This is a genomic window from Xanthomonas sacchari, assembly GCF_040529065.1.
In the GTDB taxonomy this organism is placed as follows: domain Bacteria; phylum Pseudomonadota; class Gammaproteobacteria; order Xanthomonadales; family Xanthomonadaceae; genus Xanthomonas_A; species Xanthomonas_A sacchari.
The window spans coordinates 57,672-512,102 of sequence record NZ_CP132343.1 but is presented as its reverse complement, the minus strand read 5'-3'; the positions used below and the strand labels follow the sequence as shown (position 1 = coordinate 512,102).

Below are 454,431 nucleotides of genomic sequence, written 5' to 3'. Positions count from 1 at the left end.
GTTCACCCGCGCGATGATCGCGCTGTCGATCGCCGCCCTGCTGGCGGTGGTGGCGCACCGGCTGCTGATCGGCCGGGTGCTGACCCGACGCCGCATCGCCGCCGCCTGAGGCCCGCGCTCGCGCGGACAGCGCTCAGTGCCCGACCAGTTTCAGGCCGATCACCCCGACCACGATCAGGCCGATGCAGGCCAGCCGCGCCGGCGAGGCGCTGTCGCCGAACAGGACCACGCCGAGCACGGCCGTGCCTAGCGCCCCGATGCCGGTCCAGATCGCATAGGCGGTGCCCAGCGGGATGTGCTTGAGCGCCTGGGTCAGCAGCCACAGGCTGAGGCCGGCACCGGCCATGGTCCCCAGGGACGGCCACAGCCGGGTGAAGCCTTCGCTGTACTTGAGGCCGAGGGCGAAGCCGATCTCGAACAGGCCGGCCAGCAACAGGTAGATCCAGGGCATTGTCTTTCTCCGTAGACAAATGAAAACGAAAACGGCCCGATGTCTGCACATCGGGCCGCCGTCGGCAGAGGTCGCAGCGCAGGCTGCGGGCGGGTCGTCCCGCCGGTGTGGAGGCTGCTTACTCGGACAGGTTGCGCCCGTGGAACAGCTCCTCGATCTCGCGCTTGAGCAGCGCCTCGATGCGCATGCGCTCCTTGAACGAGAGGTTCTTGGCCTTCTCCTCGAACAGGTACTGGTCCAGGTCGAAGTCCTTCAGGTGCATCTTGGTGTGGAAGATGTTCTCCTGATAGACGTTGACGTCGAACATCTCGTAGCGCGACTTGACGTTCTTGGCCAGGAAGTTCTGGATCGAGTTGATCTTGTGGTCGATGTAGTGCTTCTTGCCCTTCACGTCGCGGGTGAAGCCGCGCACGCGGTAATCCATGATCACGATGTCCGATTCCAGGCTCTCGATCAGGTAATTGAGAGCCTTCAGCGGCGAAATGACGCCGCAGGTGGCGACATCGATGTCGGCGCGGAACGTGGCGATACCGTGCTGCGGGTGGGTTTCCGGGTAGGTATGGACGGTGATGTGGCTCTTGTCCATGTGCGCGACCACGGCATCGGAAATGATCTCCTTGCCGGCGGCCTTCTTGTCGATGACCGGCTCTTCGGAGATCAGGATCGTCACCGAGGCGCCCTGCGGATCGTAGTCCTGGCGCGCGATGTTGAGGATGTTGGCGCCGATGATCTCGGCCACATCGGTGAGGATCTGGGTCAGGCGGTCGGCGTCGTACTGCTCGTCGATGTACTCGATGTAGCGCTGGCGCTCCTCTTCGGAGATCGCGTAGCAGACGTCGTAGATGTTGAAGCTCAACGCCTTGGTGAGGTTGTTGAAACCTTGCAGCCTCAGGCGAGGCAACGGCTTGACCACGGCGTGGATCCTCTGGAAGTGGGTGGGGAAAGACACTCAATTATGAGCCAAATGGCTCCGCTGCGAAACGTGGCGCCCGTCTCTTGTTTGCCGCCGCGAACGCGTCCCGTTAAGCTTCGGGAATTACGCCGTAGCGAAGCCGCCATGAGCCCCGGAAACACATCCACTGCAGCACCTGTGCGCATCGCTCCAAGTCCTCTGACGTTGGACACCGCCACCATCGACCGCTTCCTGGCCCACAGCCACCGTCGCCGCTATCCGGCGCGGACGGATGTGTTCAGGCCTGGCGACCCGGCCGGCACCCTGTACTACGTCGTCAGCGGCTCGGTCAGCATCATCGCCGAGGAAGATGACGACCGCGAGTTGGTGCTGGGCTATTTCGGCAGCGGCGAGTTCGTCGGCGAGATGGGCCTGTTCATCGAGTCCGACCAGCGCGAGGTGATCCTGCGCACCCGCACGCCCTGCGAACTGGCAGAGATCAGCTACGAGCGCCTGCACCAGCTGTTCCTGGGCTCGCTGTCGTCCGATGCGCCGCGGGTGCTGTACGCGATCGGCGTGCAGCTGTCCAAGCGCCTGCTGGACACCTCGCGCAAGGCCAGCCGCCTGGCGTTCCTGGACGTCACCGACCGCATCGTGCGCACCCTGCACGACCTGGCCCAGGAGCCGGAGGCGATGAGCCATCCGCAGGGCATGCAGTTGCGCGTGTCGCGGCAGGAACTGGCGCGGCTGGTCGGCTGCTCGCGCGAGATGGCCGGCCGGGTGCTGAAGAAGCTGCAGGTCGACGGCATCCTGCATGCCCGCGGCAAGACCGTGGTGCTGTACGGCGCGCGCTGACCGCCATGGGGCGATAGACCCGGCGCGATGCTGCTGAGCGAGACGTTCTATTGGTTCGTGCTGGTCGGCCTGGCCGCGCAACTGGTGGACGGCGCGCTGGGCATGGCCTTCGGCCTGGTCTCCTCGTCGGTCCTGCTGAGCCTGGGCCTGCCGCCGGCCGTGGTCAGCGCCAGCGTGCACAGCGCCGAAGTCTTCACCACCGGCGCCTCCGGCCTGTCGCACCTGGCCCTGGGCAACGTCGACAAGCGGCTGTTCCTGCGCCTGGCGCTGCCGGGCATGGTCGGCGGCATCGCCGGCGCCTACGTGCTGACGCAACTGCCGGGCGAACTGATCCGCCCCTTCGTCTATCTGTACCTGCTCGCCCTGGCGGTGCTGATCCTGCTGCGCGCGGCTGGCCGTGCGCTGCCGCGCCGCGAGGTGCGGCGGGTGCCGCTACTAGGTTTCGTCGCCGGCCTGCTGGACGCCAGCGGCGGTGGCGGCTGGGGCCCGGTGGCGACCTCGACCCTGCTCGCCCACGGCGGCCAGGCACGCACCACCATCGGCACGGTCAACGCCGCCGAGTTCCTGGTGACGCTGTCGATCTCGCTGACCTTCCTGCTGACCATGGGCGTGCAGCACCTGGACATCGTGCTCGGCCTGCTGGTCGGCGGCATGCTCGCCGCGCCGCTGGCGGCGTTGCTGGTCAAGCGGGTGCGCGAGCGCTGGGTGCTGGTGGCGGTGGGCCTGCTGGTGCTGGGCATCAGCCTGTATCAGGTGGGTGGGGCGCTGTATCGCTGGGTGGGCTGAAGGTGGGGAGTCGGGATTGGGGATTGGGGATTCGTAACGGCGGCGTTCGTGGCGTCTGAGGCACCTTCTCTGTTGAGCTGATCTGCGGTCAGGCCGCGTTCGCTTTTTCATGGGTGGACCGCGCGATGATCGCGGCCGGGACGCCGCCGCCGATGGCCGCGCGTCTCGCCACTCCCCTGCCCCGCGAGACCGCCATGCGTGCCATCCCATTGCTCCTGGCCTTGTTGTGTCTGGCGCTGCCTGCGCCGCGCGCACGGGCCGACGACGCCTTCGCCCGGCTCGGGCGCGGGGTCAACATCCTCGGCTACGACCCGCTGTGGAACGACCCGGCGAAGGCACGTTTCCGCCCGCCGCTGTACCGCACGATCCGCGACGGCGGCTTCCGCACGGTGCGGGTCAACCTGCAGGCGTTCGCGCACATGGACGCGGACAACCGGCTCGACCCGACCTGGCTGAAGACGCTGGACACGGTGGTCGACCAGGCCACCGCCGCGGGCCTGAACGTGATCCTGGACGAACACGACTTCCACCCCTGCGCGGCCGACGCGGCGATGTGCCGGACCAAGTTGCTGGCGTTCTGGAGCCAGATCGCCCCGCGCTACCGCCACGCGCCGCCGTCGGTGCTGTTCGAGATCCTCAACGAGCCCAACGGCCAGATGACCAGCGCGGTGTGGAACGATCTGCTGCGCGATGCGTTGCAGATCATCCGCCGCGACAATCCGACCCGCACGGTGGTGGTGGGCCCGGCCAGCAGCAATTCCTTCACCGCGCTCGACAGCCTGCGCCTGCCCGATGACGATGCGCACCTGCTGGTCACCGTGCACTACTACAACCCGTTCCGCTTCACCCACCAGGGCGCGCCGTGGGCCCCGGCGGACATCCGCGACCACACCGGCGTGACCTGGGGCAGTGCGGCCGACCGGACCAAGCTGTACGGCGAATTCGACCGCATCGCGGCCTGGGCCAAGGCGCACCATCGGCAGGTACTGCTGGGCGAGTTCGGTGCCTACGAGCAGGCGCCGCCGGCCGATCGCCTGGCCTGGACGGTGGCGGTGGTCAACGCCGCCGAGAAACGCCATTTCGCCTGGGCGTATTGGGAATTCGAGGGCAGCTTCGGCGCCTACGACATCGATCGCGGCCAGTGGGTCGCGCCGCTGCACCATGCGCTGGTGGGCAGCGACAGCGCCTACCGCGGGGCCGGCGGCTGACGCCGGCCTTCCCCGCCGCGGCGCGCCCTAACGGGAACCGACGGCGTCGCCGGCGCGGTCGCGGCAGCCCCAGTTGAGGATCGGCGTGCCGGACGGCAGCAGCCGGCGGAACACCGCCACCGCGCCGTGCTTGGGATTGACCACCACCGGCGCGGCCGCGGCCTGCAGCAGCGGCAGATCGGCGGTACTGTCGGAATAGGCCATGGCGATCTCGCCGTAACCCAGTTCGCGCAGCATGCGCATCTTTTCCTCGTTGTGGCAGTGGCGGGTGGCGGTGACCGCACCCAGGCGCGGGCCGATCAGGCTGCCGACCACCGGCACGTCCTGGTGCGCGACGAAGCCGAGGATGGCGCGCGCCAGTTCCGGCGGCGCGCCGGTGGCGACCACCACGCGATCGCCGGCGGCGCGGTGCCGGGCGAACACCTCCAGCGCCTGCGGCAGCAGCCGCTCGCGGATCTGCGCCTGATGCTGCAGCACGTACTGGTCGATGATGCGGTTGAACTCGCGGGCGCGGCGCAGGCCGAAGCTGGCGATCCAGACGTAGCCCGAGATGCCGGTGCGGCGGGTCGGCAGCATCGCCACCAGCGGCCCCAGCAACGGCGTGGCCAGCACCGCGGCGGCCAGGCGCAGCGGATTGCGCTTGATCAGCCAGGCGAACAGATGGCTGCCGGAGTCGCCGTCGTACAGGGTGTGGTCGAAATCGAACACCACCAGCGGCGCGTCGGCGCGCGGCAGCGGGTACGGGCTCGGCGCCTGCCCGCTCATGCCGCGAAGAACAGCTGGCGCAGCGCCTCGCCCGGCTCCTCGGCGCGCATGAACGCCTCGCCGACCAGGAACGCGTGCACGCCGGCGCCGCGCATGAGCGCCACGTCGTCCGGGCCGAGGATGCCGCTTTCGGTGACCAGCAGGCGGTCGCGCGGCACCGCGTTCTGCATCGACAGGGTGGTCTGCAGCGACACCTCGAAGGTGCGCAGGTTGCGGTTGTTGATGCCGATCAGCGGCGCCGGCACCTGCAGCGCGCGTTCCAGCTCGTCGATGTCGTGCACTTCCACCAGCACGTCCATGCCCAGCTGCAGCGCCAGCGACGACAGCTCGGCCAGTTGCAGGTCGTCCAGCGCGGCCACGATCAGCAGGATGCAGTCGGCGCCGAGCGTGCGCGCCTCGTACACCTGGTACGGATCGATGGTGAAATCCTTGCGCAGCACCGGCAGGGTGCAGGCGTCGCGCGCCTGCTGCAGATAGCGGTCGTGGCCCTGGAAGAAATCCTCGTCGGTCAGCACCGACAGGCAGGCGGCGCCGCCGAACTCGTAGCTGACCGCGATGTCGGCCGGGTGGAAGTCAGGGCGGATCACGCCCTTGGACGGGCTGGCCTTCTTGACCTCGGCGATCACCGCCGGGTCGCCGTTGGCGATGGCCGCCTGCAGCGCGCGGGCGAAGCCGCGGGTCGGCGGCATGGCCTCGGCGCGGGCGACCAGCTCGGCCAGCGGCACGCGCGCGCTGCGCTCGGCGATCTCGTCGGCCTTGCGCGCGAGGATGGTGCGGAGAATGTCGCTGCTCATGCGGTGGGAATCCTGGGGGATGGCCGGATTATCGGCGATGCAGGGTGTCGGGGGTGAGAACCGGGATCGGGCGCTGGCGAAGGCGGTTCAGTCCAGCCCGACCAGGCCGCGGGTGCAGGCCACGTAGGCCTCCAGCTTGGCCCGCGCGCGGCCGTCGGCGATGGCCGCGCGCGCCAGGGCGATGCCGGCACCGATGTCGGCAGCCAGGCCGGCCACGTACAGCGCGGCGCCGGCGTTGAAGGCGACGATGTCCAGCGCCGGGCCGGGCACGTTGTCGAGCACGGCGCGCAGCATCGCCATCGATTCGGCGGCGTCGGCGACCTTGAGGTTGCGGCTGGCCGACATGGCGATGCCGAAGTCCTCCGGGTGCACTTCGTACTCGCGGACCTGGCCGTCGCGCAGTTCGCCGACCAGGGTGCCGGCGCCGAGCGAGAGCTCGTCCATGTCGTCGCGACCCCACACCACCAGCGCGCGCTCGGCGCCCAGTTCCTGCAGCACGCGTGCCTGGATGCCGACCAGGTCGGGGTGGAACACGCCCATCAGGATGTTCGGCGCACCGGCCGGATTGGTCAGCGGACCGAGGATGTTGAAGATGGTGCGCACGCCCATCTCGCGCCGCACCGGCGCCACCACCTTCATCGCCGGATGGTGCACCGGCGCGAACATGAAGCCGATGCCAGTGGCCGCCAGCGCCTGCGCCACCTGCTCGGGCTGCAACTCGATCGCCGCGCCCAGCGCCTCCAGCGCGTCGGCGCTGCCGGACTTGGAGGAGACGCTGCGGTTGCCGTGCTTGGCGACCTTGGCACCGGCCGCCGCGGCGACGAACATCGCGCAGGTGGAGATATTGAAGGTGTGCGAGCCGTCGCCGCCGGTGCCGACGATGTCGACCATGTGGGTGCGGTCGGCAACCGGCACGGTGCGCGAGAACTCGCGCATCACCAGCGCCGCGCCGGCGATCTCGCCGACCGTTTCCTTCTTGACCCGCAAGCCGGTGAGGATGGCCGCGGTCATCATCGGCGAGACCTCGCCGCGCATGATCTGCCGCATCAGCCCGACCATCTCGTCGTGGAAGATCTCGCGGTGCTCGATGGTGCGTTGCAGGGCTTGCTGGGGGGTGATGGTCATGGCGAAGACGGTCTGCGGTTAGGCGAATGAGGAAAAGGCGGCGCGAGTCAGCGCGGAGGCGTCGGCCGCGGCATGCGCAGGCGCCCTTGCGCCAGCACCTCGAAGTAGTCGGCCGGGCCGCCGGCGCGCAGCAGGGTGGCGACCGCAGCCGGGTCGTAGATGCCGTCCTGCAGGGCATGCTCGGCGATGTGCACGCCGACCACCTCGCCCAGCACCAGCCATGTCTGGATCGGCTCGCCGCGTGCGCTCTGCAGCGGCAGTAACTGGCTGAGCCGGCATTCGAAGCTGACCGGGCTGGCGGCCACCCGCGGCGCCGCGATCAGGCGCGACGGCGCAGCAGTCAGGCCGGCCAGCGCGAACTCGTCCACCTCCGGCGCCACCGCGGCGGAACTGGCGTTCATCGCCTCGGCCAGCGGCCGCGTGGCCAGGTTCCAGGTGAACTCGCCCGTGGCCTCGATGTTACGCACGCTGTCCTTCCAGCCGATGCTGGCAAAGCCGACGATCGGCGGGACGTAGTTGAAGGCGTTGAAGAAACTGTAGGGCGCCAGGTTGGCGACGCCGTCGGCGCCGCGCGAACCGATCCAGCCGATCGGCCGCGGCCCGACGATGGCGTTGAACGGGTCGTGCGGCAAGCCGTGGCCATTGGCCGGTTCGTAGAAATGGAAGGCGTCGGTGCGCTCGTGCATCGGCAGGATCCGGCAGTGACGGGAAGTGGGCGACGCCGGCGCGGCGCGCTCAGCGCTCCAGGAAGTTCTTCAGCAGGGCGTGACCATGCTCGGTAAGGATGGACTCGGGATGGAACTGCACGCCCTCGACCGGGAACTGGCGATGGCGCAGACCCATGATCTCCTCCACCGTGCCGTCGTCGTGTTCGGTCCAGGCCGTCACTTCCAGGCAGTCGGGCAGCGTGGTCTTCTCCACCACCAGCGAGTGGTAGCGGGTGGCCTCGTAGCGGTCCGGCAGGCCGGCGAACACGCCGCGGCCTTCGTGGCGGATGCGCGAGGTCTTGCCGTGCATGATGGTGCCGGCACGCACCACCTGCCCGCCGTAGACCTGGCCGATGCTCTGGTGGCCCAGGCACACGCCCAGGATCGGCGTGCGCTCGCCCAGCCGCTCGATCAGTTGCAGCGACACCCCCGCCTCGTTCGGCGTGCACGGCCCCGGCGAGATGACGATGCGCTCGGGCGCCAGGCGCTCGATCTCGTCCACGCTGAGCGCATCGTTGCGCACCACCTTGACCTCGGCGCCGAGCGCCTGCAGGTACTGCACGAGGTTGTAGGTAAAGCTGTCGTAGTTATCCAGCATCAAGACGGTCATCGACTTAACTCATTGATTTTCATTGCATGTCTTGGAGAGAGAAAGCCGATCCGCGTGCAGCACTGACGCGCGATGGCTGGGTGCGGCGCAACCGCAGCATCGTTCGCGCCCGCCATCGTTGCCGCGCAGCACCCGCAACGACAGCACCAGGAGCGGTTCGGTCCTCACGCATGGATGCCACCGATCCGTGGCGGGAGGCGCCGGCTCCGCAGACGCGGGAAACCGGGCAGGCGCCGTGACGCGCGGCAGGCATGGGAGGCGTGGATCTGGTGGGGGACAAGACAACTCTCCTTCGTTGGGAGCCGCCATGCCGGGAGCCGAGGGAAGCCGCCACCGGTCAGGGCGGCGATCGTGCAGTCATGGACCGCAGGGGTGCGCCGCTTCTAGGAGAAGCGCCACCAATGCACCACGTTGAACGGGATGTTGCGGGTCATGCACTCGGCCACTTGATCGATGGAGGGTCCGGCCACCGCTGCAGGCAGCGGCGACAGGCCGATCCCGAGTGTAATGCCCATGTTCGACAGTGTCGATTGCGCGCCACGCCGGTCGTGTCGCCGCGGGCAGCGGACCACGCGAGCACCGCGGCGACGGCGAGCACGCCGCGCCTGCGGCCCGTTACCGCACTCCTCGACAGCAAGGCAGACCGGTCGATCTTCCGATCCGCCGGACGCCGCAGGCACGGCGCTCAAACGTCCAGCGCGTGCCCGGCAAAGGTGGCGACCGCCTCGCGGAAGGTGGCGACGATCGGACGCGCATCGTCGCTGCGCCAGACCAGATACAGCTTCACCCGCAGTCTCAGCCAAGGCAGATCGCGGAACACGATGCCGGCCGGCGCGCGCTCCTTCAACGCGGACTGGACCAGCGCCACACCGAGGCCGGCACTCACCAGATACAGCGAGGCCAGTGGATCGGAGGTCTCGTAGGCGATGTCCGGCGTGAAACCGGCATCCTGGCAGGCGGCGAGCAATGCTGGGCGAATCGTATCCACCGGCTGGCGCGTCACCGCGATCCAGGTCTGCCCGTCGAGCTGCGCCGGGGTGATGCTGCGCGAACGACACAACGGATGCCCCTTCGGGATCGCCAGCGTCAACGGCTCGTCCAGCACCAGTGCGCTGCTCAGGCCGGTATCGCGTTCCGGCATCCGGTAGGCGAGCCCCACGTCGAGCATGTGCCGGCGCAGGTAATCGAACTGCACCGCGGTCCCCAATCCCTGCAGCGACAGCAGCACCGACGGGCTGGCGATCCGGAACGCGCGTACGCTCGGGCTGACCACGTTCGCATACATCGCGCCCTCCACGTAGCCGATCGCCAGGCGCCCGGCACTGCCTGCACCGAGGCGCCGTGCGAAGGTCTCGACCCGATTGGCATTGGCGATCAGCGTCCGCACCTCGCCGAGCAGATCGCGCCCCTCCTGAGTGAGCCGAATGCGCTGCTTGCTGCGCTCGAACAACAGCACGCCCAACTGCTCCTCCAGTTGCTTGATCTGCCGGCTCAGCGGCGACTGCGAGATGTACAACTGCTCGGCCGCACGACCGACGTTCTCGGTTTCGGCCACCGCAACGAAATACCGAAGCTGGCGCAGGTCGAGCATTGGGGTGTGTCCTTTTGGGTCTCAACTTTCCCATATTCCGTCTTGGACGCCCAGCGACCGGGCGGCCATCCTCCGCATCGCCGAGCCGGCGCCCACGCGCAGCTTCACTCACCCAACAGCGGACAGAGCACCATGCACATCCTCCACCTCGATTCGAGCATCCTCGGCGATGCGTCGGCGTCCCGAGCGCTGACGGCATTGGTTGTCGCAGAGCTGCTGGCGCACGTACCAGCGGCACAGATCCGCTACCGCGACCTCGTCGCCGAAGCGATTCCGCATCTCGATGGCCCCGTCGCGGCCGGATTTCGCCCCTTGACCGCACCGGCGGACACGGCAAGCGTAGCCGCCGAGCACGCGCGATCCGAAGCGCTGGTCACCGAATTCCTGGCCAGCGACGTCGTGGTTGTCGGCGCACCGATGTACAACTTCTCGGTCGCCACGCAGTTGAAGGCGTGGATCGACCGGATCGTGCAGCCCGGCCGGACCTTCCGCTACACGCCCGACGGTCCGATAGGACTGGCCACTGGCAAGCGCGTGGTGATCGTGACCACGCGCGGCGGCGTCTACACGAGCGGCCCCCTCGCGCCACTGGACTTCCAGGAGCCGTATCTCAAGGCCACGCTGGGCTTCCTGGGCATCACCGATGTGCATGTCGTTCGCGCCGAACCCCTTTCGAAGGGCGATGTACTGGCCACGCAGGCCATGTCCGCCGCCCGCAGTGCCGCGGCCGACGTTGCGCGCCAGATCGCCCTGCACTGATCACCCGCACTTTCTCGAGGAATCCAGATGATCTACATCGTCGCGTTGTCCTACCTCCGCCCGCCCGAGTACATCCAGGCGCATCTCGATGCTCACCGCCGATGGCTGGCGAACCATATCCAGGCAGGCCGCATCCTGGCGGCGGGACCAAATTCGGACAAATCCGGCGGGATCGTGCTGGCGTCATGCACGAGCCGCGTCGAACTCGACGCCATGATGGCGGAGGATCCGTTCGTGACCCATGGGCTGGTCGCGGTGTCGGTACAAGGTTTCGAGCCGTCGATCCGCGCCGACGCACTGGCGGCACGCTGGGCAAGCGCCGCCGCCGTGGTCAGCGCCCAGCCCGCCTGAGCAAACGGCAAAGGAATTCTCATGGCGTTCCCCACCAAGCTTCTTGCGGGCCTTGCGGTCGCCGGCGTGCTCGCTGCCAGTGTGTTTCCGCGATCAAGCCGGGCCGAGACGCTCCGCGGTGCCGTGCCGAACATCGTGCTGGTGCACGGCGCATTCGTCGACGGATCGAGCTGGGCGGAGGTCGTACGGCGACTACAGCGCAAGGGCTACCACGTGACGGCCGTGCAGAACCCGCTGACCTCGCTGGCCGACGACGTCGCCGCAACCCGCCGCGTGCTGGCGCGGCAGCGCGGACCTGTTCTGCTCGTCGGGCACTCCTGGGCAGGCGCGGTCATCACCGAAGCCGGCAATGCCGACAACGTCCGCGGCCTGGTCTATCTGTCCGCCCTCGTGCCCGACAGCAACGAATCGGTCGCCGACCTGCTGACCCGGCTGCACGCACCCATGGACGGCCTGACGCCCGATGCGGACGGATGGCTGTGGCTCGACGCGCCGACCGCCTTTCGAACCGTCATGGCGGGCGATGTGCCGATGGACAAGGTGCGTGTGCTCGCCGCCACGCAGCAGCCCATCGCCGCGCGCGCCTTCGCCGACAGGGTGTCGCATGCGGCATGGCGCAGCAAGCCCAGTTGGTATCTGGTCACCGACAAGGATCACGCCCTGCCGCCGACGGTGCAGCGGCAACTGGCGCACGACATCGGTGCCCAGGTCCAGCATCTGGCGTCGAGCCACCTGTCGCTGGTGTCGCACCCGCAGGTGGTCGCCGATTTCATCGACCGCGCGGCACGCGACGTGGCGCGGTGAGCGACGGGCTCATGCCTGGGTGCCATCGCGCGCGCCGGGCGGATCAGCCGGCGAACTGCGTCGGTGTCCGCCGCGCACCGCATGGCGAAGGACTCATTGCGCGATCAGGAAGACCGCATAGACGTTTTCGGAGAGGGTGAGGCTGCCGGCTTCGAGGGATTCGGCGGCGGGCGATGCGGCATACCCAAATGCAGAAGGCGGGGCTGGCGCACTCACCAATTGCATCGAGACCGACTCGGACGGCCAGCGTCCGGCTTGGATGCCATACGCGAAGTTCGGTGCCACCTCGGAGATGGTGTACAGGCCGCCCAGACGCACGCCATAGGCCTTGGCCAGGGATTGCGCGGAGCTGCGGGTCTGCTCGGCCGCCTGGCGCTTGAGCTCGGCACGCAGCGCGGCTTCGCCGCTGTAACGCGGCGCGATCCCCGACACCTGCACTTCCTCGCTTGTGGCCAATGTGCCCAGCAAAGCGCGTACATCGCCCAATGCGGCGAAGTCGGCGGAGAGCGTGCGCTGCACGCGCGTGCCTTCGAACAGCTGCTTGCCTTCTTGGTAGCGACGCTCGGGTGCGATCGACAGCGTCGTGGCCTGCACGCTGCCTGCCAGCGCGTGGCGCTGTGCGAACGCGGCCAGCACCTTTTCGGCATTGGACTGCACACGCTTACGCGCCGCACCCGGGTCGGCATCCACGGCGCTTAGGGTGATTGTCAGACCGAAGCGATCCGGCACCACCTCGCGCTCAGCCTCCCCCTTCACCAACAGATGCGGCTGCGACGGCAGGCTGTTGACCTGCGCACCGGCGACGGCCGGCAAGGCCAGCGCTGCGGCAACGGCCCAGGCAACAAGCGTACGGATTTTCATCTTCCTCTCCTTGGGGGTATGTCAGCCGGCCGCACGCTGCGTGCCGGAGTGGAGCAGCGTGGCGAAATCCGCGATCAGTGCATCGACCGCCGCGTCCTGCGTCGCCCACGAAGTGACGAAGCGGATCACCCAGCGGCCGTCGCCCAGCAGTTGCCAGCGCTCGAAGTCGTAGCGCTGCGCCAGCGTCTCGACCGCGGCGGCAGGCAGGATCACGAACAGCTGGTTGGTCGGCGAATCCGAGGCGAACTGCGCACCGGCGGCGGCCAACCCGTCGCGCAACCGCGTGGCCATGCGGTTGGCGTGCGCGGCCAGTTCGTAGAACAGGCCGTCCTCGAACAGCGCGGCGAACTGCGTGCCCAGCACCATGCCCTTGGCCAGCAGTGCGCCGCGTTGCTTGAGCAGATAGCGGAAATCCGCCTTTAAGGCCGGATGGAGGATCACCAACGCCTCGCCGAGCAGCGCACCATTCTTCGTGCCGCCGATATAGAACGCATCGGTGAGCGCGGCGATGTCGGCCATGCGCAGGTCGTTGCCGTCGGCGGTGAGCGCGCTGCCGATGCGCGCGCCGTCCAGGAACAGCATCAGGCCGTGCGCGTCGCAGAACACGCGCAAGGCCTGCAGTTCGTGCTTGCGGTAAATCGTGCCGACCTCGGTGGTGTTGGACACGTAGACCAGCCGCGGCTGCACCAGGTGCTCGTTGCCGTGCTCGGCCAGCAACGGCGCGATCCGCTCCGGCGTGAGCCGGCCGTCGGCCGCGTCCACGGTGAGCACCTTGTGCCCTGTGGCCTCGATCGCGCCGGTCTCGTGGGTGGCGATGTGGCCGCAGACCGCAGCGATCACCGCCTGGTGCGGACGCAGGAACGCGGCGATGGCGGTGAGGTTGGTCTGGGTGCCGCCAACCAGCAGGTGCACATCGGCGTCGGCGCAGCCGATCTCGGCACGGATCAGTTCGGCGGCGCGCGCGCTGTGCCGGTCCAGGCCGTAGCCGGCATTCTGCTCGGCGCTGGCGGTGGCCAGGGCGGCGAGCAGGCGCGGATGCGCGCCTTCGCTGTAGTCGTTGCGGAAGCCGATCCGCGGCGCGGCGGCGCTCACAGCCCCTTCGCCGCTTCGGCGACCGCGCGAAACAGCGCGCGGCCCTTGTTCATGGTCTCGTCCCATTCGGTCTGCGGGTCGGAGTCGTAGACGATGCCGGCGCCGGCCTGCACGTGCAGGCGGCCGTGCTTGATCACGGCGGTGCGGATGGCGATGGCGGTATCGGCGTCGCCGTGCCAGCCGATGTAGCCGATGCTGCCGGCGTAGACGTTGCGCTTGATCGGCTCCAGCTCGCGAATGACTTCCAGCGCGCGGATCTTCGGCGCGCCGCTGACGGTGCCGGCGGGGAAAGTGGCGCGCAGCACGTCGGCGTAGCTGAGGCCGGGCAGCAGGGTGCCGGTGACTTCGCTGACGATGTGCATGACATGGCTGTAGCGTTCGATCACGAAGCGCTCGCCGACGGCGACGCTGCCGGCCTGCGAGACCCGGCCGGCATCGTTGCGACCCAGGTCGATCAGCATCAGGTGCTCGGCGCGCTCCTTCGGATCGGCGAGCAGTTCCGCCTCCAGCGCCTGATCCTCTTCCGGGGTCTTGCCGCGCGGCCGGGTGCCGGCGATCGGGCGCACGGTGACCTGGCCGTTCTCCAGCCGCACCAGGATCTCCGGCGAGGAGCCGACCACCTGGGTGTCGCCGACGTCGAGGAAATACATGTACGGCGACGGGTTCAATGCGCGCAGCGCGCGGTACACGTCCACCGGGCGCGCGGCGAACGGCACGCTCAGGCGCTGGCTCAGCACCACCTGGAAGATGTCGCCGGCACGGATGTAGTCCTTGGATTTCTCCACTGCGGCGATGAAGCCCTCGCGGGTGAAGCCGGAGACGAAGTCGCTCTCGTCCAGCACATCGCGCGCCAGCGGCGCGGGGTAGCCGGCGCCGGGCTGGCGCAGCGTGGTGGTGAGCGCATCCAGGCGCGCCTGCGCGCGTTCCCAGGCGTCGGCCTCGGCTGGGTCGGCATGCACGATCAGGTACAGGCGGCCCTTGAGGTTGTCGAAGACCGCCACTTCCTCGGACAGCATCAGCAGGATGTCCGGGGTGTCCAGCTCGTCGCGGGCGACGGCGCCGGCCAGGCGCGGCTCGATGTAGCCGATGCATTCGAAGCCGAACCAGCCGACCAGGCCACCGGTGAAGCCGGGCACGCCCGCCAGCTTGGGCACCACATGCTGGGCACGCAGCGCCTCGACCTCGGCGAAGGGATCGGCGACCTCGCGGCGCTCGATCAGCTCGCCATGGTCGCGCACGTCCAGGGTGTGCCCACGGAAGGTGTACACGCGGCGCACCGGCAGGCCGATGATCGAGTAGCGCCCGAAACGTTCGCCGCCTTCGACCGATTCGAACAGATAGGTGTGCGGGGCGTCGGCGAGCTTGAGATAGACCGACAGCGGCGTGTCCAGGTCGGACAGCACTTCGCGGACGACGGGGATGCGGGTGTGACCTTCAGCGGCGTAGCGCTGGAACTGCTCGCGGGTAATCAAGACGGCTTTCCTTCCGGGACTCGGTGACAGGGCGGACGACGGCTGCAGGCCACCATCGCCACGCACGGCGAGCGGAAGTGAAGGAACGCGGGGTCGTCAGACTGGACACGGCGGCTACTTTACCGCAACTGCGGCGACTGGCAACGGTTGCAGGCGCGACCGTTCGAGTGCGGTGCGGAGGTGGTCGGTGAGGGCGTCGCGTCTGGACTGAAGCCCCTCCCACAGGGGCGCACTCGCCTTGGTGCGCCGTGCGGAGTCTGAGGTACGCGATCTGGTCATCGCGTGCGCGTCCACGATCGAACCGATCCTCGCCACGCCGCCTGTCGTAAGAACGGCTTCAGCCGCGACGGGCATTACCGGGAATGCCTGTCGCGGCTGATCCCACAACAGGGGACAAGAGCCGCTCCTACAAGAGCAGCACGCGAGCAGCACGAAAGGAGATGGATGGCAGGCGCTGCGACCTGCTGGCGTCAGCGCGCCTGCAGCAGCGGCGAGTCCGGCGGCAGGTGCATGCGCAGGCGCCCGGGCACGCAGTCGATGCGGAAGTGGCGCGAGGTTTCCGGCTCGCCGTCCAGGTTCAGGGTCAGCGGCTGCGCCGCCTCGATCCGCAGCCATGGCAGGCGCGCACGCACCGCCACCCGCTCCAGTGCGGCCTGCTTGCCGGACGTGACCAGGGTGCCCAGGGTCGCGGCGACCTCGCCGGTCAGCTCGGGCACCAGGGTCAGGTCGAGCAGGCCGTCGTCGAGCAGCGCCTCCGGGCACAGCACCTGGCCACCGCCGGCCTGGCGGCCGTTACCCAGGCAGAGCGCGATGAAATCGCCTTCCCAGGCAAAGTCCGGCCCTTCGAAGCGCGCCCGGATCGGATCGATCCGGCCCAGCCGGCTCATGCCGGTGACCAGGTAGGCCAGCCCGCCCAGCACCTTCTTCAAGCCTTCGTCGGTCTCCACCGTGACCTGGGTGCCGAAGCCGCCGCTGGCGACATTGGCGCACCAGTGCGGGCCGTGCTCGGCCTCGATGCGCAGCAGGTCGATCGGCAGCGCCGTGGTGCGGGCAATCAGCTCCAGCGCCTCCAGCGGCGGCAGCGGAATGCCGGTGGCCGTGGCGAAATCGTTGGCCGTGCCCAGCGCCACCAGGCCCAGGGCCGGCAATGCCGCGGCCGGCTCCTGGCGATGCGCCAGCGCGCTGGCGACCTCGCTGAGGGTGCCGTCGCCACCGGCGGCGACGATGCAGGCGGCGCCATCGGCCACCGCCTCGGCCACGTAGCGCTCGGCATCGCCCTGCTCCCAGGTGACCCGCACCTGCAGCGCCACGCCGCGCGCACGCATGGCCATGACCGCCTCGCGCAATGCCTCGTCGCCGGCCGACTTGCCGTTGAGGATCAGACGCCAATGCGCTGCAGCCATGCGAACCATCCCGGGGTGAGGCGCCCAGGCTAACCGGCGCGGCATGCGCGATGCGTGAACCCCAGCGCAGCGATTGTCATACGCACGTCACCGAGCGTCCGGAACATGGGAGGCCATAGCAAGGAAGACGGATGGAGGCAGGATCAGCCTCCGATTTATCTCCCAGGGGCCGCACCGGCGACGGTGCGGTTCTTTTCTTTTGGCCGCCCTGTGCCGCTCAGCCGGCGGCGAACCGGGCCAGCGCCTCGCCCTGCAGCCGGTACACGGTCCACTCGTCCTGCGCGCGGGCGCCGACCGCTTCGTAGAAGTCGATCGCCGGCTGGTTCCAGTCCAGCACCGACCATTCGAAGCGGCCGCAGCCCTCGGCCACCGCCTGCCGCGCCAGATGCTGCAGCAGTGCCTTGCCGGCGCCGACGCCGCGGTGCGCCGGATCCACGTACAGGTCTTCCAGGTACAGTCCGTTGCGGCCGAGCCAGGTGGAGTAGTTGTAGAAGTACACCGCGTAGCCGATCGGCTGGCCGTCGGCCTCGCAGATCAGCGCCTGCGCGCGGGCATCGGCGCCGAACAGGGTCGCGCGTAGGCCGGCCTCGTCGGTCTGCACCGCGTCCTCGGCGCGCTCGTAGCGCGCCAGGTCGCGGATCAGGCGCAGGATCAGCGCCGCATCGTCGGCCACCGCCGGGCGGATGTGCAGCACCGCCATCTCAGCGCCCCGCCACCGCGGCGCGCATCTGCTTGATCACCTCGGCGTAGTCCGGCGCATTGAAGATGGCCGAACCTGCAACGAAGGTGTCGGCGCCGGCGGCGGCGATCGCGGCGATGTTGTCCGGCTTGACCCCGCCGTCGATCTCCAGCCGGATCGGCTTGCCGCTGGCATCGATGCGGGCGCGGATCGCGCGCAGCTTGTCCAGTGCCGAGGGAATGAAGGCCTGGCCGCCGAAACCCGGGTTGACCGACATCACCAGCACCAGGTCCAGGTCGTCCAGCACCCAGTCGAGGATGTCCACCGGCGTGGCCGGGTTGAGTACCAGGCCGGCCTTGCAGCCGTGCGACTTGATCAGCTGGATGCTGCGGTGCACGTGGCGGCTGGCTTCGGGATGGAAGCTGATGATGCTGGCGCCGGCCTCGGCGAAATCCGGGATCAGCCGGTCCACCGGCTCCACCATCAGGTGCACGTCGATCGGCGCGGTGACGCCGTGCTTGCGCAGCGCCTGGCAGACCATCGGGCCGATGGTCAGGTTCGGCACGTAATGGTTGTCCATCACGTCGAAATGGATCCAGTCGGCGCCGGCGCGCAGCACGGCATCCACTTCCTCGCCGAGGCGGGCGAAATCGGCGGACAGGATGGACGGGGAGATGATGCAGTCGGACATGGCGGGATCTCAGCGCTTGCGCAGGGTGCGGATACGGTCGTAGGCGGTGTTGAGCTGGCTGGCCTTCTTCTCGGCGCGGGCGCGCAACTCGGGACTGGCGCTGGCGACCTTGTCGGGGTGGTACTGGGACATCAGCCGGCGATAGGCCAGTTCGATCTCGGCGTCGGTGGCGTCGCGGGTCAGGCCCAGCTCGCGGTAGGGATCCTCGCGCTGGGACAGCTTGAACCAGTCGGCGTCGAAGGCATGCCCGATCAGCAGCCCGATCAGGGCGCCCAGCACCGGCGTGGGCCGCAGCAGCAGGGCCCCGGCGATGGCGCCGAGCAGTTTTCCGTACCAGGGCATGGGGCGAGGGCGGGCGCGGCGTCAGGGCCGGCCATTTTACGGCACAGCGGGGCATTCCGGCCGTACACTACGCGGCCCGCCGTCCGCCGCGGGCCCGCCGGGTCCCGGGACGGTCGCCATTGCGAAGTCCGTAGGAGTGCCTGTGTCCACCACGCTGTTGCAATCCGATCTGCCTGGCCTGCCCTTGCGCCACCGCGGCAAAGTCCGCGACGTGTTCGACATCCCCCGCGAGCGCCTGCCGGCCGACGCGCCGCCCGGCGACTACCTGCTGATGGTCGCCACCGACCGCCTGTCCGCCTTCGACGTGGTGCTGCCGGACCCGATTCCCGGCAAGGGCGAGATGCTGTGCCAGGTCTCCAACTTCTGGTTCAAGAAGACCGAGCACCTGATGCCCAACCACCTCACCGGCATCGACGTGGCCGCGGTGCTGCCCGAGGGCGTGGACACCGCGCTGTACGCCAGGCGCGCCGTGGTGACCCGCAAACTGAAGCCGGTGCCGGTGGAAGCCATCGCCCGCGGCTACCTGATCGGCAGCGGCTGGAAGGACTACCAGCGCACCGGCAAGGTCAGCGGCATCGAACTGCCCGACGGCCTGCGCCAGGCCGAGAAGCTGGCCGAACCGATCTTCACCCCGTCGACCAAGGCCGCCGTCGGCGACCACGACGAGAACATCGACTTCGACGCCATGGTCAAGACCGTGGGCGCCGAACTGGCCGAGCGCGTGCGCGACGCCACCCTGCGCATCTACCGCTTCGCCGCCGACTTCGCCGCCGAACGCGGCATCCTGCTGGCCGACACCAAGTTCGAGTTCGGCACCGACGCCGACGGCCGCCTGTACATCATGGACGAGATGCTGACCCCGGACTCCTCGCGCTACTGGCCGGCCGACCAGTACGAGGTCGGGACCAGCCCGCCGAGCTACGACAAGCAGTTCGTGCGCGATTACCTGGAGACGCTGGACTGGGGCAAGACCGCGCCCGGCCCGCGCTTGCCGCAGGACGTGATCGACCGCACCCGCGCCAAGTACGCCGAGGCACTGCAGCGGTTGGCGGGGATTTCGGTCGACTGAGTGAGGTCGTGCGCCGGGATGCGCCGGCGCGTGAGGGTGGTCGCGGAAGGCGGCCGCCTTGCGGTCATCGGACGCCGCCCGGCCGCTCCTGACAAGATGCTCCTGCCCGACTGGACGCGGGCACCCGCGCAAGTGATTGCCCGACCCGATCAGGAGGAGACGTTGGCCAGTTCGCCCCGCTGTTTTGCCGCACTCGCACTTTCCGTGGCGCTGGCTGCCTGCAGCCCTCGGCAGGCCGACGCCTCGCCCACCGCAAGCGCCGTCGCTGACGCATCCGCCAGGGTGGTATCTTCGGACAGAGCCACATCTTTTGGCGCACCCACTCCGTCGTCCCCTGCCCGCCAGGACAATGGCGTTGCAGCATTGGCCAAGTCCTTGCACCTTCGCTGCGAAAATGCGGCCAAGGGAAGCGGCTGCGTGGCGGGCAACGTGGACACTGGCGACTTCTACGACGTCGAGATGTCCCCACGCTGTGACGCAGACGGAAACTTCGCAGGCGTTGCCGAACGCGATGCCGCACTTCTGGATGCCTTGCCCGTCACCGGCAGCACCGCACAGGTCGCCGCCAAGCTGTCCGAAGGGCAATTCGTCTGCATCCTGGCGACCGCGCGCGCGGGCCAACACGCGGCCTACCATTACGTCGTCGCCATCCCACCGGCGAGCGTCAGCGCATGCCAGGGCAAGGCGATCTGCAAGCAGTATGGCCAGCGTCGCGTCGACTTCGTGACGCAGCGCAAGCAGGGCCGACAATGCAGCATCGCAGGCAATGCGCGCCCTGAGGGCGACTGCGCGCAGGGATGGATCCAATCGCAGAAACTGGATGTGTTCGCGAACGGACTGTGATCCGTGGCGAAGCAGGAGGTGCGTGATAGCGAGCCGAGCGAGCGGCGTGCAGGCCTTGGTATTGGGCGCTGTCGATGCCAAGGCAATACCCTGCGCCGGCTTCACGACATGATGATCGTGGTGAACTAAACTCACCCGCCCGAAGGGCGATTGCCCGCCCGACCCGATCAGGAGGATCCGTTGGCTATCGCACGTCCAATTCTGATGTCCCTGGCATTGGCCGCGGCCCTGGTCGCATGCAAGGCGCAACCGGCTGGCTCCACGGTCGCCGCGGCGACCGCCGCCCCGGCACAGGCCGCGCCCGCCGCAGCCGCCCCGCGTTGCCAGGACGCCGATTTCCATGCCTTCCTCAAGCGCTTCAGCGCCGACATCGCGGTCCAGGAAAAAGCCACCGCGAATCCGTTGACGATGATCCACATCGACCCGGACGCGCAGCCGGAACCGGCGCCGGTGACCCGCAACGTGCCGCTGGCCGAGGTCGAATGGCCGGTGATCCCGAACCTGGAGGCGGCCCGCAAGGGAGGGCGGGAGGTCGTGGTGACGCAGAACGCCGAGGGCCGGCAGGTCCTGGTGCGCACTCCCGATACCGGCGACCAGCAGGTCTACCAGTTCGCGGAGAAGCCGTGCTGGACGCTGGTGAAGGTCGACGATCAGGCGTTGTAGGCGCACCCACAAATTACGCATGGACGCTTTTTCGTCAGCGCGGCCGTGTTACTCGCGTCACGCAAGCAGCACCCGGCATCTGTCCAATTTATCCAGCAATCGCTGGAACGGGCATCCATCCCCTGCGTCTCTGAGTACGCATTGACTTACCAGAGGAAATTCACGTGCATTTCCTGAAATTCTCTCCCTCGCTTCTCGCCCTGACATTGGCCGCATGCGGAGGTGCAACGGCAGATGGAAGCGCCGCCGACGCGCGACAACAACAACAGCAGCCACCCACCCCCAGTCAGCAACACCAGGGGCAAAATGCCCCCGCCACGCCCAACCAGCAAGGGAGTGCAACCGTGCAAAATGTCGCCGCCTTCGTTCCCACCGGTATGGAAGCTGTGGATACGGTCCGCGGCGACCTGACCGGTGCTGGCCATTCAGATGCACTGCTGGTTGTATCCCCCCCATCGCCTGCGAACGAGAAGCTGGGCCAGGGTGCGCCAAGAACAGTGATCCTGCTGACCCAGGATGAACGTGGAGAACTGCACAAGGCTGCGGAGAATACGCATATCGTCCCATGCGCGAACTGCGGCGGCATGGCCGGCGATCCTTATGCGTTTTCGCGGATCGAAAAGGGACAGTTCACCCTCTCCATCTCGGGCGGTTCGCGCGAGCGTTGGGCTGACGACTTCACTTTCCACTACGCACCTGACAGCAAAACCTGGCTGCTGGACAAGGTGGTACGCGAACTCACCGATACGCAATCCGAACAACACAAACAGTTGGAACTGACGGCCAAGGATTTCGGGCAGGTGGCGTTCGCGGATTTCGATCCTGCAAAGCTGCCCAAGGTCGCCCCGCTGGAAGAGGGCGAGTCAAACAAGAATTAAAGGGAGGTAATGGTTTCAACGGACATGGATGGTCCGTCCATCACGTTGCTGAGAAATGAGGAGCTACACCATGGCAACAGACAGAGAGAACCAGATGCTCCGCGCCGCCTACGCGGCCGGCATCACACAGCCCAGGGAACTGGCGAATTTCATGGCGCAGGTGGGCCATGAGTCCGGCGGACTTTCCAGGCTCGAGGAAAGCTTCAATTACACCAAGGGAATCGGACAGATCACGGCCAATGTGCGTTCTGCGTTGCGCGAAGGGCCGGAGGCGCTTGAAAGCGCGCGCGTCGAGGCGCTCAGGGGACGACCCGAACGGCTCGGCGAACTCATGTACGGCAATCGCCGGGATCTCGGCAACGATCAGCCGGGGGACGGCTATCTCTATCACGGCCGTGGCTACATGCAATTGACCGGCAAGGCACAGTACCGCGCGGCTGGCGAGGCATTAGGCCTGGACCTGGTCAATAGACCAGAATTGGCATCTCAGCCTGAGAATGCCTCGCGCATCGCCACTTGGTATTGGCAGCAGAAGGTGCCCGAGGAGCAGCGTAACAGTGCCCGAGAGGCGGGTGCCGCCATCAACGGAGCCAACCCGCCGAACGGCTTGGCGGAACGCGAGCGGCTCTTTGAGAAGTGGCAGCGCACGCTGACACCCGAGTTGATGCAGAACCTGGCGGCAGGGCGCCTTGGCGAACCCGTCGCTGCACCGACGCAAGGCCATCAGCCCGCCACGGCAAACGTTGCTGCGTCTCACAGCAACTTCCAGCACACGATGGAGCGCATGCTGCCGAGCCAGGGCAAGGTCGATCCGCACATCACCGGGCACTACGGCGAACAGCGCGCCCGCGGCCCGCACGGCGGCACCGACTTCAACTACGAAGGCGGCCAGACCGGCATCAACCGGCAGCACCCGACGGTGCACGCGCCGATCTCGGGCACCGTGACCTTCTCCGGCGGCCAGTACGGCACGGTGAAGATCCGTGACGCGCAGGGCAACTCGCACGAAATCCTGCACCTGGATTCGCGCTCGGTGAAGGAAGGCGATACCGTGCGCGCCGGCGATCCGATCGGCACCATGGGCGGACGCGGCCCGAACGGGGCGAGCCAGTATGCCCAGCACGTGCATTACCAGATGCACGATGCGAACGGGAAGGCCGTCAGCCCGGAGACGTGGTGGAACCGCGGCCAGCAGGTCGACGCGCAGGCGCGCGATCAGGCCCAGCACGGCAACGGCACGCTGCGTCAGGGCGACCACGGCCCGGAAGTGCGCGAGTTGCAGCAGCACCTCAACCGCCTCGGCATCCGCGACGCGCAGGGTCGTCCGCTGGCCGAGGACGGGCGCTTCGGCGACAACACCCATGAGGCGGTCACTGCCCTGCAGAAACAACGCGGCCTCACCCAGGACGGCATCGTCGGCCGCGACACCCGTGCCGGGCTGGCGGCTGCCGAGCAGGCGCAGGCCAAGCCGGCGAAAGGTCCGCAGCTGGGCGAGCCAGGGCATCCGGATACGCCGCTGTACGACAAGATGCGCACGGAGGCCGATCGCGGTGCCGAGAAGGCCAACCCGCCGCACGCCAAGCTGTCGAACGAGGCAGTGGCCAACTTGACCCTGCAGGCCAAGCAGGCAGGGATCGACAGTCCCGACAAGCTGAAGGAGGTCAATGTGACCAACGACAAGGCCTTCGTCGCCGGGACCACGCCGGGCTTCCGTGCGGTGGTGGACCTGCAGCAGCCGGCACCGCCGCTGGAGCAGACCAGCGCACAGCTGGCGCGCCAGTCCGCGCAGCAGCAGGAAACGGTGCAGCGCGAGCAGCAGCAGGAGACGAACAGGAGCATGGCGCGCGCCTGAGCCGCCAAGCCGTGGCGGGGCGATCGTGCCGACAGCGCGATCGCCCCTGGTCGGCGACGCTGCCGCTTGCGTGCGGCGATTGGTCATGTGGTGTCCGACGCATTCAAGACGCCTGTCGTCGAAACGCAAAAAGCGTCTCTCATGCCTTGCATCCGGCTCGATCGAGCCGGCTGCAAGTTGCACCTGTAGGAGCGGCTTCAGCCACGATGGGGCGTCCCCGGTGAGGCCTGTCGCGGCTGAAGCCGCTCCTACGGAATGCTTACCGAAGGTTTACGCCGCGTGGTGTCTCCGCATCGCGCCAACGATGGCGCTATGCTGGACCGGTTCCTGGGAGGGAAGATGGATACCACCGCCTACGCGCGTCCGATCGACCGCTATTTCGCCAGCTATTCCGACGATCACCGCAATGCCGCCAATCAGCGCATCCACGTGGTCGCGGTGCCGGCGATCCTGTGGTCGGTGGTGGCCCTGCTGTGGTGCATCCCGGTCGGCGGCACTTTGTTCCAGAGCGGGCTGTGGGCGGCGTTGGGCATGTTCGCGGCGTGGATGTACTACAACCGCCTGTCGCGCCCGCTGGGCTACGGCATGCTGGCGGCGTTCTTCTTCTGCGGCTGCCTGTGCCGGCTGCTGGAGGCGCACCTGGGCCTGCAGGGGCTGCTGTGGCTGGCGATCGGCGTGTTCGTGGTGGCCTGGATCGCGCAGTTCATCGGCCACGCGCTGGAAGGGCACCGGCCGAGTTTCCTCACCGACCTGACCTATCTGCTGATCGGCCCGGCCTGGGTGCTGGCCAAGCTGTACCGGCGCATGCACTGGCGCTACTGAGCGCGGCTGAGACTCCTACCGCGCCTTTTTCCCGCACCCAACGCGGTCGCTGCGCGCCGCCCGCAGCAGGCTTGATCGTGCGCGCAACACGACATCAGCTCTGCTTCGCGGTCTCCGCGGTCTCCGCGGTCTCTGCGGTCTCTGCGGTCTCTGCGGTCTCCGCCGTCTCCGCGGTCTCCAGGCCCAACATCGCTGCATCCGGGGCGAAGGCGCGCGGCGCGTAGCCGAAATCCTGCCGCGCCGGTTGCAGGTCGAACGCCAGGTCCTCGCGCATGCGCTGCAGCGCGGCGCGGTTCATGCCCTGCAGGCGGCCGCAGGCATGGGCCAGCGCCAGCGCCGACGCAAACAGTGCGTGCGGCAGGGTCAGCAGCCGCGCCGGCGGCCGCAACGCGATCAGGACCCGCCGCACCATTTCGCGATAGCTGAGCGTCTCGCCACCCCCGAGGGCGTAGCTGCGTCCGTGCGTGGCCGGATGCGCCAGCACCGCCAGCGCCGCGTCGGCCAGGTCCTGCACGTGCACCGGCTGGCGCAGGCCACTGGCGCTGCGCGGCAGCACGAACCAGCCGGTGCGTCGCGCCAGCGCCGCGATCGCGCTGAGGGTGCGGTCGCGGCCGGCGCCGTAGACCAGGGTGGGCCGCAACAGCGTCGCTGCCGCGCCGCGCTCGGCAGCGACTGAGAACACGATGGCCTCGGCCTCGCGCAGGCGCCGGGCGACGTCGCGTTCGGCGGCATCCAGCGAGTCCCGCTTGACCTCCAAACTGGTGGAGCCGAAGGCGACCACGCGCGCGGCGGCGACCGGCGCGCGTCGGTACCAGTCGGCGAAGGCGTCCAATGGCCCGCAACTGAACACCACCTCCGCCGCCACCGGCGGCGCCTGCAACGCGCTCAGTTCGCCGGCATGCCAGTGCAGGCCGGGTTGCGCCGCGCGCGTCTGCCGTGAGTAGGCATGCACGTCCCAGCCGTCGGCCAGCAAGCGGTGCAGCAGGCGCTCGCCGATCTGGCCGCTGCCGCCGAACACCAGCGCGATGCGCGGCGACGCCACGGACGGAGGGGAAACGGATGCAGCAGCGAGCGAATCTGTCATCGGCACAGGATAGTGCGTGCGCCGACGTTTGCGGCCGGAGCCGCGTGCGATCGTTGCACCCCACGGCGTGCCAACGGCTGGTGGCGCTTGGCAGGCGATGGACGGCACAGGCCTGCACAGCGCCGGCGATCGCCACGCTCACAGGCGAACTCGCCCGCGCCTCTCGCACCCTCATCCGTATCAAGGTCGCACGCGCCGCTGCTGCCGAACGCGCCCACACGAGGCGCCGCCCGCAGCGCACGCCAGGCCGATAACGCGCAGCGCCGATGTTCGGCATCGTCCAGTCCACGCATGCTCGCAAGCGCCTCACCCGCCCGGGGCTACGCTGTCGGCATGACCGTGCACGCCTTCCGTTCCCGCGCCGGCCGCCGCCGTGATGCGCCTGTTACACTCGGGCTCCTGCTCGCGAATCTCGTATTCCCTGCATGATCCCCGCCCTCGACATCCTGCTGGCCCTGCCGTTTCTGATGGCGGCGGCCGTGGTGGCCCTGCGCCACCGCTCGCGCGCCACCCTGGCTTGGGCCGCGGCACTGGCGCCGTTGGCGGGCCTGGCGGTGCTCGGCGTGCTGACACCCACCGTGCTCGAGGGCGGCATCGTCCGCGCCGACCACGCCTGGCTGCCGCAGATCGGCCTGCAGTTCTCGCTGCGCCTGGACGGGCTGGCGTGGATGTTCGCCGGCCTGGTGCTGGCGATCGGTGCGCTGGTGGTGATGTACGCGCACTACTACCTCAGTGCGCGCGAGAACGCCGCGCGCTTCTACGCCTGTCTGCTGCTGTTCATGGGCGCGATGCTGGGCATGGTGATCGCCGGCAACCTGTTGCTGCTGATGGTGTTCTGGGAACTGACCAGCATCAGCTCGTTCCTGCTGATCGGCTTCTGGTCGCACCGGCAGGATGCGCGCGACGGCGCGCGCATGGCGCTGGTGATCACCGGCGGCGGCGGCCTGGCGTTGCTCGGCGGCGTGCTGCTGCTGGGACGCATCGTCGGCAGCTACCAGCTCGACGCGGTGCTCGCCGCGGGCGATGTCATCCGCGCCAGCCCACTGTATCCATGGGCGCTGGGGCTGATCCTGCTCGGCATCTTCACCAAGAGCGCGCAGTTCCCGTTCCACTTCTGGCTGCCGCACGCGATGGCCGCGCCCACCCCGGTGTCGGCCTATCTGCATTCGGCAACGATGGTGAAGGCCGGCGTGTTCCTGCTGGCGCGGCTGCATCCGGCATTGGCCGGCAGCGACCTGTTCTTCTACACGGTCAGCGGCATCGGCGCGGTCACCCTGCTCACCGGCGCCTGGTTCGCGATTTTCCAGCACGACCTCAAGGGCCTGCTGGCGTATTCGACGATCTCGCACCTGGGCCTGATCACCATGCTGTTCGGGCTGTCCACGCCGATGGCGGTGGTGGCCGGCGTGTTCCACATCCTCAACCATGCGGTGTTCAAGGCCTCGCTGTTCATGGCCGCCGGCATCATCGACCACGAGACCCACACCCGCGACATGCGCCGGCTCGGCAGCCTGCGCCGCTGGATGCCGATCACCAGCGCGCTGGCGATCACCGCCTCGCTGTCGATGGCCGGCATCCCGCTGCTCAACGGTTTCCTGTCCAAGGAAATGTTCTTTGCCGAAGCGCTGGGCGCCGACGGCCCGGCGGCGATGCGCATCTTCACTGCCACCTCGGCGCTGCTGGCCGGCGTGTTCGGCGTGGCCTACAGCCTGCGCTTCGTCTATGAGACCTTCTTCGGCCGCGGCCCGCGCGACCTGGACACGATGCCGCACGAGCCGCCGCGCTGGATGAAGATTCCGGTGGAGATCCTGGTGCTGGTGTGCGTGGCGGTCGGCATCGTGCCGGCGCTGACCGTGGCGCCGGTGCTGCGCGCCGCCGCCGGCGCGATCCTCGGCGACACCCTGCCCGACTACAGCCTGGCGGTGTGGCATGGCTGGAACGCGCCACTGGCGATGAGCATCGCCGGCGTGGTCGGCGGCGTGGCGCTGTATTTCGGCCTGCGCCGGCTGACCGCGCTGTACACCGAGGTGCGCCGTTCGCTGGGCAAGCGCGTGTTCCACTGGCACGTGCAGACCCTGTTCGGCGTGGCCGCGCGCTTCACCCGCCTGCTCGCCAACGGCCGCCTGCAGCGCAGCCTGCGCTGGCTGGTGCTGGCCGCGGTGGTGGTGGTGGCCGCGCCGCTGCTGCGGGCGCCGCCGCTGTGGCAGCAGTGGCCGGCGCCGCAGGGCATGCCGTTGCTGGGCTGGGGGCTGTGGCTGCTGATCCTCAGTTGCGCGCTGTCCACGCTGTTCCTGTACCGGCAGCGGCTGCTGGCGGTGCTGGTGCTGGGCGGCAGCGGCCTGGGCGTGAGCCTGGTGTTCGTGTTCCTGTCGGCGCCGGACCTGGCGCTGACCCAGTTGCTGGTGGAGATGGTGACCCTGGTGCTGATGCTGCTGGGCATGAACTACCTGCCCAAGGCCTCGCCGCCAGAGCCGCGGCGCTGGCGCCGCTGGCGCGATGCGGCCCTGGCGATCGTCGCCGGTGGCGGCATGGCGCTGCTGGCGTATTCGGTGATGATCCGACCGGCGACGACCATGGCCGGCGAGCTGCTGCAGCGCGCGCTGCCCGAAGCCTACGGCCGCAACGTGGTCAACGTGATCCTGGTGGACTTCCGCGGCTTCGATACCTTCGGCGAGATCACCGTGTTCGGCATCGCCGCGCTGGTAGTGCATGCGCTGCTGCGGCGCGCGCGGATGGCGCCGGAGAAGGTGATGCCGGGGCCGCCGATCAAGCTGCCGGTGCCGGCCGATCTGGCGCAGCTGATGTTCCCGCTGACCCTGACCGTGTCGATCTTCCTGTTCCTGCGCGGTCACAACGCGCCCGGCGGCGGCTTCATCGCTGGGCTGGTGCTGGCGGTGCCGCTGCTGATGCAATACGTGATCCAGGGTGCGGCCTCGGTGGAGTCGCGCTTCGGCTTCGACTACATCCGCTGCATCGGCCTGGGCCTGCTGCTGGCCACGCTCGGCGGCATGGCCTCGATGCTGTTCGGCGTGCCGTTCCTCACCAGCGGCCATCTGGACCTGGAGGTGCCGCTGATCGGCAGCGTGCCGCTGGCCAGCGCGCTGGTCTTCGATACCGGCGTGTACCTGGTGGTGTTCGGCGGCACCATGCTGACCTTGTCGATGATGGGCACGATCAAGCCTTCGCGCACCCGCGACTCGCAGCGCGGGCAGATCGACCCGACGCGGCGGTCGGCCATCACCGGGGAGATGCCCTAATGGAACTGGCACTGGCGAGCGCGATCGGGGTGCTGACCGCGGTGGGCGTGTACCTGCTGCTGCGCGCGCGCAGCTTCGACGTGATCCTGGGCATGACCGTGCTGTCCTACGCCACCAACCTGCTGATCTTCGCCGGCGGCCGGCTGGTGCAGGGCAAGGCGCCGGTGCTGCGCGACGGCATCGCCCCGACCCTGGCCGAGCACGCCGATCCGCTGCCGCAGGCGCTGGTGCTGACCGCGATCGTGATCGCCTTCGCGATGACCGCGGTGAGCATCGTGCTGGCGATGCGCAGCCGCGGCGACAACCACAGCGACCACGTCGATGCGCGCCCGGACCCGGGCGACGGCGAAGGCGAGGCGCCATGACCCATCTGCTGATCCTGCCGATCCTGATCCCCTTGCTCGGCGCGGCGCTGTCGCTGTTCGCCGAGCACCGCCGCTACGGCCGCAAGATCCGCCGTGCGGTGTCGTGGACCGCGATGGCGGCGCTGGCCGCGGCGGTGCTGGCGTTGTGCGTGAAGGTGAGCGATGGCCAGGTCCACGCCTACCTGCTCGGCGACTGGCCCTCGCGGCTGGGCATCGTGCTGATGGCCGACCGCCTGTCGGCATGGATGCTGGCGACCACCACCCTGCTCGCCGGCGCCTGCCTGCTGCACGCCTGCGCCGGCTGGGACCGGCGCGCGCCGCACTTCCATGCGCTGTTCCAGTTCCAGCTGGTCGGGCTCAACGGCGCGTTCCTGACCGGCGACGTGTTCAACCTGTTCGTGTTCTTCGAGGTGATGCTGATCGCCTCCTACGGCCTGCTGCTCAGCGGCGGGCGCGGCCTGCGCCTGCGCGTGGGTTTCCACTACGTGGTGTTCAACGTCACTTCCTCCACCGTGTTCCTGATCGCGCTGGGCCTGCTGTACGCGCTGCTCGGCTCGCTGAACATGGCCGAGCTGTCGCAGCGCGTGGCGCAGGCGCCGCCGCAGAACGTGGCGCTGATCAAGGCCGCGTTCGGCCTGTTGCTGCTGGTGTTCTGCGCCAAGGCCGCGCTGCTGCCGCTGTACCTGTGGCTGCCGGAAACCTATGCGCGCGCGCCGGCGGCGGTGGCGGCGCTGTTCGTGATCATGACCAAGGTCGGCCTGTACGCGGTGCTGCGGGTGAGCACGCTGATCCTCGGCAGCCAGGCGCAGGCGCTGGACGGCTACGGCCGCGACTGGCTGCTGTGGCTGGGCCTGGCGACGCTGCTGCTGGCCGCGCTGGGGGTGCTGGCGGCGGTGCGCCTGCGGGTGCTGATCGGCTACCTGGTGATCGTGTCGGCGGCAACGCTGTTCGTGGCCTTCGCGCTCGACGCACCGGGCACGCTCGGCGCCGGGCTGTATTACCTGGCGCACAGCAGCTTCGTCGCCGCGGCGCTGTTCATGATCGCCGACCTGATCCGGCGTCGTCGCGGCGGCGCCAGCGACCGCAAGGAGATCATCGCGCCGCTGCCGGGCAAGACCGTGCCCGGCGTGCTGTTCCTGATCGCGGCGATCTCGGTGGCCGGGCTGCCGCCGCTGTCCGGCTTCCTGGCCAAGGTGGCGATCCTCAGCGCGACGCCGGCCGGGCTGACCGCACCGGTGTGGGCCGCGGTGCTGCTCAGCAGCCTGATGGTGATCATGGGCCTGACCCGCGGTGGCGTGCGCCTGTTCTGGCGCGTGCCCGGCGATCAGGACACGGCCGAGCACGGCACCGTGGAGCTGCCGCGCCCGGCGCCGCGCAAGGCGCCGGCGCGGCCGCTGGAAACCGCCGCCACCGTGCTGCTGCTCGGCTACGGCGTGGCGATGACCGTGGCCGCCGGGCCGCTGCTGCGCTACAGCGAGGCCGCCGCCGCGCAACTGCTGCGCCCGGCCGACTACACCACCCAGTTGCGCGGCACCGCGCCGGTCCTGCGGGAGCCCTGACATGTCCGCCCGTCCCTGGTCGCGCCGCCTGTTCCCGTCCTGGCCGCTGAGCCTGACCGTCACCGCGTTCTGGCTGCTGATGAGCGACAGCTTCAGTCTCGGCCAGGTGCTGCTGGGCGCGGTGCTGGGCGTGGCGGTGCCGCTGTTCGCCGCGCGCCTGGACCGTGAGTTCGCGCGCATCGGCTCGCTGCGCCCGGTGCCCAAGATGCTGTGCGTGGCGGCGTGGGACATCGTGCGCTCCAACGTGGTGGTGGCGCTGCAGGTGCTGGGCCCGGAGAAGCGCATCCACCCCGGCTTCATCTGGGTGCCGCTGGACATCGCCAACATCCACGGCATCGCCGCGCTGACCAGCATGATCACCCTGACCCCGGGCACGGTGTCGGCGGCGCTGTCGGACGACCGCAAGTACCTGCTGGTGCACGTGCTGCACCTGGACGATGCCGAGACCGTGATCCGGCAGATCAAGACGCGCTACGAGGCGCCGTTGATGGAGATCTTCCCATGACCAGCCACATGTTCATCGAGACCACGATCGTCGTGTGCATGCACGTGGTGGCGCTCGCGATGCTGCTGGCGCTGTGGCGGCTGCTGCGCGGGCCGACCGTGCCCGACCGCATCCTGGCGCTGGACACGCTGTCGGTGACCGCGATCGCCGAGCTGATGCTGTTCGGCATGTACCTGGATTCGCCGGTGTACTTCGAGGCGGCGCTGATCATCGCCATGCTCGGCTTCGGCAGCACCGTGGTGCTGAGCAAGTACGTGCTGCGCCGGGACATCGTCGAATGATCGGCGTGCTGCAGGTGGGGCTGTCGCTGCTGCTGATCGTCGGCTGCTTCTTCATCCTGGTCGGCGCGCTGGGCCTGGTGAAGCTGTCGGACTTCTTCAAGCGCCTGCACGCGCCGACCAAGGCCAGCACGCTGGGCGTGGGCTGCGTGCTGCTGGCCTCGGTCGGCTACCACCTGTTCCTTGGCCAGGACCCGCAGCCGCGCGAACTGCTGATCACCGCGTTCCTGTTCATCACCGCGCCGATCAGCGCGCACATGATGGCCAAGGCAGCCCTGTCGCTGATGCTGGAACAGCGCCCGCAGGTGCCGGGCAGCGACCACGCCGAGCAGGAAGGGCTGCCACCGCCGGAGCAGCCGGAGGAGCCGTAACACACGGCCTATTTCTTAGAAGCCAGCCGCTTTTTCGAATCCCCAATCCCCAATCCCGGCACTCAAACCACCAACGCTAGCTCCAGCCCCACCCACGCCAGGAACGCCACCAGCAGCACCGCCCCCTCGCCGCGGCTCAGGCGCATGTCGCCGCGCAGCATCGGGTACAGCACCACAGCCAGCGCGATCGCCGCCGGCAGTTCCAGGCGCACGAACGAGGCCGGCAACGGCAGCGGCCGCAGCGCCGCCATGCCGCCGATCACCACCAGCAGGTTGAACAGGCTCGAGCCCAGCACGTGGCCGACCACCATGTCGCCCTGGCCACGTCGCGCGGCGGCCACCGCGGCGGCCGCTTCCGGCAGCGCGGTGCCGATCGCCACCGGCAGCAGGCCGACCAGCAACGGCGACAGGCCCCAGGCCGCACCCAGCCGCGGCGCGTGCTCCACCACCAGGTTGGCGCCGGCGTTCAACAGCACCAGGGCGATCAGCAGGCGCAGCAGGTTCAGCACCAGCCCGGTGCGGGTCACCGCGTAGCCGGACACGCCGAGCTGGCGTGCGGCCGGCTCGTGGCGCGCGCGCAGCAGCAGGAAGGCGACCACGCCGACGAAGGCCAGCAACAGCGCCACGCCCTCGGCACGCGAGATCGCACCATCCAGGCCGAAGCCGATCAGCGCCAGCGTTGCCAGGGTCAGCAGGATCAACAACGGCGGCAGCAGGCGGGTGCGCAGCAGCAACGGCGCCGCCAGCGCGGCCAGGCCGAGGGTCAGGCCGAGATTGGCCAGGTTGCTGCCGACCGCATTGCCCAGCGCCAGGTCCTGCGCGCCGGCGGCGTAGGCGCGCGCGTTGACCGCCAGTTCCGGCAGCGAGGTACCGAAGGCCACCAGCAGCAAGCCGGCCACGAACGGCGAAGCACCAAAGCGCTGTGCCAGGCCGGAGGCCGCCTTCACGATCGAGTCCCCGCCCAGCGCCAGGAACGCCAGCCCCAACAGCACCCACCCGAACGCACCGGCCATCGCCGACTCCCCGCCCTCAAGAAGCGGCGATTCTATGCGCAGCGCCGATGACGCCGCCGTGGTCGTGCCTTGCCCCTGGCACGCGGCCGCGGCCGGCAGCGCGCGCAGGCCGCCATCACTGCACCGCGTTCATGCCCGAGCGTGTCTGCTAGCGCCTGCACCGCGCCCGACCGCGTTCCTCCCCTCGCCGCCGCCACAGGAGCCGCCCCATGTCCCGTCCCGATCCCACGCCGCCGCGCCGGCGGCCCTGGCTGGCGCTGGCCGGCATCGCCGCGATCGCCGCCGTGCTCGCCGCCGCCTTCGCCTGGAGCGCGGGCTGGCTGGGCGGCACGCAACGGCTGACCGCGCAGCGCATGACCGACGCCATCGAAGCCGGCGGCCCGCCGCATCCGGGCTTCCGCCGTGCGCACAGCAAGGGCGTGTGCGTCAGCGGGCATTTCGAAGGCAACGGCCAGGGCAGCGCGCTGTCCTCGGCGCGCGTCTTCGCGCAGGCCTCGGTGCCGGTGCTCGGTCGCCTGTCGATCGGCGGCGGCGACCCGCATGGCGCCGACGGGGCCGCCCGCGTGCGCAGCATGGCGCTGCAGTTGCGCAGCGACGACGGCCAGGAATGGCGCACGGCGATGAACAGCTTCCCGTTCTTCGTGGTCGCCAGCCCCGAGGGCTTCATGGCGCAGACCCTGGCCGCGCGCCCGGACCCGGCCACCGGCAAGCCGGACCCGGCGAAGATGGCGGCGTTCCTGCAGCGCTACCCGGAGGCGAAGAAGTTCCAGGAGTGGGCCAAGACCGCGCCGTGGTCGGACAGCTGGGCCAACACCCAGTACAACGGCGTCAACGCGTTCCGCTTCACCGCCGCCGACGGCAGCACGCACGCGGTGCGCTGGTCGATGCGCCCGCAGACCCCGTTCGCGCCGCTGTCGGCCGAGCAACGCGCCAAGGCCGATGCCGACTTCCTGAGCGAAGACCTGCAGGCGCGGCTGGCGCGCGGCCCGCTGCGTTGGGACCTGGTGCTGACCGTGGCCGCGCCCGGCGACCCGGTCGACGACCCGTCGCAGCCGTGGCCGCAGGATCGCCAGCAGGTGGTCGCCGGCACCCTGGTGCTGGACCATGCCGAGCCGCAGGCCACCGGGCCGTGCCGCGACCTCAACTACGATCCGCTGATCCTGCCGCACGGCATCGCCGGCTCCGACGATCCGATCCTGGCCGCGCGCTCGGCGGTGTATTCGCAGTCCTTCAACCGCCGCGAGCGCGAGATCGCCAACGGCCAGGCACCGGACGCCACCGGCCGCCCGCACGGAGGTACGCAATGAACCGCGACGATCGCTCCGCGCACTTCAACCTGCTCGCGCGCGTATTGCACTGGCTGATGGCGGCGATGATCCTGACCATGCTGTTCGTCGGCGTGGGCATGGTCGCCTCGGTGTCGCAGCGGCCCTGGCTGCTGAACCTGCACCGCCCGCTCGGCATCGCCATCTTGCTGCTGGTGCTGGTGCGCCTGGGCAACCGCCTGCTGCACCGGCCGCCGCCGCTGCCGGCCGACCTGCCGCGCTGGCAAAAGGCCGCCGCGCATGCCTCGCACTGGCTGCTGTACGCGCTGATGCTGGCGATGCCGCTGCTGGGCTGGTCGATGCTCTCGGCCGGCGGCTACCCGATCGTGCTGTGGCCGGGCGTGCAGTTGCCGCCGATCGCCCCGCACAGCCCGGCGCTGTACGCCTGGCTGCGCAGCGCGCACGGTTGGCTGGCCTACCTGCTGTTCGCCACGGTGCTGATGCATCTGTGCGCGGCGCTGTTCCATGCCTGGGTGCGCCGCGATGGCGTGTTCTCGAGCATGGCGCGCGGCGCGGCGGCGCCTGCAGCGCCGCGCGACCAGGCGTAGTCCACCCACGACACGACACGCGAGGCGCAGCGCGTGCGTCCCGCGCGGCGCACGCTAGTGCCCTCACGCGCACGTCGATCGGCCCGTGCGGTGCGGCATGACCCCCGGGCGACGCGACGCGTTTGTGTCAACCGCGACATGGCCCCAGCCGCGGGCCGCCGTTACACTTGTCGGCGGACGGGCGCGCTCGTCCGCCCCTGTTCTTCCCGCGCACCGGTCGTTCCCCTGGGAATCCGGCGCCGCGGCCGCGCCAGCCAGTGCCGTTGTTCCGCAGCCCGCCACGCCGGCCTGCGAGTCCGCGCGCCAAGCCAGCTCACCCTCGATCGTCGTCCGGCGCTACATCCGCGCCGACGATGGCCATGCCTGCTGCCTTGGAGTCCGCGATGTCCCGTGTTGCCCCCACCCGCCGTTTTCCGCGCCGTTCGGCGCTGACCGTGGCCTGCCTGCTGGCCGCCGCGCCGGCGTTCGCCGCGACACCGGCCGCGTCCGCCGCCGACGGCGCGGACGATGCCGAGCGCGATGTCACCACCCTCGACAAGATCAGCGTCAAGGGCGAGCGCGCCGAGGGCTACAGCGTGCGCAAGACCAGCGCCGGCACCCGCTTCGAGCTGGCGCCGCGGGAGATCCCGCAGTCGGTGAGCATCATCAGCCACCAGCGCATCGAGGATCAGGGCCTGGACGACATCATCGACGTGCTGGAGAACACCACCGGCGTGTCCAGCACGCGCTCGGACAGCGAGCGCTTCGAGTTCTACGCGCGCGGCTTCTACATCGACAACTACCAGTTCGACGGCATCCCCACCACGATGGTGCAGAACTGGAGCTACGGCGATTCGGCGCTGGATCTGGCCCTGTACGACCGCGTGGAAGTGGTGCGCGGCGCCACCGGCCTGCTCACCGGCGCCGGCAATCCTTCGGCCTCGGTCAACCTGATCCGCAAGCACGCCGACAGCGCCGAACTGACCGGCAGCGTCACGGTCAGCGCCGGCAGCTGGGGCCGCACCCGTTCCACGGTCGACGTCACCACCCCGCTCAATGCCAGCGGCACGGTGCGCGCCCGGGTGATCGGCAGCTACCTGGACACCGATTCGTACGTGCAGCGCTACAGCCAGCGCAAGTCGCTGGGCTATGCGGTGATCGATGCCGACCTGACGCCTGACACGCAACTGAGCGTGGGCTACGACTACCAGAACAAGCAATCCGACGGCGTCACCTGGGGCGGTTTCCCGCTGTGGTACGCCGACGGCAGCCGTACCGACTATCCGCGCTGGTTCAACCCGGCCGCGGACTGGACGTTCTGGGACACCACCAGCAAGCGCGCCTTCGCCACCCTGCAGCATGCCTTCGGCAACGGTTGGCAGCTCAGGCTCAACGCCACCCACGACCAGACCGACGTCACCGACAAGCTGTTCTACCCGTACTACACGATCTATGGCTTCGACCGGCAGACCGGCGCCGGCGTGGTGCCGTACTCGGGTTACTACATCACCGGGCGCAAGGTCGACGGCCTGGACGCCTACGCCGAAGGCCCCTTCCAACTCGGCGGGCGCGAACACGAACTGATGGCCGGCGTCAGCTACAACCGCCGCCGCTACGTGAACACCGGTGCCTTCGACTTCCCCGGGCCGCTGCCCAGCTATCTCGGCTGGACCGGCGCCTATCCGGAGCCGGCGTGGTCGCCGATCAGCGAGTTCAGCCGCGGCACCGTCACCCAGAAGGCCGGCTATGCGGCGGCACGGCTGTCGCTGGCCGATCCGCTGAAGCTGATCGTGGGCGCGCGCTACACCGACTGGAAGGTGGACGGCAGCGAGAGCGGGGTGGGCTACGTGCTGCACCAGGAGAAGACCACGCCCTATGCCGGCCTGGTGTACACGCTCGGCGACGTCTGGTCGGTCTACGCCAGCTACACCGACATCTTCCAGCCGCAGACCGCGCGCACCGCCAGCGGTGCCTACCTGGACCCGGTGATCGGCAAGAGCTACGAGGCCGGCATCAAGGGCGCCTGGTTCGACGACCGCCTCAACGCCGCGCTGTCGGTGTTCCGCATCGACCAGGACAACGTCGCCCAGGCCACCACCGGATTCGTGCAGGGCACCACCGAGACCGCCTACGTCGCCGCGCAGGGCACGGTCAGCCGCGGTTTCGAACTCGAACTCAACGGCGAGCTGGCGCCGGGCTGGAACGCCACCTTCGGCGCCTCGCGCTACGTCGCCAAGGACGTCGCCGGCGCCGACATCAACAGCCAGCTGCCGCAGACCACGCTCAAGCTCTACAGCAGCTACACGCCACGCAGCCTGAGCGAACTGACCTTCGGCGGCGGCGTCAATTGGCAGAACCGCATCTACTACGTCGATGCCACCTACGGCCGCTTCGCGCAGAGCGGCTACGCGCTGGTCAGCGCCTTCGCGCGCTACCGCCTGTCGCCGGCATTCTCGGTGCAGCTCAATCTCAACAACCTGCTGGACAAGCGCTACTACGCGCAGATCTACGGTTACGGCGCCTGGGGCGAACCGCGCAACGGCACGCTGAGCTTCAGTTGGTCGTTCTGAACCGGCAGTCCACACCGCGCGCATGCCGCGATGCGGCATGCCTGGGAGGGAGACAGGCGCCTCAGGCCTCGACGATGCGCAGCGGCACGTCGTCAGCGGCGGCGACGCGGTTACGGCCGCCGCGCTTGCCGCGGTACAGCGCCGCATCGGCGCAGCGCAGCAGTTCTTCGGTGCTGCGGCCGTGGTCCGGATAGGCGGCCACGCCGATCGACACGGTCACCGGCGGCAGCGCCTGGCCCTGGTGCTGCACCTGCAGCGCCGCCACCGCGGCGCGGATCTGCTCGGCGCGGCGCTGCGCCACGTCGGCGGCGGCGCCGGGCAGGATCACCGTGAACTCCTCGCCGCCGTAGCGGCAGGCGATGTCCTCCGGCCGCACCAGCCCGGCCAGCAACTGGCCGAACGCCGCCAGCAAGGCATCGCCGCCGGCGTGGCCGAGGCGGTCGTTGAGCGCCTTGAAGTGGTCCAGGTCCAGCATCATCAGCGCCAGCGGCTGCTCGCGCCGCTCGCAGCGCGCCAGTTCGCGCACCAGCGATTCTTCCAGGTAGCGGCGGTTGTATAGCCCAGTCAACGGATCGCGGATCGACTGCGTGCGCAGGCGCTGGCGCAACTGCAGGTTGTGCAGCGCCATCGCCAGCTGTTCGGCCACCACCTCGACCAGCGGCAGGCGCTCGAGCAGGGTCGGATCGCGGCTGGACAGATGGATCAGCCCCAGCGGCTCGCCCTGCACCACCATCGGCACGCAGGTGCCATGCCGCGCCGCGCCGGCGGCGTGGACGCAGGCCGGCGCCGCGCCAGGCCGCTGGATCTGGGTGGCGCGGCTGCGCAGGCCTTCGCAGCCGCTCAGCGACAGCGCCGGCATGCACAGCGCCTCTTCGCCCCAATGCGCCACGCAGACGGCCTGCTCGCCTGCCGCATCGGTGCAGTACACGCTGCAGCCGGCGTCGCCGAGCAGGCGTTCCAGCGCCTGCCGCGCGACCTCCACCGCCTCGTCCTGCTGCACGCAACTCTGCAGCCCGCGGCTGCAGCGGTTGAGCGTGCGCAGATCCTGTTCGGTGCGCTGCATCTGCTGCACGGTGCCCACCAGCAGCGCATTGGCATGGTGGCCACGCAACTCGGCCTGGCTGCGCCGGCCGATCTCGCGGCGCAGCAGCAGGTACAGGCACAGCGTCATCGCACAGACGGCGGGAATGCCGACCACCGCCAGCCGGCGCAGCAGGTCGGCGTTGGCGGCGGTGGAGCGGGCGCTGCTCGCCAGCGCCGCGCGCTCGCTGCGCACCATGCTGTCGGTGTTGCGCCGGATCGCCTGCGACAGCACGCGGCCCTGGCGCGCGCGTTCCGGGTCCGGCCTGAGCATGCCCGGGCCGCCGCCGCGCTCGAAACGGGCCACGGCCCGCGCGCTGTCGCGCATGCGCGTCTGCACCTGCGCCTGCACCAGGCGCAGGCGCTGCTGCTGGGCGGGGTCGTGCCGTACCAGTGCGGCCAGCTGCTCCAGCCGCGCCGGCAGCGTCTGCTGGCAGCCGCGGAAGTCGGCCAGATGCTCGCGGCTGCCCAGCAGCAGGAAGCCGCGCAGGGATGCATCGCAGTCGGCAAGGTTGAGCTGCAGGCCGTTGATGCCGGCAATCACCTGGTGGCTGCGTTGCACCTCGGCAGCATCGTCGAGGAAGCGCTCGCTGCCCACCAGCACGCCGCCGCTGATGCCCAACAGCAGCAGCAGGGCCAGCGGCACGCCATAGCGGTTGATCGTGGTGGAGGGCATGGCGTCGACGAGGGGAAGGGAGGAAGGCCGCGCGCGCCACCAACTGCGCTGCGCAGTCAAGCGCAGGGAGCCATGCAAATTTCAGGCCACCTGGCGCGGCGCGTCACAGCCAGCCCTTCTGCCGGGCCAACCGCGCCGCCTCGATGCGGTTGCCGACCCCGAGCTTGCCGATCGCCTCGGACAGATAGTTGCGCACCGTGCCCGACGACAGCCCCAACTGCGTGGCGATGTCGCCGGCCGAGGCGCCCTCGCCGGCCAGGCGCAGCACCTGGCGCTCGCGGTCGTTGAGCGGGTCGGCTTCGGACCACGCTTCCAGTGCCAGTTCCGGATCGATCGCGCGGCCGCCGCGGTGCACCTGGCGGATCGCGTCGATCAGCCGCTGTGGCGGTGCGTCCTTGAGCAGGTAGCCGCCGACCCCGGCATCCAGCGCGCGCCGCAGGAAGCCGGGACGGGCGAAGGTGGTGACGATGATGACGCGCACCGGCAGTTGCTGCCGCTGGATGCGCTGGGCCAGTTCCAGCCCGCTGAGGCCGGGCATCTCGATATCGGTGACCAGCAGGTCGGGGGAATGCGCCTGCAGCGCGCGCCACGCGGCCTCGCCGTCGGCCGCGCTGGCGACCACGTCCAGATCCGCTTCCAGGCCCAGCAGTGCGCCCAGCGCACCGCGCACCATCGCCTGGTCCTCCGCCAGCACTAAACGAATCACGGCACCCCCCGGTCCTTGTCGGCCCATTGTAGTGCCCGGGCCGGGCCGGCGCTCAGCCCAGCGCGGCGTCCTGGTCCGCCGGCGCGGGCACCCGCGGTGCCGCTGCGGGTTCCGGCACCACGGTCGCCTCGATCCGGGGCAACGGCGCGGCGGCGACCAGGCAGGTGCCCAGGCCGCGCTCGGAGGCGATGCGCAGGCTGCCGCCTACCGCCTCCAGCCGCTCGCGCATGCTGCTCAGCCCGGTGCCAGGCTGCAGCGCGCCGCCGCGGCCGTCGTCGCGCAGTTCCAGCAGGGCCTGGCCGCGCTCGCACCACAGCCGCAACTGCGCGTGGCTGGCACGGGCATGGCGCTGGATATTGGTAGCGGCCTCGCGCAGTACCAGCGCGAACACCGTCTCCAGCTGCGGGCATGGCGGCAAGGCCTCGACCTGATAGCGGAAGCTCACCCCCGACGATTCCAGCAGCAGCTTGGCGGCGGCGATCTCCGCGGCCAGCTGCGCGGCGCGGATACCGCTGACCGCGCGCCGCACCTGGCCCAGCGCCTCGCGCGCGACCTGGCCCACTTCCTCCATCTCGCGCTGCGCCGCGGCGGCGTCGTGGGCGAGCAGGCGCGTGGCCAGGTCCGACTTCAGCGCCACCAGCGACAGGGTATGGCCGAGCAGGTCGTGCAGGTCGCGGCCGATGCGCTCGCGCTCGGCCACCGCCGCCAGGCGCCGCACTTCCTCGTGGCTCAGGCGCAGTTGCGCCTCGCCGCGCGCACGGCGCTCGAAGCTGATGTTCATCAGCCCTACCGACAGGCCGACCACCACTGCGCTGACCATGTACAGCGGCGACCAGCCGCGCAGCGTCCAGGCCAGCGCGAACAGGGCCAGCACCAGCAGCATCGCCGCCACCGCCCGCACCGGCGACAGGCAGAACGCCAGGAAGGCGCAGGCATAGATGATGTAGCACTGCGCGCCGGGGTTGTACGGCAACAGCACGAACGCCAGCGCCGCCATGCCCGCCACGCACCAGGGCAGGTAGCGCCGGTGGAGGTAATAGGCCACGTAGTACAGGGCCAGAAACACCAGGTAGCTGGCCAGCGTCGGCGGGAACCAGTTGCGGAAGTAGTACGGCTCGTACAGCGGAGTGACGAACAGCCAGATCGACCACACCAGCGACAGCCACACGAACCAGTGGGTGCTGGACTTGGCCGAGCTCCAGCCGATGCGGCGGGCGATCAGCGAGTCGGGCGAGGCGTGCAGCAAGGCGATCACGTCGGGCTCCCAGGGCGGCACGGCCGCCGCGGCGCATAGCTTAGCGAAGGCGCCGGCACGCGGAACCGCGCGACGGCGCCGGGATCGGGATGGCGCGCCATCAGCCGCGACGCAGGCGCCGCTGCGCCAGTGCGTAGAACACCACCGTCACCGCCAGCAGCGCGGCGACATGGCCGACACTGCTGCGGCCATCGGCCTGGCCGACCACGCGCAGCGCCAACTGGCCCAGGTGATAGGACGGCCACAGCGGCGCCAGCGTGATCAGCCACGCCGGCAGCAGCTGCAGCGGGATCCACAGCCCGGACAGGAACGCCATCGGCAGGTAGATCAGGTTGACCAGCGCCGGCGCACCGCTGCCGCCGGCATAGGCGCCCAGCGCCAGCCCGATCGCGCAGAACGGCAGCGTGCCGAGCACGTCGACCAGCAGCAACCCGATCCGCTGCATCGGCGTCAACATCACCCCGCCGAGCACGGCGGCCAGCGCCTGCAGCAGTACCCCGATCGCCAGCGCGAACGCCATCGCCAGCACTGTGCGCGCCAGCAGCAGCGCCATCGGCGGCACCGGCATCGCCCGCTTCAGCGCCAGCAGGCCGCGCTCGCGGTCCTGGGCCAGGCCGACGCCGAACCCGAACAGCGCCGGCGCCATCACCCCGAACACGCTGTAGCTGGCCATCAGGTACACCGCCGCGTCGTGGCGCCCGTGATTGAGCAGCACGCCGAACAGCAGGTAGAACAGCGGCGGGAACAGCAGCGTCGGCAAGGCGAACGACGGCGTGCGCAGCCAGCGCAGCACCTCGTAGCGGATCTCGCGCAACAACAGCGCGCCCTGGTCGCGCAACGACCAGGCGGCCGCCGGCGGGACAACGGAAAGATCGATCGGGTTCATGCGGCCTCCGCACGGGTGATGGCGAGAAAGGCGTCGGCCAGGCCGGCGCGGCGTACTTCCAGCGCCGTCAGCGCCGGATCGCTGGCGAGCAGCCGCGCCACCACCGGCTCGGCCGGCTCGGCGACCACCTCCAGCACACCGTCGCGGCTCTCGGCGTGGCGCACCTGCGGCCACAGCGCGACCTGCGCCGCCGGCAGCGCGCTGCGGCAGCGGACGGTGCATTGTTCGAAGCGCGCACGCAGTTCGGCGACGCTGCCCTCGGCGATCAGCGTGCCGCGCTGCAGCACCGCCACCCGGTCGGCCAGCGCCTCGGCCTCTTCCAGATAGTGCGTGGTCAGCAGCACCGCGCAGCCGTCGGCGACCAGCTGGCGGATCGCCCGCCACAGGCCCTGCCGCGCCTCGATGTCCAGGCCGGTGCTGGGCTCGTCCAGGAACAGCACCCGCGGCCGCCCGCAGATCGCCATCGCGAATTGCACGCGGCGCTGCTGGCCGCCGGACAGTTGGCCGTAGCGGCGTGCCATCAACCCGTCCAACCCGGCCAGCGCCACGCAGTCGGCGACGCTGCGCGGCTGCGGGTAGTAGCCACGCGCCTGCAGCAGCAGTTCGCCCACACGCAGCGTCTCCGGCAGCCCGGCGGTCTGCAGCATCGCACCGGCCTGGCGGCGTGCGGCCAGCGCCCGCGGATCCTGCCCGCACAGGCGCACGCTGCCGGCGTCGGGCGTCTGCAGCCCGAGCAGCAGGCCCACCGCGGTGCTCTTGCCGGCACCGTTGGCGCCCAGCAACGCCAGCAACTGGCCACGGTGCAACTGCAGGTCGACGCCGTCGAGCGCGACCAGCGCCCCATAGCGCTTCTGGACACCGCTGAGCTGCGCCAGCGGCAACGCATCATGGTCAGGCATGGACAACTCCAGTGGTGGCAGGGAGTGCCTAGGCTGCGCCGTGGCGGGGATGCCGCCCAGTGCGGCGCGTCAACTGCATCGAATGACATCTGTCACTGGCAGCCCCGGCACGATTGCCGCATGCTGCGATCCACGCCGAGGGGCGGCGTTTCTTCCCGTTGCAGCGCACCGCAGAAAGTGACTTCCGGCCATGCCCACGGCGGCCGGTGGCTCGCACACTGCAGCGCGCCGACCGTTTCGTTCAAGGACACGATGAGTACTTCCTCCGACCTGCTCAAGGAACTCCGTATCGACCGCAAGGCGCCGCCGAGCGAGCCGCCGTCGCGACGCGGGCTGTGGATCGCGTTGGTGCTGCTGCTGGTGCTGCTCGCCCTGGGCGCCGGCGGCTGGTGGCTGTTCGGCCGCAGCAAGCCGCTGGAGGTGCGTACCGCGGCGGTGGTGGCGATCGCGCCCGGCAGCAGCAGCGCCTCGGTGCTGGACGCCAGTGGCTACGTGGTGGCGCGGCGCATGGCCACGGTGTCGGCCAAGATCACCGGCAAGGTCCGCGAGGTGCGCATCGAGGAAGGCATGCGCGTGGAGGCAGGCCAGGTGATGGCGACGCTGGATCCGATCGACGCCAATGCGCAGCGGGTGCTGTCGGCCTCGCAACTGGACGCGGCACGCAGCCTGGTCGCCAACATGCAGGCGCAGGTGCGCCAGGCCGATGCCGACGCGCAGCGGCTGCAGACCCTGGCCGGCCAGCAACTGGTCTCGCGGTCGCAGTACGAGCAGGCGGTGGCGCAACGCGACGCCCTGCGCGCGCAGTTGCAGAACGCGCAGCGCAACGTGGCGGTGGCCGGCAACCAGCTGTCGATCTCCGATCTCAACGTCGACAACACCATCGTGCGTGCGCCGTTCTCCGGCGTGGTCACCGCCAAGGCGGCGCAGCCGGGCGAGATCGTCTCGCCGCTGTCGGCCGGCGGCGGCTTCACCCGCACCGGCATCGGCACCATCGTCGACATGGATTCGCTGGAGATCGAGGTCGAGGTGGGCGAGTCCTACATCGGCCGGGTCAAGCCGGGCATGCCGGTGGAGGCCACGCTCAACGCGTATCCGGACTGGAAGATCCCGGCCGAGGTGATCGCGATCATTCCCTCCGCCGACCGCGGCAAGGCGACGGTGAAGGTGCGCGTGGCACTGAAGCAGAAGGACGCGCGGATCGTGCCGGAGATGGGCGTGCGGGTCAGCTTCCTGGAGGCACCGCAGCCGCAGGCGCAGCACACGCCGCAGGGCGTGCGGGTGCCGGGCGCGGCGATCGTCAAGCGCGCCGGCCAGGACGTGGCGTTCGCGGTCAAGGACGACAACACGGTCGAGCAGCGCGCGCTGAAGACCGGCATCGCCCTGGGCGACGACCGCCAGGTGCTGTCCGGCCTGGCCGCGGGCGACACGGTGGTGCTGGATCCGCCGGAGGCCTTGCATGCGGGTATGCAGGTGAAGACGGCGGAGGCCGCTGCGCAGTAGCGCAACGCACCAGCGCGCACTGCGCACTGCACCAGCGCCTCGACGTCGAAGCTGTCCGATGTAGTCAGTTTCAGCGGCGCTTGCCGCAGCCGAATCGATCAAGCTCCAGTTGTTGCAGTTGCTGTTGCTTCTGCTGTTGCTTTACCGCTGTTGCGGTTGCTTTTGCTCTACAGGGTTCCCTTCCGCAGCGGCGGATGGACCGGGGAAACACCCGAAGGGCGGCGCACATGGATGTGCGCCGTTCGCGGCAGGGGCAGGATGCCCCTTCCGCGAATCCCCGGTGCATCCGCGGACCCGGAGCGCGTAGCGCGGAGGGCGCAAGGCAGGGCGCGCTTTCTTTTGGTTACCTTTTCTTTGCGCGAGCAAAGAAAAGTAACTCGCCCGCAAGGGCGAAAGCCTTTGCTGTTGCTTCAAGCTTTCGTGTCGGACAAGAAGAACCGTAGGAGCGGCTTCAGCCGCGACCAGCGTAATCGGTCATGCATGTCGCGGCGTAAGCCGCTCCTACAATCCAGCGGCCGCCGCAGTAGCAGCAAATGCAAGAGCAAAAGCTTTCGCCTTGCGGCGAGTTACTTTTCTTTGCTTGTGCAAAGAAAAGTAACCAAAAGAAAGCACACCCTGCCTACGCGCCCTCCGCGCTAACGCGCTCCGGGTCCGCGTCCAGCCCGGGGATCCGCGGAAGGGGCATCCTGCCCCTGCCGCGGACGGCGTACATCCATGTACGCCGCCCCTTCGGGGTTTTTCCCCGCGCTGGCCGCCGCTTCGGAAGGGAACCCGGCAAGTCAAAAGCAAGAACAACGGCAACGGCAACGGCAGAAGCAACAGCAAAAGCAACAACCACTGCAACTGCACTTGCAACAGCAACAGCAACAGCAACAGCAACAGAAAAATCAAAAGCAAAAGCAACGGTAATTACATCGCCGCCATTGGCGACCGCATCGCCTCCATCTCGTCCACCGCCAGGAACACCACCATGTCCACCCTCGTCACCCTGCGCAACGTCACCAAGACCTACCAGCGCGGCCCCGAGAAAGTCCAGGTCCTGCACGGCATCGACCTGGATATCGCCCGCGGCGACTTCGTCGCCCTGATGGGCCCGTCCGGCTCCGGCAAGACCACCCTGCTCAACCTGATCGGCGGGCTGGATTCGCCCAGCGGCGGCGAGATCGAGATCGAAGGCCAGCGCATCGACCGCATGAGCGGCGGCCAACTCGCCACCTGGCGCAGCCACCACGTCGGCTTCGTGTTCCAGTTCTACAACCTGATGCCGATGCTCACCGCGCAGAAGAACGTCGAACTGCCGCTGCTGCTGACCTCGCTCGGCGCCGCCCAGCGCAAGCGCAATGCCGAGATCGCGCTGACCCTGGTCGGCCTGGCCGAGCGACGCAACCACAAGCCCAGCGAACTGTCCGGCGGCCAGCAGCAGCGCGTGGCCATCGCCCGCGCCATCGTCTCCGACCCCACCTTCCTGATCTGCGACGAACCCACCGGCGACCTCGACCGGCGCTCGGCCGAGGACGTGCTGGGCCTGTTGCAGGAACTCAATCGCAGCCACGGCAAGACCATCGTCATGGTCACCCACGATCCCAAGGCCGCCGAGTACGCCACCCACACCGTGCACCTGGACAAGGGCGAGCTGGCCGACGCGCCGGCCGCGCACTGAGCGAGGCGATGCCATGAAGTATTTCTCGTTGATCTGGGCGCAACTGTTTCGCAGCAAGACGCGGACGCTGCTGACCCTGTTCTCGGTGATCGTCGCCTTCCTGCTGTTCGGCCTGCTCGACTCGGTGCGTGTGGCGTTCACCGCCGGCGGCTCGGTGGAAGGGGTCAACCGCCTGGTGGTGGCCTCGCGGCTGTCGATCACCCAGTCGCTGCCGGTGCGCCTGGAGTCGCAGATCCGCAGCGTGCCGGGCGTGCGCGACGTGACCTATGCGATGTGGTTCGGCGGCATCTACAAGGATCCCAAGGACTTCTTCCCCAACTTCTCGGTCGCGCCGAACTTCTTCGACGTGTACAGCGAGTACGTGGTGCCGCCGGAGCAGCTCAAGGCCTTCCGCGACACCCGTACCGGTGCGGCGGTGGGCGAAGCGCTGGCGAAGAAGAACGGCTGGAAGGTCGGCGACGTGATCCCGCTGCAGGCCACCATCTTCCCGCGCGGCGGCAGCAACGACTGGCCGCTGGAGCTGAAGGCGATCTTCAAGGCCAAGGACCGCGCCAACGTGCAGGCCGAGAACCAGTTGATGATGAACTGGAAGTACTTCGACGAGAGCAACGACTACATCAAGGGCAAGGTCAGCTGGTACACGGTGCGGCTGGACAACCCCGAACACGCCTCGCGCGTGGCGCAGGCGATCGATGCGCTGTCGGCCAACTCCGACCACGAGACCAAGTCGCAGACCGAGTCGGCGTTCCAGCAGGCCTTCGTCAAGCAGTTCGCCGACATCGGCCTGATCGTCACCTCGATCATGGGCGCGGTGTTCTTCACCCTGGTGCTGCTGACCGGCAACACCATGGCGCAGGCGGTGCGCGAACGCATCCCGGAGCTGGCCACGCTCAAGACCCTGGGCTTCCAGGACCGCACGGTGCTGACCCTGGTGATCGTGGAGTCGGTATTGCTGATCGTGCTCGGCGGCCTGCTCGGCATGGCGCTGGCGGCGGCGGCGATCCCGGTGCTGGCCAGCGCCAGCCGCGGCGCCCTGCCGGTGCACGCGGTGCCGGCGCAGACCTGGCTGATCGGCGCGGCGCTGATGCTGGTCATCGGCGTGGTGGTCGGCCTGCTGCCGGCGCTGCGTGCGCAGCGGCTGAAGATCGTCGAAGCCCTGGCCGGGCGCTGAGCCCGCCCCCTCTCTCCAGCACAGCGATGCCACGGACGGCGACGCAGACCCGAGGAACAACGCAATGAAGATGCAATGGTTATGGAATGTCCTGGCGATCGCGGCGCTGGCGCTCGGCCTGGGAATCTGGATCGCCCTGCCCTGGTTCCTGGTGCTGGCGCTGGTGGCGGTGCTCGCCGTGCTGCTGCTGGTCACCCGCAGTGGCCGGCTGTCGCTCGCCGCCGCGCGCATCGGCATCGCCAGCCTGCCGCAGCGCTGGGGCGCCAGTTCGGTGATCGTGGTCGGCATCGCCGGTGTGGTCGGCGTGCTGGTGGCGATGCTGGCGATGGGCCAGGGCTTCCAGGCGACCCTGGACAGCACCGGCGACGACACCACCGCCATCGTCCTGCGCGGCGGCTCGCAGGCCGAGACCAACTCGGTCATCACCCGCGACCAGGTGCCGCTGATCGCCAGCCTGGCCGGCGTGGCGCGCGGCGCCGACAACCGCCCGCTGGTCTCGCCGGAACTGTCGCAGGTGGTGAACCTGCAGTCCAAGTCCGACGGCAGCGACGTCAACGCGCAGTTCCGCGGCGTCGGCGAGCAGGGCTGGGCGGTGCACGACAAGGTCAAGCTCCTGCAGGGCCGTCGCTTCAAGCCGGGCCTGCGCGAGATCGTGGTCGGCAAGGGCGCGCAGTCGCAGTTCCGCGGCCTGCAGCTCGGTCAGACCCTGACCCTGGGCAACCAGGCCTGGACCGTGGTCGGTGTGTTCGCCAGCGGCGATGCGCACGATTCGGAGCTGTGGACCGACACCCAGACCCTGGCCACCACCTACAACCGCAGCGCCTACCAGTCGATCAGCGTGCGCACCCAGGGCCAGGACGGCTTCCGCCAGTTCAAGGCGGCGATGGACGCCGACCCGCGGCTGAAGCTGGACGTGTTCACCACCCGCGAGTACTACCGCAAGCAGGGCGGCAACCTCAGCAAGGTGCTGGAGGTGCTGGGCACCTTCATCGGCACCATCATGGCGATCGGCGCGGTGTTCGGCGCGCTCAACACCATGTACGCCGCGGTCGCCACCCGCGCCCGCGAGATCGCCACCATGCGTGCGCTGGGCTTCCGCGGGCTGCCGGTGGTGGTGGCGGTGATGCTGGAGACCATGCTGCTGGCGCTGCTCGGCGGGGTGCTGGGCGGGCTGATCGCCTGGGCGATCTTCAACGGCTACAGCGTCTCCACCCTGGGCAGCAACTTCAGCCAGGTGGTGTTCCAGTTCAAGGTCTCGCCGCCGCTGCTGTGGACCGGGCTGAAGTGGGCGCTGGGCATCGGCCTGGTCGGCGGCCTGTTCCCGGCGCTGCGCGCCGCACGCCTGCCGATCACCACCGCCCTGCGCGCACTGTAGCGCCAGGGCTGAACGCGCCGGGCCGGGCCCCCTGTCCCGGCCCGGCCCAATGGCCGCTGACGCGTCATCGTTTCGTCATCGAAACGCGGTAGAACGGCGGCCGCCGAGGCGCTAGCCTGCGCGGCCATTTGGTTCCACGCCGCCACGTCCATGTCCTCGCGCCTGCGCCTGCTGCTCGTCCTCTGCGCCAGCCTGTGGCTGAGCGCCTGCTCCTCCACCTCGCTGAGCGACCGCCTGGTCGCGCCGGGCGGCGTGTCGCCGCTGATGGACGAGGAGCGCATCCAGAGCCTGCTGGCGACCCTGCCCAACCGCAGCGGCCACGTGGTGGTGCCCGGCGGCATCCCGATCTTCTGGCGTGCCATCGACCCGGGCGACTACCACATGCGCTACCGCTACGAGCACGCCGGCCGCGACGCCAGCGGCCACGAGCATGCCGACTTCGCCATGGACGTGGGCACCCCGGCGCCGGCCACGCACATGGCCCCGCGCGGCACCGTGGTGCTGCTGCACGGCTGGATGATGGACGGCGATTCACTGTTGCCGTGGTCGCTGGACCTGGCCCAGGCCGGCTACCGCAGCATCAGCATCGACCTGCGCAACCACGGCCGCTCCGGCGGCGGCCCGGCCGGCTACGGCACCCGCGAGTCCGACGACGTGGTCGCGGTGATCCGCGCCCTGCGCGCCAGCGGCGAGGTGCAGGGCCCGGTGTACCTGTTCGGCGTGTCCTACGGCGCGGCCACCGCCCTGTTCGCCGCGCAGAAGCTCGGCGACCAGGTCGACGGCGTGGTCGCGATGGAATCTTTCGCCAACGCCGGCCGCGGCATCCGCGACATGATCCCGCACATGCTCGCCAGCCGCCCGCGCGGCTGGATGGCCAGCGCGGCGATGGACCTGGCGCGCTGGCGCTACGGCGGGCAGAACCTGGACGCGGTCATCGCCAACGCCAACCAGCGCCTGGCGCTGAACCTGGACCAGGTCGACGTCACCGCCGCCGCGCGCGCCGCACCGGCCTGCGTGCTGCTGCTGCACGGCAGCGCCGACCAGCACATCCCGGTGGCGCACGGCCGCCTGCTGGCGCTGGACGCCCCGCGCGCGCACTACCTGGAGATGCCCGGCGAGAACCACCTGAGCCTGCCGATGCGGCTGGACCTGCTGGCGCCGACCGTGGAGGACTGGTTCGCCGACCTGCAGTCGCCGAGCCACGGCGGCCGCTGCCCGCAGCCGCTGCCGCCACGCGCGGATCCCGAGCTGCAGCTGACGGGTGAGCCGGCGGCAAGCGGTAGCCGCGGCTGAGCCCGGGGATTCGGGATTCGGGATTGGGGATTCGTAACAGCGGGCTGCGCTGCTTCTGCTCTTACGAATCCCTAATCCCTAATCCCTAATCCCCGCTCTCCGCCACAGACTCTCACCGGCGAACAGCAACAACCCGATCCAAATGGCGGCAAAGCCGATCGCCTTGCCCGCGTCGAACGGCTCGCGGAAGAACCACACGCCCAGCAGCAGCTGCAGGCTTGGCGCGATGTATTGCAGCAACCCCACCAGCGACAGCGGGATGCGCCGCACGCCGTAGGCGAAGCCGATCAGCGGCACCGCGGTCACCACGCCGCCGAACGCCAGCAGCAGGTCGTTGCGCCAGCCCCAGCCGCCGACGAAGCCGCCACCGTGGCCGGCCTCGCCCCACAGCACGAACCCCAGCGCCGGCAGGAACAGGTACAGGCTTTCCACGCCCAGCCCGGCCACCGCATCCACCTGCACCAGCTTGCGCAACAGGCCGTACAGCCCGAACGAGCCGGCCAGGCCCAGCGCGATCCACGGCAGCGTGCCGGCGTCGACGGTCAGCCAGGCCACGCCGAGCGCGGCGCAGGCCACCGCCAGCCATTGCAGCGGACGCAGCCGCTCGCGCAGCACCAGCACGCCGAGCAGCACGTTGACCAGCGGATTGATGAAGTAGCCGAGGCTGGTCTCGATCACGTGGCCGGCATTGACCGCCCAGATGTACAGGCCCCAGTTGAAGGCGATCGCCACGCTGCTCAGCGCCAGCGTGGCCAGCGCGCGCGGCTGCGCGGCGATGCGCCGCCACCACTGCAGGCGCGCGCTGTACACCAGCCAGGCCACCACCAGCAGCGTGCTCCAGACGATGCGGTGGGCGATGATGTGCGGCGACGGCACCGCCTGCAGCAGGTGCCAGTACACCGGCACCACGCCCCACAGCGCGAAGGTCGCCGCGGTGATCCACAGGCCGCGCCGGGCCTCCTGCTCGGCGGCCGCGGTCATCGCCGGGTCCTCGCCACGGTGATCACCACCACGCCGGCCAGGATCACCGCCATCGCACCAAAGTCGCTGGCGCTGAAGCGTTCGCTGCCGAGCCAACTGCCCAGCGCCACCGCGATCACCGGATTGACGTAGGCATAGCTGCCGGCCAGCGCCGGACGCACGTTCTGCAGCAGCCATACGTAGGCGGTGAAGGCGACGATCGAGCCAAACACGCACAGGTAGGCCACCGCCAGCATGCCCTGCGCGCTCGGCAGGGTGTGCAGGCGCTCGCCGCTGAGCAGGCCGATCGCCACCAGCATCCCCCCGCCGCACAGCATCTGCCCGGCGGCGGCCATGAACGGCATCGGCAGGTCGCGCCCGCGCGACCACACCGAGCCGAACGCCCAGCCGACCGGCGCGATCAACAGCAGCACCAGGCCCAACGGGCTGGCATTGAGGCTGCTGCCGGCGTTGAGCCACACCACGCCGGCGAAGCCGACCACGATCCCCAGCCATTCGCCGCGGCTGGCGTGATGGCCGCGCAGCGTGCCGAACAGCGCCATCCACAGCGGCACCGAGGCCACCGCCACCGCCGCCAGCCCCGAGGACACCTGACGCTCGGCCAGCACCACCAAGCCATTGCCGCAGACCAGCATCAGCGCACCCAGCATGGCCAGCGGCCGCCACTGCGCGCGCGTGGGCGCGGCCACGCCGCGCCAGCGCAGCACCGCGTACAGCACGCTGCCGGCGATCACGAAGCGGGTGCCGGAGACCACGCTCAGCGGCGGCGCGCCGCCTTCCAGGGCGAAGCGGATCGCCAGATAGGTCGAGCCCCAGACGACGTAGACCAGGAACAGGGCGAGAACGACGAAGCCGCCGCGCGCAGGCGCGGCAGCGACAGGAGCGGACGGCATCGGACGGCGCCAGAGACAGCGGGGGCGCTATTCTAGAGCACCTGCTCCGCGCGCAAGCCGCTTCACCCGCGCATGTCGCGCCGCCGCGGCATGCGGACCACTCGTCGAGAAAGGAGTCGTGGATGACATCACACCGCACCTGGCTCGCGCTGCCCTTGCTGGCCGCGCTCAGCAGCAACAGCGCGGCACGCCCGCCTGCCGGACCCTGGGACTTGAACGGGCATCAGTTGCTGGAAGCCCCGCTGGACGGCTCACTGGCCGCCGACCTGGGTCCGCAGCAACCGCAGGAACTGCGGGTCATGGTGTCCTCGCGCACGGCGGCCGCGTACATGCTCGGCATCGCGGCCGGCAGCGAGGGCGCGCGATGGTGCCGACCGGCCGGCCAGTCCGGCCCACCGAATGTCCAGGCACTCGTCGCCGATCTCGTCGCGCTGCCCGACGCCCGCCTGGACGAACGCGCCAGCGACCTGGTCGTGCAGGCCCTGGCAAAACGGTACCCCTGCAAATCCGCGCCGCGCCGCGCCTCGCGCTGAGAGCGCCCGGCTACTGCAGGTCGCGTCGGCGCGACGAGGTCGCGATTCACCGCGGCTGGCGCGGTGTCCGCGCCGGGTGCCGAACGCGCATCCACTGTGGCATCGGCGCGACCAGGAGCGGCGCTTGCGCTCCACCAGCACTACCAAGCCGGTGTTGCAGGCCAGCATGGGCATGCCGAGTCGCTTCGGGGGCCGCTCCTGTGCGCAGCCGTGCCGCGCCGCGCTGCAGCCGGGGAAACGGGATCGGCCTCGCGTAGCGAATGTGCTGCGCAAAGCAGTTCTGGTCCTGATGTCGTCACCGATGAAAGGACGTCCATGACAGCGCAGTCCGCGCCTGCTGCCGCGCTCCACCGCGCCGCGAAATACCTAAGAGACGGTTCAGCCGCACGGGCGTATCTATACGCGTACACACCCGCTCGCCGAGCACCGCCATGGCCATCGCTACTGCACTGTCGCCGCTCGGCACCGTCAATCCGTATGGCACCTCGCCCTATGGCTTCTCTGCAACGGGCACCTCGGGCGATTCGGCCCAGGCCGGCAACCCCATCGTGTCCAGCAACGATCCGGCGGCGGTGCAACAGGCCGTGGAGTTGTCCGGCGACGCCTCAGTGATCCTCAGCCTCGGCGGACTTGCCGCGAGCACCGCGGCGGACACGGGCCTGACCTACAACGCCGCCGGGCTGTTCAACAGCATCGTCAGCGCCGGCCCCACCGATGCGGCCTCGACCAGCGGCACCTCCGGTTCCAGCACCGATCCTTCGACGTCGACGACCGGCACCGGCACGTCGACCTCGACGGCCACCTCGCCGTATCCCACGCTCGACCAGGCCACGCAGACCTACGACCAGGGCCTGCTCGGCACCATCACCGCGCCGCCGTCGACCCCCGGCCTGTACAACGCCTCTGGCGTCTTCAGCAGCCAGGGCCTGACGCCGCAGCTGTCGTCGCTGCTGCAGTCCAACCCCGACCTCAGCAGCACGGTGACCGGCGATCTGCTCAACCAGGGCATCGTCGGCGGGCTGATCGATACCACTGCCTGAGCAGTGGCCGCCCTGCAGTAACTACCTAAGTCTGGCCGGTCAGCGGCACTTCTCGTCACGACTCGCGCGACACCGGTCGTCCCCCGTAGGAGCGGCTTCAGCCGCGACAGGCCTTACCGGCAATGCCCGTCGCGGCTGAAGCCGCTCCTTGTATCTGGACATGTCGCCCCTAAACAGGCGTCATGTCTTCCGACTGATCATCGGAGGAGGTGTGGGAGGCCCAGTCGCTCCTAAAGCTTCGAGCTTGCATCGTAGATCGGCTCCGCCCTCCACATGCTGGCCCTTGTGTGTCCGAACGGTATCCAGAGTCCGCTCCCGGGCGTGAACTCGCATCGACAAGGCAGGACCGGGCCCAGCGCCGATCATGACCCTGACACGATGGAGGAATCGCGTATGTCTCCCGTCATCGGCATCGACGTCGCCAAACGCAGTTTCGATGCGGCCATCGATCTGACCAATGGCAAGCACCGTACCAAGGCCAAGTTGTCCAACGATGCCAAGGGCTTCCAGGCCCTGCAGGCATGGCTGCAGACGCATGCGCAGCCCGATAGCTGGATCGCCATGGAGGCCACCGGCACCTATCACCAGGCGCTGGCCGAGTTCCTCCACGCACGAGGCTATCAGGTGTGCGTGCTCAACCCTGCGCAGACGGCCGCGTACGCACGCAGCCAGCTCAGCCGGGTCAAGACCGATCGCAGCGATGCCAAGCTGATCGCCAGTTATGCCCTGCGTCACCGCGAGCAGTTACGCCGTTGGCACCCTGATCCGCCGGCGCTCAAGCAGCTCAAAGCGCTGGTGCGCCGGCGCCAGGATCTGCAACAGATGCTGCAGATGGAGCGCAACCGGCTGGACGTCGCTCCGGCCCAGGTGAAGGACTCGATCCAGGTCCATTTGGCCGATCTGCAACACCACATCGCCCAGATCGAGCAGGCCATCGATGACCACATCGACCAGGATCCGACCTTGCGTGGGCAGCGCGAGCTGCTGGTGAGCATCCAGGGGATTGCCGACACCAGCGCGGCCTTGATGCTGGCCGAGCTTGGCGATGTGAGGCGCTTCGCCGATGCCGCGGCGGTGACCGCCTTCGCGGGCCTGAATCCGTGCCTGCAGCAGTCGGGCGACCGCAAAGGCCACGTCTGCATCTCGCGCACCGGCTCGCCCCGCCTGCGTGCGGGCCTGTTCATGCCGGCCCTGGTGGCCATGACCCACAACCCGATCATCCGGACGCTGAAACAGCGGCTGAGCGAACGCGGCAAAGCCGGCAAGCAGATCGTGTGCGCCGCCATGCGCAAGCTCCTGCACCTGGCCTACGGGGTTCTCAAATCGGGTACGGCGTTCGATCCGAAAAGGGGACTTGCCTGCTAGGGGGTAAGACGGTATCTACGGGTAATGACCTTTCAGCGCGCTCGGCAATGCCTTTGTGCCGCGACACCATCGCAACCGTGCGTACCGGTCATCGCCAACAGGCGCCAATCCTTGCGCAACCGACTTGGGGTGGCGGCACGTCGTGCCGCAGATCCGGCATGGTCTTCCTGCCGATTGCTCAGCCCGGCAGCGCCGGACCGCAGCCCTCCGAAGAATCGCAGGCCGCCGGCAACGCATGCCGCTCCAGCGCATCGGCATCGCTTGCGGCATCGCCGGCCAGCGCATCGTTGGCCGCCTGTGCCGCACCTCCCATGAACAGGGAAGCGGACAGCAGCAACATGCGCATCGGGTTCACGGTCACGACCTGGCAACAAGCGGGCCGCACAGTGTAGAGAATGGCGTCGCGCCGAGACAGCGCTGCGAGGCGTTCGCGTGAGCGACGCGAGGCGTCGTTCAGCGCGCGGGACGCTCCAGCCAGCAGGCCAGCCCCTGCGCATTGAGCTCGATGTCCATGTGCAGCACGCGCTCCACGCCGGCATCGTCCAACGGGCAGCCATGCAGTCGCGCCCGCTCCAGATACAGCGCGGTCAGTGCGGCGACCAGGCAACGATGCCGGTCGGAACGGCCGTCGCAGCCACGCGCGATCGCCACCATCGCCTCCAACTGTTCCAGCAGTTCCGCCGCCAGCGCCTCGGCCCCCTCCACCGGACCGTAATGGGTGAGATACAGCGTCTGCGGCGCGTAGCCGAGCATGCGCTGGATCGAGGCCTGCATGGCCTCCGGCTCGAACTGCACCGGCGACGAGGTGGGGATCGCGAATGCGCCACGCGCGCTGTCCAGTTCGCGGTAGGACAGCCCGAAGGTGTCGCCACTGAACCAGCTGCGGCTGCGCGCGTCCCACACGCACAGGTGATGGCGCGCGTGCCCAGGGGTGTCGATGCACAGCAGCTCGCGCCCGGCCAGCGACAGGCGATGGCCGTCCTCGGCCACGACCACGCGTTCTGCCGGCACCGGCACGATGCTGCCGTAGCTGCGCGCCATCTCCGCCTCGCCATACACCGCGGTGGCGCCAGCAATCAGCCGCGCCGGATCGATCATGTGCGGCGCGCCGCGCGGATGCACCAGCAGGCGCGCGTTCGGCAGGTGCTGCAGCAGCGCACCGGCGCCACCGGCATGATCCAGATGCACGTGGGTGAGGATCAACCAGTCCACCTCGCCCGGCGCCAGACCCGCGTGCGCCAGCGCCTCCAGCAGCACCGGCACGGCATGGCTGGTGCCGCAGTCGACGAAGGCGCCGCGCCCGTTCTCCACGATCAGGTAGGCGGCATCGAACTGCGCGCGCTGGAAGCCGGTATCGACGAGATGGATGCTGGGATCGCGTGGCATGGCGCAAAGGCGTGGCGGGCGAGGCTCCATTCTAGGCGGTATGGAGGACGCTGCCAGTGCTGCCGGCAAGGGCCGGACGGAGAATGGACGACAGAACCGCCCTGACGACCGCCGGCGCCCAGTGTGGGAGGGACTTCAGTCCCGACTGCATGCGGCCGGCAAACACACGCGCTGCGGATGTCGCGATGGAACGCGTCGTTTGTCTGTAGGAGACGACTGTCATGCAGCCACGACAAGCGAAGCCGAACACCGCCCGACACCCTCCGTCGTCGGGACTGAAGTCCCTCCCACAGTGCAGTCCTTCGACAAGGCTAGTGCCGCTTCTAAGACGGACCGCCGTGCGAGCGCTCAGCCCGCCTCGCGCAACCGCGCCAGCGCCGCCAGCACCGTCTCGGCCGGCGCCTCCAGCGTCACCGGCGCGGCCTGCAGCGTATCCGCCTGCGCGGCCTGCTTGAGCGCGGCGATGGTCTGCCCGGCATCGCGCGGCGAGGCGAAACCGCCGCTCTGCAACAGCAGCACGCCCTCGCCATCGAGCAGCTTGAAGTAGAACTGGCCATCGGCCTCGCGGTACTGCTTGAAGCTCGGCAGCGCCTGCTTGGCCGTCGCCGTTGCGGCGCCATTGCCGGCCTGCGCCGACAGGTCGCGCAGGCCCACCGCGTGCCGCAGCTCGGCCAGGAACGGGATCGCATAGCGCTCGCGCAGGCGCTGCGCGTTGTCGCGCAGGATCGCCTCGATATCCTGCGGGCGCGCCATCAGCGCCTCGTAGCGCACGCGCATCGGTGCGATCTCGGCATCGATGCGCTCGAACAGCTGCTGCTTGGCCTCGCCCCAGCCGATGCCGGCGGCGAACGCCTGCGCGAACGCGGCGGTCTCCTCGGCGCTGGCGAAGGCCTGGTACAACTGGAACAGCGCCGAGCCCTCGGTGTCCTTCGGCTCGCCGGGTGCGCGCGAATCGGTGACGATGGCGAACACCCGCTTCTTCAGCTCCTCGCGCGGGGCGAACAGCGGAATGGTGTTGTCGTAGCTCTTGCTCATCTTGCGCCCGTCCAGCCCGGGCAGCGTCGCCACCTGCTCGTCGATCAGCGCGTCGGGCAGCACGAAGTGCTCGCGGCCGTAGACGTGGTTGAAGCGCTGCGCGAAATCGCGCGCCATCTCGATGTGCTGGATCTGATCGCGGCCCACAGGCACCTGTTGCGCCTTGAACAGCAGGATATCGGCGGCCATCAGCACCGGATACATGAACAATCCTGCGGTGACGCCGGCATCGTCGTCCTCGCCGTCGGCGCGGTTCTTGTCCACCGCCGCCTTGTAGGCGTGCGCGCGGTTGAGGATGCCCTTGCCGGCGACGCAGGTCAGGAACCAGGTCAGCTCGTTGGTCTCCGGCACGTCCGACTGGCGGTAGAACCACACCTGCGCCGGATCCAGTCCCGCGGCCAGCCAGGTCGCCGCGATCTCCAGGGTCGAGCGCTGGGTCCGCGCCGGGTCCTGCGCCTTGATCAGGCTGTGCAGGTCGGCCAGGAAGAAGAAACTCTCGATGCCGGGACGCCGGCTGGCCTGCAGCGCGGGACGGATGGCGCCGACGTAGTTGCCCAGGTGCGGCGTGCCGGAGGTGGTGATGCCGGTGAGAACGCGGGTGGTCATGCGAAATGGACGGTCAGGGGGAAACCCGGCGAGTTTACCCGCTGCGCGCCAACCCCGTTCCGGCGCATGGGGCGTTCAATCCGGCGTCCCCGTCCTGGAGTCGCCGCGATGCATGCTCTTGCTCCGTCCCTGCCCCGCCGTTCCCTCGCCGTCCTAACCTTCGCCGTGGTGTGCATCGGCGGGCTGTGCGGCTTCCGTCCATGGCCGTCGCCACCGGCCTCGGCGCCGGCGGTGCAGTTGCAGGTGATCGATCGCGATGCCGGCGACGATCCGCTGCCCGCGCATGCCTGGCGCGGCGAGCGCTGGATCGCCGCCACGCCCGGCCACCGCTACGCGCTACGCCTGACCAACCTGACCGGCGCGCGGGTGCTGGTGGTGCTGTCGGTGGACGGGGTCAATGCGGTGAGTGGCCAGACCGCGGCCAGCGACCAGCGCGGCTATGTGCTGGCGCCGTGGCAACAAACCGAGATCGCCGGTTGGCGCAAATCGTCCGAGGACGTGGCGCAGTTCGTGTTCACCGACCTGGAGGACAGCTATGCGGCACGCACCGGACGCCCGCGCAACGTCGGCGTGATCGGCATGGCGGTGTTCGACGAAGCGCGCGCATGGCCCGATGGTGTCGTGCGCGACGCGGACAGCGACGCAGAGCGTGCAGCCGAGACGCCAGCGCGCGCAAGCGCAACGCCTGCGCCGGCAGCGGCTGCGGACATCCCGCAACGCAGTGCCGCCGCACCGCTCGCGGCGGCGCCGTCGGCCGATGCACGGGCATATGCACACGAGGGCGACGCCGCCGAACGCGTGCAACAACGCCTGGGCACCGGCCACGGCGCTCGCGAATGGTCGCCCTCGCGCGTCACCGACTTCCAGCGCGCTAGCGACGTGCCGATGCAACGGACCGCGTTGCGCTACGACAGCCGTGCGCGGCTAATCGCACGCGGCGTGCTGCCGCGCACCCTGCCACCGCCGCGCGTGGCGATCGCGCCGGATGCGTTTCCCGGCGACTACGTGCCGGATCCGCCGACGCGCTGATCGGCAGGGACACAAAAGACACGGGCCGCGATGCGGCCCGTGTCGACGACGCTGGGGCGGCGCACGCCTCAGTCGTGGTATTCCTTGCCCAGGCTGTCGCGGAAGGCATGCACTTCCTTTTCGGCGCGATCGCGCGCCCAGCCGTAGCGCTCCTGCAGCTTGCCGGCCAGGTACTGGGTATTGCCTTCGGCGACGTCGAAATCGTCGTCGGTCAAGTCGCCCCACTGCGCCTTGATCTTGCCCTTGAGCTGGGTCCACTTGCCGGCAATGATGTCTTTGTTCATGGCATCTCTCGTGATGTGTAGGCGGCACTGCATGCCGCCGGCACAGCATCGCGCCGCCTGCGTCGCGGACCGATCAATGCAGCGTCAGCGCGGCATGAGCATCGTGAACCGTTACGCATGGCCGGCAGCCGCGCAAAAAAAACGGGCCGGCAAGCCGACCCGTTTTTCGCAGCTGAGACGAGGCTCAGTTCTTGGCGGCGTCTTCGACCTTCTCGCCCGCCTTCTGCACGTCCTTGCCGGCACCGGCAACGGTGTTGCAGCCGGACAGCAGGCCCACCGAGAACATCGCCAGCAGCATCCACGCAAACGTACGCTTCATAGGTTTCACTCCTTTACTTGGTCATGGGACGCGGCACGCAGGCCGCGCGAAACTCAGCACTTGCCAGCGCTGCAATCCTGCGCCTTGTCTTCCACCTTCTCGCCCGCCTTCTGCATGTCCTTGCCGGCGCCGGCGACGGTGTTGCAGCCGGTCAGCACGCCAGCGCAGAACAGGGTCAGCATCAACAGGGTGGTCAGTCGCTTCATCGTGTCGTCCTCGGCAATCGCAGGTGGTCGGGGTGGGCGGCGATAGGCGTCGCCGCACTACCGTCTGGCGGTGAATCTGCCGTCACGACTGTGGATTTCACGTGAATGAACCGGCGACCCATTCAGGCTGAGCCCGCACCGATCAGTCGCGCATCAGCGTCGATTTGCCGAACAGGCTCTCCACCAGGTCCACCGCCAGTTCCGCGGTCAGGTTGCGGTGGTCCAGCACCGGATTGAGCTCCACGATGTCCAGCGAGGCCATGCGCCCGCTGTCGGCGATCATCTCCATCACCAGCTGCGCCTCGCGATAGTTGGGGCCGCCCGGCACCGTGGTGCCGACGCCCGGGGCGATGCTGGGGTCGAGGAAATCCACGTCGAAACTGACGTGCAGGTGGGTGTCGGCGTCGAGCCCGTCCAGCGCCGCCTCCATGGTCCGTTTCATGCCCATCTCGTCGATGTAGCGCATGTCGTACACGTCGACGCGGTGCTGCTTGATCAACCGCTTCTCCTCGGGATCGACCGAGCGGATGCCGATCTGCCGCACCTGCTCCGGGCGCAGCGCCGGCGCACTGCCGCCGAGTTCGGTCAGCGCCTGCGGGCCAAGCCCGCACAGGCAGGCCACCGGCATGCCGTGCACATTGCCCGACGGCGTGACCTCGCTGGTGTTGAAGTCCGAGTGCGCGTCCAGCCACAGCACGCGCAGCTTGCGGCCCTGCTCGCGGCAATGCCGCGCCACCGCGGTGATCGAGCCGATGCCCAGGCAATGGTCGCCGCCAAGCACGATCGGCATGCGGCCATCGCGCAATTCCGCATAGCTGGCCTCCATGAGCGCGCGGTTCCAGGCCACCACCTCATCCAGATGGCGGTAACCGCCGACCGGCGCCTGCCAGGGATTGCGCGGGCCGTCGATGTTGCCGACGTCGCGCACCTCCACGCCGCGATTGGCCAACGCCTCGTGCAGGCCGGCGATGCGCAGCGCCTCCGGCCCCATCCGCGCACCGCGATGGCCGGCCCCGATGTCGGTGGGAACGCCGATCAGGGACACCGGCAGAAAAGACGACTTCATGCGCATACGCTCCAGCCAAAAAAGTGGCCCAGTCTAGCGGGACCGGCATGGCACGACCCGCCGCGGCGCAGCAGGCGGAGGCGTGCGGTTGGACGTCGATCGCAGTGCCTGACTAAGCTGCTCCGCCGTTTCTGGAGATCGCCTTGGAAAAGCCCTTGATCGTGACCCTGGAAGCCGCATTCGCCGGGTTGACGTTCCTTCCCTGGTTCGCGTGGGCGCACAGCAGCCTCAACCCCAAGCTGATCCTGCATGCGGACCGCGTGGAATATCGGGTGCTGCGCACGCGCACCTGCCCGTACCGCGGGATCGCCAACGTGGACTATCGAACAGCGTGGGGAACCGAGAACATCGTGCTGGAATTCCACGGCGCGAAGACGACCTTCATCGCCAATACCGGCCTGCTGCGGCGGACAAGGGAGGCCATCGCGATGTTGAAGCAACAGGGTTGTCCGCTTTCCATGCGCGCGCAGACCATGCTGATGTCACAAAGCGCAGCGGTGCGGCAGTAGCACGCACCGCGACTGCGCAGCGCTGCAGACGAGATTTGGTGGCAGGCTGTTGCGTCGTGCTCGCACCCCGCGTCCGTGCCATCCACCACAGCGTCCACGCAGCGCGGGGTCGCGCGCTGCTTGGAGGAATGTTCTGGAGGACACGCGACGGAGAGCAAAAAGCTGCCGTTCCAGCGGATCGACGATGCGCCGCGGATCTGCGCGATGCAGAAGAGAGGAGGGATGGTGCCGCTTATCCGAATCGAACGGATGACCTACTGTTTACAAGACAGTTGCTCTACCGACTGAGCTAAAGCGGCAAGACGAAAGACGCCCATGAGCGGGGCCGGGGCAGTCTACCTGCTGGCGCGGGCCGCGGCACGCTCGACGGCGCGGCGCCGAACACCGGCAGGCGCGGCATTCTAGCGCAGCGTGGCGCAGTCCACGCTGCGCTGGCGCGCGGCGCCGAGCTGGCGGCGCAGGGTCGCCGCCTGCGCCGCGGAGTCGGCGCGCAGGTCCAGCCACCAGCGCGACTGGCCGCTGCCGCCGCTGGGGATCAGGTCGGCGTTGAAGCCGGCACGGGCCAGTTCCGCGCGGCGGCGCTCGGCGCCTTCGCGGCTGCGGTACTGGCCCAGGGCGATGGCATTGCCGGTCTCGCCCTGGCGCAAGGGGTAATAGTCGCGGATGCCGGCAGCGACGATGCGCTCGGTGGCCTGCCTGAGGCCATCCTCGCCCCCGATGGTCGGCAGGATCACGCGGAAGCTGGTGGCATCGCTGTCGGCCGCCTCGCGCAGGCGCGGACGCGGCGCGCCCGGGGCCAGCGCGGCGACGGCCGCCTGGGCGGCATCGCGATCCGGGTACGGCCCCACGCTCAGGCACACCGCCGCGTCGGCGGCGGGCTTCGCCGCAGGCTCGACCAGGCTCTGGGTCGGAGCGGGCGCAGGGGCGGCAGCGGGTGGCGCGGGCGCGGTGTCCTGTGCCGCGGTCGTGGGAGCCGCCGGTGCGTCAGCCTGTGCCGGAACCGATCCAATCGCATCGGCGGCGACGGCGGTGTCGGCCGGCGCGGCGACAGGCGCGACGGCCGGCGGAGTGGGCGCAGCGGCCGGTGCCGGCGCCTCGTTGACCAGTTGCAGCGTCGCCACCCCGGCCGGCACGGCCGGCATCGGCACCGACGGCGGGGTCGGCGGCTGCATCGCCCACCACACTGCGACGCCGAGGTTGAGGATGGTCAGGACGACGAGCAGGGCGCGAACGAGCATGGCCGGATTCTAGAGCGTGCGATGCAGCTTGGGAGAGACAGTGAGGTCTGGGTGGGAGATGGCTGCCTCGGCGCAACCTCCGCCTCCGCCACGCCGCACCGCAGTGCGGCGGTCGCCAGCGCCGGCCTGCTCAGGCGGCACCGGCCGCTGCATGCGCCTGCGCCCACAGCGCCAGCCCATCCAGGACCAGCGCCGGGCGCTGCTCGGCTGGCGGCAACGCATGCAACAGCGGTGGCACGCCGCCGCCATGCAACAACAGCCGCGGCCGTCGCCCCAGCAAGGCCTCGCCCTGCTGCAGGCTACGTTCGATCAGCGCCACCGCGGCGCCGTCGCAGCCGGAGGCCAGGGCGTCGGCGGTGTCGGCGGCGAACTCGTGGTAATCGCCGCCCTCGGCCGGCAGCTGCGCCGCCTTCTGCTGCAGGGCCTGGCGCATCACTGTGGGCGACGGCGCGATGCGGCCGCCGTGATGCAGGCCGTCGCGATCGAGCAGGTCCACGGTCAGCGCCGTTCCCACCCCCACCACCAGCACGTCGCCGCCGCCATGCGCGGCGATCAGGGCCAGGAACCGGTCCACGCCGAACGCCTGCGGCCGCGCATAGGCGATGCGGACCCCGGCGCAGACGGCCTCGGTCCGCGCTACCTGCACCTGCGCGAAGCGACTGCGCAGCGTCTCCAGCACGGTCGCGGTCAGGGTCGGCGCGGCGACGCTGGCGACATAGGCGATGTCGCCCTGCGGCAGGGCCGCCACCGCCGCCGCGTCCATGGCTTCGGCCCCATGCGGCCAGGCCTGCACCGTGCCCGCCTGGCCGTTCTGCAGCGCGGCGAACTTGAAGCGCGAGTTGCCCAGGTCGAACAGCCAGTCGCTCATGCCGCCCTCACGCTGACATCGCCCGCATGCACCGGCTGCTCGCCGTCGGCGAAGGCCACGCGCAGCGCGCCATCCTCGGCCAGCCCCAGCGCCAGGCCTTCGCGCACCTGGCCGCCATCGTCGATGCGCACGGCGCGTCCGGCCAGCAGATCCAGCGCGGCGTAGCGCGGCAGGAACGGCGCCAGGCCTTCGGCGTCGAACAGCGCCAGCGCCGGCAGCAACTGCGACAGCACCGTCGCGGCGATCGCGTTGCGCGACACGGCGCCATCGGCGAGCCGGGTCAGGTCGGTCCACGGCTGGTCGATGTCCGCGGCAGTGGCCGCCGGCATCGCCACGTTCAAGCCCAGGCCGATCACCGCCCGCGCCGGCCCGGCGAACTCGCCGCCGCCTTCCACCAGCAGGCCGCCCAGCTTGCGCCCGTCGGCCAGCAGGTCGTTCGGCCACTTCAACCCGACCGTGGCGAAGCCGGCCGAACGCAGGGCTTCGGCCACGGCCACGCCGGCCGCCAGGCTCAGGCCGCCCAGCCGGCCCAGCCCGCCCTGGAAGCTGCGCGCCACCGACAGGTACAGATGCGCGGCCAGCGGCGAGGCCCAGACCCGGCCACGGCGGCCGCGCCCGCCGGTCTGGCGCTCGGCCAGCAGCACCTCGCTGCCCTGCGCCGGCGCCGGCCGCTGCAGCAATGAGGTATTGCTGGAGACCAGGCTCCAGGCGATCTCCAGGCCGGCCAGTTCGGTGCGCGCCGGCGCAGTCAGCCCAGCCCGGATCGCTGCGGCGTCGAGCAGTTCCAGCGGCCGCGCCAGCCCATAGCCCTCGCCGGCCCGGCCCTCGATCTCCACCCCGGCCGCGCGCAGCGCCTGAATGCGCTTCCACACCGCCGCCCGGGTCAGCCCACAGGCGCGCGCCAGGGCATCGCCGGACAGGGGGCCCTTGCTGAGCCTGGCCAACAGTTCGCGCTCGTCCAACGCCGGTTCCATCGCCTCGTTTCGCCCCCGGGCGCGCCGTTGCGCGACCTCGTAAACCGAAAAGTATGCGGCAACGTCCCCCGGGCGCCCAGGGCCGGGGCCCTGCAGCGGGTGAAAACCGCGTTAGAATCGGGATTCACCGCCGCTCGCCCTGGATGCCGACGATGCGCCGTTCCCTGCCCTGCCTGCTCCTGTTGCTGCTGCCCCTCGCTGCCGCCCACGCGTCGAATGTGCTGGCGGAGAAGCCGCACACCGACTGCACCTACGGCGACGCGGCCGATGCCGACAACACCCCGACGCGTCCGCCGGCAACGCTGCATGCGCCCTCCTCCACCAAGCCGGCCTCGACCACCACGGGCGGCGGCAGCGACAGCGACCTGGTGCCGCGCATGCGCATGCCCAAGTGGCACAGCTTCCTGCCGGGGATGTTCCGCTGATCCCAAGCTGGCTGCGCGGGCTGTGGTCCAAGCCTGCTGCCATCGATGACGCCACCTGGCAGGCCGTGCGCCGCGACTGCGCCTGGGTTGCCGCCCTGGATGCGCCGCGCGAACAGCGCCTGCGGGCGCTGGCCAGCGAATTCCTGCACCGCAAGACCATCTCGCCGCTGGGCGGTCTGCAGCTGGACGCCCGCCAGTGCGGCCTGCTTGCCGCATTGTGCTGCCTGCCGCTGCTGGAGTACGGCGTCGACGGCATGCGCGGCTGGTCGCAGCTGCTGGTCTACCCGGACGCATTCCGCGTGCAGCGCAGCCATGTCGACGCGGCAGGCGTGCTGCACGAGTGGGAAGACGAACTGATCGGCGAGTCCTGGGACAGCGGCCCGTTGATCCTGTCCTGGGCCGACGTGCAGGCCGACCTGGACGACCCGCGTGCCGGCTATTGCGTGGCGGTGCACGAGATGGCGCACAAGCTCGACGTGCTCGACGGCGTTCTGGACGGCACGCCGCTGCTGCCGCGCACGTGGCAGCGGCAATGGGCCGACGATTTCCAGCGCAGCTACGACGCCTTCTGCGCGCGCGTGGACCGCGGCCGCGCCAGCGAGATCGACGCCTACGCCGCCGAAGCGCCGGAAGAATTCTTCGCGGTCGTCAGCGAATATCACTTTTCCGCGCCAGAGCGGCTGCAACGCGAAATGCCGGAAGTGGCGGCGCATCTGGCGCGGTTCTACGGGCCGTCGCCGTTCGCTGTGGACTGAGCGGCCATCGCGTCTTGAGGCATCGCTTCAAGACGTCGCCGCGATGAACGCGACAAAGCATGCGTTACGGGGAGTCGAGCGCGTCACGCGTCGGGACTGAAGTCCCTCCCACAGTGCACCCGTCGCGGCTGAAGCCGCTCCTACAGGACGTTTCCCGAATCCCTCCATCGCGGGAAACGCATCACACCAACTTCAAATCCCTCGCATGCGCCTGTGGGAACACTTTCTGCAGTTGTGTCGGCGACAGGCCCCACATGCGACCGAGCAGGCCGGCGAACATGTCGCGGTAGTTGGTCAGCACCGGGTAGTCGCGGTCCTGGAACAGCTTGTCCTTGCTCACCGCCACCTGCTCGCCGGCGATGCGGCCGCCATTGACGCCGCCGCCCAGCACCCAGTACGTGGTGCCGTGGCCGTGGTCGGTGCCCTTGTCGCCGTTCTCGCGGAAGGTGCGGCCGAACTCGGACAGCACCACCACTACCGTATTGCGCCACTCCGGCCCCAGCGTCTCGGCATAGGCCGACAGCCCCTCGGACAGGTTGGCCAGGTTATTGGCCAGCGCGCCGTCGGTGCTGCCCTGGTTGACGTGCGTGTCCCAGCCGCCGACATCGACGAAGCCGAGCCGGTAGCGCTCGCGCATCAGCGTGGCGATGCGGCGGGTTTCGTCGGCGAAGGTCCGCGCGCTGGCGGCGCCGCGGTTGGCCTGCTGCATTTCGTCGCGCAAGGCCTGCGAGACCTGCTGGCGCAGCGCCAGGCCGTCGTGCGCGGCGCTGGCCAACTGCGTGCCGTGGTACATGCCGGCGAGGATGTCGGCCTGGCGCTGGTCGAAGGCCGGGGTCGGATTGCGCTTGAGCGAGAGATTGGGGATGTCGCCGCCGCCCTGGAAGCTCAGCGGCAGCGAATCGGTGAAGGCGATCGACGGCGTGCCGGTGGCCACCTGCGACAGCCGCGCCAGGAAGCCGGTGCGGTAGTCGCTGCGCTGACCGGCCGGCTGCCCGGCCTCGATGCTGTCCTGGGTCTCGAAGTGGCTGCGCGACAGGTCGTCGGTGCCGGCAAAGGGCACGAACGCCAACTGCTTGTCGGTCCACAGCGGCATCAGGGTGTCGCGCAGCCGCGGGTTCAGGCCCCACTGGCTGTCCAGCGCAATGGCGCTGTTGGGATTGGCCGGATCCGGCCTGGCGATCGCCAGGCTCGGCCGCGAGGCGTAGTAGAAGTCGCTGGCGTACGGCACCAGCAGGTTGTTGCTGTCGTAGCCGCCGCGCAGGAACACCACCAACAGGCGCGGCGACGGCGCCGGTGCGGCGAACAGGCGCCCGGCGAACGGCAGGCTGGCCGCAGCGGCGGCGGACGCGAGCAGGAAGCGGCGACGGTGCATGACGGAACTCCGGGCGGCGAAGGCCGCAGTCAGCGGTAATTGAAGTCGGGGGACGCCAGCAGGTAGCCGTTCCACTCCTGCTGCGAGCGCGCCTGCGCCAACGCCTGGCGCGTAGCATCGCTCAGTTGCGGCTCGATCGCGTGGTAGTACAGCGGCGTGCTCAGTTGCGGGAAGCCGCCGCGCTGCTGTCCGTCGACGGTGAACAGCTGGGTGTTGCCGTTGCCGATCGCCCGCGCGATCTCGAAGCGCTGCGCCATCTGTCCGGAGCTGTTCCAGGCACTGGACTGCAGCGACCAGCCATCGGGCGTGATGCGTCCGAAACTCGGCTCGCCCATCTGGTTCAACCAGCCCAGCAGCGGCTGCGGATTGACGATGGTCTGCCCGTCGTAGGCCAGGCGCAGCGCCGAGACCAGGAACCGGTACGGATCCTTGAACTTGTGTGGCGCGCCGGCGGCCATCTCCGGCGCGGTGAACATCACCTGCAGCACCGCGGCGATGTCGCCATCGCTGCGCTGGAAGGTGCGCGCCATCTTCTCCACCAGCGCCGGCGGCGGATCGTCGGCGACGAAGTACTCGGCCAACTGCCGCGAGATGAAGTGCGCGCATGCCGGCTGGCGCACGATCAGTTGCACCGCGCGCTCGACCTCGTCGAAGCCGCCGCCGGCGATGCGCTGGCCGAGCAAGGTCTTGTCGCCGGGTTCGTGCCGCGCCGGATTGAATTCGAACGCGCCGCGGCGCACATACTGCGCCTGCAGCGCCGGCGGCAGCTTCGGCGGACCGTCGCGGTCGACCGGGGCGATGCCGACGCCGGTCAGGATCAGCGCCAGTTGCTGCACGTCCTTCTGCGTGTAGCCGGCATCCACGCCGAGGGTATGCAACTCCATCAACTCGCGCGCGTAGTTCTCGTTGACCTTGCCCTTGGCGTTCTGCGCGTTGTCCAGGTACTCCAGCATCGCCGGACTCTCCAGCGTCGCCATCACCAGGTCGGAGAACTTGCCCAGCGCATGCGGACGGATCGCGTTGTCGGCGTAGTCGGCCACGGTCCAGTGCAGGCGGCCCTTGTCGGCGAACACGCTGAAATGGTTGAGCCAGAACCACACCATCTGCTCGCGCAACTGGTCGGGCGCATAGATCGCGCGCAGCAATTGCGCCTGGCGTGCCTGGTTCAACAGCAGATCGCCGCGCTGCTGCGCGGCCTTCTTCGCCGCGACCTTGGCATCCCCGTCGGGCATCGCCTTGATCGCCTGCTGCGCGGCGGCCTGCTGCTTGAGCAGTTCCTGCACCGGCGTGTGCAATGCCGCGTAGCCGTCCAGTTGCGCGCGCACCGGCGCCGGCAGCGCGGCATCGCCGGCGTCGGCCTGCAGTTGCTCGCGCAGGAAGCGCTTGCGGCCATCGCGCTCGAACTGGGCCACGCTGGCGCTGTCCAGACCGATGGTCATCGACTGCAGCCAGCGCGCGTCGTCGCGCTTGATCACCTTGTCGGTGGCGGCGATGGCGGCCACGGTGAACAGCACCAGCAGCGCGGACAACAGCAGGCGCTGGGTGTGGCGCAACACACGCCGGCCGCGCACGCGCAGACGCGTTGCTGCAGGACGATGCCGGGGTTCGGACATGCGGGGCTCCTGGACGAAAAGCGGCGTGAAGACCGGCGCAGTATCGCCAGCTGGGCGTCGGTCGCGTTAAGCCACTGTCGGAAACCTCCCGGTCATTTGCACGGGATTCACCTGCTGCTGCGGTGCAGCGCTGCCGCCTGCGTCGACCGCTGTGTCGGCCCTGTCGAACCGTGGGATACCGGTCTCAACCGGCCGGACCTGTTCCTGCGCCTACAGCCCCGGCGGCAGGGTGACGAGGAAGCGCGCCCCGCCCAGTTCCTCGGAGCGGCTGACCTGCAGTTCGCCGCGGTAGCCCTTGACCAAGTCCTGCACGATCGCCAGGCCGATGCCGTGGCCGTGCACGCGCTCGTCGCCGCGCACGCCGCGCTGCAGGATGTGCGCCACTTCCTCTGGGGCGATGCCGGGGCCGTCGTCCTCCACGGCGATGATCAGGCCGGCGCGGCGGCTGCCGGCGGCCGGCTCCGGACGCACACTCAGCAGCACCCGCCGGCGCGCCCACTTGAACGCATTCTCCAGCAGGTTGCCGAGCAGTTCCTGCAGGTCGCCTGGCTCGCCGTGGAAGCGCGCGCTCGGCTCGATGTCGAACTCGCACAGCACGCCCTTGGCCGCGTACACCTTCTCCAGGCCGCGCACGATCTCCTCGGCGTTGGGCTCGATCGGCAACGGTGCGGCGAACAGCTTGTGGCCGCTGGAGGCGGCGCGCGCGAGTTGGTAGGACACCAGGTTGTTCATGCGCCGCAGTTGCACGTCCAGCTCTTCGCGCAGCTCCGGCCCCTGCGCGCCGCTGTCGAGCTGGGTGCGCAGCACCGCCAGCGGGGTCTTCAGGCTGTGCGCCAGGTCGGCCAGGGTGTTGCGCTGGCGGTCCAGGTTCTCGCGCTCGCTCTCGATGAAGGCGTTGATACTGTCGGTCAGCGGCTCCAGTTCGCGCGGGTGGCGATCGCCCATGCGCATCGCTTCGCCGCGCTGCACCTTGGTCAGTTCGTTGATCACCCGGCGCAGCGGGCGCAGGCTCCATTGCAGGATGAAGGCCTGCAACACCAGCAGGATCAGACCGGCGCCGCCGAGGTTGAACCACACCCGGCCGCGGAACACGCGCAGTTGCGCACCCAGCGCGCGGGTGTCCTCCATGATGTAGATGGTGACCGGGGTTTCCTTGTCACGGCGCACGTAGGCCAGGCCGATGCCGTAGCGGTAGACCTCGCCCTGGCTGCCGTCGATCTGGGTGATCGGCCACGGGCCGTCGAAGGTCTCCTGACGCGGTTCGAGCATGCCGCCCGTGGGCGGCAGCGGACCCTCGCTGGACATCGAGACCCAGCGCTCGTTGGGCAGCACGATCTGTGCGTATAGGCCGCTGCCCGGCCGGTCGAAGTGCGGGTCCGGCGGCGGCTTGTCGTAGTTGATGTACAGCGAGCCGTCGCGGGCCACGTCGACGTTGTTGGCGTAGGCGGTGGCGTAGCTCTTCAGGCGCTCGCGCAGGTTGCTCAGCGCAGTGTCGGCGAACGCCTGGTCCAGCGCGTAACCGGCCGCGGCCAGGAATGCCACCAGGCTGAGGCTGGCGGCGAGCAGTTGCCGCGCCTGCAGCGAACGCGGGCGCCAGCGCTTGTACCACCTGGGTCGTGCCGCCACGCGGTCGCTTCCTCGGTGTGCTCGCCGGCGCCTGCAATCAGCCTTCGGTGCGCGGAATCGCGAACCGGTAGCCGCGGCCGCGCACGGTCTCGATCGGCTTCAACTCGCCGTCCGGGTCCAGCTTCTTGCGCAGGCGGCCGATGAAGACTTCCAGCACGTTGGAGTCGCGGTCGAAATCCTGCTGGTAGATGTGCTCGGTCAGGTCGGCCTTGGAGACCAGCTCGCCGGCATGCATCATCAGGTACTCGAGCACCTTGTACTCGTAGCTGGTCAGGTCGACGTTACTGCCGCTGACGCTGACGGTCTGCGCCGCCAGGTCCAGCGCGACCGGACCGCATTCCAGCGTGGGCTTGCTCCAGCCGGCGGCGCGGCGCAGCAGCGCATTGACGCGCGCCAACAGCTCTTCGACGTGGAACGGCTTGACCAGGTAGTCGTCGGCGCCCTGCTTGAGGCCTTCGACTTTGTCCTGCCAGCTGGAACGCGCCGTGAGGATCAGCACCGGGAATTTCTTGCCTTCGTCGCGCAGCGCCTTGATCAGCTCCATGCCCGACATCTTCGGCAGGCCGAGATCGATGATGCCCACGTCGAAGGGCACTTCGCGGCCCATGTACAGGCCTTCCTCGCCGTCCTGCGCCGCATCCACCGCAAAGCCTTCGCGCTTCAGGCGAGCGGCCAGGGTCTCTCGCAGCGGAGCTTCGTCTTCGACCAGAAGGATACGCATAACTCTCCCTAGTAACTTACAGGTGGCCGGTGGCCGGGGCGGTGTGTGGAACCTGAACCGAACTATCCGGACTCACGGGTGATCGTCGCGTGGTGGCTCAGGAGGCTCGCCCGACCGCGGCGCCCGCGGCGGTGCCGCACGGCCAGGCTGCGGATCGTCCATGTAGCGTACCCGCCCACGGCCATCCATGTACTTGACGCGGTTGATGTCGCGGCCATCGAACGGCACGCGCTCGGCGCCGAGGATCTGCCCGCCGGTGGAACGCTGCACCCGGCGCACCGCGTCGGACAGCGAACTGCCGCCGTAATCCCGGTTGCGCCCCGCATCGCGCTCCGGCGGCGCCATCACCCCCGGCATGGGCGGCTGCTGCGCACGGCCGTGGCCAGCCGCGACCGACGCCAGCGCGAGCGCGAACACAGCGGCGAAGCGGTAGTGGCGGGAAGCGGAAGAAGTCACGACGGGCATCCTAACGGACTGATCGGAAACGTTCAAAACTTGTGAAGCGCGACACCTCGCGGGAACGGCGGCGACCTCGAGAAATCGAGGCAAATTCTTGATTTTTCGGGGTGAATCCGGTCTGAACTTTTCCGGGCGCCACCGGCGACATTCAGTCAAATGAACCTGCCGAAGACCGATGCAAGGGCCGCGCCAGCGGTCCGGAGAGCCCCTCGGCAGGTGCTTCAGGGCGTCTCCCGGCAGGCAGAGACTAGTCGCCAGACCCTGAACAGACTCCCTGAACGAGCAGAGGAAAAGTGGGATCCGGGTCCGTCACCGAGCAGGCCACCATGCCGTCGGACGCCCCTGCACGGAGGCGATGACGGCCCGTCACCACGCAGAGTTGCGGTCCGAATACGATCCCTGAGATCGGATCAGGCCGCGGCGCGCGCCGCCCCGTCGGTGACCGCCAGCGCCTGCTCCAGCAGCGCCCAATCGGCCCCGGGGCGGTGCGCCCCTTCGCTGAGCACCTGGCGGAAGGCACGGCCGCCGGGCTGGCCGTGGAACAGCCCGAGCAAGTGCCGGGTGATGTGCTTGAGCGCCAGGCCTTCCGCCAGGCGTGCCTCGACATAGGGGCGCAGCGCGCGCAGCAACTCGGCGCGCGGGCGCAGTGCGGCGCCGGTCAGGGCCGCGTCCAGCCGGTGCAGGACGTAGGGATCGTGGTAGGCGGCGCGGCCCAGCATCACCCCGTCCACCGCCTGCAACTGCGCCTGCGCCGTCTCCACCGCAGCCAGGCCGCCGTTGAGCACCACCTGCAGCTGCGGCCGCTCGCGCTTGAGCCGGTGCGCCCAGTCGTAGCGCAGCGGCGGCACTTCGCGGTTCTCCTTCGGCGACAGGCCCTGCAGCCAGGCGTTGCGCGCATGCACCACGAACAGTTCGCAGCCGGCCGCGGCGACCTGGTCGACGAAGGCCAGGAACACCGCGTAGTCGTCGTCCTGGTCCACGCCCAGCCGGCATTTCACCGTCACCGGGATGTCGACGGCCTCGACCATGGCGGCCACGCATTCGGCGACCAGCGCCGGCTCGCGCATCAGGCAGGCACCGAAGCGCCCGGCCTGGACCCGGTCGGACGGACAGCCGCAATTGAGGTTGATCTCGTCGTAGCCCCAGTCCTGGCCGATCCGCGCCGCCTGCGCCAGCAGTGCCGGCTCGCTGCCGCCGAGCTGTAAAGCAAGCGGATGCTCGGCCGCATCGAAATCCAGCAGCCGTGCGCGATCGCCCAGCACCACCGCATTGGCGTGCACCATCTCGGTGTACAGCCGCGCCGACGGCGCCAGCAGCCGGTGGAAGACCCGGCAATGGCGGTCGGTCCAGTCCATCATCGGGGCCACGGACAGCCGCAGCGAAGCGGCGTAGCGCGCGGGGAGATCGGCGGAGGGGAGCGGAAGCATCATCGGCACGGCGGACGGGCGCCGCCGGCCGTCGGCCGCAGCGCCAGGTCATTGGCTTAGGGATCAATAGCTTACACGTTCGCGACAAACGCTGCCGGGCCGAGCCCGCAAAACATCACCTGGCCCTTGACCGCCCGCCGCATCCGGCCTATCGTGCGCTCGCCGAAGGTATTCATCGCTTCATTCGGATGAAGGGATGAATTTAAACGGGAATCCGGTGACGGCCGGCGCCGCAAGCGCCTGCCCATTCCGGAGCTGCCCCGCAGCGGTGAATGGAAACGACCTCCGTCAATGGCACTGGGTCGGCGCATGCCGGCCTGGGAAGCGACGGACAGTAGGTGCGCAGCCAACGTGGTGCGCGTGTCCATCAGCCCGAATACCGGCCCCGGCCGGAGGACCGTGCGTCCTCCGATTCGACCTGGCGCCTCCGCGGGGAGGCGGCCGGACCGCGACCCGGCCTTGCGCCGCGCCGCGCCGTCCGCCTGCCCGCGCGGTACCGGTTCGCCCGCGGGGGCGAAGGTCGCTGGCGTGGCGGGCGGTCCGTGCGAACGGGGCGCGCGGCGCGCGGTTCCTTCGTTCCTCAATGCCCTTGAACGCAATGAGGAAACGCAACATGACGATCGTGACCAACCTGGGCTTCCCGCGCATCGGTGCGCGGCGCGAGCTCAAGCAGGCGCTGGAACGCTACTGGCGCCGCGACATCGACGGCGCGCAACTGCAGGACACCGCACGCGAGCTGCGCCTGCGCCACTGGCAACTGCAACGCGAGGCCGGGGTGGACGTGCCGCCCAGCAACGACTTCAGCCTGTACGACGCGATGCTCGACACCGCGTTCCTGTTCGATGCGATCCCGCAACGCTACCGCGCGCTGGCCGATGCCGATCCGCTGGCCGGCTACTTCGCGATGGCGCGCGGCACGCAGGAGCACGACCTGGACCTGCATGCGCTGGAAATGACCAAGTGGTTCGACACCAACTACCACTACCTGGTGCCGGAGCTGGCGCGGCGCCAGCACTTCCGCCTGCGCGGCGACAAGCCGGTGGTGGAGTTCCTGGAAGCCAAGGCGCAGGGCATCCAGACCCGGCCGGTGCTGATCGGGCCGGTGACCTTCCTGGCGCTGTCCAAGACCGTGGACGACAGCGATCGCTGGGCGCTGCTGGACAGCCTGCTGCCGGTGTACGCCGAACTGCTGCAGCGCCTGCATGCAGCCGGTGCCGGCTGGGTGCAACTCGACGAACCGGCGCTGGTACTGGACCTGGACGAGGCCGCACGCGCCGCCTATCGCCGCGCCTATGATGTCCTTTCGCAGGCGCCGCGGCCGAAGCTGCTGCTGACCAGCTACTTCGGCGAACTGGGCGACAACCTGGAACTGGCGATGGCGTTGCCGGTGGACGGCATCCACGTGGACCTGGTGCGTGGCGTGGCGCAACTGGACGCGGTGCTGCAGGCGCTGCCGGCCGGGCGCGTGCTCTCCGCTGGCCTGGTCAACGGCCGCAACGTGTGGCGTACGCCGCTGGACAACGCGCTGACCCTGGCCCGCTACGCCGCCGGCCATGTCGGCCGCGAGCGGCTGTGGCTGGCGCCCTCGTGCTCGCTGCTGCACGTGCCGGTGGATCTGCAGCAGGAGACCAGGCTGGACCGCGAACTGGTCGGCTGGCTGGCCTTCGCCAGGCAGAAGCTGCAGGAACTGCGCACCCTCGCCGATGCGCTGGACGACCAGCCGCAGGCGCAGGCCGCGCTGGATGCGGCGCGCGATGCGCTGGCCAGCCGTCGCGCGTCCACCCGCGTGCACCGCGCCGAGGTGGCGCGGCGGGTGGACGCGCTGACCGACGACGCCGGCCGCCGGCAGTCGCCGTACGCGCAGCGCCAGCAGGCGCAGCAGGCGGCGTTGCGGCTGCCGCTGTATCCGACCACCACCATCGGCTCGTTCCCGCAGACCGAGCAGGTGCGGCAGGCGCGTGCGCAGCACAAGGCCGGCAAGCTCGACGATGCCGCGTACGACGCGTTCCTGGCCGCCGAGACCGAACGCTGCGTGCGTGCGCAGGAGCAACTGGGCCTGGACGTGCTGGTGCACGGCGAGTTCGAGCGCAACGACATGGTCGAATACTTCGGCGAGCAACTGGACGGCTTCGCCTTCACCCGCCACGGCTGGGTGCAGAGCTACGGCTCGCGCTGCGTGAAGCCGCCGATCATCTACGGCGACGTGCAGCGCCCGGCGCCGATGACGCTGCGCTGGACCACCTACGCGCAGTCGCTGACCGAGCGGCCGATGAAGGGCATGCTGACCGGGCCGGTGACGGTGCTGCAGTGGTCGTTCGTGCGCGACGACCAGGAGCGCGCGCAGACCTGCCGGCAGATCGCGCTGGCGCTGCGTGACGAGGTGCGCGACCTGGAGGCGGCCGGCATCGGCGTGATCCAGATCGACGAGCCGGCGATCCGCGAAGGCCTGCCACTGCGTCGCGCCGACTGGCAGGCGTACCTGGACTGGGCGGTGCAGTGCTTCCGCATCGCCGCGGCCGGCGTGCGCGATGCCACGCAGATCCACACCCACATGTGCTACTCGGAGTTCAACGACATCATCGAGGCGGTGGCGGCGATGGACGCGGACGTGATCTCGATCGAGACCTCGCGTTCGCGTATGGAACTGCTCGATGCCTTCGTGCGCTTTCGCTACCCGAACGCGATCGGGCCGGGCGTGTACGACATCCACTCGCCGCGCGTGCCGAGCACGCAGGAGATGGTGGAGCTGCTGGAGAAGGCGCGCGCGGTGCTGGATCCGCAGCAACTGTGGGTCAATCCGGATTGCGGGCTGAAGACCCGCGGCTGGGCGGAAACCCGCAACGCGCTGCAGGCGATGGTGGCGGCGGCGCAGCAGTTGCGCAGCCAGCACGCGCAGGCGGCGTGACCTGGCGATGCCCGGCGCCACGTGCGCCGGGCATCGCGATGGTTGCAGCATGTCCGGCATCCCAGTTCGGCGTGCATTGCTGCATTGCGTCTTTGTCCGGCAATGTGCGCTGGCTATAACCACAGGCGAACGCGTGGCGAGGGGGCGCTGCGTCCTCGCCGACGTGCTGCCGGCGGCGCACTGCGCCGCGGCTCCGGCATGTGCGTCTGCTTCTCAGCACCGCCAGGGAGAGCGCGTCATGCCGAAGCTGTCGAACCTGTCCGCCGTCTGCGTCCTGTGTCTCGTCGTCCCCACCGCCGCACTGCACGCGGCCGAACTGATTCCCAAACAATTGGCCGGACCGCCCGAGGAGTTCGCGCAGATGCGCGCACCCGCCCCGGCGGAAGCGGCGATCCTGTCCAAGAGCGCGTTGCTGCCGGTGGAATTCTCCGCCGCGCGCAGCGGCGGCCCGGCGCAATGGCAGACCACCCTTCCGGTGGAGAACGGCAAGCTGCGCTTCGTGGTGTTGTCTGGCGAGCAAGACTGGCAACCGCGCCTGAGCGCACCGGCTACGGCCAGCGCACGCATGGGCACCGCCGCCGCCACGCCGATGCTCGCGCCCAGCGCCAAGGCCACCCAACTGGGCGCCGGCGGCGCCGCGCTGCCGGCTCGCGAGTACCACGTGGACAGCGCCGCCAACGGCGACTGGACCCTGACCCTGCAGGCCGATGGCAGCAACACGGCGCAGCGCGGCTATGTGCTGATGGAAGGCGACCCGCGCACGCAACTGGCGTCCTATCCCAGCGACCGCGCGCAACTGCAGCGTGGCCAGCGTATCGGCCTGACCGCCCTGCTCGGCGGCATCGATGCGCAGGGCAGCGTGTCGCTGGCGCGCAGCGACGGCAGCGGCCGCATCGACACCGCGCAGCTGCGCGTGATCGCGCCGGACGGCTCCGTCAGCCAGTGGCCGATGGCCGACGACGGCCGCCACGGCGACGGCGCCGCGGACGATGGCGTGTATGCCGGCGACTTCCCGGCGACGGCCACCGGCACCTACATCGCGCAGGTGGTGGTGCACGGCCACGACGCCGGCGGCCAGGCCTTCGTGCGCACCAGCGAGCACGTGCTGCCGGTGCTGGACACCACCTTGCGCATCACCGCCGATGCCGTCGGCGCCAGCGCACAGCCCGGCACCCGGCTGACCCTGCCGATCCCGGTGCGCATCGGCGGCGGCCAGGCGCCGGCGCACTACCGCGTGCTCGGCGAACTGTGGGGCACCGGCCGCGACGGCAGCCCGGTGCCGGTGGCCTGGCTCGGCGGCATGCTGGCGCCGCATGACGGACGCCTGCCGCTGAGCGTGGACGAACGCTGGATCGTCCGCGCCGGCGCGCGCGCGCCGTTCACCCTGCGCAACCTGCGCGTGGAGGATCCGGACAACTTCGTGCCGCTGGCCACGCGCACGACGTTGCCGCTGACCCTGCCGGCACTGCGTCGCAGCAGCGTGGCGCGCAGCACCGTCGCGATCGACGAGAGCATGCGCATGGGCGAGCGCCCGGCGCAGCTGAGCACCGCCGCCACCGACATGCAGGCGCAGGCCACCGGCAAGCGCCTGGTGCTGGTGCACGGCTACTGCTCGGGCGGGGTGTGGCCGGTGGCGCAGTTCACCAATGCCTCCGCGTTCCTGGACGTCAACCAGAACCGCAGCAACGACCAGTTCGCGCAGCGCCTGGCGCAGTTCGGCAGCCAGTGGAACTCGTTCGGCACGGTGGCGCACAGCCAGGGCGGCATGGCGGCGCTGCACCTGTACGTCTACTACTGGAGCGGCCTGGACAACGCCAGCGGCGGGCGGGTGATGCAGTCGGTGGGCACGCCCTACCAGGGCACCAACCTTGCCGGCATCCTGGCCGCGGTGGGTTCGTGGTTCGGCGTGGGCTGCGGTACCAACAACGACCTGACCTACGACGGCGCCAAAGCCTGGCTGGCCGGCATCCCCAACTCGGCGCGGGCGCTGGTGAACTACTACACCACCTCCTTCGCCAAGACCAACTGGTACACCAACGACTATTGCAATGCGGCCTCGGACCTGGTGCTGAGCGACCCGGAGGACGGCACCGTGGAGCAGGTCAACGGCCAGCTGCCCGGCGGCGTCAATCGCGGCCACACCACCGGCGAATGCCACACCACCGGCATGCGCGACCCGGCGCAGTACCTGGACGCCAGCCGCAACGCGACGATGAACGCCAACGCGGCGCGTTGAGGGGCTGAGATCAGGGAGTCGGGATTGGGGATTGGTGAAGCGCTGCCCGGGCATGTCAGCCTGTGCAGCGCCGATCTCTCCCCAGTGCCGAAGCCGCGGCTGGTGCAATTCGCTCGGCATGCGGTTGTTGTAGGAGCGGCTTCAGCCGCGACAGGCATTGCCGACAATGTCTGTCGCGGCCGAGCCGGTCCGACGACCGTGCGGGGAATACGCTAACGCGCCGCATCCGCCACAGACTCGCCGCTCTGCGCATCGGCGCCGCCGCCAAGCACCTTGTATAGGGTCACGCGGTTGCTCGCCTCGGTCAGGCGCAACGTGATCAGGTCCTGCTGCGCGGCGTAGAGCGAGCGCTGCGAATCCAGTGCGTCCAGATAGCTGTCCACGCCATTGCGATAGCGGGCCTCGGCCAGGTCATCGCTGCGCTGGGTGGCCGCGACCAAGGCGCGTTGTGCGTCCATGCGTTCATCCAGTTGCGCGCGCGTGGCCAGTGCGTCGACCACTTCGCTGAAGGCGCTCTGGATCGCCTTCTCGTAGGTGGCGACGTTGGCGTCGCGGGTGATGCGGGCCACGTCCAGTTCGGCCTTGAGCGCGCCGGCACGGAAGATCGGCACGCTGATGCTGGGCACGAACGACCAGGTGCGGCTGCCGGCGTCGAACAGACTCGACAACGCGCTGCTGCTGCGCCCGCTCGAGGCAGTCAGCGAGATGGTCGGGAAGAACGCCGCGCGTGCCGCGCCGATGTCGGCGTTGGCCGACTTCAGCGCGTGCTCGGCGTACAGCACGTCCGGCCGCTGCAGCAGCACGCGCGACTCCAGCGGCGCCGGCAGCGGCGCCAGCGCCACGCCGTCCTCCAGCGCGCCGGCCTGCGGCAGGGCATCGGCCGCCACCGACGCGCCGACCACCAGGTCCAGGGCGTTGCGCGCGGTGGCCAGTTGCGTGGTGTAGCTGGCCACGTCGGCACGTGCGCTCTCCACGCTGGTCTGAACTTGTGCCAGGTCCAGCCCGGAGGCGATGCCTTCGCGATGCCGCGCCTCGGTCAGCGTCAGGGTCTGCCGCTGGCTGTCCAGCGTCTGCTGCGCCAGCGCCAGGCGCTGCTGGTCGGCGGCCACGGCCAGCCAATCCGCGGCGACCTCGGCGACCAGGCTCAGGCGGGTACTGCGCTGGGTCTGCGCGGTGGCCAGGTAGGTTTCCAGGGCCTCGTCCTTGAGGCTGCGGATGCGTCCGAACAGGTCCAGCTCCCAACTGCTGACGGCGACGTCGGCCGTGTAGGTCCTCGCCACCTCGGCGCGTCCACTGGCGCTGGTGGAAGCGCTGCTGCGCGCAGCGCTCTGGCTACCGCTCACACTTGCCGACGGGAACAGGTCGGCGCCCTGGATGCGGTATTGCGCGCGCGCCTTGTCGATGTTGAGCACGGCCACGCGCAGGTCGCGGTTGTTGTCCAGCGCCTGCGCGATCACCTGCTGCAGGCGCGGATCGAGGAACACCTGGCGCCAGTCCAGGGTCGCCACGTTGGCGCCGTCGCCAGCGGCGCCGCTGCCGCTGTGGGCGAAGGTGGCCGGCACCGGTGCGTCGGGACGGGCATAGCTCGGCGCCAGGCTCGCGCAGCCGGCGAGGACACCGGCGCAGGCCACAACCAGCGCGCCACGGCGCAGGAACGAACGGATCACGGCGTTGTCTCCTCGGTGCGCAGCGGTTCCGATTCGGCGCGCTTGCCGGGGAACACGCTGCGCACGATCACGTAGAACAGCGGCACGAAGAAGATGCCGAGCGCGGTCGACATCAGCGTTCCGCCGAGCACGCCCGTACCCAGCGCGTGGCGGCCGCCGGAGCCGGCACCGCTGCTGACCACCATCGGCAGCACGCCGAGCAGGAACGCCAGCGAGGTCATCAGGATCGGGCGCAGGCGCAGGCGCGCGGCGTGCAGGGTGGCGTCGATCAGCGGCTGACCCTTCTCTTCCAGTTCCTTGGCGAACTCCACGATCAGGATGCCGTTCTTGGCGGCCAGGCCCATCGTCGCCAGCAGGCCGACCTGGAAGTAGATGTCGTTGGACAGCCCGCGCAGCCATGTGGCCAGCAGCGCGCCGACGATGCCCACCGGCACCGCCAGCATCACCGAGATCGGGATCGACCAACTCTCGTACAGCGCGGCCAGGCACAGGAACACGAACACCAGCGAGACCGCGTAGAGCATCCAGGTCTGCGCACCGGCCGCCTGCTCCTGATAGGACATGCCCGACCAGGCATAGCCCACGTCCTTGCCGATCTTGCCGATCAGTGCCGCGACGCCGCTCATCGCCTCGCCGGAACTGATACCGCTGGCGGCGCTGCCGGTGATCTCCATCGACTCGACGCCGTTGAAGCGGCTCAGCACCTGCGGCGCATACGCCCACTGGCTGCTGGAGAAGGCCGAGAACGGCACCATCTCCGCGCTGCTGTTGCGCACGTACCAGCGGCCGATGTCGGCGGGCAGCATGCGGGCGGCCGGCTCGCCCTGCACGTAGACGCGCTTGACCCGGTTGTTGTTGAGGAAATCGTTGACGTAGCTGCCGCCCATCACCGTGGCCAGAGTGGCGTTGATGTCCGCAGCGCTCAGACCCAGCGCGCCGGCCTTGGCGTCGTCGATCTGCACGCGGTAGGTGGGCGCGTCGTCCAGACCGTTGAAGCGCACCGCGCTCAGCTTCTTGTCGGCGTTGGCCAGTTGCAGGAGTTGCTGGCGCGCGGTGACCAGTGCGTCGTGGCCCTTGCCGGCCACGTCCTGCAGTTCCAGGGTGAAACCGGAGGTGGTACCCAGGCCGTTGATCGCCGGCGGCGACAGCGCGAACACCTGCGCATCCGGCAGCGTGCCCATCATCGCGCCGGTGATGCGGTTGGCGATCTCCTGTGCCGAGGCATCGCGCTCGGCCCAATCCTTGAGCTTGATGAAGCCCATGCCCGAATTCTGGCTGCTGCCGGCGAAGCTGAAACCGGTGATGGTCATCATCCCGGCCACCTCCGGCTGCTTGAGGATGAAGTCCGATGCCTGGTCGATGGACTGTTGAGTACGTTGCTGGGTGGCGCCGGCCGGCGTGGTGAACATCACCATCAACATGCCCTGGTCCTCGTCGGGCAGGAACGAACTGGGCAGGCGCCAGAACAGCAGCGCCATCGCCCCCAGCAGCACCAGATAGGCCAAACCGCCGAGCTTGCGGTGGCCGATCAGCTTGCCCACGCCGCGGCCGTAGCCATCGGCGCCGCGGTCGAAGCGGGCGTTGAACCAGCCGAAGAAGCGCCCCAGCACGCCCTTGCGCGACACATGCGCGCCGCGCTCGATCGGCTTGAGCAGGCTGGCGCACAGCGCCGGACTCAGGGTCAGCGCCACCAACAGCGACAGCAGCATCGCCGCGGCGATGGTCACCGAGAACTGGCGGTAGATCTCGCCGGTGGCGCCGCCGAAGAACGCCATCGGCAGGAACACCGCGGTCAGCACCAGGGCGATGCCGACCAGCGCGCCGGAGATCTGCCCCATCGAGGTGTAGGTCGCCTGCCGCGGCGACATGCCGTCCTCGCTCATCAGGCGCTCGACGTTCTCCACCACCACGATGGCGTCGTCGACCAGCAGGCCGATCGCTAGCACCATCGCGAACATGGTCAGCGTGTTGATCGAATAGCCGAGCAAGGCCAGCACGCCGAAAGTTCCCAGCAGCACCACTGGCACCGCGATCACCGGCACCAGCGTGGCGCGCCAGTTCTGCAGGAACAGGTACATCACCAGCACCACCAGCACGATCGCCTCGAGCAGGGTCTTGACCACCTCTTCGATGGAGATGCGCACGAACGGCGTGGTGTCGTAGGCGATCTCGTACTTCAGTCCGGCGGGGAAGTACGGCTTGAGCTGTTCGAGCTTGGCTTGCACCGCCTTGGCCGCATCCAGCGCATTGGCCCCGGTCGCCAGTTCCAGGCCCATGCCGGAGGCGGCCTTGCCGTTGTACTTGGAACTGGACGCGTAGGACTTGGATCCCAACTCGACCCGCGCCACGTCGCGCAGGTACACAGTGGCGCCGCCGGTCTGCGACTTCAGCACGATCGCCTCGAACTGCGCCGGGGTCTTGAGCTTGCTGCGCGAGGTGACCGTGGCGTTGAGCTGCTGGCCCTGCACCGCCGGCAATGCGCCCAGCGCGCCGGAGGAGACGTCGGCGTTCTGCGCCGAGATCGCGCTGCTCACGTCCGAGGGCATCAGCGCATAGGTGCGCAGCTTTTCCGGATCCAGCCAGATCCGCATCGAATACTCGGAGCCGAACACGTTGACCCCGCCGACGCCATCGAGCCGGCTGATCGGATCCTGCAGCGTGGACACCATGTAGTCGCCGATATCGGTGCTGTCCATGCTGCCGTCTTCGGAGGTGAAGGCCAGCACCATGAACATGCTGCTGCCCATGGACTTGGTGACGGTCACGCCATTGCTCTGCACCGCCTCCGGCAGCATCGCCTCGCCTTGCGAGACCTTGTTCTGCACCTGCACCTGGGCGGTGTCCGGGTCGGTGCCGGACTCGAAGGTCAGGGTGATCGAGGCGCTGCCGGCGGAGCTGCTGCTGGAGGTCATGTACAGCAGGTGGTCCAGCCCGGTCATCTGCTGCTCGAGGATCTGCGTCACCGAGTTCTGCACGGTTTCCGCCGACGCGCCGGTGTAGGTGGCACTGACATTGATCGACGGTGGCGCGATGTTCGGATACTGCTCCAGCGGCAGCGACAGGATCGAGAGCGCGCCGGCCAGGGTGATCACGATCGCGATGACCCAGGCGAAGATGGGACGGTCGATGAAGAAGCGGGCCATGGCGGTTCCTCAGTCGGCCTTCGGTGCCGCGGCAGTGGCACCCTGCGTAGCCGTTGCGGCGGGGCCGGCCATCGCGGCCGCACTCACCTCCACCGCCTTGACCTCGGCGCCGACCGACACCTTCTGCAGGCCCTGCACGATGACCTTGTCACCGGCCTTCAGGCCGTCGCGTACCACCCACGTGTCGCCGATCGCATCGCCGGTGCGCAGCACGCGCTGGGCGACCTTGTGGTCGCTGCCGACCACCATCGCCACCGCCTCGCCCTTGCTGTTGCGGCTGACCGCCTGCTGCGGCACCAGGATGGCCTGCTCGTCCACCGCCATCGGCAACACCGCCTTGACGTACATGCCGGGCAGCAGCAGATGGTCGGGATTGGGCACCACCGCGCGCAGCTTGACCGTGCCGGTGGCGGTATCGACTGCGGCATCCACCACCTCCAGCGTGCCGCTGTGCGCATAGGTGCTGCCGTCCTCCAGTTGCAGCGTCACCTCGGCCTTCCCGTCCACCGCCTTGAGCTGGCCGGCGTCGAGTTGGCGGCGCAACTGCAGCAGCTGCGCGCTGGACTGGGTCACGTCCACATACATCGGGTCGAGCTGGTTGATGGTGGCCAGCACCTCGCTCTGGCCGGCGCTGACCAGCGCGCCCGGCGTGTAGCTGGAGGTGCCGATGCGTCCGGAGATCGGCGCGGTGATGCGGGTGTAGTCGAGATTGATGCGCGCGGTCTGCAGTGCGGCCTTGGCCGCGACCACCGCCGCCTCGTTCGAGCGCAACGTGGCCAGCGCATCGTCGCCGTCCTGCTTGCTGACCGCATCCAACCCGACCAGGGTCTGGTAGCGCTGCGCCTTGGGCCTGGCCGACAGGACCGCCGCCTCGGCCTGTGCCAGGTCGCCCTTGGCGGTGTCGTACGCAGCCTGGTAGCTGGCCGGATCGATCTCGTACAGCACCTGCCCCGCGTGCACGTCCTGGCCTTCGGCGAACAGCCGCTTGCGCAGGATGCCGCCGACCTGCGGGCGCACGTCCGAGGCCATGTAGGCCACGGTGCGGCCGGACAGGGTCTGATCCACAGCGAGGCGTTGCACCGTGACTGTCTGCACGCCGACCTGCGTCTGCGGCATCTGCGGCGGCAGCTTGGACGAACACGCGGCCATGACCGTGGCGATGGCGACGGGCAACAGCCAGCGCGAGGACGCGATGGGAAGACGACAGGCGACGGACGGCATGCGGCGAACTCACGGGATTTCCGAAGCTGGCCACGCTAGTGCGCAAATGTGCAGCAAATTTGGAGATTGCCGGCGATGGCGCGGATTCGCTTGATTTCCACTGCCATGGCGCGGCTAATACGCAGCAATTGTCGTTTCCGCGCCGCGCGTCGCCCCTCCGATGAAACTGGGCCTCACCGCCAAGCTGTTCCTCGCCATCCTCGCCGCCTGCGTGACGGTGCTGTTGATCAACGGCCTGGCCGTGCAGGCCTTCGTCAAGCGCCAGTTCCTGGATTACCTCAACGAACAGGGCGTGGAGCGCATGCAGGAGGCCTTGCCGCGGGTCAGGGCCGAATACGCGCGCCACGGCAGCTGGGATTTCGTGCGCGACAATCCCGAAGTCTGGTTCGTGCTGATGCGCCCGGAGCGTGGCCCCGGCCCGCCGCGCAGGGCGCCGCCGATTTCCGACCAGACCGGCGCGGTGTTTCGCTTCGCGCTGCTCGACCAGGACTTCAAGTCGCTGATCGGCAATCCGGATGTCGGGCGCGACGATATCCTGCGCCCGGTGGTGGTCGACGGCCGAACCGTCGGCTGGATGGCGATGCTGCCGTTCCAGAAAGCGCTGGCAGCGGCAGACGCGCGGTTCTACGCGGCGCAGCAGCGCGCATGGTGGACGATCGGCAGCGCCTCGCTGGTGGTCGCCGCGCTGCTCGGTTGGCTGCTGTCGCGCGCCCTGTTGCGGCGCATGCGCGGCCTCACCGGCGCCACCCACCGTCTGGCCGCCGGCGACTACGCCACCCGCATCGACGCCGACGCGCGCGACGAACTCGGCCAGTTGGCGCGCGACTTCAATCTGCTGGCGCAGGCGCTGGAGCACAACGAGCGCGCGCGTCGCGACTTCATGGCCGATATCTCGCACGAGCTACGCACGCCGCTGGCGGTACTGCGTGCGGAACTGGAAGCGCTGCAGGACGGCATCCGGCCGATGACGCAGCACTCGCTGGGCTCGCTGCACCAGCAGGTCGGCCAGCTCGGCAAGCTGATCGAAGACCTGTACGACGTGTCGCTGACCGACGTCGGCGCGCTCGCCTACCGACGCGCGCCGGTCGACCTGGCGGTGATCCTGGCCACCGTGCTTGACGGCATGCGCGCGCGCTTCGCCGCCGCGCAGCTCCACGTGCAGGAGCAGATCCAGGCCGGCCCGCTGCCGGTGGACGGCGACGAACGCCGCCTGCAGCAACTGCTCGGCAACCTGCTGGAGAACGCCCTGCGCTACACCGATGCCGGCGGCACGGTGCAGGTGCGCTGCACGCTCCGCGACGCGATGCTGGAGCTGGTAGTGGAGGACAGCGCACCAGGCGTGGAAGCGGACAAGCGAGCGCGCCTGTTCGAACGCTTCTATCGCGCCGAGGCCTCGCGCAACCGCGCCAGCGGCGGCAGCGGCCTGGGCCTGGCGATCTGCCGCAACATCGCCGAGGCCCATGGTGGTGCGATCGACGCCGAGCCTTCTACACTCGGCGGATTGCGCGTGGTGGTACGTCTACCGGCGCTCGCGGCATGAGCAGCCTGGATCCGATCGGGCACGTGCTGATCGTCGAGGACGAACCGCGTCTGGCCGCAGTGCTGCGCGAATATCTGCACGCGGCCGGCTATTCGCACGACTGGATCGCCGATGGCGCGCAGGTACTGGGCGCCTTCCGCGCGCAGCAGCCGGACCTGGTGCTGCTGGACCTGATGCTGCCCAACCGCGATGGGCTGGAGATCTGCCGCGACCTGCGCAGGGAAAGCGCGGTGCCGGTGATCATGGTCACCGCGCGGGTGGAGGAGATCGACCGCCTGCTGGGGCTGGAGATCGGCGCCGACGACTACATCTGCAAGCCGTTCAGCCCGCGTGAGGTGGTGGCGCGGGTGCAGGCGGTGCTGCGCCGCCATCGCCACGATCCCAACGGCGCGCCGGCGCCGGGCCTGCGGATCGACGAGGACGCGTGCCGCGCCAGCGTGCACGGCCGCGACCTGGACCTGACCCAGGTCGAGTTCCGCCTGCTGCGCACCCTCGCCGCCGCGCCGGGACGCGTGTACTCGCGCGAGCAACTGATGGACCGGCTCTACCTCGACCACCGCATCGTCACCGACCGCACCGTCGACAGCCACGTCAAGAACCTGCGCCGCAAACTCGCCGACGCCGGCGTCGAGGACTGGGTGCGCTCGGTGTATGGGGCTGGTTATCGGTTTGAGCCGTGATTGGGGATTCGGGATTGGGGATTCGCAAAAGCGGCCTGGCTGATCACCGTCGTGGTGTGACGCGGGCCGCTTTGACGAATCCCCAATCCCGAATCCCCACTCCCCGCCTTACCGAAACACGACCGTCCGATGCCCGTTGAGCAGGATGCGATGTTCGACGTGGCGGCGCACGGCGCGGGCCAGCACTTGCGACTCGGTGTCGCTGCCCAGGCGCACCAGTTCGCGCGGGGTCATGGCGTGGTCCACGCGGGCCACGTCCTGCTCGATGATCGGGCCTTCGTCCAGGTCGCCGGTGACGTAGTGCGCGGTGGCGCCGATGATCTTGACCCCGCGCGCGTGCGCCTGGTGGTACGGCTGCGCGCCCTTGAAGCTGGGCAGGAAGCTGTGGTGGATGTTGATCGCGCGCCCAGCCAGCGCCGCGCACAGGGTCGGCGACAGGATCTGCATGTAGCGGGCCAGCACCACCAGGTCGATGCGTTCGCGTTCGACCAGCGCCAGCAACTGCGCCTCCTGTTCGTCGCGATTGGCGGCGCTCACCGGCAAGTGATGGAACGGCACGCCGTAGGAGCCGGCGAGCGCGGCGAAATCGGGGTGGTTGGAGGCCACCGCGGCGATATCCACCCGCAACTGCCGGCTGTGCGCGCGGAACAGCAGGTCGTTGAGGCAGTGGCCCTGTTTGCTGACCAGCACCAGCAGGCGCGCACGGCGGCGCGCGTCGTGCAGTTGCCAGTCCATCGCGTAGTCGGTGGCCAGCGGCTCCAATTGCAGCTTCACCGCGGCGACGACGCCGTCGGCCGGCACGTCGAAGTGCACGCGCAGGAAGAAGCGGCCGCTTTCCTCGTCGCCGAACTGCTGCGCGTCGAGGATGTTGCAGCCGTGCTCGAACAGCAGGCCGCTGACGCGGTAGACGATGCCGGTGCGGTCCGGGCAGGACAGGGTCAGGATGTAGTCGTGGCGCATTTGCGGATGATAGGGGACCCGTACCCTCACCCCAACCCCTCTCCCGGAGGGAGAGGGGCTTATTGCTCCCTTCTCCCTTCGGGAGAAGATGCCCCGAAGGGGCGGATGAGGGAACGGGCGGAGCATCGTGCAGTCGAAACATCGCATGCGCAGCGCGCCCGTACCCTCACCCCAACCCCTCTCCCGGGGGGAGAGGGGCTTATTGCTCCCTTCTCCCTTCGGGAGAAGGTGCCCCGAAGGGGCGGATGAGGGTTCGGGCGAAGCCTCGTGCAGTCGAAACACACCGCATGCGCTGCGCGCCCGGCCCCTCACCCCAACCCCTCTCCCGGGGGGAGAGGGGCTCGGCCGTGCTCGCACTAACATCAGGTCGCGGCTGACGTCACACTTGGGACATTGCTCACTCGCCTGCACTCACTCCGGACGCAAGCGCAGCGCCAGACGGCGGTTGACCTTCTCCAGGCGCGCCAGCGAATCCTCCACCGACATGCCGACCGCTTCGTGGGTGGTGATGTGCGCGCGCAGGTGCGCCGGATCGTCCAGGTCGCCGCGCACCAGGAACACGTTCTCGCCATCCTCCACCTCGCCGATCTCGCGGCTGAGCACCACGTGGTCGACCTGGTCGAAGCCGTATTCCTTGGCCAGGGGCAGCAGCCGCGCCACCATGCGCTCGCTGATCGCATCCGGCGCGCGGCCGCAGGCCGCGTCCAGCGCGTGCACGCCCTCGCGGATCTGCGCGTACAACAGGTGATCCGGGTGGTCCGGATGATCGGGCCCCGGCACGGCCTCGCGCACGACCGCGCGCGGCGGCTGGATCGGCGCTCTGTCGCCGGGATCGGATGAATTCGGGCTCATGGCATCCTCCTGTGATGCGCCAGCAAATCGCCGCACCTTAGCGGCAAGCGCGCGCCAGGCTCAAGCGGGCACGCAGTGTGCCGCATGCGCCGCCAAGGTCCGCTGAAGACGTGCCGCGTCGCTCAGGCCTGGCCGGCGCGGCGCGCGGCGACCTTGGCCAGCGCCGCCCAGTCCAGTTCGCCGTCGCCGTGCGCGATGGCCTCGATGAAGGCATCGCGCAGTACCGCCGCCAGCGGCATCGGCACATGCCGGGTCTCGCCGGCGTTCAGCGCCAGGCGCACATCCTTCAGGCCCAGCGTGGCCTTGAAGCCGGCCGGGCTGTAGCGCTGCTCGGCGATCATGCCGCCGTAGGTCTGGTAGGCCGGTGCGGCGAACACGGTGCTGGTGAGCATGTCGAGGAAATCGGCCGCTTCCACGCCGTGCCCGCGCACCAGCGCCGATGCTTCGGCCATGGTGCCGATGGCGCTGGCCAGGCACAGGTTGGCGGCGAGCTTGACCGCGTTGGCCTGTTCCGGCGCGGCGCCGAAATACCAGGTCTTGCGTCCGATGACATCGAGCAACGGCTGCACCCGCGCCAGCGCCGCGGCATCGCCGGCGGCCAGCAGGTTGAGCTGGCCGGCCGCGGCCACCTCCACCCGCCCCAGCACCGGCATCGCCAGGTAGGCGACGCCGCGCTCGGCATGCAGCGCGTGCAGTTCGCGCGCCAATGCCACCGAGATGGTGGCCATGTTGACGTGCACGCTGCCCGCAGTGAGCGCGTCCAGCGCGCCGCGATCGAGCAGGGTCTCGCGCACCGCGGTGTCGTCGGCCAGCATCGAGAACAACACCGGCCCGCGCACCGCGTCGGCCGGTTGCGCGGCCAGCTGCGCGCCGGCCTCGAGCAGGGGCTGCGCCGCCGCGGGGCTGCGGTTCCAGACCGTCAACGCATGGCCGGCACGCAGCAGGTTGAGCGCGATCGGCTGGCCCATCGTGCCCAGGCCGAGGAATCCAATCGTCGTCATTGCATGCTCCCTGAAGAAATCGAAGTGGAGGCCGCCAACCGTGCGGCGCGTCGGTCAGGCGTCGAACACGCCGCGCGCCGCGTGCGGCTCGCAGCGCAGGTATTGCGGCGACGGCCGCAACCGCGCGCCCAGTGCGGCGGCCGCGTGCCAGGGCCAGCGCGGATCGTAGAGGATGCCGCGGGCCAGCGCGATGGCGTCGGCGCGGTCCTCGGCGAGGATGGCTTCGGCCTGCTGCGGCTCGGTGATCAGGCCCACCGCGATCACCGGCATGCGCAGCGCGCGGTGCAGGGCCTCGGCCAGCGGCACCTGGTAGCCGGGCGCCACCGGAATACGCTGGCGCCGGTCCAGCCCACCGCTGGACACGTGCAGGTAATCGCAGCCCTGCGCCTGCAGCGCCTGCGCCAGCGCCTCGCTCTGCGCCAGGTCCCAGCCGCCGTCGACCCAGTCGGTGGCGGAGATGCGCACGCCCACTGCGATGCTCGGCGCCACCGCGGCGCGCACCGCCGCATGCACGCGCAGCAGCAGGCGCATGCGGTTCTCCAGGCTGCCGCCATAGGCATCGGCACGCTGATTGCTCAGCGGCGACAGGAACTGGTGCAGCAGGTAGCCGTGAGCGGCATGCAGTTCGATCAGCTCGACGCCGAGGCGCTCGGCACGCCGTGCCGAGGCCACGAACGCCTCGACGATGGCGTCGATGCCGGCCAGGTCCAGCGCCTGCGGCGGCACGCCATCCTGGTCGAACGCCTGCGCCGACGGCGCCACGGTCTGCCAGCCATTCGGCTGGTCGGGCGCGATCGCGCCGCCGCCGTCCCAGGGCTTGCGCGTGGACGCCTTGCGCCCGGCGTGCGCGAGCTGGATGCCCAACGGCATCGGCGACCAGCGGCGCACCGCGCGCAACACCGTGTCCAGCGCCGCCTCAGTGGCATCGTCCCACAGGCCCAGGTCGGCGTAGCTGATGCGCCCGCGCGGTTCGACCGCCGTCGCTTCCAGGATCAGCAGGCCGGCGCCGGACTGCGCCAGTTGGCCCAGATGCTGCACATGCCAGTCGCTGGCACGGCCGTCCTCGGCCGAGTACTGGCACATCGGCGCGATCACGATGCGGTTGGACAACGACAGCGGCCCCAGTGCCAGGGGCGAGAACAACTGGCTCACGATGCGGATCCATGGAAACGCCGCGCGCGGCGCGGGAGGCGGCCATTGCACTCCTGCCGCACAGCGCGATCAACCACTGCCGGTGGATCAGTTCGTGCCGGGATTCGGAACGCGCGCCGCTGCCGGCAGCAGGAAGGCCAGCGCCTGCGCGCACGATTGCTCCACTTTCAGGCTCAGCAGATCGTCGCCGCGGGTGCGGCCCAGGTTCACTGCGGCGATGGGCAGGCCAGCCTTGGCCGCGGCCTGCACGAAGCGGAAGCCGGAATAGACCATCAGCGACGAGCCCACCACCAGTACCGCGTCGGCGCGCTGCAGATGCGCGAAGGCACTGGCCACGCGCTCGCGCGGCACGTTCTCGCCGAAGAACACCACATCCGGCTTCAGCACGCCGCCGCAGTGCGCGCAGGGCGGCACCACGAAGCTGGCGAAATCCTCGCCGTCCAGGTCGGCATCGCCGTCGGGCGCTGGCGCGGCCTGCAGCGTTGCCCACTGCGGGTTGTGCTGCAGCAGGTGCTGCTGGAACGCCTCGCGCGGCATGCGCCGCTCGCAACCCATGCAGCGCACCACGTCCAGGCGCCCGTGCAGGTCGATGGTGGCGCGGCTGCCGGCGGCCTGGTGCAGGCCGTCCACGTTCTGGGTCAGCAGCAGTTCGACCTGGCCGCGCGCTTCCAGCTGCGCCAGCGCGGCGTGGGTGGCATTGGGCCGCGCATGACCGAAGCGCGGCCAGCCGAGCAGGCTGCGCGCCCAGTAGCGCTGCCGCGTCGCCAGCTCGCCCATGAAGGCCTGGTAGGTCACCGGCTGCGCACGCTTCCAGTCGCCGGCGGCGTCGCGGTAGTCGGGAATGCCCGAGTCGGTGCTGCAACCGGCGCCGGTCAGCACGAACAGGCGCCGGTGGCGGTCGACGAACGCTTCCAGCGCGGACGCCGCCGGCTGTGCGGACGCGGGGTGATCCTGCAGCAACTGCGACATCGTGAAGGTCCCGGACGTGATGGAGGCGCACGCGACGGCCGCGTGTCGGCTCCCTATCTAGGGGGTGGGCGGCGGCAACGCAAGCCTTGGCCGGAGCGGCCGCTGAAGCGTTGCCGCGCGCATTGAAAGCCCGCGGGAAACTGGCTACTGTCCAGGACGCGGCAGGATGCTGAGCGTTCACGGCATGCGTCACGCCGCACGCTGCCTCCGTGAGGAATGCCGTCCCTTCGCCGATTCCGCCTCGTGAGCCGCGTTTCCGATCCCACCCCGCCCCCGTTCGCCGCTGCCGCCAACGCCCCGCTGCGGGTGGCGTTGCTGGAGGACGACGATGTGCTGCGCGACCGCGTGCTGCTGCCGGGCTTGCTGCGGCACGGATTCGAGGCGATACCGCTGCGCACCGCGCAGGCGCTGTGGACGGCGCTGGAGGCGCAACGTGTCGACCTGATCGTGCTCGACATCGGCCTGCCCGACAGCGACGGCTTCACCCTGACCCAGCAACTGCAGGAACGCCGTCCCGGCATGGGCATCGTCATCCTCAGCGGCCGCGGCGAGCAGCCGGATCTGGTGCGCGGGCTGGTGCAGGGCGCCGATGCGTACCTGATCAAGCCGGTGCAGATCGAGATCCTCGCCGCCACCCTGTTCAGCGTGGCCCGGCGCATGCTGCGACCGGCGGCGCCGGCCAGCGAGGAATGGCAATTGCAGGACGACGGCTGGTGCCTGTTCGCACCGGATGGGCAGGCGGTGCCGTTGACCGCCTCCGAACGCAAGGTGCTGCAGAGCCTGTGGCAGGCACGCGGACGACTGGTCAGCCGCGATGCGCTGATCGGCATGCTCGGCGGCAACGCCGGGCTGGAGATCGATCCGCACCGGCTGGATGCGTTGCTGCATCGGCTGCGGCAGAAGGTGCACGAGCGCACCGGCAGCGCGCTGCCATTGCGCGCGGTGCGCGGCGAAGGCTATCTGCTCATGCCGCAGGAGCGCTGAGCCCGGCCAGCGGCAGGCGCAGCACGAAACAGGTGCCGGCGCCGGGTGCGCTGCGCACCTGCAGGCTGCCGTGCGCCTGTTGCGCCATTTCGAACGCCACCGCCAGACCCAGCCCGGTGCCCTGCCCGGCCGGCTTGGTGGTGAAGAACGGCTCGAAGATCTGCCGTTGCACGGCCTCGCTCATGCCCATGCCGGTATCGGCGATGGCGATGACGACGGCCTCGCCGTCGCGGCGCAGCTGCAGCGAAAAACCGCCGCCGCCGGGCATCGCATCGCGCGCGTTGGCGGCGAAGTTGAGCAGCGCCAGGTCGAAGCGGCTGCGGTCCAGCAACACCGGCGCCGGGTCGGTGGTGAGGTCCAGCCGCACCTGCACGGTGGCGCCCAACAGTTGTCGCAGCATCGGCTGCAGGCTGCGCAGCGCTTCGCCGGCATCGAAGCGCTCGGGTACGCTGGCCTCGCGGCGGCTGAAGCTGAGCAGCTTGCGGCTGACCGCCACGCCGCGCTGCGCGGCCAGCGCCACGCCCTCCAGCGCATCGGCCAGCACCAGCGCATCGCGGGGCGGGTGATAGTCCAGTTCGTGCACGCAGTGGCGTTGCTCGGCGTAGCCCAGGATCGCGCTGAGGATGTTGTTGAAGTCGTGCGATACGCCACTGGCCAACTGTTCCACCAGCTCGATCTTCTGCAGGTGCAGCAGGCGTTGCTGCGCCAGCGTGCGTTCGCGCATCTCCACGCGCAAACGCGCGGCGCTGCGCCGCGCGCGCCACAGGCTCTCGCGCAGCGCGGCGACGGTGCGGTCCAGCACCAGGGTAATCATCAGGTAGCTCAACGCCAGCGACGGCAGGTTCTGGAACGGGCTGCGATTGCCGTGCGGATCCTGGCCCCACGGACTTTCCATGCCCAGCCAGAAGATCAGCGGGATGCACAGGTACACCAGCCACAGCGCACGACGTCCGATCACCAGCGCGGCCAGGGTCAGCATCATCATCGGGTAGGGATCGAAGGCCTGCAGCTGGTAGCCGAACGCCAGGTTGGCGGCGACTGCCGAGCACAGCACCACCGCGATGAACATGGCGGTGGCCTGTTTCAGCAGGCCACGGCGGATCATCCAGACCGCGGCCCAGGCCGCCGCGGCGATCGCCGCATCGGTGCCGACGTCCACCGCCAACTGCACCGTGCCCATCTCGATGCGCGGCGCGGTCAGCAGGTGATAGAGCTTGTTGAGCGGAATCTCGCTGCCCAGGAACACGAACAGCACCTGCAGCGCCGGCGCGTTGCGTCGGTCCAGCGGGTCGGCGATCGGTACCCGGCGCAGCCACAGCCAGAGGCGCCGCCACAGCCGCGCGGCAAGCGCGACCGGCGCAGAGTGCGCACCCCATCTCACCCGGACTCCCATGGCGGTGAGTCTACCGTGAGGAAGCGGTGAATCTGCGTGCATTGAAGGGCCGCAGGGCTTGCGGCCTTAATCGGGCCTGACTCGATGTCGGGACGACGCTCCCGGCCCCAGCCCGGAACCCACGATGCCTCTTCTGCCCAACGCCCTGCGCACCCGTGCGCGCCCGCTGCCGTCCTCGTCCATCCTGCCGCAGGCGTCTGACGGGTTGTTGACCGCCGCGTTGCTGCTGGCGCTGAGCCTGCCCGCGAGCGCCTTCGCAGCGCCGGCACCGACCACGGCCACCCCGACGTCGCAACGCGATACCGCCGCCGCAACCTCCGGCGCCGAGACCGACAGCGCCGACGCCGCCGACACCACGCCGCAGGACGCCACCGCCCAGGACGTGCAGCCGGGCACCCAGAACACCACCCGCTACTTCCTGGCCGAAGGCCTGAACGACGGCAGCGACTACGCCAGCGCCGCCGGCCTGCGCGCGGTGGCGATGGGCGCGCGCGCCGATGCCTCCGGCGCCTTCGCCATCGCCATCGGCCACCACACCGTTGCCTCCGACAGCGCCGCCATCGCCATGGGCGATGGCGCGGTGGCCAGCGGCACCTCGGCGATCGCGATCGGCGGCAGCTTCTTCGGCAGCGCCGCGGGCGATGCCGCCGGCGCGCAGAGCACCGGCTTCGGCGCGCTGGCGATCGGCACGGCCGCCGCCGCCACCGCCGGCAACGCCAGCGCGCTGGGCTGGAACGCCAGCGCCGATGGCGACAGCGCCACCGCGGTCGGCTCCACCTCCGCGGCCAGCGGGATCTATGCGACCGCCGTCGGCGGTTCGTCGCGTGCCGAGAGCGAACAGGCCAGCGCCTTCGGCTACGCCGCCCTGGCGTCCAACGTCGGTGCCACCGCGGCCGGCGGCTACAGCACCGCCTCCGGCTATTTCGGCACCGCGATGGGCTACACCGCCACCGCCAGCGGCGACGGTAGTGTGGCGATCGGCGAAGGCGCCGCAGCTTCCGGCCAGCAGAGCGTGAGCATCGGCGCCAGCAACAGCGGCGTTCCCGCCCAGGCCAACGGCCTGGGCGCGGTGAACGTGGGCGCCGGCAGTTGGGCGCTGTCGGATTACGGCGTAGCGCTGGGCTTCGACAGCCATGCCGATGCGACCCACAGCGTGGCGCTGGGCGCGCAGGCGCTGGCGACCAGCGAGAACGCCATGGCCGTGGGCGGTCAGGCCTACGCCGATGGCGTCGATGCCAGCGCGTTCGGCAGCATCGCCAGCGCCAACGGCGAAGGCGCCACCGCACTGGGCAGCGGCGCCACCGCGATGGGCGCGAGCACCGTCGCACTGGGCTACAACAGCGCCGCCACCGGCGCCAACAGCGTGGCGATCGGTGCCGGTTCGATGGCCGACCGCGACAACGCGGTCGCCTTCGGCAGCGACGGCGCGCTGCGCCAGCTCACCTACGTCGCCGCCGGCACTGCCGACACCGATGCGGTGAACGTGCTGCAGCTGCGCAGCATCGCCAGCGCGCTCGGCGCCGGCAGCGCGGTCGGCGGCGATGGCAGCTTCACCGGTGGCAGCTACCTGATCCAGGGCCGCAGCTACGGCACGGTCGGCTCGGCGCTGTCGGCGCTGGATGGCGCGTTTTCGGCACTGGATGCCCGGGTCGGCAACCTGGTGCAGAGCGGTGGCGGCGGCGTGGCGGTGGGCAGCGGCGCCACCGGCGGTCCCACTGTCGGTGCCGGCACCAATGCGGTGGCGGTCGGCGCCCAGGCCACCGCCAACGGGCAGAACGGCACGGCGATCGGTTCCAATGCGCTAGCCTACGGTCCCAACGACACCGCACTGGGCGGCAACGCGCAGGTCAACGCCGACGGCAGCACCGCGGTCGGCGCGAACGCCAGCATCAGCGCCAGCGCGACGAATGCGGTGGCGGTAGGCGAAAGCGCCACGGTCGCCGCCGCCTCCGGCACCGCCGTCGGCCAGGGCGCCTCGGTCTCGGCGAACAACGCCGTGGCCCTCGGCCGCGGTTCGTCCGCCACCCGCGCCAACACCGTCTCGGTCGGCAGCGCCGGCAACGAACGCCAGATCAGCAACGTCGCCGCCGGCAGCGCGCCCACCGACGCGGTCAACGTGGCGCAGATGCAGGCCGGCGACAGCGCCACGCTGAGCAGCGCCAAGGCCTATACCGACAACCGCATGGCCGGCTGGGACGACAACCTGACCCGCCTGCGCACCGATACCGATCAACGCTTCCAGCACCTGGACCGGCGCATCGACCGCATGGGCGCGGTCAGCGCTGCTTACGCCGGCATGGCGACCAACACTTCCGGCCTGGCCGGAGCCAACCGGGTCGGCGTCGGCGTCGGCTCGCAGGGCGGCGAAAGCGCGCTGGCGATCGGCTACCAGCGTGCCATCGGCAACCGCGCCAGCGTCTCGCTCGGCGGCGCCTTCTCCGGCAGCGAGAAGAGCGTGTCCGCCGGTGCCGGCTTCAGTTGGTGACACGCGCCCGGTGGCGCCCCTTTCGTGATGTCCACGCCTTCGTCGATCTTCCCAGAGACACTGCCATGACCCATGCCATCCCGCTGTCCCGCAACCTGCTCGCCCTGTCGCTGGGCCTGGCCCTCGCCGGTACCGCACAGGCGCAGAGCGCCCCGCGCTTCTCGGTGCTGGCCCAGGCCACGCCTGGGCAATCCACCGTCTACGACGGCCTGATCGTGACCTACCGCGATGGCAGCAGCGCCGTCCGCGACGCGCGCGCGGCCAGCGCCACGTTGAACCAGATCATGGCCGCGCGCAGCACCGCCAGCACCTGGACCAGCACCTACCGACAGGCCGCCCCGGCCTTGAACCGGGTGCGCCGGCTCGCCATCGGCGCCGACCTGGTGCGGCCCAGCCGTGCGCTGACGCCGTCGCAACTGCAGACGCTGATCGCCAGCCTGAAAGCCGACCCCGCGATCGCGCACGTGGAGCCCAACCTGCTGCTCAAGCCGGTGCGCAGCACCGCGCAGGCCACGGCGGCCGCAGCGACCGCACCCAACGATCCCGGCTACGCCGTGCAGTGGCATCTGCGCACGCCCGACGGCCACCTGGAAACGCTGGCACCGGAGACCACCGGCTATCCGAACCGCGGCGGCATTGACCTGGTGCCCGCCTGGCAATACGGCACCGGCCAGGGCGTGGTGGTGGCGGTGATCGACACCGGCATCACCGCCCACCCGGACCTGGACACCTCGCTGGCCAGCGCCGGCTACGACTTCATCAGCGATGCGCTGCTCTCCGGCCGTGCCAGCAACGGGCGCGTGGCCGGCGGCTGGGACACCGGCGACTGGACCACCGACGACAAGTACCTGGTCGCCAACGGCGGCTGCGTGCAGCCGGAGGAACAGAAAACCAGTTCCTGGCACGGCACCCACGTCGCCGGCACCATCGCCGCGCGCACCAACAACGGCATCGGCATGGCCGGCGTGGCCCCGGATGCGAAGATCCTGCCGATCCGCGCGCTCGGCCACTGCGGCGGCACCACCGCCGACATCGCCGATGCCATCGTCTGGGCGTCCGGCGGCCACGTCGACGGCGTGCCGGACAATCCGAACCCGGCCGAGGTGATCAACATGAGCCTGGGTGGCGGTGGTTCCTGCGCGCAGGATTCGGTGACCTCCAGCGCCATCTCCAGCGCGATCGCGCGCGGCAGCGTGGTGGTGGTGGCGGCCGGCAACGATAACGCCGATGCCGCGGGCTATTCGCCGGCCAGTTGCCCGGGCGTGATCAACGTGGCGGCCAACGGCATCACCGGCGGCCGCGCCTACTACTCCAACTACGGCAACACCATCACTCTGTCGGCCCCTGGCGGCGGCGTCTATGCCAACGACGCCGCCAGCGGATCGGGCTCGGTGCGCACCGGCCTGATCTGGTCCACGCTCAACACCGGCGAAAAGGGTCCGGACCAGCCGGCCTATGCCGGCTACGCGGGCACCTCGATGGCCTCGCCGCACGTGGCCGGCGTGGTCGCGCTGGCGATCAGCGCCGCGCTCAACGCCAACCGCCCGGTGCCCTCGCAGGCGCAGTTGCGCGACATCCTGACCCAGACCTCCCTCCCCTTCCCGAGCAAGCAGACGCCGTACATCGGCGCCGGCATCCTCAATGCCGCCAAGGCCGTCGCCCGTGCCGCCGGCGCCAGCGGCGGCGGCGACGAGGCCACGGCGATCAGCGTGGGCCGCGGCACCGTCGCCAAGCTGTCGGCCGCGGGCGGCCAGGGGCCGCTGTACCGCCTGGACGTGCCGGTGAATGCCCGCAACCTGCAGCTGCGCACGCTCGGCGGCAGCGGCCAGCTCAAGCTGTACGTGCGCGCGGTGCGTGCGCCCGGCACCGACGGCAGCAATGCCGACTACAGTTCGCTGCGCAACGGCACCACGCAGAACGTGCAGATGGCGCTGCCGGCCACCGGCAGCTACTTCTTCCGCCTGGTCGGCGGCAGCGGCGGCTATGCCAATGTGACCCTGTCGGTCAGCTACTCGGAATGACCGCGCGGCGCAGGCGCTGCGGCGCCTGCGCTCACAAGGGGTTGGCGATCTCGATCAGGTTGCCGTCGGGATCGCGGATGTACACCGACAGGATCGGCCCGCGGGCACCGGTGCGTTGCACCGGGCCCTGCTCGATCGGCACGGCGGCAGCACGCAGCTCCTCGACCACCTGCGCCAGCGGCGTGGCAGTGAGCAAGCACAGGTCGGCCGAGCCAGGCGTGGGCGCCCGCGCCTTCGGGTCGAACTCGTGGCCATGCCGGTGCAGGTTGATCTTCTGCTGGCCGAACGCCAGCGCCTTGCGACCTTCGCCGAAGGTGACCACGCGCATGCCCAGCACCTGCGCATAGAACGCGCAGGTGGCGTCGATGTCGGCGACGGTGAGGACCAGATGGTCGAGATGGTCGATCTGCATCGCGGAATCCTCGCTGGATGACGGCGGCGCGGCTCACTCGCCGCGCGGCGGATGCGGCCCGAAGCGGCCATAGGGGCGGCTGTCGTCGGCACCGCGGCGCAGCACCTGCGCGGCGACCAGGCCGATGCCCAGCAACACCAGGCAGCAGGCGACCAGCGCGTTCCAGCCACCGTGCTGCCAGGCCGCGCCGCTGAGCGAGCCGATCACGCTGGCGCCGGCGTAATAGGCCAGCAGGTACAGCGAGGCGGCATGGCTCTTGTGCTGGCCGCCCAGGCGCCCGACCCAGGCGCTGGCCGCCGAGTGCGCGACGAAGAAACCGATAGTCAGCAGCACGATGCCGGCGATGACCGGCACCAGCGCATGCGCCAGGGTCAGCGCCACGCCCAGCGCCGCGGTGGCGATGCCGGCCAGCACCACCGGGCCGCGGCCGAACCGGTCGGAGGCGGCGCCGGCGACCGAGGACGACACGATGCCGAACACGTAGGCGCTGAAGATCATGCCGAGCTGGCTCTGGCTCAGGCCGAACTCCGGTCCGCCCAGGCGGAAGCCAGCGTAGTTGTAGACGCTGACGAACACGCCCATCGCCAGGAACGGGATCGCGAACAGCCACGGCAGATGGCGATCGCGCAGATGCCCGCCCCAGGCGCGCAGGTGGAAGCGCAGGTTCACGCCCTGGCGGCGCACGAAATGCCGCGATGGCGGCAGCAGCCACACGAAGCCGATCGCGGCCAGCAAATCGACCGTACTCAGCGTAGCCAGCGCGGTGCGCCAGTCGAAGTGATCGGTGAGCACGCTCATGCCGATGCGGCCGACCATGCCGCCGAAGGCATTGCCGGCCACGTACAGTCCGGTGGCCGCGCCAAGCCGGCTCGCCGGCAGTTCCTCGGCCAGGTACACCATCGCCACCGCCGGGACGCCGCCCAGGGCGATGCCGGACAGCGCGCGCACCGCCACCAGCGCGCCCCAGTGCGGCAGGTAGGCCGCGAGCAGGTTGAGCAGCGCCGCCAACGCGATCGACACGAACATCAGCCCGCGCCGGCCCAGCGTCTCCGACACCGCGCCGGCGCAGAAGATCGCGATCGCCAGGCCGCCGGTGGCCAGCGACAGCGGCAATGAGCTGGCCGCCGCGGTGAGCCCGAACTCGCGGGCGAATTCGGGCAGCAGCGGCTGCACGCTGTACAGCAGCGAGAAGGTGGCGAAGCCGGCCAGGAACAGCGCCAGGCGGATGCGCAGCAGCGGCGCATCGTCCACGGCGTGCGCCGGCGTGCATTGGCTGGAGGCGTTCACGGGATAGGTCGCGGCGGGAAACGGAGGGCCAGTATTCGCCTGACCGACCCCGGCGTCCAATATATGATCGTCCCGTTCTCCATATGTGTTGGATATGACATGGAACTGCGGCACCTGCGCTATTTCCTGGCCGTGGCCGAGGCCGGGCACTTCACCCGCGCCGCGGCGCAACTGGGCATCCAGCAACCGCCGCTGAGCCAGCAGATCCGCGCACTGGAGGAGGAACTGGGTACGCCGCTGTTCGTGCGCACACCGCGCGGCGCCGAGCTCACCGATGCCGGCCGCGCCTTCCGCACCGAAGCCCGGCGCGTCCTCGCCGACCTGGAACGCGCCGGCGATGCCGCACGCCGCGCCGCACGCGGCGAAAGCGGCGTACTGCGGCTCGGCTTCACCGCCTCGGCCGCGTTCAACCCGATCGTGCCGACCCTGGTGCGCGGCTTCCGCCGCGGCTGGCCGGCGGTGACGCTGGCGCTGGAAGAGACCAACACCGCCGGCCTGCTCGCTGCGCTGCTACAGGGACGGCTGGATGCGGCCTTCATCCGCTACAGCGTGGCCACGCCCTCGGAACTGCAGTTGCTCAAGCTGCCCGATGAACCGATGAAGATCGCGGTACCGGCCGCGCATCGCCTGGCCAAGCGCAAGCGCGCGCCGCTCTCGGCGCTGGCCGGTGAACCGTTCATCCTGTTCCCGCGCAGCTTCGGCACCAGCCTCTACGACGAGATCCTCGACGCCTGCCGCCAGGCCGGCTTCGAGCTGAAGATCGAACAGGAGGCGCCGCAGATGTCCTCCATCGTCAACCTGGTGGCCGCCGAACTGGGTGTGTCGGTGGTCCCCGCCTCCACCGCGCAGGTGCAGTTGCCCGGCGTGCGCTACCTGGACATCGATGGCCGCGTGCCGATGGCGCGGCTGGCCCTGGCCGCGCTGCCGGCCACCGCGCAAGCGATGCCGATCGTGCGCCATCTGTGGCAGTTGGCGCAGGGACATGCGGCGGGCAGGCGTGGGTAGGGGTGGCGGTGCATGGCTTTGCTCTGTATGCATGAACGAATCAACTGCCGTGCAGCCGCGACGAACAACGCTGCCAGGTACCCAACCTCAACGCGTCGGGACTGAAGTCCCTCCCACAGTGCACCCATCCGACTTATCGCAAGCCCCGGCGAGAGGCGTTGGGCATGCCTCGTACCATCAGGCGAGAGAGGTTTCCACGGTAAAACCTGTCGCGGCTGAAGCCGCTCCTACGCTGGGTTCACCAGGTTACGAGGAACACAGCCCGCGTCACGCAACCTCTTTACGCTCGCCGACCACGACTATCTGTACGCCACGCGCAGCGCATTCGCTGGCGGGCGCTGCAATGACGCGGACATGCGCTGCAGCGGCAGTTGCTTCGGTCTTTGCTGTTGCTGTTGCTGTTGCTTTGGCTTTTGACTTACCGGGTTCCCTTCCGTAGCAGCGGCCAGCGCGGGGAAACACCCGAAGGGCGGCGTACATGGATGTACGCCGTCCGCGGCAGGGGCAGGATGCCCCTTCCGCGGATCCCCGTGATGGACGCGGACCCGGAGCGCGCAGCGCGGAGGGCGCGTAGGCAGGGTGTGCTTGACCAGCCTTCGGCTGTGGTGAAGCGCTTCTTTTGGTTACTTTTCTTTGCACAAGCAAAGAAAAGTGACTCGCCCGCAAGGGCGAAAGCCTTTGCTGTTGCTTCCAAGCTTTCGTGTCGGACAAGAAGAACCGTAGGAGCGGCTTCAGCCGCGACAGACGCTATGGGAAAGCCCGTCGCGGCTGAAGCCGCTCCTACGAGATACGAGTACGAGGTGCGAGGAACCCGCGCGCTCAGCCCAGGTGCGTGCGCACCGCTTCGTCGATCTTGGCCGGCGGCACGAAGCCGGGCACACGCGCCACTTCCTCACCCTGGCGGAACAGCATCAGCGTCGGCGTCTGCCGCAGGCCCTGCGCGCGGAAGAACTCCTCACCCACGTCTTCCATCTTCACCTTGAGCAGGGTCACGCCCTGCGCCGTGTCGCTCTCGGCGAAACGCTCCAGCGACTTGTCGAGCATGCGGCAGCCCGGGCAGTTCTCCTTGTTGAAATCGGCCAGCACGCGCGGGTGCGCGGCGAGGGCATCGGCGAACTGTTCGGCGCTGGAAACGGTGATGGTGGTGAGCATGGAACGGACCTCGTCTGGAACGTGACGCCCGGCGCGGCGATGGTCGGCGCCCGGGGCGGAAAAAGGAAAAGGATCAGCCGCTGCCGGCAGGCAACGGCACTGCGGTCTGCACGGCATCGGTTCCAGCCGTGCCGACCACGTCCTGCGACACCGCCGCTACATCCGGCTGCAGGACCCGCGTCGCGCGCAACGCCAGCACCTGCGCGCACCAGGCGTCGATGGCCGCGTTGTCGCGGTCGCCGTGCGGCATCTGCTCGATCTCCAGCCGCGGATAGGCGCTGTCGAAGAACCGCGCGATGCGTTTGACCGCACCGCAGTAGTACTCCAGCCCCCACTGCGTCTCGCCGGTGCCGAACGCCGCCACCTCGATCGTCTTGCCTGTCGCCTCGACCAACTCGGCGATATAGCGCTTCATCTCCGCCGGCGTGCGCCCGGCGTTGTCGCTCCAACTGCCGAGCAGATGCAGATCGAAGTCCGCCGCGCGCGCGGCATCGCCGAGCGCGCCCTGCAACGTCTGCAGATCGGTATGGATCCAGGTCACCGCATGCCCCGCCGCCTCGCACTGCGCATGCACGCGGCGGGCGACGTCGCGGGTGTTGCCGCTGAGCGAAGCGTAGGCGAGCAGGATACGCATGGGGCGGGGATTCGGGATTCGGGATTGGGGATTCGCAAAGCGGGGTTCGACGTTGCCGTTACGAATCCCGAATGCCGAATCCCGAATCCCGGCCCTTCACAGATCGTCGAAGCCGTTGTCCGAGTTGGTCTTCTTGTAGCTGGCGTTGCGCATCTCGAAGAAGTCGGTCTTGGTCTCGGTGAAGTTGTCGGCGTAGGCCTTGATCCAAGGCATCACGTTGTCGCTGGCGCCGCTGTACAGCTTCTCGATGCCGAGCATGCCGGACATCTTGTTGGCGCGGTACTTCACGTACTGGATCATCTCGTCCACGTCGATGCCCTCGATGCCGTCGAGCACTTCCGAGGACCACTCGGTCTCCAGGCGGATCGCGTGTTCGAAGGCCTGGTGCACGTAGTCGGTCAGCTCGTTGGTCTGCAGCTCGGCGTTCTCGCCGATGATGGCGCGGATCAGCTCGCTGATGAACTTGGTGTGGGCCAGCTCGTCGCGGTTGATGAAGCTGATGATCTTGCCGGTACCGGTCATGCGGTTCTGCCGGACCAGGTTGTAGAAATACGCGAAGCCGGAATAGAAGTTGATGCCTTCCAGGATCGAGGACTGGATCAGCGAGCGCAGCAGGGTCTCTGCGGTCTTCTCGCGCATGAAGTCGTCGTAGGCCTGCATGATCGGCTGGTTGCGCGCGATGATGGTCGGATGCGTGCGCGCGATCTCGAACACGCGGTTCTGGTCGGCCAGGCCGGCGATCGAGGCCAGCACGTACGAGTAGCTCTCGTTGTGGATCACTTCCTGCTGGCCGATGATCGCGGCGTTGGCGTGCGCGGCCGGGTCGGTGATGTATTCGGCGACGTTGTAGATGAAGCGCGTCTGCGGCGAATCCAGCGTGGCCAGCAGGCCGATGATCGAGTCGTAGGCGTTCTTCTCGCGCGCCGACAGCTCCCCGTACTGCTTGGCATCGCCCTTCATGTCCACTTCGTCGGGGATCCAGAAGTTGGTCGACAGCTCCTTGTACGCCCGGTAGAAGGACGGGTACGGGATGTCGTTCCAGTTGAGGATGCCGCTGGTGGTGCCGTTGATGATGCCGGTGGAACGGTTGGGGTGCAGCGGTTCGAGGATCTTGATGCGATCGAGCGCGATGGCCATGGATGTGCTTCGGTAGTCGGGTGAACGGCGCCGGCGGGCGGCGCGGGAATACGGGACGCGCGCGGCAGGACAGGCCTGCCGCGCGGCGCGGGCGTCAGACGCCGGCGATCAGCTCGAGCACCACTCGCACTCGCTGATGTCGATGTCGTTGGAACGCACGTAGTACGTGGTCTTCAGGCCTTCCTTCCACGCGGTCATGTGCAGGTCCAGCAGGGTGCTGGCGCGGATGCCGCTGGGCACGTAGAAGTTGAAGCTGATCGACTGGTCGACGTGGCGCTGGCGGCGGGCGTTCTGGCGCACGCTGGCGAACTGGTCGACCTTGTAGGCGCCCTTCTCGTAGTACGGATAGGTGTCCACGGTCAGCCCCGGCGCCACCACCGGACGGCGGAAGTCCTTCTTCTCTTCGTAGTAGAACGCGCTGTAGATCGGGTCGATCGACGCGGTGGAGCCGGCGATCTGCGCGGTGCTCATGTTCGGTGCCACCGCCACCATCCAGGCGTTGCGCACGCCGTGCACGCTCACCTGCGCGGCCAGTTCCTGCCACTGCGCGCTGTCGTAGCCGCGCTTGGTGAAGTACTCGCCGTTCTGCCAGTCGCTGCCCTTGAACACCTTGTACGCGCCCTTCTCCTTGGCCAGCGCCAGGCTCGCCTGGATGGTCAGGTAGTTGATGCGCTCGTACAGCGAATCGCTGTACGCCTCGGCGTCCGGCGAATTCCAGTCGATGCCCTTCTGCGCCAGCAGGTGGTGCCAGCCGAAGGTGCCCAGGCCGATCGCGCGGTACTTCTGGTTGGTGATGGTGGCCTGCGGCACCGGCAGCTCGTTGAGGTCGATGACGTTGTCGAGCATGCGCACCTGGACGCGGATCAGCCGCTCCAGGATGTCCGGCGACAGCAGGTCCGGCTGCGCGGTGACCGCGCGGCCCAGGTTCACCGAGGACAGGTTGCACACGACGAAGTCGCCGGCCTGCTTGGTGGTGACGATCTGGTCGCCGCTGATCATCTCCTGGATGACCCGCGTCGGGCTCATGTTCTGCAGGATCTCGGTGCAAAGGTTGCTGGAATACACCATGCCCTGGTGCTTGTTCGGGTTCATGCGATTGACTTCGTCGCGATAGAACATGAACGGGTTGCCGGTCTCCAGCTGGCTGACCATGATCCGCTTGAACATGTCGATGGCCTTGACCACCTTGCGGCCGATGCGCTCGTCGGCCACCACTTCCTCGTAGCGGGCGCGGAAGCTGCCTTCGCCGCGCTTCTCGTCGAAGAAGTCCTGCAGGTACCAGCCCTTGACCTCCTTCACCTCGTGCGGGTCGAACAGGTACCACTCGCCGCGGCGCTCCACCGCTTCCATGAAGATGTCCGGCACGCACACCGCGGTGAACACGTCGTGCGCGCGCAGGCGCTGGTCGCCGTTGTTCAGGCGCAGGTCCAGGAACGCCTCGATGTCGCGGTGCCAGATGTCCAGGTACACGGCGATGGCGCCCTTGCGCTGGCCGAGCTGGTCCACCGACACGGCGGTGTTGTTGAGCTGCTTGATCCACGGCACCACGCCGCCGCTGGAGTTCTTCACCCCGCGGATCGCCGAGCCGGACGAACGCACGTAGCCCAGGTAGGCGCCGACGCCGCCGCCGTGCTTGGACACGCGCGCCACGTCGGTGTTGGAGTCGTAGATGCCCTGCAGGCTGTCGTCGACGGTGTCGATGAAGCAGCTCGACAGCTGCCCGCCGATCTTGCCGGCGTTGGCCAGGGTCGGCGTGGCCACGGTCATGTACAGGTTGGACAGCGCCCAGTAGGCCTCGCCGACCAGCTGCATGCGGCGCTCGCGCGGCTTCTCGTCCTGCATCAGGTACAGGGCGATGGTCAGCCAGCGCTCCTGCGGCAATTCATAGACCTTGCGCGAGTTGTCGGTGGCCAGGTAGCGCGTGGCCAGCAGGTACAGGCCGTTGTAGGCGAACAGCTTGTCGCGCTCCGGATCGATCATGCGGCCGGCTTCGGCCAGTTCGTCCTTGGAGTAGTTCTTGAGGATGTCGATCGAGTACACGCCGCGGTCGGCCAGGCTTTCCTGCAGGCCGACGTAGGAGCCGTACTTCTCGCCGGCATCGTAGAAACGGTTCTTGCTGGCGCGCTTGTACAGGCGGTCCAGGTACAGGCGAGCGGCGAAGTACTCCCACTCCGGCGTGGCGATGTCCACGCGCGACTCGGCCTCGCGGATCAGGTAGTCGACCATGTCGTCGGCCGACAGGCTTTCCTTCTTCTCGATGAAGGCGAAGGCCTTGCGCTCGTAGTCGCTCACGTCCAGCTGCGGGAATTCGGCGTGGATCCGGTCCAGGGTGCGCTGCAGGCGCGAGCGGTCGAAGGCCATGCGGCGGTTGCCGCCGTCCTTGACGATCCAGGTCACGGCGCGCTGGTCGTTGCTCGGCTCGCTGCTGGCCGTCGGCTCCGGCTGGGCAGTGGCGGCAGCGGTCGTGGGGTCGACGGCGGCGTCGACGGACGCGGTGGCCGGCAGGCTGTGGGTCTGGCTCATGAAGGTCTCCAAGCGTGGTGCACGCGGCCGCCCGACCCTCGCAGGCAGCGGTCCGACCGGGTTCGCAGGTGGGCGGGCGGTGTCGCGAAGACTGCAAACGGCGCAGGCACCGGGCCTGCGGGCGGTCATCGCTGCACCGACCCTCTCCCCCCGGAGAGCGCGCGGTCGGCGCCGCGCGGTGTGCTTCGCGCGGCTGTCGGCAGGTCTTCGGGCTGATGGGCAACGGCCGTGGCCGGTTCCTAGCCCGTCGCTTCCCAAGGCGGGCGCCTCAGTGCGGATGACGGGTTCGTTCCCAATTACCGCTGCGGGGCAGCGCCGGAGTTGGCGATGGCACGCCGCACCGGCTTCCCTTTTGATCCCGCGGCTTGTGGCCGCCGGAACCGACCACCCCAAGATAGTGGGGTCGGTCGGCGACGTCAACGCTAAATATGGGTGGAATTACGAAAACCTAAGCCTGGCAACGGTTTGCCGCCGACGGCCGATTCCGGTCCCGCCGCGGCGGCCGTTCGCGGCCGTGACGGGGCCGTGAAGCCGGCCGCGGCCAGGAGAGCTGGCGCCCCCGGACGGCCCCCGACACCGCGGCCTCGCCTATGGCCGGCACGGCACCAGCGCACCGCTGGCGTCGGTGCAGGTGCCGGTGTGGACGACGCTGCCGTCCTGCACGCTGGTGCTGCCCTGGTAGCTGCCCTGCGTGCCCGCGACGCTGCTCTGGCGGCTGCCGCTGAGCGTGCCGTCGGCGGCGCGGGCCAGGCTGCCGCTGCTGCTGGCAGTGGCGCCGTCGGCGCCCTGCACGCTGGCGCTGCCCTGGCGGCTGGCGCTGCCGTCGGCGTTGCGCTCGGCACTGCCCTGGCGCGTGGCGCTGCCGCCGGCGGCCGTCATGCGGGTGGCGGCGCTGCTGGCGCTGGCGTTGCCCTGGCCGTCGGCCTGCCATTGGCGGGCGCGCTGCACGCTGCCGTGGGCGCCGCTGGCGCTGGCCTGCACGGCCGCGTGGCGGGCGCCATCGGCGCCGCCGGCGCTGCGCGTGCGGGTGTGCTCGCGTGCCTGGGCGCTGGGCACGACCAGGACGCCGGCGGCCAGCGCCAGCAGCAAGGAGGTGGTGCGAGGGGACAGCGACATGGCGTTCTCCGGTGACGGCAGCGGCGTGCTGCCAGGCATCACCGTAGTCACGGCGCCGGCGCGCGGGGCGCCGGATCGGCCAGCGGATGTTGCCGCAGGCCACGGCGGAAACATCCGCTTACAGATGCGCCGCCATCGCCGTTGCCGCCAGGCCGCGGCGCAGCCGATAGTGGCGTCCATGCACGATGCCGCGCCCGCTCCCCGCCTGCTGCTGGTCGACGACGACGACCGCCTGCGCGCCCTGCTGTGCCGCTACCTGGAAAGCCAGGGCTTCGCGGTCAAGGCGGTGGCCGACGGCGTGCAACTGCAGCAGGCGCTGGCGCGCGGCCACTACGATCTGGTGGTACTGGACCTGATGCTGCCCGGCGAGAACGGCCTGGAGATCTGCCGACGCCTGCGCGGCCAGGGCGACCACACCCCGATCGTGATGCTGACCGCCAAGGGCGACGAGATCGACCGCATCGTCGGCCTGGAGATCGGCGCCGACGACTACCTGCCCAAGCCGGTCAACCCGCGCGAGCTGCTGGCGCGGATCCGCGCGGTGCTGCGCCGTACCCGCCCGGGCGGCGCCGGCGCGCCGCAGCCGGACGGCGGCGAGATCGGCTTCGGCCGCTTCCGCCTGCACCTGGGACGGCGCGAGCTGCGCCGCGACGGCGAACCGCTGAAGCTCACCACCGCCGAGTTCGCGGTGCTGTCGGTGCTGCTGCGGCACCCGCAGCAGCCGCTGAGCCGCGACCGCCTGTCCAGCCTGGCGCACGGCCGCGAACACGAGCCGCTGGGCCGCAGCATCGACGTGATCGTGGCGCGGCTGCGCAAGCTGCTGGAAGACGACGTGCGCACGCCGCGGCTGATCCAGACGGTGTGGGGCGTGGGCTATGTGTACGTGCCGCCGGAGCCGCAGGCGTGAGCGCGCCTGCCTTCCGCGCCAACGGCTGGCCGCGCAGCCTGTTCGGGCAACTGGCGCTGGTGATCGCGCTGGTGCTGGCCGGCGCCGGCCTGCTGGCGCTGCTGCTCGGCCGCGAACTGGCATTGCGGCCGGCAGCGCAGCAGCAACTGCGCGTGCTGCACGGCTTGGCCAATGTCGCCGAGGCGCTGCAGCGCTCGCCGGCCGCCGCGGCGCTGGCACCGGCGTTGCGCGAGGCCGGGCTGCAACTGCGCAGCGCGCCGCCCACGGCCAATGCCGCCGGCCCGCTGGTCGACGCCGTGCAGCGCCGCGCGGCCGACCAGCTCGGCCCCGGGCGCGCGTTGCGGCGCGACGCCGACGGCACCCTGTGGCTGCAGTTGGCCACGCCCACGCCGCTGTGGATCGCGTTCTCCAGCCAGCCGCGCGGGCACGGCCTGCGGCGATTTTCGGTGGCGATGCTGGCCGGCTGCACGCTGTTGGTCTGGCTCGCCGCTGCGCTGGTCGCGCGGCGCCTGGTGCGGCCGCTGCGGCAACTGGCGCAGGCCGCTCCGCACCTGGTGCGCGGCGAACAGGCCGGACCGATCGCCACCGGCGGCCCGCGCGAAGTCGCCGCGCTGGCGCAGGCGCTCACCGCGGCCAGCGCCGACGTGCGCCAGGCCGCAGCCGAGCGCGCGCTGCTGCTGGCCGGCATCTCCCACGACCTGCGCACCCCGCTGACGCGGCTGCAGTACGCGCTGGCGCTGCTGCCGCAGGTGGAGCCGGAACTGCGCGAGGGCATGGAGCGCGACATCGGCGAGATCGACGCGATCCTGGCGCAGTTCATCGCCTACGCCCGCGACGGCCGCGACGAACCCGCCGTGGCCCTGGACCTGGCCGACCTCTGCCGGCAGGCGCTGGGCGCGGCGCAACCCGGCTGGGAGGCCGTCCTGCCCGCGCAGGCGCCGCTGCACGGGCGGCCGCTGGCGCTGCAGCGCGCGCTCGGCAACCTCGTCGGCAATGCCGAGCGGCACGGCGCCGCGCCGTTCCAACTGCGCCTGCACAGCGACGGCGGCGATGGCTGGCGCATCGAGGTGCGCGACCACGGCCCCGGCCTGGATCCGGCGCTGGCGGCACGCGCGCTGCAGCCGTTCGTGCACGGCGGCCATGGCGGCAGCGGACTGGGCCTGGCGATCGTCGAGCGCGTCGCCCGCCAGCATCGCGGCGCGTTGCTTCTGCAGCCCATCGCCCCACACGGCCTGTGCGCCACCCTGCACCTGCGCCCGGCCTGAACCGGCGCGCGCCGGCGCCTGCAGCGGCCGGCCGTGCCACGACCTCCCTCGCCGTTCTTCAAGGAGTGATCCGCCCATGCGCCTGTCCCGCCCGTCGCCCGCCCATTGCCTGCTCGCCCTGGCGCTGCTGCTGCCGGGGCTGACCGCCACGCCTGCCCACGCCCAGGACGGGCGCCTGCGCGCACGCCTGCTGCAGCGTCTGCAGGGTGATCGCGCCGACACCGCGCGTGCGCCGCTTCCAGCCGGCGCGCAGGTGCTGCGCGACGTCGCCTACGGCCCGGACCCGGCGCAGCGCATGGACGTGTACCTGCCGGCAGGCGTGCGCCAGGCGCCTCTGCTGGTGATGGTGCACGGCGGCGGCTGGGCCGACGGCGACAAGGACAACCCCGGCGTGGCCGCCAACAAGGTCGCGCACTGGTTGCCGCAAGGCCATGTGCTGGTGTCGCTGAACTACCGCCTGCTGCCGCAGGCGACGCCGCTGCAGCAGGCGCAGGACGTGGCGCGCGCGGTCGCGCGGATCCAGCAACTGGCGCCGCAGTGGGGCGCCGATCCGGCGCGGCTGGTGCTGATGGGCCACTCGGCCGGCGCGCACCTGGTGAGCCTGCTGGACCTGTCGCCGGACCTGCTGGCGCAGGCCGGGGCGCGCCGACCGCTGGGCACGGTGGCGCTGGACAGTGCGGCGATGGACGTGGAGCAGGTGATGCAGCAACGGCATCTGCCGCTGTACGACCGCGCGTTCGGCAGCGTGCGCAGCGACTGGATCGCCGGCTCGCCATACCACGTCATGGGCGCCAGCGCGCCGCCGCTGCTGGCGGTGTGCTCCAGCCGCCGTGCCGATGCCTGCGCGCAGGCGCGCCACCTGGCCGCCAAGGCCAACGGCCGCGGCATCCGCGTCGAGGTGCTGCCGCAGGACGCCAGCCATGCCGAGATCAACCGCGACCTGGGCCTGCCCTCGGCCTACACCGCGGCGGTGGACGCGTTCCTGCACACGCTGCGCTGAGCGCCGCGCGCGGCTCCCGCGGCCGGCAACGCGCTCAGGCCACCATGCACTGCTGCAGCAGCAACGGCAGCGCCACCGCGGCGCTGTCGCGCCAGTGCAGATCCGCACGGGCCGACAGTGCGCTGGGTTCGGGATTGATCTCGACCACGCAGGCGCCGCGCTCCTTGGCCTGCAGCGGCAGGCTGGCGGCCGGATAGACCAGGCCGGAACTGCCGATCACCAGCACCAGGTCGGCGTTGTCGGCCGCGGTCTGCGCGCGCGCCCACTCCGCCGCCGGCAACGCTTCGCCGAACCACACCACGCCCGGGCGCACCGTGCCGCCGCAGGCCGCACACACCGGCGGCGCCAAGCGCTGGCTGGGGGTGTGCACGTCGATCGGCGGCAGCAGGCCGCGCCAGGGCTGGCCGCAGTCGCTGCAGCGCAGCGCCGACAGGCGGCCGTGCACGTGCGCGGCGACCTCGCTGCCGGCGCGCTGGTGCAGGTCGTCCACGTTCTGGGTCACCAGGGTGGTGTGGCGGACCTCGGCCAGGCGCGCCAGCGCCAGGTGCCCGGCGTGCGGCTGCGCCTGCGCCACGATCGCCATGCGCCAGCGGTACCAGCCCCAGACCAGGGCCGGGTCGGCACGCCAGGCGTCCTCGGTGGCCAGTTGCTCGGGATCGAAGCGCGACCACAGGCTGTCGTCCTGGCCACGGAAGGTCGGCACCCCGCTCTCGGCGGACATGCCGGCACCGGTCAGCACCAGCAGACGGCGCGCGCCCTGGATGAAGGCGGCGACGGTCTCGGCGTTGTAGGCGGAACTGAGCATGGCGCGCTCGATTTGACGAAGCGCACACTATTGCATCGCCACAGGGCGGCCTCAATGTGCACGGCAGCACGCGCAGGCGCCCGCAACGCGAACGGGCGGCCAGTGGCCGCCCGTTCGCGTGTCGTCATGGACCGGCGCAGGTGCCGGCCCGGACCTCCGGCTGGCTCAGTCGAGCACGACCAGCTTGACGTCGATGTTGCCGCGGGTGGCATTGGAATACGGGCACACCTGGTGGGCCTTCTCCACCAGCGATTCCAGCGTCGCACGCTCCAGGCCCGGCACGGCGATGCGCAGCTCCACGGCGATGCCGAAGCCGCCCGGGATCTGGCCGATGCCGACATGGCCTTCGATGCTCGGCTCGGCCGGCAGCTTCACCTTCTCCTGGCCGGCGACGAACTTCAGCGCGCCGATGAAGCAGGCCGAGTAGCCGGCCGCGAACAGCTGCTCGGGGTTGGTGCCGTCACCGCCGGCGCCGCCCAGTTCGCGCGGGGTCGACAGCTTGACGTCCAGCGCCTTGTCCGGGGTGGCGGCGCGGCCGTCGCGGCCCCCGGTGGCAGTAGCGGTGGCGGTGTAGGCGATGGTGGTCGGTGAAGCCATGGTGGTTCTCCTTGGAGGGCGGCGCCGCGGCGCCATGGGGTAGAGGGTCGAACTGGAGGGATGGTCTAAAGAGGACTGCGATCGGGTCGGGAACCTCTCAGGCGGCGGCCTGCAACTTGCCGCGGACCTCTTCCAGGTCGTGCTTGAGCCGGGTCAGTTGCTGCAGATCGCAGGCGACCGCGCACAGCACGCCTTCCGGCACCGCCTGTGCGCGTGTGCGCAGCGCCTGGCCGTCGGCGGTCAACGCGATCAGCACGCGGCGCTCGTCATCGGCGGCGCGGCGGCGGGTCAGCAGGCCGATCGCCTCCAGGCGCTTGAGCAACGGGGTCAGGGTGGCCGAATCCAGGAACAGCTTCTCGCCGATCTCAGACACGCTGCGCTGGTCCTGCTCCCACAGCACCAGCATCACCAGGTACTGCGGATAGGTCAGGCCGAGGTCGCGCAGCAGCCCGCGGTAGAGCTTGTGCATCGCTAGGTTGGCCGAATACAGCGCGAAGCACAGCTGGGTATCCAGCTTCAGCAGGGCGGTGGCGTCGGGGGCAGAGGTACGGTCCATGGGCACTACATTACATAGCACGCTATTTAATAGCAAGCGATATTTATGCTCCGCCGACTCCTTGCTGAAGCCGGCGCCGCCCTCCCCCTCGTGCTGCGAGCGACGCAGGACTACGCTGCGCGCAACTCGAGGAGCTTCCGCATGCGCGCATCGTTGCTGCTGCTGGCCGCGCTCGGCGCTGCCCCCACCGCCGTGGTGCCCAAGACCGTGCCCAACACCCTGCCCGACGGCCCGGTGCTGGTCGGTGCCGGCGCCGACGCGCTGGCCCGCGAAACCCGTCGTCAGTGCCCCGGCGTGCCGACCGACCGGCTCACCCCGGCCGATCTGCTCGATGCCGAGGAGACCTTTCGCGATGGATTGCCGGCGGCGCAGCGCCAGGCCATGGATCGGCAATTGCCGCAGGACGGCGCGTCTGGGCCGTTGCGCTGCGCACGCAGCGAAGGCGGCGCCAGTTGCCCGGCGGCCGCCTATCTGGAAGAGATCGCCGGCGCGGGCCTGATGCCGCGCTTCGTCGCCGGGCTGTGTGCGCCTGGCGCGGTGCGCTGAACCCGCACCGCGGACATCGGTCTGCGCTCAGACCCGGTGCGCCGCCGCCAGGTACTCGGCGCTCTGCATTTCGATCAGGCGCGAGGCGGTGCGCTCGAACGCACCGGCCAGGCGCTCGCCGGTGTACAGCAGCGGCGGCGGATCCTGCGCGGTGCAGACCAGGTTGACGTGGCGGTCGTACAGCTCGTCGATCAGGTTGACGAAGCGCCGCGCCGCGTCCTCGTTCATGCGGTCGAAATGCGGGATGCCGCCGAGCAGCACGGTGGTGAATTCGTGCGCGATCTCGATGTAGTCGCTGGGACCGCGCGGGCCTTCGCACAAGGCGACGAAATCGAACCAGACGATGCTCTTGCCGCGCGCGCGCACCGGGATCTTGCGCCCTTCCAGTTCGATGTTGCCGCGGCGCGCCTCGGCATTGCCGGTCAGCGCGCCCCAACGCTCGCCCAGCCAGGCATCGCTGTCCTCGGCCAGCGGCGCACGGTACACCGGCGAGCGGGTCAGCGCGCGCATGCGGTAGTCCTCGGTGCCCTCGGCGTACAGCTCCACGCAATAGGTCTGCAGCAGGCCGATCGCCGGCAGGAAGCTCTCGCGCTGCAGACCGTTGAGATACAGGTTCTGCGGCGCGGTGTTGGAGGTGGTGACCAGGGTCACGCCCTCGGCGAACAGGCGCTCGAGCAGGCGCGACAGCAACATCGCATCGCCGATGTCGGTGACGAAGAACTCGTCCAGCACCAGCACGCGCAACCGGCTGCGCCACTCCTGCGCGATCTTCGCCAGCGGATCGCTCTGCCCGGCGTGTTCGCGCAGGCGCTCGTGCACGCCGCGCATGAAGCGATGGAAATGCGTACGGTACTTCCGCGCGATCGGCAGGCCGTCGTAGAACAGATCGACCAGGAAGGTCTTGCCGCGGCCGACCCCACCCCAGAAGTACAGGCCGCGCACCGGCTCGGGCTTCTTCCAGAACGCCGACAGCCGGTCCAGCCAGCCCTCCTGGTCGCCATCGACGATCGCGACGTGGATGCGGTCCAGTTCGGCCAGCGCCGCATGCTGGGCCGGATCGTCGCGCCAGTCGCCGCGCGCCACGCCCTCGGCGTAGCGCTGCGACGGCAATGCCGCCGCGCTCACGCCTGCGCCGCCGGCAGCCAGGCCTTGACCGCGTGCTGCAGGGCGCCGCGCAGGTCGATCAGCTTGCGATGGAAGAAGTGGCTGGTGTCGGGCATGCGCACCAGTTGCGGTTGCGCCTGCAGCGTGTCCAGCCAGTCGTACACGGCCTGCGGGTCGACGATCTCGTCGGCCTCGCCCTGGATCACCAGCCACTGCGGCGGCGGCGCCATGTCGGAAAAATCCCAGCGCCCGGCCGGCGGCGCGATCGAGATCAGCACCTGCGGCTGCAGCGCGGCGCTGGCGCGCAGCGAGACGTAGGCGCCGAAGCTGAAACCGGCTAGCCACAGCGCATCGTGCGGACGCTGATCGCGCACCCAGGCGGCCACCGCGGCCAGGTCCTGCTGCTCGCCTTCGCCATGGTCGAAGCTGCCGGCGGAGGCGCCGACGCTGCGGAAGTTGAAGCGCACCACGCGCACGCCCAGTTCGCGCAGCGCGCGCGCGACCATGGTCACCACCTTGTTGTGCATGCTGCCGCCCTCGGTGGACAGCGGATGGCAGACGATGGCGGTGACCGGCAGCGCGGGGACGTCGGCATCGGGCAGATCGACCGCGGCCTCGATCGGGCCGGCGGGGCCTTGCAGGGTCAGCGCGCCGGAAGCGGTGGGGAAAGCAGGAGAAGTCATGCGGTCATAATACCGGGGCTGGGTCGCGGCCACATGCCGAAGCGGTGCACGCAGCGTTCTTTTTCCTCCCGATCCGGATCCTGCGTGTGGTCTTCGTCTTGTTGAGTGTGGTGTGCAGCGTGCTGGTCTCGGCGCTGCTGAAGCTGGCGCCGCAACGGCGCATCGACCTGGCCCAGGCGGTGACCTGGAACTACCTGGCGGCGCTGCTGCTGTGCGCCGCGCTGCTGCACCCGCCGCTGGCCGCGCTGGGCGACGCGCAGACGCCGTGGGTGGCGCTGCTTGGCCTGGGCGTGCTGCTGCCGGGCATCTTCCTGGTGCTGGGCCATGCGGTGGCCAGTGCCGGCATCGTGCGCACCGACGCGGCGCAACGGCTGTCGCTGCTGCTGTCGCTGGCGGCGGCCTTCCTGTGGTTCGGCGAACAGGCCAACGCCGCCAAGCTGGCCGGCTTGGCGCTGGGCCTGCTGGCGATCGCCGGCGTCGTGCAGCGGCCGGACGCGACGCCGCACCGCGCCGCAGGCACCGCGCCGTGGCTGCTGCTGGTGTGGGTCGGCTTCGCCGCGATCGACGTGCTGCTCAAGCGCATCGCCCAGGCCGGCACCCCGTTCGCCGCTTCGCTGCTGGTGGCCTTCGCGCTGGCCTTCGTGCTGCTGCTGGGCGTGCAGCTGTGGCGCCACCTGCGCGGTACCGCCCCGCTGGCCTGGCGCAACCTCGGCGCCGGCCTGCTGCTCGGCGCGCTGAACTTCGGCAACATCCTGTTCTACGTGCGCGCGCACCAGACCGTGCCGGACAGCCCGGCCAGCGTGTTCGCGGCGATGAACCTGGGCGTGATCGGCCTGGGCACCCTGCTCGGCATCGCCGTGTTCGGCGAACGCACCACCCGCTGGAACCGCCTCGGCCTGCTGCTGGCGGTACCGGCGATCATCCTGATCGCGATGGGTGCAGGCAGCTAACCATCAGCACCCGCACCCCGCTCTTACGATTCCCCAATCCCGATTCCCCACTCCCGGCCTCTCAACGCCTCCACACCGGGAAGGGATCCTCCAGTCCCTGCCACGCCACCGGCCCTTGCCGCAGTTCGATGTCGTCGAGCAGACAGGCATCGAGTTCGGCGCGCACCCGCGCCGTGTCGAGGCCGACGCCGATCACCGCCAGTTCCTGGCGGCGGTCGCCCCACAGCGGATGCCACATCGCGCGCAGCGCCGCGTACTCGCGCGCATCGCCGACCTCCTCGGCCTGCGGCGGAGGCGCGTTCCAGCACGCGGTCTGCTGCCGCTGCCAGCCTAGCTCGGTGTACGCCAGCGGCGACGGCGGCAGCGCCAGCGGCGTGTCCAGCAGGCCGCGGTCCACGCGCTCGCGCGCCGCATACCAGAAGCCGGCGGCCTGGGTCTGGGTGGCCGCACCGACGATGGACAGCTCGCCGACCCAGTCCATGCGGCTGGCCAGCCAGAAGAAGCCCTTACTGCGGATCACATCGCGCAGCCCGCGCTGCGCCAGCCGCGCGAAGCGCAGCGGGTGGAACGGCCGGCGCGCGCGATAGACGAAGCTTTCGATGCCGAACTGCTCGGTCTCCGGCGCGTGCTCGCCGCGCAGCGCCTGCATCCAGCCCGGCGCCAGCTGCGCGCGCACGAAATCGAAGCGGCCGGTGTCCAGCACCAGCTCCAGCGGCACGTCGCCGCGGCTGGCCTCGACGATGCGCGCATCGCGGTTGAGCGCACGCAGTACCGCGCGGGTGCGGTCGAGGGTGGCCGTATCGGCCAGGTCGGCCTTGCTGATGACGATCACGTCGGCGAACTCGATCTGCTCCACCAGCAGGTTGACCAGCCCGCGGTCGTCGTCGTCCCCGGCCTGCAGGCCACGGTCGGCCAGACGCTCGGCCGAGCCGAAGTCACGCAAGAAGCTCACCCCGTCGACCACGGTGAGCATGGTGTCCAGGCGCGCGACGTCGGCCAGGCCGCGACCGTCGGCATCGCGCACAGCGAAGGTCGCGGCCACCGGCATCGGCTCGGAGATGCCGGTGGATTCGATCAACAGGTAGTCGTAGCGCCCGCTCTCGGCCAGGCGTTGCACTTCCTGGCGCAGGTCGTCGCGCAGGGTGCAGCAGATGCAGCCGTTGCTGAACTCGACCAGCGTCTCTTCGGTGCGGCTGAGCGCGGCGCCGCCGTCGCGGATCAGCGCCTCGTCGATGTTGACCTCGCTCATGTCGTTGACGATCACCGCCACGCGGCGGCCATCGCGGTTGTGCAGCACGCGATTGAGCAGGGTGGTCTTGCCGGCGCCCAGGAAGCCGGACAGGACGGTGACGGGAAGGCGGGAATCGGAAACGGCGGACGTGGACATGGCGGGCATCGGCGCGGAAGCGTGGCGGGCCAGAAATGTTATTATATAACACTTGATGCATTGGAGTGATCGTCCATGAAATCCCTGCCGCAATCCTTCTTCGATGCCTCGGCGATGCTGTTGTCCGGGCTGTGCCTGCTGCACTGCCTGGCCTTGCCGTTGCTGGCCGCGGCGCTGCCGCTGTTCGGCGTGTGGGCCGAGGCCGAGTGGGTGCACGTGGTGTTCGTGGCGATCGCCGCGCCGTTGGCGGGGTTGGCGCTGTGGCGCGGGCACCAGCGCGATGCGCTGCCCTGGCCGCTGTGGACGCTGGCGGCGCTGGGCCTGCTCGGGCTGCTGGCCGGCGCTTTCGGCATTCCCGACGAGGCCAGCGAGACCGCGATGACGGTCAGCGGCAGCCTGGCCCTGGCCAGTGCGCACCTGTGGAACTGGCGCAGGCATCGGCGGCGGTGCGGGCATTGAGTGGGACGTGTTGCATGGCGTGCTTTCGCTGAAGGCGATCAGGGGCACGATGCAGTTTGGTTTTGGCTTTCGCTGTTGCTGTTGCTGTTGCTGTTGCCGTTGCTCTGGCTTTTGACTTACCGGGTTCCCTTCCGAAGCGGCGGCCAGCGCGGGGAAAAACCCCGAAGGGGCGGCGTACATGGATGTACGCCGTCCGCGGCAGGGGCAGGATGCCCCTTCCGCGGATCCCCGGGATGGACGCGGACCCGGAGCGCGCTAGCGCGGAGGGCGCGAGGCAGGGTGTGCTTTCTTTTGGTTACTTTTCTTTGCACAAGCAAAGAAAAGTAACTCGCCGCAAGGCGAAAGCTTTGCTCTTGCACTTGCTGCTACGGTGACGACCGCTGGATCGTAGGAGCGGCTTCAGCCGCGACAGCCATGACCAATTACGTTTGTCGCGGCTAACGCCGCTCCTACAGATCTTCTCGTTTGACACTCAAGATTGAAGCAACAGCAAAGGCTTTCGCCCTTTCGGGCGAGTTACTTTTCTTTGCTCGCGCAAAGAAAAGGTAACCAAAAGAAAGCGCGCCCTGCCTTGCGCCCTCCGCGCTGCGCGCTCCGGGTCCGCGGATGTACCGGGGATTCGCGGAAGGGGCATCCTGCCCCTGCCGCGAACGGCGCACATCCATGTGCGCCGCCCTTCGGGTGTTTCCCCGGTCCATCCGCCGCTGCGGAAGGGAACCCGGTAAGTCAAAAGCCAGAGCAACGGCAACAGCAGAAACAACAGCAACAGCAACTGCAACTGCAACTGCAACTGCAACTGCAACAGTCGATGCTGTCGTTCTATCGGGCAAAAGCACGGCATCTACCGACTTCGGGCGGCACGATGGCAACGCGCGCGGCAAACGCCACAAGAGACAAGAGCAATCCTCAAGAGCCGCTGGTGACACGCAAGGCGAGACGCGCAGCACGCGCCGCCTGAAACACAGCGCTATTCCGCATGATGGCAGTCGTGCGCTTCGCGCATGACATCAGCTCCGGCGGTACTTCCCGTACATCGAGGCTGGGAAAAGAAAGCGACAACCGGCTTTTCCCGATTCCCCATTCCCATTTCCCCATTCCCAGCCTACAAATCAAACCCCAGCAACAACGGATCGTGATCGGAACTGCGCCACGGGCCCGGCAGATCGCGCTCGCGGTAGCCGTCGCTGTCGGGCAGATCGGCGTTGACGTGCCATTCGGCGGCACCGCGCAACCGCGCCGCCAGCGCCGGACTCAGCAAGGCGTGGTCCAGCCGGCCACTAAGGCCGCGATAGACGAAGCTGTAGGGCTGCGCGACATGCGCCTCCTGCAACGCATCGCGCCAGCCGGCGTCGCGCAGCAGGCGCAACGGATCTTCCATCGCATAGGCGTTGAAATCGCCGAGCAGCACGTTGGCCGTGCTGCCGGTGCCGGTGGGGTCGCTGCGCAGCCACGCATCGACGCGGCGCGCCGACTCGGTGCGGGTCGCGTTCCAGCAGCCCTGGCCATCGCCGCGGTCGGCGTCGGCGCCGCTGGCCTCGCTGCAGCCGCCCTTGGACTTGAAGTGGTTGGCCACCACCACGAACGGCGCACCACTGCCGCGGCGGAACGCCTGCGCCAGCGGCACGCGGCTGTGCTCGGCGAACGGGCCGCCTTCCAGCATCGCCGGCTTGCCCACCGGGCTGACGCGCGAGGCGCGGTAGATCAGCCCGACCCGGATCGGGTTGTCGCCGGGGCCGCGCCCGGCGTCGACGAAGCGCCAGTCGCCGCCGCCGGCATTAAGCGCGTCGACCAGGCTGGCGATCGCTGAGGTCGGGCCGTAGCCGTCGTTCTCCAGTTCCATCAACGCGGCGACGTCGGCCTGCAGCGGGCGGATCGTGGCCACCAGCTTGCGCAGCTGCGCCTGGAATTCGGCCGGCGTGCGTGCGCCGCGCAAGGTCGGGAACCCGCCGCCGCGGCCGTCGCCGTTGAAGAAGTTCTCCAGGTTGAACGCGGCGATGCGCAGGCTGCCGGCGACCTGCGGCGGCGCCGGTTCCGGCGGCGGCGTCAGTTGCAGCGCGGCGGTCGGATACAGCCGCGCGGCACCCTCGATCATCCCGCCGACGATGCCCTCCACATCCTGGAGCGTGCTGCCCGCACGCGGCGGTGCAGTGGCGCTGCCCAGATAGTCCGGAAGTTTTGCCGTTGCCGTTGCCGTTGCCGTTGCCGTTGCCGGCGGCGGCGGCGGCGCGGCAAGCGAGCCCAGGCGCAGCCCGCGCCGCGCGTTGTCGGCCACCACCGCCGCCTGCTCGGCGCTGCCGGGTGCCGCCACCTCGCTGGGCTGCCACAGGCGCCCGCCGAAGGCCACGCCGAGTTCGCCGGTCTTGCCCAGCATGTCGTTGTCGACCACGGTCAGCGGCGCGGCGATGCGCACGCGCATGCCGGCCAGCGCCGACCAGTTGGCCGGCGCCGCGTCGAGCACCTGCAGCGGCAACGGTTGCGCCCGCGCCAGCACGGTGTGCCCCTGCTCCAGCACGCTGCGCCCGACGAAGGCCGTGCCGGCCTTGGCCGACGCGGCGGCCTGCGGGGCCAGTTCGCCCCACACCCGCACGCGGTCGCCCGGGGCCAGGCTGCGCTCGGCATCGCCGCGCACCAGCAGGGCGTCGGCGGTCAACGGATCGTCGTCGCCTGCGTCCTGCACCAGGTAGCCGCTGCCGCCGGCCTCCACCCGAGCGGTGACCACGCCCTCGAACACCACACCCTGCGCCTGCGGGCCCGGGCGTAACTGCCCGATCGGCAACAACGTCGGCGGCGTCAGCGCCTGCGCGGCGGGGGCTGCGACCAGCAGCAGCAACGACAACAACGATGGCGGCGGCATGCGCATGCGATCACTCTCCTTGTTTGCGCCGGCACGCGACGGGCGCGGAAACGAATGCGCCGCCCGGAGGCGGCGCAGGGGCGTGCGGGAGGCGCAAGGTTACTTCAGGTTGGCCAGCATCCAGTCCACGGTGGCGTGGATCTGCTCCTCGGTCAGCCCGGGATTGCCGCCCTTGGGCGGCATGATGCCGCCGTCGGGGCCGGTGTAGCCCTCGATGGCGTGCCTGTAGAGCGTGTCCTTGCCCTGCGCGATGCGCTTGTCCCAGTGCGCGTGGTCCAGCGTCGGCGCCTTGCCCACGCCGGTGGTGTGGCAGGCGGTGCACAGGTTGTTGAAGATGGTCTTGCCGTCGGTGGTGCCGCCGTAGGCCGCCTGCGCCGAGGCCTTGGCCAGCGCCGCCGCCTGCGCAGCGGCCTGCGCCGCGGCGCCGGTGCTGCCGGCGTAGACCGCGCCCACGGGCGCAATGCGCTCGTCGGTGCGCTTTTGCGCGGTCGGCGACACCTCCGGCGGGATGGCCCGCTGCAGGTGATGCGCGAACACGATCAGGCCGAGGGTGATCAGCACCAGCAGGCCGATCACCATCGAGAAGCGCTTGAGAAATTCGAGGTCGTAATTCCGCACATCACACCCCTTTGGCACGTGGTAATCCGGACCACCGCTACGCGACCGAGTATAGCCAGCGTTTGCGCCGCGCTGCACGCCAGGATGGCCCGGAATCGCAGGCGATGCGTGCTGCATCGCAGCAGTTCGGCGCAGGCGGCGCGGCCGTTGCGCTCAGGCGCTGCCCACCGCGCGCAGGCAGAACCCGCACACCGCCTCGACCAGGCGCTCGCTGTCGCGCGGGCCGTCGCGGCTGGGCGCGGTCGGGCCGACCAGGGCCTCGGTGTAGGCGCCGACCAGACATGCCGCGGCCGCGTCCAGGTCCTGCGCGGGGAACTCGCCCGCGGCCACGCCGTCGGCCAGGATGCCCTTGAACACGTCGCCGAGCAGGCGCCGGCAGCGGATGCGCTCGGCGTCCACCTCCGGCTCCACCGGCTCGGCGATGAAGGCGTAGGCCAGGCCGGGGCCGGCCAGGGCGCGGCGCACGAACGAGGCGATGGCATCGCGCAGGCGCTGCGCGGCCGGCGCCGGCGCGGCGGCGATGTCACGCAGGATGGTCAGCTCGTGCTCCACCGCCGCGGTCAGCACCTCCACGAACAGTTCGGCCTTGGACGGGAAATGCCGGTAGATCAGCCCGGTGGAGACCCCGGCCTCGGCCGCCACCGCGGTCACCGGGGCGCCACGGAAGCCGTCGGCGGCGATCAGCCGGCGCGCCGCCAGCAGGATGCGCTGGCGGTTGCCGGCGAGGCGTTCTTCCATCAGGGCGGAGCGTTTGTAGGCCATGGCGTGATTCTAAGTTCAATTAATGAATTTCTGTTCACTTCTTTGCCGTTCCCGGCTACGCTGGGCGCTCTTGCCCGGCGCGGGTCCGATTCTAGGCGCCGCCGGCCACCCGCCATTCCCGGAGTTGCCGCCATGCTGATGCCGTCGTTGAATTTCGAGTTGGGCGAGGAGGTCGACCTGCTGCGCGACAGCGTCGCCGCCTTTGCCGCGCGCGAGATCGCGCCGCTGGCCGAGCAGGCCGACCGCGACAACGCCTTCCCCGCACCGCTGTGGCGCAAGCTCGGCGAACAGGGCCTGCTCGGCCTCACCGTGGAGGAGGAGTACGGCGGCAGCGCGATGGGCTATCTGGCGCACGTGGTGGCGATGGAGGAGATCTCCCGCGCCTGCGGCGCGATCGGCCTGTCCTACGGCGCGCATTCGAACCTGTGCGTGAACCAGTTGCGCAAGAACGCCAGCCCGGCGCAGAAGGCGCGCTACCTGCCGAAGCTGTGCAGCGGCGAGCACGTCGGCGCGCTGGCGATGAGCGAGCCCGGCGCCGGCTCGGACGTGGTGTCGATGAAGCTGCGCGCCGAGGCGCGCGGCGACCGCTACGTGCTCAACGGCAACAAGATGTGGATCACCAACGGCCCCGACGCCGACGTGCTGGTGGTCTACGCCAAGACCGACCCCAGCGGCGGCGCGCGCGGCATCACCGCGTTCGTGGTCGAGAAGGGCATGCCTGGCTTCAGCACCGCGCAGAAGCTGGACAAGCTCGGCATGCGCGGCTCCAACACCTGCGAACTGGTGTTCCAGGACTGCGAAGTGCCGGCGGAGAACGTGCTGGGCGAGGTCGGCGGCGGCGTGCGCGTGCTGATGTCCGGCCTGGATTACGAGCGCGTGGTGCTGTCCGGCGGTCCGCTGGGGCTGATGGCCGCGGCGCTGGACGTGGTGCTGCCCTACGTGCACGAGCGCCGCCAGTTCGGCGAACCGATCGGCAGCTTCCAGCTGATGCAGGGCAAGCTGGCCGACATGTACGTGGGCCTCAACGCCTGCCGCGCCTACGTGTACGCGGTGGCGCGCGCCTGCGACGCCGGCCGCACCACCCGCCAGGACGCCGCCGGCGCGATCCTCTACGCCGCCGAGAAGGCGACCTGGCTGACCGGCCAGGCGATCCAGGTGCTGGGCGGCAACGGCTACATCAACGACTATCCGACCGGGCGCCTGTGGCGCGACGCCAAGCTCTACGAGATCGGCGCGGGCACCTCGGAGATCCGCCGCATGCTGATCGGCCGCGAATTGTTCGAGCGGACCAAGTGATGCTGAGCGGGTGGCGGGCCTTCCCATGAACGCCCATCGCGGCTGAAGCCGCTCCTACACCGCACCACGCCTCTTCTCCTTTCCAACGGTTCTGCCATGAGCGCGATCCAGACCCAGTTGCAACCCGGCAGCGACGCCTTCGCCGCCAATGCCGCCGCGCTGCGCGCGGTGGTCGACGACCTGCACGCCACCCAGGCGCGCATCGCCCTGGGCGGCAGCGAAGCCGCCCGCGCCAAGCACCAGGCGCGCGGCAAGCTGCTGGTGCGCGAGCGCATCGACGCCCTGCTCGACCCGGGCAGCGCGTTCCTGGAGATCGCGCCGCTGGCGGCGCTGGGCCTGTACGACGACGAGGTGCCGTGCGCCGGCGTGGTCGCCGGCATCGGCCGCGTCTCCGGTGTGGAATGCGTGATCGTGGCCAACGACGCCACGGTCAAGGGCGGCACCTACTACCCGATGACGGTGAAGAAACACCTGCGCGCGCAGGAGATCGCCCTGCAGAACCGGCTGCCGTGCATCTACCTGGTCGATTCCGGCGGCGCGTTTTTGCCGCTGCAGGACGAGGTGTTTCCCGACCGCGACCACTTCGGCCGGATCTTCTACAACCAGGCCAACCTCTCGGCGCAGGGCATCGCCCAGATCGCCTGCGTGATGGGCTCGTGCACCGCCGGCGGCGCCTACGTGCCGGCGATGAGCGACGAGACGGTGATCGTGCGTGAGCAGGGCACGATCTTCCTCGGCGGCCCGCCGCTGGTGAAGGCCGCCACCGGCGAGGACGTCAGCGCCGAGGACCTCGGCGGCGCCGATGTGCACACGCGCATCTCCGGCGTGGCCGACCACTTCGCCGACAACGACCTGCAGGCGCTGGCGCGGGTGCGCGCGATCGTCTCCCAGCTCAACTGGCGCAAGCCGGCCCCCGCTCTGGCGCTGCGCACGCCGGAGCCGCCGCTGTATCCGGCCGAGGAACTGTACGGGGTGATCCCGGCCGACCCGCGCAAGCCGTTCGACGTGCGCGAGGTGATCGCGCGGGTGGTGGACGGCTCGCGCCTGGACGAATTCAAGGCGCGCTACGGCACCACGCTGGTCACCGGCTTTGCGCACATCCACGGCTATCCGGTGGGCATCGTTGCCAACAACGGCATCCTGTTCTCCGAGTCGGCGCTGAAGGGCGCGCACTTCATCGAGCTGTGCGCGCAGCGCGGCATTCCGCTGGTATTCCTGCAGAACATCACCGGCTTCATGGTCGGCCGCAAGTACGAGCACGGCGGCATCGCCAAGGACGGCGCCAAGCTGGTGATGGCGGTGGCCTGCGCCAAGGTACCCAAGTTCACGGTGGTGATCGGCGGTTCGTTCGGCGCCGGCAACTACGGCATGTGCGGCCGCGCGTATTCACCGAATTTCCTGTGGATGTGGCCGAACGCACGCATCGGGGTGATGGGCGGCGAGCAGGCGGCCAGCGTGCTGGCGACGGTGCGCCGCGACGGCATCGCGGCCAAGGGCGGGCAGTGGTCGGACGCGGAGGAGGCGGCGTTCAAGGCGCCGATCCGCGAGCAGTTCGAGCGGCAGGGCCATCCTTACTACGCCAGTGCGCGGTTGTGGGACGACGGGGTGATCGATCCGGCGCAGACGCGGCGGGTGCTGGGGTTGGGCTTATCCGCGGCGTTGAATGCGCCGGCGGAGCCGAGCCGGTTCGGGGTGTTCCGGATGTGAGGGCGCGCATGCGCTCGGGGTGGAAAGCGCGTTCGCGCGGGGATCGGCGGTGGTCACGCAGGTGGTCGCTGGCGATGCCGGCGCTAGTGTGCCCGGCGGTGGGCTCCACGACCGACTCTGCGGACGCGCTCGCTGCGACGGCCTCCGCTTTTGCTGCTGCTTTTGCTTTCGCCCCTGCATTTGCTCTTGCTCTGCCTTTGACTTACCGGGCCCCCTCGGCGCGGCAGCCGCGGCGGGCGAATACCCGAAGGGCGGCGCGCAGGATGCGCGTCGTTTTTCGCCGGCACATGGATGTGCCGTCGAAAAATGCCCGTCGTGGCTGCGGACCCGGAGCGCGTAGCGCGGAGGGCGCGCTGCGGGGTGTGCTTTCTTTTGGTTACTTTTCTTTGCACAAGCAAAGAAAAGTGACTCGCCGCCAGGCGAAAGCTTTGCTCTTGCACTTGCTGCCAGGGTGGCGGCCGCTGAATCGTAGGAGCGGCTTTAGCCGCGACAGACAGAACGGACTCTCGCTGTCGCGGCTGAAGCCGCTCCTACAGATCTTCTCGTCCGATAGACAAGCTTCAATCAACAGCAGTAGCGACAGCAAAAGCTTTAAAGGCTTTCGCCCTTGCGGGCGAGTTACTTTTCTTTGCTCGCGCAAAGAAAAGGTAACCAAAAGAAAGCGCGCCCTGCCTCGCGCCCTCCGCGCTGCGCGCTCCGGGTCCGCGTCCAGCCCGGGGATCCGCGGAAGGGGCATCCTGCCCCTGCCGCGGACGGCGCACGTCCATGTGCGCCGCCCCTTCGGGGTTTTTCCCCGTGCTGGCCGCCGCTTCGGAAGGGAACCCGGTAAATCAAAAGCCGGAGCAACAGCCAAAGCCAAAGCCAAAGCATGGCAACCGCAACTGCAACCGCTGAAGCTGCTCCGGCAGAACAACTACGACGCAACTCTTGCGCACGTCTGCGCACCGCAAGCGCAACACCTCTAACCTTCTCCAGGCACCCGATCATGGCCACCCCCGACCTGCCGACCTTCGACAAGATCCTCATCGCCAATCGCGGCGAGATCGCCTGCCGGGTGATCGCCACCTGCCGCAAGCTCGGCATCGCCACCGTGGCCGTGTACTCCGATGCCGATCGCGACGCGCGCCACGTGCGTCTGGCCGACGAGGCCGTGCACATCGGCGCCGCGCCGGCGCGCGAGAGCTACCTGCGCGGCGAGCGCATCCTCGAGGCCGCGCAACGCAGCGGCGCGCAGGCCATCCATCCCGGGTATGGCTTCCTGTCCGAGAACGCGGAGTTCGCCGAGGCCTGCGCCGCGCGCGGGCTGGTGTTCATCGGGCCGCCGCCGGCGGCGATCCGCGCCATGGGCGACAAGAGCGCGGCCAAGGCCCTGATGCAGGCGGCCGGGGTGCCGCTGACGCCGGGCTATCACGGCGAGCAGCAAGACCCGGACTTCCTGCGCGCGCAGGCCGCGGCCATCGGCTACCCGGTGCTGATCAAGGCCAGCGCCGGTGGCGGCGGCAAGGGCATGCGCCGGGTCGATGACGATGCCGACTTCGACGCCGCGCTCGCCGCCTGCCAGCGCGAGGCGCAGGCCGCGTTCGGCAATGCGCACGTGCTGGTGGAGAAGTACGTGCTGCGGCCGCGGCACATCGAGATCCAGGTGTTCGGCGACAGCCACGGCGAGTTGGTCTACCTGTTTGAACGCGACTGCTCGGTGCAGCGCCGCCACCAGAAGGTGCTGGAGGAAGCGCCCGCACCGGGCATGGACGCGGAACGGCGTGCGGCGATGGGCCAGGCCGCGGTGGAGGCCGCGCGCGCGGTGGGCTATGTCGGCGCCGGCACCGTGGAGTTCATCGTCGCGCCCGATGGCGCGTTCTACTTCATGGAAATGAATACCCGCCTGCAGGTGGAACACCCGGTCACCGAGTGCATCACCGGCACCGACCTGGTGGAGTGGCAACTGCGCGTGGCCGCCGGCCAGCCGCTGCCGCAGCGCCAGCACGAACTGGCGATCCACGGCCATGCGCTGGAAGCGCGGCTGTACGCCGAAGACCCGGCGCGCGGCTTCCTGCCGTCGATCGGCACGCTGCAGCATCTGCGCCTGCCCGCCGCCGACGCGCATACGCGCGTCGATGCCGGCGTCGAACAGGGCGATGTGATCGGCCCACACTACGATCCGATGATCGCCAAGCTGATCGTCTGGGATACGACCCGCGAGCGCGCGCTGCGGCGCATGCAGACGGCGCTGGCCGCGTGCCAGGTGGTCGGCGTGTCGACCAATGCCGCGTTCCTGCAGCGCCTGGTCGGCACCAGCGCGTTCGCGCAGGCGGACCTGGACACCGCACTGATCGAGCGCGAACACACGGCGCTGTTCGACACCCCAGCCCCGACCAGCGATGCGCTGTGGAGCCTGGCCGCACTGGCCTGGCAACTGCACGCGTCGGCGCCCACCGCGCACGCGGCCGATCCGCACTCGCCCTGGGATTTGCGCGACGGCTGGCGGCTGGGTGCGCCAGCCCCGCATGCGCTGACGCTGCAGCATGGCGACACCCAGCGCACGTTGCACCTGACCGCGCATGCCGGCGGCTGGCAGATCCACGCCGCGCAGACGAAGGAGACGCTCGAGGCGAGCGGCCAGTTGCACGACGGGCGTCTGTCCGCCTTCCTCGGCACGCAGCGGGTGCAGGCCGATGCGGTGTTCGCGGGTGCGCAGCTGCACCTGTTCGTCGACGGCCATGGCTATCTGTTCGAACGCCACGACCCGGTCGCCGAGGCCGACCAGCCGGCGGTGGAAAGCGGCGGGCTGACCGCGCCGATGCCGGGACGCATCGTCGCCCTGCTGGTCGCGCCCGGCACCCAGGTGACCCGCGGCACGCCGCTGCTGGTGCTGGAGGCGATGAAGATGGAGCACACCCTGCAGGCACCGGCCGACGGCACCGTGCAGGGCTTTCGCGTGCGCGAGGGCGAGCTGGTCGGCGACGGCGTGGCGCTGCTGGATTTCGAAGCGGCGTGAGCGGCGCGCCTCGCGCGGTCGCCAAGACCGCAGCGAGGCGTCACACTCGGGGCTGGTCCATCCTCCTGCCCGCACCATGAAACTCACCGCCCACGTTCTCGACGGCCACACCCTGGACGTGCGTCCGGCGCCGCGCGAGCGGCCGTGGATGGACCGCACCTCCGAGCGTTACGCGTACCGCTGCCTGCCGCTGGACATCGCCAACGCGCACGGCTGGGAGTTGCTGTGTCAGACCGCGTTCGAGGCCGAGTGGAACGGCGGCAATGCGCTCGACGACCTGCGCGTGCAGCCGGCGCCGGGCACGCACGCGCCGGCGGTCAGCCACTTCGGCTACGGCGTGCTCACCTTCCACGTGCCGTGCCTGTTCCGCACCGAGGCCGGCGTGGACCTGTACGTCACCGCGCCGGTGAACCGGCCCAAGGACGGCATCGCCGGGCTCACCGGGCTGATCGAGACCGACTGGAGCCCCTACACCTTCACCATGAACTGGCAGTTCACCCGGCCCGGCCGCGTGCGCTTCGAGGCGGGCGAGCCGTTCTGCCACTTCTTCCCGGTGCAGCGGCGGGTGCTGGCCGAGACCGAGCCGCGCTGGCAGCCACTGTCGCAGACGCCGGAACTGGAACGCGAACACCAGGCATGGATGCGCAGCCGCGGGCAGTTCCTGCACGATCTGGAACAGCCCGGTTCCGATGCCAGCCGCGAAGGCTGGCAGCGCAGCTACTTCCGCGGGCCGGCGCCGGGGCAGTGCCCGGCCGGCGTGGAGCACCGGGTGAAACTGCGGCTGGCGCCGTTCACCCGCAGCGACGACGCGGAATGACGCCGGCTCAGCGCGCGTGGCGCTGGCGCACGCGCGTGGACAGGCGAAACACGCCGTAGGCCAGCAGCATGCCCAGGATCCCGGCGACGGCATGCGCCCAGTCGAACACGCGCGGACCGATCCCACCGACCTGGTCGCCCCACAGGTTGAACAGCACCAGGACGATGACCGTCAGGCCCAGGCCGGCGAGGAACGCGGCGCGGTTGGCGCCCAGCGCGTAGAACAGGAACGGCAGGCCGAGCCCGACCAGGAAATGCACCGGGAAGAAGTACACCGAGCCGTACGGCCGCAACAGCGACCAGACGATGGCGGCGAACACCGCGACGAAGACGAACAGGCCCAGCGACAACGCGCGGGTCTTGGTGGGAGAGAGGCGTGGCTCGGTCATGCGTCACCTGCAGGCAATGCGCGACCGTAGCCGAGTCCCGATCACGGTCGGGTCAAGACCCTGCGCCGCGCACGCGCCGACCGCGGCTCAGCGCGTGCGCCGGCACCACTGCCGTTCGCACGGCACGCCATCGTGGTTGCCATCCATCTCCACGCCCGGGCAGTGCTGCAGGAAGTACACCGCTTCGTCGCACGAGGTCATCTGCGCGCAATGCGTGCGGCCGTCGCACTGGAAGGCCGGCGCCGGCGATGCGGGCGCCGTGGCCACCGGCGCGACCGGCGCCGCAGGAGCTACCGGCGGCGGCGCCACCAAGCGCAGCACGGCATAGCCGGCGACCGCGAGCACCACCAGCAACGCCAGCACGCCGAGCCAGCGGCCGCGACGCCCGCGCGGTGCGGTCGCCGCCTGCGCGGCCGGTACCGGTGCACGCCCGGGCCGCATCACCCGCATCGCGTGCGGCCGTCCCTGCGCATCGTGCTCCAGGTCGAATGAGATCAGTTCGCCCACTCGTGGCGGTACGCCGTCGGCGGGAAATGCCGCGCGTTGCACCTCGGCTTCGGTCTCGCGATGCGCCAGGCGCACTCGGCCGCAGCCGCGCTCCTCGTCCCACTGAATCAAGGTCCCGTGCGTGCGCATGGCGTCACCGCAAGAAAGTGCATCGCCGCAGTGGACGCCGCCGTGCCCGGTGCGTCCACCGTCCCCACCGCGCCTGCCCGTTCCCGCCAGGCGCGACCCCGCACGCAGCATGCCACGACGGCGGCCAGCGTGCCGGCGGGCCACCCGCTGCGCGCGCGATCGACGTGAAGGCCCACCGCCGTCTGCCATCGCGACGCCGGCGCGCGCAACTGTCTACCACCGGCCGCGCGGCGCTCGCTAGAGTCCGAAGCGTCGAGCAACGCCGAAGTCCGCCACCACGCGGGACTGGCGATCGACGCGCAACCCGGCATCGCGGCCGCCGCACGGCGCCGCCTCCGCAGCATTCGTCCCCCGATGCTGCCCTGCCGGGCCCGCGCGTTTCCCCCACGCTCGACGCATCGGGGTCGTTCAACGCAGTTGCCTTCCACACGGGGTCAGGAGAGCGACATGGACAGGTCTTCGGTCCGCTAGGCCGTTTCAGCAGGACTGCCGCTTCCACAGCAGCGTCGCCGCACCCGCGCGGTGGCGATGGGCGGTGCATTTCCAAAAGCGTCTCTCGCTTCGTCTGCGCGCGCAGGCGGAAGTGTCCGCGCATGCCTGCGGCGTGGCCCTGGCACGGCGATGTTCTTTCATCGCGGCCGCGCAGCAGCACGGGCGTGCGGCCGGTCCGGGGCCAGGGGATGTCCGGACACAGGACGCGGCATCGCCCGCACGCACCGACGCACTCGACCGGAGGTCCACCATGCACCCGTCCCACCCGCGCACACTCGCCATCGCCGTCGCGCTGACCCTCGCCAGCGGCGCCGCTTCCGCCGGCCGGTTTCCGGATTTCGGCTACGCGCCGCCGGCCACCTACAAAGGGCCGCTGTTCCAGCTCAGCCAGGACTATCCGCAGCAGCCACCCAGCGGCCCGTTGCCGGCGTTCTTCCAGAAACTGCCCAAGCCGCTGACCAACGACTTCGAAGCCTGGCGCGGCTACGCCGATGCGGTGAAGACCTACTGCCTGGAAGGCAACGTCGAAAGCGACTGGTACGTGCAGAACAACAAGGTGCGGCGCTGGTACCACGCGCCCTGGCAGCATTACGGCCCGCTCGGGCGCGAAGGCGTGCACGGGCTGACCAAGGAGGCGCAGATCCAGGTCAAGCAACTGGCGCCGACCCAGCTCACCTCCGGCCAGACCTTCGCGGTCGGCATCTACAACGATGTGGGCGCCTACACCTTCGGCCAGGTGTGGAAGGATCCGCAGAACCCGGATCCAAGCTTCACCACCAAGCCCAACACCTTCCGCGACGGCACCGTGGTCTGCAAGGCGCTGTTCGCCGACGTGGACCTGAGCCAGGTTCCGTTCCTGCAGAACCCGGTGCTGTGGAACGCCTGGGTCACCAACAGCTTCAAGTCCGCCGACCGCGCGTTCAAGCAGGTGGCGCTGATCCAGATGGATTTCGCCGTGCGCGACAGCCGCGTGCCCGGCACCGGCTGGATCTTCGGCACCTTCCAGTACAACGGTGCGGTCAGCGGCAAGCCCGGCTGGCAGAACCTGGTGCCGGTGGGCGTGATGTTCGGCAACGATCCGCAGAACACCGGCGACGACTACACCAACAAGCAGCCGACCCAGACCCGGATCAATCCGCGCATCCTGCAGTCGGCGATCAACACCAAGCCGGAACTGCCGCCGACCCACCTGGGCTGGAACGGCCGCCTCAACGGCCCGGTGGACAATCCGATCAGCTCCTGCATGAGCTGCCACATGACCGCCGAATCGCCGCAACTCTCGCCGATGAACCCGACCTTCCAGGCGCCGGACAAGGTGCCACCGGTCGGTTCCAAGGAATGGATGCGCTGGTTCCAGAACGTCCCCGCCGGGCAACCGTTCGACGCGGCGGCCAAGAGCACCGACTACAGCCTGCAGCTGGCCGGCGGCATCGCCAACTTCTACGACTGGAAGTGCACCCAGGACGGCGTGTTCGTCAGCGGCGGCAACCTGTGCGAGCAGCGCAAGACCTCGCTGAAACTGATGCGCTCCACCACGCCGCCGCCGACCGTGTACCCGGTCGAGCGTGGGGTGAGCAACCAGGAACTGGAGTAGCCGTCACCGCGCCTTGCCTGTCGCGCGCCGCTCGACGGCGCCGGCGGGCACGGCCTGGGCAGAGCGCGACGACGACGCAGCGATGCGTGGCGTCAGGCGTGCTGGTGCCTGCGCTCGCTCAACCGACCTGCTGCCCGACCCACCAGGTCGTGCCGCCTGGGTCGCGGAAGCCGCCACGCCGGTCCGGATCGTCCTTCTGCATCGGCGCCTGCACCGCCGTGGCGCCGGCGGCCAACGCACGCTGGTAGGTCGCATCCACGTCGCGCACGTAGACGTGCACATGCGCCGGCAGCGCCGGCCAGCCATCGACCGCATCGCAGAACATCACCACGGTGTCGTCGATGCGTACCTCGCCATGGGCGAGCAGGCCGCCCTCGCCGGGAATCTGCCGCAAGGGCTCGGCATCGAACACCGCGACCAGGAACTCGAGGGTGCGCTGCGCGCCGTCGACGATGAGATACGGGGAGACCGAGGTGTAGCGCTCTGGTTTGAACGACATGAGAATCTCCTCTGGGCAGGTGTCGGATGCGGATCAGCGTTTGCGGCGATGGAGTCCATGATGCGATGGATGTCCATGGCGGCATGCCGTTGTGCGAAGTCGCGCAGTCCCGCTCACAGCGCGCACGTGCTCAACCGCATCGCCAGGGTGAAGGGCACCTTGCCCAGGCCATCGAGGCCTTCGACATCGAACGCATAGACGCCCTTGGCCACGAGCGTCAGTTGCCCGTCGCGCGAAAGATGGAAGGTCAGCGTGTCGACGTCGACCGGATGGTGCACGCCGGCCAGGTAAAGCGAGCCGTCGATGTAGCCGTCCTGCGGATTGCGCGGAAAGTCGAAGCGCTGGCCGGCCAGCGCGCCGAGCCTGAGCGACGGCAGCGCGATGCCGTCCAGGCAGATCGCGGTGTCCACGATCTCGCCATCATGCAGGAAAGGACGCAGCAGGATTTCCAGCGAGGCGTCCTCCGGCTGACCGGAGAGGATCGCGTGACGCGGTTGCAACAGGCTCGGCGAGAACGTCGACATCGCGGCGCCGTCCTCAGTGCTGCGCCACCGGCAACACCACGTCCATAAGCGTGGCGTCGTCCGGATCCGGCGTGGCTTTGAAGCCGAGTTGCTGGCACATCGCCAGCATGGTGCGGTTCTCGCGCAGCACCTGGCCTTCGACCACCTTGAGGCCGAGCCAGCCGGCGTACTCGATCATGATCCGCATCAGTTGCCAGCCGATGCCGTGGCCCTTGAGGTCGGAGCGGATCAGGATGCCGTATTCGCCGCGGTCGTAGTCGGCGTCGGCGTGCAGGCGCACCGCGCCGAGCATGTCGCCGCTGCGCGGTTCGATCGCCACCAGCGCGATCGAGCGCGCGTAGTCGAGCTGGGTCAGGCGCGCGATGAACTCGTGGCTGAAATGCTTGACCGCCTGGAAGAAGCGCAGCCGCAGGTCTTCGTCAGTGACACGGGCGAAGAAGCTGCGGAACAGCGCGTCGTCCTCCGGCCGCACCGGACGCACCAGCGCGGCGCTGCCGTCGTTGAGCACGATGCGCCGTTCCCACTCCTTGGGATACGGAAAGATCGCAAAGCGCGGATGGCCGCGGCCCTTGTGCAGGCGCCGCGACGGCGCCACCGCCACCCGCGCGTCGACCGCGATCACCCCGTCGCGGTCGGCCAGCAGCGGGTTGATGTCCAGCTCGCGGATCTCCGGCAGGTCGGCGGCCAGTTGCGCCAGCTTGACCAGCACCATCGCCACCGCGCGCTCGTCGGCGGCCGGCACGTCGCGGTAGGCCTTGAGGATGCGGCTGACGCGGGTGCGGCCGATCAGTTCGTGGGCCAGGCGCAGGTCCAGCGGCGGCAGCGCCAGCGCCTTGTCGTCGATCACCTCCACCGCGGTGCCGCCGCGGCCGAACACGATCACCGGGCCGAAGGTCGGATCGTCGGCGATGCCGGCGATCAACTCGCGTGCCTTCGGCCGCAGCAGCGAGGGCTGCACCAGCACGCCGTCGATGCGCGCATCCGGACGCGCGGCGCGCGCGCGGGCGAGGATGCCCTCGGCCGCATCGCGCACCGCCTCCACGCTGACCAGGTTGAGGCGTACGCCGTCCACGTCGGACTTGTGCGGAATGTCGGCCGAATGAATCTTCACCGCCACCGCCGAGCCTTGCGCGAGCATCGGCGCGGCCACCTGCGCCGCGGCCTCGGCATCGGCGGCGTGTTCCACCGGCGCGGTGGGGATGCCGTAGGCGGCAAGCAGCCGCGTGGTCGCCAGCGGGTCCAGCCAGGTCTGCCCGGCGGCCAGCGCGGCGTCGACGATGCCACGCGCGGCGGCGGCGTCGAAGGCAAAATCGTCGGGCAGGCTCGGCGGCGTTTCCATCAGCGCCGCCTGCGCCTCGCGGTAGCGCACCAGGTGCATGAAGCCGCGCACCGCGTCGGCCTCGGTGGCGTAAGTGGGAATGCGCGCGGCGTTGAGCGTGGCGGTGGCGCTCTCGTCGTTGCCCAGCCACACCGCGAACACCGGCTTGTTGCGGTGGTGGCGCGGGCGCTGGCCGAGGATGCGGGTCAGCGCCTGCGCCGCCTCGGCGGAAGAGGTGAACGCGGTGGGCACGTTGACCACCAGCACCGCATCGTTCTCCGGATCCTCCAGCAGCGCGCCGGCGGCGGCGGCATAGCGCTCGCCGTCGGCGTCCACCACGATGTCCACCGGATTGCGGTGCGACCATTCCTGCGGCAATGCCTGTTCCAGGCGCTGCTGGGTGGGCGCCGACAGCGTGGCCAGGGTGCCGCCGAGATCGGCCAGCGTATCCACCGCCAGGTGGCCGACGCCGCCGCCGTTGCTGAGGATGGCCAGGCGCCGGCCGGGGAAGGTGCTGAGCCGGCCCAGCGTCTCCGCGGCGGCGAACAGCTCGTCCAGCGCGCGCACCCGCAGCAGGCCGGCGCGGGCGAACGCGGCGCCGTACACCGCATCGGAACTGGCCAGCGCCTGCACGTGGGTGTCGGCGTTGGGGTCGATGCGCAGTTGCCGGCCCGACTTCACCACCACCACCGGCTTGGCGCGCGCGGCGGCGCGGGCGGCGGACATGAACTTGCGCGCGTCGCGGATGTGCTCGACATAGAGCAGGATCGCGCGGGTGCGGTAGTCGGTGGCGAAATAGTCGAGCAGGTCGGCGAAGTCCACGTCCAGCGCGTCGCCCAGCGAGACCACCGCCGAGAAGCCGACCGCACGCGCCACGCCCCATTCCACCAGCGCCGCGGCAATGGCGCTGGATTCGGAGATCAGCGCCAGGTCGCCCGGCTGCGGACAATGCGCGGCGATGCTGGCGTTGAGCCGCGCATGCGGGGCGATCACGCCCAGGCAGTGCGGGCCGAGAATGCGCAGGCCCTTGGCGCGTGCGGCGCTCTCCACCCGCGCCGCGGCCGAGCCCGGCCCGCTGCCGAGCCCGGCGGTGAGGATGATCGCCGCAGCCACGCCGCGCCGCGCGGCGATCGACACGATGCGCGGCACCATCCGCGCCGGCGCGGTGATCACCACCAGGTCCGGCACCCACGGCAGATCGGTGAGCCGGCGCACCGTGGGCACGCCGTCGATCTCGCGGTAGCGCGGGCTGACCCAGCCGATCTGCCCCGGGAACCCGGCCGCGCGCAGGCTGCGCACCACCGCCCGCCCGGCCGAACGCTCGCGCGGGCTGCCGCCGACGATGGCGACCGAGGCGGGGCGGAACACGGACTGCAGGTGATAGGTGCTCATGGCGGCGGCAGAGGCGAGCGAATGCGCTAACGGTACACGGCTGGCCGCGGCGCGGGGATGATCCGGGTCTTGCGGCCGACCGTGCCGCGCGTTCGGCGACAGGGCGCACTGTCGCGATTTCGGCCTCCGTGCGTCGGGGCTGAAGCCCCTCCCACAGGGGCTTCGGTCGGCTGTCCGGTGTTCACGGCTCGCGTGTGTTGCTGGATTCAAAACGACCCCAATGGCCGCACGCGCTCTACTCGGGGCATCTCGAACCACCTGTTTTTTGCCGCGCATCCCACCGTCTCGTAGGAGCGGCTTCAGCCGCGACGAGACGTTGCCGGTAAGGCACGGTCGCGGCTGAAGCCGCTCCTACGCGTGTGCGCTTGCGCTTGCTCGATGCCCCCTTCAGGCGCAACGCGACCACGCCACAGGCCACAAGCACAGCGCTCTGACCAGGCGGCGATCCCTCCTCCATAGCAAGGCCAGCAGCACCGCCCATCCGTTCCCACCTCTCGGGTTCGCAGAGCCCAACGAACACCCGCCCCCACAGCCCGGGTCAGCAGACGGTCGCATTGGCGGCCGCATAATGCGGCGATGGAGACGACTCATGCATAGCGGCGGCCTGGAACTGGCGATGGTGCTGCTGCTGGCCGCGGTGATCGCGGTGCCGGTGTTCAAGCGGCTGGGCCTGGGCGCGGTGCTGGCCTACCTGGCCGCGGGCGTGGTGCTGGGGCCGGACGGGCTGGGCTTCGTGCAAGACACCGAGCGCATCCTCAACGCCGCCGAGATCGGCGTGGTGATGCTGCTGTTCCTGATCGGCCTGGAGCTGTCGCCGGCGCGATTGAAGGTGATGCGGCATGCGGTGTTCGGCGCCGGGTCGGCCCAGGTCGCGCTGACCGCGTTGCCGCTGGGCGCGCTGGCGCTGTGCATGGGCATGAACTGGAAGAGCGCGCTGGTGATCGGCCTGGCGCTGGCGCTGTCCTCCACCGCGGTAGGCCTGCAACTGCTGGCCGAGCGCAAGGCGCTCAACAGCGACTACGGCCGGCTCGGCTTCGCCATTCTGCTGTTCCAGGACCTGATCGCGATCCCACTGCTGGCCGCAGTGCCGCTGCTCGGCGGGGCCAAGAACGACACCCTGACCTGGACGGAAGTGGGCCAGGCGCTGGGCGCGCTGGCCCTGGTAGTGCTGTGCGGGCGCTTCGTGCTGCGCCACCTGTTCCGCACCGTGGCGCGCACGCGCATGCCCGAGGTGTTCACCGCCAGTGCGCTGCTGGTGGTGCTGGGCAACGCCTGGTTCCTGCAGAAGGCCGGGCTCAGCCCCAGCCTGGGCGCGTTCCTGGCGGGCGTGCTGCTGGCCGATTCGGAATTCCGCCACGAGCTGGAGGCGCAGATCGAGCCGTTCCAGGGCCTGCTGCTGGGCGTGTTCTTCATCGCCGTGGGCATGGGCATCGACCTGGACCGCATCGTCGCCGAGCCGTGGCTGATCGCCGGTGCGGTGGCCACGCTGCTGCTGGTCAAGTTCGCGCTGCTGGCCGGCATCGGCCGCGTGCTGCGCCTGCCCTGGCGCAGCGCGCTGCTACTGGGCAGCCTGCTGTGGCTGGGCGGCGAGTTCGCCTTCGTCGTGTTCACCGAGGCGCAACGCGTGCGCCTGCTAGACGACGCCACCCACGACCGCCTGGTCGCAGTGGTCGGCGTGTCGATGGCGCTGACCCCGCTGCTGCTGATCGGCATGCAGCGCCTGCTCGGCGGCAGCGAGGCCGGCAAGGGCAAACAGCCACCACCGCCAGCCGCGCAGTACGACACCGTGGATGCGCAGCGCGCGCAGGTGCTGATCGCCGGCATGGGTCGCTTCGGCCAGATCGTGGCGCGTCTGCTGACCGCGCAGCGCATCCCGTTCGTGGCGCTGGAACACAATCCGGACACGGTGGAGGACCTACGCCGCTTCGGCAACCAGCTCTACTACGGCGACCCCAGCCGCCCGGACCTGCTGCGCGCGGCCGGCAGCGACGGCATCCGCATCTTCGTGGTGGCGATGGACGACCCGGAAACCAACATCAAGACCACGCGGCTGATCCGCCGGCTCTACCCCACCGCCAAGGTGCTGGCGCGCGCGCGCAACCGCCAGCACGCCTGGCGACTCATGGACCTGGGCGCCGAACCGTTCCGCGAGGTGTTCGCTTCCAGCCTGGAACTGAGCGAGCAGGTGCTGCTCGGCCTGGGCCTGGACGCGGCCACCGCGCGCGACCGTATCGCCCGCTTCCGCGAACACGACTCGCAACTGCTGCGCGCCCAGCACCTGGTCTACGACGACGAGGCCGCGGTGGTGCAGACCGCGCGCGCGGCGCGCGCGGACCTGACCAAGCTGTTCGAGGCCGACGTCAACGATCCGACGGCGGGGCCGGCGGATGCGACGGGCGCAACAAGCGCGGGACAGCAGCGCAGTTGATGCGTGGCTAGGCCGCACGGCCAGCGGTGTCACAGGCGTGCACTGCGTGATGTGCGCTCGTCGCTGCCGATAACCGCGGTTACGGTGGGTACGCCGTTGCCACGCGCGACGGATCGCGATGGGAGTGCCGACGAGTGGCCGAGGCACGCGCCCACTGCAGCGTGGTGCGCGCGCAGTCGGGCGTGGTCGCGTCGGGGCTGAAGCCCCTCCCACAACTGCGGTCGAGAGCTTCAGGCGCGATGACGCTTGCTGGCTTCGACAACAGGGGACGATGGAACTCCCATGACATGCCGGTTAGCCAAAGCCAATGCTCGGCAAGCGCGCTGTGTCCGCGCGCCGCCAATCCTTCCATTGTGGGAGGGGCTTCAGCCCCGACTGCAGGATCCAGCCGCCGCGGCTGTGCCGCTCCTCCCTGACATGGCGGCATCTCCCCGGACACTGGCGCTCATGCCAGTGCCCAGAGCACCGCTTCAGCGCTTGCGCGGGGGACGCTTCGCGGTGCTGTTGGCCGCGCGCTTGACGGCTTTCTTCGCGGCGCTCTTGGCGACCTGCTTCGGCGCCGGCGTCTTCGCTGGCGCAGAGGCTGTCTTTCGCTTGGTCGACTTGCGCGACGCGGCGGACGTAGCGCCATTGTCCGCCTTGGCGGCGACGCGCTTCGGCGCCGGCGTCACCGGCCGGGTCTCGGTCGTGGCGGTGGCTTCGGGCGGGCGCCGCGGCGGCGGGCGGCGCCCCGCGGTCAGGGTGCGCCAGGTATGGCCGCCGTTGAGCGCCAGCAGCGCATCGGCCGCCGCCGGGCCGGCACTGCCGGCCGGGTACTGCGGGGTTTCGTCGGCCGAGGTCTGCCAGGCGTCGAGGATCGGCTGCACGATGGTCCAGGCCGCCTCGACCATGGTCGCGTCCTGGAACAGGCCGGCCTCGCCGTGCATGCAGTCCTGCAGCAGGCGCTCGTAGCCCACCGTGTATTCCTTGGGGAACCAGTCGCGGTAGCGGAAATCCATGCGCACCGGCGCCAGGCTGACCCGCGCGCCCGGACGCTTGACGTCGAACTGCAGCGAGATGCCCTCGTCAGGCTGGATGTGCAGCACCAGCCAGTCAGGACCGTAGCCGCCGATCTCGGCACTGCGCAGCGGCGCCAGCGGCGCCGGCTTGAAGCGGATTGCGATCTCGGTGGTGCGCTCGCGCAGGCGCTTGCCGGTGCGCAGGTAGAACGGCACGCCGGCCCAGCGCCAGGTGTCCACCTGCAGCTTCATCGCCACGTAGGTCTCGGTATTGGAATCCGGCGGCACCGTGTCTTCCTCGCGGTAGCCGGGCACGGCATTGCGGCCGATCGCGCCGGCCGCGTACTGGCCACGCACCACGTCGGCCGGACTCAGCGGCCGCACCGCCTCGATCACCTCGGCGCGCCGGCGCAGCATCGCCGCCGGGGTGAAGGCCGCCGGCGGTTCCATCGCGATCATCGCCAGCAGCTGGAACAGGTGGTTGGGCACCATGTCGCGCAGGCAGCCGGTGGGATCGTAGAAACCGCCGCGGCCTTCCACGCCGATGGTCTCGGCCGCGGTGATCTGCACGTGGTCGATGCGGTCGCGATTCCACACCGGCTCGAACAGGCCGTTGGCGAAGCGGAAGGCGAGGATGTTCTGCACCGTTTCCTTTCCCAGGAAATGGTCGATGCGGAACACCTGATCCTCGTCGAGCACGCGGCCGACGATGGCGTTGAGTTCGCGCGCGCTCTGCAGGTCATGGCCGAACGGCTTCTCCACGATCACCCGGCGCCAGCCGCCGTTGGCGCTCTGCTTGACCAGGCCGGCCGCCCCCAGCTGCTCGATCACCGGGGCGAAGAAACGCGCCGCGGTGGCCAGGTAGAACAGCACGTTGCCACCGGTGCGGTACTGTGCGCCGATCTTCTCCAGCAGCGCGCCCAGGCTGCGATAGGTGCCGGCGTCGTTGAAGTCGCCGCGCAAGTAGTGCAGGCGCGACCGCAGCCAGCCCCACACCTCCTCGTCCAGGCCGTCGGCCTTGAACTCGGCGTCGCGGTCGGCCATCAGCCCGCGCATCGCATCGCCGAGCATGCGCCGCCAGGCCACTTCGCTGACCGCGCCGTGGTCCACGCCGATCACCGCGAACTCCTCGGGCAGCGCGCCGCTGTGGCGCAGGTTGTACAACGCCGGCAGCACCAGGCGGCGGGTCAGGTCGCCGCGGGCGCCGAACACCACGATCAGGCAGGGAGGAGTGGTCTGGGAGGCATCGCTCATGGATGGGTGTCCTGTTCGCCGATCAAGCCATGCAGGCGCAGCGCCGCGTGGACCAGCGCCACGTGCGAATAGCCCTGCGGGAAATTGCCGAGCATGCGGCCGCTGCGCGGGTCGTACTCCTCGGCCAGCAGGCCGACGTCGTTGCACAGCGTGAGCAGGCGCTCGAACAGCGCGCGCGCCTGCTCGCGGCGGCCGAGCAGCGCGTAGTTCTCCACCAGCCAGAAGCTGCAGGCGATGAAGGTGCCCTCGCCGGCCGGCAGGCCGTCGCCGCTGGCGTCGTCGGCGCGGTAGCGCTCGACCAGGCCGTCGATGCTCAGGCGTGCGGCGATGGCGTCGGCGGTCGCGGCCACGCGCGGATCGTCCGGCGGCAGAAAGCCGACCAGCGGGATCAGCAACGTCGCCGCGTCCAGCCGCTCGCTGCCGTAGCTCTGCACGAAATAGCCGTCGCGGTGCACGCCCTGCGCCAGCACCTGCGCATGGATCTCGTCGGCCAGCGCGCGCCAGTGCGCGCGTTGCGCGGCATCGGCATCGGTGACGCCGTCGCGCGCGCCGCAGTCGAACGCCAGCCACGCCATCACCTTGGAATGCACGAAGTGCTGGCGCTTGTCGCGGATTTCCCAGATGCCCTCGTCCGGCTCGCGCCAGCGCTGCTCCAGCACTTCCAGCAGCTGCCGCGCCAGCGAGCGGCCATGCACCGCCGTGGCCATGCCCTCGTGGTGGCCGCGGTGGAACGCGGCGATCACCTCGCCATAGACGTCGAGCTGGAACTGGCCGACCGCGGCATTGCCCACTCGCACCGGCAAGGCGCCTTCGTAGCCGGGCAGCCAGTCCACCGTCCATTCGGACATGCGCCGCTCGCCACCGATGCCGTACAGCGCCTGCAACTGGTCCGGCGAGCCGGCCACGGTGCGCTGCAGCCAGCCGTGGAAGGCGGCAGCCTCGTCGAAGTAGCCGGCCGCGCGCAACGCGGTCAGGGTGAACACCGCATCGCGCAGCCAGCAGAAGCGGTAGTCCCAGTTGCGCTCGCCGCCCAGGCGTTCGGGCAGCGAGGTGGTCGGCGCGGCGACGATGGCGCCGGTGGGCAGGTAGCTCAGGCCTTTCAACACCACCAGCGAGCGCCGCACCGCCTCGGTCCACGGGCCGGCATGCAGGCAACGGTGCGACCAGCCATGCCAGAACGCCTCGGTCTGCGCCAGCGCCTGCTCCGGCTCCAGCAGCGGCGGCAGCTCCAGGTGCGAGGCGCCGTGGCTGAGCACGAACCAGGTGCTCTCGCCGGCCTCCAGCACGAACTCGGCCTCGGTGGCGAAGCCGTGGCCGTGCATGGCCTGCGGGCTGCGCACGGCGATCTGGTCCGGCCCGGCCACCGCCTGCAGGCCGCCGACGATCTGCGAGACCCAGGGAATGGTGCGGCCGTAGTTGAAGCGCAACTGCAGCTGCATGCGCAGCGGCACTTTGCCGTGCAGGCCGCGCACGATCCGCACCACGTGGTTGTGCATCACCTCGTCGTGGCTGGCGACCATGAAGTCGAGCAGCGCCACTGCGCCGGTGTCGGTCTCGAACCGCGTCTCCAGCACCAGGCTGCCATCGCGGTAGGCGCGGGTGCTGGTGAAGGCGCCCTGCGGCGCGATCGCCCAGCGGCCGTGGTCGGGCTCGCCGAGCAGGGCGGCGAACAGGGCATCGGAATCGAAGCGCGGCAGACACAGCCAATCGATCGAGCCGCAACGGTCCACCAGGGCCGCGCTGCGGCAGTTGCCGAGCATGGCGTAGTCTTCGATTCGCGAGGCCATCGTCGGCGCCGGGACGGAGGAGCGGCGAGTCTGCCAGCGCCGGTGTTTGCATCGCGTAATCGCCGCGGCACGCCGTTCAGGCGCGCGCAAGCGCGCGGCTGCGGCTACACTGCGGCTGCGCATGACTTCCGATCCCGCTGCCGCCGCCCTGCGCACTCTGGTCCTGGAGGACGATCCGATACTGCGCGATCGCATCCTGGTCCCGGGCCTGCGCCGCTTCGGTTTCGCCGCCGACGGCTGCGGCACCGGCGCCGAATTGCAGCAGCGGGTGCAGCGCGAGGGCGCCGAGATCGTGGTGCTGGATGTCGGGCTGCCCGATACCGACGGCTTCACCCTGGCCGGCGCGCTGCGGCAGCAGTATCCGGACCTCGGCATCGTCATGCTGACCAGCCTGGGCCAGACCGAGGACCGCATCCGCGGGCTGACCGGCGGCGCCGACGCCTACCTGTCCAAGCCGGTGGAAATCGACCTGCTGGCCGCGACCCTGCACAGCCTGGCGCGACGCGTGAGCGGGCGCCCGCCAGCGGCGCCGGCGCGCGGGCGCTGGCAGATGAGCGAAGACGGCTGGTGCCTGCTGTCGCCATCCGGCGCCGCCGCCGCGCTGACCGGCAGCGAACGCCGCCTGTGCCTGCGCCTGCTCGAGCAACCGGGCCTGCTGGTGGCGCGCGAGGCGTTGATCGCTGCCCTCACCGACCGCGTCTACGACTTCGACGCGCACCGCCTGGATTCGATGGTGCACCGCCTGCGCAGCAAGGTGCAGCGGCGCTGCGGCGAACCGCTGCCGCTGGCCGCGGTGCACGGCAAGGGCTACATCCTCGATCCTGCGGGCTGACCCGCCCCGCGCCATCGCGTGCCGCGTTGCGCGTGCCGTCGCGCCAGGCCAGGCCTATGCCGGCACCGAGGCCGGCACCGCATCGGCATGCGGCAACACGATGCGGAAGCGCGTGCCCGCGCCCACCGTGCTGTGCACCTGGATGCGGCCACCGGCGCGCACCACCAGATCGCGCACCACCGCCAGGCCCAGGCCGGTGCCGCTGTCGGCAGGCTTGGTGCTGTAGAACGGCTCGAACACCTGCGCGGCCACCTCGGCCGGCATGCCGTGGCCATCGTCGGCGACCTCGATGACGGTGCCCTCGTCCTCACTGGAGACGGCGATGTCGAAATGGCCACGGTCGGCGATCGCGTCGCGACTGTTGGAGGCCAGGTTCAGCAGCATCAGGTCGAACTGACTGCGCTCGAAGCGGATCGGCGCCGGCGCCGCCGGGAGCGCGCAGCGCAGCACGATGCGCGCCTCCAGCAACTGCCGCAGCATCGGCTGCAGTGCGTCCACCGCCGCCGCAGCGTCGAAGCGCTCGACATGTTCGGCGTCGCGGCGGCTGAAGCGCAGCAGCCGGCGCACGATGGTCATGCCGCGCTCGGCCGATTCCTCCACCGCCGCCAGGCTGTCCTCCAGGTGCGCGATGCGTTGCGCGTCGCCGTCCAGATCGTCGTCGTGGCGCGCAGCAGCGAAGCCGGACATCACCGCCAGGATGTTGTTGAAATCGTGGGCCAGGCCGCTGGCCATGCGCTCGGTGATCTCGCGCTTCTGCGCATGGATCAGTTGGGTCTGCGCGCGCTCGCGCTCGTGCATCTCCTGTTGCAGGCGCTGGCCTCGCGCGTTGGACTCGCGCAGGCTTTCGCGCAGCGCCTCGGTGGTGCGGTCCAGCAGCAGCGCCACCAGCAGGTAGCTGAAGAGCACCGGCAGCACGTTGAACAGCGCCTGCGCCGGCGCGCCGGCCAGTTCGGCCAGCGCGTCGCGGCCCACGCCAACGCCGAGCATCAGCAGCAAGGCGACGAAGGTGACCCACAGCGCGCGGCGCCCCAGCACCAGCCCGGCCAGGATCAGCACCAGCATCTGCGCCAACTGGTCCGGCAACTGCCGCTGGAAGCCGTGGATGGCGGCGTTGACCAGCAGCGAGCCGAGCATCGCTCCCAGCAGCAGCCGCACGCCGCCGCGCAAGGCGCCATGGCGTACGCGCACGAAACCGATCGCCGCGCACACCCCGATCAGCAGGCTCATGGTCAACGAGATCACCAGCCCGGGCTGCACCGGCTGCCCGCGCAGCTGCGGCCACGCCAGCACCAGCGCGATCACCAGCGTGGCGGGAATGGTCACCGCCAGGAACAGCAGCAGCAACTGGATCACCCGCGCGTTGCGCCGATCCACTTCGTCCAGCAGCGGCGCGCGGCCCAGCCAGTTCCAGAACGCCTTCGCCATGCCGCCGTGCTCCATTCCCGTTCAGTGAGAATCCGATGATGATCATGCGAGAACTTGCAGGTGACAAGCCGGTGACGGCGGGCCTAAGTTCGCATGACGGAACACGCCCGGGGACGACGGCGCTGCTCCCAGACCACTCCTGACCGATGCGGAGGCGCACGCGCGCCGCCGACGTCATCTTCTGCCCTGTCGTTTTCCAGCCCGAGATCGCCATGAACGCACGCTCTTCCCTGCGCGGCACCGCCGCCCGTCATCCGATGCCCCGCGCCTACAGCACCCTGGCCCTGGCCTGTGCGCTGTGCCTGTCGTCGACGGCCCTGGCGCAGACGCCCACCACCACGACAACCGGCACGGCCCAGTCCACCGGCACCGACGCCACCACCAGCGACGCCAGCACCACGCCAGCCGCGACCACCTACGACCCCAGCGTCTACTTCAAGGCCACCGGCAGCGCCGACAGCAACGCCGGTGCCGAAGCCGACGGCGACGAAGCGCTGGCCGCAGGTGAGGCCGCCTCGGCGGTGGGAACCGGCGCCATGGCGATCGGCGGCGGTGCGGTGGGCTACGCCGACCATGCACTGGCGGTCGGCCACAACAGCCTGGCCACCGAGATCTCCACCACCGCCATCGGCGGCATGCTCGACGTGGATTACTCGTCGCTGCCCAACGGCGTGACCATCCTGCAGCAGACCTCGGCCACCGGCATGGCCGCGACCGCGCTGGGCGCCGGCGCCCAGGCCAGCGGCAAGTTCAACGTGGCTGCGGGCGCCGGCGCGATCGCCAGCGACCGCTCCAGCGTCGCGGTCGGCGGCATCGTCGACGTGGGCGAGGAGATGAATCCAGGCTTCGGCGCCGAAGGCACCCAGTTGCAGGCCACCCAGGCCACCGGCCCGCTGTCCACCGCGCTGGGCGGCGGCGCGCTGGCCACCGCCTACAGTTCCACCGCGGTCGGCGCTCTGGCCGAAGCCAGCGCCAACCGCACCGTCGCCGTGGGCACCACCGCGGTGGCCAACCAGTACGCCGCCGTCGCGGTGGGCGCGCAGAGCCAGGCCACCGCCGAGTGGGCCACCGCCTTCGGCAACGGCGCACGCGCCCTGGGCACCCACAGCGTGGCCATGGGTCCCAGCGCGTACGCACAGAGCGACGACGCCACCGCGGTCGGCCCGGCCGCGCTCGCCCTCGGCGTCGGCTCCAGCGCGCTCGGCAACGGCTCCTGGGCCGGCGGCACCCGCAGCCTGGCCCTGGGCGGGGGCATGGTGTGGAACGGCGAATTCTTCCGCGAGACCCCGGTGCTGTTCTACGACAGCATCGCCGTCGGCACCGGCGCGGACGTGTTCGGCGACCGGTCGATCGCGATCGGCCCCGGCGCCCGCGTCGGCAACTCGCAGTTCGTCAACGACCAGACGACCATCACCAACAACAGCGTGGCGCTGGGCGCCGGCTCGGTCACCGAACGCGACAACACCGTATCCATCGGCGCGGCGGGCGCCGAGCGTCAGCTCACCAACCTGGCCGCCGGCACCATGGACACCGACGCGGTCAACCTGGCGCAGTTGCGCAACGTCGCCGCCGCCTTCGGCGCCGGCAGCGTGGTCGACGCCAACGGCAACCTGATCGGCGGCAACTACCTGGTGCAGGGCAGCCACTACACCGACCTGGGCTCGGCGATGGGCGCGCTGGATACCGCGCTGACCGGCTTCGGCAACCGCCTCGACGCGATCGGCGGCTCCGGCGGGGTCAGCATCGGCGGCGGCGGCGGCGCGGCCACGGCGCCCAGCACCGGCGCCGGCACCAATGCCGTGGCCGTCGGCTCCGGGGCAACCGCCAACGGCAACAACGGCCTGGCGATGGGCGCGCAGGCGCTGGCCTACGGCCCCAACGACACCGCCATCGGCGGCAACGCCACGGTCAATGCCGACGGCAGCACCGCGGTCGGCGCCAACGCCCGCGTCGCCGCGGTGGCGACCAATGCGGTGGCGCTCGGCGAGAGCGCCAGTGCCTCGGCCGCCTCGGCCACCGCGCTCGGCCAGGGCGCCTCGGCCACTGCCGCCAACGCGGTGGCGCTGGGCCAGGGCTCGGTCGCCGACCGCACCAACACGGTCTCGGTGGGCAGCGCCGGCAACGAGCGGCAGATCGCCAACGTTGCCGCCGGCAGCGCCGGCACCGATGCGGCCAACGTCGCGCAGATGCGCGCCGGCGACAGCGCCACCCTGAGCAGCGCCAACGCCTACACCAACACCCGCATCACCGCACTGGACGACAGCTTCAACCAGTTGCGCACCGACACCGAACACCGCCTCGACGGCATGGACCGGCGCATGGACAAGCTCGGCGCGATGAGCGCGGCGATGCTCAACATGGCGGTCAACGCCGCCGGCACGCAGAGCCCGCGCGGGCGCGTGTCGGTCGGCGCCGGCTTCCAGGGCGGGCAGCAGGCGCTGTCGATCGGCTACGCCCGCAAGCTCGGCGCGCGTGCCTCGTTCAGCCTGGGCGGTGCCTTCAGCAACGGCGAGTCCTCGGCCGGCATCGGCGTGGGCGTGGACCTGTGATGTCGCGCGGCGCCACGCGCGCCGCGGTGTTTATTCCTCTTCCTCTTTTTTTCCAGGATCTGCAGATGATGTCTTCCAACACGCTCGCCGCTGCCCTCGCCGCCGTCCTGTTCGCCGCTGGCGCGCAGGCGGCCACTCCCACCATCGGCCTGGGCCGCGTGCAGGGCCCGGTGCCGCAATCGGCCAACCCCAACGACCTGGGCCAGCGCTTCATCGTCAAGACCCGCGACGGCGGCACCCAGGCGCGCAGCCTGCTCGCCACCACCCTCAGCAGCGCGGTGGCACGCAGCGGCATGCAGCGCGCGCAGATCGCCAGCGACGGCCTGACCGTACGCAGCGCCGTCAGCGCCAAGGTGCTGCGCGACATGGCGGTGCCGGGCTGGCACGTGGTGCAGACCTCGCGCCACCTCAGCGACAGCGAGCGCACCGCCTTCATCAACGAACTGAAGGCCGACCCGTCGGTGGTGTCGGTGCAGGTCGACCGCCTGTACCGGCGCCTGGACGAGGCCAGCGTGCGCCTGCCGGCTGCCGTCGCGGCCGCTGCCTCCACCACCCCCAACGATCCGGCCTACGCCCAGTTGCAGTGGAATTTCCACGACCCGGTCGGCGGGGTGAATGCCGAGCAGGGCTGGACCCGCTCCACCGGCAAGGGCGTGGTGGTGGCGGTGGTCGACACCGGCGTGGTGCAGAACAATCCGGACCTGGCCGCCAACGTGCTGCCCGGCTACGACATGATCACCGACCACCGCGTCTCGCGCCGCGACACCGACGGCCGCGTGGCCGGCGGCTACGACCTGGGCGACTGGGTCGAGGCCGACTACTGCAACGCGCTCGGCGGCTCCGGCAACGCCCCGGAGCCGAGCTCGTGGCACGGCAGCCACGTCTCCGGCACCATCGCCCAGGTCACCAACAACAACCTGGCCACCGCCGGCCTGGCCTACGACGCCAAGATCCTGCCGGTGCGCGTGCTCGGCTCCTGCGGCGGCTTCGGCAGCGACATCACCGACGGCATGCTGTGGGCCGCGGGCCTGCCGGTCGCCGGCCTGCCGACCAACCCGAACCCGGCCGAGGTGATCAACATGAGCCTGGGCAGCAGCTCCCCGGACACCTGCCCGCAGATCTACCAGGACGCGATCGACCAGATCAACGCCAAGGGCACGATCATCGTGGTCGCCGCCGGCAACTCCAACGCCAACGCCGCCACGTACACCATGTCCTCCTGCAACGGCGTGATCAGCGTCGGCGCCTCGCGCATCAACGGCGGCCGCGCCAGCTATTCCAACTACGGCACCCGCGTGGACATCGCCGCGCCGGGCGGCGGCGGCGACATCGACGGCAACCCGGGCGGCTACATCTTCCAGGTGATCAACGGCGGCTCGCAGAGCCCGACCAGCGACTGGCAGATCGGCGGCATGGCCGGCACCTCGATGGCCTCCCCGCACGTGGCCGCGGCGGTGGCGCTGGTGCAGAGCGTGGCCACCACCCCGTTCAGCTGGACCGGCATGCGCGACCTGCTGCGCGCCAGCGCACGGCCGTTCCCGGTGACGATCCCCACCAGCACGCCGATCGGCGCCGGCATCCTGGACGTGGACATGCTGCTGCAGATGGCCACCACCCCGCCGTGCAATCCGTCGGACAGCACCTGCGTGCCGCCGACCAAGACCCTGGTCAACAAGGTGGAGATGCGCGGCCTCGGCAGCCAGGGCGGCGACGCGCTGTACAGCTTCCAGGCCGCCGCCGGCACCGTGGTCAGCTTCATGACCTTCGGCGGCAACGGCAACGTGGCGATGTACGTGTCGGCGGGCAAGGTGCCGACCAGCAGCAGCTACGACGCGCGCTCCACCCGTGCCGGCACCACCACCCAGACGGTGCGCCTCACCCCGTCCAGCGCCACGACCTACTACGTGCGCCTGAGCGGCAGCTACAGCGGCCTGACCGTGGTCGCACGGCAGTAACGCGACCGCGCGGCGGCGCCGTTCGCCGCCGCGCCACGTGCGCGGGAGGAGCCCCTGCCGCCGCGGCTCCGAAAGCAGCGATGTGCCTACCATGACGCAGTTCGCCCGCCTTCCGGCGGGCATTTTTTTGGGCGCTGCGGTGCGCCGCGATGCGGCAAGCCCCTCTCCCACCGGGAGAGGGGTCTGAGTGAGGGGACGGCACGAGGCACGAGGCGCGGGGCGATGGGCGATGGGCGGCGCGAGGCGGCGCCCTGCCCTCATCCGGCCCTCCGGGCCACCTTCTCCCGATGGGAGAAGGAAAAGCGCTAGCGGCTTTCGCGCAGGAAACGCGCCATCGAGGACACGCCCGGCAGCGCCGGCTGGAACTGCCCGGCGACGTCGACGAAGCCGCGCATCACCGCGATCTCGCGCGGGGTGCGGTTCAAGGTATCGCGCAGTTCCGGATCGGCGCCGGCGCGCAGCAGGCGCTGCACCAGCAGCGGCAGGCCGTGCAACGCGGCCAGGTGCAGCGGGCCGAAGCCGCGCGGATCCTGCACTTCCAGGCTGACGTCCTCGTCCAGCAGGCGCTCGACGCCGGCCAGCACCACCGGCTCCTCGCAGGCCGTGCCCGGTTCGGCGCGCGCGCCCAGCAGCAGCAGCAGCGGCGTGACGCCACCGGCGGAACCGCGGTCGGCCTCGGCGCCGGCCAGCAGCAAGGTGTCCAGCAACGCCAGCAAGCGGGTCTTGTCGCGCGCGGTGAAGCCGTACAGCGCGGCGCAGTGCAGCGGCGCCAGTTGCTGCGCGTCGCCGGCGTGCACGTCGGCACCGGCGGCCAGCAGCCGCGCGGCGATGTCCGGCAGGCCCAGCGCGCAGGCCAGCATCAGCACGGTCACCCCGCCGGGCAGGCGGTGTTCGATCTGCGCACCGGCCTGCAGCAACGCCGCGACGATCTCGGTCTGGCGCATGCTCACCGCTGCCGACAGCGGCGTGGCGCCGCTGGCCGCGGCGTGCTGCAGATCGGCGCCGCGCGCCAGCAGCAGCTTCACCGCCGCGGCATGGCCGCCACCGGCGGCGCGCAACAGCGCGGTGCAGCCCTGCGCGTCCACCGCATCCACCGGCAGGCCCAGGTCGATCAGGCGGCGGATCGCCTCGGCATCGCCGACCATCGCCGCAGCCGGCACGTCGGCCTCGCGCAGCGGACGCCGCGGCAGCGGCCAGGTGCGCCAGTCCAGCCAGTCGGCCAGGTCGCGGCGGCCGCTGGCCAGGGCCACGCCGAGCGGAGTCTGGCCGTCGGCGGCGCGTGCGTCCGGCGAGGCACCCTGCAGGATCAGCAGTTTCAGCGAGGCCTCGCGGCCCAGCGCGGCAGCCAGGTGCAGCGCGGTCATGCCGTGGCTGTCGCGCGCCTCGCGGTCGGCGCCGCGCTCGAGCAACTGCAGTTGCAGGCGCAGCCAGCCCAGCCGCACCGCCAGCGACAGCGGCGGATCGCCGGCCGGCGACGGCGCGAACGGATCGGCGCCGCGCTCGAGCAGTTCCAGCGCGAACTGTTCCAGCGCGCGCGAGGCGTGATCGTGCTGGGCGCAGGCGGCCAGCAGCCGGGTCAGGCCGCCGCGGCCGGCCGGCGACACGCCGTGTCGCAGCATCGCCTGCAGGCTGGGCACCGCCTCCACGCCGCGCGAGAGCAGCGCGAACATCGGGGTATCGCCGCAGGCATCGAGCACTTCCGGCGCGGCGCCGTGCGCCAGCAGCCAGTCCACCGCCTGCGCGTTCAGCGCCAGCGGCGCATCGTGCAGCAGCGCGCCCAGTTCCTCGGGCGCACACAGCCGCGCCAGCGCGGCCAGGCCCTCGCGCGGCTGGCCCAGTTGCAGGCCCTCGCGCAGCAGTTCCAGCGGCGGCCGGTCGGGCAGGCCGGCCGGGCCGCTCTCGCCCTGGCCGTCGCTGACCGCGGCCGGCAGCGGATAGTCCGGGTCCAGCGCGGACACGATCGCCCAGCGCCCGGCCTCGGCGGCCAGGTCGACGGCGCGGCGGCCGCTCTGGTCCGGCTGCGCCGACGCCACGCCCAGTTCCAGCAGACGCCGGATCAGGCCGGGGGCGACGTGGTCGGCGGTGCAGGCCAGCAGGATCGCGTTGCGACCGTCGCCGTCGACCGCGGTCAGGTCCGGCTTGTGCGGCAGCAGCCGTTCCAGCACCGCCACGCGGCCGTGGCGGGCGGCTTCCAGCCACGGCGTGCGGCCCAGCGCGTCGCGCGCTTCCAGGTTGGCGCCGGCGCCGAGCAGAGCCTGCACGATCTCCACGTGGCCGGCCTGCGCCGCCTCGTGCAGCGCGCTGCGGCGCTGGCGATCGCGCGCGTCGACCCGCGCCTTGTGCTTGAGCAGCAACTGCACGCCGGCCGGATCGTCTTCCTCGGTGCCGGCGGCGGCCAGCAGCACCGGGCTGGCCTCGGCCGGCTCCGGCTTGGCGCCGCGCTCGAGCAGGAACTTGGCCATGCGCCAGTTGCCGACCTGGCAGGCCACCGCCAGCGGGGTCAGGCCGTCGCGATTGGCCGCGTCCAGTTCGGCGGCGGCGTCGCGCAGCAGCGCGGCCACGCCCGGGTCGGAACTGCGGGCGGCGTGATGCAGCGGGGTGTTGCCATCGCCGTCGCTGGCGCGCGGGTCGGCGCCGTTGGCGAGCAGGGTCATCACCGCCTCCGGGCGGCCATGCCAGCTGTCGCGGGTGGCGGCCAGCAGCGGGGTCATGCCCAGGTGCGGGCGATTGACGTCGACCCCGCGCACGATCAGTTCGCGCAGCAGGCGCAGGTCCGGCAGTACCGCGGCCAGCACCGGCAGGCTGCGCTGGTCGCGCCACTCGGCGGCGGGCAGCGCGTGCGGATCGGCGCCGGCCTGCAGCAACTGCAGCGCGCGATCGACGCGGCCGCCGCGGGCGGCGTCGTACAGCGCCGCATGCAGTTCGTCCTGCGCCGGCGGCGGCTCGTCGGCGCGCGGCGCGGTGTTGGCGCTCAGTTCGGCGAACAGGTCGGCCGAGGATACCGGTGGGGTCAGCGCCTGCGGCGGGGCCACCCGTTGCAGGCCGGCGTGCAGCAGCGGCGACAGCAGGGCGTAGGCCAGCGCCAGCGGCCAGCGCGCGGCGTCGGCGAGCAGCCCCGGCCAGGCCAGCACCACGCCGAGCCCGGCCAGCACCAGCACCAGTGCGGCTACCGCCAGCCCACGCCAGGCCTGCACGTCCTGCTGCGCCAGCGCGTGCCAGCGTGCGCCCAGCGGGCCGCCCTCGGCATCGCTGCCGTGCCACAGCGGCCAGGTCCGCCACAGCCCGAGCAGGGCCGCGCTGGCGGCCACGCTCAGCGCCAGCGCCGCGGCCAGGCTGCCGCTGTCGTGCAGGGCCGCCAGCGGCCAGGCCACCAGCACCGCGACCAGCGCCATGCCGCCGGCCCACAGCACCAGCAGCGGCGCCGCGGCGCCGACCAGCTCGCGCGCCGCGCGCGGACGCGGCCGGCTGCCGCGCTGCCAGGACAGCGCCAGGGCGAACGCCGGCTGCGCCAGCCAGGCGCCCAGCGCGGCGGCCAGCGGGCCGAATCCGGCGGCCAGCGCCAGCACCGCGCCGAGCGCGGCGGCGAGCATCGGCGCACGCGCACGGAGAAAGGAGTCAGTCATCGTGTCGATCGGTGGTGCCGGGCAGGGACGGCGGCAATTGCAGATGGAAGCCGCAGCCGGCGAGGTTGGCGCGCACCGCGGCCGGATCGGCACGGGCCAGTTTGCGTTCGGCGGTCAGCGCCACTTCGAGCACGAACGCCAGCGGCTGCAGCGACGCCAGCAGCGCCGGCGGCAGACGGCCGAAGTCGTCGCGGGCGGCGAGATACAGATAGGTGTCCGGCTTGCGTTGGCTTTTGTAGACGTAGGCTTGCATGCCCGTGGCGTGCGCCTGGCGTGGAAAGGCAAGCGATTGTGGAGGAAATGCGCCAGCGGCGAAAGCGCACGCCGGCCCTGCGCTGAACGGATCCAGGGCAGGCGCGCCATTCACGTTCGCCCCGTTGGCGATTCACGGCATCACCGAATGCGTCGATATACTGCGGTGATTGTCCTTGTATGGAAGACCGCGTGACCGAAGCGTCCTCGTCGCCCCGGATGGCCCCGGTGGCCATCCGCGCCTACACCGCGACCAACGCGCTCGGCAGCGGGCTGCAGGCCCAGGCCGCGGCGCTGCGCGAGGGCCGCAGCGGCCTGCGTCGCAACGATTTCGGCCCGCAACCGCTGGAATGCTGGATCGGCCGGGTGGACGCGCTGGAGACCGCGGCGCTGCCGGACGCCCTGGCCGCCTGGGAATGCCGCAACAACCGCCTGGCCTGGCTGGCGCTGCAGCAGGACGGCATGGCCGCCGCCGTGGCCGCCGCGGCGCAGCGGCATGGCGCCGAGCGGGTGGCGGTGGTGATGGGCACCTCCACCTCCAGCATCGGCGCCAGCGAGGAGGCCTACACCCGGCTCGAGCACGACGCGGACGGCCCGCGCCTGCCCGCCGACCTGGACCGGCCGATCGTGCACACCCCGCATTCGCTCGGCGATTTCGTGCGCGCCGCCACCGGCCTGCGCGGCCCGTGCATCACTGTCGCCACCGCCTGCTCGTCCAGCGCCAAGGTGTTCGCCCAGGCGGCGCGGCTGATCGCCGCCGGCGTGGTCGATGCGGCGCTGGTCGGCGGCGTGGACACGCTGTGCGGCAGCGTGCTGTTCGGCTTCAACTCGCTGCAGGTGGTGTCGCCGGAGCCGTGCCGGCCGTTCGACGTGCGCCGGGTCGGGCTGTCGCTGGGCGAGGCCGGCGGCTACGCGCTGCTGGAACGCGCCGATGCCGCCGACGCACCGCCGGCGCAGGCGCTGCTGTGCGGCTACGGCGAATCCAGCGACGCCCACCACATGTCCGCGCCGCATCCGCAGGGCCTGGGCGCCGGCCTGGCGATGCGCGGTGCGCTGCAGCGCGCCGGCGTGGACGCGGCCGAAGTCGGGTACCTGAACCTGCACGGCACCGCGACCCCGGCCAACGACAGCGTCGAGGCCGCCGCGGTGGCGGCGCTGTTCCCGCCCACCCTGCACGCCAGTTCGACCAAGGCCTGGACTGGGCACACGCTCGGTGCCGCCGGCATCGTCGAGTCGGTGTTCGCCCTGCTGGCGCTGCGCGACGGCCTGCTGCCCGGCACCCTCAACAGCGAACTGCCCGACCCCGCCTGCGGCCCGCAGATCCGCTTCGCCACCGCCCATGCACAGGTCCGCTACGCGATGAACAACTCCTTCGGCTTCGGCGGCAACAACTGCTCGCTGCTGTTCGGTCGCGCATGAGCACGCCGATGCTGCACGCGACGATCGAAGGCATCGGTTTCTGGGCGCCCGGCCTGCCCGGGTGGGCACTGGCGCAGGCGTTCGCGCGCGGCGACGGCGCGCTGCAAGAGACGCCGGCACGGCCGTCGCCGCAACTGCTGGCGCCCAACGAGCGTCGGCGCGCGCCGGACACGGTGGCGGTGTCGCTGGACGCGGCGCTGGCCGCCTGCCAGGACGCCGGCCGCGACCCGGCGACGCTGCCGTCGGTGTTCACCTCCACCCACGGCGACCTGGCGATCACCGACTACATGTGCACCACCCTCGCCAGCGAGCCGCTGTCGGTCTCGCCGACCAAGTTCCACAACTCGGTGCACAACGCCGCCGCCGGCTACTGGACCATCGGCGCCGGCGCCACCGCCGCGGCGACCGCGATCAGCGCGCACTCGGGCAGCTTCGCGCAGGGACTGCTGGAAGCGCTGTCGCAACTGGCCGCGGGCGAAGACGCGGTGCTGCTGGTCGGCTACGACAGCCGCTCGGTGGGCGCGCTGGGCCGCATCGCGCGCAGCGAAGGCCTGCTCGGCGGTGCGCTGGTGCTGAGCGCCGGCGCACGCGACGGCAAGCCGCAGTTGCAGGTGCAGTTGCGCGACGGCACCGCCGCGGCCGGCGACGGCCCGCTGGCGCGGCATGCCGCGGGCAACGCGATGGCGCCGATGCTGCCGCTGTTCGACGCGCTGGCGCTGGGCGGAAGCGGCTGCGTGCTCGACGCCGGCGGCGGCCGCTGCCTGCAGGTGGAGTTGCGCGTATGAGCCGCACGCCGCTGACCGCCGCCGACGCCGCGATCCTGATTCCGGCCCTCAACGAACGGCTGCGCATCCGCGAGGTGGTCGGCGACGCGCTGGCGCACTGCCCGCGGGTGATCGTGGTCGACGACGGCTCCGACGACGGCACCAGCGACTGCATCGCCGACCTGCCGGTGACCCTGCTACGCCACCCACAGCGCCGCGGCAAGGGCGCGGCGCTGCGCAGCGGCTTCGCCGAGGCGCAGCGCCAGGGCGCGCGCGCGGTGATGACCATGGACGGCGACGGCCAGCACAGCGCCGCCGACTTCCCGCGGCTGCTGGCCGCGGCCAACCGCCACCCCGGCTGCGTGATCGTCGGCGCGCGCCTGCGCAAGCGCGCCAGCCAGCCGCCGATCCGCCGCATCGGCAACGATTTCGGCGACTGGGGCATCGCCTGGGGCTGCGGCTTCCGCCTGGTCGACAGCCAGAGCGGGCAGCGCCTGTATCCGCAGTCGGTCTACACCCTGCCCGACGTGCCCGGCGAAGGCTTCGTGTTCGAGGCGCAGTTGCTGATCTCGGCCGCGCGCCAGGCCGGCGCGCGGGTGGTGGCGGTGCCGATCGAGACCCGCTATGCCAGCCAGACCCCGGGCACGTTCCGCAAGAGCCACTTCCGGCTGGTGCGCGATCTGTGGAAGATCACCTCGCACGTGATCGTGCAGGTGTGGACCTACGGACACGTGGTACGCGAGTACCGACGCACCCGCGCCAATCCGGTGCTGATCGACGACGCCGACGGCACCCTCGACCCGGCCCCCCTGGCCGTCGCCAAGGAAAAGACGACATGAATGCAGCGCAGGCGGATGTGGCGATTCTGGGCGGCGGGCTGGCCGGGCTGACCCTGGCGCTGCAGTTGCGCCAGCGCGACCCGCAGCTGCGCATCCGCGTGCTGGAACGGCGCGCGCACCCGGTGCGCGAGGCCGCGTTCAAGGTCGGCGAGTCCTCGGTGGAGATCGGCGCGCACTATTTCGCCGAGGTGCTGGGCCTGCGCGAGCACCTGGATGCCGAACAGATCCGCAAGTTCGGCTTCCGCTTCTTCTTCTCCGACCGGCGCGCCGACATCGACCAGTGCACCGAACTGGGGGTGAGCCAGTTGCTGCCCACCCCGTCGTGGCAGATCGACCGCGGCCGCTTCGAGAACTTCCTCGGGCAGCGCGCGCGCGCGATGGGCGTGGAGTTCCTCGACGGCAGCACGGTGCGCGGCGTCGACCTGGCCGAGGACGACGGCGACCACTGCGTGCGCTACAGCCGCGACGGCGCCGACGCCCACCTGCAGGCACGCTGGGTGATCGACGCCAGCGGCCGCGCCGGCCTGCTCAAGCGCAAGCTCGGCCTGGCCCAGGACAACGCGCACCAGGCCAACGCGGTGTGGTGGCGGGTGGACGGGCTGGTCGATCCCAACGGCTGGTCGCAGGACAGCGCCTGGCTGCAGCGCTGCACGCCGCCGGACCGCTGGCGCTCGACCAACCACATGTGCGGCCCCGGCTACTGGTTCTGGCTGATCCCGCTGTCCTCCGGCGCGCATTCGCTGGGCATCGTCTGCGATGCCGCGATGCATCCGCTGGAGACCATGAACACCCACGCCAAGGCGATGGACTGGCTGCGCACGCACCAGCCGCAGGTGGCCAGCACGCTGGAGCGCAACGAGCACACGGTGCAGGACTTCCTGTTCCTGCGCGACTTCTCCTACGGCTGCAAGCAGGTGTTCTCGGCACAGCGCTGGGCGCTGACCGGCGAGGCCGGCGTGTTCCTGGACCCGTTCTATTCGCCGGGCAGCGACTTCATCGCCATCAGCAACACCTACATCTGCGAACTGATCGGACGCGAGCGCGCCGGGCGCGACATCGCGCCGTATGCCGAGCTGTACCAGCAACTGTACTTCTCGTTCTACGAGAACACCCTGACCCTCTACCAGGACCAGTACCCGCTGTTCGGCGACGCCCAGGTGATGCCGGTCAAGGTGATCTGGGACTACACCTACTACTGGTCGCTGCTGGCGCCGCTGTACTGCACCGACCGCATCGCCGACCTGGCGGTGCTGGGCCGGCTGCGCCCGGCGCTGCAGCAGGCCAGCGCGCTCAACCTGGGCATGCAGGCGCTGCTGCGCGACTGGGGCGCGGCCAACCGCGCGCAGGCCGCGGCGGTGGCCGACGGGCGGCTGCTGGACCAGTACCTGATCGGCTGGTTCCACGAACTCAACCGCGCGCTGAGCGACCGGCTGGACGACGCCGCCTTCGTCGCCCGCCTGCACGGCAATGTCGCGCGCATGGCGGAACTGGCCGGGGAGATCCTGGCGCGCGCCCACCAGCAGCATCCGACGCTGGCCGACCACGGCCTGCTGGACGCCTGCCGCGATGCGCAGACGCCACTGCCGGTGCTGTCGCCGGCCTGGTACGCGGACGCGGCCTGATCCACGCGCAGGGCCATGCCGCCCTGCAACAACGCGCGCTCCGCTCGCCGCCGCGGCACGCCCAGCGGGCGCCTCCATTGCGCGGCACGCGTCACATCGGGCGAATATCGCCCACGCATTCGCGTTTTCGCACGCGCGACGGTTGACGCCCCGGCGCCACCGGCGCGACACAGGCCCACCGCGCCCGGCGCCCCTCAGGAGAACTCCATGCGCTCCACGCTGCTCGCCTTGGCCCTGCCCTTCGCCGCCCTGGCCGCCCCGACCACCGCCCATGCGCAGAAGGCTCCGCGCGCACCGGCCACCCCGGCACCGCTGCAACAGTCGTGCGACGCGCTGGCGAGCCGGCTCGCCTACCCCGGCACCCGCTTCACCGCGGTGCACAGCGTGGCCGCCGGCACCCTGCAGGTGGCCGGCCAGCCGATCGGCGCGCACTGCCAGATCACCGGCCTGATGCACGAACGCGTCGGCACCGACGGCCAGTCCTATGCGATCGGCTTCGAGATGCGCCTGCCGGCCGCATGGAACGGGCGCTTCTTCTACCAGGCCAACGGCGGCCTGGACGGCAACGTGGTCCCCGCGCTTGGGGACATCGGTGGCGGCGGCCAGCGCGACAATCCGCTGCGCATGGGCTTTGCGGTCATCAGTTCCGATGCCGGGCACAGCAACGCGCAGAACCCGCTGTTCGGCCGCGATCCGCAGGCGCGGCTGGACTACGGCTACCAGGCGGTACAGGCGCTGACCCCGATGGCCAAGCGCGTGGTGCAGATCGCCTACGGCAAGGCGCCGGACTACAGCTATTTCGGCGGCTGCTCCAACGGCGGCCGCCACGGCATGGTCGCCGCCGCACGCGACGCACAGGACTACGACGGCATCCTCGTCGGCGACCCCGGGTTCCATCTGCCCAAGGCGGCGATCGCCGACCTGGCCGCGGCCCAGCAACTGGCGGCGCTGGCCGGCGGCAGCGACACGCGCAGCGGCCTGAGCGCCGCCGAGCGCAGCCTGGTGGCCGAGCGCATCGTCGCCACCTGCGATGCGCTGGACGGGGTGCGCGACGGCATGGTGCAGGACGTGGTCGCCTGCCAGCGCCGCTTCGACCTGAATCGCGACGTCGCCACCTGCGGCAGCGCCGGGCGCACCGGCCAATGCCTGACCCCGGCGCAGAAGCGCGCGCTCGGCGCCATCCACGCCGGCGTGCACAACAGCGCCGGCACGCCGCTGTACGCGCCCTTCCCCTACGACCCGGGCATCGCCAGCGGCGACTGGGCCGGCTGGCGGCAGGACGCCTCGCTGACCCTGGTGCCCGGATCGGTGGCCTTCGGCTTCGTCACCCCGCCGGAGGATCCGGCGGTGCTGCAGGATCTGAAGAAGTATGCGCTGCAGTTCGACATGGACCGCGACGCGCCGAAGATCTTCGCCACGGCCGGCGCCTTCCGCGAATCGGCCTGGTCGTACATGACCCCGCCCAACGAGACCCGGCTGACCACGCTGAAGAAGCGCGGCGGCAAGCTGCTGATCTACCACGGCACCGGCGACGGCATCTTCTCCTTCGCCGACACCGCGGCCTGGTACGACCGCCTGCGCACGGCCGATGCCGATGCCGCCAGCTATGCGCGCCTGTTCGCGGTGCCGGCGATGGCGCATTGCGCCGGCGGGCCGGCCACCGACCAGTTCGATGCGCTGACCCCGCTGGTGGCCTGGGTCGAGCAGGGCCAGGCGCCGGACGCGATCGTCGCCAGCGCGCGCGGCAGCGGCAGCGCCGCGCCCAACAATGAAGTGCCGGCCAGTTGGAGCAGCCAGCGCAGCCGCCCGCTGTGCCCGTATCCGCAGGTGGCGCGCTACGTCGGCGGCGACGTGGAGGCGGCGTCCAGCTTCGTCTGCCGCTGAGCGCCGGCCACCGTTGCGCCGCCGGCATCGCGGCGCAACGGCGGCGCGGTCGTCAGCCCATGCCGCCGTTGATGCCGATGACCTGGCCGTTGATGTAGGCGGCCGCGTCCGAACACAGGAACGCGACCAGCGCGGCCACTTCCTCCGGCTTGCCGGGGCGCCCGGCCGGGACCATCTGCTTGATCGCCTCCGGCGGGAAAGAACTGTCCGCCATCGCGCCCTGGATCACGCCTGGCGCGACCACGTTGACGCTGATGCCGCGGCTGGCCATTTCCCGCGCCAGCGACATGCTGGCACCGTGCAGCGCGGCCTTGGCCGCGGCGTAGTTGGTCTGCCCACGGTTGCCCAGCACGGCCGCCACCGAGGACACGCTGACGATGCGGCCCCAGCGCGTCCGCGCCATCGGCAGCAGCAGCGGCTGGGTGACGTGGAAGAAGCCGTGCAGCGAGACGTCGATGACCTTATGCCACTGCGCCGCGCTCATGCCCGCCATCGGCGCGTCGTCGTGGATGCCGGCGTTGTTGACTAGCACCTGGATCGGGCCGGCCTCCAGCAACGCCGCCAACGCCTGCGCGCTGGCCTCGGCATCGGCCACGTCGAACGCCACCGCCTCGGCGCTGCCGCCGGCGGCGACGATCGCCTCCACCACTGCCGCGGCCCGCGCGACGTTGGCGTTGGCGTGCACGATCACGTGCAGGCCCTGCGCGGCCAGGGCGCGGCAGATCGCGCCACCGAGATCGCCGCTGCCGCCGGTGACCAGGGCGCGGCGTGGTGCGAGGGAAGCAGACATCGGGAATCCTCGATCGCAATGAAGATGGGCCGTCATCCTAACGGTTCATCCGCGCGCTCGTAGGCGCGGTCTCAGCAGAGACGACTTGCAGGGAATACGCGGCGCGGCTCAAACGCACCGCTGATCACCACGGGACGTCTTTTTGTAGGAGCGGCTTCAGCCGCGATGGGCATGACCGGGGCGCCTCGTCGCGGCTGAAGCCGCTCCTACAGGACGACCTGGATCCGGCTCGAGTGGGGCGAACGCAACGACCAACGCTGCCCTGAAGCCGCTCCTGCACTGGCCGGTCGAGCCTCTATGCCGCGCCCAGCACCACCGTCGCACGGCCCTCGGCCAACAACTGCCCGGCATGGGTGAGGCGGAAAGCGTATTGCTGGCTGTCGTCGGCCTGCAGCAGCACCTCGGCCTCGCCTTCGATCGGCCCGGCCAGGTCCTGCAACTCGCTGACGTGCAACTGCACCCCGCGCAGCGCCACCAGCATGCCCGGCCGCACCGGCGTGCCGGCGGCACGGCCGAGCAGGCCGCCGTGCACCGCCATCGCCTGCGCGCCGTATTCGCACAGGTGCAGCGCGTGCAGCCGATCGCCGCTGCGCAGCGGATGCGCGGCCTGGCGATGCGCGACGCTGCGCAACAGGACGCGCTGCGCGTCCCAGGCCACCACCTCTTCCCACAGGCACATCAGGCCCTGGTGCGGCACCAGCGCGGCGATGGCGTCGCGTCCGTGCAGTGGCTCAGTGTGCATGGCGGCTCTCCTGGGCGTCGCTGGCGGTCTCGCGCGAAATCAGCAGCGCCAGCACGAAATTGAACAACACGCCCAGTGCCACCGTGCTGCCGATCGCGCGCAGCACCGGGATGCTGGAGGCGGCCAGCAGCGCGAAGACCAGCAGAGTCATCAGGCTGCACACGATCAGCGCATGCAGGGTGCGCAACTGGTCGGCGCGGTCGTCGCCGGCGTGGTCGAAGAACAGCGCGTAGTCCAGGCCCAGGCCGGCGGCCAGGATCAGCGCGATCAGGTGGAACAGGTTCAGTTCGACCCCGCAGCCGCGCAGGATCGCCAGGATCAGCAGCGTGGTAAGCGCCATCGGCAGCAGCACGCGCACGATGCGCCGTGGCGTGCGCAAGGCGATCGCCACGGTCAGCGCCAGCAGCACCGCGGCCACGCCCAGCGCGGCGAGCACGCGGCCGCGGTAGGCGGCGACCAGCGATTCGGAGGCGTCCTTCAGGTCCAGCAGTTGCGCGCCGCTGCCCTGCACCGCGCGCGCCAGTTGCGCCGGATCGCGCAAGCCGGTCAGCGACACCAGCGCGGTGGTGCGGTCCGGACGCTCCAGCAGCAGGCCGCCGACGGGCGTCGCCAGCGGCGTGCCGTGCAGGTCGCGCGCAGTCAGCAGCGGCGCACTGCGTGCGGCCTGCAGGTCGGCCAGAAACGGCGCGAACGCGTCAGCGCGGAACGGTGTGGCGGCGACCGCGGCGGCGGTGATCGCCTGCGCCTGTGCCGGATCGGGCAAGGCGGCCTGGCGCCGGCGCTGGGTGGCGGCGCTGGGCAGGTAGCGCGCGGCCATGTCGTAGCCGGCCAGTTCGCCCTGCGCCACCAGCGCGTCCAGGCGCGGGCGCAGGCGTTCGGACGCGGCCAGCGCGGCCTCGGCCGAGGCCGCCGGCAGCGCCAGCACGTAGCGCACGTCGGGCGCGCCCAGTTCCTGGCGCAGGTGCGCGTCGCGGGCCAGGCCGTCGGCCGGCACCGGGGTCAGCTTGGACAGGTCGTTCTGCCAGAACGGCCCCGGCGCGAACACGATCACCGCGGCCGCCAGCAGGGCGAGCGGCAGCAGCGACCAGCGCGGCCGCGGCAGCCGCGCGATGCCGCGCCACAGCCGCTCCAGCGTCGGCGAATCGGCATGGTCGCGCGGCGAGGGATCGATCAGCGCCGGCAGCAGCAGCCGCGTGGTCAGCGCCGCCACCAGCAGGCCGGCGATGGTGAACACCGCCAACTGGCGCAGGCCGTCCACGCCGGAGAACAGGAAGGTGACGTAGGCGATGCAGGTGGAGACCACGCCGGTGGCCAGGGTCGGCCACAGATGGCGGGCATTCTCGCGCGGGTCCAGGCCCGGGCGCTGATGGCTGAACAGGTGGATCGGGTAGTCCTGGACCACGCCGATCAGGGTGAAGCCGAACGCCACGGTGATGCCGTGCACGCCGTCGAACAGCAAGGCCACCGCGCCCAGCCCGGCCAGGCCGGCGCTGGCCAGCGGCAGCACGCCCAGCACCGGGATCTTCCAGCTGCGGTAGGCCACCAGCAGCAGCACGATCAGCCCCACCGTATCCAGGGTGCCGATCCACTGCGCCTCGTTCTGGGTACGCCCGCCGATCTCCACCGAGAACGCGCCGGGACCGGTCAACGTCAGCTTGCTGCCGGTGCCGGTGCTGACCTTGGCGAAGGCGGCGTGGATCGCATCCACCGCGCGCTGCTGGCCGGTGGGGTCGAAGCCGGCCGCGCGGGTCTGCGCCACCAGCAGCGCGTCCTTGCCGGCGCGGTCGAACCACACCCCGTCGCGCTGCTGCGGGCCGCCGGCCGGCTGCAGGCTCTCGGCCAGGTGCAGCACTTCCAGGGTGGGATCGCGCGGCAGCAACGGCTCCACCATCGTCGCCGCCGGCGAGCCCAGGTCCTGCAACCGTGCCTGCAGCGCATCGCGCAGGGTCGGCGCATCCAGCGGCTTTGCGTCGAAGCTGTCGCTGAGCAGGTAGCGGTACGGCAGCAGGCGCGGCGGGATCGCGTCCAGGCCGGCGTCGGCGCCGTTGGCGACCAGTTCGAACACATCGCGCTGCGCGGCCAGTTCGGCATGCAGCGCCTGCGATTGCCGCGCCAGCGTGGCCGCGTCGGCCCCGGACAGCGACATCAGCAGCAGCCGCGAGCCGGGGCCTTCGCCGAGTTCGTCGAGCAGGAGTTTCTGCGCGGGGGTGCGGGCTTCCGGCATGAATTTACGAAGATCACCCGACACCTGCAGCGCATTGCCCAGCCAGATGCCGGCCACGGTGAGCAGGGCCAGCCACAGCAGCGCCAGCGAGATCCGCATCTTCGAACTCAGGGCTCGCGTCATCGCCGCATCCCCACGCCGCCCTGCGCCGTGCGATCAGCCACCGCACGCGCAGCCGTCAGGCCGACAGCACGCTGCCGGCGGGCGCCTCCGCGTGCGGGGATCACGCCGCGTCGCCGTGGCACAGCGCGGTCAGCGCAGCGCTGTCGGCAACGGCGCCGGCGGCCTGCGCGGCACCGGCCAGCAGGGTGCGCTGGACGTCGCCCTTGGCCGGGGTGGTCTCGATGCAGCGCAGTTCGGCGCCACGGCCGTACAGGTGCAGGCTGCGCACGTGCGCGGCCATGGCCGGATCCTTCGGCTGCAACTGCAGCTGCCAACGCTCGCGGGTGCCGCTGCTGCTGATGTTGAACTGCTGCTGCAGCAGCGCGCGGTCGCCGGACAGCAACGCGCCGAAACCGCTCTGCAGGCCGGCCAGTTCCGGCACGCGCGCCAGCGAGAAGCGCCGCGGCGGCTTGCCGTCGCGCTCCAGCGTGGCCTCGCCGCCACGCAGGGTGGTGGTCTCGTGGTACGGCGCGGTGACCTCGCGCACCAGGGTCTGCGCGTCCGGGCGGCGGTACTCGCCCTGCACCCGCAGCGGCGTCTTCAGCAGCGCCGAACCGCGCAGTTCGACGAAGGCGGTGCTGACCGGCGCCGGCCGCGCCAGCTTCTGCAGGATCCAGTCGGCGTCCGGCGCCTCAGGCGATGCGGCGCTCAGCGGTGCGGCGCTGCACAGCAGTATCAGCATCCACGGCAAGGTGCGGCGCATCGGCATGGCGGTTGTTCCAGAAGTCGTAGAAGTTGAACCAGTTGTAGGGCGCGGAGCGGGTGTAATGCTCCAGCCTGGCGGCGTAATCGCGGATGAGCGCGGCCAGCACCGGCGCGCGCTGCCGGCGCGGCAGGTCCAGGCCTTCGCTGAAGGTCTCGAACACCAGTTCGTAGCGGTTGCCGCCGCGGTACAGGCCGAACGCCAGCACCACCGGCACCTTGAGCGCGGCGGCGATCAGCCACGGCGAGGTCGGGAACAGCGCGCCCTGGCCGATGAACGCGGCCGGCAGCGCCGGATCCTCCGGGCGCGGCCGGTCCACCAGCAGCGCGACCAGCGCGCCCTCGTCGGTGGCCTGCTTGATCGCCATGACGATCGAGGTGCTGTCCATGCCGGCGTCGATGATGTTGGCGGCCAGCTGCGGGTTCAGCGCGCCCAGCAGCTCGGTCATCGCCGGGTTGTGGGCCTTGTCCAGCACCACCTTGACCTGCACGTCCGGACGCTCGGTGGCCAGCACCCGCAGCGCGTCGAAGCTGCCCAGGTGCGAGCCGAAGATCAGCACGCCGCGGCCGCGATCCATCTGCGCGTGCAACTGGTCCAGGCCGCGGATCTGCACCCGGAAGCGGTGCATCTGCCCGCACAGCATGAACACCCGGTCGAGGATGGTCGAGGCGAAGGTGTGGATGTGCCGGGCCACCTCCAGCAACGTGGCCGGGCGGTCGAACACACGGCTCAGGTAGTGCCGCGAATCGCGCCGCTCCGGACCGCGCACCAGCAGGAAGTACAGGGTGATCGGGTACAGCAGCAGGCGGCCGACGGCGCGGCCGCCGTAACGGGCGATGCTGCGGATCAGCCACAGGGCGAAACGGCCGCCGCCTTCCGGGCGGTGCTTCCAGCCGGCGCTCACGGCGCCGCCTCGGCGTTGAGTTCGCCGCTGACCAGCAGGTACTCGCCACGCAGCACGCGGAAGCGCCAGCGCGGTGCGGCGCCGTCCAGTTCCACCCGCGCCGGCTGGCCGGGAAACAGCGGTTGCACGAACTTCACCTGCGGCAGGCGCAGCGGCGCGCGCGCGCCGTGCGCCGCCTCCACGGCCTGCAGCACGTGGTCCAGCACCACGACGCCGGGCACCACCGGGCGGCCCGGGAAGTGGCCGGGCAGGCTGGGATGATCATGCGGTACGACAAATTGCATACGGGCGACTCATATCCTGGGTTCGAGCATCGCACGGACGGCCTGGTGCGCGCGCTGGGTCAATTCCTGGCGAGTCAGCGGACCGTCCTCGCCGTTCACCTGGATCGGCGTGCCGATCCGCACCCGGATGAGGCCGGGCCGGACCCGGAACAGGCTGGTCGGCGGCAGCACCTTGCCCGCCCCGTCCAGCGCCACCGGCACCACGTCCACTCCGGCATCGATCGCGGCCTGCAGCAGCCCGGCCTTGAACTCGGCCAGCGCGCCGCTGCGGCTGCGGGTACCTTCCGGGAACAGGCACAGGTCCTGGCCACGGCGCAGCAGCGCCGCCGCCTCGCGCCGCATCATCGCCCCGGCGCGGCGGCTGTCGCGGTCCAGGAACAGCATGCCGGTGTCGCGCGCATACCAGTTCACGAACGGCACCTTCAGCATCTCGTCCTTGAGCAGGAAGCGCAGCGGCACCGGCAGCGCCATGAACAGCGCGCAGATGTCGATGATCGACTGGTGGTTGCTGACGAACAGATGGTTGCGCGACCAGTCCACCCGCTCGCGGCCCTCCACCTGCAGCCGCGCCCCGGCGCCGAACAGCAGCACCGGCGCCCAGAACCGCGCCGCCATGCGCAGCGGCAGGCGCGGCCCGCTCAGCCGCAGCAGCACCAGCGCAACGACGATGCCCAGCGCGGTGTGCGCCAGGGTGAATGCCAGCTGCAGGGCGTTCCACACCGCCCAGGCCATGCGCGACGGCATCCCAGCCTGCGGCAACTTGCTGTTTTCCTTGATGATCTGCACGACCCTTGCGTCCCCTGCACTCCCGCACGTCAGCGCAATAGATCGCGCCAGAAAACCGGCCCCAGCCGCGCCAACCGGTGCAGGAAATCGGGCAGATTACGGTAGGGACGCTGCGGAAACCAGCGCCCGCGCAGCAGATACTCGCCGACGAAGAAGCCGCCGATGACCCCGTAACCCAGCAGATTGGCGAACAGCGAGGCACGCGCGTCGCTGATCGGCAGCGGCGCGGCGAGGCCCAGTTGCGCCAGCACCCCGCTGGGCTGGGCGCACAGCGCCAGCACCAGGTTGAGCAGGGTCAGCGCCACCAGCAGCAGGGTCCAGGCCAGGGTCAGGCGGCGGGTGTAGCGCAGCTGCTCCGCGGTGATCGGCATGCCGGCCTGGCGGTACAGGGCCTCGACGATGCGGGTGATCAGCGGCGTGCGCCCGCGCTGCAGGCTGCGCCCGAAGAACCAGGCCACCCACGCGGTGAACAGCACCGGCGGCGCGGCCAGCAGCAGCAGCGCGTGCGGCGAGCGCCACAGCGGCACCAGCGCCGCGGTCGCGGCGATGGCCAGCACCCAGGCCCAGGGCCGCCAGCGCGCCATCGGCTCCACCAGCACCATCAGCACCAGCGCCGCCCCGGCCAGCACCGCCAGGTCCGGGCGGTGCGCGGCGTTGGCCCAGTGCGCCAGCGGCGAGTAGGCCAGCGCCAGCAGCACGCCCAGGGCCAACGCCCAGGGCGCGGCGTCGGCCGGCTCAGCTGGTCTTGTTGGCTTCGACATGCGCCGACAGCGCGCGCAGCGAGGCGAAGATGCGGCGGTTCTCGTCGTTGTCCGAACGCAGCTGGAAGCCGTAGCGCTTGCTGATCGCCAGCGCCAGCTCCAGGGCGTCGATCGAGTCCAGACCCAGGCCGGTATTGAACAGCGGCGCCTCCGGATCGATGTCGCCGGGCTGGACGTCTTCAAGGTTCAGGCTCTCGACCAGCAGCTCGGCCAGTTCACGTTCGGCGGCGGTTTGCGAAGACATCCAGGGGCTTCCAGGCGTAAGGACGGGTGCGACAAGATGGTGCATCGGGCGCTGCGGCGCAACCATCGGCCCGCGAACGGCACGCTATCATGCCGTTTCGCCCCGCCGTTGCGCCCGCAGGTTCCCTCAGGATGACGTCCCCCGCTGTTGCTTCCCCTCCTCCCACCGCAAGCGCCATCGAGGCGGAAACGCCCGACGTGCTGGTGATCGGCGGGGGGCCGGCCGGCTGCGCGGCGGCGATCGCCCTGGCGCAACGCGGCTGGCGGGTGACGGTGCTGGAAAAGGATCACCACCCACGCTTCCACATCGGCGAATCGCTGCTGCCGATGAACATGCCGATCCTGCAGCGGCTGGGCGTGCTCGACCAGGTGCGGGCGATCGGCGTGCTCAAGCTCGGCGCCGATTTTCCCAACGATGCCGGCGGCTACAACACCTTCCGTTTCGCGCACGCGCTGGGCGCGCAGTCCGACTTCGCGCTGCAGGTGCCGCGCGCCGACTTCGACCGGGTGCTGTTCGCCCACGCGCGTGCGGTCGGCGCCGACGTGCACGAGGGCGTGCGTGTCGAGGCGGTGCAGCTGGACGGCGAGACGCCGGCAGTGCAGGCGCGCAGCGCCGACGGCCTGCGCCACTACCGGCCGCGCTACCTGATCGACGCCAGCGGCCGCGACACCTTCCTCGGCAACAAGCTCAAGCTCAAGCGCGCCAACCCGCGGCACCAGTCGGCGGCGCTGTTCAGCCATTTCCGCGGCGTGGCGCGACGCCCGGGCGAGGACGCCGGCAACATCAGCATCTACCGTCACGCGCACGGCTGGATGTGGCTGATCCCGCTGCCCGACGACGTGATGAGCGTGGGCGCGGTGTGCGACCCGGAATACATGAAGACCCGCCAGGGCTGCGACAGCGAGACGTTCCTGCTGCGTACGCTGGCGCTGAATCCGGACGTGGTGGCGCGCATGGCCGACGCGCAGCGCGTGGCGCCGGTGCATGCCACCGGCAACTACGCCTACGAATGCACGCGCATGAGCGGCCCGCGCTGGCTCATGCTCGGCGACGCCTACGCCTTCGTCGACCCGATGTTCTCCTCCGGCGTGTACCTGGCCATGCACAGCGCCGAGCGCGGCGCGGCCATGGTCGACGCGGCGCTGCGCGACCCGGCCCGCGAGGCGCGGCTGCAGCGACGCCTGGAGCGACACCTGCGCGGCGGCCTGGACGAGTTCAAGTGGTTCATCTACCGCTTCACCTCGCCGACCATGCGCGAGCTGTTCGCGCAGCCGCGCAACGTGCTGCAGGTGGAGCAGGCCGTGGTGGCGATGCTCGCCGGCGACGTCTTCGACAACCGTGCGGTGCTGCGCCGCCTGCGGGTGTTCCGCGCCATCTATGCGCTGTCCGCGGTGGCGATGCTGCCGCGGGCATGGCGCGCCTGGCGCCACCGCCGCCGCCAGGCCCGCGAATCGTTCCACGGCGACACTTTGCACGGAGACACCCCATGAGCCGCCCGCACCTGCAGTTTCCGCATCACACGCAGGGCCATCCGCAGTTGCAGGTGGACTACGTCGCCGAGACCGACCCCAGCCAGTGGCTGGCCGAGGACCGCGTGCTGGCGGTGTTCGGCTTCGGCGAGACCGCGCCCTACCACGACGACCCGCGCTACCTGCGCGTGCCGCTGCAGCCGCACGGCCCGCGCATGCTCGAGGTGTGGCGTACCGACGCGCCGGTGCACAGCGGCCGCGACGGCGCCATCGCCTGGGCCAGCGACGGCCGCCTGCAGTTCGGCGTGATCGAGATCGACGAGCGCCAGGTCGACCTGGACATCGAGGAAGCCGCCGCGCTCGCCTACGCGCAGCTCAGCGCCTTCGTCGCCGGCAGCGCCACCCCGCGCCTGCTGCGGATCTGGAACTATCTGGACGCGATCACCCTGGGCAGCGGCGACCGCGAGCGCTACCGGCGCTTCTGCGTCGGCCGCGCGCGCGGGCTGGGCGATTTCGACGCCACCCAGCTGCCGGCGGCGACCGCGGTCGGCCGCTGCGACGACGCGCGGGTGATGCAGATCTACTGGCTGGCCGCCGCGCAGGCCGGCACCCCGCTGGAGAACCCGCGCCAGGTCAGCGCCTACCGCTACCCGCGCCAGTACGGCCCGCAGCCGCCCAGCTTCGCCCGCGCCATGCTGCCGCCGGCCGGTAGCGACATGCCGCTGCTGCTGTCCGGCACCGCCAGCGTGGTCGGCCACGCCTCGATGCACCAGGGCCAGTTGCTGGCGCAGTTGGAGGAAACCTTCGCCAACTTCGACGCCCTGCTGGCGGCCGCGCGCGAACACGCCCCGGACCTGCCGCCGCAGTTCGGCGACGGCACCCGCCTGAAGGTCTACGTGCGCGAGCCCGGCGACCTGCCGCTGGTCGCCGATGCCCTCGATGCCCGCTTCGGCGAGCGCGTGCCACGCCTGCTGCTGCACGCAGTGATCTGCCGCGACGAACTGGCGGTGGAGATCGACGGCGTGCATGGTTGAGCGGCAACGCAAGATCGTCCTGGTGTCCGGCGCCCCAGGCGCCGGCAAGACCACGCTGGCGGCGCACCTGGGCTTTCCGCTGTTCTGCAAGGATTTCATCAAGGAGACGCTGACCGACGCACTCGGCGATGGCGGCGGCGATCTCGCCGCGTCGCGCCGTCTCGGCGGTGCCGCGATGGAGATGCTCTGGTCGCTGGCGCAGCGCAGTCCGCACGCGGTGCTGGAAGCCAACTTCCGACCCCGCAGCGACTACGAGCGCGGCAGGATCGCCGCACTGCAGGCGAGGCTGGTGGAAGTCCATTGCCACTGCGGCCATGACGAGACCCTGCGCCGCTTCCGCGCGCGCGCCGCGACAGGCACGCAGCATGCGGCGCACCCCCTGCGGGAACTGCCGCCCGACCTGCTTGCCGACTACCCCGGCCCGATCGGCCTGGGGACGGTGATCGACGTGGACACCCGCATGCCGGTGGATCTGCCGCACCTGTGCGCGCAGGTCGCGGCCGCGCTTTCCTGAGCGGGTACCGGCAGGATCGCGGAAGAACCGGTGATGCCGCAGCGATGGGCATGCCTGCGCTTGCGACGCGACCTACCGCGAGACAGGCTCGGCGTATCGCAGACGTCGGGGTCGCTTGGCCGCTTGCCAAGCCGGCTTGATCCCGGCGCGGTTCGACCGCCCGGTCAGTCCTCGCGCGCCGCCAGCAACGCCAGCATGCGATCGCGCGGCAACTTGCCGGTTTCGTTGCGTGGCAAGGCGTCGAGCAGGCGCAGCCGGCGTGGCAGGAACACCGGGTCGAGTTCGCGGCGCAGCGCCGCGAGGATCGCGGCCTCGTCGAGGGTCGGCGCCACCACCACCGCGGCGATGCGGCCCACCGCCTGGCCCGGCTCCGGGTCCAGTTGCAGCATCGCGCCGTCGACCACGCCGGGCAGGGCCAGCAGGCGCCGGGTGAGATCCGCCAGCGAGGCGCGCTTGCCGGCGATCTCCAGCAGGTCGGCCTGGCGCCCGCGCACCTGGAAACGGCCGTCGGCGTCCACTTCCATCAGGTCGGCCAGCAGCACGGGCTGCGGCAGGTGCGGCGCGTGCACCAGGGTGCCGTCTGGCTGCGGCGCCACGCGCACGCCGGGCAGCGGCGTCCACGGCACTTCGCAGGCGGTACGGCGGCTGGCGAACACGCAGGTCTCGGTGGAGCCGAACATCTCGCGCACCTCGCCGCCGAAGCGCGCCTCGGCGGCGGCGGCCAGTTCCTGCGCCAGCGGCGCGGTGGCCGAGACGATGCCGGCCAGCGGCGGCAGGGCGACGCCGGATTCGACCAGCGCGCGCAGATGCACCGGCGTGGTCACCAGCAGGCGCGGCGCCGGCAGCTGCGCCAGCGCGCGGGCCACGTCCTCGGGAAAGAACGGGCGTCCGGCGTGCACCGCCAGCGGCGTCACCAGCGGCAGCAGGATCGACAGCTCCATCCCGTACATGTGCTGCGGCGGCACCGTGGCCACCACCTGCGGCACCGCCGTGTCCGGCCACAGCCCGACCAGCGCCAGCAGGTCCTGGCGGGTGCTGGTGAGGAAGCTGCCCCAGGTCTTGGGATTGGGCTTGGGCGCGCCGGTGCTGCCGGAGGTGAAGCCGATCGCCACCAGGGCGTCGTCGGCCAGCTGCGGCATCGGCCCGTCCAGCGACGGCAGCGCGTCCGGCAACTGCCAGTAGCGCGGCGGCGGCTCGGCCAGCGCCAGATCGCCCAGGCAGTAGCAGTCGGCATGGGTGCGCTGCACCTCGGCCACCACCGCCGGCGCGCGCGAGGACGGCAGCAGCGAGGTCTGCCCGCACAGCGCCACCGCGCAGAACGCGACCATGAAGCGGTAGCGGTCCTCGCACAGGTTCAGCGCATGCCTGCCAGCCGGCAGCACCGCGGCCAGGCCGCGCACGTGGCCGAGGAAGGTCGCCAGGTCGATGTGTTCGCAGTTGGCGAAGGCCAGCGGGCGTTGTGCGTCGCCGACGGCCAGCGGGTGCAACAGGGGCGAAGCGGGAATCTCGGAGGAAACGGCGGACATGCAGGACGCGACTCGGGCAGGCGGTGACCCGCACGGCGCGGGGAGCCGGTAGCTTGGCCGCCACCGCCGCCGCTGGCAAGCCGCCCGCCCGCCGCGGCGGCCGCCGTCAGTGGTGGTAGCCGGTGTCGGCGGTGATCTTGCCGCGGAACACCCGGTACGACCACGCCGTGTAGCCCAGGATCACCGGCAGCAGCACCGCCAGCCCGACCAGCACGAAGCCCTGCGAGGACGGCGGCGAGGCCGCTTCCCAGATGGTCAGCCCGGGCGGCACGATGTTCGGCCAGATGCCCAGCACCAGGCCGAAGAAGCCGAGCACGAAGAAACACAGGGTCAGCACGAACGGGCGCGCATCGCGGCCCTGCGCCATCGCTGCCCGCCACAGCGCCAGCGCGTTGACCAGCACCAGCAGCGGCACCGGCGACAGCCACCAGAAATTCCCGTCGTGGAACCAGCGCGCCATGATCCGCGAGTCCAGGAACGGCAGCCAGGCGCTGACCAGGCCCATGAACACCACCACCACCAGCACCAGCGGCCGGGTCAGGGTGCGGGCGATGCGCTGCATCGCGCCCTCGGTCTTGAGGATCAACCAGCTGCCGCCCAGCAGCGCGTAACCGAACACCACCGCCGCACCGGTGAGCATCGAGAACGGGCTGAACCAGCCCAGCACGCCGCCCAGATACTTGCCGTCCTGCAGCGGCATGCCTTCCACCAGCGCGCCCAGGATCACCCCTTGCCAGAACGCCGCGCACAGCGATCCCAGTGCGAATGCCCAGCCCCACAGGTACTTGGATGTGCGCGCCTTGAAGCGGAACTCGAAGGCCACGCCGCGGAACACCAACGCGATCAGCATCAGCAGCACCGGCAGGTATAGCGCCGACAGCACGATCGCGTAGGCCTTGGGGAACGCCGCCAGCAGGCCGGCGCCGCCGAGCACCAGCCAGGTCTCGTTGCCGTCCCAGATCGGCGCGGCGGTATTCATCATCAGGTCGAGCTGCTCCTCGTCCTCGGCGAACGGCGCCAGGATGCCCAGACCGAGCACGAAGCCGTCCAGCAGCACGTACATCAGCACGCCGAAGCCGATCACGCCGAACCAGATCACCGGCAATACGGTCGCCATGTCCATCAGCGGGTCTCCTCGATGTCGTCGTCGGCCGCCGACAGCGGCCGCGCCGGGGTCTTGTCGCCCTCCTGCATGCGCGGCGCCGGCTCGTGCGGCAGCGGCCCGTGACGCAGCATGCGCAGGATGTACCAACTGCCGAAGCCGAACACCAGCGCGTAGGCGAGCACGTACACGCTCAGCGAGATCCACACCATCGCCGGGCTGACCGGGCTGACCGCATCGCGGGTATGCAGCAGGCCATAGATCACGTACGGCTGGCGCCCGATCTCGGTGACGAACCAGCCGGCGACCAGGGCCACAAACCCGGCCGGCAGCATCGCGTTCCATGCCAGGTGCAGCGCACGCCGGCGCAGCAACGTGCCGCGCCACCAGAAGAACAGCGACACCAGCGCCAGCAGCAGCATCGCCATGCCCAGCCCGACCATCACCCGGAACGCGTAGAACACCGGCTTCACCGGCGGCCGCTCGTCCCGCGGCACCGCGGTCAGCGGGGTGATCTCGCCATCCAAGGTGTGGGTGAGGATCACGCTGCCCAGGCGCGGGATGGTCACCTCGTAGTCGTTGCGCTCGGCGGCCTCGTTGGGCACCGCGAACACCACCAGCGGCACGCCCTGCCCCGGCGCCTCGCCGTGCCAGTGCCCCTCCATCGCCGCCACCTTGATCGGCTGATGCTCAAGCGTATTCAGTCCGTGCGCGTCGCCGGCGGCGATCTGCAACGGCAGCGCGATCGCGGCGAACGCCACCGCCAGCTTGAGCATGCGCCCGGCCGCGTCCAAATGTTCGCCGCGGCGCAGATACCAGCCACTGACCCCGCCAATCACGAAGCACGTCGTGATGAAGGCGGCCAGCACCATGTGCGTGAGCCGGTACGGGAACGAGGGATTGAAGATCACCTCGCGCCAGTTGGCCGGGTGGAACACGCCCTCGACCACGGCATAGCCGGCCGGCGTCTGCAGCCAACTGTTGGCCGACAGGATCCAGAACGTGGAGATCAGCGTGCCGATCGCGACCAGGCAGGTGGCCAGGAAGTGCAGCTTTTCGGGCACCTTGTGCCAGCCGAACAGCATCACCCCGAGGAACGAGGCTTCCAGGAAGAACGCAGTCAGCACCTCGTAGCTGAGCAGCGGGCCGAGGATGTTGCCGGCGCGTTCGCTGAGCACCGCCCAGTTAGTGCCGAACTGGAAGCTCATCACGATGCCGCTGACCACGCCCATGCCGAAGGACACGGCGAAGATCTTCAGCCAGAAGAAATACAGATCGCGCCACACCGTGTCGCGGGTACGCAGCCAGCGCCACTCCAGGAACGCCAGCCAGCTCGACAGACCGATAGTGAAGGCCGGGAACAGCACGTGGAAACTGATGACGAATCCGAACTGGATGCGCGACAGCAGCAGGGCGTCCATGAGTAGCGCCTGAGGCAGCGGAAACGATGCCTATTGTTGGTGCAGCGCGGCGAAATGGGATGTGACGGTTTGTCGCAGCGCCTATATCACCCCAGGGTTGGCGCAACCGCGAGAGCGGAAAGAAGGCTCTGTTCGAGGCTCGGTTCATCGGGCCACGTCTCAAGCCCGGCGCCTCCCTCAATCAGACAACGCCAGCTCCACCTGGACTTCCTTTTTGCATCGCATGCCCACCTCGGGAAACGTCCACTGTCCGACAGCGTCAAGCACGGCTTCAGCGTAGCCTGAGTCCGAGAATTTCCTTCTCTCCAACTGTTTGACATCGACCCTCGATATTTCGGCAAACGATACGTCGCCATTCCTTTCGATCACGATCGCGACGTCGATCGAGCCGATGAACAGGCTTCCCGTACGCCTTGGCAGCACTGGCCGAATGGTTTCGAGCGGGCGCAAGCTGGACGCGCAGTCGTTCTTTGGCAGGTCGTGCGTTTGCTGTCCGCCACCTGTTGCGAGCGCCGCCAACACAAGCACACTTTTCATGGTTCCCTCGCGTTTGCATGCTTGCTTGCCCGGTGGCGTGTCGACCTTGGCCTGCGTCATGCCAGGCAGTCGTGACCTGAAGCGACGCGCGGTGTGACGAGCGATCATGGCGCAGCCACCGCGTGCGCCGATCTACCCGGCGCGCGTTCGCCAGCGCCGGCGCCAAGATTACAAGGCCTCCGCTCCCGGTGGCGCCCATGACCAACGGCGCAATCGCACCACCCCGGCGGCTGCTACGCTTGCGGTTTGCCGTTCGCCCGGAATTCCAGATGCGTCGTCTCGCCCTGAGCGCTGTTGTGTTGCTGTCCCTGTCCTGCCTGCCGCCGCTGGCCGCGGCCCAGGAGGCCGCCGCCCCGCTGACCATCGAGCAGGCCATGGCCGATCCGGACTGGATCGGGCCGCCGGTCGAGGATGCCTGGTGGGCCTGGGACGGGCGCCAGGTGCAGTACCAGCTCAAGCGCACCGGCAGCCCGGTGCGCGACACCTACCGCCAGGGCGTCGACGGCGGCGCCGCGCAGCGGGTCGAGGACGCCCAGCGCAGCACCCTGGACGCGGCCAACCCGGTCTACGACGCGCGCCGCCAGCGCATGCTATTCGTGCGCAACGGCGACGTGTTCCTGCGCGACCTGCGCAGCGGCGCGCTGACCCAGCTGACCCGCAGCAACCAGGCCGCCGCGCGCCCGCAGTTCACCACCGATGGCGGCGCGCTGTGGCGGGTCGGCAACGACTGGTACCGCTGGAGCCCGGGCGGCGGCGTGCAGCAGGCCGCGGTGCTCAAGGCCGAGCGCGATCCCGATGCCGCGCCCAAGCCCGACGTGCTGCGCGAGCAGCAGCTGCGTACCCTGGAAACCCTGGCCCGCGACCGCGCGCAGCGCGAGCTGCTGCGCCAGCAGGAGCAGGCCTGGCGCCGCGCCGACAGCAGCCGCGCGCCGGCACCGGTGTACCTGGGCGACGACGTGTTGGTCGACGACAGCGCGCTGTCGCCGGACGGCCGCCACCTGCTGGTGGTCACCCACGCCAAGGGCGCCGAGGAAGGCCGCGACAGCAAGATGCCCAAGTACGTGACCGAGTCCGGCTACGCCGAGTTCCAGGAAGCACGCACCCTGGTCGGCCGCAATTCGCCGGTGGCGCAGACCCTGTGGCTGGTCGATGCGGTGGCCGGAAGCGCGCGAAAGCTCGACCTGTCGGTGCTGCCCGGCATCGGCACCGATCCGCTGGCGGCGCTGCGCAAGGCGGCCAAGCAGGAGCCGCTGCAGGGCCCGCGCGCGGTGCGCGTGGAGACCGACGGCGACGGCAGCGGCGCCTCGATGCACTGGAGCGAGGACGGCCGCAACGTCGCCGTGCTGCTGCGTGCGGTGGACAACAAGGACCGCTGGATCGCCAGCGTCGACCTGGACAAGGCCGTGCTGCAGCCGCGCCACCGCCTGACCGACCCGGCCTGGATCAACTGGAGCTTCAACGATTTCGGCTGGATGCCGGACAACCAGACCCTGTGGCTGCTGTCCGAGCAGTCCGGCTATTCGCACCTGTACACCCAGCGCGGCAACGAGAAGCCGCGCCAGCGCACTTCCGGCAAGTGGGAAGTGTCGGCGCCGATGGTCAGCGCCGACGGCCAGGGCTTCCTGTTCCTGTGCAACCGCAAGTGGCCGGGCGACTACGAGGTGTGCAAGCTCGACCTGCGTAACGACAGCGTCGCCGAGCTGACCGCGCTGGACGGCGTGGAGGACTTCGCGCTGTCGCCGGACGGCCAGCAGTTGCTGGTGCACTACTCCGGCCCCTACCTGCCGCCGCAACTGGCGGTGCTGCCGGCCGCCGGCGGCAACGCGCGCGTGCTCACCGACACCCGCAGCGCCGCGTTCAAGGCGCGCCCGTGGGTGCAGCCGCAGTTCGTGCAGGTGCCGTCCAGGCACGGCGCCGGCACCGTCTGGGGCAAGTACTACGGTCCGGCGCAGCCCGAGCCCGGCAAGCGCTACCCGGTGGTGATGTTCGTGCATGGCGCCGGCTACCTGCAGAACGTGTCGGCGCGCTACACGCCTTACTTCCGCGAGCAGATGTTCCACAACCTGCTGGTGCAGAAGGGCTACATCGTGCTGGACCTGGACTACCGCGCCAGCGCCGGCTACGGCCGCGACTGGCGCACCGCGATCTATCGCGACATGGGCCATCCGGAGCTGGAGGACTATCTGGACGGCCTGGACTGGCTGGTCGACAGCAAGCAGGGCGACCGCAGCCGCGCCGGCATCTACGGCGGCTCCTACGGCGGCTTCATGACCTACATGGCGCTGTTCCGCAGCCCCGGCACGTTCAAGGCCGGCGCCGCACTGCGCCCGGTGGCCGACTGGAGCCAGTACAACCACGAGTACACCTCCAACATCCTCAACACACCAGACCTGGACCCGGAGGCCTACCGCACCTCCTCGCCGATCGAATACGCCGGCGGGCTGCGCGACCACCTGCTGATCGCCCACGGCATGGTCGACGACAACGTGTTCTTCAAGGACTCGGTCGACATGACCCAGAAGCTGATCGAGCTGCACAAGGACAACTGGGAGATCGCGCCGTACCCGCTGGAGAAGCACGGCTTCACCCGCGCCGATTCCTGGCTGGACGAGTACAAGCGCATCCTCAAGCTGTTCGAGCGCGAGCTGCGCTGAGCCGGTCGCATACCGAGGCGCCTGCCGTCGACGTGCGGCAGGCGCCGGGGAACCCCCAGCGCGGTGCCCGCAGGACACCGCCAACCGCCTGCACCGGCCACGCATCACGCCATCGCGTAGGAGCGGCTTCAGCCGCGACGGGGGGCGTTACCGGCAACGCCCCGTCGCGGCTGAAGCCGCTCCTACGCAAGCGCCCACAGCCGCCGGACCCGGCACGCCCTGCGCCCCGGCGCTTTTTGGCAGCCCCGGCTGACGGCAACGGGACGACCTTGCCGTCGGCCAAGCGCCCGGCACATGCGCAGGGGACACCATCGCGCGCCCAACCGGCTTGCGCCCGGGTCCGCCATCCCTATCCTTGCCGGACTGCCGCCAGCGCCGCCCCGCCCCGAAGGACCGCCGATGTTGCCCCCGCCCCTGCCCGCCGCCCGCAACCAGACCATCGACGCGATGGCCAAGCTCACGCTGCTGCTGGGGGTGCTGTCGCTGCTGTACGGGATTGGCCAGGCGCTACTGCTGCTGGCATTGCCGGACGGGGCGATCGAGGGCGCGCTGCGCGAGGCCGGCCTGCCATTGCCGCCGCTGCTGCAGTGGTGCGTGACCCATGCGCTGGCGCTGTCCTGGCTGACCGCGCTGCTGTCCGCGGCGCTGTGCGCGGCGGCGTGGGCGCTGCTGCAGCGGCGCGACTGGGCGCGGCGGGCGTTCATCGTGTTCCTGGTGATCACCGCCGCGGCCAACTTCGCGGCGCTGCCGCTGCTGTGGCAACTGTTCGACCTGCTGCATGCGTGGACCCTGCTGCAGGGCGTCGACCCGCAACAGCTCCAGCACGACCTGGCGCTGGGCCGGATCACGCTCATGGTCAGCGGCGCGCTGACCGCCCTGGTCTTCGCCGGCCTGCACGGCTGGCTGGTCTACCAGCTGTGCCGCCCCGCGATCCGCGCCGAGTTCCGCCGCTGACCGCCTCGTCCGTGCGGTTCGCCGCAGACGGCTGACACAGCGAGCTTCTAGAATGGCGGCATGCATACCTTCGACCGTGTCCGCGACTATCTCACCGGCCTGCAGGACCGCATCTGCGCGGCGATCGAGGCCACCGACGGCCAGGCCCGTTTCGCCGAAGACCTGTGGCAGCGCGCGGAGGGCGGCGGCGGCCGCACCCGCATCCTGCGCGACGGCGCGGTGTTCGAGCAGGCCGGCATCGGCTTCTCCGACGTCGCCGGCACCCGCCTGCCGCCCTCGGCCAGCGCCAACCGCCCGGAACTGGCCGGCGCCTCCTGGCGCGCGGTCGGGGTGTCGCTCGTGTTCCACCCCCTCAGCCCCTACATCCCCACCACCCATGCCAACGTGCGCTACTTCGAGGCACAGCGCGATGGCGCCACCGTGGCCTGGTGGTTCGGCGGCGGCTTCGACCTGACCCCGTACTACCCGTTCGACGAGGACGCCCGCCACTGGCACCAGACCGCGCACGACCTGTGCGCGCCGTTCGGCGAGGACCGCTATCCGGCGCACAAGCGCTGGTGCGACGAGTACTTCTTCCTCAAGCACCGCAACGAGACCCGCGGCGTCGGCGGCCTGTTCTTCGACGACCTGCATGCCGATTTCGAGCGCGACTTCGCCTACCAGCGCGCGATCGGCGACGGCTTCCTCGACGCCTACCTGCCGATCGTGGAACGCCGCCGCAGCCAGCCCTGGGGCGAGCGCGAGCGCGAGTTCCAGCTGTACCGGCGCGGCCGCTACGTCGAGTTCAACCTGGTCTACGACCGCGGCACCCTGTTCGGCCTGCAGAGCGGCGGGCGCAGCGAGAGCATCCTGATGAGCCTGCCGCCGCGGGTGCGCTGGGAATACGGCTTCCAGCCTGAACCGGGCAGCCCAGAGGCGCGCCTGGCCGAATACCTGGTGCCGCGCGAGTGGCTGGCGTGAGCGCGCCGGCGCGCACCGCGGTGCTGGGCCGTGAGGACAAGCGCGCCATCGCCGAACAGTTGCAGGCCTACCTGCGCACCGAGCTGCAGCAGCAGGTCGGCGCGTTCGAGGCCGAATTCCTGCTCGACTTCGTCGCCGAGCGCATCGGCCCGCACTATTACAACCGCGGCCTGCACGATGCCCGCGCCACGCTGACCGCGCAGATGGACACCCTGGACGACGCGCTCTATCAATTGCAGCAGCCGACCGACGCACGCCGCTGAACGCGGCAGCAGACGCCGGGGAATGCGGCGCCGTAAATCCTTCGGGCATAAAAAAGCCCCGCGGACCAGGGGGAGGTCGGCGGGGCCAGGGAACGGAGACTTGGGGAGGAGTCGCCGTTCCTGGATCTGCTCCAGGGGATGGGAGGAGATCCGCGACAGGTATTGCGCCTGTCGAGGGATATAAGAACATTTCCCACCTTGCTCGTTCGTGAAGATTTAAGTTAAAAATTTGTCAGATTAAGGACGGATTCATTCGCAAAATCCGTCCGAAATAAACAGCGTCAAAATTCCGTTCAACCGCTGCAGCGCCGCGCGCCGCAAGGTGTGACGCCAGTTGGAATTCCAGGCGCTTCAGCGCGCCTCGGGTCAAAAAAGCAGCGCGAATGGGAAAGCGAAAATCACTGGCGGGATAATCCGTCCGAAAACCCGATTCGATTTTCCGCGAGCCGGCACGCGCGCTGTCTACGCAAGGCACCGCAACGTCATGCCGGGTCCTGGATCCATGTCCAGGACCGAGGCGCTCAATGCGCCTCGTCCCAGTTGTCGCCCACGCCGCTGTCCACCACCAGCGGCACCTTCAGCTCCGCCGCGGCGGACATCCGCCCGGTCACTTCCGGCAGCAAGGTATCGACGAAGTCGGCATCGGCCTCGAACACCAGTTCGTCATGCACCTGCAGGATCATCAACGCGCGGTCGCGGTGGTCCTGCAGCCAGGCGTCCACGCCGACCATGGCGCGCTTGATGATGTCGGCGGCGGTGCCCTGCATCGGCGCGTTGATCGCGGCACGCTCGGCGCCGGCACGCAGGCCCTGCTGGCGGGCGTTGATGTCGTTCAGGTACAGGCGGCGGCCGAACAGGGTCTCCACGTAGCCCTGGGTGCGCGCCTGCTCGCGCATGCGCTCCATGAAGTCGCGCACGCCCGGGTAGCGGCTGAAATACAGCGCCACGTAGTCCTGCGCCTCGCCGCGGCCGATGCCCAGGTTGCGGGCCAGGCCGAACGCGCTCATGCCGTACATCAGGCCGAAGTTGATCGCCTTGGCGGCGCGACGCTCGTTGCCGGTGACCTCTTCCAACTTGCGCCCGAACACCTCGGCGGCGGTGGCGCGGTGCACGTCCACACCACTGCCGAAGGCGCGCAGCAGGCCGGGGTCCTCGGACAGGTGGGCCATGATCCGCAGCTCGATCTGCGAATAGTCGCAGGCGATCAGCTTGCGCCCCGGCGGGGCGACGAAGGCGCGGCGGATGCGGCGGCCGTCGTCGGTGCGGATCGGGATGTTCTGCAGGTTGGGATCGGAGGAGGACAGCCGCCCGGTGGCGGCGCCGGCCTGGTGGTAGCTGGTGTGCACGCGGCCGGTGGCGGGGTTGACCATCTCCGGCAGCTTGTCGGTGTAGGTGCTGCGCAGCTTGGCCAGGCCACGGTATTCCAGGATCACCCGCGGCAGCTCGTGCTGGTCGGCGATCGCCTCCAGCGCCTCCTCGTTGGTGCTGGGCTGGCCCTTGGGGGTCTTCAGCACCGCAGGCAGCTTGAGTTCGTCGAACAGCACCGCCTGCAACTGCTTGGGCGAGTCCATGTTGAAGCTGCGCCCGGCCAGCTCGGTGGCCTTCTGCTGCGCGGCCAGCATGCGCTGGCTCAGCACCTGGCTCTGCTTGCGCAGCTCGGCGATGTCCACGCACACGCCATTGGCCTCGATGCGCGCCAGCACCGGCACCAGCGGCATCTCGATCTCGCGGTAGACGCGCGCCAGCGCCGGCTCGGCCTCCAACTGCGCCGACAGGGTGCGGTGCAGGCGCAGGGTGATGTCGGCATCCTCGGCGGCGTAGCGGGTGGCGTCGTCGATGGCCACCTGCGAGAAGGCGATCTGCTTGGCGCCCTTGCCCGCCACGTCCTCGTACTTGACCGTGTCGTAGCCCAGGTAGCGCCGGGCCAGCGAGTCCATGTCGTGGCGGCTGGCGGTGGAATTGAGCACGAAGCTCTCCAGCATGGTGTCGTCGGCATAGCCCTGCACGTCCACGCCGTGGCGGCGCAGCACGTGCAGGTCGTACTTGCCGTGCTGGCCGACCTTGGCCTTGGCCGGGTCCTCCAGCAGTGGCTTGAGCATCTCCAGCGCCAGCGCGCGGTCCAGTTGCACCGGCGCGCCAGGATAGTCGTGACCCAGCGGCAGGTAGTCGGCGCGGCCCGGCTCGGTAGCGAAGCTGAGCCCGACCAGGTTGGCGCGCATGGCGTCCAACGCATCGGTTTCGGTGTCGAAGGCGAAGCCGTCGGCGGCGCGCAGGCGCACGAGCAGTTCCTCGAACTGTTCGGGTGTGCTCACTGCGGTGTAGTCGCCCTTGGCGGCCAGCGCCGGATCCAGCGCAGCGGCATCGGCCGGCGCGGCGCCGCGTGCATAGCCGGCAGCGGTGCCGCGCAGGCTCGGCGTGGCCTCGCTGGCGGCCTCCGGCGCGGCCACACCGCCGTCCAGGTCGCGCAGCGCCTGGGTGAAGCCGTAGCGCTGGTACAGGCCGCGCAACTGCTCCGGCTCCTGTTCGCGCAGGCCCAGGGTGCGCGGGCCGCCGGGCAGCGCCACGTCGGTCTTGATGGTGACCAGTTCACGGTTCAGCGGCAGCCGCTCCAGCGCGGCGCGCAGGTTGTCGCCGATCTTGCCCTTGATGGAGTCGGCATGCGCGATCACCCCGTCCAGCGAGCCGTACTCGGCCAGCCACTTGGCCGCGGTCTTGGGCCCGCACTTCTCCACCCCGGGCACGTTGTCGATGGCGTCGCCCATCAGCGCCAGCAGGTCGACGATCTGGTGCGGCCAGACCCCGAACTTCTCCATCACCGCCGCATCCGAGTCCATGCGGCTGCCGCTCATGGTGTTGACCAGCTGCACGCCGGGGCGCACCAGCTGGGCGAAATCCTTGTCGCCGGTGGAGATGGTGACGTCCAGGCCGTCGCCGGCGCCCTGCAAGGCCAGGGTACCGATCACATCGTCCGCCTCGACCCCGTCCTCGCGCAGGATGGTGATGCCCAGCGCATGCACGATCTGGCACATCGGCTCGACCTGCGCGCGCAGCTCGTCGGGCATCGGCGGACGGTTGGCCTTGTACTGCGGGTACAGGTCGTCGCGGAAGGTCTTGCCCGGCGCGTCGACCACGAAGGCGACGTACTCGGGGCGCTCCTTCAGGGTGGCGCGCAACATGTTGACCACGCCGAACAGCGCGCCGGTGGGCTCGCCGGCGGCATTGGTCAGCGGCGGAAGCGCGTGAAACGCGCGATACAGGTAACTGGACCCGTCGATCAGGACTAATCGGCTCATCGGCCAATTCTACGCTGCTGCGTGTAGCCCCTCTCCCGTCGGGAGAGGGGGTTGGGGTGAGGGTGCGACGCGAAGCGTCTCGCTGATTTGATCCACGAGGCTGCGCCCGTACCCTCATCCGCCCCTGCGGGGCACCTTCTCCCAATGGGAGAAGGGAAACGCCAAAGCCCCTCTCCCCCCGGGAGAGGGGTTGGGGTGAGGGTCCGGCGCGAAGCGACGCGCTGACTTGGTCCACGAGGCTGCGCCCGTACCCTCATCCGCCCCTGCGGGGCACCTTCCCCCCAAAAGGGGGCCGTGGTCCCGACGGGAGAAGGAAACGCCAAAGCCCCTCTCCCACCGGGAGAGGGGTTGGGGTGAGGGTACGGTCACCATTCGCACACCGCACGCAGACACTCGGCGCATACTCTGCGCATGTCCTGCCTGTGGAGTACACCGCAATGAAAGCCCTGATCCTCGTTCCGCTGTTGCTGCTGGCGGGCTGCGCCTCGACCGGCCTGGGCTCGGACGGCGCGCCGATGGACGTGCGCGGCGCGGAAACGACCCAGCGCAAGATGGACAACGGGGACACCGTCGACGAATACCGCGTGGGCGGGCAACTGCGCATGGTCAAGGTGACCCCGGCGCGCGGCCCGGCCTACTACCTGTACGACCGCAACGGCGACGGCCACATGGAAGTGGACGGCAGCAAGGACAATGTGTCGCCTGTGTACTGGAAGCTGTACAGCTGGTGATGTCGCGCCCGGCGCGCGCCAAACGGCGGCGCGCGTGAGGGTGAGCGCATCTTCCCGATCTGCCAGACGGACGGATGCACGTGCGTATCGGGCGCCAGCCCCGTGTCGCGGCGTCGCCTCTCGGCGCAGGCGCGTGACAGGCCGAAACGTATCGGCAAAGCCATAAGTCGCTGCCGCCAGCGGCCGGATGCCAAATGCCGGCCTCAAGCGGTTTCGGCACCGCGCCGACTTCGGCACCGCGCCGACATCGACGCGGCGCGCCCGCACCTCAACGGATCACCAGCACCGGCACCTGGCTGTTGGCGAGCACTTCCGCGGTCTGGCTGCCGAGCAGCACCCGGCTCATGCCGCGGCGGCCGTGCGAGGTCATCACGATCAGCTCGCTGTTGCAGGCCACGGCCATGTCGATGATGCCCTCGGCGGCATAGCGGTCGAGCACGTGACGGGCGTGCGCGGTCACCCCGGTCGCTTCGGCGGCGGCCAGCGCCGGCGCCAGGATCTTCTGCGCGCCGGCTTCGCGGTCCTGGCGGTATTCGGGGCTGGCCTCGTAGCCCACGCTCCAGCCCATCGCGTCGTACATGCCCATCGCCCACGGCTCGGACACGGTGACGATATCCACCTCCGCGCCGAGCGCGGCGGCCAGCGCCAGGCCCTGTTGCAGGCCCTTGGCGGACAACTCGGAACCATCGATGGCGATCAGGATGCGCTGGTACATGGCGGTGCTCCGGTAACGCCGCGCGTGGCGGCCAGGAAAGCATTGCACACCCGCTGCGCAGCGCCCGCCTTGACCCGGATCAAATTCAGTCGCTGTGCGGCTTCAGCGGGCGTGCCGGATTGCCGGCCACGCGCGCGCCGGCCGGCACGTCGCGGGTGACCACGCTGCCGGCGCCGATCACCGCGTCGTCGCCGATGGTCACGCCCGGCAGCACGATCGCGCCACCGCCGATCCAGACATTGCGCCCGATCATGACCGGCCGCCCCAGCTCCAGCCCCTCGGCGCGCTGCGCGGCCTCGCGCGGATGATCGGCGGCGTATAGCTGCACCGCCGGCCCGATCTGGGTGCCGGCGCCGATATGCACCGGCGCCACGTCGAGGATCACGCAGTTGAAGTTGAGGAACACGTCCTCGCCGAGGTGGATGTTGTAGCCGTAGTCGCAATGGAACGGCGGCCGCACCACCGCGCCGCGTCCCACCGAACCCAGTCCTTCGACCAGCAATGCGTGCCGCCGTGCCGGCGGTTCGGCCAGCGCCGCGTTGTAGCGCCGCATCCAGGCGCTGGCCGCGTCCTGCTCGGCCTGCAGTTGCGCGTCGTTGGGGCGATACGCCTCGCCGGCCAGCATCTTCTCTTTTTCGCTTCGCATCCTTGCCCTCCCAGGCAGTGGTCGAACGGGAATGATCGCATCGCGCTGCGTCACAGCGCGTGTCCCTGGCGGCAACGCGCAGGCCGCAGCCACGGCCACGTCGTGACCCACAGACCACGCCGCATTCACCCTCCAGCAACGCCTACGCGTCCGATCATCGAACGCCCGTGCCGGCGCATTCCAGCCCGCGTGGACTCTCTCCCAGACAAAGGCGGTGCGCGATGTCCGAACGTGTGGAAGCAGGTCAGATGGTGTTCGTCGCCGATGGCGAGGTCGGTGTGGGTGCGGTACGCGAGGTGCGCGACGGCGGCGCCACGTTCGTCGTCAATATCGAGAACGGCGGCGACTTCGTGGTGCCGGCGAGCGCGGTGCGCGACGTGCACTTCGGCAAGGTGATCCTGGCGGTCGAGCACCTGCCGGCGCCGCTGCGGGAGGCGTTGCGGCATCCGCATGATGCGGAGTTGCCGACCTCGACCTATGCCGCCAGCGATCCGAGCGACGGGGCGCTGAAGGACTGAGGCGGCACGCTCTCCGGCTGCAATACCGAAGCTGCGATGCAACCGGAGTCCAGGGGTTGCGCACTTGGTGGCCGTCCACAGTGGGACAGAGCCGGACGACCAACGCTGTCGCCAGGCGCTCGAGGGATACCGCTGTCGCGCGGTCTTCCCGGGATCACAGCCCGGGAGCCGTGGCACCGGGATGAACGGCATTGCCTGGCACCTGCGTGACCGGGCCGGGCAAGTGCGCCGGCGACGGCGGCAGGTGCTAACGTTCCGCGCTTCGCATCCCATCCCGCTCCCGGAGCCGCGCATGTCCGCCACCGCTTTTCCCGTCTCCCGTCGCGCCCGCCGGGCGCTGGTCCTCGGCATCGGTCTTGCGCTCGCCGGCGCTGCGCAGGCGCAGGTGGTGCGCACGCCCGACGTGCCGGCACCGCAGGACACGCCCTATCCCGGCACGCTGACCCTGCAGGTGGACGCCGGCGACGTGCGCCAAGGCATCTACCGCGTGCACGAGACCATCCCGGTCAGCGCCGGGCGGCTGACCCTGCAGTACCCGCAGTGGATCCCCGGCGACCATTCGCCGAGCGGGCCGGTGGCGATGCTGGCCGGCCTCACCCTCACCGCCAACGGCAAGCCGCTGCCGTGGCGCCGCGACACCTTCGACGTGTACAGCTTCCACGTCGACGTGCCGCAGGGCGTGAGCGCGATCGACGCCAGCTTCCAGTACCTGTCGCCGCGCGACGACGGTTTCGAGATGACCGACAGGATGCTGCAGCTGGAGTGGAACAAGGTGGCGCTGTACCCGGCCGGCCACGACACCCGCGGCATCACCGTGGCGCCGAGCGTGACCCTGCCGGCCGGCTGGGAATTCGGCACCGCGCTGGAGACCGCCAGCCGCAACGGCGCCACCACCACCTTCAAGCCGGTGGACTTCACCACCCTGGTCGACTCGCCGATCTACGCCGGGCGCTACTTCAAGCGCGTGGACCTGACCCCGGCCGGCGGCGCGCCGGTGCATCTGGACGTGGTCGCCGACGCGCCGCGGTTCCTGGACATCAGCGCCGAGCAGCTGCAGGCGCACCGCAACCTGCCGGTGCAGGCGATCAAGCTGTTCGGCTCGCACCACTACGCGCATTACGACTTCCTGTTCTCGCTGTCGGACGTGCTGGGCGGCAACGGCCTGGAGCACCACCAGTCCAGCGAGAACGGACTGGCTGCCGACTACTTCAGCGCCTGGGACGAGAACGCGCCGGACCGCGACCTGCTGGCGCACGAGTACACGCACTCGTGGAACGGCAAGTTCCGGCGCCCGGCCGACCTGTGGACGCCGACCTTCAACGTGCCGATGGGCGACTCGCTGCTATGGGTCTACGAAGGCCAGACCCAGTACTGGGGTTATGTGCTGACCGCGCGCGCCGGGATGTGGACGCCGCAACAGTTCCGCGATGCGTTGGCGATGACCGCGGCCAACTACGACCGCAACCGCGCCGGCTTCCGCTGGCGCTCGCTGGAGGACACCACCAACGACCCCACCGCCGCGCACCGGTCCCCGCTGCCCTACCGCAGCTGGCAGATGAGCGAGGACTACTACAGCGGCGGACAGATGGTGTGGCTGGCGGTGGACGCCAAGCTGCGCGCGATGAGCGGCGGGCGCAAGTCGCTGGACGACGTGGCCAAGGCGTTCTTCGGCATCGACGACGGCAGTTTCGCGGTCAAGACCTACACCTTCGACGACGTCGTCGCCGCGCTCGACGGCGTGGTCCACTACGACTGGGCCGATTACATCAACCGCCGCGTCTACCAGGTGGATCCGCCGCTGCTGGAAGGCCTGCAGGCCAGCGGCTGGAAGCTGGTGTACACCGACCAGCCCAGCGCATTCGAGAAGCAGTACGACGGCCGCCACCAGTCGGCGCGGCACCGCTACAACTTCGCCTGGTCGATCGGCCTGGTGATGAACGACGACGCCAGCATCAACGACGTGCTGTGGGACGGCCCGGCGTTCAAGGCCGGGGTCAGCAGCGGCGCCACGGTGCTGGCGGTCAACGGCCAGGACTACTCGCGCGACACGCTCAAGCAGGCCATCGCCGACGCCAAGGGCGGCAGCGCGCCGATCGTGCTGACGCTCAAGTACCAGGGCGGCGTGCGCGACGTGCCGGTGAACTACCACGACGGCCTGCAGTATCCGCATCTGGTGCGGGTCGAGGGCACGCCGGACTACCTGAGCAAGATCATCGCCGCACGGCGCTGAGCCGACACCGCCGCCGCTGCCGGCAATGCAGCGGCGGCAAATGCGCGACGCGACACCGTCACGCGCCGCACGCGGACGCTGACGACAATGGCAGGCGTAACGTCCGTCCTGCCCCGGCATGCCTGCGATCGAGTTGCTGACCATCAATGCGCACATGGGCTTCAGCGTGCTGAAGCGGCGCTTCATGCTGCCGGAACTGCGCGCGGCGATCCGCGCCCTGCCCGCGGACCTGGTGTTCCTGCAGGAAGTGCTGGGCGAACACCAGCTGCATGCCGGCCGCCACGCCGACTGGCCGGCGCAGAGCCAGTACGAATTCCTTGCCGATACGCTGTGGCCCCAGTTCGCCTACGGCCGCAATGCGGTGTATCCGCATGGGCACCACGGCAACGCGCTGCTGTCGCGCTTCCCGATCGCCTCCTTCGTCAACCGCGACGTCTCCATCGCCGGCCACGAACACCGCGGGCTGCTGCATGCGGTACTGGAGGTTCCCGGGCACGCCGAGACGGTGCACGCGATCTGCGTGCACCTGGGCCTGCGCGAGGCGCACCGGCGCCGGCAGATCGGCCTGCTCGGCGCATTGATCGCCGAACTGCCGGCGCAGGCGCCGCTGATCGTCGCCGGCGACTTCAACGACTGGCGCCAGCGCGGGCATCCGCTGCTGCAGCGGCACGGCCTGACCGAAGCCTTCGCGCAGCTGCACGGGCGCGTGGCGCGCAGCTTCCCGGCGCGCTGGCCGCTGTTGCCGCTGGACCGCATCTATGTGCGCAACGTGCGCATCGAGGCCGCACGGGTGTTGACCGGCCGGCCGTGGTCGCACTTGTCCGACCACGCCCCGCTGTATGCCAGGATCGTGCTGTGAAGCGAGCAGCGGACCGCGACACGCGCTGGCGCCAGGGCCACCGCCTGCAGTTGCTGGAGAACGGCGATGCGTACTTCCCGCGCGCCTTCGCCGCGATCGACGCGGCCCGGCACGAGGTGCTGCTGGAGACCTTCATCTGGTTCGAGGACAAGGTCGGCCTGGCGTTGAAGGACCACCTGGTCGCGGCCGCGAGCCGCGGCGTGCGCGTGCACCTGCTGGTGGATGCGTTCGGCTCGCCGGATCTCTCGCCCGGTTTCGTGCGCGAACTGACCGAGGCCGGCGCCGAACTGCGCCTGTTCGACCAGCAGCCGAGCCTGCTCGGCGTGCGCCTGAACGTGTTCCGACGCATGCACCGCAAGCTGCTGGTGGTGGACGGGCGGATCGGCATGATCGGCGGCATCAACTGGTCGGCCGATCACCTGGCCGATTTCGGCCCGGAGGCGAAACAGGACTACGCAGTGGAGGTACAAGGCCCGGTAGTGGCGGACATGGTCGCGTTCGTGCGCCGGACCCTGGCCACCCACGGCACCGGTGCGGGGTGGGTGCCGCAGGAGCAGGTCGATGTGCCGCCCGCCGGCGCGGCCGAGGTGTGCTTCCTGCCGCGCGACAATGCCGGCCGCTCGCGCAGCATCGAGCGCGCCTACCGGCAGGCATTCCGCAACGCGCGGCACGAGATCGTGATCGCCAACGCCTACTTCTTCCCCGGCTACGGCTTCCTGCGCGACCTGTGCGCCGCTGCGCGCCGCGGGGTGGCGGTGAGGCTGATCTTCCAGGGCCAGCCGGACACGCCGCTGGCGCTGTTCGCCGCACGCGCGCTGTACCGGCATCTGGTCGATGCCGGCGTGCAGATCTTCGAATACTGCGAGCGCCCGTTCCACGGCAAGGTCGCGGTGATCGACGGCCACTGGAGCACGGTGGGATCGAGCAACCTGGATCCGCTGAGCCTGGCGCTGAACCTGGAAGCCAACCTGGTGATCCGCGATGCCGCCTTTGCGCGCGACCTGCACGGGCGCCTGCAACGGCTGATGCAACGGCACTGCCGCGAAGTCGTGCCGGCGCAGGTGCCGCGCGGGCGCTTCTGGCAACCGCTGCTGCGGCCGCTGCTGTTCCACCTGCTGCGCAACGTGCCGCAGTGGGCCAGCCGACTGCCCAAGCGCACGCCGCGCACCGCGGTGCTGCGGCGCCGCCGGCACGCGCCATGAGCCGCACGCACTGGCGCCTGCTGCGTCGCATCGCCTACCTGGCCTTCCTGGTCCTGGTGGCGATCCTGCTGGTACGTTCGGCGCGCACGGTGGACTGGGCGCAAGTCGGCACCACCCTCGCCGGTTACGGTGCCGGCACCCTGGCCGCCGCGACCGGGGTGACCCTGGCCAGTTATCTGTTGTATGCCGGCTACGATCTGGCCGCGCGACGCTACGCCGCGCATGCGCTGCCGACGCCACGGGTCATGGCGATCGCGGACATCGCCTACGCGTTCAGCCTGAATGTCGGCGCGCTGATCGGCGGCACCGCGATCCGCTACCGTCTGTACGGACGCGCAGGGCTGGGCCTGGCGACGATCAGCCGCGTGGTCGGCTTCGCCATCGCCACCAACTGGGCAGGCTATCTGCTGCTGACCGGCGTGCTGCTGGTCAGCGGGCGCCTGCGCATGCCGGCACAGTGGCCGCTGAGCGGCGCGGCACTGCCCTGGATCGGCGCCGCGATGCTGGCCGCAGTGCTGGCGTATCTGATCGCCTGCCAGCGCGCGCATGGCCGCACGCTGCAGGTGCGCGGCCACGTGCTGCACCTGCCGCCGTTGCCGCTGGCGCTGCTGCAACTCGGCCTGGGCACCGGCAACTGGGCGCTGATGGGCGCCTTGCTGTACGTGCTGATGCCGGCCGGCGTGGCCTACCTCTCGGTGCTCGGCGCACTGCTGGCGGCGGCCGTAGCCACCGCCATCGCCCACGTGCCGGCCGGCATCGGCGTGCTGGAAGCGGTGGTGCTGCCGCTGCTCGGGACGCAGGCGCCGCAAGCGAAACTGTTGGCGGCATTGCTGGCCTATCGCGCCTTCTACTACCTCGGCCCGCTGCTGCTGGCCTGTGCCGGCTATGCGCTGCTGGAGGCGCGGCGACGGCGCGGCGCGGGCTGAACGAGGCCGTGTGCGCGGTGGATCCAGACCCGTGACCACCGTACTTGTTGCGCTGCGCCTGCGGTGCTAGCGTCGCAGCGCACGCGTCCTGGAGCAGGACGGTCATGCCGCCGCACGGATGCGCTCTTCGGCACCCCGGCACGGTCGACCGAGCGAACGCGCGCAGCGCACACCATTGGCTGTCCTCATCGCCGCACACCATTCCCGGGAGGTCGCATGAAACCGCTGTTCGCCGTCGCGCTCGCGACGCTGCTGTCGCCGTGTCTGTCAGCATCCGCCGCACCCGTTGCGCCCTCGCCCCTGCTCGGCAACTGGGCCGTTGACGTGGCGCGCCTGGATCGGGCGCCCCAGGATCGGCCCAAGGCCGTCACCCTACGCTTCAGCGAGGCGGGCAAGGGCAAGTGGGCGGTCAAGGTCGACATTGCCGAACAGGGCGGCGGCACCATGCATGCCGAAGGCGTCGCCGCGCTCGATGGCCGCGCCACGCCGGTGAAGAACAACTTCGAGGCCGATGTCTTCGCCCTGCAGATGCCCGCGCCCAACGTACTGGTGATGATGCTGGCCAAGGACAGGAGCGTGGCCTCGACCCGCATCTACACCGTCGCCGCCGACGGCCGCTCGATGACCGAGACCGTGTCCGCATTCGCACCGGACGGCACGCCGACGATGCGCACCAACTACTTCACCCGCATCGCAGCGTCGCAGCGCTGACGCATGCGCAGGGTGACGCGTCGCCTGCGCACATCAGAACGCGGGCTACCAAGGATGGCAGCCGTGGCCGTCTGGACGAGCCTGCTCGGCGGCTGCGGTGCAGCGGGATCACCATCGCATCCCCCACGCAGCGAACCGCCGCGGGTCTGGATCGGCATGCCGTGTTCGGCAACGACACGGCAGCAGGATCGGCATCTGCTCGCATCGCCTGCCGACAATTCAAAGATCTGCGTGGATCGCGGTGCGGCGCGCCTGGACTACCGCCCGGATGCGCTGCGCATCATCGTTTACCGCAATGAGGTCGCCGCAGTGCTGTTGCAGTGCGCATCGGCGCAGCAGGCGGCGACGTTCTTTCGCGAAAACCAGGGGGAGCGCGCAATCCTGATCGTGGGTGACACTGCCATCAGTGAGCCTCACGTGGCATTGCCCACGATGGAGTGCGGGTGGCTATCCGCCAGCGACCTGCAGGACGCCATCACCCAATGCGAGCGGATCGCCAGCGCCTGGTCACGGCCGACGCAGCGCTGCTGGAACTTGTGCAATCAGGCCGAAAACGCAGGCAGCGACGGCATCTGCATCGCGCACAAGCGCACGCCCTGATCGCGAGGCGGCACGAGGTCCGCCCGCTGCCGCCACTTACAACACCGTCAGATTGGCGTACGCCATCACCAGCCACTTGGCGCCGGCCTCGTCGAACTGCACCTGCACGCGGGCGTGGGCGCCGCTGCCTTCGTAGTCGATGACCACGCCGCCGCCGAACTTGGGGTGCTGCACGTTGGCACCGAGCTTGATCGCCGGGGCCTCGATCACGCTGTGCCCGAGGCTGCGCGGCGCACCCAGCGAGGCGCTGCGCGAGACCTGCACCTTCGGCCGCACTTCGTGCAGCAGTTCGCGCGGGATCTCGCGCAGGAAGCGCGAGGGCACGTTGTAGTTGTCCTGGCCGTGGATGCGCCGCGACTCGGCATAGCTCAGCACCAGCTTGTGGCGGGCGCGGGTGATGCCGACGTAGGCCAAGCGCCGCTCTTCCTCCAGGCGCCCGCTCTCTTCCAGCGAACGCGCACTGGGGAACAGGCCGTCTTCCATGCCGGCCAGGAACACGATCGGGAATTCCAGGCCCTTGGCCGAGTGCAGGGTCATCAGCTGCACGCCTTCTTCGCCGGCCTGGGCCTGGCCTTCGCCGGCCTCCAGCGAGGCGTAGGCCAGGAACGCGACCAGCTCGGTCATCGCCTGGCGGCCTTCGTCGGCGTCCTCGTCGCCGTCGGCGCGCACGAAGCGCGAGGCCACCGAGACCAGTTCGTCGAGGTTGTCGGTGCGCGATTCCGAGTCCAGCCCGCCGCGGCTCTCCTTGCCCCAGTGCTCGCGCAGGGTGGAGCGCGCCAGCACCTGATCGATCTGTTCGGGCAGCGGCAGCCCGGCCACGTCCAGGGCCAGTTGCTCGATCAGGCCGAGGAACTGGCCCAGCGCGTTGCGCGCACGCGCGGCCAGGTCGCCGCCCTGCTGCGCGGCCTGTCGCGCCGCCGCCCACAGCGACAGCGACTGTGCGCGCGCCAAACGCCGCACTTCGTCCAGGGTGCGGTCGCCGATGCCGCGCGGCGGCGTGTTGACCGCACGCTCGAACGCCGCATCGTCGGCGCGGTTGGCGACCAGGCGCAGATAGGCCAGGGTGTCCTTGATTTCGGCACGCTCGAAGAAGCGCATGCCGCCATAGACCCGGTACGGCACCTGTTCGGCGATCAGCGCCTCTTCGAACGCGCGCGACTGCGCGTTGCTGCGGTAGAGCACCGCCGCCTCGCTGTAGCTGCCGCCGTCGCGCACCCATTGGCGCACGCGCTCGACCACGTAGCGCGCCTCGTCCACCTCGTTGTAGGCGGCGTACAGGTCGATCGGCTCGCCATCGCCCGAATCGGTCCACAGCTGCTTGCCGATGCGGTCGGGGTTGTGCGCGATCACCGCGTTGGCGGCGTTGAGGATGTTGGCGCTGGAACGGTAGTTCTGCTCCAGGCGGATGGTCTGCGCGCTGGGGAAATCGGTGAGGAAGCGCTGCACGTTCTCGACCTTGGCGCCGCGCCAGCCGTAGATCGCCTGGTCGTCGTCGCCGACCACGAACACGTGGCCGCTGTCGCCGGCCAGCACGCGCACGAAGGCGTACTGGATGGCGTTGGTGTCCTGGAATTCGTCGACCAGGATCTCGCCGAAGCGGGCGCGGTAGTGCGCCAGCAACGCCGGGGTGTCGCGCAACAATTCGTGCGCGCGCAGCAGCAGTTCAGCGAAGTCGACCAGGCCGGCGCGGTCGCAGCGCTCCTGGTACAGCGCGTAGGCGTTGCGCAGGGTGGTGACCCACTCGTCGCGCGGTTCCGGCTGGATGTGCTGGGCGCGGCGGCCTTCGTCCTTCTGCTGGTTGATCCACCACACGATCTGCTTGGGCGGGTACTTGCCCTCGTCCAGCTCCAGTTGCTGCACCACGCGCTTGACCAGCCGCAGCTGGTCGTCGGCGTCGAGCACCTGGAAGCTCTCCGGCAGCTTCGCGTCCTGCCAGTGCAGGCGCAGCAGGCGGTGCGCCAGGCCGTGGAAGGTGCCGATCCACATGCCGCGGCTGCCGTTGCGCAGCTGCAGGTCGGCGCGGTGGCGCATCTCGCCCGCGGCCTTGTTGGTGAAGGTGACCGCCAGGATCCCGTGCACCGGCACGCCATGCACCTGGTGCAACCAAGCGATGCGATGGGTGAGCACGCGCGTCTTGCCGGAGCCGGCGCCGGCCAGGACCAGGTAGTGGCCGGGCGCTGCGGAAACGGCCTCGCGCTGGGCGGGGTTCAGATCGTCGAGCAAATGAGAGACATCCACCCGCGCATTTTAGCCGGTGCGGCGGCGCAGCGGCTGCGACAGCGCGCGCCGCCCGGCACACGGCGTGGCGTCAATCGGTGCGGAACAGCCGTTCGGCCAGGAAATCCACGAACACGCGCAGCTTCGGCGACAGTTGCCGGCGCGACGGCCACACCACGAAGAACGCGCCGCCGTCGGCCATGTGCGCGTCCAGCACCGGCTGCAGGCGGCCGTCGGCCAACGCGTCCTGCGCCAGGAACGCCGGCATGCAGGCGATGCCCAGGCCGGCGATCGCCGCGGCGCGTACCGCTTCCATGTTGTTGCAGGTGAGCACCGCCGGCGGCAGCGGCGCCGGTTCGGCCAGTGGCCAATCCTGCGGCTTGCCGGTGTCGGGAACGCGGAACAGCACGCCATCGTGCGCGGCCAGCTCCGCCGGGGTCTGCGGCACGCCGCGGCGGCGCAGGTAGTCCGGCGCCGCGCACAGGCAGAAGCGAAACGGCCCCAGCCGCCGCGCCAGCAGCCGCGAGTCGGCCTGCACGCCGCTGCGGATCACCGCGTCCAGGCCGTGTTCGAGCAGGTCGACCACGCGGTCGTCGAACTCCAGGTCCAGCGCCACGTCCGGATAGCGCTGGCGGAATTCGGGCAACAGCGGCACCAGGAAGCGATAGCCGATGGTCGGCAGGCCGACCCGCAGCCGCCCGCGCGGTGCCTGCCGGGTCTGCGCCAGCGCCTCCTCGGCCTCGCGCAGGTCGGCCAGCACGCGCTGGCAATGCTCCAGGAACAGCGCGCCCTCGGCGGTCAACGCGATGCGCCGGGTGGTCCGCTGCAGCAGGCGCACGCCGAGCGCGCGCTCCAGCGCGGCCACGCTCTTGCCCACCGCCGAGGCCGAGATGCCGAGCACGCGGCCGGCGCCGACGAAACTGCGCTGTTCGGCGGCACGGACGAAGGCGACGATGCCGGTGAGGCGATCCATCTGGCGATATTAGAGCGTTTCATTCCGCAAAGCCCGGAGGATCACGGCCTTTTTCGTGAATTGCCGCCCCGTTATCTCTAGTGGCCTTCCGACATCCGCCGCAAGAGCCGCTCCGATGACCGCCGCTTCATCTCCTGATCCCACTTCCCTGCCGCGCCGCGGCGCCGCCCTGGCCGCGGTGTGCCTGGCCGCCCTGGCGCTGCCGCTGAACTTCTCCGGCGGTGCCGTCGCCACCCCGGCGATCGGCGCGGCCCTGGGCGGCAGCGCACTGGCCCTGGCCTGGATCACCAACGCCTTCATGCTCAGCTTCGGCAGCCTGCTGCTGGCCGCCGGTGCGCTGGCCGACCGGCATGGGCGGCGCCGGGTGTTCCTCGTCGGCCTGGCGCTGTTCGCCAGCGCCAGCCTGGGCGTGGCCGTGGCCGGCTCGGTCGCGGCGATCGACCTGTGGCGGGCGTTGCAGGGTGTCGGTGCCGCCGCCGCGCTCGCCGCCGGCACCGCGGCGCTGGCGCAGATGTACACCGGCGCGGCGCGCACGCGCGCGTTCAGCCTGCTCGGCACCACCTTCGGCACCGGCCTGGCGTTCGGCCCGCTGGCCGCCGGCGCGCTGAGCGAACGGCTGGGCTGGCGCGCGATCTTCTTCGGCGTGGCCGCGGTCGCCGCGCTGGCGTGGGCCCTGGCCGCGCGCTGGCTGCCGGCCTCGCGCGACTCTGCCGCCGGTCCGCCCGACCGTACCGGCGCGCTGTGTTTCAGCGCGGCGCTGGCGCTGTTCACCGCCGGCCTGATCCAGGGGCCGCACAGCGGCTGGGGCAGCGCCGCGCCGCTGGCCCTGCTCGGCGCCGCCGCGCTGTTGCTGCTCGGCTTCGTGCGGATCGAACGGCGCCGCCGGCATCCACTGCTGGACCTGAGCCTGTTCCGTTACCGGCGCTTCGTCGGCGTGCAGTTGCTGCCGGTCGCCACCTGCTACAGCTACGTGGTGCTGCTGGTGCTGCTGCCGCTGCGCATGATCGGCGTGGATGGTGCGCCCGCCGCCAGCGCCGGCCTGACGCTGCTGGCACTGTCGGCGCCGATGCTGCTGGTGCCGAGCCTGGCCGCGGTACTGGCGCAGCGCATCGCCCCGGCCTGGCTGTCCGCGGCCGGCTTGGCGGTGGCCGCGGTCGGCCTGTGCTGGCTGGGCGCGCGGCCACCGGCGCAGGCGCTGCCGGCGCTGCTGCTGATCGGCGCCGGCACCGCTGTGCCCTGGGGCCTGATGGATGCGCTGTCGGTCAGCGTGGTGCCGACCGAACGCGCCGGCATGGCCGCCGGCCTGTTCGGCACGCTGCGCGTGGCCGGCGAAGGCATCGCCCTGGCCAGCGTGGCGGCTTTGCTCGCGACCTTGGTGCAGGCGCAACTGGCCGCAGTCGCGCCGCTGCTGCCGCACGCCGCCCTGGCAGACACCGCACAGCGGCTGGTCGCCGGCGATCTGTCCGCCATGGCCGAGGGCGCGCTGTCCGCGACGCAATTGCGCCTGGCCTACGCCGCGGCCTTCGGCACGCTCACCCGGGTGCTGGCGGCGATCACCGCGCTGGCGGCGATCGCGATTTGCCTGTTGCTCGGGCGCACGCCGCAAAACGCGATGGATGGGAACCGCTGATCGCGACGGGCGACCCACCTGTAGGAGCGGCAATGCTCGTGACGGCTAGAACCGATGCAAACGTCTTGTCGCCGTAGGAGCGGCTTCAGCCGCGACGGGCGTTACCGAAATCCCGGTCGCGGCTGAAGCCGCTCCTACAAAGGAGGTCACGGCTGCGCCGCGCGCAATTGCGGCCGGCATGCACGGCGGTGCTCAGTGCGCAGCGGCAGGCGCCGGCGACGCCAGCGCCAGCAGCGCCTGCGCGGTCTGCTGCGCCTGCACCCGCAACTCGGGGATCGCCAGGCTTTCCCACAGGCTGCCGATGCGCAGGCTACCGAGCACGCGGATGCGCGGCGTGGCGTGGCCGTCGGCGTCGAGCAACGCACCATCGGCGGCGCTGCCTACGCCGATGCCGTGCGGCCCCGGCTGCGCATGGCCACAGCCCAGCAACTGGTGCAGCAGCGGATTGCGCATGGTCTGCGCGCGCAGTTCGACGCCGGTGGCGTTGATCACGCAGTGGGCGTCGAGCTGCAGCGGCACGCCGTCGGCGCCCATGCCGTTGACCTGCACACAGGCGCCGACCGGGAACACCGTGTCCAGCCGCGCGCGGTGCAGGCGCAACTGGCCGACCCGGCGCATCGCCTGCAGCTGCGCGAACACCGGCGCGGCGATGCGATGCCGGTGCACGTCCCAGTAGCGCACCACGTGGCGCAGGAAGCGGCGCTGCTCGGTGATCGACAGCGATTGCCACAGCGCCTGGCTCAGCGGGCGTATCCGGTCCATCACGCTCTGCCAGGGCCGGCCCTGCGCCTGTGCCGCGGCCGCGTGGCGACGCAGCGCGCGCACCCGCTGGCGCAACGGCATCGCCAGCAATGCCTGCGCATCGAAGTCGGCCGGCGCGCCATGCGCGGCGTGCGGCAACGGCAGCAAGGCGTGCCGCGAGACCACGTGCACCGGGCCGCGGTGCGCATTGGCCAGCAGCGTCAGCACGCTGTCGGCCATGCTCAGCCCGGAGCCGACGATGCACACCGTGGCCTCGCGCGGAATCGCCTGCAACTGCGCGTAGTCCCAGGCCTCGATCCGCGACGGCGCGTCGAGACTGGGGGCGCCGCGCGCCGGCAGCGGACGCAGGCTGTTGCCCAGCGCCAGCATGGTGGCGCCGGCGTGCAGCTGTCCACCGTCGTGCAATTGCAGAATCTGACCGCCGGTCGGCTGCGGATGCAGCGCCAGCACCCGCGCCTGCCGCCATTGCAGGCGCGCAGGTCCCGCGGCCTGCGCCTGCAGCAGGCGTGCGCGCAGGTAGGCGGCGTAATGCCGGCGCTGCACGTAGGCCTCGGCCAGCGCCGCGCGCGCCAGCTGCGGATACAGCGCCTGTTGCTGCAGCCAGTCGAGGAAGTCGTCGGGCGCGTCGGCGAAGGCGCTCATGCGTCCGGCCGTCACGTTCAACAGGTGCTCGGCGCAGGGCGTCGCATAGGCCACGCCCTGCGCCAGCGCCGGCTGCGATTCGATCAGTTGCACGCGCAGCGCGGTGCTGGCCTGGCGCAGCACGTGCAAGGCGACCAGCACGCCGGCCGCGCCGCCACCGACGATGGCGATGTCGCAGTCGTCGTCGACCGGGTCGCTGGGCACACACTCATTCATGCGGCGATTGTAAGGGAAGCCCCCACCGGGCCGGCCCATGGCTGAGAACCGTCGCGCATGTGCCGGCACCGATCGCGCATGAGCGCGTCATGCGCCTGTCATCGGCGTGCGTCACATCAGTGCATCGGCCAGGCGCGCGATGCCTTCGCGGCTGCGCCGCCACGCCGGCCGCTTGCGCCAGTCCTGCAACGTCAGCACCCGCGCGTCGGCCAGGTAGTCGGCCTCCACCGCGCGCAGCCGCTGCACCACCGCGGCGCTGTAGCACAGCATGCCGACCTCGGCGTTCAACGCGAACGAGCGGATGTCCAGGTTGATCGAGCCGACCAGGGCGATGCCTTCGTCCACGCTCAGGTGCTTGGCGTGCAGGAAGCACGGCCGGTACAGCGCGATCTTGACCCCGCTGCGCAGCAACTCGTCGTAATAGGCCTCCTGCGCCCAGGCGGTGAGCCGCTGGTTGTTGCTCTCGGACAGGATCAACTGCACGTCCACCCCGGACAGCGCGGCAATGCGCAGCGCGCTGAGCGTGGCCTCGTCCGGCACGAAATACGGGGTGACCATGACGATGCGCCGCCGCGCCAGATGGATCAACGCGTTGACCGTGTCGCGCGCGTTCTCGAACGGGTACGCCGGCCCGCTGGGCAGCAGCTGCGCGGCGACGCCGCCGCCGTGGATGGAGGCGGGCGCGACCACGCTCAGGCGCTGCCCGGTCTCGATGAACCAGTCGCTGGCGAATACCGCTTCCAGGTGCGCCACCACCGGCCCCTGCACCCGCGCCACCAGTTCGCGGTTGGGATGGCCGGGCACGAACTGCGGCTCGGCCAGGTTCTGCGAACCGATGTAGCCGACGCGGTTGTCGATCACCGCGATCTTGCGGTGGTTGCGCAGGTCCATGCGGCCGCTGCGGCGCCAGCGCAGCCCGCCCGGCAGCAGCGCCTGCACCTCGACCCCGGCCGCATGCAGGCGCTTGCGGTAGCGGCGCAGGCCGCGGCGGCCGCCGCGCGCATCCAGCAACAGCCGGCACTGCACGCCGCGCGCGGCGGCGCGCAGCAGCGCCGCGCTCACCGCATCGCCGACCGCGTCGTCGAACATCAGGTAGTACAGCAGGTGCACGCGCTCGACCGCCGCGTCGATGTCGTCGATCAGCGCCTGCAGCGAGGGCGCGTAGCGGTCGAGCAGTTCGACGCTGTTGCCGTGGGTCGGCATGAAGTCGCCCTGGCGCTCGACCAGCGGCACCACTTCGGCGACCACGGTATCGGCCGGCGGCGCCCAGCGCAGCGCGGTCAGCGGCACCTGCTGCTCGCGGATCACCTGCGAGGCCAGCGCCTGGCGGCGGATGCGCTCGCGCGAGAGCCAGGGGTGGCCGAGCAACAGGTACAGCGGCAGCCCCAGCAACGGCACGAAGCCCACCAGCAGCAGCCAGCTGCGCGCGGCGCCCGGCGTGGTGCGGGTGGGGATCCACAACAGCGCCACCAGCCGGATCAACCAGTCCAGCGCCAGCAGCCACGTGCCTTCCAACCAGACCGGCAGCATCGCGATCCTCGCAACCCAGGTTGCCCGATTCTGCGGACTGCGCCAGCAAACGCAACCATGGCCGCAGCGGCGGCGTGTTTTCCATCCCCCAAGACGCACGAAACCCGCCTTGCGGCGGGTTCGGTGTCCAGCGTGAGCAGCGATCCGAGGATCAGCCGATCACTTGATCTTGCCTTCCTTGTACAGGACGTGCTTGCGCACGACCGGATCGTACTTGAGGAATTCCATCTTCCCCGGGGTGTTCTTCTTGTTCTTGTCCGTGGTGTAGAAGTGGCCGGTACCGGCCGAGGAAATCATACGGACCTTATCGCGCTTGCCTGCCATGATGCTCTACTCCTCAGACCTTTTCGCCGCGCGCACGCAGCTCAGCCAGAACGGTGTCGATGCCGTTCTTGTCGATGGTGCGCAGCGCGTGCGCGGAAACCTTCAGCTTGACCCAGCGGTTCTCGCTGGCGACCCAGAAACGGCGCTCGTGCAGGTTGGGCAGGAAACGACGGCGGGTCTTGTTGTTGGCGTGGGAGACGTTGTTACCCGTCTGCACACGCTTGCCGGACACTTGGCATACGCGGGACATTGCGCACCTCGATAGTAGTTTGGTCGCCCATAGCCTGGGAGACGGCGGCCCCGGCAGCCCTGCGGCCACCACGCGACGTGGGAAATCAAACGGTTACGCTGGGAGAGGCCGGCCGGAGATCGCGCATCCGGCCGCCGGCCCCGACCTCGTCGGGCACAGCGAGCCGCGCATTATGCAGGCGATCAAGGGCTTGTGCAAGTTGTCCACAGGGCCAGGCGCCGCGCGCAGGTCCGGGCCGATGGACCAGGCGGGCGTTGCTATTGTATCCGGCGCAAGCCGCTTGCTAGCCTCGTCCAGACCATGCGCCGCCTGTTCCGTCCACTGCGTACCTCCTTGCTGATGCTGCTGCTGGCGGCGTTCGTGGTCGTGCCGGTGGCCGATGCGCTGGCCTGCGCGCTGGAGCCGGAATCGGCCGACGCGGTGCACGCGCCCGCCGCGGCGCATGCCGATGGCGAGGACAGTGACGGCAAGCATGCCGGCGCCTGCAGCCACAACCATTGCCACCACTCGAATCTGAGCCTGCCGGCGAGCGCCCTCGCCGTGTTCGGCGCGCCGCGACCGGCGCGCTGGATGCAGGCCGTCGACGCCTCCCCTGCAGGCATCGTCCAGGACGGATTGAAGCGTCCGCCCAGAGCGTGAGTTGAGCGTGTCCCGCGATCGCGGGGTTCCGTTTCCCTCACCTCTGGAATTTGCTCATGTCGACTCCGACACGTCGGCCGCCGCGCGCGGCCGGGCGGGTCGTCGCCGTGCTGCTGGGCCTGGCCCCGGCCGCGCTGGCGATGGCGCAGACCGCCCCTTCATACGACACCTTGCTGCAACGCCTCGACCAGCTGCCCGGCAGCCGCGTCGGCGCGGCGCTGACCGAGGCCGCCGATGCGCGCGCCGAACAGGCCCGCGCGCTGCCCAACCCGTCGCTGTCCTGGTCCACCGAAAACGCCTGGGGCAGCGGCACCTATGCGGGCACCGCCCGCGCCGAAACCTCGCTGACCCTGTCGCAACCGCTGGAACTGTGGGGCCAACGCGGCGCACGCATCCGCGCGGCCCGCGCCGACGCCGACGCGGCCGCCATGCGCGGCACGCAGCATCGCAGCGAGGCCGCAGGGGAATTGGCCTCGGCCTACGCGCTGGCCGAAAGCGCGCTGCGCCGTCATGCACTTGCCGAGGAAGCGCTGGGCCTGATCGGCGACGATGCGGCCGCCGTCGAGGCGATGGTCGCGCAGGGCCGCGAGCCGCAATTGCGCGCAGTGCAGGCGCGCAGCGAAGTGGCCGAGGCCACCGCGGCACTGGACGAGGCGCAGGCGTTCCGCGACGCGGCGTTGGCGCGCCTGGCCGCGATCGCCCTGCTGGACACACCGGTGCAGTCCCTCGACGGTGGCCTGCTCGACCGCGCGCCGCCGTCGCCGCGCGCGACCGACGAGGCAGCGCTGCCGGTGCGCATCGCCGCCGCGGAGGCCGAGGCCGCCGACCGCCAGGTCGCGGTGGAGCGCAAGCGTGCCCTGCCCGAGCTGAGCCTGACCGCCGCACAGACGCGTTTGCGCGAAGACCGCGCCCACGCCTACACGCTCGGCCTCAGCCTCAGCGTGCCGCTGTTCGATCGCAACCGCGGCGGCATCCGTGCCGCCAGCGCCGAACGGCGCGCAGCCGAGGCGCGGCTGGAGCAGCAACGCCGCGCCAGCGCCGCCGACCGCTTGGCCGCACTCGCCACGCTGAAGGCCGCCGACAGCCGCACGCGCGCGGCCGACACGAGCGTGGCCGCCGCGCAGGAGGCCTACCGCCTGGCCCGCATCGGCTTCGATGCCGGACGCATCGCACAACTGGAGCTGCGCAGCACCCGCGCGGCGCTCATCGCCGCGCGCGGCACCACGGTGGACGCGCGCCTGGCGCGGGTCGCGGCGGAAATCGCATTGGCCCGCCTGGAAGGGCGCGCGCCGTTCATGGAGGCACAATGAACCTGTCCCGTTCGATCTCCCTTGCCGGCAGCGTGCTGCTGGCGCTGCTGCTGGCCGCCTGCGCCGGCGACAAGCAGGCCGCTCCGGTGGCCGACGACGCGCACGACCATGGCGCCGAAGGCAAGGACGCAGCCCACGCACCGGTGGCCAAGACCGATGCCACTGCCCACGCGGATGCCGAAACCGGCGACGTGGTGCGGCTGACGCCGCAACAGATTGCCGCCTCCGGCCTGGACGTGGTCGCGGTCGGCCGCGGCGGCGGTGCCTCGGTGCGCCTGGCCGGCCGAGTCGAACCGGCAGTGGGCGCGCGCGCCTCGGTGGCTTCCACCGTGACCGGGCGGGTCGAGCGCGTGCTGGTCGCACCGGGTGCCGCGGTGCAGGCGCAGCAGCCGCTGGCCATCGTGGTCAGCGGCGAGGCCGCGGTGTTCCGCGCCAATGCCCTGGCGGCCGCGGCCGAGGCCAAGGCGGCCGGGCTGGCGCATGCCCGCGACCGCGCCCTGGTCGAACAGGGCGTGGTCGCCCGCCAGGAACTGGAAACCTCGCATGCGCGTGCGCTGGCGGCGCAGGCCCAGGCTGCTGCCGCGCAGGCCCAGGCCGCGGCCAGCGGCGCCCCCGATGCCAGCGGCCGCGTGCGCATCGTCAGCCCGGTGGCCGGCATCGTCGGCAACGTGCAGGTCACGCCCGGCAGCGTGGTCGCGGCCGGCAGCGTGGTGGCCGAGGTAGCCGATCCGACGATGAACGAGCTGGTGTTCAGCGCGCCGCCGGCGCTGGCGGCGCAGGTCGCGCCCGGCATGGCGCTGGAGGTGCGCGGAACGGGTGGCAGCTTCGCCGCCCGGGTCACGGCGGCGGCGGCCGACCTGCGCCAGCCGGGCGGTGCCGCGGTGATCCGCGCGATGCCGGTCGATGCGTCCCTGCCGCCGGCCGGCTCGCCGGTCTCGGCGGTGCTGGTCACCGACGGCCAGGACGGCGCGCTCAGCGTCCCCACCGATGCGGTGCAGACCGTCGAGGGCCGCAACGCGGTGTTCGTGGCGGTCGCTGGCGGCTTCAAGGTGCAGCCGGTGCTGGTCGGGCGGCGCGCCGGCGACCGCATCGAGATCCTCGGCGGCCTGCGCGGCGACGAACGCATCGTCGGCGCCAACGCCTTCCTGCTCAAGGCCGAACTGGCCAAGGGCGACGCCGAACACGGCCACTGAGGAGGCGACCATGTTCAACCTCATGATCGACACCGCCGTGCGCTACCGCTGGCTGGTGGTGGCCCTGGCCGCGCTGCTCGCCGCCGTGGGCCTGTTCCAGTTGGGCAGGCTGCCGATCGACGCGGTGCCGGACATCACCAACCGCCAGGTACAGCTCAACACGGTGGCACCGGCCCTGACCCCGGAGCAGATCGAACGGCAGGTGACCTACCCCCTGGAAACCGCGCTGGCCGGCATCCCCGGCCTGACCGCCACCCGCTCGCTGTCGCGCAACGGCTTTTCGCAGGTCACCGCGATCTTCACCGATGCGACCGACCTCTACTTCGCGCGCCAGCAGGTGGCCGAACGCATGCGCGAGGCGGCCGAGGAATTGCCCGACGGCGTGACGCCGCGGCTGTCGCCGGTGACCACCGGCCTGGGCGAGGTGCTGATGTGGACGGTGGACTTCACCGCGTTCGACCCGGCGCGGGTGGCGCGACCGGGCGCGGCGGGCTGGCAGGCCGGGGAGGTCTACCGCACGCCGGACGGCGAGCTGCTGCGCACGCCGCAGGAGCGCGCCACCTATCTGCGCACCGTGCAGGACTGGATCATCGCGCCGCAGATGCGCTCCAGCCCGGGCCTGGCCGGCGTCGACACGGTCGGCGGCTACGTCAAGGAGTACGGGGTGCATCCGGACACCGCCAGACTGGCCGCGCACGGCCTGGGCCTGGCCGACCTGGTCACCGCCCTGCAGCGCGCCAACGTGCAGGCCGGCGCCGGCTTCGTGCAGCGTGCCGGCGAAGGCCTGGTGGTGCGGGCCGATGGGCTGGCGCTGAGCGCCGACGATCTCGCGCAGGCGCCGGTGGCGATCCGCAACGGCATCGTGGTGCGCGTGGTCGACGTGGCCGAGGTCGCCTCTGGTCGCGCCCCGCGCCTGGGCGCGGCCAGCCGCAACGGCCACGAGGCGGTGCTGGGGACCGCGCTGATGATCGCCGGCGGCAACAGCCGCACCGTCGCGCAGGCCGCGGCCGCACGGCTGGCGCAGGTGAACACGTCGCTGCCGCCGGACATCGTCGCGGCACCGGTGCTGGACCGCAGCGTGCTGGTCAACGCGACCATCAAGACGGTGGCCAGGAACCTCACCGAAGGCGCGCTGCTGGTGGTGGTGATCCTGTTCCTGCTGCTGGGCAACCTGCGCGCGGCCGCGATCACCGCGCTGGTGATTCCGCTGTCGTTCCTGTTCGCGGTGATCGGCATGCACCGCTTCGGCATCAGCGGCAACCTGATGAGCCTGGGCGCGCTGGACTTCGGCATCCTGGTGGACGGGGCGGTGATCGTGGTCGAATCGACCCTGCTCATGCTCGGCCAGCGCCGCGCCGCGCTGGGCCGCGGGTTGAGCGCCGCCGAGCGCCTGGGCGTGGCCACCGAGGCCGCGCGCAAGATGGCGCGGCCGGCCGCCTTCGGCCAGTTGATCATCCTGCTGGTGTTCGCGCCGATCCTCACCCTGGAAGGCGTGGAGGGCAAGACGTTCCAGCCGATGGCGGCCACTTTCATGCTGGCCCTGGTCGGCGCGTTCCTGTTTTCCTTCACCTTCGTGCCGGCGATGACGGCGCTGCTGGTGCGCGAGCCGACGCTGCCGGACGACGTGGCGCATGCGGCCGGCGGCGCGCACGAAACGCGGCTGCTCCGCGCGCTGCGCACGCGCATCGCCCCGGTGATCCGCACCGCCGTCACCCATCCGCGCACGGTGGCCGGCGGTGCGGTGGCGATGCTGCTGGCGGGCGTCGGCGCGTCCGCGCTGCTGGGCCGCGAGTTCATGCCGACGCTGGACGAAGGCAATGTGGCGATGCAGGCGCTGCGCGTGCCGTCCACCTCGCTGGAACAGTCGCTGGCGATGCAGTTGGCGCTGGAACAGGCCATCGCCACGCAGCCGGAAGTGGCAACGGTGTTCTCGCGGACCGGCACCGCCGAGGCGGCGATCGACCCGATGCCGACCAACATCTCCGACAGCGTCATCGTGCTCAAGCCGCGCAAGGACTGGCCCGATCCGGCGCTGGACAAGGAGCGGCTGGTGGCCCGCCTGGAGGCGCTGGTGGGGCAGCAGCTCGGCAACAGCTTCGAGTTCAGCCAGCCGATCGAATTGCGCTTCAACGAGCTGATCTCCGGCGTGCGTACCGACCTGGCGGTGATGATCTTCGGCGACGACTTCGGCCAGTTGCAGACGGTGGCCGAGCAGATCGCGGCGACGCTGCGCGCGGTGGAGGGTGCGGCCGACGTGCGGGTGGAGCAGATCTCCGGGCTGCCCACGCTGGACGTGACCATCGACCACACGGCGGCGGCGCAGGTCGGGCTGAGCGCGGCGGATGTGAGCGACGCGCTGGCCACCGGCATCGGCGGCCGCGCGGCCGGCAAGATCTTCGAGGGCGACCGCCGCTTCGACGTGGTGGTGCGGATGGACGATGCTGCGCGCAACGATCCGGATCAGTTGGCCGCGCTGCCGATCGCCACGCCGACCGGGCAGGTGATTGCGCTGTCGTCGGTGGCGCGCATCGCCGTCAGCGAAGGACCGAACCAGATCAGCCGCGACAACGGCAGCCGCCGCGTGGTGGTGCAGGCCAACGTGCGCGGCCGGGACCTGGGCGGTTTCGTCGGCGCGGCGCAGGCCGCGGTGGCCGACGTGGCGTTGCCGCCGGGCGCCTACCTGAGTTGGGGCGGCCAGTTCGAGAACCTGCAGCGTGCCGAGCGGCGGCTGGCGACCGTGGTGCCGGTGGTGTTCCTGCTGATCGGCGGCCTGCTGTTCATGGCCCTGCGCAGCGTCAAGGAAGCGGTGCTGGTGTTCAGTTGCGTGCCGCTGGCGCTGGTCGGCGGCCTGCTCGCCCTGCTGCTGCGCGGCATGCCGTTCTCGGTGTCGGCCGCGGTGGGCTTCATCGCCGTCTCCGGCGTGGCCACCTTAAACGGCCTGGTGCTGATGCAGGCGATGCGCGAGCGCCTGGAGGCCGGCGACCTGCCGCTGCAGGCGGCGATCGACGGCGCGGGCAGCCGCCTGCGCGCGGTGCTGACCACCGCGCTGGTGGCGATCGTCGGCTTCATTCCGATGGCCATCGCCAGCGGCTCCGGTGCGGAGGTGCAGAAACCGCTGGCGACGGTGGTGATCGGCGGGCTGATCACCGCCACCGCGCTGACCCTGCTGGTGCTGCCGACCTTCGCCGCACGCGTGGCCGGGCCACGCCGCGCCGACTGATCCGCCGCTAGCCGGCGCCCTTCCCGCAGGAGGTGGCGCCGGCCTGGGCGGCGGCGGTCAGGCCTTTTTCTTGCGCGCGGCGATGTAGGCGCGGATCTGCTGCTGCAGCACCGGCAGCGGCACCGAGCCCTGCTGCAGCACCGCGTCGTGGAAGGACTTGATGTCGAAATCCGCGCCGAGCTCGCGTTCGGCTTCGGCGCGCAGGTCGAGGATGGTCAGCTCGCCGAGCTTGTAGCTCAGCGCCTGGCCCGGCCAGGAGATGTAGCGGTCGACCTCGGTGGTGACCTCGTGCTCGCTGAGCGCGGTGCGCTCGCGCAGGTAGGCCTGCGCCTGCGCGCGGGTCCAGCCCTTGTGGTGCACACCGGTGTCGATCACCAGGCGGCAGGCGCGCCACATCTCGTAGCTGAGCCGGCCGAAGTCCTCGTAGGGCGTGGCGTAGATGCCCATCTCCTTGCCCAGCTTCTCGGTGTACAGCGCCCAGCCCTCGCCGTAGGCGGAGATGTAGTTCTCGCGGCGGAACGCCGGCTGTGCGCCCTGCTCCTCGGCCAGCGCACCTTGCAGCGAATGGCCCGGCGAGGATTCGTGCAGGGTCAGCGCCGGCAGGTTGTACAGCGGCCGCGACGGCAGGTCGTAGGTGTTGAGCCAGTAGGTGCCGACGCCGCCGCGGCCGGCGGTCCAGAACGGGGCGATGTCCGCCGGCACCGGCACGATGGTGAAGCGCCCGCGCGGCAGCGTGCCGATGAACTTGCCGACCTCCCCGTCCACACGCTTGGCGATCCACGCGGCGCGATCGAGCAGTTCCTGCGGGGTCTTCACGTAGAACTGCGGATCGGTGCGCAGGAACTGCAGGAACGCCGGGAAGGTCTTCTGCCCGGCCGGCGCGTGGAAGCCGACCTGCTGGATGATCGCGTCCATTTCCTTCTGGATCCGCGCCACCTCGCGCAGGCCGAGCTGGTGGATCTGCTCGGGGTCCATGTCCAGCGTGGTGTACTCGCGGATCTGCTGCCGGTAGTAGGCCTTGCCGTCGGGCAGGGCTTCGGCCGCCAGCGTGGTGCGCGCCTGCGGCATGTACTCCTGGCGATAGAAGCTCAGCAGCTGCGCGTAGGCCGGGATCACCTTGTCGCGCAGCGCCGCCTGCGCCTGCGCGCGCAGTTGCGCTTGCTCGGCGGCGGGAATCTGCGCCGGCATCTGCTTGAACGGCGTGTACAGCACCGCGGTGGTCGGATCCTTCAGTTCGGCCACATTGGCGATGGCGCCGTCGCGGCCGTCGAGCACTGCGCGCGGCACGCTGAAGCCGCGTTTGAGCCCGGCGCGCATGTTGTCGGTCTGCTGCGCGAAGTAGCGCGGCACGTCCTCCAGCCGCGCGATGTAGGCGCGGTACTCGTCGGGCGTGCGCAGCGTGCGCCGGGCCATGAACGCCAGGTCCGACCAGAACGCGCTGTCGGAGTTGAACGGCATTTCGTAGGCGCGCAGGCGCACCGACGCGGCCAGGTTCTCCACCTGCGGCCGGTAGATCGCCAGGTTGACCTGGTTCTCCGGCGAGAGCTGGGCGGCATCGAGCGTGTCCAGTTGCCGCAGCACGTCGTCCCACACCTTCAGGCGCGCGGCCTGCGCGGCCGCGCCGACATCGGGCAGATGGGTGTTGTCGCCGCTGCTGTCGCTGTCCTCGTCGGCCTGGCCCAGCTGCGCCTGGCGCCAGGCCCATTCCTTCTCGTAGATGGCCTGGAACCGCGCATCGGCGGCGCTGGCATTGGCCGTGGCCGGTGTCGCACTGGACGCTGCCGACGCCGGCGGTGCGGCCAGTGCGGGCGTGGCCGCGGCGAACGCGATCAGCAGGGAAATGGCCAGCGGGGTCTTGGCGAGCATCGGCATGGGCGGCACACGGCGGGAACGGATCGTCGATGATCGCATCCCGGCCCGGCTCCGCGGGTGGGCCGGAAGTCCTGTGTGTGGCGATGGCATGCGATGACGGTATTAGGGCATCTGCTAACGCGCTTTGCCGGAACCAGCGGGCATGCCGTCATTTCGTAGGAGCGGCTTCAGCCGCGACGGGCGTTACCGGGAATGCCCGTCGCGGCTGAAGCCGCTCCTACAGCGGGCCTTCCATCGAATATCCCCCCGCTCACGACTGCCACTTCACGGTGGAGAAGTCAGCCACACCGCATCCCAATACGGATAGTCGCCCAGGCGCGGCACCAAGCCGGCACGCAGTGGGTTGGCCACGATGTAACGGGCGACATGCAAGACGTCGTCGTCGCGCCGCAGCGCATGATCGTGAAAGCCGCGCGACCAGACGCAGCCTCCACGCCCTCGCGCACGATTCACAGCGCGGGCGCATCGCCCCTTCGCCCGCTGCATGGCATCGGCCAATGTGATGGTGGCCTGCAGTTCGATCAGGCCGTGCCAGTGATCGGGCATCAGCACCCAGCACAGCAGGCGAGCATCCGGCCAGGTGCTTCGTTCTGCCAGACACGCGGCGGCCGCACGGGCGCATCGCCAATCTGCGAACAACGGCGCCCGCTCGAACGTCACCGCGGTCAGCAGGTAGAGCCGGCCCATATCGCTGTGGCGTCCGGCGCGCAACGCGCGATGGCCTCTGGCTGGTTGGATGTGCATGGCACCAGCATCCACCTCGCCCTCGCGCGGCAACAGCGGCGCCTGGCGATGGCGCCTGTCGGAATAGTGCTCGAATCCCTGTCGGAACGGTCCTGGCAGAGGCTGTGCGCGTGCTTGCCGACGTGTCCGCAGGCGCGACAGGATTCCGGTCGCGGCTGAAGCCGCTCCTACCACGGGGCCAGCTGCGATCGGAGGGTATTACGCGCCGCCTGCAATCGCGCGCAGCGGCAGCGCGCTCAATGCGTCGCGCGGTCGCGGTGCCAGCCGCGGTGCTTGATGTCCAGGTACAGGCTGTAGAAGGCGGTAAAGGCGGGGAACAGGTTCTGCAGCACGCCCACCGAGTCCTGCTTGGCCGAGAACATGAAGTAACTCAGCGTCATCAGGCTGCCGACCACGCTCATGTACCAGAACAGGCGCGGGATCACCGGCTTGCCGGCGCGCTTGGAGGCGACGAACTGCACCAGCCAGCGGCCGCCGAACATCAGCGCGCCGACGTAGCCGATCAGCTTCCAGCCGGTGACGTGCAGCCCGGTCCAGTACAGCGCCTGGATCGGTTCGTTGAGGAAGTTCGCCTCCATCTCAGCGCTCCTGCACCGCGGTGCGGCGGCTGCGCGCGATCAGCCAGGCCACGCCGCGCAGATCGCGGATGCCGACCAGAGCACGGTTGAGGTTGTTGTACTTGGAGACGCCCGAGGTGCGGTGGCGGTGGTTCACCGGCACGCTCAGGGTCTGCCAGCCGGCGCGCTGCATCAGCGCCGGCAGGTAGCGGTGCATGTGGTCGAAGTACGGCAGGTCCAGGAACGCCTCGCGCTCGAACAGCTTGATGCCGCAACCGGTGTCCGGGGTATCGTCGCGCAGCATGCGCGCGCGGATCGCATTGGCCCACTTCGAGGCCCAGCGCTTGCTGCCCGAGTCCTGCCGCGACACCCGCCAGCCGGCGAACAGCTTGACCAGCGGCTCGGCTGCCTGGCGCGCGGCCAGCAGCTTGGGGATGTCGGCCGGATCGTTCTGGCCGTCGCCGTCCAGGGTGGCGATCCACAGCCCGCGCGCGGCCTTGACGCCGTTGCGCACCGCGGTGCTCTGCCCGCTCTGGCTGACATGGTGCAGCACGCGCAGCTCCGGCGTGGACGCCTTCAGCCCTTCGAGCACCGCCAGGGTGTCGTCGCGCGAATGGTCGTCGACGTAGACGATCTCGAAATCGATCGTGCCGCGCAGCGCGGCGACGATCTCGGCGACCAGCGGCGGCACGTTGTCGCGCTCGTTGAACACCGGAACGACGACGGAAAGGGAAAGCTGGCTCATGGATTCGGCAGGGCTGGGCGCGGGGGCGCGTGGGGAAAAAAGCGGGGCATTGTGCCGCGAACCGATGGATCCGCGCATGAAGCGTCAGGCGGCGGCGCCGAAATACTCCCGGCACCAGGCCACCACCTGCGGCAGGCCGACCTCGATCGGGGTGCTCGGATCGAAGCCGAACGCAGCGTGGGCCCGCGCAGTATCGGCCATCGTCTCGATCATGTCGCCCGGCTGCATCGGCCGGTACAGCTTTTCGGCGCTGCGGCCGGCGGCGGCCTCGATCACCGCGATGAAACGCTCCAGTTCCACCGGGGTGTGATTGCCGAGGTTGAACACGCGGTGCGGCACCGGCTCGCTGGAGGGGTGATCGAGCGCGCCGAGCACGCCGGCGACGATGTCGGCGACGAAGGTGAAGTCGCGGCGCATGCGGCCGTGGTTGAACACCTCGATCGGGCGCCCGGCCAGCACCGCGCGGCTGAACAGCAGCGGCGCCATGTCCGGGCGGCCCCAGGGGCCGTACACGGTGAAGAAACGCAGCCCGGTGGCGCGCAGGCCGTACAGCTGCGCGTAGGTATGGGCCATCAGCTCGTTGGCGGCCTTGGTCGCCGCGTACAGCGAGCGCGGCTGGTCGATGCGCTGGTCCTCGGAGAACGGCGGCGTCGCCGAATCGCCGTACACCGAGCTGCTGGAGGCATAGACCAGGTGCTCGACGCCGCGGTGCCGGCACAGCTCCAGCATGTTGACGAAGCCGACCAGGTTGCTGTCGACGTAAGCGTAGGGATTCTGCAGCGAATAGCGCACCCCGGCCTGCGCGGCCAGGTGCACCACGCGGGTCGGCTGCACCTCGTCGAACAGCGCGGCCAGGCCGTCGCGGTCGGTCAGGTCGAGCGTGCGGATGTCCGCGCCCGCGCACAGCGCGGCGACGCGGTCGCGCTTGAGCTGCGGGTCGTAGTAGTCGTTGTAGTTGTCCAGGCCGACCACCAACTGCCCGGCGGCGCGCAGCGCACGGACGGTGTGGGCACCGATGAAGCCGGCGGCGCCGGTGACGAGGATGGGCATGGCGGAATCCTGGAAAACGAAAGACGAAGAAATGGCGGGCGTCGCGACCGGGCAACGCTCAGGGCAGCCCGGCGTTGACGCCGCCCGGATCGATGGCGCTCGCCCGGCGGTGCTGCATGCCGCTCGAGCTGATCTGCGTGTCCTGGTGGCTCATGCAATGCTCCGGTTGCTGCCTCGCGCCGCGGCGCGGGGCCTCAGCGCAGGGTCAGCGGCGCGTCCTTGGCCAGCGCCGCCTTGCGCTCCTTGCTGAATTCCCACCATGGACGCGGCATCTCGCCCTGCATGAAGCGCACGATCGACAGGAACACGTCGATCACGCAGTGGTCGTGCACCACGCCCGTGCGCAAGCACAGCTGCGCGTACATGTCGTACGGATCGCGGCCCTGCAGATGCGCCGGCACGCGGATGCCGATCAGGCGCAGGTCCTTCTCGCAGGCCGGCCCGACGTTGGGCAGGTCGGTCAGGCGCAGCAGGTGGTGGCGGTCGACCTTGCTGGGATGCATGGCGGTGGCGGTCCTGGCGGACGCGGGCGGCGGCGCTCAGGCCTGCCGCGGACGCAGTTTCTCGAGCACGCCGTCCAGCGTGTCCAAATCGGTGTAGTGGATCACCAGCTTGCCCTTGCCGCCGCGGCCGTGGGCGATGGACACCTTGGTGCCCAGTGACTCGGACAGCTCGGTCTCCAGCGAGGCGATGTCGGCCTGCGGCGCGGTGCGCGCCGGCTTGGCCTTGCGGTTGCTCGGCACCTTGCCGGCGGCGAACTGCTGGGCACGGTGCTCGACCTCGCGCACCGACCAGCCCTGGTCGGCGGCGTCGGAGGCCAGGCGGCTGGCCAGTTCCGGCGACAGCGTCAGCAGCGCGCGCGCATGGCCCATCTCCAGGCGCCGCGCCTCCAGCAGTGCGCGGATCGCCGGCGGCAGTTCCAGCAGGCGCAGCAGGTTGGACACCGACGCGCGCGAGCGGCCCACCGCCTCGGCGGCCTCGGCGTGGGTCAGCGAGAACTCGTCGATCAGCCGCTGCAGCGCCTGCGCCTCTTCCAGCGGATTGAGGTCTTCGCGCTGGATGTTCTCGATCAGCGCCATGGCGATGACGGTGCGGTCGTCCAGCTCGCGCACCACCACCGGCACTTCGCTCAGCCCAGCCAACTGCGAGGCGCGCCAGCGGCGTTCGCCGGCGACGATCTCGAAACTGCCCGGCGCCAGTTCGCGGGCGACGATCGGCTGGATCACGCCCTGCGCCTTGATCGACTCGGCCAGCTCCTGCAGCTTGGCCTCGTCCATCTCCTGCCGCGGCTGGTACTTGCCCGGCTGCAGCTGCCCCACCGGCAGGCGGCGCAGGCTCTCGCCCGGCTGCACTTCGGCGGTGGGCACCGGCGCGGCCGCGCCCTTCGGCCCCAGCAGCGCTTCCAGGCCACGGCCGAGGCCGCGCTTCTTCGCTCCGAGGGCGGGGGGCTTGGCACTCATCAGACGGTCTCCATGGCCGGCATCGGCCGATTGCGTTCGTTGCGGCGGCGCACGATCTCGCCGGCCAGTCCCAGGTAGGCGACGCCGCCGCGCGAGGTGCGGTCGTAGCCGACGATGCTCTGGCCATGGCTGGGCGCCTCGGCCAGACGCACGTTGCGCGGCACGATGGTGCGGAACACCTTGTCGCCGAAGTGGTTGGTCAGCTCCGCCGACACCGCGTTGGCCAGGTTGTTGCGCACGTCGAACATGGTGCGCAGCACGCCTTCGATCTCCAGCGCCGGGTTCAGCTCGGCGCGCAGCGCCTCGATGGTCTCCAGCAGCGCGGTCAGCCCTTCCAGCGCGTAGTACTCGCACTGCATCGGCACGATCACCGAGTCGGCGGCGGTCAGCGCGTTCAGGGTCAGCAGCGACAGCGCCGGCGGGCAGTCGATCAGGATGAAGTCGTAGGCCTCGCGCAGCGGCGCCAGCGCGGTCTTCAGCCGCTGCTCGCGCGCCGGCTGGTCCATCAGCTGGATCTCGGCGGCGGTGAGATCGATGTTGCCCGGCAGCAGGTCGAAGCCTTCCGGTGCGGTCACCCGGATCTGTTCGGCGCTGCTCTCGCCGAGCAGCACGTCGCAGGTGGAGGCGGCCAGTTCGCGCTTGTCGATGCCGCTGCCCATCGTCGCATTGCCCTGCGAGTCCAGGTCCACCAGCAGCACGCGCTGCGACTGGCGGGCCAGCGCCGCGGCCAGGTTGACCGCGGTGGTGGTCTTGCCGACGCCGCCCTTCTGGTTGGCGATGGCGATGATGCGGGCCATGCGGGAGCCTCGTCGGCGATGGGGGTGGGACCGGGCATTATGCGGTCACAGCCCCCCGTGGCGGAAATCGGGGCCGGCCGCGGCCGCCGCTCAACCGCGCTCGACCACCACCAGGTGGCGGTCGGCGCCCAGGCCGGGGACCTGCAGCGGGTGCACCGTCGGCGCCACCCAGCCCGGCGGCAGCGCGGCGATCTCCTCGTCCGGACGCACGCCCTTCATCGCCAGCAGGCGCCCGCCCGGGCGCAGCAGGTGGCCGCCGACCGCGACGATGCCGGCCAGCGTGTCCAGCGCGCGCGCGGTCAGCAGGTCGTAGGCGCCGGCCTCGTCCAGCGCCTCGGCGCGCGACTCGGCCACCCGCGCGTTGTCCAGGCGCAGCTGGCGCACCGCCTCGCGCAGGAACCGCGCCTTCTTGCCGTTGCTTTCGACCAGGGTCACCCGCAGTTGCGGCCGCGCGATCGCCAGCGGGATGCCGGGCAGCCCCGGCCCGGTGCCCAGGTCGGCCAGCGCGCCCTCGCTGGCGAACGGCTGCATCGCCAGCGAATCCAGCAGGTGGCGGGTCACCATCTCGTGCGGGTCGCGGATCGCGGTCAGGTTGTAGGTGCGGTTCCAGCGCGTCAGCAGCGCCAGGTAGGCCAGCAGCGGCGGCGCCAGCGCGGCGGCGTCCAGGCCTTGCGCGTGCAGGCCCTGTTCGAGCGCGACGCGGACGGAATCGGGAAGGGAAGCATCGGTCATCGGTGGATTATCGCAGGTGGCGCCGCGCGTGCTGCCATGTTGCGGACATGGGCGCGCGCGAGCATTGTCGGTCGTCTTCAAGCACGCTTCTGCCCATGTCCGACCTTGCAGACACCCCGAACGCGCCCGCCGACGCCCCGCACGATCCGGGCCGCCGCCGGGTGCTGGCCGGGCTGGGCCTGCTGGCGGCGACGCCGCTGCTGAGCCCGTTCGCCCGTGCCAGCGGCAGCGCCGATCCGTTCACCCTGGGCGTGGCGGCGGGCGACCCGCTGCACGACGGGCTGGTGCTGTGGACCCGGCTGGCGCCCCAGCCGCTGGCGCCGGATGGAAGCGGCGGCCTGCGTGCGCCGGTGCCGGTGCGCTGGCGCGTGGCCACCGACGCGGCCATGACCCAGGTGGTCCAGCGCGGTGTGGCGATGGCGCATCCGCGCTGGGGCCATGCCGTGCACGTGGAGGTCAGCGGCCTGCAACCGGGACGGCCGTACTGGTACCGCTTCGAGGCGCTGGGCGCGCAGAGTCCGCTCGGCTGCGCGCGCACCGCGCCGGCGCCTGGCGCCCTGGACAGCGCGCGCTTCGGCTTCGTCTCCTGCGCGCACTGGGAAGAAGGCTATTTCAGCGCCTACCGGCATTTGGCCGCGGAGCGCCCGGACCTGGTGTTCTTCCTCGGCGACTACATCTACGAGTACAGCCACCGCGGCGAGGAAGCCGCCGGCCTGGTGCGCACCCACGGCAGCGGCGACTGCGTCGATCTGGCCGGCTACCGCAACCGCTATGCGCTGTACCGCACCGATCCCGACCTGCAGGCGCTGCATGCGGGCTCCGCCTGCGTGGCGACCTGGGACGACCACGAAGTGCAGAACGACTACGCCAACCGCTGGTCGCAGGACCCGGCCGTGCCCACCGCCGCCTTCCTGCGCCGCCGTGCCGCTGCCTATCAGGCGATGTACGAGCACTTTCCGCTGCGCGCCCGGCATCGTCCGCACGGCCCCGACATGCGTCTCTACCGGGCCCTGGACTACGGCGCGCTGGCGCGCTTCTTCGTCCTCGACGGGCGCCAGTACCGCAGCGAGCAGCCCTGTCCCCTGCCGAACGGCTGGCGCGGCGGGCACGTCGCGCCGCTCGACTGCAAGGACCTGAACGACCCGGCGCGCAGCATGCTCGGCGCGGCGCAGGAGCGCTGGCTGTACCGCGGCTTCGGCCGCTCGCAGGCGCGCTGGAACATCATCGCGCAGGACCTGCTGGTCGCGCCGATCGTGCAGCACGACCGCAACGACGGCCATGTCGGCGCCTGGACCGACGGCTGGGACGGCTACCCGGCCACGCGCACGCGCATGCTCGACGCCATCGTCCGCAGCGGCCTGCGCAATCCGGTGTTCTGGGGCGGCGACATCCATTCCTACTGGGTCACCGATCTCAAGGCCGAGACGACCGACCCGCACGCGCCCACCGTGGCCACGGAGTTCGTCGGCACCTCGATCACCTCCGACGGCCCGCCTTACGAGGAAATCTTGCGACGGCTGCCGGACAATCCGCACGTGCGCTACGCCGAGAGCCGCCAGCGCGGCTACGTGTCGGTGTCGCTGAGCCCGGCGCGGATGGAGACCCGGCTGCAGGCGATCTCCGAACGCCGCGATCCGCACGCCACGGTGTCCACGCTCAAGCGCTTCGTGGTGGAGGATGGCCGCGCCGGTGCGCTCGACGCCTGAGGCACGGCACCCGCGGCGCCTGGCGCGGGTCGGCCGCCGGCTGCGCACCGGTGCGCACGGCGATCGCTACGGCAGCGCCGCAGGGATCCAGGCCAGCGCCGCGCGGTAGCCCGCGACCGGCGCCCATTCGTGCAGATGCCAGGCCTCGGCCTCACCCAGGCCCGGGTCGCACCAGACCAGGCGCAGCGCGCCGCTGGCGCCCTCGGCGAAGCGCAGCCGGTGCAGGCCGAAGGCGATGCCGTGGCCATGCGCCTTGAGCAGCGCTTCCTTGGCGCACCACAGGCGGAAGAACAGCGCCTCGCGCGCCGGCATCGCCAGCGCCGCCAGCAGCGCGACCTCGTCCGGGTGGAAGAAGCGCTGCGCCAGTTCCAGCAGGCGCGGCCGCGGCCGCTGCCGCTCGATGTCCACGCCCAGCCGGGCGTGCGCGGCCACCGCCACCAGCAGGTAGTCGCCGCTGTGGCTCCAGCCGGTGTCCAGGTGCGCCAGCGGCGCATGCAGCCCCGGCCGGCCGCGCGCATCGCGACGCAGCGGCAACTGCGCCGCCGGCAGCGCCAGTTCGCCGGCCAGCAGGTGCCGCGCCTGCGCTTCACCAGAAGTACGCGGCGGATGCGGGCGCAGCCACAGCGCCACCGGGCCAAGGCGCCAGTCCGGCGCCTCGGCGCCGTCGGCGGCGGCCGGGGGCAGCGGCGCGCTCACGCCGCACCCACAAAGCGCAATGGCCGCTGCGCCACGGTGCCGCCGCTATACGACCGCTTCACGGCGGCGCTTCTTAAATGGCGCGCACCCCACCGCTCCTGGTGCGGGCCGAACCGAGGAGTCTGACGCATGGGCATCATCATCTGGTTGATCGTCGGCGGCATCGTGGGCTGGCTGGCCAGCATCATCATGCGCCGTGACGCACAGCAGGGCATCATCCTGAACATCGTGGTTGGCATCGTCGGTGCGCTGATCGCCGGCTGGCTGTTCGGCGGCGGCATCAACCAGGCGATCACCCTGTGGACGTTCCTGTACTCGCTGATCGGCGCGATCATCCTGCTGGCGATCGTCAACCTGGTCACCCGCGGCCGCGCGCGCTGACGCGTCGCCTTTACCGCTTGCGCAAACGCCCGGTTCGCCGGGCGTTTTGCGTTTGCGGCCGCGCTCACGGCGCGGCGCGGTCGGCCGGATGGCGCACGCCGTCCTCGACCGGCACCGCGATGGCCAGCGCATACGGGTCCACGCCCTCCAGGCAACCGACGTTGTAGCCGTACAGGCTGGGATCGGAGCGGCGCCGATGATGGGTGTAGATCCCGCAGGTGCCACAGAAATAGTGCTGCGCGGTGTGGGTGTGGAACTGGTACAGGCGCAGCGCCTGCTCGCCTTCGCGGACATGCAGGGCGGCCAGCGGGACCGACGCCACAATGGCGCCGCGGCGCCGGCACAGCGAGCAGTTGCAGCGGCGCGGGTCGACGATGCCGTGCGGCAGCTCCAGATCGATCTGCACCGCACCGCAGTGGCAACTGAGCCGGTGCAGCGGCGCGATCGCGGTATCTCCGACCTTGTCGATGCAGCGCCGCACGTGGCGCTCGCTCATGCGCCCGTCTCCAGTTCGATCCAGGCCGGCGCGTGGTCGCTGGGACGCTCCCACGTGCGCGGTTCGCGGTCAATGCCGGCGGCACGGGTGCGCGCCTTCAGCGCCTCGGACACCAGGGTCAGATCGATGCGCAGGCCCAGATCGCGGCGGAAGCCGGCCTGGCGGTAGTCCCACCAGCTGAACAGGCCGCCATCGGCATGGTGCAGGCGGAAACCGTCGTGCAGGCCGAGGGCGAGCAGCTTGTGCAGGGCGCCGCGCTCGGCGGTGGAGGTGAGGATGTGGTTGTCGCTCCACACCAGCGGATCGTGCACGTCGCGCGCATCCGGGGCGATGTTGAAGTCGCCCAGCACCACCAGCCGCGGATGCCGCTGCAGCTCGTCGGCCAGCCAGGCGTGCACCGCCTCCAGCCAGCGCAGCTTGTAGGCGTACTTGTCGGTGCCCACGTCCTGGCCGTTGACCACGTACAGATTGACGATGCGCAGGTCGCCGATGGTGGCGGCGATGGCGCGCTTCTGCTCGTCCTCCAGGCCCGGCACGCCGATCTGCACGTCGCCGATCGGCAGGCGCGAGAGGATCGCCACGCCGTTGTAGGTCTTCTGCCCGGCGAACACGCTGCGGTAGCCGGCCTCGGCCAGCGCCGTGTCGGGAAACTTGTGGTCCTCCAGCTTGGTCTCCTGGATCCCGACCACGTCCGGCGCGAACGCGGCCAGCCACTGTTGCAGGTGCGGCAGGCGCACGTTGAGCGAGTTGACGTTCCAGCTGGCGATCTTCAAGGGAAATCCGGGACGGGGAAGCCGGCCGCTATTCTGACCGCAGCCGCGGCAGCGGCCAAACCCGCCGGCCGCGGCCCATTCAGTGCCGCGCGCAGCACTGCGCGAACAGCGCCGGCGCCAGACCCAGCGCCTGCTGCCGCTGCGCCTCGTTCAGGCCATCGAGCAGTTCGTCGGCACCGACCACCTGCTCGGGCGGCGGGAATGGCCGCTCCGGCGCCTGCCGCGCGGCCAGCTGCCAGGCCGCGGCATACGGCGGATCGGCCACCGCGCGCAGCAGTTGCGCCAACGCGTCGATCGATCCGCGGTCGCCGTGCAGGGCGCGGTCTTCCAGTTGCGTCACCACGTCCTCGGCGTCGCGCTCGTCGGCGGCCGACAGTGGCACGGGTTGCCCGTCCGCACCGACGCTGCCGGCGCGCGCAAGCAGTTGCGTCACGCGTTGCGCCAGCAGTTGGCGCTGCGCGTCGGCATCGCCGCCAGCGGCCGCGCTGCGCAGCATCGCCTCGACCTGAGCGGCATCAAGCCGGGCGACGCCGCGACACGCCGCGAGACGGCGCTGTTCGGCCAAACGACGGGCCGTCGCCTCCTTCCTGCTGTCCTCGTCCACGCCCGGCGGCAGCACCGCGCTGGGCGCTGGCGCCTGCGCGCGCTGCCGGCAGTCCAGCGCCAGCAACGCGGTAGCGGACAGCCGTTGCGCCTCGTTGGCGCCTGCCGGCACCGTGGCGAGGGAATCCGCGGCGACAGCGACGACAGGCGCAGCCGTCGCATCCGGTAGCGACCGTGCTGGCGAGAACCGTGTTGCCTGCGCGAGCGCGGTCGTCGGCGCTGCAGCCGGCCAGCACAGGAACGCCAGCGCTGCCGCCACCGCGGCAGCGCCCCCCAACCACACCGTCAGCGCAGCACGCCGCCGCACCGCCCGCCTCAGCGCGCGGCGGCGGCGTAGGCGGCGCGGTCGAACGCCATCGGTTGCGCCTGGCGCAGCCGCTGCATGGCGTCGGCCGCGGCCTGCTCGCGCAGTTGCAGGTCGATCTGCCCGCGCACCGCGTCGAAGCGCGCGTCGGTCTTCGTATCGAGACGGATCAGGTGGTAGCCGTCGGGGCCGCGCACCGGCGCGGACACGTGGTCCACCGCGAGCTGGCGGATCGGCGCGACGAAGGCATCGGCCAGGTAGCGGCCGAAGGTTGGCGACAACTGCCCGCCCTCGCCGGCGGTAGCGGTGTCGTCGGATTCGCGCATGGCCAGGGTGGCGAAATCGGCGCCGCCGTCGAGCTGGCGCTTGAGCGCTTCGGCACGCTGCAGGGCCTGTGCCTCGGTCAAGCGATGCCCGGCGCGCGGTCCGCCCTGCGGATTCAGGGCCACGAACAGATGGCGCAGGTGGTATTCGGTGTAGTCGTCCGGATGCGCGGCGAACTGCTGGCGCAGCATGCGCTCGTCGATCTGCGCGCCGCTCAGCAGGCGCGCCTGCGCGGCGTCGGCCAGGATCGCGTCGGCGGCACGGCGCAGGCGGGCGGCCACCACCGGATCGTCCTGCAGATGCTGTTGCCGTGCCTGGTCGAGCAGGATGGCGCGGTCGGCGAAGCGGCGCACCACGGAGTCGTCGTCGATGCCGGCATCGCCACGCGTGCCGTCGCTGGCCAGCGCGCGGTACTCGCTGGCGGTGAACTGCTGCGCGCCGACCCGCAACACCACCGGATCGGCGGCGGCGGACTCGGCGGTCGGCGCGGCGGACGCGACGACGGCGCCCAGCGTGCAGGCGGCCAGCGCGATGGACAGGGCGACGGTGGACTTGGCAAGGGAAAGGGACATGCGCTTCTCCAGGAGAGGGCGGCGCGCGGCGCCGGAGCGCCGCGGCCGCGACACGGCGGCCGACCGCGGGGTCGGCCGCCAGGACGTGCAAGGACTCAGTCGTGCTTGCTGCGCGCCTTCAGGTACGCGATCGCCGCCTTCGGGTCGTCAGTGGTGATCAGGCTGAACGCCTCCTGGTTGACGATGAAGTTGAGATCGCCACGGTTGTCGGCGGTGTCGCGGCCGCCGGAGTAGGAGAAGTACAGGTCCGACAGCTGATAGCAGCAGGCGCCGCTGTTCTGGTAGAACTTCCCGGCCAGCGGGCTGTCCGGAATCGCCTGGAACACGCCCACGCGCACGCCGCGCTCGCGCACGCGGTCGGCCTGGCCCTGCAGCAGGCCACCGAGCTGCTTGACGTTGATCTCCATCGCCTCCTTGGTATCGCTCCAGGCCGATATGGCGTTGTCGACATTGATCTTGGTCAGCATGTTGGTGGTGAACACCGGAATGCCGACCATGCTGGTGGTGTCGGCGCGGAACGCCGAACGGCTCGGATACAGGGTGGCATTGACCTTGGCGGCGACGAAGTTGGACGCACCTACCGAGAACGCATCATCGGCAGCGCGCGACACGGCACGCACCGAGGCCGCGTCCTTGATGTCGAACACGATTGGCGTCTTCAGGGCATGCGCCTTGAAGTAGGAGAACAGCTCATCCACGCGCGGCACATGGTAGCCGGTGGTGGTGCGGCGGTCGGGGGTCAGCAGGAACAGGCCGCTGACCACCGACCACGGGGTCACGGTGATCGACGGGTTGTAGCCCTGGTTGCTCATCGGGTCGTACTTGGTTTCGCCGGCACGGCTGGTCCACACGTTGGTGGTGCGGCCGAGGTTCCAGTCGTGCAGCACCACCGGCACGCCGTCGCTGGTCATCTTGATGTCCAGTTCCACGCCGTCCATGCACTGGTCGTTGGCGAGCTGCAGCGAACCGCGTGAGTTTTCCGGCATGTCGGGGAAATTGCCGTACTTGCCCCACAGGCCGCGGTGGGCCAGCACGACGGTGTCGCCGCTGCTGTCGCCGAACAGGATGTTGCTCATCTTGGTGCCGACGGTGTCGTTGCAGTTGGCCATGGCCAGCTGCGGCACGACGGCCAGCACCGTCAGGGCGGCGAGCACGCGGCAGGCGCGCGCCAGGGGCGAGGGAACGAATGCGATCTTCATTGGGCTGCGTCCGGTTCTGAAGGAAAGGGGGGAGACACGGGGGACGAGCGCCGGTCAGGTCGACGCATGGCGGCATCTCGTTTGCTGCGCTCCACGCGGACGTCTCGCGCAGGAGCCTGAGCCGCCGTGATCGGCGGCGGCATCGGGGCGAGAAGCTAATAACTTACTGTGAATTATTTATTTCCGGGGTGCGACCCAGGAAAGGACTGTGGACTGCGCCACGATTTGGGGCCGTGCCGGCCTGGTCGTACCCAGGGACCGGCGCTTCGAACCAGCCGGTGCGCGCCGCTGGCGCTGCATCTGGGGACTTGTCTCATCGCGGCGGAGGATCGCCTCCAGTGATCGCTTCCTTGGCGAGACACGCTGTCCCTTGTAGGAGCGGCTTCAGCCGCGACGCTTTACCGGTCATGCCCCGTCGCGGCTGAAGCCGCTCCTACACGCAAGCCCTATCGCCACGCCATGCACCCGTACCTGGACGTCGGCTGCCACCGCTCAGCGCAACAGGAACGAAAGCATGCGCGCGATCCGCGCGTACGGCGGCTTGAGCAGATCGCTGCCGGCGCGGCGCGCCTGCCACAGGATCGGCAGCGCCTTGCTGAAGGCATCGAAGCCGGCGCGGCCGTGGTAGGCGCCCATGCCGCTGGGGCCGATGCCGCCGAACGGCAGTGCGTTGGCGGCGAAATGCAGCAGGCTGTCGTTGACGGTGACGCCGCCGGCGATGGTGGCGTGCAGGATCGCCTCGATCCGGGCGCGGTCGTGGCTGAAGGGATACAGCGCCAGCGGCCGGTCGCGGCCGTTGATCTCGGCGATGGCCGCATCCAGCGAGCGGTAGCTGCGCAGCGGCAGGATCGGGCCGAAGATCTCCTCCTGCATGAGCAGCGCGTCGTCGCCCGGCTGCAGCACCACGGTCGGCACGATCAGCCGCTCGCGCTCGGCGCGTTCGCGCTCCACCGTGGCCAGCTCGATCACTTCCAGGCCGCGCGCACGCGCATCGTCCAGGTAGCCGCGCAGGCGCCGGTACTGGCCGGCGTTGACGATGCGGGTGTAGTCCTCGGCGCTGGCGAAATCGCCATAGCGCGCCAGCACCTGCGCGCGCAGCGCCTGCACCAGCGCCGCCTCGCGGCCGGCGTCGATCAGTACGTAGTCCGGGGCGATGCAGGTCTGCCCGGCGTTGAACCACTTGCCGGTGGCCAGGCGCGCGGCGGCCTGCTCCAGCGGGTAGTCGGCGCAGACGATGGCCGGCGACTTGCCGCCCAGCTCCAGGGTCAGTGGGGTCAGGTTGGGCGCGGCGGCCGCCATCACCTTGCGCCCGACCGCGGTGGAGCCGGTGAACACCAGGTGGTCCAGCGGCAACGCGGCGAACGCCGACGCCACCTCGGCCCCACCCAGCGCCACCGCCACCCGCTGCGGCGGGAACACCTCGGCCAGCAGCGACTGCAGGAACTGCGCGCTGCGCGGGGTGTGCTCGGAGGGTTTCAGGTAGACATGGTTGCCAGCGGCGATGGCGGTGGCCAGCGGGATCAGCGCCAGATTGACCGGGTAGTTCCAGGGTGCGATCACCCCGACCACGCCGACCGGCACCGGCCGCACTTCCGCGCGCGCCGGCCACAGCCGCCAGCCGGCGCCGACCCGCTGCGGGCGCATCCAGCGTTTCAGATGACGCAGCAGGTGATCGATCTCGCCGAGCACGGTCATGCCGTCGGCGATCAGCGATTCGTGGCGCGAGCGGTGGCCGAAATCGGCGGCGATGGCATCGGCCATCTCCGGCAGCCGCCGCTTCAGCGCCGCGCGCAAGCGCAACAGGTCCTCGCGGCGCTGCGCCCGCTCCGGCTTGGCCGCCTGCCAGGCCGCGCGCAGGCGCTGCAGGGTGACGGGCAGGGCGGCCAGCGGCGTGTCGGCGGGAGCGGCGTCGGCGGCGGAGGTCGGCATGGACGCACTATACGATGGCGGTCGCGGCTGCCGTGCGCGCAGGCCGCGAGTCGGCAGCGCGCGGCCATGCCCCCTCGGTCTCACAGTGGGTCGCGTCGGGACTGAAGTCGCTCCCACAAGGGGCACCCCAACATTGGCCGCGAACTGGACTTTCCCCCCTGTGGGAGGGACTTCAGTCCCGACCCGATGGCGCCAGGCACGCGAGCAGATGTGCTACAGCGCCGCCGGCTCCTCCAGCAACCACGCCTGCAACTGCGCCAGCGAGGCGACCTCGTGGTGCGGCACGATGCCCTCCGGCGCGGCGGCGCCGTGCGCATTGAACCAGCAGGTGTGCAGCCCGGCGGCCAGGCCGCCGGCGATGTCGGCCTGCGGGTTGTCGCCGACCATCAGCACCTGCGCCGGCGGCGGATCGCCCAGTTGCGCCAGCGCGTGCGCGAAGATCCCCGTGTGCGGCTTGGCCACGCCCACGACCTCGGAAATGGCGATGACCTCGAAGCGGTCGTGCAGGCCGGTGCGTTGCAGGCGCGCGGTCTGCAGCGCACCGAAGCCGTTGGTGACCAGGCCCAGGCGCGCGCGCCCACGCAGCGCGTCGAGCAGGTCCACTGCTCCGTCCAGCGGCGCACACAGCTCCGCCATCGCCGCCAGGAACGCCGTGTTCAAGGTCTCCGGCGCGGTCTGCAGGCGCTGCGCCCAGTCGGCGAAGCGGCGCTGCTGCAATTGCAAGGCGGTGATCGCGCCGTTCTGGTACTGCACCCACAGCGGCCGGTTGCACGCGGTGTAATCGGCGTACTCCGCTTCGCCGAACTGCACGCCGTAGCCGGCGAACATGCGCTGCAGGCCGGCGAAGGCGTCGAAATGGAACAAGGTGTCGTCGGCGTCGAACAGGATCCAGCGATAGCGCATGCGGGCGACCGGGGCGGCAAGGGCCCGCCATGGTAGCCGCTGCCCGCAGACACGACGACGCCGGCACAAGGGCCGGCGTCGCGTGCGGCGATGGCCGCGTCCTGCCTAGGCGAGCGTGCTCAGTGACCCGAGCCGCGCGAGGCGCCCAGCCCGGTCTCGGCGCGGATCTGCTGCGCCTTGAACGCGGCGCGTTCCTTGCCGGCCTGCGCGCTGCGGTCCAGCACCGAGAACAGCCAGATGCCGACGAAGCCGATGGTCACCGAGAACAGCGCCGGCGAGGTGTACGGGAACGGCGCCGAGCCGGTCGGGTTGCCCAGCGTGTCCACCCACACCGACGGCGACAGCACGGTCAGCACCAGCGAGGAGATCAGGCCCAGGAAGCCGCCGATCACCGCGCCGCGGGTGGTGCAGTCCTTCCACAGCAACGACAGGATCAACACCGGGAAGTTGGCCGAGGCGGCGATGGCGAAGGCCAGCGACACCATGAAGGCCACGTTCTGCTTCTCGAACACGATGCCCAGCAGCACCGCGATCACGCCCAGCGCGATGGTGGTGACGCGCGACACCTTCAGTTCCGAGCCCGGGGCCGGATTGCCCTTCTTGATCACCGTGGCATACAGGTCGTGGGACACCGCCGAGGCGCCGGACAGGGTCAGGCCGGCGACCACCGCCAGGATGGTGGCGAAGGCCACCGCGGAGATGAAGCCCATGAACACGTTGCCGCCCACCGCATTGCCGACCAGCACCGCCGCCATGTTGGCCGCGCCCTTGCCGCCGTGGATGGTGCCGGTGGCGACGTCGGCGAACTGCGGGTTGGTCAGCACCAGGGCGATGGCGCCGAAGCCGATGATGAAGATCAGGATGTAGAAGTAGCCGATCCAGGTGGTGGCCCACAGCACCGACTTGCGCGCCTGCTTGGCGTCGGGAACGGTGAAGAAGCGCATCAGGATGTGCGGCAGACCGGCGGTGCCGAACATCAGCGCCATGCCGAAGGAGATCGCCGAGATCGGATCCTTGACGAAGCCGCCCGGGCCCATGATCGACAGGCCGGCAGTGGCCGCCTCTTCCGGTGAGGCGCCGCCGTTGGCCGCCACCGCGGTCTTCACCCGCACGCCCTCGGCGAACAGCGCCTCGAAGCTGAAGTTGAAGTGCCACATGATCGCCACGGCCATGAAGGTCACGCCGGTCAGCAGCAGCACCGCCTTGATGATCTGCACCCAGGTGGTGGCGGTCATGCCGCCGAACAGCACGTAGACCATCATCAGCACGCCGACCAGGCTCACCGCCACCCAGTAGTCCAGGCCGAACAGCAGCTTGATCAGCGCACCGGCGCCGACCATCTGCGCGATCAGGTAGAACAGCACCACCACCAGCGTGCCGGAGGCGGCGAAGGTGCGGATCGCGGTCGGCGCGAAGCGGTAGCCGGCCACGTCGGCGAAGGTGTACTTGCCGAGGTTGCGCAGGCGCTCGGCCATCAGGAAGGTCAGGATCGGCCAGCCGACCAGGAAGCCGATCGCGTAGATCAGGCCGTCGTAGCCATTGGTCATCACCGCCGCGGTGATGCCCAGGAACGAGGCCGCCGACATGTAGTCACCGGCGATCGCCAGGCCGTTCTGGAAGCCGGTGATGCCGCCACCGGCGGTGTAGAAATCCGACGCCGAGCGGGTCTTCTTCGCCGCCCACTTGGTGATCCACAAGGTGCCGGCGACGAAGAAGGCGAACATGGAGATCGCCACCCAGTTGGTCGGCTGCTTGTCGGTCTGGCCGACGTCGCCGCCGGCGGCCAGGGCCGCGCCGGCCGGCAGCAACGCGGCCAGCAGCAGCAGCAGAAGGAAGCGCAGGTGCTTGCTCATTGGCGGGCGTCCTCGAGGATGGCGGCGGTCAGCTGGTCGTACACGGTGTTGGCGCGGCGCACGTAGATCGCGGTGATGGCGATGGTGAAGACCATCACCCCGATCGCGATCGGGATGCCAATGGTGGTGACGCCGCTGCCCATCGGCTGGGCCAGGAAGGCCTTGTCGAAGGCGATCAGACCGATGAAGCCGAAGTAGGCCAGCAACATCAGGACGGTCAGCGTCCAGCCCAGCGCGTTGCGCTGGCGCTTGAGCGCGTGGTACTTCGGATTGGCGTCGATCTTGGCGATCAGCGCGTCGTTGGAGAGGCTCATGAGATGGCTCCGGTAAGTGGCCGCGGCGCGGATCAGAAGCTGTACTTGGTGGTGAACTGCAGGCGGGTGATGTCGCCCGTGGCGCCGCTTTCGATCTCGCGCTTGCCGTACATCAGCTCGGCGCCGATATCGACCTTGGGCAGCGGCGAGTAGAAGACGTTGCCGCGGATGCTCTGCACGCTCTTGGTCACGGCCAGGCCGGTGAGCGCGGTGTCGTTGTCGTAGTCGCTGCGCGCGTAGATCAGGTTGGTGCGCAGCTTGGGCGAGAACGCGTGGCGCCAGCCGACGTAGCCGGCAACCACCCCGACCGTGTCGAGGTCGCGGTCGGCCGCGTCGTACACCGCGTTCTGGGTGATGCCCAGGCCGATGTAGCGGCCGATGCCCTCGCCGCCGGTGAGCTGGTAGAACAGGCTGTCGCTGTCGCTGGCCACCCACTTGCCGCCCAGGGTCAGACCGCCGGACGCCTTGCTGGCGTCGGCGCCGGTGGCGCGGTTGTCGACCTTCTGCTGGCCGACCACGCCGGCCACGCCGAAGCTGCCCCAGTCGCCCTTCCAGCCGTAGCGCACGGTCAGGTCCGGCAGCGCGCCGCGGTCGGAACTGGCGGTGCTGACCACGCCGGCCACGCTGCGCGTGTACAGGGTGGTTTCGGGGTTCTCCAGGGCGATGCTGAAGCCGCCGTTGGTGTAGCGCAGCTGCGCCTGGCGCACGAACACCACACCGTCGGTGGGGCCGATGAAGTCGGCCGCTTCCGGCAGCGCCGCCGGATCCATGAAGTTGGACCAGGTCTGGCCGGCCAGCCAGTGGTTCCAGTACATGTAGGCGTGGCGCAGGGTCGCGCCGTAGGTGTTGGTGGCGGTCTGGGTGCCCAGTGAATTGCCGAAGAAATCCAGTTCCACCAGCGCACCGGCCTTGTTGCCGCCTTCGGTGACGCTGTCCACGCCGAAGTTGATCCGCGAGAACTTGGCATGCGCGTTGTAGTCGGTGCCGGACTTGGCCCCGCCCACCGGGGTCTGCCCGGGCAGGTACAGCGCGCGGCCGGTGGCATCGTCGGCGAGCTGGCCGTCGCCGGTGCGGGTGGCCAGGAAGTCGGCCTTGATGAACCCGCCGACCTTGAAGGTGGTGCCGGGTGTCGCCCCCGGGGTGATGGTGGTCACCTGGATCGGCGCCTTGCCGGCCGGCGGTGCCGGGGGTGGCGGCGGCAACGCGGCCTGTGTCGAGCGGACCGCGGCGACCTCGGTCTGGGTCTGCGCGATCTGCCCCTGCTGCTGTTGCTGCGCGGACAGCAGTTGCTGCACCTGCCGCTCCAACTCGGCCACGCGGGTCTCCAGCGCCTGTTCGCGCGCCGACGGTTTGCCTTGGGCGAAGGCCGCGCCGGGCGCGACCAGGGCCACCAACAGCGCCGCCGCCAACGGGCGACGCGCCAAGGATGCGATGCGGTTGCTCATTACTCCCTCCCGAATAATGGATGGCCGCACGCATGCGCACGGCCGTAGCCCAGCGTGCGCGAGCGCAGCGGGCGCGCCTATTGGCCATTAGTCGAACGTCCGCTGAGTTACGACCATCGTCTAAGGCCGGGCGCGTGTGCGCTTAACGCCGGATGCGGCACACTGCGCGTTGACGCGCCGCCGCATGCGGCGCCCCGTTCAATGCAGAGGGAACCATGGCCGATCTCTACCCCGTCGATCCGCAGTTCGCCGCCCGTGCGCGGGTCGACAAGACCCAGTACCAGACCCAGTACAAGGCATCGGTGGAACAGCCGGAAGCGTTCTGGGGCAAGGTGGCCGAGCGCCTGGAGTGGTTCAGGAAGCCGACCCGGATCAAGGACGTCAGCTTCGCCCTGGACGACTTCCGCATCCGCTGGTTCGACGACGGCGAACTCAACGCCAGCGTCAACTGCCTGGACCGGCAACTGGCCACCCGCGGCGACAAGACCGCGCTGCTGTTCGAGCCGGACAGCCCGGACGCGCCGTCCTACCGCGTCACCTATCGCGAACTGTACGAGCGCGTGTGCCGGCTCGGCAACGCGCTGCGCGCGCTGGGCGTGCGCAAGGGCGACCGTGTCACCATCTACCTGCCGATGATCCCCGATGCCGCGGTGGCGATGCTGGCCTGCGCGCGCATCGGCGCGATCCACTCGGTGGTGTTCGGCGGCTTTGCGCCCAACTCGATCGCCGACCGGGTGATCGACTGCGGCAGCAAGCTGATCATCACCGCCGACGAAGGCCTGCGTGGCGGCAAGAAGATCCCGCTCAAGGCCAACGTTGACGCGGCGCTGAAGCTGCCCGGCACCACCAGCGTGGAGACCGTGCTGGTGGTGCGCCACACCGGCGGCGCGGTGGACATGCAGGCCCCGCGCGACCGCTGGTTCCACGATGTGGTCGACAGCCAGCCGGCCGAATGCGAACCCGAGCGCATGAACGCCGAGGATCCGCTGTTCATCCTCTACACCTCCGGTTCCACCGGCAAGCCCAAGGGCGTGCTGCACACCACCGCCGGCTACCTGCTGTACGCCGCCTACACCCACGAGACCGTGTTCGACCTGCGCGAGGACGACATCTACTGGTGCACCGCCGACGTCGGCTGGGTCACCGGCCACAGCTACATCGTCTACGGGCCGCTGGCCAACGGCGCCACCGCGCTGATGTTCGAGGGCGTACCGAACTACCCGAGCGTGTCGCGCTTCTGGGAGGTCATCGACAAGCACCAGGTGACGATCTTCTACACCGCCCCGACCGCAATCCGCGCGTTGATGCGCGAGGGCGAGGCACCGGTGAAGAAGACCTCGCGCAAGAGCCTGCGCCTGCTCGGCAGCGTCGGCGAGCCGATCAATCCCGAAGCCTGGCGCTGGTACTACGACGTGGTCGGCGACGGCCGCTGCCCGATCGTGGACACCTGGTGGCAGACCGAGACCGGCGGCATCCTGATCACCCCGCTGGCCGGCGCCATCGACCTCAAGCCCGGCTCGGCGACGCTGCCGTTCTTCGGCGTGCAGCCGGCGCTGGTCAGCGCCGACGGCGAGATCCTGGAAGGCGCCACCGAGGGCAACCTGGTGCTGCGCGATTCCTGGCCGGGACAGATGCGCACCGTGTACGGCGACCACCAGCGCTTCATCGACACCTATTTCCGCACCTACCCGGGCAGCTACTTCACCGGCGACGGCTGCCGCCGCGATGCCGACGGCTACTACTGGATCACCGGCCGCGTCGACGACGTCATCAACGTCTCCGGCCACCGCATCGGCACCGCCGAGGTGGAGAGCGCGCTGGTCGCCCACCCCAAGGTGGCCGAGGCCGCGGTGGTCGGCTTCCCGCACGATATCAAGGGCCAGGGCATCTACGCCTACGTGACCCTGATCGCCGAGGAACAGCCCAGCGAGGCCCTGCACAAGGAACTGGTGGCCTGGGTGCGCAAGGAGATCGGCCCGATCGCCGCCCCCGACCACCTGCAGTGGGCGCCGGGCCTGCCCAAGACCCGCTCGGGCAAGATCATGCGCCGCATCCTGCGCAAGATCGCCGAGAACGCCCCCGACCAGCTCGGCGACACCTCGACCCTGGCCGATCCATCGGTGGTGGATTCGTTGGTGAACGAACGGTTGGCGCGCTGACGCGCTACGCGCTACGCGCGTCGGGAATGGGGAATCGAGAATGGGGAATGGGAAGAGCCATTCCCCGGTCGCTTCGAGATCTTAGGCACCCGACACTCCGCTTTTGCCGTTCCCATTCCCTATTCCCGTTTCCCCACTCCCGGCCTCACCCATGCCCACCCTGCTGATCGCCGACGACCATCCCCTGTTCCGCGAGGCGCTGCGTGGGGCGGTGCAGCGGGTGATGCCGGGGGTGCAGTTGTACGAGGCCGACAGCGTCGAGGCGCTGTATGCGCTGGCCGATCGCCACGCCGATGCCGATCTGCTGCTGATGGATCTCAACATGCCCGGTGCGCAGGGCTTCAGTGCGCTGGTGCACATGCGTGCGCTGCATCCGCAGTTGCCGGTGGTGGTGGTGTCCGCGCGCGAGGAGCCGACGGTGATGCGGCGCGCGCTGGACCACGGCGCGTTCGGCTTCATTCCCAAGTCGGCCGACTCGGACACCATCGGCCTGGCCCTGGGCACGGTGCTGGACGGCGAGCACTGGGCGCCGCCGGAAGCGCACAACGTGCCGCCCACCGACCGCGCCGAGCGCGAGGTCGGGCAGCGCCTGCGCGAACTGACCCCGCAGCAGTTCCGGGTGCTGCAGATGCTCGGCGCCGGCAGCCTCAACAAGCAGATCGCCTACGACCTGGGCGTGTCCGAGGCCACCATCAAGGCGCACGTCACCGCGATCCTGCGCAAGCTCGGCGTCACCAACCGCACCCAGGCGGTGCTGCTGGCCGGCAAGCTGGCCATCGACAGCGACGCCATCGTGCTGCCGCCGGAAGAGGACTGACCCGCAGCGACGCCTGGCGAAGGCGCGAGCGAGGCGTGAGCGTCCTGCATCAGCAGGGCTGTCATCGCGATGCCGCTGGGCCGTTGTCCGTGCGTAGACGGCGCGCTGGCTGCCTCCTTGTGGGAGGGACTTCAGTCCCGACGCGCTGAACGCTGAGCGCCATTCGCTCGCTTTGGCGCGGCGGAAGCCACCCCATGCAGCGACGACGCATCGGCAGCTGCATGCGGGAATAGCGGACAGGGTCCGTGGCGCTGTCATGAAGTGGCGCACACATTCGCCCACTCGCGCACTACGGCTGAGTGCACCACCCAAGCCACATAAGCGCAGAGGTGAGCCTCCTCGACGTATCCCGTGCACACCTGCCGTACCGCCGCAGAGTCATCGTCGATATAGCAGCAGCTATCAAGATAAGCTGCAGGTTCGCGTGCGTTCCAGGGATGTTCGCCGCAGTTGGCCGCTGTTAGACTGCGCGTCCCCTTGGGGAGTAGCCTGCTGTCCGACCTGCGCGGACAGCGCCCGTATCAACAGACTCGGCCGATGCGCCGTGGTACGGGCAGCCAGTTCGGTTGGCGAGACCAGCGGCGAGTGCGCAAGGCGAAGGCCGGGCGCGCGCGCTCGTCGTTGTCGCCTGTCCCGGTACGGTCCCCCATGTCGTTTCTTTCGATCCTCCTGCTCGGCATCGCCATGTCGACCGACGCCTTCGCCGCCGCGGTCGGCAAGGGCGCGGCGATGCAACGCCCGCGCTGGGCCGACGCGCTGCGCGCCGGCCTGATCTTCGGCTGCATCGAGGCACTGACCCCGGCGCTGGGCTGGGTGCTCGGCCAGGCCGCCTCCAAGTACGTGGTCGCCTTCGATCACTGGATCGCCTTCGGCCTGCTCGGCGCGCTGGGCGTGCACATGATCGTCGCCGGCCTCAAGCCGGAGTCCGACACGCCCGAGGAGGCCGCGCCCAAGCGCCACGGCTTCTGGAATCTGGCCGCCACCGGCTTGGCCACCAGCATCGACGCGATGGCGGTGGGCGTCGGCCTGGCCTTCCTCGACGTGAACATCGTCGAGGTCGCGGCGATCATCGGCCTGTGCACGCTGACCATGGTCACCCTGGGCATCATGCTCGGCCGCGCGCTCGGTGCGCTGGCCGGCAAGCGCGCGGAGATCGTCGGCGGCGCGCTGCTGATCGCGATCGGCTGCACCATCCTGTTCGAGCATCTGCATGGTGCAGGTTGAGCGACGGGTGCTGGTGCGCCCGGGATTGGGGATTGGGGATGTGCGGCGATGATGCGCGCCCATCCCACCAGCGCGGCGCCCTGGGTCAGGCCGGCTTGGCGGTGAATTCGAGATAGGTGGACAGGATGTACTTGTCGCCGCTGCGTGGCGGCAGGCCCGCGTGCAGGAACATCCAGTACGGCGGGAACACCAGCAGGCGGCCGGCGCGCGGCGCGACCTCCAGGTCCAGGTCGAGGAAGCGGGTGTGCCCGCCCTCGGCCACGTCGTTGAGATACCACAGGAACACCAGGTAACGGCCGGTCTCCGCGTCGCAGGCGTCGAAGTGCGGCTGGAAGCGTTCGCCGGCATCGGCGCGGTAGCGCTTGATCCGCAGGTCGGCCAGGCGTGGGCGCCACGGCACCTCGGCAGTCAGACCGAGATCGGCGTTGTAGCGGGCCAGCGCCGCACGCACCTGTTCGATGAAAAAACCCTGGAACGCCGGATCGGCGAGCCGGGTGACGTTGAGTTCGGTCCAGGCGCTGTCGTCCAGCCCTGCGCGCTCGCCAGCGCCGTTGCGGCGGTGCTGGGCGGCGGTCTGCTCGAACTGCGCGATGAGCTGTGCGCAGAAGCCAGGATCCAGTGCCGCGTCGTAGACGCGGACGTAGTGGCGCAGGTCGGTCTGGTTCATGCGCATCGGCATGCTGCTCCCTCAAGCAGAACGGCGCGCCCCACAGGGACGCGCCGTATCGTACGCTCCGGCGCCGCCCACGCAGGCGGCGGCGCCGGCTCCACTCAGAAGCGGTAGGTAGCCCGCATCCAGTAGTAGCGGCCGAGCGTGTCGTAGGTGCTCACGTCGGTGTTCGCGTTCAATACGTTGTTCTGGTACATGACCGGCGGCTGCTTGTTGGTCAGGTTGTCCACGCCCAGGTCCAGGCGCAGGTTGGCCCCGGCCATGTCGTAGCCCACCTGCAGGTTGTGGTACATGTAGCTGCCGTAGTCCAGCACCACGCCCTTGATCGCCGCATCGGCGGACATGTTCTGGGTCAGGTCGCCACTGCCGACCTGCACCTTGCCGATCCAGCGCGTGGTCCAGCTCGCATCCCAGTTGCCCAGCTTCCAGCCGACCTGGGCGTGCGCGCGCCAGTGCGTGTAGTTGCCGTAGGACGAGTTGTAGCGGCCGGCCATGTGCACCACCGTGTCCCCGGTGTCGATGTCGTAGCGGTGCAGGTAGGTGCTGTCCACGGCCACGGTGAACTTGCCGAACGCGGTCTCCGGCAGCACGTAGTTGGCGCCGAGGTCGATGCCCTGGGTGTTGAGCTTGCCGATGTTCACCACCGGCGTCTGGATGTAGTTGATGTTGCCGGCGCTGACGGTGCCCGCGGCATAGCGGTGGATGTAGCTGCAGTAAGGGCTGTTGTCGTCGTTGTAGCAGAGGTCTGCCACGGTCTGCGCGGAGATCGACTGGATCAGGTCGTTGAGCTTGACCTTCCACCAGTCGAGATTGACCGACAGGCCCGGCACGTACTCGGGGCTGTAGACCAGGCCGTAGTCGAAGGAGGTGCCCTTCTCCGGCTTGAGCTGATAACCGACGTAGCTGGACCCGGACACGATGCCGTTGGTCTGCGACAAGCCCGAGCCGTTCCAGCCGGCCGGCACGCCGGCGCAGGCATTGGCGTGGCCGCTGCCGCTGTAGCCGATGCACGGGTCGACGAAGTTCGGCGAGTCGGCGGTCGGGCCCTGGTAGATGTCGCTGATCGTCGGCGCACGGAACACCTGCGCCGCGGTGCCGCGCACCATCAGGTCGTGGATCGGACGCCACTCCACCTGGAACGAGGCGCTGTTGTTGCCCGAGCGCACGCTGCTGTAGTCGGAGTAGCGGTCGCTCAGGGTCAGGTTGAGCGCGCCGACCGGCGAGGACTGCTCCAGCACCGGCACGAACAGCTGGGCGTATGCCTCCTTGACGTTGAAGCTGCCGCTCAGCGGCGAGGAGCATGCTTCGGAGGAGACCGCGCAGGTGTTGTCGCTGTTGATCAGTGCATTGGCCGACACCGTGGAGTTCAGGGTCTCCTTGCGGTACAGCGCGCCCACCGCCAGCTGCGCGGCGCCGGCCGGCATTTCCCACAGGCTGCCGTTGGCGCTGGCTTCCCACTGGCGCATGATCGTGGTGGTTTCCTGGCGCGGAATCGATTCGTTGCTCTTCAGCCAGGCGATGGTGTTGGCGTTGTTCTGGTCGAAGATGTTGACCTGCCCGCTGTCGATCGCGGTCTGCAGCGCGGCGTAGTCGACGTAGCCGTGGCTCCAGTTGCGCTGGCGGTAGTGACCGTAGTTGAAGTTGGTGTCCCACACCCAGCTGCTGTCGCCGATGCCGCCCTTCAGGCCGATCACGTCCTGGTCGGTGGCGGTGTCGTAGAAGCCTTCGCGCTGGCCCAGGGTGGTGAAGCGCGAACGGAACTCGTAGCCGTTGGGGCCGAACTCCACGCCGAACGGGTTGTACGGGTTGTTGGCGGCGATGGTGATGCCGTCGTTCTGCGCGTCGAACGGCAGCGGCGCGATCGCGAAGTTCGACATGGTGTGGTTGTGGTAGGCGTTGACGTACGCCTGCATCGAGTCGGTGATGTTGAAGCTGCCGAGCACGAAGCCGCCGACGCGCTGCTGCGGGGTCAGCAGCAGGTTCTGCGCCTGGTAGTTGTAGGCGTCGGCCGAGGAGCTGTAGCACTTGTAGCCGCCGCTGCCGTTGCTGGTCAGCGCGCCGTTGGCGCTGCAGCCGTTGGCCGCCAGGGTCGCCGCCGGCAGCTTGTAGTAGCCGCTGGGCGTGCGGCTGGAACCGCCCTTGTAGACGCTGCCGCTGGACAGGTACATCGCGTATTTGGAGAACGCGCGGTTGGCGCTGGAGACGTCCTTCTGCTTGTTGTAGTCCAGGCCGACTACGACGTTGCCGCGGTCCCAGGTCTTGCCGAAGGTGAAGCTGCCGCCCTGGCGCGCGCCGTCGCCGCGGCTGGTCTGACCGTAGTTGGCCGAGACTTCGCCGCCTTCGAAATTCTTGCGCAGGATGAAGTTGACCACGCCGCCGATCGCGTCGGAGCCGTACATCGCCGAGGCGCCGACCTTCAGCACTTCGACGTGGTCGATCATGTTGGCCGGGATCGAGTTGACGTCGTTGTTCTGGATGCGGTGGCCGTCGATCAGGATCAGCGTGCGCTGGTCGCCGAGGCCGCGCAGGGAGATGGTCGAGGCGCCGTCGCCGCCGCCGTTGTTGACCTGCGGGTTGGTCGCGGCGCCGGCGATGCCGGGCAGCGCCTGCAGCAGGTCGCCCAGGGTCTGCTTGCCGCTCTGCTGGATCTGCTGGCGATCGACCACGGCGACCGGGCTGGCGGTCTCCACATCCACACGGCGCACCAGCGAACCGGTGACGGTGAGCTTGTCCAGCGTCACCGGCGCGTCGCCGGACGCGGACGCCGCCGGCGTGGCGCTCTGCGCATAGAGCGTGGCGGGAAGCGTCGCCATGGCCAGGCAAACGGCGTGAGCGAGTCTGTTCTTTGCTACGGACATCGGGAAGACCTCATGTGATGTGCGACAAGCGCCGGCTGCACGCAGGCGCGAACCATCCCGGGCGCCTCGACGGCGCGGCGGGTGAAATGGATGCCTCGGGCCTGCGGTTCATTAGAGGACCGTCAGGCACTTGTTAGTTTTTTATAAGAAGGGTGTTGTTTCGGTGTGCCAGCGTGCGCCAGCGCCTGACAAAAACACCGCTTCAACCGCGGTACAGCGCGCGCGGCGTTTTGCCGTTCAACCCGCAGACGGGAACGGTTCAGACAAGCGGCACCCTCAGGTAGCGCGATAGTCCCAGCGTTGCAGAAACGGTTGCAGCACCGGCAGCACCGGCGCGAACGCGTCGCGATAAGCGTGCCAGCGGTCCAGGGCCTTGCGGTTGATGCCTTCCACCACCTGCGCGTAGCTTGGCGTGCTGATGAAGCCCTTGCCCTGCGCGTGCCGCTGGAACTCCAGCAGCCGCTCCGGCTGCTGCAGCTGCAGGAACTGCCCCAGCCGCGCCACCTGCGCCTGCGGGTCGGCCACCAGATCCTCGTAGCGCAACTCCAGCACGCGCGGCTGCAGCAAGGCGGCGTGGTAGAGCCAGAAGTCCATCGCGTCGGCATAGCCGCGCGCCAGCCGCGGCAGGCTGGCACACAGCAGGGCGAAGGCCGGCGAGCGGAACGCCTGCATGTAGCAGCTCAACAGCACGTCGCAGGGGTGGCGCAGCGCCAGGATCACCGGCGCCTCCGGGAACAGACGCCGGATCAGCGGCAGGCGCAGCAGGTTCAACGGGTTCTTGTCGACCAGGCGCTGGCCCGGCTGCAGCTGCACCACCCCGCGCACCGCCTGCCAGTACTCGGCGCGCAGCGCGTCACAGGCGGCATCGTCGAGCTCGCCCAGGCCATCTGGCCAGGCCACGCCGCGCGCCTCCAGGCGGTCGGCCAGCCCCTGCAGGAACGGCCGCTCGTCCATCGCCACCAGCTGCGGGTGGGCGTCGAGCATCTGTTCCAGCAAGGTGGTGCCCGAGCGCGGGAAGCCGACCACGAAGATCGGCGAGTCCGCCATGGCCGGCGCGGTTACCGGCCGCGCCGCGGCATGGCGCACCGGATCCCAGCGGGACTGCGCGACCGGCAGCGGCGGTGCGTCCGCCGCCGCCAGTTCCGGCACCAGCGCGGCCAGGCCCTCGACCTGACCGGCATGGCCCTGCACGCACGCATCCAGCGCCTCGTCGTAACGGCCCAGGCGGTCGCAGACCCGCGCCAGGGCGAAGAACAGGTTGCTCTGCTTGCGCCGGTCGACGGCGCTGCCGTCGGCCAGCAGCCCGCGCAGCAGCGCGTGCGCCTGCTCCCAGTGACCCTCGCGCATGGCCAGCACCGCCAGCGCATTGGCGGCGTCCTGGCGCACGTCGGGGTCGTCGATCCGTTCCGGCGGCGGCAGTTGCGCGGCCGCCTCGCGCGCCTGCGGCAGGCGGTTGGCGCGTTCGAGCACCAGCACCAGTCGCGACCAGGCCCGCGTCGGCTGCGCCATTGGCTCCTCGGCGCAGGCGCGCAGCAGAGCGCAGGCCGTGTCGGTCTCGCCGCCCTGCGACAGCAGCCAGGCCAGTTCCACGGTGGTGTCCGGATCCAGCGGCGGCCACTGCCGCCAGTCGGCGATCAGCGCCTGCACGCGCTGGAAGTCGCCGCATTCGTGGCAGGCCATCGCCGCGTGCACGCACAGCGGCGGGGCCTGCGGCGCCAGCGCATGCGCGTCGAGCAGGTGTTCACGGGCCGCGGCGTAGTCGCCGGCGTCCATCGCCAGCAGGCCGAGGTTGTGGTGCGGCAGCGGATCGTCCGGCGCCAGCGCGCGGGCGCGCAGATAGGCCTCGCCTGCCGGGCCGGGGTCACCGGCCTCGCGCAGCGCCGTGCCGAGGTTGTTCCAGTGCGCCACCTCATGCGGCTCGCGCTCGGCGAGCCTGCGGTACACGGCGGCGGCCGGCGCCGGCTGGCCCTGCATCTGCAGGCTCATCGCCAGCAGGCTGCTGGCCAGGACATCGTCGGGGTGCTGCCGCAGGTAGGCGCGGGCACCGTGTTCGAGCGTCTGCGCCTGCCCGGCCTCCAGCGCCGCCAGCAGGTCCGGGAGCGAGGGCATCGCGGGGGTGTCCAGGGAGGTCATGCGCAGGCGGATCGTGGGTGGTCCATCACCTTAGCTGCCTGCCCGCGCCGTGCGCCACACCGGCCGCGCCGCCGAGTGCCACACGGCACATACATTCCCGTTACAACGACGGGCGACGCCGCTAGATCGGATCGTGGTACGCGGTGAGGAAGGCGCGCAGCGAGGCCGGCTTGACCGGCTTGGTCAGCAGCCGGTAGCCGCGCTCGCGCGCCTGCAGCTTCAGTTCGTCGCGACCGTCGGCGGTGAGCAACGCGCCGGCCACCGGCCCGGGCATCGCCGCACGCAGCGCATCCAGGGTCTCCAGGCCGTCGAGCCGGTCGTGCAGGTGGTAGTCGACCAGCATCACGTGCGGTGCGCACGCGGCCTGCGCCAGCGCCGCATCGACGGTGCTGGCGCAGATCACCTCCACCTGCCAGCGGCCGAGCAGCGCGCGCATGCCGTCGAGGATTTCCTGGTCGTTGTCCACGCACAGCACGCGCAGCCCGGCCAGCGAGTCGGCCGCCGCCGCCGCGCGCGGCGCGCGTTGCTGCGCCTGTGCCGGCGGCGCCGCCCGCGGCAGGGTGATGGAGAACATGCTGCCGTGGCCGACGCGGCTGCGCGCATCCAGGTCGTGGCCGAGCAGGCGCGAGATGCGCTGGCAGATCGACAAGCCCAGGCCCAGCCCCTGCTCGCCCCAGTCGAACGGCTGCTGGTAGCGCTGGAACTCGTCGAAGATCTGCTGCATGTGATGCGGCGGGATGCCGGGGCCGGTGTCCCAGACCTGCAGTTCCAGCGCCGCACCGCGGCGGCGCATGCCGAGCACGATGCGGCCCTGGCGGGTATAGCGCAGCGCGTTGGCGAGGAAGTTCTGCAGAACGCGGCGCAGCAGCCGGCGATCGCTGCGCACCCACAGCGGCCGCGCGTGCACGTGCAGGCGCAGGCCACGGCCGGCGGCGATCGGACTGTACTGCGCGGCCAGTTCGCGCAGCAGCAGGCCGGCGTCGATGTCCTCGATGGTCGGGCGCAGGCCGCCGGCGTCCAGCCGCGACACATCGAGCAGGCCGTCGAGCAGCTCCTCGGCGGCGCGCAGCGAGGCGTCCACGCGCTCGGCCAGATGCCGCTGCTCCTCGTTCTGGTGCGCATCGCGCAAGGCCGAGGCGAACAGCCGCGCGGCGTTGAGCGGCTGCAGCACGTCGTGGCTGATCGCGGCCAGGAAGCGGGTCTTGGACTGCTGCGCCAGCTCGGCCTCGCGCGAGCGCTCGGCCACGCGCTGTTCCAGGGTCTCGTTGGCCTCGAGCAGGGCCTGCTCGGCGCGCTTGTAGTCGGTGATGTCGTTGTAGCTGGTGACGTAGCCGCCGCCGGGCAGCGGCTGGCCGCGCATCTCGATCACCTTGCCGTCGCTGCGGGTGCGCTCGAAAACGTGCGGGGTGCCGGCACGCATGTGCGCGATGCGGCGGGCGATCTGATCTTCCACCTGGCCACCGCCGAGTTCGCCGCGCTCGGCGTTGTAGCGGATCAGGTCGGCGACCGGGCGGCCGACGTAGAGCATGCCGTCGGGATAGCCGAACATCTGCTGGTAGCGGCGGTTCCACGCGGTCAGGCGCATCGCCGGATCGACCACGCTGACCCCGGCACTGATGTTCTCCAGCGTGGTGGACAGGATCTCGCGGTTGAAGCGCAGCTCCTGCCCGGCCTCGTCGAGCACTGCCACCACCTCGCCCAAGTCCATGCCCGAGCCGCGCAGCAGGCTGGTCAGCACCAGGCGCGCAGAGGCCGCGCCGATCGAGGCGGCGAGCAGGCGTTCGGTGAACTGCACCCAGACCCGGTCGGCCACCGCGGTGGGCTGCGGCTCGCGGCCAAGCAATTGCGCCTGTTCGGCGAAGGCACGGCGGGCATGACGCTCGCCGACCATGCGCTCGGCCAGCGCCTGCAGATCCACCACGCGCACCTGCCCGAGCCAGTCGCCGGCCACCGCCGGGCGCTGCGAGTACGGCTCCAGGAACGGCGCCGCGCGCAGGCGCTCGTCCAGGCCCGGTCGCCAGCGCGCCGACACAAACATCATCGTGCCGACGTTGACCAGCAGCGACCAGAACGTGCCGTGCGCCAGCGGGTCCCAGCCGCTCATGCCGAACAACTGCTGCGGGCGCAGCCAGGAGATGCCGAACGGCCCATCCAGCAGCCACGCCGGCGCCAGCCAGCCGGCCTGGGTCAGTGCCGGCAGCAGCAGCGTGTAGATCCAGGTGGCGAAGCCCAGCACCATGCCGGTCTCCACACCCTTGCGGCTGGCGCCGCGCCAGTACAGCCCGCCGATCACGCCCGGCGCGAACTGCGCCACCGCGGCGAAGGCCATCAGGCCGTACGACGCCAGCGTGGTGTCGTTGCTGCTGCTGCGGTAATAGCCGTAGGCGATCAGCGCCAGCAGCAGGATCGCCAGGCGGCGGATCCACAGCACCTTCGAGGCCACGTCGGCGCCGGCGGCCTGGTGCCCGCGGCGGCGCAGCAGCACCGGCATCACCAGGTCGTTGCTGATCATCGTCGCCAGCGCGATGCTGGAGACGATGACCATGCCGGTGGCGGCGGAGAACCCGCCCACATAGGCGACCAGCGCCAGTGCGGTGCGGCTTTCGGCCAGCGGCAATGCCAGCACGATGCTGTCGTCGGCCACGTCGCCGCCGCCGAACAGCGCGATGCCGGCGGCGGCGATCGGCACCACCATCGCCGAGATCAGCACCAGGTACAGGCCGAACAGCCAACGCGCCTTGCGGATGTCGCCGACGTCGCTGCACTCCACCACCGCCACGTGGAACTGCCGCGGCAGGCACACCAGCGCCAGGAAGCTGAGCAGGGTCTGCGAGATGAAGCCCACCGGCGGGGTGTTCTGGAACAGCGTGCGCGTCGACGCCAGCACCTGGCCGCCGTCGCGCGCGGACAGCCACACGTAGGCGAACACGCCCACCGCCACCATCGCCAGCAGCTTGACTACCGACTCCAGCGCGATCGCCAGCATCATGCCGTGGTGGTGCTCGGTGGCATCGACCTGGCGGGTGCCGAACAAGGTGGCGAACAGCGCCATCCCCAGGGCCACGTACAGCGCCGGATCGGCATAGAACGGCGCACCGGTGCTGGACTGGCCGCTGAGCACCTGCAGGCTCATCGCCACCGCCTTGTACTGCAGCGCCAGGTACGGCACCACGCCGACCAGGGCGATCACCGCCACCAGCGCGGCCAGGCGCCGCGAGCGGCCGTAGCGCGAGGAAATGAAGTCGGCGATGGACACGGTGTTCTCGCTGCGCGCGATCAACGCCAGGCGCTCGACGATGCGCCAGCCGAACAGCAGCATCAGCAGCGGGCCCAGGTAGATCGGCAGGTAGCCGGCGCCGTTGCGCACTGCGCTGCCGACCGCGCCATAGAACGTCCACGACGAGCAGTACACGGCCAGCGCCAGGCTGTACACCGCCGGCCGCAGCCACGGCCGCTCCGGGTACAGCGGACGGCGGTCGCCCCACCACGCCACCGCGAACAGCAGCGCCGCATAGCCGACCGATACCAGCAGCAGGATCCAACTGGAAACCAAAGGTGAGTCCCCATGACGATGCGTGCAGTCTAGAGGGTGCGCGGCGTTTCGGCGTGGTCGGGAGTTCGGGGCTCGCTGCGTCTCGCTTGGGCTGCGCGTGCACCAGGCTGGGCGCCGCGAGGCAGGTGAGGCGGCTGCGCCTACACCCCCCAACGGCGAGCACGGCGCTTCTCGCCTCTTTTCCTGCGCCCCCTTTGCACGCAGCCCAGTTAAGCAGAATCACCGCTCGGTTGCGGTGCGGCATCCAATGTCCGCGGCAGACGCAGGCATGCCGCAGGCTCTGCTTCTGCTTCTGCTTTTGCTGTTGATTTGTAGGACCCTTTTGGCGCTGCAGCCACGACAAGGCAAAGCTTTCGCCTTGCGGCGAGTTACTTTTCTTTGCTTGTGCAAAGAAAAGTAACCAAAAGAAAGCACACCCTGCCTCGCGCCCTCCGCGCTGCGCGCTCCGGGTCCGCGTCCATCACGGGGATCCGCGGAAGGGGCATCCTGCCCCTGCCGCGGACGGCGTACATCCATGTACGCCGCCCTTCGGGTTTTTCCCCGCGCTGGCCGCCACTTCGGAAGGGAACCCGATAAGGCAAAGGCAACAACCAAAGCAACTGCAACAGCCATCATGGGCTGCCATCATGGAGCTGCAATCCATGCGTAGGAGCGGCTTCAGCCGCGACGAACGAAGCCGCGATGGTCTAAAGACCCGCCCTGCGCCTCGCGCCCTAGCTTTCTCCAAGATGCCTCCTCCCACGGCAGCAACCGCTTCACGCGCCTGCCTGCCGTGTCCAACGCGGGCAATATCCATCAGCAGACAGCAACCGCAGCCCCACCGGCGCTCAGGCTAAGATGCGCGCGGTGACCACCTGCGCCCGCTCCCGCTGATGTCCGGCATCCCGGCCGCCGTGCCGACGCCCCCGCCGTCGCTGCAACAGCAGACGCAGCGCCTGCTCGCGCAGGTGCAGCAGGCGCAGTCGCGCCAGGCGCAGGCCGATGCGGATATCGAGCGGCATCTGCCTGCCGTGGAGCAGGCGGCGGCCGCAATCCGGCACCGCTTCGCTGCGCACGCCAAGAGTGCGGCGCGGGCGGCGGTACGGCGCGAGCGCCGCCGCGCCTGGGGATCGGCGTTGCTGCTGCGGCCGCTGCTGCCGGATTGGCGCTGGCGCGCGGCCTTGATCGGCATGCTGGTGCTGGTCCTGCCGTGGACCAGCGCACACTGGCTGGGCGAGACGCGCAGCTTCCTCGTCTGGTGGCGCCAGGTCGGCCTGCACGGCGATGGCGGCCTGCTGCTGCAAAGCCTGCTGCCCTCGCTGCTGGCGTACGGCCTGCTGGTCGTCGCCGGTGCGCAGTTGCTGGCGTGGCACCACAGCCATGCCGAACGGCGCGCACTGCAGGCGTTCGCACGCCTGCCGCTGGCGCTGGTGCAGGTGGCCGATGCCGCGCAGCATGATCCAGGGTCGACCTATCCGGTGACCCGCGCGCCCTGGCCGCAGCGCGCCCTGCACGGGCGCTGGTCCATTCCCGCCACGCATGGCGATCTGTCCGGTGCGCGGCTGCTGGCCTTGCACGACGGCAGCGAGGACCCGCGGCTGCAGGCGCTGGTCGTGCTGCCCGATGCCACCCACGCAGCGGCCCTGATCCTCCTCGACGCCGACCTGGCCGCCGACGCTACGCCGTCGCTGCAATCGCTGGCACTGGCACTGGCCGAAGACGCCGCCGTCGATGGCGCGCCGATCGCCGCGCTGCACGACCACGTGCAGGCCTGGGAGGTCGCGCGCGGCCAGCAACGCGCGCTGCAGCAGCGGCTGCAGAGCCTGGATGCGGTGCAACGGCACTGGGCCGACGTCGCGCTGCTCGACAGCACGCTCGACCAGATCCTGAAACTGGTGGACCTGTTCGTGTCCGGGCGCCAGCCGGCGCCGAAAGGCATGCTCCTGCACGGGCCGCCGGGTACCGGCAAAACCCTGATCGCGCGCAAGCTTGCGCGTCATGCCGGCTGCCATTTCGAGGCGCTGGGCGTGGCCGACCTGAAGGCCGCGCACGTCGGCCACACCGGCCCCAAGGTGCAGGCGATCTGGCAGCGCTGCCGCGCGCACGCACCGGCGATCCTGTTCATCGACGAATGCGAAAGCGTGTTCGCGCGCCGTGGCGGCGCCGACAGCGACAGCTTCGGCGCCGAACTGGTGCAGACGTTCCTGGCCGAATGGGACGGCTTCCATGCGGCAAATGGCCAGGTGCTGGTGATCGGCGCGACCAACCGCCCGGCGCTGCTGGACGACGCGATCCTGTCGCGCTTCACCGCCAGCATCGCCATCGGCCTGCCCGACGCCGCGGCGCGCGCCCGCATCCTCGGCGCCGAGCTGCAGCGGGCCGGTTTCACCCTGGCGCCGGACGCGCAGGTGATCGCCGACAGCACCGGCCTCTCCGGTCGCGACCTGCACACGCTGGTCGCGCGCGTTGCAGCCGAGTGCGTGGACGGCACGCTGGACAACGCCACCCTGCTCGCGCACCTGCGCGCGCTGCGTGGCAAAGGTTCCACTGCCGTCGCCACGCTGGGCTGGGACGACATCGTGCTGCCGGCCGCCACGGTCGAGGAATTCGTCGGCCTGGGCAAGGAACTGCGCAACGCCGAGACCCTGGCCACGCTCGGCGTGCCGGTGCCGCGCGGGATCCTGATGGTCGGCCCGCCGGGCACCGGCAAGACCCAGGTCGCGCGCATCCTCGCCAGCCAGTCGGGCCTGGCCTTCATCGCCCTGAGCAGCGCCGACCTCAAGGCCGGCTACCTCGGCCAGTCCGGCCAGCGCGTGCAGGCGGCGTTCGAGCGCGCGCGGGCGCAGGCGCCGTGCATCGTGTTTGTCGACGAACTGGACATCGTCGCCCCGGCGCGCGGTGCCGACGGCGACGGCGACGACGCGTATACCCGCGAGATCGTCGGCCAACTGCTGCAGGAGCTGGACGGCGTCTCCAGCCATGCGGGCCAGGTGTTCCTGCTGGCCGCCAGCAACCACGCCACTGCGATCGACCCGGCGCTGCTGTCGCGGCTGGACCGGCAGATCGTCATCGCCCTGCCCGACCACGCGGCGCGGGCCGCCATCGTCGCGCGCCTGCTGCGCGGCAAACCGCTGGATCTCGACGCCGCCGCCGCCGCGTCCTGGATTGCCGATCGCAGCGACGGCCAGTCCGGCCGCGACCTGCACAACTGGATCAGCCGTGCGATGCGTCGCGCCGTTCGCCGCACCTTGCAGCACAGCGACGATGCCTCCGGCACGCGACTGCAGTGGGACGATCTGGTCGAGACGGCGAACGCGACGATGTAGACGCCTCGCGGGAACCTGCAAGCGCGGGGTGCTGAACCAGGAGTGCCGGCTGGAGTCCCTGTGGGAGGGGCTTCAGCCCCGACGCCATCGTCCACACAGAACCCAGTTGCCACGGCGCACATCTCAACAGCAGCGCAAGACCCAGTTACAGAATCACTGACGTCCACACAACGCCCACACTGGCATCATCTGGGCGACCCCACGGGACCGCAGCACGTGACCCACATCCCCTCATCCCCGCCGCCACGCGCCGAAGCCATCGTCGTGATGGGCGTGTCCGGCAGCGGCAAGACCAGCGTCGCCCAGGCACTGGCGGCATACTACGGACTCACCTTCCTGGACGCCGACGACTTCCACAGCGCCGCCGCCAAGGCGCAGATGGCGCATGGCATCCCGCTCAGCGACGCGCAGCGCGCGCCCTGGGTCGCGACGCTGGCGCAACGCCTGCGCGCGTCCGTCGATGCAGGGCATAGCGTCGTGCTGGCCTTCTCCGGGCTGCGCAAGGCGCATCGGCAACAATTGCGCGACACCGGCGTGCCGATGCGTTTCGTGTTCCTGCACGCGGCCGCGCACGTGATCGCCGAACGCCTGGCCGCGCGCCATGGCCATTTCATGCCGCCGGCGTTGCTGCAAAGCCAGCTCGATACACTCGAACTGCCGCTGGACGAGGCCGACGTGATCTCGGTGGACGTGGACGCACCGTTCGCCACGGTTGTGGCCGATTCCATCGCGCAACTGGATGCAAGCGCCGCAATCGCCTAGGGTGTGCCTTGTCGGCATATCCTCAGCCATGCGCCCGTTTGTGGCGGTGGTGACGCAGCTTGCCCGTCGTAGGAGCGGCTTCGGCCGCGACGAACGAAGCGAAGGAACCTGAGCAAATGCGTTCGTCTCCGAGCCAAAGCGCCTTCCGTCACCAGCGCATTGCGGCCTTTCACTCGTAACGGCTGGCAAGGCACTGACCCTCTTGCAGCGTGTAGTGCGACGATGCCTACGAGCGCCACGCTACCCGCGGCGCTTCACCCGACCCACCACAAAGCGCGACACGTTTGGCTCGTCGGGCACATGCCAGCGCCACGGCGCCTCCATTGCCTTGCTGATACCGATCCGCGTGGTGACGACCGGCGCAGGAGGCGGCGGCGTCCCGTCCTGCCCTAGCCACAGGCGCGACTGCAGCGTGGTCAGGTCCAGCCCGTTGTCCGCGCCCGTAACACCCAGCGCCTTGGCCAGGCGCCCCGGCCCACGGGTGAGATCGGCGGCGCGCACCGCGCCGCGTGCCGACTGCATCGCCTCGATCCCGGCCACAGGCGATAAGGCGCGGATCAGCACCGCATGCCCCGGCGCGCCACCGCATACTGCATTGAGGGCCCAATGCATGCCGTAGATGAAGTACACGTACAGATGCCCAGGCGGGCCGAACATTACGCGTGTGCGCGGCGTCATGCCGCGGAACGAGTGCGCCGCCGGATCCTCCGCACCGCAGTAGGCCTCCACCTCGACGATGCGCCCGCAACGACCATCGGCACTGACAAGCAGCTTGTTCAACAGCTCCGGCGCCACCACGCGCGCATCGCGCGCGTAGAACGCGCGTGGCAGTGGCGTAGCGGCTAGTGGTTCCATCGGATCAGTCTAAGCGCTGTATCGCAGTGGCGGAGTGAGCCGCGGCCGGCGCGGCCCACACCCATGACGTCGGTCTCCCGACCGCAGCGCATGATGCTCATTGTGGGAGGGACTTCAGTCCCGACGCATGACGGTGTCCTGTATCGGGATCGTCTTTCTGATCTCCGACGGCACACTGCATCGAGGTGAGCGCTGAGGGCTCACGCTTCCGAAGCCATGGCGGACGATGCCGCCGCCACATGAGCGCACAGGGCACAGTGCATGCCTATTCCACTAGAGGCAACGCCAAGCGACACACGCATCCCAAACCGCCCAATCACTCCTGCGGAACGTTCAACTCCTTCAGCAATTGCGGCGCCGGATACACCTTGGCCATCAACCAGCGCAGATAGCGCATGTCCACATGGATGGCGCGTTTGTAGCGCGGGTCGTACCACCAACTGGCGCTGACCGCCTCCCAGTTGCTGTCGAAGTTCAGCCCAATCAACTCGCCGCGTGCATTGAGCACCGGCGAGCCGGAGTTGCCGCCGGTGGTGTCCAGGTTGGTCAGGAAGTTTACCGGCTGCGTCTTCGACTGCGGATCGACCGTGCTGCCGAAATCGCCCTTGGCGATCGCCGCCAGCAGCGGCTTGGGCGCATCGAACGGCTCCTTGCCGGTGTTCTTTTCGACGATGCCGGCCACCGTGGTCAGCGGCGCGAAGCTGACCGCGTCGCGCGGCGCCAGCGGCTCGACGCGGCCATAGCTGATCCGCAGCGTGCTGTTGGCATCCGGATACACCGCACGACCCTGCTGCTTGCGCCAGGCGAACAGCGCACGCATGTAGGCCGGGCGCAGCCGCAACTGCTCGCCCTCGCGCGCCTTGCGCTCGTCGTCCAGCCGCAGCTGCGCCGGCACCAGCGTGGCGGCCAGCGCCAGCAATGGATCGGCCGCAAGCGCCTTGCCCTCGCGCGCGTCGACGAAGCGCGACAGCCGCTCGGCCTCGGTGCCCAGCGCTGTGCCGGCATAGGCCTTGTCCAGCACCGCCTGCAATTGCGCCGGGGTCCGCCCGAACGCCGCATCGAACTCCGGTACCCGCTGGGCATCCGGCAATTGCTGGTAGCGGGTCAACAACGTCGTCAGCAGCGCCTTCTCCACGGTCGGCGAATAGCGGCGCTGCACCTGCTTGAGCATGCCCTCGATCAGCGTTAGGTCGCGCTGCTGGTAGCCGCTCTCGCGCCGGTCGTCCGGCTTACCCGCCTCCAGTCGCAGCCGCTCCAGCGTCAGTGCCGAGCGCAGCGCCTGGGTCTGCGTGGCGATCAAGCCCAACAGCAGATCGCGCTCGCGCAACGCCGACGCCTGGCCGAGCAGCTTCTGCAACGCCGCGATATCGCGCGCATCGCTGCCGTGGGTCGCCGCGAGCATGCCTCGCTCGTCCTCCGCGCGCAGCCGCACCGCATCGCTACGCTGCAGCCCTTCCAATTCGCCGGCGGCGCGCTTGCGGTTGTTCTTCAGCGACTGCAGCTGCGACGCGTAGCGCGTGCGCGCCTCTGCATCGGCCTTGCCCGCCGCCTCGATCACCCCGATCAACTGGTCCAGCACCGCCACCCGCTGCGGCAGCGTCGCCTCCACCTGCTCGGCGAACTCGGCCGCCGTGCGATGCCGGTAGGTGATGCCGGGGTAGCCAGCCAGCATCGCGAAGTCGCCGGCCTTCGGCCCATCGGTGGCGATCTGCAGATGCGCCGGTGGCTGGTAGGGCACGTTGTCGGCACTGTAGTCCGCCGGCTTGCCGTCCTTGCGCACATAGGCGCGCAGCAAGGTGAAATCGCCGCTGTGCCGCGGCCACATGAAATTGTCGATCTCGTCGCCGTAGTTGCCGATCGCCCGTGGCGGCGCATACACCAAACGCACGTCGCGCAGCTCCAACTGGCGGATCCGGTAGAAATCGGTGCCGTAATACATGTTGGCCACGCTGCAGCGCACTCCAGCCTCGCGCTCGCAGTCGGCGACGATGCGCTTGCTCGCCGCATCCACCGCATCGTAATAGGCCCGCCCGGTCTTGCCCTTGGCCGGCCCCAGCACCCGATCGGTGACCTTGTCGAAGCCCACCGTCACCAGCACCCGGAAATCCGGATTGGCCGTGCGCTCGTCGGCGCGATCCCGCGCGATGAACCCGTTCTCGATCAGGTTCTCCTTGGCCGAGGTGTTGTACTGGATTACCCCGTAGGCGACGTGGTGATTGGTCAGCAGCAATCCCTCCCCGGACACGAACGCCCCGGTCCCGCCCCCGACCTTGACCACCGCACTCAACGGCGGCTGCGTCACCTCGGCCAGCGTTTGTAGATCGCCCTGAAATCCTGCCTCGCGCAGGGGCTTGGCCAACTCCGGCATCTGTGACGGTATCCACATGCCTTCGTCGGCGTGGGCGGTGGTGGAGAGGGCTAGGCTTAGGGTGAGAAAGGCGGCAAGGGAGTTTGAAAAGGGCATGTGGAAATCGAGGCAAAGAACGTAGCCGCGACCTTAGCTGGCCGATGCGGTGGCAGCAACCAAGGCGCCGATCCATTCATCGATGGATTTGATCTTTACTAGGAAAGATCCAGAATGCTCCTGAAAAAAACGAGCCAAGGGTCAGCTCGCTTCCTACGACCCTATACACAGATGCCTGCTATTGAATAACCTGCCCCTGTTACCGAAGCAGGGCTAACCTTACTTTCCATCCAATGCGATGAGAGCGCTAGCTGCAGGCAGAAAATCCCCGCTCCGAGAGTACCCGGATAGCCAAACGACAGGGGCGACCGCGTGCAAAAATCGTGGAACGTTAGCTGCTGATACTTGATATTTGAAAATAACTCCTTTACCCCCTTGCTTAGTAACAAGACAACCCTCGCCCATTGCCAAACTGGAGGTTGAAATTTTTACTTTAATAAAGCTATCTGCACAATTTCTGGAAGACCCATCTTGAATCAGAACATTAATTTGTGCGCCACTTTGATAGCGTACCACCAAATTCTTTATCGCTTGCGATTGAACATAGACGTAGTAGTCCTTCAAATGCTCAGAACGATGTTTGGTCACTGACCAACAAAAATCTCCTTCACATGATCTATCTGCTTCAACAGACGCTAACGCAACCCCTGGGAGCAGTCCGACCACCAAGACAGAAAGATACTTTCTACGATTGGGAGTAATGTTCATTTAGATAGCTCCTTCTCGAGACGCTTAGAGTCATTGAGTCCCTCGACTCGAAAAACACCCTTAAACCCACTAAGATTCATCTTGAAGGTGGATTCATTAGCCGAAATACCGTCAACATCTCTTGCGGTTAACGTATCACCTCGCCGATCGGCCATGATATTGCTTTGGTTATAGCCTTTTAGATATTCATACTTTCGATCATCAAAATTTCCTCCCACATCACGATATCCCTCGGGAGCGCCCGCGAAATGATAAATGTCATGCACCGCGGCATTATGCCAGTCAGGCGATGAAGAATTAATATGCCCAAAGTTGCCGCCAATACCGCCGTAGATCCCCTCGCCTGCGCTAGGAAACAGGGCCTTATTATAGCCAGGCGATAGATCCATCGTGTTAGTTCCCGCTCCGTTTGGCCGACTTAGAACCTGAAGGACTGGGCGCATGTTTCCAAAACTTGATTTGACTGAATCAAATTTATTCTTGATAGCAGCAATATTTTCTGGCGTGGCAGCTGATCCAGTGAAGTATACAGGTACAACAAGTATATTTTTGTCAGTGAAAAGAAAAGCATCCCTACCATCCGGATCAGTAAATTTATACGGATTGTTATTGGCGTACCAGTACCGGTTAAAAGCACCAACTGGGTTACTGTAAGGTGTCGCTGGATCTCCCGACAGAAATCTTCCTATCTGCGTGTCGTAGTAACGCTGCTGCATGTAAGTTAACCCGGTCGCAGCGTCAGTAACGTGCCCTGTATATCCCGGCCCATCGGTAGTGCGCCGATTCAGCAGGCCACCGTAGGGCTCATACTCGCTACGCTCGAAAATGTTACGATCTCTATCAGTTATCAGTGAAACAGAACCTAGCGCATCCGTGTGGACGTAATGGACCGTTTGCGCCGATGCGCCAAACGTAACGAGCAATATAACGGCGGCGACCACAATCAGACGCATTGTCGCATGACTCCAATGAAAATTTGACATCACTCGCACTTGCGGCTAGCCAATAAAACAGCCAAATGCTTGATCTACTGCTGCTTTTATTCTTTCTGAACAAGCAAATCGCACCTGGTGACACACTAACCTGATCTGCAATAGTAAGGATGCGCTTCAATTATTAGGGTTCGCATGGGTTCTGCCGCAATATCCACTATATTGCCGAAAGCGGAATAAGGTAAAGCTCCCAATAGCGTCTTGCCTGAGTTCACACGAATTTCGCCGCACCCACCCGGGCAATAAGCACTACCAGTCGGCAACAGGTTCTTTTTGCCTCCTGGAGTCACAAGAATGGCTCCGTCAAACCCAGCCGGGACCGCCTCCGCCGTAGGCCATGCCTCACGCGGCATACAAAGAGGGTGACTCGCAGACGAGGTCAACGCAAGGTCAAAACGCTTCTGAGCAATATTGTCGACTATGGTGAGCGAGAACTCATCTCTAGGTGCCCATCGAATTGGAGCAGTTGCGGCGCAAGCGGTAGCTGTAAGGGCAACTACAAAAGATAAAGCAATGAGACGCCTCATTGAGCTTCATCCATGAGATGATCGGGATTTATCAGTCGCTGAGCACCAGGTAAAGAATCGAACACCTGCCGTTGTTCAGGCGAGCCAAACTTGTAAGCGGAGATCCCATTTATCTTCTGGTCTTCGTACCCGAGAACAGCATGTGCCGTTTCGTGGCCTGCGGCCCACGACAATATAAAATTATTCCCAAAACTTGCATGACTAATATTCACAAGGACTTGCTTCGAGCCAGACTTTGGTACACCTGCAAGCGTGTCTGCTCCGACGCTCGGATATGCAGCAGCCAGCGCCGTGCCTGTCATGGCATTCGCCGGAATGGCCCCCTCGCCAGTATTGCTTAGCGCGTCGGCCATAGCTCCCATATCTGAAGCCACCTTTGTCATGTTCTCAAGTGTACCCGTGCCTGCACCGAAGTTCTTCTCAAAGGCGCCCTCAGCTTTCTGAAGCGATTTTCCGCCGGCTGCAATGGCCTTTGTTAGCTTACTAGCCGCCTTAGTCAGGTTGCCAGCAGCGCGCTTCTGCGCGCGATCAAAGGCTTTCCATTGTCTATCAGTCCAACCACTACCCCGAGAAAGTCGCCCGTCCGGATCAGTAAACCTGTATGGATTACTGTTGGCATACCAGTATCGATTAAAGTTACTACCGCTCACGCTACTAGCGGTGACTGGATCAATACTCAGAAATCGTCCAATAGAAGGATCGTAGTAACGCTGTTGCATATAGTCTAAACCGGTAGCAGCGTCCGCAACATGCCCAACATATCCAGGCCCATCCGTTATAGGACGATTCAATAGGTTCCCATAAGGCTCATACTCGCTACGCTCGACAGCATTTCGATCGCTGTTGGTCACTAAAACAACAGACCCCAGGCCATCCGTGTGGATATAGCGAACCGTCTGCGCAGACGCAACGAATGCGGCGGGCAATGACAGGGCGATTGCGGCCATCAGGTACATTGCCCAATGGACTCCCCGGAAATTTGACATCACTCGTCCTTACGAGTTGGAACCATAGATGCGCGATGTAGAGTCGAATTTCCTCTCGGAAGTCGGATCGACAACGCTTCCCCTAGCAACATTAATGTGCAACGTACCCGGCGAAATCTGCGATGCAGACTTCGCCAGAGCAGGCTTACTTTAAGTAGACCTCGACGATGGCGCAGTCCTTGGTCTGCACATCGATCTTTCGTTTGTTGATCAACGCTGTCATGAATGTCGCAAGTAATGCCTTCCCACCTGGCTGATCCTCCTGAAATTGTAGAACAGGATTTCCTGGTTCAGCAGCTTTGCACTCCGCAGGTATCGAGGATAGCCAGATGAAGTGGCTCGCATTGGCTTGATAGTTGCCCAGTTGCACGACCTCGACGTTCTGCATCCATTCGTTTGCCGATGCTTGCCAGCTCAAAAGAGCAAGAATTGTCAGCACGCTCCATGTAGCTCTCATAATTCGACTTCTCTCCTTTGTACTGGATGACGCTTTCCGAGTATTGGGCTTACGTGCGTACAAACTCACTCAACCATGTAGATGAACTTTCCGGTACAGGTCGTATCGTTGTCGTCCATGATTAAGGTCACACGCTTCCCACTGACGAATGCCGACATCAACATCGCATAGATCGCCTTGTTGTTCTCCTGATCCTTTGCCCAATAAACAGGCTTTCCGGCGGGGCAAGTGGCGTTTCCCTCGCTCAAGAGGAAGGGGATCTGGGTAGGCATGTAGGTCGCCTCGATCTGCGTCACCTTGCCCGTGATCATCTGCAAGGCACTAGCCGAATCGCTATAAGCGATCGAAAAGAGCGCACATCCCAACATCAAGATCCAACGCATAAAATTTCCGCCTCTAAGAAATTAAGGATTGAGTTGCAGATGCCGTTCCTGCGACACCGGAACCTTCAACCGTTCAAAAGCAGCTGATACAGCAACGGCACGATATCCACCGCAGGCCGCTGGTCATGCGTCACGTTCGAAACAGCGGTGCAGTTGCCGTCCGCCGTGCACGCGGTCACGCGATACGAATAGGTCCCTGCCGGCCTGGCCAACGAGGTCCAGTTGCCCTGGCTGCCGTCGTACACAGAGGTCCAGGTCACGCCATCCACGCTCTCTTCCACCACGTAGCGGGTCGCGCCGGAGACCGGGTTCCAGTTGACGTAGTCCTTGACCGAAGCGAGTTGGCCCAGCGGCCAGTCGGCTTCGGCAACGAGGCTGCCGCTCAACAGGATGTAGTCGGTGGACTTGGACTGGCGCTGGTTCTTCTGGAAACGCAGTGCCCCTGACTGATCGTACAGCGAGCCGATATTGCCGGCGCTCTGCAGCGCCAGCGTGCGGCGGCCGTTGCCGTCGTAGCGATAGGTCTCCTTGCCGGTGGCCTGGCGCAGGCGGTTGCCGTAATCGAACACGAAGGCCTGACCGTTCTTATTGCTGAGGTTGCCCTGCGGGTCGTAGCTCATGCCGATCACCGTGCTGCCGCCGCAACTGCCGGTCTTGACGTTGGTGAGCTGCCAATTGGCGTCGTAGCAGTAATAGTGATCGCGGCCCGGCGCGACGACGTGGGTCAGGTTATCGAGTACGTCGTAGCTATAGGTCGCGACGCTGAACATTGGCGACTCGGCCCTGATCAAGCGGTCCAGGCCGTCATAGGTCATGGTCCGGTCGCCACGACCACCGCGCCCGGTGGCGCCGTCGCTGATGGCCGCTACGTTGCCATTGGCATCGTAGTCATACCCATCGCTGAGGAACGCCGTGCCGCCGTAGGCATCCTGGCTGGTGTCCGGCAACTGGCGCTTGTTTTGCGTCAGCGTGTGGACGATGCCGTTGCCGTAGGTGAACTGCTTGATCGCGCCATTCGGGTAGTAGCTTACGCCGGTGGCATAGCTGCCCGCCTGGGTCGGTTGGCCCAGTGCATTGGGCGCGTAGTCCACCGTCTGCCCCGACGGATAGCGGTGCGCGGCCAGATTGCCATTGGCATCGTAGGCGTAGCCCAGCGCCCAGGTCTCGCCATCGGCCTGGCCCTGGCTCTCCGCGATCAACAGGCGACGCTTGTTGTAGGCGTAGCTGTTGTAGGTGGCGACACCGTTGTTGGTGGTGGTGATCTGCTTGACCGCCCCATCCGGCCAATAGCTCCAGGCCTGGTTGCCGTTGCCGTCCGGGAAGCTCAGCGCCTTGATCCGGTTGCGCACGTCGTAGCTGCGATCGACCCGGCGGCCGGAGGCGAAGGCGGAATCCGCATCGCACGATGTAGTGCTGGGCAGCGACAGGCCCGCCGCACTCCACACCAGATTGCCGGCAGCGTCGTAGCCGTTGGCGGTGGCACCGGTTTCCGGTTCCACCGTCTTGCACAGCTGCTGGTAGGTGTCGTAGACGTAGCTGCGGGTGACCGACACAGTGCCGTTGGCGTCGTGGCGGCGGATGGACAGCGGCTTGCCGAAGATGTCGCGGTTGATCTCGGTGGTGGCGCCTTCCGGATGCTGGAACCAGACCGGCGCGTCGTAGCCCGGGCGGTCGAAGACCTGGTAACCCGACAGGGTCTGGTTGCCCCGCGGGTTGGTCACACGCATCTGGCTCGCCGACAGGTACTCGGTCTTCGTCGTCAACACCCCCAGCTCGGAGTCCTGGGAGACCGCCGTGGCCCGGCCGAGCGCGTCGTACTGCGTCCAGGTACCGGTCGTCAGTTGATCGGACGTGCCGGGATACGAGGCGAACAAGGTGTGACCCTGATGGTCATAGGTGAACCGGCTGAACCGCTGGGTGGCGCCCACGTTCGCGGCGTCGTACTCCTGGGTCAACACCGGCCGCCACAAGCCATCGAGGTAGGTGACCTTCCTGGCGTTGCCAGTGGATACGGTGTGCCGCCAGTGCCCGGCAGGGAGACCGAATTCGGTTGCGTTCACCTGTTCGAAGGCCAGCCCCGTCGATGCCCAGGCGACGGTGTCGCCGCTGGGATAGGCGATGCTGGTCAATCGCCCCATGGCATCGTAGCCGTAGCTGGTGGCATAGCCGTTTTCATCGGTCGCCGAGCTGATCAGGCCGCGGTCGTCGATGACGGCCGTGTCGCTGGTGCCGTCCGCATAGGTGATGCCCTGCGGCATGCCGCGCTTCCAGCCGCTGAGGCTGGTGGCATTGCCATTGCCGTCGGTGACCTTGGACACTGTTCCATCGGCGTTGTAGGCGACCGTTTGAATGGTCTTGCCGAATCGCGAGAAACGCGTCGGCAGCGCAGTGGCAGCGTCGTAGGCGTTGGCGGACATCTCCTGGCTGCTGCCCGGCGCCGTCTTGGTGACGGACGCGACTTGACCGATCACCCATCGGGTGTAGTCGTCGTAATACGCTGTGGCCTCGGTGCGGGTATTGAACGCGCTGGAGCGGGTCACGCTGGTCGGGCGCGCGAACACATCGAAGCTATTCACTGCCATCTGGAAGGTATCGCCATCCTGGCTGATGGTGGTGCGCTTCAGCGGCCTGAGCCCTGCGATGGACACGTCATCCTCGTTCGATCCATGGCCAGAACCGACGAAGTTCGGAAACGGCTGATTGGCGACCTCATCGCTGGTGATGTAGTCGTTCACGCTGGTGCTGAGGATGTTCACGGTATCCCCGGACGAACTGCTGGTGTAAGAGCCGGTCTCAACCCCCAGGTCCAGTCCTTCGTTCAAGTTGTACCAGGCGCCGAACGTATACCGTTTGAAGTCGTTTTCGGGACCGCGCACCTCGGTTTGCACCGACTTTCTGCACGCGGTCGACGGCAGGTTGGACCGCTGGCACGTTTCCGCAAAGGCGAGTGCCCCCTCGCCAATGCCGTAGGTGTACGACCACTGCATCGACGGCAGGCCAGGGCCGCTGATCGACTTGCTGACCAGGGTGAAGTTGTCCGAGAAGTTGGGGATGGTCAGATACTGATAGCTGGTACTCGGACCGGCCGCATCCATGAAGCTGTTGCACTGCTTGGGGATGTTGTGGCGGAAATGCCGCTGCACCGAGAACGCATAGGTTGCCGTGGCATTGCTCGGCAACGTGACGGCGTAGGTAAAGTTGCCGGTCGACATCTCCGGCGCCGGGCAGCGTGGAGGATTTTCATAGAGCGGCAAGGCGGGCGTCGGCGTAATGATCATGTCGCCGCTCTGCACGTAGCGCGACTGGGCATTATCCGGTTGCGTCACCGTCAACGACTTGTCGCCGTACGAATAGGTCCAGTTGCCGATGCTGGATTCGACCGCAGTGATGTTGGCACCAGAAGTTCCGGTCACCCGAATGTAGCGGCCATCGCTGGCGTCGATACGCGACAACTGATCGCCGTTGTAGGTGTAGGTGACCCAATTGCCGAAGCGATCCTCGACCCGTGTGGCCAGGAAAAACACCGCCAGACGCGACATCGACGCGCTTGCGGAGTAGTTACCCATCCGCTTGGAGATGGATGGGTGCGTCTTGCTGACCACCCAGTCGAAGTAATACTTGTCGCCTTCCGGCGACAGCGCCACGAATCCTTCGCCCGGATAGCCGTTCTTGGTACTCGCCAGGCAGGAGAAGCGCCAGAAATCCTTGGTGATCCAGGGATAGCTTGCGCCGTTGTTCGGTGCCGGCAACTGCGTCGAAGGATCCCGGAGCATCTGGCGATCGCCCGCACCCGGGATGTGCAGATTGTTGCCCGACCAATAGTCCCGCGCGGGGATGGTGTAGCTCGGTGGTTCTGCGGGCTGACTGCAGCGGCTATTCGGGCTATTGCCGGACACCTGCCAACCGTTCGCGCCGAACACACCCATCAGGTACGGCACATCGAACGAACCGCCGACGCCGAAACCGTCGAGCTTTCCGCCGCGTCCCGCACCGTCGTCTTCGACGACATGCGTACGCTGCAGACGAACCGGCAGCTTGCTGTTGCCGGGGATGTCGATGTCCGTCCAGTTGAACACCACACTGCCGTTCTTCAGGCTGACCTGCTCGCCGAAGGAATCGACGCTCAAGCGTCCGATTTCCTGCGATTGCTTGATGCGCTCGACGTACTTCTGGTCGTACCGCAATTCGTCCGCACCGGCGGTCGCCGCATATCCGAGGGCCAACAGCGCCAGGCCTGCACGCAAGCGGAAGAACGTCTGGAACCTATCCATAGAGAAGTCTCAAGAAAGCAGTCGGCAACCGGTGCGAAGGCTGCAGCGCATCTGGCATGCGCGACAGGGACACGGTCGGAATCTGGATGTGGCGCGGAACGCAGGCGCCCGGAAACGGGGCGCCAGCATGGGACGAGACCGCTAGGGCGGCAATCGCGACGGATTGCGCAGCTGTGTGACAGGCAAGCCGGTGCCGACGCGACAATCCATGTTTCCCCCTGGTTTCAGTATCGTGCCCTGGGGATCACGGCGCGCAGGCATGTCGGCGCGTAGCGCTGCCGAAATGCTGCACCTCTACCGCAGTCTGAATCCCCGGCGGAACTGTGATAGAACGCACCGGAGCCTGTCAAGGAGATTTTGCGGTTGCAGCATGCGTCGTGCTCAAACGGCGCACTACTTCTCCTTCCGCCAATTCACCGACCCCCGGTTCTCCACCGTGCTCGATTCCACTTCGGCGTCGAAGCCGCGGCCCAGCAGATATTTCAGCGTCAGGACCGAGCCGCTGCCGATCAGCGACACGCCGTAGCTGACGTAAAGTTTCGGCGAGAGATACTTGCCGAAGCCCACCACCGAGCCGCCGAGGGTGCGCGACTGGCTGACGCCGGCGTCGTCGAAGCCGAGCCTGGCGCCGAGTTGCGAGGCGAGCAGGCCGCTGCCGGCCGACAGCGCGCTGGCCGCGGCAGTGACCTGGTCGGCCTCGGCGCTGCTGGTGTTGCTGAGGCTGCGGCCCAGCACCAGGTAGGACATCGCCTCGGATTGCGACATCGACGGGTCCGACCACACGTCCGCGTGCGGGGCGGTGGCACGGCCGGTGACGTCGATGCCGGCGGTGACGTCGCCGACCTGGCGCTGCGCGCGAATGTTGATGCGCGGGTCGGAGACGATGTTGTTGCTCCAGGTGAGCTGGCCGCGGGTGATGGTCAGGTCCTGCCCGTACGCCTTGTACTTGCCACTGACGTCCAGCCCGCCGGTGGCGGTGGTTTCGCGGCCCGGCCGCGAGCGCACCTGCATGGCGCCGGTCAGCGCGCCCTTGAGGCCGAAGCCGGCCATCTTGACCTGGTCGCCCAACGTCACCCGCAGGTCCATCTCCAGCGGCGAGGTCGGCGTGGCCTCGGGGTCGGCCGGGTCCAGCACCACCACGTCCTCGGACAGCGAGGTGCCGCGGTCCAGCCGTTCCAGGTCGATGTCGGCCGACGGCACGGTGACTTGGCCGCTCAGCATCATGGTCTTGTTGGCGATGCCGAACTGCAGGTCGGGGTTGGCCACCGCGCGCAGTTCGGCGGTGTTGGACACCAGCACATTGGTGCCGCGGATGTTCAACTGCAGCGGCGTGCGGTCGCCGTACCAGGACAGCCCGCCATCGACGTTGAGCGTGCCTTCGCCGGACTTCACCGAGGCGACGATGCGCGCCGAGCCGTCCGGCTGCGCGTCGAAGCGGCCCTTGCCCTCGCTCAGGGTCAGGCCCAGGGCCGGCAGTTCGCCGGTGAAGTTGCTCAGCGTGGCGTCGCCGCCCATCGCCGGCTGCGAGCGGGTGCCGCGCAGGCTGACGTGGCCTTCGACCAGGCCCTTGGGCCGCACCAGATCGGGCGAGAACAGCTCCAGCCAGTACAGCCGCGCCATGTTCATGTAGATCTCGCCATTCAACGGTGCATACGCATCCCAGCCGGTATCGACGGTGGCGTCGACGAAGCCGTCGCCCTGGAAGCCGATGCCGAGCTTGGAATGGATGTGCTGGGCGCTGAAATCGGTGACGAAACTGAACTGGTCGTAGCGCAAAAGTTCGCCGCGAGCGTTATCGCCCAGGCGCAGGCCGCCTTCGCGCGAGGCCAGGCGCAGCGAACCCTGCCAGGCGTTGCCGGCCGGCTTGAAGCTGCCGTCGATGGACAGGTCGCCGCGCAGGTACATCTTTCGGCCGTTGCTGGGCGGCAGCCATGGCTGCACCAGCGCGAGCGGCAGGGCGTCGCCGCGCAGGGTCAGGCCCTGCTTCGGCCAGTCGGCGGACACGCACAAGGCGCCGCCGCTGCCCGGCGCCAGGCAGCTCTCGGACAGGCTGAAGGCGCTGCCGGCCACACTGAAATTGGCCGCCTTCCGCAGCTGCCACGGCTCGCCCTTGGCCGGGGCGATGCGCAGCGTGTTCAAGGCGCCCTGCCAGCGCGCGCCATCGCGGCGCACCTGCCCGGCCAAGGCCAGCGCGCCCATGTCGTTCTCGGTATTGGCGTCGAGTTGCAAGTTCTCGACCGCGCCACGCGCGTCCACGCTCAGTGTCTGCAGCAGCACGCCGGCATTGATCGCGCTGCCGCGCAGGGCGAGTTCACCGCCGTTGCCGCGCCACGGCAGGCGTCCGCGCAGGCTGAGGCTGTCGGCGCTGTAGCTGTCCCACTTCAGGCCGCTGCCGGTGAGATCGGCGGTGAGATCGGGCGCGTCGCGGCGACCCTTGACCTGCACGCTGCCGCGCAGGCTGCCGGCGCCGCCAGGCAGCAGGTCGGCCAGTTGCAGCGGCTGCAGTTGCGCGTCCACGTCGAGCTGGTCGCCGACCTTGCCCTGCGCCTGCAGGCGGCTGTCGCCCAGGCTCAGTTGCAGCTTGCCTTCGCCCTGGCTGCCCTGCAGGGCGAGCTTGGCGTTGGCGTCGAGCGCGCGGCTGCGCAGGTTTCCGTTCAAGCGCGGAATGTCGAGCGTGACCTGGTAGCCGGCGGCACTGCCGTCCGGCCGCGCCGGCAACTGCTTGCCCTGCGAGGCGAAGGTGCCGGACAGCTTGCCGTCCCAGCCCGGTGCGAAGTAGCCGGGGTCGAAGCCGGCCAGCGTGCCTTGCACGTCCCAGTTCAACTCCGGCACCCAGGCCACATTGCCGCCCAGGTCGAGCGTGCCGCTGGGCATGGTCGCGCGCACCTGCTTCAGCTGCGCCTGGCGATCGTCGCCGCGCACGTCCAGCAGCAGGTTGGCACTGTCCTTGCCGCGAGCGACGGTGGCCTCGCCGTAGGTGGCCCATTGCTTCAAGGTGCCGGCCACGCCCAGGTTGGCCTCGACCAGCTTGATCGGCACCGCCGGCGCGTCCGGGGTGGACGGATCCGGCGCGGTGGCGAAGCTCATGCCGCTGGCGTTGACCGCAAAGCGCAGCTGCGCGTTGTCCGGATCGCGCAGATCGGCGGTGCCGCGCAGGCGCAGTTGCCCGTCGAAGGCGCGCAGCTGCAGCGGCGCGACGGTGAGCACCTGGTTGTCCAGGCTCAGGTGCGAGGGATCGAGTACCAGCTTCTGTCCGTCGCGCGACAGTTCGCCCTGCAAGTCGGCGTTGCCGCCCTTGCCATTGGCGCGCAGGTCGAAGGCCAGCGGCACGGACGCCGGCGCATCGTCGGCCGGCGGCACCAGCAGCGACGGATCCAGCGCCTTGCTGCTGGCGGCGAACTCCCACACCGGATCGGTGCGGCCGGTGAACACCAGCGTGGCGCGCAGCGGCGCCGGCGCGTTGCCGGCGATGGCCACTTCCATCTTGTCCAGGTCGCCGCGCGCGACCAGACCCAGGCGCGCCGGGGTGCGCCCGCGTGCGGCCGGCAGCACGGCGCTGGCGGTGAGGTCGGCCTTGTAGTCCTGGCCCGGCAGGTAATCGCCATTGATACGGAAATCGCCGCGGTCGCTGTTCACCACCACCTGGGTGGCGCGGAACTCGCCATTGGCCACTTCCACGCCGCCGCGCAGCGTGCGGATGTCGATCATCGGCTGCTGCGCCTGGGTGATGCGCAGGCCGTCGATGGCGATGCGGTCGGCCTGCAGCGCCAGCGGCACTTCGATCTGCGGCAGCGACTGCGGCCAGCGCGGCAGTTCGAACGGTTCGTCGCTCTTGGCCAGGTTAAGCGTGGCGTTGGTCAGCTCCAGCGCGTCCAGTTGCAGCTTGCGCCCGAGCAGCGGGCGGATGTCCGGATCCAGGTAGGCGCGCTCGGCGGTGAAGTGGATCTCGTTGTAGCGGAAGTCCAGGTTGTGCAGGATCAACGGACCGGCCAGCGGCCCTTCGGCGCGCTCCCAGGTGAGCGTAGAGCCGGCCGGCAGCCGTGCCACCACCTGCGCCAGCAGTACGTCGCGCCCGGCCACGGTCTGCAGCAGCCAGTACAGCGCGATCGCCGCCAGCAGCACCAGGCCGGCAACGGTCAGCGCCGAGCCCCACCAGAAGCGCTTGCGCCGATAGAAACGCGGGCGCCGCGGCGGCGGCGGCGCGCCGGGCGACGTCGGCTCCAGCGGCGCGCTCACAGATTGGCTCCGATGTTGAGATAGAGCTGGAACTGCGAGTCTGGATCGTTCAAGCCATGGGCGATGTCCACCCGCACCGGGCCGACCGGCGAGCGCCAGCGCAGGCCGAAGCCGACGCCGGTATGCCAGTCCGGCGTGTCGTCGAAGGCGCTGCCGCTATCGACGAACACCGCGCCGCCCCACGGACCGCCCTTGAAGTAGTGCTCGTACTCGGCGCTGCCGGTGAGCACGTGCTTGGCGCCGAGCGCGAAGCGGTCCGGCCGCGCCGTGCGCGGGCCGACCTCGCGGAAGGCATAGCCGCGGATGCTGTTGTCGCCGCCGGCGAAGAAACGCAGGCTCGGCGGCATCGCCACCAGCGCGTCGGTCCAGGTGCTGCCGGCTTCGCCGCGCAGGATCAGGCGGTCGTTGTCGCCGATGCCGTGGAACCAGTTCACCCGCATGTGCGCCTGCACGAAGCTGGCGTCCGAGCCCACACCCTCGGCACCGCCGCGCAGGCTGATGTTGCCGCTGAAGCCCTTGCGCGGGAACACCTTGTCGTCGACGCCGACGTAGTCGGCTTCGATCTGCGGATAGAACAGCGTCGAGGTCTGGTACAACGCGCCGTCGAAGACCTCGTCGGTGGCGTAGCGCCAGCGTTCGCGCAGCGCGTTGATCGAGGCGATGGCGGTCCAGTGCTCGTTGATCTGGCCGCTGCGACTGCCGGTGAGCTTGACGTTGCGTAGGTCGATGTAGTCGGTCTGCTCGTCGTAGACGCGCAGCGAGGTGGTGTACCAGCCGTCGAGCCAGCGGAACGCCGGGATCCGATAGCTGGTGATGAAACTCTTGCGCTTCTGCGCATAGTCCAGCTGCGTGCTGAGCTTGTGCCCGCGCGCGTTGACGTAGCGGCGGTCCACGCCCAGGCGCACACCGGCGCCGCTCTCGCTGCCGTAGCTGAGGCCGGCGGTGTAGATGCTGCGCTTGGCGCGGGTGAGGTTGACGTCCACCGGCACGTCGCCGTTGGCGTCGGCTTCTTCCGGCTTGGGCTGGATGTCGATCACGCTGAAGTAGTCGAGCTTGACCAGCGACTCGCGCAGGCGGTCGAGCTTGCCCTCGTGGTAGTAGCTGCCTTCCTTCCAGTACACCAGCGGATCGAACAGCTTCTGGTTGAAGTAGTCCTGGTGGAAGCGGATGGGGCCCATGTTGTAGCGGCGGCCGCTGTCCCAGCTCAGGTCGATGTCGGCGACGTGGTCGGCGCGGGTCACCTCGACTTTGCGCTGGGTGAAGTCGGCATCGAAGTAGCCGCGCTCGGCCAAGCGCCGGGTGATGGTGACCTTGCTGGTCTCGTAGACGCTGCTGACGAAGACGTCGCCCTGGCGCGGCCGGAAGTTCTCCAGGTCCTCGCCCAGGTAGCGGTCGTCCTCGGCCGGGCCGGTGATGCCCACATGAAAGTTGCGCACCCGCACCGGCTCGCCCTTGTCCACGTGCACCACCACGGTCAGCTTGTCGTTCTGGCGTGGCGCTTCGACGGTGATCTTGGGAGTGAAGTAGCCGAATGGCTCCAGCGCCTGCCGGGTCTGGCTTTCGGCCTGGCTCAGCAGATACTCCAGGCGCGACTCGCCCTGGTCCTTGCCGATGGCGTCGTACAGCGACAGCGAGACCTGGATGTTCTCGATCATCGCCGCGTCCTCGTCCTTGTTCAGGCCCTGGATCTGCACCTTTTCGATGACGCCGCGGGCCTCGGCGAGGCCGGCCAGGGAGAGCAGGGACAGGAAGGTGGCGAAACGGGGGATGGGTCGCATGGGCGTCAGAATACCGGCACCCCATGTGAAGCTGTTAACTAGACGTTTGTTACATGTGACCGGGATGTCGGGTGCGGTGGCCTCTGCGCGGGACTGTTTCGCGGTTCCAGACCCGCGGCACCGGTGCGTCTGCGTTGCGAGTCGCCTGGCGAAGGCACCGCTTGCCAAGCCGCTGCCGCGGCGCCACGCTGGCTGCCCCACCCACAGGAGCGCTGCATGTCCACCGTGATCGAGACCGCGCGCCTGCTGCTGCGCCGGCTGGACCCCGAGCGCGACGCCGCGCCGATGCTGGCCCTGCTCAACGACCCCGGCTTCCTGGCGCACATCGGCGACCGCGGCGTGCGCGACGAAGCGCAGGCTAGCCGCTATCTCGCCGATGGCTCGGTGCGCAGCTACGCCGAGCACGGCTTCGGCCTGTATGCGGTGGAGCGTCGCGACGACGGCGCCTGGCTTGGCGTGGCCGGGCTGGTGTTGCGGCCGACCCTGCCCGCGCCCGACCTGGGCTATGCCTTGCTGCAACCCTACGCGGGCCACGGCTACGCCAGCGAGGCGGCGCGCGCGGTGCTGGAGTACGCGCGCAGCGTATTAGCGATGCCGCGCGTCTACGCGATCGTATCCCCGGGCAACGCGCGCTCGCTGCGGCTGCTCGCCGCGCTGGGCTTTGTCGCCCAGGGACGCGTGCGCCTGAGCCCGGAAGCGGCCGAGGTCGAACTCTATTTGTGCGAACTGTACGCACCCCAGGAGCACGCCTGAGTATGGACACCTTGCACACACTGCGGCTGTTCGCCGACTACAGCCAGTGGATGAACCAGCGTCTCTATGCCGCGGCCGCGACCCTACCGGACACCGCCATCGCCGAGCCACGCGGCGCCTTCTTCGGATCGCTGCTGGGCACGCTCAACCACCTGGTGGTGGCCGACACGATCTGGCTGCAGCGCTTCGCCCAACATCCGGCACGCCACCCGGCCCTGCGGGCCATCGCCGCCAAACCAGTCCCGGCCACCCTGGATACGTCGCAGGCCGACTGCCTGGCGGACCTGCGGACGCAACGCGAGGCCCTGGATGCGACGATCGCCGCGTGGATGACGGAACTGCAGCCAGACGACCTCGATGTGACGCTGTGCTATCGCAACACCCGTGGCGAGTCGCACTGCCGGCGCTTCGGCGACCTGCTGCTGCACTTCTTCAATCACCAGACCCACCATCGCGGCCAGGCCACCACCTTGCTCAGCCAGGCGGGTGCGGATGTCGGCGTGACCGATATGCTGGCGGTGATTCCGCAGGTGGCGGTGGGATGATCTTGCGATCGCGGGCTATGCGCTCGATGAGCGACTTGGGGTATTCCAAGTGCTTTAGCAATGCGCCTTTGTCGTGACGTAGCGAGATCTGTCGTCGCGATTGTAGGAGCGGCTTCAGCCGCGACGGGCATCCCCTGTAGAGCGCATCGCGGCTGAAGCCGCTCCTACGCGTGAGCCTCCGTATCTACGGGAGGCTCTCTTTTGAGGACACCCGCACCGCATCACGCGGATCCGCGCTGCGCCTGCAACTGCGCCACGATCTCGCGCAACTCCGCCACCTCGGCCTCCAGCGCCTGCACCCGGCCTTCCAGTTCGTCGTTCCCCGACGCCGCCGGCCGCGCCTTGAACGTCGCCGCCAACGCCTCTGCATCCACCGGACCGGTGAGCAGATGCATGTAGCGGTCCTCGCGCTGCCCGCTGGCGCGCGGCAACTGCACCGCCAATTGGCGCTGCGCCAGCCGTTCCAACTGATGGCGGACGTCGTCCGCATCGGCGAAGCGCGCCATGCGCTCGGCACGCGTCAGCAACTCATTGACGGTCTGCGGGCCGCGCAACAACAGCAGGCCGAGCAAGGCCACCTGCTGCTGGGTCAGATCCAGCGCCGACGCCAACCGATGCTCGTAGCGCTCGGCGCGCGAAGAGAACTGCTGCCGTACCAACCCGCGCCCCTCCAGTTGCCGCAGCGCATGCTGCACATCGCCCGGACTCAAGGTCATCACCGGCTCGCGCGAGGTCTTCTGATTGGCCGCCACCACCGTCGCATTGACCGTGAGCGGATACGCATCCGGGGTGGTCGCCTCTTTCTCGATCAGGCAGCCGAGGGCGCGGGCTTCGATGGTGGAGAGAACGGGAACGGCGGCGGTGTCGGTCATGGTATTGGCTTCTTGCTGGTCAGGGGCGAAGCATACTGCTTGAGAGTTTCGGCTCTGCGGGCTGCTGCCGCACCGATCTCGGTGCCATGTCCTTGCGCTTGCGCGTCTCCAGGGTGGTGCTGCTGTCGACCGTGGTCAGCGTGGTGCTGTTGAGGTCGTTGCCGGCGACCACGGCCAGGCCATTACCGGCGTCGAGTTTAACGGCGGTCAGGTTGACGTCGTGGCCGGCGCTGAGCACCAGGTTGCCGCCGGCGTTGAGCGCCTGCTGGTCGATGTCCTGGGTGGTCGTGGTGGTGACGACCCTGGTCTTGCCCTGGCGGGTCTCGTCGGTGACGGTGCGGCTGTCGCCCAGCACCGAGGTCACGTTGAGATCGTGCCCGGCCGCGGCGATCAGGTTGCCATCGGCCTTCACTTGGGCCTGGCGGATGGTGAGGTCGTTGCCGGCGGCCAATTGCAGGCTGCCGCCGGTGGCGATGCTGGTGCGCACCGTGGCCTTGCCGTTGGCGTCGGTGACCGGGGTCAGCGACAGGTCGTGGCCGGCCTGCAGGGCGGCGTCGCCGCCGGCGGCGATCGCCACGCCATGCAGTTGCAAGTCGTTGCCGGCCTGCAGGGACAGGTTGTTGCCGACGGTCAGGCTGGTGCCGGCACCATCGTGCAATTCCCCCTTCTCATGCGTGCTGGCAGTGGGTTGCAGGATCAGGTCGCGCCCTGCCTGAAGCGCGGCGCTGTTGCCCGCCTGCACGGTGGTTCCGGTCAAGCTGATGTCGCGGCCGGCCTGCAGCAGCAGGTTGCCCTGCGCCAGGATGCTGGAGCGCCCATTCATGGCATCGCCGCTGGTGCTGCTGGTCAGGTCACGGCCAGCGCTGAGCCACACGTCGCGGCCAGCGATCTGGGCGCCGAGGTTGAGCAGGTCCTGATTGGCCTGCAGCGCCACGGTGCCGCTGGACACGATGCGGCCCTGGTTGAGCAGATTGCCGGCGGTGGCACTGACATTGGCGCCGCTGATGGTGCCGGTGTTGCTCAGGCCGGCCGTGGCGTTGAGCGAGACGTCGCCGTTGTCGCTGGCCAGCAATGCGCCGTCGCTGCGCAGGGTCAGCGCGGTCTTCGACGACAGGATACCACCGGCACCAGCACCTTCTGGCCCTGGACCTCTTCCACCATCCACACGATGTCGTGGGTCAGTGCGGCGACTTGGTCGGCGGTCAGCGCCACGCCCACGCTCAGGTGCAGCGTGCCGGCCTCGGCGACGCCGCCGTCGAGCAACGCGCGGTACTGGGCAACGCCGTCGGCGTAGTTGCTCAGGTAGCGGCGGCCGGTGAGCTGGGTGATCTGGTCCAGCATCAGGCGCTGTTCGTAGAAACCGTCGCTCAGACGGGTCTGGGTCCACTGCGGATCCACGCCGAGCTTCAACAGCCCAGCTGCAGGCGACTCTCGCTAGGTTCTCATCCAGTTGTCATTCTGCATCAGGGCATCATAAACATAGATTTTATAAAAAATAAAATTGCAAATAAAATAATTGCAATTCCTAAAACTTCACAAGATGAGCGCTTCCATCCCTCAATAAAGAAATTTCTTTTACCTCATAGATGGATGCAAAATTTGAACGAACCGTAGATTTAAAGAGCTTCCCAACGACTATAGCTTCATCGCAGTACGATGCTCCTCCTATCCATCCACCAACCAAGGAATCTAATTTTTCCTCTAAACCCGGACAAAAAACTTCAATTTTAGGATTGTTTTGATAATTTTCGGTCGTTGTCGTTAAGTAGCAGCGTCCTCCTTCAATCACTAAAACAGAGTTGATAGATATTTCTTCGCCAAATATCTTAACAACTTCGTCAAATTTCATATCGAAAATTTCTTTTGAAAATTTATTCATTTTATTTTTTGTAAAAATAGCTTCGCCGGAGAATTTCTTCATAAACTCGTCCACCGGAGTGAAGTATTGCCTACCAAGTGCAGGATCGCGTATAGCAACCATTTTTTGACCATTCCGAACTGTAACACCATCAACTACTACCGCGTGCCCGCCTCTATCAAGGCTCATTCGCACGATCGCAGGGTCGCCATTCATAGTAGCATTTGCGAGGTCATCTATCGTTACATTAAGAACTCTTCGTGATTCAAGTCCGTTTGCATTCAAAGCTTCCGCAAGCTTAGGCATTGTCGTTCCGTTGGCACGAACATCTGCCTGCACTATTAATTGCTTGAGATTCACTGGTCTGCCAGCAGTATCAAGCACCATAGCACACGAAGTCGGTCCGCAAGTCGGCGTACTCCCCTGATCTATTGTTAGACGATCTCCATTTCTTTTGAGGCTTATGCTATTTGGATTACTCGGTTCCAATGTGCTAACGCGGCCATCTATCGCATCGGTAGCAACATTCGACGAAGTGAAATCATCAACCGAACGAAGAGCCGATCTCTCCCCAGCGCTACCTGCTGCTTCACCATCTTCTTTGAGCGCCGTTCGTGCAGCAGTGCTTCCACCCCATGTCAATGCTATCTCTGTAAGCGTGACTGCCGACATGAAACGCGCTTCGAAAGCAACCGTGCCCGATACTGACTCGCCAGTGAAATAGTTGGTGGCGAGTCCGCTATTAAAGACGTCCTGCCACCCGGCTACGGTATCACCGGCCCCTTTTAGGACACCTGGCAAGAGCGCTGCCCCAGGGACAAGGGCATACATGCCACCTGGCATATTGTCCAGCGCGCTATAGAGTTTCTGCCCATTATTCGGGAATGTGCGGGACACCGTGCTATCAGGGATGGCGTCCTCTGAACCGCCCACGCCGTTGGCAGCCTAGTAGCTCGCCATTAGTTGGTCGAATCGCTCCTGCGAGTGCTGACCTCCTTCCGCGTCCATCTGGGCGTTCACCAGCGCGACCTGAGCGGCATAGCCTTCGTCTCGGGTCTTATCCAACTTGACAATTTCTTCAAGCAGTTGGCAGGCAAGTGGATTCTGGGGACCACATTCGGCCTGAACTTCTTTTTTAAGCTTATTTTCGTCTGCTTTTAGCCAGTTGTTCTCCACAGAATTACGCGCGATCGCGCTGCCGGCCGCTACGTCGTTCAAACTCCCGCCCGTCATTCCGCCGACCAGCGCACCGACCGCTTGCGACAACGCCAGGATCGTCTGCTTGTCCTGCTCGGACAGATCGCTTGGCTTGACGTCAGCGCCATAGAGCGTCTTGGTTAGGTATTGCGCTGCAGCTTCGCCGTCCGCTCCAGCCAGCGCACCTCCTGCGCCTGAACTGCCGTTGGCTTCGGCTAGTACAGCACCCAGCAATGCATGCGACAGCAGTTGCGCAGCCTCATTCGGATCGCTGCCATGGTTGGCGTCGAATGTCTGCCCGATCAGCTGTGCCGCATATGGCGCCAGCGCGTTGCTCGCCACCTGCGTGCCGCTCTGGCCCGACACCCCGCCCACCAGGGCGGTGGTCACTGCCTGCAACGCACGGCTGTACTCGCCGCCGGTGCCCCATTGCGTTTGGCTGGTATAGGCATCTCGGTAGGCTGCGCTCTGGCTCAGCAACAGATCCTGTTGCTGAGTTGGATCCAGTTTCGCGAACGCCGCTTGCTGATCCCCGTTCAGGCCTTTCAGGTAGGCATCGCGCGCCTCGGCGGTCTTCTGTGCCGCACTGGCCGCGATGTCACCTGCCACCTGCCGACTGGCCTCCAGCACCGTCCCGGCCGCCGCGCCCATGGCCTGCTGTTCGGCCAACACCTTGCGCACGTCCGGCAGCGTCGCCAGCGCCTCGTTCGCCTTGCTGGCATCGGTGTTGATGCCCGTCTCAGCCGCCGTGGTGCGCTTGCCGCCGATCGTGATGTTGCCTTCGGTCAGCGTGGCGCGCGTGGTCGTGCTGTCGTTGCCGCTCTGGGACATCGGCAGTCCGCCGCCCAGCCCGCCGCTGTTGACTGAGCCGTAGTTGCCGTTGGCAATCGTGTTGCCGATGTCTCGTGCCTGCCCGCCCACCGTGCTGCCATCGGCCCCGGTAGACGATTGACCAGTACCGCTACTACCAAACCCGCCAGCGAGGCTGCCGGAGCTGGCCGAGTAGCCCATTCGGTTCTGCAGGTCGCTGAAGGTCAGCGAGGTGGCGGTCAGTTCGCTGTTGTCCGCATTGGTGCTGGCGATGGCGCCGCCGATCAGGTTCACGTTGCCTGCGTCGACGTGGTAGCCGCCCTTGCCGGCGAACAGGCCCGACTGTTCGGTCACGCCGGTGGAGTTGCCGATGGCCTTGGCCGTGCTGGCGTAGCCGCTGGCGTCCCAGGCGGTGCCGAAGGACACCTGGATGCGGCCGCCATAGCCGCTCTCCTTGGATTGGATGTTCGAGGTGTCCTGCAACGACTCGATGGTCAGGTCGCCGCCGGTCTGCACGTCGATGCGGTCGGCCTTGGCCACCGCGCCACGCAACGTGGTATCGCCCTTCGAGGTGAGGGCGATGTTCTGCGCGGCCAGCTCCGTGTTCTTCCATGTCGCGCTGTCGGCGTTGGAGGAGTGACTGCCGACGCTGGCCTGCACATAGGCATAGACGCCGGTCTGCGCGCCGACCGAGGCGCCCACGCCCACTTCCAATCCGGCGTTGCTGCCCTTGCTCTGTTCCGAGCCCGAGGACTTGCCTGCCTCCAGTACCAGGTCGCGCGCTGCGTCCAGACTCAGGGTGTGGAATGTGCCGATCTAGGCTTCTTAATAGCCAGCTTAATATGCCATCACTCCACCTTAGGTTTTATTCATTCTCCCTGATGTATGACCAATACTCCGAATCCTCTGGTTTCCTTATCCATATTCGACCACATGCGGGGCAAGCTATAGCATCGAGGCCAGCCAAATCTATCCGACTAAAAAAGCCATCAAAAGAAATCTCACTCTTTTCGGCCGCTTCCGCCAACTCATATAAAATCGCGTTTGGAACTATAGTTAATTGTTCCGGAACCGGGGAGTTGGTAAGGCTAATGACATAAGAACATTTGCACGAGAATTTAGCCACCCTTACCTCCAAGCAAACTGTTAATAGCACGCCTATCTAGTTGAATAGTCTTCCCTCCTTGTGAAAAGATCACCTGATTCAAAGGAATCGATTTTCCACCTCTGCTTTTTCCAAAGGCAGCAGCAGCTGCCTTATACATATCCACATTGCTAAAACCCTCAGGAACTACAACTATAACCGAGTTAGCTTGCCCCTGAAATACCTTTTTCTCGATTTCTCGAGCAATAGTTACTGGACTCAAATTGGTTGGCGAATAAACATCCACCATGCCAAGCCCCTGAACATTGAATTCAGCTGTTGGCACGCCGGATACACCTTTCTTGCTTGCCTCCAAAGGCACGTAGACATCGTAACCAAGATTTTGGATAGCTTTCAAACCTTCCTGCTCCGAAGCGCTGAGACTCTCAAATGTTTTACCACTCTCAAAGGAAACACTTCCCTGACGAGGCACCAATGAACTACCAGGGCCTTTTGATTCCAAAGGAGCCGAACTTCTTGCAGTTTTAAGGGCTTCCTCGGATGCATAGATTTCACCACCTGGCCCTTGGATAACCAGATCACCTTCAGAATCATATACCCGCCTAAATCCCTTCGGGAGCCCGCCAGTCTCATTAGCTGCTGCCCCCGCCGAGTTCATGTTGCGATAGCCCGGAGGAAGCTCCGGAAAACCGCTCAAGGCAGAGGTGTCGATCGCATTACCTCTCGGTACATCAGCCGTGATATTCGACGACGAAACGTCGTCACCCCAGCGCAGAACCGTTCTTCCTGTCGTGCCACCCGCCGCTTCAGCAACCTCACCCACCGGCTTCAAGGCATTTACCGGCTCAAGAGTAGTTATAGGCAAAGTGGTGGCTGACCTTCCCAGACCGGGAACCACACCGGACGGAACAAATCCAACCAGGGAATAGAGCGCTTCTGCATAAGGCGTTGGCAACCCTGTTTTGCTCAGCAGCATCCCGCCTAACGTTGACGTTGTCTCACCGGTCGCTACGGTTCTAGCGCCGGCAACAGCCTGATCGGCCCCCCAAGGTATGAGCAAACATGAAATGCCCGTCTCTGCACATCCTGCTGCACCTGTCGAAATGGCCGCAGAGCCCGCCGCTGTTTGCAGCACACCGCCCAAGCGAGCCAAGGGATGCCCATTACTGTTATCCCATTTGATTACACCATCTTTTGCGGCATCCCCTAAGTCGTAATCAAAAAGTTGTTTTTCAGAGGGGATCCCTGTTTTCGCGGCAGTATAGGAACTGTAGTCCTGGTAAATTTGCTCCGCGAGCAAGTCGCCTAGCTGCTTGTACTCATCGCCCGCTCCCTTCGCTTCGAGTGCACCCCAGAACGCTTTTTCTGGAGTTCCATCTGCAAATTGTGCTGAGCATTTCACTCGTGCGCACGCAGCAGCAGTGAGGTCCGCCTGCAGCTGGACATCGCCCTTGCTTAGTTCCTTGATCCGGTTGATTTCTGTATCCGTCAGCATGCGGTTGTTTTCGACCGCATTGCGCGCGATCGCACTGCCGACCGCGACGTCGCTCAGACGGCCGCCTGTCATCCCGCCCACCAGCGCGCCAACCGCCTGCGACAGCGCAAGGATCGTCTGCTTGTCTTGCTCGGATAGATCGCTGGGCTTGGCATCGGCGCCGTAGAGCGTCTTTGTCAGGTACTGGGCCGCCAGCTCACCACCAGCGCCGACCAGTGCACCGCCTGTCGCGTGCTGCGTCCAGGCTCAGGGTGTCGCCGGCCTTGAGGTTGCCCTGCACCACGTGCAGGTCGCCGCTGGTGCTGGTCAGGCTGATGTTGCCGCCGCCGCTGATGGTCGAACCTTGCGCGGTCTGGCTGCCGGCCTTGTACTTCTCCGTGCTGGTGGCGTAGCCCACGCCTGCTTCCACGCTGACCAGCGCGCCGCTGCCACCGTTTTGCGCGATGCTGCTGATCGCACTGGCGGTCTGATAGCCGTTGGCCACTGCCGCCATGCCCTGCATCGCCGACAGCCTGCCGTCGGAGTTGCGTGCCGCATCGACGTTGTTGATCAGGTCGATCAGTGGCGATTTCACCCGCGCGAACGCACCGATCTTGAGCGTGTCGTCCTGGGAGGACGCGGCGTGGCTGTCGTTGGCCGTGAGCAACTGGATCGACGCGGCAGTCACGTCCACGTCCTTGGCCGCGACCACGTTGCTGGCGCTCTGCGTGTAGGTGCCGCCCGCGCTCAGGTTGACGTTGCCGCCCAGGCTGCCGACGCTGCTGGCCACCTGCGTCACCGTGGCGTTGTCGTCGCGGTGTTTCTCGGTGTGATAGCCGGAGAAGCGCTCGGTGTCGGAGATGACCACCGTGCCGATCGCCTTGTTGTCGGAGACATTGGCGTTGCCAGCGGTGTCCTGCCCGCTCTGGATGGTCAGGTCGCCGGCGGCGTGCATGGTCACATCGCCCTGTGCCGCGATATTGCTGGCGGTCAGGGTGATGTCACCCTGGGTCGTGCTCAGGTTGGCGTTGCCGCCCACAGACAGTTGCGTGCCGGTGATGGTGTCGGTCTGGCCGTTGCCGTTGCCCTTCTGGTTGTAGTTGCCGAACGGTAGGCCCGCCGCGTTGTTGAAGCTCCAGCCCTTGCCGCGGCTGTCGTTGCCGCTGGACTCGGTGGTATGCGCCACGCCCAGGTCGATGTTCTGGCTCGCCAGCAACAGCGCGTTGCCCTCGGCCGACAGTTGCGTGCCCTGGCTGGTGATCGAGCCGTCGCTGGCGAGCAGGGCCAGGTTGCCGCCGGCGCTGACCTGGCTCACCCGCGCAGTGCTGGTGCTGTCGTTCTGACCGGCAGTGGAACTGTGCGATCCGGCCTGGATCACCACCGGCGTGAGCGCGGCCGCTGTGCCGGCCGTATCGCCCTCGGCGCGCCGGCTGGGCTTGCCCATGGTCGAGCCGCTGTCGGGCATGTTGCTGGTCGCCGAATCGCGTGCGCTGCGATACGCCGCGGCCGGGTCGTAGGTCACGCCGATGGAGAAGCCGCTGGACTTGCTCGACTGATTGGACTGGTTGTCCACCGTGTCCTGTGCCGCGAGCAGCGCGATGTCCTTGGCCGCCAGGGTCAGGTCCTTGCCCGCTGCAACATCGGAGGCACCGATGGTCAGTTGATCGCCGGCACTGATCAGCAGATTGCCGTTCTTGGCACCGACCGCGGAGGCTACCTGGGTGGTGCTCTCGGTGCTGCTGTCGCTGCTGCTGCGCGACTTGCCGTAGCCGAGGCTGGCCACGCCGCCGGAGAAGCTGGCACTGAAGCCGGATTTCTTCTGGGCGCTGCTGTGCGCCTCGCTGCTCTGGTCCTGCGCCGAGACGATGGCCACATCGTTGCCGGCCACCAAGCCCGCGTCCTGCTGGGCCAGCACGGTCGAGCTGTCGAAAATTTACCTAAACAATAGATATTTACCAATGTTAATTTCTAAATCTACCATCAATTTTTCAAAATTTATGGCTGCTTTTTTTTAATAACCTCAAAGCGACGTGCCCGTTATGCTGATTGAACCACCCATGATCCAGCTTCTCTTTCAATGCAGATCTAATATCTTCATCCAATGCCACACTTTTATTTTCCAGCCATCGCAATGCCAACTCATCCCAGTATGCCGAATCATACTTAAAGGCGCTTAATATAATATTTTTGTAATTAAAATCAGGCCCCAATACGGCGTTAACTTTAGAAAATTCTAATTCGAGTAATTTTACAATCGATTTGTAATCATAAACTTTCTCCAATTTAAATTTTTTCCCCGACACTATAGCAAACCAAAATTCATCTTTGAAAAAAAAATCAATGCCTTTAAGATTCATTTTTCATAACCCTCACTGTGATTTACTTCAACTCCATGATTATTCATGTCCTTAATAAATGTCTTGCGCACCTCATTATTCCAATTCTGATGGAAATGACCGCTGCTCTCATTTGTTAGTATTTCCCCAGTGACCGCGTCTCGCCTAAATATTCCGCCCACCACATCATCGGGGGAAGCGCCAATAGTTTTTGCGAGCTGCTCATGGGGAGATCCTTGAAGATCGACGTTTGGTTTCCCTACAGCAAACATCGAGGTCGTTGGGTCATACACAAATTCGATGCTTTTCGTGGGTGTCGATGGAAAATAGTTATTAATTGCTTTTGAAGAAATGGATCCAGGTTCCAAACCTAGAACACCCGACGTGGGTCCAGAACCGTACCATCCAGGCTGATTATCATTCTTTAGAGAGGGGATCCCATAACCATCCGGGCCTCGGAAAGAGGCAGAGTAATTAAATGTCTCCGTCACATCAACTGAATTGGACCTCGGCCTGTCAGCTACCACGTTAATCGCACCTAAGGTCGGAATCTCAGCCCTATTAAAGCCAACTTCCAACACATTTTCTTTTTTTACCAAAAGCTCAAATGCGGGCGGGCCATCGCCGGACCGTGTACTGCGCGGAGCCAAGACCTCAACTGCGCCCATTACATCGTAAATGCTGGCGCCAAAATTGTTCGCCGCAGCGACTTGCTCTGGACTACCGCCAAAAAGGGCTGTCAATCTCGCTGGAGACCCAAAGATACCCAAGACTGCTGTATCTAGACGATTCCTGTCTTCAAGCGAGCTCCCACCGATCAGCGCTTTAACTTGCGGCCCATTCCAATCCCTCTCTGTCAGCAGCTGATAGTCGAGGCTGTAAGACGATACAGCGCCGATCGTACTTTTTGAGGCAGCTTGCGCTACGCCTGCCGCAAGTATCGCGTCATATTCTTGAGTGCCTGGCTTAAGACTCAGCAGGGCTGCTTGCTGCTCCGGAGTCAGGTAGTCGAAGTACCGATCCTTCATCTCACGGCTTTGCGCAAGACTGACGTCATCCCACTTCCGCTCTACATTCTCTCGGCATTCTTCGGTCGTGCACTTGCTGAGCTCACGCGCCTTTTCATCGCGTTGCGGATGACTGAGATAGTTGTTCACCACCTCATTGCTGGCCGTCGCAGCACCCGCAGTGCCGCCCGCCATCGCGCCCGCCGCTGTCGATGCCAAGGCGGTCAACGTGTCCGCCAACGGTCCGGTAACGCCTGCCTCCCTCAGCGCGGTTGCCACGGCGGGGGCGGCGAGCGTTCCTGCAGCGGCGCCGGTCGCGCCCTCTAGCCCGCCCGTGAGTCCCCCGACCACGGTATGCGCCAGCACGCGCAAGCTGCCGTTATCGCCCCACTGGCTTTCCAGTTGGTCGGCCAGTGCGGTCAGTTGCGCCTTCTGGTCAGGATCGGTCGTGTCATTGGCCTGCCGACGTAGGTCTGCCGCCTCCGTCATCTTCTTCTCAGCGTAGTCGCCAATCACATGCGTGGCCTGCTGCCCGAATGTCGCCGTGATCTGCGCCTGCGCCGCCACCTGTTCCTGCAGCTTCTGCCCATCCCATTGCTTGGTCAGGCCGTTGGCGTCATCGCCCGTAACGACATCCCGCTTCAGGCCCGCCAGCGCGTCCGCCACGCTCTTGCCGGTCTTGGTTTGCTGCCCCGCTTCGTCGGTGATGACCAGCGCCCCGCCACTGATGCCGCTGTGCGTGGTGGATTGCGCATCACCGCTCTCATGGCCATAACCGGCCGCGCTGCCGTTGGCACCGGTGTTGTAGTTCTGCCAGGACCAATTGCTGCCATTGTTGGTGGTGGAAGGTGTCTGGCCCTCACTGCCCTTGGACTTTTCGTCGCCGGTGCCGACGCTATATCCGCCCGACAGGCTGATGCCCTTGGCGTCGTAGCTGCTGGTGTTGGCGATGTCGCTATAGGTCAGCGTGCCGGTGCTCAGGCGATTCTTACCTTGGTCGATCGCGTCCTGGCTGCTGGCGATCACTGCACCCTTCAGATCGGTGTTGCCATCCACTGTGATGTCGAAGCCGCCTTTGCCTGCCTGGATACCGCTCTGCTCGGTGACGCTGGCGTAATCGCCATTGACCTTGTTGCTGCTGTAGCTGGCGCTAGCACTGAACCCCATGCCGAACGTGACGCTGCCACCAATCGACTTGTCCTTGCTGGCGTAGGTGCTGGTGTCCTGCAGGCTCTCGATGTTGAGGTTGCCGCCGACATCGGCGATCACCTTGTCCGCGGAGACCTGTGCGCCCTTGAGCGTGGTGTCGTTGCCGCTGATGATCGTGGCGTTGTTGCCAGCAGCCACATGGCTGTTGGTATAGCTGACATCCTCGCCATTGGCCTTGCCACGCGCCCCACTGGCGCTCAACGTCACGCCTGCCGCGAACCCATCAGCGCCATAGGTGATCGCAACGCCGACCGCAGCGCTGCTACTCTTGCTGGTGCTGTGCTGTTCGGCCGTGTTCTTCGCCGCCTCGATGGTGACATCGTGATCGGCGGCCAGCAGCAGGTCGTGGCCAGCGGTAACGTCGCTGCCGCGTACCAGCAGGTTGCTCGCATCGCCGCCGCCAGTAGCGATCAGATTGACGTCGCCGCCGGCCTGTAGCTTGGAGCCCTTGGCCTGGTCCGCCGACTGGGTGCTCTTGCTCTCGCTCTTGCTGCCACCCACCGTCACGGCAATGCTGATGTTTGCCCCTTGCGCAGCGCTTGCGGCACTGCCGCTGGCCAGTGCGCTTCCGGTCTGACTCAGCGAGCTGGCGGCGCCATAGGCGCTGTAGGCCGCGGACCCCGCCGCCAGCGCCTGCATGCGCGCATCGCCACTGACTTTGGAGCCAGCCTTGGCCGTGTCGTAAGCGGACTGGGCCAGGCTCAGCGCCGCAGAGCTAAGCGTGATCGACAGGCCGCCTTGGCTGAACTTGCTGCGCTGCTCGGCATCGGTGGTGTCGTGGACCTCGGTGATGGCGATGTCCTTGGCCTTCACCGTGATGTCGCCGGCATTGGCCAGCACGTCGCTACCGGTCTGTGCATAGCGATTGCCCGCGACCAGCGTGACGTCGCCCTCCACGCTGCCGACCGTGCTGCCGGCATGCGTAATGTCGGCGGTGTCGGCATTGTTCTGAATCTTCTGCGTGCCGAAAGTCACGCCGATGCCGCCGCTGCCGAACATGCCTGACTTCTTCGTTTTCTTCTCGTGCTCCTCGCTATGCGTGTTCTGCGCCGTCTCCAGCGTCAGATCGTTGCCCGCAGCCACCACCACATTGCCCGTGCCGGCGACCTGCGCGCCTTGCGAGAGCAGGTCGTGGCCGGCCGCGATCTGCACGGTGTCGCCACTGAGCGTGGTTGCCACCGCGGTGCTGTCGTGCCACTCGTCGTGCGTGGTGGTGGTCTTGCTGGACAGGAAGCCCTTTTTCTTCTTCTGGATGTCCTGGACGGCGTCGTGCTGCTCCTGCTCGGCGAGCAGATTGACGTCGTTGCCGGCGGACACCGCCAGCGCACCGGCTTCGGTAAACGCCTTGGCCGCGGTCAGGTTCACGTCGTGGCCGGACTGCAGGGCGATGTCGCCGCCGGCGGTGAACTCGCTGCCGTGGACGGTCTCGTCGCGGGTGCTGGTGGTCTGCTTGAAGCGCTTGCGCGTCTCCAGGGTGGTGCTGCTGTCGACCGTGGTCAGCGTGGTGCTGTTGAGGTCGTTGCCGGCGACCACGGCCAGGCCATTGCCGGCGTCGAGCTTGGCGGCGGTCAGGTTGACGTCGTGGCCGGCGCTGAGCACCAGGTTGCCGCCGGCGGTGAGCGTCTGCTGGTCGATGTCCTGGGTGGTCGTGATGGTGACGACCCTGGTCTTGCCCTGGCGGCTCTGGTCGGTGACGGTGCGGCTGTCGCCGAGCACCGAGGTCACGTCGAGGTCATGCCCGGCTGCGGCGATCAGGTCGCCGCCCGCCTTTACTTGCGCCTGGCGGATGGTGAGGTCGTTGCCGGCGGCCAATTGCAGGCTGCCGCCGGTGGCGATGCTGGTGCGCACCGTGGCCTTGCCGTTGGCGTCGGTGACCGGGGTCAGCGACAGGTCGTGGCCGGCCTGCAGGGCGGCGTCGCCACCGGCGGCGATCGCCACGCCGTGCAGTTGCAGGTCGTTGCCGGCCTGCAGGGACAGGTTGTTGCCGACGGTCAGGCGGGTGCCATCGCCGCCGCGGGTCAGACCGGACTCATCGCGCAGCGCGGTCGGCTGCAGCGTGAGGTTGTTGCCCGCCAGCAGTGCGGCGCTGTTGCCGGCCTGTACGGTGGTGCCGGTGAGGCTGAGGTCGCGGCCGGCCTGCAGCAGCAGGTTGTTGCCGGCAGTGATGCCCGAACGCAGATCGCCGCCGGCGAGGGCGTCGCGGGTGGTGCTGGTGAGGTCGCGACCGGCGCTGAGCAGCACGTCGCGGCCGGCGATCTGGCCGCCGAGGTTGAGCAGGTCCTGATTGGCCTGCAGCGCCACGGTGCCGCTGGACACGATGCGGCCCTGGTTGAGCAGGTTGCCGACGGTGGCGCTGACGTTGGCGCCGCTGATGGTGCCGGTGTTGCTCAGGCCGGCCGTGGCGTTGAGCGAGACGTCGCCGTTGTCGCTGGCCAGCAGCGCGCCGTCGCTGCGCAGGGTCAGCGCGGTCTTCGACGACAGGTACACCACCGGCACCAGCACCTTCTGGCCCTGGTACTCCTGTTCGACCATCCACACGATGTCGTGGGTCAGCGCGGCGACCTGATCGGCGGTCAGCGCCACGCCCACGCTCAGGTGCAGGGTGCCGGCCTCGGCGACACCGCCGTCGAGCAGCGCGCGGTACTGGGCCACGCCGTCGGCGTAGTTGCCCAGGTAGCGGCGGCCGGTGAGCTGGGTGATCTGGTCCAGCACCAGTCGCTGTTCGTAGAAGCCATCGCCCAGGCGGGTCTGGGTCCACTGCGGATCCACGCCGAGCTTGTCGAGCAGGTAATCGCTGCTGATGAAATTGTTGTAGTCGACGAAGCGCGGATCGGTCTCGATCAGGTAGCGGCGGCCGGGGGCGCTGGTGTTGGCCTTGACCCCGCTCAGGCCGTTGGCGGCGCGACCCAGCGTGTTGACGCTGGCGCCGTTGCTGCCGACCAGGCGGTACAGCCCGCCCATCGGCAGCACGATGTTGCCCAGCGGCGCGCCGACGCCGCCGACCACCTGCGGCACCTGGCCGGTGCCGGGGTCGATCTGCTGGTACTGGGTGGGCACACTGCCGGCGGTCAGCACCGCCTGCGCGGTGCCGGCCTGGACCTGGCTGCGGCTGCCGCTGCCGGCGCCGCCGAGCTGGGCCTGCACGCCGCTGGCCTGGACCTGGGAGGCATTGACGCTGCTGCCATCGGCCAGGGTGGCCTGGCCGTCGTCGATGCGGATGGCACCCAGGCTGGCGGTGGCGATGTGGTTGCCGACGTTGGCCTTGGTCGGCGACGCAGCGGTCTGCGCCTGCACGGCGATACCGCCGGCGCCGTCGGCGCTCATCGTGCCGTACCGGTTCAGCGCCCCGCCCTGGGTGGCGTTGAAGGACGCGCCGCCGATGCTGCGGCCGTCGCTGCCGACCGCGCCGTTGCTGATGGTGGCGCCGCTGATTGACACGCCCTGTCCGCCGGTCATGTTGGCGGCGAGGGCTGTGTAGCTGGAGTCGACCGTGGTCGACGAAATCGGCTTCTCTTCGGCGTCGTAGTAGCACACCATCCGCTTGCCGTTGGCGGTCTGCGCACAGTCGTCGACCACACCGGTGACGACGTACTCCACGTCGGATTGTTTCACCACCTGCTTCAGTGCAAGCGCCTGGTTCGCCACGGACTCGCCGCCCGTGATCATGCCGTCGGCCATGCCGCCGACACCGCGCTGGTTGACCATCAGCGCACCCGCAGCAGCGATGGTCGACACGTTGTTGGTCACGCTGCCGGACAGGGCGATATTGCCGCCTGCCACGATGCGACCCTCCGCGCTGGCAGCGAGCAGGCTCTCGCGCTGCTCCACCGAATACTCGCGGTAGACGCCCGGCTGCTTGCCCTGGTACGGGACGCGCGCCGACGTGTTGGCCGGCATCTTGATGCTGCGCGCTTCGATCAGCTCGCTCGGCATCGCCGCATTGGCTGCCGCCTTGTCCGCGTCGGACAGCGGGCCGGTCTTGGTATTGAGCACCCGCCGCCGATTGTTGATCTGATTGGCCGCGATCAGGATGCTGCCATCGGCCTCGATGCTGCCGGAGACGTTGTCCAGCGTGCCGGTGCGCGCGGTGACGGTGCCGTTGCCGTCGCGCGCGGCGCCGATGGCGATGTTGCCGAGGCTGAAGATCTTCGCATCGCGGTTGACCAGTTGCTCGCGCACCAGCAGGGTCATGCCGCTGGTGGCGCCGATCAGCGCACTGCCATAGGCGGCGTTGTCGGTAGCGCCGCCCAGGTCGGCGCCGTTGACCAGGGTGCCGGTGTCCACCAGCACGTTGCCGCCGACCACGCTGCCGGTGTTGGACACCGACCCGGCCGTGACCTGCAGGTTGCCGCTGGCGGAGAGGTCGCCGGCATTGGTGACGCTGCCGCCGGTGTTCACCTGCACGTTGCCCGAGCGCATGCTGGCGCCGGCGAGATTGCTGATGTTGCTGGCGTTGATGCCCAGGCTGCGCCCGGCCTGCAGCGTCGAGGCGTTGACGAAGTTGCCGCCCACGGCCAGGCGGAAGTCGCCGTTGCTGGTGATGTCGGCACCGGCGCGATGGGTGTAATCGCTGCGGATGGTCAGGTCGAGCAGGTTCTGGCCGAGGATGCTGCCGCCGCCGTCGAAGCCGACGGTGTCGATGACCACGTCGCCCGCGCCGCCGGCGCTGCTGCCGGCGCCGATCTGGCCGCCGCTGTTGCTCAGGCTCTGCAGGCTCAGGCGCACCGCCTGTTCGGCCTTGATCTTGCCGTTGCGGTTGTCGAGCGTGGCGCCGCTCCGCTGCAACAGCATGCTGCCGCCGGCGTAGACGCTGCCGCCCTGGTTGTCGAGCGCATTGGTATTGGCGACCAGGTCGCCGCCGGCCACCAGTTGCCCACTGCCGTTGGCGATGCTGGCGGCGTCGAGCACCACGCTGCCGCGCCCGCCCAGGCTGCCGCCGACGTTGCGCAACTCGCCGCCGGTGGTGAGCCGGGTCAGGCCGCCGCCGTTGTTGACGATGCTGCCCTGGCTGTTGTCGATGCGGCCGCCGGACAGGGTCATGACGTTGCCGCTGTCGAGCTGGCCGCCGCTGTTGAGCAGCGCGCCGGTGACCGCGACGCTGAGATCACGCGCGGCGCCGATGCGGCCGCTCTGGTGGTTGTCGAGCTGGCCGCGCGCGGTCAACGCCAGGTCGCGCCCGGCCTGCAGGGTGCCGGCGCTGTTGCTGATGTTCTCCGCGCCGAGCGTCAGATCGGTGCTGGCGCCGAGCAAGCCGCCATCGTTGGTCAGCGCATGCGCCAGATCGGCGCGCAGGTCGCCGCCGACACCGTTGACGCTCACCGCTTGGAGCGTGCCACCGCGGTTGTCGAGGCTGTCGGCGCGCAGCACCAAGCTGCCGCCAGCGGCCTGCAGTACGCCGCCGCTACGGTTGTCGAGCGCACCGCTACCCAGTTGCACATTCAAGCCGCGTGCGGACACGCTGCCGCCGATGTTGCCCAGGCCGGCCACGGTGACGCTGGCATCGCCAGCGGCGGCAATGGCGCCGCCCTGGTTGTCGAGCGAGTTGCCGGTGCTGAGCTGCAGCTGGCCCTGGGTGAGGATGCGCCCGCCGGCATTGCCGAGAGCGCCGCTGCTGCTGACCGTGAGCGTGCCGCTACCGGCGTGTTCGATGCGCCCTTGCGCGTTGTTGATCGACGCCGCGCCCAGTTGCAGGTCGCTGCCGTCGCTGACCAGGCGGCCGCTGACGTTGTCGAACGCGCCGGTGACGGCGATGCGGGTGGTGCCGCTGCCGCTCTGCACCAGGCTGCCGCTGCCATTGCGCAGCGTCGCCGCGCCCAGGTCCAGGCCCGCGGCCTGCAGCGTGCCGCCGACGCCGTTGAGCGCGCTGTTGTCCAGCGCGCCACCGGCGCGCACGGTGAGCAGGCCGCCGGCGAGCAGGTCGGCGCCGCGGTGATCCACGTCGCCGCTTGCGGTCAGCGCGACATCGCCGCCGACGCGGGCGGTGCTGCCGGCCAGCGCGAGTTGCGCGGCATCGGCGGCGAGGTTGCCGGCGGCGATCAGGCGGCCGCTGGCGCTGAGCGTGCCATCGGCATGCAGGGTCAGCGCGCCGCTGTTGCCGAGGCTGCCATCGGCGCGTACGCCCGCCGCGGCCACACCGCCGATGGCGACGTTGCCGCCGCTCAGGCGCAGATTGCCGCTGGACAGGGTCTGCCCGGCGTTGTCGATGCGCTGGCCCTGCAGCGCGACGTCCGCACCGCTGACGGTGCCGTTCTGGAGCACGCTGGCGTCGCTGCCGAGCAGGACCTGGTTGGCGTTGAGGGTACCGGCCATGGTCAGATCGCCGTGCGATTGCAGTTGCAGCGTGGTCGCCGCGCTCAAGGCGCCGCTCTGGTTGAGTGCGCCGCCGGCCTGTGCGCTGAACGCGCCGGCCGAGGCCAGGGTGCCGCCCAGGTTCAGATCGCCCTGGCTGACCAGGGCCACGTCGCCGGTTTCGCTGCCGAGCTGGCCGCTGCTGGCGACGCTGGCTGCCTGCACGCGCAGGGCGCTGCCGGCGATCAGGTCGCCGCGGTTGTCGACCGCGCCATTGGCGGTCAGCGCCAGGCGCTGCACGCCGTAGCTGCGCCCGGTCTGCTGCAGCGAACCGACGTCCAGTTGCAGGCGCTGGCGCGCACGCAGCGCGCCGGCGTTGCTGAGCAGGCCGCTCACGGTGAAGGTGCCGTTGCCCAGGGCGGCGAGCAGGCCGCTGCTGCTGTTGGTGACGCTGGCGGCAGTGACGCTCAGGTCGGTGCCGGTGACGACCTGGGCGGCGTTGTTGAACGCGCCAGTCGCCTGCAGGTCGACGGTGGAGGCAGCCTGCACCAAGCCGCCGAGGGCGAGAGCGCCCGTGCTGGTCATCGCCAGCGTGGTGCCGGCATCGACGGTGCCCTGGCTGTCGATGGCCGCGCCGTTCAACTGCAGCGCGCCGGCGCTGTGCAGCACGCTCTGGCTGCCGCTGCGCAGGGTGCCACCGGCTTGCAGGGTAGCGTCCTGGCCGGCGCTGAGGCTGCCGTTCACTTGCAGGTCGCGCTGCGCCTGCGCCTGCAGTCCTTGCGCGGTGGCGAGCTGGCCGCCCAGGGTCAGGTCGCGGCCGGCGCGCAGGTCCAGCGCCTGTGCGCTGAGCGTGCCGGTCTGCAGCAGATCGCCCTGCGCCTGCGCGCTGAGTCCGGTGGCGGCGGCAACGGTGCCGCCCAACGTCAGGTCGCCCTGGCTGGTCAGCGCCACCTGGCCGCTCTGGCTGCCGAGCTGGCCGGTGCTGGCGATGCGTGCGGCGTCGAGCTGCAGGTCGCGCTTGGCGATCAGTTCGCCCTGGCTGTCGATGGCGCCGCTGGCGTGCAGGCTCAGCGTGTCGCCAGCGTAGGCCTGGCCGCTGTGCTGCAGATCGCCGACCTGCAGGGTCATGGCATGGCCGGACTGCAAGGTGCCGGCGTTGGCGAGGGTGCCGGCGGTGGTCAGGGCCAGCGCGCCCTTCGCGGCGAGGCTGCCGCCTTGGGCATTGGCGATGCCGGCGGCAGCGACGCTGAGGTCGCGGCCGGCCAGCACCTGCGCGGCATTGGTCAGCTGGGTGCCTGCGGTGAGCGCGACGTCGCGCCCGGCCTGGGCGACGCCGGCCACGGCCAGGGCGCCATCGCTGCGCAGGGCCAGATCGGTGGCGGCGTCGAGCGTGCCGCGGCTGTCGAGGCTGCCGCCTTGCAGGGTGATCGCACCGGCCGTGCTCTGCAGCACCGCCGCGTTGCCGGTGGCGACGCTGGCGCCCTGCAGTTGCAGATCGCCGCTGGTCAGTGCCTGGCCGTCGATACGCAGCGCGCGCTGCGCCTGCAGCGTCGCGTTGGTCGCGCTCTGCAACCCACCGGCAACGCCGACATCGCGTCCGCTCAGGGCGATCGTGCGTGCCTTGGCCACCCCGTCCAGGCGCAGGTCGCCCAGCGCTGTGGCGTTCAATGCCTGCGCGGCGATCACGCTGCCGCCAAGCTGCAGGTCGCCCTGGCTGGTGAGCGTGACCTGTCCGTTCTGGCTGCCGAGCTGGCCGCTGTTGCTGAGGCTGCCCACGTCCACCAGCAGGTCGCCACCGGCGATCACGTTGCCGCGGTTGTCCATCGCGCCGCTGCTGCGCAGCGTCAGCGCCTGCCCGGTGGACAGCGTGCCGCTGTGCTGCAGGCTGCCGGCCTGCAGCGTCAGCGCCTGCTCGCCGCGCAGCAGGCCGGCGTTGTCGAGCAATCCATCGACGTGCAGATCCAGTCCGCGACCTGCGGCCAGCGTGCCGGCGGTGCGGTTGACCGCGCTGGCCGCCTGCACCTGCAGATCGCGCCCGGCCACTATGCGGGCGCTGTTATCGAACGCACCGGCGGCGGTCAGGAGCACGTCGTTGCCACCCTGGGCGATACCGGCCAGGCGCAACGCGTCCTGGCTGTGCAGGGTCAGATCGCTGCCGGCGTCGAGCGCACCCTGGCTGTCGATGCTGCCGCCGTCCACGGCGATATCCGCGGTGCTCTGCAGCACGGCGGCGCTGCCGGTGCCGACGCTGGCGCCGCGCAGCTGCATGCTGCCGCCGGCCAGCGCCTGCCCGTCCAGCTGCAGCGCGCGTTGCGCCTGCGCCTGCAGGGTCGACGCACTTTGCACCGTGCCGGCCATGCTCAAATCGCGCCCCGCCTCCAGCTGCACGGATTGCGCCTTGCTGGTGCCGGCGTGCAGCAGATCGCCCGCCGCCTGCAGGCGCAGCGCGGTGCCGGCGATCTGGGTGCCGGTCACTTGCAGATCGCCGGCGCTGACGACGCCGAGCTGTCCATCCTGGCTGCCGAGCTGGCCGCTGCTGGCCACGCTGCCGGCGGTGATCGCCACATCGTGCTTGCCGATCAAGTCACCGCTGTTGGTCAGTGCGGTGGCCGCCTGCACGGTCAACGTACCGCCGGCATAGGTGCGGCCACTCTGTTGCAGGCTGCCCACGTTCAAGGTCGCGGCCTGGCCGGCCTGTACCAGACCGGCGTTGTCGAAGTTGCCCTGCACGCTGGCGTCGAGCGTCGTCTGCGCGAGCCACTGGCCTTGCGCCTGGTTGCTGGCGCTGGCGGCGGTGAGCTGCAGCGCGCGCCCGGCGAACACCTTGGCCTGGTTGTCGAGGGCGCCGTCGGCCAGCACCGCGACGTCGCGCCCGGCCTGGGCGAGGCCGGCCAGGTGCATGTCGCCCGCGCTGTGCAGGCGCAGATCGGTGCCCGCGTCCAGCGTGCCCTGGCTGTCCAGGGCCGCGGTGTCCACCTGCAGGGCGGTCGCGCTCTGCAGGATGGCGCCGTTCCCCAGCGCGACGCTGGCGGCGTTGACGCCGACCGCGCCGCTCGCGCTGGCCTGGCCGTCCACGCGCAGCGCACGTTGCGCCTGCAGTTGCAGGGTGTCGGTGCTCTGCAGGGTGCCGGCCACACCCAGGTCGCCTGCGGCAGCAAGCTGCACGCCGGCCGCGCGCAGGCTGCCGCGCTGCTGCAGATCGCCCAGCGCCTGCGCGTTCAATGCGCCGGCGGCAACGACCACGCCGTCGAGCTGCACGTCGCCGCGGCTGTTCAGCACGACCTGGCCGTGCTGGCTGCCGAGCTGGCCGCTGCTGGCCAGACTGCCGGCGTCGATCTGCACGTCGCCGCCGCCGACAAGATCGCCCTGGTTGGCGACGGCGCCATCGACGGTCAGCGTCAGCGTCGCGCCGGCATTGGCCGAGCCGGTCTGCGCGAGACTGCCGGCGCGCAGGCCGAGCGCGCCAGCGGCGTACAGGTGGCCGTCGTTGGACAGCACGGTCGCACTGCTCAGGCTGGCATCGCCCAGGGCCGAAAGGCTGGCGCCAGCGGCGTTGCTGACGCTGCTCGCGTTGGCGCTGAGCGCGCCGCCGGCCACGACCTGGGCCTGGTTCTGCAGCGCCCCGGCGCTGCTCAGCGCGAGGTCGCCACGCGATTGCACGGTGCCGGCCAGCGACAGGTCGCCGGCGCTGCGCAGCGCCAGGGTCGTGCCGGCATCGAGCACGCCGGCCTGGGCGATGCTGGCGCCGTCCAGCGCCAGTGCGCCGCCGCTCTGCACCTGCCCGCTCTGCAGCAACGCGCCCTGCGCATGCAGCGTGGCGTTGCCGCCGGCCGCCAGGGTGGCGCTGCTGCGCAACTGGCCATCGGCGCTCAACTGCAGATCGCCATCGGTGCGGACCACACCGTCCAACGTGGCGTCACCGGCCGCCTGCAGTTGCGCGCTGCCTGCGCCCAGGGTGCCCGATTGCAGCAACGCGCCGCCGGCCTGCGCGGTCAGCGTGCCCTTGGCCGCCACCTGCCCGGCCAGGGCCAGGTCGCCGCGGCTGCGCAGGGCGACGTCGCCACCCTGGCTGCCGAGTTCGCCGCTGCTGCGCAGTTGCGCCGCGTCCACGCGCAACGCCGCGCCGGCCACCAGGCTGCCGCTGTTGCTCAGCGCCGCGGTGCTGGCGAGCGTGGCGTTGCGGCCGGCGTAGCTGCCGCCGGTGTTGCCGACGCTGGCCGCGTCGATGCGCAGGTCGCGGCCGGCGTACAGGGTGCCGGCGTTGTCGAGCGCACCCGGCGTCGCCAGCGCGATGTCGCCGCCGGCCGAGACCACCGCACCGGCCGCGTTGCCGATCGCCGCCGCGCCCAGGTCCAGGCGCCCGCCGGTGCTGAGCTGGCCGAGCGTGTCCAGGCGCCCGCCGGCCTGCACGCTGGCGTCCTGCCAGGATTGCGCGAGGCCGGACAGGCGCATGTCGGCGTCGCTGCGCAGGCGCAGGCCCGCGCCGGCGTCGAGTACGCCGGCGGCGTCGATCCGCGCCGCCTGCACCGCCAGGCTGCCGGCGCTCTGCACGGTGCCGCCTTGCTGCAGCCAGGCCGCTCCGGCCTGCAGCTGCGCTGCGCCACCGGCGTAGGCGCTGCCGCTGCTGCGCAACTCGCCGTTGGCACTCAGCGTCAGATCGCCGCCGCTGTAGAGGCTGCCGCCGGCATCCAGCTCCGAACTGAACAAGCTGATGGCGCCGGCGCTGCTGCGCCCGCTGTGCGCCAACGCGCCGCTGGCGGCGGCGTCGAGCAGGCCGTGGGCGATGGTGTCGCCGCTCAGCGCCAGTTGCGCGGCGCGCAGGTGCACGCCGGCCTGCTGCGAGCCGAGCACGCCTTGCTGGCTCAGCGCGCCGGCCGCGCGCAGGTCGACGTCGTCGCGGGCCACCGCGGTACCGGCCAGGCTGAGCTGGCCGGCGCTGTCGATCTGCAGGCTGCCGCTCTGCGCGGACAGGGTGCCGCGGCTGACCACGCCCACGCCGGCCTCGGTGGCGATCAGGCGAATGCGGTCGGCGTACATGCCGCCCAGGTACGCCACGTCGATGCCGATCGCCGGCGGGGCGCCGTCGCTGCCGGGCAGCACCTCCAGCAGCATGCCGTCGTAGCCGATGCGCTGCGCACCGGCGCTGGCCAGCAGGTCCTTGGCCCACACCGAGCCGTTCACGCTCAACTGCCGCGACAGCAGATCCAGGCGGTCGACGTTATAGGCGTCCAGGCCGTTGCTGCCGATGCTCAGCGCACCGCCGGTGATGGAGAAGCCGTTCAAGGCGCCGTCGGCGCCGAGCAGCGGCGTGCCGGTGGCCAGGGTGACGCGCGAGGTGTTGAGGAAGCCGCAGCCGTCGCAGACGATGCCGTTGGGGTTGGCGATCACCAGTTGCGCCTTGGCGCCGGCGATTTCGGTATAGCCCTGCAGGCGGCTGGTGGTGGAGGTGACTTCGTTGAGGATCAGCGTGGCCGCGCCGCTGTTCTTCAGGTTGTCGTTGCCGGCGATGTAGCCGCCCAGTTCGGTCTTGGAGATCTGCGCGCTGTTGTTGAGGATCAGCCCGTTGCTGCCGACGTCGAAGCGCGAATAGCGGTTGTGCGAGACGCCGCGCGCGTTGGGGGCGACGATGTCGACCACCGGCACGCCGTTGGCGGCGGCCTGCTGGCTGGGCTGGCGTCCGTCCGGATTGGCGACCGGCGCGACCTGCGCGTACAGCGGCAGCGAGGTCCAGGTGACGGTGCAGCACAGCAGCGCGGCCAAGCCGCGCTTGAGCGGCTCGAGCAGGCGGTGGCGGCGGTCGTCGGTACGGTCCATGTGCATCGTCGTCTCTCTCGTGCCGCGCACCGCGGCAAAACCCATCGCGTTGCCTGCCGCCGGCCGGCGGCAGGGACGTGTCAGAACTGGTAGATCAGGCGCACGCCGTAGGCCGGCTGCGCGCTGTGGAAGTCGCGCGGCGCGTGCAGGTCCCAGCCGGCGAAGCCATCCCAACTGAGCCCGCCGTACGCGCCGCGCACGCCGACGAAGCCGCCGACCAGGCTGCGCCCGGCCAGACCGGCGGCGCTGGGCCCGGCGATGCGGCCGGCATCCACGCCCAGGTACGGGGTGATGCCCAGGCGCTGCACCGGCAGGTTGAGGCTGTTGCGCCAGTACGCGCCGCGCTCGGCGCCGAGGGTGTGTTCGCCGTCGAAGCCGCGCACGCTGTAGCGCCCGCCCAGGGTGATGAATTCCGAACCCAGCAGCAGTTGCGAGGACGTCTGCGCATGCAGGCTGCTGTCCCAGCTCATCGCCACCGGACCCAGCGCGAACGGCAGGCCGGCGCTGACATCGAGGGTGGTGACGCCGTAGCGGTAGCCGGGGAAGCCCACCGCCGGGTCGTAGCCGGTCCACTGCCCGTCGAACCACGGCGTGCCGCGGCGGTGGCCCAGGCGCGTATCCAGCTGCAGCTTGCCCAGGTAATGGCGATGGCTGAGATACAGCTCGGCGCTGGTGGTGTGGCGGCGCTGGATGCCGATCTCCACGCCGTCCAGGTAGCTGCGTGCCGCCCGCTTGGCCACCACCATGCCCAGCGTAGTCTTGCTGGTGCCGGTGCGGTGGATCACCCGCTGCAGATCCAGTTGCGCGCTGTCGGAGCTGCCACTGGACTGAAAGCTCTGGCGGAAACCCTCCACCTGCTGGTGGTAGCGATACGACGACAGCGACAGCGAGAAGGTCCACCAGCCCCAGGGCACGCTGTAGGACAGGCTGTTGCCGCGGGTGCCGCGCGCGGCACCGTCGTCCACCAGGTCGTGGTTGTAGCCGATCGAAAGCAGGTCGTTGATGCCCAGCGGCGCATCCAGGGCGAAATCGACGCCGCCCTGGTAGCGGCCGGTCGCCTGCACGCCCGAATCGTCGGCGTTGAACACCGCGCGCCAGCGCTTGCTGCGCTGCACGGTGATCAGCAGGTCCGACTCGCCCGGCTGCTCGCCCGGCGCGATATCGATCTTGGCGTCCTGCGACGGCACCCGCTTGAACTGCTCCACGCCCTGCTCGATCGCGCGCAGGTCGAGCACGTCGCCCGGCCGCAGCGGCAGCGCACCGCGCCAGAACACACGGCCGTCCGCCGACTGCACGCGCACCTGGCGCAGGCGCCCGGGCAGCAGTTCGAAGCGCAGCTCACCGCGGGACAGGTCCTGCGCCGGCACGCCGATGCGGGTGGTGACGAAGCCGCGCGCGACCAGTTGGTCCAGCGCGCGGCGGCGGATCAGGTCGATGCCGGCCGTGCCGATGCAGCGGCCCTCGTAGCGACGCAGCGACTGCCACAGCCAGGAAAATCGCGCCGCGTCGGGGCCGCCGCTGTTGAGGCGGACGCGCTGAATCGGGAAGCACAAGGCTTCGGTCGGCAGGCTGGTGCTGCGCATGTCCGCCGGCGCTTCGGCCTCGCGCGGGCCCACGAACGGCGCCTGCCGATCCTGCTCCTGCTGCCGCTGCACCTGCTCGGCCTGGCGCAGCTGTTCCTGGCGATCGAGCGTGCTCGGCGGTTCCTGCGCCTGCGCCATCGGCACGCCGGCAAGCAGGCACGCAGCCAGCACAATGCGAGAAGCTCCTTTTCTCCAGCGATCCACTGCAACGTCCCCTGTGACGCTTCCGGCGTTTGCCTGCAGGTGCAGGCGCGATCGCGCTGCAGCGCACCAAGCGCCGCGTCGCGCGGTTTTCCGTACTGCGAAGTGTGGTGCAAACCACAGCGCAGCGGCATCCGGAGGCTCCCGACACGCTGTCGGGAAATCCCCTGCAAAACAGGCATTTACGTGAATTTCGTCGCTTTCATGGAGGATGCACGTCACAACTGGCGCGCGATCCACAGCGGCTGCCACACTCTCGGCTCACACCGCGAAGGCCCCGCATGCTCCCGCTCATCCTCCTGCTGGCCCTGGCCGCGCCCGCTGCACCCGACGCCGTGCCGACCCACACCGCCGCGACGCCGACGGACTGCGGCGCGACATCCGCCGCGCTGGCCGAGACCGAGGTCTGCGATCCACGCCGCGGCGTCCTGCATCTGGTCTATCGCGCCGGCCGCATCGTGCTGCAGGTGCCAGGGCGCGCACCGACCGTGCTGGAGACCATCCCACGCGCCTACGCACCGGAGCTGATCGGCAGCGCGCGCGCCATCCGCCTGCTGCCGACCCGGTTGCAGCCGTATCTGGCGCGCGACCGCCTGCTGTACCTATCGGTGCGCCGTTCATCGCCCGGGGACGGACATGGCTACTGCGGCGCCGGGGCGGAGATGGCGTTGACCGTGGTCGACCTGCACGGGGCGCCTTCGATCCTGGCCCGGGTGCCGGTGTCCAGTTGCCTGGACAACGTCGACCTGGACGCACCCGACCTCGACGACCTGACGCCCTACGCCGTGCGCGATGGCCGCCTGCGCATCCGCTTCAGCACCTACGCAGGCCACGAAAGTGCCGACCCCGTCGAGGCGGAGCTCGCCCCGGATCTGCGTGCGCTGACGTTCGCGCCCTGAGCGCGGCGGCCCGCCTGCGCCACCGCGCGCCGCGCCGCGCCGGTCATCGCAACCGGCTAAAATCCGCGGTTCATTCGCCCAGGTTCCCACGCCCGATGACGCCGATCGCCCGCACCGCACTGGCCTGCGCCGTGCTCGCCCTGTCCGCCTGCAAGCCGCAGGCGCAGGTCGCCGACCCCGCCGCCAAGCCGGCTGCCACCGCCACTGCCGCGTCGACCGCCTCCGCCGCCGCCCCGGGCGCCGCCGACGACAACCTCAACGCGGTGCTGTGGATGCAGCGCTCGGCCGAGTACCAGGCCCTGGCCGAGCAGACCTATCGCGCCGCCGCCGACCGCCTGGATGCGGCGCTGAAGGAACCGAACTGGGACGCGCTGGTGCCGGAGGAACGCGGCAACGCCGCCACCGGGTTGAAGCCGGCGGTGGTGATGGACGTGGACGAGACGGTGCTGGACAACTCGCCCTACCAGGCGCGGCTGATCCGCAACGGCAAGGAGTACGACGAGGTCACCTGGGACCAGTGGGTCGCCGAGAAGAAGGCCAAGCCGATTCCTGGCGTGGTCGATTTCGCCAAGGCCGCCACCGCCAAGGGCATCACCGTGCTGTACGTGACCAACCGCGCCGTGCACCTGACCGACGCGACCCTGGCCAACCTGCGCAGCGCCGGCCTGCCGGTGGCCGACAACAGCGTGCTGCTGGGCCTGGGCACGGTGGTCAAGGATTGCGAGCAGAACGGCTCGGAGAAGAACTGCCGGCGCAAGCTGGTCGGCCAGCAGTACCGCGTGCTGATGCAGTTCGGCGACCAGCTCGGCGACTTCACGCAGGTGGTGGCCAACACCCCGGAAGGCCGCGCGCAGCTGCTGCAGCAGTATCACGACTGGTTCGGCGAGCGCTGGTGGATGCTGCCCAACCCCAGCTACGGGTCCTGGGAACCGGCGCTGTTCAACAACGACTTCACCCAGTCGCGCGCCGCCCGCCACCAGGCCAAGGTGCAGGCGCTGGAGCTGGCGCAGTGAGCCGCGCGCCGCTGGCGCTGGCGCCGCACGAGCGCCTGATCTTCGCCCTCGACGTGCCCGGGCGCAGCGAGGCGCTGGAGTGGATCGAGCGGCTCGGCGATGCGGTGGCGTTCTACAAGATCGGCATGGAACTGCTGGCTTCCGGCGAGTACTTCGACGTGCTGGACACGCTGGCCGGGCGCGGCAAGCGCGTGTTCGTGGACCTGAAGTTCTTCGACATCCCGGCCACGGTGGGCGGGGTGATCCGGCGGCTGTCGCAGTGGCCGGTGGACTACTGCACCATCCACGGCTGGCACCCGGCGATGATGCAGGCCGCGGCCGAGGCCAACGGCAGCGACATGCGCCTGCTGGCGGTGACCGTGCTGACCTCGATGGGCCGCGCCGACCTGGCGTCGATGGGCATCGACCGCGCACCGCAAGACGTGGTGGTGGAGCGCGCGCTGGCCGCGCAGGCGGCCGGCATCGACGGCGTGATCGCCTCCGGCCAGGAAGCGGCGCCGATCCGCCGCGCCACCGGCGCCGGCTTCTCCATCGTCTGCCCCGGCATCCGCCCCGGCGGGCCGGTCGGCGACGACCAGCAGCGCACCGTGAGCGTGGCCCAAGCCTTTGCCGACGGCGCCGATGCGATCGTGGTCGGCCGGCCGATCCGCCAGGCCGCCGATCCGCGTGCGGCGGCCGAGGCGATCCAGCGGGAGATCGCGGCGACGCTGGCTGGCGGCGCTGCGCTTTTATTTTAAATCAATGACTTAGGCGATAAATTGTAAAGTATTGCTTTAGCTTCGGCGTGCCGGTAGCATGCCCAGCGTCCGGCTCTGCCGGAGATGTGCCATACCGTTCTCCGGCTTCGGTCGGATTTGAAGAGGCCCGCGCCTGGTGCGCGTGGCCTCTTTTTTTGTGCCCGCGTCGCGCTCAGGCGGGCCGGGCCGCGCAGTAGCGGTCGATGAAGGCCTGGTGCGGCGGCATCGCGTCGGCGCAATGGCCGATGGTCTGCTCGACGCTGGCCATGAAGCGCTCCAGATCGGCCTGCGGCACCTGGTCCACCAGCGGGTGGTAGGCGCGCGGCAGGATGCCCTGCCCGACCATCACCTGCACCCAGCTGATCTCGGCGAACATCTCGTCGCCGTTGCGGTAGAAGCGGCCGCTGTCGCGGAACAGGTCCAGCGTCTCCTGCAGTTCCGGCGTGATCGGCATGGTGCGGCAGTGCCGCCAGAACGCGCTGTCGTCGCGCTCGGTGGCGTGGTAGTGCAGCAGCAGGAAGTCGCGGATGCGGTCGAACTCGAACGCGATGCGCTCGTTGTAACGCCGCACCAGCACCGGGCTGATGCCCTCGCGCGGGAACAGCTCCAGCAGCTTGGAGATGCCGGACTGGACCAGGTGGATGCTGGTCGATTCCAGCGGCTCCATGAAGCCGCTGGCCAGGCCCAGCGCGATCACGTTGCGGTTCCACACCTGCTTGCGGCGCCCGGTGACGAAACGCAGCGGGCGCGGATCGGCCAGGGCCGGGCCGTCGAGGTTGGCCAGCAACGTGGCGGCGGCCTCGTCGTCGCTGATGTGCGCGCTGCAGTACACGTAGCCGTTGCCGGTGCGGTGCTGCAGCGGAATACGCCACTGCCAGCCGGCCGCGCGCGCGGTGGCGCGGGTGTACGGCGTGGGCGGGCCGACCTTGGCGCAGGGCACCGCCAGCGCGCGATCGCACGGCAGCCAGTGGCTGAAATCGTGGTAGCCGGTGTGCAGCGCCTGCTCGATCAGCAGCCCGCGGAAACCGGAGCAATCGATGAACAGGTCGCCGGCGATCGCCTCGCCGGACGCCAGGCGCACCGCGCGTACGTCGCCCGATTCCGGATGCAATTGCACCTCCTCGACGATGCCCTCGCGCCGGGTCACCCCGCGCTGTTCGGCGTAGCGGCGCAGGAAGCCCGCATACAACGCCGCATCGAAATGGTAGGCGTAGGCGATGTTGGCCAGCGGCGAGTTCGGCGGCACGTCGGTGGCTGAGGTCATGAAGCGGTCGCGCTTGGCGGCGACGGTGTTGAGCGTATAGGCACCCAGCGGCTTCGCCTTGCCGGCCAGCGCCTGCTTGAACCAGTACTGCTGGAACGGCAGCAGCCCGAGCGGATGCCCGATCTCGGTGCCGAAGCCGTGCACGTAGGAGGTGCCCGGGCGCTGCCAGTCGGCGAACTCGATGCCGAGCTTGAAGCTGCCCTGGGTGTGGCGCACGAACTCGGCCTCGTTGATGCCGAGCAGGTTGTTGAAGGCCTTGATGTGCGGCACGGTGGCCTCGCCGACGCCGACGATGCCGATCTGCTCGGACTCGATCAAGGTGATGCGGTAGTCGGGACCCAGCACACGCGCCAGCGCGGCAGCGGCCATCCAACCGGCGGTGCCGCCGCCGACGATGACCAGGTTGCGGAGAGGAGCGGCGATCATGCGTGTGTGGTCCTGTACCGAAGAAAGGGGCGACCGCAAACGCGGACGGGGCCACGCGGCCCCGTCCGTTGAAACCCCACGCGCGCCGGTCGGGCACGCGCGTGGGTGATGCGGTGGATCAGAACTTGGCGCCGATCTCGAAGGTCACGGTGCGCGGCACGTACATGATGTCGCCGGTCTTGTTGATGGTGATGTTCGGATCGAAGCGACCATCGGAGCCGAAATCGTTGTACGAGTACGACGAGTAGTTCTTGAAGTTGAAGGCATTGAGCAGGTTCACGCGCGCCGTCAACTTGAAGTCGTTGTACACGGTGAAATCCTTGGTCGCCTGGAAGTCGACCGTGCGGTAGCCCCAGATCTTGCCGCCGACCAGGAATTTGCCGCTGCCCGGCGGTACTGCCGCCACCTGCTGGCAGGTCGCGCCGTCCGCATCGGTGTGGCCATAGCAGGCGATGGTGTTGATCGGCTCCGGCGTCGCCAGCACTACCTTGGCACCGAAGGTCAGGCCCCACGGGCCGTCGATCGAGCCGGAGGCGACGAAGCGGTGCGCCGACACCGCATCGGACTTCACGAACGGATAGTCGTGGATGGTCGCCTTGTCGAACGCGTACGGCTCGTCGATGTTGCGGTTCTGACGCGCGCTGGTGTGGGTGTAGGACAGGGTCAGGCCCCAGCCCGATTCCTTGGTGTAGGGCTTGTCGGCCGACAGCAACACCTGGCTGCTGCGCTGCTCCAGGCCGTTCATGCCGATGATCGTGTTCTGGTAGCCCGGCACCGGCTGGCCCCAGGGGGCGCTGCCGTTCTGGAAGTAGGAACCATCCGGGTAGCGGTTGATCAGCGACATCGCGAAACCGTCGTAGCTGAGCACGCGCTGGAAGGTCACGTCGGTCTGCCAGTCGCCGACCTGGTTGGTGATGCCGATGCTGTACTGGTCGCTGTACGGCGTCTTCAGGTGGTTGTTGAACATGAACAGTTCGGCGCTGCCACTGACGCCGGGGATGGTGTTCAACTGGTCCACGCCATTGAGGTAGCGCGGATCCCACGCGGTGCAGACGCGGTCGCTGCGGTAGCACTGGCCGGTGGCCGGGTTCTGGAAGTACACCGCGACCGGCGACAGCGCGGCCTTGCTGGTTTCCAGCGCCAGCTGTTCGAACAGGTTGCGATCGTAGGAACGGCCCGCACCGCCGTGCAGCACCGCACTCTCGTCGCCGAAGAAGTCGTAGGAGAAGCCCAGGCGCGGCGCCCAGCCATCCTTGAAGTTCTTGCGGTTGCGGCCGGTGCTGATGTAGTCGGCAGCATTGACACCGCTCGGCAGCAGGCGATCGGCCCAGGGATGGCCCGGGTTGGCCGGATCGTCGGAGTACAGCGCGTTGACGAAGGCCTGCGAGGTGACGAAGTCCGTGTAGGCCGGGCTGTCCTCGTAGTCCCAACGCACGCCGACGTTGATCATCAGCTTGTCGGTCGCCGCCCAGTCGTCCTGGATGTAGATGCCGTACTGCTTGGACGGCGACTCCACCGTGGCCTTCTGGCCCGGGGTGTTGTACGGCGCAACGTAGTCCACGCGGTACGGCGTGGCGGCGACGCCGCTGCTGTCGACCGAATAGCTGAACTGCGGGTTGAGCGCCGCCGCATCCTGCGAGGTCAGCTTGATGTCCTTGTAGCTGACGCCCATCTTGATGGTGTGCTCACCGTGCCACTGGAAGCTGGTGAAGGTCAGGTCGTTCTGCAGGAACCAACCCTTCTGGCTCTTGCGCTGCACGTTCAGGCCGCCGGCGGAGCCGGTTTCCAGGAAGGTGTATTCGTCCACGTCGGTGGAGCCGGCGCGGGGCGCCAGATACTTGTAGACGATGCCGTTGCCGATGCTCTTCGGATTCGGGTTGTTCTCCGAGTCCTCGGTGCCGACGATCAACTCGTTGAACCAGTTGTCGGCGCTGTGCTGCCAACGGATGTTGGCGCGCTTGTCCTTGTTGATCTTGTTGGTGCCGTGTTCCGGCGTGCTGGTGCCGCCGACGTTGCCGGTCTGGGTCTCGTCGCGATACTGGCCGCTCAGTTCGATGCGATCGCGGTCGGTCGGTTCGAAATCGATCTTGCCGAAGTACAGGTCTTCGGTGAACGGCATGTTGGCCGCACCGAACTGGCTCGACAGGTTGGACGGCAGCAGGCCGACGTACGGCTGCGCGGTGTTGTCCGCCTGCACGCTCTTCGGCACCACGTTCTCCTTGCCTTCGTAGGCGACGAAGAAGTGCATGCGGTCCTGGATGATCGGGCCGCCCAGGGCGAAGCCGTATTCCTTGGTCTGCGAATCGATCTTGCCGTTCGCTTCGTCCGGACGCTTGTCGCGCAGATCCTGGTCGGTGTAACGGTAGAAGGCCTCGCCGTGGAACTCGTTGGTGCCGGACTTGGTGGCCGCGGTGATCGCTGCACCGCTGATCTGGCCGTACTCGGCCTTGTAGTTGGAGGTGATGACCTTGTACTCGCCGATCGCCAGCTGCGGGAACGGGTTACCCTGAGTATCGCTCTGGCCGGCGATGCCGCCGCCCTTGACGTAGCTCTTCTGGCCGACGCCGTCGATGTACAGGTTGCCGGCGCTGGCGTTGGACGCACCGCCGCGCAGCTTGGTGTTTCCGTTACCGTCGATCTGGAACACCATGCCCGGCACGGTGTCGGCGAACTCCAGGAAGTTGCGCGTCGCCTGCGGCAACTGCTGGATCTGGTGCAGCGACACCACGTTGCCCACTTCCGAGGTCTTGACGTCCTTCAGCAGCGGCGCGCTGACGGTGACGGTGTCCAGGGTGGTCGCGTTGCCGCCGGCGGCCGTGGTCCCGGCATCGAGATCGACGGTGGACGAGGACGCCACCTGCAGGGTCACCGTCTTGGTGACGCCGTTGGCCTCGACCTTGTAGGTGCCCGGCGGCAGGCCGACCACGGTGTAGTTGCCGTTGGCGGCGATCGGCGCGCGGCGTACCGAGCCGGTAGCGATGTTGGTGACGGTGACCTCGGTGCCGGCCTGGGCGGCGGCGACCTGACCGCGCAGGGTCGCGCTGCTGGACTGGGCCATCGCCGGCATCGTGGCGAACAGGCAGGTGGCCAGCGCGCAGCACAGCAGGCTGCGTGCGGGCAGGTTGGAGGCGGAACGCGATTTCTTCATGACAAAAGCCCTCCCAGGGCGGTAAACGGGATCGTTGTTGTGTTCTTCTAGGTGGTGCAAAAAACGACATCGGTGGTGCATGCGTCGGTGTCAGTCCATGGCGGTCCCTCGCTGGGCACTGGAAGCACGAACGATGAGTTGTGGAGCGATCGCATTGGCCGACGCCGGCGATACCGCCGCAGCCGCATGCGGCTCCAGCGCCGCCAGCAGCAACTGCATGGCGCGAGCGCCGAAGCCGGCGATGTCCACGCGCATGGTGGTCAGGGCCGGATGCACGTAGCGTGCCATCGGCACGTCGTCGAAGCCGGCCAGGGCGATGTCCTCGGGCACGCGCAGCCCGGCATGGGTGAAGGCGAACAGGCAGCCCAGCGCCATCATGTCGTTGGCGGCGAACACCACGTCCGGGCGCTGGCCCTGCAGCAGGGCTTCGCCGGCGCGGTAGCCGGAGGCCTCGTCGAAGGCGCCGGGCAGCACCAGCGGCGCCACCTGCGGGCAGCGCTCGCGCAGTTCGTCGCGGTAGCCGCGCAGGCGCTCGCGCGCGTCGAAGTTGTCGTCCGGCCCGGCGATGAAGGCGATGCGGCGATGGCCCACGTCCAGCAGGTGGCGGGTCATGGCGCGCGCGCCGCCGTAGTTGTCGACGTTGAGCACCTGCGCCTCGCCGATGCGCTCGGCGCAGTTCATCAGCACCGCCGGCAGCGTGCCGGGCAGCATGTCGGCCGGGTCCTCGGCATCGCTGGCCAGGGACGGCGACATGATCAGCAAGCCGTCCACGCGCCCGGGCATGCGCCGCACCGCCAGCCGCTGCTGCTCCGGTTCGCCGTGGTAGCTGGACACCAGCAGGTGCAGGCCGCGCTCGCGCGCCACCGTGTCGATGCCGCGGATCAATTCGGAGAAGAACTCGCCGTGCAGATCCGGCAGCACCACGCCGATGGTGTGGGTGCGGCGGCTGCTCAGGCTGCGCGCGGCGTGGTGCGGCACGTAGTGCAGGGTGCGCGCGGCTTCCAGCACGCGCGCGCGCACCGACTCGGCCACGTGCTGGTGACCGTTCATGGTGCGCGACACGGTCGCCACCGACACGTTGGCCAGGCGCGCCACGTCCTTGATGGTGATGTTGGCGCGCTGGTCCGGCGCCATGACGGGGGGCGGGCTCACCAGCGTGCCTCCAGGGTCCGGAACGGCTTGGACAGGGTCACGCCGCCGGCGTCGTATTGGTCGATCCGGCGGCCGTCCACGCGCACCTGGGTCGGCCGCGTGCGCGTCGGCCAGACCACGCGCACGGCGGTACCGGCACGCAGGCCGCTGTCGAGTTCGACCCGCAGCCGCCCGTCGCGCTGGCGCGCGCGCAGGCCGAGCGTGCCGTAGGCGGTGGGCAGGCGCTGCACGGCCAGGCCATCGTCGGCGAGCCAGGCCGGCGGCACGCCGGGCAGCAGCACCAGCGCATCGTCGCCCTCGTGCATGAGCATGCCGAACAGCGTGCGCGCGTACTCGGCGCCGATCCAGGTATGCGGCATGTCGCCCAGGTAGCGCGGGAAGCGCAGCCGCGACTGCACCACCTCGGCCAGCACCTGCCACTCGAACGGGCGGCGGTCGCGCAGCAGGTCCTGCAGCAGTTCGTCGGCCACCTGCGGCTGGTCCAGATGCACGTAGGTCAGCACGTTGCGCATCTCGTACGGGGTGTAGGCCCACAGCGCATTGGGCTGCTTGCGCTGGCGCACGTCTTCCAGGTAGCGGGCGAAGGTGGTGCGCAGCGCCGCCTCCGGCAGCAGGTCCTGCTGGCCGGTGGGATCCAGCGCGATGGAGACGCTGGTCGGATCGCCGTCGCCCAGGTCGGCCGCGGCGGGAATGTAGTCCGCGCCCTTCCACGCCATGGTGGCGCGGATCGAGGCGGCCAGCGAAGTGCGCAGCGCCACGTACTGTTCGCGCGCCCACGCCGCTGTGGCGGTATCGCCCAGCGATGCCGCCAGCCAGGCACCGTCGTGCCAGCCCTTCAGCGCCCAGTAGTCGTCCCAATAGCTGTGGGTGGGGCTGGAATAGCCTTCGTGGCTGATCGACGGGGCCAGGATGCCGCGGAAGCGTTCCGGCGCCGGCTGCTCGGCCATGTAGCCGGGCACCAGGGTGCGCTCGCGCAGCTCCTGCAGGAACTGCATCGCCAGCTTCACCTTCGGCAGGTAGGCGCGCACGCTCTCCGGGCCGCCGTCCAGCCGCGCCACGTCGGCGACCAGTGCGATGTACTCGCCCTGGCTGTCGTACTCCAGGTCCGAGCCGAAACCGTCGTTGACGCTGCCGTCGTCGTTGAGGATCGGCGAGACCAACCCGTTCGGGTGCACCGCGTGGTCGCTGTACCACTGCAGGTAGTCGCGTGCGACCTGCGCCTGGCCCATGCGCAACAGGATCGCCGAGGTGGCCATGCCGTCGCGGATGAAGGAACGGTTGTAGTTGCGCGGCCCCGGCTGCATCGCCGGGCCGGTCTGGTTGATCAGCATGTACGCGGCCTGCGCGCGCAGCATGTCCACCAGGCTGGCGTCGGGCAGGCGCAGGCCGACGTTGCCCAGGCGCTGCTGCCAGTCCGCGGAGACCTGCTCGGCCAGCGCGTCGAAGCTGCGGCCCGCGTCGCCACGGCCGGCGGCGAGCAGGGCGTCGCGGTCCAGCGGCGGCGCCGGCGGCAGGCGGCCCTGGGCGTCGGCGCTGGCAGTGCCCAGCGGGAACGCCAGCACCACGTCCTGTTGCGCACCCGGCGCCAGGCGCACCGTGTAGTTCAGCATCGCCGCGGCCAGGCCGTCGGCGTCGTGCGCCTGCTGCTGCGCCGGCAGCGTGCCGGCGACGACGTGGCGGGTGATCTCGGTGGCGCCGTTCGTGCCGAACGCCTCGGCGCCACCGCCGCTGGGCGTGCTAAGCGACGTCAGCAGCGCGCGGCCGTCGATCTGCACGGTGCCGCCGTCGACGGCGATATCGTGGATCGGCGACAGGCCGCCGTTCTGCCACGGCGGATTCATCTGCATCGGCCGCACCAGCAGAGAGAGGGTGCCGCTGACCGGCGTGGTGCCGATGTTGCGCAGGCGATGGCGCAGCAGCGTCACCGGCTGGCCGCCGCGTTCGATCGCGAAGGTCTCGCTGCGCAGTTCCAGCCCCGGCTGCGGCGACCAGCGCACCGACGGCATCGGCTTCCAGCCATCGCGCAGCGCGTGGGTCAGGGCATGGCCGTCGGCCCCGGCAGCGGTGCCGGACACGTCGCGCCACAGCGGCTGCACCAGCGGCGCGCCCTTCCACGCCTCCAGGTTGCCGTATTCGTCGAAGATCGACTTTTGCCGGCCGGCATGGATGCCGACCGCGGTCCAGTAGGTCTGCTGCATGTGCAGCGAGGCCGGGAACAGCGCGCGCGTGGCGCCGCGCTGCGCGGCGACCTGGTAGCGCTTCATCGGCGTCATCACCGCCTTCGGCCCCAGCAGGCGCAGGCGCGCCAGGGTCGGTGCGACCCCACCGGGCGCGGCGTCCACGCGCAGGCGCAGCGCCCGCACCGGCAGCGGCGCCGTGCCGGCCAGGTAGGCGCTGTCGCTGTCGCCGGCCTGCGGATCGTCGGCCAGCGTGCGCCAGCGGCCCGCGGCGTCCTGCGCCTGCAACTGCGCCGCGCCATGCGCGCCGGCGAACTCGACGATCAGGCCGGCGCTGTCGAACGCGCGCGGGAAGGCGATGTCCAGTTGCCGCGCCTGCGCGCCCTTGCCCGGCATCGCCACCGCGGCACCGCCCTGCCACAGCGCCGCAGCGTCGGCCGCGGACACGCCACGCAATTGCGCAGCGTCGGCGCCCAGCGGCTGCATCTCGTAGATCGACACGCCCCAGTCGGCGCTGCGCGCGGGCGCGGCCAGGCGCAGGTAGCGGGCCAGGTGCGGCGCGAAGAACACCGTCTCGGTGCCGCCCAGCGAATCGGCCATCGTGTAGACCGTGTCCCAGCGCTGGCCATCGCGCGAGGTCTGCAGCAGGAAGCCTTCCGGATTGGAGGTGTCCCACTGCAGGCGCACGCCGCCGACCTGCGCGGCGCGGCCCAGATCGATCTGGAACCAGTGGCCGGGACTGAAGGCGCCGGCAGTGCGGGTGCTGGCGTCGCCGTCGATCAGATAGCCGATCGCCTGCGCCTTGACCTGCTTGGAGGAACTGGACGCCTGCCATTGCGCACGCGGCGGCAGGCGGCCGTCCTGCGCCTGCACCGGGGCCGTCATCGCAAGTCCGCACAGGACTGCAGACAACACCCAGGCGCAGCGGCGCGCGCCACCGTGACCGAGCACTCGGATGATCTCTGACGAATATCGCACTGGGTCCCCCGGCCAGCACCGCCTCAATCGAGGTGGGCGGACGTTAGCAGCAACTGCAAGCGGTTACATGATGCATTGCAACATGTGCAATCCCCTGGCACGTCTGGTCATCCGCCGACATGCCTGTCCCGACGGTCCCAAGCCGGGTCATGAAATGTCCTGCCGCGACAAGCCCAGCCCCCTGGATGCCTGCCAGTGCTCCCCGCGCCACAGCCCCGCCCGGCTTGCCGGAATCGCCCGCGCCCAGCAAGATGCGGGACGTTTTGGGGAACGAGCCCGCACCGTATGCCGTCCTGCCCGACCCGGGTCATGTCCTCACGCGCGCTGTGCGTCCTGCTGTTGGCGATGCTCGCCCTGGCCGCGGGCGGATGCAAGCGCACGCCCGCCGAACTGCCCGGCGCCAGCGCCGAGCCGGCCGCCGCGGTGCGCACGCTGGCGCGCGCGCTGCAGCGCAACGACCTGCTCGGCTACGCCCAGGCCGCGGTGCCGCCGGCCCAGTACCAGCGCCTGCAGCAGGCCTGGAGCGAGGACCGCAGCCGCTGGCCGCTGACCGAACTGCCGCTGGCCGAACGCCTGCCCGAGGTACTGGACACCCTTGCCGCGCCGGACGCCGAGCGCCAGCTGCAGCGCGCCTTCGACGCGCAGTTCGGCGGCCAGGCGGCGAGCCTGAAGCAGGCGGCGCACTCGCTGGGCCTGTTCGGCGTGCAGTTCCTGCGCAATCAGGGCCACTACACGCCCGAGCAGCGCGGCCATTACGTGCAACTGGTGCAGGCGCTGAGCGCCTGGGCCGCGCGCGCGCCGCTGTCCGAGCGCAAGCGCGCGCAGGCGGCGCTCGCGCGGCTGTGCGCGGGCGCGCGCCGCACCGGCGTGCGCAGCGATGCCGACCTGCGCACCCTGGGCATGGACGAGAGCCTGCGCCGGCTGGGCCCGTTCCTGGCCGACCTCAAGGCGGTGCTGGCCGACTATGGCCTGGACCTGGACGCCAGCGCCGGCGCGCTGCGCACCGGCCTGGTCAACCAGCAGGGCGACCAGGCGGTGGTGCGCATCCAGTACCCGCTGGACGGCGAACAGATCGACACCACCGCGGTGCTGGTGCGCCGCGACGGGCACTGGTACCTGCGCGACACCCTCAGCGAGGTGGATGCGCTGCTGGCGGCCAGCGCCGGCACCGCCGCCGCGGCCGCGGCACCCGCCGCCGACCCCGCTCCGCCGGCTAAGCGATAATGGCCCCGATGCCAGAACAGAATCCCCTCCCGTTCCCCGACGACGCCGCGGCCGCACGCGCGGCCGACGCGGCCCGTGCGCCCGCCGATGCGTCCCCCGCCGACCCCGGCGCCGCGCCCTCTTCGACCGTCGTGCCCTCCACCCTGCCCGTGGCCGTGACCGCCGCGCGCCAGGGCAAGGGACCGCTGTGGGCGCGCCTGCTCGGCCGCCTGGCCGATCCCTGGCTGGGCCTGAAGATCGAACCGGCCGAGCCCGGCCAGTACAACGACGGCCGCCCGGTGGTGTACGTGCTGGAGGACTACGGCCTGTCCAACGCGCTGATCCTGGACAAGGCCTGCCGCGAATCCGGCCTGCCCTCGCCGCTGGTGCCGCTGCCCGGCGATCCGCTGGGGCGCAAGCGCGCCTACCTGGCGCTGTCCCGGCGCAGCAGCAACCACGCGCTGCTGCCGGAACAGCGCGGCGCCAAGACCCACTCCGATTCGCTGGCCAAGCTGCTGCAGGCGCACCGCGAGCGTCCGGAGCTGGACATCCACCTGGTGCCGGTGTCGATCTTCGTCGGCCGCGCCCCGGACAAGCAGAGCGGCTGGTTCGCCGTGCTGTTCTCGGAAAACTGGGCGCTGGTGGGCAGCTTCCGGCGCCTGCTCGGCGTGCTGCTCAACGGCCGCAGCACCATCGTGCGCTTCGCCCCGCCGGTGTCGATGCGGCAGACGGTGGAGGAAGGGCTGCCGCCCGAGCGCACCGTACGCAAGCTGCAGCGCGTGCTGCGCACCCACTTCCGGCGCATCCGCGAGGCGGTGATCGGTCCCGACCTGTCGACCCGGCGCCTGCTGGTGGACCAGGTGCTGGCGGCCGAGCCGGTACGCGAGGCGATCGCCGCGCAGGCCAAGCGCGACAACAGCAAGCCGGTGGACGCCTGGCGCAAGGCGCACGCCTACGCCTGGGAGATCGCCGCCGACTATTCCAGCCCGGTGGTGCGCTCGGCCAGCTTCCTGCTGACCCACGTGTGGAACCGCATCTACGCCGGCGTGCTGGTCCACCACCTGGACAAGCTCAAGGACGCCGCGCCCGGGCACGAAGTGATCTACGTGCCCAGCCACCGCAGCCACATGGACTACCTGCTGCTGTCCTACCTGCTGTACGAACGCGGCATCGTGCCGCCGCACATCGTCGCCGGCATCAACCTCAACCTGCCGGTGGTCGGCACCCTGCTGCGCAAGGGCGGCGCGTTCTTCATCCGCCGCTCGATCAAGGGCAACGCGCTGTACTCGGCGGTGCTCAGCGAGTACGTGGCGCAACTGGTGGCCGGCGGCTACTCGATCGAGTACTTCGTCGAAGGCGGGCGCTCGCGCACCGGCCGCCTGCTGCAGCCCAAGGGCGGCATGATCGCGATGACCCTGCGCGCGTTCCTGCGCCAGCCGCGCAAGCCGGTGCTGTTCCAGCCGATCTACGTCGGCTACGAGAAGCTGATGGAAGGCAACAGCTACCTCGACGAACTCAGCGGCCGGCCCAAGGAGAAGGAATCGATCTGGGCGCTGCTGTGGGGCATCCCCAAGGTGCTCAAGCAGAACTACGGCCAGGTGGTGGTGAACTTCGGCGAGCCGATCCCGCTGAGCCAGGTGCTGGCGCAGCGTGCCCCGGATTGGGACGGCCAGCCGCTTGGCGAGGACGAGAAGCCGGCCTGGTTGAACGGCACCGTCGATGCGCTGGCGCAGCAGATCCAGGTGCACATCAACGCCGCCGCCGACGTCAATCCGGTCAACCTGCTGGCACTGGCGCTGCTGTCCACGCCCAAGCACGCCATGGGCGAGGCCGACCTGATCGCGCAGATCGAACTGTGCAAGAAGCTGCTGGCGGAACTGCCGTACTCGGACCGGGTCACGGTGACCCCGCACTCGCCCGAGCGCATCATCGCCCACGCCGAGGAGATCAACGTGCTGACCCGCACGCCGCATCCGCTCGGCGACGTGCTCAGCGTCAACGGCGACAACGCGGTGCTGCTGAGCTACTTCCGCAACAACGTGCTGCACCTGTTCACTGCGTCCTCGTGGGTGGCCTGCTGCTTCCAGAACAACCGCCGCATGAGCCGCGCCGGCCTGCTGCGGCTGGGCCGCACCGTGTACCCGTTCCTGCAGGCCGAACTGTTCCTGCCGTGGAGCGAGGACCAGTTCGCCGAGCGCATCGAACGCACCATCGAGGTGTTCGTGCGCGAAGGCCTGCTGCTGCAGCTCAACGAGGACGATGGCAGCGTGCTGGCGCGCAACACCGGGCAGACCGACGAGGTGTTCCGCCTGCGCGCCATCGGCCACTCGCTGCAACAGGCGTTCGAGCGCTATTACATCGCCATCTCGGTATTGGTGAAGAACGGCCCGGGCAAGCTCGGCGCCGGCGAACTGGAGAGCCTGTGCCAGCAGGCCGCGCAACGCCTGAGCCTGCTGTACGCGCCGGCCGCGCCGGAGTTCTTCGACAAGACCCTGTTCCGCGGCTTCATCCAGAAACTGCGCGAACTGAAGCTGGTGTGGCCGGACGAGAACAGCAAGCTGGTGTTCGACGAACGGCTGGATGCGTGGGCAAAGGATGCGAAGTTCATCCTTGGCCGCGAGTTGCGCCACACGATCGAGCGGGTCAGCCCGGAAGCGGCCAAGGTCGAGGAGCCGCCGGTTCCGCAGGATTGAGGCGGCAGTCGCAGCACTTGCAGTCGTGATGCGGTGAGATTCTGGCGCGTGGCGACGCGCCAGACACAAGGGCGCCCTGGTATCACTGCGGCGCGGCGCGTGGCGGCGCGCCGGACATCAGGTCGCCCCGCCGCCCTGCGGCGCGGCGGGTGACGCCGCGGCACAGTGACTTCCGACACGCGACCGTGGGCCGGTGCGGCCCGAGCATGCATGAAACTCCCTGCTGCGGGTTCCGGCGATGCGCACAGCTCCTCTTTTCGCTCTGTTGCTGTTTGCCGCCTCCAGCGGGCCCGCGTGGGCCGATCAGGGCGAAGACAGCGGCGACGGCAAGCACGACCATCGGCCGCAGGTGTCCTCGCGCCAGTGCGGCCTGAGCACGCCGTTCAACGTGCTGGCCGACAGCGGCGGCATCTGGCTCACCCGCAGCGGTGGCGATGGGCCGCGCGAGATCTTCTTCCATGCCGGCGAATTGAGCGTGGATCGCCAGGTGCAGCAGATCGGCGACGCCGATGCGCAACGGCTGCTGGAGATGGAACGCGAAACCCGCGCGCTGATGCCGCAGGTGGCCGACCTCTCGCACGAGGTGGTCGATCTCAGCTACGACGTGCTCGGCTCGGTGGTGGAGATGCTGACCGGCAGCGGCGGCAACGCGCGCAAGATCGAACGGCTGCGCACGCACGCCAACGCCTACGTCGACGGAACGCTCGGCAAGGGGCGCTGGGACCAGGAGGCGTTCGACGACCGGTTCGAGGACTACGTCGAGACGCAGGCGGAGAGCTTCGTGAGCAGCATCACCCGGCACGTACTCTGGCAGGTCATGACGGGCCGTGGGGACGCCATCGGCGACCGCGCCGAGCGCATGGATGCCGCCCTTGAGGCGCGGCTGGATGCGCGCAGCAAGGGGATCGAGACCAAGGCGCAGGCGCTGTGCGCGCGGGTGGTGCGGCTGGATCAGTTGCAGCAGGCGCTGGAGTACCGCTACCGCGGCCAGCCCCTGCGCCTGCTCGCCGCCTCCGAGGACGGTGCGACTGGACAAAACACCGCCGCCCTCGTCGGCACCGACGATACGCCGCGGAGCAATGCGGTCACGGTGCCGTCGGTCCCAACGCATTGAGCCTGACACCGCCGCTGGCGCGTGGCGACGCACCCGCCGCGCTGGCGGCCTGCGGCGACGGCAGCACCGCTCAGGCCTCGAACAGGTCCCCGGTGCGCGGTCCGGCATCCGCCGCATCCGGCGGATAGACCAGTTGCCCCTGCGCATCGCTGCGCGCGGCCGGGTTCAGCGTGGCCGGTTCCTGGCGGGCGACGTCGATCAGGTGCACCACCGGGTGGCCATGGTGCAGCAGATGGTCGCAGATGATCTGGCGGTGGCACTGGCGCCAGTAGGCCTCGGCGCACATCACCGCGCATGCGCCGTCGCCGCCGAAGGCCTGCAACTCGGTCAGCGCCTCGGTGAATTCGCTGCCCAACGCATAGTCGGCGTAGTTGTGGAAGCTGACGCTGCGCCAGTGACCGTTGCGCTGCGGATCGACCCCCGGCTGCCTGCCGCGGCGCCCGCCCAGGGCGCGGAAGTGCCGGTAGGCGATGCCTGCCGCGGCCAGCGCCGGCGCCAGCGCGCTGCCGTCGAACTGCGGGAACCGCCGCGAATACGGAAACGCGCGCACGTCGGCCAGGCGGGTGACGCCGGCGCCCTGCAGGATCTGCAGGAAGGTCTCCAGGCTGCGCGTGGAATGGCCGACGCTGAAGAAGGTCGCTGCGCTCACGCCGGTTCGTCGGGGATCAGCAGATGCTCCAGGCGCATGATGCAGTCCTTCAGTTGCAGCTTGCGCTTCTTCAGCCGCTTGGCTTCCAGCTCGTCGTCCAGATTGGCCGGGATGCGCTGCAGCTGTTCGTCGAGCGCGCGGTGCTCGCGACGCAGGGCGTCGATGCGCAGGGAGATCTCGGCGGGCGTCAGGGTGTCCACGAGGTTCGAGCATACACAGGCCGGCGGTCCGCCGTCACCGTGCAACGCGCCGCTATCCGGGGCGCGGGCCAGCCGGCACAATGCGCGCGGGCGCCGCGGCGGAGGCGGCGCCCTCCCACCCTCGTGCCACCCGCGGCAGGATCGCCGCGCCGAAAGGAGTCAGCCATGCGTTCGTTCCGTTCCCCGTTCGTTCTCGCCCTCGCCCTGGCGGCAGCCCTGCCGCATCTGGCCTCGGCGGCCGATCCCAAGTTCTCCGGCTTCCTGTGCTGCAACATGCGCAGCGACGGCAGCTGGATCAGCGACAGCAACTACGCCGAAGACGGCAAGCAGGTGATTCCGGCCGGCACGCCGGTGCAGGTGACCGGTTACGGTCGCTACCGGGTCAATGTGTTGATCGACGGCAAGAAGCAGTCGATCGGCAACGACTACAGCCGCGACCTGGGCAACGAGGCCTTCGCCCAGCGCTACGTGGTCGCGCAGGATCCCAAGGCGAAGCTGGCGGCCTACCCGCCGAAGATCCGCGAGGCGATCGCCGCCAACCGCGTGACCAAGGGCATGACCCGCGAACAGGTGCTGATGGCGCTGGGCTATCCGATCACCAGCGAGAACCCGAGCCTGGATGCGCCGCTGTGGCGCTACTGGCTCGACAGCTTCAACGAGTTCCAGGTGTCCTTCGACGGCACCGGCAAGGTCGAGAAGGTCACCGCCGACCCGAAGACCCAGAACCTGGTCTGGCAGCCGTAAGCCCAGCGTGCCCTGGCGCCGCGCTCCCGACGCGATGGGAGGCGGCGCGAGCGGCGCGCCGTGGCCGCGGCCTGCCGCGACCATGGCCCACCGAGGCCGCAGTACCGCGCGCGCTGCCGCCCTGCTGCGCTCAGCGGCTCAGCACTTGCGGCGGATCGCTCCGCGTCGGGCCTTGTTGCGATGCCTGCAGCGCCTGTTCCTGCTCCTGTGCCTGGCGCTGCGCCTGCCCCTGCTGCGCCCCCAGCTGCTGCAGTTGCTGGTAGGTCTCCTGCGCCGGCCGCGCGATCGCCTCGCTGGTCGGCATGTGTGCGCGGTTGGCGTAGGGATCGGGCGAGACATCGCCGCCGCTGCGGTATACGAACGCCAGTTCGCCGCCCTGATAGGAAGCGGTCGGTCGGTTGAAGCCGACCGCCAGCTGGTCGCGCTCGCTGAAGCCGTTCTGCTTCGCCAAGAGGGTCAGGCTGGCGGTCATGCGCTCGCTGTTGTCGTCCCAGCCCTTGCCGATCGCCTGTTCGGCCTGGGCCACGCCGCTGCGGACCCGCTCGTGCAGGCCGCGGTCGGCGGCACCCGGCGCGGCGGCCGGCTCGCCGGCGCGCGGCGCGGGCGGCTGCGCCTGCGGCTCGTGCTGCTGTGCCGGTGCGGGCCCGTCGCGAAATCCTGCCGGCAGCAGGTCGCGCGGCACCTGCGCGGCATCGATGCCGACTGCCTTCAGGTCGGCATGCACCGCCGGCGGCGTGCGCTCGGGATGCTGCGCCTGCGCCCGGTCCTCGGCATCGGCGATCTGCGCCAGCGCGCGCTCGCCGTAGTTCTGCGGATAACCGCGCGCATCGTAGAACAGCTTGCCCATCGCCTCCACGTTGCGCGGGTTGTCGGCGTCGATCTTCAGATCCTTGCCGAAGCTCAGCCCGTCCTTGGCGGTGTAGGTGGCCTTGCTGCCCACGCCCTGCTTGTCGATGTAGCTCGCCATCTCGCTGCTGGCGTTGTACAGGTCCTTGAGCGTGGCCTTGGGATTGTTGCGGGTGACGTAGTCGGCCAGCGTGTTGACCCCGGCGATCTCGTCCTTGGCTTCGCGGGTGCGCTGTTCCTGCCCGTAGGCCTTGAGCGTGGCGGTGTAGTCGTGCGGCGAGGGCGAGGCGGCGATGCCGTCGACCTTGGCGGCGAACGCGGCGTCGCTGCGGTCGATGGCGGCCTTGTTGATGGCATGGCCGATCTCGTGGCCCAGCACGATGCGGGCGGTGTTGGCCGAATCGTCGCGCGGCGCGTTCATCCTGGCCGTGGCCAGCACGTCCATCGGCAACTCGATCTGCCCGGTGCGCGGGCTGTACGCGCCGGTGCCCGCCTCGGGACTGGGCGCAAAGCCGGACAGCTGCTGTTGCCCGATCGCCTGCTCGACGCGCGAGCGCAGCTCCGGCGTGTTGTCCAGCATCTGCCGCAGCGCCTGGCCTTCCTTCGGATGCGCCTGCGCGAACGTGTCGACCATGCCCTTCAGGCGTTCGTCGTCGTGTGCCATCTCCGCTCTCCTTACGCGTCGACCAGGATCTGCAGCATCTCTACGCACGTCCGCGCATCGTGTTCGCCGGCGTCCTTGCCGACGAAGGCGTACACGGCGACCGCGCCGCGTTCGAAATGCCAGCGGCCGGCGCTGCCCTGACGCGGCGGCGCGATCCAGCGCGGCACGAAGCCGGCTGCGACCAGTGCCTGGCGATACGCGTCCAACGATTGCGTGCACTGCGCCGGCGCCGCGCCCGGCGCGGGGGTGAAGCGCAGGTCCAGCCGCGACGGCGGGGCAGCGTCGGCATCGGCGACCGATTCCAGCGTGTAGCCGCCACCACCGGCGAGCGTGCCGGACGCGCTGAACGCATGCCCGCCCTCGTCCTCGACCTGCAGCCCGGTCTGCTCCGCGACCTGGGTGGCGACCAGATCCTGCCTGCCGCCGATCGCCAGGATCAACCGTACTACGCCTTGTGCCAGGTGCTCTGGCGTCATCTCCGACATGGTCCGCTCCGTGTGTGCAGGGGTGATCGAGGGGGAAGAGGAATGCGCGCCGGCACACGCGGCCAGCAGCGCGGTGGCCAGCAGCAGGGCCGCGCGCGGCGCCGGGCGCATGCCGGCTGCGCGCCGCGGCCGGCGGCCATTGCGATGAAACATCCGCTCCATGAAACGCCTCTCCGTCGAGCGCCTGCCGCGCATCGCAGCGCGGCCAGGCTTGGGTGTGCGATTGTAGCCAGCGCACCAAGGCCGCGCAGCCCGCCGCTGCGCCGGCGCGTCAGTCCCAGTCGGCGCGGCGCTGCCAGACGAAGCCGGGCAGATCGATACGCTTGCGCGGCGTACCGTCCCAGTCCACGGTGAAGCCGGCCGCGCGCAACGCCGCGGCGACCTGTTGGCCGACCGCCAGATCCGCCTCCTCGCGCCCGTCCAGATCGCCGAATGCCAGCATCAGCCCGCCGCCGTCGATCGCGCGCTCCATGTCCTGGCCGTGATAGAAGCAGTAGCCGTGATAGCGCCGGTCCGGCGCGTCGGCCACCGCCTGGTTCACTTCGACGTGACCGTCGGACATGGTGTAGCCGGCATTGGCCAGCGCGCAGATGCCGGCCTCGTGCAGCCGCTCGAACAGCGCATCGAGCCGGTCGCAATCGGTCAGCGCCGGCCAGGTCTGTTCCGCCTGCTGCTTGGCCTGCCACTGACTGGCGACCGAGGCGCGCAGCATCGCCTCGTCGCAGTCGTCTTCCAGGATGTCCTCGATCATCTCCTGGATCTCGTCCTGGGAGTAGAAGCCGGACCAGACCCACTTGCGGATCTCGTCGTACACGTAGGCCTCGGATTCGTTCACGGTCGCTCCTGCGGTCTTCGGTGCATGCCGCGCGCACTGTAGCAGGGCCTTCCAGTCGCGTTGCTGACGATCAGGCGCTAGCGAGTTCGCCTGGCATTTGCTACGCAAGCATCACCCACGGCCTCTGCGACCACCATGACCCTGTTGTTCCTATCGGCTTTGGAATTAGACTGATACGCGAGATCTTTCAACACACCTGTGCCGCTCGGCGCGCTCCTCTTGAATGCAAGCACCGACATGAATCGAATGGAGCAGCGGATACTCGACAACGTCGAGAAATTCGGTTGTCACATCACCTCCGTTTTCGATCCGAGTCAGAACAAGCAGCCCTTCTCCTACTCCATCGGTTTGGCAAAAACCCTCGGTATTCCAGAGGTCATTGTCGTCGGAGTTCGCTCCGGCCTTGGCAGCGCCTTGATCAACCGTTACATGGAGCGTGCTCGCAACGGCGAGTTTTTTGTAGCGGGCCTCCCGTATATGGGCTTTCTCGAAGGGTTTCCGGTGCAGTTCCGCCAAGTCCTGGAGGTTCATCGCGAGACCTACATGCTGTCTGCAACCTGGTTTCATGGTGGTACCGACTATGCTGCCCTGCAGATTGTCTATCCGACACTTGGAGGAGTCTGGCCTTGGGATCCAGACGCTTCCGATGACGTTCGCCAGAGTCAGCAGCTGCTGGATGGTGCGGGGATCAGCACTTGATGAAGAGCGTCGTCGGCTGGCTGTTGCTCGTGTCCGGCAGTTGGATACTGGGAGCCGTCCTGAACGAACTCGCATCGCGTAACGGCCTGATCGAGCTGGCCCACGATCGCCGTGGCGAATGGTCCGCCATGACGACACCCATCATCGCCAGTGTCGGCGTGTTGTTGAGTTACTGCGGTGCGTGTTGGCTGATCCTGAAGAAGACCTGCAGGCCATGGCACGTCGCCGGCACTGCCGTTCTGGTGATGTTCCTCTCATTCTGTTGGCTGACGTCGCGCTTCCACCACGCTGTCTGATGATGGACGTTCAGCGCCTTCATCTCTGTCACCCCTCGTGTCCGATTCCAAGCAGAGGGTCGTCAGGCAGCGCGCATCGGTTGGCCTGCTGTACTCGCTGCACGTGCTCCTCTCCGGGTGACGAACGCCGGATCGCGCGGTCGCACCGGCCAAGCCGGCGCGACCGCGCATTGCCGTACGCCTAACGACGGCAGATCGACTTACTTGACCTCCACCGCGCCGAGATCGCACACCGCGGCATTGCGGGGATTGCCGCGCTGGTCGATGGCGGCGCAGCCGCTGCCGGCGTTCAGCGCCGGGCTGTTGGCGGCAGGCAGCATGGTCAGCGTTGGCCCGCCGTTGCTGGCGGGGGCCGACAGCAACGGATCGGCCGCTTTCACGGTGCCCGCGGCCAGGCAGGCATTCGGCCACACCGCGCCCTTGGCCGAGTACTCGATCAGGTTGTTGCCGGTGTTGCTCTGGTTGTTGCAGAACACGCGCTCGGTCTTGGAGTACAGGATGCTGTTGCGGAGGTCGAACCTGTCGCCGAACAGCGTCACCCACGGTGTGTTCTCGGCGAAGGTGACGTTGTTGAAGCGCACGCTGGGTCTGCCCTGGTCGCCGTTGGCCGGTTGCCAGCCGACATGCTGGATGGCCGCGCCCACGCCTTTGGCATAGTTGCCGTAGAAGGTGCTGTTGCTGACGTCGCAGGCGCCGTAGCAATCCAGGTACAGCGCGCCGGCGTTGCCCTGTTCGGCCTTGTTGGACAGGAAGCTGGTCTCGGCGACGCTGATGGTCCCCGGCGTGGTGATGGTGGTGCCGGCGTGCGAGGTGTCGGTGAAGCCCATGCTGATGCGGGCGCCGCCGCCGGGGCCGCCGGTGGCGACGTTGTTGGCGAAGGTGGAGTACTTCACGTCGATGGTGTCCGGCGCGTACGCCCACAACGTGGCGCCGCCGGAGCCATTGGCGGCGACATTGTTGCGGACCACGGTGCCGCACATCGCCAGCGTGCCGCCGCTGCCGACGCCGCCCTTGAGATAGCCGGCCAGCGATGCGCCGTCGGTGTCGATCGCCCCGCCGCCGCCGAAGTTGCCGGCATCGGGGAATCCTTGCGGCGCATTGATCGCCTGGTTGTTGGCGAATTCCGAACCGACGATGGTCAGCCGGCTGAGCTGGGTGTACAGCGCGCCGCCGAGCCAGGAGCTGTTCTTGTAGAAGCCGCTGCGGACGATAGTCACCTCGGCGTCGCTGCCGGCGAAGATGGCGCCGCCGCCGATGCTGCTGCGGTTGGCCAGGAACTGGCTGTTGATGACTTCCAGCTTGCCGCGGTAGCCGACCTTGATCGCGCCGCCACCCCAGGTGCCCGGATCGTAGGCCTGGTTCGATGCCGGTTGCACCGAACTGCCGTTCTGCAGTTTCAGGTTGCGCACCGACAGCGCACTGCCGGCATTGACCAGCAGGATCCGGGCGGACTGGCGACCATCCAGGGTGATCTTGCCCTGGCCGTCGATCACGGTGGGCGTGGTCGCCGCGATGGTGATCGAACGCGCGACGGCGATGCTGGTCGGCTTGGTGCCACAGTTGAAGGTGATGTAGCCGCCCTGCGCGACGGCGGAGGCCAGCGCGCTGGCGGTGCAGCTGGCCTGCGTGCCGTTGCCGACCGTGGTGGTCGCGGTCGGCAGCACCCAGGCCTGCGGCACGCTGCATTGCGGCGCCGCGGGGACCGCGGCGATCGCCGTGGCGGTTGTCATGAGGGCGAGGACACCCAGCGCGTGTGCGCCGGTGCTGAGGGAGAACGTCGTGGTCATGATCATGCTCGATAGGGTTGCGGGGGAACAACACGACGCGCGACAGTCATCCAACTGTCATCCACGTCGCTGACACCTCGAGTGCAACCGGCGGCCTGCGCCGACCGGCGGCATAGGGTGCTCGAGCGCGTGTGGAGCGACCACAACGCAGGTAGCAGATCGCGCGATTGCACGGTCCGCCGATGCGACAGTGTGCCGATACGCGGCGCATGGCACGGTTTGGATGCGTCGCAAGGCACGTTCCCGTGCCGTACCCGATCGCGGCGTGCATGCGGCGCGGCGACCGGCCCGCGCTACAGCGTGTCCAGACGTTCGCGCAACTGCTGCGCCTGCGCCCGTAGCGCCTGCAGTTGCGTGGCCGGCAGCTTGCGCAACTGGCGGTAGACCATGTCCAGGCGACGATTGCGCCCCAGCGTATCCTGGTGCCGCGCGAAGAAGTCCCAGTACAGCGCGTTGTACGGACACGCATGCGAACCAGTCTTCTGCTTGCGATCGTAGCGGCAGCCCTGGCAGTAGTCGCTCATGCGGTCGATGTAGGCCGCGCTGCTGACGTAGGGCTTGGTCGCGAGCAGGCCGCCGTCGGCGAACTGGCTCATGCCGACGGTGTTGGGCAGTTCGACCCATTCGAACGCGTCGATGTAGACGCCCAGGTACCAGCGGTGCACCGCGGCCGGATCCAGTCCGGCCAGCAGGGCGAAGTTGCCGATCACCATCAGCCGCTGGATATGGTGCGCGTACGCGTGCTGCAGCGATTGGCCGATGGCGTGGTGCAGGCAGCGCATGTGCGTCTCCCCGGTCCAGAACCAGGCCGGCAGCGGCGTGTCGTGGCCGAGCGCGTTGCGCGCTTCATAGCCCGGCATGTGTGCCCAGTAGATGCCGCGCACGTATTCGCGCCAGCCGAGGATCTGCCGCACGAAACCTTCCACCGCCGCCAGCGGCGCGGCGCCGGCGCCATAGGCCGCCAGCGCGCGCTGCACCACTTCCTGCGGCCGCAGCATCTTGGTGTTGAGGGCGAAGGAAAGCTGCGAATGGAACAGGCGCGGACTGCGCGTGCTCATCGCATCCTCGTAGCGGCCGAAATGCGGCAGGGCGTCGACGATGAACCGATCGAGGCAGGCCAGCGCCTCGGCCCGGTTCAGCGGCCAGCGCACCGCCTCTGCCTGCGGCTGACCGAAGCTGTCCACGCCAGCGGCCTGGATGCTGGCCCACAGCGCGCGGTGATCGTGGGTCGGGCGCACATCGGGCGGTGGCGGCGGCTCGCCATGCCAGGGCTGGCGATTGTCGTGGTCGTAGTTCCACTGCCCGCCCTCGGGCGTGCCGTCCGCCGCCAGCAGGATGCGGTGGCGCTTGCGCATGTGCCGGTAGAAGTGCTCCATCAACCATTGCGGGCGCCCGCGGAAAAAATCCGCCAACTCGCCGCGGCGCGTGTAGAAGTGCGTGCTGTCCACCGCCTCGACGACGAAGGCCTGCGCCGCGCCCCATTGCCGCAGTTGCTGGTCCAGACGCCATTCGTCCGGATCCTGGTACTGCAGGCGCTGCGCACCGTAGTGCGCCATCAGCGCATCGAGATTGGCGGGGATGGACTGGCGATTGCTGGCATCGTCGATCGCCACGTAGCGCACGCGGTGGCCGGCGCTGCGCAGGTGCCGGGCGAAGTCGCGCATCGCGGCGAACACCGCCAGGATCTTCTGCGCATGGTGCAGGACGTAATCGGTCTCCTGCCGCACTTCCATCAGCACATACACCACGCCGGGATCGCGCACGTCGAACCAGGCATTCTCGGGATCGAGCTGGTCGCCAAGCACCAGGCGCAGGGTGTGAGCGGTGGAGGGCACCGGGCTCATGCAGGGCGGCACGCCTGCTGGCATGCGGTGCGCCAGCGCACGGCCCGGCCTTTCACGGCGCATCCGGCGCGCGCACGCGCTTGCGCTCGCCACGGCAGCGGTCGGAACAATACTTCACCTCGTCCCAGACCTTCTCCCACTTCTTGCGCCAGCGGAACGGACGGCCGCAATGCAGGCAGGGCTTTTCCGGCAGATCCTGTTTCTTGCGCATGCGCGATCCGCAGTTCACTCAGGGTCGCTGTCGCTTACGGCCGCGCCGGCCACTCGCGGAACACCACGCAGACCGTGGTCGGGTCCAGCATCGCGAACTCGCGTGCGCCCCAGGGCTTGAGCGCGACGGTACGGCAATTCGGATGCAGCCACTGCGGCGCACGCGCGGACAACTCGGCATAGATCCTGTCGATGCTGTCGGTTTCGATGCCCAGTTCCGGCCGATCCTTCGCCGCCCACTCGGCGTTCTCCACCAGATAGGCCTTGGCGCCGTCGCGTGCGATCACCGCCATCGTGGCGTCCTGGTACAGCGCCTGGAATCCCAGGCCATCGACGAAGAAGTCCAGCCCGTCCTGCATGCGCGCGTAGAAGATCTTGGGGATGAGGTTCTTGAACATGGGGCGACCTTGCGTCCGTGACCAGGGGCGAGTGTAGCGGGCCGGTCCCGGCGCGGCACGACGACAAAAACAGGGGCGCCGGACACCTGCCGCGCGCCGGGGCTGGCGATGCCGCAGGCGGCTACACTGGCCAACCTTCTTGCCGCCTCGACCCCAACCATGACGTTCCGCTTCACCTGCAGCGCCTGCGATCAGGTCCACGAAGGCATGCCCGGCTTCAGCGTGGCGGCGCCGCTGAGCTATGCGCTGATTCCGGAGGCGCAGCGCGCCACCCGCTGCGAGCTGGGCTCGGACGATTGTGTGATCGACGAGGCTCACTTCTTCATCCGCGGCTGCATCGAGATCCCCGTGCATGACCACGCGGAGCCGTTTTCCTGGGGCGTGTGGGTCTCGCTCAGCGAAGCCAGCTACCAGCAGTGGGTCCGCTGTTTCGATCAGCCGCGGCGTGCGCATGTGGGGCCGTTCTTCGGCTGGCTGAACACACGTCTGTCGCCGTATCCGGAGACCGCCGGCCTCAAGACGCAGGTCCATCTGCGCAACGACGGCATTCGCCCATGGATCGAACTGGAGCCGACCGCGCACCCGCTCGCAGTCGAACAGCGTGAAGGGATCTCCGAGCAGCGGGTGGCCGAACTGTATGCGCTGATGACGCACACATCCATCTCCGTTGCGACGGGCCAGGGGACGACGCCATAACGCTGTCGTCGGTGTGGATGTCTGTGGGCCGCGGGCCGCGTTTCCGTCCGGTGTAGCGGAGGCGTGGAGCCGCGCGCGGTGCCGCAGCGGTACGCTGACCCAAGACACCGAATCGGAGCAGCACATGGGATATGAGTATCGCCTGACGTTTGCCGGCGCCGATCCAGCAAAGACACGGCAAGCCATCGGCCAGCTGCCGGGCGTGGAAGATGCGGCGCGCGCGATACCGGCGCCGCCGCGCTGGCACGACCGATGCCGGACGCAGTGATCTGGTGCACCGCGGACGGCCTGTCCTTTTGCGCGAACACCAGCGAGGGACTGCGCTGCCTCGGCACCGTCATCGCCCGCCTGACCAGCACGTTCGGCACGGTCGAGGTGGCGGAACTGGAATGACCGGCAACGCCGACCGCGCGGTGCGGCGCCAGTCGCGCCGACTACACTACCGCCGATGACCTCGCCCCTGCCCCTACCGCCGCTGCACCCGCTCGCCGATCCCGCACCGCCTGCCGCCCGCACCCCCGCGGCGCTGGGCAAGCGCCTGTGCCGGCAGGTCGGCCAGGCCATCGCCGATTTCGGCATGATCGGCGCCGGCGACAAGGTCATGGTGTGCCTGTCCGGCGGCAAGGACAGCTACACGCTGCTGGACATCCTGCTGCAGCTGCAGCGCAAGGCGCCGGTGCCGTTCGAGCTGGTGGCGGTGAACCTGGACCAGAAGCAGCCGGGGTTTCCCGCCGACGTGCTGCCGACCTACCTGCGCCAGCGCGGCGTGCCCTGGCATGTGATCGAACAGGACACCTATTCGGTGGTCACCCGGGTGGTGCCGGAAGGCAAGACCCTGTGTTCGCTGTGCTCGCGGCTGCGGCGTGGCGCACTGTACCGCTACGCCGCGGAGAACGGCTTCACCAAGATCGCGCTGGGCCACCACCGCGACGACATCGTCGCCACGTTCTTCATGAACCTGTTCTTCCACGCCAAGCTGGCGGCGATGGCGCCGGTGCTGCGTAGCGACGATGGCCACCACGTGGTGATCCGGCCGCTGGCCTACGTGCGCGAGGACGATATCGCCGCCTACGCGCAGGCGCAGGCCTTCCCGCTCATCCCCTGCACGCTGTGCGGCAGCCAGGAGACGCTGCAGCGCCGCCAGGTCGGGCAACTGCTGCAGCAGTGGGACCGGGAACATCCGGGGCGGGTGGAGCAGATCGCCCGCGCGCTGGGCAACGTGCATCCGGCGCAACTGGCCGACCGCGCGCTGTTCGACTTCGCCGCGCTCGGCGGCGCCGCCATGGCGCCGGCCGGCGCCTGGGCGGACGACGCGCCTGGCTGACCCACCTCGCTGAACCGCCCGATGCGGTACCCGGGCGGGCACGATGCGACAATGACCACCGCTCCCCGGCGCACGCCGCCGGACCGTTCCGTTTCCTTCCGCTGGATGCTCGATGTTCTTTCGCAATCTGACCCTGTTCCGCTTTCCCACCACGCTCGATTTCTCCGAGGTCGAAAAGCTCCTGCCGGAGGCCCTGCTCAAGTCGGTCGGCCCGCTGGAAATGAGCTCGCGCGGCTTCATCTCCCCGTTCGGCCGCGACGAGCAGGAAGCGCTGTCGCACCGCATCGCCGATTTCCTGTGGCTGACCGTCGGCGGCGAGGACAAGATCCTGCCCGGCTCGGTGGTCAACGACCTGCTCGCGCGCAAGGTCGCCGAGATCGAGGAGAAGGAAGGCCGGCGTCCCGGCGGCCGCGCACGCAAGCGGCTCAAGGACGACCTGATCCATGAGCTGCTGCCGCGCGCCTTCGTCAAGTCCTCGCGCACCGACGCCATGCTCGACCTGCAGCACGGCTACGTCGCCGTGGACACCTCCAGCCGCAAGACCGGCGAGAACGTGATGTCGGAGATCCGCGGCCTGCTCGGCAGCTTCCCGGCGCTGCCGCTGAACGCCGAAGTGGCGCCGCGCTCGATCCTCACCGGCTGGATCGCCGGCGAGCCGCTGCCCGAAGGCCTGAGCCTGGGCGAAGAGTGCGAGATGAAGGATCCGATCGAAGGCGGCGCGGTGGTCAAGTGCCAGCACCAGGAACTGCGCTGCGACGAGATCGACAAGCACCTGGAAGCGGGCAAGCAGGTCACCAAGCTGGCGCTGGTGCTCGACGACCACGTGTCCTTCGTGCTCGGCGACGATCTGGTGATCCGCAAGCTGAAGTTCCTCGACGGCGCGCTGGACCAGCTCGAGCATGCCGACCAGGACGGCGTGCGCGCCGAGCTGGACGCGCGCTTCGCGCTGATGAGCGCCGAGGTGCGGCGCCTGTTCCTGCTGCTGGAAGCGGCGCTGAAGCTGAGCAAGGCCGACTGATGCCGCGGCGGAGGCGGCCGCACGCGGCTGTCACCGTGCGCACCCGCACCGGCGGTATGCTGTGCCCATGCCCGATCTGCTCCGTCGCCTGATCGCGCCGCCCCCGGCGGCCGTCGAACGCGACCTCGTCCGCTTCCGCCTGGACGAGCGCGATGTCGAGGTGCTGCGCGTGCGCGACCCGCGCGCGCGCCGCATCAAGCTCAGCGTGGACGAACGCGGCGCGCGCCTGACCCTGCCGCTGCGCGCCAGCCTGGTCGCCGGCGAGCGCTTCCTGCTGGAGAACCGGCAGTGGCTGGCGCAGCAACTGTCGCGCTATGTCGCCGCCGAGACGCTGGCGCCGCTGCGCCCGGGCGAGGCCGGCGAACTGCCGCTGCGCGGGCAGTCGCTGCCGGTGGCCTGGCACGACGCCCGCTACGCGCGCATCGCGCTCGTCGATGGCGTGGCCGAGGTGCACCTGCCGCCGCGCGGCGGCGATGCGGCGTTGCGCCGCGCACTGCGCGATTTCTACGAGGCCCAGGCCCGCGCCGACGTCGGCCGCTGGCTGCCGCGCTATCTGCCGTCGCTGCCGCGTGCCCCGCGCGCGGTGCGCTACAAGGTCATGTCCTCGCAGTGGGGCTCGCTGGCGCCCGACGGCAGCATGGCGCTGGACCTGGCGCTGGTGCTGGGGCGGCCCTCGGCGTTCGAGTACGTGCTGGTGCACGAGCTCTGCCACCTGATCCAGGCCAACCACTCGCCGGCGTTCTGGCACGAAGTGGAAGCGCGCTTCCCCGACTGGCGCGCCGAGCGCACCTGGTTCCATCAGCACGGCCGCCAGCTCAAGGCGCATCTGCGCTGGCTGCTGCGACCCGAGCGCGACTGAAGAGCGCCTCCACGCACGATGGAACATGCCCCGTAGGAGCGGCTTCAGCCGCGACGCGCGTCACCGGGAAAGCCAGTCGCGGCTGAAGCCGCTCCTGCGAAACACGCTGCACACGACAGGCTCGGCCGAGCACGTTCTTCGAAGCGCGCGGACGACCTCGCGGCGCTGGTACACCGGACCGCGGCTGAACACCGACCATCGCGGTGCGCGCGGCATCAGCGGCGAGGGTGCGGTTGGGTAGCGAATCGGACAAGCATGCTGCGCTGCGGCACGACATGGCGCGAGCGGAGATGCGAACAAAGGGGATGAAGACTGTGGGCACGCGCGCCGCTGCGGGCGAATCGCGGTGGGTTGGCCCAGCGCTGCGGAAGCAGAACTCCATGCAGCGCCCGGTAGGCCCCCTCTCCTCCCGCCTACCGCAAATCAGGCGCGACCTCCGGCGCCAGCGAGGCGGTACGGTCCGAGCGGCGCTACGCCGGCATGTCAGGACGCCGGGATCGAGCCGCGAACACAGGACGTATCGCGTCTACGCCTGTTGACGGCAGGCGCGGGCGCAACTTAAGCGAAAATTCTTTTACACACAAGCTTCACGTTCAGTGTGTAGGGCGCACCCCGACAGCGCTGTCCGCAGGCCCCTGACGCCCGCGAATTTGGCGTGGCGATGGAGCACCGCCGGTCGCTGCCCGCGCTGCGTACGCAGTGCCCGATCCTGCCGCTGACGCCTTCGCATCAAGCACTGCGCGCGTAATCGAAGCCGACCGGCGCAGGCTGGATTGCCAGTACCGGCGGCTCCTCCTCCGCGCGCGTCACCAATGGTGCCGTACCGGCCAGCCGGAACACCGCCACCGCCTCGCTCAGGCTGCCGGCCTGCTGCTCCAACGCATGCGACGCCGCAGTGGCCTGTTCCACCAGCGCCAGGTTCTGCTGGGTGCTGCGGTCCATCTGCGCCATCGCCTGGCCCACTTCGTCGATGCCGGCGGCCTGCTCCTGCGAGGCCGCCGCAATCCCCGTCATCAACGCATTGACCTCGTTCACCGAGGCCAGCACGCGGCCCATGGTGCGGCCGGCGTCGTGCACCTGCGCCGAGGCCACCGCGACCTGGTCCACCGACGCCTCGATCAGGCGCTTGATCTCCTTGGCCGCATCGGCCGAGCGCTGCGCCAGCGCGCGCACCTCGCTGGCGACCACCGCGAAGCCACGGCCCTGGTCGCCGGCGCGTGCGGCTTCCACCGCCGCATTGAGCGCGAGGATGTTGGTCTGGAAGGCGATGCCGTCGATCACCCCGATGATCTCGCCGATCTTGCGCGAGGCCACTTCCACGCCCTGCATCGCACCGACCGCCGCGTCGATCGAGGCGCCGCCGTGGCCGGCCACCGTCGCCGCCGCGTCGGCCAGTGCGTTGGCGTGGTGCGCATGCGTGGCGTTCTGGCGCACGGTCTCGGTCAGGCGCGCCGCCGCGCGCGCGGTGCGCTCCAGCGTGCCGGCCTGTTCGGCGCTGCGCTGCGACAGGTCCTGGTGGCCGCCGGCGATGGCGCCGGCCTCGGCATCGATCGCCGCAGCCGCATGCTGGATGCCGGCCACGATCGACGCCAGCTGGTCGGCGCTGGCGTTGGCGTCGTCGCGCATGGCGGCGAACACGCCGCGGAAGTCGCCGTGCATGCGCACGCCCAGGTCGCCGCTGGCGATGGCGCGCAGCAAGCCGGACAACTCGCCCAGGTTGCCGTCCACCGTGGCCATCAGCTGGTTGAGGCTTTCGAGCATGATGCGGAAATCGTGCTGGTGCGCACCCAGGTCGGCGCGTGCGCTGAAGTCGCCCGCGGCGGCGGCCTCGGCCAGGTGCCAGATGTCGCGGCTGAGCGTGCCCAGGTTGGCCTTGATCGCATCCATCGCTTCGGAGATGGCGGCCTGCTCGCCGGGCAGGCGCGGCATGTCCTCGCTGAGATCGCCGATGGCGTAGCGCCGCATCAGCGCCACCATCGACTGCGCGGTGCCCACGTGCAGGTCGACCAGCGCATTGGCGTCGCGCAGCAACTGGCCGTAATCACCCGGGAATGCCGCCGCATCGCCGCGGCAGGCGATGGCACCGTCGGCGTGCCGTTGCGCCATCCGCCGCTGCTCGGCCAGCACCGCGCGCAGCTGGGTCTGCATGGTCTGCATGCTGCGCAGCAGGTCGGCAGCCTCGTCGTTGCCGTGTGCCGGTACCACGGCATCGAGCTGGCCGGCGGCGATCGCCGCGGCGACGCGGGTGCCTTCGCGCAGCGGCCGCACCAGGCTCTGGGTGATGCACCAGCCCAACCAGGCGCTGACCGCCAGCAACAGGCCGCCGCCGAGCAGCAGCAGCCAGCGCGCGCGGGCCATGGTGGTCACCGCCTGGGCATACGCGCCATCGCTGAGCGTGCGCAGATGCGCGGCATTGCGCTGGATCGCCTGCTGCCACTGCGCCAGCAGCGGCTGCAGCGTGTACAGATGCAGGGTCTGCGCATCCAGGTTCTGGTTGTCGGCGGCCAGCGCCAGCACCTGCGACTGGAACGGCTGCACCTGCGCGTAGGCCTTGTCGATCGCCGCGCGGCGTTGCGCGCCGGTGCGGTCGGCCGGGTCCAGGCGCAGCGCGAACAGCTTGCGCCGCGCCTGCGTGTAGTCGCGCTGGGCGTCGCCGATGGCGCGCACCACCGCCTGCTTCTCGTCGGGGTTGGTCAGGATCACATCGTTGAGCAGGCCGATCTCCAGCCGCGCCTGCGCCGCGACCATGGCGTTGGACAGGCGGATCTTCTCCATCTTGTCCAGGGCGATGTCGTCGAGCTGCTGCCGCGCCAGCGCCATCGACGCCAGGCTGGCCACGATCAGGGCGCCGCAGATCAACAGCAGGGCAGCGAAGGCGAAGGTCAGGCGCGGGCCGACCCGGTAGCGGCGAAGGAGGTGGATCATGGGAAGCGCGGCGTAGGGCGGAAGGTGCGCGCTACGCTGTGCGCGGAAGTTTTCCGAACCGCGACGGCACGGCGACAACATGCCGAACTGTGACGCCGGAAAGCGCACGGCCGCGGCGGGCTGCACAGCGCAGGTGATGCGTGCGTCGCAGTCCGCGTGCGGGGTGCGCGATGGAGCGATGGCGCCGCAGGCGCGCACTGCGGCGCGGCGACCGCCGCGGCCGCCTCAGAGGAAGTCGTGCAGCAACGCGGCCACTGCCGCCGGTTGTTCCATGTGCAGGTGGTGGGTGCCGGGCAACGTGTGCACGCGGCCGTCGCGCAGGCACGCGGCGCGCTGCAGGCGCAGCGGCTCTGGCAACATGTCCTGGGCCGGGTCGGCGAACACCACCGCGGTCGGACATTCGATGCCGCGCAGCAGCGCCTGCATCTGCGACTCGGTCGCGCGGATCGCCGTCGGCAGGGTCAGGCGGCGGTCGCTGCGCCACACGTAGCCGCCGTCCACCGCGCGCACGCCGCGCTCCACCAGCAGCCGCGCCGCCGGTTCGCTGAGCTGGTTGGCCAGCATCCGCGCCCGTACCGGCGCGGCCAGGTCGGGGAACACGCGCAACGGCGTGGCATTGGCGCGGCGCGTGCTGGCGACGCTGTTGCGCAGCCGTTCCACCGCGCCCGCCTCGCTCTCGGCCAGGCCGCCCAGCATCTCGATCGCCACGAACTTGTCGATGCGCTGCGGCGCTGCGGCCGCGAGCAGGCTGGCGATGGCCGCGCCCATCGAGTGGCCGATCAGCACGAAGCGCTCCCAGCCCAGTGCATCGGCCGCGTCCAGCACCGGGTGCAGGGCGCTGGCCAGCAGGTACTCGGCGCCATCGGGCAGGTCGCTGCTGTGGCCGTGGCCGGGCAGGTCCAGCATCACCAGATCCCACTGCGGCAGGTGCCGGCTCAGCGGCACGAAGCTGGCGGCGTTGTCGAGCCAGCCGTGCAGGGCCAGCGCCTTCGGCCCCTGCGGATCGCCGCTGCGCAATCCGGCCAGCGCGCCCACCCGTGACGGGCAGGCGAAGGGACGCAGGCTCATGCGGCGCGGGCCGCCAGTTGCGCCAGCGCGCGCGCGTGCGCCGGGGCGTCGTTGAGGCAGGGGATGTAGCGCACCTGCATGCCGCGTTCGGCGCAGGTCTCGACGAAGCCCATCGCCACTTCTTCCAGGGTTTCCAGGCAGTCGGTGGCGAAGCCGGGACAGAGTACGTCCACCTGCTTGACCCCCTGCGCCGCCAGTTCCCACAGCCGCGGCTCGGCATACGGGCGCAGCCAGCGCTCGGCGCCGAAGCGCGACTGGTAGCCGAGCTCCCACTGCCCGGCCTCCAGGCCCAGCGCCGTGGCGATCGCCTGCGCGCTGGCTTCGCAGCGCTGCGGGTAGGGGTCGCCGTTGTTGGCCACGCGCTGCGGCAGACCATGGAAGGAGAAGAACAGGCGCTCGCCGCGGCCGTGCTGCGCCCAGTGCGCGCGCACGCTGTCGGCGACCGCGGCGACCCAGGCCGGGTCGGTCGGGTAGTCCTCGATCAGGCGCACCGGCAGCTGCGGATGGCGCGCCTGCCAGGCCTGCACCACGTCCTCGATCGAGGCGGTGGTGGTGGTCGAATATTGCGGGTACAGCGGCAACACCACGATCCGGCGCACGCCGGCCTCGCGCAGCGCGTCCAGGGCCGGCGCCAGCGCCGGCGCGCCGTAGCGCATCGCCCAGGCCACGCGGTACCCGGGCAGTTCGCGCTGCATGCCTTCGGCCAGGCGCCGGGTATACACCGCCAGCGGCGAGCCGTCGGCCAGCCAGACCTGCGCGTACTTCTCGGCCGACTTGGGCGAGCGCCGCGGCAGGATCACCCAGTGCAGCAGCGGCCACCAGAACAGGCGCGGGATCGCGACCACGCGCTTGTCGCCGAGGAACTCGGCCAGGTAACGGGCGACCGCAGGCGCGGTGGGCGCCTCGGGCGTGCCTAGATTCACCACCAGGATGGCGGTCTCGGGTGCGTCGGACATGCGCGCATTGTGGCAGAGCGCACGCCCCAAGGCGTGTCGATTCGCTCGATCGCGGCGATCGACGGCGCCTGCGCCTGGCGGCGGCGGCACTCATTGCCGATTCATTGCCCTGTGACTAAGTTCAAGGACTTGCAGTATCTTGCTGCGGACCTATTTCGGAGCCCGCCATGCCCCTCCTGCCGCGCCTCGCCCTGTTGTTGAGCACCGTGTTGTTCGCTGGCCACGCCGTGGCCGGACCGGAAGAGGACGAGCGCGCCCGCAACGCGCTGCGCGTGCTGACCGACATCCAGCGGATCCCCGAACAGTCCATCCCCGACAAGCTGCTCGACGAGGGCCGCGCCATCGTGGTGATCCCGGACACGCTCAAGGCCGGGCTGGTGATCGGCGGGCGTCGCGGCCACGGCCTGATGTCGGTCAAGCGCCCCGACGGCACCTGGTCCAACCCGGTGTTCGTCAAGCTCACCGGCGGCAGCATCGGCTTCCAGGTCGGCGTGCAGTCCTCCGACGTGGTGCTGGTGTTCCGCAACGACCGCAGCCTGGACAACATCGTCAACGGCAAGTTCACCCTCGGCGCCGATGCCGGCGTCGCCGCCGGCCCGGTCGGGCGCAACGCCGCCGCCGCCACCGACGGCCAGCTCAAGGCCGAGATCTGGTCGTGGTCGCGCGCCCGCGGCCTGTTCGCCGGCGTCGCCCTGGATGGCGCCGCGCTGCAGATCGACGATGCCGCCGACCTTAACGCCTACGGCAGCAACACCACCCCGCGGATGATCTTCGAGGGCCGCACCACCAACCGTCCGTCCAACGACATCGTCGCCTTCCGCGACAAGCTCGAAGAAGCCACCTACGCCGCGCGGCAGAGCCGTGGCACCGATGGCAGCGGCAATCCGGTCGCCGCCCCGGCACCGGCCATGCCGGCGCCGCAGGCCGCACCGGAACCGACCGCCGCGCCCGACGCCGCCGCCAGCACCGTGCCCCTGCAGGGCCAGACGCAGCCGGCGCAGCAGGGCTTCCAGCCGGTGTCCGACGGCGAGATCCGCACCGAGAAGCTCGACGGCGATCGCTGAGCGCCGTTCCCAACGCCACCTGTCCATTCGGCCGTGCAGGCACGCCTGCATGGCAGGGAAAGGTAACGCGGCGCGGCGCGGTGCGTTATCCTGCGGGTTCCTTACGACTTTTCTGCGAGCGGATCATGGGCAGTCTTAGCATCTGGCACTGGCTGGTCGTGCTGGTGATCGTGCTGCTGGTGTTCGGCACCAAGCGGCTGACGAGCGGCGCCAAGGATCTCGGCAACGCGGTCAAGGAATTCAAGAAAGGCATGCGCGACGACGACAAGCCCGCCGGCCAGCTCGGCGACGAGACGCGCAGCAGCAGCGAGCCGTCCCGCCAGACCCAGGCCGAACGCGACCGCGACGCGCACTGACGGGACCCCGCCGGCGTGTTCGATATCGGATTCAGCGAACTGCTGGTGATCGCGGTGGTGGCCCTGGTGGTGCTTGGGCCCGAACGCCTGCCCAAGGCGGCGCGCTTCGCCGGGTTGTGGGTGCGCCGCGCCCGCGCGCAATGGGACTCGGTGAAGCACGAACTGGAACGCGAACTGGAAGCCGAGGAACTCAAGCGCAGCCTGCACGATGTGCAGAGTTCCCTGCGCCAGGCCGAAACCGAACTGCGCGACAGCGGCCAGGAACTGCAGCGGCAGACCGAAGCGCTGCGCCGCGAGATCGATCCGAATCCTCCGGTGCCGCCTGCCGACGCCGCGCCGACGGTGTCGCCGGCAGCGACCGCCGACACCGCCAATAGCTCGATGCCGCACGCTGCCGACACGGCCGCGTCCCTGCCGACGCCGACGCCCGCGGTTACGCCCGCCGCGTCCGCCGTGCCGGCCGCCGCGCGCGGTGCGGCCGCGCCGCATCCGGCGCCCACGGCCGCGACCACGCAGACCGGCAAGCCGCTCTCCGATGACCCGGAGGCGCCGCGATGAACGTCGAAGCCGAAAGCAGCCTGATCGAACACCTGATCGAATTGCGCGCGCGGCTGATGCGCGCGCTGATCGGCCTGGGCGTGGTGGTGGTGGCGCTGCTGCCCTTCTCCAAGCGCCTGTACTCCTGGCTGGCCGAGCCGATGCTGGCGCAGTTGCCGGTGGGCCAGAGCGTGATCGCCACGCACCCGGCCGGCGCGGTCATCGCCCCGCTGAAGCTGGCGTTCTTTCTGGCGCTGTTCGTCTCCGCACCCTGGCTGCTGTACCAGGCCTGGGCCTTCGTCGCCCCCGGCCTGTACCAGCGCGAGAAGCGCCTGGCGCTGCCGCTGCTGGCCTCGGCGGTGGTGCTGTTCTACCTCGGCTGCGGCTTCGCCTACTTCCTGGTGTTGCCGGCGGTGTTCCACTTCCTGACCACGTTCAAGCCGGACGTGATCCAGCTCACCCCCGATGCCGGCGCCTACCTGGACTTCGTCCTGGCGATCTTCTTCGCCTTCGGCGCCAGCTTCGAGTTGCCGGTCGCCCTGGTGATCCTGGCCCTGCTCGGCTGGGTGACCCCGCAGCAACTGCGCGAGGGCCGCGGCTACGCGGTGGTCGGCATCTTCGTGCTGGCCGCGGTGCTGACCCCGCCGGACGTGGTCTCGCAACTGATGCTGGCGATCCCGATGTGCCTGCTGTACGAGTTGGGCATCCTGGCGTCGAGCTGGCTGGTGTCGAGCCAGGCGCGGACGCAGTAAGGGAATGCGGCGGTAGACCGCGCGATCGCTTGCGGTGATCTGGGATGCGAATTACGGCAACGCCCTGGCGCGTGACGTATAAAAGTTCCCACGGCCGACTGCACGCCGTCGTCCCGAACACACCGCAACGGATGCCCCCTGGGGGCCGCGAATACGCCAAGGAAGGTGCCGCGTGCGACTGACTGCCGGGACACACGACCAAGACCATTCCCTTGCGTGCATGCTGATCGCCCATGCGCGAGTGCTGTCGCTTGCGCGACGACGTGATCTGCGGAGTCAGCGGTGCGATGCGCTTCCACGGCGCGGCACTGACCTCGTTGCGGTGCGCCACGCCGCGCCATTTCGCCAACGCTGCAGCTGAGTCAGAGCAAGGTGTGTTGTCGGCTCGCGGCCGACGCCGGATCGCGCGATCCGCGTACACGGCGTCGGAGCCACATCGGATTACAGGAGCATCGGCACCGGGCCGGATCCCGGCCCTGCCGACACGGTCATGGAAGACCGTATTCGTGGCGGTGCGTACGTCCACGCCGCCACCCCCGGTCCCTGGCGGACGGGCAGGCCGGAAGCGCGCAGGAGGTCGCGTCGACCCGGCTTCTCTCGCAATGAAGCAGTATCCCAATGACCAAGGAGCACGTCATGAAACGTCTGGCTGCACTGGGATTTACCTTGCTGGTATCGACAGCGGCGACCGCGGCGGTCGCGGCTACGCCATCGTTCCAGAAACTGGGCGGGAAAGCGAAGTTCATCAACGGCGACAATCTGGTGACCGGCGTGTCCGCGGAAACGGCACCCCCGACGGACACGCGCCTGCAGAGCCCGCAACAGAAGGCCGCCGGCCTGAGCGCGGTGATGGTCACCCGCAATGGCGACCAGTACGCGTCGCCGGCAAGCGCGGAGGACGTGGCACTCTTCGAAGAGGCGATCAAGGCGATGGAACTGCTCGGCCGCCTGCCGGACTCCGTGCCCGGCACGCCGCCGCTGCGTCCCACCGACCACGGTGACGGCCGCGCCGTCCCCAACGTGGTGATCGGGACCGACGAGCGGGTGCAGGTAACCACCACCACCGTCGCGCCGTACTGGCACATCGGGCGCATCGGCATCGGCTGCACCGGAACGCTGATCGGACCCAAGCACGTCCTGACCGCCGGCCACTGCGTGTCCGACGGCGCTGGCAATTGGTACTCCAGCCTCGACTTCACGGTGGCCCAGAACGGCAGCTACCAGCCGTGGGGAACGGCGACGTGGGCGCGTGCCATCACCACGACGGCGTGGCTCAACAACGGCGACAGCAACTACGACTATGCGCTGATCGTCCTGAGCACGCCTCCCCATGGCGGCAATGCGGGCTGGGGCACCTACTCGGGAGGCACCCATACCATCACCGGATATCCGGGCGACAAGCCGTTCGGAACGATGTGGAGTGCGTCCGGGGGCGTCTCCACCAGCGGCTCCTACCGGCTCTGCTACACCATCGACACCAGCGGCGGCAACAGCGGGAGCGGCATCTACGACAGCGGCTACGTGGTCCGCGGCGTCCACACCACCGGCTCGTCGAGCCAGAACTGCGGGACGCGGCTGACCAGTACCGTCTTCAACACGCTGCAGAACTGGATCGCCGACAACCCGTGATGCGCGCACGGTGACGATCCTGCGTGATACCGCCGTGGTGCAGCGGTGGACTGCGCACCACGGCGTTGGCCGAACCCGCGATTCAGGAGGAGGTGGGATGAGACGAATGCTTGCCGCGACGCTGCTACTGCTGGCGGGCTGCAGCCTGGGCAGTGGGCCGGCCGCGAATCGCGAGCCGCTGGAATCCGCGCTGATTATCGGCAGCGCGCAATCCCCGGACCCCGTGCTGGCACGGGTCATGGAACTGAAGGAGCAGGGCGTGGTGGAGGACGTCGTCGTGTACGAATCGTTCCCCGTGCAGATCCGCTTGCGCGCGCCCAGGCGGGTGATCGACGAACTGCAGGCGATGCCGCGGGCGGCCCAGCGCACGCCCGGCGACGGCAGCGAGCGCCGCTGAGTCAGCCGCGATCAGGCTTCGATGACATTCGCTGGCGGCGCGACGGCTGCGGCATCGTCGGCGTGCACGAACATCTGCTTCCAGGCCACGTACACGATGCCGGCGATCGCTGGGGGCAGCACCGCCATCTGCAGCACCTGCAAGATCAGCGCCGCCATCGTGGTGCCGACCAGCAACTGCAGCACAAGCATCACCACGGCCAGTGCGAAGTAAAGCGCGAACATCGCGAGGAAGGCGAGCACGAAGAAGACCAGCATCGCCGGCAGGTTGTGCAAGCAGGCGCGCAAGCCGTGACCGATGGCGGCTAGGCCGTTGCGGCCATCGAACATGACCTGCGGCGCAAACAGGAACAGGGTCAGCACCACTCCGACGACACCCACTGCCACCAGCATCAGCCACATCACGATGCGCAACGCCGGCAGGGTCGCGATCAGATCCTCCACCTGCTTCGGATCAGGCTGCGCGCCGGACTGGCCCAGTTCGTTGAGCTTGAGCATCACCGTGTTCAGCTGCATCAACCCCTCTGGACGGATCACCACGACGGCGAGGAACGACAGCGCTAACAAGGCGATCGCCTGCGGCAGCACCGCCACCAGCAGGTTAGGCGCACGGCTGCCGTGCAGGCCCTGCAGCAGGTGCGCCGGCTCGGCGCTACGGCCCTGGTCGACCTCACGCACCGCCCATACCAGCCCGCCGAACAACAACGGCCCGGCCAGGCCCATCAGCATTTGCGCCAACATGCCTAGGATCGGATGGAGCGCGCTCAGGAACAGGGTGATCAGTGTCGCCAGACCCCAAATCAGCCCGAGCCGGCCCAGCGCCCACGGCGCGCGCCGCAGCAGGGCCACACCACCCAACAGCCATTCCGCGCCGGCCGAGGCCGGCAGCTTGCGAATTTCGATCATTGCCAATCCGAAGTGGGAGACGCCGTACAGCGCGGCGACTGCACAGATTATCGCGGTTTTGCCTGGCCGCTGCTGTGCTGCCCGCGTGCGTGCTGAACGAAGCGCCGCAACAGTTTGCGTGCCAGCGGCGCGGCGCTGACCTCGCGGGCGATGGTACGGGCGCAGCGTCCGGCGCTGCGTAGACAGTCCGCGCGCGCCTGCACGTAGCCGCGCATGTGGTGGGTGGCGAACTCCGGGTGGAACTGCACGCCCCAGGTCGCCTCGCCCCAGCGGAACGCGTGGCACTGGTCCTGTGCCGAGCGGGCCAGCACCGTGGCGCCGGCCGGTGCGCGCAGCACTGTCTGCAGATGCGTGGCATGCGCGGGGAAGCGCGCCGGCAGACCGGCGAACAGCGGATCCTCGGCCGCCGGCGGATGCAGTTCGATATGCACGGTGCCCGATTCGCGCCCGGCCGGGTTGTAGGCCACCTCCCCGCCCAGCGCGTGCGCCAGCAACTGGTGGCCGTAGCAGATGCCCAGCAGCGGCGTGCCGTCCTCGGCGGCCGCGCGCAGCCAGTCGGCCGAGCGCTCGCTCCAGTCGGCGCGGTCGGTGACGAACGCCGCCGAGCCGGTGACGATCACCCCGGCGAAGTCGTCCCGCGCCGGCAAGGCCTCCCCGGCGGCGACATTGGCCACCACCGTGTCGTGCTCGGCCAGGCCGGCAGCGACGCGGATCCAGTGCGGGAAGCGTCCGTAGCGCCGCATCGTCGCCACCGGTTCGCCGGTTTCGAGGATCAGGAAGGGTGCAGCACGGCGACGGACGGGAGAAGCGAACGGCATGGTGGGATTCTAGACGCCGTCGCCGTGGATTGTTCAAGGCCGCGCGGCGGTGGCGGCATAGCCATATAACTGGCGATCATGAGTCTGGGAAGCGCCCAGCGCTCACTCTCGCGGCGGCAGCACCGACAGCACTTCCTCGATGGTGGTCAGCCCGGCGGCCACCTTTTCCAGGCCGGCGCGGCGCAGCGTGCGCACGCCCTCGGCCTGGGCGGCGCGGCTGAAGCCGGCCAGGTCCATGTCGGCGCGGATCAGGGTGCGCAGGCGCGGGGTCACCGGCAACAGCTCGTACAGGCCCACGCGGCCCAGGTAGCCGGTGCGGCGGCATTCCAGGCAGCCGACCGGGGCGTAGGGTTGCAGCGTCTCGGGCAAGGCCTCGCCCGGTTCGCGCAGCGCGTCCCATTCGTGCGGCTCCAGCGTGTGCGGGCGCTTGCAGTGGCTGCACAGGGTGCGCACCAGGCGCTGCGCCAGCACGCCGTTGAGGGTGGAGGCGACCAGGTAGTGCGGCACGCCCAGGTCGAGCAGGCGGGTGATCGCCGAGGGCGCGTCGTTGGTGTGCAGGGTCGACAGCACCAGGTGGCCGGTCAGCGAGGCCTGCACCGCCATCTGCGCGGTTTCCAGGTCGCGGATCTCGCCGATCATGATGATGTCCGGGTCCTGCCGCAGCAGGGTGCGCACGCCGCTGGCGAAGTCCAGGTCGATGTTGGCCTGCACCTGCATCTGGTTGAACTCGGTGGCGATCATTTCGATCGGGTCTTCCACGCTGCACACGTTCACGTCCGGCGTGGCCAGGCGCTTGAGCGTGGAGTACAGCGTGGTGGTCTTGCCCGAGCCGGTGGGGCCGGTGACCAGCACGATGCCGTGCGGGCGCTCCACCAGCGCGTTCCAGCCGGCCGCTTCCTGCGCGCTGAAACCGAGCTGGTCCACGCTCTTGAACGCGGCATCCGGGTCGAAGATGCGCATCACGCACTTCTCGCCGAACGCGGTGGGCATGGTCGACAGGCGCATCTCGGTCTCGCGCCCGCCCGGCGAGCGGGTCTTGATGCGCCCGTCCTGCGGCCGCCGCCGCTCGGCCAGGTCCATGCGCCCGAGCACCTTGATGCGGCTGACGATGGCGGTCATCACCGCCGGCGGCACTTCCAGCACCTTGTGCAGCACGCCGTCGATGCGGAAGCGCATGCGCCCGGCCTCGCGCCGCGGCTCCAGGTGGATGTCGCTGGCGCGCTGCTCGTAGGCGTACTGCAGCAGCCAGTCGACGATGTGCACGATGTGGTGGTCGTCGGCGTTGACGTCGCCGCCGCGGCCCAGTTCCACCAGCTGCTCGAAGCTGGGCAGGCCGCTGCTCTGCTCGGTGCGCCCGTCCTTGGCGCCGCGCACCGAGCGGGTCACGCCGAAGAACTCCATCGTGTAGCGATGCAGGTCCAGCGGGTTGACTACCACCACCTCAATGCGCCGCCGCGCCAGGTGCTGCACGTCACCCAGCCAGTCCAGCGCCAGCGGTTCGCTGGTCGCCACCAGCAGGCGCTCGGGCTGCAGCGCCAGCGGCAGGATGCGGTGGCGGCGCGCGTAGGCATGCGAGACCACGCCGGTGACCGCGGCCACGTCGACCCGGGTCGGATCGATGCGCAGGTAGCGCAGGCCGCAACGCTGCGCCAGCCATTCGGTCAGCCGTTCCAGGCTCAGTTCGCTGCCCGGCGGGCGGGTCGCGGCGAGCTTCAGATTGGACAGCAGCACCAGCGGATGCACGTCGCTGGCAGTGCGCGCAGTCTGCGCCGAGAACTGCACGCGGCCGCGTTCGGCCGGTGCGACCAGGCCGTCGGCGAGCAGCGCGGCGGCCACGCGCTCGAAGCTCAACCGGCCCGGCGGCAAGGCCACGGTGGGTTCGGCGGGCGACGACGCGGGCGGCGCGGCAGGGCGCGAATCCATGGTCCAGGTCCGGTGCGCGGAAGTCCCCGCGAGTCGGTCGCTATACTAGCGCACCCCTCAACCGGCCCCCTGCGAGATGTCCGTTTCCCGGTCCGTTCCGATCACGTTCCAGGGTCTGATCCAGACCCTCAACCAGTTCTGGGCGCAGCACGGCTGCGTGCTGATCCAACCGTTGGACCTGGAAGTGGGCGCCGGCACCTTCCATCCGGCCACGTTCCTGCGCGCGCTCGGGCCGGAGCCGTGGAACGCGGCCTACGTGCAGCCGAGCCGGCGCCCCACCGACGGCCGCTACGGCGAGAACCCGAACCGCCTGCAGCGCTACTACCAGTACCAGGTGGCGATGAAGCCGAACCCGGACAACATCCAGCAGCTGTACCTGGATTCGCTCAAGGCACTGGGCATCGATCCGCTGGTCCACGACCTGCGCTTCGTCGAGGACAACTGGGAATCGCCGACGCTCGGCGCCTGGGGCCTGGGCTGGGAGGTGTGGCTCAACGGCATGGAAGTCACCCAGTTCACCTACTTCCAGCAGGCCGGCGGCCTGGAGTGCAAGCCGGTGCTGGGCGAGATCACCTACGGGCTCGAGCGCCTGTGCATGTACCTGCAGAACTGCGACAACGTCTACGACCTGGTGTGGACCTACGGCCCCGACGGCACGCCGGTCACCTACGGCGACGTCTACCACCAGAACGAAGTTGAGCAGAGCGCGTACAACTTCGAGCACGCCAACGTGGCCGAACTGTTCCACCGTTTCGACGCGTGCGAGCAGGAAGCGCAGGCGCTGGTCGAGGTCGGCCTGCCGCTGCCGGCCTACGAGCAGGTGACCAAGGCCAGCCACGCCTTCAACCTGCTCGACGCACGCCGCGCGATCTCGGTGACCGAGCGCCAGCGCTACATCCTGCGCGTGCGCGCGCTGGCGCAGGCGGTGGCCAAGGCCTACTACGCGCAGCGCGAGAAGCTCGGCTTCCCCGGCGTCAAGAAGTGATGCAAGCCCCTCTCCCCACGGGAGAGGGGTTGGGGTGAGGGTACGCCGGCACGAGTAGCCGGGTGCTCCGACTCCCCAGGCGCCCGCACCCTCATCCGCCCCTTCGGGGCACCTTCTCCCGCAGGGAGAAGGGAAAAACCGCTAGCAAGGTCTGACACATGAGCCAACACCTTCCCCTGCTGATCGAACTGGGCACCGAGGAACTGCCGGTCAAGGCATTGCCGGGCCTGGCCCAGGCGCTGTTCGACGGCGTGATCGCCGGGCTGGAGAAGCGCGGCATCGCGGTCGAGCGTGGCGACGCCAAGCCGCTGTCCACGCCGCGCCGGTTGGCGGTGCTGCTGCCGGGTGTGGCCGTCGAGCAGCCGGAGCAGCGCGCGGAAGTGCTCGGCCCCTACCTCAACATCGCGCTGGACGCGGACGGCCAGCCGACCAAGGCCCTGCAGGGTTTCGCCGCCAAGGCCGGGATCGACTGGACCGCGCTGGAGCGCACCAGCGACGCCAAGGGCGAGCGCTTCGTGCACCGCGCGGTGAACCCGGGCGCGCGCACCGCCACGCTGCTGCCGGAGATCCTGCGCGAAGCGATCGCGGCGATGCCGATCCCCAAGCCGATGCGCTGGGGCGATCACGACTACGGTTTCGCCCGGCCGGTGCAGTGGCTGGTGCTGCTGTTCGGCAGCGAAGTAGTGCCGATGCCGCTGTTCGGCGTGGAGGCCGGCCGCGACAGCCGCGGCCACCGCTTCCTGCACGACGCGCCGGTGCCGCTGGCGCAGCCGGGCGACTACGTGGCCGCACTGCAGGCCGCGCAGGTGCTGGTGGACCCGGACGTGCGCCGCGCGCGCATTGTCGCCGAGGTCGAGCAGGCCGCGCGTGAGGCCGGCGGCAGCGCGCGCATCGCCGAGGACAACCTGGAGCAGGTGGTGAACCTGGTCGAATGGCCGTCGGCGGTGCTGTGCAGGTTCGAGCCGGCATTCCTGGCGGTGCCGCAGGAAGCGCTGATCGAGACCATGGAGAGCAACCAGAAGTTCTTCCCGGTGCTCGATGCAGGCGGCAAGCTCACCGAGCACTTCATCGGCATCGCCAACATCGTCTCGCGCGACGTCGCCGAAGTGGCCAAGGGCTACGAGCGGGTGATCCGCCCACGCTTCGCAGATGCCAAGTTCTTCTTCGACGAAGACCTCAAGCAGGGCCTGGAGGCGATGGGCGCCGGCCTGGCCAGCGTCACCTACCAGGCCAAGCTCGGCAGCATCGCCGACAAGGTGCAGCGGGTGGCCGCGCTGGCCGAGGCGATCGCCGCGCAGGTCGGCGTGGACCCGGCGCAGGCGCGCCGCGCCGCCGAACTGAGCAAGAACGACCTGCAATCGCGCATGGTCAACGAATTTCCGGAACTGCAGGGCATCGCCGGCCGCCACTACGCGCTCGCCGCCGGCGAGTCCAGCGAGATCGCCCTGGCGATCGACGAGGCCTACCAGCCGCGCTTCGCCGGCGACGACATCGCGCTGTCGCCGCTGGGCAAGGTGCTGGCGATCGCCGAACGCCTGGACACGCTGGCCGGCGGGTTCGCTGCAGGGTTGAAGCCGACCGGCAACAAGGATCCGTTCGCGCTGCGGCGCAATGCGCTGGGGTTGGCGCGGACGGTGATTGAGAGTGGGTTTGATGTGAATCTGCGCAATTTGCTTGCCGCCGCTACGCTGCAGGCGCTCCTCGCTGTCGCCGCCACCACTCCGAAGAAGGAAGCAGCGGGGAGGCAACCCACCACAAACCCGGCTGCCACCGCCTCCGCGAGCGGTGGTTTCGTCGCCGACGTTCTGAAGTCTCACTTTGCCGAGCACGGCCAGACCGCCGCAACACTGGATGCGGCGCCGATGGTGGCCGAACTGTTCGACTTCATCCTCGACCGCCTGCGCGGTTACTACACCGACAAGGGTGTCCCGGCAACGCAGTTCAACGCAGTGGCCGCGCTGTTCTCGGTCGCGGCTGAAGCCGCTCCTACGACAGCGGCAACAACGGCGGCGCTCGGCTCGCTGTACGACTTCGACCGCCGCATCGACGCGATCGGCACCTTCGCCGCGTTGCCGGAGGCCGAGGCGTTGGCCGCGGCCAACAAGCGCATCCGCAACATCCTGCGCAAGGCCGAGGGCGAGATTCCGTCGCAGGTCGACGCGGGCCTGCTGCGCGAGCCGGCCGAGCGCGCGCTGGCCGAGGCGGTGGAAGCGGCGATCGCCGAGACCGACGGCGCGCTGCGCCAGCACGACTACGTCACCGTGCTGAACTTCCTGGCGCGGCTGCGCCCGCAGGTGGACGCGTTCTTCGACGGCGTGATGGTCAACGCCGACGACCCGGCGCTGCGCCGCAACCGCCTGGCCCTGCTCAAGCGCCTGGGCGACCGCCTCGGCAGCGTCGCGGCGATCGAGCACCTGTCGGCCTAAGCGCCAGCAGTGTCGAACCAGAGACGGGCCGCCTGCGCGGCCCGTTCTCGTTTGCGGGTGGAGCCTCCTGCGGCACTGCGCGGCGCCACTGGCTTCGGCACACCGCAATGCGTCGGGACTGAAGTCCCTCCCACAGGGTCTCCACGCAAGCTCACTGTGGGAGCGACTTCAGTCGCGACGAGCGAACGCCGGCAACCTCCAAAGCAAAACTAAAGAAGCGCCTGACTAGGCCCTATCCGCGGTGCACATGCAGCCAACAGTGAATCCCCTGCTCAAGCCCCTCTCCCCCGGGAGAGGGGTTGGGGTGAGGGTACGGCGCGAAGCGACTCGCGGAGTGTGAGTGCACGAGGCTTCGCCCGGACCCTCATCCGCCCCTTCGGGGCACCTTCTCCCGGTGGGAGAAGGAACAGCCGACTAGCCCCGGCACTCGCAGCACACCCCGCTGTTACGAATCCCCAGTCCCAACTCCCCAATCCCGGCTCTCAATCAAACAACGCCTGGATCGCCGCCAGCCCCGCATTGGCGCGCTCCTTCTTGCGCGCTGCGTCGGCCACCGGGTCGGCGCCGTCGCGCTGCATTTCCTCGGCCGGGATCTCGTCGAAGAAGCGACTGGGCTTGAGCCGGATGTGCTCGCCGAACTTGCGGGTGAGCTTGCTGTAGCTCATCCACAGCTGCTCCTTGGCGCGGGTGATGCCGACGTACAGCAGGCGCCGCTCTTCCTGCAGGTTGCCCTCTTCCAGGCTGACCTCGTGCGGCAGCACGCCGTCCTCGCAGCCGACGATGAACACATAGCGGAACTCCAGACCCTTGGACGCGTGCATGGTCATCATCCGCACCTGGTTGCCGCCGTCGTCCTTGTCGTTGCGCGACAGCAGCGCCAACTGCGCGGCCAGGTCGCCGACGGTGGCGCCGCGTGGGCCGCCCTCGAACCACTTGGCCAGTTCCTCCAGGTTGCCGCGGCGGCGCTGGAAACTCGCTTCGTCCTTGCACTGGCTGCGCAGTTCGCGGATCAGCCCGGACTGCTCGGCCAGCTGGCGCACCACGTCGGCCGAGGACAGCGTGGTCGAGGCCGCGCGCAGTTCGTGCAGGATGTCGACGAAGTCGCTCAGCCCGTTGGCGGCGCGCGGCGGCAACTGCTGCAGCGCGCCCACCGACTCGGCCGCGCGCGACATCGGCAGGTGCTTGGCAGAAGCCAGTTCGGCCAGCTTGGCCAGCGAGGTCGCGCCGACCTCGCGCTTCGGCGCCTGCACCGCGCGCAGGAATGCCGCGTCGTCGTCGGGATTGACCAGCAGGCGCAACCAGGACAGCACGTCCTTGACCTCCTGCCGCTCCAGGAACGCGGTGCCGCCGGTGATGTGGTACGGCACGCTGGCCATCTGCAGCGCTTTTTCCAGCGGCCGCGACTGGAAGTTGCCGCGGAACAGGATGCAGAAGTCGCTCCACGGCACCTGCTTGGCAGTGCCCAGATAAGCGATCTCGGCGGCGACCTTCTCCGCCTCGTGTTCGCTGTCGCGGCACTCCCACACGCGGATGCGCTCGCCGTCGGCCTGGTCGCTCCACAGCGTCTTCAGGTGCTCGTGCGGATTGTGCGCGATCAGGGCATTGGCCGCGCGCAGCACGCGGTTGGAACAGCGGTAGTTCTGCTCCAGCTTGATGATCTGCAGGGCCGGGTAGTCGCGGCCCATCTGCATCAGGTTTTCCGGGTTGGCGCCGCGCCAGGCGTAGATGCTCTGGTCGTCGTCGCCCACGCAGGTGAAGTTGCCGCGCGGACCGGCCAGCATCTTCAGCAGGCGGTACTGCGCATCGTTGGTATCCTGGCTCTCGTCCACCAGCAGGTAGCCGATGCGTTCGCGCCAGGCCATCACGATATCCTCGTTCTCCTCCAGCACCTGCACCGGCAGGCGGATCAGGTCGTCGAAGTCCACCGCGTTGAAGGTGCTCAGCCGCGCCTGGTAGCGCTCGTACAGGCTGGCCGCTTCCTGCTCGCGGTTGCTGCGCGCGGCCGCCATCGCCTGCTCCGGCGACAGCCCGGCGTTCTTGGCGCGCGAGATCAGGTTCTTGGCGTCCTCGATGGCATCGGGCTTGGCGCCGGGCATCAGGTCCTTGATCTGCGCGGCGGCATCGTCGGCGTCGAAGATCGAGAAGCCGCGCTTCAGGCCCACCGCGGCGTGTTCGATCTGCAGGAACTTCAGGCCCAGGGCGTGGAAGGTGCAAATGGTCAGACCATCGGCGGCCTCGCTGCGGATGCGCTTGGCCACGCGCTCGCGCATTTCCTTGGCCGACTTGTTGGTGAAGGTGATCGCGGCGATGCGCTTGGCCGGGTAGCGGCCGCTGGCGATCAGGTGCGCGATCTTTTCCACGATCACGCGGGTCTTGCCGCTGCCGGCGCCGGCCAGCACCAGCAACGGACCCTCGCAATGCAGGACCGCGGCGCGTTGGGGAGGATTGAGACCGTGCATGAAGACTTCCCTTGGCCGCCTATTGTACCGGGCGCCCGCCGGCGGCGACGTCCCAACCGTCCCCCCTGCGCTGAACCGGTTCGCCAAGCGCAGGCCGGCCGGGGCGCGCGGCCGCCGCGCTAGAATCGGCGGCATGGCGAAACTGTATTTCTACTATTCGGCGATGAACGCCGGCAAGACCACCACGCTGCTGCAGTCGGCGCACAACTACCGCGAGCGCGGCATGCGCACGGCGATCCTGACGCCGCGGCTGGACCACCGTGCCGGCAGCGGCGTGGTCGCCTCGCGCATAGGCCTGCGCGCCGACGGCATGCCGTTCGTGGCAGAGACCGATCTGCTGGCCACCATCGAGGCCGACATCGCCAGCCACGGGCCGCTGCATTGCGTGCTGGTGGACGAGGCGCAGTTCCTCAGCCGCGCGCAGGTCTGGCAACTCAGCGAAGTGGTCGACCGGCTGCGCATCCCGGTGCTGTGCTATGGCCTGCGCACCGATTTCCGCGGCGAGCTGTTCGAGGGCAGCCAGTACCTGCTTGCATGGGCCGACGAACTGCAGGAGATCAAGACCATCTGCCACACCGGCAGCAAGGCGACGATGACCGTGCGCGTGGACGAGAACGGCCATGCGGTGCAGGACGGCCCGCAGGTGGAGATCGGCGGCAACGAGCGCTACGTGTCGGTCAGCCGCCCCGAGTTCAAGAAGATCATGCGCGGCGAAGGCCGCATCGATCCGCTGCAGATCGCCTTGCCGCTGTAACCCGGATGTACCACTGACGCACCGCGCTGGTGCGTCGCGCCCTGAAGCGATGAACCGTGGCTGACACGTGCCGAGCGCGTGCCTGTCCCTATGCCATCAGTCTATGGAGCGCACCTGGGCGGCATGCCTAGAATCGCGCCGATCGCTCACTCATGGGATGAGGAACATGCTTTCGTTCAAAGGATTTCTTGCCGGCAGCGGCACCGCATTGGCCTGTGCCCTGCTGCTCGCCCTGCCTGGCCCGGCCGCGGCGGCCCCGGGCGACCACACCTTCCAGGACATCCCGGCGCAGGTGCTGACCGACGGCTTCCTCGAGGCACACCTGGACCTTTTCTATCGCCGCGCCGGCATCCGCGCCGACAAGAAGGGCGAGTACGCCGAGGCCAGGAAGCAGTACCAGCTGGCCGCGCGCTACGCCGACAAGCCGTCGCAGGCGCGGCTGGGCGAAATGTACTGGGAGGGCCAGGGCGGCGCTGCCGACCATACGATGGGCTTCCTGTGGATGGCGCTGGCCGCCGAGCGCGGCTACGACCAGTTCGGCGCGCGCAAGATGGAGTACTGGAACCAGCTGACCCCGGACGAGCGCAAGCGCGCGGTCAAGCTCGACAAGTCGATGCTCGCCGAGTACGGCGACGAGGTCGCCAAGCCGCGCCAGGAAGCGGTCCTGCGACGCGAGGCGATGCGCAGCACCGGCGGCCTGCTCGGCCACTCCGGCGCGTCCGGTCCGCTGTCGATCAACGGCCCGCGCGGCGGCAGCATCGATCCGGAAGTGTTCTATGCCAAGCAGTTCTGGGAGCCGAGTGCGTACTGGAAGCTGCAGGACCAGGTGTGGGACGGGCGCACTCCGGGCCGGGTCGACATCGGCGATGTCGAGGACATCAGCACGCAAGGCGAGCCGCAGAAGCCGCCGCAGGAGCCCGATAAGCACTGAATGCGGAGCCATTTCCGCGTCGGGACTGAAGTCCCTCCCACAGCAACCCATTGCCGGGACCGCGCATCCTTGTAGGGGCGGCTTCAGCCGCGACGCGCGAGGCGCACCACGCTCGCACACCCGGCTGCGCCAGGACTGAAATGCGAGCGCAATGCCCGATCCAGGCACACGCGCGCTGCCCGGCAGGCAGCGCGCGCGGTTGCGCTCAATACAGCTTGCGCTCGGCCGCCGGCGGCGGCGTCCACTGGTACAGCCAGGTTTCGGTCAGCGGGCGCTCGCCGCTGCGGAGGTACAGGCGGATATCGATCTGCTCGGTGCCGTCGTCCGGCGGCACCACGTCGAACATCGCGCGGTAGCCGGAGATCTCGTGCAACGGCCGCGCCGAGACGATCTCGGTGCGGCCGCGGTTGAGCTGCAGCACCGCCTCGACCTTGGCGTCCTTCTCCTTGCCCAGCTTGGCCAGTTCGCCACCGGCGAAATCCACCGCGAAGCGCCAGGAGAAATAGTGTCGCTTCTGCCCGACCACGCCGCCCAGGCCGGTGCGCGTGGCCACGCAATGCGCCAGCGGCGAGGACGCCGGCGCCTGCGCGCCCCAGTACAGGCGGTAGCCGAACAGCAGCTCCTGGCCCGGCTGCGGCTTGTCCTGCGGATTCCAGAACGCGACGATGTTGTCGAAGGTCTCGTCGACGGTGGGGATCTCCACCAGTTGCACCGAGCCCTTGCCCCAGCCCTGCTTCGGCTCCACCCACAGGCACGGGCGCTTCTCGTAGAACACGCCGTCGTCCTGGTAATGGTCGAAGTTGCGGTCGCGCTGCAGCAGGCCGAAACCGCGCGGGTTCTCGTCGACGAACATGTTGAAGCGCAGGTGCGGCGGATTGCACAGCGGCCGCCAGATCCACTCGCCGCCGCCGGTCCACATCGCCAGGCCGTCGGTGTCGTGGATCTCCGGGCGCCAGTCCCAGTCCATGCGGCGGTCGTTCTCGCCGACCTGGTACATGCTGGTGCACGGGCCCAGGCCCAGCCGCTCGATGGTCTTGCGCGGATACAGTGCACTGTCGATGTCCATCAGCAGCACGTCGCCATTGGTGATCGCGAAGCGGTAGGCACCGGCCACGCTCGGCGAGTCCAACAGCGCATACACCACCACCGTGTCCGAGCCGGCCTTGGGCTGCTCCAGCCAATAGGCGATGAAGTCCGGGAATTCCTCCGGGCCGCCGGTGCCGGTATCGATCGCCAGCCCGCGCGCCGACTGGCCGTACTGGCCCTCCTTGCCGACCGCACGGAAATAGCTGGCGCCGAGGAACGCGGCGAAGTCGCGCTCGGTGTCCTGCTTGGTGTTGAGGCGGAAACCGGCAAAGCCGAGTTCCTTGGGCAGCGGCTTGCCCTTCAGCCCGCTGCTGCCGTAATCGAACGCCGCGCTGTCGTAGGCCAGTTCCTGCGCCTGCCCGTCGACCAGGTCGAACATGTGCACCGGCGTCTTGAAGTACAGGCCCAGGTGGAAGAACTTGGCCTGGAACTTCGGACCCTGCTCGGCCGCCCACAGCGCGTGGTCCTGGCGATAGCGGATCGACTGGTACTGGTCCCAGGTCAATCCCTCCACCGGCGCCGGCAGCACCCGCTTGTGGCTCTGGTACGGCGCCTCGGCCATGGCCCGCGCGTGGCCCTTGAGCCAGGCGTAGTCGAACGGCTGCGGCTTGCCCAGGCGGCGCAGGCCCACCGCGGGGGCCGCCTGGCCGAGCATCGGCATCGCCGGCAAGCCCATGGCGGCGAAGGCGGCGGCGGCGTTCTTCAGGAAATCGCGTCGTTGCATGGCCGGGATCGAAACGGAAAAGGACGCCCATCATAGACAAGCGGCGCCGCATGCGGCGGTGAGGGTGCCCGTGCGAGGGAGTCCACGGGCGCAGGCATGCCGGATCGCCGAGCGCTGACGCGTACGGCGCGTGTTTTGGCCGTCGGGAACGGGCAAGCCGGCTATGTCCGCCGAGCCCGCTGCCTCATCGACGCGCCACGGCGAGCGCCGCCATCGCTCAGCGCTGGCAGTGGCCGCACCAGACGCTGGCGCGCTGGCCGATGCTGGCGTGGCGCAGCGTGCGCCCGCAGCGCTTGCAGGCCTCGCCCTCGCGGCCGTAGACCGACAGTTCCTGCTCGAAGTAACCCGGCGCCCCGTCGGGGCTGATGAAATCGCGCAACGTCGTGCCGCCGCGCTGGATCGCATAGCCCAGGATCGCCTTGGCCGCGTCGGCCAGACGCGCATAGCGGGCGCGCGAGACCTCGCCGGCCTCGCGCAGCGGACTGATGCCGGCCTGGAACAGGCTCTCGGCCGCGTAGATGTTGCCCACCCCGACCACGATGCGCTGATCCATCAGGAAGGTCTTGACCGGCGCGGTGCGGCCGCGGCTGAGCCGGAACAGATGCTCGCCGTCGAACGCATCGGACAGCGGCTCCGGCCCCAGCTCGGCGAGCAGCGGATGGGTCTCGCCCGGCGCCTGCCACAGCAGGCAACCGAACCGGCGCGGATCGTTGAAGCGCAGCACGCGCCCGTCTTCCAGACTGATATCGACGTGGTCGTGCGCCCGCGGCGGCGTGTCGCCCGGCAGCACGCGCAAACTGCCGGACATGCCCAGATGCAGCAGCGCGCTGCCGACCGCGGTGTCCAGCAACAGATACTTTGCGCGCCGACGAATGCCCTCGATGCGCTGCCCGGGCAACCGCTCGGCCACCTCCGGCGGAATCGGCCAACGCAGATCCGGCCGCCGCAGGATCACCCCATGGATGCGCCGCCCCGACAGATGCGGCTCCAGGCCGCGCCGGGTGGTCTCGACTTCGGGGAGTTCGGGCATGGGTTCGTCGAATGTTGCAGGTAGGGGGACAAGCTTAGCCGGCGCGAGGTGCGCTTCCGCTGAAGCTGGGGATTGTTGAGCAAACACCACGCGCGCTGCGCGACGGAGCGCGCTGCGCGTGTGGCGATACAGGCGTGGTCACTGCGGCGGCGCCGCCAGTTCCCGCGCGCTGAGGTAGCCGTCGCCGTTGGTGTCCTGCTTGCGGAAACGGGCGGTCAGGGTGGCGAGATGTTGTGCACGGGTGATCGGCGGGCCGCGGCCGCCGGGCAGTTCGGCGGGGCTGAGTACGCCGTCGTGGTCGAGGTCGCGCGCGTCGAAGGCGTAGCTCATCCAGGCCAGGTATTCGTCCAGGCTGACGCGGCCGTCGCCGTCGCGGTCCATGCGCTGCAGGTAGCTGGCGGTGCTGTCGATCGCCTGCGCCTGCACATCGATGCCGGCCACGGTCGCGACGCATGCGATGCCCAGCGTCAGCCCGGCCATCAACGACGAACGCCGCGCGAGGCGGCGTTCGGGTGGCGGCGTACGGAGTGCGCCGCGGCTCATGCCAGGGCGTAGCCCTTCAGCCGCGCGGCGTAGGCCTGCAGCGCGGCGATGCCGCTGGCTTCGGCGTCGTGGCACCAGGCCTGCAGGTGCTTGAGACGTTCGCTGGCGTCGTGGGTGCGCGCTTCCAGCAGGGCCGCCAGGCGTGCGCGGTGCTCGACCAGCGTGCGCATGCGCGGGCGCTGCGCCACCCAACGCTGCAGCTGTTCGCGCGCGTCGGGCTTGAGCCAGCGGCCATCGTCGACCAGGCCCTTGCGCAGGCGCCGCGGCAGCAGCTTGCGCAGCTTGGCGCCGGCCTGGGCGGCTTCTTCCTTGAGCGCGGGCGTGAACACGTTGCGCTGGTAGTCGGTCATCGCCTGGAAGCGATGCGACAGCAGCGCGCGCAACGTGTCGGCGTCGGGCACGGCGATATTCGGGCGCACGTCCAGGGTCGGCGCCACGCGCAGGATCTTGGCCAGGCGCAGGGCCGCCAGCGCGCGGATCGCGATCCAGCCGATGTCCAGTTCCCAGCGGCGCATCGAGAAGCGCGCCGAGCTCGGGAAGGCATGGTGGTTGTTGTGCAGTTCTTCGCCACCGATCCACAGCGCCCACGGGGTCAGATTGGTCGAGGTGTCGGCGGACTCGAAGTTGCGGTAGCCCCACCAGTGGCCCAGGCCGTTGATCACGCCGGCGGCCCAGAACGGGATCCAGGCCATCTGCAGCGCCCACACGGCGATGCCGGGCAGGCCGAACAGTGCGAAGTTGACCACGAACAGCGCCACCGGCCCCAGGTTCGCGTACGGGGTGTACAGATGCCGCTCGATCCAGTCGTCCGGCGCGCCCTTGCCGTACTGCTCGATGTCGCCGCGCTGGGTGCGCGCTTCGCGGTACAGCTCCACGCCACGCCAGAATACGCGAGCGATGCCCTTGGTCTGCGGGCTGTGCGGGTCTTCCTCGGTCTCCACCTTGGCGTGGTGCTTGCGATGGATCGCCACCCACTCCTTGGTGATCATCGAGGTGGTAAACCAGGTCCAGAAGCGGAAGAAGTGCGACAGCAGCGGATGGAAATCCACGCCGCGGTGCGCCTGGCTGCGGTGCAGGTACAACGTCACCGCAAAGATGGTGAGCTGGGTGAACAACAGCAGCACGGCCAGCATGCCCCACCAGCCGACGCCGAGCAGGCCGTTGCCGAGGAAGTCGAGGATCGCGTCGAACATTGCCAGAAGCTCCAGAGCGTAAGACGGCGTGAGGGGATGACGACATGATGGGGGTTGCGGGCGCAAACTTCACCCGGCGCTCGCGTATGGTATTCAGCCGCCAAGCGCCTTCGATCACAGAACGGTGTCGGTTCCATGTCAGTCGTTTCTTCTCAAGCAACCCCTGTGCCAGCGGCGACGCCGTTGATCGAACTCGACCGCGCCAGCGTCGTCCGCGGGCAGGTCCACGTGCTGCACGCGCTGAGCCTGCGCATCGCACTCGGCCAGCACACCGCCATCCTCGGCCCGAACGGTTGCGGCAAATCCTCGTTCATCAAACTCATCACCCGCGAGCTGTATCCGCTGGCGCGCGCCGGCGAGGAACCTGCGGTGCGGGTGCTCGGCCAGAGCCGCTGGCAGGTTGACCGCCTGCGCAGCCAGTTGGGCATCGTCACCGGCGATCTCAGCGTCAATCTCGCCGACATGCCCGGGCTGGATGTGGAAAGCGCGGTGCTGTCGGGATTCTTCGCCAGCTATGTGGTGCCGCCGCACCGCGAGGTGACCGACGCGATGCGCGACCGCGCGCGCGAGGCGCTGCAGGCGGCGCACGCGTTGCCGCTGTTGCGGCGCCCCTATGCCGAACTGTCGGCCGGCGAGACCCGACGCGTGCTGATCGCGCGTGCGCTGGTCAACCGGCCACAGGCGTTGCTGCTGGACGAACCCAGCACCGGGCTGGACCTGGTCGCGCGCGAGCACCTGCTGGCGACGATGCGCGATCTCGCGCGGCAAGGCATCACCCTGGTGCTGGTCACCCACCACATCGAGGAGATCGTGCCGGAGATCGCGCGGGTGATCCTGCTGCGCGAGGGCCAGGTGTACGCCGACGGCACGCGCGAGGACCTGCTGGCCGATGCGCCACTGTCGGCGGTGTTCGGCGGGCCGGTGCGGGTGCAGCGCGATGGCGACCGCTACAGCGCCCGGGTGGTTGCGGAGAGCTGATCGGCGTCGACGAGTTCGGGCGTTCGGGGCCGTCGGGTTTGCGGGGTTGCAGGGTTGCGAGATGTCGCAGGTGATGCGGGACGCGTCAACCGTACGCGGCGCCCGCCGCCCGCGCCGGCGCATCGGCTTCGAACGCGGCGCGCGCGCCACGGATCTGCGCGTGATGATCGGCGGCCCAGCGCACCAGCGGCGCCAGCACCACGCTCAGCGATTGGCCCAGCGGGGTGAGCCGGTACTCCACGCCCGGCGGCACGGTCGGCAGCACCTCGCGCGCGACCAGTCCTTCGCGCTGCAGATCGCGCAGTGTCTGGGTCAGCATGCGCTGGGAGATGTCGGGCACCGCGCGGCGCAGTTCGCCGAAGCGGTGCGGGCGCTCGGCAAGCAGCATCATGAACAGGGTGCTCCACTTGTCGCCGATCTGCGCCAAGACGTCGCGCACCGGGCACTGGTCGATGGCCATACCGGCACGCTGGTAGTCCTGCAGTTGCTGGCTCAGCAGCGGGTCGCAGGTGGCGGCCGGCGGTACGACGATGTCCATGGCGGTTACCTCAAGGTAAGCAGGGGCGGAAAAAGTGCCGTCTTTACAGGTCGGCCAAGGTCTCTAGGATAGACCAGGTTCCTTTTCCAGACCATTGCGTCCTGCGACGCCGCCCTTCCTCAGGAGACCTGTCATGCCCGCATCTTCCGACTCCCTGCTCGTCACCGGCGCCGGCGGCCACTTCGGCCAGCGCGTGCTCGCGCACCTGCTCGACACCCTGCAGATCACGCCATCGCGCGTGGTGGCGATGACCCGCCAACCCGAGCGCCTGGCGGCCTGGGCTGCACGCGGCGTGGACGTGCGCCACGGCGATTTCGACGACGCCGCTTCGCTCGACGCGGCGTTCCGCGGCGCCGGCCGCGTGCTGCTTATCAGCACCGACGCGCTGGACCGCCCCGGCCATCGCCTGCAGCAGCACCAGGCCGCGATCGCCGCCGCCGAACGCGCCGGCGTCGGCCACCTGGTCTACACCTCCTGCCCGGAACCGCACGACTCGCCGCTGCTGCTGGCCACCGACCATGCCGGTACCGAGGACGCCCTGGCCGCCAGCGCCCTGCCCGCCTGGACCGTGCTGCGCAACCACTGGTACTTCGAGAACCTGTTCATGAGCCTGCCCTCGGTGCTGGCCTCGGGCCACTGGTACAGCGCGGCCGGCGACGGCGGCATCGCCCACATCGCCCGCGATGACCTGGCCCGCGCCGCCGCGGTCGCCCTGGCCAGCGGCGACGGCAAGCGCACGCTCACCCTCAGCGGCGCCCGCGCCTATACCACCGCCGAGATCGCCGCACTGGTCGCCCAGGTCCTGGACGTGCAGATCCAGGTCGTGCCGGTGCCGGTCGAAGGCCTGGTACAAGGCATGGTCGGCGCCGGCCTGCCCGAGCCGGTTGCGCGCGTCTACGCCTCGTTCGACACCAACACCGCCGCCGGCCGCGTCGCCACCGTCACCGGCGACTACAAGGCGCTGACCGGGCAGGCACCGCTGCCGTTCGAACAGTGGCTGCAGGACAACCGCGCGCAACTGGCGGCGCTGAAGCCGTAAGCGCGTTCGGCGGCGCGACGCGCTATTTGCCGATGCAGAAGCTGGAGAAGATCCGCCCGAGCAGGTCGTCGGCGCTGAGCGTGCCGACGATCTCGCCGAGCGCGGCATGCGCCAGGCGCAGTTCCTCGGCGGCCAGTTCCAGACGTTCGTGCTGCAGTTCGGCGGCGGCCGCATCGGCATGGGTGGCGGCGCGCTGCAGCGCATCGACGTGGCGCGCACGTGCGGAGAACTCGCCGTCGCTGCCCTCGCCGGCCGCAGTGCCGGCGATCGCGCGCAACTGCGCGTGCAACTGCTCCAGCCCGCTGCCGGTAGCCGCAGAAACGTAGACGCGTTCTGCACTGGCCGCGGGCACGGCGGCGAGCAGGTCGCTCTTGTTGTGGATCCACAGCCGCTGCGGCACGTCGGCGATGGCGTCGGCGATCGCCGCCTGGCCGGCCTCGGCGTCGCGCGCATCGAGCACGATCAGCGCCAGGTCGGCGCGCTGCAGTTCCTGGCGCGCGCGGCGCATGCCCTCGCGTTCGATCGCGTCGCCGCCCTCGCGCAGACCGGCGGTATCGACCAGGGTCAGTTCCACGCCATCCAGGCGCACGGTCTCGTGCAAGGTGTCGCGGGTGGTGCCGGCGATGTCGGTGACGATGGCGCGGTCGCTGCCGGCCAGTGCGTTGAGCAGCGAGCTCTTGCCCGCGTTCGGCGGGCCGACCAGCACCGCGTGCAGGCCATCGCGCAGGCGCCGGCCGCGTTCGGCGTCGGCACGCAGCTGCGCCAGGTCGGTGCGCGCATGCGCCAGGCCTGCGCGAACCTGCGCACCGCCCAGAGTGTCCAATGCCTCGTCGGCGAAATCGATCGCCGCTTCGACGTGGATACGCAGGCGGATCAGCTGTTCGGCCAGGTCGTCGACGCGCCGCGAGAACACGCCGTCCAGCGAGCGCCGTGCCGCGCGCGCCGCACGCAGGTCGCCGGCGGCGATCAAGTCGGCGATCGCTTCGGCCTGGGCTAGGTCGAGCTTGCGATTGAGGAAGGCGCGCTCGCTGAATTCGCCCGGACGCGCCGGACGCGCGCCGAGTTCGCAGCAGCGTGCCACCAGGTGCCGCAGCAGCACCGGGCTGCCGTGCGCCTGCAGTTCCAGCACGTCCTCGCCGGTGAAGCTGCGCGGCGCCGGAAACCACAGCGCGATGCCGTCGTCCACGATCTCGCCATGCGCGTCGCGAAAACGCGCGTAGCGGGCGCTGCGCGGCACCAGTGCACGTAGGCCCAGGCCATCGGCGATGGCGGCCGCCGCCGGACCCGACACGCGCACCACGCCGACACCACCCGCGCCCGGGGCGGTGGCGATGGCGGCGATGGTGTCGGTGGCGGAAGACGGCATGGCGAAGGCAGCAGGTCGGTGATGCGGTGGACTACAGCGTCTGCAACTGGCCGCGCACGTAGGCGGCCGACGCCCCGGTGGGTTGCAGCTCCAGGTAGGTCTGGAAGGCGCGCTTGGCCTTGGCGGTATCGCCGAGCTGGCGGTAGGCGTCGCCCAGGTTGACGTAGGCCACCGCACGCGAGGGATCGATCTTCAGCGTGTTCTCCAGCCAGCGCACGGCCTGCGCGTATTTGCCCTGGCGATAGTAGATGAAGCCCAGGTTGTTGGCCGCCAGCGCAAAGTCCGGGCGCAGCTTCAGCGCCTCGGTGAACTGCGCCTCGGCCTCGTCGTAGCGCTTCTCCTTGTACAACTGCAGGCCGCGGTCGTTGGCGCGCTGCGCACGCTGCCGGTCGGACACCGGACCAGCCGCGGCCGGCACCGCCAGCGGCCGCTCGCCGCCCTGCAGATCCTTGACCACCACCGCCGGCTTGGCCGGAGCGGCCGGCGCGTCGGCGCGGCCGGCGCCCGCGTTCGGCGTCGCGGTCGACGCTGGCGCGGCCGCATCGACGCGGTCGTTCATTGCGATCGCCGCCGAGGACAGTTGCTGGGTGCTGGCGGTGAGGAATTCCTCGCCCTCCGGTACCTGCAGCACGAACTCGCCGCCCTGCGAACCGGGCAGGCTGCCGAACGCGGGCGTTTGCTGCGAGATGCTCGACACCGCCGGCGCCACGTAGGCGGCCAGCTCGGTGCCGGTGATCAGGCCGTCGCCGTTGAGGTCGGCCTTGCCCGACAGCGCCTGCAGCAACACCCAGGTGAATACCGAATGGCCGTTGGGGCCGCTGTCGGCGACCTGCTGGTCGGCGCCGCCGGCGGTGAGCATCTGCCGGGCGATGCGGCGCGCATTCTCGCGCAGGTAGGCGCTGGTGCCGCCGCCGCGGGTAAGGCCCAAGCCGCTGTAGCACGCGTCCATCACGAACAGCACGTGCTTGGCTTCCAGGCTTTCGGCGATGTCCTGGATCTCGGTCATCGGAATCGCGTCGGTGGCGAACTGCGCCGGGTCCGAATCGGCCGGGATGATGTAGCCCAGGTCGCGACCGGAGGCCAGCTTGCGGGTCGCGCCGTGGCCGGCGAAGAACACGAACACGCGGTCGTTCTTGCCGACGCCGCCGTGCGCGAGCCGATCGTGGAAGGCGGCGAGGATATTGTTGCGGGTGGCTTCCTGGTTCTTCAGCACGATCACCTGCGACGACGGGAAGCCGAAGCTGCCGGTCAGCGTCTGCGCGATCGCCTGCGCATCGTTGGCCGCGTACTGCAGCTTGGGCCAGTGCGCGTAGTCGTCGATGCCGATGACGATGGCCCACGACTTGTCGTAGCCGCTGGTCACCGCCGGCGCGGCGGCGTTGCTGGCGGCGCGCGCCACGCTGAAGTCGCGCCCGTTCCAGGCGGCGAACTGGTAACCATCGGCGCTGAGCCGGTCCAGGATCTGCGGCAACGCCTTGACCGTGCGTTCGTGGATGTCGTGGAACAGCAGGATGCCGCGTTGCTCGCGGCCGACCTGCTCCAGCACGCGCTGCACGATCGACTCCGGCACCGGGTCGGCCCAGTCCAGCGAATCCACGTTCCACATCACCGACTTCAGCCCGGCCTCGCCGAGGATCTGCATGCCCTCGGCGTTGCGCGCACCGTAAGGGAAGCGGAACAGCGGCGCACGCTTGGCGTCGACCGCGCGCAGCATGCGGTCGGTGTCGAGGATCTGGCTGCGCAGGGCGGCGCCGGTTTCCTTGGATAGCTGCGCGTGGGTCAGGCTGTGGTTTCCGACGGTGTAGCCCTGCTCCATCAGGCTGCGGCTGACGCTGGCCAGCGGCGACAGATCGACCTTGCCATCGGACTCCAGCTTGCCCAGGTTGCGGCCGACTTCGAAGAACGTGGCCGGCACGTCGTAGCGCTTGAGGATGGCGACGATCTCGTCGGTGTACTCGCGATGCGGGCCGTCGTCGAAACTCAGCACCACGGTCTTCGGCGGCAGGTCGCGCCCGAACACCTCGCGGTCGCTGTCCTTCATCGACATCGGGTACGGGGTGATCACGCCGTAGTCGCGCAGGATCGCCTCGCGCGTGTACAGCGTGCCCAGGTGGGCGACGTAGTCCTCCCACTTCTCGCGCTTCTGCACGATCGCGCGGGTGCGGTCGAAGCGGCTGAAGATCGCGGTGATCTCGCGGTTGTAGGTGCGTTCGATCTCGTCGAGCGCTTCCAGGTCCTCGCCGATGCGCTGGTGCAGCTTGATCGCCGGCAGCGAGGAATCCTTGCCGATGCGCAGCTGCCAGTCGGCGAGAATCTCGCGGAACGCCAGGCGGTCGGCGTCGTACAGGTCCGGCGCCGATTCGACGTAGTCGAGCAGGCTGCCGACCGCGGCGAAGCGCTGCGCGTCCGGCAGCGCCAGCAGCGCATCGAACTGCTTGGCCAATGCCTCGCGGCGCTCCAGGCCCTCGTGGAACAGTTGCTGGCCGACGCTGCTGGAGGTCTGCCGGTCGGCCGGCGACTGCTTGGCCTCGTCGGCCAGCAACACGATGATCTTGCGCTGCGCCGCCAGCTGCGCCTGCAGGCCCTGCAGCAGCGCCGTCGCATGGGCCTGCAATGCGGCAGAGCCTGGAATGGCGATCGCCGGTGCCGATGTCGCGGGCTTGGACGGCGTCGCGGCGCTGTCGGCAGGCGTGCGCTGGCACGCGGCCAGGGCCAAGGCGAGCAGCCCGATCACGACAACGGACGACGGCAACGGACGACGGCGCTTGCGCATGACCACGGACTCGCGAGCAAGGCGCTACGGGAAGAACGCAGACGCCGGCGCCTTCCCCGGCCGCATGCGCAACGCCCGCCGGAGGGCGGGCGTTGTCGGGTTTACTTCTTGGCCTTGGCCGGCGGCTTGCCGCTGCCGCCGCCGCCAGCGGTGGCCGCCTCGCCGTGGCGCTTGAGCATCCACCACTGCTGCAACAGGCCCAGCGAACCGTTGGTGACCCAGTACAACACCAGGCCCGACGGCACGAAGGCCATCATCACGCCGAACACCAGCGGCATGAACTGCATCATCTTGGCCTGCACCGGATCCATGCCCGGCGACGGCGTCAGCTTCTGCGTCAGCCACATCACCGCCACGTTGATCACCGGCAGGATGAAGTACGGATCGCGCGCGGTCAGGTCCTGGATCCAGGCGAACCACGGCGCCTGGCGCAGTTCCACCGACTCCACCAACACCCAATACAGCGCGAAGAAGATCGGCATCTGGATCAGCACCGGCAGGCAGCCGCCCATCGGGTTGATCTTCTCCTTCTTGTACAGCTCCATCATCGCGGTCTGGAACTTCTGCTTGTCGTCGCCGTAGCGCTCCTTGAGCTGCTGGATGCGCGGCTGGAACTTGCGCATCTTGGCCATGCTCTTGAACTGCGCGGCAGACAGCGGATACAGCATCAGTTTCAGCAGCACCACCAGGCCGACGATCGACCAGCCCCAGTTGCCGAGCAGGCTGTGCAGGTGGCTGAGGATCCAGAACAGGCCCTGGCCGAGCAGCGCCATCACGGAGAAACGGCTGTAGTCGACCACGCGGTCGAGGCCGCGCACGTTCTCCTTGGCGATCTGGCTGACCAGCTTCGGTCCGACCCACAGCCGCGCCTCGGTGCTGGCGGTGGCGCCCGGCGCCACGGTGAAGCCGGGGCCACGCGCTTCGATCACATGCCGCGGGCCGTCGTTGGACAGCACGTACAGCGCCTGCTGGTTGGCCTGCGGAATCCAGCCAGTGAAGAAGTGGTGCTGCAGCAGCGCGATCCAGCCGCCGGAAATGGTCTGGTTGAGCGGGCCATCGTCCAGATAGTCCTTGAACGCGCGGCGCTGGTAGCCGTCGGCCGGGCTGAACCAGGTGGCGCCATTGAAGCTGAAGGAATCCGGGTTGGTCATGCCGCGGCTGACGATGGTCGGCACCCGGCTCAGCTTGCGGAACACGTAGCCCTGCCACGGCTTGCTGCCGTGGTTGATGACCTCGTCGTGCACCTGCACGGCGTAATGGCCGCGCTGCAGGGTGTAGACGCGGCGGATGGTCACGCCGTCCGGACCGTTCCACACGAACGGCACCTGCAGGCTGTCCTGGCCCTTGGCCAGCACGTACTCCTGGCCCGGGTGTTCGGGGCGGAAGCCAGCCGGGCCCGGCGACGGCGAGTTGTGTTCGCCGACCCAGCCGCTGGTGGCGGTGTACGGATGCGCCGCGTCCTCGGTCAGCAGCTGCACCGGGGGGCTGCCGGGCTGCTTGGTCTGCGGGAACAGCAGCAGGTCGGCGTCGAACACGCTGCGGCCGTCCAGGGTCAGGCGCAGCACGTCGGTGGTGACGGTGACCCGCGGTGCGGCGCTGGCCGCGGCGGTCTCGGACGTGCTGCTGGCGGCCGGCGTGGTGCCCGGCACCGTGGCCTGCGGGATCGCCGGCACATGCGTGGCGCCGGCATCGGCGTCCTGCGCCGGCGGCACCGTGGTCGCCGCCGCGACCGTCGCCGCAGTGGCGTTCGGCGCGTGTTCCTTGTTCCACTCCATCCACAACAGGGCCGCGACCATCAGCCAGGCGAAAATCAGGAAAAGGCGGGTCTGGTTCATCGGACAGGCAAGCTCGGCTCAGCCAGAAGCGGGTTCTGACGTGGAGGTGGGGGAAGAAGGACGAAGAGGCGGCGGCATTGTGCCGTCCGCGGCCTGGGCCGGCAATGCGCCGGCGCGACGCAGCAGGCGCAGATAGGCTTGGCGCAGTTGATCGCCGCTGGCCTGGGCGGCGGCGCTGCGCGCCACCACCACGTAGTCGCCGGGCGCCAGCCACGGCAGCAGCTGCCGCGTTGCCTCGCGCAGCACGCGCTTGATGCGATTGCGCACGACCGCACGCTTGTCGACCTTACGCGACACTGCCAGGCCCAGCCGCGCCGGGTGCGGCGCACTGCGCCAGTGCAGGCTCATCAGCGGCTCGGAACAGCGGCGCGCGGCATCGAACACGACGCGGTATTCCGCAGACGTGCGAACCCGCGCAGAGCGAGGAAATCGCCTACGCGGGTCTGGATGATTCACGGTCCGGATTGCAGGCGCCGCCTGGGGCGGCGAGGCAATCAAGCGCTCAGGCGCTTGCGGCCCTTGGCGCGGCGGCGGGCCAGGATCTTGCGGCCGTCGGCGGTGGCCATACGGGCACGGAAGCCGTGGTCGCGCTTGCGCTTGAGGTTGCTGGGCTGGAAGGTGCGCTTGGTGGCCATCGGGGCGCTCTGATCTGAATGGGGCGGAAAGAACCGGAAATTCTATAGGACCCCTTACGTCGCGGTCAACTCCCTGTGACGACCGGAACGGAGGACGGCCGCACCCGGCCTGTGGATGGATCTGTGAATAGCCGTGGGAAAACCATTCCCGACCCTGCGCGCCGGTGGTAGTCTGATCCATCCGCTTTCCTCTCCCACCGGCCGAATGCGCCGCGCCCGAGCGCGCCTTTCATGCCCGGTCTATCGACGAATTTAGATCTGATGGATGCTTGGCCCCGTTGCCTGGAACGTCTGGAAGCCGAATTTCCAGCCGAGGACGTTCATACTTGGTTGAAACCGCTGCAAGCCGAACAGCGCCATGACAACAGCATGGTGCTGTACGCCCCGAACGCCTTCATCGTCGAGCAGGTGCGCGAGCGCTACCTGCCGCGTATCCGCGAACTGCTGACCTATTTCGCCGGCAGCGGCGAGGTGCTGCTGCAGGTCGGCTCGCGTCCGCGCGCGCCGGAACCGGCCGCCGCACCGCCCAGCGAAACCGCGGCGGCACGTACCCCGGCGCAGCCGTTGCTGGAGCCGTTCGCCGGCAATCTCGATTCGCACTACACCTTCGCCAACTTCGTCGAAGGCCGCAGCAACCAGCTCGGCCTGGCCGCGGCGGTGCAGGCCGCGCAGAAGCCCGGCGATCGCGCGCACAACCCGCTGCTGCTGTACGGCGGCACCGGTCTGGGCAAGACCCACTTGATGTTCGCCGCCGGCAACGCCATGCGCGAGCAGAACCCGAACGCGCGGGTGATGTACCTGCGCTCGGAGCAGTTCTTCAGCGCGATGATCCGCGCGCTGCAGGACAAGACCATGGACCAGTTCAAGCGCCAGTTCCAGCAGGTGGACGCGCTGCTGATCGACGACATCCAGTTCTTCGCCGGCAAGGACCGCACCCAGGAAGAGTTCTTCCACACCTTCAACGCGCTGTTCGATGGCCGCCAGCAGATCATCCTGACCTGCGACCGCTACCCGCGCGAGGTCGAGGGCCTGGAGCCGCGGCTGAAGTCGCGCCTGGCCTGGGGCCTGTCGGTGGCGATCGATCCGCCCGATTTCGAGACCCGCGCGGCGATCGTGCTGGCCAAGGCGCGCGAGCGCGGCGCGGAGATCCCCGACGACGTGGCGTTCCTGATCGCCAAGAAGATGCGCTCGAACGTGCGCGACCTGGAAGGCGCGCTCAACACGCTGGCCGCGCGCGCCAACTTCACCGGCCGTGCGATCACCACCGAGTTCGCCCAGGAAACCCTGCGCGACCTGCTGCGCGCGCAGCAGCAGGCGATCGGCATCCCCAACATCCAGAAGACCGTGGCCGACTACTACGGCCTGCAGATCAAGGATCTGCTGTCCAAGCGCCGCACGCGTTCGCTGGCGCGACCGCGGCAGGTAGCGATGGCGCTGACCAAGGAACTGACCGAACACAGCCTGCCGGAAATCGGCGACGCGTTCGCCGGGCGCGACCACACCACCGTGCTGCACGCCTGCCGCCAGATCAAGCATCTGATGGAGACCGACGGCAAGCTCCGCGAAGACTGGGACAAGCTGATCCGCAAGCTCAGCGAGTAGTGCGGCGGCCGGGTTGGCGGGCGCCGGATAAATCGGTGCATGACTTCGCGACAAATCCGGGAGAAACTGTGGATAAAGCCCGACGCGGCGGCGGCGGCAAAACTATCCACAGGTTTCCCCACCAGTTCCGGGACAGTAGTACACGGGATTGGGAGCGTTAAAAACTCTTTGTATTCAGTGGCTTGAGCTACATTTGCACCGAATTTCGCTCTACCATCACCACCAAGCTTTTGATTTATTCCACATCTTTTAAAGCATAGGGGCACGGAACCACATGCGTTTCACACTGCAGCGCGAAGCCTTCCTCAAGCCATTGGCGCAAGTCGTCAATGTGGTCGAACGCCGCCAGACCTTGCCGGTTCTGGCCAACTTCCTGGTGCAGGTGCAGGGCGGCCAGCTGTCGCTGACCGGTACCGATCTGGAAGTGGAAATGGTCTCGCGCATTGCGGTCGACGATGCCCAGGACGGCGAAACCACGATCCCGGCGCGCAAGCTGTTCGAGATCGTGCGTGCCCTGCCCGACGGCAGCAAGGTCACCGTGTCCCAGTCCGGCGACAAGATCACCGTGCAGGCCGGGCGCAGCCGCTTCACCCTGGCCACGCTGCCGGCCAACGACTTCCCGTCCGTCGACGAAGTGGAAGCCACCGAACGCGTGGTAGTGCCGGAAGCGGCGTTGAAGGAACTGATCGAGCGCACCGCGTTCGCGATGGCGCAGCAGGACGTGCGTTATTACCTCAATGGCCTGCTGTTCGACCTGCGCGATCAGACCCTGCGCTGTGTGGCCACCGACGGCCACCGCCTGGCGCTGTGCGAGACCGAACTGGAAAACGCCGGCGGCGCCAAGCGCCAGATCATCGTGCCGCGCAAGGGCGTGACCGAGCTGCAGCGCCTACTGGAAGGCGGCGAGCGCGAAGTCGAGCTGGAAGTCGGCCGCGCGCACGTGCGGGTCAAGCGCGACGATGTCACCTTCACCTCCAAGCTGATCGACGGCCGCTTCCCCGATTACGAAGCGGTGATCCCGATCGGTGCGGACCGCGAGGTCAAGCTGGATCGCGAAACCCTGCGCGCGGCGCTGCAGCGTGCGGCGATCCTGTCCAACGAGAAGTATCGCGGCGTGCGCGTGGAAGTCTCGCCGGGCCAGCTGAAGATCAGCGCGCACAACCCGGAGCAGGAAGAAGCGCAGGAAGAAGTGGAAGCGGACACCAAGGTCAGCGACCTGGCGATCGGCTTCAACGTGAACTACCTGCTCGACGCGCTGTCCGCGCTGCGCGAGGAGTTCGTGGTGATCCAGCTGCGCGACGCCAACTCGTCGGCGCTGGTGCGCGAAGCCAGCAGCGCACGTTCCCGTCATGTGGTGATGCCTCTGCGTCTCTGACGTTCCCGCTGCGTGTTCCACGTGGAACACGTGCGAAAGCGACCCGGCCTTGTGCCGGGTTTTCTTTTTTGGAGCGCTGTAAAACTGCTTCTGCACCCAGGAAAGCAGTGCCGAGTTGTCGCTTCATGGAAAACGGGGGCCGTCGAGCGACACACGGCGTTGGAGCGTCTTCGTCTGCACGGCCACCAAGATGGACAGCTTGGACGTATACACCCCTTGGATCGCTACGCTCAGGAACCGCCGGATCCTCATAGAACGTTGCTTTGCCGAAGAAGCCCAGCTGGCTCAGGGCAGGCCAGCCCTGGATAGCCCAAGGCATGGCTCCCACGTAACGCTTCGATCAGCCCATTGAGACGGCGCTCGCGCCGCCGTGGGCAGCAACGCCTCACGGCACCCACAGACCATTTTGAGTATGCTGCCGCCCTGACCCAATCCCGATCTGCGTGCGCCCGGTGCGAGCGCCTTCGCCTCTATCCCCGCATGCACATCTCCCGTCTAGATTTCCATCACCTGCGCCGGTTCGCGACGCTCGAGCTGGCGCCCGCGCCCGGGCTGAACCTGATCACCGGCGACAACGGCGCCGGCAAGACCACCGTGCTAGAGGCGATGCACCTGATGGCCTACGGTCGCAGCTTCCGTGGCCGCGTGCGCGATGGGCTGGTTCGGCAGGGGCAGGACGCGTTGGATGTCTTCGTCGAATGGCAGGAACACGCCGGTGACGCAGGTCCGACGCGTCGGCGTCGCGCCGGCCTGCGCCACAGCGGTCAGGAATGGCGTGGTCGCCTCGACGGCCAGGACGTCGCCCATCTCGGTGCGCTGTGCGCCGCGCTGGCGGTGGTCACCTTCGAGCCAGGGAGCCATCTGCTGGTCAGCGGCGGCGGCGAGCCCCGGCGCCGTTTCGTCGATTGGGGCTTGTTCCACGTGGAACCTGACTTTCTGTCGCTATGGCGACGCTATGCCCGCGCGCTCAAGCAGCGCAATGCCCTGCTCAAGAGCGGTGGCAGCGGCGCGGCGCTGGATGCCTGGGACCACGAGCTGGCCGAGTCCGGTGAGCCGCTGACCTCGCGTCGCCAGGACTACCTGGACCGCCTGCTCCAGCGCCTGCTCGCCCTGGCCCCGGATCTGGCGCCCGCGCTGGGCATCGTGCATCTGCAGTTCGCGCCCGGTTGGCGACGCCAGGAGTTGTCGTTGGCCGACGCGCTGCTGCTCAACCGCGAGCGCGACCGTCAGCTTGGCTATACCTCCGCCGGTCCGCACCGGGCCGACTGGAGCCTCAGCTTCGCCGAGATTCCCGGCCGCGACGCGCTCTCCCGCGGCCAGGCCAAGCTCACCGCCCTGGCCTGCCTGCTGGCGCAAGCCGAGGACTACGCAGAGCAGCGCGGCGAGTGGCCAGTGATCGCCCTGGACGATTTGGCCTCGGAACTGGACCGCCACCATCAGGCGCGCGTGCTGGAGCGGCTACGTGCCGGGCCGGCCCAGGTCTTCGTCACCGCCACCGAAACCCCGCAGGCGCTGGCCGATGCCGGCCTACCGATCGCGCGGTTCCACGTGGAACATGGCCAGATCCTGGCCGTCTCCTAGGCCGCCGCGGGTCCGGCGGCCCGGGCTGCTATAATTTCCGCCAATCCCCTATCCAGCGGCGCGAACCGGCCCCCGCCTGTCTTCGCAGCCTCGTGGAGCCTACGGCACCCGCATGACCGACGAACAGAACACCCCGCCCAGCAACGGCAACTACGACGCCAACAGCATCACCGCCCTGGAAGGGCTGGAGGCGGTCCGCAAGCGGCCCGGCATGTACATCGGCGACGTCCATGACGGCACCGGCCTGCATCACATGGTGTTCGAGGTCGTCGACAACTCCATCGACGAAGCGCTGGCCGGGCATGCCGACCACGTCGCGGTGACGATCCACGCCGATGGCTCGGTCTCAGTGTCGGACAACGGCCGCGGTATCCCGGTCGGCAAGCACGCGCAGATGAGCGCCAAGCTCGGCCGCGAGGTCTCCGCCGCCGAAGTGGTGATGACCGTGCTGCACGCCGGCGGCAAGTTCGACGACAACAGCTACAAGGTGTCCGGCGGCCTGCATGGCGTGGGCGTCAGCGTGGTCAACGCGCTGTCGGAGAAGCTGCTGCTGGACGTGTTCCAGGGCGGTTTCCACTACCAGCAGGAATTCAGCAATGGCGCAGCCGTCGCGCCGCTGGTGAAGCTGGGCGAGACCACCAAGCGCGGCACCACCGTGCGCTTCTGGCCGTCGGTGGTGGCCTTCCACAACAACGTGGAGTTCCACTACGACATCCTGGCGCGCCGCCTGCGCGAGCTGTCCTTCCTCAATTCCGGAGTCAAGATCGTGCTCGCCGACGAGCGCGGCGAGGGCCGGCGCGACGACTTCCACTACGAGGGCGGCATCCGCAGCTTCGTCGAGCACCTGGCGCAGCTGAAGACCCCGCTGCATCCGAACGTGATCTCGGTCACCGGCGAGCACAACGGCATCACCGTGGACGTGGCGCTGCAGTGGACCGACTCCTACCAGGAGACGATGTACTGCTTCACCAACAACATCCCGCAGAAGGACGGCGGCACCCACCTGGCCGGCTTCCGCGGCGCGCTGACCCGCGTGCTCAACACCTACATCGAGCAGAACGGCATCGCCAAGCAGGCCAAGATCAACCTGACCGGCGACGACATGCGCGAAGGCATGATCGCGGTGCTGTCGGTGAAAGTGCCGGACCCGAGCTTCTCCAGCCAGACCAAGGAAAAGCTGGTCAGCTCCGACGTGCGCCCGGCAGTGGAGAACGCCTTCGGCGCGCGCCTGGAGGAGTTCCTGCAGGAAAACCCCAATGAGGCCAAGGCGATCGCCGGCAAGATCGTCGATGCCGCCCGCGCCCGCGAGGCCGCGCGCAAGGCAAGAGACCTGACCCGCCGCAAGGGCGCGCTGGACATCGCCGGCCTGCCCGGCAAGCTGGCCGACTGCCAGGAAAAGGATCCGGCGCTGTCGGAGCTGTTCATCGTCGAGGGTGACTCGGCAGGCGGCTCGGCCAAGCAGGGCCGCAACCGCAAGAACCAGGCGGTGCTGCCGCTGCGCGGCAAGATCCTCAACGTCGAGCGTGCGCGCTTCGACCGCATGCTGTCCTCCGACCAGGTCGGCACGCTGATCACCGCGCTGGGCACCGGCATCGGCCGCGACGAGTACAACCCGGACAAGCTGCGCTACCACCGCATCATCATCATGACCGACGCCGACGTCGACGGCGCGCACATCCGCACCCTGCTGCTGACCTTCTTCTACCGGCAGATGCCGGAGCTGATCGAGCGCGGCTACGTCTACATCGGCCTGCCGCCGCTGTACCGGCTCAAGCAGGGCAAGCAGGAGCTGTACCTGAAGGACGACAACGCGCTCAACGCCTACCTGGCCAGCAGCGCGGTCGAAGGCGCGGCGCTGGTCCCGGCCAGCAACGAGCCGCCGATCACTGGCGCGGCGCTGGAGAAGCTGCTGCTGCTGTTCGCCAGCGCCAACGAGGCGGTGGCGCGCAATGCGCACCGCTATGACCCGGCGCTGCTCAGCGCGCTGATCGACCTGCCGCCGCTGGACGTCGCCCAGCTGGAGAGCGAGGGCGAAGCGCACCCGAGCCTGGACGCGCTGCAGGCGGTGCTCAACCGCGGCAGCCTGGGCTCGGCGCGCTATGCGCTGTCCTTCGAACGCGGCAGCGAGCAGAAGCCGGCGATGTTGAAGGTGATCCGTCGCCACATGGGCGAAGAGCTCACCAGCTGGGTGCCGATGGCCGCCTTCGAGAGCGGCGAACTGCGGGCCTTGCGCGAGGTCGCGCTGGCGCTGCACGGGCTGGTGCGCGAGGGTGCGCAGATCGTGCGCGGCAACAAGACCCAGGCCATCAGCAGCTTCGCCCAGGCGCACGCCTGGCTGTTCGAGGAGGCCAAGAAGGGCCGCCAGATCCAGCGCTTCAAGGGCCTGGGCGAAATGAACGCCGAGCAGCTGTGGGAGACCACGGTGAACCCGGACACGCGCCGCCTGCTGCAGGTGCGCATCGAGGACGCGGTCGCCGCCGACCAGATCTTCAGCACCCTGATGGGCGATGTGGTCGAACCGCGCCGCGACTTCATCGAAGAGAACGCGCTGAAGGTCGCCAACCTCGACATCTGACCGTGGCGGTGCCCGTCCTGGCCTCCGTGCCGGGGCGGGGCGTCCCGCTGCGCTTTCCGCCCGCTGCCGCCCAGGACCGCGATGACCGCACCGCCGTTGCCCGCCACCCCGCTGCCGTTGCCGTCCGCGCCGCCGGCCCGCCCGCGTCGGCCGATCCTCGGGTTCTTCCTCGACGTGCTGCTGGCGGCGGTGGTACTGCTGGCGGTGAGCGTGCTGAGCGGCCTGGTCTGGGGCGTGATCCGCGGCTTCCAGCTGGCGATGGAACTGAAGGCGCACGGCATCCCCGCCGATCGCCTGGCCTCGGTGGTGGCGCAGCGGGTCGGTCAGCCGGGCGCGCTGGCGCAACTGCTGATCGCCCTGGTCAGCACCCTCTCCGCGGCGCTGCTGCTGTACTTCCTGCGTCGCCCGGCCAGCGCCGCCGAGCGCCGCGCCTCGTGGCAGGCGGCGCGCACGCCGTCGACCTGGGGCTGGGTGCTGCTGGTCGCGGTCGGCGTGTTCGTCGGCAGCGCGGCGATTTCCGCGCTGGCGGCGCAGATCGGCATCAAGCCGGTGCCGACCAACCTGCCGTTGATGCAGGACGCGATGGCGCAGATGCCGCTGTTCCTGATCGTGTTCGCCGTGGTGATCGCCCCGGCCTACGAGGAACTGCTGTTCCGTCGCGTGTTGTTCGGGCGGCTGTGGGACGCAGGCCGGCCGCGTTTGGGCATGCTGCTCAGCGGCGCCGCCTTCGCCCTGGTGCACGAAGTGCCGGGGACCACCGGCAACAGCCTGGCCGCGACCGCACAGCTGTGGCTGGTCTACGGCGGCATGGGCGCGGCGTTCGCCTGGCTGTACAAGCGCACCGGCACCTTGTGGGCGTCGATCGCCGCGCATGGCCTCAACAACGCCATCGCGGTCGCCGGGCTGTACTGGTTTGGCGCAACCTGAAGGTTTGTTTGACGAAATGTTAAGACGCGGCCCTCCACACTGCGACGCGTGTCAGGAGGGGGGACCGTATGAAGCAAGTGGTACTTGGCGCGTCGCTCGCGATGCTGCTGGCAGCGTGTGCGACGACGACATCGCCAACCGGGCGCACCCAGGTCGTCGGCGGCATCTCGCAACAACAACTCGACCAGATGGGCGCGCAGGCGTTCGCCGAGGCCAAGGCCAAGGAACAGCTGGATACCGATCCCAAGCGCAACGCCTACGTGCGCTGCGTGGTCAACGCGCTGGTCGCGCAATTGCCCGACCAATGGCGCGGTAACGGCTGGGAAACCGCGCTGTTCAACGACAAAGAACCCAACGCCTTCGCCCTCCCCGGCGGCAAGGTCGGGGTCAACAGCGGCATCTTCAGCGTGGCCAAGAACCAGGACCAGCTCGCCGCCGTGCTCGGCCACGAGATCGGCCACGTCATCTCGCGTCATCACGAAGAACGCATCACCCGCCAACTCGGCGCGCAGGCCGGCCTGAGCGTGATTGGCGCGCTGGCCGGCGCCCGCTATGGCCAGGGCGCGGCCGATACCGTCGGCCAGGTAGGCGGCATGACCGCGCAGACGCTGTTCCTGCTGCCCGGCTCGCGCCAGCAGGAAGCCGAAGCCGACGTCGTCGGCCAGCGCCTGATGGCGCAGGCCGGCTTCGACCCGGCGCAGGCGGTGGAACTGTGGAAGAACATGATGGCCGCCGGCGGCGATCGACCGCCGCAATGGCTCTCCACCCACCCCGATCCCAGTGCCCGCATCGGCGAGCTGCAGCGCGACGTCGCTGCGCTGGAACCGGTGTATGCGCAGGCGCGCAGTGCCGGCAGGACGCCCAAGTGCGGCTGAGCCTGGCGTCGTCCCCGCGCCGGCCGCCGGCACTGTCACAGAAAACGCATCCAAAAACGTTTTCACGGCGTACAGGTTTCTGATAGGTTTGCTGGCTCGGCCGAGGAACGGCCGCTCCGTCTTCCGTGCCGCTCCGGGCGGTATCCACCGAGGTGACCCATGAAATTCCGCATTCGCAAGCAAGCGTTGTTGTCCCTGGTGATCGCCGCCGCCCTCGGTGGCGCGGTGGTGACCGATGCCGCTGCGCAGAGCGATCGCACCGACCACCGTTCCTCGCGCAATGCCAAGAACGAGAAGGCGGCGGTGCTGTTCCCCAATGCCGAGCGCAAGGAGCCCAACGGCAAGCCGTCGTCCAAGCTCGGCAGCAAGCTGCAGAAGCTGATCGACACCTACAACAAGGGCGAGGACTACGCGTCGGTGCGCAGCCAGGCCGATGAGATCCTGGGCAACAGCGGCGCCAACGAGTACGACAAGTCGGTCGCCGCGCAGCTGGCCGCGCAGGCCGCCTACAACCTCGACGACAGCAAGGCCGCGCAGGCGTACCTGAAGCAGGCGATCCAGTTCAACGGCCTGGACAACAACGGCCACTACCAGTCGATGCTGATGCTGGCGCAGCTGCAGCTGCAGGACGACCAGACCGCCGAAGGCCTGGCCACGCTGGACAAGTTCCTCGCCGAAACCAAGTCGACCCGCCCGGAAGACCTGATCCTCAAGGGCCAGGCCCTGTACCAGGCGCAGCGCTACCAGGAAGCGATCCCGGCGCTGAAGCAGGCCATCGCCGCGTCGCCGGAACCGAAGGACAGCTGGAACCAGCTGCTGATGGCGTCCTACGCCGAGGCCGGCCAGACCGGCGAGGCGGTCAAGGCCGCCGAGGCGCTGGCGGCCAAGTCGCCCAACGACAAGAAGGCCCAGCTCAACCTGGCCAGCATGTACATGCAGGCCGACCAGATGGACAAGGCCGCGGCGGTGATGGACAAGCTGCGTACCTCCGGTCAGCTGACCGACGAGAAGGAATACAAGCAGCTGTACTCGATCTACGCCAACACCGACGGCCATGAGAAGGACGTCATCGCGGTCATCAACGAAGGCATGCAGAAGGGCATTCTGAAGCCGGACTACCAGACCTACCTGGCGCTGGCGCAGTCGTACTACTACACCGACCAGCTGCCGCAGGCGATCGAGAACTGGCAGAAGGCCGCGCCGCTGTCCAAGGACGGCGAAACCTATCTCAACCTGGCCAAGGTGCTGCATTCGGAAGGCCGCGTGGCCGAGGCCAAGCAGGCGGCGCAGCAGGCGCTGGCCAAGGGCGTCAAAAAGCCGGAAGACGCCAAGAAGATCATCAACCTGAAGTAGCACGCAAAAAAAGCCCCCGATTACCAGTGCTGAAAGTAGTGCAGGTAACAGGGATTGGTATAAGCTTGGAGGTTCCTGCGGTGTCATCGCCGCGTGAACTTGGGTCCCGCTCCACCGCGGGATCCGCCCCCCTTTAATCGAGTCATTGGCGCATGACGGAACAACTGGTCATCCATCGGCATTACGACAAAGATGACGCCTCCGGCCTCAGCTGGCCGCGCATCATCGGTATTGCCTTCGTAATCGCGCTGCACCTTGCAGCGCTGATGTTGCTGCTGATTCCGGCCGTTGCGCCCAAGGCGGTGGCGGAGAAGGAACGCAACATCATGGTCACCCTGGTGGACGCACCGCCGCCGCCTCCCCCGCCGCCGCCGCCGCCGCCGAAGCCGCCGGAAACTCCGCCGCCGCCGGTGAAGAACCTGGCGCCGCCGAAGCCGACCCCGCTGCCGCCGCCGCCGGAAGCCCCGGTGATCGACGTGCCGACGCCGCGCGACACGGACATCGCCACGCCGCCGTCGCCGCCCGCGCCGCCGGCCGCACCCTCCGACATCAGCGCTAGCGTCGATATCTCGTCGAAGAACATGAACCCGCCGAAGTACCCGCCGGCTGCATTCCGGTCGGGCGCACAGGGCGAGGTGATCCTGATCATCGACGTCGACGCCAGTGGTAACGTCACGAACGTTGCCGTCGAGAAATCCAGCCGCAACCGCGACCTGGACCGCGCCGCCATGGAAGCAGCGCGCAAGTGGCGGTTCAATGCCGCTGTCGTCAATGGACAGAAGACCGCCGGCCGCGTTCGCGTCCCGGTCAACTTCGCGCTGAACTGATACAAAGGTTGCGCGGACCGGCGCACCGCCGGTCCGCAAGCCCTGTCTACTCTTTGCACCACCCTCATCACCACCACACACAACAAAGGTAAGCGTCATGCTGCAGGAAATTTTCATCGCCGCTGCTGCGGGGGGCAACAACGCATCGAACGCCCTGTCGCAGATGGGCTTCGAGCACCTGATCACCGAAATGACCTCCAAGCCGGGTGACTTCGCCGTCTCCTGGGTGGTGCTCATCACCCTGATCATCATGTCCGCCTCGTCCTGGTACTGGACGATCATCAACATCTTCCGCGCCACCCGTCTGAAGAGCCAGGCCGACCGCGTCACCAGCCTGTTCTGGGACACCCCGAACGCCCAGGACGCCATCCGTGCGATGGAAGAGCAGCCGGCCTCCGAGCCGTTCTCGAAGATCGCCCTGGACGCTGCGCAGGCCGCCGCGCACCACCAGCGCGCCGAAGCCGGCACCGGCACCGGCCTGGGCGAGACCCTGAGCCGTTCGGAGTTCGTCGACCGCGCCCTGCGTCAGGCCGTGACCCGCGAAAGCACCAAGTTGCAGTCGGGCATGACTCTGCTGGCGACCGTCGGTGCGACCGCGCCGTTCGTCGGTCTGCTGGGTACCGTGTGGGGCATCTACGGCGCGCTGATCAAGATCGGTGCCACCGGTTCGGCCTCGATCGACGCCGTCGCCGGCCCGGTCGGTGAAGCGCTGATCATGACCGCGATCGGTCTGTTCGTCGCGATCCCGGCCGTGTTCGCCTTCAACTTCTTCAGCAAGGTCAACAGCTCGGTGATCGCCAAGTTCGACACCTTCGCTCACGACCTGCACGACTTCTTCGCCACCGGTTCGCGCGTTCGCTGATCCCGGCTAAGTCGTCCACGCAACGTTAACGGAGCCCGTTATGGCTTTCAGTAGTGGTAACAGCGGCGGCCCCATGGCCGACATCAACGTCACGCCCCTCGTGGACGTGATGCTGGTGCTGCTGATCATCTTCATCATCACGGCACCGCTGATGTCCCACAAGGTCAAGGTGGAGCTGCCCCAAGCCAACTTGAAGCAGGATCCGGACAAGGACGACAAGCGTTCGAATCCGATCACCCTGGCGGTCAAGGAGGATGGGTCGCTGTACTGGAACGACGAGCCGATCTCCAAGGAAGCCCTGGAGTCGCGCTTCTCGACCGCTGCACAGCAGACCCCGCAGCCGCCGCTCAACCTGCGTGGCGACCGCACCACCAAGATGCGCACGATCAACGAGATCACCAAGATCGCGCAGAGTCAGGGCATGCTGGACGTCGGCTTCGTTGCGACCAAAGAGAAGGGGAACTGAGCCATGGCGTTCAGCTCAGGAGGCGGCCGTGGTCCCATGGCCGACATCAACGTCACGCCGCTGGTCGACGTGATGCTGGTGCTGTTGATCATCTTCATCGTGACTGCGCCGATCATGACGTACCCGATCGACGTGGATCTGCCGCAGCGGGTCATCAACCCGCCGCCGCAGTTGCGCGATCCGCCGCCGCCGATCGATCTGCGGATCGATGCGTCGAACCAGGTATTCTGGAACAACAGCCCGGTGGCGGTGAGTGCGCTCCCGCAGATGATGGAAAACGAAGTCCAGCGCGATCCGACCAACCAGCCGGAACTGCGCATCGATGCCAATCCGGATTCCGAGTACGAAGTGATGGCCAAGGTGCTGGCCGCCGCCAAGAACTCGGACATGAAGAAGATCGGCTTCGTGCAGCAATAAGCTTCAACGCAATCCGTTTCACCGCAACACCTCAGTCATGACGCGACTGCAAACGCCACCGGAAACGGTGGCGTTTTTTTGTGCGTGCACGGTTGGATGTCCTGCGCATTGCGACGATGCCGGCCCGCGGTCCGGCATGTAGCGCGGTATGTCGTCCCGAGTGTGGACGTGCCTCCCTGCTCGACGGCCACCCGGCCTGGGCCGTTGAGGAGCTTCGCCGCCGGACCAAGCCGAATCCGCCCTGCGCCTTGTCTCCGCCTCTCGCACACCGCCGCGCCGCGGGTGTAGGCTGGTGGCGCGACACCACACCCACAGGAGGCTGACCATGGCGTTCAGTGCTGCAGGGAATCGGGGACCGCTGGCGGAGATCAATGTCACTCCGCTGGTCGACGTGATGCTGGTGCTGTTGATCATTTTCATCGTCACCGCGCCGATGCTGACGCGAACGATCACCATGGACCTGCCGCAGCGGACGCCGGCACTCTCCAGACCCTTGCCGCCACCGGACCCGATCCAGTTGCGCCTGGATGCCAGTGGCCAGTTGTTCTGGAATGCCGCGCCGCTGGCCTTGCGCGATCTGCAGCCGCGGCTGCAAGAGGCGATGGCGCAGGCGGCCGGCAATCCGCCCGAGCTGCGCATCGATGCCAGCCCGGACGCCGACTACGAGGCCATGGCCAAGGTGCTGGCGGCGGCCAAGAACGCCGACGTGCAGCGCATCGGTTTCGTGCAGTAACAGGCAGCCGGCGATGCGACGCCACCATTGTCGGTGGCGTCGCCCGCTCGCACACCGCTCGGCGCGCCGCCTGGGGGAGACAGCCCAAAACCCGCGATGATTGGATCGCGCCGAGCGCGACAGCCCTGCGGCACTGGATGGCCGCGGCCGCCAAGCGGCCAGTCTGTCAAGGAGACGCCCTGCCTCGCGTTGCCGGCGTCGCTCAGCGTGCGCCGGCCAGCACCGCCAGATAGGCCTTCACCGTGGCGTCGAGTCCGGCGTAGAGCGCCTCGCCGATCAGCGCGTGGCCGATCGATACTTCCAGCACGTCCGGGACCGTCGCCAGGAACGCGCCGAGATTGGCCTGGGCCAGATCGTGGCCGGCGTTGACGCCCAGTCCGGCGGCCTGCGCGCGGCGTGCGGCGGCGGCGAACGGCGCAGCCGCGGCGCTGTCGCCCTGCTCCCACGCGGCGGCATAGGGACCGGTGTACAACTCGATGCGGTCGGCGCCCAGTTCTGCCGCCACCGCCAGGTCGGGGTTGTCGGCATCGACGAACAGGCTGACCCGGCAGCCCAGGGCCTTCAGTTCGGCGATCAGCGGGCGCAGGCGGTCGCTGTCGCGGCCGAAGTCGAAACCATGGTCGGAGGTGAGTTGGCCGTCGCCGTCGGGCACCAGGGTGGCCTGCGCCGGACGCGCCTGCGCGCACAGCGCGATCAGCCCGGGATAGCCGGGCCGCGGTGGCGCGAACGGGTTGCCCTCGATGTTGAATTCGACGCCGCGCTCGCGGGTCAGGTCGGCTAGCACCAGCACGTCCTCGGCATGGATGTGGCGCCGGTCCGGGCGCGGGTGCACGGTGATGCCGTGCGCGCCGGCGTCCAGGCAGGCGCGCGCGGCCTCGAGCACGCTGGGCAGGTCGCCGCCGCGCGAATTGCGCAGCACCGCGATCTTGTTGACGTTGACGCTGAGCTTGGTCATCGCCGGCGAACCGCTTACGGCGCCGCGGCGTCGTCGCTGGCGGCGGCCGCGGCGCGGCGCGCTTCGGCCTGCTCGCGCAGCCGGCGCAGTTCGGCCGGGTCGATCATCGGCATCGCGTCGCGCTGGCTGGCGTCGCCGATCTTGGCCACGTACCAGCCGCGTGCCCAGGCCAGCAGAAAGGCCAGCGCGGCCAGCAGGCTCACCACCAGCAACCACATGTGCGGCGTCGTGAACGCCAGAACGAAAGCACCCAGCGCAAGCGGCAGAAAGAGCCAGTACATGACGATCTCCCCAAGGATGGCGCAGTGTAGCGCCGCGGGGCGTGCCGGTTCCACGTGGTGCCGCACCCAGGCGCCGGGCCGCCGCGCCGGCCGCGGCTACAGCAGCGGCGAGGTCAGCCGCGCCACCGCCTCCGGTAGCCGGTAGCGCCATAGCGAGCGCTTGCGGTCGTCGCGTACGCGCACCGCATCGGCCATCTCCCCTTCCAGCAGCTCGGCCAGTTGCCTGGTCAGCCCGCGGTCGCGGAACAGCGTGGCGACCTCGAAATTGAGCCGGAAACTGCGGTTGTCGAAGTTGGCGCTGCCGACCAGGCACAGGTCCTCGTCGGTGATCAGCGCCTTGGTGTGCAGCATGCGCGGGCCGTACTCGTAGATCCGCACGCCGGCCTGCAGCAGTTCGTCGAAGTACGAGCGCGCGGCCAGCGTCACCAGCCGCGAGTCGCTGCGCTTGGGCACCAGCAGGCGCACGTCCAGCCCGCCCAGCGCCGCCGAGGTCAGCGCCATGCGCGCGGCCTCGCCCGGCACGAAATACGGCGTGACCAGCCACACCCGCCGCTGCGCCTCGTAGATCGCCGCGACCTGCAGGCGGTGGATACTCTCCCAGGACGAATCCGGCCCCGACACCAGCACCTGCGCCTGGATGCTGCCGGCATCGCGGCTGGGCATGTCGCTGGGCCAGATCCGCGCCATGTCGAAGGCGTCGCGGCCCTGGCGGGTGGCGTACAGCCAGTCCTCCACGAACACCAGCTGCAGGCTGCGCACCACGTGGCCTTCGCAGCGCAGGTGCAGGTCGCGGTAGGCATCGGCGCGCAGCGCCTCGTTCTCCTCGTCGGTGACGTTGATGCCGCCGGTGAAGGCGATGCGGCCATCGATCACCACGATCTTGCGGTGGGTGCGCAGGTTGACCCAGGGCCGCTTGAACTTGAACGGCCGCAGCAACTGGGTGGGGTGGAACCAGGCGACCTCGGCGCCGGCCTCCAGCAGCGGCCGCAGGAAGCGCTTGCGCACCTGCGAGGAGCCGACCGCATCCAGCAGCAGGCGCACGCGCACGCCAGCGCGGGCGCGCTCGACCAGCGCGTCGCGGATGCGCGTGCCGGTGCGGTCGGGATTGAAGATGTAGTACTCCAGGTGCACGTGATGCTGTGCGGCGCCGATGTCGCGCACGATCGCGTCGTAGGTTGCCGCGCCGTCGACCAGCCATTGCACGGCGGTGGCCGAACTCGGCGCCAGGCCGGTGGTGGCCTGGGCGATCTTGGCCAGCTCGGTGCAGTCGGCATCCGGCGGGCACACGCTGCTGTAGTGCTCCATGCCCGAGCGCGAGCGGCCGCGGCGCAGGCGCTGCCGCTTCACCTTCTGCGGGCCCAGCAGGTAATAGATGACGAAGCCCAGATAGGGCAAGGCGGCCAGCGACAGCACCCAACTCAGCGTCGCCGCCGGTTCGCGCTTCTGCAGCACGATCCAGCCGCTCAGCCACAGGATGTACAGCAGGTAGGCGGCGGTGAGGTAGGCGCCGATGTGGGGGATGCCGGTCAGCCGGTCCCAGGTGTTCTGCAGAGTCGCGATCACGAGCATCGGCGGATTCTAGAGGGTGGCGCGGAGGTTGCGGCGAAGGCGATGCCGGCCCGCCACTGCGGTGACCGGCCGGATCGCGTGCGTTTGCTGTCTGGCGTGCTGGCAGCCATCGGCTCTGCGCACCTGTGCTGCACTGCGGGTGTATGACAGCAGGCGTTCGCGGCAACCGGGTGACGCCAAGGCGTCGGCGTTCGCGTGCGCCCGCGACGAGGCCCCGGTTCGGCGAATGGCAGCGTCATCGCCGAAGAGCGACATGCCGCCGGCCCGCCGTGGAACGTCGATCTGCGCCGCCGTGCGCAACGGACGGAGGTGCGCCACGCTGACTGCGTCGCCTGAAAGATTCAGCGCCGCCGCCGGTGCCGTCGCATCCGCCGAGACGGTCGGCGCGTAGCCTATGTCGATGAGCACCGCCATCAAGGGCCGCGGCGCCGGCAGCCACCTGCCGGGCCGCTTCGAACGGACCGTCAGCCAGGCCGAGGACGACGGCTGGCATCCCGACGACAGCGAGGAATTCGCCGCCCCGCGCCTGCGCACGCAGGTGAGCGAGGAGACCGCGCGCAGCATCATCAGCCGCAACCAGTCGCCGGACGTGGGGTTCGCGCAGTCGGTCAATCCGTACCGCGGCTGCGAGCACGGCTGCAGCTACTGCTTCGCCCGGCCCAGCCACGCCTATCTGAACCTGTCGCCGGGGCTGGACTTCGAGACGCGGCTGTTCGCCAAGACCAATGCCCCGGAACTGTTGCGCCGCGAGCTGGCTAAGCCCGGCTATGTGCCCAGCCCGATCGCGCTGGGCATCAACACCGACGCCTACCAGCCGATCGAGCGCAAGCTGCAGCTGACCCGGCGTCTGATCGAGGTCTTCGCCGAAACCCGCCACCCGTTCTCGCTGATCACCAAGAACGCGCTGGTCGAGCGCGACCTGGATCTGCTGGCGCCGCTGGCCCGCGACAACCTGGTCAGCGTGCATTTCTCGGTGACTTCGCTGGATCCGCGGCTGTCGGCCAGGCTGGAGCCGCGCGCCTCGGCGCCGCACGCGCGGCTGCGCGCGATGCGCACCCTGCATGAGGCCGGTGTCCCGGTCGGAGTGATGGTGGCGCCGGTGATCCCGTGGATCAACGACCATGCGCTGGAAGCGGTGCTGGAAGCGGCCCGCGAGGCCGGCGCCGAGTCCGCCGGCTACGTGCTGCTGCGCCTGCCGCACGAAGTGGCGCCGCTGTTCCGCGATTGGCTGCAGGCGCACCATCCCGACCGCGCCGCGCACGTGATGAGCACGGTGCAGCAACTGCGCGGCGGCAAGGACTACGACAGCACCTTCGGCAAGCGCATGCGCGGCGAAGGCGTCTACGCCGACCTGTTGGCGCGGCGCTTCGCCCTGGCGCACAAGCGGCTGGGCTATGCCGAGTCCCCGCGCCGCCGCCTGGACTGCAGCCACTTCGTCAAACCGCTGCCGCCGCGCCCGCCGTCGCCGCAGGGCGTGTTGTTTTGAGCGGGGATTCGGGATTGGGGATTCGGGATTCGTAAAAGCGGCTTTCTTGGCAGTTGGGTTGCAGAGGCTGCGTCAGGCCGCGCCATGCCGCTCTTGCGAATCCCCATTCCCTATTCCCTGCCGTAAAGCGCCTGGGCCGACTGGAACAGGATCCAGCTCGTGGCGATGAACTTGTCGCCGCGCTGCGGGCGGTTGCCGCGGTGGGTGTGGGTGAAGGCGGTCGGGGCAATCAGCAGGCTGCCGGCGCGCGGGGCGATCTTGCGGCGCTGGAACAGGAACTCGGTCTCGCCTTCGTCGAAATCGTCGTTGAGGTACAGGGTCCACAACAGGTGCCGGTGCAGGGTCTCGGCGCTGGGGTCGCGCGGGTACAGCTCGCAGTGCCAATACGGATAGCCGCCCTCGCCCGCCTCGTACCACTGCAGGTTGATCGCGCCCGGGCGCAGGCAGGTGCGCGCGAGGTTGGACAGCGCCGCGTCGTCGAGCAGGGCGAAGTCCTCGGCACCGAGCCGGTGCGGCTGGCCGTCGGCACCGGGCACCTGCAGCATCAGCGGCGAGATCAGGGTCTGCGGGTACTTGCGCAGATAGCCGAGCAATCCGCCGAACACCGCCTGCTGCAGCCGTTGTTCCACATCGCGCCACGGCTCCAGGCCGCTGATGCGCAGGTCGCGGCTGCGCTTGAGCTCGGGAAACACGCCGCTGCCGACCTCGCCGGGCCGCAGTTGGGTGCTGCCGCGCAGGCGCCGCAGGATGGCGGCGCAGTCCTCGCGGGACATGGCGCCCTCGAACACTTCGATGAAATCGGGATGCGTGTCGGACATCGCGCGACCTTACCAGCGATCTGCCGGCGCCGCAGCAAGGGCGGACGCCCGTGCGCATGTTGCCGGCGTCCGGCCGCGCCGAGACGCGCCCCCGGCGGACATCGCCTCGCCAAGACGCCGCTCGCCCAGCGCATGCGGCCGCAGTGGGTTCAGCCGACGTCGGCTGCTGCTCCCTCGAAAATCGTCAGGTGCGGAGCCAGCTCGGTGAACAACAAATAGTCCCAATGCATGTACAGGAACTCGGTGCCATCCGGCAGCCGTCGACGTCCGAAGCGTCTCTTCGAGCCATCGGCCATACGACCCCAGCCAAGCAACTTTTCGGCCTGCAGGATCAGGTGTTCGGTAGTGATCGCCGCGACGCTGCAGACACGTCCGCCACGCTGATCCAGAAAGGCTTGCACGGTGAGGTGCGGATAGCTCAGGCCAAGCTCGGGATGCTTGATCGCCGCCAGGCGCTTTTCGTACTCGGTTCCGGCACCGCTCGGCTTGCGGTAGCGGATGGAGAACGTCCTGCGGTCCTGGCCCCACTGCACACGGCTCGCGATGCTGCGCATGCCGATGCGGTTACCCACGACCTGCCATGCGTCGATCCCGGCCAGAGTGTCCAGATCGCGCGCGAGCCCGGTGTCCACGTTTGCCTCGACCAGATGCAGTTCGCCACCGCCGATCCGCGGATGCGAGGCGATGCGCGGCCAGACCCGCGTCTGAAAATCCAGTGCGCTCTGCGAAAGATTGTGCTGGAACTCCGACGGATCCTGCATCTTCGCGCTCCCGTGCGTTCAACGACCTCGCATGATGCTAAGCGGCGGTCGCGTGTTCGACCGGCTGCAACGAAGAGTTGTCTACCGCGATGTCCGTCTGGAGGGCGGCTTGGCGGGTCCTGGAGTTCCGCTAGGGTTCCTTCAACTGCGTGGGATTGCCGCGGATCGCGATGCCAAGGAGAGCCAGCCACACCGCCAGCGCCAGCAGGGTGGGCAGTTCGAAGCGACTGGAGTTGTACAGGGTGAAACTCCGGGCGGCGAAGAACAACAGCGTCCACAACGCCAGGTTGATCAGCACGATGCGCTTTCGCCAGCGATGGCGGGTGAACAGCGCGATGACGGTGGGCATCAGCGCGACCGGTGCGGTGGCGAAGAAGAACAGCACGACGAGGGTCTGGTTCATGGATTTCCTCCCGCCCGATATGACCAGGTGCACGTGACCAACAGCCAACGGTGCTTGCGCTGCGCATGCCGCTGACTGCCGCTACCCTACCGCAGCCGGAACGCCAGGCGACGGCCGCCGCGTCAGATCAGCAAGGGTTCTCTCGAGGGGCGAAGCCGGCATCCGACAGCACGCAAGCCAAGATGCGTATGCGGCCTTAGTGCGCTGTATTGGCCGGCCAGACCCGATCGACCAGGTCGCCGATCTCCATGGGCGCCGCTTGGCCCTCGGCGGCACGCTGCCAGGCCGCTGGCGACGGCCCTAGGCGCTCGGTCGGCGGCGCGCCCCACAGGGTGACGTTGAGCGCGAACACCACCACGCCGCTCCTGGCCTGGAACGGCGGCACCCGCTCCAATGCCGCGACCAGCGTGTTTGCCACCGTGTCGGGAAGTGCGGGTGTCACATCCAGCCATACCCGGGAACGGCCGCCTGGGCGGACGGCCACCGCCACGAAGCCGGCGGTGGGCCGGGGCGTGCTCACCCGCGACAGTTCACGCGATGCAGTGGCGTCCAGCGCCTTCACGTATGCCGCCAGCGCATCGATGTTCTCGGCACGCTCGCGCATCACCGCTTCGGGCTGCAGCAGCATGAGGTTCTGCATGCGAAAGGGCTCGGCAGCGGACACCACGCCGCTCGACATCATCGCCATCAGCATCAGGCACCAGCGCATCGGAACGTCCTTGTCGTCTCGGTGGTCGCATCCTGCCGCGTCGCCGCGCTCCCAACCAAGAGCGCGGCGCGCGTGCGATCAGTACAGCAGGTCGACGTAGTGGATCTTCTTCGCGCCGAAGCCGCCACAGCCCTCACTGGTCGTGTACTGCAGCACGACCTGGGTCCTGGACGTGGCGGCGGAGAGGATGGCCGAATACTTTTCCTTGGCGATGGCGTCTGCCGAAAAATCGATCACCCAACGCCCGTCCGAGGCGCACTCGTTGCTGGTCGGCTGGTTCTCCAGCCACACCGAGGCGTAGTTGGATTCGACCACGACGCGGGTGATCTTGCCTTGTTGCGTGGTGTCGGCACAGGCGACACCCGAGACGAGCAGCAGCAACAGCCCGAAGACACGTTTCATTGCACTTTCCCCTGTTTGAATTGTTGATCGGCATCGGCGCGGCGACCGTGACAGCGCACACCCCGGAGCCGACACGCCGCTTTGGAGCAGCCGCCATCGTTCCGGGACGATTTTGCCGAATCGCACTGCGCCGCCTGCAGCGGCTTCCCCTTGCACCGACCGAGGGCATGCCTCGGCGATGCGGCACCGACTATACGGCAACGGTGGCGACAGTCGCCATCGCCTAGGCGATGCCTAGACGCGCGCCTGCGGCACCACCGCGCTCAGCCGTGGCGGCTGTCGTGTTCCACGTGATACCGCACCGCCTCGGCCACCTCGTTCTTCGAGCCCAGGAACACCGGCACGCGCTGGTGCAGCTGTTCCGGCTGCAGGCCGAGGATGCGTGCGCGGCCGGTGCTGGCGGCGCCGCCGGCCTGCTCCACCAGCATGCCCATCGGGTTGGCTTCGTACATCAGCCGCAGCTTGCCGGCCTTGCCCGGGTCCTTCTTGTCCCAGGGATAGATGAAGATGCCGCCGCGGGTGAGGATGCGGTGCACGTCGGCGACCATGCTGGCGATCCAGCGCATGTTGAAATTCTTGTCGCGCACGCCTTCGCTGCCGGCCAGCAGGTCGGCCACGTACTGCTGCATCGGCGCTTCCCAATGGCGCTGGTTGGACATGTTGATCGCGAACTCGGCGGTGTCCTCGGGGATGCGCATGTCGGCCTGGGTCAGCAGGAAGCTGCCCTCCTCGCGCTCCAGGGTGAAGGCGTGGGTGCCGTGGCCCAGGGTCAGCACCAGCATCGTGCTGGGGCCGTAGATGCAGTAGCCGGCGGCGACCTGCGCGGTGCCCGGCTGCAGGAAGTGCTCGTCGCCGGGCTTGTCGGTGCCCGGCGGTGCGCGCAGCACAGAGAAGATGGTGCCGACCGAGACATTGACGTCGATGTTGGAACTGCCGTCCAGCGGATCGAACAGCAGCAGGAAATCGCCGCTGGGGTACTTGTCGGGCACCGGCTGGCAGTGGTCCATCTCTTCCGAAGCGCAGGCGGCGAGGTGGCCGCCCCAGGCGTTGGCTTCGAGCAGGATGTCGTTGCTGAGCACGTCCAGCTTCTTCTGCGCCTCGCCCTGCACGTTGCCCGTGCCGGCATCGCCCAGCACCCCGCCCAGGGCGCCCTTGCTGACCGCGATGGAGATGCGCTTGCAGGCGCGGGACACGATCGTGATGAGCTGGCGCAGTTCCGGGCCGATACGCCCGGCATGCTGTTCTTCGATCAGGAAGCGGGTCAGCGACGTTCGCGACATGGGCAGGACGGCCTTGCGTGAGAAAGGGGACCGCCATTGTCGCGGGTTGCGCGGTAGATTTCGATCAACGGCGTTCTTGGAACATGCCTGCGCTACCGACGCGGCCGCTCTGCAGGCACAAAAAAAGCCGGAAGCGCAGGCGCTTCCGGCTCGGTGCGGGACCGCGGGGCTCAGCCCTTGTGCACGGTCGCCACGGCCTGGGTCACGTAGTCCAGGTTCTTCTGGCTCAGCGCGGCCACGCAGATGCGGCCGGTGCCGACTGCGTAGATGCCGAACTCCTCGCGCAGCCGGTCCACCTGCGCCTTGCTCAGGCCCGAGTAGGAGAACATGCCGGCCTGCTGCTGGATGAAGCCGAACTCCGGCGCGCCGAGGGCGGCCAGCTTCTGCACCATGCCGGCGCGCAGGGCGTGGATGCGCTCGCGCATCTCGGTCAGCTCCTGCTCCCACATCGCGCGCAGTTCCGGGCTGTTGAGCACCCCGGCGACCAGCGCGGCGCCGTGCGTGGACGGGCTGGAGTAGATGGTGCGGATGATGCGCTTGACCTGCGACTGCACCGCCTTGCTCTCGGCGGCGTTGGCCGAGACCACCGACAGCGCGCCGACGCGTTCGCCATACAGCGAGAACGACTTGGAGTAGGAACTGGCGACCACGTAGTTGTCGATGCCGACCTCGGCCAGCAGGCGCACCGCGTAGGCGTCGGCGTCGATGCCCTTGTCGAAGCCCTGGTAGGCGATGTCCACGAACGGGAACAGATTGCGTTCCTTCAGCAGCTCGGCCACGGTGCGCCACTGCGCCTGGCTCAGGTCGGCGCCGGTCGGGTTGTGGCAGCAGGCGTGCAGCAGCACCACGCTGCCGGGGGCGAGCGCGCGCAGGTCGGCGAGCATGCCGTCGAAGTTCAGGCCGTGGCTGGCTGGATCGAAATACGTGTAGTCGACCACGTCGAAGCCGGCGGCGGTGAACACCGCGCGGTGGTTCTCCCAGCTCGGGTTGCTGATGGCGATGGTCGAGGTGGACAGCAGCTTCTTCAGCAGGTCCGCGCCCACGCGCAGCGCGCCGCTGCCGCCGACGGTCTGCGAGGTGGCGACACGGCCGGCGGCCAGCAGCGGCGACTCGGCGCCGAACAGCAGTTTCTGCGTGGCCAGGTCGTAGGCGGGCAGGCCGTCGATCGGCAGGTAGCCGCGCGGCTTGGCTTCCTGCGCCAGCTGCTGCTCGATCTGCTGCACGGCGCGCAGCAGCGGGATGCGGCCGTTTTCGTCGTAGTAGATGCCCACGCCCAGGTTGACCTTGGTCGGGCGGGAGTCGGCGTTGTAGGCCTCGGTCAGGCCCAGGATCGGGTCGCCTGGGACCTGTTCCACGTTTGCAAAGAAGGACACGGCGGTACTCGTTCGGTGGCGGAGGTGGGGGCCGGAAGGACCGGAGCCGGCGCGGTCAAACACCTCATCCTAACAAACGCTGCCGCGCTTGGCCGGTGCGGCCGGGCGGCAGTTGGGCGATGATGGGCCATGTCTTCTTCCCTGCCCTCCGCCCTGCTCTGCGGGGCCTGCGCCCTGGCGCTGTCGTCCCTGGTCCACGCCGCTCCTGGCGAGGAGCCGGCCACCACCCTGCCCGCCTTGCAGGTCCAGGCCGCCCGCGTCGGCGGCGTGGCCGATTTCGACCTGCCGGCGTCGCTGACCACCACCGGCCTGGGCGACAGCGACCGCCTCGGCATACAGGCATCCGAGGCGCTGGTCGGGGTGCCCGGCCTGCTGGCGCGCGATCGCCAGAACTATGCGCAGGACACCCAGCTGTCGATCCGCGGCTTCGGCGCGCGCTCGGCGTTCGGCGTGCGCGGGGTGCGCCTGCTGCTGGACGGCATCCCGGCGACGATGCCGGACGGCCAGGGCCAGCTGTCCAACTTCAACCTGTTCGGCAGCGAGCGGATCGAGGTGCTGCGCGGGCCGTTCTCGGCGCTGTACGGCAATTCCTCCGGCGGCGTGGTGCAGCTGTGGAGCGCCGACGGCCAGCCCGACGATCCCTGGCGGCTGCGCAGCGCGATCGGCAGCCACGGCACCGCGGCGCTCAGCGCGCAGGCGCTGGGCCAGCAAGGCGAGGTCCACTACAACCTGGCCGCCACCCATTTCAGCACCGACGGCTACCGCGACCACAGCCACGCCCAGCGCACCACCTTCAACGCCAAGCTCGGCATCGACCTGGCGCCGGGGCGGCGCCTGGACCTGCTGTTCAACGCGCTGGAGGCGCCCGATGCGCAGGATCCGCTGGGCCTAAGCCGCGCCCAGGCCGCTGCCGACCCGCGCCAGGCCACCGCCGCGGCCAGCCAGTTCGATACCCGCAAGTCCACCCGCCAGGTCCAGGCCGGCGCCATCTTCACCCAGCAGGTGGACCAGCAGACCTGGCGCCTGATGGGCTACGCCGGGCGCCGCGACGTCACCCAATACCTCTCGGTGCCGGTGAGCGCGCAGAGCAACCCGCTCAACGCCGGCGGGGTGATCGACCTGGATGGCGACTACGGCGGCCTCGACGCGCGCTGGGCCTGGCAGGGCCAGTTCGCCGGCCGCCCGTTCCAGTTCACCGTCGGCGCCAATGCCGACCGCCAGCAACAGCACCGCACCGGCTACGAGAACTTCGTCGGCAGCACGCTCGGAGTGAAGGGGCCGCTGCGCCGCGACCAGCAGGACCGGGTGGAGAACGTGGACCAGTTCGCCCAGGCCTGGTGGCAGTTCGCCGCGCGCTGGTCGCTGCTCGCCGGCCTGCGCCACAGCCAGGTGCGGTTCCGTTCGGACGATGCCTATATCGTCGGCCGCAACCCCGACGACAGCGGCCGCACCGACTATGCCGCGACCACCCCGGTGGCCGGGCTGGTGTTCCGCGTCACCGACGACCTGCGGCTCTACGCCTCGGCCGGGCGCGGCTTCGAGACGCCGACCTTCAACGAGCTGGGCTACCGCCGCGACGGCGGCGCCGGCCTGGCCCTGGACCTGGCCGCGGCGCGCAGCCAGAACCTGGAACTGGGCGCGAAGTGGCGCAACGCCGCCGGCGCCAGCTGGGACGCGGCGCTGTTCCGCGCCAGCACCGACGACGAACTGGCGGTGGCCAGCAACACCAACGGCCGCAGCACCTACCGCAACATCGGCCGCACCCGCCGTCAGGGCGCCGAGACCAGCCTGACCCTGCCGCTGGGCGACAGCGCACAACTGCAACTGGCCTACACCTGGCTGCAGGCGACGGTGCGCCAGGCCTACCTGACCTGCGCCAGCAGCGGCTGCGCCACGCCCACCGCGGTGGTGGCCGCCGGCACCCGCCTGCCCGGCGTGCCGCAGCAGCAACTGTTCGCGCGCTGGCAATGGCAGCCGCGCGCCTGGCAATTCGCGGTGGAGGGCGTGGCCGCCGGCGACACCGTGGTCAACGACTTGGCCAGCGAGGCCGCGCCCGGCTACGCCCTGCTCAACCTGGAAGCGGCGCGGCGCTGGACCACCGCGCACGGCACCCTGCGTACCTTCGCGCGCATCGACAACGCGTTCGACCGCCGCTACATCGGCTCGGTCATCGTCAACGACGGCAATGGCCGTTACTACGAGCCGGGGCCGGATCGCAGCTATACGGTCGGGTTGCAGTGGGACTTGCCGCACTGAGCCGGTCGTAGGCGGGGAACATCTCCCAGCGCCATCCGAGCGTGTCGTTTTTCGGTAGTTCGCTGATCGCTGCTAGCGATGGGCGGCACCATGGGACGCGGGATTCCTGTTCGGCGGCGCAGGACTGCTTCGTCGAGCAGCGCCGGGGTCCCTGCCCTGACCTGTCCGCGGGCCTTGCGACACACCGTGGCATGCGCGCTTCACAAGCCGCCGCCGGCGACGCTTAGACGCAGGGAAGGCACTGCCGCATGGATGGCCCATGCAGGCGTCGATGTCGCGGAGGGATAGCGTGGAAGACAAGCTCGACCGGTTGCTGAGCGACGTCGCCCGGCTCAAGCAGGCACTGCAGACGCGGAAAACTCCGGCCGAGCGCGCGTTCCGGCTCCTGGAGAAGATGCTGGCGCCGGTGGCAATGGCGGTGTTGGCCTTCTACGGCAATGCCGCCGCGGACAAGATTTCCGCGGGCCAGTTGGCGCTGGCAAAGCTCAGCGTGGAAGACAAGAACAGGGAATTCGCGCGCTCGTTGCAGAGCAAGTACGTGGAACTCTTCTATGCCGACATCACCTCGGGCGATCCGGTGCGGCAAGGCCACGCGCTGGGCCTGCTGCGCCTGATGGATCCACCGCTGGCGCTGCAACTGGCGGCGTTCGTCGCGTCCAGTCCCGCGGCGCCGCCGGCGCTCAAGGCGCAGGCCGAAGCCACCGGCCGGCAGATCCGGCGCGAACCCCGCGCACCGGCGGCACCGGCACGGGCGCGATGAGCCAGGCCGACGGCAGCAGCGCGCCGCTCAACTGCGGTTGATCGACACCCCGCCGTCGACCAGCATCGCGCTGCCGGTCATGAACGCAGCCTCGTCGGAGGCCAGGAACAGCGCGGCCTGCGCCAGTTCGTCCGGTTGCGCCAGGCGTTTGAGCGCGTGCAGCTGCGCGACCTGCGCCAGCGCCTCTGGCGTGCCGTTCATCGCCTCCGCCATCGGCGTCTGCGTGCCACCCGGCAGCAATGCGTTGACCCGGATCGCCTGCGGTCCGAACTCCGCCGCCAGCGCCTGGGTCAGGCCGATCAGGCCTGCTTTGCTGGCGGCGTAGGCGGCCGTGCACGGAAAGCCGACGGTGTGGCCGACGAAGGTCGAAGTGAAGATCAGCGATCCGCCACCACGCGCCAGCATCGCCGGAATCTGATGCTTGGCGCCGAAGAACGCGCCGCTGAGATTGATGTCGAGCGCGTCGCGCCAGGCCTGCGCCTGCAGCTGTGTGGTCGGCACCAGGGTGCCCAGGGTGCCGGCATTGTTGAAGCCGATGTCCAGGCCGCCGAAGCGCTCGCTGGCCAACGCCACCAACGCCTGCGCATAGGCCTCCTCGCGGACGTCGCCGGCCAGCCACGCGGCCTGGCCGCCGGCCTCCTCGATCTCCGCGGCGAGTGTCTGCAGCAGCGCGCCGCGGCGCGCGCCCAGCACCACGCAGGCGCCTTCGCGTGCGAACAGGTGCGCCGCGGCGTGGCCGATGCCGGAACTGGCGCCGGTGATGAGCGCGATCTTGCCGTGCAAGCGTTGCATGTGACGCTCCATGGTCTTGAAAGAACCTGGAGCATCGTCGGCGCCGCCGCGCGCTGCTCGCCGTGTTCGGACGCGGCAGTCGCGGGCGATGCGTACCGTCCGCAAGAGGCACTGGATGCGAGAGCGACGGTCAACCGTGACGCGGTGTTCTGCAGGATCTGTCGCAACTCGGCAAGAAGCACTGCTGTCGTGTAGGAGCGGCTTCAGCCGCGACTGGCATGACCGATGGAGTCGCGTCGCGGCTGAAGCCGCTCCTGCGAGAAACGCGATGTCGACGACCGCGCGGCGCAGCTGGCACGCAGCGAAACGCGATCTCAGTGCGCGCCCAACTGCAGCCGCCGGTACAGCGTGCTGCGGCTGATGCCGAGCCGCCGTGCGGCCTGCGAGACGTTGCCGTTGCAGGCGTCCAGAGCCTGGCGCATGGCGCCGAGCGCGAGACTGTCGAGGTCGGCATCGGGCAACGGCATTGCGGTGCCGGCATTGCTGCCCTGCTCTGCCGCGCGCACGCCGGGCAGATAGGCCGGCAACGCGTCGCTATCGACCAGCGCGTCCGGCTCGCTCAGCGCCACCAGCGTGCGCAGGCAGGCCACCAGCTGGCGCAGATTGCCCGGCCACGCATAGGCGCTCAGCGTCGCCAGGGCGGCCTCGGTCAGGCGCCTGCCCTGGCCAAGCCGCGTCCACAGCTCGGCGACCAGCGTGCGCCGGTCCGGATGCGCGCGCAGTGCCGGCACCTGCACGCAGTGGTGGGCGATGCGGTAGTACAGGTCGGGGCGGAAGCGCTGCTCGGCCATCGCCGCGTCCAGGTCGCGGTGGGTGGCGCAGATCAGCGCGAAATCCAGTTTCACCGGCTTGCCGCCGCCCAGCGGCAGCAGTTCGCGCTCCTGCAGCACACGCAGCAAGCGCGGCTGCAGGGCCAGCGGCATGTCGCCGATCTCGTCCAGGAACAGCACGCCGCCATCGGCCTGACGCAACAGCCCCGGATTGCCGTGCTTGCGCGCGCCGGTGAAGGCGCCGTCCTCGTAGCCGAACAGTTCCGCTTCGATCAGCCCTTCCGGCAGCGCCGCGCAGTTGACTGCCACGAAGGGGCGTCCAGCGCGTGCGCTGCGCCGGTGCAGTTCACGCGCGAACACTTCCTTGCCGGTGCCGGTCTCGCCCTGCACCAGCACCGGCAGTTGCGCGTCGAGCACGCGCCGCGCGCGTTCCAGCGCTAGTTCCTGCGCGGCATCGAACAGCGGGGCGTCGGACGCCGCCGCGGCCGAGGGCCGCGACGACGCGGTTACGGTGATCGGCGCCTGCTGCGGGCGTCGCCGCGGACGATCGTCGGCCGGGCTGTCGATGCGTCCGTGCAGCGCCCGCCCCTGCAGGTCGAACACGCTGCCCTGCTGGCGCAGCCGCGACAGCGGTTCCTCGAACAGCGCCTCGTAGGGCGCGCGGCCGAGTTCGTGGCGCTCCAGCCCGAACAGCCGCAACCCGGCCTGGTTGGCGGCCACCAGGCGGCCGTTGCGGAAGGCCAGCAGCGCCTCGCGTGCGGTGCCGAGCAGCGCCGGATCGTGGTGCACGCGCAGCAGTTCGCAGCCGGGAATGCCGTCGTCGAAATAGCGGTGCTCGATGTTGGCCACCGCCATCCGCGCCAGCGCCAGCGCGTGCATGTGCTGCACGCTGGCGTCGCCGGAGATGTCGAGCACGCCGGCCAGGCGGCCGTACGGATCGAAGATCGGCACCGCCGCGCAACTGAGGATCTGGTGCGGGGCGAAATAGTGCTCGCCACCGCGCACTTCCACCGAGCGGCTTTCGACGATCGCCGTGCCGATCGCGTTGGTGCCGACCTGGGGTTCGCTCCAGCATGCGCCGGGCATCAGCGCCACCCTGCCTGCCTTGTCGAGGAAGCGCGGGCTGCCTTCGGCGTCGAGGATCCAGCCGGCCTCGTCGGTGAGCAGCACGATGCTGCCGGTGGCCGCGGCGTCGCCCGCCAGGCCTTCCAGTTCGGCACGGGCCAGTCGCCAAAGCCGCTCGTGTGCCTCGCGCAGGGCGCGCAGGCGTGAGGCTTCCAGCGGCTCGATCGCCGGTTGGGCGTCCGCGGCCAGGCCCAGGCGCTGGCAGCGCTGCCACGACTGCAGGATGGTGTCTGGCACCTGCCCGACCGGCGCGCCGCCGCGTTCGAAGAAGGCCCGGCGGGCCTGGCCGAGTTGATGTTGCGAAGGGTGCTGCGCCATGTCCGGCTCCGCTGTCGCAGATTGCGACACCTGGTGATACGGGTGTTCCGATAAACAGCACATCCGCCGGCGCGGCGCAATCAGCAGGCGTGGCGCGACGCAGCAAAACCGGGCGGGGTGCGTCGATGTGTCGCGGTGCGAACGCGTGACGCGGCGCAGCACGCAAAACCTGGCATCGGTCTTGCGCATGTGCAGCTACCCGGACGGGCCTGCCCTGTCCTTCTCGACCGCCGAAGGAGAACACGATGAACGCCGTCAGCACCGCCAAGCCGCATGCCACCGATCCGCAGTCCATCTTCAAGTCGCGCTACGGCAACTTCATCGGCGGCAAATGGGTGGAGCCGAAGAGCGGGCAGTACTTCGACAACAGCACGCCGATCACCGGCAAGGTGTTCACTTCGGTGGCGCGCTCCAACGCCGAGGACATCGAGGCCGCGCTGGACGCCGCGCACGCCGCCAAGGACGCCTGGGGCAAGACCTCCAGCACCGAGCGCAGCAACGTGCTGCTGAAGATCGCCGACCGCATCGAGCAGAACCTGGAACTGCTGGCCTATGCCGAGACCTGGGACAACGGCAAGCCGGTGCGCGAGACGCTCAACGCCGACGTGCCGCTGTGCGTGGACCACTTCCGCTACTTCGCCGGCGCGGTGCGCGCCCAGGAAGGCGGCATCTCCGAGATCGACCACGACACCATCGCCTATCACTTCCACGAACCGCTCGGCGTGGTCGGCCAGATCATTCCGTGGAACTTCCCGCTGCTGATGGCGTGCTGGAAGCTGGCGCCGGCGCTGGCCGCGGGCAACTGCGTGGTGATGAAGCCGGCCGAGCAGACCCCGGCCTCGATCCTGGTGCTGATGGAGGTGATCGGCGACCTGCTGCCGCCGGGCGTACTCAACGTGGTCAACGGCTTCGGCCTGGAGGCCGGCAAGCCGCTGGCCAGCAACCCGCGCATCGCCAAGATCGCCTTCACCGGCGAGACCACCACCGGCCGGCTGATCATGCAGTACGCCAGCCAGAACCTGATCCCGGTGACGCTGGAGCTGGGCGGCAAGTCGCCCAACATCTTCTTCGCCGACGTGATGGCCGAGGACGACGACTTCCTCGACAAGGCGGTGGAAGGCTTCGTGCTGTTCGCCTTCAACCAGGGCGAGGTCTGCACCTGTCCGTCGCGCGCGCTGATCCAGGAGTCGATCTACGAGAAGTTCATGGAGAAGGCGCTCAAGCGCGTGGCGGCGATCAAGCAGGGCAACCCGCTCGATCCCAACACCATGGTCGGCGCGCAGGCCTCCAGCGAGCAGTTGGAGAAGATCCTGTCCTACATCGACATCGGCAAGCAGGAAGGCGCCGAAGTGCTGATCGGCGGCGAGCGCAACGCGCTGGATGGCGAGCTCGCCGGCGGCTTCTACGTCAAGCCGACGGTGTTCAAGGGCCACAACAGGATGCGCGTGTTCCAGGAGGAGATCTTCGGTCCGGTGGTGTCGGTGACCACCTTCAAGGACGAGGCCGAGGCGCTGGCGATCGCCAACGACACGCTGTACGGCCTGGGTGCCGGCGTGTGGAGCCGCGATGCGGCGCGGCTGTACCGCATGGGCCGCGCGATCCAGGCCGGGCGGGTGTGGACCAACTGTTATCACGCCTATCCGGCGCATGCCGCGTTCGGCGGCTACAAGCAGTCGGGCATCGGCCGGGAGAACCACAAGATGATGCTCGACCACTACCAGCAGACCAAGAACCTGCTGGTCAGCTACTCGCCGAAGGCGCTGGGCTTCTTCTGACGTGCGGGCAGGGCGGCGGCACGCGCACAGGCGTGTCGTCGCGTTGCCGCCAACTGATCTGGATCAAGGCAATCCGTCGCCGGTCGCGCGATGGTGACATCACCCGTTTTTCTCAGGAGCGTTGCAATGGACAAGACGATGAAAGCCGCCGTGGTGCGGGAATTCGGCAAGCCGCTGGCAATCGAGGAAGTGGCGGTGCCGCGGCCGCAGGCCGGCGACATCCTGGTCAAGATCGAGGCCTGCGGCGTGTGCCACACCGACCTGCACGCGGCCGAAGGCGATTGGCCGGTGAAGCCGAACCCGCCGTTCATTCCCGGCCACGAGAGCGTGGGCCACGTGGTGGCGGTGGGTGCCGGCGTGGGCCACGTCAGGGAAGGCGACCGTGTCGGCATTCCGTGGCTGTACTCGGCCTGCGGCCATTGCGAACATTGCCTGGGCGGCTGGGAAACCCTGTGCGAGACGCAGCAGAACACCGGCTACTCGGTCAACGGCGGCTTCGCCGAGTATGCGCTGGCCAATGCCAACTACGTCGGCCACCTGCCGAAGAGCATCGGCTTCGTCGAGGTCGCGCCGATCCTGTGCGCCGGTGTCACCGTGTACAAGGGCCTGAAGGTGACCGACACCAAGCCCGGCAACTGGGTGGTGATCTCCGGCATCGGCGGCCTCGGCCACATGGCGGTGCAGTACGCCAAGGCGATGGGCCTGAACGTGGCCGCGGTGGACGTGGACGACGCCAAGCTGGCGCTGGCCACGCGCCTAGGTGCGACGGTGACGGTGAACGCGCGCACCACCGACCCGGTGACGTACCTGAAGAAGGAAATCGGCGGTGCGCACGGCGCGCTGGTCACCGCGGTCTCGCCGAAGGCGTTCGAGCAGGCCATCGGCATGGTCCGCCGCGGCGGCACGGTCTCGCTCAACGGCCTGCCGCCGGGCCAGTTCCCGCTGGACATCTTCGGCATGGTGCTCAACGGCGTGACCGTGCGCGGCTCGATCGTCGGCACGCGCCTGGACCTGCAGGAGTCGCTGGAATTCGCCGAGCAGGGCAAGGTGGCCGCGACCGTGGCCACCGACACCCTGGACAACGTCAACGACGTGTTCGCGCGCATGCACGCCGGCAAGATCGAAGGCCGCATCGTGCTGGACATGGCCGCCTGATGGACGCGTCCGCGCCCGCCGACGCGCTACCGCCGCAGGTGCTGGCGACGCTGCCGGCGCTGCAGCTGATCGCCAAGCTGCGGGCGCGGCACGGCGCACTGCTGTTCCACCAGTCCGGCGGCTGCTGCGACGGTTCCTCGCCCATGTGCTATCCGCAGGACGACTTCATCGTCGGCGACCGCGACGTGCTGCTGGGCGAGATCGGGCAGGCGCCGTTCTACATCAGCCCGTCGCAGTTCGCCTACTGGAAGCACACCCAGCTGATTATCGACGTGGTGCCCGGCCGCGGCGGCATGTTCTCGCTGGAGAACGGCGAGGGCGTACGCTTCCTGGTGCGCTCGCGCCTGTTCACCGACGGCGAGTACGCCGCGCTGGAGGCGGCGGGGAAGGTGTAGTGGCGCATCCGCGCCGCTGTTGCAGCTGTAGGAGCGGCTTTAGCCGCGACCGTGGCGTTACCGGTAACGCCCGTCGCGGCTAAAGCCGCTCCTACATGGACACGTCGCGTCTTCGACCATGTCGATGTAATGGCAGATGCAGTGTGGGAGCGGCTTCAGTCGCGACGAGGCTTTCCCGGTAAGGCCTGTCGCGATTGAAGTCGCTCCCACAAGGATGCTGGGATGATGCTCACCGCACCGCACCACAATGTCCCCCGTAGGAGCGGCTTTAGCCGCGACGGAGCGTTATCGGGAACGCCCGGGTCGCGGCCGAAGCCGCTCCTACGAGACATCCGTTGTACTTCGCAAAACGAATACGAACGCCAAAACGGCATCTCAAGACGCCTCCGCCTAAGACCCCTTCGGCGGCTTTGCCGGCACGAACGGCGACACCGGATCACTCGCGGGAAAGGTTTCTTCCAGCGCTTCGTCCTGGTTGGCGTCGGCGTGCCGTCCGTGCGCAGTGTCGGGTGTGGAGTGCGCCGGCGTGTCCGGCGGGGCAGGGCGATCCTCGCCGGTGCGTGGTTCGTGTTCGACGATGGTCTCGGGGCGGTCGCCGGCGCCGCGGTCTTCGCTGAGCTGCGTCTCGCGTTTGCCGCGTTGTTCGCCGGGGACGGGGGCCGCGCGGCGCAGCGGGTCGGTGGGCGTGGACATGTCCGGTTCCTCCAGAGGAATGGCGGCGGAGGTCCAGTTCACCGCCGCGGCAGTGAAGCCATTGCGAATCGCGGCCCTTGCACGCCTCGGTCACGAACCGCTAACGGGGCGGGCGCTACTGCTGCGCATCCCCCCCGCCGACGTTGCCGCCCGGAGCCCTGCCATGCGCCCCAGCGACCGCCCCGACCCGCTGCTGTTCAACGCCCATCTGGACCCCTTGCCGAGCGTGCCGCCGCCGCGTCGCCGTGGCGCCGCGCCGCGCCCGCACGATGCGCCGGATTACCGCCGCTACAGCCTGGCCGACTACCGCCAGCGCCGTGCGCGCCACCGCACCCCGTGGCGCGACCTGTGCCCGGCCTATGCCTTCGCCCTGCAGACCCACGCCCGCGGCTGGCCGCGCGGGCCGCAGGCCGAGACCGATGGCGAACTGGCCGCGCATTGGGACCTGATGCGCGGCGACTCGCGGCTGGACTGGGACCAGGCGCGGCAGGTGGTCGAGGACGCCTGGCAGGCGCTGGACCACCTGCCGGCGCAGGCGACCGGCATGGAGGCGCACTGATGCCGCGCCCGATCTGGACCGGCACGCTGTCCTTCGGCCTGCTCAACGTGCCGGTGTCGCTGATGTCCGGCGAACGCCGGGTCGACCTGCACTTCCGCATGCTCGACGCGCGCGACAAGCGCCCGATCCGCTTCGAGCGGGTCAATGCCGACACCGGCGAGGAAGTGCCGTGGAAGGACATCGTCAAGGCCTACGAATACAGCAAGGGCAACTACGTGGTGGTCGAGCAGCAGGACATCGCCTCGGCCGCGCCGGAGAGCCACGAGGCGGTGGAGGTGGAAGCCTTCGTCGACGCCGCCGAGATCGACCTGCGCTATTTCGAAAAGCCCTACGTGCTGGTGCCGGGCAAGAAGGCCGAGAAGGGCTATGTGCTGCTGCGCGAGACCCTGCGGAGCACCGGCAAGGTCGGCATCGCGCGGGTGGTGATCCGCACCCGTGAATACCTGTCGGCAGTGATGCCGCTGCAGGACGCGCTGGTGCTGATCCTGCTGCGCTATCCGCAGGAACTGGTGGACCTGGACGACTACACGCTGCCCAGCGGCAAGGCCGCCGACTACCGTATCAGCGCCAAGGAAACCGAGATGGCGGCGCAGCTGATCGACTCGATGTCCGGGCGCTGGGACCCCGACGCCTACCACGACGAATTCCGCGAGCGGCTGCATGCGGTGATCCAGAAGCGGATCAAGGCGCAGGAGGGCACCACCCAGGTCGACGAGGACGCCGAGGCGCCGCACCGCGAGGACGCCACCACCAACGTGGTCGACTTCATGTCGCTGCTGCAGAAGAGCCTGGAGGCCAAGAAGCGCACGCCGGCCAGACAGGACGAGCGCGTGCCGGTACGCAAGACCGCGGCGAAGAAGAGCGGCAAACCGGCCAAGAGCACGGCTGGCAAGGCCAAGAAGGCGACACGCGCCAAACCTGCGGCGGCCAAGGCCAAGCCGGCCGCGCGCAAGGCGCCGGCGCGGCGCAAGGCCGGCTAGGGCAGGTCGGTCGCGGCGGCGCCAGGGCTGCCGCGACCGGCTTTACGCAGAGACCATCGCCTCGCGCGTCACCTGCGCCAGCGATTCGCGCGAAATCGCCGCGATCGACCTGGTGCCGGTCAGGGTCATCGCCACCCGCATCTCCTTCTCGATCAGGCCCAGCAGGTGTTCCACCCCGGCCTGGCCGGCGGCGGCCAGCGCGTAGACGAAGGCGCGGCCGAGCAGCACCGCGTCGGCGCCGAGCGCCAGCATGCGCACCACGTCCAGGCCGCTGCGCACGCCGGAGTCGGCCAGGATCTTCAACTCGCCCTTCACCGCATCGGCGATCGCCGGCAACGCCCGCGCGCTGGACAGCACGCCATCGAGCTGGCGTCCGCCATGGTTGGAGACGACGATGCCGTCGGCGCCGAAACGCACCGCATCGCGCGCGTCGGCCGGGTCGAGGATGCCCTTGATCAGCATCGGCCCGGTCCAGAATTCGCGGATCCACTCCAGGTCCTTCCACGAGATCGACGGATCGAAGTTGGCGCCGAGCCAGCCGATGTAGTCGGCCAGCCCGGTGGGGTGGCCGCGGTAGGTGGAGATGTTGCCCAGGTCGTGCGGGCGCCCGTGCAGGCCCACGTCCCAGGCCCAGCGCGGATGCGTGAGCGCCTGCAGCATGCGCCGCAGCGGCGCGTTGGGGCCGCTCATGCCCGAATGCGCGTCGCGATAGCGCGCACCCGGCACCGGCATGTCCACGGTGAACACCAGGGTGGTCACGCCGGCCGCCTTGGCCCGCTCCAGCGCATTGCGCATGAAGCCGCGGTCCTTGAGCACATACAGCTGGAACCACATCGGCCGGTCGATCGCCGGCGCCACTTCCTCGATCGGGCACACCGACACCGTGGACAGGGTGAACGGCACGCCCTTGGCCACCGCTGCCCTGGCGGCCTGCACCTCGCCGCGGCGCGCGTACATGCCGGTCAGGCCCACCGGCGCCAGCGCCACCGGCAAGGCCAGGCGTTCGCCGAACAGCTCGGTGTGCAGGTCCAGCGCCGACATGTCGCGCAGCACCCGCTGGCGCAGGGCGATGTCGCCAAGGTCGGACACGTTGCGGCGCAGGGTGTGCTCGGCATAGGCGCCGCCGTCGATGTAGTGGAACAGGAACGGCGGCAGCCGGCGCTGGGCGGCGGCACGGTAGTCGGTGGCGGCGGAAATGATCATCGGGGCAGGGCGGTCAGGGAGAGGAGGGCAGGCGCGAGGCACGCGCGCGGCGTGCATCGTCCTCGTCGAGCGTGCGCAGCGCGCTGTGCACGAATTCCAGGTGCGCGTGCGCGGCGGCGCGTGCGCGTTCCGGGTCGCCGGCCAGGATCGCGTCGCGCAGCGCGCGGTGCTGGGCGTGCAGGGCGGCGAAGATGCGCGGCGAGGCGAACAACTGCTGCCGGCTCTGCGAGATATTGGCTTGCAGCAGGTCGAACAGGCCGCGCATCACCTGTAGCAGCACGCGGTTGTGGGTGGCCTCGGCGATGGCCAGGTGGAAGTCGGCGTCGGCGTGCGCCTGTGCGGCCGCATCGGCCTGCGCATGGGTCTGCAGCAGCGCCTCGAACGCGGCGTCGATGCGCGCGCGGTCGTCGTCGGTGGCACGCAGCGCCGCGTGCCAGGCGGTGGCGCCCTCCAGCGCATGGCGTGCCTCCAGCACGTCGAAGCGGTACTCAGGGTCGGCGTGCAGCAGCGGCAGGAACGGCTGCAGCGGCGCCACCACCTGGTCCTCCGGGGTCGGCGGCCGTTGCACGTAGGTGCCGCCGCCCACGCGCGCCCGCAGCAGCCCCTGGCTGGCGAGCTGTGCGATGGCCTCGCGCAGCACCGGGCGGGACACGCCCAGTTCCGCGGCCAGGGCGCGCTCGGCGGGCAGGCGCGCGTCGACCGGCAGGCCGCGGTGTGCGATCAGTGCGCGCAACTGGGCGGCGACCCGGTCGCTGAGCCGGGCAGGGGGCTCAGCCGCTGCGTCGGCGCTGGCGGCAATGGATAGATTGGTCATACCAATTGCGTGAAAGTGCGTGCGTGGTCTGGCCATTAGGCGCCACGTTTCACGCAACGTCAATCACCGCAGTAACATGCGGTGCCGCATTGGTCATACCAATCAGAACAACCGATAGCGCGCCATCGCCGCGGCCAGCACCACCAGGGCTGCCACCAGGGCCAGTTCCAGCCCGAGCAAGCGCTGCAGCGTGCGCACCTGCGCGGGCGGCGGCGCCCAATCCGGCTGCCGCCGCGCCTGCCGGCGCCAGCGCAACAGGCGCAGCGTCGGCACCAGCGAGAGCAGGCCGATCGCCGCGAAGGTGCCGAGCTTGGCCCAGAACCAGGGGTTGTGCAGGTAGTAGTCGGCGCCCTTGAGGCCATAGCGCACCCGCAACGCGCCGATCGCCAGGATCAGCAGCGCGGCCACGCCGTAGATGGCGTCGATGCGGACCAGCCGCGTCAGTTGGATGCGCTCCAACGGCCCGCGCAACAGGGTCCATTCGGCCACCAGCGCGGCGATCAGCAGCAGCATCGCCAGGTGGTGCAGGGCGGCCAGCAGCAGGTCGACATTGCCCATCGGCGCGGCCTCACCACACCCACGGCAGCAGCCGCCAGCTGTGCGCGGCGTAGTCCGGGTAGTCCTCGGGGAAGGCCTGGGTCAGCATCGCTTCCTCCACCCGGATGCGGCGCAGGAATGCCCAGGTTACCGGTAGCACGATCACCAGCAGCGACAGCACGTTGCCCATGCCCAGCGCCAGCCCGTAGAACGCCAGCAGCGCGCCGGTGTAGGAGGGGTGGCGCAGATAGCGGTACGGCCCATGGCGGACCAGACGGTGGCCCTCCTGGATGGTCACGTCGACGGTGAACCAGCGCGCCAGCACCCGGATCGACCACAGCCGCAGCGCCAGCCCGCCGGCCAGCAGCACGCAGGCCGTCCAGCGCAGCGGCTCCTGCAGGTGCGGCGCATACCGCCACACGCCGAGCATCGACAGCACCACGCCCAGCGCCACCGCCGCGTACAGCACACGCCACAGCAGGCGCAGCGTGCCCTGGTCGCGGGCACCGCCGTCGGCGGCGCGACGGCGGCGGCTGAGCAGCATCTCGTAGGCGCCCCAGCTCAGGCCGAGCAGCATGAACAGCAGATCCGGATGGCGCAGGGTCAGGGGCATGGCGGCGTCCTCGTGGCGGCGTGCAACAGCGGCATTGCGTGGCAAGGTGGATGAACCGGGCCCGTCCTGCGTGTCGATCGTCCGGCATGCGGCGGGTATGGACACAGTGTGCCGCGTGCCCGGTGGTGCGGCAGTGGCCGCAGGTCATGCCGTCCGCGTGCCGGAAGTCACTTTCTGCGCCCGCCCCATTGCCGTGGCATCGGCCCGCGGTCAGCATCGGCCGCATGAACCGATTCCTGCGCGACCTGATCGAACCCAAGCGCCTGGCCGGGCTGCTGACCGTGGCCACCGTGCTGTGGTCGTTCCAGTTCGCGACACATGCGTTGGCCGTCTGGCGCTGGATCGCGGCGACGCTGTTCCTGCTGCCGCTGCTCGGCGCCCACTACCTGCCCGCGCGTTGGCGCGACGCCGCGCTCTGGGTCGAAGCGGCCGCGGCGATGGCCTTGGTCTGGCTGGAGCCGCACGTCGGCACCGCGCCGGTGTTGCTGGTGGTGGTGGTCGCGCAGGTGGCGTTGCAGTGGCCGCCGCGGCCGGTGCTGGCGCTGGCGCTGCTGGCCAACCTGGGCACGTTCCTGGCGCTGTCCGCCGCCGGCATCAAGCATCCGCTGCTGACCACGCTGATCTACGCCGGCTTCCATGCTTTCGCCGGCCTCAGCGCGCACTACGCGCGCACCGCCGAACTGGCGCGCGAGGCGCTGGCGCGGGTCAACGCCGACCTGCTGGCCACCCGCGCGCTGCTGGCCGACAGCACCCGCGACGCCGAGCGCCTGCGCCTGGCCCGCGAACTGCACGACGTGGCCGGACACAAGCTCACCGCCCTGCGCATCCAGTTGCGCCTGCTGCTGGCCGATCCGGCGCTGGCGCAACGCCCGGAGCTGGCGACGGTGGAGCGGCTGTCCGGCGAACTGCTGGCCGACATCCGCGCGGTGGTGCAGTCGCTGCGCGACGAACGCGGCGTGGACCTGGAGACGGCGTTGTGCGCCCTGGCCGCGCCGTTCCCACGGCCGCAACTGCAACTACAGATCGATCCGGCGCTGCGCATCACCGATCCGCACCTGGCCGAGACCCTGCTGCGGCTGGTGCAGGAAGCGCTGACCAATGCCGCGCGGCATGCCGACGCCGCACATGTGCGGGTGCGCCTGGGCCAGGACCGGCAGCAGCTGTGCCTGGACATCGAGGACGACGGCCACCGCGCCGAGCGCATCCGCGAGGGCAACGGCATCGCCGGCATGCGCGAGCGTCTGGCCGCATTGCAGGGGCGCCTGGAACTGGGCCGCACGCCGCTCGGCGGCATGCAGTTGAGTGCGAGGCTGCCGCTGTGAGCGCGCTGCGGATCGCCCTGGCCGACGACCAGGTGCTGGTACGCGCGGGCCTGCGCGCGCTGCTGCAGACCCAGGGCATCGTCGTCGCCTGCGAGGCCGACGACGGCCAGGCGCTGCTCGACGTGGTGGCGGCCACGCCGGTGGACGTGGTGCTCAGCGACATCCGCATGCCGGGCATGGACGGCATCCAGGCACTGCAGCAATTGCGCGCGCGCGGCGACCGCACGCCGGTGCTGCTGCTCACCACCTTCGACGACTCGGACCTGCTGCTGCGCGCCACCGCCGCCGGCGCGCAGGGCTTCCTGCTCAAGGACGCCGCGCCGGAAGACCTGCGCGAGGCGATCGCGCGCGTGGCCGCCGGCGAAACCCTGCTGCAGCCGGTCAGCACCGACCCGGTGCGCGCGCGCTACCGCTACCGCGACGAGGACGCCCCGCGCGACACCTTCAACGAACGCGAAGTGGCGATCCTGCGCCTGCTCGCCGGCGGCTACTCGAACAAGGAGATCGCGCGCAGCCTGTTCCTGGCCGAGGGCACGGTGAAGAACTACGTCTCCACCATCCTCGACAAGCTCGGCACCCGCGACCGCACCCGCGCCGTGCTCAAGGCGATCACCCTGCGCATCATCTGATGCGTGCACAGCGGTGACGCCGCGACGTCCACCGGCAGCGCGTCGGGACTGAAGTCCCTCCCACACTGTCTCCATCCGGCATCGTGGCACCGTCCCAATGGCGGCACCGTCCGACATCGTAGATACCGTCTTACCCCCTAGCAGGCAAGGGCCCTTTTCGGATCGAACGCCGTGCCCGATTTGAGAACCCCGTAGGCCAGGTGCAGGAGCTTGCGCATGGCGGCGCACACGATCTGCTTGCCGGCTTTGCCGCGTTCGCTCAGCCGCTGTTTCAGCGTGCGGATGATTGGGTTGTGGGTCATGGCCACCAGGGCCGGCATGAACAGGCCCGCGCGCAGGCGGGGCGAGCCGGTGCGCGAGATGCAGACGTGGCCTTTGCGCTCGCCCGACTCCTGCAGGCACGGATTCAGGCCCGCGAAGGCGGTCACCGCCGAGGCATCGGCGAAGCGCCTCACATCGCCAAGTTCGGCCAGCATCAAGGCCGCGCTGGTGTCGGCAATCCCCTGGATGCTCACCAGCAACTCGCGCTGCCCACGCAAGGTCGGATCCTGGTCGATATGGTCATCGATGGCCTGCTCGATCTGGGCGATGTGGTGTTGCAGATCGGCCAGATGGACCTGGATCGAGTCCTTTACCTGGGCCGGAGCGACCTCCAGCCGGTTGCGCTCCATCTGCAGCATCTGTTGCAGGTCCTGGCGCCGGCGCACCAGCGCTTTGAGCTGCTTGAGCGCCGGCGGATCAGGGTGCCAACGGCGTAACTGTTCGCGGTGACGCAAGGCATAGCTGGCGATCAGCTTGGCATCGCTGCGATCAGTCTTGACCCGGCTGAGCTGGCTGCGTGCGTACGCGGCCGTCTGCGCCGGGTTGAGCACGCACACCCGATAGCCGCGTGCGTGGAGGAACTCGGCCAGCGCCTAGTGGTAGGTGCCGGTGGCCTCCATGGCGATCCAGCTATCGGGCTGCGCATGCGTCTGCAGCCATGCCTGCAGGGCCTGGAAGCCCTTGGCATCGTTGGACAACTTGGCCTTGGTACGGTGCTTGCCATTGGTCAGATCGATGGCCACATCGAAACTGCGTTTGGCGACGTCGATGCCGATGACGGGAGACATACGCGATTCCTCCATCGTGTCAGGGTCATGATCGGCGCTGTGCCCGGTCCTGCCTTGTCGATGCGAGTTCACGCCCGGGGGCGGACTCTGGATACCGTTCGGACACACAAGGGCCAGCATGTGGAGGGCGGAGCCGATCTACGATGCAAGCTCGAAGCTTTAGGAGCGACTGGACCTCCCAAACCTCCTCCGATGATCAGTCGGAAGACATGACGCCTGTTTAGGGGCGATATGTCCAGATACAAGGAGCGGCTTCAGCCGCGACAACCGACGTTGCGGTGCGTGGCTCCCCGATAAGCGCTTTGCCTTCCCGCCAGCACAGCATCCGCTACCGCGATGCCGCCTTTGGTGGGAGCGACTTCAGTCGCGACGCGACGCCACCTAGACGCTCGCGCCTCCACCCACACCGACCTCCATACCCCGCCGTGTGCTACCACCGGGACTTCTGTGCGCCCGCCGCAGACATTAAGATGCCGCGGGCATTGTGCCGACGAGGAATTCACGTTGATCATCCATCCGAAAGTCCGCGGTTTCATCTGCACCACCACGCATCCGCTCGGCTGCGAGCGCAACGTGCTCGAGCAGATCGCCGCCACGCGCGCGCGCGGCGTGCGCCACGATGGGCCAAAGAACGTGCTGGTGATCGGCGCGTCCAGCGGCTACGGCCTGGCCTCGCGCATCACTGCTGCGTTCGGCTTCGGCGCCGCCACCCTCGGCGTGTTCTTCGAAAAGCCCGGCAGCGAGAAGAAGGCCGGTACCGCCGGCTGGTACAACGCCGCCGCCTTCGACAAGCAAGCCAAGGCCGCCGGCCTGTACAGCAAGTCGATCAACGGCGACGCATTCTCCGACGAGGCGCGCGCCAAGGTCATCGAACTGATCAAGCAGGACATGGGCGGCCAGGTCGACCTGGTGGTGTATTCGCTGGCCTCGCCGGTGCGCAAGCTGCCGGGCACCGGCGAAGTGAAGCGCTCGGCGCTCAAGCCGATCGGCCAGACCTACACCGCCACCGCCATCGACACCAACAAGGACGCGATCATCGAGGCCTCGATCGAGCCGGCCACCGAGCAGGAGATCGAAGACACCGTCACCGTGATGGGCGGGCAGGACTGGGAACTGTGGATCGACGCGCTCGAAGGCGCCGGCGTGCTCGCCCCGGGCGCGCGCACCGTGGCCTTCAGCTACATCGGCACCGAGATCACCTGGCCGATCTACTGGCACGGCGCGCTGGGCAAGGCCAAGGTCGACCTCGACCAGACCGCGCAGCGCCTGCACGCCCGCCTGCAGCAGCACGGCGGCGCAGCCAACGTGGCGGTGCTGAAATCGGTGGTGACCCAGGCCAGCGCGGCGATCCCGGTGATGCCGCTGTACATCTCCATGGTCTACAAGATCATGAAGGAAAAGGGCCTGCACGAAGGCACCATCGAGCAGGCCGACCGCCTGTTCCGCGAACGCCTGTACCGCGAGGACGGCCAGCCCGCGGCCACCGACGACGAGAACCGTCTGCGCCTGGACGACTGGGAATTGCGCGACGACGTGCAGGACGCCTGCAAGGCGCTGTGGCCGCAGGTGACCACCGAGAACCTGTTCCAGCTCACCGACTACGCCGGCTACAAGCACGAGTTCCTCAAGCTGTTCGGCTTCGAACGCCAGGACGTGGACTACGACGCCGACGTCGACCCGGACGTGAAGTTCGATTGTGTGGAGCTCTGAGGAGCCGGGATTGGGGAGTGGGGATTCGGGAGTCGCGTTGATCCCGAATCCCGGAAAGAGATGCGGCCGGCAGCGATGTCGGCCGTTTTCTTTTGCACCTCGCATCGCCAACGTGCGATGGCCGGTCGCGGCTGAAGCCGCTCCTACGGGTGCAGCGCGTGCTCTCGTCTCGTAGGAGCGGCTTCAGCCGCGACAAACGAAGCCGCGATGCCCGAACTGACCGCACACCATCAAGCCGAAAAACCCCGCCGCACCGCAACGCCGATTCGCACGCAAACCCCGCAGCGCCAGCGCCTTCACGATTCCCCACTCCCTATTCCCCATTCCCGGCTCTTCAACGCCTCACATCGAACCGCGTCGCCCCCACGCACGCCTGCACCTCGGCTTCGCTCAGCGCCAGCACGTCGCCCGGCAGCGTGTGCTTGAGGCAGCCGGCGGCCAGGCCGAAGCGGATCGTGGCGGTGTCGTCCCATCCCCGGCTCAAGCCGTGCAGCACGCCGGCGGCGAAGGCGTCGCCGCCCCCGATGCGGTCGACGATGCCACTCAGCTCCTCGGCCGGCGCCTGCGCGACGCTGCCGTCGCGGCGCAACAGCATCGCGCCCAGGCTGTGCCGGTCCACGCTGTGCGCCACGCGCTGGGTGCAGGCCATCGCCTGCAGCTGCGGGAACGCGGCAAAAGCATCGCGCGCGCCCGCTTCCACCCGCGCCTGCACGCTGTCCTGCGGGTAGCGGTGGCCCAGCACCACTTCCAGGTCGCGGTAGTCGGCGAACAGCACGTCCGTCTGCGCCAGCAACTGCCGCAGGATGCCCGGCGCATCGCCGTGCCAGGCCTCCCACAGCTTGGGCCGGTAGTTGCCGTCGAACGACACCCGCACCCCGGCCGCGCGTGCCGCCTGCGCGGCCGCCAGCGCCGCCGCCGCGCCGCGTTCGCCCAGCGCCGGGGTCACCCCGGACAGGTGCAGCCACTGCGCGCCCCGCAGCAGCGCAGGCCAGTCGTGCTGGTCGCCCGCATCCAGCGCGAAGGCCGAACCGGCGCGGTCGTAGGTGACCTCGCTGGGCCGGTGCCCGGCGCCGGTGCTGAGGAAGTACAGGCCCATGCGCCCGGGCACGAAGCGGATGCCGCCGGTGTCCACCCCATGCCGGCGCAGTTCGCCGGCCGCGCCCTGGCCCAGCGGGTTGTCGGGCAGCACGCTGACCACCGAGACGGCATGGCCGAAATGCGCCAGCGCCACGCCCACATTGGCCTCGGCACCGCCCACCTGCACCTCCAGCCGCGGCGTCTGCAGCAGCCGTTCGTGGCCGGGCGCGCCCAGGCGCAGCAACAGTTCGCCGAAGCAGACGATGCGGGAAACGGTCATGGCGGGCGGGTCCGGGCGGCCGAAGGGACGCCAAGCATGCCGCGAAACGCGCACCTCGGCCAGAAAAACTGACTAGCGGTGTCATTTTCGTGCGGCAGCACGCGGTTCGGCACTGGCCCGCGTCGCGATCGTGCGCTATCTCATTGACTGAAAAGACCCTGCGGTCGCCGGGCACTCTGTTGCGCTGCAAGATGCCGCAATGTTTCGCAACTGTTAACGTTGGTTTTGACTAGCGGTGTCATTCGCGACAACGCCCGTAGTTCAACGCCGTCATGGAACCCTTGGGAGGGGAGGACATGCAATCACGTACCGAACGCCGGAAGACACCGGTTACCTTGCTCGCGCTGTCGATCGGCCTGGCCCTGCAGGCCGGAGCCGTGCAGGCGCAGGAGGCGCCGGCGTCCGCGCCGCCCGCCACGGCCTCGGCCGATGCCACCACCGAGCTCGACACCGTCGTCGTCACCGGCTACCGCGCCAGCGTGGAGAAGGCGCTGGACATCAAGCGCGCCGAAAAGGGCATGGTCGACGCCATCGTCGCCGAGGACGTGGGCAAGTTCCCCGACACCAACCTGGCCGAATCGCTGCAGCGCATCCCCGGCGTGGTCATCACCCGCGACGCCGGCGAAGGCCGCAACATCTCCGTGCGCGGCCTCGGCCCCGACTTCACCCGCGTGCGCATCAACGGCATGGAAGCGCTGACCACGGTCGGCGCCAGCGACCAGAGCGGCGGCACCAACCGCGGCCGCGGCTTCGACTTCAACGTGTTCGCCTCGGACCTGTTCACCCAGATGGTGGTGCGCAAGACCGCCTCGGCCGACGTCGAGGAGGGCTCGCTGGGCGCCACGGTCGACCTGCGCACCGCGCGGCCATTCGACTACGACGGCTTCACCTTCGCCGCCAACGGCCAGGCCACCTACAACGGCATGTCGCAGAAGGCCGATCCGCGCATCGCCGCGCTGGTCGCCAACACCTGGGCCGACGGCACCTTCGGCGCGCTGATGTCGGTGGCCTATTCCGAGCGCCAGGTGCTCGAGGAAGGCAGCGGCACCACGCGCTGGGCCAACGGCCCCAGCAACAACGGCTACAGCGCCGCCTCGCCGTTCGCCGCGGCCAACAGCGCCAACGTGTTCAGCCCGCGCATCCCGCGCTACACGCAGATGGAGCACGAGCAGAACCGCCTGGGCGTGACCGGGTCGCTGCAGTGGAAGCCCAACGACAGCACCGAGTTTTCGCTGGACGGCCTGTACTCCAAGATCGATGCCAAGCGCGACGAGCACTACATCGAGGCGATCAGCTTCAGCCGCGGCCGCTCGCAGAACGGCAAGCCGGACATGATCGTGCGCGACGGCTACGTCGACCCGGCTTCCGGCGCGCTGCTGTACGGCCGCTTCGACAACGTCGACATCCGCTCGGAGAACCGCCACGACGAGTGGAACACGGTCTTCAAGCAGCTCACCCTCAACGGCGAGCACCGCTTCAGCGACACCTTCAAGATCACCGGCGAGATCGGCAGCTCCAGTTCCAAGCACCGGAACCCGATCCAGACCACGATCATCATGGACAAGAACAACGTCGCCGGGTACAGCTACGACTACCGCAACAGCTACACCTCGCCGGTGTTCAACTACGGCATCGACCCGACCGCCGCCAACGGCTGGACCCTGGCCGAAGTGCGCATGCGTCCGCAGTCGGCCAACAACAGCTTCGACACCGGCTCGTTGAACTTCGAGTGGAACCTGGGCCCGAACTTCACCCTCAAGGGCGGCGTGCTGGCCAAGAACTACGGCTTCGACACCAAGGAGTTCCGCCGCGCCTCCGAAACCAGCGTGCCGACCTTCGCCACCGGCAACCGCATCGTGCCGGTCGACCTGGTGACGCTGGCCGGGCTCAAGGGCATCGAGGGCACGCCGTCGAACTGGGCGGTGCCCGACCTCAACGGCATCGCCGATGCGCTGGGCATCTACAGCGGCACCGGCACCTGGACGCTGACCGAGCGCGCGGTCAACACCCGCAGCGTGGAAGAGAAGGACCGCGGCGCCTGGTTGATGGGCGACTTCGCCTTCGACATCGGCGCGATCCCGTTCTCCGGCAACGTCGGCGTGCGCTACGTGAAGACCAACCAGTCCTCCACCGGCTATGCCCTGGTCGGCACCAACCTGATCAACACCACGGTCGAGCGCGACTACCACGACACCCTGCCGTCGTTGAACCTGGTCGCCGAGATCACCCCGGACTTCCTGATCCGCTTCGGCGCCGCCAAGGTGATGACGCGTCCGGGGCTGGGCAGCCTGACCCCGGGCGTGACCGTCGCCGTCGCCGGCGGTGCGCGCACGGTGAGCGGCGGCAATCCGAACCTGGATCCGATCCGCGCCAAGACTGCCGACCTCGGCTTCGAGTGGTACCTGCAGGAAGGCGCGATGCTGGGCCTGGCGCTGTTCTACAAAGATATCGACAGCTTCGTGCAGACCGCGCGCACCATCGCCCCGTACTCCAGCAGCGGCCTGCCGGTCAGCCTGCTCGACGGCACCGGCGCGGCGGCCAGCGACGACTTCGTCTTCAGCGTGCCGCTCAACACCCCGGGCGGCAAGCTGAAGGGCGCCGAGTTCAACTACATCCAGCCCTTCAGCTTCCTGCCCGGCAAGTGGGCCAACTTCGGCACCCAGCTCAACTACACCTACGTGCAGTCGAAGATCCAGTACGTCACCGGCACCGGCGCGCTGTCGTTCAACACCGACCTCACCGGCCTGTCGAAGAACTCGTACAACGCCACGCTGTTCTACGAAGGCGAACGCTTCAGCGGCCGCGTGTCGCTGACCCACCGCGACGGCTACCTGACCCAGGTGCCGGCCACGGAAACCGGCTTCGACATGCACGGCATGCGCGGCACCAATGTCGTCGACGCCAAGCTGACCTACAAGATCGACGAGAAGATCGACATCAGCCTGGAAGGGTCGAACCTGACCAACGTGCCGTACTACGAGTGGGTGCAGACCAGCGCGGGCGGCGCGCAGCTGCCGCTGACCTACAGCGAGACCGGCCGCCAGTACGCGATCGGGGTGCGTTACAAGTTCTGATGTCTGCGTGCGCCGGTGCCGCGCTGCGGCATCGGCAACGCCCCGCTGCCCGCATACTCGCGGGTCGGGGAGGGAGATCGACGCGTACCGGAATGGTGCGCGCCGATCGCAAAGGAGCGAGATGAAACAGGCAATTCGCAGTGGCGCCGTCGCCGACCACATCGTCGCGGCTGATGCCGCTCCTACGCGCGCACCTGCTCCTCGTAGGAGCGGCTTCAGCCGCGACAGCCGGCCTCGGTCTTCCACGGCACTGCCCATGCGCCTGCGCAGCATGCTCCACAGTCTCGCCCTGCTGTGCGGACTCGTCTGTCCCACCATCGCCACAGCCGCTACTCCCGAACTCCTGTTCCGCGTCTCCGCCGACCACGGCCTGGACGCCGATGTCGCCCAAGGTGACCCGACACCCAACTTCCGCGACAAGATCGCCCTGGTGCCCACCGGCGTCTCCGGCCAAGCCATCGAATGGGCCGACGACGGCGTGCTGTCCTGGAACGCCCCCGGCAACCTCTACACCCAGCGCGGCACGTTGTCGTTCTTCTGGCGCTCGCGCTACCCGGTGGGCGAAGCCCCGTTCGTGATCTTCCGCGTCGGCTACGCCGACCACACCAGCTGGGACATGGCCTGGCTGCGCATCGACTGGAACGGCCACGGCTTCGATGCCTTCGTCACCGACGCCAACCTGGCGCGCACCCGCGTCTCCTTCAAGCTCGGCAAGGTCCCCGCACCCAGCGCCTGGACCCACTTGGCCTTCGCCTGGGATGAGACCCGCGGCGTGCGCCTGTACGTGGACGGCAAGGAAGCCGCGCGCGTGGACTGCACCCAGGCCTGCGCCGATGGCGGCTCGCTCGACTTCGACGCCGCGCTCGACCAGCTCGGCCTGGCCGCGCGCGTGCTGGCGCCGCACCAAGTGCAGAGCCGCTACAACTTCCTGCGCGGCAGCGACGTCGACGAGATCCGCGTCTACGACCGCATGCTCGATGCCGCCGGCGTCGCCGCATTGGCCAGGCAGCAGGAGCCGCGCAGCGCCGAGGCCGTGCCGGAGAGCGCCGCGCGCAACGCCTGGTTGCACCGCTTCGGCTGGGACCACGGCCGCGCTCCGCCTGCGCTGGATGCCCCGTCCACGCGCATCCGCAAGGTCGAGTTCGCCGACGCCAAGGACCTCAAGGAATGGATGTGGAAGGCGACCGACGGCATCGCCGAGACCACCTGGCCCGGCGTGTACAACCGCTCGCGCCTGCCCGGCCGCAACGACTACTTCCAGTTGCCCGACTGGAACGTCTACGTCGAAGGCGGCAAGGCGCTGGACCTGGCCCTGCCCGACGAACCGTTCAACCGCATCGAACTGCGTGGCGCCGCCTACGGCCAGGCCACCTATGCCGCCGTTGGCGCCACGCCTGCGCCGCTGTTCGCGCGCGCCCAGGGCACCGTGCGCAGCGTCGACCAGTTCGAACGCCGCCGCGGCGGCCACCTGCGTTTCAGCAACGTCGCCCAGGAAACCCCGATCCAGGAAATCTGGGCCTACGACGTCGGCGCCGGCGCCGAGCCGGCCAACCCGAGCGCCACGCTGCGCTACACCGTGCGCAGCGACATCGCCCCGGACTACGCCAACCTCGCCGCGCTGCGCGCCTACATCGCCGGGCGCTACCCGCCGGACGAACGCAGCACCGTGGTCGCGCTGCCGACCAAGGCGCCCTCGCGCAAGCGTGCCGACGACAAGACCGCGGTGCCGCCGCTGCCCATCGTGCATGTGCTCATCCCCTCCAACCTCGGCGACGCACCGGCCGCGCAGTCGCTGATGCGCAGCTGGTCCTACGGCTGGGAGAACATGCACGACGGCCTGGACGGCATTGCCATCGACCTGCCGGCGCTGCGGCTGCCGGCCACGCACAACGGCCTGATTCCGCTCAACATCCGCGTCAAGGATCCGATCTGGCCCGGCCGCGACATGCTCGACGTGTCGGTCTCGGTCGCGCCCGGGCAGGCGCGCACGCTGTGGCTGGATCTGCGCGACCGCATCCTGACCGACGACAGCCTGATGCTCAGCATCGCCTCGGCCGCCCCCGGCTTCGACGCGCGCGCGCTGGACGGCGCGCAGATCCGCCTGCTGTTCAAGCCGCGCGAGCAGGCCAAGGTCGAGCACATCGCCGACCGCTTCAACCAGGTCAAGGACAACTGGGGCTTCCTGGTCGAGGAACACACCACCTCCAAGCGCCAGCGCCTGTACGCGCGCCTGGATGCCGACATCCACGACCTGCTGCGGGTGGACCCGGACAACGCGCTGGGCCGCCAGTACTGGGCCGACATCAGCTACGGCAACCAGGGCCCGCTGCCGGTGCAATTGCCGCAGCCGCCCAAGGGCGTGCCGGGCTGGGCGTTCTGGCAGCTGGAAGACCTCAAGGCCACGCGCCGCTACATCAACTGGTGGATCGACGAGCGACAGGTCGACTACGGCGATTTCGGCGGCGGCATCTCCGACGATTCCGACCTTACCCAGCAATGGCCCGGCGTCGCCCTGATGGGCGTGGACCCGGACAAACTCAATGCCTCGCTCACCGCCCTGTCCGACGCCAACTACCGCAACGGCATGTTCACCGACGGCCTCTCCACCATCGAGACCGACGAACTGCATTCCTACGAGGACGGCATCAACATCAACAGCGAAATGCTCTACCTCAACTGGGGCGACCCGCTGACGGTGGAGCGGCTGATGCGCACGGTGAAGGCGTTCGACAACATCATCCAGGTCAACCCGCAGGGCCACCTGCTGTTCGCCAGCAACTGGTTCGGCGGGCGCAAGGTCTACCGCGAGCCGAACTGGCAGTGGCAAAAACCCTACTCGTTCCCGATCCTGCACCCGGCGCTGCTGCTGGGCGGCTACAACGCCGATCCCAACAGCCGCCGCATCGTCACCGGCCTGGCCGACGGCTACCTGGCCCATGCCTACACCGACGCCAAGGGCCAATGGACGCTGCCCAACGAGATCAACTGGGCCACCGGCAAGACACGCGGCGGCAGCCTATTCGACGGCAGCGGCGGCCCCGACACCCTGCATACCTTCTGGGCCGCGTACCGCTGGACCGGCGATGCGCGCTACCTCCAGCCCATCGACTACCGCGTCGCCAAGGCCGGCCCCGGCGGCCTGTCCCTGCTCAACGAGAACTTCCTCGACGTGCTCGGCAAGCGCGACAGCTGGGGCGCCAGCCTGGCCAAGGCGGCGGCCGACGCCGAGGCCGAAGACGCCCCGGACTTCGCCCACCACGTCGCCTGGGAACAGAGCGGCGACCCGCGCTGGCTGGAAACCCTGTACCGCGCCGAGACCCGCGACAAGCTGCAGACCTTCTACATGAACACCGAAGGCCACTGGTGGAGCGACCGCGTCGAATCGCCCACCGTGAACCTGCAGCGCGCCCGCCTCGGCGGCGTCGCCCTCAAGCGCAACCAGACCTACCCCGGCCACACCGTCAGCTGGCGCTTCGCCGACCCCGAAGGCGCGGTGCAGGTGGCGCTGCTGCTGCCCAAGCCCCGGCAGGATCGCTTCACCGTCATCGGCTACAACACCAGCGGCAAGACGCAGCGGGCGCAGATGACCGGGTGGAATGTCGCCGCCGGACAGTGGCGGATGCGCGCGGGCGTGGATCGCGATGGCGATGGGAAGATCGACGGCAAGGCGGCCACGCGCGAGTTCGCGTTCGAGAAGAGCGGCGCGGTGGACGTGGAATTCCCGGCCGGCAAGACGGTGGTGATGGAGTTCGAGCTGGTCGCGCCGGCTGCGGTGCCGGTCGAGCTACGGCCGGACTTGGGGATCGGGCGGGGGGATGTGCGGGTGACGGGCGATGCCATCGAAGTCACCGTGCATAGCCTGGGGCATGTGGATGCGCCGGCGGGGTTTGTGGTGCTGGAAGACGCGCGTGGTCGGGAATTGGCGCGGGCGGGGTTTCCTGCGTTGGAGGCGCCGCGGGATTTGGAGCCGAGGATCGCGAACGTTCGGCTGGCGGTGCCGGCAGGCGCAAGTACCAACGGTGGCCGGTTGCGGGTAGTCACCGAGAGCGAGGTGGACGAGGTGACGCAGCGCAATAACGCTATGGAGTTGCCCTGATCCAGCAGAGCATACGCGAGCAGCACTCCCTGCGATAACGGGAAGCGTCGTCGCAAGGAAGCGACTTCGGGACAGAATTTACATTTGTCTCCACGCGCCGCATTGCGCCGTGCTACAACAGAATCGCCTGTCTGGGAGGGGGACTCCCATCGGGCCTTATTGAATGGTTGCGCGTGCTTGCGGTGTGCGGCGCACACATGAGTACGCGTCATGAAAGCTATAACTCGACATTTCTCAGGGGGAATCGATGTTCACCAGAGTTTCGATCATCAATGCGCTGGCCGGCTTCGTCGTGTGCCTGGTTGCCGCATCCGCCGACGCGCGAATCCGCGCGGCTGGCGCACATCACACCACTAGTCATGGCGGCCACTACACGTCGGGCCACGGTTCTTCTCATAAGGGCGGTAGTTACCGTAGCCCGAGCACCAAAAATCAATATCGTCGGCACAAGTCTTAGTTTCTATAAATTTTTGAAATAAAAGGCGCCAAGAGCAGTTGATATAGCAACTAGGTTCAGCCTGCGCTTCTATAAATGGGGTAGCTAAAAAACCTACTCTGCCCCCAGGTTCTCGTTACACCCGCAAAAAACGCAGCAGAACGTCCTGCGGTGAAGTTGGCACAACGCTGGCAGAGTCAAGAACCACGGATGTTCGGCCGGATTGATGGTGTTCAACGACTCACAGAGTATTGCGTTACTCCGCGTCTAGGCGGTCCAATAGTCAAGCGTCTAAGGAGAGACTGTGATCGACCGCTTTAACGACGTGATGGAATTTCGCTCATCGCTAAGTCCCGAGACCGATCGCGGGTGCGCGCTAATGGCCGCATCATTTCTAGACTCCGAGCTCGGCGACCTACTTCGGTCATATGTTGTAGACGACAGGAGTGTGGCTGACGAGGTTTTTGGGCAGGCTAGACCTTTGGGAACGTTTTCGTCTCGAATCGACGCCTCATATCTCCTAGGGCTTATCAGCGCAAATGCGCGCCACGATCTGCACTTAATCCGAAAGATCCGAAATGATTTCGGTCACGTACATCGCCCTCTCACATTCGAAGATCAGTCCATCTCGAACCGCTGTCGGGAGTTGTCACTTACATTCCGTAATGCCGGCGATCCTCCACGTAAGCACTTCATCTCTTCAGCTGTCGCAATTTTGGCGTTGCTGCACACAGCCATGAACAAGCGGAGCCGAATAACTTCGCGCGCGGAGCCCGATCTCGCGGCTGCCAAGGGGCGCCAGAGCGAGCTGGTAGCCATGGTGAAACAGGCGCTCGAAGAAGCATCTGAAGCTTACGAGGGAGACGCCTAATTATTCGTTCAAGCCGATGCCGCCTCGCGGCGCGGATTAACTCATATGTTAGCTTAATCATAGAGAGAACCGGCATGTCGCGACGAGAGCTTGTAACGGGAAGCCCTATCGCCGTAATCGACGCTGAAGTCGTATCGCACATCGGCAGGGAGCTCGGCCATGTTCGCGAAGATGTCCGCGACTGCACTTACTTAGCGGAGGCCAAACGCGTACTACCGGTAAAGGGCTACCGAAGCGCGATTGGCTCATATTGGAATGCCGTCGTTGATGACCTGCGTCGAAAAGTCATACATAGAAGCCTAGATCTCTTCAATAAGGAAATGAAGTTCCGTAAGAACATCGAGCGCTATGAGGACTTTCAAGATCACGTGACTGATCATGATCTGATCGAGGGCGCATACAAGATTGGCGTTCTGAGCTGGGAAGCAAGAAAGATGCTTCAGCAAGCACGGGAGACCCGAAACCTCTTCGACGGCCACCCGCAGAGCACCGAACCGGGCCTGCTGAAAGTGCTAAGTCTCATATCGGACTGCAATAAGTACGTTCTGTCTGAAGAATTCCCGCCGTCCATCATCGACATTTCCGAGTACATCGCTCAGATGGACTCTGCAAACTTCGCGAGAAACGAGCTGGCTGTTGACCAAGCGTTCAGCGACCTTCCGCAGGTCTATAAGAGCGAACTAATTAATCGCCTCTATTCGTCTTACGAGGGCGAGAACATATCGAGCGATCTTCGTGGAAACATCGAGTTTAGTGCGCCAATTCTCTGGAAAGCGCTCACTCGTGAAGACAAGACAACTATAGGTAAGCGCTTCGAAAAAACCGTTATATCCGGTAACTCGGCGCGAATTGCTCGCGGCCAGGACTTCATGCAGCTAGTGGGCGGCCTGATGTATGTCTCCACCGCCACCCGAAGAATACTCGTCGAGCCAATCATCAAGTCTTTAGCGGCCGCGCTCGACGACTGGAGTGAGGAAGGGCGCGTCGCCGCAGAGCTTAAGAACTATTCGTCGTTTATACCCGTTGATCTGCTTCCTGACTACGTAGCTGCAATCACAAAAACCTATGTCGGCTATCAGGGTAGCAGCGCGCAATGGTCACGAACAACGTTTTACTCAAATGCGGCAGCACCAATCGTCAAAGAGATGTTTGAGTCATTTGACTCGACGGCAGTCGACGCGTTTGTGGATGTCATTCGAGCGGATGCGGTCTTGCGTCGTCGAATCACGAGTCGGGGGCAGCTCAACCGTCTGCGCGTGCTCGGCCAAATTGCCCTCGACAAAGGGCTCGGCGCTGATGTGTCGAGACGATTCCTGGAGCTTCTCGTAGACGAGCAGCGCACCGGAGAGTTTTACGGCCAGTTGCCAAAGGTCGAGGAGGAGGGATAACGGAGTCAGGTTGACTTATTTGTTGATCGTGGCGAGTAACGTGTCATATCGAGAAAGTGGAGAAAGTGGAGAAAGTGGGGTCAGAGTCCAATTTTATCCAAGAAAGTGGGGTCGGGAAAACATGGGTCGGAGTGCACTTTTCTTAAAAAAGTACACTCCGACCCCAGTTCTGCTCCGACCCAAGTTCTGGAGTGCATAAAGGGAATTTCAAAATGCTTAAGTCCATCAAAATGCGTGATGTTGCAACGTTTCCCGACTCAGACTTACTGATCCCTCTCAGTAAGCGTGTTGTTTTGTTCTATGGCCACAACGGTTCTGGCAAGTCAACGATTGCAAGAGCACTAAAAAAACAGGAAGGTGAATTCAGCAAGTGCTCGCTTTTGGATGATGGCGCGGGACCATATCAAATCCTTGTCTACAACACGGATTACATCGATCAAACTTTCTATGGTGACAACGCATTCCCTGGAATTTTTACCTTGGGTGAAGAAAACAAGGAGGCTAGTGAAGCGATAGATAAAGCTCGTAAGTTAATCGACGAGCATGTCACACGAAAACTCACTTTGACGACGATGAGGCAAAATCACGTCAGTCAAAAGAACAGCGATCATACGGCCGTAAAAAATGCGGTTTGGTCAATCAAAGAGACATATGAAGATGGTGACCTTGATTTCTGTCTAGAAGGACTGAAGGGGGCAAAGGACAAGTTGTGGAACAAGCTTATTGCCTCACCTAAAGCCAATCAGTCGGTCGACCTCGTTGTTTTGGCATCAAGGGCCGCCGAGATCAATGGTGCGACTGGGCTCAAGAAAGCTTCGCTTCCAAAAGTTTCAAACTTCATCGCTTTCAACGAACATTTGTTGGCACAGCGAATTGTTGGAACAAGCGATAGTTATCTATCGGCATTGATTGAAAAGCTAGGAAACTCTGACTGGGTTAGGCAGGGCCAAACATTCCTGCCTTTCAGTGAAAATGTATGTCCTTTCTGTCAGCAGGAATTGAAATCTGAATTCGAAGAGAGCTTGAAAAATTTATTCGACAAGACGTATCAAGAAAGTATTCAAAAACTGGAGGAATTCGAAACCTCCTACACGGGCTTAGTGGACAATTACAAGAAAATTCTGTCGGGCGCTGAGTTTTCTGATGAGTACGTTCAGAGCGATGCAAACTTCATCAAAGCCAAGGCTGCGTTGGACAAGACCCTTGATAGCAATCAGACTTTCATCGAAAAAAAAAGGAATAACCCTGGTGAGGTCGTGGAGTTGAATAAGACGGAAGATTTTGTTGTCGAGGTGAATCGATGCATAGATGAGATTCAAATAAAAATAGACCAATACAATAAATTGATCATAAATAAGCCTGCGGCGCTGGGCCAGATCAAGGAACAATTTTGGTTGGCAATGCGAGCCAACTATGACGATGCCATAAACGATTATGATGCAAAGACTAAGGCTAGTGATGGCAAGATAGGGGATCTGGACAAGGAGTTGTCTAACATTGCTAAGGCAGTGGCAGACCTAGAGACTAGTATAGAAGAGAATCAAGGAAAGATTACCAACATCGACCTTTCGGTTGCTGCCATCAATCGCTCCTTGAAGAGCATTGGCATTAATGACTTTAAACTTGTTCAGTCAACGGCGAAGACTGGCTACTATGAACTGAAGCGTGGAAATGGCAAAGCTTCGCGTTACAAGTCGCTGAGTGAAGGTGAGAAGACGCTAATCGCACTCCTGTACTTTTTGGCGCTTTGTAACGGGGCCCATGATCAGACGACATCGGTGGATAAAACCCGACGGATTCTCGTTCTTGATGACCCCATATCGAGCCTTTCGCATAACTATCTTTATGAGGTTTCGTCATTGATATGCCAGCGATTGATTGAACCAAATGAGTTCCGGCAGATCATCATCTTGACTCACAGCATGTTCTTCTTTCACGAGCTTTACAGGCATTTCAAGCCACAGCCCAATAAGAATTATGAATTTTTCAGGGTTGTCAAAGATAGCTCATCAAAGGTAACAGCGATGAGTTTTGACGACATCAAAAATGACTATCAGTCTTACTGGTCTATCTTAAAAGATGCCCGTGACGGGAAGGTCTTGCCAGTCATTCTTCCTAACATCATGAGGAACATTCTTGAATATTATTATTCCTTTGTTCACAAATCTGACGCGCTTCACAAAGAACTAACAAAGCTTGAGAATGAGGACGAGACATTTAAACCTTTCTACCGATACATAAATCGAGGCTCTCACTCAGATGCAATCAATTTGACGGACATGGGGGTGATGGACGGAACAAAGTTCCTAGACAAGTTCAAAGATGTTTTTGTTAGAACTGGGTTTGTCGAACACTACGACGCGATGATGGTTTAATCACGGAAAAAATGAAAACAGGGGTCAGAGTGCACTTTTCTATCTCGCCTCGCGACGCGGCTTAGTTCAAACGAGTGAGTCCTATGGAAGCCTGGCAGCCCATTACGGTCGATGAGCTTGAGGCGCTGGTGGCCGACCAGCTTCCTGGCTGCTCGCCTGCGCAGCAGGCTGCGTTCGCCCGCTACCGTGTGCCGTTCTACTCAGTGCCTTTCCAGCGCAGCTTCGGCTTGGAGCAGGCGCTTGTTGTTGCGGAGCTGCCGTCCGGCCTGCTCTACTACGAAGACGTCGAGGACGGATTTGAGGTTGGCGTGTTGGATGCGGATGGCATCTTGCACGACCATGGCTGCAACCAGTTGGAATTGACTTACGCGCTGTCGCGGGCAGGGTTCTGACAATTCACTCGAGTCCATCTCGCTCGGCTCCGCTGCTTAACGCTCGTGTTGGACCCCATGCTAAAGATTGTCGTCGGCGTCTGGATCTACCTCTGCGGCCTCTTCGGATCGCTTGTCACGGCGGCACAGCTGTCGCAGATTCTCGCTGCTTTCCCCGCGAGCCAGCTCGAGTCTTATGGGCCGCGTGTGCCGGGGGTTGCTCGTTCGTTTTCTGCTTGGTTGCCCTATTCCCCAGCTGCGCTTTGGCTCAGTGCAGCCGTTACTGCGGCAATTGGTCTCTATCTGTGGCGGTCGCGCCACTCGCTCGAGAACAAGCTCTTTGCCTCGGCCGTCATCGCGGCACTCAATTTGTGCTTGGCAATGTTCTTTGCGACTGCGCTGCTGACGGCGTACTTTTATCTACCCAAGATCGCGAATACGGCCTAGGATCCATCCGAGCTGCCGCCACCTTGCGGCGCGGCATCATGCAGGCTCTGGGCTCATAATCGGGACTTCAAGTGATTCGACTGATACTGACCGCGATTCTCGCTTTGGCATGCACGTCGGTGCATGCAGACGAACCACTTCCAGCTGCGCTTTCGCCAGCCGACGAGGCAGCCAAAATTGCGTCCGCACAAACCGTCGGAAGCGCGATCTACCTGCATGATCAAGCCGCGTCCGTGGCGACCGACGCGGTGCTGGCAGTGCCTGAGTTCAGGCGAGACAAGCGGGTTAGAGGCTGGGTCACGGAACAGCAGGGCGCCGACATTGTCGTGACGTTTCTGGACAGCACGCCGGCGGCGATCTATCGGGTCGCCGTCACCAACGGGAAGGCCGGGTCTGTCAAGGCGCTGGAAGCGCCTGTTGCACTCACCGCTTACGAAGCGGGCGCGGCGCAAGCCCGCGCCGCGGCAACGACGGCGCAATTCGAGCGATGCGCGAAGAAGTACAACTCCGTTGTATTGCCAGGCAAGAGTCCCGAGGAAGACTGGGTCGTTTACCTTCTGCCAGCAACGACAAAAAACAACGTGGTGCCGATCGGCGGCACCTACCGCTTCTCGGTGAAGGACGCGCGCGTCGTATCCCAGCGGGCATTCACGCGCACATGCATCGTTCTAGAGACGGGCCCCAAGGTGGAGGCGCTGATGATCACCCACTTGCTCGATCCAGTGCCCACGGAGGCACACGTGTTCTGGAGTCTGTGGGCCAGAAAGCCCATCTATGTCGCCACAGCGCCCGCGGGAACGATCTGGACTGTGCAGGGCGACCAGATCAGGTTGGTCGAGCGCAAATAGGAAAGACCACGAAGACAAGGGGAGAGTGCACTTTGTTGTGTGCGACACGTCTGTAAGTTTGCTCCGATTTCAGTCGGCTCTAGCGCCAACACCGCGATCTGTGGGAAGCTCGACTCTCGGTGGCAGCGCCCGGCAGCACAGTTCATACGTCACCGCCTCCTGGTATGGATTCGTCGAAGCCGGCATGCTCCGCGCGCGGCTCAACCCAGGCCGTAGGCTCAACAGCAGGGTTCTTGATGGCCCCACATGCTCCGAAAGCACTGGTTCGTCGGCGGTGGGCAGTCGTTGCAACCACGTCGTTGCTTGCCTTGGTGCTTTGCTACCTCACGCTTTGTCTGGTCGTACTGCGTCAGCCGGGCTGGCTACCTTCTGGTTCGCTCCTTGGCGCCTCGCTGATTGGTCCACCGTATTGGCTTGTCTGGGGAGCCGGGGCGTACCCCATGTTCTGGGGCTCCACTCTGCTTGTTGCGGCCGTCGCCGCTATCGGCGCCTGCTGGCGCGCGTTCGCGCTGCCTTGTGTCGGGCTTTGCCTTCTCGTATGGATGAGTTCAGGATTTCTTGCAGTGGCCATGTCTATCTAGACATGCTGGGTAGAACAAATACACGCGAGACGAATGCGTATCCGTGGGTCCGCTTACTTCAGGCATCAATCTAGTGATGGACGCGCGGTGCGGCGTCCACTTTGGACAAGTCCTCATGATCGCGATCTGTGGCATGCTCGACTCCTGGCGGCAGTACTGGGGAGCGCGGTCCATGCTTCACCCCTTCCTTGGCACCAACGCCTAACGATGATGCAACCCGAAGCCGCCGCGCGGTGCGGTTCAATTCAGTTGGCAGACCCCGAGAACATGTCTATGCAGCCGGCGAAGATTTCCGTACTCGCTCTGCTGGTTCTTGAAGCAAGTCTGGTCATTTCTACGGTGGCGGCCCTCCTCCTGTGCGATGTCCCTGTGGTGCCTGTTGCGTTCGCCGTGCTTGGCGTTGGCTCGTTCCTGGCGCTTCTGATCTCTGTTCCGGCAGCGTGGTACTCCGTGGCCACGGATCGCTCAGCTCGCTCGGCACCTTACCTGTCGGTCGTCGCCGTCGGTAGTCTCCTGATTACCTGTTTCATCGTGCTGCCGTTTCTGGGCGGCGGCGTGTAGCAGTGGGCACACCAAGCCCGGAGGCTTGGGGCCTGACGGCCGGTCTTGGTGACACCCAGCGGCCAGCGACGCCAGCAAGATCCAAGACAGAGATCTATGGCATGCTCGCGCCCGTGCGGTAGTGCTGGGGAAGCGCAGTCGATGCTTCACCACCTCCTGGCACCACCGTCTAACTATTCATTCAACCGGCCCAGCTTCGCGGTGTCGCCCAATCCAGGTGTCAGGACGCATGACCAAGCAGTTCCGACTCTCGCAAGATCAGATCAAGCCAGTGGCCGAAGGCTACGGCGGCTGTATTGCCACCGACAGGATCACCGTCGACGGTGATTCCGTGCGCTTCATGTACCGCGAGGCGCCGGACAACGACATCGATAGCGGTTGGCGCTTCATGTCAGGCTCCGAAGACGATGCGTACATGGACAACCCAGCCAACCATGCCGTGTATGACGTCAACACGATCGCCAACTACGATCCGAGCATTATTCCGTTTCTGGACGCCCCGGAAGGCAGCGCATTTGAAAAGCCCCCGGAATCGGAGCAGTTCATCGCGGTGACAAACTGGACGCCGGAGGATGAGCCCTGACAGTTGATTCAAACCGCCTCCAGATCGCGGCGCGGCTTAACTCGTATGTTGGCGCGCCATGAGAATTGCAGACCACTCGATCGTCTCCTTCCGAATCTTTGGAGATGACCTCGTGCCATCAGAGATCACGGACCTGCTGGGCTGTGAGCCAACCAGGGCATTTGCCAAGGGTGATATCCGTGTAGGGGCCAAGACCGGCAACCGCTACGTAGAGAAGATCGGACGATGGAGCTTGGCGGCTGAAGACAGCTACCCCGAAGACATTCCGGCCCAAATCTCCAAGATACTGAGCAAGCTGACAGAAGATCCGGCCGTTTGGGCCTCGCTTCGGTCACGCTTCACAATGGACTTTTTCTGCGGCGTGTTCATGGGCTCCTCCAACGATGGAATGGAGTTCTGCCCAGAGGTGCTCGGAGCACTTTCGTGCTGTGGCATCTCGCTCAGCCTGGATATCTATGACGCGTCCGATGATTGAAGTGCATGGGAAGCATGCCTACGGTGTGGCCTGACAATGCGCTCAACCCTGACGTACCAAGGAAACAGGATCGGCGCACTTGTCTTGGAAATGCACACTGATCCCTGTTCTATTGAACGCAAAGCCATTAAACACGGCCCCGCCTGGATGAAGCGCGGAAGACGCACACGTGACAACGACAGCTGACGACCTCAAAGCCCAACTCGCCCGCTCGGGTGTCATCCTGGAGATTGGGGGATTCCGGCCGCCCGACGATCCCCTGGCGAGTTGGTTCGGTCGTGTGAACGTCTGTGCGCCTGGCGAGGCATGGCCGGAGACGGCGGGACGGCCGATGCATGCGCTGTGTCAGATCAACGTCAGCGAATTGCCTCTGCGTCCGGCCCGCCTCGCGGATATCGCATTCATTGCGGTGTTCATCGGTCCCGATACGCTCCCGGTCGATACGCCCAACGGACAAGGGTGGTGTCTGCGGGCGTACAAGCGGCTCGATGGACTGATCCCGCTGACGCCACGGCACACCGATTCGCCGATCAGCGCATTTCCGATGCGGCCGCATGTCTTTCATGACGACTACCCGTGCTGGGAGGATGCGCCGATGGATCTGCCCGCAGATATCGAAGCGCACTACCACGATCTCTTCCGGAACCTGGATGGCTTCAAGCTTGGAGGATGGCCGACGCTGATCCAGGCCGAGATCTTCTGGGCGCCGTTCAAGCGCCATCCCGCGTCGCCGGAATTCGTCTTCCAGATCGACTCCACGGACAAGGGCCGCTGGATGTGGGGCGACAGCGGTGTCGGCTACTTCGGCCGCGGAACAGCGCCCGGAAAAGAAGACGAGTGGGCGCTTGCGTGGCAGTGCTATTAGCGGCGTCCGGCGGAGAAGGTTGCGGGACCAGGTGCGCAGTTGATCGAGTGATGCATCAAGCGAAGTCCTAGCCAGACCGCGCGCTATTGTGCGCAGTGCGCCGACAGGTCTACTCTGATCCAGCTGTCTGGTCGACCACATTAGGGGGTGTGATATGAAGTGTGGACTGCTGTCGTTGATCCTGCTGGCGGGCCTTGTGGCATGTCACTCCGCGCCGTCGCCGCGGCCGGCCGTCGCACATGGGGATGGCGCATCGCCGGACCGTCCCGTCGATCTGTCTTCGGCGCATAGCGAAGGCGCGGGCATCGCCGCGCAACGCACATGGCTCGATCAGCACTACCCCGGCGCGCGCATCAAATCGCAGTCGCTGTTGTTCGAGCCGTCGGCCATGGACCTCATCACGATCGTGCTGCCCTCCGGCGAGGAGCGCGAGGTCTACTTCGACATCTCGTCCTACTTTGGGAAGTGGTGAGCGGCGCGATGCATGTCATGCAGGCATTTGTGATCGGATTCCTGGCGCTGGTTGCGTGCGCCGGCGCTGCCTTCGTGGTGGCGGTCGTCTTCCCATCCCGCCTGGCGTTGTGGCTGTTCCTGTTTACGTCGACCATGACCCTCCTCTGTCTAATTTGCGTCGACTGGTTCCTGCGGGATGGATTGGGACCGGACGCGGTCACATCGCAGGGAATGCAGGCGGCCTTGCGTGTCGCCGACAGTGCCTGGTTTCCGGTGTTGTGCTGGGTGCTCCTCAACAGTTCGGTCCATCTGGTCTATCGATGGAGACGCAGGAAACGTGGAGAACGCACCGCGATGGCCGACGTACGCTCCGGGTGAAGCGCGGCGACTAGCTCGCCTTACATCGGTCCCGAGTCGCGAAGCCGATCGCTTCGCGCATCGGTTCAATCAGGGGGATGACACATGCAAATAATCCGCGTTGCAGCAATGAAGAGGTTGACGCTCTTCGCCGCCGTACTGCTGGCAGGTCCGGCACAGTCGATGTCGCTTGACTGGCGGCCGGTCTACTTCAAACAGGGACATCCGCTTGTAGGGGAGAACCTTGAGGACTCGATGGATAACGCGAGTGGAATTCAACTCGAGAATCTACAGGTGAATGTCTCAATCATGAAGAAGTATCCGAACGTCGCTTATGACTTGATGGGGAGGGCGAACGCAACTGAGTGCAGCCCTGCATCGTGCATGATGTTGTCGGCACGTCGCGCCGAACTGGTCTATGACTATCTGCTGGAGCAGGGCATTCCCGCCTGTCAGATCAAGACCATCATCGCTGCCGGCACCAGCAGTCCGATTGCGCGACCGCAGGATGATGCGCCCCCTGACAGGTCAGTGCACCTGTTGGTGACGCTCGGCAAGACGTGCTGATGCAATGAGACATCTCTGAAGGGGTCAACTGAACCTTTGACGCGCGTTGGTTCCCTTGTCTTGCGCTCTGTTCGGTAGGGCGAGGCGACGCCTACTCCATCGCGAACTGATCTAGGAACGCTACAGAATGCATCGACGTATCCAGGCCCTGGGAGCCGCGACCATCGTGGCGTGTGTCGCCGGCTTCATGCTCGTCGGCTATTCGCCGATGCCGTGTGCCTGCGAGACGCCATGGCAGCTGGTGTATGCCGCGTCCGGCTTGCCGTCTGACCGTCCCTATCGGACCTATGACGCGGAGCAGCTGCAACGTGGCCTTGACCGCCATCTTGCAGGATCGACTGTCGTAGGTTCGAGCGACTACTTCTTCGATGCCTGCCAGGAAACGGCGCCCCGGCGGCGGCGATGCGTCATCGCCACCGAAGAGTCGCTTCTCCGAAAGTCGGGCTACGTGATCGAGATGGACACGGACGCGGAGGGAAGGCTCGAACGCACCCATGTGACGACTTACTCGGCGTGGCGCTAGCTGCCAGTCCCGCAATGTATCCGGCGGGTAGCGCCGAACTCGTCACGGACGAAAGATCGGGTTCGGCGCTCAAGCGCGTGCTTGAGGATCTGCCGGGCGTCGAGGACGACATCAAGCAGTAGATCCTGTCCGGCCTTGATGAACACGGCGGAGTGCTCAACGAACCACCTGTCGTCAAGGATTTCGTGCCCGCCCTGGGTGCCTACCGGGGCCAGTTGGTCGTCGCCATTGGTCACGATGGTCACCTGCAGGAAATGCGTTGCCAGGACGAGGCCGGCGCGGATCGTGCCGCAATCCCCCATCTGGAGGAGTCTAACGCGGTGGCCTGACCGATTACGGGGTAGATAAATGTGCGGGACGTCTACCTCAGTCAACCCAACGACACGCACCGACACTCCGCCGTAGACATCCCTTGCCGCTCCAGTGATTGGTAGCCATTGACCGCAATCACTGGCTCGGCGAGGATCGCGCCACGCCGCGCTTCTGCGGTAACAGGAACAATCGGGCCACAGATGGACGGTACAGCGATTCGGTTAGGAATTGTGGCCCTTGTCTTTGCCACGTGTGCTTCGATGAACTATTCCGCTCTCCGGATGGCCGGTGGCCTGCCTGGGAGGATGAAGACACTTGGCGTGATGTTTGGCGCTGTCGGCATCCTTTTGATGGTTCTGGTGGTGCTATGCGTCTTCATCTCCCTGCTTCAATACTTCATCGGCGGCGCCTATCTAGTCGTAAGGCTGCTTGATCCACTCCTCTTGGGCGTAGGTTTCTGCACCACCGGCTCTCTCATTACCCTAGTGCTTGGCACGCGAGGCAGGCATGACAAAAAAACCCGCTGACTCAATCGGGTCTACTGCCCTCGGTGGAGCGACGCAATGCAAGCGGACATCGCTTTGAACGCCACCAACGTTGTTGCCCGCAACTTCGCCCGATGCGGTGCATACGACGACTGCTCGTTCGTCGGTCGTCTCCATGAAGAGATGCGCTGGGACTGGGACGAGTACTGGCTTCTGGAGAAGGCATTGTATGACCTGGCGACCGAGGGCGAACTTGAGCGCGAGACGGCATGGCCTCTGTTCCGGATCTTCAGCTTCGTGCTGATGCTCCTTGGTTGCCACTTCAATCCCAACGACGTCTTTGCGATCAAGGGCGCCTCCGACGAAGATGTCCACGATCTGTGCGACCGACTCCAGTTGGTGTTTGAAGGCTTCTATGCTGGCAGCATGCCGGCACATGACAGGCTTGACCCGTCTAACCCGTTGTTGACGTCGACTCATCATTAAACACATCAGACGCACCTATGGATCTGTCCCAATTGGAATTTCACGACGCGGTGCTATTGGGCGTTTCCCTCGACCCGGTCGAGCGCGCTGCCGAGATACGACTCGCCTACTATCCATCGAGTCAATCGCGCGAGCGGGTATTGGGCATCCTTTGCTTTGGCGGCGTGGCGCGCTTCAATCAGATCGCGGACCTGGACGCGCTGCAGCAGCATGCTGGACCCGGCAACGTCAGCCAGTTCGTCACGGGCGAGCAGCCCGGCGTCAGTCATCTCTACCTGGTTCGCGGCTTGATCGAAATCGCAGCGACATCAGTTGCATTCCTGAATGTGCCTGAGTGCTCACAGAAGCCAGCATTGGCGCTTGATGTCGCTTGAACTGGAATCCAGCCGGTGAGGACCGTCCGAATGAGTTCGTGGTCTCCGCTGCTGTTTTTTACCCTTGGCAAGCGATCCATTGAGGCAACCTATGCGACCTGACCGCCCCAAAGCCGTTTCTGCCTCGGTCGCCCTGCTTGTCGCGACGCACATGATCGGGCTAGCGCAGATGATCGGTCTGTCCGGCACGCTGGATGTGCCGCTCTGGCTGCCTTACAGCGCTTTGGCGGTCCTCTATTCGTTGTTGATTTTTCTGATCGTGAAGATGATGCGTGGCAGCCAGCTGGCGCGCACTGCATACACAGCGGTTGGCTTACTTGGTCTGGTTTCTACGGCAAGCTCCGCCAATCATCTCGGCATGGGTTGGTTGATGGTGGCGGCAAAGCTCGCTGCTCTGACATTGCTGTACATACCTTCCAGCGATGCATGGTTTGCCGCCCGAAGCGGAGAGGCACATTCTTCAAAGAAGACAGCTTGAGCGCCAGATGACCACATTCCAATTCCATCCCCGCTGGAAGGAAGAACTCGTCTGCATCGGGCCGGGTGGCGTGTTCGTGCTGGACTTCCCGATGGGCATGCCGACGGTCTACGTGCCTACCGAGCATGCCTGGACGCAAAGTGCACCCGAATGGGCGCGCGACTTGTGGCCGGTGTTCAAGGCCGAGCTGGAAGCTTGGTGCGAAGCGCACGACGTACAGTTCTTCCTGGATGGATCGGCCAAGTGCTATGGCGCTATCGCCAAGACCTAGGTGAACACGCTCACAGCAAGCGGATGCACGCGGCTTGGTATCCTGGCCTGCCAATTGCAGCAAGGCCTCCAATGAGCCAGAGTACAGAGCGCGCTGACACGACGAACGTCCCGCTGTACCACTTGATCGCGCCGGAATCGCACGAAGTCCTTGGTCCGTGGGCGGACGCGTTCCCGGCGTACACCGTCGTTGTCGGCTACTCGAGCCTCGGCCACTTCTTTCTGCATGACCCGGCCAGCCAGGATTACGCGGTGTTGCACCCGTTCAAGGCCGCCGGCAAGTCCTATGGCGCGCACGCGTCCACCGCGGCGTTCGAGGCGGCCATCCTGCGCGAACCGGGCTTCGAGGCGTACGTGTTGCGCGGTGACCACGTGCGGGCGATCGCGGCGCGTCTTGGCCCGTTGAAGCCCGGGCAGATCTATATCCCGCAGCCGTATCCGATGCTGGGCGGCACGGAAGCGCCCGAGACGTACGACAAGGGCGATGCATGGGTGTTCGCGGATCTCGTCGCGCAAAGCGTGGGCTTGTGACGTGAAACCGAGCGATTTCGCAAGGCATGGCTGATGGGGATGGTGCGCGCAAGTCGTCGATCGACACGTGTGTTGTGCTTGCTCGTCGGCGCGCTACTTGGTGTTGCCGCGCTCTGCGTGGGCGTTGATCCTGCGTCGCCGGTACGGTCGGGCGCGTGCGTGCTGCTTGCGATCGGCGCCGGTGTCCACGTGTTCTCCGCGTTCCTGGGCAGCGACGCCTGGCGGAGTCGCTTGATCGGGCTATGGCCGGGCATCTGAAGGCACGCTTTCGAGAACCCAGGCGGCACGACCTCGCCGCCCGGATGACATGCAACCCGAGAGCCGCAAACGCTCGCCTCAGTGCTTTGCGGCCTTGCGCCGGTACACGCCATTGAAGCTCACATTGGCGCCGCCGCACTGCAGGTTGTCCGAGACCACCAGCAGGTCGCCGACCAGTTGCAGGCGGACCTTGCAGTCGTCCTCGCTCAGTTCCAGTCGATTGCCTTCCGGAAACCCCCGCGCGGTGACGGCGCCGATGTTCGGGCCGCCCGGCCGGTCTTCGGGGCTCGGGTTGGCGCTGGGCCAGTAGGCATCGCCGTTGGCGGTGATGGTGCCGTCGCCGTTCGCGATCAGTTGCAGGCCGTTGTCGCCGTCGTGCCACTGACCGACCCAGGCCTGCGGCTTCGGTGCGGCCGTCGTCGGCAGCGGCTGCACGCTGGACGCCGCCACCCAGCCGGCGCTGCCGCCGACCTTGTTGGGGTAGAACGCGCAGACGAAGCCGCCCTGGCGCTGCGCCAGGATCACCGTGTCGTCCTTGACCACATAGGCGCGCTGCCGGCACGCGGTCTCGCCCTTGGCCGGGCAGCCGTCGTCGTCGTTGAGCAGGTACAGGCGCGGCACCGCGACCTTGGCGAGCGAGAACCCGGCCGTGCTCATGGGGAAGCCGCCGTTGCGGCACATCGCCGCGTCCTCGTCCGGCGCCGCGTAGGCCAGTGCGGGAACCGCCAACAAGGCGAGCAGCCAGGTCTTGTGCATCAGAGTCGCTCCAAAGGTGGGGCGACAGTGTGGGCCAACGGGGGTGAACCGGTGGCGAGCGAACCGGCAGGCGAGGGCGTCGTGGCACCTGCCAGGCACTGCTGCCACGGTGTGCAGTGGTCCAGCCGCAAGTCATGCGTGGTGTGGCTTCGCCGACGCGGAAAAACGTCTCGGCCTGTAAGGTAGATGCCATCAGGCACGTTGCAGGGATCCCCGTTGCGGCGATCCAGCTTTCAGACGCAAGAGGGAAGTGGAATGGCAGTGAAGTACCGGGCAGGCGATGTCTTTGCGATTCCGTTGGACACGGGAACGTATGCGCTATGCCAGGTGCTGTGGGCGCCGCAGGGCGACTATCGCCAGGTGGTCGGCTTTTGTGTGCTGGAACGGCATGCCTCCACGCCGGCGCTTGGCCGTCGCCTGGACAGCCGCTGCCCGTGCGCGACGGCAACCAGGACATCCGCTTGCTGTTCACCGGCACCCAGAAGCTCAAGCGCGGCGACTGGCAGATCATTGGCCCAGATCATTGGCCACGCGCCACTGCCCGAGGATGCAGGGGAACTGCTCACCTTCCACATCGCCGGGGAACTGCACGAAGGCGATACCTTCGTGCGGATGCTGTCGGTGGACGAGTACGCCCGCTATCCGTCGATGTCGGTGCTTGGATTCGAACTGGTGCATCGGCTGCTCAGCGGCAGCCAGTGAGTCGTTGACGGCCACCGGCCGCTGGGCGAGCATCGCAGGCAGGCCCAACGCAGGGGCGTGGCCGGCGCCGTACATCACTCTGTCTGGATCAGCTGACACCATGCCCGCACGCCTGTTGACCGAGATCGTCCTGCGCCCGCTGCTGGAGATCGTTCTGTACGGCCTGTGCTATGTCGTCGGCATGATCGTGGTGCCGGCGTTCTCGTTCGGCCACTACAGCGTCGAACCCTGGAGCAGCAAGCAGCGCAGGAAATCAGGCAAGCGCAGTGCCTATCTGGCCCCGCGCGTGGTCTCGGCCGACACGGCGGCCTTCTGGGGCGGGTTCGCCCTGGTGGGCTTTGGGCTGTTGGGCTATGCCCTGTGGCAGGCGGCGGGCCCTTAACCCGCAAGCCACACCGCGTTACGCTTCCTGGACATCGACTGCAACGGATTGCACCTACGTATGCCTCACTCTGCCACCTGCTTCACCACCCGACACACGCTGTCGGCGCTGCGCGATCAGATCGGCGAACGCCCGGAGTTGGAGATCGCGTTGGAGTGCATGATCGAGGTGGAGGAGGAACATTTCCCGGACCCACTGACCTTTGCGGCGCTGTCGCATCTGGCGCAGTGCACGTCGTGCCAGGACTGGAGAACTGCCTGGATGGACGCGCAGTTCCCGGAGCGTGTGGTGTGGCGCGAGCGTATCGCTCGCTACTGCAGCAGCATGTTCGCCGCGGTGACCAAGCCGGACAGGACGGTACGGATCGAGTTCGAGCTGTTCCGCGGCGAGGATCCGACCTGGTACCTCAACGACGCGATCTGTGTGCAGTTCTGTCCGTGGTGCGGGCAGCGTCTGCCCGATCGGCCTTTCGAGCCGGATCTGGAGCCGGAGCCGGAGCCGGAGCCGGAGCAAACACCGTGAGGCTGTGCCGCCGCTGCGTCGCCATGACGGCGGCAGGGCTGCCGCGACGGTCGATCGCCCTGCGGCTGCCCAACCGGCTTGCGGATCCGTCGCACGACCACGCTAGTTGCCGCGTGGCGACGTCGGCGCATGGCGGTGTGCGATGAAGCAGCGCCTGCTCGCCCTCGCGATCGCGCTGCTGTCCGCCGGTTGGGTGCTGCCGCTGTGGTGCGGTGTCGAGGCGTGGCTGACGTTCTGGCAACGCGGGGGCGCAGCGTCGTTGCAGCGTGGTCCTCCCGGCGACTCGTTTCCGTACCTGGCCTTCGCCTCGGCCTGCAGCAAGGTCGCCAGCGTCTGGCTTGCCGTCGCAATCGGCATCTGGGCGTATCTGGGCGCGCGTGCCTGTCTACGACGGATGCGATGAGTTGTCATGCGCCCGTGCTGGAATGGGTCCGGCCGGTCGCTGCACCACGGTATCGGTCCCTGGTGGCAGAGCGCTGCGAGAGATGCCCATGTGCCGCAGACGGCGATGCCGGCCGCCACCGGGTTGCATGACGTGCCGCACCGTTGTCCACCTGGGCGGCCGTGCGTGCGTTACCTTCCTGGACCGCCCATCCGCGACTGCTCGCCATGACGCAGCCGCGCCGATGCGTGCGTCCGCCCCCTGATCGTTCGAGAGTCAAGCTGCCGCATGCATCCTGTCATCCACTTCCGCTCCCGCCTGCTCGAGGTGAGCGCCGAGCCGGAGAATCCGATCAATCCGATCCGCGGCAGCTCGCTGCTGGACTGGCTGCGCGTCCGCGTCGGCGACAGCATGGTGCTGTCCGAGCCGGACCCGGAGGACTGGGGCTGGGCGTCCGAGGCCGAATGCCAGGGGCGCTCCTACCTGGTCGGTGCCTACGCCGAGGAAGAGGTCGACGGCAACCATACCTGGATGTTGCAGATCGAGAAGGAGCGCTCGTTCTGGGAGCGCCTGCTCGGCCGCCATGCGATGCACGACGACGATCCGTGCTTTGTGCGGTTGCATGCGCTGATCGCCGCCGAACCGCGGTTCACCGACGTGGTGGTGGAGCGCGAACCCTGAGGGTTTCCGCCGTCTCGATGGCGGCGCAGCACCGTGCGCGACGGTGGACGCCCGGCTGCAGCACGCCGGCCATCGTGCTTGGGTATGCTCGCAGGTCCGTCTACGTCCGCGTGCCCCGATGCCGAGTCGAACCCTGTCGTTGTTTCCGCTGCTGCTGATCGGCACTGCGCCCACGCTGATGGCGGCGCCCAAGCACTGTCTGCCGTACGGGCCTACCCAGGTCACCCTGTCCGGCACCCTGGCGCCGTCGCCCCCAGAATCCGCGGCGCCCACCGCGCCGCATGCCCACGCGCATGCCGACGCCGCTGCCGCAGCGACCCAGGAAGAGGTGCTGATCCTGCCGCAGCCGCTGTGCGTGGCGGCATCGGCGGACGGGCATCAGCCGCGGCACGAGCAGGTGCGCCAGCTGCGGCTGGCGGTCACCGCGGACCAGGCGGCGCACCTGCGCGAGGAAGGCAGTGGCCAGGTGGTGCGGGTGACGGGAAGGCTGGCGCATGCGCCGGCCGGTCCGGATGCACCACCATTGCGCCTGAGCGTGCTTGGGGTGGACAGCGACTGAAGGACCGCCCTGGTTACGCGCTTTCGCCGCGACTCAGCGGCATGTGGCGTGGTCTTGTAGGAGCGGCTTCAGCCGCGAAGGGCATTCCCAGGAAAGCCTGTCGCGGCTGAAGCCGCTCCTACGTGGGTGGAGTCCCGTTGAGAGCGGATGTTTCCTGTTACCGAGGCCCACCTGATTGCTGCGTCCAAGCCGGCCGCTAGCGCGCACGGGGAGCGCGCATTGACGGCGCGCAGCGCCTCGTTGAGGATCGCCATGCCGCGCCTGGCGGCTCAAGGTGTCGGCGATCGATGAGGGGAATTCGTTTTCTGTGTGCGATGACCCTGTGGCTGAGCGCGTTCGCCGCCATCGCCGGCGAGTCGCCGGCGCGCACGGTCCAGACGTTCTATAGCTGGGCGATCGCGCCCGAGCACGCAGACGGAGACGTTGCGCAGGTCCGGCAGCTGCTGGGGCGGGACTTGTTTGCGGCGCTGCAGGCGCAGCGGGCCTACGAGGCGGCCTGCGCCAAACTGGTGCCCACAGACGTCAAGCCGCACATGCTGGACCAGAGCCCGTTCTTCCTGTGGCCGGACCAGCCGACTGCGCTGGTGTCGACGACCGCCCAGGTCACCGGCGACACCGCGCAGGTGCGCGCCCGCCTGGCCGTCGACGGCCAGCAGTGGACGGACACAGTGGTGCTCGGCCGCCAGGACGATCGCTGGGTGATCCTCGACATCGCCTGGCAGGAAGGGACACTCACCCGACGTCTGACCGAATTTGCCGCGCAGCGCTGCGAGCCTTGATGGCAACGACGCAGATGAGGGAAGGCGCGGTGGATGAGTTCGGTCGCCGCACCGCGTTCGACCTTGGCCTCGCTGTCTGCAACATGCGGTGAAGTGCAGACCCGCTCGTGCGACCGGGTAGCGTGCGCAGACCCAGGCATGTCCACGGCACGCACCTGGCAGGACGACGGCCGGTCACGCGCCGTCGCCTCGCGCGTCCTGCGCCGTCATTGCAATGGCATTGCAACACAGACGACATATCGTGCCGCGCTGCGCCACCGTATGGCGCATGCCGTCGCGGGCTGCTGCGCAAGCCGAACGGACTCGATTCTGCGCGCTCACAAGGATCCGACATGCTGCTCTCCTCTCTCTCCCCGCGGCCGCTGACCGCGCGCGCCGCGCCGGCCCGTACCCGCCTGGCGCAGGCTTGCGCCGCCCTGGTGCTGGCCTCGGTCGCCGCCGCGGCCGCCGCGCAGGACAGCGCGCCGTCGCTGGCCGGCAGCGAGACCCGCCCGGCCAACGCCGCCGGCACTGGCGATGCGGCCACCTCGCTGGACACCATCATCGTCACCGCCGAGCACCGCGAGCAGAACCTGCAGGAGGTGCCGGTGTCGGTGGGCGTGGTGCAGGGCGAGGCGATGCGCGACTTCACCGCCGGCGGCGACGACACCCTGCTGGCGCTGTCCGGCCGCGTGCCCAGCTTCTACGCTGAAACCACCACCGGCCGCATCTTCCCGCGCTTCTACATCCGCGGCCTGGGCAACATCGACTTCTACCTCGGCGCTTCGCAGCCGGTGTCGATCATCCAGGACGACGTGGTGCTGGAGCACGTGGTGCTGAAGTCCAACCCGGTCTACGACGTGGACCAGGTGGAAGTGCTGCGCGGCCCGCAGGGCTCGCTGTTCGGCCGCAACACCACCGCCGGCATCGTCAAGTTCGACAGCATCAAGCCCAGCGACGACTACACCGGCCGCGTCACCGCCAGCTACGGCAGCTACAACACCGTCTCGGTCGACGGCGGCATCGGCGGCCCGATCAACGACGTGCTGTCGTTCCGCGTGTCCACGCTGTACCAGCACCGCGACGACTGGGTGGACAACACCTACACCGGCCCCAGCGCCGACGGCACGGTCACTCCGAAGAAAGACGCGATGGGCGGCTACGACGACCGCAACGCGCGCCTGCAGCTGCTGCTGAAGCCGAGCGAGAACTTCTCGCTGCTGGGCTCGTTTCACACCCGCGACTACGACGGCACCTCCACCCTGTTCCTGCGCGGCGCCCTGCGCAAGGGCTCCAACAAGGTCGACGTGCCGCGCGACCAGGTGGCCTACGACGAGGCGCACGACAACCCGCAGGCGTACAAGACCCACGGCGCCTCGCTGAAGGCGATCTACGACTTCGGCGGCGTGTCGCTGACCTCGATCAGCGCCTACGAGACCACCTCCGGCTACAGCCGCGGCGACACCGACGGCGGCGCCGCGGCCAACTTCCCGGTCAACGGCGTGCCCAACGGCTACGGGCAGTCGATGGGCCAGGTGCGCGACCTGGACCAGTACACCCAGGAACTGCGCCTGGCCAGCGAAGGCGACGCCCCGCTGCAGTGGCAGGCCGGCGCGTTCTACTTCGACGGCAAGGACACCACCGATTTCTACCAGCGCGCCTATTTCCTGCAGACCGCCGCGCGCAATCCCAACAACTGGGTGCGCCTGCACAACAGCAACACCTCCTGGGCCGGCTTCGGCCAGCTGACCTACAAGGTCACCGACGCGCTGACCCTGACCGCCGGCGTGCGCCAGACCCGCGACAGCAAGGAGACCAAGCTGCTCAAGACAGCCGACACCGCGGCCGGCGTGGTCACCTACAAGGGCCGCCGCGACGTGCGCCTGGCCGACACCCAGCCGAGCTGGGACCTGAGCGCGATGTACGAGATCAACCCGAACGTCAACGTGTACGCGAAGGTTGCCCGCGGCTTCCGCGGCCCGACCATCCAGGGCCGTTCGGCGGTGTTCAACTCCGACTTCACCACCGCCGACTCGGAAACAATCCTGTCGTGGGAAGCGGGCATCAAGAGCAACCTGTTCGACAACCGCCTGCGCCTGAACGTCACCGGCTTCACCTACACCGTCGACGACATCCAGCTCAACGGCAACGACTCCAACGGCAACGGCGTGCTGTTCAACGCCGACAAGGCCAAGGCCTACGGCATGGAAGCGGACCTGGACTGGCGCCCGATCCCCAACCTGTCGCTGACCGCCGGCCTGAGCCTGCTGCACAGTGAGATCCAGGACAAGCGCGTGTACGCGCAGGTGTGCGGCCTGAACGGCGTGGTGGTGTGCACGGTGAAGGATCCGACCATCCGCATCGGCAACAACACCTTCGCCCAGATCGACGGCAACCCGCTGCCGAACGCGCCCAAGTACAACGTCAACCTGGCCGCGCGCTACGACATCCCGGTCAACGACGGCGGCGCCTTCTTCGTCGCCACCGACTGGAACAAGCAGGGCTACACCAGCTTCGTGCTGTACGACTCCACCGAGTTCACCTCCAATGGCAACTTCGAAGGCGGCCTCAAGCTGGGCTACACCGGCGACTACGGCGCCTGGGAAGTGGCGGCGTTCGCCCGCAATATCACCAACGAGAAGAACCTCAAGGGCGTGATCGAGAACTACATGGCGGCCGTCTACAACGAACCCCGCATCGTCGGCGTCTCGTTCAACCTGCACTGGCACTGATCGCAGCACGTGGTAGCACCACGCCGGCAGCACCTGCCGGCACCAGCGGGCGGGAGGGCGAAAGTCCTCCCGCCCGTTTGCGTTTGGCAGGATAAGTTGCCGCAGCTGTGACCATAGCCGTTGCCGTTGCCTGGCTTTGGCTCTTGTTTTTGATTGATCGGGTTCCCTTCCGAAGCGGCGGCCATCGCGGGGAAAACCCGAAGGGCGGCGTACATGGATGTACGCCGTCCGCGGCAGGGGCAGGATGCCCCTTCCGCGGATCCCCGTGCTGGACGCGGACCCGGAGCGCGCAGCGCGGAGGGCGCGAAGGCAGGGTGTGCTTTCTTTTGGTTACCTTTTCTTTGCGCGAGCAAAGAAAAGTAACTCGCCCGCAAGGGCGAAAGCCTTTGCTTCTAACTGATGTATCAAATGGAGTTAACCGTAGGAGCGGCTTCAGCCGCGACGCGCGACGCGCCAGCCTCGCTATGCCCATGGGACGATAGCCCCGCATTGCGGCAGCCACCGGTCACTGCGTCGGGACTGAAGTCCCTCCCACAACACGTGTCTGCGCGTGACGCATACGTTGGCGCGATGCCTACCCCCGTAGGAGCGGCTTCAGCCGCGACGGGCGTTCCCGGTAAAGCCCGTCGCGGCTGAAGCCGCTCCTACGACCACCCAGCCTCTCGAGCAAACTCGCCACCCATCCCAACTCCCATGGCGCCCCCGCCCCCGCTCTGCTAAAGTCCGCGCCCAGCGCTGCCGGGTCCGGCAGCCGGGCACAGCCGCCGCCATGCCTTCATCCGTGCGTTTTTCGGGGGGAGTGGTGCATGCGCGTCGCGCGATCGGTGGTGTCCTTGTCTGTCGTCTCCATCCTGCTGGGCTGGGCGCCCACAACGCGCGCCGCAGGCGGTGAGGCCGCGCCTCCCCCCGATCCCACCACCCTCGACCAGATCGTCGTCACCGGCGAGAAAAGCGGCCGTAGCGTGCAGGACACCACCAGCTCGGTCGCCGTCACCACCGAAGCGCGCATCGAGCAGGAGAACCTGCAGAGCGCCTACGAGGTGTTCAACCGCACCGCCAACATGGCCCAGACCTACGGCGATGCCGGCTTCAGCATCCGCGGCATCCGCAACATCGACGGCGGCAGCGATGCACCGCTGGCCACCATCTACCTCGACGGCGCCGCCCTGCCGTGGAAAGCGATCAGCTGGGCGCCGCTGAGCCTGTGGGACCTGCAGCAGGTGGAAGTCCTGCGTGGCCCGCAGTCCACCCTGCAGGGCGAGAACGCCCTGGCCGGCGCGATCGTCCTGCGCACCGCCGAGCCGACCATGGACTGGCAGGGCAAGCTGCGGGTACTGGCCTCCGACCCGTCCGACCGCAGCCTGGCCGGCGCCATCGGCGGCCCGATCGTGGCCGACGAACTGGCGTTCCGCGCCTCGGTGGAGCAGCGCAGCTTCGACGGCTACACCTGGAACCTCACCCGTCAGGCCGCCGACGACGCGCAGGTCTCGGCGATCTACCGCGGCAAGCTGCTGTGGACGCCGTCGGCGATCGCCGGGCTGAAGGTGCAACTGGGCTACACCCGCTCGCACCGCACCGGGCCGTACATGTACAGCTACGTGCGCACCGATTTGCCCGACTATTTCGCGCACCGCTATACCACCAACAACACCCCGGACCGCACCCGCAGCGACAGCGACATCGTCACCCTGCAGGCCGACTACGCCCTCTCCGACGCCTGGTCGTTGTCCTCGGTCAGCGCCTGGAACAAGGTCACCTCGTCCAGCCTGTGGGACATGGACCATGGCCCGGACAACGCCGGCTACGCGCGGCGCCAGCTCGACGACACCACCGCCTCGCAGGAACTGCGCCTGCACTACGCCGGCGCCGCGGTGCAGGGCCTGCTCGGCGCGTACTGGGCGCGGCACGTCGAAGACAACGACGCGCAACTGCTGAACAACGTCGCCACGCCGACCACCACCATCGCCGGGCTGCTGCGCAGCGCCGGCTTCCCGGCCGCCACCGCCACCGCGATCGCCACCCGCTATGCGCAGGCGCTGCCGGTGATTCCCGTCGACTACGTCAGCGCCAGCCCGACCCGCTCCAGCAACCGCGCGCTGTTCGCCGACGGCCAATGGCAGATGGGCAGCGGGTTCTCGCTGCTGGGCGGGCTGCGCTACGACCGCCAGCGCTACGCCATGGCCTCCGACACCACCGCCGCCTTCGCCGGTCGCTATCCGGACCCGGCCGCCTTCGCCGCCAGCGGCACCGCGTTGTACCGGGCCATCGTCGCGATCAACCAGGGCGTGGCCGGCATCGTGCGCTCGGCCAACGGCGAGGTGGCCTGGAACACGCGCGACTTCGACGCGCTGCTGCCCAAGCTCGGCGTGCGCTACGACTGGAACCCGGACCTGTCGGCCAGCTTGGTGGTGCAGCGCGGCTACCGCTCCGGCGGCTCCAGCTTCAACTCCGCGCGCAGCCAGGCCTTCCCCTACGACCCGGAATACACCTGGAACTACGAGGCCGCGCTGCGCTCGCAGTGGCTGGACCGGCGCCTGACCCTCAACGCCAACGCCTACTACATCGACTGGAAGGACAAGCAGACCACCGCCTACTTCGGCCTCAACAGCTTCGACTTCAACACCGTCAACGCCGGCCGTGCGCATCTGTACGGGGCCGAGCTGGAGGCCAGCCACCGCCCCAACGAGGCGTTCGACTGGTACGGCTCGCTGGGCTATGCGCGCACCCGCTACGACAGCTTCGCCACCATCGCTGGCGCGTCGGTCATCGACTACGCCGGCCGCGAATTCGCCTACGCGCCGCACTGGACCGCGGCGCTGGGCGCCAACTGGCGCTTCGCCGAGGGCTGGCTGGCCAACCTCAACGCCAGCTTCCGCGACCGCGTCTACACCGACATCGGTGCCGGCGCCGTGCAACTGGCCTCGCGCACCGTAGTCAACGCCAAGTTCGGCTACGAGAACCTGGACTGGAGCGCGTGGATCTTCGCCAACAACCTGCTCGACCGGCAGTACCTGCAGTACCGCTGGGCCACCGATCCGGTCGCGATCCTGGGTGCGCCGCGCGTGGTCGGCATCGGCTTCGAGGCGCGCTGGTGATGCCTGCCATCGCCACCGCCGGCTATCTGCTGGCCGCCGCGCTGGCGGCGCTGGCGTTCTACCTGGCCACCGCGCACCAGCGGCTGCGCCCGGCCTGGCGCCGGCACGCGCGCGCGCTGCGCGTGGCCGGCTCGCTGCTGTGCGTGGCGGCGCTGGGCGCGGCGATCGCCGCGCTGGGCGTATGGGCCGGCGTCTTCGCCGCGTTGAGCGCAACGATGCTGGCGGCGGTGGCCTTGCCATACCTGGATGCGTGGCGGCAATTGCACCAAGGGGCTGGCGATGTGGGCTAGGTGGCTGGCGGCGATCGTGCTCGGGCTGCCGCTGGCGGTGGGTGCGATCGGCCTGTGCGTGTTGCTGTGGCCGGGCAATCTGCAGGTGCACACGTTGCCCTGGCTGTTGCTGGTGTTCCCGGCGTGGGTCGGCGCGATGTCGCTGGCCTTCGTGTTCCGCAGCGGCGCGCGCGCGTGGTTGTGGCTCGGTGGTGCGACCGTGCTGTGCTACGTGGCGCTGTTCCTGCTCAAGGCCAGCCATCTCGTGCAGGTGACCCCATGAAGGCCGCGACCCTGCGCCAGTTCCTGTCGGCGCACAGCTGGATGGGCCTGCTCGCCGGCATGGCCTTGTTCATCGCCTTCTATGCCGGGGCGATCAACGTGTTCACCCACGATCTGGAACAGTGGCCGCGGCCGTCTGACGTGCATGCCCCGGCGCTGCCGCCGGAGCAGGCCGCGCAGGCGCTGGCCGATGCGGTGCTGGCGCGGCATCCGGCGCTGGCCGAGTCCTACACGCTGATGCTGCCGGGCGAGGGCCGCGCGTTGCCGCAGCTGTATGCGTTCGGGCCGGCCGCACAGCAGGCGTTCGGCGGCATGGTGCAGTTCCAGCCCGGCGCCGATGGGCAACCGGTGCAGTTGCCGCAGCGCAGCGGCTTCGTCGATTTCCTGTACGACCTGCATTTCACCGCCGGGCTGCCGCGCACCTTCGGCACGTATCTGTTCGGCGTGGTCTGCCTGCTGTACGGGCTGGCCCTGGTCAGCGGCGTGGTGCTGTATGCGCCGGTGCTGCTCAAGGACCTGTTCGCGCTGCGCCGCGGTCGCAACGTCAAGCGCCTGTGGCAGGACGCGCACAACGCCATCGGTATGCTGTCGCTGCCGTTCCACGTGATCTTCGCCTGGTCCGGCGCGGTGCTGACCCTGGGCGTGCTGCTGCTGGCGCCGTTCCAGTATCTGGTGTTCGACGGCAAGCTGATGCAGGTGCTGCAGCCCGACTTCGAACTGGCGCCGCACGTGCAGCCCGCGCACGTGCCTGCGCCGATGCTGCCGGTGGCCGAGCTGGTGGCGCGGGCGCGCGCGGCCAATCCCGGCTTCGTGCCGGAGAGCCTGTCCTTCCACGACGCCGGCGACGCCAACGCGCAGGTCGAGCTCTACGGTCACCAGGACCAGCGCCGGCTCAACACCCTCGGCGGCGTGGCGCTGCGCGCGGCCGACGGCCAGGTGCTGCGGGTGCTGTCGCCGCAGACCATGTCGCCGGGCGTGGCTGCGCTGCGCGGCCTGCAGACCCTGCACTTCGGCAACTACGGGCGCTGGCCGCTGCAGTGGCTGTACTTCCTGCTCGGCCTCGGTGGTGCGTTCCTGTTCTACAGCGGCAACCTGCTGTGGGTGGAAGCGCGGCGCAAGCGCCGGCAGCATGCGCAGCCGTTGCGTACCCACGTCATGGCACGGCTCACCACCGGCGTGTGCCTGGGCTGCGTGGCCGGGGTGTCGGCGCTGTTCGTGGCCGCGCGCCTGCTGCCGCCGGGGATGGAGCGCGGCGCGTACTACGCGGTGTTCGCGCTCGGCGTGGCCTGGGCGCTGCTGCGGCCGACCGCCCGCGGCGCCTACGAACTGCTGCTGGCCTGCGCGGCGCTGACCGCGCTGGTGCCGCTGGCCGGCTTGCGCGGCGCCGCCGGTTGGGTGGCGCCGTGGAGCAGCGGCACCCTGCTGGCGATCGATGCCTGCGCGCTGGTATTGGCCTGGGCCTATTGGCAGATGGCGCGCGCGGCGTACCGTCGTGGGCAGGGCGGCGATCCGCACAGCGTGTGGGCGTTCCCGCCGCCGCGCTGAGGCACCGCAGTGCGCTCCATGCGGCGCAGTAGGGTGCCGCTGTCACGCAATCGATCGCCCCGAAAGTGGACAATCGCGCGCCGGTGCTTTTTCATGGTCTCGACGTGGGCACCGCAGCGTCCGCACGAAATGGAGTCGGGTTCCACGACCTGATGTGACCCGCTCCGCACTTCGCGCCGCGCTGCCGTCGACAGGGGACTGCATGCACGAGCGTTACCAGGAGCCACACGACACGCCGCCGGGCGAGGCCTACGCGGCGCAACTGCGCAAGGGATTCGCCGCGCTGCGTTTCGATCCTCCGCTGGAACGGGCGTACCGCCATTACACCGCCACCACGCTGGGCTTCGCGCAGCGCGTGGCGGCCTCGCTGGGCGTGTTGATCGCGCTGCTGCTGCTGGGCTGGGATGCGGTGCATTTCGGCTGGCGCGGCGGCGGCGGCCTTTTGGGCTATGCGATCGCGGTGCGCGCGGCGACGCTGCTGGCGTTGCTGTGGGTGGCGGCGGCGATCCATCGCGCCGACACGCACGGCCCCGGCCGTGCCGCGCTGCTGCTGCTGGTCGGCGGCACCGGGCTGGTGCTGTCGAGCATCGGCTACCCGCCGCAGGAGCTGCGTTACGCGGCGGCGGTGATGACCCTGGTGCTGGTGGCCGGGTTCTTTCCGCTGGGCCTGGCGCTGTGGCAGAGCGTGGCGGTGGCGCTGCTGCTGTGTGCGATCAGCGCCGCGGCCGGCCACCTGCTGCTGGACGGCGCGGCACGGGACGCCTACCTGCGCCTGCAGTGGCTGCTGTGGACGGCGGTGCCGGTCGGCGCGGTCGGCGGCTACCTGCGCGAACACTCGCGCCGCGAAGGGTTTCTGCAGCGCCGCGTGCGCGACGACGAGGCCTTGCGCGACGCGCTCACCGGTCTTGGCGATCGCCGTCGTTTCGAGGAGCACCTGGCGGTGGCGCTGGCCGAAACCCGGCGCCTGCAGCGCGGGTTGGCGTTGATCCTGGTCGAACTGGATGGATACCCCGCCTTCGTGCAGCGCTACGGCGCGCACGAGGCCGATCGCGCCGTGGTGGACGTGGCCGAGGTGCTGCAATGCCTGCTGCGGCCAATGGACGTGGCCATGCGCATCGAGGCCGACCGCTTCGCGCTGGTGCTGTACGACGCCACTGGCGCGCACCTGCGGCAGGTGGCGCCGGCCTTGCGCGACATGGTCGAACTGCTGGCGATCGCGCACGCCGACATGGCCAACGAACGGCTCGGCGTCAGCGTCGGCGCCTTGCTCGCCTCGCCCGCCGATACCGCGGCCACACTGATGCAACGCGCCGAGGCGTTGCTGCAGCGCGCGCGCATCGGCGGCGGCAACCAGGTGGTGCTGGCCGAGGAGACCGGTTGGTAGTCCCGGCTCGCGCGACATGCAATGCTAGCGGCTGCGCATAGCACTTCGCCGAGGTGATCGATGCGTCTGGTCAAGCCGTTGCGGGTACTCGCGCTGTGGTTGGTGATCCCCTTAGGGGCGATCGTGCAGTTGCAGATGGTCGGCATGATGCGGCACAACTACAAGGCCGTCGGCGCGATGCGCGATCAACTGCAGCGCAGCGGGCTCGCCCAGGTCACCTCCTTGCGCGGGATACCGCAATTCTGCGAGGACGTGGGATTCCTCGATGGGTTCTTCTATTCCTATGCCGTCGATGTGGCGAGGATTCCCGACACCTACTGGGCCACCGCCGCCGCGCGGCGGCATTGGCAGCGCGGTCCCTTCGACCTCGATAGGCAGTTCAAGCTGGAACAGTGGGCCGAACCCGAATCCCCGCTGATAAAAGGTTGCCCCAAGTTCCCCGTGGCAACATCCTCGCGTTTCGTGGTCACCTTCTTCTACGAAGAATCGGGCAAGCTTGGTCCGCAGACCGAGTTCACCAAGGGCGCGGGGGTGATGGTCTACGACACCCGGACATCCAGGCTGTACTGGAAGTACTCCGGCTCGTAGCAGACGGTCGTGCGGCTGCCGTGGAGGACGGCGCGTCGGCTCACAACGTCCCGCGCTGCACGAACGGCACTTGCTGGTACAGGCGCCGCTCGCCGCCGCGCGGGTCGTGCGCCAGGCGGCTGTCGCTGTCGAACAGCATTGTTTCGCGCTGCGCCAGCGAATACGGTTCCCAGCGTGGCAGGCCGGCGTGGTTGGGATCGCCGTGGCGGGCGAAGGCCAGCAGCGCTGTGCTCATTGCATCGGCCATGCGCTGCGCGTCGGCGCCATCGCCGGTGCGCGAACCCGGCTGGCGGATGTTGTCGAACACCAGCGGGATGTCCAGGGTGTGGAAGGCGCCGAACTTGCCGCCGTCCAGCGGCGAGCCCCAGTCCAGTTGATAGACCCAGGTCGGTGCGCCCTGCCGCGCGCGCGCCTCGGCTTCCTCCACCGCGCCGCGCCAGGAGCGGCCGGCGGTGGTGGCGGCGAAGAACACCTCGCTCGGCGTGTAGTGCGGATACAGCCGCCGGTACTCGGCGATCACCACCTGCGGCGACAGGTCCACGTACTGCTCCTGCGCCAGCTTGGCCGGCAGCGTGTCCCAGGTCAGCGCGAAGTTGGCCGGATCGTGGCCGAGAAAGGCGCGGGTCTCGTCGTGGGTGTTGCCGATCACCATCGGGATGCGCGCCGACTGCGGTGGCGCGTCCGGCCAGAACGGATGGCGGTGCAGCACCTGCGCATCCAGCACCGGGCCCAGGTACAGCGCGGTGTCCTCCGCGCGCGATGGATCGCGGATGCGGGTGGCCTCGAGCACGCGCTGCAGCGGCAGCGTGCGCAGCGTGTCCAGTTGCGATGGCGCCAGCAGCAGGGCCTGCAGCAGCAACTGCGCGCGCTGGCCGGCTGCACGTGGCCCGGCGGCAGTGACCTGCTGCCCGCTCATGGTCCAGGCGCGGTGGAACAGGCCCTGCGCGGCCGGCATCGCCATCAGCGTGGCGATCTTGGCGCCGCCGCCGGACTGGCCGAACACGGTGACGTTGCCGGCATCGCCGCCGAACTCCGCCGCGTGCGCACGCACCCACTGCAGCGCCTGCACCAGATCGAGCTGGCCGACATTGCCCGAGGCGGCATAGGCGTCTCCTCCGAACGGCGCCAGGTACAGATAGCCGAAGGCGTTGAGGCGGTGATTGACGCTGACCACCACCACGTCGCCGCGCTGGCACAGGCGCACGCCGTCGTACAACGGGTCGCTGCCGGAGCCGTTGTTGTAGGCGCCGCCGTGGATGTAGAACAGGATCGGGCGCTTCGCGCCGTCGCGCAGGCCGGGCGTCCACACGTTGAGGAACAGGCAGTCCTCGCTGACCGGCTCGGACCCGCGCTGTGGCGCCGATGCGCCGTAAGCGCTGCAGTCGCGCACGCCGTGCCAGTGCCGTTCCTGCAGCGCCGGCTGGAAGCGCCGCGGCGCGGTGTCGGCGCCGTAGGGGATGCCCTTGAACACGCACACGCCCTGGTCGCGCAGGCCGCGGATGCGGCCGCTGCGGGTGCGCGCCAGCGGTGCCGCTGGCGTCGGCGCCGATGCGCTCGCGAGGCCGGGCAGCACGCCACTGACGGCCAGCGCGCCGAGTGCGCCGTCGCGCAGGAAGCGGCGCCGGCCCTGGTCGTCGGGCGCGGTTGCGTCGGGCGCGGTGGGATGCGGGGCGGGCAGGCGAGGGCGGGCGGTCATGCGTGGACGGACTCCTGATGAGGCGATCGGGGACGCGTGTGCGGCGTGGCGGCGCGATCGCCTGGCGGGGCAGCCAACGGTGCGCAGGCCACGCGGCTCACTTTCCCCCCGCCGGCGGCGGGATCGGCGCACGGGCACGCGGATCGTCCTGCACGTTGCGCATCCAGCTCAGCGCCAGTTGCGGCCATGCCGCCAGCGGCAGGCCGGCGATGCCGCGGACACCGAAGCCATGGCCGCCGTGCGCGAACAGGTGCAGCTCGGCCGGTATCCCCGCCTCGCGCAGCGCCTGGTAGAACAGCAGGCTGTTCTCCACCGACACCACCGGGTCGTCCTGCGCCTGCACCAGGAAGGTGGGCGGCATGCCGGCGTGCACGCGGTTCTGCAGCGAGTAGGCGGCCATGGTCGCCGCGTCCGGGTGGCGGCCGAGCAGCCGCAGCCGCGAGCCGGTATGCGCCGCGGTGCCGCTGCCCATGTCGATGACCGGGTACAGCAACAACAGGAAGTCCGGCCGCGCGCTGACCCGGTCAATCGCATCGCGCGCCGGATATACCGTTTCGTCGTAGCGGGTGCCGAGGCTGGCGGCGACGTGGCCGCCGGCGGAGAAGCCGATCGCGCCGATGCGCTGCGGGTCCACCCCGTAGTCGGCGGCATGCGCGCGGATCAGGCGCAGCGCGCGCTGCGCATCGGCCAGCGGCTGGTCGCGCGCCGTGGCGCCGTCGATGGCCGCGTCGGGCAACCGATACCGCAGCACGAACAGGGTGATGCCGGCCTGTTCGGCGAAGATCGGCACCAAGGCCGTGCCTTCCTTGTCCAGTACCACGCGTGCATAGCCGCCGCCCGGCGCCACCAGCAGCGCGCTGCCGTTCGGGTGCTTGGGCCGGTACACCACCAGGTAGGGCTGGTAACGGCCGCTGAGCGCGCGATCGGGCAGGGCCGGGTCGTCGCTGCGCTCGACCAAGTGCGCTTGCTCGGGCCCGGCCGCCGACCCCGGCGCCGGACCGGTCCACAGCGGCAGCCGCGCCGCCAGTTCGGCGGCGCTCTCGCTGGCCGGCCGCTCGGCCGCCATGGCCGCACCGGGGGCAAGCGCACACAACAGCACGCCGGCCACGGTCAGCACTACGGTCCAGGCGCGCAGTGCCGCGGGACGAGGGGCACCGGCGGCTGAGGGCTGTGCCCTGGTCGCGCGTGGCAGATCCGCGTCGTCTGTCTGTTCGTGGAATGGATGCAGTTTCATTGGTTCCTCGCCGGTCGTGGCATGGGCGTGGCACTCAGTCTGCGGCACCGCGCGGCACCACCAACGCGCCGTCCCACCGCCGTTGCCGTTGTGTTTGCTTTTGCCCTTGCCGTTGACCAATCCCCAATCCCCAATCCCGAATCCCGGCCGCCCAAAGGCGGCCCTTTGCCGCACCGCACATTGCCAATGACACCGGTTTACCATATACAACGGCGCAACGCGCTGTCGATGCGCGGCGCAGCAATTCCGATCCCCCACATTCCTTGCGGAGATGCCCTTGAGCCTTCCTTCCGGCCCGTCGCAGACGCCACCGCCCGCGTTGGCCGACATCGCGGCCCGCTTCGTCCAGGCCCGTCGCCAGGGTCGTGCGTTGCCCGATTTCCCTGGCGTCATCCCCGACGATCTGGAGACCGCCTACCGCGTGCAGGATCTGGCGATCGCGCAATGGCCGGACCGCGTGGTCGGCTGGAAGGTCGGCTACATCGCCCCCGAGCGCCGCGACCACTCCGGGGACGAGCGCCTGCTTGGCCCGATCTTCGCCGCTGCGCTGTGGAATGCCACCGGTGGAACAGCCGACATCCCGGTGTTCGATGGCGGCTTCGGCGCGGTCGAGGCCGAGTACGTGCTGCGCCTGGACGCCGACGTGCCGGTCGACCAGTTGCACTGGACCGCGGAGCAGGCCGCGCAGGTGCCGGCGACGCTGTTCGTCGGGGTCGAGGTGGCGAGCAGCCCCCTGGCCACGATCAACCAGCTGGGGCCGCGCGTGGTGATCTCCGATTTCGGCAACAACAACGGCCTGCTGCTGGGGCCGCAGGTGCCGGACTGGACCGCGCTGGACGAGACCGCGCTGCGCGCCGAGACCTGGATCGAGGGCCAGTGCGTGGGCACCGGCGGCGCCACGCTGCTGCCTGGCGGGCTGCGCGCGGCGTTCGCGTTCGCGCTGGCGCGCTCGGCCAGGCGCGGGCGGCCGCTGCGCCGCGGCGAGCTGATCGCCACCGGCAACGCCACCGGCATCCACGATATCGCCATCGGCCAGCAGGCGACGATCCGCTTCGATGGCTATGGCGAACTGCACTGCAGGGCGGTCGCAGCCTAGGCTGCGCGCTGACCACGACGCGCGGGAGGGCGCAGCATGATCACTCGTAGACGATTTCTGGGTGCGGGCCTGACCGCGGCGGCCGCGGCTGGCGTGCCGCTGGGTGCGCTGGCGCAGCGCGGCGACACCCGCCTGCTCACCGCCACCGACGTGCACGTGGCCGACTACCCCACCGTGGAGGCGGTGCGCTGGTTCGGGCAGACCCTGGAGCAGCAGACCGGCGGCCGCCTGCGTCTGCGCCAGTACCACTCCGGCCAGCTCGGCCGCGAGGCGGAGGCGATCGACATGGCGCGCTTCGGCGCCATCGACATCACCCGCGTGTATTCCGGCGCGCTGAACAATACCTTCCCGCTGACTCAGGCGCTGTGCCTGCCGTACGTGTTCGACTCGGTGGCACACCTGCGCCGCGCGATCGACGGCCACGTCGGCGACAGCATCCTGCACAGCTTCGAACAGCGCGACCTGGTCGGGCTGGCGATCTACGACTCCGGCGCGCGCTGCTTCTACAACACCAAGCATCCGCTGCGGCAGCCCAAGGATCTGCACGGGCTCAAGCTGCGCGTGGCGAACTCGGACATCTTCCTCAAGCTGATGCGCATGCTCGGCGCCAACCCGACGCCGATGTCGCTGGGCGAAACCTTCTCGGCGATGGAGACGCACATGATCGACGGCGCCGAGAACAACATGCGCAGCTTCCAGTCCAGCCGCCATTTCGAGGCCGCGCACTACTGGTCGCAGAGCGATCACTCCTACGCGCCGGACGTGCTGGTGATGTCGCGGCGCAGCTTCGAAGCGCTGGCGCCGGACGAGCGCGCGCTGGTGCTGGAGACCGCGCGGCAGTCGGTGACGGTGATGCGCCGGCTGTGGGACGCCTCCGAGGCGCAGGCGCGGCAGCAAGTGATCGACTACGGCGTGGCCATCAATGAGGTCGACATGCCGGCCTTCCGCAAGGCTGCCGCGCCGCTGCTGGCCGAGTATCGGCAGCAGCCGGAGATCGAAGCACTTTACCGCCGCATCCGCGATTTCGCCTGAGCCCATGCCGATGAACGACCACGACCCCGCCCTCCCGGTGCCGCCGCTGCAGCGGCTGCTGGACCGGATCGCCAACCTCGCCATCGGCCTCGCCGCCGCCGCCCTGCTCGGGCTGGTGGTGGTGCAGGGCTGGCAGGTGTTCACCCGCTACGTGCTCAACGACTCGCCGAGCTGGACCGAGCCGGTGACGCTGCTGCTGCTGAGCACGGCGATGAGCCTGGGTGCCGCCGCCGGCGTGCACACCCGCCGCCACTTCGGCTTCTTCCTGCTGGCCGAGACGTTGCACGCCAACCTGCGCCGTTTCATCGACCTGCTGCGCCCGCTGCTGGTGGCGGCGATCGGCGCGGTGATCGCCTGGTGGGGCGCGGTGCTGCTGCTGGACGGGCTGGACATCAAGATGGCCGGCGCGCAGATGCCGCAGAGCATCAACTACCTGCCGCTGTCGATCGGCGGCGCGCTGATGAGCGTGTTCGCGCTGTACCAGGCCTGGCGGGTGCTGCGCCCGGGCACCACCGTGGGGAGGAACTGAGCATGGCCATCGCCATCCTGTTGGGATTGTTCGTGGTGCTGCTGCTGATCGGCGTGCCGGTGGCGTATGCGCTGGGCGCGGCGGCGCTGGCCACGCTGCTGTATCTGGACCTGCCGGCAGTGGTGCTGGTGCAGCAGATCTCCGCCGGCAGCGGCTCGGCGTCGCTGATCGCGATCCCGTTGTTCATCTTCGCCGGCGAACTGATGCTGCGCGGCGGCATCTCCGACCGCCTGATCGCGCTGGCGTCCTCGCTGGTCGGGCGCATGCGCGGTGGCCTGGGCCAGGTCAGCGTGCTGTCCTCGCTGTTCTTCGGCGGCGTGTCCGGCTCGGCCATCGCCGACGTCTCGGCGGTCGGCGGCACCATGATTCCGCAGATGATCAACCGCGGCTACGACCGCGACTACGCGGTCAACGTCAGCATGACCGCGGCGCTGGTGGCGCTGCTGGTGCCGCCCTCGCACAACCTGATCCTGTTCTCGGCCGCGGCCGGCGGCGGCCTGTCGATCGCCGACCTGTTCGCCGCCGGCATCGTCCCGGCGCTGCTGATGACCGCGGCGATGATGATTACCGGCTACGCGGTGGCGCGCTCGCGCGGCTACGGCACCGAGGCATTCCCGGGCTGGCGCGCGGTGGCGCTGCGCCTGGTCGGGGCGCTGCCGGGCCTGGGCCTGGTCGCGCTGATCTTCGTCGGCATCCGCGCCGGCATCTTCACCGCGGTGGAGAGCGCGGCGATCGCGGTGGTGTACGCGCTGCTGGTCACTGCGCTGCTGTACCGGCAGCTGCGCTGGGCCGAGTTCTTCGGCGCGGTGACGCATGCCGCACGCACCACCGGGGTGATCCTGTTCGTGATCGCCACCGCGGCGGTGTTCGGCTGGCTGCTGGCCTACCTGCAGGTGCCGGCGGCGGCGGTGCACTTCCTGCAGTCCATCGCCCACAGCCAGCACACCGTGTTGCTGATGATCGTGGTGATGCTGCTGCTGCTGGGCATGTTCATGGACCTGGCGCCGAAGATCCTGATCTGCACGCCGATCTTCCTGCCGGTGGCCAAGGCCTACGGCATCGACCCGATCCATTTCGGCCTGGTGATGGTGCTGGCCGGCGGCATCGGCCTGATCACCCCGCCGGTGGGCTCGGTGCTGTTCATCGGCACCTCGATCGGGCAGATCACCGTGGCCCAGAGCATGCGCACCATCTGGCCGTTCTGGCTGGCGGCGCTGTGCGTGCTGCTGATCGTGGCGTTCTTCCCGGAGCTGTCGCTGTGGCTGCCGCGCGCGCTGCGCGCCTGAGCCGGGCAGGCGGCGCCGGGTCGCGTCATGGCGCGCCACCGGCGTGAAACGCACGCCGCTCCGCGCGGCAGGCGCCTGGCGTCGACACTGGCGCCAGGCCGGGTCGGGTCGGCGCCGACGCGCTGCGTTTACCCCGGTTCCGTGACCGTACGCTGGAGCGAGCATGACACCCAGTAGAATCCCCTCTCTTTCGTCCGGTTTTCCGTCCATGGCGCCGAACAAGCCCCGCCCCGCCGATGCTCCCGCTTCCGCCCACGGCAAGGCCGCGACGATCAACGACATCGCGCGCCTGTCCGGGGTGTCGAAGAAGACCGTGTCGCGGATCATCAACAACTCGCCGCTGGTGCGCAAAGACACCCGCGAGAAGGTCGAGGCGCTGATGCGCGAGGTCGGCTACGCGCCGGACCCGCTGGCGCGCGGGCTGGCGTTCCGCCGCTCGTTCCTGATCGGCATGGTCTACGACAACCCCACCGCGCAGTACATCGTGGACATGCAGTACGGCGCGCTGGACGCGCTGCGCGGCTCCAGCTTCGAGCTGGTGGTGCACCCCTGCGACAGTCGCAGTCCCGGCTACATCGAGGGCGTGCGCCGCTTCGTGCAGCAGCAGAAGCTGCACGGGGTGATCCTGGTGCCACGCGCCTCCGAGGACCAGGCGCTGGCCGACATGCTCGCCGGCATCGGCGTGCGCTACACCCGCATCGCCTCGCTGCCGCTGGACGACACCTCGCAGATGGTGGTCACCCACGACCGCGACGGCGCCGCCGAGGCCGCCGACTACCTGCTGTCGCTGGGCCACCGCGACATCGCCCTGATCACCGGCCCCAGCGCCTACCGCTCCGCGCACGAGCGCACCGCCGGCTTCATCGACGCGCTGACCCGGCGCGGCATCGAGCTGCCGCCGGCGCGCATCGTCGAGGCCGGCTACACCTTCGAATCGGGCGTGGCCGCGGCGGAAAAGCTGCTGCTGGGCAAGCAGCGGCCCAGCGCGATCTTCACCGGCAACGACGAGATGGCCGCCGGCGTATACAAGGTCGCGCTGCGCGCCAACATCAACATCCCGCGCCAGCTGTCGATCATCGGCTACGACGACAGCCCGCTGGCCTCGCGGCTGTGGCCGTCGCTGACCTCGGTGCGCCGGCACACCCGCGACACCGGCCGCACCGCCGCGGCCATGCTGATCCAGCCCGAGGGTACGCCATCGCTGGCGGTGGCCAGCGTGCGCCCGCACCTGATCGTGCGCGACTCCTGCCAGCCGCCGGAAGACTGAGCCCGCCGCGGCCGGTGTAGACTGCCCGGCGACCGTGCGGACACCGCTCCGCCCATCGAAGGCCCGCTCCGTTCCGGCACCGCCCGCGCGGACCGCGCGGCCTTCCTGCGAGGAGCCTTCGCCATGTCGTCCCCCATCCCCGCCCCCGTCGCGGTCCGTTTCGGCCGCCTGGCGCCGACCGTGCCCGTCGCCGAGATCGCCCGCGCCGTCGCCTTCTACACCGAGCGCCTGGGTTTCCGCAGCGTGTTCCAGAACGGCAGCCCGGTCGGCTTCGTGATCCTGAAGAAGGACGCCGCCGAACTGCACCTGACCCTGCGCCCCGACCACCGCGGCAGCACCAGCAACGTCGCCCACCTGATCGTCGACGACGCCACGGCCCTGTACGACAGCCTGCAGGCGCAGGGCGTGCGCATCATCAAGGCACTCCGCGATGCCGATTTCGGCCTGCGCTGCTTCGTCTTCGCCGACCCCGACGGCAACCGCATCGACGTAGGCGAGCCGCTGCCGCCCGACTAGCACGCCGTCAGCGAGCGGCGCAGCGCTCTTATCCCCAATCCCGAATCCCCAATCCCGGCCCTTCGTGCACTGCAGAATGACACCGGTTTACCAGACCCGCTAGACTTGTCCTCCGTGGCGGGCCGCCACATGCCGTCGCCTGCACTGGAGCGCCCCATGTCCCTGTACTGCAAGACCCACTACGCGACCCATCCCGACGCGATCAAGGGCGCCAGCAACGACCAGTTGCGCGACCTGTACCTGCTCGACGGCCTGTTCGTGGACGACGCGGTGACCCTGAAGTACACCCACTACGAGCGCTTCGTGCTCGGCGGCGCGGCCCCGCGCACGCGGGCGCTGACGCTGCCGGCGCAGACCGAGCCGGCTTCGGCCGCCGGCCACCCGTTCCTGGAGCGGCGCGAGCTGGGCGTGATCAACGTCGGCGCCGGCAGCGGCACCGTCACCGTCGACGGCACCGCGTATCCGCTGGGCCCGAAGGACGGCCTGTACGTGGCGATGGGCAGCGCCGAGGTGGTGTTCGCCTCCGACGACGCGGCCAACCCGGCGCAGTTCTATCTGGCCTCCACGCCGGCGCACGCGCGCTTCGCCACCAAGCGCCTGTCGATCGCCGAGGCGGTGGCGCTGGACCGCGGCGCACTGGAGACCAGCAACGAACGCACCATCTACCAGTACATCGTGCCGGCCACCTGCCAGTCCTCGCAGCTGCTGCTGGGCCTGACCGTGCTCAAGCCGGGCAGCGTGTGGAACACCATGCCGCCGCACCTGCACGACCGCCGCAGCGAGGTCTATTTCTACTTCGACCTCGGCGCCAACGACCGCGTCTACCACTTCATGGGCGAGCCGGACGCGCAGCGCCACATCGTGGTGCAGAACAACGAGGCGGTGGTGTCGCCGCCGTGGTCGATCCACATGGGCGCCGGCACCGCCAACTACGCCTTCATCTGGGCGATGGGCGGCGAGAACCTCGACTACACCGACATGCACGTGCTGGACATCTGCCAGCTCAAGTAGGCCGCCGTCCCGCGCGCCGCTCCCATTCCCGTCGTCCGCAGTCCCTCAAGGAGTCCACGCAATGACCCACCCGTTCAGTCTCGAAGGCAAGGTCGCCCTGGTCACCGGCGCCAACACCGGCCTCGGCCAAGGTATCGCCGTGGCGCTGGCGCAGGCCGGCGCCGACATCGCTGCCGCCGGCATCGCCGCGCCCACCGAGACCGAGGCCAAGGTCACCGCGCTGGGCCGCCGCTTCGTCGCCATCGAGGCCAACCTGATCAGCATCGAGCCGGTGCAGCGCATCCTCGACGAGACCCTGGCCGGCCTGGGCCGCCTCGACATCCTGGTCAACAACGCCGGGCTGATCCGCCGCGCCGACGCGGTGGATTTCAGCGAGCAGGACTGGGACGACGTCATGAACGTCAACATCAAGTCCGCGTTCTTCATGTGCCAGGCCGCCGGCCGCCACTTCATCGCCCAGGGCAGCGGCAAGATCATCAACATCGCGTCGATGCTGTCGTTCCAGGGCGGCATCCGCGTGCCCTCTTACACCGCCAGCAAGTCCGGCATCGCCGGCATCACCCGCCTGCTGGCCAACGAGTGGGGCGCCAAGGGCGTCAACATCAACGCCATCGCCCCGGGCTACATGGCCACCGACAACACCGCGCAGCTGCGCGCCGACGCCGCACGCAACCAGGCGATCCTGGACCGCATCCCCGCCGGCCGCTGGGGCGTGCCGGAAGACCTGGGCGGCACCGCGGTGTTCCTGGCCAGCAGCGCCTCGGACTACGTCAACGGCACCGTGATCCCCGTCGACGGCGGCTGGCTCGCCCGCTAACTGCCGTCCCTTCTCCCTTCGGGAGAAGGTGCCCGAAGGGCGGATGAGGGTACGACCACCGCCGACCTCTCTCATCCCAACCAGATCTATCCCACCAACAATCCCCCACCCCAAAGGACCCCCCATGAAAATCGCCCTAATGAACGAGTTCAGCCAGGCCACCAAGAACCCGGTGATCCTGCAGCAGCTCAACGACGTCGCCGCCGCCCAGGGCCACAGCGTGTTCAACGTCGGCATGGACGGCGACGCCGACCACCGCCTGACCTACATCCACCTGGGCATCTGCGCCGGTCTGCTGCTCAACGCCGGCGCGGTGGACTTCGTGGTCGCCGGCTGCGGCACCGGCCAGGGCGCGATGATGTCGCTCAACGCGCACCCGGGCGTGTTCTGCGGCTACTGCATCGAGCCGACCGACGCCTACCTGTTCGCCCAGGTCAACAACGGCAACGCGCTGGCGCTGGCCTTCGCCAAGGGCTACGGCTGGGGCGCGGAGATCAACGTGCGCTACATCTTCGAGAAGGCCTTCAGCGGCGAGCGCGGCATGGGCTACCCGGCCGAGCGCCGCGAATCGCAGCAGGCCAATGCCGGCATCCTGACCCAGGTCAAGCAGGCCCTGGCCAAGTCCTACCTGGACGGCCTGCGCGCGCTGGACCCGGAACTGGTCAAGCAGGCCGTGGGCGGCGCGCGCTTCCAGCAGTGCTTCTTCGACAACGCCAAGGACGCCGAGCTGCGCGCCTTCGTCGCCGGCGTGCTGGGCAAGGCCGAGGCCGCCGCGGCGTAAGGTCGTTTAGATGCCCGGGCGCTGTTCGCAAAACGCCCCGCATCTGCGGGGCGTTCTGCATACGGTCTTACTGCACCAACAGCAGGCCTTCGGCCAGCGGATAGTTACGCTCTGGGCAGGCGATATGCATGCTGTCCACCACGTAGAACGTCTGGCCCAGCTTCTGCTCGGTGTGCACGACATAGGTCAGGGTGCCGCGAGGCGCATACAGCTTGGCGAGGATGCCGTGGCCGACCAGCAAGCGCTTCAGGTCCTTGGCGAAGTTGTTGGCGATGGAGTTGGTCTGGCTCTGTGCGCCGACCTGGCACGCCATCAGCACGATCTCCTCGAACGAGTCCTTGCCCAGCCCCTTGTTCAAAAGTTGCTGCAGGAACGCCTCCGGCGTCAGCCCGGCAAAGACGTTGACGTTGCCGTGCGAATTGATCACCAGGCGCTTGCCGCGCGTCTTGTTGCTGGGCGACAGCGACGTCGCATCGAGCAGGGTCAAGGCATGCGACTGGGTTTCGCCGAAGTGGGATTGCAGGGCCTTCAGCTTGGCGCCGCGCTGATCCGCTTGATCGCCGTCCAGGCCGACATAAATGAGCATGAGGATTCTCCCGACGCAAAGGGCCGCCAACACGTGTTGGACGGGAGCGTCCGGGAATCCGGGGTGTCCGCGTCGTGGCGCACCGATGTCGCTCGCTGCACAGCCTGGGGCTCGGAGGCGCGGTGCGGGATCGGGCCGAATCCGATTTGCCGGTGCGCGCAAGCCCATGCGCGCCCGCCGCTTCGCATCTAAGCCTCGGGTCGGCATGCAAGAAGCACCCGCGATGCGCCGGTGCGGGTTGATGCGTTCGTGCCACTGCGCCCTAAAGTTTCTGGTGACGCTGCCGATCTAGGACAACTGGCTAGGTCTCGCTGTGTCGACGGGACGACATGGATCTTTCTTTCCCTGCACTGCGCAGGATGGTCATGGACCGACATCGCATGTCTGCTGTTCTGTTTGCCGACGTTCGCCAAGGGCGTGCATGGGGGCCATGCGCGATGTCCGCGCATGCCTGTGGCTGAGCGCCGGCAAACCTTTTTTTCGTCGCTGCACCAACAAGGGGTAATGAATGAAGAATGTTGTGATCAAGGGAGCCACCGGGCTGGCAATCGCACTGGCCTTGGCCGGTTGTGCCACCGAAACCCATCAGAGCGTCAGGCCGCAGACCGTGGCAGCGGCGAGCGTTCCCTATGCCGGCGCGCGAGCGCCGATCGCGGTGGGCAAGTTCGACAACCGCTCGTCCTTCATGCGCGGTCTGTTTTCCGATGGTGCGGATCGCCTGGGCAGCCAGGCCAAGGCCATCCTGATCACCCATCTGCAGCAGACCAATCGTTTCCGTGTGCTGGATCGCGACAACATGGGCGAGATCAAGCAGGAAGCGCAGATCAAGGGCCAGGCGCAGCAACTCAAGGGTGCCGACTACGTCGTCACCGGCGACGTGACCGAGTTCGGCCGCAAGGAGACCGGCGATACGCAGCTGTTCGGCATTCTCGGCCGCGGCAAGCAGCAGCAGGCCTACGCCAAGGTCAGCCTGAACGTGGTCGATAGCGCGACGTCCGAAGTGGTGTATTCGGTGCAGGGCGGCGGCGAGTACACCTTGTCCAACCGCGAGGTCGTCGGCTTCGGCGGGACCTCCAGCTACGACTCCACGCTCAACGGCAAAGTCCTGGATCTGGCGATCCGCGAGGCCGTCAACAATCTCACCGCCGCGATCGACTCCGGCGCCTGGAAGCCGGTCAAGTGACCCGCAACGGACCCTCGCACATGAATACTCTCAATGTCCGCACGCGGTTCTGGCTCGGCACCTGCGCCCTGCTCGCGCTGGTCGGCTGCGCCCACCAGAGCGCCTCGCTCTACCAGTGGGGCAGCTACCAGGATCAGGTCTACAGCCACTTCAAGGGCGGTAGCCCGGAACAGCAGATCCAGGCGCTGGAAAAGGACCTGCAGGTGATGCAGGCCGCCAACCGCAGGCCGCCGCCGGGACTGCAGGCGCATCTGGGCATGCTGTACGCCGAAACCGGCAACGATGCCAAAGCGCAGCAGGAGCTCCTCGCCGAGAAGACGCAATACCCCGAGTCCGGCACCTACATCGATCTGTTGTTGAATAACGCCAGCAATGCGAGGAGCACGCAATGAAGAACGTCGCAAGAATGGCCTGTGTGGCCGTGCTCGGTCTGCTGCTGAGCGCCTGTGCGACGCAGCCGATGTCGCGCGATTACAGCGCGTACAAGGCCAGCAAGCCGCGGTCGATCCTGGTCCTGCCGCCGGTCAGCCATGCCCCGGACGTCAACGCCAGCCTGAGCGTGCTGTCGGTCACCACGCTGCCGCTGGCCGAAGCGGGCTACTACGTGATGCCGGTGGCGCCGGTCTACGAGACCTTCAAGCAGAACGGCATCGCCGTGGCGGATGAAGCACAGGCGGTGTCTCCGGAGAAGTTGCGGGAAATCTTCGGGGCCGACGCGGCGCTGTACATCACCGTGGAAAAGTACGGTGCCGTCTACCAGATCATCAACAGCGTGGTCGTGGTCTCGGCCAACGCCAAGCTGGTGGATCTGCGCACCGGGACAGTGCTGTGGCAGGGCCAGGCACAGGCGTCGAGCGGCGAAAATCAGAACAACGCCGGGGGCGGCCTGGTCGGAATGCTGGTGACGGCTGCGATCAATCAGGTCGTCAACCAAGTCACCGACCAAGGGCATCAGATGGGGAACGTGGCCAGCCAGCGTCTGCTGTCCGCCGGTCACCCTGGCGGCTTGTTGTACGGCCCCTACAACCCGAAGTACGGCACCGACTGAGCCGGCGCCATGCCCCGTCTCCGTCAGGTTTGGCGGGGACGGGCAGTGCCGCGATTCACACGTCGCCGCCGTCCGCCCAGCCTTCGCCGCTGCCGGCATGGAACACGCGGTCCTGCGCCTGCACCTGGCCGGCGGGCAGGTGTGCTTGGTCGGCCAGTGCCGCATAGATCGGGGTGAAGTCCGGCGCGGTCGCCTGCATCAGCTGCTCGAAGCTGTCGATGACGAAGTAGGTCTTCTGGTAGGTATCGATGCGGTAGCGGGTGCGCATGATCCGCTCAAGGTCGAAGCCGATGCGGTTGGGCGCGTCCGACTCCAGCGAATACAGCGATTCGCCCTTGGACGAGACGATGCCGGCGCCGTAGATGCGCAGGCCGTCCGGGGTGTCGATCAGGCCGAACTCCACCGTGTACCAGTACAGCCTGGTCAGGTTCTGCAGCGCGTCCGGGCCGATCGCATGCGCCTTCACTCCGCCGCGGCCATAGGCCTGCATGTAGTCGGCGAACAGCGGATTCATCAGTAGCGGCACGTGGCCGAACAGGTCGTGGAACAGGTCCGGCTCGGCGATGTAGTCGATCTGCTCGGGACGGCGGATCCACCAGGTCACCGGGAAGCGGCGGTTGGCGAGATGGTCGAAGAAATCCAGTTCCGGCAGCAGCCCTTCGACGCCGACCAGGGTCCAGCCGGTGGTCGCCTGCAGCACCGCGTTGAGCTCGTCGAAGCGCGGGATCGCCTGCGGCGTCATGCCCATCGCGTCCTGCGCCTGCAGGAATTCGTCGCAGGCGCGGCCGACCAGCAACTCGCGCTGGCGCGCGTACAGCGTGCCCCAGGTGGCATGGTCGTCGGCGCTGTAGCTCTCCCATGGCTGGGTCACCACCGACGTGGTGTAGACCGGCACGTAGCCCTTGTCGGTCTGCTGGTGTTCGACGCGGCGCGGTGCGGTGTCCATGGTCGACGCTCCGGAAAGGAATAGCCACGATGGTAGGCGTGCAGCCGCGCAATGGGCTTGCGAAGTTGCGCCGATCCGTGCGCCGCGCGCAAGATTGTTGCGTAGAAGCCATGTTGCAGAGCAATAAATGACCGGATCGCCGACCTTCGACCGCACCGATCTGCGCCTGCTCGCCCTGCTGCAGCGGGAGGGCCGCGCCAGCAACGCCGAGCTGGCCGCGCAGGTGAACCTGTCGCCGTCGGCCTGCCTGCGCCGGGTGCAGCGGCTGGAAGCCGAGGGCGTGGTCGCCGGCTACGCCGCGCGGTTGGTGCCGGCGGCGATCGGCCTGGGCCTGCAGGCCTTCGTCCGCGTGCAGTTGGAAAAGCACGGGCAGAGCGGCATCGCCCATTTCGCCGACAGCGTGCAGGGCTGGGACGAGGTGGTCGCCTGCCACGCGCTGACCGGCGACATGGACTACCTGTTGCACGTCTACGTCCGCGATCTGGCGCACTTCTCCGCGTTTCTGCTGGACAAGTTGCTCAACGCCGCCGGCGTTGCCGACGTCAATTCCAGCTTCGTGCTGCGCACGGTCAAGGACTTCGCCGGCCTGCCGTTGCCGCGCGGCTAGCGGGACTGCTGCGGATGTGTCGCCGCGTGTCGCCGCGTGGCTGCCCTTGTTAAGTTGTTGCTAACGATTTACATTTGCGTTCTGCGACGGCCGTCCACGGCCACAGCCCCTCCGCCAGCCCTGCCGGGCCAGCCACGCCGGTCTCCGCCGTGGGGTGCGGCTGCGCCTGTCCTTTTCCTGCCACCCGCGGCGCGACCGTGTCGCCCGTGCCCAAACTTCGCGAGATCGATCCATGCTTTCCTCCGCTCCACGCCGCCTGCTGTCCCTCGCCGTGCTGTCCGTGCTCTCCGCGGCCTCGGCACCGCTGCTCGCCGCCGAGGCCGAGGCCGCTGACGACATGCAGCCGACCACGCTAGACAAGGTCGAGGTCAGCGGCAGCCCGTCGCGCGCGCAGCCGTCCACCACCACCCGTCTGCCGCTGACGCTGCAGGAGACGCCGCAGTCGGTGAGCGTGCTGGGCCAGCAACGGCTGGAAGAGGAATCGCTGTTCAGCATCAACGACGTCATGCGCAACGTCACCGGCGTCAACGTCTCCTTCTACGACACCCAGCGCCCGCTGTACTTCGCGCGCGGCTTCCAGATCACCGACTTCCAGGTCGACGGCCTGCCCACCTACAGCGGTTCCACCAACCAGGAATACGACATGGTCTTTTACGACCGCGTCGAGGTGATCCGCGGCGCCAACGGCCTGCTCAGCGGCGCCGGCATTCCCTCGGCCACGGTCAACCTGCTGCGCAAGCGCCCGGGCAAGACCTTCGATGCCGCGTTCGCGGCCTCGCTCGGCACGTGGGACTTCCGCCGCACCCAGGCCGACGTCACCGCGCCGCTGACTGCCGATGGCCGCTTCCGCAGCCGCTTCGTCGCCGCCTGGCAGGACCGCGGCTACTACTACGACCACTACAGCGACCAGAAGATGTCCGGCATGGCGGTGCTGGAGGGCGACCTGACCGACACCACCACGGTCACCGTCGGATACCAGCGCCAGGACAACGACCCGGTCGGCGCGACCTGGGGCACGGTGCCGTACTTCTTCGCCGACGGTGCGTACGCCGACCTGCCCACGTCCACCAACCTGGCGCCGAAGTGGACGCGCTGGCAGCGTAACACCCACACCACCTTCGCCAACCTGGAACAGCGCTTCGGCGAGAACTGGCTGCTGAAGGTCAACCTGGCGCGCACCGAGGGCGAGGTCAACAACCTGCGCGTGTACGGCAGCGGCTATCCCAAGCGCGACGGCAGCGGCATCTACCTGCGCGCGGCCGCCGGTCGGACCACCGACACCCGCGACGGCCTGGACGTGTACCTGTCCGGCACGTTCCCGCTGTTCGGCCGCGACCACGACGTGGTGATCGGCGGCAGCTGGCAGGACCTGCAGTCGACCACGCCGACCCTGGCACTGCGCTATTCGGGCGACTGGACCACCTGCGGCCGCGAGCGCTGCTACTACATCCCCAACGTCTACGACTGGCGCGGCGACGTGGGCCAGATCACCACCACCCGCACCGGCGCGCGGCGCGAGGCGCGCACCACCCAGCGCGGCGTGTATGCCTCCACCCGGCTGCGCCTGGCCGAGCCGCTGTCGCTGATCGCTGGCGCGCGCCTGAGTTCCTGGCAGACCCGCACCCAGGCCTTCGCCGCCGACGGCAGCTACACCGGCACCAGCGGCCGCTACCGGGTCAGCGACGAGGTCACGCCCTACGTCGGCCTGGTCTACGACATCACCCCGGCCATCTCCACCTACGCTAGCTATACCGAGATCTTCAATCCGCAGAACTACAAGGACAAGGACAACAACCTGCTGGCGCCGGTGCAGGGCTCCAACCTGGAAGCGGGCATCAAGGCGCAACTGGCCGATGGCCGCGCGCTGCTCAGCGCGGCGGTGTTCGAAGCCAAGCAGGACAACTACGCGGTGCGCGACATGACCCAGCCCGAAGCCTCGCTGCCCGACGGCAGTTCGGCCTACATCGGCGTCGACGGCACCAAGAGCCGCGGCTGGGAAGTGGAATACAACGGCGAACTGCGCCCGGGCTGGACGCTCAACGCCGGCTACACCCGCGCCAAGGTCACCCGCGCGCCGACCGACGCGATCTACGCCAATCTGCCGGAAGACTACCTGCAGCTGTCCACCCAGGTGCGCCTGCCCGGCGCCTGGCAGCGCCTGAGCCTGGGCGGCGGCGTGAGCTGGCAGAGCGCGGTGCGCGGCTACAACATCCAGCGCCCGGTCGGCGACGGCAGCGCTGCCACGCGTCCGGTCACCGTAGTGCAGGATCCGTACGCGCTGGTGCACTTCAACGCCAACTACCAGCTCAGCTCGCAGTGGACCGCGACCCTGGCGGTGACCAACGCGCTGAACAAGAAGTACTGGGCCAATTTGGACTACCAGAACTACGGCGAGCCGCGGTTCGTGAGTTTCACGCTGCGCTGGCGGTACTGAGTTGAGGTGTGACGCGGGCGGGACTGCTTGCGCAGGGAGGCTGGGCTAGCGGTCGGACCCTCACCCCCGGCCCCTCTCCCGGTGGGAGAGGGGGCGACGCCTCAGTCCTTGGGCTTGCAGGGATCGTCGCGGCGCAGCAGGCGGCCCAGCCGCGACTGCGGTTCGCACGGCGGCGGCGCCGGTTGCGCGGCCTTTGCCGCCGCGGCGGCGGCGTCGCTGCGTTGTTGCTGCAGTTGCGCCAGCTTGGCCTTGATCTGCGACATCGCCGCCAACGCGGCTTTCTCGCCTTCCAGGATCGCGGCGTTGCGCTGGGCGAAGTCGGCCGCGCCGATGTCGTTGACCTTGGGCCGGATCACGATGTCGGCACGGCCCAGTTCCTGCTGGCCCAGGCGCTGGCCCATGATCGCGATCGACTGGTTGACGGTGCCGAGCATGCTGCCCGGGTTCTTGCC

386 protein-coding genes, 1 tRNA gene, 3 pseudogenes and 2 riboswitches (2 of these 392 running past the window's edge) are annotated in these 454,431 nt (G+C 68.8%); of the genes and pseudogenes, 191 read left to right on the top strand and 199 right to left on the bottom strand.

The genetic code is table 11. The features are described 5' to 3' along the window. Nucleotides 1-109, top strand: partial view of a hypothetical protein gene (locus RAB71_RS02185; RefSeq protein WP_234006518.1) — the end only. Its footprint begins 401 nt before the window's first position; only the last 109 of its 510 coding nucleotides appear in the window; the start codon falls outside the window, past its left edge; the stop codon is at nucleotides 107-109. Nucleotides 110-133: 24 nt separating this feature from the next. Here RAB71_RS02185 and sugE read toward each other — a convergent pair whose 3' ends face one another. Next, on the bottom strand, nucleotides 134-451 hold the full coding sequence (gene sugE, locus RAB71_RS02180; protein WP_010341417.1) for a quaternary ammonium compound efflux SMR transporter SugE: 318 nt from the start codon (nucleotides 449-451) through the stop codon (nucleotides 134-136). 118 nt (nucleotides 452-569) lie between these two features. After that, the gene (speD, locus tag RAB71_RS02175) at nucleotides 570-1,364 is read right to left on the bottom strand and encodes an adenosylmethionine decarboxylase (protein ID WP_017910332.1); all 795 of its coding nucleotides are present in this window, start codon (nucleotides 1,362-1,364) and stop codon (nucleotides 570-572) included. Between the two features lie 144 nt (nucleotides 1,365-1,508). Here speD and crp point away from each other — a divergent pair, with 144 nt between their 5' ends. The 3 genes from crp (at nucleotide 1,509) to RAB71_RS02160 (ending at nucleotide 4,192) form a co-directional block, all read left to right on the top strand. Further along, nucleotides 1,509-2,198, top strand: a complete 690-nt coding sequence (gene crp / locus RAB71_RS02170) for a cAMP-activated global transcriptional regulator CRP (protein ID WP_010341415.1) — start codon at nucleotides 1,509-1,511, stop codon at nucleotides 2,196-2,198. Between the two features lie 27 nt (nucleotides 2,199-2,225). Next, nucleotides 2,226-2,984 carry a sulfite exporter TauE/SafE family protein gene (locus RAB71_RS02165; protein ID WP_010341414.1) on the top strand — a complete coding sequence of 253 codons (759 nt, stop codon included), beginning with the start codon at nucleotides 2,226-2,228 and terminating at the stop codon, nucleotides 2,982-2,984. 194 nt (nucleotides 2,985-3,178) lie between these two features. Next, nucleotides 3,179-4,192 carry a glycoside hydrolase family 5 protein gene (locus RAB71_RS02160; protein WP_167397496.1) on the top strand — a complete coding sequence of 338 codons (1,014 nt, stop codon included), beginning with the start codon at nucleotides 3,179-3,181 and terminating at the stop codon, nucleotides 4,190-4,192. A 27-nt stretch (nucleotides 4,193-4,219) separates the two neighbouring features. Here RAB71_RS02160 and RAB71_RS02155 read toward each other — a convergent pair whose 3' ends face one another. From RAB71_RS02155 to RAB71_RS02125, 7 genes are all read right to left on the bottom strand, one after another. Next, the gene (locus tag RAB71_RS02155) at nucleotides 4,220-4,957 is read right to left on the bottom strand and encodes a haloacid dehalogenase-like hydrolase (RefSeq protein ID WP_010341412.1); all 738 of its coding nucleotides are present in this window, start codon (nucleotides 4,955-4,957) and stop codon (nucleotides 4,220-4,222) included. Continuing rightward, nucleotides 4,954-5,751, bottom strand: a complete 798-nt coding sequence (gene trpC / locus RAB71_RS02150; RefSeq protein ID WP_010341411.1) for an indole-3-glycerol phosphate synthase TrpC — start codon at nucleotides 5,749-5,751, stop codon at nucleotides 4,954-4,956. Before trpC ends, RAB71_RS02155 begins: the two co-directional genes overlap by 4 nt. An 87-nt stretch (nucleotides 5,752-5,838) precedes the next feature. After that, nucleotides 5,839-6,876 carry an anthranilate phosphoribosyltransferase gene (gene trpD, locus RAB71_RS02145; RefSeq protein WP_010341410.1) on the bottom strand — a complete coding sequence of 346 codons (1,038 nt, stop codon included), beginning with the start codon at nucleotides 6,874-6,876 and terminating at the stop codon, nucleotides 5,839-5,841. A 47-nt stretch (nucleotides 6,877-6,923) separates the two neighbouring features. Further along, nucleotides 6,924-7,562, bottom strand: coding sequence for a flavin reductase family protein (locus tag RAB71_RS02140; RefSeq protein ID WP_010341409.1), 639 nt, complete (start codon nucleotides 7,560-7,562; stop codon nucleotides 6,924-6,926). Between the two features lie 49 nt (nucleotides 7,563-7,611). Then, nucleotides 7,612-8,193, bottom strand: a complete 582-nt coding sequence (locus RAB71_RS02135) for an aminodeoxychorismate/anthranilate synthase component II (protein WP_010341408.1) — start codon at nucleotides 8,191-8,193, stop codon at nucleotides 7,612-7,614. 383 nt (nucleotides 8,194-8,576) lie between these two features. After that, on the bottom strand, nucleotides 8,577-8,708 hold the full coding sequence (locus RAB71_RS02130; protein ID WP_267883952.1) for a hypothetical protein: 132 nt from the start codon (nucleotides 8,706-8,708) through the stop codon (nucleotides 8,577-8,579). A 170-nt stretch (nucleotides 8,709-8,878) separates the two neighbouring features. Beyond that, entirely contained in the window at nucleotides 8,879-9,784 is a 906-nt protein-coding gene (locus tag RAB71_RS02125) for a LysR substrate-binding domain-containing protein (protein ID WP_010341407.1), read from the bottom strand. A 132-nt stretch (nucleotides 9,785-9,916) separates the two neighbouring features. On the opposite strand from RAB71_RS02125, the gene RAB71_RS02120 reads away from it, so the two are divergent. The 3 genes from RAB71_RS02120 to RAB71_RS02110 are packed head-to-tail and all read left to right on the top strand — an operon-like array spanning nucleotide 9,917 to nucleotide 11,698. After that, nucleotides 9,917-10,543 carry an FMN-dependent NADH-azoreductase gene (locus RAB71_RS02120; RefSeq protein ID WP_010341406.1) on the top strand — a complete coding sequence of 209 codons (627 nt, stop codon included), beginning with the start codon at nucleotides 9,917-9,919 and terminating at the stop codon, nucleotides 10,541-10,543. 27 nt (nucleotides 10,544-10,570) lie between these two features. Then, nucleotides 10,571-10,894, top strand: a complete 324-nt coding sequence (locus tag RAB71_RS02115) for a YciI family protein (RefSeq protein ID WP_010341405.1) — start codon at nucleotides 10,571-10,573, stop codon at nucleotides 10,892-10,894. A 21-nt stretch (nucleotides 10,895-10,915) separates the two neighbouring features. Next, complete coding sequence (locus tag RAB71_RS02110) at nucleotides 10,916-11,698, top strand: alpha/beta fold hydrolase (protein ID WP_029561881.1); 783 nt, start codon at nucleotides 10,916-10,918, stop codon at nucleotides 11,696-11,698. Between the two features lie 93 nt (nucleotides 11,699-11,791). Here the strand turns inward: RAB71_RS02110 and RAB71_RS02105 are convergent, their stop codons facing one another. The 7 genes from RAB71_RS02105 to RAB71_RS02075 all read right to left on the bottom strand — a co-directional run bounded on the left by RAB71_RS02105 (nucleotide 11,792) and on the right by RAB71_RS02075 (nucleotide 18,238). Then, nucleotides 11,792-12,553, bottom strand: coding sequence for an SIMPL domain-containing protein (locus tag RAB71_RS02105; RefSeq protein ID WP_029561880.1), 762 nt, complete (start codon nucleotides 12,551-12,553; stop codon nucleotides 11,792-11,794). 27 nt (nucleotides 12,554-12,580) lie between these two features. Then, a complete protein-coding gene (locus RAB71_RS02100; RefSeq protein WP_010341402.1) occupies nucleotides 12,581-13,651 on the bottom strand; it encodes a low specificity L-threonine aldolase in 1,071 nt (356 codons plus the stop codon). Then, nucleotides 13,648-15,123, bottom strand: a complete 1,476-nt coding sequence (gene trpE, locus RAB71_RS02095) for an anthranilate synthase component I (protein ID WP_010341401.1) — start codon at nucleotides 15,121-15,123, stop codon at nucleotides 13,648-13,650. The genes RAB71_RS02100 and trpE overlap by 4 nt, the downstream gene beginning before the upstream one ends. A 470-nt stretch (nucleotides 15,124-15,593) precedes the next feature. After that, nucleotides 15,594-16,526 (bottom strand): lipid kinase YegS, encoded by a 933-nt coding sequence (gene yegS / locus RAB71_RS02090; protein WP_010341400.1) that lies wholly within the window; start codon nucleotides 16,524-16,526, stop codon nucleotides 15,594-15,596. Between the two features lie 217 nt (nucleotides 16,527-16,743). Then, nucleotides 16,744-17,226 (bottom strand): GNAT family N-acetyltransferase, encoded by a 483-nt coding sequence (locus RAB71_RS02085; protein WP_010341399.1) that lies wholly within the window; start codon nucleotides 17,224-17,226, stop codon nucleotides 16,744-16,746. A gap of 1 nt (nucleotide 17,227) precedes the next feature. After that, nucleotides 17,228-17,896 carry a ribulose-phosphate 3-epimerase gene (rpe, locus tag RAB71_RS02080; RefSeq protein WP_010341397.1) on the bottom strand — a complete coding sequence of 223 codons (669 nt, stop codon included), beginning with the start codon at nucleotides 17,894-17,896 and terminating at the stop codon, nucleotides 17,228-17,230. A gap of 9 nt (nucleotides 17,897-17,905) precedes the next feature. Next, a complete protein-coding gene (locus tag RAB71_RS02075; protein WP_010341396.1) occupies nucleotides 17,906-18,238 on the bottom strand; it encodes a DnaJ family molecular chaperone in 333 nt (110 codons plus the stop codon). A gap of 142 nt (nucleotides 18,239-18,380) precedes the next feature. Here RAB71_RS02075 and RAB71_RS02070 point away from each other — a divergent pair, with 142 nt between their 5' ends. The 6 genes from RAB71_RS02070 to RAB71_RS02045 all read left to right on the top strand — a co-directional run bounded on the left by RAB71_RS02070 (nucleotide 18,381) and on the right by RAB71_RS02045 (nucleotide 24,365). Beyond that, the gene (locus RAB71_RS02070; protein WP_019801108.1) at nucleotides 18,381-19,307 is read left to right on the top strand and encodes a phosphoribosylaminoimidazolesuccinocarboxamide synthase; all 927 of its coding nucleotides are present in this window, start codon (nucleotides 18,381-18,383) and stop codon (nucleotides 19,305-19,307) included. A gap of 363 nt (nucleotides 19,308-19,670) precedes the next feature. Next, complete coding sequence (locus tag RAB71_RS02065; protein ID WP_010341394.1) at nucleotides 19,671-20,150, top strand: hypothetical protein; 480 nt, start codon at nucleotides 19,671-19,673, stop codon at nucleotides 20,148-20,150. 204 nt (nucleotides 20,151-20,354) lie between these two features. Next, nucleotides 20,355-20,813, top strand: a complete 459-nt coding sequence (locus tag RAB71_RS02060; RefSeq protein ID WP_010341393.1) for a hypothetical protein — start codon at nucleotides 20,355-20,357, stop codon at nucleotides 20,811-20,813. A gap of 344 nt (nucleotides 20,814-21,157) precedes the next feature. Continuing rightward, nucleotides 21,158-21,691, top strand: a complete 534-nt coding sequence (locus RAB71_RS02055; protein WP_029561878.1) for a hypothetical protein — start codon at nucleotides 21,158-21,160, stop codon at nucleotides 21,689-21,691. Nucleotides 21,692-21,761: 70 nt separating this feature from the next. Further along, complete coding sequence (locus RAB71_RS02050) at nucleotides 21,762-23,543, top strand: peptidoglycan-binding protein (protein ID WP_029561877.1); 1,782 nt, start codon at nucleotides 21,762-21,764, stop codon at nucleotides 23,541-23,543. A 339-nt stretch (nucleotides 23,544-23,882) separates the two neighbouring features. Next, complete coding sequence (locus tag RAB71_RS02045) at nucleotides 23,883-24,365, top strand: DUF962 domain-containing protein (RefSeq protein WP_010341389.1); 483 nt, start codon at nucleotides 23,883-23,885, stop codon at nucleotides 24,363-24,365. A 94-nt stretch (nucleotides 24,366-24,459) separates the two neighbouring features. On the opposite strand, the gene RAB71_RS02040 is transcribed toward RAB71_RS02045, so the two are convergent. After that, on the bottom strand, nucleotides 24,460-25,449 hold the full coding sequence (locus RAB71_RS02040; protein ID WP_081481918.1) for an NAD(P)-dependent oxidoreductase: 990 nt from the start codon (nucleotides 25,447-25,449) through the stop codon (nucleotides 24,460-24,462). 425 nt (nucleotides 25,450-25,874) lie between these two features. On the opposite strand from RAB71_RS02040, the gene RAB71_RS02035 reads away from it, so the two are divergent. The 6 genes from RAB71_RS02035 to RAB71_RS02010 are packed head-to-tail and all read left to right on the top strand — an operon-like array spanning nucleotide 25,875 to nucleotide 31,784. After that, nucleotides 25,875-28,706: a monovalent cation/H+ antiporter subunit A gene (locus tag RAB71_RS02035; RefSeq protein WP_010341386.1), complete on the top strand. Its 2,832-nt coding sequence runs from the start codon at nucleotides 25,875-25,877 to the stop codon at nucleotides 28,704-28,706. After that, complete coding sequence (locus RAB71_RS02030) at nucleotides 28,706-29,071, top strand: Na+/H+ antiporter subunit C (protein ID WP_010341385.1); 366 nt, start codon at nucleotides 28,706-28,708, stop codon at nucleotides 29,069-29,071. Before RAB71_RS02035 ends, RAB71_RS02030 begins: the two co-directional genes overlap by 1 nt. Further along, nucleotides 29,068-30,630 carry a monovalent cation/H+ antiporter subunit D gene (locus tag RAB71_RS02025; RefSeq protein ID WP_041499860.1) on the top strand — a complete coding sequence of 521 codons (1,563 nt, stop codon included), beginning with the start codon at nucleotides 29,068-29,070 and terminating at the stop codon, nucleotides 30,628-30,630. The genes RAB71_RS02030 and RAB71_RS02025 overlap by 4 nt, the downstream gene beginning before the upstream one ends. Before the next feature lies 1 nt (nucleotide 30,631). Beyond that, nucleotides 30,632-31,135, top strand: a complete 504-nt coding sequence (locus tag RAB71_RS02020) for a Na+/H+ antiporter subunit E (RefSeq protein WP_010341382.1) — start codon at nucleotides 30,632-30,634, stop codon at nucleotides 31,133-31,135. Next, on the top strand, nucleotides 31,132-31,416 hold the full coding sequence (locus tag RAB71_RS02015; RefSeq protein WP_010341381.1) for a K+/H+ antiporter subunit F: 285 nt from the start codon (nucleotides 31,132-31,134) through the stop codon (nucleotides 31,414-31,416). Before RAB71_RS02020 ends, RAB71_RS02015 begins: the two co-directional genes overlap by 4 nt. Beyond that, nucleotides 31,413-31,784 (top strand): Na+/H+ antiporter subunit G, encoded by a 372-nt coding sequence (locus RAB71_RS02010; RefSeq protein WP_010341380.1) that lies wholly within the window; start codon nucleotides 31,413-31,415, stop codon nucleotides 31,782-31,784. Before RAB71_RS02015 ends, RAB71_RS02010 begins: the two co-directional genes overlap by 4 nt. A 62-nt stretch (nucleotides 31,785-31,846) precedes the next feature. On the opposite strand, the gene RAB71_RS02005 is transcribed toward RAB71_RS02010, so the two are convergent. After that, a complete protein-coding gene (locus RAB71_RS02005) occupies nucleotides 31,847-32,797 on the bottom strand; it encodes a calcium/sodium antiporter (protein WP_010341379.1) in 951 nt (316 codons plus the stop codon). Nucleotides 32,798-33,006: 209 nt separating this feature from the next. Between RAB71_RS02005 and RAB71_RS02000 the strand changes: the two genes are divergently transcribed. The 3 genes from RAB71_RS02000 (at nucleotide 33,007) to fhuE (ending at nucleotide 37,219) form a co-directional block, all read left to right on the top strand. Continuing rightward, nucleotides 33,007-34,104: a catalase family peroxidase gene (locus tag RAB71_RS02000; RefSeq protein ID WP_010341378.1), complete on the top strand. Its 1,098-nt coding sequence runs from the start codon at nucleotides 33,007-33,009 to the stop codon at nucleotides 34,102-34,104. Further along, nucleotides 34,101-34,670 carry a cytochrome b gene (locus RAB71_RS01995; protein ID WP_010341377.1) on the top strand — a complete coding sequence of 190 codons (570 nt, stop codon included), beginning with the start codon at nucleotides 34,101-34,103 and terminating at the stop codon, nucleotides 34,668-34,670. The genes RAB71_RS02000 and RAB71_RS01995 overlap by 4 nt, the downstream gene beginning before the upstream one ends. 383 nt (nucleotides 34,671-35,053) lie before the next feature. After that, nucleotides 35,054-37,219 carry a ferric-rhodotorulic acid/ferric-coprogen receptor FhuE gene (fhuE, locus tag RAB71_RS01990; protein WP_010341376.1) on the top strand — a complete coding sequence of 722 codons (2,166 nt, stop codon included), beginning with the start codon at nucleotides 35,054-35,056 and terminating at the stop codon, nucleotides 37,217-37,219. A 61-nt stretch (nucleotides 37,220-37,280) separates the two neighbouring features. Here fhuE and RAB71_RS01985 read toward each other — a convergent pair whose 3' ends face one another. The 5 genes from RAB71_RS01985 to RAB71_RS01965 all read right to left on the bottom strand — a co-directional run bounded on the left by RAB71_RS01985 (nucleotide 37,281) and on the right by RAB71_RS01965 (nucleotide 42,721). Beyond that, nucleotides 37,281-38,975, bottom strand: coding sequence for a diguanylate cyclase (locus RAB71_RS01985; RefSeq protein ID WP_010341375.1), 1,695 nt, complete (start codon nucleotides 38,973-38,975; stop codon nucleotides 37,281-37,283). Nucleotides 38,976-39,078: 103 nt separating this feature from the next. Then, nucleotides 39,079-39,681, bottom strand: coding sequence for a response regulator transcription factor (locus RAB71_RS01980; protein WP_010341374.1), 603 nt, complete (start codon nucleotides 39,679-39,681; stop codon nucleotides 39,079-39,081). 52 nt (nucleotides 39,682-39,733) lie between these two features. Then, nucleotides 39,734-40,936, bottom strand: a complete 1,203-nt coding sequence (locus RAB71_RS01975; protein ID WP_010341373.1) for a sensor histidine kinase — start codon at nucleotides 40,934-40,936, stop codon at nucleotides 39,734-39,736. A gap of 100 nt (nucleotides 40,937-41,036) precedes the next feature. Further along, nucleotides 41,037-41,822 (bottom strand): ABC transporter permease, encoded by a 786-nt coding sequence (locus RAB71_RS01970; protein WP_010341372.1) that lies wholly within the window; start codon nucleotides 41,820-41,822, stop codon nucleotides 41,037-41,039. Next, on the bottom strand, nucleotides 41,819-42,721 hold the full coding sequence (locus tag RAB71_RS01965) for an ABC transporter ATP-binding protein (RefSeq protein ID WP_010341371.1): 903 nt from the start codon (nucleotides 42,719-42,721) through the stop codon (nucleotides 41,819-41,821). The genes RAB71_RS01970 and RAB71_RS01965 overlap by 4 nt, the downstream gene beginning before the upstream one ends. 252 nt (nucleotides 42,722-42,973) lie before the next feature. Here RAB71_RS01965 and RAB71_RS01960 point away from each other — a divergent pair, with 252 nt between their 5' ends. The 6 genes from RAB71_RS01960 to RAB71_RS01935 all read left to right on the top strand — a co-directional run bounded on the left by RAB71_RS01960 (nucleotide 42,974) and on the right by RAB71_RS01935 (nucleotide 49,720). Further along, the gene (locus tag RAB71_RS01960) at nucleotides 42,974-44,221 is read left to right on the top strand and encodes an efflux RND transporter periplasmic adaptor subunit (protein WP_010341370.1); all 1,248 of its coding nucleotides are present in this window, start codon (nucleotides 42,974-42,976) and stop codon (nucleotides 44,219-44,221) included. 714 nt (nucleotides 44,222-44,935) lie between these two features. Beyond that, the gene (locus RAB71_RS01955; protein ID WP_156148510.1) at nucleotides 44,936-45,130 is read left to right on the top strand and encodes a hypothetical protein; all 195 of its coding nucleotides are present in this window, start codon (nucleotides 44,936-44,938) and stop codon (nucleotides 45,128-45,130) included. 61 nt (nucleotides 45,131-45,191) lie between these two features. After that, nucleotides 45,192-45,881, top strand: a complete 690-nt coding sequence (locus RAB71_RS01950; RefSeq protein WP_010340093.1) for an ABC transporter ATP-binding protein — start codon at nucleotides 45,192-45,194, stop codon at nucleotides 45,879-45,881. Between the two features lie 13 nt (nucleotides 45,882-45,894). Beyond that, nucleotides 45,895-47,052, top strand: coding sequence for an ABC transporter permease (locus RAB71_RS01945; protein WP_010340092.1), 1,158 nt, complete (start codon nucleotides 45,895-45,897; stop codon nucleotides 47,050-47,052). 64 nt (nucleotides 47,053-47,116) lie between these two features. Then, nucleotides 47,117-48,427, top strand: a complete 1,311-nt coding sequence (locus RAB71_RS01940) for an ABC transporter permease (RefSeq protein WP_010340091.1) — start codon at nucleotides 47,117-47,119, stop codon at nucleotides 48,425-48,427. Between the two features lie 150 nt (nucleotides 48,428-48,577). Next, nucleotides 48,578-49,720 (top strand): alpha/beta fold hydrolase, encoded by a 1,143-nt coding sequence (locus tag RAB71_RS01935; protein ID WP_010340090.1) that lies wholly within the window; start codon nucleotides 48,578-48,580, stop codon nucleotides 49,718-49,720. Nucleotides 49,721-49,798: 78 nt separating this feature from the next. Here RAB71_RS01935 and rarD read toward each other — a convergent pair whose 3' ends face one another. Then, the gene (rarD, locus tag RAB71_RS01930; protein WP_010340089.1) at nucleotides 49,799-50,701 is read right to left on the bottom strand and encodes an EamA family transporter RarD; all 903 of its coding nucleotides are present in this window, start codon (nucleotides 50,699-50,701) and stop codon (nucleotides 49,799-49,801) included. Then, nucleotides 50,698-51,594, bottom strand: a complete 897-nt coding sequence (yedA, locus tag RAB71_RS01925; RefSeq protein ID WP_010340088.1) for a drug/metabolite exporter YedA — start codon at nucleotides 51,592-51,594, stop codon at nucleotides 50,698-50,700. The genes rarD and yedA overlap by 4 nt, the downstream gene beginning before the upstream one ends. 122 nt (nucleotides 51,595-51,716) lie before the next feature. Here yedA and RAB71_RS01920 point away from each other — a divergent pair, with 122 nt between their 5' ends. The 3 genes from RAB71_RS01920 (at nucleotide 51,717) to RAB71_RS01910 (ending at nucleotide 54,532) form a co-directional block, all read left to right on the top strand. Then, nucleotides 51,717-52,127 (top strand): Rap1a/Tai family immunity protein, encoded by a 411-nt coding sequence (locus tag RAB71_RS01920; protein ID WP_010340087.1) that lies wholly within the window; start codon nucleotides 51,717-51,719, stop codon nucleotides 52,125-52,127. A 431-nt stretch (nucleotides 52,128-52,558) separates the two neighbouring features. Beyond that, nucleotides 52,559-53,167 (top strand): hypothetical protein, encoded by a 609-nt coding sequence (locus tag RAB71_RS01915; protein WP_029561682.1) that lies wholly within the window; start codon nucleotides 52,559-52,561, stop codon nucleotides 53,165-53,167. A 393-nt stretch (nucleotides 53,168-53,560) separates the two neighbouring features. Then, on the top strand, nucleotides 53,561-54,532 hold the full coding sequence (locus tag RAB71_RS01910) for an IS110 family transposase (RefSeq protein WP_353940057.1): 972 nt from the start codon (nucleotides 53,561-53,563) through the stop codon (nucleotides 54,530-54,532). A gap of 235 nt (nucleotides 54,533-54,767) precedes the next feature. Here the strand turns inward: RAB71_RS01910 and RAB71_RS01905 are convergent. The 3 genes and pseudogenes from RAB71_RS01905 to RAB71_RS01895 all read right to left on the bottom strand — a co-directional run. Beyond that, nucleotides 54,768-54,878: pseudogene (locus RAB71_RS01905) on the bottom strand (peptidase); the annotation flags it as partial. Nucleotides 54,879-54,985: 107 nt separating this feature from the next. Then, complete coding sequence (locus RAB71_RS01900; RefSeq protein WP_010341029.1) at nucleotides 54,986-55,918, bottom strand: MBL fold metallo-hydrolase; 933 nt, start codon at nucleotides 55,916-55,918, stop codon at nucleotides 54,986-54,988. 348 nt (nucleotides 55,919-56,266) lie between these two features. Continuing rightward, nucleotides 56,267-57,559 carry a tryptophan--tRNA ligase gene (locus RAB71_RS01895; RefSeq protein WP_010341027.1) on the bottom strand — a complete coding sequence of 431 codons (1,293 nt, stop codon included), beginning with the start codon at nucleotides 57,557-57,559 and terminating at the stop codon, nucleotides 56,267-56,269. A gap of 108 nt (nucleotides 57,560-57,667) precedes the next feature. On the opposite strand from RAB71_RS01895, the gene RAB71_RS01890 reads away from it, so the two are divergent. Continuing rightward, entirely contained in the window at nucleotides 57,668-58,588 is a 921-nt protein-coding gene (locus RAB71_RS01890) for a hypothetical protein (protein WP_050946534.1), read from the top strand. A gap of 68 nt (nucleotides 58,589-58,656) precedes the next feature. Here RAB71_RS01890 and RAB71_RS01885 read toward each other — a convergent pair whose 3' ends face one another. The 4 genes from RAB71_RS01885 to rocF form a co-directional block, all read right to left on the bottom strand. After that, nucleotides 58,657-58,872 carry a CsbD family protein gene (locus RAB71_RS01885; protein WP_010341025.1) on the bottom strand — a complete coding sequence of 72 codons (216 nt, stop codon included), beginning with the start codon at nucleotides 58,870-58,872 and terminating at the stop codon, nucleotides 58,657-58,659. Nucleotides 58,873-59,056: 184 nt separating this feature from the next. Further along, the gene (locus RAB71_RS01880) at nucleotides 59,057-59,191 is read right to left on the bottom strand and encodes an entericidin A/B family lipoprotein (protein WP_010341024.1); all 135 of its coding nucleotides are present in this window, start codon (nucleotides 59,189-59,191) and stop codon (nucleotides 59,057-59,059) included. 53 nt (nucleotides 59,192-59,244) lie between these two features. Continuing rightward, entirely contained in the window at nucleotides 59,245-59,397 is a 153-nt protein-coding gene (locus RAB71_RS01875) for an entericidin A/B family lipoprotein (protein ID WP_010341023.1), read from the bottom strand. 142 nt (nucleotides 59,398-59,539) lie between these two features. Continuing rightward, nucleotides 59,540-60,463 (bottom strand): arginase, encoded by a 924-nt coding sequence (gene rocF / locus RAB71_RS01870; RefSeq protein ID WP_010341022.1) that lies wholly within the window; start codon nucleotides 60,461-60,463, stop codon nucleotides 59,540-59,542. Nucleotides 60,464-60,624: 161 nt separating this feature from the next. Between rocF and RAB71_RS01865 the strand changes: the two genes are divergently transcribed. Next, nucleotides 60,625-60,972, top strand: coding sequence for a hypothetical protein (locus RAB71_RS01865; RefSeq protein WP_234006639.1), 348 nt, complete (start codon nucleotides 60,625-60,627; stop codon nucleotides 60,970-60,972). A 223-nt stretch (nucleotides 60,973-61,195) separates the two neighbouring features. Here RAB71_RS01865 and RAB71_RS01860 read toward each other — a convergent pair. The 4 genes from RAB71_RS01860 to birA all read right to left on the bottom strand — a co-directional run bounded on the left by RAB71_RS01860 (nucleotide 61,196) and on the right by birA (nucleotide 64,040). Then, a tRNA-Thr gene (locus RAB71_RS01860) sits at nucleotides 61,196-61,271 on the bottom strand. A gap of 102 nt (nucleotides 61,272-61,373) precedes the next feature. Next, nucleotides 61,374-62,210, bottom strand: coding sequence for an SPOR domain-containing protein (locus tag RAB71_RS01855; protein ID WP_167397478.1), 837 nt, complete (start codon nucleotides 62,208-62,210; stop codon nucleotides 61,374-61,376). 130 nt (nucleotides 62,211-62,340) lie between these two features. Then, nucleotides 62,341-63,078 carry a type III pantothenate kinase gene (locus tag RAB71_RS01850; RefSeq protein ID WP_010341017.1) on the bottom strand — a complete coding sequence of 246 codons (738 nt, stop codon included), beginning with the start codon at nucleotides 63,076-63,078 and terminating at the stop codon, nucleotides 62,341-62,343. Beyond that, nucleotides 63,075-64,040 (bottom strand): bifunctional biotin--[acetyl-CoA-carboxylase] ligase/biotin operon repressor BirA, encoded by a 966-nt coding sequence (birA, locus tag RAB71_RS01845; RefSeq protein WP_041500684.1) that lies wholly within the window; start codon nucleotides 64,038-64,040, stop codon nucleotides 63,075-63,077. Before birA ends, RAB71_RS01850 begins: the two co-directional genes overlap by 4 nt. A 155-nt stretch (nucleotides 64,041-64,195) precedes the next feature. Between birA and RAB71_RS01840 the strand changes: the two genes are divergently transcribed. Continuing rightward, complete coding sequence (locus tag RAB71_RS01840; RefSeq protein ID WP_029561834.1) at nucleotides 64,196-64,477, top strand: hypothetical protein; 282 nt, start codon at nucleotides 64,196-64,198, stop codon at nucleotides 64,475-64,477. Beyond that, on the top strand, nucleotides 64,444-65,232 hold the full coding sequence (locus tag RAB71_RS01835; protein ID WP_010341012.1) for a zinc-dependent peptidase: 789 nt from the start codon (nucleotides 64,444-64,446) through the stop codon (nucleotides 65,230-65,232). The genes RAB71_RS01840 and RAB71_RS01835 overlap by 34 nt, the downstream gene beginning before the upstream one ends. A 181-nt stretch (nucleotides 65,233-65,413) precedes the next feature. On the opposite strand, the gene RAB71_RS01830 is transcribed toward RAB71_RS01835, so the two are convergent. The 6 genes from RAB71_RS01830 to dusA all read right to left on the bottom strand — a co-directional run bounded on the left by RAB71_RS01830 (nucleotide 65,414) and on the right by dusA (nucleotide 72,453). After that, complete coding sequence (locus RAB71_RS01830; protein ID WP_010341011.1) at nucleotides 65,414-66,604, bottom strand: DUF1501 domain-containing protein; 1,191 nt, start codon at nucleotides 66,602-66,604, stop codon at nucleotides 65,414-65,416. Nucleotides 66,605-66,633: 29 nt separating this feature from the next. Beyond that, nucleotides 66,634-68,217, bottom strand: a complete 1,584-nt coding sequence (locus RAB71_RS01825) for a DUF1800 domain-containing protein (protein WP_050946533.1) — start codon at nucleotides 68,215-68,217, stop codon at nucleotides 66,634-66,636. Between the two features lie 210 nt (nucleotides 68,218-68,427). Then, a complete protein-coding gene (locus RAB71_RS01820) occupies nucleotides 68,428-69,798 on the bottom strand; it encodes a sensor histidine kinase (protein WP_029561833.1) in 1,371 nt (456 codons plus the stop codon). A gap of 82 nt (nucleotides 69,799-69,880) precedes the next feature. Beyond that, complete coding sequence (locus RAB71_RS01815) at nucleotides 69,881-70,564, bottom strand: response regulator transcription factor (protein ID WP_003469280.1); 684 nt, start codon at nucleotides 70,562-70,564, stop codon at nucleotides 69,881-69,883. Nucleotides 70,565-70,636: 72 nt separating this feature from the next. Beyond that, nucleotides 70,637-71,020, bottom strand: a complete 384-nt coding sequence (locus RAB71_RS01810) for a hypothetical protein (RefSeq protein WP_039726258.1) — start codon at nucleotides 71,018-71,020, stop codon at nucleotides 70,637-70,639. A 413-nt stretch (nucleotides 71,021-71,433) separates the two neighbouring features. After that, on the bottom strand, nucleotides 71,434-72,453 hold the full coding sequence (dusA, locus tag RAB71_RS01805) for a tRNA dihydrouridine(20/20a) synthase DusA (protein ID WP_010341007.1): 1,020 nt from the start codon (nucleotides 72,451-72,453) through the stop codon (nucleotides 71,434-71,436). 146 nt (nucleotides 72,454-72,599) lie between these two features. Next, nucleotides 72,600-72,853: riboswitch (cobalamin riboswitch) on the top strand. Between the two features lie 210 nt (nucleotides 72,854-73,063). Between dusA and metE the strand changes: the two genes are divergently transcribed. Beyond that, complete coding sequence (metE, locus tag RAB71_RS01800) at nucleotides 73,064-75,355, top strand: 5-methyltetrahydropteroyltriglutamate--homocysteine S-methyltransferase (protein ID WP_010341006.1); 2,292 nt, start codon at nucleotides 73,064-73,066, stop codon at nucleotides 75,353-75,355. 238 nt (nucleotides 75,356-75,593) lie between these two features. Beyond that, nucleotides 75,594-77,591, top strand: coding sequence for a choice-of-anchor X domain-containing protein (locus RAB71_RS01795; protein ID WP_010341005.1), 1,998 nt, complete (start codon nucleotides 75,594-75,596; stop codon nucleotides 77,589-77,591). 212 nt (nucleotides 77,592-77,803) lie between these two features. Here the strand turns inward: RAB71_RS01795 and RAB71_RS01790 are convergent, their stop codons facing one another. From RAB71_RS01790 to RAB71_RS01780, 3 genes are read right to left on the bottom strand one after another with little or no spacing between them, the layout of a single operon-like run. Beyond that, complete coding sequence (locus tag RAB71_RS01790) at nucleotides 77,804-79,243, bottom strand: efflux transporter outer membrane subunit (RefSeq protein WP_029561832.1); 1,440 nt, start codon at nucleotides 79,241-79,243, stop codon at nucleotides 77,804-77,806. 11 nt (nucleotides 79,244-79,254) lie between these two features. Then, complete coding sequence (locus RAB71_RS01785) at nucleotides 79,255-82,401, bottom strand: efflux RND transporter permease subunit (protein ID WP_010341003.1); 3,147 nt, start codon at nucleotides 82,399-82,401, stop codon at nucleotides 79,255-79,257. Between the two features lie 9 nt (nucleotides 82,402-82,410). After that, nucleotides 82,411-83,622, bottom strand: coding sequence for an efflux RND transporter periplasmic adaptor subunit (locus RAB71_RS01780; protein WP_010341002.1), 1,212 nt, complete (start codon nucleotides 83,620-83,622; stop codon nucleotides 82,411-82,413). A gap of 160 nt (nucleotides 83,623-83,782) precedes the next feature. Here RAB71_RS01780 and baeS point away from each other — a divergent pair, with 160 nt between their 5' ends. Both baeS and RAB71_RS01770 read left to right on the top strand, forming a co-directional pair. Next, nucleotides 83,783-85,162 carry a sensor histidine kinase efflux regulator BaeS gene (gene baeS / locus RAB71_RS01775; protein ID WP_010341000.1) on the top strand — a complete coding sequence of 460 codons (1,380 nt, stop codon included), beginning with the start codon at nucleotides 83,783-83,785 and terminating at the stop codon, nucleotides 85,160-85,162. Next, complete coding sequence (locus RAB71_RS01770) at nucleotides 85,159-85,842, top strand: response regulator (protein ID WP_010340999.1); 684 nt, start codon at nucleotides 85,159-85,161, stop codon at nucleotides 85,840-85,842. Before baeS ends, RAB71_RS01770 begins: the two co-directional genes overlap by 4 nt. 108 nt (nucleotides 85,843-85,950) lie before the next feature. Here the strand turns inward: RAB71_RS01770 and purU are convergent, their stop codons facing one another. The 5 genes from purU to RAB71_RS01745 form a co-directional block, all read right to left on the bottom strand. Beyond that, complete coding sequence (gene purU, locus RAB71_RS01765; RefSeq protein ID WP_010340998.1) at nucleotides 85,951-86,802, bottom strand: formyltetrahydrofolate deformylase; 852 nt, start codon at nucleotides 86,800-86,802, stop codon at nucleotides 85,951-85,953. A gap of 411 nt (nucleotides 86,803-87,213) precedes the next feature. Beyond that, nucleotides 87,214-87,654: an XVIPCD domain-containing protein gene (locus tag RAB71_RS01760; protein ID WP_010340996.1), complete on the bottom strand. Its 441-nt coding sequence runs from the start codon at nucleotides 87,652-87,654 to the stop codon at nucleotides 87,214-87,216. Between the two features lie 122 nt (nucleotides 87,655-87,776). After that, on the bottom strand, nucleotides 87,777-88,622 hold the full coding sequence (locus RAB71_RS01755) for an NAD(P)-dependent oxidoreductase (protein WP_010340995.1): 846 nt from the start codon (nucleotides 88,620-88,622) through the stop codon (nucleotides 87,777-87,779). Between the two features lie 87 nt (nucleotides 88,623-88,709). Further along, nucleotides 88,710-89,807 (bottom strand): NADH:flavin oxidoreductase/NADH oxidase, encoded by a 1,098-nt coding sequence (locus tag RAB71_RS01750; protein WP_010340994.1) that lies wholly within the window; start codon nucleotides 89,805-89,807, stop codon nucleotides 88,710-88,712. 87 nt (nucleotides 89,808-89,894) lie between these two features. Next, complete coding sequence (locus tag RAB71_RS01745; protein WP_010340993.1) at nucleotides 89,895-90,776, bottom strand: NAD-dependent protein deacetylase; 882 nt, start codon at nucleotides 90,774-90,776, stop codon at nucleotides 89,895-89,897. A gap of 243 nt (nucleotides 90,777-91,019) precedes the next feature. Between RAB71_RS01745 and RAB71_RS01740 the strand changes: the two genes are divergently transcribed. Next, complete coding sequence (locus RAB71_RS01740; protein WP_010340992.1) at nucleotides 91,020-91,760, top strand: response regulator transcription factor; 741 nt, start codon at nucleotides 91,020-91,022, stop codon at nucleotides 91,758-91,760. On the opposite strand, the gene RAB71_RS01735 is transcribed toward RAB71_RS01740, so the two are convergent. Continuing rightward, nucleotides 91,741-93,141, bottom strand: a complete 1,401-nt coding sequence (locus tag RAB71_RS01735) for a sensor histidine kinase (RefSeq protein ID WP_010340990.1) — start codon at nucleotides 93,139-93,141, stop codon at nucleotides 91,741-91,743. The genes RAB71_RS01740 and RAB71_RS01735 overlap by 20 nt on opposite strands. Nucleotides 93,142-93,277: 136 nt before the next feature. On the opposite strand from RAB71_RS01735, the gene RAB71_RS01730 reads away from it, so the two are divergent. Next, entirely contained in the window at nucleotides 93,278-95,638 is a 2,361-nt protein-coding gene (locus RAB71_RS01730) for a YadA-like family protein (protein ID WP_010340988.1), read from the top strand. A 65-nt stretch (nucleotides 95,639-95,703) separates the two neighbouring features. Beyond that, nucleotides 95,704-97,659, top strand: coding sequence for a S8 family serine peptidase (locus RAB71_RS01725; RefSeq protein WP_010340987.1), 1,956 nt, complete (start codon nucleotides 95,704-95,706; stop codon nucleotides 97,657-97,659). Nucleotides 97,660-97,690: 31 nt separating this feature from the next. Here RAB71_RS01725 and RAB71_RS01720 read toward each other — a convergent pair whose 3' ends face one another. After that, the gene (locus RAB71_RS01720) at nucleotides 97,691-98,071 is read right to left on the bottom strand and encodes a VOC family protein (RefSeq protein ID WP_010340986.1); all 381 of its coding nucleotides are present in this window, start codon (nucleotides 98,069-98,071) and stop codon (nucleotides 97,691-97,693) included. A 33-nt stretch (nucleotides 98,072-98,104) separates the two neighbouring features. Continuing rightward, nucleotides 98,105-99,358 (bottom strand): MFS transporter, encoded by a 1,254-nt coding sequence (locus RAB71_RS01715; RefSeq protein ID WP_010340985.1) that lies wholly within the window; start codon nucleotides 99,356-99,358, stop codon nucleotides 98,105-98,107. 99 nt (nucleotides 99,359-99,457) lie between these two features. Between RAB71_RS01715 and RAB71_RS01710 the strand changes: the two genes are divergently transcribed. Continuing rightward, nucleotides 99,458-100,363, top strand: a complete 906-nt coding sequence (locus RAB71_RS01710; RefSeq protein WP_041499841.1) for a LysR family transcriptional regulator — start codon at nucleotides 99,458-99,460, stop codon at nucleotides 100,361-100,363. A gap of 819 nt (nucleotides 100,364-101,182) precedes the next feature. On the opposite strand, the gene RAB71_RS01705 is transcribed toward RAB71_RS01710, so the two are convergent. From RAB71_RS01705 to RAB71_RS01685, 5 genes are all read right to left on the bottom strand, one after another. Continuing rightward, nucleotides 101,183-101,515 (bottom strand): thioredoxin family protein, encoded by a 333-nt coding sequence (locus tag RAB71_RS01705; RefSeq protein WP_010340148.1) that lies wholly within the window; start codon nucleotides 101,513-101,515, stop codon nucleotides 101,183-101,185. Between the two features lie 73 nt (nucleotides 101,516-101,588). Beyond that, complete coding sequence (locus tag RAB71_RS01700; protein WP_010340147.1) at nucleotides 101,589-102,149, bottom strand: flavodoxin; 561 nt, start codon at nucleotides 102,147-102,149, stop codon at nucleotides 101,589-101,591. Nucleotides 102,150-102,245: 96 nt separating this feature from the next. Continuing rightward, on the bottom strand, nucleotides 102,246-103,286 hold the full coding sequence (locus RAB71_RS01695) for a ribonucleotide-diphosphate reductase subunit beta (RefSeq protein ID WP_010340146.1): 1,041 nt from the start codon (nucleotides 103,284-103,286) through the stop codon (nucleotides 102,246-102,248). 108 nt (nucleotides 103,287-103,394) lie between these two features. Beyond that, nucleotides 103,395-105,809, bottom strand: coding sequence for a ribonucleoside-diphosphate reductase subunit alpha (locus tag RAB71_RS01690; protein ID WP_010341219.1), 2,415 nt, complete (start codon nucleotides 105,807-105,809; stop codon nucleotides 103,395-103,397). Nucleotides 105,810-105,989: 180 nt separating this feature from the next. Then, nucleotides 105,990-106,209, bottom strand: a riboswitch (cobalamin riboswitch). Nucleotides 106,210-106,397: 188 nt separating this feature from the next. Beyond that, nucleotides 106,398-106,925: a hypothetical protein gene (locus RAB71_RS01685; RefSeq protein WP_146095605.1), complete on the bottom strand. Its 528-nt coding sequence runs from the start codon at nucleotides 106,923-106,925 to the stop codon at nucleotides 106,398-106,400. A gap of 178 nt (nucleotides 106,926-107,103) precedes the next feature. Between RAB71_RS01685 and ompR the strand changes: the two genes are divergently transcribed. The 3 genes from ompR to RAB71_RS01670 all read left to right on the top strand — a co-directional run bounded on the left by ompR (nucleotide 107,104) and on the right by RAB71_RS01670 (nucleotide 110,097). Next, nucleotides 107,104-107,832, top strand: a complete 729-nt coding sequence (gene ompR / locus RAB71_RS01680) for a two-component system response regulator OmpR (RefSeq protein ID WP_029561969.1) — start codon at nucleotides 107,104-107,106, stop codon at nucleotides 107,830-107,832. Next, nucleotides 107,829-109,097 carry an ATP-binding protein gene (locus RAB71_RS01675; protein WP_104609495.1) on the top strand — a complete coding sequence of 423 codons (1,269 nt, stop codon included), beginning with the start codon at nucleotides 107,829-107,831 and terminating at the stop codon, nucleotides 109,095-109,097. The genes ompR and RAB71_RS01675 overlap by 4 nt, the downstream gene beginning before the upstream one ends. Before the next feature lie 76 nt (nucleotides 109,098-109,173). After that, nucleotides 109,174-110,097 carry an alpha/beta hydrolase gene (locus tag RAB71_RS01670; protein ID WP_010342073.1) on the top strand — a complete coding sequence of 308 codons (924 nt, stop codon included), beginning with the start codon at nucleotides 109,174-109,176 and terminating at the stop codon, nucleotides 110,095-110,097. A gap of 34 nt (nucleotides 110,098-110,131) precedes the next feature. Here the strand turns inward: RAB71_RS01670 and RAB71_RS01665 are convergent, their stop codons facing one another. From RAB71_RS01665 to RAB71_RS01655, 3 genes are all read right to left on the bottom strand, one after another. Then, nucleotides 110,132-110,902, bottom strand: coding sequence for an NAD-dependent deacylase (locus RAB71_RS01665; protein ID WP_010342072.1), 771 nt, complete (start codon nucleotides 110,900-110,902; stop codon nucleotides 110,132-110,134). Between the two features lie 165 nt (nucleotides 110,903-111,067). Beyond that, on the bottom strand, nucleotides 111,068-111,499 hold the full coding sequence (locus RAB71_RS01660; protein ID WP_010342071.1) for an organic hydroperoxide resistance protein: 432 nt from the start codon (nucleotides 111,497-111,499) through the stop codon (nucleotides 111,068-111,070). Between the two features lie 97 nt (nucleotides 111,500-111,596). Beyond that, entirely contained in the window at nucleotides 111,597-112,055 is a 459-nt protein-coding gene (locus RAB71_RS01655) for a MarR family winged helix-turn-helix transcriptional regulator (RefSeq protein WP_010342070.1), read from the bottom strand. A 141-nt stretch (nucleotides 112,056-112,196) separates the two neighbouring features. Here RAB71_RS01655 and RAB71_RS01650 point away from each other — a divergent pair, with 141 nt between their 5' ends. Next, the gene (locus RAB71_RS01650) at nucleotides 112,197-112,601 is read left to right on the top strand and encodes a hypothetical protein (protein ID WP_010342069.1); all 405 of its coding nucleotides are present in this window, start codon (nucleotides 112,197-112,199) and stop codon (nucleotides 112,599-112,601) included. A gap of 27 nt (nucleotides 112,602-112,628) precedes the next feature. On the opposite strand, the gene zapE is transcribed toward RAB71_RS01650, so the two are convergent. Together zapE and RAB71_RS01640 are read right to left on the bottom strand one after the other, a co-directional pair. Continuing rightward, nucleotides 112,629-113,726, bottom strand: a complete 1,098-nt coding sequence (zapE, locus tag RAB71_RS01645) for a cell division protein ZapE (protein ID WP_029561968.1) — start codon at nucleotides 113,724-113,726, stop codon at nucleotides 112,629-112,631. After that, nucleotides 113,723-114,388, bottom strand: a complete 666-nt coding sequence (locus tag RAB71_RS01640) for an alpha/beta hydrolase (protein ID WP_010342067.1) — start codon at nucleotides 114,386-114,388, stop codon at nucleotides 113,723-113,725. Before RAB71_RS01640 ends, zapE begins: the two co-directional genes overlap by 4 nt. Nucleotides 114,389-114,474: 86 nt before the next feature. Here RAB71_RS01640 and RAB71_RS01635 point away from each other — a divergent pair, with 86 nt between their 5' ends. Continuing rightward, a complete protein-coding gene (locus RAB71_RS01635; protein WP_010342066.1) occupies nucleotides 114,475-115,338 on the top strand; it encodes a hypothetical protein in 864 nt (287 codons plus the stop codon). A gap of 61 nt (nucleotides 115,339-115,399) precedes the next feature. Here the strand turns inward: RAB71_RS01635 and RAB71_RS01630 are convergent, their stop codons facing one another. Then, nucleotides 115,400-116,725: a GTP-binding protein gene (locus RAB71_RS01630; RefSeq protein WP_010342065.1), complete on the bottom strand. Its 1,326-nt coding sequence runs from the start codon at nucleotides 116,723-116,725 to the stop codon at nucleotides 115,400-115,402. A gap of 75 nt (nucleotides 116,726-116,800) precedes the next feature. Between RAB71_RS01630 and RAB71_RS01625 the strand changes: the two genes are divergently transcribed. Beyond that, entirely contained in the window at nucleotides 116,801-117,184 is a 384-nt protein-coding gene (locus RAB71_RS01625; protein ID WP_010342064.1) for a MerC domain-containing protein, read from the top strand. Between the two features lie 1,102 nt (nucleotides 117,185-118,286). On the opposite strand, the gene RAB71_RS01620 is transcribed toward RAB71_RS01625, so the two are convergent. The 3 genes from RAB71_RS01620 to RAB71_RS01610 form a co-directional block, all read right to left on the bottom strand. Next, entirely contained in the window at nucleotides 118,287-120,044 is a 1,758-nt protein-coding gene (locus RAB71_RS01620; protein WP_010341364.1) for an ExeM/NucH family extracellular endonuclease, read from the bottom strand. A gap of 93 nt (nucleotides 120,045-120,137) precedes the next feature. After that, entirely contained in the window at nucleotides 120,138-120,656 is a 519-nt protein-coding gene (locus tag RAB71_RS01615; RefSeq protein WP_010341366.1) for a cytochrome c5 family protein, read from the bottom strand. Between the two features lie 153 nt (nucleotides 120,657-120,809). Further along, entirely contained in the window at nucleotides 120,810-121,418 is a 609-nt protein-coding gene (locus RAB71_RS01610; protein ID WP_010341367.1) for a TetR/AcrR family transcriptional regulator, read from the bottom strand. Nucleotides 121,419-121,550: 132 nt separating this feature from the next. Between RAB71_RS01610 and RAB71_RS01605 the strand changes: the two genes are divergently transcribed. The 4 genes from RAB71_RS01605 (at nucleotide 121,551) to RAB71_RS01590 (ending at nucleotide 128,233) form a co-directional block, all read left to right on the top strand. Beyond that, entirely contained in the window at nucleotides 121,551-122,714 is a 1,164-nt protein-coding gene (locus RAB71_RS01605; RefSeq protein WP_010341368.1) for an isovaleryl-CoA dehydrogenase, read from the top strand. Between the two features lie 96 nt (nucleotides 122,715-122,810). Next, the gene (locus RAB71_RS01600) at nucleotides 122,811-124,421 is read left to right on the top strand and encodes a carboxyl transferase domain-containing protein (protein WP_010341369.1); all 1,611 of its coding nucleotides are present in this window, start codon (nucleotides 122,811-122,813) and stop codon (nucleotides 124,419-124,421) included. A gap of 985 nt (nucleotides 124,422-125,406) precedes the next feature. Further along, entirely contained in the window at nucleotides 125,407-127,416 is a 2,010-nt protein-coding gene (locus tag RAB71_RS01595) for an acetyl/propionyl/methylcrotonyl-CoA carboxylase subunit alpha (protein ID WP_010341546.1), read from the top strand. 76 nt (nucleotides 127,417-127,492) lie between these two features. Continuing rightward, nucleotides 127,493-128,233, top strand: a complete 741-nt coding sequence (locus tag RAB71_RS01590; protein ID WP_041499831.1) for a DUF6065 family protein — start codon at nucleotides 127,493-127,495, stop codon at nucleotides 128,231-128,233. Nucleotides 128,234-128,240: 7 nt separating this feature from the next. Here RAB71_RS01590 and RAB71_RS01585 read toward each other — a convergent pair whose 3' ends face one another. Together RAB71_RS01585 and RAB71_RS01580 are read right to left on the bottom strand one after the other, a co-directional pair. Further along, nucleotides 128,241-128,621: a hypothetical protein gene (locus tag RAB71_RS01585; protein WP_010341548.1), complete on the bottom strand. Its 381-nt coding sequence runs from the start codon at nucleotides 128,619-128,621 to the stop codon at nucleotides 128,241-128,243. Between the two features lie 87 nt (nucleotides 128,622-128,708). Beyond that, nucleotides 128,709-129,257 carry an excalibur calcium-binding domain-containing protein gene (locus RAB71_RS01580; RefSeq protein ID WP_010341549.1) on the bottom strand — a complete coding sequence of 183 codons (549 nt, stop codon included), beginning with the start codon at nucleotides 129,255-129,257 and terminating at the stop codon, nucleotides 128,709-128,711. A gap of 742 nt (nucleotides 129,258-129,999) precedes the next feature. Here RAB71_RS01580 and RAB71_RS01575 point away from each other — a divergent pair. Continuing rightward, nucleotides 130,000-131,343: a hypothetical protein gene (locus RAB71_RS01575; RefSeq protein ID WP_010341550.1), complete on the top strand. Its 1,344-nt coding sequence runs from the start codon at nucleotides 130,000-130,002 to the stop codon at nucleotides 131,341-131,343. Between the two features lie 118 nt (nucleotides 131,344-131,461). Here RAB71_RS01575 and RAB71_RS01570 read toward each other — a convergent pair whose 3' ends face one another. From RAB71_RS01570 to RAB71_RS01560, 3 genes are all read right to left on the bottom strand, one after another. Beyond that, nucleotides 131,462-131,842: a VOC family protein gene (locus RAB71_RS01570; protein WP_010341551.1), complete on the bottom strand. Its 381-nt coding sequence runs from the start codon at nucleotides 131,840-131,842 to the stop codon at nucleotides 131,462-131,464. A 113-nt stretch (nucleotides 131,843-131,955) separates the two neighbouring features. Further along, nucleotides 131,956-132,366, bottom strand: a complete 411-nt coding sequence (locus RAB71_RS01565; protein ID WP_010341552.1) for a hypothetical protein — start codon at nucleotides 132,364-132,366, stop codon at nucleotides 131,956-131,958. Between the two features lie 13 nt (nucleotides 132,367-132,379). Next, entirely contained in the window at nucleotides 132,380-135,076 is a 2,697-nt protein-coding gene (locus RAB71_RS01560) for a bifunctional acetate--CoA ligase family protein/GNAT family N-acetyltransferase (protein ID WP_010341553.1), read from the bottom strand. Nucleotides 135,077-135,665: 589 nt separating this feature from the next. On the opposite strand from RAB71_RS01560, the gene RAB71_RS01555 reads away from it, so the two are divergent. Then, nucleotides 135,666-137,504, top strand: a complete 1,839-nt coding sequence (locus tag RAB71_RS01555) for a monovalent cation:proton antiporter-2 (CPA2) family protein (RefSeq protein ID WP_010341554.1) — start codon at nucleotides 135,666-135,668, stop codon at nucleotides 137,502-137,504. Between the two features lie 470 nt (nucleotides 137,505-137,974). Here RAB71_RS01555 and zwf read toward each other — a convergent pair whose 3' ends face one another. Continuing rightward, entirely contained in the window at nucleotides 137,975-139,756 is a 1,782-nt protein-coding gene (gene zwf / locus RAB71_RS01550) for a glucose-6-phosphate dehydrogenase (protein WP_010341555.1), read from the bottom strand. After that, nucleotides 139,753-141,543, bottom strand: a complete 1,791-nt coding sequence (locus RAB71_RS01545; RefSeq protein ID WP_010341556.1) for a glycoside hydrolase family 15 protein — start codon at nucleotides 141,541-141,543, stop codon at nucleotides 139,753-139,755. Before RAB71_RS01545 ends, zwf begins: the two co-directional genes overlap by 4 nt. 121 nt (nucleotides 141,544-141,664) lie before the next feature. Between RAB71_RS01545 and RAB71_RS01540 the strand changes: the two genes are divergently transcribed. Further along, nucleotides 141,665-142,375: a response regulator transcription factor gene (locus RAB71_RS01540; protein ID WP_010341557.1), complete on the top strand. Its 711-nt coding sequence runs from the start codon at nucleotides 141,665-141,667 to the stop codon at nucleotides 142,373-142,375. 54 nt (nucleotides 142,376-142,429) lie between these two features. On the opposite strand, the gene RAB71_RS01535 is transcribed toward RAB71_RS01540, so the two are convergent. Next, complete coding sequence (locus tag RAB71_RS01535; RefSeq protein ID WP_087943461.1) at nucleotides 142,430-143,800, bottom strand: sensor histidine kinase; 1,371 nt, start codon at nucleotides 143,798-143,800, stop codon at nucleotides 142,430-142,432. A gap of 212 nt (nucleotides 143,801-144,012) precedes the next feature. Between RAB71_RS01535 and RAB71_RS01530 the strand changes: the two genes are divergently transcribed. Both RAB71_RS01530 and RAB71_RS01525 read left to right on the top strand, forming a co-directional pair. After that, entirely contained in the window at nucleotides 144,013-146,349 is a 2,337-nt protein-coding gene (locus RAB71_RS01530; protein ID WP_010341559.1) for a YadA-like family protein, read from the top strand. A 65-nt stretch (nucleotides 146,350-146,414) separates the two neighbouring features. Beyond that, nucleotides 146,415-148,304, top strand: coding sequence for a S8 family serine peptidase (locus RAB71_RS01525; RefSeq protein ID WP_010341560.1), 1,890 nt, complete (start codon nucleotides 146,415-146,417; stop codon nucleotides 148,302-148,304). A 305-nt stretch (nucleotides 148,305-148,609) separates the two neighbouring features. On the opposite strand, the gene RAB71_RS01520 is transcribed toward RAB71_RS01525, so the two are convergent. Together RAB71_RS01520 and RAB71_RS01515 are read right to left on the bottom strand one after the other, a co-directional pair. Then, on the bottom strand, nucleotides 148,610-151,927 hold the full coding sequence (locus RAB71_RS01520) for an ankyrin repeat domain-containing protein (RefSeq protein WP_104609498.1): 3,318 nt from the start codon (nucleotides 151,925-151,927) through the stop codon (nucleotides 148,610-148,612). Then, nucleotides 151,920-152,180 (bottom strand): YcgL domain-containing protein, encoded by a 261-nt coding sequence (locus RAB71_RS01515; RefSeq protein WP_010342688.1) that lies wholly within the window; start codon nucleotides 152,178-152,180, stop codon nucleotides 151,920-151,922. The genes RAB71_RS01520 and RAB71_RS01515 overlap by 8 nt, the downstream gene beginning before the upstream one ends. Nucleotides 152,181-152,398: 218 nt before the next feature. On the opposite strand from RAB71_RS01515, the gene RAB71_RS01510 reads away from it, so the two are divergent. The 5 genes from RAB71_RS01510 to RAB71_RS01490 all read left to right on the top strand — a co-directional run bounded on the left by RAB71_RS01510 (nucleotide 152,399) and on the right by RAB71_RS01490 (nucleotide 158,707). Then, entirely contained in the window at nucleotides 152,399-153,598 is a 1,200-nt protein-coding gene (locus tag RAB71_RS01510; protein WP_010342690.1) for a beta-ketoacyl-[acyl-carrier-protein] synthase family protein, read from the top strand. Between the two features lie 8 nt (nucleotides 153,599-153,606). Further along, nucleotides 153,607-154,383 (top strand): beta-ketoacyl synthase chain length factor, encoded by a 777-nt coding sequence (locus RAB71_RS01505; RefSeq protein WP_010342691.1) that lies wholly within the window; start codon nucleotides 153,607-153,609, stop codon nucleotides 154,381-154,383. Continuing rightward, entirely contained in the window at nucleotides 154,380-155,201 is an 822-nt protein-coding gene (locus tag RAB71_RS01500) for a glycosyltransferase family 2 protein (protein ID WP_041499820.1), read from the top strand. The genes RAB71_RS01505 and RAB71_RS01500 overlap by 4 nt, the downstream gene beginning before the upstream one ends. Beyond that, entirely contained in the window at nucleotides 155,198-156,823 is a 1,626-nt protein-coding gene (locus RAB71_RS01495; protein WP_010342694.1) for an NAD(P)/FAD-dependent oxidoreductase, read from the top strand. The genes RAB71_RS01500 and RAB71_RS01495 overlap by 4 nt, the downstream gene beginning before the upstream one ends. Before the next feature lie 207 nt (nucleotides 156,824-157,030). Beyond that, nucleotides 157,031-158,707 (top strand): tannase/feruloyl esterase family alpha/beta hydrolase, encoded by a 1,677-nt coding sequence (locus RAB71_RS01490; RefSeq protein ID WP_010342695.1) that lies wholly within the window; start codon nucleotides 157,031-157,033, stop codon nucleotides 158,705-158,707. A gap of 52 nt (nucleotides 158,708-158,759) precedes the next feature. On the opposite strand, the gene fabG is transcribed toward RAB71_RS01490, so the two are convergent. The 9 genes from fabG to xanC all read right to left on the bottom strand — a co-directional run bounded on the left by fabG (nucleotide 158,760) and on the right by xanC (nucleotide 166,307). Beyond that, on the bottom strand, nucleotides 158,760-159,497 hold the full coding sequence (gene fabG, locus RAB71_RS01485; protein WP_010342696.1) for a 3-oxoacyl-ACP reductase FabG: 738 nt from the start codon (nucleotides 159,495-159,497) through the stop codon (nucleotides 158,760-158,762). 295 nt (nucleotides 159,498-159,792) lie between these two features. Next, a complete protein-coding gene (locus tag RAB71_RS01480; protein ID WP_029562046.1) occupies nucleotides 159,793-160,224 on the bottom strand; it encodes a phosphotransferase in 432 nt (143 codons plus the stop codon). A gap of 4 nt (nucleotides 160,225-160,228) precedes the next feature. After that, the gene (locus tag RAB71_RS01475; protein WP_029562047.1) at nucleotides 160,229-162,586 is read right to left on the bottom strand and encodes an MMPL family transporter; all 2,358 of its coding nucleotides are present in this window, start codon (nucleotides 162,584-162,586) and stop codon (nucleotides 160,229-160,231) included. A gap of 100 nt (nucleotides 162,587-162,686) precedes the next feature. Next, complete coding sequence (locus RAB71_RS01470; RefSeq protein ID WP_010342699.1) at nucleotides 162,687-163,334, bottom strand: LolA-related protein; 648 nt, start codon at nucleotides 163,332-163,334, stop codon at nucleotides 162,687-162,689. Next, entirely contained in the window at nucleotides 163,258-164,232 is a 975-nt protein-coding gene (locus tag RAB71_RS01465; RefSeq protein WP_010342700.1) for an acyltransferase, read from the bottom strand. Before RAB71_RS01465 ends, RAB71_RS01470 begins: the two co-directional genes overlap by 77 nt. After that, nucleotides 164,229-164,516: a hypothetical protein gene (locus tag RAB71_RS01460; protein WP_010342701.1), complete on the bottom strand. Its 288-nt coding sequence runs from the start codon at nucleotides 164,514-164,516 to the stop codon at nucleotides 164,229-164,231. Before RAB71_RS01460 ends, RAB71_RS01465 begins: the two co-directional genes overlap by 4 nt. A 9-nt stretch (nucleotides 164,517-164,525) precedes the next feature. Beyond that, entirely contained in the window at nucleotides 164,526-165,275 is a 750-nt protein-coding gene (locus RAB71_RS01455; protein WP_010342702.1) for a 1-acyl-sn-glycerol-3-phosphate acyltransferase, read from the bottom strand. A 56-nt stretch (nucleotides 165,276-165,331) separates the two neighbouring features. After that, nucleotides 165,332-166,063, bottom strand: coding sequence for a hypothetical protein (locus RAB71_RS01450; RefSeq protein WP_040901820.1), 732 nt, complete (start codon nucleotides 166,061-166,063; stop codon nucleotides 165,332-165,334). Continuing rightward, nucleotides 166,038-166,307, bottom strand: a complete 270-nt coding sequence (xanC, locus tag RAB71_RS01445; RefSeq protein ID WP_003470209.1) for a xanthomonadin biosynthesis acyl carrier protein XanC — start codon at nucleotides 166,305-166,307, stop codon at nucleotides 166,038-166,040. The genes RAB71_RS01450 and xanC overlap by 26 nt, the downstream gene beginning before the upstream one ends. Nucleotides 166,308-166,438: 131 nt before the next feature. Here xanC and RAB71_RS01440 point away from each other — a divergent pair, with 131 nt between their 5' ends. Genes RAB71_RS01440 through RAB71_RS01430 form a run of 3 tightly spaced genes read left to right on the top strand, consistent with a single transcriptional unit; the run spans nucleotide 166,439 to nucleotide 169,324 of the window. Next, entirely contained in the window at nucleotides 166,439-167,797 is a 1,359-nt protein-coding gene (locus tag RAB71_RS01440) for an NAD(P)/FAD-dependent oxidoreductase (protein WP_087943471.1), read from the top strand. Continuing rightward, a complete protein-coding gene (locus tag RAB71_RS01435; protein WP_010342705.1) occupies nucleotides 167,794-168,810 on the top strand; it encodes a pteridine-dependent deoxygenase in 1,017 nt (338 codons plus the stop codon). The genes RAB71_RS01440 and RAB71_RS01435 overlap by 4 nt, the downstream gene beginning before the upstream one ends. Then, complete coding sequence (locus RAB71_RS01430) at nucleotides 168,803-169,324, top strand: hypothetical protein (protein ID WP_010342706.1); 522 nt, start codon at nucleotides 168,803-168,805, stop codon at nucleotides 169,322-169,324. Before RAB71_RS01435 ends, RAB71_RS01430 begins: the two co-directional genes overlap by 8 nt. 164 nt (nucleotides 169,325-169,488) lie before the next feature. Here the strand turns inward: RAB71_RS01430 and RAB71_RS01425 are convergent, their stop codons facing one another. The 4 genes from RAB71_RS01425 to RAB71_RS01410 form a co-directional block, all read right to left on the bottom strand. Continuing rightward, nucleotides 169,489-170,850 carry an AMP-binding protein gene (locus RAB71_RS01425; RefSeq protein WP_040901824.1) on the bottom strand — a complete coding sequence of 454 codons (1,362 nt, stop codon included), beginning with the start codon at nucleotides 170,848-170,850 and terminating at the stop codon, nucleotides 169,489-169,491. A gap of 106 nt (nucleotides 170,851-170,956) precedes the next feature. Further along, nucleotides 170,957-171,973 carry a cytochrome d ubiquinol oxidase subunit II gene (gene cydB, locus RAB71_RS01420; RefSeq protein WP_010342708.1) on the bottom strand — a complete coding sequence of 339 codons (1,017 nt, stop codon included), beginning with the start codon at nucleotides 171,971-171,973 and terminating at the stop codon, nucleotides 170,957-170,959. Next, entirely contained in the window at nucleotides 171,973-173,373 is a 1,401-nt protein-coding gene (locus tag RAB71_RS01415) for a cytochrome ubiquinol oxidase subunit I (protein ID WP_010342709.1), read from the bottom strand. The genes cydB and RAB71_RS01415 overlap by 1 nt, the downstream gene beginning before the upstream one ends. Nucleotides 173,374-173,550: 177 nt before the next feature. Beyond that, nucleotides 173,551-173,970 (bottom strand): hypothetical protein, encoded by a 420-nt coding sequence (locus tag RAB71_RS01410; protein WP_234006515.1) that lies wholly within the window; start codon nucleotides 173,968-173,970, stop codon nucleotides 173,551-173,553. A 209-nt stretch (nucleotides 173,971-174,179) separates the two neighbouring features. Between RAB71_RS01410 and RAB71_RS01405 the strand changes: the two genes are divergently transcribed. The 4 genes from RAB71_RS01405 to RAB71_RS01390 all read left to right on the top strand — a co-directional run bounded on the left by RAB71_RS01405 (nucleotide 174,180) and on the right by RAB71_RS01390 (nucleotide 178,741). Continuing rightward, complete coding sequence (locus tag RAB71_RS01405) at nucleotides 174,180-176,564, top strand: S9 family peptidase (protein WP_029562052.1); 2,385 nt, start codon at nucleotides 174,180-174,182, stop codon at nucleotides 176,562-176,564. 399 nt (nucleotides 176,565-176,963) lie between these two features. Further along, entirely contained in the window at nucleotides 176,964-177,518 is a 555-nt protein-coding gene (locus RAB71_RS01400; RefSeq protein WP_010342713.1) for a hypothetical protein, read from the top strand. A 60-nt stretch (nucleotides 177,519-177,578) separates the two neighbouring features. Further along, a complete protein-coding gene (gene hemF / locus RAB71_RS01395) occupies nucleotides 177,579-178,478 on the top strand; it encodes an oxygen-dependent coproporphyrinogen oxidase (protein ID WP_010342714.1) in 900 nt (299 codons plus the stop codon). Further along, nucleotides 178,475-178,741 carry a DUF2164 domain-containing protein gene (locus tag RAB71_RS01390; RefSeq protein WP_010342715.1) on the top strand — a complete coding sequence of 89 codons (267 nt, stop codon included), beginning with the start codon at nucleotides 178,475-178,477 and terminating at the stop codon, nucleotides 178,739-178,741. Before hemF ends, RAB71_RS01390 begins: the two co-directional genes overlap by 4 nt. Nucleotides 178,742-179,262: 521 nt before the next feature. Here the strand turns inward: RAB71_RS01390 and polA are convergent. After that, nucleotides 179,263-182,034: a DNA polymerase I gene (gene polA / locus RAB71_RS01385; RefSeq protein WP_010342716.1), complete on the bottom strand. Its 2,772-nt coding sequence runs from the start codon at nucleotides 182,032-182,034 to the stop codon at nucleotides 179,263-179,265. A gap of 437 nt (nucleotides 182,035-182,471) precedes the next feature. Here polA and RAB71_RS01380 point away from each other — a divergent pair, with 437 nt between their 5' ends. After that, entirely contained in the window at nucleotides 182,472-182,765 is a 294-nt protein-coding gene (locus RAB71_RS01380) for a DUF2782 domain-containing protein (RefSeq protein ID WP_010342717.1), read from the top strand. A gap of 268 nt (nucleotides 182,766-183,033) precedes the next feature. Here RAB71_RS01380 and RAB71_RS01375 read toward each other — a convergent pair whose 3' ends face one another. Both RAB71_RS01375 and RAB71_RS01370 read right to left on the bottom strand, forming a co-directional pair. Next, on the bottom strand, nucleotides 183,034-183,480 hold the full coding sequence (locus tag RAB71_RS01375; RefSeq protein ID WP_010342718.1) for a universal stress protein: 447 nt from the start codon (nucleotides 183,478-183,480) through the stop codon (nucleotides 183,034-183,036). 85 nt (nucleotides 183,481-183,565) lie between these two features. Next, the gene (locus RAB71_RS01370) at nucleotides 183,566-184,126 is read right to left on the bottom strand and encodes a sugar O-acetyltransferase (protein ID WP_029562053.1); all 561 of its coding nucleotides are present in this window, start codon (nucleotides 184,124-184,126) and stop codon (nucleotides 183,566-183,568) included. A 221-nt stretch (nucleotides 184,127-184,347) separates the two neighbouring features. On the opposite strand from RAB71_RS01370, the gene RAB71_RS01365 reads away from it, so the two are divergent. From RAB71_RS01365 to RAB71_RS01335, 7 genes are all read left to right on the top strand, one after another. Next, on the top strand, nucleotides 184,348-184,644 hold the full coding sequence (locus RAB71_RS01365; RefSeq protein WP_175300598.1) for a hypothetical protein: 297 nt from the start codon (nucleotides 184,348-184,350) through the stop codon (nucleotides 184,642-184,644). Between the two features lie 292 nt (nucleotides 184,645-184,936). Next, nucleotides 184,937-186,874 carry a M61 family metallopeptidase gene (locus RAB71_RS01360; protein WP_010342721.1) on the top strand — a complete coding sequence of 646 codons (1,938 nt, stop codon included), beginning with the start codon at nucleotides 184,937-184,939 and terminating at the stop codon, nucleotides 186,872-186,874. A 118-nt stretch (nucleotides 186,875-186,992) separates the two neighbouring features. Further along, nucleotides 186,993-187,733, top strand: a complete 741-nt coding sequence (locus RAB71_RS01355) for an endonuclease/exonuclease/phosphatase family protein (protein ID WP_010342722.1) — start codon at nucleotides 186,993-186,995, stop codon at nucleotides 187,731-187,733. Next, nucleotides 187,730-188,935: a cardiolipin synthase ClsB gene (gene clsB, locus RAB71_RS01350; RefSeq protein WP_010342724.1), complete on the top strand. Its 1,206-nt coding sequence runs from the start codon at nucleotides 187,730-187,732 to the stop codon at nucleotides 188,933-188,935. Before RAB71_RS01355 ends, clsB begins: the two co-directional genes overlap by 4 nt. Beyond that, nucleotides 188,932-189,861, top strand: coding sequence for a hypothetical protein (locus tag RAB71_RS01345; protein WP_040901838.1), 930 nt, complete (start codon nucleotides 188,932-188,934; stop codon nucleotides 189,859-189,861). The genes clsB and RAB71_RS01345 overlap by 4 nt, the downstream gene beginning before the upstream one ends. A 216-nt stretch (nucleotides 189,862-190,077) precedes the next feature. Further along, nucleotides 190,078-190,572 (top strand): hypothetical protein, encoded by a 495-nt coding sequence (locus RAB71_RS01340; RefSeq protein WP_010342726.1) that lies wholly within the window; start codon nucleotides 190,078-190,080, stop codon nucleotides 190,570-190,572. 63 nt (nucleotides 190,573-190,635) lie between these two features. Then, complete coding sequence (locus RAB71_RS01335) at nucleotides 190,636-191,172, top strand: hypothetical protein (RefSeq protein WP_138985748.1); 537 nt, start codon at nucleotides 190,636-190,638, stop codon at nucleotides 191,170-191,172. A gap of 36 nt (nucleotides 191,173-191,208) precedes the next feature. On the opposite strand, the gene uvrD is transcribed toward RAB71_RS01335, so the two are convergent. Beyond that, nucleotides 191,209-193,410 carry a DNA helicase II gene (gene uvrD, locus RAB71_RS01330; RefSeq protein WP_010342728.1) on the bottom strand — a complete coding sequence of 734 codons (2,202 nt, stop codon included), beginning with the start codon at nucleotides 193,408-193,410 and terminating at the stop codon, nucleotides 191,209-191,211. A gap of 70 nt (nucleotides 193,411-193,480) precedes the next feature. Beyond that, on the bottom strand, nucleotides 193,481-194,362 hold the full coding sequence (locus tag RAB71_RS01325; protein ID WP_010342729.1) for a LysR substrate-binding domain-containing protein: 882 nt from the start codon (nucleotides 194,360-194,362) through the stop codon (nucleotides 193,481-193,483). 115 nt (nucleotides 194,363-194,477) lie between these two features. Between RAB71_RS01325 and RAB71_RS01320 the strand changes: the two genes are divergently transcribed. Beyond that, the gene (locus tag RAB71_RS01320; protein WP_010342730.1) at nucleotides 194,478-195,992 is read left to right on the top strand and encodes an MFS transporter; all 1,515 of its coding nucleotides are present in this window, start codon (nucleotides 194,478-194,480) and stop codon (nucleotides 195,990-195,992) included. A gap of 192 nt (nucleotides 195,993-196,184) precedes the next feature. Here the strand turns inward: RAB71_RS01320 and RAB71_RS01315 are convergent, their stop codons facing one another. The 4 genes from RAB71_RS01315 to rpmB all read right to left on the bottom strand — a co-directional run bounded on the left by RAB71_RS01315 (nucleotide 196,185) and on the right by rpmB (nucleotide 199,716). Next, the gene (locus RAB71_RS01315) at nucleotides 196,185-197,612 is read right to left on the bottom strand and encodes an FAD/NAD(P)-binding protein (RefSeq protein WP_029562055.1); all 1,428 of its coding nucleotides are present in this window, start codon (nucleotides 197,610-197,612) and stop codon (nucleotides 196,185-196,187) included. A 111-nt stretch (nucleotides 197,613-197,723) separates the two neighbouring features. Then, the gene (cls, locus tag RAB71_RS01310) at nucleotides 197,724-199,142 is read right to left on the bottom strand and encodes a cardiolipin synthase (protein WP_010342732.1); all 1,419 of its coding nucleotides are present in this window, start codon (nucleotides 199,140-199,142) and stop codon (nucleotides 197,724-197,726) included. Nucleotides 199,143-199,301: 159 nt separating this feature from the next. Next, complete coding sequence (gene rpmG / locus RAB71_RS01305; protein WP_169411268.1) at nucleotides 199,302-199,469, bottom strand: 50S ribosomal protein L33; 168 nt, start codon at nucleotides 199,467-199,469, stop codon at nucleotides 199,302-199,304. 10 nt (nucleotides 199,470-199,479) lie between these two features. Continuing rightward, nucleotides 199,480-199,716 (bottom strand): 50S ribosomal protein L28, encoded by a 237-nt coding sequence (gene rpmB, locus RAB71_RS01300; RefSeq protein ID WP_010342733.1) that lies wholly within the window; start codon nucleotides 199,714-199,716, stop codon nucleotides 199,480-199,482. Nucleotides 199,717-200,016: 300 nt separating this feature from the next. Between rpmB and RAB71_RS01295 the strand changes: the two genes are divergently transcribed. From RAB71_RS01295 to RAB71_RS01280, 4 genes are read left to right on the top strand one after another with little or no spacing between them, the layout of a single operon-like run. Continuing rightward, nucleotides 200,017-200,355: a hypothetical protein gene (locus tag RAB71_RS01295; protein WP_010342734.1), complete on the top strand. Its 339-nt coding sequence runs from the start codon at nucleotides 200,017-200,019 to the stop codon at nucleotides 200,353-200,355. 56 nt (nucleotides 200,356-200,411) lie between these two features. Continuing rightward, nucleotides 200,412-201,665: a TolC family protein gene (locus tag RAB71_RS01290; protein WP_010342735.1), complete on the top strand. Its 1,254-nt coding sequence runs from the start codon at nucleotides 200,412-200,414 to the stop codon at nucleotides 201,663-201,665. Continuing rightward, entirely contained in the window at nucleotides 201,662-202,858 is a 1,197-nt protein-coding gene (locus tag RAB71_RS01285; RefSeq protein ID WP_010342736.1) for an efflux RND transporter periplasmic adaptor subunit, read from the top strand. Before RAB71_RS01290 ends, RAB71_RS01285 begins: the two co-directional genes overlap by 4 nt. A 10-nt stretch (nucleotides 202,859-202,868) precedes the next feature. Further along, nucleotides 202,869-206,078, top strand: a complete 3,210-nt coding sequence (locus tag RAB71_RS01280; protein ID WP_041499799.1) for an efflux RND transporter permease subunit — start codon at nucleotides 202,869-202,871, stop codon at nucleotides 206,076-206,078. Between the two features lie 57 nt (nucleotides 206,079-206,135). Here RAB71_RS01280 and RAB71_RS01275 read toward each other — a convergent pair whose 3' ends face one another. The 9 genes from RAB71_RS01275 to rsmG all read right to left on the bottom strand — a co-directional run bounded on the left by RAB71_RS01275 (nucleotide 206,136) and on the right by rsmG (nucleotide 214,035). Further along, nucleotides 206,136-207,944 (bottom strand): DUF885 family protein, encoded by a 1,809-nt coding sequence (locus RAB71_RS01275; RefSeq protein WP_040901847.1) that lies wholly within the window; start codon nucleotides 207,942-207,944, stop codon nucleotides 206,136-206,138. Between the two features lie 270 nt (nucleotides 207,945-208,214). Beyond that, nucleotides 208,215-208,694, bottom strand: a complete 480-nt coding sequence (locus tag RAB71_RS01270) for a transposase (RefSeq protein WP_234006513.1) — start codon at nucleotides 208,692-208,694, stop codon at nucleotides 208,215-208,217. A gap of 236 nt (nucleotides 208,695-208,930) precedes the next feature. After that, nucleotides 208,931-209,272, bottom strand: a complete 342-nt coding sequence (locus RAB71_RS01265; RefSeq protein ID WP_010342742.1) for a lipid-A-disaccharide synthase N-terminal domain-containing protein — start codon at nucleotides 209,270-209,272, stop codon at nucleotides 208,931-208,933. Nucleotide 209,273: 1 nt separating this feature from the next. Then, a complete protein-coding gene (locus tag RAB71_RS01260; protein ID WP_010342743.1) occupies nucleotides 209,274-209,996 on the bottom strand; it encodes a glycosyltransferase family 2 protein in 723 nt (240 codons plus the stop codon). A gap of 84 nt (nucleotides 209,997-210,080) precedes the next feature. Continuing rightward, nucleotides 210,081-211,046, bottom strand: a complete 966-nt coding sequence (locus RAB71_RS01255) for an NAD-dependent epimerase/dehydratase family protein (RefSeq protein ID WP_010342744.1) — start codon at nucleotides 211,044-211,046, stop codon at nucleotides 210,081-210,083. Nucleotides 211,047-211,240: 194 nt separating this feature from the next. Beyond that, nucleotides 211,241-211,549 (bottom strand): helix-hairpin-helix domain-containing protein, encoded by a 309-nt coding sequence (locus RAB71_RS01250; protein WP_010342745.1) that lies wholly within the window; start codon nucleotides 211,547-211,549, stop codon nucleotides 211,241-211,243. Between the two features lie 36 nt (nucleotides 211,550-211,585). Next, a complete protein-coding gene (locus RAB71_RS01245; RefSeq protein WP_010342746.1) occupies nucleotides 211,586-212,506 on the bottom strand; it encodes a ParB/RepB/Spo0J family partition protein in 921 nt (306 codons plus the stop codon). Continuing rightward, the gene (locus RAB71_RS01240; protein WP_010342747.1) at nucleotides 212,506-213,303 is read right to left on the bottom strand and encodes a ParA family protein; all 798 of its coding nucleotides are present in this window, start codon (nucleotides 213,301-213,303) and stop codon (nucleotides 212,506-212,508) included. Before RAB71_RS01240 ends, RAB71_RS01245 begins: the two co-directional genes overlap by 1 nt. 90 nt (nucleotides 213,304-213,393) lie before the next feature. Further along, on the bottom strand, nucleotides 213,394-214,035 hold the full coding sequence (rsmG, locus tag RAB71_RS01235; RefSeq protein ID WP_010342748.1) for a 16S rRNA (guanine(527)-N(7))-methyltransferase RsmG: 642 nt from the start codon (nucleotides 214,033-214,035) through the stop codon (nucleotides 213,394-213,396). Between the two features lie 95 nt (nucleotides 214,036-214,130). Between rsmG and RAB71_RS01230 the strand changes: the two genes are divergently transcribed. After that, complete coding sequence (locus RAB71_RS01230; RefSeq protein WP_010342749.1) at nucleotides 214,131-215,741, top strand: alkaline phosphatase; 1,611 nt, start codon at nucleotides 214,131-214,133, stop codon at nucleotides 215,739-215,741. 66 nt (nucleotides 215,742-215,807) lie between these two features. Here RAB71_RS01230 and RAB71_RS01225 read toward each other — a convergent pair whose 3' ends face one another. Continuing rightward, nucleotides 215,808-216,437 (bottom strand): 4'-phosphopantetheinyl transferase superfamily protein, encoded by a 630-nt coding sequence (locus tag RAB71_RS01225; protein ID WP_010342750.1) that lies wholly within the window; start codon nucleotides 216,435-216,437, stop codon nucleotides 215,808-215,810. A gap of 129 nt (nucleotides 216,438-216,566) precedes the next feature. Between RAB71_RS01225 and RAB71_RS01220 the strand changes: the two genes are divergently transcribed. After that, nucleotides 216,567-216,818, top strand: coding sequence for a GlsB/YeaQ/YmgE family stress response membrane protein (locus tag RAB71_RS01220; protein WP_010342751.1), 252 nt, complete (start codon nucleotides 216,567-216,569; stop codon nucleotides 216,816-216,818). Nucleotides 216,819-216,882: 64 nt separating this feature from the next. Here RAB71_RS01220 and RAB71_RS01215 read toward each other — a convergent pair whose 3' ends face one another. The 10 genes from RAB71_RS01215 to RAB71_RS01170 all read right to left on the bottom strand — a co-directional run bounded on the left by RAB71_RS01215 (nucleotide 216,883) and on the right by RAB71_RS01170 (nucleotide 227,533). Next, complete coding sequence (locus RAB71_RS01215) at nucleotides 216,883-217,314, bottom strand: GFA family protein (RefSeq protein ID WP_010342752.1); 432 nt, start codon at nucleotides 217,312-217,314, stop codon at nucleotides 216,883-216,885. Continuing rightward, nucleotides 217,311-218,087, bottom strand: coding sequence for an exodeoxyribonuclease III (gene xth / locus RAB71_RS01210; protein WP_010342753.1), 777 nt, complete (start codon nucleotides 218,085-218,087; stop codon nucleotides 217,311-217,313). Before xth ends, RAB71_RS01215 begins: the two co-directional genes overlap by 4 nt. Nucleotides 218,088-218,166: 79 nt before the next feature. Beyond that, nucleotides 218,167-218,802: a hypothetical protein gene (locus RAB71_RS01205; protein WP_010342754.1), complete on the bottom strand. Its 636-nt coding sequence runs from the start codon at nucleotides 218,800-218,802 to the stop codon at nucleotides 218,167-218,169. Between the two features lie 203 nt (nucleotides 218,803-219,005). Further along, a complete protein-coding gene (locus RAB71_RS01200) occupies nucleotides 219,006-219,890 on the bottom strand; it encodes a peptidylprolyl isomerase (protein WP_010342756.1) in 885 nt (294 codons plus the stop codon). A gap of 95 nt (nucleotides 219,891-219,985) precedes the next feature. Then, on the bottom strand, nucleotides 219,986-221,089 hold the full coding sequence (locus RAB71_RS01195; RefSeq protein WP_010342757.1) for a glycerophosphodiester phosphodiesterase family protein: 1,104 nt from the start codon (nucleotides 221,087-221,089) through the stop codon (nucleotides 219,986-219,988). Nucleotides 221,090-221,581: 492 nt separating this feature from the next. After that, nucleotides 221,582-223,018, bottom strand: a complete 1,437-nt coding sequence (locus tag RAB71_RS01190; RefSeq protein ID WP_010342758.1) for a coniferyl aldehyde dehydrogenase — start codon at nucleotides 223,016-223,018, stop codon at nucleotides 221,582-221,584. A 213-nt stretch (nucleotides 223,019-223,231) separates the two neighbouring features. Beyond that, entirely contained in the window at nucleotides 223,232-223,921 is a 690-nt protein-coding gene (yjjG, locus tag RAB71_RS01185) for a pyrimidine 5'-nucleotidase (RefSeq protein ID WP_010342759.1), read from the bottom strand. A gap of 119 nt (nucleotides 223,922-224,040) precedes the next feature. Continuing rightward, nucleotides 224,041-225,774 carry a cation acetate symporter gene (locus RAB71_RS01180; RefSeq protein ID WP_010342760.1) on the bottom strand — a complete coding sequence of 578 codons (1,734 nt, stop codon included), beginning with the start codon at nucleotides 225,772-225,774 and terminating at the stop codon, nucleotides 224,041-224,043. Further along, complete coding sequence (locus RAB71_RS01175) at nucleotides 225,771-226,088, bottom strand: DUF485 domain-containing protein (protein WP_010342761.1); 318 nt, start codon at nucleotides 226,086-226,088, stop codon at nucleotides 225,771-225,773. The genes RAB71_RS01180 and RAB71_RS01175 overlap by 4 nt, the downstream gene beginning before the upstream one ends. Before the next feature lie 32 nt (nucleotides 226,089-226,120). After that, complete coding sequence (locus RAB71_RS01170) at nucleotides 226,121-227,533, bottom strand: DcaP family trimeric outer membrane transporter (RefSeq protein WP_010342762.1); 1,413 nt, start codon at nucleotides 227,531-227,533, stop codon at nucleotides 226,121-226,123. A 215-nt stretch (nucleotides 227,534-227,748) separates the two neighbouring features. On the opposite strand from RAB71_RS01170, the gene acs reads away from it, so the two are divergent. From acs to mntP, 3 genes are all read left to right on the top strand, one after another. After that, nucleotides 227,749-229,692, top strand: coding sequence for an acetate--CoA ligase (gene acs, locus RAB71_RS01165; RefSeq protein WP_010342763.1), 1,944 nt, complete (start codon nucleotides 227,749-227,751; stop codon nucleotides 229,690-229,692). 151 nt (nucleotides 229,693-229,843) lie between these two features. After that, nucleotides 229,844-230,509: a response regulator transcription factor gene (locus tag RAB71_RS01160; protein ID WP_010342764.1), complete on the top strand. Its 666-nt coding sequence runs from the start codon at nucleotides 229,844-229,846 to the stop codon at nucleotides 230,507-230,509. Nucleotides 230,510-231,157: 648 nt separating this feature from the next. Then, nucleotides 231,158-231,733, top strand: coding sequence for a manganese efflux pump MntP (gene mntP / locus RAB71_RS01155; protein WP_010342765.1), 576 nt, complete (start codon nucleotides 231,158-231,160; stop codon nucleotides 231,731-231,733). Between the two features lie 85 nt (nucleotides 231,734-231,818). Here mntP and RAB71_RS01150 read toward each other — a convergent pair whose 3' ends face one another. The 4 genes from RAB71_RS01150 to RAB71_RS01135 form a co-directional block, all read right to left on the bottom strand. Then, a complete protein-coding gene (locus RAB71_RS01150) occupies nucleotides 231,819-232,400 on the bottom strand; it encodes a 2OG-Fe(II) oxygenase (RefSeq protein ID WP_234006512.1) in 582 nt (193 codons plus the stop codon). 104 nt (nucleotides 232,401-232,504) lie between these two features. Next, nucleotides 232,505-235,216: a TonB-dependent receptor gene (locus RAB71_RS01145; RefSeq protein WP_010342767.1), complete on the bottom strand. Its 2,712-nt coding sequence runs from the start codon at nucleotides 235,214-235,216 to the stop codon at nucleotides 232,505-232,507. A gap of 321 nt (nucleotides 235,217-235,537) precedes the next feature. Further along, complete coding sequence (locus tag RAB71_RS01140) at nucleotides 235,538-237,394, bottom strand: sulfotransferase family protein (protein ID WP_029562060.1); 1,857 nt, start codon at nucleotides 237,392-237,394, stop codon at nucleotides 235,538-235,540. Between the two features lie 121 nt (nucleotides 237,395-237,515). Next, on the bottom strand, nucleotides 237,516-240,947 hold the full coding sequence (locus tag RAB71_RS01135) for a NahK/ErcS family hybrid sensor histidine kinase/response regulator (RefSeq protein ID WP_010342769.1): 3,432 nt from the start codon (nucleotides 240,945-240,947) through the stop codon (nucleotides 237,516-237,518). 872 nt (nucleotides 240,948-241,819) lie between these two features. On the opposite strand from RAB71_RS01135, the gene RAB71_RS01130 reads away from it, so the two are divergent. Both RAB71_RS01130 and RAB71_RS01125 read left to right on the top strand, forming a co-directional pair. After that, nucleotides 241,820-244,252 carry an AAA family ATPase gene (locus RAB71_RS01130; RefSeq protein ID WP_010341647.1) on the top strand — a complete coding sequence of 811 codons (2,433 nt, stop codon included), beginning with the start codon at nucleotides 241,820-241,822 and terminating at the stop codon, nucleotides 244,250-244,252. Between the two features lie 267 nt (nucleotides 244,253-244,519). Continuing rightward, on the top strand, nucleotides 244,520-245,014 hold the full coding sequence (locus tag RAB71_RS01125) for a gluconokinase (RefSeq protein WP_010341646.1): 495 nt from the start codon (nucleotides 244,520-244,522) through the stop codon (nucleotides 245,012-245,014). Nucleotides 245,015-245,254: 240 nt separating this feature from the next. Here RAB71_RS01125 and RAB71_RS01120 read toward each other — a convergent pair whose 3' ends face one another. The 10 genes from RAB71_RS01120 to RAB71_RS01075 form a co-directional block, all read right to left on the bottom strand. Next, nucleotides 245,255-245,869: a DNA-3-methyladenine glycosylase gene (locus RAB71_RS01120; protein ID WP_010341645.1), complete on the bottom strand. Its 615-nt coding sequence runs from the start codon at nucleotides 245,867-245,869 to the stop codon at nucleotides 245,255-245,257. A 316-nt stretch (nucleotides 245,870-246,185) separates the two neighbouring features. Further along, nucleotides 246,186-248,333, bottom strand: coding sequence for a S46 family peptidase (locus RAB71_RS01115; RefSeq protein WP_029561908.1), 2,148 nt, complete (start codon nucleotides 248,331-248,333; stop codon nucleotides 246,186-246,188). Between the two features lie 219 nt (nucleotides 248,334-248,552). After that, on the bottom strand, nucleotides 248,553-249,041 hold the full coding sequence (locus tag RAB71_RS01110; RefSeq protein ID WP_138985727.1) for a hypothetical protein: 489 nt from the start codon (nucleotides 249,039-249,041) through the stop codon (nucleotides 248,553-248,555). Continuing rightward, a complete protein-coding gene (locus RAB71_RS01105; protein WP_234006510.1) occupies nucleotides 249,038-249,994 on the bottom strand; it encodes an RHS repeat-associated core domain-containing protein in 957 nt (318 codons plus the stop codon). Before RAB71_RS01105 ends, RAB71_RS01110 begins: the two co-directional genes overlap by 4 nt. A 562-nt stretch (nucleotides 249,995-250,556) precedes the next feature. Further along, a complete protein-coding gene (locus RAB71_RS01100) occupies nucleotides 250,557-251,516 on the bottom strand; it encodes an RHS repeat-associated core domain-containing protein (protein WP_234006509.1) in 960 nt (319 codons plus the stop codon). A 175-nt stretch (nucleotides 251,517-251,691) separates the two neighbouring features. Beyond that, nucleotides 251,692-252,003 (bottom strand): hypothetical protein, encoded by a 312-nt coding sequence (locus RAB71_RS01095; RefSeq protein WP_156148507.1) that lies wholly within the window; start codon nucleotides 252,001-252,003, stop codon nucleotides 251,692-251,694. A gap of 65 nt (nucleotides 252,004-252,068) precedes the next feature. Beyond that, nucleotides 252,069-252,386 (bottom strand): hypothetical protein, encoded by a 318-nt coding sequence (locus tag RAB71_RS01090; RefSeq protein WP_010341641.1) that lies wholly within the window; start codon nucleotides 252,384-252,386, stop codon nucleotides 252,069-252,071. Between the two features lie 65 nt (nucleotides 252,387-252,451). Next, nucleotides 252,452-256,657, bottom strand: a complete 4,206-nt coding sequence (locus tag RAB71_RS01085; RefSeq protein ID WP_052470974.1) for an RHS repeat domain-containing protein — start codon at nucleotides 256,655-256,657, stop codon at nucleotides 252,452-252,454. A gap of 393 nt (nucleotides 256,658-257,050) precedes the next feature. Next, nucleotides 257,051-260,893, bottom strand: coding sequence for a translocation/assembly module TamB domain-containing protein (locus RAB71_RS01080; RefSeq protein WP_010340299.1), 3,843 nt, complete (start codon nucleotides 260,891-260,893; stop codon nucleotides 257,051-257,053). Then, nucleotides 260,890-262,671 carry an autotransporter assembly complex family protein gene (locus tag RAB71_RS01075; protein WP_010340300.1) on the bottom strand — a complete coding sequence of 594 codons (1,782 nt, stop codon included), beginning with the start codon at nucleotides 262,669-262,671 and terminating at the stop codon, nucleotides 260,890-260,892. The genes RAB71_RS01080 and RAB71_RS01075 overlap by 4 nt, the downstream gene beginning before the upstream one ends. Before the next feature lie 216 nt (nucleotides 262,672-262,887). On the opposite strand from RAB71_RS01075, the gene RAB71_RS01070 reads away from it, so the two are divergent. Then, entirely contained in the window at nucleotides 262,888-263,424 is a 537-nt protein-coding gene (locus RAB71_RS01070; RefSeq protein WP_010340301.1) for a GNAT family N-acetyltransferase, read from the top strand. 2 nt (nucleotides 263,425-263,426) lie between these two features. After that, entirely contained in the window at nucleotides 263,427-263,969 is a 543-nt protein-coding gene (locus RAB71_RS01065; RefSeq protein WP_010340302.1) for a DinB family protein, read from the top strand. Between the two features lie 221 nt (nucleotides 263,970-264,190). Here RAB71_RS01065 and RAB71_RS01060 read toward each other — a convergent pair whose 3' ends face one another. The 9 genes and pseudogenes from RAB71_RS01060 to RAB71_RS01020 all read right to left on the bottom strand — a co-directional run bounded on the left by RAB71_RS01060 (nucleotide 264,191) and on the right by RAB71_RS01020 (nucleotide 289,660). Next, nucleotides 264,191-264,841, bottom strand: a complete 651-nt coding sequence (locus RAB71_RS01060) for a YceH family protein (RefSeq protein ID WP_010340303.1) — start codon at nucleotides 264,839-264,841, stop codon at nucleotides 264,191-264,193. A gap of 94 nt (nucleotides 264,842-264,935) precedes the next feature. Further along, a pseudogene (locus RAB71_RS01055) lies at nucleotides 264,936-266,239 on the bottom strand (hemagglutinin repeat-containing protein); the annotation flags it as partial. A 127-nt stretch (nucleotides 266,240-266,366) separates the two neighbouring features. Then, nucleotides 266,367-267,596: a cysteine peptidase family C39 domain-containing protein gene (locus RAB71_RS01050; protein ID WP_138985696.1), complete on the bottom strand. Its 1,230-nt coding sequence runs from the start codon at nucleotides 267,594-267,596 to the stop codon at nucleotides 266,367-266,369. Between the two features lie 48 nt (nucleotides 267,597-267,644). After that, nucleotides 267,645-269,474, bottom strand: coding sequence for a hemagglutinin repeat-containing protein (locus RAB71_RS01045; protein WP_234006635.1), 1,830 nt, complete (start codon nucleotides 269,472-269,474; stop codon nucleotides 267,645-267,647). A gap of 350 nt (nucleotides 269,475-269,824) precedes the next feature. Further along, nucleotides 269,825-271,411: a VENN motif pre-toxin domain-containing protein gene (locus tag RAB71_RS01040; RefSeq protein WP_234006634.1), complete on the bottom strand. Its 1,587-nt coding sequence runs from the start codon at nucleotides 271,409-271,411 to the stop codon at nucleotides 269,825-269,827. A gap of 91 nt (nucleotides 271,412-271,502) precedes the next feature. Next, complete coding sequence (locus RAB71_RS01035) at nucleotides 271,503-273,173, bottom strand: hemagglutinin repeat-containing protein (protein ID WP_234006508.1); 1,671 nt, start codon at nucleotides 273,171-273,173, stop codon at nucleotides 271,503-271,505. 100 nt (nucleotides 273,174-273,273) lie between these two features. Further along, nucleotides 273,274-273,642 (bottom strand): hypothetical protein, encoded by a 369-nt coding sequence (locus RAB71_RS01030; RefSeq protein ID WP_138985694.1) that lies wholly within the window; start codon nucleotides 273,640-273,642, stop codon nucleotides 273,274-273,276. Beyond that, entirely contained in the window at nucleotides 273,639-287,939 is a 14,301-nt protein-coding gene (locus RAB71_RS01025) for a hemagglutinin repeat-containing protein (RefSeq protein ID WP_104609499.1), read from the bottom strand. The genes RAB71_RS01030 and RAB71_RS01025 overlap by 4 nt, the downstream gene beginning before the upstream one ends. 80 nt (nucleotides 287,940-288,019) lie before the next feature. Beyond that, the gene (locus tag RAB71_RS01020; RefSeq protein WP_175300592.1) at nucleotides 288,020-289,660 is read right to left on the bottom strand and encodes a ShlB/FhaC/HecB family hemolysin secretion/activation protein; all 1,641 of its coding nucleotides are present in this window, start codon (nucleotides 289,658-289,660) and stop codon (nucleotides 288,020-288,022) included. Nucleotides 289,661-290,004: 344 nt separating this feature from the next. Here RAB71_RS01020 and RAB71_RS01015 point away from each other — a divergent pair, with 344 nt between their 5' ends. From RAB71_RS01015 to pyrF, 3 genes are all read left to right on the top strand, one after another. Continuing rightward, entirely contained in the window at nucleotides 290,005-290,622 is a 618-nt protein-coding gene (locus tag RAB71_RS01015) for a hypothetical protein (RefSeq protein ID WP_010342377.1), read from the top strand. A 95-nt stretch (nucleotides 290,623-290,717) separates the two neighbouring features. Then, entirely contained in the window at nucleotides 290,718-291,635 is a 918-nt protein-coding gene (locus tag RAB71_RS01010; protein ID WP_010342378.1) for a 5'-nucleotidase, lipoprotein e(P4) family, read from the top strand. Continuing rightward, complete coding sequence (gene pyrF / locus RAB71_RS01005) at nucleotides 291,632-292,372, top strand: orotidine-5'-phosphate decarboxylase (RefSeq protein ID WP_010342379.1); 741 nt, start codon at nucleotides 291,632-291,634, stop codon at nucleotides 292,370-292,372. The genes RAB71_RS01010 and pyrF overlap by 4 nt, the downstream gene beginning before the upstream one ends. A 172-nt stretch (nucleotides 292,373-292,544) precedes the next feature. Here pyrF and RAB71_RS01000 read toward each other — a convergent pair whose 3' ends face one another. The 4 genes from RAB71_RS01000 to RAB71_RS00985 all read right to left on the bottom strand — a co-directional run bounded on the left by RAB71_RS01000 (nucleotide 292,545) and on the right by RAB71_RS00985 (nucleotide 301,424). Next, nucleotides 292,545-294,062 (bottom strand): tryptophan halogenase family protein, encoded by a 1,518-nt coding sequence (locus RAB71_RS01000; protein WP_010342380.1) that lies wholly within the window; start codon nucleotides 294,060-294,062, stop codon nucleotides 292,545-292,547. 118 nt (nucleotides 294,063-294,180) lie between these two features. After that, nucleotides 294,181-297,210 carry a TonB-dependent receptor domain-containing protein gene (locus RAB71_RS00995; protein ID WP_010342381.1) on the bottom strand — a complete coding sequence of 1,010 codons (3,030 nt, stop codon included), beginning with the start codon at nucleotides 297,208-297,210 and terminating at the stop codon, nucleotides 294,181-294,183. 90 nt (nucleotides 297,211-297,300) lie between these two features. Next, nucleotides 297,301-298,344, bottom strand: a complete 1,044-nt coding sequence (locus tag RAB71_RS00990; RefSeq protein ID WP_010342382.1) for a LacI family DNA-binding transcriptional regulator — start codon at nucleotides 298,342-298,344, stop codon at nucleotides 297,301-297,303. 14 nt (nucleotides 298,345-298,358) lie between these two features. Further along, nucleotides 298,359-301,424, bottom strand: coding sequence for a discoidin domain-containing protein (locus RAB71_RS00985; RefSeq protein WP_010342383.1), 3,066 nt, complete (start codon nucleotides 301,422-301,424; stop codon nucleotides 298,359-298,361). 402 nt (nucleotides 301,425-301,826) lie between these two features. On the opposite strand from RAB71_RS00985, the gene RAB71_RS00980 reads away from it, so the two are divergent. The 3 genes from RAB71_RS00980 to RAB71_RS00970 all read left to right on the top strand — a co-directional run bounded on the left by RAB71_RS00980 (nucleotide 301,827) and on the right by RAB71_RS00970 (nucleotide 306,527). Next, the gene (locus tag RAB71_RS00980; RefSeq protein WP_104609500.1) at nucleotides 301,827-302,741 is read left to right on the top strand and encodes a hypothetical protein; all 915 of its coding nucleotides are present in this window, start codon (nucleotides 301,827-301,829) and stop codon (nucleotides 302,739-302,741) included. Further along, nucleotides 302,741-305,413, top strand: a complete 2,673-nt coding sequence (plsB, locus tag RAB71_RS00975; RefSeq protein ID WP_010342385.1) for a glycerol-3-phosphate 1-O-acyltransferase PlsB — start codon at nucleotides 302,741-302,743, stop codon at nucleotides 305,411-305,413. Before RAB71_RS00980 ends, plsB begins: the two co-directional genes overlap by 1 nt. 265 nt (nucleotides 305,414-305,678) lie before the next feature. Next, nucleotides 305,679-306,527, top strand: a complete 849-nt coding sequence (locus RAB71_RS00970) for a DUF2884 family protein (protein WP_010342386.1) — start codon at nucleotides 305,679-305,681, stop codon at nucleotides 306,525-306,527. Nucleotides 306,528-306,597: 70 nt separating this feature from the next. Here the strand turns inward: RAB71_RS00970 and RAB71_RS00965 are convergent, their stop codons facing one another. Then, on the bottom strand, nucleotides 306,598-307,176 hold the full coding sequence (locus RAB71_RS00965; RefSeq protein ID WP_010342387.1) for a DUF488 family protein: 579 nt from the start codon (nucleotides 307,174-307,176) through the stop codon (nucleotides 306,598-306,600). Next, nucleotides 307,173-307,376, bottom strand: coding sequence for a YdcH family protein (locus RAB71_RS00960; protein WP_010342388.1), 204 nt, complete (start codon nucleotides 307,374-307,376; stop codon nucleotides 307,173-307,175). Before RAB71_RS00960 ends, RAB71_RS00965 begins: the two co-directional genes overlap by 4 nt. Nucleotides 307,377-307,541: 165 nt before the next feature. On the opposite strand from RAB71_RS00960, the gene bamE reads away from it, so the two are divergent. After that, the gene (bamE, locus tag RAB71_RS00955) at nucleotides 307,542-308,120 is read left to right on the top strand and encodes an outer membrane protein assembly factor BamE (RefSeq protein ID WP_010342389.1); all 579 of its coding nucleotides are present in this window, start codon (nucleotides 307,542-307,544) and stop codon (nucleotides 308,118-308,120) included. Between the two features lie 130 nt (nucleotides 308,121-308,250). On the opposite strand, the gene RAB71_RS00950 is transcribed toward bamE, so the two are convergent. The 3 genes from RAB71_RS00950 to RAB71_RS00940 all read right to left on the bottom strand — a co-directional run bounded on the left by RAB71_RS00950 (nucleotide 308,251) and on the right by RAB71_RS00940 (nucleotide 310,950). Beyond that, nucleotides 308,251-309,630 carry an XVIPCD domain-containing protein gene (locus RAB71_RS00950; RefSeq protein ID WP_158255546.1) on the bottom strand — a complete coding sequence of 460 codons (1,380 nt, stop codon included), beginning with the start codon at nucleotides 309,628-309,630 and terminating at the stop codon, nucleotides 308,251-308,253. Between the two features lie 11 nt (nucleotides 309,631-309,641). Next, nucleotides 309,642-310,115, bottom strand: a complete 474-nt coding sequence (locus tag RAB71_RS00945) for a hypothetical protein (RefSeq protein ID WP_156148502.1) — start codon at nucleotides 310,113-310,115, stop codon at nucleotides 309,642-309,644. A gap of 271 nt (nucleotides 310,116-310,386) precedes the next feature. Continuing rightward, nucleotides 310,387-310,950: a hypothetical protein gene (locus tag RAB71_RS00940; protein WP_010340604.1), complete on the bottom strand. Its 564-nt coding sequence runs from the start codon at nucleotides 310,948-310,950 to the stop codon at nucleotides 310,387-310,389. A gap of 219 nt (nucleotides 310,951-311,169) precedes the next feature. On the opposite strand from RAB71_RS00940, the gene RAB71_RS00935 reads away from it, so the two are divergent. Continuing rightward, a complete protein-coding gene (locus RAB71_RS00935) occupies nucleotides 311,170-311,649 on the top strand; it encodes a DUF4262 domain-containing protein (RefSeq protein WP_029561781.1) in 480 nt (159 codons plus the stop codon). After that, the gene (locus RAB71_RS00930) at nucleotides 311,649-311,945 is read left to right on the top strand and encodes a hypothetical protein (protein WP_010340606.1); all 297 of its coding nucleotides are present in this window, start codon (nucleotides 311,649-311,651) and stop codon (nucleotides 311,943-311,945) included. The genes RAB71_RS00935 and RAB71_RS00930 overlap by 1 nt, the downstream gene beginning before the upstream one ends. A gap of 200 nt (nucleotides 311,946-312,145) precedes the next feature. On the opposite strand, the gene RAB71_RS00925 is transcribed toward RAB71_RS00930, so the two are convergent. The 4 genes from RAB71_RS00925 to RAB71_RS00910 form a co-directional block, all read right to left on the bottom strand. After that, on the bottom strand, nucleotides 312,146-313,738 hold the full coding sequence (locus tag RAB71_RS00925) for a choice-of-anchor Q domain-containing protein (protein ID WP_010340607.1): 1,593 nt from the start codon (nucleotides 313,736-313,738) through the stop codon (nucleotides 312,146-312,148). A 287-nt stretch (nucleotides 313,739-314,025) separates the two neighbouring features. Then, on the bottom strand, nucleotides 314,026-315,576 hold the full coding sequence (locus tag RAB71_RS00920; protein ID WP_010340608.1) for a cryptochrome/photolyase family protein: 1,551 nt from the start codon (nucleotides 315,574-315,576) through the stop codon (nucleotides 314,026-314,028). 52 nt (nucleotides 315,577-315,628) lie between these two features. Further along, nucleotides 315,629-315,787 (bottom strand): DUF2256 domain-containing protein, encoded by a 159-nt coding sequence (locus RAB71_RS00915; protein ID WP_010340609.1) that lies wholly within the window; start codon nucleotides 315,785-315,787, stop codon nucleotides 315,629-315,631. A 34-nt stretch (nucleotides 315,788-315,821) separates the two neighbouring features. Further along, nucleotides 315,822-316,184: a hypothetical protein gene (locus RAB71_RS00910; protein ID WP_010340610.1), complete on the bottom strand. Its 363-nt coding sequence runs from the start codon at nucleotides 316,182-316,184 to the stop codon at nucleotides 315,822-315,824. Between the two features lie 159 nt (nucleotides 316,185-316,343). Here RAB71_RS00910 and RAB71_RS00905 point away from each other — a divergent pair, with 159 nt between their 5' ends. The 5 genes from RAB71_RS00905 (at nucleotide 316,344) to RAB71_RS00885 (ending at nucleotide 320,081) form a co-directional block, all read left to right on the top strand. After that, nucleotides 316,344-316,880: a DUF2199 domain-containing protein gene (locus RAB71_RS00905; protein WP_010340611.1), complete on the top strand. Its 537-nt coding sequence runs from the start codon at nucleotides 316,344-316,346 to the stop codon at nucleotides 316,878-316,880. A gap of 252 nt (nucleotides 316,881-317,132) precedes the next feature. Further along, a complete protein-coding gene (locus RAB71_RS00900) occupies nucleotides 317,133-317,273 on the top strand; it encodes a hypothetical protein (RefSeq protein WP_167397480.1) in 141 nt (46 codons plus the stop codon). A gap of 55 nt (nucleotides 317,274-317,328) precedes the next feature. Beyond that, nucleotides 317,329-318,204 carry a tRNA 2-thiocytidine(32) synthetase TtcA gene (gene ttcA / locus RAB71_RS00895; protein WP_010340612.1) on the top strand — a complete coding sequence of 292 codons (876 nt, stop codon included), beginning with the start codon at nucleotides 317,329-317,331 and terminating at the stop codon, nucleotides 318,202-318,204. Nucleotides 318,205-318,316: 112 nt separating this feature from the next. Next, entirely contained in the window at nucleotides 318,317-319,222 is a 906-nt protein-coding gene (locus tag RAB71_RS00890; RefSeq protein WP_010340613.1) for a recombination-associated protein RdgC, read from the top strand. Between the two features lie 67 nt (nucleotides 319,223-319,289). Then, on the top strand, nucleotides 319,290-320,081 hold the full coding sequence (locus RAB71_RS00885; protein ID WP_010340614.1) for a SprT family zinc-dependent metalloprotease: 792 nt from the start codon (nucleotides 319,290-319,292) through the stop codon (nucleotides 320,079-320,081). A gap of 729 nt (nucleotides 320,082-320,810) precedes the next feature. Here RAB71_RS00885 and RAB71_RS00880 read toward each other — a convergent pair. The 3 genes from RAB71_RS00880 to hemH all read right to left on the bottom strand — a co-directional run bounded on the left by RAB71_RS00880 (nucleotide 320,811) and on the right by hemH (nucleotide 325,030). Next, the gene (locus RAB71_RS00880) at nucleotides 320,811-323,006 is read right to left on the bottom strand and encodes a methyl-accepting chemotaxis protein (protein WP_029561783.1); all 2,196 of its coding nucleotides are present in this window, start codon (nucleotides 323,004-323,006) and stop codon (nucleotides 320,811-320,813) included. A 225-nt stretch (nucleotides 323,007-323,231) separates the two neighbouring features. Beyond that, nucleotides 323,232-324,074, bottom strand: a complete 843-nt coding sequence (locus tag RAB71_RS00875) for an alpha/beta fold hydrolase (protein ID WP_010340616.1) — start codon at nucleotides 324,072-324,074, stop codon at nucleotides 323,232-323,234. Next, a complete protein-coding gene (hemH, locus tag RAB71_RS00870) occupies nucleotides 324,071-325,030 on the bottom strand; it encodes a ferrochelatase (protein ID WP_010340617.1) in 960 nt (319 codons plus the stop codon). Before hemH ends, RAB71_RS00875 begins: the two co-directional genes overlap by 4 nt. A gap of 167 nt (nucleotides 325,031-325,197) precedes the next feature. On the opposite strand from hemH, the gene RAB71_RS00865 reads away from it, so the two are divergent. The 6 genes from RAB71_RS00865 (at nucleotide 325,198) to RAB71_RS00840 (ending at nucleotide 329,765) form a co-directional block, all read left to right on the top strand. Then, on the top strand, nucleotides 325,198-326,094 hold the full coding sequence (locus tag RAB71_RS00865; RefSeq protein WP_010340618.1) for a YSC84-related protein: 897 nt from the start codon (nucleotides 325,198-325,200) through the stop codon (nucleotides 326,092-326,094). A gap of 125 nt (nucleotides 326,095-326,219) precedes the next feature. Next, complete coding sequence (gene tatA, locus RAB71_RS00860) at nucleotides 326,220-326,450, top strand: Sec-independent protein translocase subunit TatA (RefSeq protein WP_010340619.1); 231 nt, start codon at nucleotides 326,220-326,222, stop codon at nucleotides 326,448-326,450. A gap of 15 nt (nucleotides 326,451-326,465) precedes the next feature. Beyond that, nucleotides 326,466-327,008, top strand: a complete 543-nt coding sequence (gene tatB, locus RAB71_RS00855) for a Sec-independent protein translocase protein TatB (RefSeq protein ID WP_104609501.1) — start codon at nucleotides 326,466-326,468, stop codon at nucleotides 327,006-327,008. Next, nucleotides 327,005-327,739 (top strand): twin-arginine translocase subunit TatC, encoded by a 735-nt coding sequence (tatC, locus tag RAB71_RS00850; RefSeq protein ID WP_010340865.1) that lies wholly within the window; start codon nucleotides 327,005-327,007, stop codon nucleotides 327,737-327,739. The genes tatB and tatC overlap by 4 nt, the downstream gene beginning before the upstream one ends. Before the next feature lie 636 nt (nucleotides 327,740-328,375). Then, nucleotides 328,376-329,368, top strand: a complete 993-nt coding sequence (locus RAB71_RS00845) for a serine protease (RefSeq protein ID WP_158255547.1) — start codon at nucleotides 328,376-328,378, stop codon at nucleotides 329,366-329,368. Between the two features lie 106 nt (nucleotides 329,369-329,474). After that, a complete protein-coding gene (locus RAB71_RS00840) occupies nucleotides 329,475-329,765 on the top strand; it encodes a hypothetical protein (protein ID WP_010340863.1) in 291 nt (96 codons plus the stop codon). An 11-nt stretch (nucleotides 329,766-329,776) separates the two neighbouring features. On the opposite strand, the gene RAB71_RS00835 is transcribed toward RAB71_RS00840, so the two are convergent. The 3 genes from RAB71_RS00835 to RAB71_RS00825 form a co-directional block, all read right to left on the bottom strand. Then, nucleotides 329,777-330,670, bottom strand: coding sequence for a BPSS1780 family membrane protein (locus tag RAB71_RS00835; protein WP_010340862.1), 894 nt, complete (start codon nucleotides 330,668-330,670; stop codon nucleotides 329,777-329,779). Between the two features lie 47 nt (nucleotides 330,671-330,717). Continuing rightward, complete coding sequence (locus tag RAB71_RS00830; RefSeq protein ID WP_040900920.1) at nucleotides 330,718-331,488, bottom strand: glutamine amidotransferase; 771 nt, start codon at nucleotides 331,486-331,488, stop codon at nucleotides 330,718-330,720. A gap of 102 nt (nucleotides 331,489-331,590) precedes the next feature. Further along, a complete protein-coding gene (locus RAB71_RS00825) occupies nucleotides 331,591-333,411 on the bottom strand; it encodes a GspE/PulE family protein (protein WP_010340859.1) in 1,821 nt (606 codons plus the stop codon). Between the two features lie 76 nt (nucleotides 333,412-333,487). On the opposite strand from RAB71_RS00825, the gene glyQ reads away from it, so the two are divergent. Both glyQ and glyS read left to right on the top strand, forming a co-directional pair. Continuing rightward, the gene (gene glyQ / locus RAB71_RS00820; protein WP_010340858.1) at nucleotides 333,488-334,396 is read left to right on the top strand and encodes a glycine--tRNA ligase subunit alpha; all 909 of its coding nucleotides are present in this window, start codon (nucleotides 333,488-333,490) and stop codon (nucleotides 334,394-334,396) included. A gap of 158 nt (nucleotides 334,397-334,554) precedes the next feature. Further along, nucleotides 334,555-336,822, top strand: coding sequence for a glycine--tRNA ligase subunit beta (gene glyS / locus RAB71_RS00815; RefSeq protein WP_010340857.1), 2,268 nt, complete (start codon nucleotides 334,555-334,557; stop codon nucleotides 336,820-336,822). A gap of 482 nt (nucleotides 336,823-337,304) precedes the next feature. Here the strand turns inward: glyS and rep are convergent, their stop codons facing one another. Then, a complete protein-coding gene (rep, locus tag RAB71_RS00810) occupies nucleotides 337,305-339,281 on the bottom strand; it encodes a DNA helicase Rep (protein ID WP_010340793.1) in 1,977 nt (658 codons plus the stop codon). Nucleotides 339,282-339,414: 133 nt separating this feature from the next. Here rep and RAB71_RS00805 point away from each other — a divergent pair, with 133 nt between their 5' ends. Continuing rightward, complete coding sequence (locus RAB71_RS00805) at nucleotides 339,415-340,035, top strand: thymidine kinase (protein ID WP_010340794.1); 621 nt, start codon at nucleotides 339,415-339,417, stop codon at nucleotides 340,033-340,035. 166 nt (nucleotides 340,036-340,201) lie between these two features. Then, nucleotides 340,202-340,966 carry a sel1 repeat family protein gene (locus RAB71_RS00800; protein WP_029561802.1) on the top strand — a complete coding sequence of 255 codons (765 nt, stop codon included), beginning with the start codon at nucleotides 340,202-340,204 and terminating at the stop codon, nucleotides 340,964-340,966. A gap of 205 nt (nucleotides 340,967-341,171) precedes the next feature. On the opposite strand, the gene RAB71_RS00795 is transcribed toward RAB71_RS00800, so the two are convergent. The 4 genes from RAB71_RS00795 to RAB71_RS00780 form a co-directional block, all read right to left on the bottom strand. Beyond that, nucleotides 341,172-342,776 (bottom strand): glucan biosynthesis protein, encoded by a 1,605-nt coding sequence (locus RAB71_RS00795; protein ID WP_010340796.1) that lies wholly within the window; start codon nucleotides 342,774-342,776, stop codon nucleotides 341,172-341,174. 217 nt (nucleotides 342,777-342,993) lie between these two features. Further along, nucleotides 342,994-343,806, bottom strand: a complete 813-nt coding sequence (gene mutM / locus RAB71_RS00790; protein ID WP_010340797.1) for a bifunctional DNA-formamidopyrimidine glycosylase/DNA-(apurinic or apyrimidinic site) lyase — start codon at nucleotides 343,804-343,806, stop codon at nucleotides 342,994-342,996. Between the two features lie 138 nt (nucleotides 343,807-343,944). Next, nucleotides 343,945-344,286, bottom strand: a complete 342-nt coding sequence (locus RAB71_RS00785; RefSeq protein ID WP_010340798.1) for an EF-hand domain-containing protein — start codon at nucleotides 344,284-344,286, stop codon at nucleotides 343,945-343,947. Between the two features lie 59 nt (nucleotides 344,287-344,345). Further along, nucleotides 344,346-345,542, bottom strand: coding sequence for an acyl-CoA desaturase (locus tag RAB71_RS00780; RefSeq protein ID WP_010340799.1), 1,197 nt, complete (start codon nucleotides 345,540-345,542; stop codon nucleotides 344,346-344,348). 135 nt (nucleotides 345,543-345,677) lie between these two features. Here RAB71_RS00780 and RAB71_RS00775 point away from each other — a divergent pair, with 135 nt between their 5' ends. Beyond that, the gene (locus RAB71_RS00775; RefSeq protein WP_029561803.1) at nucleotides 345,678-346,520 is read left to right on the top strand and encodes an ABC transporter ATP-binding protein; all 843 of its coding nucleotides are present in this window, start codon (nucleotides 345,678-345,680) and stop codon (nucleotides 346,518-346,520) included. 85 nt (nucleotides 346,521-346,605) lie between these two features. Here the strand turns inward: RAB71_RS00775 and RAB71_RS00770 are convergent, their stop codons facing one another. Beyond that, nucleotides 346,606-347,058 (bottom strand): helix-turn-helix domain-containing protein, encoded by a 453-nt coding sequence (locus RAB71_RS00770; RefSeq protein WP_010340801.1) that lies wholly within the window; start codon nucleotides 347,056-347,058, stop codon nucleotides 346,606-346,608. A gap of 133 nt (nucleotides 347,059-347,191) precedes the next feature. Between RAB71_RS00770 and RAB71_RS00765 the strand changes: the two genes are divergently transcribed. Continuing rightward, entirely contained in the window at nucleotides 347,192-348,097 is a 906-nt protein-coding gene (locus RAB71_RS00765) for an NAD(P)H-binding protein (RefSeq protein ID WP_010340802.1), read from the top strand. 22 nt (nucleotides 348,098-348,119) lie between these two features. On the opposite strand, the gene mnmE is transcribed toward RAB71_RS00765, so the two are convergent. From mnmE to rpmH, 5 genes are all read right to left on the bottom strand, one after another. Continuing rightward, a complete protein-coding gene (mnmE, locus tag RAB71_RS00760) occupies nucleotides 348,120-349,463 on the bottom strand; it encodes a tRNA uridine-5-carboxymethylaminomethyl(34) synthesis GTPase MnmE (protein ID WP_010340803.1) in 1,344 nt (447 codons plus the stop codon). A 31-nt stretch (nucleotides 349,464-349,494) separates the two neighbouring features. Beyond that, nucleotides 349,495-352,236 carry a tetratricopeptide repeat protein gene (locus tag RAB71_RS00755; RefSeq protein WP_104609502.1) on the bottom strand — a complete coding sequence of 914 codons (2,742 nt, stop codon included), beginning with the start codon at nucleotides 352,234-352,236 and terminating at the stop codon, nucleotides 349,495-349,497. A 101-nt stretch (nucleotides 352,237-352,337) separates the two neighbouring features. Beyond that, on the bottom strand, nucleotides 352,338-354,071 hold the full coding sequence (gene yidC / locus RAB71_RS00750) for a membrane protein insertase YidC (protein ID WP_010340419.1): 1,734 nt from the start codon (nucleotides 354,069-354,071) through the stop codon (nucleotides 352,338-352,340). An 18-nt stretch (nucleotides 354,072-354,089) separates the two neighbouring features. Continuing rightward, a complete protein-coding gene (rnpA, locus tag RAB71_RS00745) occupies nucleotides 354,090-354,527 on the bottom strand; it encodes a ribonuclease P protein component (protein WP_029561743.1) in 438 nt (145 codons plus the stop codon). 38 nt (nucleotides 354,528-354,565) lie between these two features. Beyond that, the gene (rpmH, locus tag RAB71_RS00740; RefSeq protein ID WP_003469983.1) at nucleotides 354,566-354,706 is read right to left on the bottom strand and encodes a 50S ribosomal protein L34; all 141 of its coding nucleotides are present in this window, start codon (nucleotides 354,704-354,706) and stop codon (nucleotides 354,566-354,568) included. A 261-nt stretch (nucleotides 354,707-354,967) separates the two neighbouring features. On the opposite strand from rpmH, the gene dnaA reads away from it, so the two are divergent. The 12 genes from dnaA (at nucleotide 354,968) to RAB71_RS00680 (ending at nucleotide 368,299) form a co-directional block, all read left to right on the top strand. Further along, on the top strand, nucleotides 354,968-356,308 hold the full coding sequence (gene dnaA, locus RAB71_RS00735; RefSeq protein WP_010340417.1) for a chromosomal replication initiator protein DnaA: 1,341 nt from the start codon (nucleotides 354,968-354,970) through the stop codon (nucleotides 356,306-356,308). 274 nt (nucleotides 356,309-356,582) lie between these two features. Then, complete coding sequence (gene dnaN / locus RAB71_RS00730) at nucleotides 356,583-357,683, top strand: DNA polymerase III subunit beta (RefSeq protein ID WP_010340416.1); 1,101 nt, start codon at nucleotides 356,583-356,585, stop codon at nucleotides 357,681-357,683. Nucleotides 357,684-358,163: 480 nt separating this feature from the next. Continuing rightward, nucleotides 358,164-359,264 (top strand): DNA replication/repair protein RecF, encoded by a 1,101-nt coding sequence (recF, locus tag RAB71_RS00725; RefSeq protein ID WP_010340415.1) that lies wholly within the window; start codon nucleotides 358,164-358,166, stop codon nucleotides 359,262-359,264. A 112-nt stretch (nucleotides 359,265-359,376) separates the two neighbouring features. Beyond that, entirely contained in the window at nucleotides 359,377-361,839 is a 2,463-nt protein-coding gene (gyrB, locus tag RAB71_RS00720; protein WP_010340414.1) for a DNA topoisomerase (ATP-hydrolyzing) subunit B, read from the top strand. 81 nt (nucleotides 361,840-361,920) lie between these two features. Continuing rightward, a complete protein-coding gene (locus tag RAB71_RS00715) occupies nucleotides 361,921-362,766 on the top strand; it encodes a CPBP family intramembrane glutamic endopeptidase (RefSeq protein WP_010340413.1) in 846 nt (281 codons plus the stop codon). A 68-nt stretch (nucleotides 362,767-362,834) separates the two neighbouring features. Continuing rightward, nucleotides 362,835-363,641, top strand: coding sequence for a M48 family metallopeptidase (locus RAB71_RS00710; RefSeq protein WP_010340412.1), 807 nt, complete (start codon nucleotides 362,835-362,837; stop codon nucleotides 363,639-363,641). 159 nt (nucleotides 363,642-363,800) lie between these two features. Beyond that, nucleotides 363,801-364,994, top strand: coding sequence for a lipopolysaccharide assembly protein LapB (locus tag RAB71_RS00705; protein ID WP_010340411.1), 1,194 nt, complete (start codon nucleotides 363,801-363,803; stop codon nucleotides 364,992-364,994). 152 nt (nucleotides 364,995-365,146) lie between these two features. Further along, a complete protein-coding gene (locus RAB71_RS00700) occupies nucleotides 365,147-365,821 on the top strand; it encodes an energy transducer TonB (protein ID WP_010340410.1) in 675 nt (224 codons plus the stop codon). 97 nt (nucleotides 365,822-365,918) lie between these two features. Then, on the top strand, nucleotides 365,919-366,683 hold the full coding sequence (gene exbB / locus RAB71_RS00695; protein ID WP_010340667.1) for a TonB-system energizer ExbB: 765 nt from the start codon (nucleotides 365,919-365,921) through the stop codon (nucleotides 366,681-366,683). 40 nt (nucleotides 366,684-366,723) lie between these two features. Further along, nucleotides 366,724-367,149 carry a biopolymer transporter ExbD gene (locus RAB71_RS00690; RefSeq protein ID WP_010340666.1) on the top strand — a complete coding sequence of 142 codons (426 nt, stop codon included), beginning with the start codon at nucleotides 366,724-366,726 and terminating at the stop codon, nucleotides 367,147-367,149. Between the two features lie 3 nt (nucleotides 367,150-367,152). Then, nucleotides 367,153-367,566, top strand: a complete 414-nt coding sequence (locus RAB71_RS00685; protein WP_010340665.1) for a biopolymer transporter ExbD — start codon at nucleotides 367,153-367,155, stop codon at nucleotides 367,564-367,566. A gap of 325 nt (nucleotides 367,567-367,891) precedes the next feature. Then, the gene (locus tag RAB71_RS00680) at nucleotides 367,892-368,299 is read left to right on the top strand and encodes a biopolymer transporter ExbD (protein ID WP_010340664.1); all 408 of its coding nucleotides are present in this window, start codon (nucleotides 367,892-367,894) and stop codon (nucleotides 368,297-368,299) included. A gap of 202 nt (nucleotides 368,300-368,501) precedes the next feature. Here the strand turns inward: RAB71_RS00680 and RAB71_RS00675 are convergent, their stop codons facing one another. From RAB71_RS00675 to RAB71_RS00660, 4 genes are all read right to left on the bottom strand, one after another. Further along, nucleotides 368,502-369,254 (bottom strand): pyridoxine 5'-phosphate synthase, encoded by a 753-nt coding sequence (locus RAB71_RS00675; RefSeq protein ID WP_010340663.1) that lies wholly within the window; start codon nucleotides 369,252-369,254, stop codon nucleotides 368,502-368,504. Nucleotides 369,255-369,268: 14 nt separating this feature from the next. Beyond that, nucleotides 369,269-369,535 (bottom strand): hypothetical protein, encoded by a 267-nt coding sequence (locus tag RAB71_RS00670; RefSeq protein ID WP_010340662.1) that lies wholly within the window; start codon nucleotides 369,533-369,535, stop codon nucleotides 369,269-369,271. Nucleotides 369,536-369,631: 96 nt separating this feature from the next. Next, nucleotides 369,632-371,104 (bottom strand): cardiolipin synthase, encoded by a 1,473-nt coding sequence (gene cls, locus RAB71_RS00665; RefSeq protein WP_040900772.1) that lies wholly within the window; start codon nucleotides 371,102-371,104, stop codon nucleotides 369,632-369,634. A gap of 9 nt (nucleotides 371,105-371,113) precedes the next feature. Beyond that, nucleotides 371,114-371,518, bottom strand: coding sequence for a hypothetical protein (locus RAB71_RS00660; protein ID WP_138985714.1), 405 nt, complete (start codon nucleotides 371,516-371,518; stop codon nucleotides 371,114-371,116). On the opposite strand from RAB71_RS00660, the gene RAB71_RS00655 reads away from it, so the two are divergent. Continuing rightward, entirely contained in the window at nucleotides 371,505-372,590 is a 1,086-nt protein-coding gene (locus tag RAB71_RS00655) for a PA0069 family radical SAM protein (protein WP_010340660.1), read from the top strand. The two genes, RAB71_RS00660 and RAB71_RS00655, sit on opposite strands and share 14 nt — an antisense overlap. Nucleotides 372,591-372,700: 110 nt before the next feature. Here the strand turns inward: RAB71_RS00655 and RAB71_RS00650 are convergent, their stop codons facing one another. From RAB71_RS00650 to RAB71_RS00620, 7 genes are all read right to left on the bottom strand, one after another. Continuing rightward, nucleotides 372,701-373,408, bottom strand: coding sequence for a 2OG-Fe(II) oxygenase (locus RAB71_RS00650; RefSeq protein WP_010340659.1), 708 nt, complete (start codon nucleotides 373,406-373,408; stop codon nucleotides 372,701-372,703). Nucleotides 373,409-373,557: 149 nt separating this feature from the next. Further along, nucleotides 373,558-374,169, bottom strand: coding sequence for a hypothetical protein (locus RAB71_RS00645; RefSeq protein ID WP_010340658.1), 612 nt, complete (start codon nucleotides 374,167-374,169; stop codon nucleotides 373,558-373,560). Nucleotides 374,170-374,299: 130 nt separating this feature from the next. Next, complete coding sequence (locus RAB71_RS00640; RefSeq protein ID WP_010340657.1) at nucleotides 374,300-374,572, bottom strand: hypothetical protein; 273 nt, start codon at nucleotides 374,570-374,572, stop codon at nucleotides 374,300-374,302. Between the two features lie 196 nt (nucleotides 374,573-374,768). Continuing rightward, entirely contained in the window at nucleotides 374,769-375,281 is a 513-nt protein-coding gene (locus tag RAB71_RS00635; RefSeq protein WP_010340656.1) for a hypothetical protein, read from the bottom strand. A gap of 78 nt (nucleotides 375,282-375,359) precedes the next feature. After that, complete coding sequence (locus RAB71_RS00630; protein WP_010340655.1) at nucleotides 375,360-375,683, bottom strand: hypothetical protein; 324 nt, start codon at nucleotides 375,681-375,683, stop codon at nucleotides 375,360-375,362. A gap of 263 nt (nucleotides 375,684-375,946) precedes the next feature. Beyond that, nucleotides 375,947-376,963, bottom strand: coding sequence for a class 1 fructose-bisphosphatase (locus tag RAB71_RS00625; protein ID WP_010340654.1), 1,017 nt, complete (start codon nucleotides 376,961-376,963; stop codon nucleotides 375,947-375,949). A 170-nt stretch (nucleotides 376,964-377,133) separates the two neighbouring features. Further along, on the bottom strand, nucleotides 377,134-378,336 hold the full coding sequence (locus RAB71_RS00620) for an amino acid aminotransferase (RefSeq protein ID WP_010340653.1): 1,203 nt from the start codon (nucleotides 378,334-378,336) through the stop codon (nucleotides 377,134-377,136). A 129-nt stretch (nucleotides 378,337-378,465) separates the two neighbouring features. On the opposite strand from RAB71_RS00620, the gene RAB71_RS00615 reads away from it, so the two are divergent. Together RAB71_RS00615 and RAB71_RS00610 are read left to right on the top strand one after the other, a co-directional pair. Next, entirely contained in the window at nucleotides 378,466-380,592 is a 2,127-nt protein-coding gene (locus RAB71_RS00615; protein ID WP_029561789.1) for a TonB-dependent receptor, read from the top strand. A gap of 289 nt (nucleotides 380,593-380,881) precedes the next feature. Continuing rightward, a complete protein-coding gene (locus RAB71_RS00610; RefSeq protein ID WP_010340651.1) occupies nucleotides 380,882-381,352 on the top strand; it encodes a hypothetical protein in 471 nt (156 codons plus the stop codon). 27 nt (nucleotides 381,353-381,379) lie between these two features. Here RAB71_RS00610 and RAB71_RS00605 read toward each other — a convergent pair whose 3' ends face one another. Together RAB71_RS00605 and RAB71_RS00600 are read right to left on the bottom strand one after the other, a co-directional pair. Then, nucleotides 381,380-382,144: an SDR family oxidoreductase gene (locus RAB71_RS00605; protein WP_010340650.1), complete on the bottom strand. Its 765-nt coding sequence runs from the start codon at nucleotides 382,142-382,144 to the stop codon at nucleotides 381,380-381,382. A gap of 314 nt (nucleotides 382,145-382,458) precedes the next feature. Continuing rightward, a complete protein-coding gene (locus RAB71_RS00600; RefSeq protein ID WP_010340649.1) occupies nucleotides 382,459-384,357 on the bottom strand; it encodes a sigma-54-dependent Fis family transcriptional regulator in 1,899 nt (632 codons plus the stop codon). Between the two features lie 245 nt (nucleotides 384,358-384,602). On the opposite strand from RAB71_RS00600, the gene adh reads away from it, so the two are divergent. From adh to RAB71_RS00585, 3 genes are all read left to right on the top strand, one after another. Continuing rightward, nucleotides 384,603-386,132, top strand: a complete 1,530-nt coding sequence (adh, locus tag RAB71_RS00595) for an aldehyde dehydrogenase (protein WP_010340648.1) — start codon at nucleotides 384,603-384,605, stop codon at nucleotides 386,130-386,132. Nucleotides 386,133-386,258: 126 nt separating this feature from the next. Further along, complete coding sequence (adhP, locus tag RAB71_RS00590; protein ID WP_010340647.1) at nucleotides 386,259-387,287, top strand: alcohol dehydrogenase AdhP; 1,029 nt, start codon at nucleotides 386,259-386,261, stop codon at nucleotides 387,285-387,287. Then, on the top strand, nucleotides 387,287-387,682 hold the full coding sequence (locus RAB71_RS00585) for a DUF779 domain-containing protein (RefSeq protein ID WP_010340646.1): 396 nt from the start codon (nucleotides 387,287-387,289) through the stop codon (nucleotides 387,680-387,682). Before adhP ends, RAB71_RS00585 begins: the two co-directional genes overlap by 1 nt. Nucleotides 387,683-388,072: 390 nt before the next feature. Here RAB71_RS00585 and RAB71_RS00580 read toward each other — a convergent pair whose 3' ends face one another. Continuing rightward, nucleotides 388,073-388,375, bottom strand: coding sequence for a hypothetical protein (locus RAB71_RS00580; protein WP_010340645.1), 303 nt, complete (start codon nucleotides 388,373-388,375; stop codon nucleotides 388,073-388,075). Nucleotides 388,376-388,538: 163 nt separating this feature from the next. Here RAB71_RS00580 and RAB71_RS00575 point away from each other — a divergent pair, with 163 nt between their 5' ends. Then, nucleotides 388,539-388,934: a hypothetical protein gene (locus RAB71_RS00575; protein WP_010340644.1), complete on the top strand. Its 396-nt coding sequence runs from the start codon at nucleotides 388,539-388,541 to the stop codon at nucleotides 388,932-388,934. Further along, nucleotides 388,934-389,914 carry a Ku protein gene (locus RAB71_RS00570; RefSeq protein WP_010340643.1) on the top strand — a complete coding sequence of 327 codons (981 nt, stop codon included), beginning with the start codon at nucleotides 388,934-388,936 and terminating at the stop codon, nucleotides 389,912-389,914. The genes RAB71_RS00575 and RAB71_RS00570 overlap by 1 nt, the downstream gene beginning before the upstream one ends. A gap of 42 nt (nucleotides 389,915-389,956) precedes the next feature. Here RAB71_RS00570 and lldD read toward each other — a convergent pair whose 3' ends face one another. The 4 genes from lldD to RAB71_RS00550 form a co-directional block, all read right to left on the bottom strand. Beyond that, the gene (gene lldD / locus RAB71_RS00565) at nucleotides 389,957-391,117 is read right to left on the bottom strand and encodes an FMN-dependent L-lactate dehydrogenase LldD (protein ID WP_010340642.1); all 1,161 of its coding nucleotides are present in this window, start codon (nucleotides 391,115-391,117) and stop codon (nucleotides 389,957-389,959) included. 13 nt (nucleotides 391,118-391,130) lie between these two features. Then, nucleotides 391,131-391,931, bottom strand: a complete 801-nt coding sequence (lldR, locus tag RAB71_RS00560; RefSeq protein WP_029561788.1) for a transcriptional regulator LldR — start codon at nucleotides 391,929-391,931, stop codon at nucleotides 391,131-391,133. A gap of 102 nt (nucleotides 391,932-392,033) precedes the next feature. Continuing rightward, nucleotides 392,034-392,489 carry a DUF2214 family protein gene (locus tag RAB71_RS00555; RefSeq protein WP_010340640.1) on the bottom strand — a complete coding sequence of 152 codons (456 nt, stop codon included), beginning with the start codon at nucleotides 392,487-392,489 and terminating at the stop codon, nucleotides 392,034-392,036. A 10-nt stretch (nucleotides 392,490-392,499) separates the two neighbouring features. Continuing rightward, nucleotides 392,500-393,081 (bottom strand): isoprenylcysteine carboxylmethyltransferase family protein, encoded by a 582-nt coding sequence (locus RAB71_RS00550; RefSeq protein WP_010340639.1) that lies wholly within the window; start codon nucleotides 393,079-393,081, stop codon nucleotides 392,500-392,502. Between the two features lie 224 nt (nucleotides 393,082-393,305). Between RAB71_RS00550 and RAB71_RS00545 the strand changes: the two genes are divergently transcribed. Together RAB71_RS00545 and RAB71_RS00540 are read left to right on the top strand one after the other, a co-directional pair. Next, the gene (locus RAB71_RS00545; protein ID WP_010340638.1) at nucleotides 393,306-394,403 is read left to right on the top strand and encodes a sensor histidine kinase; all 1,098 of its coding nucleotides are present in this window, start codon (nucleotides 393,306-393,308) and stop codon (nucleotides 394,401-394,403) included. After that, nucleotides 394,400-395,032 (top strand): response regulator transcription factor, encoded by a 633-nt coding sequence (locus RAB71_RS00540; RefSeq protein ID WP_010340637.1) that lies wholly within the window; start codon nucleotides 394,400-394,402, stop codon nucleotides 395,030-395,032. Before RAB71_RS00545 ends, RAB71_RS00540 begins: the two co-directional genes overlap by 4 nt. Nucleotides 395,033-395,169: 137 nt before the next feature. Here RAB71_RS00540 and RAB71_RS00535 read toward each other — a convergent pair. Beyond that, nucleotides 395,170-396,141 (bottom strand): annotated as a pseudogene (locus tag RAB71_RS00535) (IS110 family transposase). 504 nt (nucleotides 396,142-396,645) lie between these two features. Here RAB71_RS00535 and fabV point away from each other — a divergent pair. Beyond that, entirely contained in the window at nucleotides 396,646-397,851 is a 1,206-nt protein-coding gene (gene fabV, locus RAB71_RS00530; protein ID WP_010341471.1) for an enoyl-ACP reductase FabV, read from the top strand. A gap of 334 nt (nucleotides 397,852-398,185) precedes the next feature. On the opposite strand, the gene RAB71_RS00525 is transcribed toward fabV, so the two are convergent. Next, on the bottom strand, nucleotides 398,186-399,208 hold the full coding sequence (locus RAB71_RS00525) for a sugar kinase (protein ID WP_104609603.1): 1,023 nt from the start codon (nucleotides 399,206-399,208) through the stop codon (nucleotides 398,186-398,188). Between the two features lie 296 nt (nucleotides 399,209-399,504). Here RAB71_RS00525 and RAB71_RS00520 point away from each other — a divergent pair, with 296 nt between their 5' ends. The 16 genes from RAB71_RS00520 (at nucleotide 399,505) to RAB71_RS00445 (ending at nucleotide 418,079) form a co-directional block, all read left to right on the top strand. Beyond that, nucleotides 399,505-402,282, top strand: coding sequence for a TonB-dependent receptor (locus RAB71_RS00520; protein ID WP_010340588.1), 2,778 nt, complete (start codon nucleotides 399,505-399,507; stop codon nucleotides 402,280-402,282). 271 nt (nucleotides 402,283-402,553) lie between these two features. Further along, nucleotides 402,554-406,378, top strand: coding sequence for a LamG-like jellyroll fold domain-containing protein (locus RAB71_RS00515; RefSeq protein WP_087943449.1), 3,825 nt, complete (start codon nucleotides 402,554-402,556; stop codon nucleotides 406,376-406,378). A gap of 265 nt (nucleotides 406,379-406,643) precedes the next feature. Beyond that, complete coding sequence (locus RAB71_RS00510) at nucleotides 406,644-406,835, top strand: hypothetical protein (RefSeq protein ID WP_234006632.1); 192 nt, start codon at nucleotides 406,644-406,646, stop codon at nucleotides 406,833-406,835. A gap of 924 nt (nucleotides 406,836-407,759) precedes the next feature. Continuing rightward, on the top strand, nucleotides 407,760-409,073 hold the full coding sequence (locus RAB71_RS00505) for a hypothetical protein (protein ID WP_040900719.1): 1,314 nt from the start codon (nucleotides 407,760-407,762) through the stop codon (nucleotides 409,071-409,073). Between the two features lie 212 nt (nucleotides 409,074-409,285). Further along, nucleotides 409,286-411,448 carry an AAA family ATPase gene (locus RAB71_RS00500; protein WP_104609604.1) on the top strand — a complete coding sequence of 721 codons (2,163 nt, stop codon included), beginning with the start codon at nucleotides 409,286-409,288 and terminating at the stop codon, nucleotides 411,446-411,448. A gap of 83 nt (nucleotides 411,449-411,531) precedes the next feature. Continuing rightward, a complete protein-coding gene (locus RAB71_RS00495; protein WP_010340836.1) occupies nucleotides 411,532-411,840 on the top strand; it encodes a hypothetical protein in 309 nt (102 codons plus the stop codon). Nucleotides 411,841-411,897: 57 nt separating this feature from the next. Then, entirely contained in the window at nucleotides 411,898-412,266 is a 369-nt protein-coding gene (locus RAB71_RS00490) for a hypothetical protein (protein ID WP_010340835.1), read from the top strand. A 71-nt stretch (nucleotides 412,267-412,337) separates the two neighbouring features. Next, nucleotides 412,338-413,114, top strand: a complete 777-nt coding sequence (locus RAB71_RS00485; protein WP_138985720.1) for a hypothetical protein — start codon at nucleotides 412,338-412,340, stop codon at nucleotides 413,112-413,114. A 788-nt stretch (nucleotides 413,115-413,902) separates the two neighbouring features. Then, nucleotides 413,903-414,256, top strand: a complete 354-nt coding sequence (locus tag RAB71_RS00480) for a hypothetical protein (RefSeq protein WP_040900898.1) — start codon at nucleotides 413,903-413,905, stop codon at nucleotides 414,254-414,256. 229 nt (nucleotides 414,257-414,485) lie between these two features. Continuing rightward, complete coding sequence (locus tag RAB71_RS00475) at nucleotides 414,486-414,839, top strand: DUF2185 domain-containing protein (RefSeq protein WP_010340832.1); 354 nt, start codon at nucleotides 414,486-414,488, stop codon at nucleotides 414,837-414,839. A 58-nt stretch (nucleotides 414,840-414,897) separates the two neighbouring features. Continuing rightward, nucleotides 414,898-415,314, top strand: coding sequence for a DUF4279 domain-containing protein (locus RAB71_RS00470; RefSeq protein WP_010340831.1), 417 nt, complete (start codon nucleotides 414,898-414,900; stop codon nucleotides 415,312-415,314). A gap of 169 nt (nucleotides 415,315-415,483) precedes the next feature. After that, the gene (locus tag RAB71_RS00465) at nucleotides 415,484-416,179 is read left to right on the top strand and encodes a DUF1963 domain-containing protein (protein ID WP_234006485.1); all 696 of its coding nucleotides are present in this window, start codon (nucleotides 415,484-415,486) and stop codon (nucleotides 416,177-416,179) included. Between the two features lie 175 nt (nucleotides 416,180-416,354). Beyond that, complete coding sequence (locus tag RAB71_RS00460; RefSeq protein ID WP_138985719.1) at nucleotides 416,355-416,651, top strand: hypothetical protein; 297 nt, start codon at nucleotides 416,355-416,357, stop codon at nucleotides 416,649-416,651. A 17-nt stretch (nucleotides 416,652-416,668) separates the two neighbouring features. Then, entirely contained in the window at nucleotides 416,669-417,010 is a 342-nt protein-coding gene (locus RAB71_RS00455) for a hypothetical protein (protein ID WP_138985718.1), read from the top strand. A 108-nt stretch (nucleotides 417,011-417,118) separates the two neighbouring features. Continuing rightward, complete coding sequence (locus RAB71_RS00450) at nucleotides 417,119-417,556, top strand: OmpA family protein (RefSeq protein WP_010340825.1); 438 nt, start codon at nucleotides 417,119-417,121, stop codon at nucleotides 417,554-417,556. A gap of 127 nt (nucleotides 417,557-417,683) precedes the next feature. Next, nucleotides 417,684-418,079 (top strand): hypothetical protein, encoded by a 396-nt coding sequence (locus RAB71_RS00445; protein ID WP_010340824.1) that lies wholly within the window; start codon nucleotides 417,684-417,686, stop codon nucleotides 418,077-418,079. Here RAB71_RS00445 and RAB71_RS00440 read toward each other — a convergent pair. Then, complete coding sequence (locus tag RAB71_RS00440; RefSeq protein WP_138985717.1) at nucleotides 418,076-418,324, bottom strand: hypothetical protein; 249 nt, start codon at nucleotides 418,322-418,324, stop codon at nucleotides 418,076-418,078. The genes RAB71_RS00445 and RAB71_RS00440 overlap by 4 nt on opposite strands. Before the next feature lie 327 nt (nucleotides 418,325-418,651). Here RAB71_RS00440 and RAB71_RS00435 point away from each other — a divergent pair, with 327 nt between their 5' ends. From RAB71_RS00435 to RAB71_RS00410, 6 genes are all read left to right on the top strand, one after another. Next, nucleotides 418,652-418,918, top strand: coding sequence for a hypothetical protein (locus RAB71_RS00435; RefSeq protein WP_029561806.1), 267 nt, complete (start codon nucleotides 418,652-418,654; stop codon nucleotides 418,916-418,918). A gap of 36 nt (nucleotides 418,919-418,954) precedes the next feature. Continuing rightward, nucleotides 418,955-419,362, top strand: coding sequence for an Imm41 family immunity protein (locus RAB71_RS00430; RefSeq protein ID WP_010340821.1), 408 nt, complete (start codon nucleotides 418,955-418,957; stop codon nucleotides 419,360-419,362). A 17-nt stretch (nucleotides 419,363-419,379) separates the two neighbouring features. Then, the gene (locus RAB71_RS00425; protein WP_010340820.1) at nucleotides 419,380-419,736 is read left to right on the top strand and encodes a hypothetical protein; all 357 of its coding nucleotides are present in this window, start codon (nucleotides 419,380-419,382) and stop codon (nucleotides 419,734-419,736) included. 91 nt (nucleotides 419,737-419,827) lie between these two features. Beyond that, nucleotides 419,828-420,214 (top strand): hypothetical protein, encoded by a 387-nt coding sequence (locus tag RAB71_RS00420; protein ID WP_010340819.1) that lies wholly within the window; start codon nucleotides 419,828-419,830, stop codon nucleotides 420,212-420,214. 7 nt (nucleotides 420,215-420,221) lie between these two features. Next, nucleotides 420,222-420,485: a hypothetical protein gene (locus RAB71_RS00415; protein ID WP_010340818.1), complete on the top strand. Its 264-nt coding sequence runs from the start codon at nucleotides 420,222-420,224 to the stop codon at nucleotides 420,483-420,485. A 71-nt stretch (nucleotides 420,486-420,556) separates the two neighbouring features. Beyond that, nucleotides 420,557-421,015, top strand: coding sequence for a T6SS immunity protein Tdi1 domain-containing protein (locus tag RAB71_RS00410; RefSeq protein ID WP_234006483.1), 459 nt, complete (start codon nucleotides 420,557-420,559; stop codon nucleotides 421,013-421,015). Between the two features lie 336 nt (nucleotides 421,016-421,351). On the opposite strand, the gene RAB71_RS00405 is transcribed toward RAB71_RS00410, so the two are convergent. Continuing rightward, nucleotides 421,352-422,029, bottom strand: a complete 678-nt coding sequence (locus RAB71_RS00405) for a hypothetical protein (RefSeq protein WP_010340816.1) — start codon at nucleotides 422,027-422,029, stop codon at nucleotides 421,352-421,354. 510 nt (nucleotides 422,030-422,539) lie between these two features. Between RAB71_RS00405 and RAB71_RS00400 the strand changes: the two genes are divergently transcribed. From RAB71_RS00400 to RAB71_RS00335, 14 genes are all read left to right on the top strand, one after another. Continuing rightward, the gene (locus tag RAB71_RS00400) at nucleotides 422,540-422,731 is read left to right on the top strand and encodes a hypothetical protein (RefSeq protein ID WP_010340815.1); all 192 of its coding nucleotides are present in this window, start codon (nucleotides 422,540-422,542) and stop codon (nucleotides 422,729-422,731) included. A 100-nt stretch (nucleotides 422,732-422,831) separates the two neighbouring features. Beyond that, entirely contained in the window at nucleotides 422,832-423,113 is a 282-nt protein-coding gene (locus RAB71_RS00395; RefSeq protein WP_010340813.1) for a hypothetical protein, read from the top strand. A gap of 60 nt (nucleotides 423,114-423,173) precedes the next feature. Continuing rightward, nucleotides 423,174-423,635, top strand: a complete 462-nt coding sequence (locus RAB71_RS00390; RefSeq protein WP_010340812.1) for a hypothetical protein — start codon at nucleotides 423,174-423,176, stop codon at nucleotides 423,633-423,635. Nucleotides 423,636-423,777: 142 nt separating this feature from the next. Further along, entirely contained in the window at nucleotides 423,778-424,038 is a 261-nt protein-coding gene (locus RAB71_RS00385) for a hypothetical protein (RefSeq protein ID WP_010340811.1), read from the top strand. 267 nt (nucleotides 424,039-424,305) lie between these two features. After that, nucleotides 424,306-424,698, top strand: coding sequence for a hypothetical protein (locus RAB71_RS00380; RefSeq protein ID WP_010340810.1), 393 nt, complete (start codon nucleotides 424,306-424,308; stop codon nucleotides 424,696-424,698). Nucleotides 424,699-424,816: 118 nt separating this feature from the next. Then, nucleotides 424,817-425,257 carry a hypothetical protein gene (locus tag RAB71_RS00375; RefSeq protein ID WP_029561805.1) on the top strand — a complete coding sequence of 147 codons (441 nt, stop codon included), beginning with the start codon at nucleotides 424,817-424,819 and terminating at the stop codon, nucleotides 425,255-425,257. A gap of 314 nt (nucleotides 425,258-425,571) precedes the next feature. Further along, nucleotides 425,572-426,036, top strand: coding sequence for a DUF3828 domain-containing protein (locus RAB71_RS00370; RefSeq protein WP_010340808.1), 465 nt, complete (start codon nucleotides 425,572-425,574; stop codon nucleotides 426,034-426,036). Nucleotides 426,037-426,368: 332 nt separating this feature from the next. Continuing rightward, complete coding sequence (locus RAB71_RS00365) at nucleotides 426,369-428,747, top strand: TonB-dependent receptor (RefSeq protein ID WP_010340807.1); 2,379 nt, start codon at nucleotides 426,369-426,371, stop codon at nucleotides 428,745-428,747. Between the two features lie 833 nt (nucleotides 428,748-429,580). After that, complete coding sequence (locus RAB71_RS00360; protein WP_234006681.1) at nucleotides 429,581-431,842, top strand: TonB-dependent receptor; 2,262 nt, start codon at nucleotides 429,581-429,583, stop codon at nucleotides 431,840-431,842. Then, nucleotides 431,842-432,132: a hypothetical protein gene (locus RAB71_RS00355; protein ID WP_010343068.1), complete on the top strand. Its 291-nt coding sequence runs from the start codon at nucleotides 431,842-431,844 to the stop codon at nucleotides 432,130-432,132. Before RAB71_RS00360 ends, RAB71_RS00355 begins: the two co-directional genes overlap by 1 nt. Next, nucleotides 432,122-432,394, top strand: a complete 273-nt coding sequence (locus tag RAB71_RS00350; RefSeq protein ID WP_029562102.1) for a hypothetical protein — start codon at nucleotides 432,122-432,124, stop codon at nucleotides 432,392-432,394. The genes RAB71_RS00355 and RAB71_RS00350 overlap by 11 nt, the downstream gene beginning before the upstream one ends. Continuing rightward, entirely contained in the window at nucleotides 432,391-433,938 is a 1,548-nt protein-coding gene (locus tag RAB71_RS00345; RefSeq protein WP_010343066.1) for a PepSY domain-containing protein, read from the top strand. The genes RAB71_RS00350 and RAB71_RS00345 overlap by 4 nt, the downstream gene beginning before the upstream one ends. A 202-nt stretch (nucleotides 433,939-434,140) precedes the next feature. Continuing rightward, nucleotides 434,141-435,322: a diguanylate cyclase gene (locus tag RAB71_RS00340; RefSeq protein ID WP_010343065.1), complete on the top strand. Its 1,182-nt coding sequence runs from the start codon at nucleotides 434,141-434,143 to the stop codon at nucleotides 435,320-435,322. Between the two features lie 60 nt (nucleotides 435,323-435,382). Continuing rightward, on the top strand, nucleotides 435,383-435,910 hold the full coding sequence (locus RAB71_RS00335) for a hypothetical protein (protein ID WP_010343064.1): 528 nt from the start codon (nucleotides 435,383-435,385) through the stop codon (nucleotides 435,908-435,910). A gap of 40 nt (nucleotides 435,911-435,950) precedes the next feature. Here RAB71_RS00335 and RAB71_RS00330 read toward each other — a convergent pair whose 3' ends face one another. Together RAB71_RS00330 and RAB71_RS00325 are read right to left on the bottom strand one after the other, a co-directional pair. Further along, nucleotides 435,951-437,606, bottom strand: coding sequence for a carboxylesterase/lipase family protein (locus tag RAB71_RS00330; RefSeq protein ID WP_010343063.1), 1,656 nt, complete (start codon nucleotides 437,604-437,606; stop codon nucleotides 435,951-435,953). A gap of 97 nt (nucleotides 437,607-437,703) precedes the next feature. Then, nucleotides 437,704-438,672, bottom strand: coding sequence for an alpha/beta hydrolase (locus tag RAB71_RS00325; protein WP_050946578.1), 969 nt, complete (start codon nucleotides 438,670-438,672; stop codon nucleotides 437,704-437,706). A 445-nt stretch (nucleotides 438,673-439,117) separates the two neighbouring features. Between RAB71_RS00325 and RAB71_RS00320 the strand changes: the two genes are divergently transcribed. From RAB71_RS00320 to RAB71_RS00280, 9 genes are all read left to right on the top strand, one after another. Then, nucleotides 439,118-439,936: a 2-keto-4-pentenoate hydratase gene (locus tag RAB71_RS00320; RefSeq protein ID WP_010343061.1), complete on the top strand. Its 819-nt coding sequence runs from the start codon at nucleotides 439,118-439,120 to the stop codon at nucleotides 439,934-439,936. A 36-nt stretch (nucleotides 439,937-439,972) separates the two neighbouring features. Beyond that, nucleotides 439,973-440,968 carry a TRAP transporter substrate-binding protein gene (locus RAB71_RS00315; RefSeq protein ID WP_029562100.1) on the top strand — a complete coding sequence of 332 codons (996 nt, stop codon included), beginning with the start codon at nucleotides 439,973-439,975 and terminating at the stop codon, nucleotides 440,966-440,968. A 10-nt stretch (nucleotides 440,969-440,978) separates the two neighbouring features. Beyond that, nucleotides 440,979-441,497 carry a TRAP transporter small permease gene (locus RAB71_RS00310; protein WP_010343059.1) on the top strand — a complete coding sequence of 173 codons (519 nt, stop codon included), beginning with the start codon at nucleotides 440,979-440,981 and terminating at the stop codon, nucleotides 441,495-441,497. Between the two features lie 2 nt (nucleotides 441,498-441,499). Then, on the top strand, nucleotides 441,500-442,783 hold the full coding sequence (locus tag RAB71_RS00305) for a TRAP transporter large permease (RefSeq protein ID WP_010343058.1): 1,284 nt from the start codon (nucleotides 441,500-441,502) through the stop codon (nucleotides 442,781-442,783). Nucleotides 442,784-442,991: 208 nt separating this feature from the next. Beyond that, nucleotides 442,992-444,050, top strand: coding sequence for a LacI family DNA-binding transcriptional regulator (locus RAB71_RS00300; protein WP_010343057.1), 1,059 nt, complete (start codon nucleotides 442,992-442,994; stop codon nucleotides 444,048-444,050). Between the two features lie 123 nt (nucleotides 444,051-444,173). Next, nucleotides 444,174-444,566, top strand: a complete 393-nt coding sequence (locus RAB71_RS00295; RefSeq protein ID WP_010343056.1) for a VOC family protein — start codon at nucleotides 444,174-444,176, stop codon at nucleotides 444,564-444,566. 156 nt (nucleotides 444,567-444,722) lie between these two features. Beyond that, nucleotides 444,723-445,577 (top strand): 5-dehydro-4-deoxy-D-glucuronate isomerase, encoded by an 855-nt coding sequence (gene kduI, locus RAB71_RS00290; protein ID WP_010343055.1) that lies wholly within the window; start codon nucleotides 444,723-444,725, stop codon nucleotides 445,575-445,577. 61 nt (nucleotides 445,578-445,638) lie between these two features. Further along, nucleotides 445,639-446,394, top strand: coding sequence for a 2-dehydro-3-deoxy-D-gluconate 5-dehydrogenase KduD (kduD, locus tag RAB71_RS00285; RefSeq protein WP_010343054.1), 756 nt, complete (start codon nucleotides 445,639-445,641; stop codon nucleotides 446,392-446,394). Between the two features lie 124 nt (nucleotides 446,395-446,518). Continuing rightward, entirely contained in the window at nucleotides 446,519-447,175 is a 657-nt protein-coding gene (locus tag RAB71_RS00280; protein ID WP_029562099.1) for an RpiB/LacA/LacB family sugar-phosphate isomerase, read from the top strand. Between the two features lie 67 nt (nucleotides 447,176-447,242). Here RAB71_RS00280 and RAB71_RS00275 read toward each other — a convergent pair whose 3' ends face one another. Then, entirely contained in the window at nucleotides 447,243-447,761 is a 519-nt protein-coding gene (locus tag RAB71_RS00275) for a hypothetical protein (protein WP_010343052.1), read from the bottom strand. A gap of 508 nt (nucleotides 447,762-448,269) precedes the next feature. Here RAB71_RS00275 and RAB71_RS00270 point away from each other — a divergent pair. Genes RAB71_RS00270 through RAB71_RS00260 form a run of 3 tightly spaced genes read left to right on the top strand, consistent with a single transcriptional unit; the run spans nucleotide 448,270 to nucleotide 449,992 of the window. Continuing rightward, nucleotides 448,270-448,944: a CsgG/HfaB family protein gene (locus RAB71_RS00270; protein WP_029562098.1), complete on the top strand. Its 675-nt coding sequence runs from the start codon at nucleotides 448,270-448,272 to the stop codon at nucleotides 448,942-448,944. Between the two features lie 20 nt (nucleotides 448,945-448,964). Further along, nucleotides 448,965-449,336 carry a DUF4810 domain-containing protein gene (locus RAB71_RS00265; protein ID WP_010343050.1) on the top strand — a complete coding sequence of 124 codons (372 nt, stop codon included), beginning with the start codon at nucleotides 448,965-448,967 and terminating at the stop codon, nucleotides 449,334-449,336. Next, nucleotides 449,333-449,992: a DUF799 domain-containing protein gene (locus RAB71_RS00260; RefSeq protein ID WP_167397498.1), complete on the top strand. Its 660-nt coding sequence runs from the start codon at nucleotides 449,333-449,335 to the stop codon at nucleotides 449,990-449,992. Before RAB71_RS00265 ends, RAB71_RS00260 begins: the two co-directional genes overlap by 4 nt. Before the next feature lie 55 nt (nucleotides 449,993-450,047). Here the strand turns inward: RAB71_RS00260 and phhA are convergent, their stop codons facing one another. Then, entirely contained in the window at nucleotides 450,048-450,938 is an 891-nt protein-coding gene (phhA, locus tag RAB71_RS00255; RefSeq protein ID WP_010343046.1) for a phenylalanine 4-monooxygenase, read from the bottom strand. Nucleotides 450,939-451,065: 127 nt separating this feature from the next. Here phhA and RAB71_RS00250 point away from each other — a divergent pair, with 127 nt between their 5' ends. Both RAB71_RS00250 and RAB71_RS00245 read left to right on the top strand, forming a co-directional pair. Next, nucleotides 451,066-451,545, top strand: a complete 480-nt coding sequence (locus RAB71_RS00250) for an Lrp/AsnC family transcriptional regulator (protein ID WP_010343045.1) — start codon at nucleotides 451,066-451,068, stop codon at nucleotides 451,543-451,545. Between the two features lie 232 nt (nucleotides 451,546-451,777). After that, nucleotides 451,778-453,979, top strand: coding sequence for a TonB-dependent siderophore receptor (locus tag RAB71_RS00245; protein ID WP_010343044.1), 2,202 nt, complete (start codon nucleotides 451,778-451,780; stop codon nucleotides 453,977-453,979). 101 nt (nucleotides 453,980-454,080) lie between these two features. Here RAB71_RS00245 and RAB71_RS00240 read toward each other — a convergent pair whose 3' ends face one another. Further along, nucleotides 454,081-454,431: the end of a patatin-like phospholipase family protein gene (locus RAB71_RS00240; protein ID WP_010343043.1), read on the bottom strand. The gene runs 684 nt beyond the window's last position; 351 of the gene's 1,035 nt are visible here — the last part of the coding sequence; its start codon lies off the right edge, out of view — the gene reads right to left on this strand; it ends in the stop codon at nucleotides 454,081-454,083.

What these genes read in the sequence shown, in the direction of transcription:
- sugE (WP_010341417.1), bottom strand. Translation starts at nt 451, where the DNA reads ATGCCCTGGATCTACCTGTTGCTGGCCGGCCTGTTCGAGATCGGCTTC.
- crp (WP_010341415.1), top strand. Translation starts at nt 1,509, where the DNA reads ATGAGCCCCGGAAACACATCCACTGCAGCACCTGTGCGCATCGCTCCA.
- RAB71_RS02165 (WP_010341414.1), top strand. Translation starts at nt 2,226, where the DNA reads ATGCTGCTGAGCGAGACGTTCTATTGGTTCGTGCTGGTCGGCCTGGCC.
- RAB71_RS02160 (WP_167397496.1), top strand. Translation starts at nt 3,179, where the DNA reads ATGCGTGCCATCCCATTGCTCCTGGCCTTGTTGTGTCTGGCGCTGCCT.
- RAB71_RS02155 (WP_010341412.1), bottom strand. Translation starts at nt 4,957, where the DNA reads ATGAGCGGGCAGGCGCCGAGCCCGTACCCGCTGCCGCGCGCCGACGCG.
- trpC (WP_010341411.1), bottom strand. Translation starts at nt 5,751, where the DNA reads ATGAGCAGCGACATTCTCCGCACCATCCTCGCGCGCAAGGCCGACGAG.
- trpD (WP_010341410.1), bottom strand. Translation starts at nt 6,876, where the DNA reads ATGACCATCACCCCCCAGCAAGCCCTGCAACGCACCATCGAGCACCGC.
- RAB71_RS02140 (WP_010341409.1), bottom strand. Translation starts at nt 7,562, where the DNA reads ATGCACGAGCGCACCGACGCCTTCCATTTCTACGAACCGGCCAATGGC.
- RAB71_RS02135 (WP_010341408.1), bottom strand. Translation starts at nt 8,193, where the DNA reads ATGACCGTCTTGATGCTGGATAACTACGACAGCTTTACCTACAACCTC.
- RAB71_RS02130 (WP_267883952.1), bottom strand. Translation starts at nt 8,708, where the DNA reads ATGGGCATTACACTCGGGATCGGCCTGTCGCCGCTGCCTGCAGCGGTG.
- RAB71_RS02125 (WP_010341407.1), bottom strand. Translation starts at nt 9,784, where the DNA reads ATGCTCGACCTGCGCCAGCTTCGGTATTTCGTTGCGGTGGCCGAAACC.
- RAB71_RS02120 (WP_010341406.1), top strand. Translation starts at nt 9,917, where the DNA reads ATGCACATCCTCCACCTCGATTCGAGCATCCTCGGCGATGCGTCGGCG.
- RAB71_RS02115 (WP_010341405.1), top strand. Translation starts at nt 10,571, where the DNA reads ATGATCTACATCGTCGCGTTGTCCTACCTCCGCCCGCCCGAGTACATC.
- RAB71_RS02110 (WP_029561881.1), top strand. Translation starts at nt 10,916, where the DNA reads ATGGCGTTCCCCACCAAGCTTCTTGCGGGCCTTGCGGTCGCCGGCGTG.
- yegS (WP_010341400.1), bottom strand. Translation starts at nt 16,526, where the DNA reads ATGGCTGCAGCGCATTGGCGTCTGATCCTCAACGGCAAGTCGGCCGGC.
- RAB71_RS02085 (WP_010341399.1), bottom strand. Translation starts at nt 17,226, where the DNA reads ATGGCGGTGCTGCACATCCGCCCGGCGGTGGCCGACGATGCGGCGCTG.
- rpe (WP_010341397.1), bottom strand. Translation starts at nt 17,896, where the DNA reads ATGTCCGACTGCATCATCTCCCCGTCCATCCTGTCCGCCGATTTCGCC.
- RAB71_RS02075 (WP_010341396.1), bottom strand. Translation starts at nt 18,238, where the DNA reads ATGCCCTGGTACGGAAAACTGCTCGGCGCCATCGCCGGGGCCCTGCTG.
- RAB71_RS02060 (WP_010341393.1), top strand. Translation starts at nt 20,355, where the DNA reads ATGTCCCTGGCATTGGCCGCGGCCCTGGTCGCATGCAAGGCGCAACCG.
- RAB71_RS02050 (WP_029561877.1), top strand. Translation starts at nt 21,762, where the DNA reads ATGGCAACAGACAGAGAGAACCAGATGCTCCGCGCCGCCTACGCGGCC.
- RAB71_RS02045 (WP_010341389.1), top strand. Translation starts at nt 23,883, where the DNA reads ATGGATACCACCGCCTACGCGCGTCCGATCGACCGCTATTTCGCCAGC.
- RAB71_RS02040 (WP_081481918.1), bottom strand. Translation starts at nt 25,449, where the DNA reads ATGACAGATTCGCTCGCTGCTGCATCCGTTTCCCCTCCGTCCGTGGCG.
- RAB71_RS02035 (WP_010341386.1), top strand. Translation starts at nt 25,875, where the DNA reads ATGATCCCCGCCCTCGACATCCTGCTGGCCCTGCCGTTTCTGATGGCG.
- RAB71_RS02030 (WP_010341385.1), top strand. Translation starts at nt 28,706, where the DNA reads ATGGAACTGGCACTGGCGAGCGCGATCGGGGTGCTGACCGCGGTGGGC.
- RAB71_RS02025 (WP_041499860.1), top strand. Translation starts at nt 29,068, where the DNA reads ATGACCCATCTGCTGATCCTGCCGATCCTGATCCCCTTGCTCGGCGCG.
- RAB71_RS02020 (WP_010341382.1), top strand. Translation starts at nt 30,632, where the DNA reads ATGTCCGCCCGTCCCTGGTCGCGCCGCCTGTTCCCGTCCTGGCCGCTG.
- RAB71_RS02015 (WP_010341381.1), top strand. Translation starts at nt 31,132, where the DNA reads ATGACCAGCCACATGTTCATCGAGACCACGATCGTCGTGTGCATGCAC.
- RAB71_RS02010 (WP_010341380.1), top strand. Translation starts at nt 31,413, where the DNA reads ATGATCGGCGTGCTGCAGGTGGGGCTGTCGCTGCTGCTGATCGTCGGC.
- RAB71_RS02005 (WP_010341379.1), bottom strand. Translation starts at nt 32,797, where the DNA reads ATGGCCGGTGCGTTCGGGTGGGTGCTGTTGGGGCTGGCGTTCCTGGCG.
- RAB71_RS02000 (WP_010341378.1), top strand. Translation starts at nt 33,007, where the DNA reads ATGTCCCGTCCCGATCCCACGCCGCCGCGCCGGCGGCCCTGGCTGGCG.
- RAB71_RS01995 (WP_010341377.1), top strand. Translation starts at nt 34,101, where the DNA reads ATGAACCGCGACGATCGCTCCGCGCACTTCAACCTGCTCGCGCGCGTA.
- fhuE (WP_010341376.1), top strand. Translation starts at nt 35,054, where the DNA reads ATGTCCCGTGTTGCCCCCACCCGCCGTTTTCCGCGCCGTTCGGCGCTG.
- RAB71_RS01985 (WP_010341375.1), bottom strand. Translation starts at nt 38,975, where the DNA reads ATGCCCTCCACCACGATCAACCGCTATGGCGTGCCGCTGGCCCTGCTG.
- RAB71_RS01970 (WP_010341372.1), bottom strand. Translation starts at nt 41,822, where the DNA reads ATGAACCCGATCGATCTTTCCGTTGTCCCGCCGGCGGCCGCCTGGTCG.
- RAB71_RS01965 (WP_010341371.1), bottom strand. Translation starts at nt 42,721, where the DNA reads ATGCCTGACCATGATGCGTTGCCGCTGGCGCAGCTCAGCGGTGTCCAG.
- RAB71_RS01960 (WP_010341370.1), top strand. Translation starts at nt 42,974, where the DNA reads ATGAGTACTTCCTCCGACCTGCTCAAGGAACTCCGTATCGACCGCAAG.
- RAB71_RS01955 (WP_156148510.1), top strand. Translation starts at nt 44,936, where the DNA reads ATGTACGCCGCCCCTTCGGGGTTTTTCCCCGCGCTGGCCGCCGCTTCG.
- RAB71_RS01950 (WP_010340093.1), top strand. Translation starts at nt 45,192, where the DNA reads ATGTCCACCCTCGTCACCCTGCGCAACGTCACCAAGACCTACCAGCGC.
- RAB71_RS01945 (WP_010340092.1), top strand. Translation starts at nt 45,895, where the DNA reads ATGAAGTATTTCTCGTTGATCTGGGCGCAACTGTTTCGCAGCAAGACG.
- RAB71_RS01940 (WP_010340091.1), top strand. Translation starts at nt 47,117, where the DNA reads ATGAAGATGCAATGGTTATGGAATGTCCTGGCGATCGCGGCGCTGGCG.
- RAB71_RS01935 (WP_010340090.1), top strand. Translation starts at nt 48,578, where the DNA reads ATGTCCTCGCGCCTGCGCCTGCTGCTCGTCCTCTGCGCCAGCCTGTGG.
- rarD (WP_010340089.1), bottom strand. Translation starts at nt 50,701, where the DNA reads ATGACCGCGGCCGCCGAGCAGGAGGCCCGGCGCGGCCTGTGGATCACC.
- yedA (WP_010340088.1), bottom strand. Translation starts at nt 51,594, where the DNA reads ATGCCGTCCGCTCCTGTCGCTGCCGCGCCTGCGCGCGGCGGCTTCGTC.
- RAB71_RS01920 (WP_010340087.1), top strand. Translation starts at nt 51,717, where the DNA reads ATGACATCACACCGCACCTGGCTCGCGCTGCCCTTGCTGGCCGCGCTC.
- RAB71_RS01915 (WP_029561682.1), top strand. Translation starts at nt 52,559, where the DNA reads ATGGCCATCGCTACTGCACTGTCGCCGCTCGGCACCGTCAATCCGTAT.
- RAB71_RS01910 (WP_353940057.1), top strand. Translation starts at nt 53,561, where the DNA reads ATGTCTCCCGTCATCGGCATCGACGTCGCCAAACGCAGTTTCGATGCG.
- RAB71_RS01900 (WP_010341029.1), bottom strand. Translation starts at nt 55,918, where the DNA reads ATGCCACGCGATCCCAGCATCCATCTCGTCGATACCGGCTTCCAGCGC.
- RAB71_RS01895 (WP_010341027.1), bottom strand. Translation starts at nt 57,559, where the DNA reads ATGACCACCCGCGTTCTCACCGGCATCACCACCTCCGGCACGCCGCAC.
- RAB71_RS01890 (WP_050946534.1), top strand. Translation starts at nt 57,668, where the DNA reads ATGCATGCTCTTGCTCCGTCCCTGCCCCGCCGTTCCCTCGCCGTCCTA.
- RAB71_RS01885 (WP_010341025.1), bottom strand. Translation starts at nt 58,872, where the DNA reads ATGAACAAAGACATCATTGCCGGCAAGTGGACCCAGCTCAAGGGCAAG.
- RAB71_RS01880 (WP_010341024.1), bottom strand. Translation starts at nt 59,191, where the DNA reads ATGAAGCGTACGTTTGCGTGGATGCTGCTGGCGATGTTCTCGGTGGGC.
- RAB71_RS01875 (WP_010341023.1), bottom strand. Translation starts at nt 59,397, where the DNA reads ATGAAGCGACTGACCACCCTGTTGATGCTGACCCTGTTCTGCGCTGGC.
- rocF (WP_010341022.1), bottom strand. Translation starts at nt 60,463, where the DNA reads ATGAAGTCGTCTTTTCTGCCGGTGTCCCTGATCGGCGTTCCCACCGAC.
- RAB71_RS01855 (WP_167397478.1), bottom strand. Translation starts at nt 62,210, where the DNA reads ATGCTCGTTCGCGCCCTGCTCGTCGTCCTGACCATCCTCAACCTCGGC.
- RAB71_RS01850 (WP_010341017.1), bottom strand. Translation starts at nt 63,078, where the DNA reads ATGAGCGACTGGCTGTTCGACCTGGGCAACTCGCGCTTCAAGTTCGCC.
- RAB71_RS01840 (WP_029561834.1), top strand. Translation starts at nt 64,196, where the DNA reads ATGCCGACGATGCGCCGTTCCCTGCCCTGCCTGCTCCTGTTGCTGCTG.
- RAB71_RS01830 (WP_010341011.1), bottom strand. Translation starts at nt 66,604, where the DNA reads ATGCACCGTCGCCGCTTCCTGCTCGCGTCCGCCGCCGCTGCGGCCAGC.
- RAB71_RS01825 (WP_050946533.1), bottom strand. Translation starts at nt 68,217, where the DNA reads ATGTCCGAACCCCGGCATCGTCCTGCAGCAACGCGTCTGCGCGTGCGC.
- RAB71_RS01815 (WP_003469280.1), bottom strand. Translation starts at nt 70,564, where the DNA reads ATGCGTATCCTTCTGGTCGAAGACGAAGCTCCGCTGCGAGAGACCCTG.
- dusA (WP_010341007.1), bottom strand. Translation starts at nt 72,453, where the DNA reads ATGATGCTTCCGCTCCCCTCCGCCGATCTCCCCGCGCGCTACGCCGCT.
- metE (WP_010341006.1), top strand. Translation starts at nt 73,064, where the DNA reads ATGACGATCGTGACCAACCTGGGCTTCCCGCGCATCGGTGCGCGGCGC.
- RAB71_RS01795 (WP_010341005.1), top strand. Translation starts at nt 75,594, where the DNA reads ATGCCGAAGCTGTCGAACCTGTCCGCCGTCTGCGTCCTGTGTCTCGTC.
- RAB71_RS01785 (WP_010341003.1), bottom strand. Translation starts at nt 82,401, where the DNA reads ATGGCCCGCTTCTTCATCGACCGTCCCATCTTCGCCTGGGTCATCGCG.
- RAB71_RS01780 (WP_010341002.1), bottom strand. Translation starts at nt 83,622, where the DNA reads ATGCCGTCCGTCGCCTGTCGTCTTCCCATCGCGTCCTCGCGCTGGCTG.
- baeS (WP_010341000.1), top strand. Translation starts at nt 83,783, where the DNA reads ATGAAACTGGGCCTCACCGCCAAGCTGTTCCTCGCCATCCTCGCCGCC.
- RAB71_RS01770 (WP_010340999.1), top strand. Translation starts at nt 85,159, where the DNA reads ATGAGCAGCCTGGATCCGATCGGGCACGTGCTGATCGTCGAGGACGAA.
- purU (WP_010340998.1), bottom strand. Translation starts at nt 86,802, where the DNA reads ATGCGCCACGACTACATCCTGACCCTGTCCTGCCCGGACCGCACCGGC.
- RAB71_RS01760 (WP_010340996.1), bottom strand. Translation starts at nt 87,654, where the DNA reads ATGAGCCCGAATTCATCCGATCCCGGCGACAGAGCGCCGATCCAGCCG.
- RAB71_RS01755 (WP_010340995.1), bottom strand. Translation starts at nt 88,622, where the DNA reads ATGGGCCAGCCGATCGCGCTCAACCTGCTGCGTGCCGGCCATGCGTTG.
- RAB71_RS01745 (WP_010340993.1), bottom strand. Translation starts at nt 90,776, where the DNA reads ATGTCGCAGTTGCTGCAGGATCACCCCGCGTCCGCACAGCCGGCGGCG.
- RAB71_RS01730 (WP_010340988.1), top strand. Translation starts at nt 93,278, where the DNA reads ATGCCTCTTCTGCCCAACGCCCTGCGCACCCGTGCGCGCCCGCTGCCG.
- RAB71_RS01725 (WP_010340987.1), top strand. Translation starts at nt 95,704, where the DNA reads ATGACCCATGCCATCCCGCTGTCCCGCAACCTGCTCGCCCTGTCGCTG.
- RAB71_RS01720 (WP_010340986.1), bottom strand. Translation starts at nt 98,071, where the DNA reads ATGCAGATCGACCATCTCGACCATCTGGTCCTCACCGTCGCCGACATC.
- RAB71_RS01710 (WP_041499841.1), top strand. Translation starts at nt 99,458, where the DNA reads ATGGAACTGCGGCACCTGCGCTATTTCCTGGCCGTGGCCGAGGCCGGG.
- RAB71_RS01705 (WP_010340148.1), bottom strand. Translation starts at nt 101,515, where the DNA reads ATGCTCACCACCATCACCGTTTCCAGCGCCGAACAGTTCGCCGATGCC.
- RAB71_RS01700 (WP_010340147.1), bottom strand. Translation starts at nt 102,149, where the DNA reads ATGCGTATCCTGCTCGCCTACGCTTCGCTCAGCGGCAACACCCGCGAC.
- RAB71_RS01695 (WP_010340146.1), bottom strand. Translation starts at nt 103,286, where the DNA reads ATGGCCATCGCGCTCGATCGCATCAAGATCCTCGAACCGCTGCACCCC.
- RAB71_RS01690 (WP_010341219.1), bottom strand. Translation starts at nt 105,809, where the DNA reads ATGAGCCAGACCCACAGCCTGCCGGCCACCGCGTCCGTCGACGCCGCC.
- RAB71_RS01685 (WP_146095605.1), bottom strand. Translation starts at nt 106,925, where the DNA reads ATGTCGCTGTCCCCTCGCACCACCTCCTTGCTGCTGGCGCTGGCCGCC.
- ompR (WP_029561969.1), top strand. Translation starts at nt 107,104, where the DNA reads ATGCACGATGCCGCGCCCGCTCCCCGCCTGCTGCTGGTCGACGACGAC.
- RAB71_RS01670 (WP_010342073.1), top strand. Translation starts at nt 109,174, where the DNA reads ATGCGCCTGTCCCGCCCGTCGCCCGCCCATTGCCTGCTCGCCCTGGCG.
- RAB71_RS01665 (WP_010342072.1), bottom strand. Translation starts at nt 110,902, where the DNA reads ATGCTCAGTTCCGCCTACAACGCCGAGACCGTCGCCGCCTTCATCCAG.
- RAB71_RS01660 (WP_010342071.1), bottom strand. Translation starts at nt 111,499, where the DNA reads ATGGCTTCACCGACCACCATCGCCTACACCGCCACCGCTACTGCCACC.
- RAB71_RS01655 (WP_010342070.1), bottom strand. Translation starts at nt 112,055, where the DNA reads ATGGACCGTACCTCTGCCCCCGACGCCACCGCCCTGCTGAAGCTGGAT.
- RAB71_RS01650 (WP_010342069.1), top strand. Translation starts at nt 112,197, where the DNA reads ATGCGCGCATCGTTGCTGCTGCTGGCCGCGCTCGGCGCTGCCCCCACC.
- RAB71_RS01640 (WP_010342067.1), bottom strand. Translation starts at nt 114,388, where the DNA reads ATGACTTCTCCTGCTTTCCCCACCGCTTCCGGCGCGCTGACCCTGCAA.
- RAB71_RS01630 (WP_010342065.1), bottom strand. Translation starts at nt 116,725, where the DNA reads ATGTCCACGTCCGCCGTTTCCGATTCCCGCCTTCCCGTCACCGTCCTG.
- RAB71_RS01625 (WP_010342064.1), top strand. Translation starts at nt 116,801, where the DNA reads ATGAAATCCCTGCCGCAATCCTTCTTCGATGCCTCGGCGATGCTGTTG.
- RAB71_RS01620 (WP_010341364.1), bottom strand. Translation starts at nt 120,044, where the DNA reads ATGCGCATGCCGCCGCCATCGTTGTTGTCGTTGCTGCTGCTGGTCGCA.
- RAB71_RS01610 (WP_010341367.1), bottom strand. Translation starts at nt 121,418, where the DNA reads ATGGCCTACAAACGCTCCGCCCTGATGGAAGAACGCCTCGCCGGCAAC.
- RAB71_RS01605 (WP_010341368.1), top strand. Translation starts at nt 121,551, where the DNA reads ATGCTGATGCCGTCGTTGAATTTCGAGTTGGGCGAGGAGGTCGACCTG.
- RAB71_RS01600 (WP_010341369.1), top strand. Translation starts at nt 122,811, where the DNA reads ATGAGCGCGATCCAGACCCAGTTGCAACCCGGCAGCGACGCCTTCGCC.
- RAB71_RS01595 (WP_010341546.1), top strand. Translation starts at nt 125,407, where the DNA reads ATGGCCACCCCCGACCTGCCGACCTTCGACAAGATCCTCATCGCCAAT.
- RAB71_RS01590 (WP_041499831.1), top strand. Translation starts at nt 127,493, where the DNA reads ATGAAACTCACCGCCCACGTTCTCGACGGCCACACCCTGGACGTGCGT.
- RAB71_RS01585 (WP_010341548.1), bottom strand. Translation starts at nt 128,621, where the DNA reads ATGACCGAGCCACGCCTCTCTCCCACCAAGACCCGCGCGTTGTCGCTG.
- RAB71_RS01580 (WP_010341549.1), bottom strand. Translation starts at nt 129,257, where the DNA reads ATGCGCACGCACGGGACCTTGATTCAGTGGGACGAGGAGCGCGGCTGC.
- RAB71_RS01575 (WP_010341550.1), top strand. Translation starts at nt 130,000, where the DNA reads ATGCACCCGTCCCACCCGCGCACACTCGCCATCGCCGTCGCGCTGACC.
- RAB71_RS01570 (WP_010341551.1), bottom strand. Translation starts at nt 131,842, where the DNA reads ATGTCGTTCAAACCAGAGCGCTACACCTCGGTCTCCCCGTATCTCATC.
- RAB71_RS01565 (WP_010341552.1), bottom strand. Translation starts at nt 132,366, where the DNA reads ATGTCGACGTTCTCGCCGAGCCTGTTGCAACCGCGTCACGCGATCCTC.
- RAB71_RS01560 (WP_010341553.1), bottom strand. Translation starts at nt 135,076, where the DNA reads ATGAGCACCTATCACCTGCAGTCCGTGTTCCGCCCCGCCTCGGTCGCC.
- RAB71_RS01555 (WP_010341554.1), top strand. Translation starts at nt 135,666, where the DNA reads ATGCATAGCGGCGGCCTGGAACTGGCGATGGTGCTGCTGCTGGCCGCG.
- zwf (WP_010341555.1), bottom strand. Translation starts at nt 139,756, where the DNA reads ATGAGCGATGCCTCCCAGACCACTCCTCCCTGCCTGATCGTGGTGTTC.
- RAB71_RS01545 (WP_010341556.1), bottom strand. Translation starts at nt 141,543, where the DNA reads ATGGCCTCGCGAATCGAAGACTACGCCATGCTCGGCAACTGCCGCAGC.
- RAB71_RS01540 (WP_010341557.1), top strand. Translation starts at nt 141,665, where the DNA reads ATGACTTCCGATCCCGCTGCCGCCGCCCTGCGCACTCTGGTCCTGGAG.
- RAB71_RS01535 (WP_087943461.1), bottom strand. Translation starts at nt 143,800, where the DNA reads ATGGCGAAGGCGTTCTGGAACTGGCTGGGCCGCGCGCCGCTGCTGGAC.
- RAB71_RS01530 (WP_010341559.1), top strand. Translation starts at nt 144,013, where the DNA reads ATGAACGCACGCTCTTCCCTGCGCGGCACCGCCGCCCGTCATCCGATG.
- RAB71_RS01525 (WP_010341560.1), top strand. Translation starts at nt 146,415, where the DNA reads ATGATGTCTTCCAACACGCTCGCCGCTGCCCTCGCCGCCGTCCTGTTC.
- RAB71_RS01520 (WP_104609498.1), bottom strand. Translation starts at nt 151,927, where the DNA reads ATGACTGACTCCTTTCTCCGTGCGCGTGCGCCGATGCTCGCCGCCGCG.
- RAB71_RS01515 (WP_010342688.1), bottom strand. Translation starts at nt 152,180, where the DNA reads ATGCAAGCCTACGTCTACAAAAGCCAACGCAAGCCGGACACCTATCTG.
- RAB71_RS01510 (WP_010342690.1), top strand. Translation starts at nt 152,399, where the DNA reads ATGGCCCCGGTGGCCATCCGCGCCTACACCGCGACCAACGCGCTCGGC.
- RAB71_RS01505 (WP_010342691.1), top strand. Translation starts at nt 153,607, where the DNA reads ATGCTGCACGCGACGATCGAAGGCATCGGTTTCTGGGCGCCCGGCCTG.
- RAB71_RS01500 (WP_041499820.1), top strand. Translation starts at nt 154,380, where the DNA reads ATGAGCCGCACGCCGCTGACCGCCGCCGACGCCGCGATCCTGATTCCG.
- RAB71_RS01495 (WP_010342694.1), top strand. Translation starts at nt 155,198, where the DNA reads ATGAATGCAGCGCAGGCGGATGTGGCGATTCTGGGCGGCGGGCTGGCC.
- RAB71_RS01490 (WP_010342695.1), top strand. Translation starts at nt 157,031, where the DNA reads ATGCGCTCCACGCTGCTCGCCTTGGCCCTGCCCTTCGCCGCCCTGGCC.
- fabG (WP_010342696.1), bottom strand. Translation starts at nt 159,497, where the DNA reads ATGTCTGCTTCCCTCGCACCACGCCGCGCCCTGGTCACCGGCGGCAGC.
- RAB71_RS01475 (WP_029562047.1), bottom strand. Translation starts at nt 162,586, where the DNA reads ATGACGCGAGCCCTGAGTTCGAAGATGCGGATCTCGCTGGCGCTGCTG.
- RAB71_RS01470 (WP_010342699.1), bottom strand. Translation starts at nt 163,334, where the DNA reads ATGCCGATGCGCCGCACCTTGCCGTGGATGCTGATACTGCTGTGCAGC.
- RAB71_RS01460 (WP_010342701.1), bottom strand. Translation starts at nt 164,516, where the DNA reads ATGCAATTTGTCGTACCGCATGATCATCCCAGCCTGCCCGGCCACTTC.
- RAB71_RS01450 (WP_040901820.1), bottom strand. Translation starts at nt 166,063, where the DNA reads ATGTCGAAGCCAACAAGACCAGCTGAGCCGGCCGACGCCGCGCCCTGG.
- xanC (WP_003470209.1), bottom strand. Translation starts at nt 166,307, where the DNA reads ATGTCTTCGCAAACCGCCGCCGAACGTGAACTGGCCGAGCTGCTGGTC.
- RAB71_RS01440 (WP_087943471.1), top strand. Translation starts at nt 166,439, where the DNA reads ATGACGTCCCCCGCTGTTGCTTCCCCTCCTCCCACCGCAAGCGCCATC.
- RAB71_RS01435 (WP_010342705.1), top strand. Translation starts at nt 167,794, where the DNA reads ATGAGCCGCCCGCACCTGCAGTTTCCGCATCACACGCAGGGCCATCCG.
- RAB71_RS01430 (WP_010342706.1), top strand. Translation starts at nt 168,803, where the DNA reads ATGGTTGAGCGGCAACGCAAGATCGTCCTGGTGTCCGGCGCCCCAGGC.
- RAB71_RS01425 (WP_040901824.1), bottom strand. Translation starts at nt 170,850, where the DNA reads ATGTCCGCCGTTTCCTCCGAGATTCCCGCTTCGCCCCTGTTGCACCCG.
- cydB (WP_010342708.1), bottom strand. Translation starts at nt 171,973, where the DNA reads ATGGACATGGCGACCGTATTGCCGGTGATCTGGTTCGGCGTGATCGGC.
- RAB71_RS01415 (WP_010342709.1), bottom strand. Translation starts at nt 173,373, where the DNA reads ATGGACGCCCTGCTGCTGTCGCGCATCCAGTTCGGATTCGTCATCAGT.
- RAB71_RS01410 (WP_234006515.1), bottom strand. Translation starts at nt 173,970, where the DNA reads ATGACGCAGGCCAAGGTCGACACGCCACCGGGCAAGCAAGCATGCAAA.
- RAB71_RS01405 (WP_029562052.1), top strand. Translation starts at nt 174,180, where the DNA reads ATGCGTCGTCTCGCCCTGAGCGCTGTTGTGTTGCTGTCCCTGTCCTGC.
- RAB71_RS01400 (WP_010342713.1), top strand. Translation starts at nt 176,964, where the DNA reads ATGTTGCCCCCGCCCCTGCCCGCCGCCCGCAACCAGACCATCGACGCG.
- hemF (WP_010342714.1), top strand. Translation starts at nt 177,579, where the DNA reads ATGCATACCTTCGACCGTGTCCGCGACTATCTCACCGGCCTGCAGGAC.
- polA (WP_010342716.1), bottom strand. Translation starts at nt 182,034, where the DNA reads ATGAGCCGATTAGTCCTGATCGACGGGTCCAGTTACCTGTATCGCGCG.
- RAB71_RS01380 (WP_010342717.1), top strand. Translation starts at nt 182,472, where the DNA reads ATGAAAGCCCTGATCCTCGTTCCGCTGTTGCTGCTGGCGGGCTGCGCC.
- RAB71_RS01375 (WP_010342718.1), bottom strand. Translation starts at nt 183,480, where the DNA reads ATGTACCAGCGCATCCTGATCGCCATCGATGGTTCCGAGTTGTCCGCC.
- RAB71_RS01370 (WP_029562053.1), bottom strand. Translation starts at nt 184,126, where the DNA reads ATGCGAAGCGAAAAAGAGAAGATGCTGGCCGGCGAGGCGTATCGCCCC.
- RAB71_RS01365 (WP_175300598.1), top strand. Translation starts at nt 184,348, where the DNA reads ATGTCCGAACGTGTGGAAGCAGGTCAGATGGTGTTCGTCGCCGATGGC.
- RAB71_RS01360 (WP_010342721.1), top strand. Translation starts at nt 184,937, where the DNA reads ATGTCCGCCACCGCTTTTCCCGTCTCCCGTCGCGCCCGCCGGGCGCTG.
- RAB71_RS01355 (WP_010342722.1), top strand. Translation starts at nt 186,993, where the DNA reads ATGCCTGCGATCGAGTTGCTGACCATCAATGCGCACATGGGCTTCAGC.
- RAB71_RS01345 (WP_040901838.1), top strand. Translation starts at nt 188,932, where the DNA reads ATGAGCCGCACGCACTGGCGCCTGCTGCGTCGCATCGCCTACCTGGCC.
- RAB71_RS01340 (WP_010342726.1), top strand. Translation starts at nt 190,078, where the DNA reads ATGAAACCGCTGTTCGCCGTCGCGCTCGCGACGCTGCTGTCGCCGTGT.
- RAB71_RS01325 (WP_010342729.1), bottom strand. Translation starts at nt 194,362, where the DNA reads ATGGATCGCCTCACCGGCATCGTCGCCTTCGTCCGTGCCGCCGAACAG.
- RAB71_RS01320 (WP_010342730.1), top strand. Translation starts at nt 194,478, where the DNA reads ATGACCGCCGCTTCATCTCCTGATCCCACTTCCCTGCCGCGCCGCGGC.
- RAB71_RS01315 (WP_029562055.1), bottom strand. Translation starts at nt 197,612, where the DNA reads ATGAATGAGTGTGTGCCCAGCGACCCGGTCGACGACGACTGCGACATC.
- cls (WP_010342732.1), bottom strand. Translation starts at nt 199,142, where the DNA reads ATGCTGCCGGTCTGGTTGGAAGGCACGTGGCTGCTGGCGCTGGACTGG.
- rpmB (WP_010342733.1), bottom strand. Translation starts at nt 199,716, where the DNA reads ATGTCCCGCGTATGCCAAGTGTCCGGCAAGCGTGTGCAGACGGGTAAC.
- RAB71_RS01295 (WP_010342734.1), top strand. Translation starts at nt 200,017, where the DNA reads ATGCGCCGCCTGTTCCGTCCACTGCGTACCTCCTTGCTGATGCTGCTG.
- RAB71_RS01290 (WP_010342735.1), top strand. Translation starts at nt 200,412, where the DNA reads ATGTCGACTCCGACACGTCGGCCGCCGCGCGCGGCCGGGCGGGTCGTC.
- RAB71_RS01285 (WP_010342736.1), top strand. Translation starts at nt 201,662, where the DNA reads ATGAACCTGTCCCGTTCGATCTCCCTTGCCGGCAGCGTGCTGCTGGCG.
- RAB71_RS01280 (WP_041499799.1), top strand. Translation starts at nt 202,869, where the DNA reads ATGTTCAACCTCATGATCGACACCGCCGTGCGCTACCGCTGGCTGGTG.
- RAB71_RS01275 (WP_040901847.1), bottom strand. Translation starts at nt 207,944, where the DNA reads ATGCTCGCCAAGACCCCGCTGGCCATTTCCCTGCTGATCGCGTTCGCC.
- RAB71_RS01270 (WP_234006513.1), bottom strand. Translation starts at nt 208,694, where the DNA reads ATGCACATCCAACCAGCCAGAGGCCATCGCGCGTTGCGCGCCGGACGC.
- RAB71_RS01265 (WP_010342742.1), bottom strand. Translation starts at nt 209,272, where the DNA reads ATGGAGGCGAACTTCCTCAACGAACCGATCCAGGCGCTGTACTGGACC.
- RAB71_RS01260 (WP_010342743.1), bottom strand. Translation starts at nt 209,996, where the DNA reads ATGAGCCAGCTTTCCCTTTCCGTCGTCGTTCCGGTGTTCAACGAGCGC.
- RAB71_RS01255 (WP_010342744.1), bottom strand. Translation starts at nt 211,046, where the DNA reads ATGCCCATCCTCGTCACCGGCGCCGCCGGCTTCATCGGTGCCCACACC.
- RAB71_RS01250 (WP_010342745.1), bottom strand. Translation starts at nt 211,549, where the DNA reads ATGCATCCCAGCAAGGTCGACCGCCACCACCTGCTGCGCCTGACCGAC.
- RAB71_RS01245 (WP_010342746.1), bottom strand. Translation starts at nt 212,506, where the DNA reads ATGAGTGCCAAGCCCCCCGCCCTCGGAGCGAAGAAGCGCGGCCTCGGC.
- RAB71_RS01240 (WP_010342747.1), bottom strand. Translation starts at nt 213,303, where the DNA reads ATGGCCCGCATCATCGCCATCGCCAACCAGAAGGGCGGCGTCGGCAAG.
- rsmG (WP_010342748.1), bottom strand. Translation starts at nt 214,035, where the DNA reads ATGACCGATGCTTCCCTTCCCGATTCCGTCCGCGTCGCGCTCGAACAG.
- RAB71_RS01230 (WP_010342749.1), top strand. Translation starts at nt 214,131, where the DNA reads ATGTCCGACCTTGCAGACACCCCGAACGCGCCCGCCGACGCCCCGCAC.
- RAB71_RS01220 (WP_010342751.1), top strand. Translation starts at nt 216,567, where the DNA reads ATGGGCATCATCATCTGGTTGATCGTCGGCGGCATCGTGGGCTGGCTG.
- RAB71_RS01215 (WP_010342752.1), bottom strand. Translation starts at nt 217,314, where the DNA reads ATGAGCGAGCGCCACGTGCGGCGCTGCATCGACAAGGTCGGAGATACC.
- RAB71_RS01200 (WP_010342756.1), bottom strand. Translation starts at nt 219,890, where the DNA reads ATGTCCCTTTCCCTTGCCAAGTCCACCGTCGCCCTGTCCATCGCGCTG.
- RAB71_RS01195 (WP_010342757.1), bottom strand. Translation starts at nt 221,089, where the DNA reads ATGAAGATCGCATTCGTTCCCTCGCCCCTGGCGCGCGCCTGCCGCGTG.
- RAB71_RS01190 (WP_010342758.1), bottom strand. Translation starts at nt 223,018, where the DNA reads ATGCCGACCTCCGCCGCCGACGCCGCTCCCGCCGACACGCCGCTGGCC.
- yjjG (WP_010342759.1), bottom strand. Translation starts at nt 223,921, where the DNA reads ATGCGCTATCGCTGGATCCTGTTCGACGCCGACGACACCTTGTTCCAT.
- RAB71_RS01180 (WP_010342760.1), bottom strand. Translation starts at nt 225,774, where the DNA reads ATGAGCAAGCACCTGCGCTTCCTTCTGCTGCTGCTGCTGGCCGCGTTG.
- RAB71_RS01175 (WP_010342761.1), bottom strand. Translation starts at nt 226,088, where the DNA reads ATGAGCCTCTCCAACGACGCGCTGATCGCCAAGATCGACGCCAATCCG.
- RAB71_RS01170 (WP_010342762.1), bottom strand. Translation starts at nt 227,533, where the DNA reads ATGAGCAACCGCATCGCATCCTTGGCGCGTCGCCCGTTGGCGGCGGCG.
- acs (WP_010342763.1), top strand. Translation starts at nt 227,749, where the DNA reads ATGGCCGATCTCTACCCCGTCGATCCGCAGTTCGCCGCCCGTGCGCGG.
- RAB71_RS01160 (WP_010342764.1), top strand. Translation starts at nt 229,844, where the DNA reads ATGCCCACCCTGCTGATCGCCGACGACCATCCCCTGTTCCGCGAGGCG.
- mntP (WP_010342765.1), top strand. Translation starts at nt 231,158, where the DNA reads ATGTCGTTTCTTTCGATCCTCCTGCTCGGCATCGCCATGTCGACCGAC.
- RAB71_RS01150 (WP_234006512.1), bottom strand. Translation starts at nt 232,400, where the DNA reads ATGAACCAGACCGACCTGCGCCACTACGTCCGCGTCTACGACGCGGCA.
- RAB71_RS01145 (WP_010342767.1), bottom strand. Translation starts at nt 235,216, where the DNA reads ATGGCGACGCTTCCCGCCACGCTCTATGCGCAGAGCGCCACGCCGGCG.
- RAB71_RS01140 (WP_029562060.1), bottom strand. Translation starts at nt 237,394, where the DNA reads ATGACCTCCCTGGACACCCCCGCGATGCCCTCGCTCCCGGACCTGCTG.
- RAB71_RS01130 (WP_010341647.1), top strand. Translation starts at nt 241,820, where the DNA reads ATGTCCGGCATCCCGGCCGCCGTGCCGACGCCCCCGCCGTCGCTGCAA.
- RAB71_RS01125 (WP_010341646.1), top strand. Translation starts at nt 244,520, where the DNA reads ATGGGCGTGTCCGGCAGCGGCAAGACCAGCGTCGCCCAGGCACTGGCG.
- RAB71_RS01120 (WP_010341645.1), bottom strand. Translation starts at nt 245,869, where the DNA reads ATGGAACCACTAGCCGCTACGCCACTGCCACGCGCGTTCTACGCGCGC.
- RAB71_RS01115 (WP_029561908.1), bottom strand. Translation starts at nt 248,333, where the DNA reads ATGCCCTTTTCAAACTCCCTTGCCGCCTTTCTCACCCTAAGCCTAGCC.
- RAB71_RS01110 (WP_138985727.1), bottom strand. Translation starts at nt 249,041, where the DNA reads ATGAACATTACTCCCAATCGTAGAAAGTATCTTTCTGTCTTGGTGGTC.
- RAB71_RS01105 (WP_234006510.1), bottom strand. Translation starts at nt 249,994, where the DNA reads ATGCGTCTGATTGTGGTCGCCGCCGTTATATTGCTCGTTACGTTTGGC.
- RAB71_RS01100 (WP_234006509.1), bottom strand. Translation starts at nt 251,516, where the DNA reads ATGTACCTGATGGCCGCAATCGCCCTGTCATTGCCCGCCGCATTCGTT.
- RAB71_RS01095 (WP_156148507.1), bottom strand. Translation starts at nt 252,003, where the DNA reads ATGAGAGCTACATGGAGCGTGCTGACAATTCTTGCTCTTTTGAGCTGG.
- RAB71_RS01090 (WP_010341641.1), bottom strand. Translation starts at nt 252,386, where the DNA reads ATGCGTTGGATCTTGATGTTGGGATGTGCGCTCTTTTCGATCGCTTAT.
- RAB71_RS01085 (WP_052470974.1), bottom strand. Translation starts at nt 256,657, where the DNA reads ATGGATAGGTTCCAGACGTTCTTCCGCTTGCGTGCAGGCCTGGCGCTG.
- RAB71_RS01075 (WP_010340300.1), bottom strand. Translation starts at nt 262,671, where the DNA reads ATGCGACCCATCCCCCGTTTCGCCACCTTCCTGTCCCTGCTCTCCCTG.
- RAB71_RS01070 (WP_010340301.1), top strand. Translation starts at nt 262,888, where the DNA reads ATGTCCACCGTGATCGAGACCGCGCGCCTGCTGCTGCGCCGGCTGGAC.
- RAB71_RS01065 (WP_010340302.1), top strand. Translation starts at nt 263,427, where the DNA reads ATGGACACCTTGCACACACTGCGGCTGTTCGCCGACTACAGCCAGTGG.
- RAB71_RS01060 (WP_010340303.1), bottom strand. Translation starts at nt 264,841, where the DNA reads ATGACCGACACCGCCGCCGTTCCCGTTCTCTCCACCATCGAAGCCCGC.
- RAB71_RS01030 (WP_138985694.1), bottom strand. Translation starts at nt 273,642, where the DNA reads ATGAATCTTAAAGGCATTGATTTTTTTTTCAAAGATGAATTTTGGTTT.
- RAB71_RS01025 (WP_104609499.1), bottom strand. Translation starts at nt 287,939, where the DNA reads ATGGACCGTACCGACGACCGCCGCCACCGCCTGCTCGAGCCGCTCAAG.
- RAB71_RS01020 (WP_175300592.1), bottom strand. Translation starts at nt 289,660, where the DNA reads ATGGCGCAGGCGCAGGAACCGCCGAGCACGCTCGATCGCCAGGAACAG.
- RAB71_RS01015 (WP_010342377.1), top strand. Translation starts at nt 290,005, where the DNA reads ATGCTCCCGCTCATCCTCCTGCTGGCCCTGGCCGCGCCCGCTGCACCC.
- RAB71_RS01010 (WP_010342378.1), top strand. Translation starts at nt 290,718, where the DNA reads ATGACGCCGATCGCCCGCACCGCACTGGCCTGCGCCGTGCTCGCCCTG.
- RAB71_RS01000 (WP_010342380.1), bottom strand. Translation starts at nt 294,062, where the DNA reads ATGATCGCCGCTCCTCTCCGCAACCTGGTCATCGTCGGCGGCGGCACC.
- RAB71_RS00995 (WP_010342381.1), bottom strand. Translation starts at nt 297,210, where the DNA reads ATGAAGAAATCGCGTTCCGCCTCCAACCTGCCCGCACGCAGCCTGCTG.
- RAB71_RS00990 (WP_010342382.1), bottom strand. Translation starts at nt 298,344, where the DNA reads ATGGCGCCGGACCAGCGCGCCAACATCACCATCAAGGACGTGGCGCGC.
- RAB71_RS00985 (WP_010342383.1), bottom strand. Translation starts at nt 301,424, where the DNA reads ATGACGGCCCCGGTGCAGGCGCAGGACGGCCGCCTGCCGCCGCGTGCG.
- RAB71_RS00980 (WP_104609500.1), top strand. Translation starts at nt 301,827, where the DNA reads ATGTCCTCACGCGCGCTGTGCGTCCTGCTGTTGGCGATGCTCGCCCTG.
- plsB (WP_010342385.1), top strand. Translation starts at nt 302,741, where the DNA reads ATGGCCCCGATGCCAGAACAGAATCCCCTCCCGTTCCCCGACGACGCC.
- bamE (WP_010342389.1), top strand. Translation starts at nt 307,542, where the DNA reads ATGCGTTCGTTCCGTTCCCCGTTCGTTCTCGCCCTCGCCCTGGCGGCA.
- RAB71_RS00950 (WP_158255546.1), bottom strand. Translation starts at nt 309,630, where the DNA reads ATGGCACACGACGACGAACGCCTGAAGGGCATGGTCGACACGTTCGCG.
- RAB71_RS00945 (WP_156148502.1), bottom strand. Translation starts at nt 310,115, where the DNA reads ATGTCGGAGATGACGCCAGAGCACCTGGCACAAGGCGTAGTACGGTTG.
- RAB71_RS00930 (WP_010340606.1), top strand. Translation starts at nt 311,649, where the DNA reads ATGAAGAGCGTCGTCGGCTGGCTGTTGCTCGTGTCCGGCAGTTGGATA.
- RAB71_RS00925 (WP_010340607.1), bottom strand. Translation starts at nt 313,738, where the DNA reads ATGATCATGACCACGACGTTCTCCCTCAGCACCGGCGCACACGCGCTG.
- RAB71_RS00920 (WP_010340608.1), bottom strand. Translation starts at nt 315,576, where the DNA reads ATGAGCCCGGTGCCCTCCACCGCTCACACCCTGCGCCTGGTGCTTGGC.
- RAB71_RS00915 (WP_010340609.1), bottom strand. Translation starts at nt 315,787, where the DNA reads ATGCGCAAGAAACAGGATCTGCCGGAAAAGCCCTGCCTGCATTGCGGC.
- RAB71_RS00910 (WP_010340610.1), bottom strand. Translation starts at nt 316,184, where the DNA reads ATGTTCAAGAACCTCATCCCCAAGATCTTCTACGCGCGCATGCAGGAC.
- RAB71_RS00905 (WP_010340611.1), top strand. Translation starts at nt 316,344, where the DNA reads ATGACGTTCCGCTTCACCTGCAGCGCCTGCGATCAGGTCCACGAAGGC.
- RAB71_RS00900 (WP_167397480.1), top strand. Translation starts at nt 317,133, where the DNA reads ATGCCGGACGCAGTGATCTGGTGCACCGCGGACGGCCTGTCCTTTTGC.
- ttcA (WP_010340612.1), top strand. Translation starts at nt 317,329, where the DNA reads ATGACCTCGCCCCTGCCCCTACCGCCGCTGCACCCGCTCGCCGATCCC.
- RAB71_RS00890 (WP_010340613.1), top strand. Translation starts at nt 318,317, where the DNA reads ATGTTCTTTCGCAATCTGACCCTGTTCCGCTTTCCCACCACGCTCGAT.
- RAB71_RS00885 (WP_010340614.1), top strand. Translation starts at nt 319,290, where the DNA reads ATGCCCGATCTGCTCCGTCGCCTGATCGCGCCGCCCCCGGCGGCCGTC.
- RAB71_RS00880 (WP_029561783.1), bottom strand. Translation starts at nt 323,006, where the DNA reads ATGATCCACCTCCTTCGCCGCTACCGGGTCGGCCCGCGCCTGACCTTC.
- RAB71_RS00875 (WP_010340616.1), bottom strand. Translation starts at nt 324,074, where the DNA reads ATGAGCCTGCGTCCCTTCGCCTGCCCGTCACGGGTGGGCGCGCTGGCC.
- hemH (WP_010340617.1), bottom strand. Translation starts at nt 325,030, where the DNA reads ATGTCCGACGCACCCGAGACCGCCATCCTGGTGGTGAATCTAGGCACG.
- RAB71_RS00865 (WP_010340618.1), top strand. Translation starts at nt 325,198, where the DNA reads ATGCCCCTCCTGCCGCGCCTCGCCCTGTTGTTGAGCACCGTGTTGTTC.
- tatA (WP_010340619.1), top strand. Translation starts at nt 326,220, where the DNA reads ATGGGCAGTCTTAGCATCTGGCACTGGCTGGTCGTGCTGGTGATCGTG.
- tatC (WP_010340865.1), top strand. Translation starts at nt 327,005, where the DNA reads ATGAACGTCGAAGCCGAAAGCAGCCTGATCGAACACCTGATCGAATTG.
- RAB71_RS00845 (WP_158255547.1), top strand. Translation starts at nt 328,376, where the DNA reads ATGAAACGTCTGGCTGCACTGGGATTTACCTTGCTGGTATCGACAGCG.
- RAB71_RS00840 (WP_010340863.1), top strand. Translation starts at nt 329,475, where the DNA reads ATGCTTGCCGCGACGCTGCTACTGCTGGCGGGCTGCAGCCTGGGCAGT.
- RAB71_RS00835 (WP_010340862.1), bottom strand. Translation starts at nt 330,670, where the DNA reads ATGATCGAAATTCGCAAGCTGCCGGCCTCGGCCGGCGCGGAATGGCTG.
- RAB71_RS00830 (WP_040900920.1), bottom strand. Translation starts at nt 331,488, where the DNA reads ATGCCGTTCGCTTCTCCCGTCCGTCGCCGTGCTGCACCCTTCCTGATC.
- RAB71_RS00825 (WP_010340859.1), bottom strand. Translation starts at nt 333,411, where the DNA reads ATGGATTCGCGCCCTGCCGCGCCGCCCGCGTCGTCGCCCGCCGAACCC.
- glyQ (WP_010340858.1), top strand. Translation starts at nt 333,488, where the DNA reads ATGTCCGTTTCCCGGTCCGTTCCGATCACGTTCCAGGGTCTGATCCAG.
- glyS (WP_010340857.1), top strand. Translation starts at nt 334,555, where the DNA reads ATGAGCCAACACCTTCCCCTGCTGATCGAACTGGGCACCGAGGAACTG.
- rep (WP_010340793.1), bottom strand. Translation starts at nt 339,281, where the DNA reads ATGCACGGTCTCAATCCTCCCCAACGCGCCGCGGTCCTGCATTGCGAG.
- RAB71_RS00805 (WP_010340794.1), top strand. Translation starts at nt 339,415, where the DNA reads ATGGCGAAACTGTATTTCTACTATTCGGCGATGAACGCCGGCAAGACC.
- RAB71_RS00800 (WP_029561802.1), top strand. Translation starts at nt 340,202, where the DNA reads ATGCTTTCGTTCAAAGGATTTCTTGCCGGCAGCGGCACCGCATTGGCC.
- RAB71_RS00795 (WP_010340796.1), bottom strand. Translation starts at nt 342,776, where the DNA reads ATGCAACGACGCGATTTCCTGAAGAACGCCGCCGCCGCCTTCGCCGCC.
- mutM (WP_010340797.1), bottom strand. Translation starts at nt 343,806, where the DNA reads ATGCCCGAACTCCCCGAAGTCGAGACCACCCGGCGCGGCCTGGAGCCG.
- RAB71_RS00785 (WP_010340798.1), bottom strand. Translation starts at nt 344,286, where the DNA reads ATGGCCGGGCTGACGCTGGGCATCGCATGCGTCGCGACCGTGGCCGGC.
- RAB71_RS00780 (WP_010340799.1), bottom strand. Translation starts at nt 345,542, where the DNA reads ATGTTCGACGCGATCCTCGACTTCCTCGGCAACGGCCTGCTCGGCGTC.
- RAB71_RS00775 (WP_029561803.1), top strand. Translation starts at nt 345,678, where the DNA reads ATGTCAGTCGTTTCTTCTCAAGCAACCCCTGTGCCAGCGGCGACGCCG.
- RAB71_RS00770 (WP_010340801.1), bottom strand. Translation starts at nt 347,058, where the DNA reads ATGGACATCGTCGTACCGCCGGCCGCCACCTGCGACCCGCTGCTGAGC.
- RAB71_RS00765 (WP_010340802.1), top strand. Translation starts at nt 347,192, where the DNA reads ATGCCCGCATCTTCCGACTCCCTGCTCGTCACCGGCGCCGGCGGCCAC.
- mnmE (WP_010340803.1), bottom strand. Translation starts at nt 349,463, where the DNA reads ATGCCGTCTTCCGCCACCGACACCATCGCCGCCATCGCCACCGCCCCG.
- RAB71_RS00755 (WP_104609502.1), bottom strand. Translation starts at nt 352,236, where the DNA reads ATGCGCAAGCGCCGTCGTCCGTTGCCGTCGTCCGTTGTCGTGATCGGG.
- yidC (WP_010340419.1), bottom strand. Translation starts at nt 354,071, where the DNA reads ATGAACCAGACCCGCCTTTTCCTGATTTTCGCCTGGCTGATGGTCGCG.
- rpmH (WP_003469983.1), bottom strand. Translation starts at nt 354,706, where the DNA reads ATGGCCACCAAGCGCACCTTCCAGCCCAGCAACCTCAAGCGCAAGCGC.
- dnaA (WP_010340417.1), top strand. Translation starts at nt 354,968, where the DNA reads ATGGATGCTTGGCCCCGTTGCCTGGAACGTCTGGAAGCCGAATTTCCA.
- dnaN (WP_010340416.1), top strand. Translation starts at nt 356,583, where the DNA reads ATGCGTTTCACACTGCAGCGCGAAGCCTTCCTCAAGCCATTGGCGCAA.
- recF (WP_010340415.1), top strand. Translation starts at nt 358,164, where the DNA reads ATGCACATCTCCCGTCTAGATTTCCATCACCTGCGCCGGTTCGCGACG.
- gyrB (WP_010340414.1), top strand. Translation starts at nt 359,377, where the DNA reads ATGACCGACGAACAGAACACCCCGCCCAGCAACGGCAACTACGACGCC.
- RAB71_RS00715 (WP_010340413.1), top strand. Translation starts at nt 361,921, where the DNA reads ATGACCGCACCGCCGTTGCCCGCCACCCCGCTGCCGTTGCCGTCCGCG.
- RAB71_RS00710 (WP_010340412.1), top strand. Translation starts at nt 362,835, where the DNA reads ATGAAGCAAGTGGTACTTGGCGCGTCGCTCGCGATGCTGCTGGCAGCG.
- RAB71_RS00705 (WP_010340411.1), top strand. Translation starts at nt 363,801, where the DNA reads ATGAAATTCCGCATTCGCAAGCAAGCGTTGTTGTCCCTGGTGATCGCC.
- RAB71_RS00700 (WP_010340410.1), top strand. Translation starts at nt 365,147, where the DNA reads ATGACGGAACAACTGGTCATCCATCGGCATTACGACAAAGATGACGCC.
- exbB (WP_010340667.1), top strand. Translation starts at nt 365,919, where the DNA reads ATGCTGCAGGAAATTTTCATCGCCGCTGCTGCGGGGGGCAACAACGCA.
- RAB71_RS00690 (WP_010340666.1), top strand. Translation starts at nt 366,724, where the DNA reads ATGGCTTTCAGTAGTGGTAACAGCGGCGGCCCCATGGCCGACATCAAC.
- RAB71_RS00685 (WP_010340665.1), top strand. Translation starts at nt 367,153, where the DNA reads ATGGCGTTCAGCTCAGGAGGCGGCCGTGGTCCCATGGCCGACATCAAC.
- RAB71_RS00680 (WP_010340664.1), top strand. Translation starts at nt 367,892, where the DNA reads ATGGCGTTCAGTGCTGCAGGGAATCGGGGACCGCTGGCGGAGATCAAT.
- RAB71_RS00675 (WP_010340663.1), bottom strand. Translation starts at nt 369,254, where the DNA reads ATGACCAAGCTCAGCGTCAACGTCAACAAGATCGCGGTGCTGCGCAAT.
- RAB71_RS00670 (WP_010340662.1), bottom strand. Translation starts at nt 369,535, where the DNA reads ATGTACTGGCTCTTTCTGCCGCTTGCGCTGGGTGCTTTCGTTCTGGCG.
- cls (WP_040900772.1), bottom strand. Translation starts at nt 371,104, where the DNA reads ATGCTCGTGATCGCGACTCTGCAGAACACCTGGGACCGGCTGACCGGC.
- RAB71_RS00655 (WP_010340660.1), top strand. Translation starts at nt 371,505, where the DNA reads ATGAGCACCGCCATCAAGGGCCGCGGCGCCGGCAGCCACCTGCCGGGC.
- RAB71_RS00660 (WP_138985714.1), bottom strand. Translation starts at nt 371,518, where the DNA reads ATGGCGGTGCTCATCGACATAGGCTACGCGCCGACCGTCTCGGCGGAT.
- RAB71_RS00650 (WP_010340659.1), bottom strand. Translation starts at nt 373,408, where the DNA reads ATGTCCGACACGCATCCCGATTTCATCGAAGTGTTCGAGGGCGCCATG.
- RAB71_RS00645 (WP_010340658.1), bottom strand. Translation starts at nt 374,169, where the DNA reads ATGCAGGATCCGTCGGAGTTCCAGCACAATCTTTCGCAGAGCGCACTG.
- RAB71_RS00640 (WP_010340657.1), bottom strand. Translation starts at nt 374,572, where the DNA reads ATGAACCAGACCCTCGTCGTGCTGTTCTTCTTCGCCACCGCACCGGTC.
- RAB71_RS00635 (WP_010340656.1), bottom strand. Translation starts at nt 375,281, where the DNA reads ATGCGCTGGTGCCTGATGCTGATGGCGATGATGTCGAGCGGCGTGGTG.
- RAB71_RS00630 (WP_010340655.1), bottom strand. Translation starts at nt 375,683, where the DNA reads ATGAAACGTGTCTTCGGGCTGTTGCTGCTGCTCGTCTCGGGTGTCGCC.
- RAB71_RS00625 (WP_010340654.1), bottom strand. Translation starts at nt 376,963, where the DNA reads ATGTCGCGAACGTCGCTGACCCGCTTCCTGATCGAAGAACAGCATGCC.
- RAB71_RS00615 (WP_029561789.1), top strand. Translation starts at nt 378,466, where the DNA reads ATGTCTTCTTCCCTGCCCTCCGCCCTGCTCTGCGGGGCCTGCGCCCTG.
- RAB71_RS00605 (WP_010340650.1), bottom strand. Translation starts at nt 382,144, where the DNA reads ATGCAACGCTTGCACGGCAAGATCGCGCTCATCACCGGCGCCAGTTCC.
- RAB71_RS00600 (WP_010340649.1), bottom strand. Translation starts at nt 384,357, where the DNA reads ATGGCGCAGCACCCTTCGCAACATCAACTCGGCCAGGCCCGCCGGGCC.
- adh (WP_010340648.1), top strand. Translation starts at nt 384,603, where the DNA reads ATGAACGCCGTCAGCACCGCCAAGCCGCATGCCACCGATCCGCAGTCC.
- adhP (WP_010340647.1), top strand. Translation starts at nt 386,259, where the DNA reads ATGGACAAGACGATGAAAGCCGCCGTGGTGCGGGAATTCGGCAAGCCG.
- RAB71_RS00585 (WP_010340646.1), top strand. Translation starts at nt 387,287, where the DNA reads ATGGACGCGTCCGCGCCCGCCGACGCGCTACCGCCGCAGGTGCTGGCG.
- RAB71_RS00580 (WP_010340645.1), bottom strand. Translation starts at nt 388,375, where the DNA reads ATGTCCACGCCCACCGACCCGCTGCGCCGCGCGGCCCCCGTCCCCGGC.
- RAB71_RS00575 (WP_010340644.1), top strand. Translation starts at nt 388,539, where the DNA reads ATGCGCCCCAGCGACCGCCCCGACCCGCTGCTGTTCAACGCCCATCTG.
- RAB71_RS00570 (WP_010340643.1), top strand. Translation starts at nt 388,934, where the DNA reads ATGCCGCGCCCGATCTGGACCGGCACGCTGTCCTTCGGCCTGCTCAAC.
- lldD (WP_010340642.1), bottom strand. Translation starts at nt 391,117, where the DNA reads ATGATCATTTCCGCCGCCACCGACTACCGTGCCGCCGCCCAGCGCCGG.
- lldR (WP_029561788.1), bottom strand. Translation starts at nt 391,931, where the DNA reads ATGACCAATCTATCCATTGCCGCCAGCGCCGACGCAGCGGCTGAGCCC.
- RAB71_RS00555 (WP_010340640.1), bottom strand. Translation starts at nt 392,489, where the DNA reads ATGGGCAATGTCGACCTGCTGCTGGCCGCCCTGCACCACCTGGCGATG.
- RAB71_RS00550 (WP_010340639.1), bottom strand. Translation starts at nt 393,081, where the DNA reads ATGCCCCTGACCCTGCGCCATCCGGATCTGCTGTTCATGCTGCTCGGC.
- RAB71_RS00545 (WP_010340638.1), top strand. Translation starts at nt 393,306, where the DNA reads ATGAACCGATTCCTGCGCGACCTGATCGAACCCAAGCGCCTGGCCGGG.
- RAB71_RS00525 (WP_104609603.1), bottom strand. Translation starts at nt 399,208, where the DNA reads ATGACCGTTTCCCGCATCGTCTGCTTCGGCGAACTGTTGCTGCGCCTG.
- RAB71_RS00520 (WP_010340588.1), top strand. Translation starts at nt 399,505, where the DNA reads ATGCAATCACGTACCGAACGCCGGAAGACACCGGTTACCTTGCTCGCG.
- RAB71_RS00515 (WP_087943449.1), top strand. Translation starts at nt 402,554, where the DNA reads ATGCTCCACAGTCTCGCCCTGCTGTGCGGACTCGTCTGTCCCACCATC.
- RAB71_RS00505 (WP_040900719.1), top strand. Translation starts at nt 407,760, where the DNA reads ATGTCGCGACGAGAGCTTGTAACGGGAAGCCCTATCGCCGTAATCGAC.
- RAB71_RS00500 (WP_104609604.1), top strand. Translation starts at nt 409,286, where the DNA reads ATGCTTAAGTCCATCAAAATGCGTGATGTTGCAACGTTTCCCGACTCA.
- RAB71_RS00495 (WP_010340836.1), top strand. Translation starts at nt 411,532, where the DNA reads ATGGAAGCCTGGCAGCCCATTACGGTCGATGAGCTTGAGGCGCTGGTG.
- RAB71_RS00490 (WP_010340835.1), top strand. Translation starts at nt 411,898, where the DNA reads ATGCTAAAGATTGTCGTCGGCGTCTGGATCTACCTCTGCGGCCTCTTC.
- RAB71_RS00480 (WP_040900898.1), top strand. Translation starts at nt 413,903, where the DNA reads ATGATGCAACCCGAAGCCGCCGCGCGGTGCGGTTCAATTCAGTTGGCA.
- RAB71_RS00475 (WP_010340832.1), top strand. Translation starts at nt 414,486, where the DNA reads ATGACCAAGCAGTTCCGACTCTCGCAAGATCAGATCAAGCCAGTGGCC.
- RAB71_RS00470 (WP_010340831.1), top strand. Translation starts at nt 414,898, where the DNA reads ATGAGAATTGCAGACCACTCGATCGTCTCCTTCCGAATCTTTGGAGAT.
- RAB71_RS00455 (WP_138985718.1), top strand. Translation starts at nt 416,669, where the DNA reads ATGCAGGCATTTGTGATCGGATTCCTGGCGCTGGTTGCGTGCGCCGGC.
- RAB71_RS00450 (WP_010340825.1), top strand. Translation starts at nt 417,119, where the DNA reads ATGAAGAGGTTGACGCTCTTCGCCGCCGTACTGCTGGCAGGTCCGGCA.
- RAB71_RS00445 (WP_010340824.1), top strand. Translation starts at nt 417,684, where the DNA reads ATGCATCGACGTATCCAGGCCCTGGGAGCCGCGACCATCGTGGCGTGT.
- RAB71_RS00435 (WP_029561806.1), top strand. Translation starts at nt 418,652, where the DNA reads ATGAACTATTCCGCTCTCCGGATGGCCGGTGGCCTGCCTGGGAGGATG.
- RAB71_RS00430 (WP_010340821.1), top strand. Translation starts at nt 418,955, where the DNA reads ATGCAAGCGGACATCGCTTTGAACGCCACCAACGTTGTTGCCCGCAAC.
- RAB71_RS00425 (WP_010340820.1), top strand. Translation starts at nt 419,380, where the DNA reads ATGGATCTGTCCCAATTGGAATTTCACGACGCGGTGCTATTGGGCGTT.
- RAB71_RS00420 (WP_010340819.1), top strand. Translation starts at nt 419,828, where the DNA reads ATGCGACCTGACCGCCCCAAAGCCGTTTCTGCCTCGGTCGCCCTGCTT.
- RAB71_RS00415 (WP_010340818.1), top strand. Translation starts at nt 420,222, where the DNA reads ATGACCACATTCCAATTCCATCCCCGCTGGAAGGAAGAACTCGTCTGC.
- RAB71_RS00410 (WP_234006483.1), top strand. Translation starts at nt 420,557, where the DNA reads ATGAGCCAGAGTACAGAGCGCGCTGACACGACGAACGTCCCGCTGTAC.
- RAB71_RS00405 (WP_010340816.1), bottom strand. Translation starts at nt 422,029, where the DNA reads ATGCACAAGACCTGGCTGCTCGCCTTGTTGGCGGTTCCCGCACTGGCC.
- RAB71_RS00395 (WP_010340813.1), top strand. Translation starts at nt 422,832, where the DNA reads ATGCCCGCACGCCTGTTGACCGAGATCGTCCTGCGCCCGCTGCTGGAG.
- RAB71_RS00390 (WP_010340812.1), top strand. Translation starts at nt 423,174, where the DNA reads ATGCCTCACTCTGCCACCTGCTTCACCACCCGACACACGCTGTCGGCG.
- RAB71_RS00385 (WP_010340811.1), top strand. Translation starts at nt 423,778, where the DNA reads ATGAAGCAGCGCCTGCTCGCCCTCGCGATCGCGCTGCTGTCCGCCGGT.
- RAB71_RS00380 (WP_010340810.1), top strand. Translation starts at nt 424,306, where the DNA reads ATGCATCCTGTCATCCACTTCCGCTCCCGCCTGCTCGAGGTGAGCGCC.
- RAB71_RS00375 (WP_029561805.1), top strand. Translation starts at nt 424,817, where the DNA reads ATGCCGAGTCGAACCCTGTCGTTGTTTCCGCTGCTGCTGATCGGCACT.
- RAB71_RS00370 (WP_010340808.1), top strand. Translation starts at nt 425,572, where the DNA reads ATGACCCTGTGGCTGAGCGCGTTCGCCGCCATCGCCGGCGAGTCGCCG.
- RAB71_RS00365 (WP_010340807.1), top strand. Translation starts at nt 426,369, where the DNA reads ATGCTGCTCTCCTCTCTCTCCCCGCGGCCGCTGACCGCGCGCGCCGCG.
- RAB71_RS00355 (WP_010343068.1), top strand. Translation starts at nt 431,842, where the DNA reads ATGCCTGCCATCGCCACCGCCGGCTATCTGCTGGCCGCCGCGCTGGCG.
- RAB71_RS00350 (WP_029562102.1), top strand. Translation starts at nt 432,122, where the DNA reads ATGTGGGCTAGGTGGCTGGCGGCGATCGTGCTCGGGCTGCCGCTGGCG.
- RAB71_RS00345 (WP_010343066.1), top strand. Translation starts at nt 432,391, where the DNA reads ATGAAGGCCGCGACCCTGCGCCAGTTCCTGTCGGCGCACAGCTGGATG.
- RAB71_RS00340 (WP_010343065.1), top strand. Translation starts at nt 434,141, where the DNA reads ATGCACGAGCGTTACCAGGAGCCACACGACACGCCGCCGGGCGAGGCC.
- RAB71_RS00335 (WP_010343064.1), top strand. Translation starts at nt 435,383, where the DNA reads ATGCGTCTGGTCAAGCCGTTGCGGGTACTCGCGCTGTGGTTGGTGATC.
- RAB71_RS00330 (WP_010343063.1), bottom strand. Translation starts at nt 437,606, where the DNA reads ATGACCGCCCGCCCTCGCCTGCCCGCCCCGCATCCCACCGCGCCCGAC.
- RAB71_RS00325 (WP_050946578.1), bottom strand. Translation starts at nt 438,672, where the DNA reads ATGGCGGCCGAGCGGCCGGCCAGCGAGAGCGCCGCCGAACTGGCGGCG.
- RAB71_RS00315 (WP_029562100.1), top strand. Translation starts at nt 439,973, where the DNA reads ATGATCACTCGTAGACGATTTCTGGGTGCGGGCCTGACCGCGGCGGCC.
- RAB71_RS00310 (WP_010343059.1), top strand. Translation starts at nt 440,979, where the DNA reads ATGAACGACCACGACCCCGCCCTCCCGGTGCCGCCGCTGCAGCGGCTG.
- RAB71_RS00305 (WP_010343058.1), top strand. Translation starts at nt 441,500, where the DNA reads ATGGCCATCGCCATCCTGTTGGGATTGTTCGTGGTGCTGCTGCTGATC.
- RAB71_RS00300 (WP_010343057.1), top strand. Translation starts at nt 442,992, where the DNA reads ATGGCGCCGAACAAGCCCCGCCCCGCCGATGCTCCCGCTTCCGCCCAC.
- RAB71_RS00295 (WP_010343056.1), top strand. Translation starts at nt 444,174, where the DNA reads ATGTCGTCCCCCATCCCCGCCCCCGTCGCGGTCCGTTTCGGCCGCCTG.
- kduI (WP_010343055.1), top strand. Translation starts at nt 444,723, where the DNA reads ATGTCCCTGTACTGCAAGACCCACTACGCGACCCATCCCGACGCGATC.
- kduD (WP_010343054.1), top strand. Translation starts at nt 445,639, where the DNA reads ATGACCCACCCGTTCAGTCTCGAAGGCAAGGTCGCCCTGGTCACCGGC.
- RAB71_RS00280 (WP_029562099.1), top strand. Translation starts at nt 446,519, where the DNA reads ATGAAAATCGCCCTAATGAACGAGTTCAGCCAGGCCACCAAGAACCCG.
- RAB71_RS00275 (WP_010343052.1), bottom strand. Translation starts at nt 447,761, where the DNA reads ATGCTCATTTATGTCGGCCTGGACGGCGATCAAGCGGATCAGCGCGGC.
- RAB71_RS00270 (WP_029562098.1), top strand. Translation starts at nt 448,270, where the DNA reads ATGAAGAATGTTGTGATCAAGGGAGCCACCGGGCTGGCAATCGCACTG.
- RAB71_RS00265 (WP_010343050.1), top strand. Translation starts at nt 448,965, where the DNA reads ATGAATACTCTCAATGTCCGCACGCGGTTCTGGCTCGGCACCTGCGCC.
- RAB71_RS00260 (WP_167397498.1), top strand. Translation starts at nt 449,333, where the DNA reads ATGAAGAACGTCGCAAGAATGGCCTGTGTGGCCGTGCTCGGTCTGCTG.
- phhA (WP_010343046.1), bottom strand. Translation starts at nt 450,938, where the DNA reads ATGGACACCGCACCGCGCCGCGTCGAACACCAGCAGACCGACAAGGGC.
- RAB71_RS00250 (WP_010343045.1), top strand. Translation starts at nt 451,066, where the DNA reads ATGACCGGATCGCCGACCTTCGACCGCACCGATCTGCGCCTGCTCGCC.
- RAB71_RS00245 (WP_010343044.1), top strand. Translation starts at nt 451,778, where the DNA reads ATGCTTTCCTCCGCTCCACGCCGCCTGCTGTCCCTCGCCGTGCTGTCC.